Source organism: Qipengyuania sp. YIM B01966, from assembly GCF_016461955.1.
Classification (GTDB): Bacteria; Pseudomonadota; Alphaproteobacteria; order Sphingomonadales; family Sphingomonadaceae; genus QFOP01.
Genome location: NZ_JADMNM010000002.1, coordinates 55,594 through 443,264, shown reverse-complemented (window position 1 = coordinate 443,264; position 387,671 = coordinate 55,594). Strand labels below are relative to the sequence as shown.

The following is a 387,671-nucleotide window of genomic DNA, read 5'->3' as shown; positions in this document are numbered from 1 at the left end:
CGGACGCAATGTCCGCTTTCCACCCAAACTCTGACACGTCGAGCCTCGGCCCCAAGCTCCCAAAAGCCGCCCTACATCACCCGCAGCACTACCAGCACCGCCACCGCCGCGAGGCCGAGCAGCGTCAGCATGGTGATCAGCGTGCCGATCATCCGCCCCTTGGCCATCGCGCCGCCGTCCATGCCGAAGCCATGCGCCACCCGGCCGAGGATGAAGGCGGCGGCGACCCAGGCGAGCCATTGCGTGTCGGGCCGGGCCAGTTCGATGGCCGCGATCAGGATCAGCACCAGCGGCGCGTTCTCGATGAAATTGGCGTGCGCGCGCATCCGCCGGACCAGCAACTCGTTGCCCCCATCGCCGATGCTGACGCCGGCCTGATGCCGCACCTGGCCCGCCCGGATCGACAGCCACAGGTTGACGATCGCGGCGGCCGCCGCTGCGGCGAGTGTAACCGTCAGAACCATGTGCAAGCCCCCAGTGAACCGACGCGCGGGCTACCACGCCGGTTCGCCAGGGCAAGCGCGATCAGAACCTTATCCGCAGTCCGACCGATCCGGTGACGCCATAATCCTCGCCTTCATCGGTCGTCGCCAGCACCGAAGCGGTGATCACTGCGCCAGGTGCAATATGCTGGTCGAGGTCGGCGAACACCCGTCCCCAATTGCGCTCTACCGCCAGCGGCCCGAACACCGTGCCGCCCAATCCGCCCAGGATGGTAACGGCGCCCCCGCTATCCGTCTGGTCGAACCTGTGCGCCCATTCTCCGCCGAGCCGCAAATTGGTGGTCGAGGTGAGCGCAGCGCTTGCCGCTAGGCCGACGCGCCCTTCGCTCGCCTCGTCGGTAACCGGCGAAACAGCCGCCGGAAACGGGCCCCCGACCTCTGCATATCCAGCCATCTTGACCCGCCGCCAGGTATAGCTGGCATAAGGCGCAAACGAGACGCCGCCGATCCGCATGGCGTCGAACCAGTCCACCCGGGCGCGCAGGGCGAGGGCATGGGCATCGGTATGGCCGTCGCTGGTCACAGTGGTCGCCCCGCTCTGATAGGCGCGGCGGGTTGCGACATCGAATTCGCCATAAACCCCCGTAGCCGAGATCACGAGGCCGCTATTGCCGGCGCGGATATCCACCTCGCCGGTGACGTGCCAGCCATCGACGTCGATTGCCCCGCCGAGCGGCAGGTCGGCCTCCATCCGGCTGAGCCCGAAGCCCGCGCCGGCGCGCACTGGCCCCGCATCGCCGCAAATGCCGGCTTCGCCGAGCCAGCCGCGCTGATCGCGGCCGCCATCGCGGGCGAAATCGCCCGTCACCCAGCCGCAGATGCCCGCGCCAGGGGCAAGGCCGTTATCCGCGAGGACGCGATGGTGCGCTCCTTCGAGGATGATCCCCGGTCCCCCGCCAATGATCTGCGGCACAAGAAGCAGGGGCGGGAAGGAGCCGAAATAACCATCGAGCCCGATAACGCCGGTGCCGGGTCCGGGGGTCGGCGTCGGGGTCGGTGTAGGCGGTGGCGTGGGTGTGGGCGTCGGGGTCGGTGTGGGTGTTGGCGTCCCGCTGCTGCCGATGCGGGCGATGAAGCCCTGGACCTTGCCGTTCAGCGTCCCGTTGCCCGAAACCGCATTTCCATCCGCGCTGACACCGGTCGCCTCGGCATAGGTGTTGCTGCCATTGTTGACCCCGTTGGCGGCGAGCCAGGCGGCGATGCTCTGGCTGCCGGCCGGGCCCCAGCGCACCGCGGTCCGGTCGCGCCCTGCGGCTGACCAGCCGACCACGATCGACCCATCGGCATTGACGGCCTCCGCCGTCGTGGAGTCGCCCCCGCTCAGGGGGTCGAGCCCCGTGAGCCCAGCGGCCGATGTCCAGCGAAAGCCCCGCATACCGTTGGGCGAGGTCGAATAGCCGACTACTGTCGTACCATCGCGCGAAACATCGACGGCGCCGGAATAATTGCCGGCTGTGCCGCTGCCCAAAGTGCCGAGCGCGGTCATTCCGCCCGATTCCGTCCAGCGGAAGGCGACCGTGTTACCGGTGAACTGGCCGCCAAAGGTGTGGCCGACAATCACCGAGCCATCGCCCGAGGCGGCACGCGCCTTGGACCCGTAGAACCCCGCGCCTTCGATCGATTGCGCGGCGCCCCCGGCCACCCAGCGGACGGCGCGGTTGGCGGTATCGAGATAGCTCGCGCCGACGACGACCCGCCCGTCGCCCGAAACGCCGAGCGCTTCCGACCGGGTTGATCCGGCAAGGCCGGTCAGCGTGCTCGCGGTGCCGCCGCGCCAGACCACCGCCGTGCCGGCAGTTTCGTTGAAGCCGACCACGGTGGCGCCATCGTCCGAGATGTCGAACGCGACCGCTGCGCCGCCCCCTGAGGGATTGGCCAGTAGCGTGCGGCCATTGGGTCCGATGACATAGCTCGTCGAAGGCGCGCCGCCTGTGCCCGCGACCTGCGCAATCACGCTTGCCCCGTCGCCCGACAGCCGGCCAAATTTCGCCGCGTTGGCGAGCGCTCCGGGCAGTTGTTCGTCGAACCGGACTCCGGCGCTGCTCGGCGGCGGTGGTGGAGGAGGAGGAGGAGGAGGAGGAGGAGGAGGCGGCGGCGGCGGGGGGGTCGCCCCGGTTGCCCCGCCGCGTGCGATATAACCCTGCTTGCGCCCGTTAATATTGCCTTCCCCGATCACGACGGTGCCATCGTTGCTGACGCCCAGCGCGGTGTCGTAGGTGTTGCTACCGTTGCTGACGCCCGATGCGGCCAGCCATTCGGCAATCGTCTGCACCGCGCTGCCCCCACCGCTCCAGCGGGCCGCTGAATTGATGTCGATGGTGTAGGCCCCGACCTTGGTCGGCACCCGAACCTCGCCGGTGATGACGCTCCCGTCGCCGTTAACCGCCGAGGCGACCGAACTGACCTGCCCGGTATAGCGCGCGAGCGAGGTCATCCCGCCGGCCTCGGTCCATTTCATGGCCAGCGTATTGTTGCCGGTCACCGCGTTCTGCGGCTCGATCGAGCCCTGCTGCGACCAGCCGACGATCACCAGGCCGTCGGCCGAGATATCGTTCGCGGTGCTCATTGCGCCGGGATTGCGGTGCTCGGCCACCGTGCCGAGCTGGACGATGCCGCTCGCCTGGGTCCAGCGAGCCGCCCGGATCACCGGCTTGCCGCCTTCCAACACCCCGAGATTGCCGGCAACCACGCTGCCGTCATCGTTGAGAGCGGTAATGAACGAGGGGTTGATCGTGCCGCGGGCGGTCAACAGAACCGGCTCTCCGCCGTCGCGCCAGAGAACCGGATTGATCCCGTCGTTGAAAAAGATCTCGCCGCCCACGACGCGGCCGTTGCCCGACAGGGCGAAGCCCTGCGAAGCGTTGCCCCCGGCGATCGAGAGGATGCTGGCCGTGCCGTTGGTCCAGGTCATCGCCCGGGTTGTGTTAGCCTCCAGCGGCACGGCGATCGTCCCGGCCACCACCGTGCCATCGTTGGAGACGCCCACGGGAATGCCTGTTTCATAGCCGCTCGGCAGCATTAGCCGGGTCGTCCCGGTACGGGTAAAGACATAAGGCGTGCGGGCCAGCAGATTGCTCGACTGCCCTGCCACCGCGCGCGCATGGCCGATCACAGTGGTGCCATCGCCCGAAATATCGACGAACTTGACCAGATTGGCCGGATCGTTGGCATCCGGGCTGCCCGGGACTTCGGTTGACCCGGTAACAGCAGAGGTCTGCGCTTGGGCGTGAAGCGGTCCGGCGACAAGGCCGGCGGCGAGCGCCATCGCGGCCGTGGAATGGCGTAGCATGTGCATCAGTAAGCCTCCGAAAGCGGCCGCCCGCTGCGGCGCTTCGGCCAAATACCCGCAAGCGTGCGCGAGGTGGCGTGACAGCTCCCGTCATTTCCGCGACAAATGCCGTTACCGACGGGCAGCGCCACCACCGCTTGCAACTGCCGCCAATCCCGCTATAGGGCGCGGCTTCCCGCACGAGGATGAGGTCTGCTCGCGCACCGCGCTTGTGCGGTTTGCGGCCTTACCCTAGAGCGGCTCGCAACAGGTCTGAATTTCAAGGAACAGGTGCCGCAATGGCCGTCCCTAAGAGAAAAGTTTCGCCGCACCGCCGTGGCAACCGCCGCGCACACGATTCGCTGAAGGTGGAAGCATTCCACGAATGCAGCAATTGCGGCGAATTGAAGCGTCCGCACAATCTGTGCTCACATTGCGGGCACTATAACGGCCGCGAAGTCATCGCCGTCGGGCTCTGAGCGGCAACCACCGTTCCATTCGGAGAGTAACGCATGAGCCTGCCGCGTATCGCTGTTGACGCGATGGGCGGCGACGAAGGCGTGCGCGTGATGGTCGAAGGTGCCGCGCTCGCGCGTCGGCGCCACGACCGGTTCAAATTCCTGCTGGTGGGTGACGAGGCGCGGATTGCCCGCGCGCTCGACAATCACCCCAATCTGGCCGGCGCCTCCGAAATCCTCCATTGCGACGATGTCGTCGGCGGCGATGAAAAGCCGACCCAGGCGCTGCGCCGCGCGCGCAGCACCAGCATGGGCCTTGCCGTCAACGCGGTGAAGCGCGGCGATGCCGGCGCCGCGGTCAGCGCGGGCAATACCGGCGCGCTGATGGCGATGAGCAAGCTGGCGCTGCGCACCCTGCCGGGGATCGACCGCCCTGCGCTCGCGGCTTTGCTGCCGACGCTGGGCGATAACGATGTCATCATGCTCGACCTCGGCGCCAATACCGAGGCCGATGCCCGCAACCTGGTGCAATTCGCAATCATGGGCGCGGCCTATTCGCGGATCGTCACCGGGGCGGCGGCCCCGCGCGTCCGGCTGCTGAATATCGGCACCGAAGAGATCAAGGGCACCGACCAGTTGCAGGAAGCTGCCGCGCAATTGCGCGCGGCAACCGGGCTGGCGCTGCAATTTGACGGCTTCGTCGAAGCCGACAAGATCAATCGCGGCGAAGTGGACGTGGTCGTCACCGACGGTTTTTCCGGCAATATCGCGCTGAAGGCGATCGAGGGGGCCGCGCGGTTCGTGACCGATCTTCTGCGCCGCGCGTTTACCTCGTCGATCCGTTCGAAAGTGGGCTTCCTCGTCTCGCGCCCGGCGACGGAACTGCTGCGCCACCATCTCGACCCCAACAATCACAATGGCGCAGTCTTCCTCGGTCTCAACGGGGTGGTGGTGAAAAGCCACGGCAGCGCCAATGCGGTGGGCGTGGCCAATGCGGTCGCAGTGGCCGCGCGGCTGCTGGAAGAAGATCTGACCGCGCGCATCGCCGCCGACCTTGCCGAACTGGGCGCCGACCGGCTGCGCGAACGGCACGGCGGGAATGGTCACGGTAACGGGAATGGCCACGCGCCGGCGCTGGTCAATGGACCAATTGCCGCCAGCGACGGCAGTCCGGTTGAATGATTCGTTCGGTCATTCTGGGTTCCGGCTCGGCCCTGCCGCGCCAGGCGGTGAGCAATGCCGAATTGACCGCGCGGGTCGACACCAGCGACGAGTGGATCGTCGAGCGCACCGGCATCCGCAACCGCTACATCGCGGCCGAGGATGAAACCACCGTCTCGCTCGCCACCGATGCCGCACACCGCGCGCTCGAGGCGGCAGGGATTGGCGCTGATACTATCGACCTGATCGTGCTCGCGACCGCCACTCCTGACCAGACCTTTCCCGCCAGCGCCACGCAGGTCCAGCACCGGCTTGGCGTCACCAGGGGCGCCGCGTTCGATGTTGCGGCAGTATGCTCGGGTTTTCTCTACGCCTTGGCGACGGCCGACAGCTTCCTGCGCACGGGCATGGCCACGCGTGCGCTGGTGGTCGGGGCGGAAACCTTCAGCCGCATCCTCGACTGGGAAGATCGCACCACCTGCGTCTTGTTCGGTGACGGCGCAGGCGCGCTGGTGCTGGGGGCGCAGGACGTGGTCGAGGATGGACCGGGTATCCTTGCGACCAGGCTTCACGCGGACGGGGCGCATAACCAGCTGCTTTATGTCGATGGCGGAGTGTCCACCACCGGCACGGTCGGCAAGCTCAGGATGAAGGGGCGCGAGGTTTTCCGCCACGCGGTGGTCAATCTGGCCGAGGTGCTGGGCGAGGTGCTAGACGATGCCGGCGTCGCAGTTGACGAGATCGACTGGGTGGTGCCGCATCAGGCCAATGCCCGCATCCTCGATGCCACCGCGCGCAAGCTGGGGCTGCCGGCGGACAAGGTTATCGTGACCGTGGACCGGCACGCCAACACCTCGGCCGCATCGGTGCCGCTGGCTTATGACACGGCGGTGCGCGACGGGCGGATCAAGCCGGGCGATCTGGTCATGCTGGAGGCAATGGGCGGCGGTTTCACCTGGGGCGCGAGCCTGCTGCGCGCCTGACAGGCTGTGCGTTGCCGCACTGCCGGCGTTGCGGCGCCGCCCCAAGCTTGATAGCGTTGCCCGGACGCCGCCCTGGCGACGGGGCACAGTAGCGAAAGGGGCACGGATGCGATCGGTCGGCACACTCACACGCGCGGATCTGGCAGAAAAGATCAACCGGAAGGTCGGGTTTTCCCGCTCTGAATCGCTCGCCATGGTCGAAGCGATCCTCGATCATATGTGCGGCGCGCTGGCCAAGGGCGACAATGTCAAGATTTCGGGCTTTGGCAGCTTCGTTCTTCGCGACAAGAACGAACGGATCGGCCGCAATCCCAAGACCGGGGTGGAGGTGCCGATCACCCCGCGCCGCGTGCTGACCTTCCGCGCCAGCCAGCTGCTCAAGCAGCGGATCGTCGACGGGGGCTGACGTGGCCGATACGCTGTTCGGCGATGGCAAGGACGACGCAGCGCTGCGCACCATCGGCGAGGTGGCTGAGGCGCTCGGCTTGCGCCAGCACGTCCTGCGCTATTGGGAACAGCAATTTCCGCAATTGCAGCCGCTGAAACGCAGCGGCGGGCGGCGCTATTATCGCCCGGCCGATGTCGCACTGGTGCGCGAGATCGACCGGCTGGTGAATTCGGAAGGCTATACGCTGCGCGGCGCCAAGGCGGCGCTGGCGCGGTGGCAGCCTGATGGGGGCCTCAGCGCAAAGCCGCTCGCGCAAGCGGCTGAGACTGCCGATCCGCATCCCGCTGAACAGCCCGCGGCCCCGGCCATTTCGGCTGAACTGGTCAGCCGATTGCAGGCTGTGCGGCAGCAACTGGCCGAAGCGCTGCGCACCTGACGTCGCGGGCTACTCGGCGGCCAGCTTCTCCGCCTCACCCAGATCGACGCTGACGAGGCGCGAGACGCCTTTTTCGATCATCGTTACCCCGAACAGGCGGTGCATCCGGCTCATCGTCACGGCGTTGTGCGTGACGATCAGATAGCGCGTCGCCGTCTCGCGGGTCATCGCTTCGAGCAGGTCGCAGAAGCGGTCGATATTGGCATCGTCGAGCGGCGCATCGACCTCGTCGAGCACGCAGATCGGCGCGGGGTTGGTCAGGAACAGGGCAAAAATCAGCGCGATCGCGGTCAGCGCCTGCTCGCCGCCTGACAGCAGCGTCAGCGATTGCAGCCGCTTGCCGGGCGGCTGGGCGTAGATTTCGAGCCCCGCGTCGAGCGGATCGTCCGAATCGATCAGCGCCAGATGCGCCTGCCCGCCTTCGAACAGCCGCGTGAACAGGCGGCGAAAATGCGTATCGACCTGCTCGAACGCGGCACGCAGCCGCTCGCGCCCTTCGCGGTTGAGGCTGCCGATCGAACCGCGCAGCCGATGAACCGCTTCGGCCAGTTCAGCCTGTTCCTCGGCGCTCGACCCGTGCTGCGCCTCGATCCGGACGAGCTCGTCGCGGGCGACCAGATTGACCGGGCCGATGCGTTCGCGCGCGGCGACCAGCCGGTCCATCGCCTCGGCTGCGGCGGCGGCATCGCCGGGCGCGTCGGCGTCGAAGCCGAACCGGCCTGGCAGTAGCGGCGGCGGGCATTGGAAACGTTCGCCCGAGAGGCGTGCCATTTCCGCGCGGCGCTCCTCCTCGCTGTCGGCGCGGGCAGCCAGCCCGGCCCGCTGTTCACGCGCGCCGGCGAGCGCTTCGCCCGCCTGGGCGAGCGCCCGGTCGGCCGCCTGCGCCGCACCTAGTGCCGCAGCCAGCACCTGTTCGGCGGCGGCCAGCGCATCGCCCAGCCGGATGCGGGTGGCTTCGCCCTGCTCGATCTCGCTGATGAGGCCGGCGGGTCGGGCGGCGACGACAGCGCGCTCTTCCTCGATCTCGTCCAGCCGGCGGGCCATTTCCGCCAGCCGCCGCGCAGCGTCGCCCGCGCGCGCCTGCCAGCCGGCAATGTCGCTGCGCTGGGCGGCGATCCGCTCGCGCGCGACGGCCAGCGCCTGATCGTGCGCTGCCAGCGCCGCGGCGGCGGCCTGCTGCGCGGTGCGGGCCGCCTCGTTGTGGGCGCGCGCGGCATCCAGCGCGGCGCGCCCGGCGGCAGGGTCGGGCAACGCATCGCGGCGGGCCTCGGCCGCATGTTGATCAGCTTCGGCCTGGGCCAGCCGCTGCGCCAGGTCGCCTGCCGCCTGATCGAGCTCGGCCAGCCGCGCGGCCAGCCGATCGCGCGCCCCTTCGGCCTGATCGGCGGCGCGCAGGGCGTGGCGCTCCTCCTCGGTCGCCGCGGCCAGTGCGCGGTCGGCGGCAATGACGGCCTGCTGGACACCGGAAATATCCGCCACCACCGCGGCGTGGCGGGTGGCGGCGGTGCCGGCGGCGGAAGTCAGCGCCGGAAGTTGCGCGGCGAGCGCGGCGAGGCGGTTATCCGCCTCCAGCCGGGCGGCTTCGGCGCCGCCTTCGCCCCGTGCGATAAACCCGTCCCACCGGCGCAGATGGCCGGCGCGCGTTACCAGCCATTCGCCGGGCGCCAGCGCACGACCGTCATCGACATCACCGGGGCAAAGATGCACCAGCGCCAGCCTTGCGCGCAGCTCAACCGGGCAATCCGGCACATGGCTGAGCAGGCTGTCGGCAACCGGCGCGGGGGTGGGCGCATTGCCGGCCCAGAACCGCCCTTCCGTGCCATCCCGCGGCCGGCCAAGCCCGGCCTTGGCATCGCGGCCCAGCACCGCGGCGACCGCGCGTTCATAGCCGGGCGCGGCGCGCACGCGGTCAAGCGCGGCGGGAAGGCCGCCGCGGCCCGCCTGCCGTGCGCGCGCATCCTTGTCGCGGGCCAGCGCGCCATGTTCGCGTTCGACTGCCGCGAGTTCTGCGCGGGCGGCGGCGAGCGTGCTGGCGGCCTCGTCGCGCTCGGCGGACAAGGCATCCTTGCGCGCCCGCGCTGCATCGGCCGCGCGGCGGGCGGCTTCGGCCGCTTCACCCGCCGCCCCGGCGCGCTGTGTTGCTTCGATCAGCGCAGCCTCGGCCTCCTCCAGCGTGCCCAGGGCGGCGCGCGCCTGCGGCTGGCGGGCCAGTTCGCCTTGAGCGCGCTGGACGCGGCTGGCGGCCTGCGCGACCTCGCCTTCGGCGACGCGCCAGTCGGCCTCGACCCCGGCATTATCGGCGGTCGCCTTGGCCAAGGCCAGCTCGGCAGCGCGGCCGGCGCGCTCGCTATCTTCCAGCCGCGCGGCGAGCGCGGGGCGCTGCGCCTCGTCCTCGGCCAGCCGCGCCGCGCCGGCGGCGAGCTCCGTCTCCAGCCGGGCGAGCGCATCGGCGGCATCGCGCGTCAGCCGGTCCGCCTCGCCGCGATCCTCCTCGAGCCGGGTGCGCTGCCGCTCGAGATCGGCGAGGCGCTGTTCAGCAGCTTCGAGCTTCTCGGTCAGCGCCGCCATCCGGTGCCCGTGCGCGCTGGCATCGTCGCGCCGGTCGGCAAGGTCGTCGCGCGCGGCGGCGAGCGTCTTCGCGGCCGCAGCCTGCTCTTTGGTCGCCGCATCGCTCGCCTGCTGGGCACCCGCGACAGCGGCCTCGGCCGCCCCGGCGGCGGCGCGCGCTTCGTCGGCGGCGCGGGCGGCATCGCGCCAGCGGGCAAAGACCAGCTGCGCCTCGGCCTGGCGGATGTCCTCGCTCAGTGCGGCATAGCGATCGGCCTGCTTCGCCTGCCGGCGAAGGGTGGCGATCTGGCTGTCGAGCCCGGCCATCAGATCTTCCAGCCGGGCGAGGTTCGCCTCGGTCTGGCGCAGCTTACCCTCGGCATCGCGGCGACGGACGTGGAGGCCGGCGATCCCGGCGGCTTCTTCCAGCATGGCGCGGCGTTCGGCGGGCTTGGCGGCGATCACCTGCGCGATCTTGCCCTGGCTGACCAGCGCCGGGCTGTGCGCGCCGGTGGCGGCATCGGCAAAGGTCAGCGCAACGTCTTTCGCCCGCACGTCGCGGCCGTTGACGCGGTAGGCGCTGCCCGCGCCGCGCTCGATCCGGCGGACCACCTCGAGCGGTTCGCCATCATCGCCATCGCCCTGCAGCACGACTTCGGCGAAATCACGCGGAGGGCGCGTTTCGGTGCCGGCGAAGATGACATCCTCCATCCCGCCCGAGCGCATGGATTTGGGCGAGTTTTCGCCCATCACCCAGCGGATCGCCTCGAGCAGGTTGGACTTGCCGCAGCCATTGGGGCCGACGACGCCGGTCAGCCCCGGCTCGATCCGCAATTCGGCAGGCTCGACGAAGCTCTTGAAACCGCTCAGCTTGAGCCGTTTCAATTGCATCCGCCGGTTCCCCCGCCTCGCTCCGGCGGCCCTAGCGGGCGCCCGCTTCCTGCAACATCGGTTCGAGCGTCGCCCAGCCTTGCGTGCCGACATTGCGGCCGTTGATGAAGAAGGTCGGCGTGCCGGTCACGTTCAGCTCTTCCGACTGCGCGGTCGAGCGGTTGGCGATTTCTTCCACCGCCTTGCCATCGGCGAGGCAGGCGCGCGCCTGATCCTTGCTGATGCCGCGCGCGGCGAAGAAATCGAGCAGGCCGGTGGCCTCGGCAACGGCGGCATAACGCTGGTTTTCCGGCAGCTGGCCCATGTTCTCGAGCGCGGCGGCGCCCTGCTGCGCGCGTTCCATCACCGGCTCGAAATTCATCCACACCTGTTCGGACAGCGGCACGATCGCTTCGGGCGTGGAGCATCGGACCATCCGCGCCATCACAAGGTCGATCCCGTTATGCACCTGGTTGCGCAACTCGAAGCTGACGCGGCCCGAATTGATGTATTTGTCGCGCAGATGTTCGAAGCCGGTCTGCGCGAATTGGGCGCAGGCGCCGCAGGTGAGCGAGCCGAATTCCATCAGCTTGATCGGAGCGTTCGGATTGCCGATCAGCGCGCCGCCTTCGGGGGTGACGGTGGCGACATCGGCCCATTGCTGGCCCGCCGGCGCGGCCACCGCGGCGACTGGTTCGCCGGTGGGTGCGCCGGATTCGGAAACGGCGTCCTTTTCTCCGCAAGCGGCCAGCGCGAGGGCGAGCGGCAGGGCAAGGGCAGTGGGGGCGAAACGGGGCAGGCGAAGCATCGTCATCAGGCTCCTGTCAGGTCGAGCGAAAAGGTAGACGCGAAAGGCCCGCGCTTTGAAGCATGGCCACGCGCTTGTGCACAGATACGGATCAGAGCGCCGCGTCGATCACTGGCGCCAGCGCGGTCCAGTCGTGCACCCCGGCGAGCAGCCGGCCATTGACCGCAAAGCTCGGCGTACCGGTCACGCCGGTATTGGCGTCGGCCCGCGTCCCTTCGGACAGCCGCGTCGCCAGCGCATTGTCGGCCAGACAGCGATTGGCCTCGGCACGGGTGTAACCCCGGCTCTCCATGATCGTGTAGAAACCGAAATCGGCCGCCATCGCGCGGCGGCGTGCGGCATAATCGCCGGTGGTCCAGCGTTGCACCTGCGCCGGAGTGCGATTGGCGAGCGTCGGCAGCCAGCTCGCCTGCCGGCTCATGAACGCCTTGTGATTCTGCGGGAATTTGCTGGCCGGCCCGCAATTCGCGAGCATCGCAGCGGTGAGGTCCACCGGATCGCGGACGAAATTACGCACCTCCAGCTGCACCCGGCCGGGTCCGACATAGGCCAGTTCCAGCGCATTATCGCCGCTGCGCGCAAAGGCCGCGCAATGCGGGCAGGTATAGCTGACATATTCGGTCAGCTTCACCTCGGCGCGCGGATTGCCGATCAGATGGCTGCCGCCGGCGGTGCGGGTGACGGTGGTGTTCCAGTTGCTGCTGCGCTGCGGGGCCGGAGTAGTCGCCCCCAGCATCAGCGCTGCAGTTGCCAAGGCGGGCAGGGCCAGCCAGTTAGTGCGGGTCTTCAATTCTTTTGTTCCTGTCTTTCCTCGCGGTCGCCAAGGCTGCGGGCCAATGATTCGAGCACCTGCCGCAATTCCGGGTCGCCGATATCGCGCAGGCTTTCCCCCAGTTCCAGCGGGATCGGCCGCAGCGATGGCGGCGCTGCCGGGCGCGCTTCAGCAGAGGGCGGCTTAACCGCGCCTTGCCGCAGCTTGACCCGCGCCACCGCCTTGTAGCCGAAGAAGCGGTTCACCCGCTCGATAATCTCGGGGATGACGTGCTGGATCAGCGGGGCCTGTGCAGGCAGCACCACCAGTTGCAGGATACCGTCGGCTTTCTCGCCTGGCGGGAACCGGATCGCTTCGGGCGCGCAGACCTGCGCGTGACGCGGGCCGACGATTTCGGGCCAGCGGGTGACAACGCTCGACTGCACAAAACCGAAGCGGCGGAACGCGGTGCGGCCGATCTGCGGCATCAGTTCGGCAATCGGCTTGGCCGCCCCGCCGCGCGGGCGTTCGAACGCCTTGCCATACGCGTTGGCCAGCGCGGCCTTGCGTGCCTTGCGGGGAGGGGGTGGGGCGCCGCGTTCCATTGCGCCGCCGGCCATGCCATAGCGCGCGCGTGCAAGCCAGAGAGCATGACATCGCGCCGCTGCTGCTGGCCTGGTACGACCGGCACGCCCGCACGCTGCCATGGCGCTCCCCTCCGAACGGCAAGGGTGGTGGGCAGCCGCCCGACCCCTACCGCGTGTGGCTGTCGGAAGTGATGCTGCAACAGACCACGGTGGCGGCCGTCATCCCCTATTTCGCGGCCTTTACTGCGCGCTGGCCCGATGTCGCCAGCCTCGCCGCCGCGCCCGAGGCGGAGGTGATGGCCGCCTGGGCGGGGCTGGGATATTATTCCCGCGCGCGAAATCTGGTGCGCTGCGCTGCGGCGGTGGCGGCGCGCGGCGGCTTCCCGCAGAACGAGGCAGAGTTGCGCGCGCTGCCGGGGCTGGGCGACTATACCGCTGCGGCGGTGGCGGCGATTGCCTTTGGCCAGCGGGCGGTGGTGGTTGATGCCAATGTCGAGCGGGTGGTGGCGCGGCTGTTTGCCATTGCGCAGCCGCTGCCGCCTGCGCGCAAGGCGATCCGCGCGGCGGCGGACCGGATCACGCCGGACGCGCGGGCCGGCGATTTCGCGCAGGCGATGATGGATCTGGGCGCGACGATCTGCACCGCGCGGGCGCCCCGCTGTCTGCTCTGCCCGCTGGCGGAATTGTGCGCTGCGCGCAGCGAAGGCGATCCGGCGCGTTATCCGGTGAAGCTGCCCAAGAAGGTCAAGCCCGAACGGCGCGGCACCGCGCTGTGGTTTGAGCGCGACGGGGCGGTGTGGCTCGTCGCCCGCCCACCCGAGGGGCTGCTGGGCGGAATGCGCGCTCTGCCCGATGATGGTTGGGACGCGCGCCGCGACGGTGCGGGGGTGGCGGGGGGCGAGGTGCTCGGCACGGTGCGCCACACCTTCACCCATTTCGCGCTGACGCTGGAAGTGCGGCGGATGGTGGGCAAGCCGGCGCCCATAGTGGAAGGCGCCGGGGAATGGTGGCCTATCGCGCGGCTGGGCGAAGCCGGCTTGCCGACTCTATTCGCCAAGGCGGCGCGGCTGGTGCTCGCCTAGATGATCCCGCCGCCCAGCGACAGGCGGATCACCGCGATCACAAGCACCACGATGCAGAAATTGCGCCCGCCATTGCTCGACGACAGCTGGCCGAGCGCGATGCCGACAATCGCGATCGGCAGCACGAACCAGTTGCCCCAGCCGAGGAACGGGATGGTCGAGGGGATCGCCAGCAACAGGGCGAACAGGCCGGTGAGGATCGAGAGGACGTTCAGCATCGGCTCGATATGTGTGGGGCCAGCGATGTTTGCAAGCGCGCGGTGTTCATTGACGGTTCGGCCCCTTTGTCGCACATCGCCGCGATGACCGAACCCGCTGCCCCCGCCGCCATCCTCCCGCTCGATCGCCGTGCTTTGCTTCGCGGCGGGGCGTGGCTGGGGCTTGGCGCGACACTGGCGGGGGCGGGCGCGGGCCGCGCGCTGGCGCAGGCGGCGGCCTGGCCGCGCGACTGGCGGGCGGTGCGGGCGCTGATCGACAGCTATGTCGGCCCCGGCCGGCTGGCCAACGCTGTGGCGACGCTGGGCCGCGAGCAGCGCGCGCCCGAGTTCATCGCGCGCGGCACGCTGACCATCGGCCAACCGGCGCGCGCCGATGCCGACAGCCTCTATCGCATCTATTCGATGACCAAGCCGATTACCGGCATGGCGGTGATGCAACTGATCGCCGAGGGAAAGCTCGCGCTCGACCAGCCGCTGGCCGAGATCATCCCGGCCTTTGCCGAAATGCGCGTGCAGCGCAGCTATGACGGCTCGCTCGAAGATACCGTGCCGGCGGAGCGGCCGATCACCATCCGCCATCTGCTGACGCACACCGCGGGCCTCGGCTATTCGATCATCCAGCGCGGCCCGATCCGGCAGGCTTACGAGCAGCAGGGGCTGACGCCGGGCCCCGTCAGCCGGCTGCCGATTGCGCAGCTGATGGGCCGTGCGGCCACTGTGCGCGGGCTCGACGTATTTGCGGAACGGCTGGCGGCGCTGCCGCTGGTTGCGCAGCCGGGCACGCGCTGGTCCTATTCGGTCTCGCTCGATCTGCTCGGCCGGGTGATCGAGGTCGTCTCGGGGCAGAGCTTCGCTGAGTTCCTCCACGAACGGCTGTTCGCACCCGCCGGAATGACCAGCACCTTCTTTCAAGTGCCCGCCACTGAGGCGCACCGGTTGACGACCAACTATTTCGTCTTGGGCGGCGCGCTCGTCCCGCTCGACCCGGCGGCGCGCTCGGTATTTCTCGAGGAGCCGGGGCTGCCTGCCGGCGGGGCGGGGCTGGTCTCCTCGCCGCGCGATTACGACCGCTTCCTGCGGATGCTGCTGGGTTACGGACTGATTGATGGCAAGCGGGTGCTGGCCGAAGATGCGGTGCGGATCGGCACCTCGAACTTGCTGCCCGAAGGGGTCGTCACCACCGGCACTTTTGCTGCCGGCGGCGGGTTTGGCGCCGGCGGCCGCGTCGGGCTGGGCGAACAGGCTGGCACCTATGGCTGGGCCGGCGCCGCGGGCACCGTCGGCCTGGTCGATCTGCGCCGCGGCCTACGCGCCAATTTCATGACGCAATACATGCCGGCGGAGGCCTATCCGCTGCACCGCGCCTTCCCGGCGGCGGTCATGGCCGATCTGGCCGGGCGTTGACGGCGATGCGGATTGGGCCGGGGGCGATCGCCTTTGCGGGCGCGCGGATTGATCGCGCGGACCATCTCCGCAGCGACCCTGCCGCGCTCGCCGCCTTGATGGACTGGCGCGCGCGGGTGCTGGTGCTCGAAGCCGGCCTGGTGCCCGGCTGCGATGATGCGGGTTGCCTCTCCTGGGGCACGCTGGCCGATTGCTCGGCGGAGACTGAGTTGGTGTTCCTCGGTATGCTCGACGGCAAGGCGTGTTTTGCTCCGGTTCCCGCGGCCGGCGAGGCGCGGCCGGCCTATGCCATCCCGCGCATCTGGCAGGCGCTGGCGATATTGGGGGCGGAGGATCTGGCGCTGTATGGCGCGGCGCGCAGCCTGGTCGATTGGCATGCAAGGCACCGCTTCTGCGCCCAATGCGGCGCCGCCACACAGATGGCCAAGGGAGGTTGGCAGCGCAGTTGCAGCGCGTGCGGGGCAGAACATTTTCCGCGGGTCGATCCGGTCACGATCATGCTGGTCGAGCATGGCGAAGGGGCGGAACGACGCCTGCTGCTCGGCCGCCAGCCGCAATTTCCCGAGGGGCGCTTTTCCGCGCTGGCGGGCTTCGTCGAACCGGGCGAGACGATCGAGGAAGCCGTCGCGCGAGAAGTGCGCGAAGAGGCGGGGGTAGCGGTCCGCGCGGTGCGCTATGTCGCCAGCCAGCCCTGGCCCTTCCCCTCGCAGTTGATGATCGGCTGCCACGCCATCGCCGACAATGACGCGCTGACCGTCGACCACACCGAACTGGATGAGGCACGGTGGTTCACGGTGGCAGAAGTGGCCGCAGCCTTGGCGGGCGAGCCGGCTGCCCCGTTCATCGCCCCACCTCCGCAGGCCATCGCCCGCCATCTTCTAGAATGGTGGTTGCGCAAGGACGAGGCGGGCTAAATCAACCCCAGCCGCAGCAACCGCGCGGCGAGCCGGCCGGGGATGATGTCGCCCGGGTTCTCGCCGGGCGCCAGATCGCGTGGCGCTTTATCGTCGGCGAGGTAGCGCCACCCCTGATGCGCGCGCCGCGGGGTGGCGACAACAGGGATGAGGGTGGGTGCAAGGTCGATGAACCAGCGGCCATTATCCTGCTGCGTGAAGCCGAGGATCGGGCTGCGGGCGACCAGATTATGCTCGTGAATCCAGAACAGCGATCCGCCCGTGCATTCTTCCCACCGGGTCGGACGATAGCGCGTATTGACGCTGAGGCGCGGGCGTCCGGCGAACCAGCTCTCGATATCGGCATACGACTTCGCGCCGAACGCGATCTTGGTCAGGTTAAGCGGCATCGGCCGGTTAGATAGGGTGCGCGCGCCCCAATCCCAAGCGTTCAGCCGGCGAGACCGCTCGCCACCGCCAGTCCGAGGAACGCGAAGAAGCCCATCGAATCGGTGATCATCGTCACGAATACGCTGCTGGCGACGGCCGGGTCCTGATTCATCCGGTCGAACAGGACCGGTACGAGCACACCGGCAAGGCCGGCAACGATGACATTGATCACCATCGCGGCCGCAATCACGCCGCCCAGCATGGGGGTAAAAATGACCGAAGTGGCCATGCCGATCAGCACGGCGATCGTCGCTCCGTTAAGCACCGCGACGCGCAATTCGCGCCACAGGATGCGCCGTGTATTGCTCCGCGTGAGCTGGTTGGTGGCGATCGCGCGCACCGTTACCGCCATGGTTTGCGTCCCGGCATTGCCGCCGATCGAGGCGACAATCGGCATCAGCACCGCCAGCGCCACCAATTGCTCGATCGCCGCGCCAAAGGCGGCGATGATCAGGCTGGCGATCAGCGCGGTGCCCAGATTGGCGATCAGCCAGCGGACTCGCGCGGTATAGGCGTCGCGGATCGGCTCGTTGATGTCGCCTTCGCCCGCGCCCGACAGCAGCAGCACGTCCTCGCCCGCTTCTTCCGAAATGATGTGGACCACATCATCGACCGTCAGCTGGCCGACCAGGCGCCCGCTGGCATCGACCACCGCGGCCGAGATCAGCGCGTATTTCTGGAACATCAGCGCCAGCTCTTCCTGATCGGTCAGATCGGGGATCAGCGTCTGGTCGCGTTTCATCACGTCGGTCAGTTGCACCTCGCGCGGGGCGCGCAGCACCCACGACAGCTGACAGGTGCCCACCGGGCGGTGATGCGGATCGACCACGAACACTTCCCAGAAATCATCGGGCAGGTCGGTCTCGGCGCGCAAATAGTCGATCAGGTCGCCAACCGTCAGATGCTCGGGCACCGCGACGAATTCGCGGCTCATCAACCGGCCGGCGGTTTCCTCGGGATAAGCGAGCGCCGTCTGGATCGCGGCGCGGTCCTCGGGCTCCAGCTCGGCCAGCACGGCCTGTTGGTCGGCCGGCTGAAGATCCTCGATAAGCTGGACCGCGTCGTCCGTCTCGAGCTGTTCGGCGATATGGGCGACTGCCGCGGCCGGCATCGCTTCCATCATCGATTCGCGAACGAAATCGTTGAGTTCGGCGATCACGTCGCCGGTCATCAGATCGCTAATCGCGGCGGCGAGGGCAGGGCGCTCGGCCGGTTCGAGCAGTTCGATAAGGTCGGCGATGTCCGCCGGGTGCAGCGGTTCGACAAGGTCATAGACCTCGCCCCGCTCGCCCGCGTCGAGGGCGGCGCGCACCTGCCGGACATATTCGGGCTTCAGCCGGTTTTCCTCGTCCAGCCGGGCATCGTCGAGCCGGTCGTCAGGGCGGCCGCCCTCGTCGGGGCGCGCGCCATCGTCACGCGTGCGCAGCATGCCGTCCTCGAAGGAAGGTTCGGTCCCCGCCATGCGCCTTCGTCTAGGGCGGGCAAGCTCAAAAGCAAGCCGCGGGTGACATTGCCGCGCGTGCCCCTATATCGGCGCGCAAGACCCATCAGGAGACGAAAACCCATGACCGACCAGACGCTCACCCTCACGCTTGATACCGGCTCCGGCGAAACCGGCGACGTGGTCATCCGCCTGCGCTCGGATCTGGCCCCTGGCCATGTCGAACGGATCACCGAACTGGCGCGCGACGGCTTTTACGACGGCGTGGTGTTCCATCGCGTGATCCCCGGGTTCATGGCGCAGGGCGGGGACCCCACCGGAACGGGCATGAGCGGGTCGGACAAGCCCGACCTTAAGGCCGAATTCAACGCCGAGCCGCATGTCCGCGGCACGTGCTCGATGGCCCGCACCAGCGTGCCCGACAGCGCGAACAGCCAGTTCTTCATCTGCTACGACGATGCGCGGTTCCTCGACCGGCAATATACCGTCTGGGGTCAGGTCGAGAGCGGGATGGAGCATGTCGACGCGCTGCCCAAGGGCGAGCCGCCGCGCGCGCCGGGCAAGATCGTCAAGGCGACCGTCGCCTGATCCCCTACGCCGGTATCGGGGCAGCGCGTCAGGCGGCCCCGATGCTGGCGAGCTTGGCTTTGAGTGTCGCCTCGTCGAACGGCTTGATGACGTATTCGTCCGCTCCGGCCTCAATACCCTGATGAATATCGCGCGCGCCCGCGTTGGATGTGCAGAACACAACCCGCGTCGCTGCGCCGCCGGGCATGGCACGTAGCGCGCTGACGAATTCGAGCCCGCTCATCACCGGCATGTTCCAGTCGGTAATGACCAGCGCAGGCATCGCCCTAGCACACCGGGTCAGTGCCTCCTCACCATTCTCGGCCTCGAGCACGGTGTAGCCGATCCCTTCGGCCACGCGGCGCGTTAGTTTTCGCAGTACACGCGAGTCGTCCACCACCAGGCATAGAAGCTGGGAAGCGATGGCGGGAGATTGCGGGGTGGGCGCCGGCGCGGCGGCGGGCGCCGCAGGGGCGCGCTCCTCTGGCGGAACCATCCGCCCGTGCCGTTTGATCAGGCCGTGAATGGTTGCACCTCCCGGCCCGAGAAATGGTCGTTCGCCGCCGGTACCGCGACAGTCGGCACGGGTTGCACGCCATCTTCGGGCGTCATCCGCACATGGAGATAGGGCACCCAGATATCGCCATATTCGGCCTTCTGGTACCACAGGTCGAGCACGTCATAGGATGCCCAGCACCCATCAGGGTCACGCAGGCGAATCCCTTCGCCGATCCGCGGCACGGCGGCAAAGCGCAACCGCTCCTGCGACTGATGCGTCTCGTTCTGGATTTCGATCTCGATCACCGGCAACCCCCGCTTGGTTGTCGAAGCTAGGGGGCAATGGTTGACGAAAAGCGAACGATCAGAGGTCGGCAGCCACCAGCCAGTCGTGGAACAGGCGGACCGGGCGCTGCTCCAGCGCGCGGGGGCGGCAGATGAACCAGTAGGAATAAGGGCTTTCGACGGGCGTGTCCGGAAACAACCTAGCCAGCCGCCGATCGCCCGCGCGGTTAAAATGGTCGTCATGCATGATCGCTATGCCGAGGCCCTGCGCGGCTGCTTCGAGCATCAATTGCCCTGAATCGAAATGATCGATGGCCGCCGGCTCGAACCGTTCGAGCCCGATTGCTTCCTGCCAGGCCGCAAAGCTGTCGGGCATTTCGTTGTGTACGAGAAAAGTCTGGCGCGCGAGATCGATTGCGCCGGGCTGCTCGCCCAGTTCCGCCGCCAGCGCGCGCGACGTGATCGCGTGGACCTGATTGTGGTCGAGACGCACGGCATGGAAGGCTGGATCGGGTGCGTGCGCCAGCACGATTGCGGCGTCGAGCGTATCGCCAACGCGGTCGAGCAGATGCGGGCCGGTGTCGATGTCGATATGCAGACGCGGGTGCAGCCGGCGCAGTTCGGGCAACCGCGGGAACAGCCGCTGCCCCCCGAACAGCGGTAGTACCCCCAGATGCAGCCGCAGCAGGCTGAGGTTTTCCGACTGGCTTTCCACCGCTGCTGTCAGCGCATCGAAATGCGGAGCGACCGCATCATAGAATGCCCGGCCCTCATCGGTCAGCGCCATCGTCTGATGCGCGCGGGTGAACAGTTTCTTGCCGACGAAATCCTCCAGCCCCGCGATCCGCCGGGACAGGGCCGAGGGACTGAGCGCCAGTTCCGCCGCTGCGGCCCGCGCCGATCCGAGGCGTACCACGCGCATGAACGCTTCCATCGCGCGCAGCGGCGGCAGGCGGCGCAGGCCCATGCCTATTCCTCGCGGTCTTCGGGCCGTTCTTCTGCGGGCGCGTGCAACCGCAGACGGCGGACATGAGTATCGTCGGCTTCGAGCACTTCGATCCGCCAGCCGCTCTCATGCGCCAGCATGGTGCCGACCGGCGGCACGCCTTCGGCCAGCAGGAAGGTCAGCCCGCCGAGTGTGTCCACCGGCTCCTCGATCTGCGCGAGGCGGGGGTCGATCTCGCGGGCGATGTCGTCCAGTTCAGCCCGAGCATCGCAATCCCACATCTTGGCACCGACCGGCACGATCAACTGTTCGGGCGCATCGTCATGCTCGTCCTCGATCTCGCCGACGATCTCCTCGACGAGATCCTCAATCGTGATGATCCCGTCGGTGCCCGAATATTCATCCACCACGACCGCCAGGTGGACCCGATTGAGCCGCATATCGGCCAGCACGTCGAGCGCGCCGCGGGCCTGCGGAACGAAGATCGGCTGGCGCATCAACGCGGTCCAATCGTCCGGCACCTCGTCCCGCGCGATCAACGGGAACACGTCCTTCAAATGCATCATCCCGACGATCTGGTCGAGCGTGTCGTGATAAACCGGCAGGCGCGAATGGCCGCTTTCGGCGAATATATTGACCAGTTCGGCCCACGGCAGCGTATCGGCGACGGCGATGATCTTGCCGCGCGGGACGGCGACATCGTCGGCATCATGTTCGCTGAAGTGCAGCAGATTGCGCAGCATCTGGCGTTCGAGCGGCGAAAGATCGCCGCTGGTCTCGCCCGAAGCCGAGGCTGGCGCGCCGTCCTCGTGCTCGTCAATGACATCCTCGAGCTGTTCGCGCAGCGAGCGTTCGCCGGCATTGGCGTCGAAGAATTTACGCACCGCGAGCCACAGCCCGCGTCTACTGTCTCCGTCTCCCGATTGGCTGTCATTGTCGGGCATGGCCCTGATCATCGCTCCACCTGTTGATCGCCCTCATATGGGTTGCCAAGGCCCAGCAGCGCAAGCGCCTTTATCTCCAGTGCCTCCATCGCTGCCGCATCTTCGGGCGCAGTTTCATGATCATGGCCGGCCAGATGAAGGAAGCCGTGGACCAGCAGGTGCGCAGCGTGATCGGCCAGCCCAATGCCGCGCTCGGCTGCCTCGCGCGCGCAGGTTTCATGCGCCAATGCGATGTCGCCCAGGAGTTGGGGCGGCCCTTTCTCCGCTAACGCCAGCAGATCCGCACGCTCAAGCATCGGGAATGAGAGCACGTTGGTCGGCTTGTCCTTGCCGCGCCAATCGGCGTTGAGCTGCCGCACCTCGGCGTCGCTGGTGAACAGGACACTGGCGGCCAGCCGGGGATGCGCAAGTTCCGGCGAGACAGCCGCCGCCGCCTCAGCCGCGCGCAACGCCAGCGCGGGCCAGTCAGCACCGCCGGGCCAGCCTTCAAGATCGATATCGAGTTCCATCAACCGGCCCGCGCCTGTCTACGAGCCCGTGCCTTCATACGCCTCGACGATGCGGCCGACGATCGGGTGGCGGACGACGTCGGCGGCTGTGAAGTGGCTGACCGCGATGCCTTCGACACCCTCCAGCTTGGAGACCGCGTCGGCGAGGCCACTCATCGCGTCCCCGCCGGGAATGTCCACCTGCCGCGGATCGCCGCACACCACCATCCGGCTGTTCTGGCCGAAGCGGGTGAGGAACATCTTCATCTGTTCGCGGGTCGTGTTCTGCGCTTCATCGAGGATGATGAAGCTGTCGGCCAGCGTGCGCCCGCGCATGAAGGCGATCGGCGCCACCTCGATCACCCCGCTCGCCAGATGGCGTTCGACCTGTTCGGGCGGCATGCAATCGTACAGCGCGTCGTAAAGCGGACGCAGATAGGGATCGACCTTGTCCTTCATATCGCCGGGGAGGAAGCCGAGCTTCTCTCCTGCTTCGACCGCCGGGCGGCTAAGGATGAGGCGTTGCACGCTCCCGGTGATGAGCTGGCTGACGGCCTGCGCCACCGCCAGATAGGTCTTGCCGGTGCCCGCCGGGCCCAACGCGAAGACGATGTCCGTGCTGGCTAGCTGCCGCATATAGGGGATCTGTCCGGCCGAACGCGGGACGATCGTCTTGCGACGGGTACGGATCATGATCGGCGCGCCGCCATCCTGGCCACGCACGATCCCCTCCAGTGTCGGCTCGTTCGACATGGCGATCAGCGATTCGACCGCGCCTGGGTCGAGATCCTGCCCCAGCGCCAGCCGGTCATACATCCGCGTCAGCACGTCGCGCGCACGGGCAACGGCATCTTCTGGCCCCTCGATCTGCAAATGGTTGCCGCGGGCAGAGATGAACACGCCCAGCCGGTTCTCGACCTGCACCAGATTGGCATCGAACTGGCCAAACAGCGGGACCAGCAGCGACTGATCTTCGAAGCTGACCTCCACCCGGGCGCGACGCGCCTCGCGCATTGGGGCCGGCGGGGGAGAGAAGGGAGGGGTGGGCCCCGGCAGTTTGCGAGCCATGCGGTCCTTTCGTTGCCCGTCGAGGATAGTGGCGGCTGGCGCTGAAACAAGCGTCATGCGCCGGCCTTTGCACAGAAGAGCAGCGCGTCAGGCCAGAGCCGGTTCCAGCAATCTCCCGGCGAGCGAGTTGGGGCCAGCAGCGGTCAGCTCGACTTCGACCAGATCGCCGATAGCCGCCTCGCCCGTAAAGTGCACCGATTGCAGCCACGGCGACTTGCCGAGCCATTGGCCGGGCAGCTTGCCGCGCCGTTCGACCAGGACCGTGCAGGACTTGCCCACGCTCGCCTGATTGAACGCCAGCTGATGCCGGCCAAGCGCGCCCTGCAATCGTTGCAGCCGCTCGTCCATAATTTCGGGTGCGACCTGATCAGGCATCGTCGCCGCCGGCGTGCCGGGGCGCGGCGAATATTTGAAACTGAACGCGGCCGCATATCCCACTGCATCGACCAGCCGCAGCGTATCGGCGAAATCGGCCTCGCTCTCGCCCGGAAAGCCGACAATGAAATCGCCAGATAGCGCCAGATCGGGTCGGGCGTCGCGGAACCGATCCAGCAGTGCGAGGTAACTTTCGGTGCTGTGGCTGCGGTTCATCGCCCTGAGGATACGGTTGCTGCCGCTTTGCACCGGCAGGTGCAGGTAAGGCATCAGTTTGCCGATCTCGCCATGCGCGGCGATCAGTTCATCGTCCATGTCGGCCGGATGGCTGGTCGTGTACCGAATGCGGGCGATGTCGGGCAAATCGGCGATGGCGCGGATTAGCCCGGCAAGCCCGATGGGCCGCCCGCGCGCATCCTCGCCGCGCCAGGCCGAGACGTTCTGACCCAGCAGCGTGATCTCGCGCGCACCGGCATCGGCGAGGCGCTGGGCCTCGTCGAACAGGGCCGCGAACGGCCGGCTGATTTCCGCCCCGCGCGTATAGGGCACCACGCAATAGGTGCAGAACTTGTCGCAGCCTTCCTGCACCGTCAGAAACGCGGCGGGAGCGCTGCGGCGGCGCTGCGGTAAAGCGGCAAACTTGGCGTCGGCCGGCATATCCGTATCGGTGGTGCGGCGCCCGGCGACCGCCTGTTCGATCATTCCCGGCAGCCGGTGATAGGCCTGCGGACCGACCACCATGCTCACGGCCGGTGCGCGGGCCATGATCTCTTCGCCCTCGGCCTGCGCCACGCAGCCAGCGACCGCGATCAGGGGCGTCGTACCCGCCTCGGCCCCGGCCTTGGAGATGCGCCCGATATCGGAATAAACCTTCTCCGCCGCCTTTTCGCGTATGTGGCAGGTGTTAAGCACCACCAGATCAGCCGCTTCGCCCTCGACCGCGGGCGCGATGCCCTGTTCGGCCAGCAATTCAGCCATGCGCTCGCCATCATAGACGTTCATCTGGCAGCCGAAGCTTTTGACCCGAAAGGTCTTGGGGGGCGCAACTGGTCGCATGGCGCGCGCCCCTACCGTAAAATGGCGCTCGCGGGAAGCGCCGGGCTAGGCGGGCAGACGGGCGCGAATAGCGCCTTGCGCGGCCTGCGCCATCGCTTTGCGGCCCGCGAGCGCCGGACCCGTCAAGGGGGGCAGGAAATGGATATCGAGTCGAACCGAACGCGCCCGCGCAAGGATGCGCCTGAAATTGTCGAGCCCCGGCTCGTCGCCAACCCACGACACGTGCGGTGCCTCGTCATAGACCAGCACCACCGGCTGCACGGCAATGCCGGGCGGCGGCGGGTCGATCGCCGAAAGCAGCGCGCTCTTGAAAGGCAGCGTGGTAGTGCCGTCGCTTGTGGTTCCTTCAGGGAAAATAGTCAGCCGGCTTGCGCCAGCCAGCGCTGCGCGGATTTCGGCCACCTGACCTGCCACCGTCGTACGTTCGTGGCGGGCGATGAACACCGTGTCGTTCATCTCGCACAGCCATTTGAGGAACGGGTGCCCCGCCAGCCCGTCATGCGCGATAAAGGCGCTACCGGCTGCCTGCGCCAGCGCGGGAATATCCATCCAGCTGACATGGTTTGCCAGCAACAATGCGTGTGGCGCGGGCCGACCATGCACGCGGATGTCCATCCCGGCGAGCCACCCTATTCCGGTGAGGAACAGGCGCGCGAAAATCCTGCTATCGGCAATCAGCCGGGTCAGCAGATGCAGCGGAGCGCAGATCAGCAGCAAGACCGCCATCGCCGCCACCCTCAGCATAGTACGCGTCCACCCGCGCAGCCCGATGCGGGGCGCGGGCTGGTCGAGTGCCGGGCTAGCCACCATCAGCCGCGGCGGTCCGCCCTGACGCCGTACAGCTCCATCCGGTGGTCCACCAGCCGATAGCCAAGTTTCTCGGCGATCTGTTTCTGCAAGGCTTCCAACTCGGGATCGACGAATTCGATCACCTTGCCCGTTTCCACATCGATCAGATGATCGTGATGCGCCTCGGGCGCCGCTTCGTACCGGGCACGGCCATCGCCGAAATCGTGCCGGTCGAGAATGCCGGCTTCTTCGAACAGGCGTACAGTCCGATAGACCGTAGCGATCGAAATCCGCGGATCGATGGTTGCGGCGCGCTGGTGGAGCAACTCGACATCGGGATGATCATCGGCTTCGGACAGGACCCGGGCGATGACCCGGCGCTGCTCGGTGATGCGGAGGCCGCGTTCGGCGCACAATTGTTCGAGGTCGATACGGTGCGGCAAAGATGGCTCCAGACAAAACGCCCCGTACCCTTATCGGGCCGGGGCGCTGTGCTCAAGCCGCGCGCTGGCGCGGTTTGGAGTACGGGTCAGACCTTGGCCTTGGGCTTGCGACCGCGCGGCTGGCCCGGCTTCCGACCAAGCCCGATTTTCTTTGCCAGATCGCGGCGGGTGGCAGCGTAGTTGGGCGCGACCATCGGGTAATCCGCCGGCAGGTTCCAGCGCGCGCGATAATCTTCCGGGCTCATGTCGTAATTGGTCCGCAAATAGCGCTTGAGCATTTTCAGCTTCTTGCCGTCTTCGAGGCAGACAATATAGTCCGGCTTGACCGAAGAGCGCACCGGGACTGCTGGCGTGCGCGGCTCTTCTTCCGGTTCGGCCGGCTGTCCCAGCCCGGCAAGTGCTGCGTGAACACTGGTGATCAGCGTCGGCATATCGGCGACGTCGACGTTGTTGTTGCTGACATGTGCTGCAACAATGTCTGACGTCAGAGTGATGAGCATTTCGGCAGTCTCGTTCTGAGTGTTATCCATCTTTTCTTATCTCCTGCGCGCCATGGGGGTTGATGGACGCATATTGATCCGCCGCGCCGGTGAAACATTTTTCCGAAACTTGCAAGTATAGTGCAGACGGGGTTCTCGTGAGAGCTCAGCTATTCATCATCTGCGAAATCAGCGGGTCCGATCGAGCAGGCGAAAGTAATCGCATCCAGGCGCGTCCCATCGGCCAGTCGATAATAATCATGACGCCGGCCGATAGGCCAGTAGCCATGACGGCGATACAAGTTCTCCACGGGATTATTAGCCCGCATTTCCAGAAAAATGCGGTCCGCTCCGCGTAGTTCGGCAGCAGCTGCCAATTGGCGCAACAAGGCCGAACCGACCCCCCGGCCGCGCGCTTCGGGAGCGACACCGATAAGAAGCAATTCCTCTTCACCGGGCGCGGCGCGCACCAACGCAAAGCCCGCCGCCGGCGCTTCATCCACCGGCACCGCGCCGGTCCAGTCAGCGAGATAGTAATGCGTGTGAGGCATGAGGAGCGAATCGGCCACCTGCCGGCGGGTCCACGCCTCGCCCCAATACGGATCGAAAGCGGCTGTCATCACTGCCATGATCCGGTCAAGATCGTCCGTCATGGGGCCGGAATATGGGCGCTGGGGAGACGGGCGTCTGGCGCACGGCCATAAAGTGCGGTCGTATCGGACGTCAGCAATGCTGGCGGCAACATGGCGACCAGCCGTGCATCCGGGTGCAGCGCCAACGCCTCGGTGCCCGGTACCAGCGCGGCGAGTTCCGTGGCGCGTGTTCCGGCGAGCAGCACCGCGCGAACAGCAGCGGCCGCGACATCCGGTGCTAGCGATTGCAGATCCGCTGTCGGTAAGCCGTCGGGCGCGAAACCCTGCAGGAAAATCTCCCCATGTCCGCCGTTCATTGCTGCTGTAACCGGCACTGGTCCGCATGCGACCCGGGCGCCTGCAGCGACAAGTGCAAGCGTGGGATAGCCCACAAGCTCAGCTCGCCAAGCCAGAGCCAGCGCGCGCGCGGTCGCCAGGCCGATCCGCACTCCGGTGAAACTGCCCGGCCCGCGCGAAACGGCGATGCGTTGCGCCCGCCCGCGATCGGGCAGCGCAGCGATCATGGGCACAAGGTGTTCGGCGTGACCGCGCCCCAGCATGCGGTGGTCATGGGCGATCAGGGCGTCATCTTCAAACAGCGCGACCGAGCACGCTTCGCTTGCACATTCGATCGCCAGCCACCGCATGGAGTGGGTCGATGCCGCAAGCCGTCGGGCAGGTAAAGGCTGCGGCTTAGACGATGCGATTGAAGCGGGCGAATTCGGGGCGTGGGCTGCGGGGGAAGATGCTCGCCGGATCGCCATAGCCGATCGAGCAGATCCAGTCAGCGCGGCAGCGCGGCTGATCGGCGAAAAAGCGCGCGGTGACGAGATCAAGATCGACCCCCGACATCGGCCCGCAATCGAGCCCCAGGCTGCGTGCGGCGAGCATCAGATAGGCGCCCTGCAACGCCGAGTTGCGCGCGCCTGTCTCGCGCCGCAAAGCCTCATTGCCGTCAAACCACAGCTTGGCGTCGGCATGGGGGAACAGGAACGGCAATTCCTCGTGAAAGTCGAGATCGTAGCCGATGATCACGCAAACCGGTGCGGTGAGGATTTTGGCGCGGTTGGTTTCGATGGCACATTCCGCCAGCTGATTTTTGGCGTCTTGCGAGCGGCACCAGACGAACCGGGCCGGCTGCGAATTGGCCGATGTCGGACCCATTTTCAGCAGGCTGTGGATTTGTTCGATCTGCGCTTCGCTGACCGGGCGGTCGAGCCAGCCATTATAGCTGCGTGCTTCACCGAAGAGTTGCGCGAGCGCCGAATCGCCGAGCGGCCGATCGTGAAACTGCACAGTCACGCCGCGCGCACCTCGGTGATTTCGGGCACGTAATGCTTCAACAGCCCTTCGATCCCGTGCTTGAGGGTAGCACTGGACGACGGGCATCCGGCACAGGCGCCCTGCATCGTCAGGAACACCACCCCGTCGCGGTATCCGCGATAGACTATGTCGCCGCCATCGCCCGCCACGGCGGGCCGCACACGGGTGTCGAGCAATTCGTTGATCTGGGCGACGATATCCGCATCCGCCGGATCGGCATCTACGACGAGCTCGGTTTCCGGGGGGACGGCAAAGCCGCTGGCGTCGCCGCCGGCAAACAAAGGCGCCTCGGCGATGAAATGGTCGAGCAGGATCGACACGATTTGTGGCCGTAACTGGGCCCATTCGGCACCCGGCGCGGCTGTTACGGTGACGAAATCACCCCCGAACATCACATTGACGACCTCCCCGGTATCGAACAGCGCCTGCGCCAGCGGGCTCGCCTCGGCGGCTTCCGGCGTGGCAAAATCGCGGGTGCCGGCGGGCATCACCTGTCGCCCGGGCAGGAACTTGATGCTGGCGGGATTGGGGGTTGCTTCGGTTTCGATGAACATACCCCTGATGTAGGGCGCCGGCCGGAGAGCGGCAAGGGCAACAGCCCGTTCGCGGGCGCCCCGGAAAAAGCCGCCGCCATTCACTCGCGCTTCACCGATACGGCCGCTATAGTCGCCCCATGACCGTGTTTTCCCGCGCCGCCCGGCGCATCGTCCTCGCCCTTCCGCTGGCCTTTATTGCTCCGCCGCTGTCGGCGCAGGACCGGCCGCTGCCGCCGCCGACGGCGCTGCAGACCGGCGAGACGGTGCCGTGGATCTATCGCGGCAGCGACGTGCCGCGCGACCGCGAATGGCTGTTCGGCGAAATGCGCAACGGGGTGCGCTATGCGGTGCGCCGCAATGGGGTGCCGCCGGGGCAGGTGTCGATCCGCATTCGCATCGATGCCGGCTCGATCCACGAACGCGATCCCGAACAGGGCTATGCCCACCTGATCGAGCACTTGGTCTTCCGGCAGAGCAAGCATCTCGGCCCTGGGGAGGCGATCGGACGCTGGCAGGCGCTGGGCGCCACCTTCGGCAGCGATACCAATGCCGAAACCAGCCCGACGCACACCGCCTACAAGCTCGACCTGCCCAATGTGACGCCCGCCAAGCTGGAGGAGAGCTTCCGCCTGCTCGCGGGCATGATGCGCGAACCCGCCTTGTCGCAGGCCAACCTTGCCGCCGATGTGCCAATCGTGCTGGCCGAGATGCGCGAGCGCGGCGGGGCGCAATTGCGCGTGGCCGAAGAAAGCCGGCGGACGCTGTTTGCCGGCCAGCGGCTGGCCGAGCGGCTGCCGATCGGAACCGAAGCCACACTGACCGGCGCGACCGAAGCGAGCATTCGCGAGTTCCATCGCCGCTGGTATCGCCCGGAAAATACCGTGGTGGTCGCCGCCGGCGATGTCGATCCGCAACTGCTCGCCTCGCTGGTCGAGAAATATTTCGGTGACTGGCGCGGGCGCGGGGCAAAGGTCGAGGCGCCGCCCTTCGGCGATCCGGTGGCACCCGCCGGCGCCGATCCGGCCAACCCGGTGGGCGAGACGCGCGTGCTGGTCGAACCCGATCTGCCGCGTTCGCTGACCTATGCGGTGATGCGCCCGTGGCGGCCGGTGAACGATACCATCGTCTATAATGAAGGGCTGCTGCTCGACACTCTGGCCCAGTCGATCATCAACCGGCGGCTGGAAACGCGTGCACGCGCTGGCGGATCGTATCTGTACGCGCAGGTCTCGCAGGACGATGTCAGTCGGTCGGCCGATGCCACCTTTGTCACCTTCGCCCCGCTGACCGAGGATTGGCGCGCCGCGCTGGCCGATGTGCGCGGCGTCATTGCCGATGCCATCGCGCAGCCGCCGACGCAGGCGGAGATCGACCGCGAGGCCGCAGAATTCGACGTCACCTTTGCCAGTTCGGTCGAACAGCGGTCGGTGATGGCGGGATCGAAACTGGCCGACGACATCGTTCAGGCGGTCGATATTCGCGAGGCGGTCGCTGCGCCCGAGACCGTGCTGACGGTGTTTCGCGGGATGCGCCACCGGCTCACCCCGGCCGAGGTGCTGGCGCATACGCGCGCGCTGTTCACTGGCGACGTCATCCGCGGGGTCTATGTCACCCCGGCAACGGGCGAGGCTGATGCAGGCGCGCTGGCCGCCGCGTTGCGGACTGCCGCGACGCCTGACGCGAGCGCCCGGCTTGACGAGCGGCCGGTATCCTTTGCCGACCTGCCGCCGATCGGCCCCGCCGGATCGGTCGCCGATGCGCGGCCGTTGGGCTTGCTGGAGATAGAGCGCGTGCAGCTGTCGAACGGCGTCACCGCGCTGCTGTGGGCGAATGATGCCGAGCCGGGGCGCACGGCGGTCAAGGTTCGCTTCGGCGCCGGCTACCGCGCGTTCGAGCCGCAAGACGCGCCCTATATCGAACTGGGCGAATCCGCGCTGGTCGGCTCGGGCGTGGGCGCGCTGGGCCAGGACGATCTCGACCGGATCGCCACCGGCCGGCGGTTGGGCTTCGATTTCGGGGTTGGCGACGGGGTATTCACCTTCTCGGCGCAGACCCGTTCGGCTGACCTTGCCGACCAACTCTATCTGTTCGCGGCCAAGCTGGGGATGCCGCGCTGGGACGCCAATCCGGTGCTGCGCGCCAAGGCCGCCGCGCGCGTGACCTATGAAAGCTATTCAGCAAGCCCGGCGGGTGTGCTGACCCGCGATCTCGAATATCTGCTGCGCGACCGCGATCCGCGCTTCGGCACGCCCGATGCGGCAGCAATTGCGGGGGCCACGCCCGAAGGGTTCCGTGCGGTGTGGGAGCCGATCCTGCGTCAGGGGCCCGTCGAGGTGTTGATCTTCGGCGAATTCGATCGCGCCCAGGCCATCGCGGCGCTCGAACGGACGTTCGGCGCTTTGCCGCCCCGCACGCCGATCACGCCCGCACAAGCGGCGCGGGTGCCAAGCTTCCCGGCGCCCGCTGCGGCGCCGGTCGTGCTCACCCATCGCGGCGATGCCAATCAGGCGGCAGCCGTTGTCGCCTGGCCGACAGGGGGCGGGGTCGTGGGTTTGCGCGAATCGCGCCAGCTCGAAATCCTCACCCAATTGTTCAACAACCGGCTGCTGGCCGAGATGCGCGAGCGTTCGGGCGCATCCTACGCGCCGCAAGTGTCCTCGAACTGGCCGGAAGATCTGGCGAGCGGCGGGACGGTCACCGCCATCGCCCAGTTGCAGCCGGCCGATGTGCCGGCCTTCTTTGCCGCGGCGGACGAGATCGCCCGCGATCTGACGGTCAATCCGCCGAGTGCAGCGGAGCTGCAACGGGTGACCGAGCCGCTCCGCCAACTCGTCAGCCGCGCATCGACGGGCAATCTGTTCTGGTTGTATCAGCTCGAAGGGGCGAGCACCGATCCGCGCCGCGTGGCCATGCTGCGCACGCTGCTCGACGATTATTCGCGCACCACCCCCGACGCGATGCAGAAACTGGCAGCGAAATACCTTTCGAGCCGGCCCGGGTACCGGATTGCGGTGCTGCCCGAAGGCGAGTCGCTGCCTGCAGGAACGCGCTGAGCGGTGACAATCGCGCCTTCTGTGCGCCCAAGTTTAATGGCCTTGGCCGAGCGGCTGCTTTGCGTTTGAAGGGCAGCGGCCTTAGAACGGGTGCCGAACAGGCAAGAGAAGGACGACGTGGCAAGCAGATGGAGCCCGGATAGCTGGCAGATGCACGAAGCGCGGCATTTGCCGCGTTACGAGGATGCGGCCGCGCTGGCTGAGGCGGAACGCACGTTGTCAAACTATCCGCCGCTGGTGTTCGCGGGCGAGGCGCGCGCGCTGACGGCCGATCTCGCCGAAGTTGCCGCGGGCAAGGCGTTCCTGCTCCAGGGCGGGGATTGCGCGGAAAGTTTCGCCGAATTTCACCCCAACAATATCCGCGATACTTTCCGCGTGCTGCTGCAGATGGCGGTCGTGCTGACTTTCGCCGGCAAGCAGCCGGTGGTGAAGGTGGGGCGGATGGCGGGCCAGTTCGCGAAACCGCGCAGTTCCGCCAGCGAGACGCAGGGCGAGCAGACGCTGCCGAGCTATCTCGGCGATATCGTCAACGGCATCGAGTTCGAGGACGGCGCGCGCCGCAACGATCCGGCACGGATGGTGCGCGCCTATTCGCAGGCCGCCGCCACGCTCAACCTGCTGCGCGCTTTTGCCGGCGGCGGCTATGCCAATTTGCGGCAGGTGCACCAATGGACGCTCGATTTCATGGGCCGCAGCCCGTGGGCCGACAAATTCGCCCAGACCGCCGACCGCATCGGCGAGGCGCTCGATTTCATGGAAGCCTGCGGGATCGACCCGGCGACCGTCCCGCAACTGAAGGGCACCAGTTTCTACACCAGCCACGAGGCCCTGCTGCTGCCCTACGAGCAGGCGATGACGCGGCAGGATTCGCTCACCGGCGACTGGTACGATACCAGCGCGCACATGGTCTGGATTGGCGACCGCACCCGTTTTGCCGGCAGCGCGCACATCGAATTCGCGCGCGGCATCGGTAACCCGCTGGGCATGAAATGCGGGCCGAGCCTCGAACCGGATGAACTGCTGCGCCTGCTCGACACGCTTAATCCCGCGCGCGAACCGGGGCGGATCACGCTGATCGCGCGCTTCGGGCACGACAAGGTGGAGGCCGGCTTGCCGCGGCTGCTGCGCGCGGTCACCCGCGAAGGGCATCCGGTGGTGTGGAGCTGCGACCCGATGCACGGCAATGTCGTCAAATCGGACAGCGGGTACAAGACCCGCCCGTTCGACCGCATCCTGGCCGAAACGCGCAGCTTCTTCGCCGTCCACCGCGCGGAAGGGACGCATCCGGGCGGCATCCATGTTGAAATGACCGGGCAGGACGTGACCGAATGCGTCGGCGGGGCAGTGGCGATCACCGATGCCGCGCTGGCCGACCGCTATCACACCCATTGCGACCCGCGACTGAACGCGGCGCAATCGCTCGAACTGGCGTTCCTGATCGCGGAAATGGTCAATCGGCAGAGTGCGGGCCAGCGGGCAGCCGCCTGAAATATCCTGCCTTTGCGCTTTCCAAGCGCCCGCGTGGCGGCCATACCGGCCGAGCGGGAGGTGAATGCATGGCGTCGAAATTGTCTCCTGCACAGGATGGTCCAGACCTCGCGACCCGCCTTGCTGCAACGCGCGGGTTGAGCGCAGCGCTGGCGGCCCCGCTCAGCGATGCCGATGCGACGATCCAGTCGATGCCCGACGCCTCGCCCGCCAAGTGGCATCTGGCGCACACGACGTGGTTCTGGGAAACCTTCCTGCTGCGCGATCATCTGCCCGGCTATCGCCGGTTTGACGAGCGGTGGCCGTTCCTGTTCAACTCCTATTACGAGGCGGAAGGCGCGCGGATCGCGCGGGCCAGTCGCGGGCTCCTCTCGCGGCCGACGCTGGCGGAAATCCTCGACTGGCGCGCGCATGTCGATGCGGCGATCGCCCCGTTGCTGGACGATCCGTCGCTGGCGGGGCTGATCGAACTGGGCCTCGCGCACGAACAGCAGCATCAGGAATTGCTGCTGACCGATATCAAGCATGCGCTGTTCCAGAACCCGCTTGGCCCGGCGTACTCGTCGGATGCCAAGGCACCATCGGTCGAAAGTCCGGCGGACGACGGCTGGTGGGACCATCCGGGTGGGATCGCGGAGGTCGGCCATGGAGGCCGCGGCTTTGCGTTCGACAATGAAGGCCCGCGCCACCGGGTGCTGGTGCAGCCCTTCGCGCTATCGCAGCGGCTGGTGACCAACCGCGAGTGGGACGCGTTCATCGCCGACGACGGCTATCGCCAGCCGCGCCTGTGGCTCGCCGACGGCTGGGCGTGGGTGCGGGCGGAAGGGGTCGCCGCGCCGCTCTACTGGCGGGACGATGCGCATTTCACGCTGGCCGGGTGGCAAGTGCGCGAAGCCGAAGCACCGGTCAGCCACATTTCGTATTACGAGGCCGATGCCTTTGCCACCTGGGCCGGCGCGCGCCTGCCGACAGAGTTCGAATGGGAGACGATCGCGCAGGGGCATGACCCCGCCGGCGGCAACCAGCTAGATGCGCCAGGACCGGTCGCCCCGCGCGGCGCGCCCGGCCTGTTCGGCGATTGCTGGCAATTCACCCGCTCGGCCTATCTGCCCTATCCCCGCTTCCAGCCGGCGGAAGGGGCGGTGGGCGAGTATAATGGCAAGTTCATGGCCGGGCAGTTCGTGCTGCGCGGCGCGAGCTGTGCCACCCCGCGTGGCCATTCGCGGGCGAGCTACCGCAACTTCTTTTACCCGCATCAGCGCTGGCAGTTCATCGGCCTGCGGCTGGCCAAGGACGCGTGATGGCGCTGGTCGACGGCGCCGATCCGGCTTTTGTGCGCGACGTGCTCGCCGGAATGGCGCTGCCGCAAAAGGCTGTGCCGGCGCGGTGGCTCTATGACGAGGCCGGGTCGCATCTGTTCGAGGACCTCACCCGTCTCCCCGAATATTATCCCACGCGCACGGAAACCGCGATCCTCGCTGCCTGTGCAGCGGATCTGGCAACGCAGGTCGGCCCGGGGCGCGCGGTCGTGGAATTCGGTTCGGGCAGTTCGACCAAGACGCCGCTGGTGCTCGATGCGATTTCCCCGGCGGCCTATGTACCGATCGACATTTCGGGCGATTTTCTGCGCGCGTCGGCCGCCGCGCTGGCGGCTGCCCGGCCTGGTCTGCCGGTCCACCCGGTCAAGGCGGATTTCCTCCAGCCCGTCGCCCTGCCGAGCGCTGTTGAGGGTCTGCCCAAGCTGGGCTTTTTCCCCGGCTCGACCATCGGCAATTTCGGCCCGCGGGCAGCTACCGATCTGCTGCGGAGCATGGCCGCCACGCTAGGCGAAGGCGCGCAATTGCTGATCGGCATGGACCTCATCAAGGATGAGGCCGCGCTCGTCGCGGCGTATGACGATGCGGCTGGCGTCACCGCTCGGTTCAACCGCAACCTGCTCCAGCGGATCAATCGCGAAGCCGGCGGGACCATTCCGGTGGCGCAGTTCCGCCACGAGGCGCGATGGAACGATACGCAGGCACGGATCGAGATGCATCTGGTGGCCGAGTGCGCGCTGTCCTTCACCATTGCCGGTCAGTCCTTCGCGATGGGCGCCGGCGACAGCATCCACACCGAAAACAGCCACAAATTCTCGCTGCGCAGTGCGGCGTTGCTGCTGATGGCTGGTGGCTGGCAGATCCGCACGCGGTGGCTCGATGCAGACGCGCTGTTCGCCATCATGCTCGCTGACCGCGCCTCCGCCAACTTCGCGCCGTAACGGTACGCGGCTGGCCCTTCGCCCTCGCAACACCCATATTATCGGCATGCAACCACGCGAGATCGTTGAGCGGCTGGGCGAGACGGTTGCCGCCGTGCCGCAATCGGGCCTGTTGATGCTGGCCGTCGGCGCGATGATCGTGGGCTGGCTGGGCACGATGCTGGCGCGGCGGCGGATCGTCTTCGGACGGGTTCTGGGCCGCTTGAGTACCGTTGTGCTCGCCGGGGTGCTGCTCACCGTCGTCCTGCAGATTGCCCGGTTCGATTCCCGGCTGGACGTCGCGCTGCCCGAATTTGGCCTGCCAAGACAGCAGGTCAGCGGCGGGGAAACCCGGATTCCGCTGGCCCATGATGGCCACTTCTGGCTGGAAGCCAAGGTTGATGGCATACCCACCCGCTTCCTCGTCGACACCGGCGCCACGCTCACCGCCGTGTCGAGCGAAACCGCCCGCGCGGCTGGCCTGAGCCCCCGACGCAGCGGCATTCCGGTACAGATCCGCACCGCCAACGGCGCGATTGCCGCCGAACTGACGACGATCGAAACGCTGCGGTTCGGCAATATCGAGGCGAGCGGGCTGGATGCGGTCATCGCGCCCAATCTGGGCCGCACCAATGTTCTCGGGATGAACTTCCTCTCGCGCCTGGCGGGTTGGCGAGTGGAGCGCAACATACTCATTCTCACACCCGACAAGGCTATGTCCGAAAACTAATCTTTCGCAATTTCCAATAATTTCGGCTGCACTTCCAAAACTAAGTTTTTAAGCAGGCCCGGAAAGGCGGCGGCGACCGCCAGCAGGAAACTTGGTGGGGGCAGCGTGAACGATAATCGCTTTCCCGTGACGGGGCGATTTCTCCAAGGGCGCCTGCGTCATGCAATTACCACACGCGAGGCGCAGCTTTTCGAAAAGTTATTCGATCCGGCCGAAGAGTTTCCGGATGGGACCGTGCTCATCAAGCGCGGGAATCTCGTCAATCATTCGACGATGCTGGTGGAAGGCTTCGCGGTTCGCGTGATCGAGGATGATGGGGGCGCACAGATCGTCAGCATCCACGTACCCGGCGATTTCATGGACCTGCACGCCTTCCCGCTCAAGCGGCTCGACCATAATATCGTGGCGCTTGGTCCGGCACGGGTGGCCGCTGTCACGCATGACAAGCTGCGGCTGATCATCGATCAGGAGCCCCATTTTGCGCGTGTGCTGTGGTTCTCGACATTGCTCGATGCGGCGATCCACCGCGAATGGATCATGAAACAGGGGCAGCTGCGCGCCGAGGGGCGGGCCGCGCACTTCTTTGCCGAAGTGTGGGAAAGGCTGGCCATGGTCGGCCTTGCCGAGGACGACGGCTTTTTCGCGCCTTTGAAGCAGGTCGACATCGCAAATATCTGTGGCACCACCGCGATCCACATGAACCGTGTCCTGCGCGACCTGCGCGAAGGCGGCGTCGCGGATTTCCGGCGCGGCCGGATGCGGGCGCCAGACAAGAAGCGGCTGCATCGCCATGGCCGGTTCAAGCGCGATTACCTGTATGGCGAAGGCGAGCTGGCGCTGACCGGCGATCTGGACTGAGCCCTAAAGGTGGTCGGGGAGACAGGATTCGAACCTGCGACCCTCTGCTCCCAAAGCAGATGCGCTACCAGGCTGCGCTACTCCCCGACACAGGGCTTCGTACGCTCGACGGTGCTGGTGGGCCCGGCAGGATTCGAACCCGCGACCTAGCCGTTATGAGCGGCCAGCTCTAACCGCTGAGCTACAGGCCCCGCGCACCGCGTGCGTCGCGGCGCGTAGCGGCGGCAGGCGCGCGTGGCAAGCGCGGCTAGCGGGCGGCGCGTGCGGCAGCGACAATTTGCGCGACGCTGGTGGGCCGCACGCCGCGTTGCAGCAGATAGCCGCACACGCCGCGCCACCAATCGTACAGGCGATCGAGACCCGTCTCGTCATGCACGTAGGGCGTATTGCCGGGCACCAGGGATGGGCTGTGGAAAGACAGAACCAGCACGTCGAGCTGCTCGTCAATTGCCATGTCGATCCCGCGCACCGCTTCGCCCAGATTAACCCCTTCGGGCGTGAGCGCAATCCGCTCGAGTAGGCCGGTGCGGGCAAACAGGCCCCGCAGCGGGGCGCCGTCGCCGGTGGCCCGATAGATGCGCGTGCCATGATTGCGCAGCAACCCCCAGAACGTCGTGGTCAGGGGCAGTTCGAACACGCGGCGGGCGTCATCGAGCCAATAGGGCGTGATCGGGTGCGCGGTATAGTCCGGCCCCCCTTCGGCGGCATAGGAGAAGCGTGCCCGAACCGAACTGTCCACTGCGATGCCAGCCTCGGCCAGCAGCTCAGCGGTATGCGGGCCAGCGCCATACCGGCCGGCACGGTAGATCAGGGGAGCGGTGGCAAAGGTTCGCTCGACCCGATCTTTCAACGCCAGCAGCTTGTCGCGCTCGAGCGCGCGCGGCAGGTTGCCGGGAAAGCTGTTGGCCGGGTTGATGTCCTCGCGATGCGGCGGATTGACCCACGGGTGCAGTTGCAACCCGACCTCGGCGCGGCCGGCGGCGACAGCGGGGCCGATGATGTCCTGCGCGGCAGAGGAATTGGCCACTGGCCAGTCGACCAGGTAGACGGGTGCCACGCCGATGCCTTCACAGAATTGCTGGAACTTGGCGAGGCGCGTGACATGGTCGAGCCGGTGCCCGGTGCGGGTCAGCGGCGCGTTCCAGTCAAACTCCTCCTCGGTATCGACCGTCAGCAGGAAGCGCGCGCCGAAACCGTCAGCAAACCGGACGCGTGCGGCCGCAGGTGGCGGGTCGAGGATCGAACGAGCGGCGGCGTGCATCGCGTCTCCCTCTTTGCCCGCAGCCCCCTGCGGAGCGCACAGTCAACTGCGCACGACAGCGGTATGGCGCGGTGCCTGCGCGGTCAAGCTGGGGAGGATCAGCCTCAATTGCCCGCCGGCAAGGGTCAGGTTACCCCCGGCACTGCGTGCTTCGGCGCGGGCCAGGCGCAGGGCAAAGCCCCCGCCGAACAGCCCGGCACTGACGGCGCCGCCGGTTTTTTCAACCGCGGCGAAAGGGTCATTGGCGCGGGCGAGGCTGCCGGGCAGCGCTCCGGCCAGGATCGCGCGGTTGCCCTCCTGCAGGACGGTCAGCGCGATTTCCTCGCCCGGCGCCAGCGCATTCGCCAGAGTGGCGACCAGCCGCCAGGCAAGCGCTTCCAGGTCGGCGGGGGCGATGGGCACCAGGGCGGCTGATGCGGGATCGGCGGCGAAGTGGATTGCCGCGCTGCGGGCGGTCATGGCCGGGCCGACATGGGCCAAAGCGGACTTGATCGTGGCCGCCAGGTCGGCCTCGCCCGCATCGACCTGTGCCGCGCCGAGTTCCAGACGGGTCAGCCGGTCGAGCCCATCGAAGCCGGCCAATATGCGCGCCGCATCGCTGGCGATGGCGGCGGCGTGCGCGCGGTATTCGTGCGGGGTCGGCGCGAAGAGTTGCTGTTGAATGACCTCGGCAAATCCCTGAATGGCATTAACCGGCGTGCGCAATTCGTGGAGCAGTTGGCGAATCCGGTCACTTTCCCGGTCAGCCGCCGGTACGTCGCGCCCAGGGCGCCGGAACCGGCCGATATAGCCGTAATAACGGCCGTCGGGCACGGTGAAGCGCGGCGCGGCGTCGACGATCCAGTCCCCGGCAATCGCCGGCGCGCCTGAGAGCGGGAGGACGAGGGCGCGCAGCGGCTGTCGACGCTGAAAGGCCGGACCCACCATTGCAGCCAGCCGCTTGCCGATCACCATCGGGGCGACGGACGGATCGGCCCAGTCGATACGCCCTTCGCCGTCGGTGCTGAACGAGAAAGCGACGATTGGATCGCCTTCGCCGGCGCGCTCTTCGCCGAGCGGCAAGCGGGGAGAGGCTGCTAACGCGCGCTGCGCTGGCTGAGCGGCTCGATTGCGCTGGAACGCCTCGATCCGGCGGACCAGCGCGCCGATGGAATCACCTTCGGCAAGGGCAGGATCGTTCGCCGGTGCAGGCGGCGCCGCCGCCTTGTGGCGAGTGGGCTTCAGTGCCGGGCGCAGCGGCACAGCTGGGGGCGGGACCGCAAAGGAAGGCTGCGCAGGCCCTGCGTCATCCGGCATGACCTCGTCAGGCATCGGGAGGGCGCGGTCGTGGATGCCCAGCCGCTCGAGCAAGGCCTGGGTCGGGCCGGATATGTCGCGCCGCAACCTCAGGAAGCCACGGGCGCGCACGGGCAGGCGCGGGATCAGTTCGGCCCAGTCGTCATCGGGCAGTTGCGCGGCCGCCAGCGCCGCCGCCGCGACTTCGGGTGCGTCGTCATTGGCGAGATGCGCGATGAGCTGCGCGCTACGCAGGCGCAGACCGGGTTCGCGCAGCATGGCGGCGCGCTCGGCCGCAGGGATATGTTCGCCGAGCGCGCCCAGCCGCAGCCAGCCCGCCGCAAGCAACCTTGTGTCCCCACCGGCGGGCTGTGCGCCCAGCAGGTCGATCAATTGGCGGTATTGCGTCCGCCGCCCCACCGCATTGGCAGCGCGGTGGCGCAGCACGGTGGCAAGGCGGTCATCAAACTGCATGGCGGGCGTGGACACTCCGGAGCATGTCTCGCTCGCACCTCAGGCGTGGGCGGACAATCGCCGGCTACCGGGTTGTCCCCGACTTTGCCATGAACCGCGCCCGGCGCGTTGCAAAGCGGGACAATTGCTGGCAGGAATAATAATGTTGTGCGGTCAGGGGCGCGAGTTGGCGGTTGTTACTGTACTGTAAGCGTCCTTGCGACAGGGGGGAGAGGCAGCGGCAATGGGCAATCTTGACGAGATAGATCGCCGCCTGCTGGCCGAATTGCAGGGCGAAGGTCGCATCACCAATGTCGAGCTTGCCAGCCGCGTCGGACTGACCGCGCCGCCTTGCCTGCGGCGGGTGCGCTCGCTCGAGGAAGACGGCGTCATTCGCGGCTACCACGCCGATCTCGACGCCTCGAAGCTCGGCTTTGCGATCACCGTTTTCGCGATGGTCAGCCTCAAGAGCCAGGCGGAAAGCGCCCTGCGCGAATTCGAGGAGCATATGCGGCAGCTGCCCGAAGTGCGCGAGGTGCATATGCTGAATGGCGAAATCGACTTCATCCTGAAGATCGTCAGCCGCGATTTGCAAAGCTTTCAGGAATTTCTCACCAGCAAGCTGACGCCGGCCCCCAATGTCGATAGCGTCAAGACGTCGCTCACCATTCGCACGGCCAAGCACGAGCCGGGCGTGCCAATCGAACCATGAGCGCGGCCACGCTGCGGGGGCATTGCCTGTGCGGGGCCGTGGCGATCACGCTGACGGGGCCGTCGCCGACCGTCGAAATTTGCCTGTGCACCATGTGCCGGCGCTGGGGCGGCGCTTTTTACGCCGCGCAAAGTGCCGAGGCGACGGAGGTGGCGGGCGAAGAGCACGCCGCCATCTACCGCTCGAGCGAGTGGGCGCAACGCGCATTCTGCCGGGACTGCGGCAGCGCGCTGTGGTTCCGGTTCCTGCCGACCGGCAATCGCAGCTTCTCTGCGGGTCTGTTCGATGGCGCCGCAGGCCATGCGATCGGGCGCGAAATCTTTGCTGACGAAGCGGCCGACTGGTGCCGTCTCGCAGGAGATCACCCACGGCTGAGCGGGGCGGAAATCATGGCTGAGGCCGAAGCAGCGGGGTTTGTTCTGAAATGAGCAGAAGAGCAACAATTCTGGCGGCTAGCTTGCTGACCGCCGCCTGCGTGGCGGCCCCGGTCGATCATGCGGAGGATCCGGCGCCGCTTGTCAATGCGCAGCCGGTGGCGCCGATCGCCGGCTCGGTCGAACGCGGGCGGCGGCTGGCCGAGACGCTGTGCGCCGGGTGCCATGCGATCGATCCGGGCGAGGTGTCGCCCAATCCCCGCGCGCCGACCTTCGCGACGCTCGCCCATGCGCCGGGCATCGGGGTGGCCGACATGACCACGCATATGCGCGACACGCACAACATGCCCGAAGCCATGACATTCGAAATTGCGCCTGAGGATGCCGACGAGTTGGCCGCCTATATCGTCTCGCTCAAGACTGCTGATTAGTCAGCGCGCTGCGCCAGCCAATCCTCGAGCCATTTGATGCTGTAGTCGCCGTTGAGGATGTCCGGCTCGTCGAGTAGCGCGCAGTGCAGCGGGATCGAGGTCTTGACTCCTTCGATCACCATTTCCTCGAGCGCACGGCGCAGGCGCATGATGCACCCTTCGCGGCTGCGGCCATAGACGATCAGCTTGGCGATCATGCTGTCGTAATAAGGCGGCACGCGGTAACCGGTGTAGAGCCCGCTATCGACCCGCACATGCATCCCGCCCGCCGCATGATAGGCGCTGACAAGGCCGGGCGAGGGGGCGAAGGTAAACGGGTCTTCCGCGTTGATGCGGCATTCGATCGCGTGGCCCTTGAACTCGATTTCCTCCTGCGTAACCGACAGCGGCTTGCCATCGGCGATGCGGATCTGTTCGCGCACCAGATCGACTCCGGTGATCGCCTCCGTCACCGGATGTTCGACCTGCAGGCGGGTGTTCATTTCAATGAAATAGAACGCGCCATCTTCCCACAGGAATTCGATCGTGCCCGCGCCGCGATAACCCATCTGCGCCATCGCGCGCGCGCAGATCCCGCCCATCCGCTCGCGCTCCTCGCTCGACAGGATGGGCGAGGGGGCCTCTTCCAGTACCTTCTGGTGGCGCCGCTGGAGCGAACAATCCCGTTCGCCCAGATGGATCGCATTGCCATTGCCGTCGCCAAAGATCTGGAACTCGATATGGCGCGGATTGCCGAGATATTTCTCGATATAGACCGTATCATCGCCAAACGCGTTCTTCGCTTCGCTGCGGGCTTGACCCATCAGGCTTTCAAGCTGATCTTCGGATGGGACGACCTTCATCCCGCGCCCGCCGCCGCCGCTGGCCGCCTTGACCAGCACCGGATAACCGATTTCGGCGGCGACCGCGCGGGCTTCCTCGATGCTGTCGACCGCGCCGGGCGATCCCGGCACCAGCGGCAGGCCCAGTTCGCCGGCGGTATTCTTGGCAGCGACCTTGTCGCCCATGGTCAGGATATGTTCGGGCTTGGGGCCGATCCAGGTAATGTCGTGCGCTTCGACAATTTCGGCGAACTTAGCGTTTTCCGAAAGGAAGCCATAACCGGGGTGGATCGCGTCGCAATGGGCGATCTCGGCGGCCGAGATGATGTTCGCGACATTGAGATAGCTGTCGGCCGCGGGCGGCGGGCCGATGCACACCGCGTGATCGGCCAGCCGGACGTGCATTGCATCGGCATCGGCGGTGGAATGCACCGCGACCGTTTCGATCCCCATTTCGTGCGCAGCGCGGTGGATGCGCAGGGCAATCTCGCCGCGGTTGGCGATCAGGATGCGGGTAATCGCCATAGTGCCGCCTAGCCGATGACGACGAGCGGCTGGTCGAATTCGACCGGCTGCGCGTTTTCGACCAGGATCTGCGTGACGGTGCCCGCGCGGTCGGCGGCGATCGGGTTCATTACCTTCATCGCTTCGACGATCAGCAGCGTGTCGCCCTTGGCGACGCTGTCGCCAACCTTGACGAATTGCGCGGCGCCGGGTTCGGGTGAGAGATAGGCGGTGCCGACCATTGGCGATTTGACCGCACCGGCGATATCGGCCGGGGCGCTCTCAGCAGCGGGGGCGGGGGCAGCAGACACGGGCGCGGGCGCAGCAGCGGCCGGCGATGCCATCATCGGCGCAACAGGGGTCGCCATCACCGCGCCGCGCGCCACGCGGATCTTGCGATCCCCGTCCTCGACCTCGATCTCGGTAAGGCCGGTTTCGCCCAGCATTTCGGCCAGTTCGCGGACCAGCGCCGCGTCGATATTCATCCCTGCGCCCTTGTGGTCGCTCATCGGTGCCTCGTTATGGCTATATCTTTCGGCACAGGCCTATGCGCGGATGGGGCGGGGCTGGCAAGGGGCCGTTGCCGCGCGGCTGCCGCTAGAGCGCGGCGGCCTTGTCGAGCGCGACGAGATAGGATTGCGGCCCCAGCCCGGCCACCTGATCCACCGCGCCCAGCGCGACATAGGAATGGTGGCGGAAGGTTTCGCGCGTGGCCGGGTCGGACAAATGCACCTCGATCACCGGAACGCTGATCGCCCGGATCGCATCGAGTAGCGCGATCGAAGTGTGGGTATAGGCCCCGGCATTGAGCAGCACCGCCTTCGCGCCGGTCGCCTGCGCTTCGTGCAGCCAGTCAACCAGCTGCCCCTCGTGGTTTGACTGGCGCATATCGACCGTTACGCCCAGTTGGTCAGCCCGCTCGGCCAGCATCGCGCCGATGTCGGCGAGCGTGGCTGACCCATAAATCTCCGGCTCGCGCTGGCCGAGCAGGTTGAGGTTGGGGCCGTTAAGGACGAAGATCGTGGGGCGTTGCATGGTCTAATAATGCCCACGACACTGGATAATCTCCAGCGTCTGATCATCTGGGTCACCCACAAGCCGATAAACCAGCCGATCCTTCAGATTGAGACGCCGCGACCAGCATCCGCTGAGTTCGTGGCGCAGCGCCTCGGGCTTACCCGGACCGGTGAAAGGTTGGCGGCGGCATTCCTCGATCAGACGGTTGAGCCGCCGCAGTTCTTTCACATCGGTGTCGCACCAGTGGCGATAATCTTCCCACCCGTTCGACGAGAACACGATCCTCACTTGTCGATGAGCTCGCGCACCGTACCGCCGCCGCGGTTGAGCTCGGCAATGCCGTCCCGTAGCCGCTTCGCATTGGCGGGGGAGCGCAGCAGATATTCGGTTTCGACGATCGAGTTCCACGCGTCGAGCGAAACCATCACCACTGCACCGCCATTGCGCCGGGTGATGATCGCTTCGGAATGATCCTCGACCACCTTGTCCATCACGGCTTTCAAATTCTTGCGCGCGTCGCTGTAGGTCAAAACGTCCATAACGGCCTCCTTCGACAGACGATATGTACCGCTTATTGTACAAAAGCAAGCGTCGCTATTGCTCGACCCCCTTGACTTTGCCCCATTGGCGGGCGGCGGTGTAACCGAGATAGCCGGTACCGAAGAGCGCGTAGAGTTCTTCCGGCAACCCGCGCAGATAGGCGCTGACGCCGTTGCCGATGCTGAGCGCGGCATGAGGCGAGAAGGCCGACAGCACGCCCATCGGCAGCGCGAACAGCATGATCGCGTACATCACGTAAAGAAAACTGGGGCGGGCGCGGCTGGTCCACGGGTCGGGCGCCTGCGCCTCGGCGATGATGGCGGAAAGGCGCGCCTGAATGGCGGCAGGTTCCTGCGTCCCTTCGAGCCGCAGCAATTCGAGCTTGGCCTGCGCGCGGGCCTAGCGGTCGGGGATCACCTTGTCGATGATCGAGGCGATGGGGCCGATGAGCGATTCGATGATGGCCATTGGGATGCTCCTGAAAAGAGCATTCCATATAACCATATCGGTTCGTGTAGGACAGCTATTTATCCGTTATTCTTGGGTTAGTCGGCTGCGGACAGCCACTTTGCGCCATGACCGGCTTCCGCCGGTCGAGCAGCACGCCATTAGCGGAGCCCGCGATAGATCATGTAAATTGCCACCAGTGCGATCAGCACCGCAAACAGGGTGTTGAGCGTGCCTTTGCTCGCTGACAGGCGTTGCGCAGCGGGGGCACCCAGGGCGGCGCCCGCCATGCCGCCGGCGATAAAGCTGCCGGCGAGCGGCCAGTCGATCAGGCCTGACCATGCATAGCTGGCGGCGGTCGTCAGGCCGAAAGCGGCCACCGCGATAAGCGAGGTGCCGATGGCGCGAAAGACCGGCATTTTGGTTGAGGCGAGGAGAGCGGGCACGATAAGGAACCCGCCGCCGATGCCGAAGAAGCCGGACAGAGCCCCGGTGGCAAGGCCGAACCGCTGCACCTTGGGCAAATTGTCGCGCGTGCAGGTGGCACCTTCTACTCCGCCATCGCCGCGTCCGCGATACATCGCGCCCGCCACCACCAGCATCAGTATTGCGAACAACAGAAGAAGCCGCTCCCCGTCAAGCACCTTGCCGAGCGTCGATCCCCCGAGTGCGCCAAGCACCCCTGCGGCGGCGAAGAGCAGCCCGCAGCGCCAATTGACGTTGGCCCGCCGCGCATGATGGCGCACCCCGGCCAGCGCATTGGCCGCGACCGCCAGCGCGCTGGTTCCAATCGCGACATGCGTGCTGGCGACCCCGACCACATAGACCATCAGCGGCACGGCGAGGATCGAGCCGCCCCCGCCGACCAGCCCGAGCGTAAACCCGACCAGTACACCGCTCAGCGCGCCAAGGATGTGGGTCAGGTCCACCAGCCCGGGCTTACAAAAGATTCAGCGGCAGTTTGAGATAGCGAGTGCCGTTTTCTTCGGGCTCGGGCAGATGGCCTGCGCGGATATTGACCTGGAGCGAAGGGAGGATCAGCCTGGGCATCCCCAGTGTCTTGTCGCGCGCTTCCCGCATGGCGACGAAATCCTCTTCCGACACGCCATCATGGACATGGACGTTGGCAGTCCGTTCAGCGCCGATGGTGGTTTCCCACACGAATTCGTCGCGTCCCGGCGCCTTGTAATCGTGGCACAGGAACATCCTGGTTTCCGACGGCAGCGCCAGCAGGCGGCGGATCGAGCGAAAAAGCGTGCGCGCGTCCCCGCCGGGGAAGTCGGCCCGCGCGGTGCCGTAGTCTGGCATGAACAGCGTATCCCCGACGAACGCCGCGTCACCGATGATATAGGCCATGCAGGCCGGGGTATGGCCGGGCACATGCAGCGCGATCACGTCGAGCTCGCCCAGCTTGAATTGCTCGCCATCGCCGATCAGCCGGTCGAACTGCGACCCATCGCGCGCAAGGTTCGCGGATTCGTTAAAGACACCCGCGAACACCCCCTGGACCGTCACGATCTCGCGACCGATGATCAGCTTTCCGCCAAGCGCGTCTTGCAGATAGGGGGCGTCCGACAGGTGGTCGGCGTGAGCGTGGGTTTCGATTTGCCAGTCGACCGTCAACCCCTGCTCGCGGACATACGCGATGATGGCATCGGCCGACCCGTGCGTGGTGCGACCCGAAGGCTGGTCGAAATCGTGCACGCTGTCGATGATCGCGGCGCGGAGGGTGGCGGGGTCGTGCGCCACGTGGGTGGCGGTGTTGGTCGCTTCGTCGAAGAAAGTCCGCACAACGGGCACCCGACCCGAGGCGCGGGCGGCTTCTACCTGGGCGGTTGCGGCTTCAAGGGCGGAATCAGTTGTCATGGCTATTCTCCAATCACGGCGTCGAGCTGCCCGGCGGCGACGAGCAAGCGTCCTTCGGCCTCGGTCAGCGCGGTATCGGCGGCGATCGCTTCACGTTCAGCATCAAGCACTGCCAGGGTTGGTTTGGCCCCCGCCTGCGCCTCCAGCCGTGTGCCGTGCAGGGCCGCGGCCGCGGCCGTTTGGTGCAGGCGCGAGACTTCGACCACGCGGCGTGCGGCGGGCGCGGGCATGAATCCGGTCTTGGGGACGCCGACCGGCACCGGCGTCGGCCCGACCGGCGGGATCGCCACACCCACGCCCGCGAATAGACATTGGGGAAGGCGGGGTTGCGCTGGTGCTTGTCGGCCAGGATGAAGCCGCGCGGATTGGTCAGCCCCTCGATACCGAACACCGCCGGCACGCCGCGGAAGGCGGGCAGGATCATCGAGAACCCGAATGGCAGGTCGTGCGTGGCCTCGACCGCGCCGTCCTCGGCCTGCGCGGCACCGACCACGATTGGCCCGGGATTTTCGCAGAACCGGTCGAACGCCTCGGCGGCGGCGGCGGCGGCATGGTCGGTTCGGCAGACCGACTGGGTAAAGCCATCGGGGCCAAGGCCAGCGATTTCGTCGAAAGCCAGATCGGGTCCGGTGGCGAGGACGAGGTAATCATAAGCGACTGACGAGCCATCGTTCAGTTCGACCCGGTTTTCACCCGGATGCACCCGCTTGGCACCGGCCGAAGTGAAGCCGATTCCGCGCTTGGCCATGATCGTTGGCAGGTGGACGCGGATCGCATCGGGTTCGCGCCATTTGACCGCCACCCACGGGTTGGAGGGGACGAACCAGGAATCGTCCTGATCATTGATGACCGTCACCTCGGCCTTGCCATTGGTGGTAGCGCGTATTTCAAAAGCTGCGATGGTGCCGCCTAACCCGGCAGCGACGATCACGATACGCGCTCCCGACATGCTGGCTCTCCATATAATCGTTGTTGACTTATATAAGAGCAAAACGATATTACGTGCAACCGGCATTTCAAGGGTTACATTTCAAGGGAGTTCGCGATGTTCGGGTTTGGCAAGAAGCAGGCGCATCACGAGATCGGCGCGCAGGAGCTCCATTCGCTCATCGAAGCCGGCAGCGTCCAGGTGGTGGATGTGCGCGAGCCGGGCGAATTCGCCGCCGGCCACATTCCCGGCGCGGTCAATATGCCGCTATCCGATTTCCAGCCCTCGACGCTGCCGCATGATGGGCGCCGGCTGATCCTCAACTGCCTGGGCGGCAAGCGCTCGGCCATGGCGCTCGACAAGTGCGCCGCTGCTGAACGGGTGATCGACACGCATCTGGCGGGCGGCTTCGGGGCCTGGCAGCAAGCCGGTCTGCCAGTCGAACGCTGAGGCGGGAGGGTTCGATGCGCCGCACGCTGACGGTATTCATGCTGGCCGGGGCCGCGATGGCGCTTGCCGGTTGCGGGAATGGCGCGGAGAAACCTGCGGCCCCGGCGGCACGCACCGCCGCCGGCCCTCGGCTGGCAGTGCAGTCGAGCGAGACGACCAGCTGGCACGACTTCATTGCCGAGATCGCCACGGTCGCTCATTCGCAGGTGCTGGCGCGCATTCTCGGCATCCTGACCACGCTTAACGTGCGGGCCCGCGAAATGGTCAGTCGTGGGCAAGTGATCGGGCGGATTGTCGATAGTCAGTTGGGCTATCAATCGGGCGCATACGGCGCGCGGGCTGCCGCCGCGCGGGCGCAGGCGGCTCAGGCTCAGGCCTAGCTGGAACGGGTGCGCTTCCTCCACCAGAACGGCGTCTATTCAAAGGCGCGCCTGGAACAGGCACAGGCCGCAGCCAGTGCGGCGCAGGCGCAGGTTCGCGCGGCGCGGGCGCAGCAATCGACGGTCGGTGCAGTGGCCGGGCAGGGCACGCTGATCGCGCCCGCATCCGGCCGGGTGCTGCGCGCCGCGATCCCGGGCATATCGACATCTGCCGTCACCTGCCCGGCAGTGACCGAAGGATAGACGCGGATGAGCTGGGGGAACTGGTCACCGGCCGGATCGAACCCGGCAGCCCGGCGATGTTCCGCCGCGACGGGCGCGGCGCGGCAATGGTCACCGCCGAGCTTGCCGGCCGTTACGAAGCGCCGATCCACGGCCTCTTCGAGGTCAACCGCGCGATCGGCGCGTTCGACTGGGCCAGGGCGGGCCTCGCCAAGCCCGAGGTGCTGCTGAATGGCCAGTCGCCTTGCTCGGCATTTATGTGCTGGTCGTCGGCCAGTTCCACAGCTTCACCATCCTGCTGGTGATCCTGACACCGATACCTCTGACGCTGGTTGGGATCGTGATCGGGCATATGCTGTTCCAGGCGCCGTTCACTGGCACCAGCATGATCGGCTTCATCGCGCTCGCTGCCATCATCGCGCGCAATTCGATCCTGCTGGTCGATCTCATCCGCCACACCTGCAGCCCCGACAAGAGCCTGCGCCAGACCCTGCTCGACGCCGGGATAATCCGCTTCAAGCCCATCGTGCTGACGGCGGCGGCGGCGATGATCGGGGCGGCAGTGATCCTGACCGATCCGATCTTCCAGGGGCTGGCGATCTCGCTCCTGTTCGCGCTCGCTTCGTCCACCTTGATGACCGTGCTGGTGATCCCGGCGATCTACATTGTCTTGCGCGACGATCGCCACCTGTTGCACGAGGCTGCGCATGAAACCCACTGACTTGTCTGTCATCAAGGAGAACGCCGGTCTTATGGCTGGGCGGATGCGGCTCATGAGCCATCCCGAACGGCTGATGATGCTGTGCCGGATGGATGAAGGCGAGGTTTCTGTAGGCCAGCTGGTCGAACTGTCCGGCCTGTCGCAATCGTCCGTTTCGCAGCACCTTGCCATGCTGCGCGACGAAGGCGTTGTATCAATCCGCGGCGAGGCGCAGACCCGGTTCTATTCGCTTAGCGACCCGGTGGTCAGCGCGATCATCCACGCCTTGTGCGAAATATGCGATGCGCTGCCAGACAGATAACGATAATGTCCACTGGTCGGGACGAGAGGATTCGAACCTCCGACCCCCACACCCCCAGTGTGATGCGCTACCAGGCTGCGCTACGTCCCGAGACCAGTGGAGCGCGGGCCTATAGGTAGGGGGGTGCGGCTTGGCAAGTCGCTTCGCTTGGGTCAGGCCGTCGTTGCCCTGACCTATCTTTACTGCTAGGCGCGCGGCCTTGTTGCCGGGCGAGCGATGGTTGCCGGGCAAACTTGTGCGGACTTTTACTCAGGTCACTCGTCGATGCTCGATATCCTAGCCGCCGCGGCCAGCGCCGAAGCGCCGCCCGCCTGGCTCCAGTTCCTGCCATTTCTGTTCATGGGGCTGATCTTCTGGTTTATGATCCTGCGCCCGCAGATGAAGCGCCAGCGGGACCATCAGACTAAGATCGGCGGCCTCAAGAAGGGGGACCAGGTGGTCACCGCTGGCGGTTTGATCGGCAAGGTTACGCGGGTCGACGATCATTATGTCGATCTCGAACTGGCACCCGGGGTGAAGGTTAAGGCGGTCAAACAGACCATCGGCGATATCGTCCCGCCGGGCGGCGCGGCCGCTAACGACTGACGGCGCGGAAGAGAACACTTCATGCTCGAATTTCCGACCTGGAAGAAGGTCTGGCTGTGGGGCTTCACCGCGCTGCTTTGCGCTGCGGCGCTTCCCTCGCTCCTGTCGATGGGCGGCGTGCGCTGGCCGGCGAACCTGCCCGACCCGATGGTCAGCCTGGGTCTCGACCTCGCGGGTGGCAGCCACATCCTGCTCGAAGCGCAGCCGGCCGAGGTTGCCCGCCAGCGGATCGAAAACGCCGAAGAAACCGTCCGCACCGTGTTGCGCGATGCCGAGCCGCGCATCCGCATCGGCGATGTATCGACGAGCAATAACCGCCTCAGCTTCATGCTGGAAAATCCCGGTGATCTCGACCGGGCGCGCGAATTGCTAATGCCGCTGGTCAACGGCACGGGCACGACCCGCGAATGGACGCTGAGCGTGGAGGATGGCAGCCGCGTCATCCTGACCCCCACCGAAGCGGGAATCAGCCAGGCGGTCACGCAGGCGATGGACAGCGCGACCGAGGTGGTCCGCAAACGCATTGACGCGCTCGGTACGCGCGAGCCGACGATCATTCGCCAGGGCGATACCCGGATCGTGGTGCAGGTACCCGGCCTGCAGGACCCTGATGCGCTCAAGGAATTGCTGGGCCAGACCGCACGGCTCGAATTCAAGCTTGTCGATGAAACCGCGCTGCCGGCCGATGTCCAGCAGGGCATCGCCCCGCCGGGAAGCGAGATCGTGCCCTTTGCTGAAGGGACGCCGCAGCAGGGTAGCGCGCTCGCCGTGCGGCGGCTGGGCGGCATTCGCGGCGACAATCTGGTCAATGCGCAGCAGAGCTTCGACCCGCAGAACAATACGCCGGTGGTCAACATCCAGTTCGACCAGCAAGGCGCCAACCGGTTTGCCACGCTGACCACGGCCAACGTCAACAAGCCGTTCGCGATCATCCTCGACGGCAAAGTGTTGTCGGCGCCGACGATCAACGAGCCGATCCGCGGCGGCAATGCGCAAATCTCGGGCAGCTTCACCGTGGACACTGCTAATCAGCTGGCGATTGCCCTGCGCTCGGGCGCGCTGCCGGTAGATCTCGCGGTGGTAGAGGAGCGTACCGTCGGCCCCGACCTTGGTGCGGATTCGATCCGCAAGGGGATGATCGCGATGATCATCGGCTCGCTCGCGGTGGTGGTGCTGATGATCGTCACCTATGGCCGCTTCGGCATTTACGCTACCGCAGCGCTGGTGATCAACGTGCTGATGATCCTCGGGGTCATGGCGATCATGGGCACCACGCTGACGCTGCCCGGCATTGCCGGTTTCGTGCTGACAATCGGCGCGGCGGTCGATGCCAACGTGCTGATCAACGAACGCATTCGCGAGGAAAGGCGCCGCGGCCGGCGCGTAGTGGCCGCGGTTGAAACCGGCTATACGGAAGCCAGCCGCGCAATCTTCGACGCCAACGTCACCAATTTCATCGCCGGGGTGCTGCTCTTCGTGTTCGGCTCCGGCCCTGTCCGCGGCTTCGCCGTGGTGCTGATGATCGGCTTGTTCACCTCGGTGTTCACCGCCGTTACCCTGACCCGGATGTGGGTCGCCGGCTGGCTGCGCAAGACGCGGCCGAGCGACATCAACATCTGACGGAGAGACGCGCGCCATGCGACTGCTCAAGCTTGTCCCCGACAACACCAACATCGATTTCCTGCGCTGGCGGATCCCGTTCTACGTGGTCAGCGCGTTGCTGATCATCGCCAGCTGGGGGCTGGTGATGACCAAGGGGCTCAATTTCGGGGTCGATTTTGTCGGCGGGCAGGAAGTGCGCGCGACCTTCGTGGGCGAAGCCGAAGCGCCGATTGCCGAGCTGCGCGAAACTGTCGGCGCGGTCGAGGGGGTCGATGATCCGATCATCCAGCGGTTCGGCGCACCCAATGAAGTGTCGATCCGCGTCGGTCTTCCTGACGAAGCCGCCGGCAATCCCGAATACGCCGCACGGTTGACCCAGCGGATCACCCAGGCGCTCAAGCGCGATCACCCGCAGGTGCGGATCGACGGAGTCGATACCGTCTCGGGCAAGGTGTCGGGCGAATTCGGCCGACAATCGCAATGGGCGCTGCTCGCGGCGATGATCGCGATCTCGATCTACATCTGGGTCCGGTTTGAATGGCAGTTCGGCGTGGGCGCATTGATGTCGCTGTTCCACGACGTCTCGCTGACGCTGGGGATGTTCGCGCTGACGGGGATGGAATTCAACCTGACGACCGTGGCGGCGGTGCTGGCGATCATCGGGTATTCGCTGAACGATACGATCGTCATTTACGACCGCATCCGCGAAAACATGCGCAAATATCGCAAGATGCCGATGCCGGAACTGCTCAATCTGTCAGTGAACGAAACGCTCTCGCGCACGATGATCACCTCGCTGTCGATGCTGCTGGCGCTGATCCCGCTGCTGTTGTTCGGGCCGGAAAGCCTGTTCGGCATGGTCGCGGCGATTACGCTGGGGATCTTCGTCGGGATCTACAGCTCGGTCTATATGGCCGCGCCGCTGCTGATCTGGCTGGGTGTGACGTCCGACAGCTTCGTTCACAAGGAAAGCGCGACCGACCGGCAGGAACGCGTCGCACGCGGCGAAGCCTGAACGCTCAGCCGCCGATCAGCCGCTCGTAATAGGCGGCGAGTGCGGCCGCGTTCGCCTGCCAGCTGAACCCCTCGACCGTGGCAGCGACGGCGTCGGGCGGGGGGTTGCGCGCCAGTACCTCGGTAATGCCGGCGGCGATGGCGGCCGGATCGCGCGCCACGATCACGCCAGCCTCGGGTCGATCGACGATTTCGCGCGCGCCGCCCGCATCGCAGATGACCAGCGGCGTGCCGCAGGCCAGCGCCTCGATCCAGGCATTGGCGATGCCCTCGCTGGCGGACGGCAGAACCATCGCATCCGCGGCCGAGAGGATCACGGGCAGCAGATCGTGATCGACCGCGCCCAGGAAATGAACCCGCTCGCGCACCCCCAACCGCGCCGCCAGCGCCTCTAACCGCTTGTGCTCTTCGCCTTCGCCCACGATCAGCAGTTGGGCATCGGGCAGCTGTGTCAGCGCCGCGATCGTCAGATCGTGCCCCTTGCGTGGGATCAGCGCGCCGACCCCAGCCAGCAACGGCGCGCGCTCGGGGACGGCGATCCCTAATTGCTCCCCCAACCGCCGGCGCAGCAGCGGGTGGCCAAGCGGACGGAAGCGGTCACGATCGAGGCCTGTGTGATGAATGGCGATCTTGTCGCGGGCCATGCCGAGCGCGGCCATGTCGTCGGCCAGCGCCTCGCTCACCGCCAGCAGCCCGGCCGCCTGCCGCGCCGCGCGCAATATCGCCTTGGCGGCGTAGGGCTGGGCGCCCCAGTAATGGATGTCTGCGCCGCGTGCCTTGATCGAGAGCGGGATGCTCAGCGCAGTGGCAATCCGCGCCGCCGCCGGCCCGTCGGGATAAAAGAACTGCGCATCGACCAGCGCGAAGGGTGTCGCCGCGTGCAGGCGATGGATCAGCGGCATGATGCTGCTGGCGATCAGCGCGGGGTTGGCGCGGCCACCGAGCTTGGGGATCAGCGGGAAGGTGGGGCGGTGGACCATGACCCCGCGTTCATCGCCGCTGACCGCCGCCTCGGCCCGCGCGCGATAACGGCCGAGCGCCAGGGGCGGCACCCCGATGGGGTTGATGACGGTAACCTGCCAGTCACCGCCAGCCGCCAGCGCCTCCAGCGACCGCGCGACAAAAGTACCAAGCCGGGGCTGGGTGGCGTTTGGGAACAGCGTCGCCAGCGACAGGACGCGTTTTGGCGTTGGCGCATCCGCCTGCGTCACAGCGGGCGGACCAGCATCTCGGCAACGCCCAGCCAGGCAGGGTCTTCGACCACCACCTGCTTGTGCCCGGCGCCGGGCGGCAGCAGTGCGAGCCGCGCTCCCTGGCGGTCGATCAGCCGGCCGAAGGCGAACCGTCCGCCCTTGCGCGGCGCGAGCACATCGCGGTTGATCGCCCGCGCGCTGTCGGCCGGGTCGATCTGCCGCAGCCACAATTGGTCGCCGGGGAGGTAAGGGCCGCTCGCCGCCTCGATCAGCAGCACCACCAGCGCACCGTCCGCCGCCAGCGCCGTCGGCAGCAAGGCGTCGCGCGGGCGGCCGAGCGCCTCGGCCCCCTGCGCCGCCAACCGGGCCACGGCCTGCGGGTGTGCCGCAGCGTCCGAACGGACCAGCATTTCGGGATCAACCCCGAGCGCGGCGGCGATGCGGTCCATCCACTTGATCGACAGGTTACGCATTCCGGTCTCTAGCCGGCCGATCGTCTGCGCGGTTGTCGGCGGATCACAGGCCGCTGCGAGATCGGCCAAAGTCATGCCCTTGTCGCGGCGTATGTCGCGGATGCGGTTGATCATCGCGGAATCCTGCTAACCAGATCGGTTTTCAGCTGTCCTACATCTAATCGTTTTTGGCAAGTGTGTCGGCCAAGGCAGGAGTAATTGCGATGCGGCAGGAACGGGTTGAGCGCGAATTGACCGTGGCGGGGCCAGCGCGGGCCGGGCGGCCCAGACGAGGGCGGCGCAGCGTCGCGGTCAATCTGGCCGAATCCCCGCTGACCTGGCTCCACGCCCGCGGACATCTCGACGACCGGCTGCTCGCCGCGGGCGAGGCGTTGCGGCGCGATTATGAAACCGCTGCGCTCAGCCCTTGCGTGACGATGCGCTGGGACGCGGTCCGCGCGCCGACCACTGGCCCTGCGCTGGCCCCGGCCGAGCGGCAGATCGCGGCGCGCCGGAGGTTTGACGGCGCGATGGAGGTCGCCGGGCGGGGCCTATCCGACATTTTGTGGCGCGTGGTTTGCGCTGGCGAAACGCTGGCAGGCGCCGAGCGCGGGCTCGACTGGCCGACTCGGAGCGGCAAGCTCGTGCTGCGCCTGGCGCTCGACCGGGTGGCCGATTTCTACCGCGTCCCTTGAGGTCGGGTCAGCCCTCGACCAGTTCGGCCAGTTCCAGCCACCGTTCCTCGGCCGCATCCTTCTCGGCGCGGGCATGCGCGAGCCCTTGGCTGATGGTCGCGAAACGCTGCGGATCGGCGGTGTAGAGCGCCGGATCGGCAAGGATTGCCTCGCCCCGCGCGATTGCCGCATCAAGTTCGGCGATGCGCGCGGGCAGCAGATCGTAATCGCGCTGGTCCTTGTACGACAGCTTGGGCTTGCCCACCCCGCTGCGACTCGCCGGCTGCGCCGACAAGTCTCGGTCCCCTCCCGCTGGCGGGAGGGTGGATATAGCACGCTGCTCTCCCCTCCCGCTTGCGGGAGGGGCAGGGGGTGGGCCCTTCCGGCCTTGCCTACGCTGCTTGACCCAGTCTTCGTAGCCGCCGGCCACGACATCCACGCGCCCGCTGCCATCAAGACCGAGCGTCACCGTCACCGTCCGGTCGAGAAAATCACGGTCGTGGCTGACGATCAGCACCGTACCTTCGTAATCGGCGATCACCTCCTGCAGCAGGTCGAGCGTTTCGAGATCGAGATCGTTAGTCGGCTCATCGAGCACGAGCAGGTTCGACTTGCGGGCAAATTCACGCGCCAGAAGCAATCGGCTGCGTTCACCGCCCGAAAGGATGCCGACTTTGGTATCGACGATACCGGGATCGAACAGGAACTCCTTCAGATAGCCCTGCACATGCTTGCGGGTATCGCCAACATCGATCCAGTCGCCGCCTTCGGCCAGTACCTGACGCACGGTGCGGTCGGGCTCCATCAGACTGCGCTGCTGGTCGATCATGACCCCTGACAATGTCTTTGCGCGGGTCACGCTGCCGCTATCGGGTTCAAGTTCTCCGGTCAGCAGCTTGAGCAGCGTGGTCTTGCCCGCGCCATTGGCGCCGACCACCCCGATCCGGTCGCCGCGCTGGACGCGCAGCGAGAAATCGCGGATAATCCTGCGCTCGCCGTACGATTTCGACACATTCTCGGCGACGATGACCGATTTGGATTTGAACTCCTCCTCGCTCGCGAGTTGCAGCTTGGCCGTCCCTTGCGGATTGATCATCGCCGCGCGCGCGCTGCGCATCTGCCACAGCTTTTCTAGCCGGCCCTGATTGCGCTTGCGCCGCGCGGTCACGCCGCGTTCGAGCCAGTGCGCTTCGAGCTTCAGCCGTGCATCGAGCCGTTCGGCGGCACGGGCTTCTTCGGCATAGACCTGTTCTTCCCACGCTTCGTAGCCGCCGAAGCCGACCTCCTTGCGCCGCAGGATGCCGCGATCGAGCCACAATGTCGCGCGGGTCAGCCGGGTAAGGAAGGTGCGGTCGTGGCTGATCACCACGAACGCGCCCTTGTAGCGGGTGAGCCAGTCCTCCAGCCAGTCGATCGCGGCGAGATCGAGATGGTTGGTCGGCTCGTCCATCAGCAGCAGATCGGGGTCTTGCGCCAGCGCCCGCGCGAGCGCGGCCCGGCGACGCTCGCCCCCGCTGGCACCGGGCGCGGCGCGGCTCAGGTCGATGCCCAACTGGCCGGCAATCGCCTCGACCTCATGGCGGGCGGGTGCGTCGGCTCCGGCAAGCGCGAAATCGAGCAGCGTCGCGTGGCCGGTGAAATCGGGGTCTTGCTCGAGCAGCACGATGCGCGTGCCGGGCTTGACCTTGCGCAGCCCCTTATCGGCCTCGAGCCGCCCGTCGATCAGCTTGAACAATGTGGTCTTGCCCGCGCCGTTGCGGCCGATCAGCGCCAGCCGGTCGCGCGGCCCGATATGGAGGTCCAGCGGCTCCTTGTCGGGCGCGCCGAACAGCCATTTGCCGCCTTGCTGCAAACCAATTGTTTCGAGCGACAGGATCGGGGGCTGGGCCATCGGCCGCGCAGCTACAGGGTGGCGGGCAGGGGGGCAAGCGGGGAGCGGCACCGGAACGGCGGGTTCAGCGGTGCGTAATACCGAGAGGCGCAGATTGCGCCCAACGCCACAAGCAAAGGATTTCCCGATGACCCGTTACGCCCTGCCGCTGGTCGCAGTCGCCGGCCTCGCCACGCCGGCCGCCGCAGCAGACATCCAGATCCAGGCGACCGGGCCGGTGGTTGAGTTGTCGATCGTCGAAGAAGTCGAAGCAGAGCCCGATATGGTGCGCGTGAGCGCCGGTGTGACCACCGATGCACCAACCGCAGTCGAGGCGCTCCGGCTGAATTCGCAGGCGATGCAGCGGGTGATTGACCGGTTGAAGGCGCTTCGCATCCCCGAACGTGATATTCAGACCACCGGAATCAATCTCAATCCCCGGTGGGATTACGATCAGGCTAGCCAGAAGCAGATTTTTCGCGGCTATCAGGCGGCGAACCGGGTCAGCATCAAGCTGCGCGGGGTGGAGCGGACCGGCGAAATTCTCGACGCGCTGGTGGCGGCCGGCGCCACCGATCTGTCTGGGCCGGATTTCTCGATCGAGAACGACACGCAGGCAAAAGCCACCGCCCGCCGCAATGCGATGGAACGCGCGCAATCGCAGGCGATGGAGTATGCCCGGCTGGCTGGCTATTCCGGCCTGCGACTGCTGGAGGTCAACGAAACGATCGTCGGGCGGCAGCCCATGCCGATGTACCGCGATGCAATCGCGGTAACCGCGCAGGCGGCGGCCCCGCCGGTGCAGCCGGGCATGGTTTCGACCGGGGTCAACATCATCGTAAAATACGAGATGACCCGCTGAACACCGGCCTTCGCCAGCATTCACGGGGGGTTAAATGCCCCCCGTCCAATGTCGGACCATGATGATTGACCTGCGCACATTAATCGCATCCGCAATGATGGGCGTCGCTTTGTTCGGCGGGCTGGCTGCCGCTCCTGCTGCGGCGCAGGGCCGATCGGACCAGCGCGCCGCGCGGGCTGAGATGCGCGCCGGCAATCAGCTATCGCTGCGCGAGATCGAGCAGCGCGTGCTGCCGGTGATGCGCGGCCATCAATATCTCGGCCCGGCCTACGATGCCGAAGCGATGGCCTACAGGCTCAAATTCATCCGCGACGGACGCGTGACGTTCATCGATGTCGATGCCCGCAGCGGGCGGATCATCGGTCGGTCGGGCTGAGGGGAAACGCCGGGCTGGTTGACGCGTTCATGTCAAAGGGCCACCTCTCGCGGCCACACAGCAATTTGGGGGCATACACGGCCATGCGGATCCTGATCGTCGAGGATGAACCGACACTCGGCAAGCAGCTCAAATCGACGCTCGAACAGAACGGCTATGCCGTCGACCTGTCGGATGACGGGGAAGACGGGCACTATATGGGCAGTTCGGAGGATTATGACGCGGTCATCCTCGATCTCGGGCTGCCCGGCATGGACGGGCTCACGGTGCTGGGTATGTGGCGCAAGGAAGGGCGCAAGTTCCCGGTCCTGGTTCTGACTGCACGCGATAGCTGGTCCGACAAGGTCGCGGGGCTCGACGCCGGGGCTGACGATTACCTCGCCAAGCCGTTCCAGACCGAGGAATTGATCGCCCGCCTGCGCGCACTCATCCGCCGAGCTTCGGGCAATTCGTCGAGCGAGCTGACCGCCGGGCCGGTGCGGCTTGACACGCGCTCGGGCCGCGTGACGCTTGATGGCGAACCGGTCAAGCTGACCGCGCAGGAATACAAGCTGCTCGGCTATCTGATGCACCACAAGGGCAAGGTGGTCAGCCGGACCGAGCTGATCGAACATATCTACGATCAGGATTTCGACCGCGATTCCAATACGATCGAAGTGTTCGTGACCCGCATCCGCAAGAAGCTGGGCGCGGAGGTCATTACCACAATTCGCGGGCTCGGCTACAGCCTCGACGATCCGGATGATGTCCCCCGCGCGAATTGAGGGCTGAGCGATGGCAGATGCGGGGGATCCCGCCCTCGACCCCCGCATCGATCGAAGCGATAGCGATTCCGCGCCCGACGCCCGCGCACGCCCGCGCGGGGGCAGTCTTGCGCGGCGGATCATGCTCATCGCTGCGGGCTGGATCGCGCTGCTTCTACTTGGCGGGGGCTTCGCGCTCGAACGGACGCTGACCGGGCAGGTCGAGGCGAATTACGACGATCAGCTCGAATATATGCTGACCGCGATGATCGCCTCGGCCGAGATCATGCCCGGCGGCGAGGTCAGCTTCTACCGCGCCTTGGGCGATCAGCGCTTCCTCGAACCCGGCAGCGGGATGTACTGGCAGATCAGCGGCAAGGGGCACGAGGATTTCGCCAGCCGCAGCCTGTGGGACCGCACGCTGGCCGTGCGGGCCAATCATAGTGACGACGAAGCGCACCTTTACGACAGCTTCCAGTTTCCCGGCGAGCCGCTGCGCGTCGCGGAGCGGTCGATCTATCTGCCGGGGAGCGATACGCAGTGGTGGTTCACCGTCGCCGCCAGCCGGGCGGAACTGGACGCCCAGATTCAGCGCATTCGCTCCATCCTTTACTGGAGTTTCGCAATCCTTGCGCTGGGCCTGCTGGCGATGGCAATGCTGGTCAGTTACCTCGGCCTGCGCCCGCTGCGGCGGGTGCGGTTGGCGATCCAGGCCATCCGCAACGGATCGACCAACCGCATCACCGACACTTTGCCATCCGAAGTGCAGCCGCTGGTGGACGAGATCAACGCGCTGCTGGCGCATTCGGAAAAGCAGGCCGAAGAGGCGCGGACCCATGCGGGGAACCTCGCCCACGCGCTCAAGACCCCGCTGACGGTGATCAACAACGCGGCGACCGCGCAGGCCAGCGATCTGCCTGAGACGGTGATCCGCGAGGCAACGGTGATGCGCCGCCATGTTGACCATCACCTCGCCCGGGCGCGGGCGGTGGGCCGAAGGGCGGTCGGCCATGCGCAGACGCCGGTATGCGAGAGCGCCGAAGCGGTGCGCCGCGCGGTGGAGCGGCTGTATCCCGAGGTCCGGTTCGATATCGCCGGCAACCGGGGCGCGCAGGTGGCGATCGAACGGCAGGACCTCGACGAAGTCCTCGGCAATTTGATCGAAAACGCCGCGAAATATGGCGGGGGCAGTGTGTTCGTCACTGTCGATGCCGAGCCTGACAGCGCGCAATGCGTGACCTGGATCGAGGATGACGGTGACGGCATTCCGGAGGTTGAACGCACGCGCATTTTTGCGCGTGGCGCGCGGCTCGATACCGACAAGCCCGGCACCGGGCTCGGCCTGGCGATTGTCCGCGATGTCGTCGAGATTTATGGGGGCGGCGTCGCCCTCGGCGTCAGCGATGATCTGGGCGGACTGCTGGTCGAGCTTTCGCTGCCCCGCGCCGGGCAATAAAAAGGGGCCCGCGAAGGGCCCCTTCCTATATCAAGAAAAGGCCACGATCAGGCGCTGATGGCGTTATCGTCGTCGCCTGAAACCGCCACTGCAATGACGATCGCCAGAAGAGCGAACAGCACCCCAATAGTCGTGCCCCGGCTTTCACCGGCCATGGCCATAGGCTCCGAGATCGGCGCGCTCTGCGGCGCTGCCTGAACCGAAACCGGAGCGACAACCAGAGTTGCTGCAGCTGCTGCGCCAAGAACCTTACCGAACATCAAAGCCCCTCCTCATATGGGAAAATCTGTAGCGCTCACTACCGATGGACGGCGGCGGGTTCAACCCACCTCGGACGAAGAACTGCTGGTGTGTGACTTTTTTGCGCTATCGTGGTGCCGGATAACTTCTTCGATGACGAAGCGGAGAAATTTCTCGCCGAATTCGGGATCCAGTTGAGCCTCTTGAGCCAACCGGCGCAGGCGGGCGATCTGGGCGGCCTCGCGCGCGGGGTCGGCGGCGGGCAGGTCGCGCGCAGCCTTGTATTGCCCAACCGCTTGCGTGATCCGGAAGCGTTCTGCCAGCATATGGATCAGCGCCGCGTCGATATTGTCGATCGACCGCCGAAAGGCTGCCAGCGCCGCATCACCATCGGCAACGCCGGAAGGGGGGGTATCGTCCATATCGACCTCGCTAGCACGCGCCCGGAATGGATTCCACGCTTGCCATCGCGCGCAGTGATAGCCATTTCGCCGCAATGAGCGCCAATGTCGTCCCCCTGCCGGCGCGCCGCGCCGAGCGTGCCCCCAGCCTTGAGCCGATGCTGGCACTGACGGCGGACGGGATGAACGCGGTCAATGCGGTGATCCTGGACCGGATGCACAGCCGCATCCCGCTGATCCCCGCGCTTGCCGGGCATCTGATCGCCGGCGGCGGCAAGCGGCTGCGGCCGATGCTAACGCTCGCTGGCGCCGCCTTGTGCGGGTACGAGGGCACGCGCCATCACAAGCTCGCGGCCGCGGTCGAATTCATCCACACCGCCACCTTGCTGCATGACGATGTGGTCGACGGCTCCGAACTACGGCGCGGCAAGGCGGCGGCCAATCTGGTGTTCGGCAATCCGGCAACGGTGCTCGTTGGTGACTTCCTGTTCACCCGCAGCTTCGAACTGATGGTCGAGGATGGCAGCCTCAAGGTGCTGCGCATCCTCTCCAATGCCAGCTCGGTCATTTCCGAAGGCGAGGTCGATCAGCTGACTGCGCAGCGGCAGATCGAAACCAGCGAGGAGCGGTATCTCTCAATTATCGGCGCCAAGACGGCCGCTCTGTTCGCCGCCGCTACGCGGATCGCCGCCGTCGTTGCCGAGAGGCCCGAGGCCGAGGAACGCGCGCTCGACGATTACGGCCGCAATCTCGGCATTGCCTTCCAGCTGGTCGACGATGCGATGGATTACAGCTCGGCCGCAGACGAGATGGGCAAGGGCCAGGGAGATGATTTCCGTGAAGGCAAGATGACCCTGCCGGTGATCCTCGCCTATGCCCGCGGGTCCGACGAGGAGCGCACTTTCTGGCGCGATGCCATTGCCGGGCACCGCAGCGAACCAGCGGACCTTGCCCGCGCGATCGAGCTGGTCAACGGGCACGATACTGTCGCCGCGACGCGTGCGCGGGCCGAACATTTCGCCATGCGCGCGGTCGATGCGATTGCCGGCTTCCCGGCTGGTGCGGCGCGCTCGGCAATGGAAGAGGCCGCCCGTTTCGCCGTCGCGCGGCGGAGCTGACCGGCGGCCGGCATGGCAGCGACCGGCGCGGCTGACCTGCCGATTGCGGCGGTGTTGCCGCAAGCGCTGGCCGCGATCGAGCAGCACTCCAGTGCGGTTCTGATTGCCCCACCGGGCGCCGGCAAAACGACCGGGGTTGCGCCGGCGCTGCTCGGCGCGGCGTGGTGCGGCGGGGAAATCATCGTGCTCAGCCCGCGCCGCGTGGCGGCCCGCGCCACTGCCGAGCGGATGGCGCAGATGCTGGGCGAGCGCGCGGGCGAGACGGTCGGCTACCAGACCCGGCTCGATAGCAAGCGGTCGGCGAAAACGCGGATCGTGGTGATGACCGAGGCGATTTTCGTCAACCGCATCGTCGCCGACCCTGAACTGCCCGGCATTGCCGCAGTGCTGTTCGACGAGGCGCATGAACGCCACCTCGACGCCGACTTCGCGCTGGCGCTGGCGCTGGAGACGCAGGCCGTGCTGCGCCCCGAATTGCGGCTGCTGGTGATGTCGGCCACGCTCGACGGGGCGCGCTTTGCCGCGCTGCTCGGGGGCGGCACGCCGGTAATCGAGAGCGCGGGCAAAGCCTATCCATTGCGCGTGGAATGGCTCGGCAGTTCGCCGGGCGTGCGGGTCGAAGACGCGATGACCGGCGCGATCGCCAAGGCGTGGCGCGCCGAGGCGGGCGACATTCTCGCGTTTCTGCCCGGGCTGGGCGAGATCGAGCGGGTCCGGCAACGGCTGGCGGAGCGGCTACCGGACGCGCTAGTGTTGCCGCTGCACGGGCAGGTCGATCCTGCCGGGCAGCGGCGGGCCTTGTCGCGCGATGGTGATGGACGGCGGCGCATCGTGCTCGCCACCAGCATTGCCGAAACCTCGCTGACGCTCGACGGGGTGTCGGTGGTGGTGGATAGCGGCCTTACCCGGCAGGCGCAGTTCGACCGGGCCGCCGGCACGACGCATTTGGTAACGGTGCGCGCCAGCCAGGCTGCCGCAGCGCAGCGCGCAGGCCGCGCGGCGCGGCAGGGGCCCGGGGTCTGCTACAGGATGTGGGAAGAGGCCGCGCACGCCGGTCGCCCGCCATTCGACCCGCCGGAAATCCTCACCGCCGATCTCGCCCCGCTGCTGCTGTCGTTCGCGCGCTGGGGGAGCAGCGATCCGTCGGCGCTGCGCTGGCTCGATCCGCCGCCCGGAGCCGCGATTGCGGCGGCGCGCAACACGCTGACCACGCTTGGCGCGCTGGACGATAGCGGGCGAATGACGCCTTTTGGCACGCAGTTGGCCGAATTGCCGCTCGAACCGGCGCTGGCGGCGCTGGTGCTGCTGGGCGCGCGGGCTGGGGCGGGCCGACGCGCGGCCGAGCTCGCGCTGCTGCTGCAGGAACGCGGGCTGGGCGGACAGAGCGAGGATCTGGCCCTGCGGCTGGACCGATGGCGCGCGGACAGCGCGCCGCGTGCCGAGGCCAGCCGCCAGCTTGCCCGGCGCTGGGCCGACAAGGCCGCGACGCTGGTTGCAGCCGACGAGCCGGCCCATAGCGGCGCGCCGCTCGCCGTCCTGCTCGCCATGGCGCGCCCCGATTTCCTTGCCCGGCGGCGTGATGCTGCCGGGGAAAACTGGCTTAGCGCGGGTGGGCGCGGCTACCGGCTTGACCCGGCCTCGCCGCTGGCGCGCGCCGAATGGCTGGCGATCGGCGATGCACAGGGCAGCGCAAAGGGCGCGCGGATTACCGCCGCGCTGGCGTTGAGCGAGGCCGAGGTCGAGCAATGGTTGGCGGACCGGATCGAGCAGCGATCCACGGCGCGCTGGGCCGTGTCGCGCGTGGAAAGTCGCCTCGAACGCCGGCTCGGCGCGATCACGCTCGCCAGCGGACCCGACCCCGCGCCCGATCGGGCTGCGGTAAGCGCGCTGCTGCTCGAGCGCGCGAAACAGGACATAGCCCGGCTGATCCCCGCTACGCTGATCGCCCGCGCGCGCTTTGCCGGCCTTGGCGAACTGACGCTCGATGGTTTGGCTGCGCGGGCCGATGAATGGCTCGCCCCGCTGCTGGTGGGCCGCAACGATTTCGCGCTCGCGCCGGGCGCGGTGGCCGAGGCGGCGCTGGGGCTGCTCACATGGAACCAGCGCCAGTTGCTCGACGGCGCGGCCCCGCGCGAGTTTCTCTCGCCCGCTGGAACGCGCCACGCGATCGATTATGCCGGCCCCGATGCGCCAAGCGTGGAGGTGCGGGTGCAGGCGCTGTTCGGCCTCGACACGCATCCGCTGATCGGGCGCACGCCGCTGCTTCTCAAGCTGACCAGCCCGGCGGGCCGCCCGCTACAGGCAACGCGCGATCTGCCCGGATTCTGGCGCGGAAGCTGGCGCGATGTCGCGCGCGAGATGAAGGGCCGCTATCCCAGGCATCGCTGGCCCGACGCGCCGTGGGCCGAGGCGCCGAGCCTCAAGACCAAGAACGCCTTTTCACGCGGCGATTCGTGAATTAGGGCAAGGCGCATGGCAGCGATCATCTACCAGCGCCCGAAAAACGCGATGCAGTCGGGCAAGGCGCGCACCGACGAATGGGTGCTCGAATTCGAGCAGAGCGAGGCGCGCCGGCCCGATCCGCTGATGGGCTGGACGGGCAGCGGCGATACGCAGGCGCAAGTCCAGCTGACCTTCCCCGATTGCGCGGCCGCTGAGGCCTATGCCGAGCGATACGGGATCGATGCGCGCATCCACCAGCCGCCGCCGCACAATCTCAAGCTGCAATCCTATTCCGACAATTTCCGCTGAGCGCACGCCGGCTTGATTTTGCTGGCGTGCACACGCATATGCGCCGCGGGAGCCGGTCGGACGCTTGCGTCCGCCAACCTGGTCAGGTCCGGAAGGAAGCAGCCACAACGGGTTGCGGCGGGTCGGCCGGCTCCTTTACCCGTTTCCCCGCAGCATTCACCGCTCTGGCGGGTGACTTTCAGGCGGGGCGCGCCTACCTGATGGGTGATGGGTGATTCACCGGACAATGCGGGCGAACCGGGCGCTCTGCCATGGGCGACGGACGCGGACAGCCGCGCCCCGGACGAGCCCCGCGCATCGGCGGCGGAACTGGAAGCTGCCGGGCAGAACGCACTGTTCGGCGATCCGCCGGCAACGCCCGCACCGCAGCCCGTAACGGCATCCGAACCGAGCGCCGCAGCCCCCTCTAAGCCCGCCAACCAGCCCTATCGCGTGCTGGCGCGGAAATACCGCCCGCAGACCTTTTCGCAGCTGATCGGGCAGGAACCGATGGTCCGCACGCTCGCCAATGCGATCGAGCGTGACCGGCTGGCCCATGCCTTCCTGATGACCGGGGTGCGCGGGGTCGGCAAGACCAGCACCGCGCGGCTGATCGCCAAGGCGCTCAACTGCATCGGCCCGGATGGCAAGGGCGGCCCGACGATCGACCCGTGCGGCCGGTGCGAGCCGTGCGTGGCGATCGCCGAGGGGCGGCATATCGACGTAATCGAGATGGATGCGGCGAGCCATACCGGCATCGACGACATCCGCGAGATTATCGAGGCGGTGCGCTACGCCGCGGTCAGCGCGCGCTACAAGATCTATATCATCGACGAGGTGCACATGCTGTCGAAGCAGGCCTTCAACGGCCTGCTCAAGACGCTGGAAGAGCCGCCCGCCCACGTCAAATTCCTGTTCGCCACCACCGAGGTTGAGAAACTGCCGGTAACGGTGCTGAGCCGCACGCAGCGCTTCGATTTGCGGCGTATTCCGGCCGAGATGCTGGCCGGCCATTTCGGCTGGGTCTGCACCGAGGAAGGCGTCGCCGCCGAGCCCGAGGCGCTGGCAATGATCGCCGCCGCTGCCGAAGGGTCGGTGCGTGATGGCCTGTCGATCCTCGACCAGGCCATCGCCCAGGCCGATCTCGATGCCGGCGAAGGCGGCGCGCTGGTGACCGCGGCGCGCGTGCGCGATATGCTCGGCTTGGCGGACAAGGGCGCTCAGCGGCGCCTGTTCCAGACTTTGCTGGAAGGCGATGCGGCCGGCTTGCTGGGCGGCATTGACGATCAGTATTCGCTCGGTGTCGAGCCGCTGGCGCTGATGCGGAGCCTGCTCGACATCGTGCACCGGGTTACGCTCGCGCAAGTGGGCGGCGGGCCGCCCGACAGCCATAGCGAGGAAGAGCGCGCTGCCATTGCCGACTGGGCCGCGCGGCTGCCAGCCGGCCAGCTGCACCGGCTGTGGCAATTGCTGCTCAAGGGATACGAGGAAGTCCGCCAGGCACCCGATCCGCTGGTGTCGGCACAGATGGCGCTGCTGCGCGTGCTGCACGCCGCCGACCTGCCCGATCCCGGCACGCTCGCGCGCAAGCTCGAAGAGCTGGCCGCAGGGGGCGGGCTGCCGGCGCCGACGGCCCCGGGCGAGGCCGGTGGCGCCACCGCTCAGCGCGCCGCGCCGGGCTGGGCGGCGCTGGTCGAGCAGGTGGAGCGCAGCGGCGAGTTGCTGCTGGCCAGCCGCCTCAGGATGCAGGTGCGGGTCGTCGCGCTCGAGCACGGGCGACTGGATTATGCCCTCGCGGATGGCTTTACCGAGGATTTCTCGGGCGAAATCCGCGCCGCGCTGAACGCCGCCACCAACGCGCGGTGGGAGGTCGCGCTGGCCGCCGGCCCCGGTGCGCCGACGCTGGTCGAAGCGGACGAGGCCGCAGCCGCTGGCGCAGCGGCTGCGCTGCGCGCGCATCCGCTGGTACAGGCGACGCTGGCCGCCTTTCCCGACGCCGAATTTGTCGAACCCGAGGGCCATGCGCCCCCGCGCCCCGAACGGCGTGAAACATCGTGGAGCAGAAAAGCATGAAGTCGATGGAAGAAATGCTCAAGGCTGCGCAGGAAGCGGCCGAGAAGATCCAGACACAGATGAACGAGACGCAGGCCAAGCTCGATGCGATCGAGGTCGAGGGCGTGGCCGGTGGCGGGCTGGTGAAAATCCGCGCTTCGGCCAAGGGGCGCATCCTGGGCTTGGCGATCGACGAGAGCCTGCTGAAGCCTGAAGAAAAGCAGATGGTCGAGGATCTCGTCACCGCCGCGTTCAACGATGCGCGCGGCAAGGCAGACCGCGTGGCGAACGAGGAAATGCAGAAGGTGCAGGCCGGCATGGGCCTGCCGCCCGGCCTCAACATTCCGGGCCTGAGCTGAGCGGCGCGGCAACATAGCGGTCATAGAACCGCCGCCAAATTGTAACATCGGCATGACCATGCTGGCGCTGAAGCCGGAGGCCTTGCGACTCGTGCCGATCTATCGATTTCGTCTGTCGAAGGATAATTCCCCGCGGCAAGCCGCGCAGCTCGACCTCGATGACGAGTTGATGGCGCGCAGCGTGGCGAAATTTGTTGGGCGCCAGCTTGCCTCGCGCGACCTGCAATGGGGCGCGCTGGTGGTCGATCAGAACATCGTGGTCGAGGATGCCGACGGGCGCTGCGTCCATTCGCAGCCGTTGGAAAGCGCGATCGCGCTGCGCTGAACGGGCCGTCCACCGGCTCGCAGTCCACAGGTGGGCATGATGCGCCCATTGCGGCGCGCCCGCCCGCTACCCATATTCCGCGCTAAGAAAGGCAGACGGCGGCGCATGAAGCGGCAGCCGCTGCCGCGATTGGACGGAAATTTCATGGACCAGACCTACCCCCTGTTGCCGCTGCGCGACATCGTCGTCTTTCCCGGCATGGTCGTGCCGCTGTTTGTCGGCCGCGACAAATCGGTCGCCGCGCTCGAAGCCGCGATGGCGGGCGACAAGGACATCTTCCTGCTCGCCCAGCGCGATCCGGGCACCGACGATCCTGTGGCGGCTGACCTGTTCGAGATGGGCGTGATCGCGCAAGTGCTGCAATTGCTCAAGCTGCCCGACGGCACCGTGCGCGTGCTGGTCGAGGGCAACACGCGGGCGCGGCTTGCCGGGCTGAGCGAGGCGGACGGCTTTGTTTCCGCTGCGGTCGAACGGATCGCGCCTGCCACCACCTCGGGCACCGAGGTTACCGCAATGATGCGGCAGGTGGTCGAACAATTCGGCGATTATGCCAAGCACAACAAGCGCCTCGCCGAAGGCGCGGGCGAGGATCTGGGCGAGATCGACGATGCCGGCACGCTGGCCGACACGATTGCCGCAGCGCTCGGTGCGAAGGTGGCCGACAAGCAGGCGCTGCTGGCCGAAAGCGATCCGCTCAAGCGGCTCGAACTTGTGCTCTCGCTGATGGATAGCGAGCTGTCGGTGCTGCAGGTCGAACGCAAGATCCGCGGCCGGGTGAAGCGGCAGATGGAGAAGACCCAGCGCGAATATTACCTCAACGAACAGTTGAAGGCGATCCAGTCCGAACTGGGCGGCGAGGACGACGATGCCGACGAGATCGCCGAGCTGCAGGCCAAAATCGACACGCTCAAGCTGTCGAAGGAAGCGCGCAGCAAGGCGCAAGGCGAGCTGAAGAAGCTCAAGGCGATGCAGCCGATGAGCGCCGAGGCGACGGTCATCCGCAATTACCTCGACGTGCTGCTGGGCCTGCCGTGGGGCAAGAAGAGCAAGGTCAAGCGCGATATCGCGCGCGCGCAGAACGTGCTCGACGCGGATCATTATGCGCTCGAAAAGGTCAAGGACCGGATCATCGAATATCTCGCCGTGCAGGCGCGGACCAACAAGCTGAAGGGGCCGATCCTGTGCCTCGTCGGCCCGCCGGGCGTCGGCAAAACCAGTCTCGGCAAATCGATCGCCAAGGCGACCGGGCGCGAATTCGTCCGTCAGTCGCTCGGCGGGGTGCGCGACGAGGCGGAAATCCGCGGCCACCGGCGGACCTATATCGGCAGCCTGCCGGGCAAGATCGTCACCAATCTGCGCAAGGCCGGGACCAGCAACCCGCTGTTCCTGCTCGACGAGATCGACAAGCTCGGCCAGGATTTCCGCGGCGATCCGGCCTCGGCGCTGCTCGAGGTGCTGGATCCTGAACAGAACCACAAGTTCCAGGACCATTATCTCGAGATCGACCTCGACCTGTCGGACGTGATGTTCGTTTGCACCGCGAACAGCCTCAATCTGCCGCAGCCACTGCTCGACCGGATGGAGATCATCCGGCTCGAAGGCTATACCGAGGACGAAAAGGTCGAGATCGCCGAGCGGCATCTGGTGCCCAAGGTCGTGCGCGACCACGGGCTGACCGATGGCGAGTTCACGCTGACGCAGGAAGGCCTGCGCGACCTGATCCGCTATTACACCCGCGAGGCGGGCGTTCGTACGCTGGAGCGGGAGATCGCGCGGCTGGCGCGCAAGAGCCTGCGCCGCATCCTGGAAAACAAGGACCAGGCGGTCACTATCACGCCCGACAATCTCGGCGAGTTTGCCGGAGTGCGCAAGTTCAAGCACGGCGTGTCCGAAGCCGAGGCGCAGGTGGGCGCGGTGACGGGCCTCGCCTGGACCGAGGTGGGCGGCGAATTGCTGACCATCGAAAGCGTGACCACGCCGGGCAAGGGGGAGGTCAAGACCACCGGCAAGCTGGGCGAGGTCATGAACGAGAGCGTCGCCGCGGCGTTCAGCTTCGTCAAGGCACGGGCACCGGCCTATGGCATCAAGCCGAGCCTGTTTCAGCGCCGGAACGTCCACATCCACCTGCCCGAGGGCGCGGTGCCCAAGGACGGGCCGAGCGCGGGCATCGGGATGGTCACTTCGATCGTCTCGACGCTGAGCGGCATCCCGGTGCGCCCGGATGTGGCGATGACCGGCGAGGTCACCCTGCGCGGGCGGGTTCTGGCGATCGGCGGCTTGAAGGAAAAGCTGCTGGCGGCCTTGCGTGGCGGGATTACCACCGTGCTGATCCCGGAAGAAAACGTGAAGGACCTGGCCGAAATCCCCGCCAATATTCGAGAGGGGCTGGAGATTGTTCCGGTGTCGCATGTCGACGAGGTGCTCGAGCGCGCGCTGACATCGGTTCCGGCAGCGATCGAATGGACTGAGGCTGACGATCTGGCGAGCCAGCCGCCGCATCCTGCGCTGGCCGGCGGCAGCGCCGCGCCCACCGCGCATTAAGCGTGCTGCAGTGCAGCGACTCGACGAGCGGCTGACGTAGGGTAAAATTGCTTATGTGAGAGTTGTGACGGCCGGGCTCGGCCGCCCGGTCGTCACTCTGCTCCAAAAACGGACAGATCAAGTGCAAACCACGGTTTGGCACGGCAAATTGCTTTGACAGCGGGGGCAAAAGCCGGTCAATTCGCCGCCCGTTGCGGGTCGCTTCGAGCAGCCCCGCTCAGCCAACAGCCACGGGGGATTTTTTCCGAGATGAACAAGAACGACCTGATCAGCGCGGTCGCTGAAAATAGCGGCCTGTCACGCAATGATGCCGCGGGCGCCGTGGAGGGTGTGTTTGACGCTATCACGCAGGCGCTTACCCGGGGTGACGAGGTGCGGCTGGTCGGGTTCGGCACGTTCTCGGTAGCCAAGCGCAAGGCCTCGACCGGGCGCAATCCGCGCACTGGCGAGCCGATGAAGATCAAGGCGTCGAACCAGCCCAAGTTCAAGGCCGGCAAGGGGCTCAAGGATTCGGTCAACTGACCGTTCGCCACGTATAGCGATCTGGCGGGCCGCCCGGAATGGGCGGCCCGTTTCGCGTTCAGGGCCGGCAATCCTCGATTACGCGGGTGATTTCCGGCCAGCTCGGCAGATACAGCGTTTGGAGGCCCGCCACCTCGACTGCAAACCGGCCGCGCGAGAACGCGATGGCATCGAGCAGCGGATCGCGCGCCGGCAGCGCGGCGACCACCATCGGCACGGAGCCGGCCTGCGGCTGGGCGCTCAGGCTGGCATTGCGCGCTTCAGTGTAAATGCGCATCTGCACCGCGCCGGGTGCCTCGGCCGCGCGGCCGAGCGACACGGTGCCGCGACCCAGATCGCAGGCCAGCATCACCCGGACCGCGCCACCAGGGTCGTTGAACAGAGCGGTGCTCTGGCCATTCAGGATCCGATGGTGCCAGTCGCCCGGGGTTTGTGGCGCATCGATCCAGTTCGCCGGTGCGGTAATCGGCGAAGCGGTCGGTGCAGGCGCTGGGCGGGGGGTGGTGACCGGCGCGGTCGCGGGCGCGGGCGCCGATGCCTGTTGCACGCAGCCAGCGGCGAGAAGGGCCAGCAGCGCGGCCAGCGGAAACGCAAGATTTCTGTTCATGCATACCACAATGCACGGTAACGCGCCGCATTCCAATGGCTGCCAAACGTCGCCTCGATCAGTTGCTGGCCGACCGCGGCCTTGCCGAAAGCCGTACCCGGGCACAGGCCCTGATCATGGCCGGCCTCGTCTATGAGGGCGAAACCCGCCTGACCAAGCCGGGCCAGCAGGTGGCAGAAGACGCGGTGCTGGATGTGCGCGGGCGCGACCATCCGTGGGTTTCGCGCGGCGGGGTGAAGCTGGCTCATGCGCTCGACGCGTTCGGGCTCGATCCCGCAGGCGTCACGGCGATGGATGTCGGCAGTTCGACCGGCGGCTTTACCGACGTGCTGCTGACGCGCGGCGCGGCGCACGTCGTCGCGGTCGATTCGGGCACTAACCAGCTCGCCTGGAAATTGCGGCAGGATGCGCGTGTGACGGTGCTGGAACAGACCAGCGCGCGCGTGCTGACGCCGGAGCTGATCGGCCGGCCCTATGGCTGGGTGGTGTGCGATGCCTCGTTCACTGCGCTGGCGAAAGTGCTCGAAGTGCCGCTGGCGCTGGTCACGCAGCCGGCGACGCTGGTGGCGCTGATCAAGCCGCAATTCGAGGTTGGCCGTGACGAGGTCGGCAAAGGCGGGGTAGTGCGCGATCCGGCCTTGCACCGACGCGTGTGCGACGAGACAGCCGCCTGGCTGACCGGCGCGGGTTGGGATGTGCTGGGAATCGAGACCAGCCCGATCACCGGCCCGGAAGGCAATGTCGAATTCCTCATCGCCGCGCGTCGCAACGAGGGACAGGCCTGATGGCGGCATTGATGCGACGCCTGCGTGCGCTTATGCACCCCTCGCAGCTTTGATCGGAGCGCCCATGTCCCGCCTCGCCACCAAACAGCAATTGCGCGGCAGCCTCACCCGCTGGATGCTGGTCGCCGTGCCTGCCATTGCGCTGCTGGGCTTCCTGTCGGGTCAGTTATCGGGTTCGGGGGCCGACAATCCGTGGTTCGCCGCGCTTACCAAGCCGGCGTTGTTTCCGCCGCCGATCGCCTTCCCGATCGTCTGGACCGCGCTTTACATCCTGATGGGCGTGGCGCTGGCGCTGGTGCTGGCTGCGCGCGGGGCGCGCTGGCGGCGCTGGGCGCTCGTCGCTTTTGCCGTGCAGTTCGCGCTCAACCTTGCCTGGTCGCCGATATTCTTTGGCGCGGGCGAGATGCGGATGGCGCTCGGGGTGATCGTGGCCATGGTCGTCGCGACCATTGTCACCATCGTTTTGTTCCGCCGCGTGCGCCCGCTGGCCGCATGGTTGATGGTGCCCTATCTGGCGTGGATCTTGTTCGCCTCGGTGCTCAACTGGCAGTTCATTGCGGCCAATCCGGGAGCAGACGGCAAGCAGGTGGTCGCGGCCCAGCAGCGCGTGACGTTCTGAGCGGTTGACGCGGGCCACCCGGCAGCCCACATCGCACTTCATGCAGTCAGAAAATCCGATCATCGCCGATTTCGTTCGCCTGGCGAACAGCGCCGCCGGCACGCTGGCCGGCATGACCCGCGAGGCCCGTGACAGCGCGCGCGAGCGGATGCGCGAGGCAATGGGCGGGCTCGATTTCGTCAGCCGCGAGGAATTCGACGCGGTCAAGGACATGGCCGCCCGCGCGCGCGAGGAGAACGAGAAGCTCGCCGAGCGTATCGCTGCGCTCGAGGCGCGGGTGAGCACCGCCACACCCTAAACCGCGCTCAGGCGCTGGCGCCGCCATGCAGATTGACAGCCCGGCGGTCGTGCTCGCCACCCGGCAGCACGGCGAAACTGCGCTGATTGCGCGCGTGCTGACGCGCCAATACGGGATGATGGCGGGCTATGTCGCGGGCGGGCGCGGACGGCGGCTGCGCCCGGTGGTCATTCCGGGCAATCTGGTAGCGGCGCATTTTGCCGCCCGCTCGGATACGCAATTGCCGTTCCTGACGCTCGAACTGGTCGAAAGCCGCGGGCCGTGGCTGGGCGAGCCGCTTGCCGCCGCTGCGCTCGGCTGGACCACCGCGCTCACCGCCAGCGCGCTGCCGGAACGCGGCCCCTATCCCCCGATTTACGACGCGCTCGTCGCGGTCCTTGCCGCGATCTGCCACGCCCCTTCCGCGCGCGGCTGGCTCCGCGGCCTGGTGGCCTATGAGGCCTTGTTGCTGCGCGAGTTGGGCTATGGCGGTGCCGAGCCGGCCGCCGGGGTAGACGGGCTTGAGCCGCTGCTGGAATTATTTGCCGCCCAGGGCCCGCGCATTGCCCGTCATCTGCTTGCCGATAACCGGCGCGATGTTATGGCCGCCCGCGCCATGCTGGCAGAGCGATTGGGGCGGATGACACAATGAAACTGGCGATTTTTCCCGGCGACGGGGTCGGGCCCGAAGTCACCGCGCAGGCGCGCCGGGTGCTCGAACGGATTGACCTGCCGGGCTTGACGATTTTCGAAGGCGATGTCGGCGCGGCTGCCTTCCGCCGCCAAGGCCATCCCCTGCCGGCCGAAACGATTGCGATGGCACAGGCCGCCGATGCGGTGCTGTTCGGCGCGGTCGGCGATCCCGAATGCGACCGGCTCGAGCGCAGCCTGCGCCCCGAGCAGGCGATCCTGGGCCTGCGCCAGGAACTGGGCCTGTTCGCCAATCTGCGCCCGGCGAGCGTGTTTGCCGGCCTTGAAGACCTGTCGGCGCTGCGCCCCGAGATTGCCCGCAGCATCGACCTGTTGATCGTGCGCGAACTGGGCGGCGACGTCTATTTCGGCGCGAAGGGCATCGACAAGCGCGCCGATGGCGAGCGCGAGGGCTGGGACCGCATGGCCTATTCCGAACACGAGGTCCGCCGGATCGCCCATGTCGCCTTCCGCGCCGCCTCCGGGCGCAATCGGCGGCTGACGAGCGTGGACAAGGCCAATGTGCTCGAAACCAGCCAGCTATGGCGCGAAGTGATGATCGAGGTCGCCGGCGAATATCCCGATGTCGCGCTCGATCATCTCTATGTCGATAACGCCGCGATGCAGCTGGTGCGCGCGCCGGGCCAGTTCGACGTGATCGTCACCGGCAATCTGTTCGGAGATATCCTGTCAGATCAGGCCAGCGCCTGTGTCGGTTCGATCGGGCTTTTGCCCAGCGCCGCTTTGGGCGAGCGGCAGACCGCGCATGGCACTTTCGGCCTGTACGAGCCGATCCACGGCAGCGCGCCCGACATTGCCGGCACCGGCAAGGCCAATCCGCTGGCGGCGATCCTCTCGGCCGCGATGCTGGTGCGCCATTCGTTCAGCCGGGAGAGCGAGGCCGCGCGGATCGAGCGGGCCGTGGCGGGCACGCTCGCCGCAGGATTGCGCGGCGCCGACCTGGGCGGTCACGACGGGACGCAGGCAGTTGGCGATGCGGTGCTTGCCCGCTTATGACGCTGCGTCTCGCCATCGTCTTGCCCACGCTCGACGAACGCGACAACATCGCCCCGCTGGTAGAGCGTATTGCCGCCGCGCTCGGGTCGAGCGGGTGGGAGGTGCTGTTTGTTGATGACGACAGCCCCGACGGCACCGCCGATGCCGCGCGCGCGCTGGCGCTGACCGATCCGCGTGTGCGGGTGATCCAGCGGATCGGCCGGCGCGGGCTGGCCTCGGCCGCGATCGAGGGGATGCTGGCAACTGCGGCGCCCTATGTCGCGGTGATGGATGCCGACCATCAGCACGATCCCGCGCTGCTGCCGGCGATGCTGGAGCCGGTCGCGTCGGGCGCGGCGGATATCGCGGTCGCCTCGCGCTTTGCCCCCGGCGGCAGCGCGGCAGGGCTGTCGAGCGCCTCGCGCGAGCAGGGATCGCGCATTGCCAATGGGCTCGCCCGGCGGCTGACCGGGGTGGAGCTGGCCGACCCGATGAGCGGGTTCTTCCTGCTGCCCACGGCCACGGCCCGTCAACTAGCGCCGAGCCTATCCGGGATCGGTTTCAAGATCCTGCTCGATCTGCTGGCCACCGCACCCTCGCCGTTACGGGTAATTGAGGTGCCTATGCAATTTGCCCAGCGGCGCAGCGGGGCGAGCAAGCTCGACCGGGCCGTGGCGCTCGATTTCCTCGTTGGCCTTTACGACAAGACACTCGGCCGCATCATCCCGACCCGTTTTGCGCTGTTCGGCACGGTCGGCGCGGCCGGGGTGCTGGTGCACATGGCGGTACTCGCGGCGCTGTATCCGGGTGCGACGAAACTGTTCTGGCAGGCACAAAGTGTCGCCACGATCGGCGCGATGACCTTCAATTTCTGGCTCAACAACTGGCTGACCTATCGCGACCGGCGGCTCAGCGGCTGGCGCGCGCTGCTGCGCGGCTGGCTGGGCTTCTGCCTGACTTGTCTGGTGGGCGCGTTCGCCAATGTCGCTGCGGCAAGTTGGCTGCAGGCGCGGGGCGTCGATTGGCGCCTCGCCGCGCTGGCCGGGATTGCGCTCGGCTCGGTGTGGAACTTCGCATTGTCGAGCCGGTTTGTCTGGGGCCGTTATCGCTAGTCAGCGCCACCCGTCGAGCAGCATCCAGCGTGTGAACGCCTGATCGCCGCCCGCCAGCGGGGCGCCTGAGACGATCGGATAAAACCACGCGAAGCTGGCGATGGCGGCCAGCGGCAGGGCGAGCGCCGCAGCACGTCGGCCGCTCTGCCACAACGCATCGAGCGCCATTGCCAGCGCCGCGACCAGAAAGCACGATGGCAGGAAATAATGATAATAGAACTGGATCGGCTTGGCCGCGACAATCCACATGCCCAGCGACACGGCGAACAGAATCGCCACGGCCAAAGCTGCCCACCGGCGCCGCATCACGCCTTGCCAGGCGCACCAGATCAGCGCCAGCAGGCCCGGCCACATGATGACGGGATTGCCCACCAGGAGGACGCCCCGCTGTGCGCCGTCCACCGGTTCATAGAGATACCAGATCGCCCGCGTATCGAGCAGCCATTGCAGCCAGGTGCTCTGATAGGGATGCGGTTGAGTAACGCTCTTTTGCAGCGCGAGCATTTGGTGATGAAGGCCGATCAGGTCCTGCTGTGGCGGCTGAGCAAGCATGGCATAGGCAGGCACGTAGCATCCTGCATAGACCCCAAGCGGGACCAGACCGAGCCATAGCGCCGCTTCGACCAGCGATATCCCCGGCACCGGCGCGCCCCTGCGGCTGGTGAGCAGCCGACTTCGTCCGGCCAGCGCGCGCGCCGCGAGGAACGCGGCGCCTGGCAACAAGGCCAGCGGCACCGCATTCCATTTCGCCGCCATGCAAAGCCCGATGAACACGCCGCCTGCAGCCAGGCGCCAGCGTCCATGTTCAGGCTCGCGCACTGCCGCTGCCAACTGCCACAGCGCGGTCAGCAGGAACGCCACCATGAATATATCGAGCATCGCAATCCGCGCGTGAACGAAGAGCGGGATCGCGCATACCAGCATCACGCCCCCGACCAGCGTGGCGAACCGGCTGCCAGTGGCAAACCACATGGCGCGGCTAAACGCGAAAAGGGCCAGCGTTCCCGCCAGCGCCGACATGATCCGCCAGCCCAGCGGCGTTTCACCCAGCCCGGCAATGCCGAGCGCGATCAGCTGTTTGCCAAGCGGCGGGTGCTCGGGATTGAGATACTGGCCCGCGGCATCCAAATATTGGCGGGCCGCGGGCAGATAATGAATCTCGTCGAAATAGGGCTTGGTCGGAATGCCAAGGCCCACCAGGCAAAGCGCCAGAAACGCGCCGCAGAGCAGCGCGGTCCAGCCCGCCGGATCGGTGGTGCGACGGGCCGACGTCATGCGCCCGATTAGCCACATCGCGATGGGGCGACAAGCGCGCCGACTGCAAAAAATGCGCAGGTTTAGGGAACCTTGGTGCATCTGAGGAATATATAGCGGGACTTAAGGGCCTTCGTGCCAGCCTTACAAAGGATGTTGAAATGTTGAAGAAGGTCGTACTCGGGATGTCTGCCGCCGCGCTGACGTTGTCGCCGGTTGTCGCACAGGCCGCGCCCGCCTCGGCGCCGATCAGCGGCGAGTCGGACATGGCGAGCGAAGCGCGCTTCGGTCCGGCGCTCGTCATCATTGCGCTGGCGGCGGCTGGTATGCTCGCGCTTATCCTGACGGATGACGACGAGGATTCGATTAGCGCCTAAGCGCATCGGTTGATCGATGAACGAATTGGAGGGCGCCGCATCAGCGGTGCCCTTTTTCGTGGCGCGCCCGGAAAACCGTTTGGTCTTGGCGCGCCGGGTCCGGCCGCCTAAGCCGGCGCCATGAAGAAGACTACCGCGACCGATCGGAACGTAACGCGTCGCTGGCGCACCGCAACGCGCAGTGTGCGCGGCGGCGCCTGGCGCAGCGAGCATGGCGAAACCAGCGAGGCGCTGTTTCTCAGTTCGGGTTACACCTATGACAGCGCTGCAGAAGTAGCCGCGCGATTTGCCGGCGAGGCCGACGGCATGACCTATTCGCGGCTGCAAAACCCGACCGTGGCAATGTTGGAAGAGCGGATCGCCCTGCTCGAAGGGGCCGAGGCATGCCGCGCTCAGGCCAGCGGCATGGCCGCGATGACCGCGGCGTTGCTATGCCAGCTCTCTTCGGGCGATCACCTGGTTGCAGCGCGCGCGGCCTTTGGCTCGTGCCGCTGGTTGGTCGACAGTCTTCTTCCCCGTTTCGGGATCGACACGACCGTGGTCGACGGGACCGACCTTGCCGCGTGGGAGGCGGCGATCCGGCCCAACACGAAAGTCTTCTTTTTCGAAACTCCAGCCAACCCGACGCTCGAGCTGGTCGACCTCGCGGCGGTGTGCGGCCTTGCGCGTCAGCATGGCATCATCTCGGTGGTCGACAACGCCTTTGCAACCTCGGTCCTGCAACGCCCGCTCGAATTCGGGGCGGATGTCGTCGCCTATAGCGCGACCAAGCTGATGGATGGGCAGGGCCGCGTGCTCGCTGGCGCGGTGTGCGGTTCGCAGCAGTTCATCAACGAGGTGTTGCTGCCGTTCCAGCGCAATACCGGGCCGACCCTCTCGCCGTTCAATGCGTGGGTGGTGCTGAAGGGGCTCGAAACGCTGCCGCTTCGCGCGAAGGCGCAGAGCGAGGTCGCGCTTTCGGTGGGGAAGGCGATCGAGCCGCGCATAGCTGCGGCCGGCGGGCGGGTGCTGCACCCGGGCCTCCCCAGTCACCCGCAATTCGCACTGGCGCAGAGACAGATGGATGCTTGCGGTCCGATCTTCTCGGTGATCCTGCCGGGTGGACGGTCGCAGGCCCATGCCTTCCTCGATGCGCTCGAAATCGTCGATATCTCGAACAATATCGGCGATGCGCGCAGCCTGGCCTGTCATCCCGCCAGCACCACGCATGCCGGGCTCAGCGCCGAGGTGCGCGAGGATATGGGCGTGGTTGAGGGAATGGTGCGGATCAATATCGGTCTCGAGGATGTGGCCGATCTGGTCGAGGATTTCGATCGCGCGCTCTCTGCGGCAGGCGTCTAAAACGATGAAGGAACTGTTCCAGCACGCCGCGATGACCGAAGGGGTGACCGTTCGCGTGGCGGTCAATTACCTGGCCGAACAGTCGCGCCCTGACCTTGGCCGCTGGTTCTGGGCCTATCACATTCGCATAGAGAACGGTTCCGACGAACCATTGACGCTGCGCCGCCGCCATTGGCGCATCACTGATGGCAGGGGCGAGGTCAACCGCGTCGAAGGCGATGGCGTTGTCGGTGAACAGCCCACGCTGCGGCCAGGCGCCAGCCACGATTATGTCTCCGGCTGCCCGCTCACCACGCCCACCGGTTCGATGGAAGGCAGCTATACATTCGAACGCGCGGATGGCTCGGCGCTGGCCGTGCGGATCCCGTTTTTTCCGTTGGCCGCGCCTGCTGTCGCCGGCTAGGGATTGCCTGCGATGAAGCGTACCCATCTTCCGCTTAATGCGCTGCGCGTATTCGACGCCGCCGCACGTCATCTCAGCTTCACCCGCGCGGCAGACGAACTGGCGGTAACCCCGGCTGCGGTCGGCCAGCAGATCCGCGCGCTCGAGGACCACCTCGGCACCGTTCTGTTCCGCCGCACCAGCAAGGGTCTCGAGCTGACCAAGGAAGGGGCGGCCGGGCTGGAGCCGCTGCGCGAAGGCTTCCTCAAGTTCGAGGAGAGTGTGCAGGCGATGCAGGCCGGCCAGGCATCGGATCGTTATACGATCGCCTGCCCGCGCGAATTCTACGCGCAGTGGCTGGCTCCGCGGCTGGCAGAGTTCAGCAAGGGCCAATCGCATATCCGCTTCGAACTGGTGGCTGACGAACACGCCGATTTTACCGAAGCCAATCTCGATCTCGCCATCCGTCTGGTCGATGGACCGGGTGACCTGGAAGGGGTCGAACTGGCGCCCGCGCTGCGTGTCGTCGTCGGCGCACCGAATGGCGGGAAGGGCTGGATCGACTGGCCCGGCGCGCCGCTGCCCGAAGGGGCCGAGGTAGCGGTGAAGGTCGGCAATGCCGGGCAGGCGCTGTCTTCAGCCATTGCCGGTATGGGCCGTGCGGCGCTTCCTTTCCTGCTTGCGGAAGACGCGATACGGGACGGTCGGCTTAGCGCGCTGGAAGGCCCCGCACCGGGCCGCCGTGCCTATTGGATGGTCGCGCCGCTGCCGCAATGGCGGCAGAAGAAAGTCCGTGCGCTCGTCGGTCATCTCGTCGCGGCGCGTTAACGGAATCGAAAGCGGCCGGGTTAAACCGATCTTCAGCTTTAGAGCGCATCCCCGCTTCGCAATAACGCGGGGGCGCACGCAATGGGTCGCACATTCTTGCAGCGGTTGGCCGCCGATCGGGGCGGCAATACGCTCGCCATCTTTGCTGCATCGCTGGTGCCGCTGACCCTGCTGGTCGGCAGCGGTCTTGATCTCGGCGTACGCTATATGGCGCAGGCCAAGCTGCAGAATGCCTGCGATGCCGGGGTCTTGGCCGGCCGCCAAATTATGCGCGGCAACGAATGGAGCACAGCTGCCGAGAATGAAGCCGAGCGGTTTTTCGGCTTCAATTTCCCGCAAGGCACGCATGGGGCGACCGGCGTCGATTTCCAGGTCGAGCCCAATCCGGACGATCCGGCAGAAATTCTCGGCCGGGTCGAGGGCGAGGTGCCGACCTCGATCATGCGGCTGGCAGGGTATGACAGCCTGTCGATCGCCGCAGAATGTGATGCCAAGCGCGATCTGGGTCACAATGACGTGATGCTGGTGCTCGACGTGACCGGCTCGATGCGCGATGCGCCCTCGAGCGGGGGCGGTACCAAGATCGGCCGCCTGCGGACCGGCGCTGCGGGGCTCTACCGGGCCTTAGCAGAAGATGCGAACGGCTCGATCACCCGCTTTGGCATCATGCCGTACTCGCAAACGGTCAATGTCGGCCGCTCGCTGCAAAACCGCGATATCCTGATCAACCAGGAGTATGTCGACGAGCAATGTTCGTGGCGCGGGTGCACTTACGGCAGGAAGATTGTGCATATCAGCCGCTCGACTTGGGGTAATGGACGCGGCGGCAATGAAGAAGGCAACCGCCAGGGTTTCCGCACCAGCGGCAACGCCTGCATCGAGGAACGGCCAACGATCGGCAACGATGCCAGTCCGATCCGTATCGAATCCGAAGTCAGCCGGGCCGATATCGATGCGATGCCGCGCAATGGCAGCGACGAAGCGCGGCAATGGGGCCGCTATGACCCTGGCGTGCAGGAAGGCTCGGGCGGGAATGTCTGCCCGTCCGAAGCTACGCGGCTGCGGACCTATTCCTCCGAATCCTCGTTCACCACTGCGATCAATGCGGCGACCGCGCGGGTCAACGGCAACACCTATCACGATATGGGGATGATCTGGGGCGCGCGGTTCATTTCGCGCACCGGAATGTTCACGACGGACAATCCGACCGAACGGTCGAATGTGCCGGTCAACCAGCATATCGTGTTCATGACCGATGGCGAGATGATGCCCAACGATGGCATCTACTCGGCCCACTCGATTGAACGGTTCATGCGCCGCACGCAAGGGAGCGGCACCTCGCGGCAGCGCCACACGGAACGCTTCCTTTCTGCCTGCCAGGCCGCGCGCGCCATGGGCATAACCGTCTGGGTCATCGCGCTCGATGTCGGCAATACTGACGATATAGAAGGCTGCGCGACCAGCGCCGGACATTTCTTCACCAGCGATGGTTCTGACCTTGAAAGCGTGTTCGAGCGGATCGGACAGGGGATCGGCAATCTGAGGCTTACTCAGTGACCACGCGCGCGGTTCTTGGCCGGCTTGCTCGCGATTCACGCGGCGCGACGATTGTCGAATTCGCGCTGGTGCTGGCGCCAATGTGCCTGATCATCATTGGCGGAATGAACGTTGCGCATCAAAGCTATGTCAGGACGCTTCTTCAGGGTGCGCTGAACGAGGCTGCCCGCGACGCCGCGGTGCAGAACCCGCGGTTCGCGACCCCGGGCACGACGCTGGAGGACCGGATCGAGGCGCGCATTGGCCAGATCGTCGGCCCGACCATCCCCGGCGGTGCGATCACGGTGACCCAGCAGAGCTATTTCGATTTCAGCCAGATCGGAAATCCCGAACCCTTGATGCGCGATATCAACGAGAACGGACGGTTCGACCGGGCAGACGGTGATTGCTGGCAGGATACGAACGGCAATGGCGAGTTCGACACCGACGCTGGCGCTGCCGGGCGCGGCAATGCGAACGATGTCGTGTTTTACACCGCCACCGCTGCTGCCCCGCGGCTGTTTCCGGCTCACGCCTTCCTGCCGATCTCGCGCGAAATGCGGCTCGAGGCGCAGACGGCGGTGCGCAACCAGCCATACGGGACGCAGCCGACGCCGCCTGTCCTGTGCGGGGAGGGGTAGGGTGCAGCGCCTCAGGTTACTGGCACGGCGGTTGGGCGCAGATCGCGGCGGGGTCGCGATGATCGAGTTCGCACTAGCCGCGCCGCTGTTTCTGACGATCGTGCTGGCCGGGCTCGAACTCACCAACCTTGCTCTGGCGCATCTTCGCGTGAGCCAAGTGGCGATGACTGTGGCAGACAATGCCGGGCGCGTGACAGTGGGCATCGATGAAGCGCATATCCACGAGGTGTTTGCCGGCGCGCGTGTGGTTGCGAGCAATCTCGATTTTGAGGATAATGGCCGGGTCATCCTGTCCTCGCTCGAAGATAATGGCGAGACCGGCGGTAATCGGGGCCAGATGATCCGCTGGCAACGCTGCTGGGGCGCGCTCGACGCGCGGCCTGCCTATGGTAACGAGGGCGAAGGTCGCGGGAACGGCCGTCTCCGGCAGGGGATGGGCCGGGCAAACAACCGCATCGCGGCATCGCCGGGCACTGCGGTGATGTTCGTCGAGGCCAACTACCGCTACCAGCCGATCCTCAACTTCTGGTTCAATTCCGAACGGACCATCCGATATGAAACCGCCTTTAACGTGCGTTCGCGGCAAAATCAGGTCATCAGCAACACGCAAGACCTCGATGTCATGGAATGCGACTGAGCTTGACCGGCGGCCGATGAGCGCCTAAGGGCGCGCAATCTGCGGCGGGCCGGCTGGTCCCTGCAGTCAGATAGAGCTGAACATTGCCGGTCGGTCCCGGGGCCTCGCGCTGATGCGCCAGGTCTCTTTTCTATTGGAAGCGCAAGCTTCGGGGCAGCTGTCAAAGTAACCTGGCGACGAGGCCGGGTGGAGCGTTTCAGGCTCGCTTTGTCCGGTTATCGGACACGCGTGGCACTTGGTGCCGCGGCGTTGCGACCTGCCTCCTCCCGTACGGTGTCGCCATCACACGGTGAAGAGAGAACTCATGCCGACGATCAACCAGTTGGTCCGCAAGGGCCGTACGCCGCAGAAGGCCAAGAGCAAGGTCCCTGCGATGGAGCAGAACCCGCAGAAGCGCGGCGTTTGCACCCGCGTCTATACGACTACCCCGAAGAAGCCGAACTCGGCGCTCCGCAAGGTCGCCAAGATCCGCCTGACCAATCAGCGCGAAGTCATCTCCTATATCCCCGGCGAAGGGCACAACCTGCAGGAACACAGCGTCGTGCTGATCCGCGGCGGGCGTGTGCGCGACCTTCCAGGTGTGCGCTATCACGTGCTGCGCGGCGTGCTCGACACCCAGGGCGTCAAGGACCGCAAGCAGAGCCGTTCGAAGTACGGCGCCAAGCGGCCCAAGTAAGCTATTCCGCTCAAGGAGATTTGAGATGTCACGTCGTCGTCGTCCCGAGAAGCGGGAAATCCTGCCTGATCCGAAGTTCGGTGATCAGGTGTTGTCGAAGTTCATGAACAACCTCATGCTCGACGGGAAGAAATCGGTTGCCGAACGCATCGTGTACGGTGCGCTCGAAACCGTGGAATCGAAGGCCAAGGCCGATCCGATCCAGATGTTCCATGATGCGCTCAACAATGTGAAGCCGCAGGTGGAAGTGCGCAGTCGCCGCGTGGGCGGTGCGACCTATCAGGTGCCGGTCGAAGTGCGCCCGGAACGCGCCCAGGCGCTTGCAATCCGCTGGCTGATCACGGCCGCGCGCGGTCGCCCCGAGACCACCATGTCGGCGCGCCTGTCGGGTGAATTGCTGGACGCGGCGAACAATCGCGGCAATGCGGTCAAGAAGCGGGAAGACACGCACCGCATGGCCGATGCCAACCGCGCCTTCAGCCATTACCGCTGGTAACACGCCTTACTCCGTCGGGCTCTAGCGGGCCTGGCGGAGCAACCCCACGATCAAGGAATTCATCATGGCACGCAGCCATCCGATCGAACGCTATCGCAACTTCGGGATCATGGCGCATATCGACGCCGGCAAGACCACGACGACCGAGCGGATCCTCTATTATACCGGCAAGTCCTACAAGATTGGCGAGGTCCATGACGGCGCCGCCACGATGGACTGGATGGAACAGGAGCAGGAGCGCGGAATCACGATCACTTCGGCCGCGACCACGACGTTCTGGCGCGCCGAAGATGGCGAAGGCGAAGAACACCGCCTGAACATCATCGACACTCCCGGCCACGTCGACTTCACCATCGAAGTCGAACGCTCGCTGCGCGTGCTTGACGGGGCAGTGGCCGCGTTTGACGGTGTCGCCGGCGTCGAACCGCAGTCCGAAACCGTCTGGCGCCAGGCTGAGAAGTACGGCGTGCCGCGGATGTGCTATATCAACAAGCTCGACCGCACCGGCGCCGATTTCTACTATTGCGTGCAGACCATCATCGATCGCCTGGGCGCGGTTCCGGCGGTGCTTTACCTGCCGATCGGCACCGAAGGCGGGTTCAAGGGCCTGGTCGACCTCGTCAATGATCGTGCGATCATCTGGCAGGATGAAAGCCTGGGCGCCAAGTTCGACTATACCGAGATCCCGGCCGACATGGCCGACAAGGCGGCCGAATATCGCGAACGCCTGATCGAACTCGCCGTCGAGCAGGACGACGAGGTTATGGAAGCCTATCTCGAAGGCAATCTGCCTGACACAGCCACGCTCAAGCGGATGATCCGCAAGGGCACGCTGGCCGGCGCCTTCGTGCCGGTGATGTGCGGCTCGTCGTTCAAGAACAAGGGCGTGCAGCCGCTGCTCGACGCGGTGGTGGATTACCTGCCGAGCCCGGTGGACGTGCCCGCGATCAAGGGTGTCAAGCCCGGCACCGATGAGGAAGACAGCCGCCCGTCAAGCGATGAAGCACCGTTCAGCGCGCTCGCGTTCAAGATCATGAACGATCCGTTCGTGGGCAGCCTGACCTTTACCCGCATCTATTCGGGCAAGCTCGTCAAGGGCTCGTACCTCAACTCCGTCAAGGACAAGAAGGAGAAGATCGGCCGTATGCTGCTGATGCACTCCAACAACCGCGAAGACGTGGAAGAAGCCTTCGCAGGCGACATTGTCGCGCTGGCCGGTCTCAAGGAAACCACCACCGGCGATACGCTGTGCGATGCGGCCAATCCGATTATCCTCGAACGGATGGAATTCCCGGAACCCGTGATCGAACTGTCGGTCGAGCCCAAGACCAAGGCCGACCAGGAAAAGATGGGCGTTGCGCTTCATCGCCTCGCGGCGGAGGATCCGAGCTTCCGCGTCACCACCGACCACGAAAGCGGGCAGACGATCATCAAGGGGATGGGTGAGCTTCACCTCGACATTCTGGTCGATCGCATGAAGCGCGAATTCAAGGTCGAGGCCAATGTCGGCGCACCGCAGGTGGCCTATCGCGAATATCTCGCAAAGCCCGTGGATGTCGATTACACCCACAAGAAGCAGTCGGGCGGCTCGGGCCAGTTCGGCCGCGTCAAGGTCAAGGTCGAGCCGGGTGAGCGCGGCCAGGGTTTCATCTTCCAGGATGAAATTAAGGGCGGCAACATCCCCAAGGAATTCATTCCGGCCATCGAGAAGGGCCTGCGCGAGCAGGCCGAGAGCGGCTACCTCGTCGGGTTCCCGATCATCGACTTTACCGTGACGCTGTATGACGGTGCCTACCACGACGTCGACTCGAGCGCGATCGCGTTCGAAATCGCCGGCCGCGGGGCGATGCGCGAAGTTGCCCAGAAATCGGGCATCAAGCTGCTCGAGCCGATCATGAAGGTGGAAGTCGTCACCCCGGATGATTATCTGGGCGACGTGATCGGCGACCTCAACAGCCGTCGCGGCCAGATCCAGGGCACCGACACGCGCGGTAACGCGCAAGCGGTGGAAGCGATGGTCCCGCTGGCCAACATGTTCGGCTACGTCAACGAACTGCGCTCGTTCACACAAGGGCGCGCGCAGTACACGATGCAGTTTTCGCATTATGACGAAGTGCCGGCGAATGTGGCGCAAGAGGTCAAGGAAAAGCTGGCCTGACCCTTGCGAAAGCCGGGCCAAGGGGCTAGGGGCGGCGCCTGATTCAGCGGGTGCCGCCAACTGCCTGCGATGAATTCAATTTCAGACAGAGGTTATCAAGACAATGGCGAAGGAAAAATTCGAGCGGAACAAGCCGCACGTCAACATCGGCACCATCGGTCACGTCGACCATGGCAAGACCACGCTGACGGCCGCGATCACCAAGGTCATGGCGGAAGAAAATGGCGGCAGCGCCGTTGACTTCGCCAACATCGACAAGGCGCCGGAAGAGCGCGAGCGCGGCATCACCATTTCGACCGCGCACGTCGAATATGAAACCGCCAACCGTCACTATGCCCACGTCGACTGCCCGGGCCACGCCGACTATGTGAAGAACATGATCACCGGCGCAGCGCAGATGGACGGCGCGATTCTGGTGGTGAACGCCGCGGACGGTCCGATGCCGCAGACCCGCGAACACATCCTGCTCGCTCGCCAGGTCGGCGTGCCGGCGCTCGTCGTGTACATGAACAAGGTCGACCAGGTCGATGACGAGGAAATCCTCGAACTCGTCGAACTCGAAGTGCGCGAACTGCTCAGCTCGTACGATTTCCCGGGCGACGATATTCCGATCGTCAAGGGTTCGGCACTGGCCGCTCTTGAAGGCCGCGACGACAATATCGGCAAGAACTCGATCATCGAACTGATGAACGCAGTTGACGAAGCGATCCCGCAGCCGCCGCGTCCGACCGACAAGCCGTTCCTGATGCCGATCGAAGACGTGTTCTCGATTTCGGGCCGCGGTACCGTCGTTACCGGCCGTATCGAAACCGGCATCGTCAATGTCGGCGACGAAGTCGAAATCGTCGGCATTAAGGATACGCAGAAGACCACCGTCACCGGCGTTGAAATGTTCCGCAAGCTGCTCGACCGCGGCGAAGCGGGCGACAATGTCGGCGCGCTGATCCGCGGCATCGGCCGTGAGGATGTGGAGCGCGGCCAGGTGCTGGCCAAGCCCGGTTCGGTCAACCCGCACACCGAATTCAACGCCGAAGTCTACGTGCTGTCGAAGGATGAAGGTGGCCGTCACACGCCGTTCTTCGCCAACTACCGCCCGCAGTTCTACTTCCGCACCACCGACGTGACCGGTGAAGTGATCCTTCCCGAAGGCACCGAAATGGTCATGCCGGGCGACAACGTCACGATCGGCGTCAAGCTGATCGCGCCGATCGCGATGGACGAAGGCCTGCGCTTCGCGATCCGCGAAGGTGGCCGCACCGTCGGCTCGGGGGTTGTCAGCACGATCACGAAGTAATATAGGCCCGCGCAAGCCGGGGATTCGTCTTCGGCGCCGGCTTATGCTTCGGTAGAAATTGGGTCAGCAGCCCCGCTCTCCCTCGGAGACGGGAGGGGGCGGGGCGGCTGATTTTTGTTTGCTCTTTCTCATCGGTATACGGACATGGAAGCCCAGAATATTCGCATTCGCCTCAAGGCGTTCGACCATCGCGTGCTTGATCAGGCGACTGGCGAAATTGCCGAAACGGCCCGCCGCACCGGCGCGCTGATCCGGGGTCCCATTCCGATGCCGACGAGGATCGAGAAGTTCACCGTGAACCGCGGTCCGCACATCGACAAGAAGTCGCGGGAGCAGTTCGAGGTTCGTACCTACAAGCGGTTGCTCGATATCGTGCAGCCCAACGCCCAGACGGTCGATGCGCTGATGAAGCTTGATCTTGCTGCCGGCGTCAATGTCGAGATTAAGCTCGCTTAAGCCTCGGCATCCGGCGAAAGCCGGGCTCGCTGTCCTCCTGGCTGGACGTTAAATAGCTGGAACTGTTTCGAGGCCGCCACAGGCGACCGATGATCCCGGCCTCGGCCCGGATAACGAAATTGGTGGATACCGCCGGGCCTGGCCCGGGCTGCGTCCCCCGTCTCGCTGCTGCCGTTTCCGGTGGCAGCACTCAGCCCGGACGGGGCGGCGCATCGAAAAACGGGCTGCAAGCCTTCCGGGATGGTCCCGGCAGGCCTCTGTGTAGGAGTTTTGACGATGCGCACCGGCGTAATCGCAAGAAAAGTCGGGATGACCCGCCTCTTTCAGGAGGATGGTCGCCATGTACCGGTAACGGTTCTTGCGCTCGACAATTGCCAGGTCGTTTCGCACCGCACGCTTGACCGCGATGGCTATGTGGCGGTGCAGGTCGGTTCGGGCGAAGCCAAGCAGAAGAATGTGGCCAAGCCGCAGCGCGAACATTTCGCCAAGGCCGAAGTGCCGCTGAAGAAGCGAGTGGCCGAATTCCGCCTCGACAGCGAAGACGGGCTGGTGCCGGTCGGCGCGACCATCAGTGCCGAGCATTTCCTGGCCGGCCAGAAGGTCGACATCACGGGGCACACCAAGGGTAAGGGTTTTGCCGGTGCGATGAAGCGCTGGGGCTTCGGCGGTATGCGCGCCACGCACGGTGTGTCGATCAGCCACCGCGCCCACGGTTCGACGGGTAATCGTCAGGATCCGGGCCGCGTGTTCAAGAACAAGAAGATGGCCGGCCATATGGGCGACCGTCAGCGCACGCAGCAGAACCTCGAAATCGTCCGCACCGATGCAGAGCGCGGGCTGCTGTTCGTCAAGGGTTCGGTGCCCGGCCACAATAATTGCTGGCTGCTGGTCCGCGACGCGGTCAAGCTGCCGCAGCCCGACGGCGCGCCGTTCCCTGCCGCGATCTTCGAGAAGAAGAGCACGCTGCCCGAGCACGAGGAAGCGCCCGCTGGCATGGTCGAGGCTGCTGCCGAGCACGAAGTGATCGAGCAGGTTCCGGCCGAACAGCAGGAAGCGTTGCTCGAAGAGCAGAATGCCGGCGTTGCGGCCGATTCGGATAATGCTGCCGAAGGCGGCGATGAAGGCAAGGAGTCCTGATCGTGAAGGTCAAGGTCCACACTATCGACGGCGTACAGGCGTCGGGCGATGTCGAGCTCAATGATGCCGTGTTTGGCGTCGAGCCGCGCGCCGACATCCTGCACCGCGTCGTCACCTGGCAGTTGGAAAACCGCCGCGGTACGGCCCGGCCGACGCGCGAGCGTTCGGACGTTGCCCGCACCGGCAAGAAGTTCGGCCGGCAGAAGGGTGGCGGTACCGCCCGTCACGGCGACCGCGCGGCGCCGATCTTCATCGGCGGCGGCAAGGCGCACGGCGCGCGCAAGCGGGACTTCCACCAGTCGCTGAACAAGAAGATCCGCGCCCTGGGTCTTCGCATGGCGCTGTCGAGCAAGGCCAGGGAAGGCCTGGTGGTGGTCGACAGCCTCGAGCTGAAGGACGCCAAGACCAAGGCGCTTAAGGGCCATTTCGACAAGGCCGGCTGGAGCGGCAAGGTGCTGGTGATTGACGGTGATGCCGTCAATGAGGGCTTCCGCCTCGCTGCTGGCAACCTGCCGGGCGTGAACGTGATGCCCGCGGCAGGTGCCAATGTGTACGACATTCTGAAGCACGACACGCTGGTCCTGACCAAGGACGCGGTCGCCAAGCTGGAGGCGCGCTTCAATGGCTAAGACCAAGCAGATCGATGCGCGTCATTACGACGTCGTGCTCGCCCCGCACATCACCGAGAAGGCGACCCTGCTCTCCGAGCATAATGCGGTCGTTTTTAAGGTCGCCAACGATGCCACCAAGCCGCAGATCAAGGAAGCGGTCGAGGCGCTGTTCGATGTCAAGGTGACGGGCGTCAATACGATGGTCGCCAAGGGCAAGACCAAGCGCTGGAAGGGCAAGGCCTACAAGCGCAGCGATGCGAAGAAGGCTGTCGTCACGCTCGCCGATGGCGACCAGATCGACATCACCAGCGGCATCTGAGGCCAGGATTTAGGATAGAGCAATGGCACTCAAGAACTACAATCCGACGAGCCCGGGCCGGCGTGGCCTGATCCTCGTCGACAAGTCCGGCCTCTACAAAGGCAAGCCGGTCAAGGCGCTGACCGAAGGCAAGCGCAAGACCGGCGGCCGCAATAATAAGGGCCACGTCACCTCGCGCGGCATCGGCGGCGGTCACAAGCAGAAGTACCGCTATGTCGATTTCAAGCGGCGCAAGTGGGATGTGGAAGGCACCGTCGAACGGCTGGAATATGATCCCAACCGCACCGCCTTCATCGCGCTGGTCAAGTACGACGACGGCGAACTGGCCTATATCATCGCGCCGCAGCGGCTTGCCGTGGGCGACAAGGTGGTGGCCGGGGAACGGGTCGATACCAAGCCCGGTAACGCCATGCTGCTTGGCCAGATGCCGGTCGGCACGATCTGCCATAATGTCGAGATGAAGCCGGGCAAGGGCGGCCAGATCGCCCGTTCGGCCGGCACCTATGTCCAGCTTGTCGGTCGTGACCGCGGGATGGTGATCGTGCGCCTCAACAGCGGCGAGCAGCGCTATCTGCGCGCCGATTGCATGGGCACGGTCGGCGCGGTGTCGAACCCTGACAACCAGAACCAGAACCTGGGCAAGGCCGGCCGTCGCCGGTGGATGGGCAGCAAGCCGCTGACCCGCGGCGTTGCCAAGAACCCGGTCGATCACCCGCATGGCGGCGGCGAAGGCCGCACCAGCGGCGGCCGCCATCCGGTGACCCCGTGGGGCAAGCCGACCAAGGGTGCCCGCACCCGCCACAACAAGCAGACGGACAAGATGATCATCCGTTCGCGCCACGCCAAGAAGAAGAGGTAATCCGACATGGCTCGTTCCGTCTGGAAAGGTCCGTTCGTCGAACTCAGCCTTCTGAAGAAGGCGGAGGACGCGCAGGAAGCGGGTGGCCGCGCACCGATCAAGACCTGGTCGCGTCGCAGCACGATCCTGCCGCAATTCGTCGGCCTGACGTTCAACGTCTACAATGGCCGTAAGTTCATCCCTGTCTCGGTCAACGAAGACATGGTCGGTCACAAGCTCGGTGAGTTCGCGCCCACGCGCACTTTCCCGGGTCACGCCGCCGACAAGAAGGGCAAGCGCTGATGAGCAAGCAGAAAGCTCCGCGCCGCGTCGCCGATAACGAGGCGCTGGCGGTTGGCACGACCATTCGCGGTTCAGCCCAGAAGCTGAACCTGGTGGCCGGGTTGATCCGCGGCAAGAAGGCCGAGGATGCGCTCAACATCCTCGCTTTCTCGAAGAAGGCGATGGCCAAGGACGCCAGCAAGGTGCTCGCCTCGGCGATCGCCAATGCGGAAAACAACCACAATCTGGATGTCGACGCGCTGGTCGTGGCCGAGGCTTCGGTCGGCAAGTCGATTACCATGAAGCGGTTCCACACGCGTGGCCGCGGCAAGTCGACCCGCATCCTCAAGCCCTTCAGCCGGCTTCGGATCGTGGTCCGTGAAGTAGAGGAGGCGTAAGCCATGGGTCAGAAGAGCAATCCGATCGGCCTGCGCCTGCAGATCAACCGGACTTGGGACAGCCGCTGGTACGCCGAGGGGCGCGACTATGCGCAGCTGCTCAAGGAAGACATCGCGATCCGCAAGTTCATCATGGATTCGCTGCCCCAGGCGGCGATTTCCAAGGTGGTGATCGAGCGCCCGGCGAAGCTGTGCCGCGTGTCGATCTATGCGGCTCGGCCGGGCGTCATCATTGGTAAGAAGGGCGCCGACATCGAGAAGCTGCGCGGCCAGCTTGCCAAGATGACCGCCAGCGAGGTGAAGCTGAACATCGTTGAAATCCGCAAGCCGGAAATCGACGCGAAGCTTGTCGCACAAGGTGTCGCCGATCAGCTGATCCGCCGTGTCGCGTTCCGCCGGGCGATGAAGCGCGCGGTGCAGTCGGCGCTGCGCCTGGGCGCCGAAGGCATCAAGATTGTCTGCGGTGGCCGGCTCGGCGGGGCGGAAATCGCCCGCGTCGAATGGTACCGCGAAGGCCGGGTGCCGTTGCACACGCTGCGCGCCAATGTCGATTACGCCGAAGCCGAGGCGCTGACCGCCTACGGCATCATCGGGATCAAGGTGTGGATCTTCAAGGGCGAGATCCTCGCTCACGATCCGACCGCGCAGGACCGGCTGATGATGGAAGCGCAAACTTCTGGCGTCCGCCCGGTTTTCGACCGGCGCTAAGGTAGAGTAAGCCAAATGCTGCAACCGAAGAAAACCAAATACCGCAAGGCCTTCAAGGGCAGGATCAAAGGTGACGCCAAGGGTGGCACCGCTCTGAACTTCGGCTCATATGGCCTGAAGGCACTCGAACCGGAACGCGTCACCGCGCGTCAGATCGAAGCCGCTCGCCGCGCGATCACGCGCCACATCAAACGCCAGGGACGCCTGTGGATCCGCGTGTTTCCGGACGTGCCGGTGTCCAAGAAGCCCGCCGAAGTGCGGCAGGGTAAGGGCAAGGGCTCGGTCGAATACTGGGCCGCCCGCGTGAAGCCGGGTCGCATCCTGTTCGAATTGGACGGCGTGGCCGGCCCGCTGGCCGCTGAAGCGTTCGAGCGTGCGGCGATGAAATTGCCGATCAAGACCAAGGTCGTGGCCCGTCTGGGCGACACCTCGCACCTCGGAGGCGAATGATGGCCAAGAATGTCGAAGACCTGCGGGCCAAGAGCGACGATCAGCTGAACGACCAGCTGGTCGAGCTGAAGCGCGAGCAGTTCAACCTGCGCTTCCAGGCGGCGACCAACCAGCTTGAGCGCCCCGCGCGCATCCGCGAGGTGCGCCGCACCATTGCGCGGATCAAGACCCTGCAGACCCAGCGCGCCGCAACGGCCGAAGCCAAGGCGTAAGGAAGAACCCATGCCCAAGCGTATCCTGATCGGGACCGTCACCTCCGACAAGACCGACAAGACCGTCACCGTGCTGGTCGAACGCAAGGTGAAGCACCCGCTCTACGGGAAGATCATCCGTCGTTCGAAGAAATATCACGCGCACGACGAGAACAACGAATATCGCCCCGGCGACACCGTCCGCATCGAGGAGACAAAGCCGATCTCCAAGACCAAGACGTGGGCCGTGCTCGACCGAGTCCAGGCCAGCAAGGGCGTGGCGGTCGAAGCCGATCTCGAAGTCGAGGCGGCGGGCAACTGATGTTAGCGCCCGGCCACGCGGCCGGGCAGGTTTTTGGAACTGCCGGACTGGTTCCGGCAAGCCAGGTAGGAAGGAACAGCATCGATGATTCAGATGCAATCGAACCTCGACGTGGCGGACAATAGCGGCGCCAAGCGCGTCCAGTGCATCAAGGTGCTGGGCGGGTCGAAGCGGCGCACCGCCGGGGTCGGCGATGTTATCGTCGTGTCGGTCAAGGAAGCGCAGCCGCGCGCCAAGGTCAAGAAGGGCGACGTTCACCGCGCGGTGATCGTTCGCACCAAGAAGGATGTGCGTCGTCCCGATGGCAGCGTGATCCGTTTCGATTCGAATGCCGCCGTGCTCGTCAACAAGAACGAGGAGCCGATCGGTACCCGTATCTTCGGCCCGGTGGTGCGCGAACTGCGCGGCCGCGGCTTCATGAAGATCATCTCGCTCGCGCCGGAGGTGCTGTGATGGCTGCCGCCAAGATCAAAAAGGGCGACAAGGTCGTCGTGCTGTCGGGCAAGGACAAGGGCCGTACCGGCACCGTCCAGACCGTGATGCCGAAGGACGGCAAAGTCGTCGTCGAAGGCATCAATGTCGCGGCCCGTCATCGCAAGCCGAGCCAGGCCAACCCGCAGGGCGGGATCGATCGCCGCGAGGCGCCGATGCACATCGCCAAGGTTGCGCTGGCCGATCCCAAGGACGGCAAGCCGACCCGCGTGCGGTTCGAAACCAAGGACGGCAAGAAGGTCCGCGTGGCCGTGAAGTCCGGGGAGACCATCGATGGCTGACAAGTACACCCCGCGTCTCAAGACCGATTACGAAAGCCGCATCGTCAAGGCGATGACGGAAAAGTTCGGCTACAAGAATGCGATGGAAGTGCCCCGGCTGGAAAAGATCACGCTCAATATGGGCGTGGGTGAAGCCAGCCAGGACAAGAAGAAGGTCCAGACCGCGGCCGAGGAAATGGCGCTGATTGCCGGTCAGAAGCCGGTCATCACCAAGGCGAAGAAGTCGATCGCTCAGTTCAAGCTGCGCGAAGGGATGCCGATCGGGGCCAAGGTGACGCTCCGCCGTGAACGGATGTACGAATTCCTCGACCGTCTGGTGACGGTCGCGATGCCGCGCATCCGCGACTTCCGCGGCCTCAATCCGCGTTCCTTCGACGGCCGTGGCAACTACGCCATGGGCCTCAAGGAACAGATCGTGTTCCCCGAGATCTCCTACGACAAGATCGAGAAGATCCGGGGCATGGACATCATCGTAACCACCACGGCGAAGACCGATGACGAAGCGCGTGAGCTGCTCCGCCTGTTCGGTTTCCCGTTCCCCCGCGAAGAGGCCGCTGCCCCGGAACCGACCGGTGAGCAGCAGCAGGCCGCTGCGTGACGCAGATTTGAGGAAGAGAGCTTAAGTCCATGGCGAAACTGAGTTCCATCAACAAGAACGAGCGGCGCAAGAAGCTCGTGAAGAAGTATGCCGGCCAGTATGCCCGGTTGAAGGCGATTGCCGACGATGAATCCCTCGACGAGGGCGAGCGTCTGATCGCGCGCCTCAAGCTGGCGGAAATTCCGCGCAATGCGAACCCGACCCGGGTGCGCAACCGCTGTGCCACCACCGGCCGCCCGCGCGGCTACTACCGCAAGTTCGGTCTCAACCGCATCGAACTGCGTAACCTCGGCAACAAGGGCCTGATCCCGGGCCTGACCAAGTCGAGCTGGTGAGGATCTGACAGATGGCTATGACCGATCCCTTGGGTGACATGCTCACCCGCATCCGCAACGGCCAGCAGGCGAAGAAGGACAGCGTCCTCTCTCCCGCGTCGAAGCTGCGTGCCAATGTCCTCGAAGTGCTCCAGCGCGAAGGCTACATCCGTGGCTACAGCGAAGACACTTCGGGCAAGCACAAGGCGCTGCGGATCGAATTGAAATATTTCGAAGGCGAACCGGCGATCAAGCACGTTGCGCGCGTCTCGAAGCCCGGTCGCCGGATCTATTCGGGCAGCCGCGAACTGCCGGTGGTCCGCAACGGCCTTGGCATCACCATCGTCTCGACGCCGCGTGGCGTGCTTTCGGATGCCGAAGCGCGCACGCAGAATGTTGGCGGCGAAGTGCTGGCGGAGGTGTTCTGATGAGCCGCATCGGCAAGAAGCCGGTGGCGATCCCGGCCGGGGTCACCGCCAATATCGAGAACGGCACGCTCACCGTGAAGGGGCCCAAGGGCACCCTGTCGATGGGCCTGGCCGACGATGTCGAATACAAGCTCGAAGACGGCTCGATTTCGGTCACGCCGGCGAACGACACCCGCCGCTCGCGCGATTTCTGGGGGATGCAGCGCACGCTGGTCTCGAACCTGGTCGAAGGCGTCACCGACGGCTTCACTAAGGTGCTGGAAATCACCGGCGTCGGTTATCGTGCGAGCGCGCAGGGCAAGAAGCTCAAGCTTCAGCTCGGCTACAGCCACGATGTCGATCTCGACGTGCCCGAAGGTCTGGAGGTCAAGACTCCTGACCAGACGACGGTCGAAATCAGCGGCATCGACAAGCAGGCCGTAGGCCAGTTCGCCGCCGAAATCCGCCGCTGGCGCAAGCCCGAACCCTATAAGGGCAAAGGCATCAAGTACCGCGGCGAATACATCTTCCGCAAGGAAGGGAAGAAGAAGTAACATGGCCAAGCTTTCCCTGTTCGATCGCCGCCGCCGCCGGGTGCGGACCGCGCTCAAGAGCCGCGCCGGTGGCAAGCCCCGCCTCTCGGTGCACCGCACTGGCCGCCACATCTATGCGCAGATCATCGACGATGCTGCCGGTCGCACCCTCGCCGCCGCGAGCACGCTGGGGGCCGACAACACCGGCGCCACCGTCGATGCTGCCAGCAAGGTGGGTAAGGACATCGCCGAAGCTGCCAAGAAGGCCGGCGTAACCACCGTCGTGTTCGATCGCGGCGGCTTCCTGTTTCACGGCCGCGTCAAGGCGCTGGCCGACGCCGCCCGCGAAGGCGGGCTGGAGTTCTGATGATGGCTGACGAAAACACCAACGAAACCACTCCGGTGGAAACGACCGAAGCTCCGGCCGTGGCGACTACGCCGAGCGAAGCGGCCGAGAACCAGTCGGCAGCGGCGGGCGATCCCGCGCAGCCGGCAGAAGCGCGCGAAGGCGGTCGTGGCCGTGGCCGCGGCGGCGATCGTGGCGGGCGTGACGGGGGCCGTGGCCGTGGCCGGGGCGACCGCCGTGACAATCGCCGCGAAGAGGAAGATGACGGGATCATTGAAAAGCTGGTCCACATCAACCGCGTCTCGAAGACGGTGAAGGGCGGCAAGCGGTTCGGCTTTGCAGCGCTGGTCGTGGTCGGTGACGGGTCGGGCCGCGTCGGCTTCGGTCATGGCAAGGCGCGCGAAGTGCCCGAAGCCATCACCAAGGCGACCGCCTCGGCGCGCAAGAAGATGATCCGCGTCCCGCTGAAGGAAGGTCGTACGCTGCACCATGACGGCAATGGTCGTTTCGGGGCCGGCAAGGTGACTGTCCGGACCGCGCCTCCGGGGACCGGCATCATTGCCGGCGGTCCGATGCGCGCCGTGTTCGAGAGCTTGGGCGTCGCCGATGTGGTGACCAAGTCGGTCGGCACGTCCAACCCCTACAACATGATCCGCGCCACTTTCGATGCGCTGCAGGACCAGACTTCGCCGAAGTCGGTCGCGCAGCGCCGCGGCAAGAAGGTCGCTGACCTGCTCGGCCGTGGTGGCGCCAGCGAGGCCGAGGCGGAAGCCGACGCAGCGGCTCTGGTGGAGTAAGAGATAATGGCTACCATCAAGATCAAGCAGATCGGTTCGCCGATCCGTCGCCCCGAAGCGCAGCGCAAGATTCTCATCGGTCTCGGTCTCAACAAGATGCACAAGATCGTTGAGCGCCAGGACACCCCCGAAGTGCGCGGCGCGATCGCCAAGATCCCGCATCTGGTCGTGGTGGTCGACTGACCTTTAGCACTATGTGCTAGTGATACGGAGAAACCCCGGCCTCTGCGCCGGGGTTTTTTCATGCGCGCGGCGTGAGCACTCCCGACCACGAGGTATGTTTCCAGCCGCGCGGCAGCGGTAGCCAGCGGTCGCGTCGATACCGCGAATGGAATGCGACCTCGCCCAGTTCAAAGCCGAAGCGCGCGGTCAGCTGGCGCATGGTGCGCGGATCGAACCAGCAGGTATGCTCGGGATTGTTGGCCACCTCGCGCCCCCACATCGCCTTGACGCTGTTGCGCCAGTACCATGGGTTAGGCGTCTGGATGATCAGACAGCCACCCGGCACCAGGGCTTCACGTGCCGATCGGAGCAATCCGCCAGGATTGCCCAAATGTTCAATGATATCGCCGGCCACCACCACGTCGACCCGTTCGGTAACGGAGAAATCCTCGGCATCGCCCTGGAGCACGCGGTACCCTCGCGCGGCGAGTGCGGCCACGCCTTCGGAGTCGAGATCGATGCCGGTCACCTCGGCCGCGCTTTCGGCCAGTGCACGATGGAGCCAATAGCGCGATGTATAGGCTCGCGGGTCGTGCATCACGCAGCCGAGATCGATCACGCGCCGCCCTCGGCATCGGGTGACGACATACGCTATCTTCGGATCGTCCCATGCAACCGGCTCCGCAGTCATTGGCAGCGGCCTTTCGGGCGGCACATTCTTCAGATCGCGTGGGTTCACATGCCGGCCGTGAAGGGCCGGAAGGGGCTTGGCAAGCCCGCTGTCGGCGGCTATGCGCCCCGCTTTCCCACAAGGTGCGAAACCCCCTGCTGCGGCGGGGCCAAGCGAAAGCGAGTGCAGACAATGAAACTCAATGACATCCGCGACAATGATGGTGCGCGCAAGAGCCGCATCCGTGTCGGCCGTGGCATCGGGTCCGGCAAGGGCAAGACCGCCGGCCGCGGCCAGAAGGGTCAGAAGGCGCGTTCGGGCGTTGCGGTCAACGGCTTTGAAGGCGGTCAGATGCCGCTGCACATGCGGCTGCCGAAGCGCGGCTTCAACAACATCTTCGCCAAGGATTATGCCGAGGTGAACCTGGGCATGGTCCAGAAGTTCATCGATTCCGGCAAGCTCGACAAAGGCGCGACGATCGATCACGACGCGCTCAAGGCGGCCGGCCTTGCGCGCGGCGGCAAGGATGGCGTGCGTCTGCTCGGCAAGGGTACGCTGACCGCCAAGGTCGCGTTCAAGGTCGCCGGCGCCAGCAAGGGCGCCATCGAGGCGGTCGAACAGGCCGGTGGCTCGGTCGAGGTGATCGCCAAGGGCGCGCCCGAACACGAAAAGAAGGCCGCCCGCGCCGAAGCCAATAAGGCCGCCCGCGCCAAGGCCAAGGCCGGCGAATAAGCGGATAGATACAAAGCGGGGGTTCGCAACGCGGCCCCCGCACCCTATCTATCGGCCCTGTGCCGGGAGGGACCGGCGCCAAGCTAGGAATTCGAGTGTCTCATGGCATCACGCGCCGACAATCTCGCCAGCAATCTGAGCTTCGCCAACTTCTCCAAGGCGACCGAGCTCAAGAAGCGCATCTGGTTCACCATCGGTGCGCTGGTCATCTTCCGCTTCCTCAGCTTCGTGCCGCTGCCCGGCGTTAACCCGCTGATCCTCGAGACGCTGTACGACCAGACGCGGGGCGGCATTCTCGACCTGTTCAACACGTTCTCGGGCGGCAGCCTTGAACGCATGAGCCTGATCGCGCTGGGCGTGATGCCGTACATTACCGCGTCGATCGTGGTGCAGCTTGCGGCAGCGCTTCATCCGGCGCTCGCGGCGCTGAAGAAGGAAGGCGCGACCGGGCGGCAGAAGCTTAACCAGTACACCCGCTATGGCACCGTGTTCCTCACCGCCATCCAGGGCTGGTTCCTCGCGGTGGGCCTCGAAAGCTACGGCGCGCAGAGCGGTCTGCAGGCGGTGGTCGATCCGGGCCTGTTGTTCCGCATTGTTGCCGTCATCAGCCTGATCGGCGGGACCATGTTCCTCCTCTGGCTGGGTGAGCAGATCACCAGTCGGGGCATCGGCAACGGTGTATCGCTGATCATCATGGCGGGCATCGTCGCCCAGTTCCCCAGCTTCACCGCCAACCTGTTCGAAGGCGGGCGGACCGGCTCGATCAGCCCGGTGATCATTATCGGCTTCCTGGCGATGATCGTGGTGCTGATCCTGTTCATCGCCTTCATGGAGCGGGCGCAGCGGCGGTTGCTGATCCAGTATCCCAAGCGCGCGACGCAGCGCGGGATGATGCAGGCCGATCGCTCGCACCTCCCCCTCAAGCTGAATACCGCGGGCGTCATCCCGCCAATCTTCGCCAGTTCATTGCTGCTGCTGCCGCTGACCATCAGTCAGTTTGCCGGCAACGCGCTCGACCAGAATTCGACCGCCGGCGGGATCATCAACCAGCTCAATTTCTATCTCCAGCACGGGCAGCCGATCTACATGCTGCTCTATGCAATCGGGATCATCTTCTTCAGCTTTTTCTACACCGCGGTGGTGTTCAATCCCGAGGAAACGGCGGAAAACCTCAAGAAGAACGGCGGCTTCATCCCCGGCATTCGCCCGGGCAAGCGCACCGCCGATTATCTCGATTACGTGCTGACCCGTATCACGGTGATCGGGGCGATCTATCTCACCATCGTCTGCGTGGTGCCGGAATATATGATCGCGCAGACCGGCATTCCGCTGTTCCTTGGCGGCACCAGCCTGCTGATCGTGGTCAACGTGACAGTGGATACCATCAGCCAGATCCAGTCCCACCTGCTTGCGCATCAATATGGCGACCTTATCAAGAAGGCTAAGCTGAAGGGGCGGCTGCGCTAGGTCGCCGGCTGGCCGGGCACGGTGCGTAGACGGGAAGGGGCCGCCATGAACATCATCCTCCTCGGACCGCCGGGCGCCGGCAAGGGGACGCAGGCCCAGCGGCTGGTTGATGGGCGCGCCATGCGCCAGCTTTCGACGGGCGATATGCTGCGCGCCGCAGTGAAGGCGGGCACGCCTGTCGGTCTCAAGGCCAAAGCCGTGATGGAGCGCGGCGAACTCGTCTCCGACGAGATCGTCTCTGAACTGATCGATGCGGAGCTGGCCACGATGGGCCCGGCTGTCGGGGCAATCTTCGATGGTTATCCTCGGACCGGTGAGCAGGTTTCGGCGCTTGATGAGATCCTTGCTCGGCACGGGCGGCGCCTCGACCGGGTGATCGAGCTGGAGGTCGACGAGGATGCGCTGGTTGACCGGATCACCGGCCGCTTCACCTGCGCCAATTGCGGCGAGGGGTATCATGACCGCTACAAACTGCCGCGCCAGCCGGGCACCTGCGACAAATGCGGTTCGACTGAGTTCAAGCGCCGGCCTGACGATAACGAGCAGACCGTGCGCACGCGCATGGCCGAATATCGTGCCAAGACGCAGCCGATCCTGCCCGATTATGAACGCCGCGGGATCGTCGCACGGGTAGACGGTATGGCCGACATGGACAGCGTCAGTTCCGCGATCGAGCAGGCTCTTGGGTAGGCCGGCGCTCGCCGGGCTGATCGGGCCGCTCGTCGCCGCCACGCCCGTTTCTGCCGCCGCCGAAGTGCTGACCGCGAGCGAAAACGCCCTTGTCACCAGCCACCGCGCCGAGTTGCCTGCCACTCCGCCGGTCGTGTGGGCAACGTTGGTGGAACCGCGCCTGTGGTGGGCCGATGGCTACACATGGTCGGGCCATTCGGAGAATCTTTCACTCGATCCGCGCGGGCGGGTGCTTCTGCGAAACGCTGCCGGCGACAGCGCGGGCGCCTGCCGGCAGCGTCGAGCATCTGCGCGTGATCCACGTCCATCCGGGCCGCTTGCTGCTGCTGTCCGGTGCGCTGGGGCCGTTGCAGCAGGAGGGCCTCGCGGGGACCCTGTCAATCGCGCTGGAGCCGCGGGCGAACGGCCGCACTGAGATGGTCTGGACCTATACGGTGAGCGGCTATCGTGCCGGCGCGGGTGGATTAGGTGTACTGGCGGAACCCATTGATGCGGTGCTCGCACAGCAGGTGGCAGGGCTGAGCAAAGCCCTCTCCGGCCCCAATCCAAGCGGTGCCGGCGTACCGGTTGACTCTGCAGTGGAATCGCATTAAGCGCGCGCCTCATTCGACAAAACGGTCGGTCCGGAAGGTGCCAGCCTCAGGCGTGCGCCGTCCGGTCCTTTGCCGTTCATGCCGGATGAAGCGTTGAGATAGAAAGCCGCCCCGGTTCATGATGGGCCTGTGCCGCTTTCTGTGGAGCATGGAGAATTAAGTGGCTCGTATTGCCGGGGTGAACCTCCCCACCAACAAGCGCGTGATTATCGCGCTGACCTATATCCACGGGATCGGTCGCACGACCGCCGTCGAAATCGCCAACAAGCTGGGTATCGATCACGCTCGCCGGGTGCAGGATCTGTCGGATGCCGAAGTGCTCCAGATCCGCGAAACGATCGACGCCGACCACACGGTCGAGGGCGATCTGCGGCGCGACACGGCGATGAACATCAAGCGGCTGATGGACTTGCGGTCGTATCGCGGCCTGCGCCATCGTTCGGGCCTGCCCGTTCGCGGCCAGCGCACGCACACCAACGCCCGCACCCGCAAGGGCAAGGCCAAGCCGATCGCCGGCAAGAAGAAGTAAGCTGCGCCGGGCCGCCGTGGCGCGGCCGCCAGCTTACCGATCCCATCAGGACAGGATACGAACATCATGGCACGCGAACCCCAGCGCATTCGGCGCCGCGAGCGCAAAAACATCACCAGCGGCGTGGCGCACGTCAACGCCAGCTTCAACAACACGATGATCACCATCACCGACGCCCAGGGCAACGCCATTTCGTGGTCGTCGGCCGGCATGATGGGCTTCAAGGGCAGCCGCAAGTCGACGCCCTATGCCGCCCAGGTCGCCGCTGACGATGCCGGCAAGAAGGCCGCCGAACATGGCGTGCGCACGCTGGAAGTCGAAGTGAAGGGCCCCGGCTCGGGCCGTGAAAGCGCGCTGCGGGCGCTCCAGGCGGTGGGCTTCACCATCACCTCGATCCGCGATGTGACGCCGATCCCGCACAATGGCGTAAGGCCGTCCAAGCGCCGCCGCGTCTGATCCGTACCTGCCCGGCGGGCCGCTCGGTCCGCCGCCCTTTACGGACCGGACGCGCACCGCCTGCGCCCCGGTCCGCCCGCATTTGAACCTCAGGGGATATCCATGTCCGTCAACACCAAGAACTGGCAGGAACTCAAGAAACCCAACAGCCTTGAAATCAAGGATGGCGGCGACAAGGGCCGCAAGGCCACCTTCGTTGCTGAACCGCTCGAACGCGGCTTTGGCCTGACCATCGGCAACTCGCTGCGCCGCGTGCTCCTTTCCAGCCTGCAGGGCGCGGCGATCACCTCGATCAAGATCGAGAACGTGCTGCACGAATTCTCCTCGCTTGCCGGAGTGCGCGAGGACGTGACCGACATCGTGCTCAACGTGAAGCAGATCGCGCTCAAGATGGAAGGTGAAGGCCCCAAGCGGCTGCAACTTTCCGCCACCGGGCCGGGCGAGGTCAAGGCCGGCGATATTGCCGTCACCGGCGACATCGAAGTGATGAACAAGGACCTGGTCATCTGTCATCTCGACGAAGGCGCGACGCTCAACATGGAGCTGACCGCCGACACCGGGAAGGGCTATGTGCCGGCGACGGGCAACCGTCCGGTCGATGCGCCGATCGGGCTGATCCCGGTCGACTCGCTCTATTCGCCTGTTCGCCAGGTGAGCTACAAGGTTGATAATGCCCGCGTCGGGCAGGAACTCGATTTCGACAAGCTCAACCTGACGGTCGAAACCGATGGTACCGTGACCCCTGAAGATGCTGTGGCCTATGCCGCGCGTATCCTGCAGGACCAGCTCAGCCTGTTCGTCCATTTCGACGATGGTATGCCGCAGGCTGGCTCGCCGATGATCGGCCATGCCGCGCCGATCGAGGAATCGGACGCCAACCAGCTGAACCGGTACCTCCTCAAAAAGGTCGACGAGCTGGAATTGTCGGTCCGTTCGGCGAACTGCCTCAAGAACGACAACATCATCTATATCGGCGACCTTGTTCAGAAAACCGAAGCCGAGATGCTGCGGACGCCGAATTTCGGCCGCAAGTCGCTCAACGAGATCAAGGAAGTGCTGTCGTCGATGGGGCTACGGCTCGGTATGGATATTCCGGGCTGGCCGCCTGAAAACATCGAGGAGATGGCCAAGAAGCTGGAGCAGGAACTGCTCGGCTGATCTGGCTCGATCCTCGCAAACTATCAAAAGGCCGCTCCGCAAGGGGCGGCCTTTCCTTTTGGCCCCGGGGAAACCTATCCGGTGCGAGGCGTTCATGATGCCAGATGTCCAATAATTTCAGGTGATCTATGCGTCTCAAAACCCTTCTCGCCGCCGTGTCGATGGCGGCCATTGCGGTTCCCGCCCAGGCTCAGACGACCACACAGCCATCTACGCGTGACCGGATTACGCAGATCCTCGGCAATCTGCTCGGTGTCGGGAACAGCGCAGATTCCTCGCTCGAGGGCCAATGGCGGGCCGGTCGGACCCCGCTCGCTAACCAGCGGGCCGAATTCGAAAGCCGCGTTGATGCGGATGTGCGGAACGGGCGGATGGCGCAGGCGACGGGTGCACGGTTAAAGAGCGACTATTACCAGCTTGTCGAGCTCGAAGCACGCTACGGGGCTGATCGGTCATATTCGTCCGCCGAGCGCAGCGAACTGACCGCGCGATATAACGAACTGCTGCAGGTTCTCGCCGATGGCCGGTATGGTGACAGCCAGTATGGAAATACCGACCTTTTCAGCCGCTGGGACGTGCGTGACGGACAGGCCGAGTTTAATCGGCGCGTTGATGCGCAGGTCGCGGCGCGGCGCTTGACCCGCACCGTCGGCACCCGGCTTAAGTCTGATTATGCCCGCCTGATCACGCTCGAAGCGGATTATATGCGCGATGGCACGTTGACTGATCGCGAGCGTGACGATCTCGATACCCGTCTCGACGCGCTGGACCAGCGGGTGGGAGATATCGCCTATACGACGCCCGTGATGACCAACCGCGCCCGCCTCGACGCAATAGCGCAGGCGCTGCCGAGCAGCGGGCTGAGCCTCGCCGCGCGTCAGCAATTGCTCGTCGAACATGGCGACATCGTGCGGCTGGAAGCAGCCTACGCGCGGCTGACCCCCACAGCGGAGGAGCGCGCTTATCTCGAAAGCCGGATCTCCGATCTCGAAAACCGGGCGCGCGTGCGCCGCTGATCGGAAAGCTGAATCTCCGGCGTCAGGGTTGACTTTCCCGCGAGGTTCCGCTTGGGCGGCGCTTCGCGGGGAAGGGCCCCGCGTGGTTTGGGCTACCTGGCACGGGCCCTCAACGAACGGAGATACCCATGCGTCATGGAATGAAGCAGCGCAAGCTCGGCCGGAAGACCGGCCATCGGAACGCGATGTTCCGTAATATGGCGGCTGCGCTCATCAAGCACGAACAGATTATCACCACCGCCCCTAAGGCAAAGGAGCTGCGGCCCTACGTTGAGAAGCTCGTCACGCTGGCGAAGCGTGGCGGCCTTTCGAACCGCCGCCTGGCTGCCAGCCGATTGATGGACGACACCCAGCTCAAGAAGCTGTTTGATGTCCTCGCTGAGCGCTACGCTGATCGCGAAGGCGGTTATGTCCGCATCATCAAGGCGGGCATCCGCGAATCCGACGCCGCTCCGCTTGCGGTGATCGAATTCGTTGACCGCGATCTGGCCGCCAAGGGCCAAGATAGCGGCCCGGTGACGACCGCCGACGAAGAGGAATACGCAGACGCCTGATTGGGCGAAACGCGCACCGATGATCGCAAGGGGAGGGCCGCGAGGCTCTCCCCTTTGTTCATTCCTCGTGGGGAATGGCTGAACGGCGGCTGACGGGGCAATTCAGCATCACACAACGCGCACACTGGTACACCATCCACATGCAGCGCATCACGGCGCCGCGCAGTGGAAGGACAGCACCATGAAGACCTTTGGCAAATCGATCATCGGTTCCGCAGCCGTCGGCGCGATGGCGCTGGCCTCTGCGGCGCCGGCTATGGCGCAGGACCGGTACCGCGATTACCGGGATGACAATCGGATCAATGCGGGCGAGATTATCGCCGGTGCCGTAATCCTCGGCGGTATTGCTGCAGCGACCGGCGCGCTGCGCGGCAATCGCGGCTACGACTACCGCTATGACGATCGGTATAATGATCGCTATACAGACCGGTATAACTGGCGCGATGGCTATCAGCGCGGCAGTTCGCGCCAGGCCGTCGAACGGTGCGTGCTGGCAGCCGAACAGGATGCGGCGCGCTACACCTATGGCCGCGCGGATGTGACTGGTATCACCGATGTCGATCAGCGGCGCGATGGCTACCGCGTGCGCGGCGAAATCGCGGTCGGCCGCGATGGGCGATACAACGGTTGGGGTGGTGATTGGCGCGATCGCGATTCCTATCGCAGTCGCGGCGATTCCGGGCGCTTCACCTGCGACGTGCGCTACGGCCGGATCGTCAATCTCGACTATAGCGGGCTGCGCGGGCTCCGCTGAGCGAACCTGCATGAATCTGGGGCGGTTCAGGCTATCGCAAGCCTGAGCCGCCCAATTTCGTATAGATAAGCTTTCGTCCGAGGAGCCGCTGATGCGCCGCGTATATTTTGCTGGCTCGACCGCCTTTGCCGTTGCCGCGTCACTGGTTGCGACGCCGGTTGCCGCCTCACCGCTGAGCGATGCGCCGCAAGCCCCGGCCCAGGCGGCGTGGAGTGATGATGCAGTCGCTGTGAACCAGTGGGGCGGTTGGGGCTGGGGCGGCGGCTATTGGGGTGGCTACCGGCGCAACCGCGTCAATGCCGGCGACGTACTGGCCGGCGTCCTCATCATCGGCGGAATTGCCGCGATCGCCAATGCCGCGACGCGCAATGCCCGCCATGATGAAAGCTACCGCGAGCGCGATTATCGCTACCACGACCGGCGCTATCAGGAGCCGGTCTATCGCTATCGCGATGCGCGGCCTGACAGCCGGTTGGGCGAAAGCCGCGGAATGGACCGGGCGGCCGATATGTGTGTCGATGCAATCCAGCGCAATGTTCGCGTTGCCGAGGTGACCGGCGCTCAGCGCACCGCCCAAGGTTGGCGGATCGACGGCACCATTTTCGACGGACGCGGCTTCACCTGCCGGATCGGCAATGACGGGCGCATTGAGGACGTCGATTACGGCGCGGTGCAGCTAGGCTGGCAGGGCAGCGCAGTCGATAATCAGTGGGACGATGCGCGCTATGCCACTGCGCGGCGGCAGGCGGACGATGCTGCGCTGGGTGGCAGTAGTGCGCCGGTGACCGACGGGCCGCAGCCGGCCTATCCCGGTGGTCCGCTCCCCGGCGAAAGCTGATCGCGCTCGCTCAACCCCGATCGCGGTATGCGGGCAGACCGATATTTCGCATTATGGCAGCCGCCCGCAGCGCGAAGCCGCAGCCGACGGCGATGGTCCACACCAGAGCGGTGGGCAGGCTTGCCAATTCGCCGAGCACGCACAGGCTGGCCGAGAGCGCGGCGGCGGTCACATAGATCTCGGGGCGCAGCAGGATCGACGGCCGGCCGATCAGTACGTCGCGGATGATCCCGCCGACGCAGCCGGTGAACACCCCCATGATGATCGCCGGCACGGGCGTGACGCCATAGGACAGCGCCTTGCTGGTTCCGAACACGGCAAAGCCCGTCATTCCGAGCCCATCCGCCAGATCGACCAGCTTGCCCTCCCACCATCTCGTCGGCGTGAACCAGGCGACCAGCGCGGCCAGCAGGCAGACTGCCGCCACCCACGGGTCGCGGATCCAGAAGACCGGCGCGCCGATCAGCACATCGCGAACCGATCCGCCGCCGACACCCGTGGCGAGCGCGAGGAAGGCCAGCGTAACAAAGGTTTGCCCGGCCCGAGCGGCGACAACAGCGCCGGTCAGCGCGAACAGCGCGACCCCGCCAAGGTCAAGCCAGGCGAGCGCATGCAGCAGCGTATCCGGCGGCTCCAGCACCATCGTCAGCCGCCAAGAATAACATCGATCTCGCGCGCCGCGCCGATGGTGCCCAGATCGCCCCAGCGCGGACCGATCACTTGCAGGCCGCAGGGCAGATGGGCTGTATGCCCGATCGGCAGCACGGTCGCCGGAAGGTTCGGGAAGGTTACCAGCCCCGCCCAGGCAAACACCTCGACAAAGCTGCGCACTTCGCCGTTGATGGTGACCTTGCGGTCGCGAATGTCGGTCGCGTCGTGCTCAAAGGCGAGTATCGGGGCAGGGGGGGCGAGGACGTAATCGAATTGTTCGAACAAGGCCGCCCAGGCCGCTTCATTACGCGCCTGGACATCGAGCAGGTCGAACCAGTCGGTGGCGGTGGCGCGCGTACCGTCGGGCGCGCGGCCGCCGCGGCTCATGCCGATATTGAGCATCCGCATATAGTCGCGGTGCTGCTGGTTGAGGTCGGGCACCAGCTCGCTGCTGCGTGCGATCTGCACGCCGGCCGCCGCCAGCACCTCGAGCGCGGCTTCGATCGGCGCGCGCACCGCGTCATCAATCGGGCTCACCGGATGGTCAAGCAGCGCCAGAACGCGCGCGTCGCGCAACGGGCGCGTCGCTTCGCGCAGCGGCAGCGCGGCCGTCAGGCGCAGTAGCAATTCGAGATCCTCGGCATTGCGCGCGAATGGCCCTGCAATCGACAGCGCACCGTCATGCGCGCCAAGCCCCGCCATCAGCGGATGATCGTGCCCCTCCTTCGAAACGAGACCCCAGCTGGTCTTGACAGTCCAGACGCCGCAGAAATGGGCGGGCACGCGAACCGAGCCGCCAATGTCGGTGCCATATTCGCACGGCACCATGCCCGACGCCACCGCTGCCGCGCTGCCACCGGACGATCCGCCGGGGCTGCGGCCGGTATCGTGCGGATTGCCAGTGCGGCCATAGACCGGGTTGTCGCTTTGCCAGTCCGACAGGTCCGGCGGGATGTTGGTCTTGCCAAGGATGATCGCACCGGCATCCTTTAGCAACCGCACAACCCGCGCATCCTCCGGGGCGATGGTGCCGGCAAATTTCTCGAGCCCCCAGCAACTCGGCAAGCCGGCAACATCGAAGCTCTCCTTGACCGTCATCGGCACGCCGAACAGAGGCTGCCGCTCGCTGGGCGCTTGATCGGTCAGCGCGCGGGCTCGATCGCGGGCCCGCTCGAAATCCCGTACCACGACCGCGTTGATCGGCCCGTCAAGCGCCTCGATCCGGGCAATGGCGGCGTCCACCGCCTCCAGTGGCGACAACTCGCCGGCGGCAATCATACCGGCGAGCGCAATGGCGCCCGGCTCGTTGGTCAGTTTCGTATAGTCCATTGCGCGTTGCCCCCTGTTGCCAGCCCGTCATGCCATCGTGGCAGCCCGGCGCACAAGGGCAAGCGCGCGCACGCGTCAGATGTGGATCGGTTTGCCCTGTACCGCCATCGCCGCCTCTTTCAGCGCCTCTGCGTGGGTCGGATGGGCGTGGCAGGTATAGGCAATATCCTCACTGGTCGCGCCGAATTCCATCGCTTGCGCGGCCTGGGCGATCATCGTCCCGGCGACACTGGCGATGCACCACACGCCAAGCACGCGGTCGGTCTCTGCATCGGCGATGACCTTGACGAAGCCGTCCGGTTCGCGGTTGGTCTTGGCGCGGCTGTTCGCTATCATCGGGAACTTGCCCACCTTCACCGCGCCGCGCTCCTTGGCGGCTTCTTCGGTGAGCCCGACCCCCGCCATCTCGGGCCAGGTATAGACGACGCTCGGGATGACCGCGTGATTGACGATGCCCGTCTGGCCGGCGATGTTTTCGGCCACGGCAATGCCTTCATCCTCGGCCTTGTGCGCCAGCATAGGGCCGGGGATGACGTCGCCAATCGCCCACACGCCATCGACCTTGGTGCGGAAATCATGGTCGGTTTCGATCTGGCCGCGCTGGTTGGTGGCAAGCCCGATCGCGTCGAGCCCGAGCCCCTCTGTATTGGGCCGGCGGCCGATCGAGACCAACACATGGCTAGCCTCGAGCGTTTCCGCCGCGCCGCCGGCCGCCGGCTCCAGCGTCAGCGTGACCTTGCCGCCATCAACCGTAGCGCCGGTGACCTTGGTGCCGAGCCGCAGCTCCATGCCCTGCTTCTTGAAGATCTTGGCCGCTTCCTTGCGGATGTCGCCATCCATGCCGGGGAGGAGCTGGTCGAGGAACTCCACCACCGTGACCTTGGCCCCCAGCCGGCGCCAGACGCTGCCGAGCTCAAGCCCGATGACACCGCCGCCGATCACCACCAGATGTTCGGGCACCTGTTCCAGCGCTAGCGCGCCGGTGGAATCGACGATAATCCCGGCATCATTATCCACCGCGACGCCGGGCAAAGGCGTGACGGATGAACCCGTGGCGATGACGATGTCCTTCGCGGTCACGGTCTTGCCGGCGACCTCGACGGTGTGGGCGTCTTTGAAGGTGGCATAACCTTTCAGCCAATCGACCTTGTTCTTCTTGAACAGGAATTCGATGCCGCCGGTCAGCTCTTTCACCGCGGCCAGTTTCTGTCCCTGCATCGCGGCGAGATCGAGCTGCGGCGCCCCGACGCCGACGCCCCATTTGGCCAGCGTGCCGTCACGCGCTTCCTCGAACAGTTCGCTGCCGTGAAGCAGCGCCTTTGACGGGATACAGCCGACATTGAGACAAGTGCCGCCCAGCGTCTCGCGACCTTCGGCGCAGGCAGTCTTGAGGCCCAGTTGCGCCGCGCGGATCGCCGCGACATAGCCGCCGGGCCCCGCGCCGATGATGAGGACGTCGTAATCGTAGGTCTGGTCAGCCATGGAATATCTCGGACAGCGGAGGGAGTTAAAGGTCAATCAGCAGGCGGGTGGGATCTTCTATCGCTTCCTTGATCGTCTTGAGCGCGGTCACCGCCTCGCGCCCGTCGATCAGCCGGTGATCATAGCTGAGCGCGATATACATCATCGGACGGATGACGATCTGGCCATCGCGCACGACCGGGCGGTCCTCGATCCGGTGCAGGCCGAGAACGGCGCTCTGCGGCGGATTAATGATCGGGGTGGACATCAGCCCGCCGAACACGCCGCCATTTGAGATGGTGAAGGTGCCGCCTTTCATGTCTTCCATAGTCAGCGTGCCTTCCTTGGCGCGCTTGCCGAAATCGGCGATGTCCTTCTCGATCCGGGCAAAGCTCTTGCTGTCGGCATCACGCACCACGGGGACCACAAGACCGTTCGGAGCGCTGACCGCGACCGAGATATCGACATAATCGTGATAGACGATCTCGTCGCCATCGATCTGTGCGTTAACCGCCGGGATGTCCTTCAGCGCCAGACACGAGGCCTTGGCAAAGAACGACATGAAGCCGAGCTTGATGCCGTGTTTCTGAACGAACACGTCCTTGTAGCGTTCGCGCGCCTCGATCACCGCGCTCATATCTACGTCGTTGAAGGTGGTCAGCAACGCAGCAGTTTCCTGCGCGCTCTTCAGCCGCTTGGCGATGGTCTGGCGCATCCGGGTCATCTTGACCCGTTCCTCGCGCCGGCCGTCGCCCGTCGAGGTTGACGGGGCGGGGGCGTCGGCGGGGGCGCTGGCCGCCGGCGCAGGCTCACTAGTGCGCGCCTTGGCGGCGGCGAGCACGTCTTCCTTGGTCAGCCGACCGTCGCGCCCGCTGCCCTGGATCGCAGTCGGATCAACGCCGTGTTCCAGCACCGCGCGACGCACCGCGGGCGACAGGGTTTGCGTATCGCCGCCATGACTGTCGGCTTTGGCAGCGGCCGGCGCAGGTGCGTTGGCGGCTGCTTCAGCCACGTCGGACGCGTCCGCGCCCTTATCTCCGGTCACTTCTGCCTTCGCGCGCGGCGGCGCGGCATTGTCGCGCTCCTCGACCTGGGTGCTTTCGCCCGCCGGAACGTCATCCTCGATAGTCGCGATTACCGCGCCAACTTCGACCGTGGCGCCGACCTCTACCGTGTGCGCCCCGAGTACGCCCGCGACCGGGCTGGGCACCTCGACCGCGACCTTGTCGGTCTCGAGGCTGGCAATCGGCTCGTCGAGTTTCACCACATCGCCGGGCTGCTTGAGCCATTCGCCGATAGTGGCTTCGGTGACCGATTCGCCCAGGGCAGGTACTTTGACTTCGGTGGCCATGATGGGTCTTTCCGCGTTCAGGACTGGCTATCGGCCGCGCTATCGGCACCAAGGCCGAGCGCATCGGCAACCAGCGCCTTTTGTTGTTGTTCGTGCCGCCGGGCATAGCCGGTTGCCGGAGAAGCCGAGGCATCGCGCCCGGCATAGATCGGCCGCATCGGCTTGCCCGCATCTGCCGCCGCCTGCTCGATCAGCCGGTCGACGAAGAACCACGCGCCATTGTTGTGCGGCTCTTCCTGGCACCAGACAATCTCGGCCAGATTGCTCATCCGCGCGATCCGGGTGGCCAGCGGGTCGCCGGGGAAGGGATAGAGCTGTTCGAGCCGGACGATCGAGACATCGTCAAGACCGGCCTTGTCGCGCGCTTCCATCAGGTCATATGCCACCTTGCCCGAACACAGCACAAGCCGGCGCACCTTGTCGTCGGCAATGCCTTTCATATCGCTGACGATCCGGCGGAAATGGCTTTCGCCGACGAAATCGGCCGCCTCGCTCTTGGCTAACGGATGACGCAACAGCGATTTCGGCGTCATGATGATCAGCGGCTTGCGGAACGGGCGCAGCATCTGCCGGCGCAGCACGTGGAAGTAGTTGGCCGGCACTGTGATGTTGCAGACCTGGATATTGTCGTTCGCACACAGCTGCAGGAACCGCTCGAGCCGCGCGGAGGAGTGCTCGGGCCCCTGGCCTTCATAGCCATGCGGCAGCAGCATCACGAGGCCATTGGCACGCAGCCATTTGGCTTCGGCGGCGGCGACATACTGGTCGATAATGATCTGCGCGCCATTGGCGAAATCGCCGAATTGCGCTTCCCACAACACCAGTGTCTTGGGGTCAGCGAGGGCGAAGCCGTATTCGAAGCCTAGCACGCCATATTCTGAGAGCGTGCTGTCATAGACCTCGAACTTGCCGTGCGGCAGCGTCGCGAGCGGGATGTATTTGCGCTCGGTCTGCTGGTCGAGCCAGATGGCGTGGCGCTGACTGAAGGTGCCGCGCCCGGAATCCTGCCCCGAAAGGCGAACCCCATAGCCTTCGCTGACGAGGCTGCCGAACGCCAGCGCCTCGGCCGTAGCCCAATCGAAGCCGACGCCTTCTTCAAACATCGTGCGTTTGGCGTCGAGCACGCGGCGCAGCGTCTTGTGGACGGTCAAATCGTCGGGGATTGCGGTGAGGGTCCGGCCCAGGCTGTCGAACAGCTTTTTCTCAATAGCGGTTTCGACATTGCGCCGCGCGCTTTCGGCGTCGGCGGGCTTGTTGAACCCGCTCCACCGTCCGGCGAACCAGTCGGCCTCGTTGGGTTTATAGCCCTTGGCGGCGGCGAATTCCTCCTCCAGCAGCGCGTTGAACTCGGCGCACAGCCCGTCGGCATAAGCACTGTCGATCACGCCCTCTGCCTCGAGCTTGGCGGCGTAAATCCGGCTCACCTTGGGATGGGCGCGGATCGCGTCATACATAAGCGGCTGGGTGAAGCTCGGCTCATCGCCTTCATTGTGGCCGAAGCGGCGATAGCACCACATATCGATCACGATATCGCGGCGGAATTGCTGGCGGTATTCGATCGCCATTTTGCAGGCGAAGGTGACGGCTTCGGGATCGTCGCCATTAACGTGCAGGATCGGCGCCTGAACGCCCTTCGCCACGTCGGAGGGGTAGGGCGAATTCCGCGCGAATTTCGGGCTGGTCGTGAAGCCGATCTGGTTGTTGATCACGAAATGCAGGCAGCCGCCGGTGTTGTAGCCGCGCACGCCGGACAGGCCGAAGCATTCCCACACCACGCCCTGCCCGGCAAAGGCAGCGTCGCCATGGATCAGCACGGGCAAGACTTCGCGGTGATCGTCGAGATCGTCGCGGAACGCCTGCTGCGCGCGGGTCTTGCCCAGCACTACCGGATCTACCGTCTCGAGGTGGCTGGGGTTTGGAACGAGGCTCATATGCACCTCGATTCCGTCGAACGAACGGTCGGTACTGGTGCCGAGATGATATTTGACGTCGCCCGATCCGCCGACATCCTCCGGATTGGCGCTGCCGCCCGAGAATTCGTGGAAGATCACGCGGTATGGCTTGGCCATGACATTGGCGAGTACATTAAGCCGGCCGCGGTGGGCCATGCCGTAGATGATCTCGCGCACGCCGAGCTGGCCGCCATATTTGATCACCGCCTCCAGTGCGGGGATCATGCTTTCGCCGCCATCAAGCCCGAACCGCTTGGTGCCGACATACTTCTTGCCGAGGAACGCCTCGTATTGTTCGCCCCGGATCACCGCGGCGAGGATGGCGCGCTTGCCCTCGGGCGTAAACTGAATGACCTTTTCCGGCCCCTCGATCCGGTCCTGGATGAAGCGCCGCTCCTCCACGTCGGAAATGTGCATGTATTCAAAGCCGACATGGCCGCAATAATTGGCCTTGAGCACCTCGACCAGCTTGCGCGGCGTAGTCCATTCGAGGCCGAGCGTGCCGCCCAGATACACCTCGCGGTCGAGTGCCTCGCCAGTAAAACCATGATATTCAGGGCTGAGATCGGCCGGAAGATCCTGTTTCGACAGGCCCAGCGGATCGAGATTGGCCGCCAGATGCCCGCGCACGCGGTAAGTGCGGATGAGCAGCATCGCCCTGATCGAAGCACCGGCCGCGTCCTCGACCGCCTTGGCGTCGAGGGGCTTGCCGGCTTTGGCCGAAGCCTCCTTGACCGCCACCGCCAGCGTCGTGGGGTCGAGCGCCTGGGTCAGCTCGTCCGCATCGTTGCCGTCCACTGCTGGCCAGCCGGCACGCTGCCAGCTCGGCCCGGCCTGCGGCTCCGCATCCAACGGAAAATCGTGCACTTCGTTACCCATGTCGCTCACTTTTCTCGCGCCCCTGTTGAAGGGACGCGCAGGGGTCAGGCCAGTTCCTTGAGCAGCGCGTCGAGTGTCTTGCCCAACTCGGCTGGCGAGGGAGAGACGCGCACGCCGGCTTTCTCCATCGCCGCGATCTTGTCTTCCGCGCCGCCCTGGCCGCCGCTGACGATCGCGCCGGCATGGCCCATGCGCCGGCCCGGAGGGGCGGTTCGCCCGGCGATGAAGCCGACCACGGGCTTCGTGCGGCCCTTCTTCGCCTGATGGGCGAGGAATTCGGCCGCTTCTTCTTCGGCGCTGCCGCCGATTTCGCCGATCATGATAATCGACTTGGTCGCATCGTCGCTCAGGAACAGGTCAAGTACGTCAATGAAATTGGTCCCGTTAACGGGGTCGCCGCCGATGCCGACGGCAGTGGTCTGGCCGAGGCCGACCATGGTGGTCTGATGGACCGCCTCATATGTCAGCGTACCGCTGCGGCTGACCACGCCGACGCTTCCCTTGCTGAAGATCGACCCGGGCATGATGCCGATCTTGCATTCATTCGGCGTCAGCACGCCGGGGCAGTTGGGGCCGATCAGCCGGCTCTTTCTGCCGGACAGCGCGCGCTTGACGCGCACCATGTCGAGCACCGGAATGCCTTCGGTGATGCAAACGATGAGCGGCACCTCGGCATCGATTGCCTCGAGGATCGAATCCGCTGCGAATGGCGGCGGGACATAGATGCAGCTCGCTGTCGCGCCGGTGGCGTGCACCGCTTCGGCCACGGTGTCATAGACCGGCAGGCCGATATGCGTGGTGCCGCCTTTGCCCGGCGTCACCCCGCCGACCATCTGCGTGCCGTAGTCGAGCGCCTGCTGCGTGTGGAAGGTGCCGGTTTCGCCGGTCATCCCTTGCGTGATGACCTTGGTGTTCTTGTCGACGAGGATGGACATTCAGTAGCTCCTAGAAGGCAGCGCCAATGAGACGAACCCTGGGGTGTTCGGATTGGTTGTCTGGAAAGAATTGCAGACCGCGGAACCCGGCACCCGATTTTGTCAACCAAGCGCGTGAGTCAGTTTGCTGAAAGCCGCGACCCAATTCGGTCGCAATCGTCCTTTCGAGCCACCGTTGATCTGCTTTCGAGTCTAACGTGGCTTCGACAACGCAGGTGCGCGAGATCCCATCGTCCTCGGCAGGAAAGCTCACACTGATGGGCAACAAGAGATGCGTAAAGCCATCTCCGTCAGGAGATGCAGCCCATTGATCTGGCGCTTCAAATCGATCACGTGATGCTCCGCTCGTTGAGGCGGACAACATGCAATCCATACCTGCCCGATAAGTATAGTAGTTCAGTGCCGGTGGAACGGAGGCGTGCGCCCCCGCGCCTGCGAGAACCAGTAGTGCCAACGGCAGGCGGATGAGTTTAAGCAAGGCTCTCATCCAGCGCCTTGCAGGCCACCAGCAGTTCCTCGACCGCGTCGGTCGAGACCTTGAAGTTGACCTTTTCCTCGTCCGACAGGGCGATTTCGACCACCTCTTCAATGCCGTTGGCGCCGATCACAGCAGGGACGCCGACGTAAAGGCCGTCGAGGCCATACTTGCCATCGACATAAGCAGCGACCGGCAGGATGCGTTTCTGGTCGCCCAAATAGGCCTCTGCCATCGCGATGGCGCTGGTGGCGGGCGCATAATAGGCGCTGCCGGTTTTTAGCAGTCCGACGATCTCGCCGCCGCCGCCGCGGGTGCGCTGGACGATCTCATCAATCCGGCCTGCATCGATGCCCTTGATCTTGGCGAGGTCGTTGACCGGGATGCCGCTGATCGTGGTGTAGCTGGTGACCGGAACCATCGTGTCACCGTGGCCGCCCAGCACGAAGGCATTCACGTCCTTCACCGACACGCCGAATTCCCAGGCGAGGAAGGTGGCGAAGCGCGCGCTATCCAGCACGCCGGCCATGCCGACCACCTTGTTGTGCGGCAGGCCGGAAAATTCGCGCAGCGCCCAGACCATCGCGTCGAGAGGGTTGGTGATGCAGATCACGAAAGCTTCGGGGCAGTTGGCCTTGATGCCCTCGCCGACGGCCTTCATCACCTTCAAATTGATGCCCAGCAGATCATCGCGGCTCATGCCGGGCTTGCGCGGCACGCCGGCGGTGACGATCACTACGTCCGCCCCGGCGATGTCGGCGTAATCGTTGGTGCCGGTAATCTTCGCATCGAACCCTTCGACCGGGCCGCACTGGGCGAGGTCGAGCGCCTTGCCCTGCGGGATACCTTCGGCGATGTCGAACAGGACGATGTCGCCCATTTCCTTCTTCGCGGCGAGATGGGCGAGGGTGCCGCCAATCATTCCGGAACCGATCAGAGCGATTTTCTTGCGTGCCTGCTGAGCCATGAAAGCCGTGCGTCCTTTGCGCGCGGGACCGAAGTGCAAATTACGGCACGCGCGTGCCGTCCCGCAAATGGGCGCGCGCCGTTACGCCCCTGGCGGTAGGCCCGCGAGATCGCCTTTGCAAGCATGACGGGGCGCGGTCGCGAACTTATCTTTGTGAATGATTTGCAATAGCAAGTATGCCCGCAAACGGGGCTGTCATGTGTCAAATGCAGAGCACGCTCAACCGGTTCCCAGATCGCTTGCAAGCCTGCGCGCCTTGGCCGGGTCGAGCGCGGCACAATAGGCCAGATAGCGCATCGCCGCGTTGCGATTACCGGCGGCGAGGGCAGTTTTTGCGGCGGCGGCGAAATGGGAGACGGCGGCGACTCCGTGCGCGCCGAACAAACGGAGAGCATTCTGCTGGACGGCGTCGAACAGTGCATCGGGCGCGTTGTCATTCGCTGCGGCGGGGGCCCGGGTGTCGGATGACAGCACCCGGTGGACCGGCGAACGTCCGCCACAATGGATGGCGGGAGCAAAACGGATGGGCATCAAGCGCGACCTCGAACTGGTGAGCCGCAGCTTTAGCCGGCCGGGCCTAAGACCCGGTTCGAAAGCAGGGTTAACGCCCGCTGCTCAGCGTGGCTGGGCGATCCACCGGCCCGAATTGGCGTATTCAGGCTTGACCGTGCCGCCCGATGGCAGGTTCTCCCCAACGAACTGGGCATCGCCGCCCCGCGCCTGCACGGCCGCGTTATAGGTCGGCACCGGTTGCGCGGTTACCGGCGCGGCGGAGGCAGCCTGTGCCTGCTGCTCGGCGGCGGCGCGGGCCGTCTGGTATTGCTCTTCAAGTGCGCGGGCGAGCGCGGCCGGGTCGCCCGCCAGCGGATCGCCCGCGGCCGGCAAGGCTGCTCGCGGATGCGGCGCGGCAACCGGCTCGCCGCCGCGATAGGCAACGGTGAACGCGCTCCGCGTGCCGGCCCCGCCGCGCCAGCGATAAAACACGTGCGCGCCGATGCGACCGACCGTATCGAGCGTTCCGGCCCAATAGGGATTGATCCAGACCGTGTGGTAATGCGTGGCAAGGCCGATCGGCGCATAGACATCGCCCGCCAGCGCGCGCGCCGCGATCCGCCGGGCGCGGGCCATGCCGGCGACCGACGGGCGACGCAGCAGCGATCCGTCGCAGGTGAAGGTGAATTGGCACCCGGTCTGCCGCTCCGAACCCTGGAACACGACGCCGCATACGCTATTGGGCCACGCCGGGTGCGCAACGCGGTTCAGCACCACCTGCGCGACCGCCTTTTGCCCCTCCTCGCTCTCGCTGGCGGCCTCGTAATAGACCGCCATCGACAGGCATTGCAGCGCGCGCGCCTTGTCGATCCCTGTCCCTGCCTGCGAGAAGGCACGGGCGGCGGGGCCGGCATCGACGATCGCGGCCAGTTGCGGCGCTTCCTCCGCCCCGGCCGGCCGGACAAAGGGCATCAATTCCCCGGCAAGGCCGGGCTGCGGGGCCGGGTCTTCGAGGTAGTAGAGCGCAGAGCCGGGAAAGCTCTGCCCGGCGGTCTCGAACGGCATTGTTCGCGGGGCACCGCCCCCATCGCGCCATGTAGTGAGCATATCCCACCCGCCCGGCGCCGCCATGGCCGGAACGGCAAGTGCCGCTGCCGCCAGCGCCAGCCGCCGCCCGCGATGGCGCGCGGCGATCCGCGCCGCCAGTGGCCGCACACGGCGGACCAGCCGCGCGTGCAGCTCGGCCTCGGCGGTTGGCAGGAATGGCGCGATCGGTGTCAGGGCAATGGTCCTTGCGAAACGACAATGCGCCGTGGGACGCGCAGGGCGCATATCATACTCGGCACCAACAGGCAGCCACGCGCGTCCGCCTGTCCAATAGCGGCACATGGCAAAACGCCCGATTAATCGACATGGTTAGCAAAGTCTGACAGCTTGTGCGCGGCTTTTTGCGCGTCTATGCCGCGCGCATCGTCACGGGTTGTCCTTCGGGACCGAAGAGGGAAGCGGGTGCAACACCCGCGCTGCCCCCGCAACTGTGACCGGGGAGCGGCTCCGCCATATCGCCACTGGGCATCGCCCGGGAAGGCGGCGGGACAGCGACGATCCGGGAGCCAGGAGACCTGCCAGTGACGGTCGTTCCGCGGCCGGGCGGGGTTTACCGGGCGCATACGGATGCGGGCGATCCTGCTCGCTCTCCGTCATGGGCGACATTTCGCACATGATTGGAGAAGCAATGCATAAATATCTGTTTTTGGCTAGTTGTGCCCTGGTGGTTCCCGTCGCCGCAAACGCGCAGGAAGCGGCCGAGGACCAGCCGCTTGTTCTCACCAAACCGCGCGACGAGGCGGTCATCACCGTCGTCGCCACGGGGACAGCGGGCGATGTTACGGCAACCGGCCAGCCCGTCACCGTGATAGGCGATAGCGAGTTGCGCGCCGTGCAAGGCCCTGATCTCACCCGCGCGCTGGAGCGGGTGCCGGGGCTCACCGTCAGTCGCAATGGCGGGCTCGGTGCGTTCACCGGGGTCCGCCTGCGCGGGGCGGAGGCAGAGCAGACGCTGGTCGTGCTCGACGGGGTGCGCGTAGCAGATACCGCCTCCCCCGGCGGCGGGTTCGACTTCGGCACGCTGACAACCGGCAATCTCGCCAAGATCGAGGTGCTGCGCGCGTCCAATTCGACTGTCTGGGGATCGGACGCGATCGGCGGCGTCGTGGTGGCGTCCACGCGCGTCAGCCGCGGGCTGGTGGCCGAGGCGGAGTATGGCAGCCGGAACACCCTGTCGAGCGCGCTGAGCGGCGGCATTGCGGGCACGCGCGGGTTTCTAGGCCTGTCGGGTACTTACCTGCGGACCGACGGCTTTTCCGCCGCGGCCAGCGGCACCGAAGCGGACGGGTTTGAACATTACGCGCTCGGCGGGGATGGCCGGCTCTACATATCGGACGCGCTCGAATTGTTCGCCCGCGCGCGGTGGGCCAAGGGGACGCTCGACATCGATGGCTTCCCCGCACCGACCTATCAGCTCGCCGATACCCGTGAGGTGCAGGAAACGCGGCAGCTTTCGGCCAGCGCCGGGGCGGAATATGATCGCGGTCCGCTGTTTCTCAACGCCAGTTTCAGCCGCGCGGAGACCGAGCGCGAAAACCGCGATCCCGCCGCCGGGCCGACCTTCAGCAGCACCGGCACCTCCGACCGGCTGGCGCTGCGCGGCGAGTGGCGGCCGTTTGGTCCGCTGCTGGTGCATTTCGGCGGCGAGCACGAATGGACGGGTTACGAAACGCTCTACGATAGTGGCGCCAAGGCGCGGATTTTTGGCGCCTATGCCCAGCTCGGCATTGAATTCGGCGCGCTCTCGGCCCGGGCCGGCGGCCGCGTGGATCAGCATGACCGGTTCGGCAGCGGCACCAGCTTCGGCGCCGATCTCAGCTACACCATCGCGCCCGATCTGCGCGTACGGGCCAGTATTGGCGAGGGGTTCAAGGCGCCGACGCTGTTCCAGCTGTTCAGCGATTACGGCAACGAGGCGCTGCAGCCGGAAACGAGCACCAGCATCGACCTCGGCCTGACATTGGGCGACCGGGTGTTCGAACGGCGCGCATTTTATGGTGCGGCCACGGTGTTTCGGCGCGAGAGCGAGAACCAGATCGAATTTGCCAGTTGCTTCGGCTCCACCGCGCCGCTCTGTGCCACGCGCCCGTTCGGCTATTACGACAATATCGGCCGCGTCCGCGCGCAGGGGTTCGAGCTGGAGCTGGGCGCGCGGCCCGTCGCCGGCTTCATCGCGCGCGCCGCTTATGCCTATGTCGATGCCGAAAACCGCACGCCGGGTAGCACGCGGCTGGGCAATGCCCTGGCGCGCCGGCCACGCCATGCGCTGACGCTGAGCGCGGATTGGCAGGTTGTCACCGAGGGAATTGCGCTAGGGGCCGATGTGCGATTGGTCAGCGACAGTTTCGACGATGCGGCCAACCTCACGCGGCTCGATGGTTTTGAGGTGGTCACGCTGCGCGCTGCCATGCCGGTGGGCGAAAGGTTCGAACTGTTCGGGCGGATCGAGAACCTGTTCGACCAGCACTATCAGACAGCTGCGAGCTATTCATCGACCCCGCGCGGGGTCTTTGCCGGGGCGCGGGTCAAGCTGTGATCAGCGGGCGCGCGGGTCGGCTGGCGATCTTGCTGGCGCTGGGCGTGGCGGGCTGCACAAAGCTGGCCGCTGCGCCCGCGCCGGCCACCGGCCACGCGCGCACCGCCATCGTCAGCCTCAACCCGTGCCTTGACGCGGTGCTGGTCGAGATCGCTGCGCCGGGGCAGGTGCTGGCGATTTCGCATTACAGCCGCGATCCGGGTGCCTCGTCGCTCGATGCGGCGCGGGCCGCGCAGTTCCGCACGACCGGAGGCACGGTCGAGGAGATTATCACGCTCGCCCCCGATCTGGTCGTCGCTGGTCAATTCCTGCCCCCGGCAACCCGCAGCGCGCTGGAGCGCCTCGGTATTCGGGTGGAGACGTTTGGCAGCCCGGCCTCGGTCGAAGAAAGCCACGCGCAGAGCCGGCGGATCGCCGCCCTGGCTGGGGCCCAGCAGAACGGTGAAGCGCTGATCGCGCGCATCGATCGCGCCTTGGCCGAAGCCGCACCATTAGGCGCCGGGCCGTCGCCTCGTGCGGTCCTGTGGCAGCCTGGCGGCCTCGCGGCTGCTGACCATACGTTGGTGGCCGAATTGCTCGCGCGCGCCGGGTTTGCCCGTATGGGGACCGGCGGGCAGGGCACGTTTCTCACCCTGGAGGAGGTGCTGGCCAATCCGCCCGACATCCTGCTGGTGGCGGGCACGGACCGCGCGCAGCATCATCCGGCGCTGGCGGCCGTTCCGCAGATGCGGCGGGCAGAGTACGACCCCTCGCTGCTGTGGTGCGGCGGGCCAACGATCATTCGCGCGGCGCAGCGGCTGGCCGCAATCCGCAACGCGGGCCGCATATGAGCGCATTGCGGCTCAACATGATGCTGGCAGCGGCGCTGGGGCTTGCCGTCGCTGGCTCGCTGTTCGCCGGGCGGGTGTGGCTCGACCCGGCCAGCACGCCCAATGCGGCGGTGATCCTCGCCCAGTTGCGCCTGCCGCGCGCGCTGCTGGCGGCGATCATCGGTGCCGGGCTGGGTGCGAGCGGGGCAGCGATGCAGGGCTATCTGCGTAATCCGCTGGCCGATCCGGGTCTGTTCGGCATCGCGCCCGCCGCCGCTCTGGGCGCGGTGCTGTGCCTGTGGCTGGACCTTGCCACGCAGCCATTCGCGCTGCCCGGCTTTGCCCTGATTGGCGCGGGCGGGGCGATGGCGCTGCTGGCGCTGATCGCGGGGCAGACGGCAGGCGGCACGCATGGCCTCGCGCTGTTCACGCTCGCAGGGATGATGATCGCCAGCCTCGCCGGGGCGCTGACCAGCCTCGTGATCAGCCTGGCGCCCAACGCCTTTGCGATGTCGGAAATCGTCACCTGGCTGATGGGCGCTTTGACCGATCGCGGCTGGTCCGATGTCGCGCTGGCCGCGCCGCTGACGCTGGCGGGGCTGGCTTGCCTGCTCGCTGCCGGGCGCGGGCTGGATGCACTGGTGCTGGGGGAGGAAACCGCCCGCTCGCTCGGCATTGCGCCGCGCCCGCTGCTGTTCTGGCTGGTGGCAGGCGTGGGGCTCACTGTCGGCAGCGGCGTGGCTGTGGCGGGCATCATCGGCTTTGTCGGGTTGGTGGTGCCGCATCTGGTCCGCCCGCTGACCGATCGGCGGCCCAGCACCCTGCTGGTGCCCGCAGCGCTCGCCGGGGCGCTGTTGCTGGTGCTGGCCGATGCGTTGGTGCGGGTGCTGCCGCTGGTGACCGAGTTGCGGCTGGGCATCGCGCTGAGCCTGATTGGGGCGCCGTTCTTCCTCCATCTGCTGCTACGGATGCGGCGGGGGTTGGCGTGATGCTGGCGGCGCAAGATCTGACGCTGGGCGCGCGTTTGCGTGACGTCACGGCGTCGTTTGCGCTGGGCACTATCACTGCGATATGCGGGCCGAACGGGTCGGGGAAATCCACGCTGCTAAAGCTGCTGGCCGGGTTGGAGCGTCCCGATACCGGGTTTGTAACGCTTGATGGCGCGAGGCTGGATGCCCTCGATGCGCGCCGGCGCGCGCAGGCGATCGGCTACCTCCCCCAATCGGGCGAGGTGGCCTGGGATGTCGCCGTGCGCGACCTTGTGGGGCTGGGCCGCCTGCCGCACCGCGATCGGGGCGCGGCGGCGATTACAGCCGCGCTCGAGGCGCTCGACTTGGCCGCGCTGGCCGACCGCCCCGTATCGCGCCTCTCAGGCGGCGAGCGGGCGCGTGCATTGCTGGCGCGGGTGTTGGCGGGGGAACCGCGCTGGATCCTTGCCGACGAGCCACTGGCCGCGCTCGATCTCGGCCATCAGCTTGCGCTGCTTTCGCATCTGCGCCGCGCGGCGGAAACTGGAGCGGGCGTGGTGCTGGTGCTGCACGATCTCGCGCTGGCGATGAACCATGCCGACCGCGTGATCGTTATCGACCAAGGCGCGGTCGTCGTTGATGGCCGATGCGAAGACGCGCTCGACCACCGGGTGATCGAGCGCGTCTGGGGCGTCCCCGCGCACTGGCTGGGCGAGCCGGGTGCGCGGGCGCTGGCGCTGGGTTAGTTCCCCGTCCCGGTCAGGCCGCGCGCTTCGAGCATCGGCTGCACCTGCGGCTCGCGGCCGGCAAAATTTCGGAACATCTCGAAATAATCCATCGTCCCGCCCTGGCTCAGCACAGTGGCGCGGTAGTGGTCGCCATTGGCGCGGGTCAGCCCGCCATTGTCGGCAAACCATTTGCGGCTGTCGCGGTCGAGCATCTCGGTCCAGAGGTAGGAATAATACCCCGCACTGTAGCCCGAGGGGTCCGAGAAGATGTGGTTGAAATAGGAACTGCGATAACGCGGCGGCACCAGATCGACCGCCAGGCCCAAATCCTCGAGCGAGCGGCGCTCGAATGCGTCGACCGCTTCGGGCGTGTTGATTGCCGCCGCCTGCTGCGGGCTCAGCGCGTGCCACTTCATGTCGAGCAGGGCGGCCGCGACCACCTCGCCGAAATCGTAGCCCTGGTTGAACTTGGCCGCTTCCTCGATCTTGGTCACCAGAGCGGCCGGGATCGGCGCGCCAGTCTGATAGTGGCGGGCGTAGTTGGCCAGCACCGAGGGTTCGGTCGCCCACACCTCGTTCACCTGGCTCGGATATTCGACGAAATCGCGCGCCGTGGCCGTGCCTGACAGCGAGGCATATTGTTGATTGGCGAAAAGACCGTGCAGCGCGTGGCCGAATTCGTGGAACATCGTGCCAACATTGTCGAAGCTGACCAGCTGCGGCTCGCCATCGGGCGCCTTGGGGATGTTGAGCACGTTGTAGATCACCGGCTTGGTGCCGTAGAGGTGCGACTGGTCGACGAAATTGCTCATCCACGCACCGCCGCGCTTTGACGGGCGCTGATAGGGGTCGAAATAGAACAGCCCCAGCTCGCTGCCATCCCGGTCGAGCACGGTATAGACGGTCACGTCCGGGTGATAGACCGGGAGGTCCGTGCGCTTGCGGAAATCGAGCCCATACAACCGGTTAGCAGCATAAAATACGCCGCGTTCGAGGACGTTGGTGATCTCGAAATAGGGCCGCACGGCATTCTCGTCGAGGTCGTAGCGTTCTTTGCGGACCATTTCGGCATAGCGATACCAGTCCCACGGTTGGACCGTATGGTTGCCACCGGTCGCGCGGATCTTCTGGTTGAGCACCTCGGCTTCGCGCCGCTGCGTCGCGGCAAGGGCCGGGACCATCTGCTGCATGAAACCGAGCGCGGTGGCAGGCTTCTCGGCCATCCGGTCCCACATCGCATAGGTCGCCCAGTCAGGCGCGCCGAACAAGGCCGCCTTCTGGGCGCGCAATTGCGCGATCCGCGCGACCAGCATCCGCGTATCGTTGGGGCCGCCCTGGTCGGCGCGATGGGCCGAGGCGTTGAAGATCCGTTCGCGCAACGCGCGGTTGGCGAGATTGGGCAGGATCGGCTGCTGGGTCGTGTTCTGCAGCGCGATGACATATTTGCCGGCGAGGCCGCGCTCCTCGGCAGCCTTGCGCGCGCTTTCGATCTCGTCCGCCGAAAGGCCCTGCAAGTCGGCCACGTTATCGACCACAATCGCGCCGTCATTGGTCGCCTTGCGTAGTGTCTGGCCGAACTGGGTGGTTAGGGTCGACAGCTCGGTGTTGATTTCCATCACCTGCTGACGCTGCGCCTCGGTCAGCAGCGCGCCGGCGTGGACCATGCCCTCGTAGCGGTCTTCGAGCAGCTTCATCTGTTCGCGGTCAAGGCCCAGCGTGGCGCGCGCGTCGTACACCGCCTTGACCCGCGCAAACAGCGCCGGGTTGAGCGTGATCCAGTCGTCATGGGCCGACAGCTTGGGGCTGTATTCGCTGTTGATCGCTTCGAGCGTGGGGTTGGTGTGGCTGCCCGTCAGCGCGAAGAATACATTGGCTACGCGGCCCAGCATCTGGCCGGTGGTCTCCAGTGCAACGATCGTATTGTCGAAGGTCGGCGCGGCGGGGTTGTCGATGATCGCCTGCACCTCGGCCCGCTCGATCGCCATCGCCTGGTCGAAGGCGGGGCCGTAATCACTCTCCGCAATGCGGGTGAAATCGGGCGCGCGGAACGGCAGCGCCGAAACATCGGCGAAATAGCCGGTCGCCTGCGGCAGCGCGGCCGGTGCGGCGACGGCCGCCGTTTCGGTTTGATCGTACATCGTGGTGCATCCGGCGGTCAGCGCGCCAAGCGCGGCAGCAGCAAGAAGGGGGGCTTTCATGCGTCGGTTCCTCAACAAGACAGGGCAGTCTGGCACGAAATAGCGCGCCGCCACCAATGGCATCATGCCAACCAGCTTTTCGTTGCCGATGCAACCTTTGCCCGGCGCTGAACCGCGCGGCGCGAGGACAAACAAAAAGGGGCGCCGGCAATGCGGCGCCCCCTTCCAAAGCCGTGATGGCCGCCGGATTACTGGGCCGGGGTGGCCGTAGCAGCCGGGGCAGCAGCGCCGGCCGCCGGGGTCGCGCCGGCGATCGGGGCGACGGCCTGGTTGGTGGTCAGGGCGCCATCGTCGACCGCTTCGCCCAGGACTTCGCCTTTGGCTTCGGCGGCAGCGGCCTGCGCTTCCGTCTGCGCAGCGGCACCGGGCATGCCCATGTCTTCCTGTGTTTCGGCCTTGGCTTCGAGGTTGTCAGCGCGCTGGTCGTAGGCTTCTTCGACCTGCTCGCCGGCCGTTTCGCCACAAGCGGCGAGGGCAAAAGCGAGCGGCGCGGCCGCTGCAATCATGATCTTGCGCATAGAATGTTCCTTTATCCACCGAATGGGAGTGGGCCGGTGCCTCAGGCCTTGGCGGTTTGCAAGCACTCTTGCTGCGGCAATACACATGATCTCGTGCGCTTTTCCCCCGCGAGCCCGGCGATTGACCAGCACACCACCGACCGCCATGCGCGTCAGATGACGCTGTTCAGTTTCGATTCCTATCATGTCCTGTTGGCCGGCACCGGCATGGTCATCATCGCCGCGCATTGGCTGCCGCGGTTCATCTCGGGGCGCGAGCCGGCGGCGTCCGCGCTGCTGGTGCTGCTGGGGATGGCGGCGTTCTTCATCCCCGGTATGCCGCAGGCACCGAACCCCCTGACACAGCCCTATCCGTGGGAATTGCTGGCCGAATGGTGTGTGATCATTGGCCTGTTCGCCACCGGATTGCGCATCGACAAGGTCGGCAGTTTCATCCGCTTCCTGCCGACCATCCGCCTGCTTTCGGTGGCGATGCCGCTGACGATCCTCGCGCTCGCCATTGTCGGCTGGCAGTTTGCCGGGATGACGCTGGCCGGCGCGCTGCTGCTGGGCGCGGTGCTGGCGCCGACTGACCCGGTGCTGGCCGGCGATGTCCAGGTCGGCCCGCCGCAGGAGGGTGGAGAGCATCCCGTCCGCTACGCGCTGACGACCGAGGCGGGGCTGAATGACGGGCTGGCGTTCCCCTTTGTCCACCTCGGCATCCTGTTCGCCAGCGCCGGCGTGCTGACCTGGGACATGGCCGGCGAGTGGCTGCTGCGCGATGTGATCTGGCGGATTGCGCTGGGCGGGCTGGCGGGCGTTGCGGCCGGCTGGCTGCTCGGCCGGGTGCTGTTCTACTGGCCGCGCAACAATCCGCTGGCACGTACGCAGACCGGGATCATCGCGCTCGCCGGGGTGCTGGTCGCATATGGCGGGGCGGAACTGGTCGAAGGGTACGGCTTTATTGCCGCCTTTGTCGCCGGGGTGGTCCTGCGCCGGCAGGAACAGGACGACGAGTATCATTTGCGGCTACACGATTTTGCCGAGGCGGTGGAACACGCGCTGACCGCGGTGCTGCTGGTGGCCCTGGGCGCGGCGTTTCCGGCACTATGGCCCTATCTCGACTGGCCGCACGCGCTGATCGGATTGGCGCTGATATTTATCATCCGGCCGGTGATCGGCTGGTGCAGCCTCTATCGCACAGGCCTCGCCTGGCGGCCACGCGCGGTGATCGCGTTCTACGGCGTGCGCGGGATTGGCTCGGTCTATTACCTCGCCTATGCGGGCCACAATGTCGAACTGGTCAACGAGGAGGCGCTGTGGGCGACGGTCGCCTTCACCATCCTGCTCTCGACGCTGGTCCACGGGCTGACCGCGGGCATCGCCGTCGAACGGGTGACCGCGCGCAACCTCGACCCAGCAGACGATCCAGCTTCGCGCGCCTGAACTAACGCAGCGGCGGCGGCGGCGGCGGTGGCACGCCTGGCGGTAGCGGGAGTGGCGGCGGCGGAAGCGGCGGTGGATTGAGCACGCTCGCCTCGCTCTCCAGAGTGACCTCGTCCGACCCGGCAACGAGGGTAATGTGGTGTTCGCCGGTCCGCACCACCGCCGGCCCGGCGGCGAGAATGCGGGCGAGGATCAGCCCCGCATCGTGGCCGGGAAACGCCTCGCCCATGCGGCACGTCCCCGTGGGCGCACGGGTGACGGTGAACTGCGCGGCCTTGTCCCAGCGCCCGCCGACCCCGGCCTCGGCGCATGCTGTCCAGTCGATCGAATCCTCAGTAATGATGATCGCCCCGTCGCGCTCGAACCCACTCCCTCGACTGCCTGCACCTTCGTAGGTCGTGGAGGACTGCGGTACCCAGCGGCCGGTGATTTCGCTGAGCGCAGGAGCATTGGCACGCCGCCACGCGGCAGGGGTGACGAGGACAAGCTCGCCTGCGCTGCTGGCCAGCCGGATGCGATCCGGGGCCATCCGCGTCACCTGCGGATTCGTACCGAAGAAGGCGAAAAAGCGGCCGTCGCGCTGCTCCTGCTCGGGCGGGCAGCCCATAAGCGTCTGCAATCGGCCGCCCTCTTCGCTGTGGTCGCGCAGGATACCGTCAGCGCCCAAAGACGCGGCATTGCCCGAATGATTGCAGCCGACAGCGTAGGCGAGGCCTCCCTTGCGTACCTCGACATAGGACCGCCGCCAGCCTGCTCCGTTCTGCCAGCCGGGAGTAAAATCGCCGAACCGTTCGACCAGCCACAAGCCTTCGATCTCGGCAAGGCTGGTGACGGGCGCGCCGTTGGTCGCCTCCGGTGCTGGCTTCGCATCCTCGACGTCGCCGTTCGCGCATCCGGCCAGCGCCAGTGCGAGGGCGATCAGCCGTATGGTCATTTTCGCCGCGCGAATGTCTGTAGCGCTTCGGCCTCGGCCGCGACGATCAGCAGATCGCCGGGCTCGAGCGCGGTTTCGGGGCGGGCGTAGATGAACGGTTCGCCGGGCCGTTTGACCCCGACTACGGTGATGCCGAAACGGCTCCTGAGAGCTGCCTCCGCCAGCGTGCGGCCGACCGCATCAGCCGGTGCGCTGACCTTGGCGATCGCGAACCCGTCGTGAAAGTCGATGTAATCAAGCACCTGTTCGGCGACCTGATAGGCTACGCGCTCGCCCATCGAGGCTTCGGGATAGACCACGTTATGCACCCCGACGCGCTCGAGCAGGCGGCCATGTTTGGGCCCCAGCGCCTTGGCCCAGACGTCGGCCACGCCCATATCCACGAGGGTAGACGCCGCCAGAATGCTGGCTTCGAGGTTGGTGCCGATGCCGACAACGGCATGGGCCATGGTTTCGACACCCAGGTCGCGTAACACGCGCTCATCCGTGGCGTCGGCCTGCACGCAATGGCTCAGACGGTCGGCAAAGGCCTGCACCAGCGCCTGGTCGGCGTCGATCCCCAGCACTTCGTGCCCCAGCCGGGTCAGCGCATCGGCCACCGCCCCGCCGAACCGGCCAAGCCCAATCACCGCCACGCTGGTGCGCCCGGTGCCGCTATCGCTACCCCACAATGACTCTCTCCTCGGCATAACGGATATTGGTAGGCCGGTTGCGCAATGCGAGCGCGGCGCCCAGCGTGATCGGCCCGACGCGGCCGATGAACATCAGCGCCATGATGACGCCCTGTGCGGCCGGTGGCAATTTGGCGGTAATCCCGGTCGACAGGCCGACAGTGGCAAAGGCGGAGGATGCTTCGAACATCACATCGCGCAAGGGCAGACCCGACAGGCCGAGCACCGCCAGCGTGCCGAGCCCGACCGCCGCTACCGCCAGCACCAGCACCGCCAGCGCCTCGCGCTGGACTGCGCCGGGGAGGTGCCGGCTGCGGATCGTGCTGTCGGGCCGTCCGCGCAATTCGGCGGCGACCACCGCCAGCAGCACCATCACCGTGGTCACCTTGATCCCGCCCGCCGTTCCCACGCTGCCGCCGCCGACGATCATGACGAAGCACGCCATCAATACCCCGGCATCTGACAAAGCGGCAATGTCGATCGCGTTGAAGCCGGCGGTGCGCAGCATCACCGAATGGATCAGCGCATTGAGCGCGGCGTGCGGCGTAGCCATGCCCGCCAGCGCGCCGTCGCGCTCGAACAGAAAGGTCAGCAGCGCCGCGCCCGCCAGCAAGATTAGCGTGCCGAGCACGGTCAAATAGGTGTGGAGCGAAACCCGCTCGCCCCGGTGACGGCGAAGCAGTTCGGCCACCACCGGCATCCCGATCCCGCCCAGCACCACTGCGGCGGACAGCGCCAGCAACACCACCGGATCGTGACTGTAGCGCATCAGGCTGTCGGGGTGGAGGCCGAAGCCCGCATTGTTGAACGCGCTGACCGAATGGAACAGCCCGTGCCACGCCGCCTCGGCCCACGGCGCGCCGTAGGCGAGTCGCCACCAGCCGATCAGCAGAACGGCAATCCCCAGTTCGACCGCCAGCGTGAAGGCAAGCACCGTGCGCACTCGCCGCTCGACCCCGCCGGGCCCGACACCGCGATGCTCAGCCCCGGCCCGCAACCGGCCCGACAGCGACAGCCGGTCGCCCAGGGCCATCAGCAACAGCGTGGTCACGACCAGCGTGCCGAGCCCGCCAATCTGGATGAGGCCGAGGATCACCGCCTCGCCAAAGCCGGACCCGTAGGTGCCGGTATCGACCGTCACCAGCCCGGTGACGCAGGTGGCGCTGACCGCAGTGAACAGCGCCACCAGCCACGGCGCGCCGCCTTCGATCGCTCCAGCCTCACGCGCGGCGGGCACCATAAGCAACGCGGTGCCGGCAAGGATCGCCAGCGCAAAACCGAGCGGTACCAGCCTCACGGGCGACACCCCTTGCGCCAACCCACCAACGCGGCGCGTAATCGTGCGGGCGGGAAGGTCGAGGAAGGGCATCAGGCGGGGTCTTGCCGACTCAGTCCGCCGGCCCAGCTACATCTTCCGCGATGTGGGTGTGTGCGCACGGACAGTGCGCCACGGTGGCGACGCGGCCCCTGCGGATGGCATCGAGACAGGCGGCAATTTGCATGGTTCCTCCCTGATCGGCTCATCCGGCGTTTTCAGCGCTTTGCCAAGTTGCAAAAGTGCCAGCGCGCACCATTTGGCGTGCTTGATCCGGGCCTTGCTCGCAGCGCCCATTGACTTCACCGAACGAAACCGGAACACGCGGCCCCATGGCTCTCACTCACATTTCCGTCCGCGGCGCGCGCGAGCATAATCTCAAGGGGATCGACATCGACCTGCCGCGCGATGCGCTGGTTGTGATCACCGGCCTGTCGGGCAGCGGCAAGTCGAGCCTCGCGTTCGACACGATCTATGCCGAAGGGCAGCGCCGCTATGTCGAGAGCCTGTCGGCCTATGCGCGCCAGTTTCTCGAGATGATGCAAAAGCCCGATGTCGAGCATATTGACGGGCTGTCCCCTGCGATCTCTATCGAGCAGAAGACCACCAGCCGCAACCCGCGCTCGACCGTCGCGACCGTCACCGAGATCTACGATTATATGCGCCTGTTATGGGCGCGGGTGGGGGTGCCCTACAGCCCGGCGACAGGTCTGCCGATTGAGGCGCAGACCGTCAGCACGATGGTCGACCGGGTGATGGCGCTGCCCGAAGGCACGCGGGCGCTGCTGCTCGCGCCGGTGGTGCGTGGGCGCAAGGGCGAATATCGTCGCGAGCTGGCCGAATGGCAGAAGGCCGGTTTCACCCGCGTGCGGATCGACGGCGAGCTTTACCCGATCGAGGAAGCGCCCGCGCTCGACAAGAAGCTGAAGCATGATGTCGAGGTGGTGGTTGACCGGATCGCGGTGAAGGCCGGCCTCGAAACGCGGCTGGCTGACAGTTTCGAGCAGGCGCTGAAGCTGGCCGAGGGACTGGCGTATCTCGATCTGGTCGATGGCGTGGTGCCTGGTCCTTCGACAGGCTCAGGACGAGCGGATGCTGCGACGTTCCGCGACCCCGCTCACCCTGAGCATGTCGAAGGGCGAGCGGGCGGCGATGCCGGCGGCAAGATGAAGGGCGCCGGCGTCCCCGCCAACCGCATCGTGTTCAGCGAGAAATTCGCCTGCCCGGTCAGCGGCTTCACGATCGGCGAAATCGAACCGCGTCTGTTCAGCTTTAACGCGCCGCAGGGGGCCTGTCCGACCTGCGACGGGCTGGGCGAAAAGCTGCTGTTCGATCCGCAGCTGGTCGTCCCCAACGAGGCGCTCAGCCTCAAGCAGGGCGCCGTGGTGCCGTGGGCCAAATCGAACCCGCCATCGCCGTATTATATGCAGGTACTCGCCAGCCTTGCCGCCGAATACGGCTTCGCGCTGACCACCCCGTGGGGCGAGCTCGACGAAGAGGCGCAGCGGGTGATCCTGTTCGGCACCGAGGGGCGCCGCGTGCCGCTGACCTTCAAGGACGGGCGCAAGAGCTATACCGTCAACAAGCCGTTCGAAGGGGTGATCGGCAACCTGAACCGGCGGATGCTGCAGACCGAAAGCGCCTGGATGCGCGAGGAGCTGGGTAAGTTCCAGACCGCGCAGCCGTGCGAGACCTGCGGCGGCAAGCGGCTCAACGACAAGGCGCTGAGCGTGAAGGTCGCCGGCACCGACATCGCGACGCCCACGCAGATGAGCGTCGCGGCGGCGAAGGACTGGTTCCTCGCGCTGGAGGCGCAGCTCGGCCCGCAGCAGCAGCAGATCGCCCGCGCGATCCTGAAAGAAATCAACGAGCGGCTCGGCTTCCTCGACAATGTCGGGCTTGATTACCTCAACCTCGACCGCACCAGCGGCACGCTCAGCGGCGGGGAAAGCCAGCGCATCCGCCTCGCCAGCCAGATCGGCAGCGGCCTGTCGGGCGTGCTCTACGTGCTCGACGAGCCCAGCATCGGCCTCCACCAGCGCGACAACGACCGGCTGCTCGAAACGCTCAAGCGCCTGCGCGATCTCGGGAACACCGTGATCGTGGTCGAGCACGATGAGGATGCCATCCGCACCGCCGACCATGTGGTCGATCTCGGCCCCGGCGCGGGGGTGCATGGCGGCGAGGTGGTGGCGCAGGGCACGCTCAAACAGGTCCTTAAATCGAAGACCAGCCTCACCGCCGCCTACCTCACGGGCCGCCGGCGGATCGAGGTGCCGGCCAAGCGGCGCAAGGGCAATGGCAAGAAGCTGACGGTGCATGGCGCGCGCGCCAACAACCTGCAGAACGTGACCGCCAGCATCCCGCTCGGCACCTTCACCTGCATCACCGGCGTTTCGGGCAGCGGCAAGTCGAGCTTCACCATCGACACGCTCTACGCCGCCGCCGCGCGAACGCTCAATGGCGCGCGGGTGATCGCCGGGGCGCATGACAAGGTGACCGGGCTCGAACATTGCGACAAGGTGATCGAGATCGACCAGTCGCCCATCGGCCGCACTCCGCGATCGAACCCGGCGACCTATACCGGTGCCTTCACCCAGATCCGCGACTGGTTCGCCGGCCTGCCCGAAAGCGCCGCGCGCGGGTACAAGGCAGGGCGGTTCAGCTTCAACGTCAAGGGCGGCCGGTGCGAGGCGTGCCAGGGCGACGGGCTGATCAAGATCGAGATGCACTTCCTCCCCGACGTCTATGTCACCTGCGAGGAATGCGGCGGCAAACGCTACAACCGCGAGACGCTGGAGGTGAAGTTCAAGGGGATGAGCATCGCCGACGTGCTCGACATGACGATCGAGGATGCGGAAGAATTCTTCAAGGCCGTCCCCCCGATCCGCGACAAGATGCACATGCTGAACGAGGTCGGCCTGGGTTACGTCAAGGTCGGCCAGCAAGCGACCACGCTGTCAGGCGGCGAGGCGCAGCGGGTGAAACTCGCCAAGGAGCTGAGCCGCCGCAGCACCGGCCAGACGCTGTATATTCTGGATGAACCCACCACGGGCCTGCATTTCGAGGACGTTCGCAAACTGCTGGAGGTGCTGCACCGGCTGGTCGACCAGGGCAATTCGGTGGTGGTGATTGAACACAATCTCGACGTGATCAAAACCGCCGACTGGGTGCTGGACCTGGGGCCGGGCGGCGGCGTGCGGGGCGGGGAGGTGGTTGCGGAAGGGACGCCGGAGGAGGTGGCAGGGGTGCAGGGGTCTTTTACCGGCGGGTACCTTGCGCCGATGCTAGGCCAATGAGAGAAAGGTCATAATGACCCTCCTTACCGACCTTTCCGTCGCCCGCACTGAAGAAGACGTCAAAGACGCTTATATCAAGGCCCTCGGCTTGAAGAGCGTGTTTAAGGGGTTGGTCGATATACAGACCCCAGAAATTTGGTTTGAAGCGAAAGGGGCACCCACGCCTCCGCTGCTGATGTTTGCCCAGCTGCTGACCTACGTGCGAGCTGCACGCAAACGCGGCGAGGCAGTCCCGGGATTCTTGTGCGTCATCGATCGCGAGAAAGCAGCATTGATGGCGACGGAGCACGCTCTGCCCCTTCTCGATGACAAGACTATCGTGTGGCCCAAGTCCGGTTCAGCCGCCGACATGGCGTTGGCGGCCCGGATTGCTCCGGTCATCGAAACGCATTTCATCCTCTATCGCATCGACGGTTACGAGGCCGAGTTCATCAAGGCGGCCACTGATGCAGTGCGCGAAGGTCGCATTATCCGCACCCCAATCACGCCCAACAACCTGCGGCAGGTATTCGACAAATGGGTGGCGATGGTCGGCGTGGAATTGGGCGTGAAGCGCGAGGCGGATTACGCCGTGCTGTTTTTTGCCGACATCATGCACGATGGCCGCAACGAAGCGATGCGCAACTTGCCCGCGCGCCTGCTGTTCAACGGTGACAAGCCGGTGTTCATCCTCGGGGCCGAGCAATACGAGCTGGCGAGCGAGCGTGGCTATCGCAATTTCTGGAACATCTATCACCGCCCGCCCGAGCAGAAGCACCGGCATTATCTGCTCGAACGGCGCGACAGCCTGCTGCCGATGGACGACCAGAAGTTCAAGGGCGCGTTCTACACCCCGCTGCATATCGTCGACAAAGCCTATGACCAGTTGAACGCCACGCTGGGCGCGGACTGGCAGCAGAAATACATCGTCTGGGATATGTGCGCCGGCGTCGGCAATCTGGAGGCCAAGCATTCCAAGCTGCGCGATGTGTTCATGTCCACGCTGGATCAGGAGGACGTGACGATCATGCGCAGCAACCCGGCCTTCGCCGGGGCGGAGATTTTCCAGTATGATTACCTGAACGACGATGTGACCGATTTTGGCGAGATCGATTACGAGTTATCGGGCAAGATGCCGCAGGCGCTGCGACAGGCGATTGCCGATGCGCGCGAGGGGAAGAAGGGCGCGAAGCCGATCCTGGTGCTGATCAATCCGCCGTATGCAGAGGCGATGAATGTCGATAACACCAAGGACAGCGGCGCAAACGCAACTGTGAAATCGGGTGTTGCAAGCACCCGCATTAGTCACGGCATGGGGCATCTCGGCTATGCCGCACGCGAACTGTTCGTGCAGTTCCTGCACCGGATCATGCTGGAATTGCCCAAGTCCACCTTGGCGATGTTCAGCACACTGAAATATGTGAACGCGCCTAATTTCGCACAGTTTAGGGAGCAGTGGACGGCCCAGTATCTCGATGGCTTTGTAGTTCACAGCAAGGCGTTTGACGGGTTGAAAGGCCATTTCCCGATCGGGTTTTTGATCTGGAATCTTGCGGTGCATCAGCCCACGCAGTCGGTCGGCGCAATCGCGCTCGACAAGGCGGGCGAGGTGGTGGGACAGCATTTGTTCTATCGGGAACCGCCGCGCCCACCTCTGGCTGAATGGATCAACCGGCCTCGTTCCAACAGAACGCCTGGACTGCCGCTCAAGAACGCTCTCTTGCCGACATCCAGCACGATTGATGTGAGAGGTCGATGGTGGGCGGACGGCGCTATCGGCAGCATGATCGTTTTTGGAAATGATCTGCAACACGCCGGAACAACCGGTCTGCTTTCATCAGGGTACGGTAATGCCGGAGCTTTCTTCGTCACCGAAGGAAACCTCTGGCAAGCCGCCATCGTCTTTTCCGTTCGCCGCCTCATCAAGCCGACATGGCTCAACGACCGCGACCAGTTCCTGCAACCTTCGCACCCACTGTCGGACGAATTCAAATCCGATTGCCTCGTGTGGATGCTGTTCAACGGCAGCAACCTCACCGCAGGCGCGGACGGGCTGCGCTGGAATGATCGGGACTGGAGCCTCACGAACCACTTCATCCCCTTCACCGAAGCCGAGGTCGGCGCGAAGGCGCGCTTCGAGAGTGATTTCATGGTGCGCTACATGGCGGGCATGGCATTCTCGCCCGAGGCACAAGCCGTGCTTGATGAAGGCCGCAGGCTGTTTCAGCGTTTCCACGCCACCAGCTTCCCGAACAAGATCCGGCAGGAATACAAGCTGAACCGCGCCGATGCCGGCTGGTATCAGGTGCGCCGCGCGCTCGAAGCCTATGGCGATATCGAATTGACCGATTTCGATCCGTTCAAGGCTGCCTACGCTGCGCTGACCGAAAAGCTGCGCCCGTTGGTTTACGATCTAGGCTTTCTACCGGCGTAAGGCGCTGGCGATCACCCACCCCACAAATCCCCCGTCCGCTCCACCGCCACCTCGCCCCCGTACGGCACGCACAGCGCCTCGGCCTCCGCCTTGCCCCCGAACACCCACGCTGCCTCGTCCTCCGCGCGCAGCAGCACGGGCATCCGGTCGTGGCATTCTGCCGCTGCGCCGCAGCTGTCGGTCATCACCATCGTGAACACCGCGCCCCATTCCTCGCTGCGGCGCCACAGGCCGGCGGCGGCGAACAGGGGGCGGTCGGGTAGGGTCAGCCAGGTGCGGGTCATGCCGGGGCCGCCCTTGCTCTTGGGGGTGCCCTCAGCCTCGGCCCAGGCGGTCAGCGGGATCAGGCAGCGGCGCTCGGCGAAGGACTGGCGCCACATGAAGCTGTCGAGCTTGTCGGTGCGCGCATTGTTGACCGGGCGGGGCTTGAGCATCTGGCCGGTCCGCGCCGAGCGCTGGGTGAGCGGGAAGCCCCAGACCATCTGCCGCACCGCCAGCCCGCCCGCGTGCTCCCCCGCGCCGCGCGCCACCACCAGCCCCGGATATTGCGGATAGACCAGCTCGGGCGTGTTGGCGCCGGCCGCCTCGTTCACCGCGCGGAACCATTCGGCGACCTCGGCCGGGCTGCGGGTCATGCGATAGAGGTTACACATCGCGCGCTTGTGTAGCGGGCGCGGCGGGGTTTGTCTGCCGGGGGGGTGCCATCCCTCGACAAGCTCAGGATGAGCGGGGGAGGTGTGCGGCGGCGGTGTGGGCTTGGTGCCTTCAACAGGCCCAAGATCATCCTTCGAGGACCTCAAGGATGATCCTTCGACAAGCTCAGGATGAGCGGATTGGATGTGTAGTGGCCCCGCTCACCCTGAGCTTGTTGAAGGGCGAGCGCGCGGAGCTCCGTCCCCCGCTCAGAAGCTGTCCTTGGCGGCGCGCAGGGCGGCGAAGGTCTGGACCGGGTCGCCGCTGCCATCGCCCCAGCGGGCCATCAGCGCGGGCGCATCGGCGCGCAGGAAGGGGTTGGTCGCAGCCTCGCGGGCAAGCGTGGTAGGGACGGTCGGCTGCCCGGCGGCGCGGCGGGCGGCGACCTCCTCGGCATAGGCGGCGAGGGCCGCGTTGTCCGGGTCCGCATGGCGCGCGAAGGCGGCGTTGGCGGCGGTATATTCATGCGCGCAATAGAGCGCGGTGCCCTCCGGCAGCGCCCGCAGCCGCTGGAGGCTCGTCCAGAATTGCGCCGGCGTGCCTTCGAACATCCGCCCGCAGCCGAGCGCAAACAGCGCATCGCCGACAAAGGCGATCTGCGCTTGCGGCAGATGATAGGCGATGTGCCCCAGCGTGTGCCCGCCCACGTCGATCACCTCTGCCTCGTGCGCGCCGAGCATCACGCGCTTGCCCGCGGTCACCACGCGGTCGACCGGTCCGAACCGTTCCGCCACCTCGGCGGGCGCGGTGACTTTGCAGTCTGTCGCCGCGCGGATCGCCGCATTGCCGCCCGCATGGTCAGGGTGCCAGTGGGTGTTCCAGATCTGGCTGATCCGCCAGCCCTTCGCCTCGGCCGCGGCGAGGATCGCTGCGGCACCGGGTGTGTCGATGGCGACTGTCTCGCCGCTCGCCGGATCATGCGTGAGCAGGCCGTAATTGTCGGACAGGCAGGGAAACAGGTGAACCTCGATCATGCCGCGCACCCTAACAGCCGGCCCCTGACAGGCAAAGGGCCCGCCTGCCAGCGGCAGACGAGCCCTTTCTGAGGCCCGAAGGCGGCGAAGGATCAGTCCTTCTGCGCCTTAAGCGCTTCGCCGAGAATGTCGCCCAGCGAGGCGCCCGAATCCGACGAACCGTACTGTTCCACCGCTTCCTTCTCTTCGTGAAGCTGGCGCGCCTTGATCGAGAAGTTGGGCTTCTTCGAACGATCGAAGCCGGTGACCATCGCGTCGATGTGCTGGCCGACCTGGAAGCGGTCGGGGCGCTGTTCGTCGCGGTCGCGGCCAAGGTCGCTGCGCTTGATGAAGCCGGTCGCGCCGTCTTCGCCGACCTGCACCTCGAGCCCGCCATCGCGCACTTCGAGCACCGTGACGGTGACGACGTCGTTCTTCTTGAGGCCGCTGGCCGAAGCGGAACCACCGGCGGTGGGCGCGCCCTTTTCGAGCTGCTTCATGCCGAGGCTGATGCGTTCCTTCTCGACATCGACGTCGAGCACAACCGCTTCGACCTGTTCACCCTTGCGGTGCAGCGCCAGCGCGTCTTCGCCCGAAATGCCCCAGGCGATGTCCGACATGTGGACCATCCCGTCGACATCGCCGTCGAGGCCGATGAACAGGCCGAATTCGGTGGCGTTCTTGACTTCGCCGGTGACCTTGGTGCCGACCGGGTGTTTGTCCGCGAATTCTTCCCACGGATTTCCCTGCGCCTGCTTGAGGCCAAGGCTGATGCGGCGCTTGTCGGAATCGACTTCGAGCACCAGCACGTCGACTTCCTGCGAGGTCGAGACGATCTTGCCGGGGTGGACGTTCTTCTTGGTCCAGCTCATTTCGCTGACATGGACCAGGCCTTCGATGCCCGGTTCCAGTTCCACGAAGGCGCCGTATTCGGTGATGTTGGTGACGGTCCCGTGCAGCTTCGCGCCGATCGGATACTTCTGCGACACGCCATCCCACGGATCACTTTCGAGCTGCTTCATGCCGAGGCTGATGCGCTGGGTTTCGGGATTGATGCGGACGATCTGCACCGTCACCGACTGGCCGATATCGATCATCTCGCTGGGGTGGTTGACGCGCTTGTAGCTCATGTCGGTGACATGGAGCAGGCCGTCGATCCCGCCGAGATCGACGAAGGCGCCGTAATCGGTGATGTTCTTGACCACGCCTTCGATCACCTGACCTTCGGCCAGCTTGTCGATCAGCTCGCTGCGCTGTTCGGCGCGGGTTTCTTCGAGCACCGCGCGGCGCGAGACGACGATATTGCCGCGGCGGCGGTCCATCTTGAGGATCTGGAACGGCTGCGGCATGTCCATCAGCGGGGCGACATCGCGCACCGGGCGGATATCGACCTGGCTGCCGGGGAGGAAGGCCACCGCGCCGTCGAGATCAACGGTGAAGCCGCCCTTCACGCGGCCGAAGATGCGGCCATCGACGCGCTTGCCTTCGCCGAACTCGCTTTCCAGCTTGTCCCAGGCGGCTTCGCGGCGGGCGCGGTCGCGGCTGAGCATCGCTTCGCCGTCGGCGTTCTCGACCCGGTCGACAAACACTTCGACTTCCGAGCCGACCGACAGGCCGTGCTCGTCTTCGCCGCGCATGAATTCCTTGAGGTCGATGCGGCCCTCGCTCTTGAGGCCGACATCGATGATCGCCATGCCGTTTTCGATGGCGGTGACGGTGCCCTTGACGACGCGGCCTTCAAAGCCTCCTTCGTCAGCGGCGCCAAGCTGCTCGTCGAGCATCCGCGCGAAATCGTCGCGCGTCGGGTTGGCGGTGGTTGCCATAGGTTTGCAGTCCTGTTTCACGTTTTTTCCGGCCAGGCGGTTGAATCCGCCGGTCTTTCATGGCCGAACGCTCCACCGGACCGGATGCCGCGGCAGAGGCTCTTGGGGCGACCTTGCGGTAGGAGGCAAAAGGCAGGAGGCGGGCGCTGCTGCGCCTGCGAAATATCCGGCCATGCTGGAAATGCAGCGCGCCGCCGACCGGGATGTCACCCGTCGAACGCCCGCGCGCCTAGCTGCATCGAGGGCGAAAGGCAAGCACGCAACGCCGCCGTCACCCGGTTGCAGCGCTCGATGCACACGGTATGGAGCCGGACATGACCGCTATTCCCGCCTGCCAGCTCTACCTGATCTCGCCGCTCGATGTCGGGGGCGACTTTCCTGCCCGGCTCGAACGCGCGCTGGGTGCAGGGCCGGTCGCGGCGTTTCAATACCGGGTCAAGGGTTTGGATCAGCACGAGGCCGCCCGCCTCGCGCAGCCGCTGCAGGAACTGTGCGCCGCACGCGACGTGGCGTTCATCGTCAATGACAGCATCGCCCTCGCCAGGCGGCTCGGGGCCGATGGCGTGCATCTGGGGCAGGGCGACGGCACCGTCGCCGAGGCGCGTGAGGCGCTGGGGCGCGAGGCGCAGATCGGCGTGACCTGCCACGCCAGTCGTCATCTGGCGATGGAAGCGGGGGAGGCGGGGGCGGATTATGTCGCCTTCGGCGCTTTCTACCCCAGCGCGACCAAGGCGACCGAACATCGCGCCGAACTCGATTTGCTGGAGTGGTGGCAAGCCCTGTTCGAGGTTCCCTGCGTGGCGATTGGCGGGATCACGCCGGCCAACGCCCCGCCGCTGGTGGCAGCGGGCGCCGATTTCCTGGCGGTCAGCAATGCAGTCTGGTGCGGTGACGAGGCTGGGGCGGTGCGCGCCCTAGTCGAGGCCATCACGGCAGCCGGCGCGGATAAAACGCCGGCATAAAACATTGTCCTACAGCCGCTGCTTTGGGTTAAGCTGGTGGTTGATGTTTTCAGGAGTGTGCCGATGCGCGTGATTCTCGCCCTTGCCCCGATTGCTCTGCTCGCCGCGTGCGGTTTCAACGGCACCGATCGCTACGCCGAAGAAGGGCAGACCTCCGAGGCACAGGCGGACAGCAACCTGGCCGATGCGATGCATTCGCGCGATGGCGAGACGATCGAGAACGACATTCCCGATTCCGAAGAACGTCCGATGATGCAGGCGCAGGTCGTGCTTGACCGGCGCGGCTTCGGCCCGGGGGTGATCGACGGCAAGATGGGGATGTCGACCAGGAACGCGCTTGAGGGATTTCAGGAGGCCACGGGCCTGACTGTCACCGGTGAACTGGACGAGGCGACCACGCAGGCTCTCGGCGAATGGAAGGACATTCCCGCGACCCGCGTGGTGACCATTCCCGAGGATTGGGGCGACTATAACTACCAGAAGATGCCCGAAGATCCGGCGGACAAGGCGGCACTCGACAAGCTCGGCTATGAAACGCTCGACGAGCGGCTGGCAGAGCGGTTCCATACCACGGTCGAGGTGTTGAAAATGCTTAACCCGAACGGGCGCCCGGCTGGCGCCCCGGCGGCGGAATTGGATGGCGGGGTTACAACCACGCCTACGGCTACCGCCAGCGCCGCCTCCACGCCCACGGCCCGCGCGACGGCAAGCGCCAGTCCGACCGCTTCGCCCACCGCCGGCGCTACTGGCGATGCCAAGGCCGCGGCGCTGGCCGAAGCACCCACCAGCGTGTTCCGCCCGGGGCAGCAGATCCGCGTGCCGAATATCGGCGGCGACGCGATTGCAGAAGGCAGCGTCGAGGATGACAACTGGCAGCGTACGCTCGTCGAGCTTGGCGTGGGCAGCGAGCAACCCGAAGTGGCCAAGGTCATCGTCAGCAAGTCGAAGGGCACGCTGCGGGCCTATGATGCGGACGATAAGCTGATTGCGCTGTTCACCGTCACTTCGGGTTCCAGCAAGTTCCCGCTGCCGCTCGGTAACTGGAACATCGTGGGCAAGGCATTCAATCCGCCATACAGTTACGATCCCGAAGTGCTGGGCAAGAGCGGCACTGACGGCAAGACGCACCAGTTTCCCGCCGGGCCCAATTCACCCGTCGGGGTGGTCTGGATCGACCTCAGCAAGGAACATTACGGCATTCACGGGACGCCAGCCCCTGAAACCATCGGCCGGGCTGAAAGCAGTGGCTGTGTGCGTCTGACCAACTGGGATGCCGCCCGGTTGGCGCAGATGGTCTCGACCAAAACCAAGGTGGAATTCATCGCCTGAGCGCGCGAGGGAACCGTCACGCCATGAGCTTTGCCGACCGCCTGCTGACAATCGTGGTAACTGCGACCCTGACCTCGGCGGCGTGGATCGTGGCGGGCGGCACGGTCATGGATCGCGCGCAAAACCGCTGGGCAGAGCCCGATGGCGCGGCGCAGCAAGCCGCGGCTAGCGCGGTCGCACCGGGCGCGCGCGGGCCGGACGCGCCGCAGGGCCTGATCCCGGCAGTCTCGCGTAGTGGCACCATCGCGTTGGATGGTGACGGGACGAGGATTGTCGCGGCGGCCAATTCGCCCCGCGGGACGCTGACCATCCCGGTGGTCGGAATAACGCCGGCTCAGCTTGTTGATACGTTCACGCAGGCGCGGGCGGGCGGCGCGCGTGTGCATGATGCGATCGATATCATGGCGCCGGAAGGGCGCCCGGTGATCGCTGCCGGACCGGGCACGGTCGAAAAGCTTTTCTTTTCGCAGCAGGGCGGCAAGACGGTCTATGTGCGCTCGCCCGACCGGACGATTATTCATTATTACGCGCATTTGAAAGATTACGCGCAGGGTCTGGCTGAAGGGCAGCAGGTGCGGGCCGGGACGCCTCTGGGCACTGTCGGGTGGAGCGGTAACGCATCGCCCGATGCGCCGCATCTTCATTTCGCGGTGATGCGCACCACGCCCCAGGCCGCCTGGTACACGCGCGCCGTCGCGCTCAACCCCTATCCGCTGCTGGTCCGGCGTTAACGGTCAGAATACGGAGCCGGGCACCCTCGCGCAACGCAGCCGGCCCAGACCGCCCTTTTCCGGTCCGCTGTCCACCATGTCGCGCAGCAGCCGGTTATCGTCGAATATCAGCCGTCTGCCCGCGAGCGGGCCGCTGGTAAAGGTCAACACGTCCCCCAGCAGGAGATAGGTGCCGCGCTCCTCGCGCTGGAGATAGCTGGAACTGCGGATGATCTCGAATCCCCAATCAGGCTGCACTTCGATCGCGCGTCCCGCGGCACTACCGGGCAGGGCGCATTCGTAACGCCCCGCGGGCAGCACGCCTAGCCGGCCCCCAGGTACAGCCCCAGCCGATGCCGCCATCGCAAGCAGGGGGAAAGCGAGGCCGCCGGCAAGGAGCTTGATGCGCATGAGCGGCCCCTAGCACGCCCGGCGCGCCGGCGGCAACGGCCCGCCCCCTGCTTGCCGCCGCCATCCGGCTAAGCTAAGGGCGCGCCATCACCGGGCGCGCCTACGCCTGACCCACCCAGAAATCGAGTGACCGACCCATGAAAATCAGCGGCGTGGACATCCGTCCCGGCAACATTCTCGAATATGAAGGCGGCATCTGGAAAGTCGCGAAGATCCAGCACACCCAGCCGGGCAAGGGCGGCGCCTATATGCAGGTCGAGATGAAAAACCTGCAGGACGGCCGCAAGACCAATGTCCGCTTCCGCAGCGCCGACACGATCGAGCGCGTGCGGCTCGATCAGAAGGAATTCCAGTACCTCTATACCGATGGCGATGCGCTGGTGTTCATGGACAAGGATTCCTACGAACAGATCAACCTGCCCGCCGACCTGCTCGGCGATGCGGCGGCGTTTTTGCAGGACGGGATGGATGTGACGCTCGAACTGTGGGACGAAAAGCCGATCTCGGTCGCGCTGCCCGAGCAGGTCGAGGCGACCATCGTCGAAGCCGATGCGGTGGTGAAGGGGCAGACCGCCAGTTCAAGCTACAAGCCGGCGGTGCTTGACAACGGCGTGCGCGTGATGGTCCCGCCGCATATCGAGAGCGGCACGCGCATCGTCGTCGATGTCTATGAACGCACCTATGTCGGCAAGGCCGGCTGACGCACGATGGCAGCGATTACCGGCCTCATCCGCGTGATGGAACGCGCCGCGCGCAAGGCGGGCACGCGGCTGCGGCGCGATTTCGGCGAGATCGAACATCTCCAGGTCAGCCGCAAGGGGCCGTCGGATTTCGTGTCCAAGGCCGACCAGATCGCCGAGCGCACGCTGTACGACGAATTGGGCGCCGCGCGCCCCGGCTGGGGCTTCCTGCTCGAAGAAGGCGGCGACATTCCGGGCGAGGAAGGGCAGCCGCGCTGGATCATCGATCCGCTCGACGGGACGACCAATTTCCTCCACGGCATCCCGCATTTCGCCATTTCCATCGCGGTGCAGGAACCCAAGCTGGATGGTAGCGGCTGGGGCGAGGTGACGGCAGCGCTGGTCTATCAGCCGATCACCGACGAAAGCTTCTGGGCGGAAAAATCGCGCGGGGCATGGCTCCAGGATGCGCGCCTGCGCGTCTCCTCGCGCAGCCGAATGGGCGATGCGCTGCTGGCGACGGGCATTCCGTTTCAGGGCGCGGGCGATTTTGCCGAATGGACGCGCATTTTCGGCGCCCTCGGGCCGCAGATTGCCGGCATCCGCCGGTTCGGGGCGGCCTCGCTCGATCTCGCCTGGGTTGCGGCGGGCCGTTATGACGGGTTCTGGGAAAGCGGCCTCAAGCCATGGGACACCGCCGCTGGCGGTCTGCTGGTGCGCGAGGCGGGCGGCTTTGTCACCGATTATCGCGGCCGCTCGCTGCCGATCTGCGATGCGCAGGTGCTGGCGGGCAATGACGGGCTGCATTCGAAGTTGCACAAGGCCATTGTCGGCGCTCTGCGCGCCTGAGGTGCGGGTAGCGCGCGGACGCGCGGGTTGAAAGGCGGGCAGCGGCCCGCTAGATGCGCGGGCCTTACCCAGGGCCTCTGTGGTGAAATTGGTAGACGCGCTCGACTCAAAATCGAGTTTCTTCGGAAGTGCCGGTTCGAGTCCGGCCAGAGGCACCATCCCCCACCGCCGCCCCCTTGCGCTCCCGCGTCGCTGTGCCATGCTGCGGGGCAAAGACGCTTTGGGGGAATGCCGATGATCATCCGTACCGCCGCCGCCTTGCTTGCAGCTGCCGCCAGCCTGGGCCTCGCCGCGCCCGCCAGTGCGCAGGGCGACGACCTGCGCACCGCAATTGCCGCCGACATGCCGCGGCTGATGGAGCTGTATCGCGACCTCCACGCCAACCCTGAGCTGAGCTTCGAGGAGGTCGAGACCGCCCGCAAGCTGGCCACAAGGATGCGGGCGCTGGGGTTCGAGGTGACCGAGGGCGTTGGCAAGACCGGTGTCGTCGCGGTGCTGCGCAATGGCGATGGGCCGACGGTGATGGTCCGCGCCGATATGGACGGCTTGCCGGTAGTCGAGCAGACGGGCCTGCCTTATGCCTCCACCCGCACCGCGACGCCCGCTTCGGGCGTGACCACCGGAGTGATGCACGCCTGCGGGCACGATACCCACATGACCGCGTGGATCGCCACCGCCGAACAGCTCGTCCGCCGGCGCGAGGCCTGGCGCGGGACGCTGGTGATGATCGGGCAGCCGGCCGAAGAGATCGGCCTCGGCGCCAAGGCGATGATCGATGATGGGCTTTATGCTCGTTTCCCCAAGCCGGATTATGTCCTCGCCTTTCACGATGCGGCGCAATTTGCCGCCGGGACGATCGGCTATTCACCGGGCTGGGCGCTGGCCAATGTCGACAGCGTGGACATCAAGCTGCGCGGGGTCGGCGGACACGGCGCCTATCCGCACACCACGCGCGATCCGATCGTGCTGGGCAGCGCGATCGTGATGCGCCTGCAGACGCTGGTCAGCCGCGAGGCCAATCCGGCCGAGCCGGCGGTGGTGACGGTCGGCAGCTTCCATGCCGGGGCCAAGCACAACATCATTTCCGACGAGGCGCGGCTGCAACTGACCGTCCGCTCATACTCTGATCAGTCGCGCCAGATGCTGCTCGACGGCATCCGCCGCATCGCCCGGGGCGAGGCAATCGCCGCCGGGATCCCCGATGACCGGATGCCCGAGGTGTCGGTGGAAGACCCTTACACGCCCGCAACCTTCAATGACGAGGCGCTCACCCGCCGGGTCATGGCGGGCCTCACCCCGCGCTTTGGCGCCGAGCGGGTGCGGCAGGTGCCGGCGGTGATGGGCGGCGAGGATTTCAGCCAGTTCCGCCGCATGGCGGGCGAGGGCGAGGTCGAGGCGCTGATCTTCTGGGTCGGCGGCGTTCCGGCCGAACAGATGGCACGGGCCGAACGCGGGGAGATCCAGCTACCTTCGCTCCACAGCCCCTATTGGGCGCCCGAAGCAGACAAAGTCATCGCCACCGCCGCCGAAGCGTTGACCGCCGCGACAATGGACCTGATGCCGGCACGCTGAGCGCGCGTTAGGCGTCGGTTCCGTCCTCCGGCCCGCCGGCGCGCTGCCGCGAGGCGGCGGCGGCATTGGCGGCCTGGCGATTGTGCAATTCGGCCAGCATCGCGCGTTGTTCGGCCTCGGTCAGATCAGCAAAATCGCGCGGCGCGATGCCCAGCTGGCGGAACACATCCTCGCCCAGCGCGACATCGGCGAGGTTCATGCCGGGCATGGCGAATGCCCCGCCATCCGCGCCCCAATCGCTGCCCATGCTCGCCGCAATGTCGAATGTCTGGCCGGATGGCTCGCTTGCGTCGTCCACCCATCCCGGCGCGCTCGGGCGGCGCTCGGTTCTCGTCGGCGGGACCGGTGACGGAGCTGACGCTGCGTTGACCTGCGGTTGTGACTCAGCGGCCTGTGCCTGCTGCCCTTCGCCATCGGCGAACACCGCCAGCACGGTCGTCAGCGCGACTGTCACCACCGCGAAATGGCGATACATCTTCAGATCAAACGCGGGGGAGCTTCGTCTGCCCATCGCCCGGCCTTAGGACGTCGATCGTATCGTCCGACCTGCCAGACATGGTTCATACAAGGTTGACGGCCGCCGACCCATAAGGGGCCGACGGCCGTCATCTCCTCCCCAGGAGATCAGCAATAAGTGCCGAGCCGGTGGTGCAGTGCGTTGATCCGGGCGAGTTCCTCGCGGTCCTCGGTGACCCGCGCATGGCTGGTGAGCGCGGCACGCAGCAGCTTGAAATCGGCGGTCGAGAACAGCGCGCGGGCGCGAGCCGGTTCGCGGCTTTCGGTGGTGGTTTCGTCCGTCATGGTCGCACTCCTTTACCGGTGTCGCGCTCAGGCGGCCGCGAACTGGTTCATCGTGTTGTCCTTGCCGCCGGCCTTCAGAGCCGCCTCGCCGGCAAAGTATTCCTTGTGATCATCGCCGATGTCCGACCCGGCCATGTTCTGATGCTTCACGCAGGCGATCCCCTGGCGGATTTCCTCGCGCTGGACGTTCTTGACATAACCCAGCATCCCCGCATCGCCAAAATATTCGCGGGCGAGATTATCGGTGCTGAGCGCGGCCGTGTGATAGGTCGGCAGCGTGATCAGGTGATGGAAGATGCCGGCTCGCGCCGCCGCATCGCGCTGGAAGGTGCGGATGCGCTCGTCGGCTTCGGCGGCAAGGTCCGTGCCGTCATAATCGACGCTCATCAGCCGAGCGCGGTCATAGGCGGAAAGATCCTTGCCCTCCTGCTCCCAGGCGTCGAACACCTGCTGTCGGAAATTGAGCGTCCAGTTGAAGCTGGGCGAGTTGTTGTAAACCAGCTTAGCATTGGGAATGACCTCGCGAATACGGTCCACCATGCCGGCGATCTGTTCGATATGCGGCTTCTCGGTTTCGATCCAAAGCAGGTCGGCGCCGTGCTGGAGCGAGGTGATGCAGTCGAGCACGCAGCGATCCTCGCCGGTGCCGGCACGGAACTGGTAGAAGTTGCTCGGCAGGCGCTTGGGCGCGAGCAGCTTGCCGTCGCGGCTGATGAACACCTGACCGTTGGTGATGTTGGCCGGATCGACCTCGTCGCAGTCGAGGAAGGCGTTGTACTGGTCGCCCAGATCGCCCGGTTCCTTCGAATAGGCGATCTGCTTGGTCAGCCCTGCGCCGAGGCTGTCGGTCCGCGCGACGATGATCCCGTCGGGCACGCCCAGTTCGAGGAACGCATAGCGGATCGCGCGGATTTTCTGGAGGAAATCCTCGTGCGGCACAGTGACCTTGCCGTCCTGGTGGCCACACTGCTTTTCGTCGGAGACCTGGTTTTCGATCTGCAGCGCGCAGGCGCCGGCTTCGATCATCTTCTTGGCCAGCAGATAGGTCGCTTCGGCGTTGCCGAAACCGGCGTCGATATCGGCGATGATCGGCACGACATGGGTTTCGTGGTTATCGATCGCCTGTTCGAGGCGCTTTGCTTCGAGCGCGTCGCCCTTTGTCCGGGCGGCGTCGAGTTCGCGGAACAGTCCGCCCAGCTCGCGCGCATCGGCCTGCTTGAGGAAGGTGTAGAGTTCGCCGATCAGCGCCGGGACGCTGGTTTTTTCGTGCATCGACTGATCGGGCAGCGGGCCGAATTCGCTGCGCAGCGCGGCCACCATCCAGCCCGACAGATAGAGGTAGCGGCGCTTGGTGGTGCCGAAATGCTTCTTGATGCTGATCAGCTTCTGCTGCGCGATGAAGCCGTGCCAGCAGCCAAGCGACTGCGTGTAATGGGCCGGGTCCGCATCATAGGCAGCCATGTCCTCGCGCATGATGTGCGCGGTGTAGCGGGCAATGTCGAGCCCGGTGGGAAAGCGGTTCTGGACCTGCATCCGCGCCGCCGATTCTGCGTCGATGGCAGCCCAGGCGGTCCCGTTACCGGAAATGGTGCGGTCGAACTGATCGATGGCGGTCTGGTAGGTCATGACAGGCTCCTGAGGGGTTCGCCTCTTGGCATGGCGACAATCTGTGCGGCGCAACACAAAAAGTTACACTAAATGTTGTCAGGACTAACCTATGACCGCATACTCGCAGGTAAGGTTGTAAAGAAAGTGACAATGGCAGAGCAGGCTCTCTATAGCGGTCCGGCGGTGCGTCGCCTGCGCAAGCGGCTGGGGCTGACTCAGGCCGCGATGGCGCAGCGCCTCGGCATTTCGCCGACCTATCTCAACCTCATCGAACGCAATCAGCGCCCGTTATCGGCGCGTGTACTGCTTAGCCTGACCGGCGATTTCGACCTCGATCCGCGCGCGCTCGGCCATGCGTCTGAAATCGGCGGGGTGGACGGTTTAGCGCGCCGTTTCGCCGACCGCCGGTTTGCCCAGTTCGGGATCGACCGCGAGGAAATCGTCGAGCTGTTGTCGGCCGCCCCGCAAGCCGCAGCGGCGTTTGCCGCGCTCTATGACGCGGCGGGCGAGGGTGCGGATGCGGCTGGCGGCCTATCGGGCGGGCCGGCATCGCCGCTGGTCACATCGCGCCGCGAGATCGAGCGCTGGAACAATCACTTCGCCGATCTCGACCATGCGGCCGAGGCGCTGGCCGATGAATTGCGCCTGTCGCGCGGCGAACTGGCGCCTGCGCTGGCCGAGCGGCTGCGCGAACGCCACCAGTTGACCGTGCGGGTTCTGCCGCAGGAGGTGATGCCCGATGCGCTGCGCCGGCTCGATCTCCACGCGCGGCAGGTCCAGCTCTCGGAAATGCTCGGCCCGTCAGCGCGCACCTTTCAGGTCGCGCTGCAGATCGCCCGGCTCGAAGCGCGTGATGAAATCGCCGGCATCGTTGCGGGCTCGAACCTTGCGGACGAGGCGGCGCGGCGGTTTTTCGAACGGCACCTGCTGGCCTATTTCGCGGCCGCACTGCTGATGCCCTACCGCCGCTTCCTCCGCGCGTGCGAGGCAACCGGCTACGATCTCGACATCCTGCGCCACCGCTTCGGGGTGAGTTTCGAGCAACTGGCGCACCGGCTGACCACGCTGCAGCGCGTGGGGGAACGCGGGCTGCCCTTTTTCATGGCGCGGTTTGATCAGGCGGGCCAGATCTCCAAGCGATTTGCGGGCGCGAGCGGCGCCACTTTTCTGGAGGGCGAAGCCAGTTGCCCACTATGGAAGGTTCATCAGGTGTTTGCCCGACCGGACGATACGCTCGTCCAACCCGTGAGGGTCGATGGGGTTACCGCGGGCCCGACTCACTGGCTGACCATTTCGCGTCGAACGCTGGGCGGACCGGCAGGGCAGGCGCAGTTCGCCGTCGTGCTCGGCCTCGAAGCGCGGCTCGCCGAACAATGCGCGTTCGCGCGCGGCGTGACGCTTCGGGCGGACGAAGCCATGATGATCGGGCAGGGTTGCAGCCAATGTCGGGTCGCGGGGTGTGCGCAGCGGGCGTTGCCACCGCGCGGCGCGCAGCTGCAATTCACGTCCGGCGAACAATGGCTGAGCCCGTTCCGTTTCGCCTGATAGTATAGCGGCGCGCATGTAAGATTTACCGACAGTTCACACTCAGGCATTATCGACCTGTTAGCCATATTGGCCAGATGGGACGGTATGATCCGGCTGTTCAAACATTATTTCCCCCATGCGGTGGTGGTACTGGCTGCGCTCGATTTCGTGGTGCTACTCGGCGCGGGCGAGTTGGCCTGGCAGATCCGGGCAAATCAGATCGGCAGCCAGCTGGGCTCGATCGTCGCGCGGTGGACGGCGCTGGGCGTGTTTGCCGCGGTGATGCTGCTGGCGATGATTTCGGTCGGCGTCTATGGCGCGGCGGCGCTCCGATCGATGCGGTATGCCGCTGCTCGGCTCATCGTGGCTGTAAGCCTGGGCATCATCACGCTGGCGGTGATCGAATTTTTCATCCCGGGATCGGCCTTCTGGCGATCGACCCTGCTCTATGCCATCGGGCTGGCGATTATCGCGCTGGTGTTCAACCGGTTGCTGGTCGGCTGGTTGCTGGGGGCGGACGCGTTCCGCCGGCGGATTGTAGTGCTGGGCGATGGCAAGCGCGCACTGCGGCTGAAACATCTGTCGGAAAAACCCGAATCCGGTTTCGCCATCGCCGAATATGTCGCGATGAACGAGGCCAACGCTGTCATCGAGGGCGCGATCCCGCGCGCGGATGTGCGCGATCTGGGCCGGCTGGTTGACGCGCGCGGGGTCAGCGAAGTGGTTCTGGCGCTGGAAGAGCGCCGCAATTCGCTGCCGCTCAAAGACCTGCTGCGGGTCAAGACTGCGGGAGTCGATGTCAATGATTTCGGCACTTTCATGGAACGCGAAACGGGCCGCGTCGACCTCGACACGCTTAATCCGTCGTGGCTGATCTTTTCCGACGGCTTCGCTTCGGGTCGCACGGTTTCCGCTGCCGTCAAGCGGGTGTTCGATGTCGTGGTCAGCCTGATCCTGCTGGCGTTGACGGCCCCGCTGATCGCGCTGTTTGCGCTGCTGGTGAAACTCGACAGCCCGGGCCCGGCCTTGTTCCGCCAGACCCGCATCGGTCTGTACGGCGAACCGTTCGTCCTGCTCAAGCTGCGCTCGATGCGCACTGACGCCGAGCGCGACGGGGCCAAATGGGCGACGGTCAACGATCCGCGCGTGACCCGCGTCGGCCGGTTCATCCGCCAGGTTCGGATAGACGAGTTACCCCAATTGTGGACCGTGCTTTCGGGAAGGATGAGCTTTGTCGGGCCCCGCCCTGAAGTCCCGCATTTTGTCGCCGACCTCGCACAGCAGCTGCCATATTATGCCGAACGTCACATGGTGAAGCCCGGCATTACCGGTTGGGCGCAGATCAACTATCCCTATGGCGCGTCGATCGAGGATGCCCGCCACAAGCTCGAATATGACCTCTATTACGCAAAGAACTACACCCCCTTCCTCGACCTGGTGATCCTGCTGCAGACGTTGCGGGTCATCCTGTGGTCGGAAGGCGCGCGATGACCGGCGCCATCTGGCTGGTCGGGGTCGCGGTGTTTGCCGCGACGCTGGCGTGCTTGCTGCTGGTACGGCTGATGAATGCGCGCACCAAGTCGCTGCGGTTCAGCCCGTCTCGCGCGGTGATGCTGCGGGTGATCGTGTTCACCATGATCGCGGTATATCTCGGCGGAATGCTGTGGACGGCGCGCGAACTGGCTGCGGCCGGCGGCGGTGGCGGGATCGCGGTGCAGGCGCTGTTCGTGCTTGCCGCTGCCATTCTGGCGCTACGCTGGTTTCCCTCGGCGCGGCTCTATGGCTGGGTGCGGGTCACGCTGCTCAAGCACCTGTTCGCCCACCGGTATGACTACCGTGCCGAATGGCTGCGCTTTACCGAAACCATCGGCCGCCCCGACCGGCAGCAAGCCGAGCTTGCCGTTCGCGCGGTGCAGGCGCTGGCCGATATTGCCGGCAGCGAACGCGGCGCGCTGTTCATGCCCGCAGCGGAACACGGTGGGCTGGAGATGGCCGCGCAGTGGCAGTGGACCGGGCTTGCCACGGTCGCCGAACCGCTGGCAGAGCCGCTGGTCGCCGCGCTCGAACCGGGCGGATACATTGTCGACCTCGACGACATACGCGCCGGCCGGTCTGCACCCCTGGCGCCGGAAATGGCGCCCGCCTGGTTGCTCGCCGAAAACGAAGCATGGGTGCTGGTGCCGCTGCTTCATTTCGACCGGCTGGCAGGGATCGTTCTGCTGGCCCGTCCTGCGGCACCGCGGCGCCTCGATTGGGAAGACCTCGACCTGTTTCGCATCGCCGGACGGCAGCTTGCCTCCTATCTGGCCGAGCAGTCCGCCCAGCAGGCGTTGGCCGAAGCAGCCCGGTTTGACGAGTTTCATCGCCGCATCGCCTTTGTCATGCACGACATAAAGAACCTCGCCAGCCAGCTTGCGCTGCTTGCCCGCAATGCCGAACGGCACGCCGAGAACCCCGCTTTCCGCGCCGATATGATGGTCACGCTCCGCAATAGTGCGGACAAGCTCAATGCGCTCCTGGCACGGCTGGGACGCTACGGGCGCCCCGGCGCAGCCGCGCCTGCGGCGCCGCTCGACCTGGCGGCGCTGGCGCGCAAGGTTGCGAGCGGATTTTTACCCCCCCATCGGGTGTTCGTCGCCGGCGAGGAAAGCTGCCCTGTGCTGGGGCACGAGGAAGCGCTCGAACAGGCGCTTACTCATCTGGTGCAGAACGCGCTCGATGCGTCGTCCGAAGGCGTGCCGGTGGTGGTCCAGACCGTCCGCGAGCGCCTTTCCGCCAGGCTCGAGATCGTCGACTCCGGCACCGGCATGACCCCGCAATTCCTGCGCCACTCGCTGTTCAGCCCGTTCATTTCCTCGAAACCGGGCGGTTTCGGCATCGGTGCTTTCGAGGCGCGCGAACTGATCCGCGCCATGGGGGGGCAGTTGGAGGTCGAATCGCGCGAGGGGCTGGGCACGCGCTTCATTCTCACACTGCCGCTTGCCGGAACGCAGGCAATCGCCAGCGCCCCTGAACAGAAAGACGTCGCATGAAACAGCCCGAACAGCGCCGGCTGCTGGTGGTCGAGGATGATGCCGGCCTCTCCGCGCAGCTCAAATGGGCCTATGAGGATTTTGCGGTTACCTGTGCGCCCGATCGGGACAGCGCGATCGCCGCCTTGCGCGCCGAACAGCCCGATGTGGTGACGCTCGACCTGGGTCTGCCGCCGGACCCCGACGGGACCAGCGAAGGCTTTGCCGTACTCGACGCGATCATCGCGCTGAAGCCCGATACCAAGGTGATCGTCGCCTCGGGACATGGCGCGCGCGAAAGCGCGCTGACTGCGATCGAGCGCGGCGCGTATGATTTCTATCGCAAGCCGGTCGATATCGAGGAACTGGGCCTGATCGTGCGCCGCGCATTTGCGGTGCACGACCTGGAAAGCGAAAACCGCCGGCTGGCGCTGAAGGCCACCGCCGGCGCCGCGCCGGGTCTGGGCGGGATCATCACCGCCGCCCCCGAAATGCTCAAGGTCACGCGCACTATCGAACGCGTGGCGAAAGCCGATGTTGCGGTAATACTTCTGGGCGCGAGCGGGACGGGCAAGGAATTGCTGGCCCGGGGCGTGCACGAGGCGAGCAATCGGCGCAGCGGCGCCTTTGTCGCCATCAATTGCGCGGCGATCCCCGAAACGCTGCTCGAAAGCGAGCTGTTCGGGCACGAGAAGGGCGCCTTCACCGGGGCGGTCAAGACGACCGAGGGCAAAATCGAGCAGGCATCGGGCGGCACGCTATTCCTTGACGAGGTGGGCGACATCCCGCTTGCCTTGCAGGTCAAGCTGCTGCGCTTTCTCCAGCAGCGCACGATCGAGCGGATCGGCGGGCGGCAGGAAATCGCGGTCGATACGCGCATCGTCTGCGCGACGCATCAGGATCTCGAAGCGATGATTGCCGCTGGCACGTTCCGCGAGGATCTGTTCTACCGCCTTGCCGAGATTGTCATCCGCATCCCCCCGCTGGCGGAACGGCCGGGCGATGCGGCGCTGCTGGCTAAGGCGTTCCTGCACCGTTTCGCCGGCGAGATGAACCCGCAGGTGAAGGGCTTTGCCTCAGATGCCCTTGCGGCGATCGACGGCTGGAGGTGGCCGGGCAATGTTCGCGAACTCGAAAACCGCGTGAAGCGCGCGGTGATCATGGCTGAAGGCAAGATGGTTCATGCCGAGGATCTCGATCTGGGCGTGGATTCGGACGAACCCGTCGCGCTCAACCTCAAATCCGCGCGAGAGGCGTCGGATCGGCGCCTGATCCGGCATGCACTGGCCCGCAGCGATGGCAACATCTCGAACACGGCGCGCTTGCTCGGGGTCAGTCGGCCCACGCTGTATGATCTTTTAAAGCAGTATGACCTGCACGCCTGAACCTGCCAGGCGCCGACACGGGCTCATTGCCGCGTTGCTGCTGGTGGCAATCGCGGGCTGTGCCGGTCCGGCCGAACGCGAAGCGCCGCTCGGCCGGGCGCAAGAGGCACTGGCCCGGGGCGACGGCGTCGCGGCGGAGGCGGCGTTGCGCGATGCCCTCGATGCCGGCGTGCCCCAGCCCGAACTTGCCGCGTCGCTCGGCCGTGCGGAATTGCTGCAAAACGATCTGCTTGCCGCGCGGCAATGGCTGGGGCCGGAGAAATTCTCTGCCGAGTCACAAGGTGAGGGTTACAGCGCACTAGGCGAACTGGAATATCGCGCCGGCAATCTGCCTGCATCGGGCCGGGCGTTCGACAAAGCGCTGGCTGCAGGCGGGGAAAGCATCGCGCTATGGGTGGCGATTGCGCGGCTGCGGTATCGGGGCGGCGAGCAATTGCAGGCGATCGAGGCGGCCGACCGGGCGCTGGCGCTGGGGCCCGACGATCCCGCTGCGCTTGAATTGCGCGCGCAATTGCTGCGCGATGCGGGGGACATGCCACGCGCGCTGGCGCTGCTCGACCGGGCGCTGGCGCTCGCTCCTGACGATAGTAACCTGCTGGTCGAACGCGCCTCGACGCTTGGCGATCTCGGACAGGCCCGGGCGGCGCTGCGCGATATAAGGCGATTGACAGAACTGGCCCCGAAGGACCAGCGCGCCTTTTATCTTCAGGCGGTGATTGCGGCGCGGGGCGGCGATTTCCGGCTCGCACGGACGCTGTTGTTGCGCAGCGGCGAGATCGAGCGGCGGGTGCCGGCGGCGATCCTGCTATCGGCCATAACCGACCTTGAGAACGGCAATCCAGAAGCAGCGGCATCGCAATTGTCGCGGTTGCGGCGGTTGCAGCCCGATAATGCCCGCGTCACTCTGCTGCTTGCCCGCGCGCTCGCCGCTGGCGGCGCCAATGAGGAACTGGTCTATCGCTTTGCGATCCCGGCCCGTCGGGACAGTGCGGCGCCCTATCTCCAGTTGCTGGTCGGCCGCGCATATGAGCAATTGGGCGACCGAAGGACGGCGGCGCTCTACCTCGACGCGGCGGCGCGCCCGCGCAATTCGCTGGCGCTGGTGCCGATTGCGCCTGATGGCAGCCTCGACGGGGCGCGCTCGCGCGGTGCTGCGACGCCGCGCGATGCGCTCATGCTGGTGCGTGGGCTGGTCGCCAGCGGGCAGGGGGCCGAGGCGGTGCGCGTCGCCGAGGCGAACCTGGCCCGCGCGCCGGGGTCGTTCGACGCGCTCTTGCTGGCGGGCGATGCCGCACTGGTCGGTGGCGGGCCTTCCGCGGCCTTGGCGCATTACCGGCGGGCGGCTGAAATCCGCCTGTCATGGCCGCTGGTCGAACGGCTGCTTGCGGTGACCCGGCGGACGGGCGAGGGCGACGCAGAACGCCTGTTGTCCGCCTATGCCGCGCGTGCGCCGATGGACGGGGTGGCGGCGCGCGAACTGGCGCGGCTGCGGCTGGCGCGCGGCGAGCTTGCCGCGAGCGCGGAGCCGGCGGCGCGCGCCATTCGGCTGCGGCCACGCGATCCCGCCGCCTGGGCGCTGCGCGCCGACCAGGCGCTGGCAGCAGGGCAGGCGAGTGCGGCTGAAACCTATGCAAGGCGCGCCTTCCGCCTGCACCGCGCCGATCCCGCAATCCGCCGCACCCTTGCCAGCGCGCTCGAAGCGGCGGGTGCGGGCAACCCGGCCGCCCCGCTGAACGTCACGCTCGCCCAGGCGACACGCGGCCAGCTCGCGCGGCGCTGACCGCTCTCGACAAGGGGCACGCCGGCGTGCACCCAGCGGCGATGCTCGCCCGCCTTGCCGCCATGTTCGATCCGCTGGTGCGCCTGCTGCTACTGGCGATTGCACTCGCCAGCCTGCTGCCGGCGAGCGGCACCCCGCTGACCATCGTCAAGGCGATCTCGGATGGCGGGATCTTCATGCTGTTTTTCCTGAATGGGCTGCGGCTCGAACGGGCAGAGGTCGGGCGAGGGATGCGCGACTGGCGTTTCCTCGGCCTGTTGGCGCTGTTCTGCTTCGGCGTGATGGCGCTTGCCGGGCTAGGTGTGCACCAGCTAATCGGCCCGGCGCTGCCGCCGCTGGTCGCACTCGGGTTCATCTATCTCGGCACGGTGACGTCCACTGTCCAATCGGCAACCGCCTACAGTTCGCTCGCCGGGGGCAGTGTTGCCAGCTCGGTCGTCGCGGCGGCCACCCTGTCGCTCGCCGGGGTGGTGTTGACCGCGCCGCTGTTTGCGCTGCTCGCCGGCAGCGGGGCGGCGGCGCTCAACTGGTCCAGTTTCGGCAAGGTGGCGATGATCCTGCTGCTGCCCTTCGCGCTGGGGCAGGCGATGCAGCCCTGGCTGCGCCCGTTCATCGGCGATCACCGGCGATTAATCAGCTGGCTGGACCGGTTTGCGATTTCCATGGCGGTCTATGTCGCGTTCTCGGGCGCGGTGGTGCAGGGGCTGTGGCAGCGGCTCGACGGGGCCGGCTGGGCGGTGCTGCTGGCGGGCGTTGCGGCGATGCTGGCGGTCGGCTTCGGCGGCGCATGGCTGGTTGGCGGGCTGGCCAGATTCGACCGTGCGCGGCGCATCTCGTTCCTGTTTGCCGGCGCGCATAAAAGCGCGGCAGTCGGCGCGCCGCTCGCGCTGGTGCTGTTCCCGGCGGGCAAGGCGGGCATGGTTATGGTGCCGCTGCTCGCCTATCATCTGCTGCAGCTGATGCTGTCAGCGCCGCTCGCTAGCCGCCTGGCACCACATGGCGATCATCATCCGCCTCGGGATGACGGCGTTTGTAGCGCACCGACCACCACAGCGACAGACCGATCAGGATCGCCCCGATCAACCCGGTAATCGTCTCGGGAATATGGAACCGGGCCGACAGCAACATGATCGCGCCGAGCACGATGATCGCCCAGAACGCGCCATGTTCGAGATAGCGATATTCGGCCAGCGTCCCTTTCTCGACCAGGTGGATGGTCATCGAACGCACGAACATGGCGCCGATCGAGAGGCCGAGCGCGATGACGATCATGTTGTTCGACAGCGCGAAGGCGCCGATCACCCCGTCGAAGCTGAACGATGCGTCGAGGATGTTGAGGTAGATGAACCCGCCAAGCCCGCTGCGTGCAGCAGCCCCGGCGAGCGCGTGTTTTTCCTCCTGCAGTTCGAGGATGGTGCTGACGCCCTCGACAGCAATGAACGTCACCAGGCCCAGGATGCCCGCGACGAGGAAGGTCAGCGCATCGGCATCCGCCAGCAGTGTCGAAATGCCCCACAGCGCCAGAAGCAGCAGCGCGATCTCGGCAGCGGGCAGCGCGGCGAACCGGCCGAGAAAGCGTTCGAGCTTGCCGATCCAGTGCACATCCTTGTCGGCGTCGAAAAAGAATTTGAGGCCGACCATCGCCAGGAAGGCGCCGCCAAAACCGGCTATTCCGACATGGGCCGAACTCACGATCCGTTCGTATTCGGCCGGATCGTTAAGCGACAGGCGGATCGTTTCCATCGGCCCGAGGCCTGCGGCGATGGCCACGATGGCGAGCGGAAACACCACCCGCATTCCGAACACAGCAAAAGCGATACCCCAGGTCAGGAAGCGGCGCTGCCAGACCTTGTCCATATCCTTCAGGACCGAGGCATTCACCACCGCATTATCGAAGCTGAGCGAGATTTCGAGCACCGAGAGGACCGCGATGATCCACAGCATGCCAAGCGTCGCCCTGAGCGAGCCCGTGCTCGACCAGCCATACCAAGCGCCCAGCGCGAGGCAGAAGAGGGTGAAGATCAGCGAGAAGCCGTAATATTTGCGGAAAGTCGTCATGCCCCGCGCCGCTAAGGGTGCTGGGCTGAAAGAGCAAGGGCGCGGGGGGGTGATTGGTGCGAGGGGCTTCGACAAGCTCAGCCTGAGCGGGTGGGGGGTGCAAATTCATTAAGACCCGCTCGCCCTGAGCTGGTCGAAGGGTGCATGGCGCGAGGGGCTTCGACAAGCACAGCCTGAGCGGCGTTGGCGTGCGAGATTAACAACCCCCACTCACCCTGAGCTGGTTTGTCGAAGGGGGCATGGCACAAGGCACCCCTCACTTCGGCTGATAGGTTTGCTCCGGCCCCGGGAAGCTGCGCGCGCGCACTTCTTCGGCATAGCGCGCAACATCCGCCTCGATGGTAGCGGCCAGGTCGCCGTAGCGTTTGACGAAGCGGGGCACGCGCTCGAACATGCCCAGCATGTCCTCGGTCACCAGCACCTGCCCGTCACAGCGGGCAGAGGCACCGATGCCGATGGTCGGGCACGAAACCTGCTCGGTAATCGCAATCGCGATCGGTTCGACCACCCCTTCGACCACGATTGCAAACGCGCCCGCATCATCGAGTGCCCGCGCATCGCCGGTGATCTTGTCGGCTTCCGCCGTGCTGCGCCCGCGCGCGCCATAACCGCCGAGCACGTTGACCGCTTGCGGGGTCAGGCCGACATGGCCCATCACCGGAATGCCCCGCTGGCTGAGGAAGGCGACCGTGTCGGCCATCGCCGCGCCGCCTTCGAGCTTGATGGCCGCCGCACCGCTTTCCTTCAGCAGCCGCGCGGCGCTGGCGAACGCCTGGTGCGGGGAGGCTTCGTACGACCCGAACGGCATATCGACCACCACCACCGCATGATACGATCCCCGCACTACCGCAGCGGCATGATTGGCCATCATGTCGAGCGTGACCGGCACGGTCGAGGGCAGCCCGTAAATCACCTGACCGAGCGAATCCCCGACCAGCAGCAGATCGCAATGCGCATCGAGCAATTGCGCCTGCCGGGCGGTATAGGCTGTGAGCATGACGATCGGGGTATCGACCGCGCCCCCCTTCTTTCGCGCCCGGATCGCCGGCACGGTCAGCCGCTTCATCGGCGAAGGCGTGGGATTGGCGCGGCTGGTGCTGGTGTCGAGCTGGAAAGTGGTGGACATGGGCAAGCCTCTAATCCCCGCGCGCCCTTGGGGAAAGGGCGCACTTGGCGCTTGCGCTGACGCCCCGCTCCGCTAGCTTCGCGCGCATAGAGGGAGGGGAGCCGCGACGGCCCCCGGAAAATAAGGGAACAGGGCTGATGCTCCTTGACCGCGTCAAGCCGCTCGACGCCATTCTGGCGACGGCGGAAAAGAAATCGCTGCACCGATCCTTGGGTGCCTTCCAGCTGACCATGCTGGGGATCGGCGCCGTTATCGGCACCGGCATTTTCGTGCTGACCGCCGAAGCCGCGCAAAAGGCGGGGCCGGGGATGATGGTCAGCTTCATCATTGCCGGTGTGGTCTGCGCCGTCGCCGCACTCTGTTATGCCGAGATGGCCTCGATGGTGCCGGTTTCGGGTTCGGCCTACACCTACAGCTATGCGGTGATGGGCGAATTGATCGCCTGGATGGTCGGCTGGGCGCTGATCCTCGAATATGCCGTTGCGGCAGGCGCGGTCAGCGTCGGCTGGTCGGGTTATATGATCGGCTATATCGAACACATGTTCGGCACCGACGTGTCCGACGCGCTGACGCTTGGGCCGTTCGACGGGGGGGCGATCAATCTGCCCGCCATGGCGATCGCATTGCTCGTCACGCTACTGCTGGTTCGCGGGACAAAGGAATCCGCCACGGCCAATGCGATCCTCGTGGGCGTGAAGATCGTCGCGCTGACCGCGTTCATCGTGTTGGCGATTCCGGTGATGAACATGGAGAAGTTCGAACCGTTCAGCCCGCTCGGCTTCGGCGGGATCAGCGCTGCGGCGGCTTCGATCTTCTTCGCCTATGTCGGTTTCGACGCGGTCTCGACCGCTGCCGAAGAAACCCGCAACCCCCAGCGCAATATGCCGATCGGGCTGATCGGCAGCCTCGGCATTTGCACCATCTTCTACCTGCTGGTCGCGGCGGGCGTTATCGGCACGGTGGGCGCGCAGCCGGTCGGCCTCAGCGGCGGGGAGGCGCTGGAACCGGGCAGCCGTGCGCTGACCGATGCTTGCGGTGCGATCGGCAACCAGGCGGTGGTCTGCTCGAAGGAAGCGCTGGCGTGGACGCTGCGCGAGATCGGCTGGCCGCAGATCGGCAATCTGGTGGGGCTTGCCGCTATCCTGGCGCTGCCTTCGGTGGTGCTGATGATGATGTTCGGCCAGACCCGCATCTTCTTCACCATGAGCCGCGACGGGTTGCTGCCGGCCGCGTTCAGCAAGATTCATCCGCGTTATCAGACACCCCATTTCGTGACGGTGCTGACGGGGATCGCGGTGGCGCTTTTTGCCGGGTTCTTCCCCGTCGGGCAGCTCGCCAACATCTCGAACTCGGGTACGCTGTTCGCCTTTGCTGCAGTGTCGCTCGCCGTGCTGCTGTTGCGACGGACCGACCCGACGCGCCATCGGCCCTTCCGCACGCCGCTGGTGGCGCTGGTTGCGCCGCTGTCGATTGCCGGCTGTGTCTATCTGTTCTGGAGCCTTGATGAGAAGAGCAAGCTGCTCTTCGCGCTCTGGGCCGTGATCGGGCTGCTGGTGTATTTCTTCTACAGCCGCCAGCGCAGCCACGTCGGTCGCGGCATCATCGACGTGCACGAAGACGATCCGGATATCCCGCCGCAGCCCGTGCCGCCGCTTCCCGGTATTCATACGCCGGGCGGCAAGGACGCATGATAGCGAAAGGGCGGCGGTGCTTTCGCGCTGCCGCCCTCTTTTCTTGGGAATGTCCTACATCCGCCATCGCGTGTTAGCGCTGGCGAATGTCCTGCCTGCGCCCCGTCACCCCGCTTGCCACCGCACCTGACGACCAAAGGCGACACCCCTGGCCCGGAAAGTCACACGGGTTCGCCAAACGTGCAGCCAAATCAAGCGCTTACGCAAATCGTGCGACGCGACGTCTGTCACCTTCGCAAACCGTCAGGCACGAAAAAGGGGCGCGACCTTTCGGCTGCGCCCCTCGATCTGTTGCGCGGAAACGAGGCTCAGGCCTGATCCGCACCATCGGTGGCTTCGAGCATATCGGCCGGGATTTCACCGGGTTCGAGCGACGGGTCGACCGCTTCGGTGAAGCCAGCGCCGCCTTCGGCTGCCTGGTCTTCGGCAAACATCGCCGCCATCACGTCTACGCCCTGGCGCTGCAATTCGGCTTCGTCGTCCGACCGGGCGACATTGGCCTTGATCGTCACCGAAACTTCGGGGTGCAGATCGACGCGGACGTCGTGCATCCCGATATTCTTGATCGGCGTGCCCATGATCACCTGGCGCTTGTCGATCTGGTGGCCCTGTTCGGACAGCGCGGCGACGATGTCGCGCACATTGACCGAGCCGTAGAGCTGGCCGGTGTTCGACGAGGCGCGGATCAGCACCACTTCGGCGCCGGCAACCTTTTCGCCATGCTGTTCGGCTTCGCTGCGGCGCTCGGCATTTTCCTTTTCGAGCCGTTCGCGATTGGCTTCGAACACCTTGCGGTTCGCATCGTTGGCGCGGAGCGCCTTCTTCTGCGGCAGCAGGAAGTTGCGGGCATAGCCGTCCTTGACCGAGACGACATCGCCGATCGTGCCGAGCTTCTCGATCCGTTCGAGCAGAATGATATCCATGTCGGTCGCTCCTTACTTCACGATGTAGGGCAGCAGGCCGATATGGCGCGCGCGCTTGATCGCCTTGGCGAGCTCACGCTGCTTCTTCGCGCTGACGGCGGTGATGCGGCTGGGGACGATCTTGCCCCGTTCGGACATGAAGCCCTGGAGCAGGCGCACATCCTTGTAATCGATCTGCGGCGCGTTCTTGCCCGCGAAAGGGCATGATTTGCGGCGGCGGAAAAACGGGCGGGCCATCAGTCGCGCTCCTCACGGTCAGAGCGACGCTTCCGGTCGCGGTCGTTCTTGCGCATCATCACCGACGGGCCATCGGGCGCTTCTTCGATGCGGATGGTCATGTAGCGGATGACATCTTCGTTGATGCGCGTCTGGCGCTCGAGTTCGGCAACGACCGAGCCCGGGCCTTCGATGTTGAGCATCACGAAGTGGGCCTTGCGATTGCGGTCGATCTTGTAGGCCAGGTTCTTGAGGCCCCAGGTCTCGGTGCGCGTCACCTTGCCGTCATTCGCTTCAATGATTTCGGTGGCCTGTGCGGCCAGCGCGTCAACCTGGGCCTGCGAGAGGTCCTGGCGCGCGAGAAAGACGTGCTCGTACAGAGCCATCTTCGCGGTCCTTCCATGTTCGTGGCCGATCGCTGGCTGATCCGCGGGATTGCGGAGCCCCTCCGGCTTTCTTCATTCCCGCCGTTAACGCCGGGAGGCGCGCCCATAGCGGACCGGGCACAAAATGCAAGCGGCGGCTACCGGTCGGGCAGAGAAGGTGCGGGGCGCCTTGCCAGCCCGGCCATATCAACGCACTAGGACAGCGAACAGGACAGAAGGATAACACACATGCCCGGCGGCCTCATGGCACTGCTTGACGATATTTCCGTGATTGCCCGCGCCGCTGCGGCCTCGGTCGATGATATTGGCGTCGCCGCCGGGCGCGCCAGCACCAAGGCGGCCGGCGTGGTGATCGACGATGCGGCGGTAACCCCGTCCTATGTCACCGGCCTCGACCCTTCGCGCGAATTGCCGATGATTGCCCGGATTACTCGCGGCAGCCTCAAGAACAAACTGCTGATCCTGCTGCCGGCGGCCTTGATCCTCAGCGAATTTCTTCCGTGGGCCATCGTTCCGATACTGATGCTCGGGGGCGCATATCTCGCCTTCGAAGGTGCAGAGAAAATCCTCGAGAAGCTGGGCGGGGAGAAACACGGCCAGACGCTCGAAGATCCGATCGAAGACATCGAACAGTTTGAAAAGGACCGCGTCGCAGGGGCCATTCGCACCGACCTTATCCTATCGGGCGAAATCATGGCCATCACGCTAAACGAGGTGGCGGCAGAGACGTTGGTCACCCGCGGCATCATCCTCGCGCTTGTGGGCATCGGGATTACCATTCTGGTGTATGGTGCCGTGGCGCTGATCGTGAAGATGGATGATGTCGGTCTGCATCTGTCGAAGAAACCGCAGGCTGCGGCGCAGGCTGTCGGGCGCGGACTGCTTGCCGCTATGCCCAAATTGCTGACCTTCCTGTCTGTGGTGGGGACCATCGCCATGCTGTGGGTCGGCGGGGGGATCATCCTCCACGGGCTGGAGGAACTGGGCTGGCATGCGCCGGCGGAATGGGGTCACGGGGTGCAGCATGCGGTCGAGCATGCCACCGGTCCGCTCGGCGGGATATTAGGCTGGGCGACTTACGCGGCGATTTCGGCCGTGGTCGGCTTCGTGATCGGAATGATCATCGTCTACACCGTGTTGCCTTTGGTCGAGAAGATCACCGGGAAGGGGGCGCACTGACCTCAGGGGAGGCGGGCGAGCAGGTCGCGGGCGAACTGGGTCAGCGTGTCGTCGCGGGCGCCCATGATCACCACGCGGTCGCCGGGCTTGGCGTGTGCGGCGATAAAGTCGCCGGCTTCGTCTCGGTCCGCAATGTGGACCGCGGTGCGGCCAGCGCCCGCGATCAGCGCGACGATCCGTTCGCTTCCTTCGCTGCGATCAACCGTGCCGCCGAAATAGACCGGGTCGGTGAAGATCGCGATGTCGTCAGGGCCGAGTTCGCGGGCAAAGGTTTCGGCCAGTTCCGCGCCCATTTGCCGCAGCGGGCCGTAGCCGTGGGGCTGGAACAGCGCGATGACGTGGCCGGGGCTGGTTTTGAGGGTCCGCAGCGTGGCGGCGCATTTCTCGGGGTTGTGCCCGAAATCGTCGATCACGGTCACGCCGGCCGGGCTGGTGCCGATGACGTCGAACCTGCGGGCAAGGCCGGCAAAGCGCGCCAGCGCGGCGACCCCGTCGGCCAGCGGCACGCCGGCGAGGTTGGCGCCGGCCAGCGCGGCCAGCGCGTTCGACAGGTTGTGCCGGCCCGGCATCGGCAGATGCAGAGGGTGTTCAACGCCGCTCCGCCGGTCGCAGATGGTCGCGGTCGAGCTGCCGGCCCCGAACGCCGCGCTTCCCTCGACAACGCCGATCTCAGCACTGGCGGCGAAACCGAAGGTCAGCACCTCCGCCGCCAGGTGTCGCAGGGCCAGCGCCTCGGCATCGTCGGCATTGATCGCCGCGCTGGCAGATGCGGCAAGGAAATCGCCGAACAGCGCGCGCAACTCAGCCATGCTCTTGTGATCGAGGCTGACATTGAGGAGCACGCCCACCGCGGGGCGGTAAAGCGCGATCGAACCGTCGCTTTCGTCTACCTCGCTGACAAACACGCCGCCAGCTCCGATCCGCGCGCTGGCGAGCGGATTGTCGGAGGTAACGAAGTTCTTCATCACCGCCCCGTTCATGATCGTGGGGTCCAGTCCTGCTTCGGACATGATCCAGGCAAGCATCGCGGTGACGGTCGATTTGCCGCTGGTCCCGGCCACCGCGACGCCGGTCGGCGCGCGGTTGAACAGCGCCGAGAGCAACTGCGCCCGCGTCAGCCGCAGGCAGCCGAGCTCGGCGGCCCTCGCGATTTCCGGCACCGAATCTTCAATCGCGGCGGACGCGACGAGGATCTGCTGCGGGTTGCTGATCCCGCTTCCGTCCTGCGGGAACAGCGTGAACCCTTGCGCCTCCAGCGCGGCGAATTTCTCCGGCGTGCGGCCCTGGTCACGGCTGCGGTCGGACCCGGCCACCTCAGCTCCGGCTGCCTTGAGGATCTGCGCCAGCGGCAGCATCCCCGACCCGCCGATGCCGCAGAAGAACCACGGGCGGGCGGCGAGGTCGAGCGGGACATGGGCGTCGGTCATGCGGGGCCGCTAACAACGGTTTGGGGTGCAGGCAATCGCCCTTCACGCGGCACCGGGGCGAGGCTAGGGCGGTGGGCATGAAACGCATCGCCATCTGCGCGCCCGGCGCCCCGCTTGCCCGCGAGGCTGCGGAGCGGGTGCTGCGGATCGCGGAAAACTACCCCGCGCTCGAATTGCATTTCCACGACCAGTGCTTCGCCAGCGAAGGCCATTTCGCCGGTTCCGACGCCGTGCGCCTCGCCGCACTGCTCGAATGCGCCAACGATCCGGCGTTTGATGCCGTCTGGTTCGCCAAGGGCGGCTACGGCTCGGCCCGGATTGCGGAGCCGTTTCTCGGCGCGCTGGAGGCCGCTGGAGGGCGAAAGGAGTATCTCGGCTACTCGGACACCGGGACGCTGCTCGGCGCGCTGTACGGCCGGCAAATCGGCCGCCAGACGCATGCCCCGATGCCGACCGACGTGCTGCGCACGGATGGCGAGGCGGCGGTGGCGCGGGTGCTCGATTGGCTTGCCGGTTTACCGGGTGGGGTCGAGCCCGCGCTCGGCCCGGAGCCGGTCGCCGCGTTCAACCTGATGACGCTGGCGATGCTGGTCGGCACCCCGCTGATGCCTGACCTGTCGGGCCATGTCGTGCTGGTCGAGGAGGTGGCCGAACACCTTTACGCGGTGGACCGGCTGTTTTTCCACATCACCTCCCAGTTGCCGGACATAGCCGGATTGCGGCTGGGCACGGTCAGCGCGGTGCCGGTCAATGACCGCGCGTTCGGCTGCGACGAGGAAGCGATCGCTCGCTATTGGTCCGAGCGCACGGGGATTCCCTATCTCGGCCGCGCGCAGATCGGCCATGACGCGGAGAACCGGATCGTGCCCTTCGGGCTTGCCCGTGCAACGCAGGTTTCATAGGCGGCGCGGCAAGGAGACAGATGCGATGAGAGCATTCGTGTTCCCCGGTCAGGGGAGTCAGAAAGTCGGGATGGGCAGCGAACTCGCGGCCAGCAGCACCGCCGCCCGCGAGGTGTTCGAGGAGGTCGACGAGGCGCTGGGCCAGAACCTGTCGCGGATCATGCGCGAGGGCCCGGAAGACGCGCTGACGCTGACCGAGAATGCACAGCCCGCCATCATGGCCCACTCGATTGCGGTACTGCGCGTGCTCGAGCGTGAAGGCGGGCTGGTGCTGACCGAGCGCGCGGATTTCGTCGCCGGGCACTCGCTGGGCGAATATAGCGCGCTGTGCGCGGCAGGCGCCTTCTCGCTGGCCGACACGGCGCGGCTGCTCAAAATACGCGGGCGGGCGATGCAGGCGGCGGTGCCGGTGGGCGAAGGCGCGATGTGCGCGCTGCTCGGGGCTAACCTTGCCAGCGCGCAAGGCCTTGCCGAGGCGGCGGCCGAGGGGGAAGTCTGCCAGATCGCCAATGACAACGATCCTTCGCAGGTCGTGCTGTCGGGCCATGCCGGCGCGATCGAGCGCGCCATCGGCCTCGCCAAGGAGCACGGCATCAAGCGCGCTATCTCGCTACCGGTATCGGCGCCGTTTCATTGCAGCCTGATGCAGCCGGCCGCCGACCGCATGGCCGAGGCGCTTGGCGCGACCCCACCGGGCGCGCCACGACTGCCGGTGTTCGCCAATGTCACCGCCGCACCGGCCAGCGAGCCAACTCAGATCGCGGACTTGCTGGTTCAGCAAGTCACGGGCCGCGTGCGTTGGCGCGAGAGCGTACTGGCGATGCGCGAGGCGGGGGTGGAACATTTTGTCGAACTGGGCGGCAAGGTGGTCGGTCCGATGATCGGCCGCATCGACCGCGAAGCGCGCGCCGATAGCATTATGACAATGGCCGATATCGAAGCGCTGATGAAGGAGATCGGGTGATGTTCGACCTTCATGCCATGACCGCCCTGGTCACCGGCGCCAGCGGCGGGATCGGTTCGGCAATTGCCCGCGCGCTCGCGGCGCAGGGTGCGCGGGTGGCGCTGTCAGGCTCTAACGGCGCCAAGCTGCGCGCGTTCCGCGAACAACTGATCGACGAGGTGGGCGGCGACCATGTCGAGGTGACCTGTGACCTCTCCCGCCCCGAAAGCGTCGAGGAACTGATTCCAGCGACACTCGACACGTTCGGCCAACTCGACATTCTGGTGAACAATGCCGGCATCACGCGCGACAATCTCGGTTTGCGGATGAAGGATGAGGAATGGGCCGAGGTGATCCAGATCAACCTCGAGGCAACTTTCCGCCTGATGCGCGCGGCCGCCAAGCCGATGATGAAGGCCCGTTTCGGGCGGATCATCTCGGTCACCTCGATCGTCGGCAGCACGGGCAATCCGGGGCAGATGAACTACTCTGCCGCCAAGGCCGGGATCGTCGGTATGTCCAAGAGCCTCGCGCAGGAGATCGCCAGCCGGGGCGTGACGGTCAACTGCATCGCACCCGGTTTTATCCGCACGGCGATGACCGATGCCCTTCCTGACGCCCAGAAAGAGGCGCTGGCCAGCAAGATCCCGATGGGCCGCATGGGCGAGGGCGAGGATATTGGCGCCGCGGCCGCCTATCTCGCCAGTCGCGAGGCCGGGTATGTTACCGGGCAGGTGCTTCACGTTAACGGCGGGATGGCGATGCTGGGCTGAGGCCCGCGCGTTATCCCCAAGGAATGAAACGCCCTTTGCAGCCGTGCTTGCCCCTCCGGTCGGCCCCGCTAAGGATGCTCGCGATGGGTTTGCGCGCCAAGGGCGATTCCGCCTGCACGGCGCGGCAAGGGAACAGGTGAAGGCCGAGGATCGATGAAGGCAACGATTGAACGCGCAACGCTGCTGCGGTGCCTCTCGCACGTGCAATCCGTGGTGGAACGGCGCAATACCATCCCGATCCTCTCCAACGTGCTGATCGAAGCGGTGGATGGCGGGATGCTGCGGGTGATGGCGACCGACCTCGACCTTCAGGTGGTGGAAAACATGGCTGCCGCCTCGGTCGATCAGCCGGGCGCGGTGACGGTATCGGCGCATTTGCTGTTCGATATCGCCCGCAAGCTGCCCGAAGGCAGCCAGGTGAGCCTCGAAACGGCAGAAAACCGCATGGCGGTGAAGGCCGGCCGCAGCCGGTTCTCGCTGCCGACCCTGCCGCGCGACGATTTCCCGGTAATTGTCGAGGGCGACCTGCCCACCAGCTTCGAAATCCCGGCCAAGCTACTGGCGGAACTGATCGACCGCACCCGTTTCGCGATCTCGACCGAAGAGACACGGTATTATCTGAACGGCATCTTCCTGCACGTATCGGATGAAGATCGCCCTGTATTGAAGGCTGCCGCCACCGATGGCCACCGGCTTGCCCGCTTCACCCTGCCGCGGCCCGAGGGTGCCGAGGGGATGCCCGACGTAATTGTGCCGCGCAAGGCGGTGGCCGAATTGCGCAAGCTGCTCGAAGAGTCGCTGGACGGTAATGTGCAAGTCGATCTGTCGGCCAGCAAAATCCGCTTTACACTGGGCGGCGAAGGCGGCGTGGTGCTGACCAGCAAGCTGATTGACGGCACGTTCCCCGATTACAGCCGCGTAATCCCCACCGGCAACGACAAGCTGCTGAAGCTCGACCCGCGCAGCTTCTACGAAGGCGTTGACCGCGTTGCGACGATCGCCACGGAGAAGACCCGCGCGGTCAAGATGGGGCTGGAGCCGGACCGCGTGACGCTATCGGTGACGAGCCCCGACAACGGGACCGCCGCCGAGGAACTGCCCGCGCAATATGCCTCGGACGGGTTCGAGATTGGCTTTAACGCCAATTATCTCAAGGACATCCTCGGCCAGATTGATGGCGATACCGTCGAATTGCATCTAGCCGATGCCGGCGCGCCCACGCTGATCCGCCAGGACGACAAGAGCGCCGCGCTGTATGTCCTGATGCCGATGCGGGTGTAGCCTGGCCCTTATCGCGCGGCCCGGATCATCTCGGCGATATCGACGAACTTCTCGCGCGGGGCACCTGAGCGGGCCGCGGCGGTCTCGGCTTCCTCGATTTTCTTCCAGTGGCGGAAGGTGATGATGTCCAGCTCGCGCTCGGTCGCCAGACGGTCGAAACCGGCGCGCCCGTCGCGCTGTCCGGCCGAGATCACACCCGATGCAAAATCCTCCTCGATCCGGTCGATAATGGCAAAACCGTCCGGCCGATTGGTGCCGATCGTTCCGCTCGGCCCCCGTGCCGCCCACCCAACGGCGTACAGCCCCGGCAGGATACGGCCGCGATCATTGGCGAAGCGCCCAGCGCGGGTATCGAACGGCACTCCAGCAATCGGGTTGGTCTGATAGCCAATGCAACTGACCACAAGATCAGCAGGAACCTGATAGGTCTCGCCAGTGTTCTGTGCGCGACCATTTTCGACAAAGGTGCGCTCCACCTCAACCGCCGAAACGCTGCCTTCGCCTACAAACTTCGAAGGGCTGGCGAACAGGTCGAATTCAATCGTCAGCGGTTTGGCCGGATCGGCTACGCCCTCAGCATATTGTCGCAACAGGGTGACCGATTTACGCAGACCCGGTTCGAGGATCGCATCGTCATCGACAGGGGGAAGATCGTCAGGATCGACTTGCGGCCGCGCGCGCGACAGGTGGCCAAGTTCGCCAAGCTCCTTGGGGGTCATGGCGATCTGGTGCGGGCCGCGCCGGCCGAGAATGGTTATCCGCTCGATCCGCGAACGCGCGAGCGTTTCGAGCGCATGGCCAACGATGTCCGAGCCCGCGAATTCGCGCTCGGTCTTGGCGAGTATCCGGCACACGTCGAGCGCGACATTGCCCATGCCGATCACCACTGCGTGCCGACCCGACAGGTTGGGGTAGAGCTCGGCGTATTGCGGGTGTCCATTGTACCACCCGACGAATGCCGCGCTGCCGAAGATGTTGCCAAGCTGCTCGCCCGGCAGGTCAAGCGGGCGATCGCTTGGTGCGCCCGTGGCAAGGATCACCGCATGATACAGCGCGGCAAGGTCGGTGATCTCGACATCCTCCCCGATGCGCACATTCCCCACGAACCGGACATTCTCGCTCAAAGCGGTCTTCTCGTACCGGCCCGCAACGGCCTTGATCGACTGATGATCGGGCGCCACGCCGGTGCGGATCAGGCCGTACGGGACAGGCAGCGCGTCGAAAATATCGACCCGCACATCCTCACCCCATTTTTTCTGCGCCGCCTCGGCCGTGTAATATCCTGCCGGGCCCGAACCCACGATGGCAATATGGAGCATTCCGGTCTCTCCCATCGTGCACGATGCACCCTGCCACGGCGCGTGACAAGGCGCCCGTCTGGTCCCCGCTGAACGACCCGCTTTAACCGTTCCATAATCGCTTGGCGGCATAGGGCTTTCATGAGGCGGATGCAGGATATCAGCGGCTCGCAGAGCGGTCTGCCGTCGCGCAATCCGGCCGCAGCGGGTGCGGCCGAGCAACCGCGTGAGCAATCCCGTCGCAATGTCGCCACGCGTTACCGCAAGCTCGACCCGATGAGGCGGCCAAGTGCGGTCGGCGTTCCGGCGCACTGGCGCTGGATGATCGCCGTTTACACCGCGGTGCTGCTCGGCAACACGCTGGTGGCCTGGTCTTTTCCTCCGCTGGCCGCAGCGCTGCCGATCGCTCTTGCGATCGTTCTCGTGGGTATAGGTGCACTTGTGCGCAGGCCGACGAATGATGCGCGAAGTCCATCATGGAAGACGGTCTTGCTGATCGCGCTGAACGTCGTCCTGCCGCCGATGTTGATGGGGTATGCGCTGGGCCAATGGGTGTTTGCCGATGTCCTGCCATGGCAATGGGGCGCGGCATCGCTGCTCAGCATGAATGGTGTCGGGATGAGCATGCTCAGGGGACGGCCTCGTCCATTGATCGCCGTCGCGGCCGGCCCCTGGATAGCGGGCGCGATTGCCGAGGGCAGTACGCACTCGATCGCGGCGGTCGCCGCATTGTGCGTAGTGGTCGGGCTGGTCGCAAGGCGACAAGTGCTGCTCCAGCGAGAGGAGGACAGGCACCTGCATGCGCGGGAACGCATCCGGTACCGCGCGGAGGGAATCCTGCGCGAATATGAGGACATGGGTCAGGGGTGGTTCTGGGAAACCGACCGTCGGGGTAATCTTAGCTACCTCTCGCCTTCGGTAGCGGGTGCGCTTGATCAGCCAGTCGAGCAATTGATGGGTCGGGCCTTCCGCGAACTGTTCATGCCCGAAGAAGAAGATCGCGAAGGCGGGCGCACGATCGCTTTCCACCTGACCGCACGTTCGGCCTTTTCCGACATTGCCGTGCGCGCCGCGACGCCGGCGGAAGAACGTTGGTGGTCGGTGAGCGGCCGCCCGGTCTATGATAATTTCGGCAATTTTTGCGGATTTCGCGGCGCCGGGTCAGACCTGACGGAAAAACGCCGTTCGGAGCAGCAGGCGGCCAGGCTTGCGCAGTTCGATTCGCTTACCGGTCTCGCCAACCGGGCGCAAATGGCCGAGACGCTCGAGAAAATCCTGTCCGCGCCGCTTGAACAGCATCGTGCGTGCAGCGTGATGCTGCTTGATCTCGACCGGTTCAAGAACGTCAACGACACGCTGGGGCATCCAGCCGGCGACGCGCTATTGCAGCAAGTCGCACAGAGGCTTGAGCGCGCGGTTGGGGAGCTGGGGCAGGTGGGGCGGCTTGGCGGCGACGAGTTTCAGGTCATTGTCGCGGGCAGATCAGCGCTGGAGCCACTTGAACACCTGGCGCGCGAGATCATCCACTCGTTGTCGGAACCCTATTCGATCGACGGGCAGCGGGTCGTCATCGGCGCCTCGGTCGGCATCGCCAGCGCACCGTCCGATGCGCACATTGCCGGCCAACTAGTTCGTAACGCCGATCTGGCGCTGTATGCGGCAAAGGATGGCGGGCGGGGCCGGCATCACTTCTATTCGAGCAACCTGCACGCGGCTGCGGAGGAACGCAGCCGGCTTGAGCAGGATCTGCGCGACGCCATCGTCAACGGCAATCTGGAGCTGTATTATCAGCCGGTGGTTCATGCGCACAGCGAGGTGATCAGCGGGTTCGAGGCGCTGCTGCGCTGGAATCACCCTCAGCGCGGCGCGTTGTCGCCGGCGAAATTCATCCCGATTGCCGAGGATACTGGGCTCATCAATATCATTGGCGAGTGGGCCATTCGAAAAGCGTGCGATGACCTTGCCCAATGGCCGCGCGAGGTGCGGTGTGCGATCAACGTATCGCCGCTGCAATTCGCTAACCCGCAGCTCCCCTCGATCATCACTAGTGCGCTGGCTCAGTCCGGCGTTGAGGCTTCCCGGCTGGAGCTGGAAATCACCGAAAGCGTATTTCTCAATGATGACAGTGGCACGGACCGCATGTTCGCTTCGCTCAAGCAGATCGGGGTCCGTCTGGCGCTTGATGATTTCGGAACCGGCTATTCCTCGCTGGGCTATCTGAAAACCGCACCGTTCGACAAGATCAAGATCGATCAGAGCTTTGTTCGGGGGGCGACTCAGCCAGGCAGTCGCAACGGCGCAATCATTGCCTCAATCACCAGCCTCGCGGCAGCGCTGGGTATGGATACGACGGCGGAAGGGGTCGAGACGTTTGACGAGCTTGACCTAGTGCGCCGTTTCGGGTGCAGCCATATCCAAGGTTACATCTATTCGCAGCCTTTGAGCCGCACCGAAGCATTGTCGCGCCTCGCCGCCGGCTTGCGCGCTTATGCGCACGGTCCAAAATCCGCCCGCGCAGCACGCCAGACGCTGCTGCGCAAGGTGGTGATCGAACACTCCGGCCATTACTACCATGCGACCCTGCGCAATTTGTCGATTACCGGCGCTCAGATCGAAGGCTTGTGGAATGTTCCTGCGGGCGAGATTTTCAACATCGCCCTGTCTGAAACACAGGTCGTGACCGCAACTGCTCGCTGGAGCTGCGGCGACAAGATGGGCGTCGAATTCGCGACCCCGTTACGCCGGGACGAGAGCAGCGCGATCAGCGTGATCTCGGCGGACCACCGAAACGATCCCCCGCCGCTGTTGAAGTCGGCCTGAATCCGCCGTTCCCCCGCTGACAGAGCGGGGTTGGGCGGGTAAGGGCGGGGGATGAGGTTTATTCGTAATTTTTCGATCATCGCGCATATCGACCATGGCAAGAGCACGCTGGCGGACCGGCTGATCCAGTTCACCGGCGGCCTGACCGACCGCGAGATGAGCGAGCAAGTCCTTGATAACATGGACATTGAGCGCGAGCGCGGGATCACCATCAAGGCCCAGACCGTGCGCCTCAGCTACACCGCGAAGGACGGCCACACCTATCAGCTCAACCTGATGGACACGCCCGGCCATGTCGATTTCGCCTATGAGGTCAGCCGCAGCCTCGCCGCGTGCGAGGGCGCGCTCTTGGTGGTCGATGCCGCGCAAGGGGTCGAGGCGCAGACGCTCGCCAATGTCTATCAATCGATCGAGCACGACCACGAAATCGTCCCCGTCATCAACAAGATCGACCTCCCCGCCGCCGAGCCCGACAAGGTCCGCGCCGAGATCGAGGAGGTCATCGGCCTCGACGCCAGCAACGCCGTCCTCACCAGCGCCAAATCGGGCATCGGCATCGAGGACGTGCTCGAAGCCGTCGTCGCCCGCATCCCGCCCCCCACCGGCACGCGCGACGCACCGCTCAAGGCGAGCCTCGTCGACAGCTGGTACGACCCCTATCTCGGCGTCGTCATCCTGGTGCGGGTGATCGACGGGGTCATCACCAAGGGCCTGCCGGTCCGCTTCATGCAGGGCGGCACCCAGCATCTGATCGACCGCGTCGGCGCCTTCACCCCCAAGCGCATCGAGCTGCCCGAACTCGGCCCCGGCGAGATCGGCTTCATCACCGCGCAGATCAAGGAGGTCGAACAGGCCCGCGTCGGCGACACCATCACCACGGTGAAGGGCGGGGCGGCCGACCCGCTGCCCGGCTACAAGGAGGTGCAGCCGGTGGTGTTCTGCGGCCTGTTCCCGGTCGACGCCGCCGATTTCGAGAAACTACGCGAAAGCATCGCCAAGCTGCGGCTCAACGATGCCAGCTTCAGCTTCGAGATGGAATCCAGCGCCGCATTGGGCTTCGGCTTCCGCTGCGGTTTCCTTGGCCTGCTGCACCTCGAGATCATCCAGGAACGCCTCACCCGCGAATATGATCTCGACCTCATCACCACCGCGCCGAGCGTGGTCTATCGCATCCAGCTGCGCGCCAGCCGCACCGACCCGGCGGGCGAGCTGCTGCTGCACAACCCGGCCGATTACCCCGATCCCAGCCGGATCGAGACGATCGAGGAGCCGTGGATCAAGGCGGTGATCTACACCCCCGACGAATATCTCGGCCCGATCCTCAAGCTGTGCCAGGACCGGCGCGGCATCCAGACCGACCTCACCTATGTCGGCGGGCGCGCGCAGGTGAGCTACGAATTGCCGCTGAACGAGGTGGTGTTCGATTTCTACGACCGGCTGAAATCGATCAGCCGCGGCTATGCCAGCTTCGATTACGAGCAGATCGGCCTGCGCGAGGGCGACCTCGTCAAGATGAGCATCCTGGTCAATAACGAGCCGGTCGATGCGCTGAGCCTGATCGTCCACCGCAGCGTCGCCGAAGCGCGCGGGCGCGGAATGTGCGAGCGGCTGAAGGACCTCATCCCCCGCCACCTGTTCAAGATCCCGATCCAGGCCGCGATCGGCGGCAAGGTGATCGCCCGCGAAACCATCGCCGCGCTGAGGAAGGACGTGACCGCGAAGTGCTATGGCGGGGACATCACGCGCAAGAAGAAGCTGCTGGAAAAGCAGAAGAAGGGCAAGGCCCGGATGCGGGAGTATGGCAATGTGAGCATCCCGCAGGAGGCGTTTATTGCGGCGCTAAGGATGGGGGAGGAATGACGACCGCAGGCGCCTAAGCGAGGATTGCGCAGCAACCGCAGCTTAGAAGCCGGTGGCCAACGGCCAGCGGGAGTATCGGCCGACCTCGGCGCGTAGCCGTGAGGATCGACGTCACGTGACGGACGGAGCGTTTGCGCCAGCAAACGCGGAGCGGCGCGTGGCGGCGATTAGCCACGCCACATCATAGCAAGCTTACCCAACCTTTGTCATTGAAGGTCGGTCTCAACTCTTTGCAATGTCACGCCGCAAAGTGCTTATTATTTGAAATTGACGTGAGTGCTGCTAATTTCCTCAGCCATGAAAGTTAAGTATAATTTCCCGCTCAAACGTCCGATCGATATAGATGATCATTGGCTTTTGCCCATGCTGGGCGGGACCGCGCGCATGGTTGAAAATGACGACGGGCTAGTGGTCGCGATTGAATTCACCAAAGAGGGCTGTCCAGTTGATCTGGCCTTTCAGGTAGTTGAAACTCCGAATGAAATCTCCAAAATGACTATCTCCGGCGCGGACACATTCGTACGCGTTGTCGAAGATCATCTCGACCGGGCTTTTGCGTATCTACAATGTTATTTCAGCACCGAGATTGAGGTTGGCAGTGTTACAATTGAGCACATTGCGGAGAATGCCGAAGAGGCAGAGAAGATTGTTATGTCATCCTTCAGTGTCGGAAAGAAGGAGCAAGATCCGCTACCGCTTTCATTTGACCTCATTACGCGCGCAGTGATGGCTGCTGAAGACGGTGATGCTCCCACATTTGAGGCAAGCCTTGCGCAGCTTGCGCGAGATAGCAATGCTCAAGGGCGCTACATCGACTGTTTTCGTTATTGCTTCCTTCTTATCGAAGCAGTCTTTGGCGAGGGCAAATTCAAGAAAAAGCAGCTTGCAGATGCGCTCAAGGGATCCATCGACTTCGTAGCGATCGTGGCGGGAGAAATCGCAAAATGGCGCACGCCGCCTAACTCGCAAGCTTCTCCGACAAAATCGCTGATGGAAGGAAGTCCGTCAACCGACCACGTAATCGAGCATCTCGTTGAGCGACGCGGGCACTACTTCCACGCGAACTTGAAGAAAGCGTCGTCTTGGAGTGCCAAGCATCAGGGCGAGGCTAATGCCTTGGCGTGGCTGGGGTTGCTCTTGTCTCAAGCGATCGCCGCTCGAGCCGCAGAAAGAATGTTTGACGATGATTTGGCGCAGCGTCATTTCGACGATGCTGGCGAGATGGGAGCACACCTAGTGGTCAGAATCGAATATTTGTTCCGCCTTCCTGAAGATGAGTTTCTTCGAAAGCGATATCTGAATGTCACCGTGCCGGGGACGAAGGCGGCAACCCGTGTAGTGACAGGCTGCGTGAAACAAGCGCTTGAGCACTTTGAGCAGACTTTACCCGTAGGCCGCATCCACAGCATCAACGGTGAAGATGATGCTGGAAATGGCCTATTCTCGGTGAGAATATATACAGAAGGAGACAGGAAGGTCGTTGAAGGTTAGAAGGGTCGCGCGTGTCATTCGCGTGAGTGATAAGGGCGAGGGGCAATCAATCCTACAAGTTGTGGATTCGAGCGTTCCGAGAGAAGAAGTGCAATGACCTTCGGTGTATTCATGCACAGGGATGGGTCGACCTACGACGACATCCCCGAGTCGCATTACCAGTTTCCGAAGAGCTACCTCAGCCGCGCCGAGCGGATGGTCGGCGACTGGATCGTCTATCGCGAGCCGGTGAAGCTGCCGCAGTCGAAGGGCTTCTTTGCCGTCGCCAAGGTCGAGCGGATCGTGCCCGATCCCGATGTGGCCGATCGCTACCGCGCGCTGATCGAGCCGGGGAGCTATCTGCCGTTCTCGCCGACCGTGCCGCACAAGGTCGATGGCCAGCCGGTCGAGCGCGATCTGGCGAATGCGCAAGCGGCGGTGCGTCCGCTGTCCAATTCCGATTTCGCGCGCATCATCGCGCTGGGCTTGCCCGAGGACGACACGCTTCCGCGCGTCGGCGAGATCGAGCCGCTGGACCGCGTGCGCGAGGGGCAGGTGCCGTTCGAGATCGAGCGGCCCATCGTGCAATCGCTCGTCAATCGCCCCTTCCGCGACCGCGCGTTCCGCCGCGCGGTGCTGCACGCCTATGACGGGCGCTGCGCGGTGACGGGGTGGAAGCTCGTCAACGGGGGAGGGCGCTTGGAAGCCGAGGCGGCGCATATTCGCCCGGTTGAGCACGGCGGGCCGGACAGCGTGCGCAACGGGCTGGCGCTGTCGGGCACCGCGCATTGGATGTTCGACCGCGGGCTGATCGGGTTAGCCGACGATTTGAAAATTATCGTTTCGCGACAGGTCAACGATCCGGCCAGCGTGACCGCGATGGTCAACCCGTCAGGCAAGGCGCTTGTGCCGAAGCGAGAGTCTGCTCGTCCGCACCCGGCGTTTCTCGGCTGGCACCGCGCGCATTGCTTCAAGCATTAGGCGTCAGGGGCTTCCCCTACCTCCTCGTCCCACTCCGCATCCACCACCGCCGCGCCAGCCGCCTCGGCGCCCGCCTCCTCCTCCGCCGCCGGACTCCCGCCGAGCAGCTTGTTATGCGGGTACCAGCTTGTGCGCTCGGCGATGTGGCGTGCCTCGTCCTCGGCGGCGCTGGCGAGGTAGGCGGCGTAGAGGTCCTGGGTCTTCTGGCTTTCCAGCGCCTCCTTCTGGGCGCGCAGGCGCAGGCAGAAATCCCTGACGATTCGCTCCGCGCGCTCCTCGGCGTCGGGGGAGCGGCGTTCCTCCTCCCATTCCTTGCGCCATTGCTTCTTCAGCCGGGCCAGCTCCATCTTGCCGATCGCGTCGGGGCGGGCGTTGGGCGTGCCGTATGTGCCGCGCATCCGCGTGCGCAGGAAGAACATCGCCAGCCGGTCGTTATGCACCTGCTCGGTCGCGACCAGTTTGCCGGCGGAAACCAGCTTGCGCTCGGTGCCGTGGAGCGCGCGGGTGAGCGTGGCATCCTCGAGCTGGGCGAGCGCGCAGTCGATCGCGGCGTCCCAGGCGGCGGCGAAGCTGGCGGCCTCGGGGTGGCGGCGCAGCAGATAGGCGCCGTGCGTCGAGCGGCCGACGCTGGCCGCCGCGGCCTTGACGCTGCCCGATTGCGCCAGCGCCTCGATAAAGGCGCGCTGGACGTGCGGCTTCCACCCGTTGGAGCGCGGCGCGGCGCGGGGGACGGGGGTGAAGGCGAGCGGGTCGTGCGCGGCGGGGTCGGTGGTCGCGGGGAGGGGGGTGTGGTCGGTCATGGCGCTCTCGGGCTTGGGGGAAGGGCGCATCGTGTGGACGAGGCGCGGGGCTGTAGGACAGCGAAAAGCGCGGGCACTGCGGCGGGCGTGTCATTTCAGCGTCACACTGGCGGGGTAGCGGCGGCGGCTCACACGATGGGAGATTTGGCCGTGCGTTCTTTGGTCCTTGCTGCAACCTTGCTGGCGCTGAGTGCGTGTGCGACCACTCCGCCGGCGATCACGGGCGACCCGGCGGTTGATGTCGCGGCGAGCGGGGAGACGGTGCCGGTCGGCACCAGCAACGCCGATGCGGCGGACGACCCGGCGATCTGGCGCAATCCGCGCGACCCGGCGGCGAGCCTCATCGTCGGCACGGACAAGAGGGCCGGGCTCTATCTCTACGGCCTCGACGGGGCGGTGCGCGATTTTTCGCCGGACGGGCGGCTCAACAATGTCGATCTGGTGACGCTGGCGGACGGGCGGGTGATCGTCGCCGCGAGCGACCGCAACGATCCGGCGCGCGCGGCGATCCGGCTGTACTGGCTCGACACCGCCTATCAGAAGCTGCGGCCGCTGGGCACCGTGCCGGGCGGGGCGGGCGAGGCCTACGGCATCTGCCTCCACCTCGAGGGCGAGACGCTCCACGCCGCCTCGGTCCTGAAGGAGGGGCTGATCGAGCAATTCCGCCTCGATGTGCCGCAGCGCGGGGTGCCGACATCAACCCCGGTGCTCACACGCCGCGTGCCGACCCAGCCCGAAGGCTGCGTGTTCGATCCGCGCGACGGCACGCTCTATGTCGGCGAGGAGGATGCCGGCATATGGCGCTTCGCCGCCGGCAGCGCCGAGGGCACGCTGGTACTGCCGGTCGACAACCGGATGCTGGTGGCTGACGTGGAGGGGCTGGCGCTGATCGCCGATGGCGAGCGCGGCGGCTATCTCGTCGCGTCGAGCCAGGGCGACAATGCCTATGCCGTGTTCCGCCTGCCCGACCTGGCGCCGGTGGGGCGCTTCCGCATCGCCGGGGGCACTATCGGCGGGGCGGAGGAAACCGACGGCATCGCGCTTGCCGCGGGCGATTTCGGCCCGGCCTATCCCGGCGGGCTGTTCGTCGCGCAGGACGGGCGCAACGCCCCCCAAGCGCAGAATTTCAAGCTGGTGAGCTGGGCCGCCATCCGCGCCGCGATCGGCGGTGAATAGCGGCAAAGCTTCACTTGGCGTTCAGCCGTAGCTTCCCTATAGGGCGGGCCATGCTGACGCCTCTCGCACCCGCCCGCACGGGCACTCTCCGCACCGGCCTGGTCGCCGGAATTGCTGCCTCGACGCTCCTGCTCGGGGCCTGCGCGGGGCGCGGCGGGGGCGATGCGGTGCGCGACACCAATTACGTCGCCCGCGATGTCGAAACGCTCTATGCTGAGGCGCGCAGCCGGCTTGACCGGGGCCAGCCCAAGGTCGCCGCAGAACTTTTCGGCGAGGTCGAGCGCCAGCACCCCTATTCGCCTTGGGCCCGCCGGGCGCAGCTGATGGCCGCGTTCAGCCATTATCTGGCGCGCGATTACAACAAATCGGTCCAGGCCGCGCAGCGGTTCCTGTCGATCCACCCGGGCAACCGCGACGCGCCCTATGCCTATTACCTGATCGCGCTCAGCTATTACGAGCAGATCAGCGATGTGACCCGCGACCAGAAGATCACCGAACAGGCGCGCACCGCGCTGACCGAGGTGGTCCGCCGGTTCCCCAACACGCAATATGCCGCCGATGCGCGGCTGAAGCTCGACCTGGTCAACGATCACCTCGCCGGCAAGGAAATGGAGATCGGCCGCTTCTACCAGCGCTCGGGCCGCTGGATCGCCGCGCAACTGCGCTTCCAGAACGTGGTCGAGAATTACCAGACTACCAGCCATGCGGCCGAGGCGCTCTATCGCCTGACCGAAAGCAGCCTGGCGCTCGGCGTCCCGGCCGAAGCGGTCCGTTATGCCGCGGTGCTGGGCGCCAATTATCCGGGCAGCGAGTGGTATCAGAAAGCCTACGATCTGGTGCAGCGCCATGCGCCCAATGCCAGTGCCACGCCCGCCCCGGCGGCCACCGCCGGCTGAGCGGGCAGAGCAGCGCAACGGGGCTGGGGGCAGCGCGCGCCGCAGCGGCTGACGCGGGCGCGCGGATCGGCTAGGGCAGGCGGGCAATGCTGACCAGGCTCGCCATCCGCGATATCGTGCTGATCGAGGCGCTGGAACTTGACTTCGCGCCCGGCCTTGGCGTGCTGACCGGCGAGACGGGGGCCGGCAAATCGATCCTCCTCGACGCGCTTGGCCTGGTGCTGGGTGACCGGGCCGACAGCGCGCTGGTCCGCGCCGGGTCGGAGCGCGGATCGGCCACCGCCAGCTTCGAATTCGCCGCGCTGCCGGATGCCGTGCGCGAGGCTCTGGCCGAAGCAGAGATCGATATCGAGCCGGGCGAGCCGCTGATCCTGCGCCGTGCCCTGCGCGCCGATGGCGGCTCAAAGGCTTTCGTCAACGACCAGCCGGTCGGCATCGCGCTGCTGCGGCAACTCGCCCCGGCGCTGGTCGAACTGCACGGCCAGCATGACGATCGCGGGCTGGTCAATCCGCGCGGCCACCGCGCGCTGCTCGACCGCTTCGCCGGGGTGGATGCGGCCAGCCTGCGCGCGGCGTGGGAGGCGTGGCAAGCCGCGCGCCGCGCTGCCGATGCCGCCCGCGCAGCCGCTGCCGAGGCCGAAGCCGATCAGGATCTGCTGCTGGCGCATCTGGCGGAACTGGCCGCGCTCGCGCCCGAAGCGGGCGAGGAGCACGAGCTCGCGCTGCGCCGCGCCGATATGCAGAAGGGCGAGCGGCTGGCCGGCGATCTCGAGGTGCTGCGCCATCTGTGGGACGGCTCGGATTCGCCGCTGGCACAAATGCGCGGCGCAGCCCGCCGGCTCGACCGGATCGCCGCCGAACATCCCCTGCTGACAGACGCGCTGGCCGCGCTCGACCGTGCGGTTATCGAAGCGGGCGAGGCGGAGGACAAGCTCGCCGCCGCCGCGCTGGCGCTGGAACACGATCCGGCCGAATTGGACCGGATCGAAACGCGGTTGTTCGATCTGCGCGCGCTGGCCCGCAAGCATGATGTCGCGGCCGATGCGCTGCCCGATACGATGCTTGCCCTGCGCGCGCGGCTCGACGCGATCGAGGGCGGCAGCGCGCAGATCGCTGCGCTGGAGGCGGCCGAGCAGGCCGCGCGGGCGCTTTATGCCGGGCTGGCGGATGAAGCGCACGCGCAGCGCGTGGCGGGGGCTGCGCGGCTCGACGCGGCGGTGGCGGCGGAACTCGGGCCTTTGAAGCTCGATGCGGCCCGCTTCGCCACCCGGGTCGATGCGCTGGGCGAGGACCGCTGGGGCCCCCACGGGTCGAGCGCGGTCGAATTCCTCATCGCCACCAATCCCGGCGCCGATTTCGCCCCGCTAGGCAAGATCGCCAGCGGCGGCGAACTGAGCCGCTTCATCCTCGCGCTCAAGGTCGCGCTGGCCGAACAGGAGGGCGCAGCGGTGATGATCTTCGACGAGATCGACCGGGGTGTGGGCGGCGCGGTGGCGAGCGCCATCGGCGAGCGGCTGGCGCGGCTGGCAGGCACCAATGGCGATGGCGGCGGGCAATTGCTGGCAGTCACGCATAGCCCGCAAGTCGCCGCGCGCGGGACGACACATTATCTGATCGCCAAATCGAGTGAGGGCACGGTGACGCGCACCTCGGTCAGCCTGCTTGACGAAGCCGGCCGCAAGGAGGAGATCGCCCGAATGCTCTCGGGCGCCGAGGTGACACCGGAAGCGAGGGCGCAGGCCGACCGGTTGCTGGAGGGGGTGTGAGGCGCGCGCTGCTCGCTGCTGCGGGGACATTGGCCGGATGCGGCGAGTCTGGCGGAGATCCCGTGCCTACTCTGGTTGAGCCCGCATATCTTAGCCCTGATGCTCTGCCGGTTATGCTACGCGACGCCTCTAACGGCGCGATGGAAGCGCGAATTTCAGGTCAGTTGGCCCGGCGCGGGCCATGTTTGCTGCTCAAGACCGGCGGCCCCGACGCGCTGGTGTTATGGGCCGATAAAGTCACCATCCGGAGTGACAAGACCGGCGGTTGGCGGCTTGTTCATACTGGAAACGGCCAACATCTGCGCGATCAGGACTGGATCGTGGCGGGGGGTGGTCATTATCCGCCGGGCGCCCCGGCGCAGCAATTCGCCGCGACCGCCATACCGTATCCATGCGCAGCCTACCCGGCTGTGCAAATCTATGCGGCAGAGCGCGCATCCCCTCCAGCCGAGACGGAAGGCCAGCCGCCACCGAATGCATCCCCACCAGCCCCTGACGAATTAAGTTTGATCGACGCGGGTTCTGGTCAGGGCACGGTTACGGAAATTCGCGGGGTCAGCAGCCCGCGAGAGGCACTCTTCCGCCATGTTGTGGTGCAGCGGCGGCGCCAGCACGCCGAGCCGCTGTGTCTCGCTGATGTCCCGCCGAAAATGCTGACGCGTCTGCGCAAAGAATTTGCCGCCATCTACCATCACAGTCAATGCAGCTGGCGCGATGGCAGCGCGGTCGTGCTGGCCGAGACAGGTGCGCCCGCCAGCTTTGTCACCGCGTCGATCATTTGCGAGGGCCGTCTTTGCCGGGCCGAAGGTGCCACGATCTCGGGCAATCTGGGCGGCGAAGGCCGGTATTACCTGCTCACGCGCCGGCATCGGACATGGCGCATCCAGAACACGGACCGGAGCTGGATGTCCTGATGCCCTGGATTCCTGACATCGCCTGCTTGCGCCGCGGGTCGCGTCCTGACAATCCTGGAACATGACCCCGCCCGCCGAAGCTGCTGCCGCCAATGAGTTGATGCGGCTCGCCAAGGCGATTGCGCGGCACAACCGCCTCTATCATGCCGAGGATGCGCCGGAGATTTCGGACGCCGAATATGACGCGCTGGTCCGCCGCAATGCCGAGCTTGAGGCGGCGTTTCCGCATCTGATCCGCGCCGACAGCCCGAGCGCGGCGGTGGGGCATCAGGTGGCTGCATCGCCGCTCGCTAAGGTCCGCCATGCGGTGCGGATGATGAGCCTCGACAATGCCTTTACGGCAGATGAGGTGGCAGAGTTTGTCGCGCGGGTGCGGCGGTTCCTCTCGCTGGCGGAGGACGCGCCGCTCGCCTTCACCGCCGAGGACAAGATTGACGGCCTCTCCTGCGCGCTGCGCTATGAAGCCGGCGTGCTGGTGCGCGCGGCGACTCGCGGCGACGGTGAGGTGGGCGAGGATGTCACCGCCAACGTCGCCTATATTCCCGATATTCCGCAGCGGCTGGCTGGTGACGATGTGCCCGCGCTGATCGAGATTCGCGGCGAGGTCTATATGGCGCGCGCGGCCTTTGATGCGCTCAACGCGGCGCAGGAGGCCGCGGGTGGGCGGCTGTTCGCTACCCCGCGCAACGCTGCCGCCGGGTCATTGCGGCAGAAGGATGCGGCGGTCACGGCGGCCCGGCCCTTGCGCTTCTTCGCGCATGGCTGGGGCGAGGCGAGCGCGCTGCCGGGCGCCTCGCAGGCCGAGATGGTGGCGGCGTTCGCGCGCTGGGGCGTGCCGGTCTCTCCGTTGTTCAAGGAGGTCGACACGCTCGAGGCGATGCTGGCGCATTACGCGCTGATAGGAGCGCGGCGGGCTGCGCTCGATTACGAGATCGACGGGGTGGTCTACAAGGTGAACCGGCTCGATTATCAGCAGCGGCTGGGCTTCGTCGCCAAGGCGCCGCGATGGGCGCTGGCGCACAAGTTTCCCGCCGAGCGGGCCGAGACGCTGGTCGAGGGGATCGACATCCAGGTCGGCCGCACGGGCAAGCTGACGCCGGTGGGCCGGCTCGCCCCGGTGCTGGTCGGCGGGGTGGTGGTGCAGAACGTGACGCTGCACAATCGCGACGAGATCGCCCGGCTGGGCGTGCGCGTGGGCGACCGCGTGGTTATCCAGCGCGCCGGCGATGTGATCCCGCAGGTGGTCGAAAACCTCACCCGCGCGGCGCCGGGCACGCCATTTGCCTTCCCCGACCACTGCCCGGTCTGCGGCAGCGAGGCGGTGGCCGAAGAGGGCGAGGTCGATGTGCGCTGCACCGGCGGGCTGATCTGCCCGGCGCAGCGGACCGAACGCTTGAAGCATTTCGTCAGCCGCGCGGCGCTCGATATTGACGGGCTGGGGCAGAAAACCATCGACCAGTTCTTCGCGCTCGGCTGGCTCGAAAGCCCGGCCGACATCTTCCGCCTGCACCACCGCCGCGCCGAGCTGCTGGTGCTGGAAGGGTGGCAGGACAAGTCTTTGGACAAGCTGTTGGCGGCGGTGGAAAGCCGGCGCGCGCCCGATGCCGCACGGCTGCTGTTCGCGCTCGGCATCCGCCATGTCGGCGCGGTGACCGCGCGCGATCTGATGAAGGCTTTTGTGACCCTGCCCGAACTGCGCATGGCGGCCGAGGCGGCGCATGGCGGCGATGCGGACGCCGCCGCGCGCTTTACCGAGATCGACGGCGTCGGCCCCGCGGTGGTCGAGGCGCTGGGCGATTTCTTCCATGAACCGCACAATCGCGCGGTGTGGGACGATCTGCTGGGCGAGCTGACGCCGCCGCCTTACCTGGTCGAAACGCGCGACAGCCCGGTGGCGGGCAAGACCGTGGTCTTTACCGGCAAGCTCGAAACGATGAGCCGCGACGAGGCCAAGGCGCAGGCCGAGCGGCTGGGCGCAAAGGCGGCGGGATCGGTCAGCGCGCGGACCGATCTGGTGGTCGCCGGGCCGGGCGCGGGCAGCAAGCTGAAGCAGGCCGCCGCGCTGGGTATCGATGTAATCGACGAGGCAGGCTGGGCGGCGATCGTCGCCGCCGCCGGCTGACGCTGTGCGCGGGAACATCCGCGCCATTAATGCGTCCCTTCCGTGATGGCGAGGCACAGTGCCGCGCGCGTGATGGAGACCTACCCATGTCAGCCCCTGAAAACCTCGAGGACGTTTATACCGAAGAACTCGCCGATCTGTGGTCGGCCAATGATCAGATGGAAAAGGTCGTGCGCGAAATGGCCGAAGCGGCGGGCGACACGCTGAAGAAGCGCCTCGAAAAGCAGGCGGACGGCATTGCCAAGCACACCGAAACGGTCAAGCAGCTGCTCAAGGATATGGGCGAAGACAGCAAGGACCATTGCAAGGGCATGGAAGGCCTGGTGAAAGAGGCCAAGAAGCACGCGATCGACGAGAAGATCGAGGATCAGGACGTGCGCGACGTGGTGATCATCTCGCAATTCCAGCGGATGAGCCATTACGGCATCTGCGGCTTCGGCACCTGCAAGGCATTTGCCGAGGCGCTCGAGAAGAGCGACCACGTCAAGCAGCTCGATGAAATCACCGCCGATATCTACGGCGCGGACGAGAACATGACCGACCTTGCCGAACGCAGCGTCAACCTGAAGGCCAAGAAAGCCGCGTAAGCTTCAGGCACGAGGGCGCTTCCCCTTGAGCGCCCGGACCCGCCCCGCTCGGCACCGCGCCGTGCGGGGCGGGGCTTTGACCGTCAGTGTCAGCGCATCTCGCGCGGGGGCAGCGCCAGCAGCGCGCACGGTGTATCGTGCAACACCCGCTCGGTCGTGCTGCCGCGCAGCATATCGAGCAGCCCCTTGCGCCCGGCGGTCGGCATCGCGAGGAGGTCGGCATTGGCCGCCTCGGCCAGGATCGCCTCGACCGGGGTGCCGCCGACCAGCCGCACATTCGCCGTCCCGCCCATGCCGTCATGCACCTCGGGCGCGGGGTCGCCGGCGTGGAACAGGTCAACTTGCGGCGATAGATTGCCGAGTAATTGCTCCAGCCGCCGCAAGATACCCGCGGGCGAGGGGTCGTGATCGACCGGCACCGCCACCCGGCCCAATCGCAGAGTGCCATTGCCGGGATCGATGAAGCCGCGCGCGCCGGGGCCGAACAACAGCGTCGGCAGATGGCTGTCATGCATCAGTTCGGCCGAGATCGACCCCGCCAGCCAGCGCCCCACCGCCCCGCGTCCATGGCTCGCCATCACCACCAGATCGGGCCGATGCTCGCCGAGAAACCGCATCATCCCCTCGACCGCATCGACATCGCGGATTTCGACCTTGCCGACGGTGACGCCGGTGGTCTGGGCAATATCCTCGACCGTCGCGCCCGCCGGCAGCACGCCCCAGCCACCGAGCACCTCGCGCACCTTGGGGAAGCGTTCGAAATGATCCGGCTCGGCCGGATCGTGGACATGGATCAGATCGAGCCGCGCCTTGTTCGCCAGCGCCAGCGCCAGCGCGTGATGAAACGCGACCTCGCCCTGCGGCGACAGGTCGGTCGGGTGGACGATGTGCTTGATCATGGAAGGCCCCCTGGCGAAAAATACTCGGCGCCACGCTAGGGCAATTGCGCGCGGTTTTGAAGCCGTGAGCCGATCAAATCCGCCGCCGGCGCAGCCACAGGATCGCCCAGTCGCCGCGCACCATCCGGCGCACCAGCGTGAAACCAACGCGGCGATAGGCCCGGCGCACCTCCGCCTCCTGCGTTTCGAGCAAGCCGGCCAGCAGCACCTGCCCGCCCGGCGCGACTGCGTCGGCGAAATCGGGTGCCAGCGCGATCAGCGGGCCGGCGAGGATGTTGGCGATCAGGAGATCATAGGGCCCGCGCGCGGCGAGCAGCGGGTCAGCCATGCCATCGGCCACCAGCATCAGCGTCGCGCCCGGCCCGCTGCCCAGCGCCAGCGCGTTGAGCGCGGCATTATCCGCCACAACGCCGGCGCAGACCGGGTCGATATCGCTCGCCGTCGCCCGCGCGCGCGGCCACAGCGCCAGCGCGGCAAAGGCCAAGAGCCCCGTCCCGGTGCCGATATCGGCCAGGTTGCGCACCACGATACCGCGCCGGCGCATCGCCTCCAGCATGGTGAGGCAGCCCGCGGTGGTGGCGTGCTGGCCGGTGCCGAACGCCTGCGAGGCGGGAATCGCAAGATCGACCACGCCCGGCTGCCGCAAGGGCGGGTGCTCCGGCGTGCGGATATGGAAGCGTCCGGCGCGGATCGGATCGACCCCTTGCTGGCTCAGCGTCAGCCAGTCCTGCGCGGCGATGCGTTCGGCGGTGATGGCGGGCGGCGGGCTGGCAAACAGCGCCGCCAGCCGCGCCGTGTCGGCAGCTTTGGGCTTTGCCGGCAGGAACAGTTCGAGCGTCCACTCGTCAGGGCGGTCGTCGGCCACCTCCATCCCGGTCAGCACCCAGTCCTCGGGCCAGTCCGCCGCCTCCTCATGCGCCAGCAACGCCGCGTGGGCAGCGGGTTTGGAGATGATCGCGGTGCGTAATTTCCAGCTATCGGGCACGGGCGGCCTCCTCGGCGAGGCGCGCATCGAGCCGGCTGGTGACGCTGGCGGCGTAGGCGGGGCATCCATCTGGGTTCACCAGCGGCGCTTCGCCCAGCAACCGGCGGCGCAGCGCCGAGCCGCCGGGGTGCGGCGTTATCAGAATATCGCACGGGCTGGCGGCCAGCGCGGCGATGCCCGCGCGGAATACCGCCACCAGACCGGGATGGTCGCTGAAGCGATAGTGGTCATCGCTGATCGGGTTCATGCTGTCGGCATAAACGATCCACCGGCACACGCCCGCCTCACAGCTCTGCCAGCGCCAACTCAGCGCGCCGCGCGTATGGCCCGGCGTGGCGATCGGCGTGAACCGCCCCTGCGCGCCGGCGGGATCGATAAGGCGGATCGGGCCGGTGACGGGCGGAAAGGCGTCATGGCCCGACTGCGCCTGCGGATCGTCCTCGGCGGTGATGCCTGTCCGCAGCACGGCGGCGGCGGGCGCGGTCGCGGCAATCGTCGCGCCGGTGGCCGCCTGCACGCGCGCGAGGCCGCCAACATGGTCGAAATGTTCGTGGCTCATCAGGATGGTGGTCACATCGCGCGGGTCGAAGCCGAGCGCGCGTATGTTTGCCAGCACCACTTCGGCGCCCCGGTCGGTGCCGCTGTCGATCAGCGTGTGGCCGCGCGCATCCGTGATGAGCAGCGCCGCGATCCCGCAGGTGCCGACGTAGTAGGTGTCGCCATGCAGCCGGAAGGGCGGGGCGGGCTTGTCCCATTCGTCGAAATCGGTGCAGCTGGCGGCAAAGGCGCGCTGAGCCGGCGCAGGGTCGGGTGGGGGCGCGGCGGGCATGGTCGTGGTGCACCCGGCCACCAGCGCCAGCGCAGCGGCGGCGGTGATACTCCGTCTAGCGAACATAGCTGGCCCCATTGGCATCGAGCGTCGCGCCGGTCAGGCTGGGCGGGGCGTCGAGCGCGCACCAGGCGATGATGCCGGCAATCTCCTCCGGCGTGGCAACGCGGCCCAGCGGGATGTCGGCCAGCAGGCCCGGCCCGCCGCGGCTGGCGAGATAATCGTCCGCCATCGCCGTGTCGGTAAAACCGGGGGTGATCGCAAAGCTGAGGATGTTTTCGGCCGCATAGGCGCGGGCGATGGTCTTGTGCAGCGCCAGCATCGCGCCCTTGCTGGCGGCGTAATGCCAGTGTGCGGGCGAATCGCCGCGATGGCCCGCGCGGCTGGCGACATGGACGATCCGCCCCCCGCTGCCGCGCTGCTGCCAGTGCCGCACAGCGCGGCGCGACAGTTCGGCCGCGCTGTCCAGATTGATCCGCAGCGTCTCGCCCCAGGCGGCGGACCACTCGGCATCGGCCATGTCGAGCGGCGCTGCGCGGAACAGACCGGCATTGTTCACCAGCACGTCAACGCTGCCGCCCGCCTGCTCCAGCGCTGCGTCCCACAGCTGGCCGGGCGCGGCAGGTTCGGTGAAATCGGCCGCCAGCAGCCCGTCGCCGCCGGCGGTGGACTGACCGATGACGGTGCAGCCGCGCGCCGCCAGCGTGGTGCGCGCCGCTGCGCCAATCCCGCGCGAGGCGCCTGTCAGGAGGATGGTGGTCATCCTAGCCACCTAGGCCAGCCACGCGGCGATTGTCGAGCGGGCACGGCTTGCGCCTTGCGGCAGCGCCGCTTAGGGGATGGGCACGTCACGCCCGTGAGGACCCTCAAGATCATGGCCAATCGCCCGCTCTCGCCGCATCTGCAGATCTGGAAATGGGGGCCGCACATGCTGACCTCGATCCTGCACCGGGTGTCGGGCAACGGGATGGCGTTCGTCGGGCTGCCGCTGCTGGTGTGGTGGCTGGCGGCGCTGGCCAGCGGGCCGGCGGCCTATGAGCGGTTCGCCGCTGTCGCCAATTCGCCGCTTGGCTGGGTGGTGCTGGTGGGGCTCAGCTGGGCATTCTTCAATCATCTCGCCTCGGGCCTCAGGCACTTCGTGCTCGACATCGGGGCGGGGTATGAACTGACCACCAACAAGACCTGGTCCGTCGGCGTGCAGCTGCTGGGCATCCTCTTGACCGCTGCCTTCTGGGCGGCGCTTCTTCTTCGCTGAAAGCTGGGTTTACGATGGGTAACGGAACTTCGATCGGGCGCGTGCGCGGTCTGGGCGCGGCGCATCACGGCACGCATCACTGGCTGCTGCAACGCTTCACCGCGATCGGCAATCTGCTGGCGCTTACGTTCCTGCTGGTGTCGTTCGTGCTGCTGCCCGATCGCGGCTATGCGGCAATGCGCGACTGGGTGGCCAATCCGCTGACGGCGACGGCGCTGGCGCTGCTGGTCATCTCGGTGTTCTGGCACGCCCGGCTCGGCGTGCAGGTGATGATGGAAGACTACGTCCACACGCCAGCCAACAAGTTCGCGGCGCTGGCCGCGCTCAATCTCGCGGTGTTCGGCGGTGCGGCGTTTGCGCTGCTGTCGATCGCCCGGATCGTTTTTGCAGGGGGGGCGGCCTGATGGCTTCCTATGCCAATGACAGTGCGGCGGTAAACCAGCCGGCCTACAAGATCATCGACCACACCTATGACGTCGTGGTGGTGGGTGCGGGCGGTTCGGGCCTGCGCGCGACGATGGGCGCCGCCGAAGCGGGCCTGCGGACGGCCAATATCTCCAAGGTTTTTCCCACCCGCAGCCATACCGTGGCGGCGCAGGGCGGGATCGCCGCCAGCCTGGGCAACAATTCGCCCGACCATTGGTCGTGGCATATGTTCGACACGGTGAAGGGCTCGGACTGGCTGGGCGATCAGGACGCGATCGAATATATGGTGCGCGAGGCGCCGCAGGCGGTCTATGAACTGGAACATGCCGGCGTGCCGTTCAGCCGCAATGCCGACGGGACGATCTACCAGCGCCCATTCGGCGGCCATATGCAGAATATGGGCGAAGGCCCGCCGGTGCAGCGGACCGCCGCTGCGGCCGACCGCACCGGGCACGCGATGCTCCACGCGCTCTACCAGCAGAGCCTCAAATACGACGCGGATTTCTTCATCGAATATTTCGCCATCGACCTCATCATGGAGGACGGGGCCAATGGCCGGGAATGTCGGGGCGTTATCGCGCTGTGCATGGAGGATGGCTCGCTCCACCGCTTCCGCGCGCATGGCGTGGTGCTGGCGACGGGCGGCTATGGCCGATGCTATTACACCGCCACCAGCGCGCATACCTGCACCGGTGATGGCGGCGGCATGGTGCTGCGCGCCGGGCTGCCGTTGCAGGACATGGAATTCGTCCAGTTCCACCCGACCGGGATTTACGGCGCCGGCGTGCTGATCACCGAAGGCGCGCGGGGCGAGGGCGGCTATCTGACCAATTCGGAAGGCGAGCGGTTCATGGAACGCTACGCCCCTTCGGCCAAGGATCTCGCCAGCCGCGATGTCGTGAGCCGGTCGATGGCGCTGGAAATGCGCGAAGGGCGCGGGGTCGGGCCGGACGGCGCCTATCTCAACCTCCACCTCGACCATATCGACCCCAAGGTGCTGGCCGAGCGGCTGCCCGGTATCACCGAAAGCGGCAAGATCTTTGCCGGCGTCGACCTGACGCGCCAGCCGCTGCCGGTGACGCCGACGGTGCATTACAATATGGGCGGCATCCCGACCAATTATCACGGCGAAGTCGTCACCATCGGCGCGGACGGCAATCCCGAAACCGTCGTGCCGGGCCTGTTCGCCGTGGGCGAAGCGGCCTGCGTTTCGGTGCACGGGGCCAACCGGCTCGGCTCCAATTCGCTGATCGACCTCGTCGTTTTCGGCCGCGCGACCGGGCACCGGCTGAAGGAACTGATAAAGCCGGGCACCGCCCATGCCGAATTGCCGGCGGGCGGCTCGGACCTCGCGCTCAGCCGCCTCGACCATTTCCGCCATGCCAAGGGCGGTTCGCCCACCGCACGCATCCGCGCCGAGATGCAGAAGACCATGCAGCGCCACTGCGCGGTGTTCCGCGACAGCACCCTGCTGCGCGAAGGGGTCGATCTGCTCGGCCAGGTCTATCGCCGGATGGAGGACATCCACGTCTCCGACCGCTCGCTGATCTGGAACAGCGACCTCGTGGAAACGCTCGAACTCGACAATCTCATCGCGCAGGCCAGCGTCACCATCACCGGGGCGGAAAACCGCAAGGAGAGCCGCGGCGCCCACGCGCACGAGGATTACCCCGAACGCGACGATGCGAACTGGATGAAGCACACCGCGGCGTGGTTCGACGGCTGGGGCGGCAAGGGCGGCGCGGTGCGGCTCGATTACCGCCCGGTGCACGATTACACGCTGACCGATGACATCGAGTACATCAAGCCGAAGAAGCGCGTGTACTGAGCCGGCGGCCAAAGGCCTGGCGTCATGATGCTGTCAAGATCGGCGGGTCTGCTGCCCGTATTGCTCGCCCATCGTCATCGGAGATATTGCATGCGTCTGCCCGCTACCGTCAGCCTGATCACCCTTGCCGCGCTCGCCGCGTGCCAGCAGGCGCCGACTGAGCCAACCGCGCCGGTCGAACCGGCCGCGACCACGGCGGCCACCGCAGCTACTCCGGCGCCCGACGGCGCGCACAATTCGCGCAATTCGGTCGATTGGGCCGGCCGCTACATCGGCACGCTGCCCTGCGCCTCGTGCCCCGGCATCGACACGGTGCTGACGCTGGCCGACAATGGCACCTACACGCTCGAGGAAACCTATCGCGAGCAGGCCGAGGGCACGATGGCCCCGGTGACCGGCAAGTTCACCTGGAGCGCGGATGGCAGCATAATCACGCTCGACGATGCCGCCGATGGCGCGGCCTACAAGGTCGGCGAAGGGCAACTGAGCCGCCTTGGCGAAGGGGGTGCGGAAGTCACCGGCGCGATGGCCAAGGATTACGTCCTGACCAAGCAGGACTGATCGCAGCGAACAGGGCGGCCCTGCACGGGGCCGCCCCGATGCGTTCTAGCGGCGCAGATCCGCGAAGGTATCGCACTGATCCTCATCGGCGGTCTGCAGGCCGCGATTGAGCCATTCCATCCGCTGCTGGCTAGTGCCGTGGGTGAAGTTTTCCGCGCTCACCCGGCCGCCGGTCAGCCGGTCATCACCGATCGCGGCAGCGGCGTTCATGCCTTCTTCCATGTCGCCCGGCTCGATCAGATTGCGGTTCCTGCCTGCCCATACGCCGGCATAGCAATCGGCCTGCAATTCCATCCGCACCTGCAACTGGTTCGCCGCACGCGGGTTCTGCGCCTGCGCCGAGCGGATTTGGTCGGCAAGGCCGGTCATGTTCTGCACATGGTGGCCATATTCATGCGCCATCACATAATAGCGGGCGAAATCGCCACGGGCGCCCAGCTGCCGCTCCATCACCTCATAGAAGCTGGTGTCGATGTAGATTCCATGATCGGCCGGGCAATAGAACGGGCCCGAACTGGCGCTGGCCGACCCGCAGCCCGAGCGCACCCCGCCGCTGTAGAATTGCAGCATGGGCTGCTGGAACGGGATGTTGGCCTGCTGGAACAGCGGCTGCCAGGTGCGGTTGAGCGAATCGAGCGCATTGCACGCCTCGGTTGCATATTCATTGGCCCCGCAAATCTGCTGCACGCTTTGCGCGTCGCCTAACTGCTCGACCTGGCCGCCGCCGCCGGTGCCCTGCTGGACCGCATCGATCGTGCCGAGCGTAGTGCCAGGATCGATCCCGAACACCAGCGCCCCGATCAGCGCGATGACGATCGCACCGCAACCGACCCCGCCGCCGGCACCGCCCGGGAAACCACCGCCACCGCCCGATCCAACACGGATATTCGACGGATCGAACGGATTCAGCCGCATGCACTTTCCCCTTAGACAGACGCGTCGTGCGCGTTATGGCGCGGATCATGGGTGAACGCCAGCGTCGCCTGTGTCGCGTCGCCTGATCCATCCTTGTGACAGGCTAACACTATGGGGGGTCCGATGTTCCTTTCCGGCAAGCGTGCGCTGGTCACCGGTTCCACATCGGGGATCGGTCTCGCCATTGCGCAGGCGCTGCACCGCGAGGGCGCGGCGATCGTGCTCAACGGCTTCGGCGACGAGGCGCTGATCGCCCGACTGACCGGCGAGCTTGGCGCCGATCACGTCAACGCCGACCTCACCACACGCGCCGGGTGCGAGGAGTTGATGGCGGGCGCCGGCCCGGTCGACATTCTGGTCAACAACGCCGGGATGCAGCACGTCGCGCCGGTCGACGAATTTCCGGTCGACAAGTGGGACGCGATCATCGCGCTCAACCTCACCGCCGCATTCCACACCGCGCGCATTTCGGTGCCGCACATGAAAGCGGCCGGATGGGGGCGGATCATCAACACCGCCAGCGCCCATTCGCTCACCGCCTCGCCGTTCAAATCGGCCTATGTCGCGGCCAAGCACGGCATCGCCGGCCTCACCAAGACGCTGGCGCTGGAACTGGCGCAGACCGGCATCACCGCCAATTGCATTAGCCCCGGCTATGTCTGGACGTCGCTGGTCGAAAACCAGATCCCCGATACGATGGCCGCGCGCGGGCTGAGCCGCGAGCAGGTGATCAACGACGTGCTGCTGGCCAAGCAGCCGACCAAACGTTTCGTCCAGCCGGACGAGGTCGGCGCGCTTGCCGCGTTCCTCTGCCGGCCCGAAGCGGGCAATATCACCGGCGCCAATTATTCGATCGACGGTGGCTGGACGGCTGAATAACGCGCTCGCCGCCACAGCGGCGCTGGCTCTGCTGTCCGGATGCGCGGCGGGCGGGGCGGGGCCGCGCAATGCCGCTCCGTCGCGCGAGGCGGCCGAACTGGATGCCGTCGAACAGGCGCTGCGGGCGCGGATCGACGTGCTTGCCAGCGATGCCTTTGGCGGTCGGCGGCCGGGCACCGACGGCGAGCAGCAGACGTTGCGCTATCTGGTCCGGGAATGGCAGGGATTCGGGCTCGAATCGGGCACTAACGATCCGGCCAATCCATGGTTTGCCCCGGTCGATCTGACGCTCAGCGTGCCCGCGTCGAGCCGGGTGACGTTGCTGTCGGGCGGCCGTGCGGTGACGCTGGCGGCGGACGAGGGCCGGGCCTTCACTGTCGGACCGCGTGCGCTGCTGGCGGCGGCGCCGGTCCTCTATGTCGGCCCGGCGCGCGCCGATGCGGTAGGGCCGGCAGCCATCGCCGGGCGGGTGGTGGTGATGGATTGGGGCGGGGAAGACGATCCCACCCGGCGCGACGCCTATTACGCGGCGGGCGCGGCGGCGGTGCTGGGGCTGGTGCGCGATGCCCGTGCGCTGACCACGCTGGCCGATCTGCGCCATCGCGGCACCTATGCGCTGGCGGGGCAGGAAGGCGATCTGGTCGATGGGTTTATCACCCAGGGCGGGCTCGCGCGGGTGATGGGCGATCCGGCGCTGTCCCAGCGGATGCGCGATGCGCGCAGGGCGGGGTTTGCGGGCGTGCGCCTGCCGCTGCAGATAACCATCGAGGCAAATTCAACCCCCGGAACGGTGCGGACGCATAATCTGATTGGCAAGCTGCCCGGGCGCCGGCCGGATGCCGGCGCGGTGTTGGTGATGGCCCATTGGGACCATTTCGGCACCTGTGCGCCGGGCGCGCAAAGTCCGCTCTGCCGCGGTGCGGTGGACAATGCCAGCGGGGTGGCCGCTATGAGCGAGATCGCCCGCCGCCTCGCCGCCGGGCCGCGACCCGATCGCGACGTCTATTTCCTCGCCACCACGGCCGAGGAATGGGGCCTGCTCGGCGCGCATGCCTTTGTCCGCAATCCCGCGCTGCCGCTGGGCACAATCGTAGCCGCGCTCAACCTCGATACCATCGCGGTGGCCCCGCGCGGCAGCGCGGTCGCCATTATTGGCGCCCGCATGACCGGGCTCGACGGGGCGATCGCCGCCGCCGCCGCGCGGCAGGGCCGGGCGCTGGGCGATAATGATTATGCCAGCCGCTACTTGCGCCGGCAGGATGGCTGGGTGCTGCTCGGGCGCGATGTGCCCGCAGTCGTCGTCACCAGTGCCTTTGCCGACGAGACGCGCTTCGCCCGCTTTGTCGAGCAGCGTTATCATCAGGCGAGCGATGTGCCGCAGGGAATCGAACTGGGCGGGGCGGCGCAGGACACGCTGCTCAACCTCGATCTGGTGCGCCTGTTCGCCGATCCGGCGCGCTGGCCGGCCAGCGCCAGCCCCTCTGCCCAGTAAGCCTGTGGCCGCCGCACTAGCGGCTGACACAAACTGTCGTTACATGGGCCGCCACGATTCTCCCTTCCTGCAGGACCTCCCCTTTCCGTGGTATTTGACGACATTCCCCTCGGCCTGACCTTCGACGATGTGCTGCTGCGCCCGGGGGAAAGCGACATCGTGCCCTCGATGGCGGACACCAGCACGCAGCTGACCCGCGCGATTCGGCTCAACATTCCGATCCTGTCGGCGGCGATGGACACGGTGACCGAGGCCGACATGGCGATCGTCATGGCGCAGCTTGGCGGGATTGGCGTGCTGCACCGGAACCTGTCGATCGAGGAACAATGCGCCGCGGTCCGCGCGGTCAAAAGGTTCGAGAGCGGGATGGTGGTCAATCCGATCACCATCTCGCCCTACGCCACGCTGGGCGAGGCGCAGAAGCTGATGGCGGATAACCGCATCTCCGGCATTCCGGTGACGGGTACGAGCGGGCGGCTGTGCGGTATCCTTACCAACCGCGACGTCCGCTTTGCCGACAATCCCAGCCAGCCGGTGCGCGAACTGATGACCAGCGAGAACCTCGCCACCGTACCGCTCGGCACCGGGCAGGAGGATGCGCGCCGGCTGCTCCACCAGCGGCGGATCGAGAAACTGATCGTGGTTGACGAGGATTATCGCTGTATCGGCCTCATAACCGTCAAGGACATGGAAAAGGCCGTGACCTATCCCGATGCCACCAAGGACGAGGCCGGGCGGCTGCGCGTCGCGGCGGCGAGCACGGTGGGCGACCAGGGGCTGGAGCGCACCCGCGCGCTGGTCGATGCCGAGGTCGATGTTGTCATCATCGATACTGCGCACGGTCATAACAAGGACGTGGCCCGCGCCGTGGAGGCGGCCAAGAAGCTGTCCAATTCGGTTCAGGTAATCGCCGGCAATGTCGCCACCGCCGAGGCGACCCGCGCGCTGATCGGCGCCGGGGCCGATGCGGTCAAGGTGGGGATCGGGCCGGGCTCGATCTGCACCACCCGCGTCGTTGCCGGGGTTGGCGTGCCGCAGCTCACCGCGATCATGGAAGCCGCCGAAGAGGCTGACAAGGCAGGCGTGCCGATTATCGGCGACGGCGGCCTGCGCACCAGCGGCGATGCGGCCAAGGCGCTCGCCGGCGGGGCATCGGCGCTGATGATCGGCTCGCTGCTCGCCGGGACCGAGGAAGCGCCGGGCGAGACGTTCCTCTATCAGGGGCGCGCCTACAAAAGCTATCGCGGGATGGGCAGCGTCGGCGCGATGGCGCGCGGCAGCGCCGACCGCTATTTCCAGCAGGACGTGTCCGCGCTCAAACTGGTGCCTGAAGGGATCGAGGGGCAGGTGCCGTACAAGGGCCCGGCGCGCGATGTGGTCCACCAGCTGGTTGGCGGGATCAAGGCGGCGATGGGCTATACCGGAGCGGCGAACCTCTCAGAACTCCGCCGCCGCGCGCGCTTCGTGCGGATTACCAATGCGGGCCTCTCGGAAAGCCACGTCCACGATGTCGCGATCACCCGCGAAGCGCCGAATTACCCCACAAGATGACACCCGCCGCGCGCGTTCAGGCGGCGATCGAACTGCTCGATGCGATTATCGCCGCCGCGCGCGGTCAGGGCGCCCCGGCCGACCGGCTGATCGGCGAATATTTCCGCGCCCGCCGCTATGCCGGCAGCAAGGACCGGCGGGCGGTGCGCGAACTGGTTTACGCCGGGATCCGGGCCTGCGGGCCAGTGCCGCCAAGCGGGCGCGCGGCGATGCTGCGGCTCGCCGGTGATGACCCCGCGCTGGCGGGTTTGTTCGACGGTTCGCCGCATGGCCCCGCACAGATTGGCGAAGGTGAGCGCGCGGCCGAAGGCGGGCTGGCCCCGGGCTGGCTGACCAAGCGTCTGGCCGCCTCCAGCATTACCGGTGCGCAAGCCGCCGCGCTGCTTGAGCGCGCGCCGCTCGATGTCAGGGTCAACACGCTCAAGGCCGACCGCGCCACGCTGGCGCTGCCCGAGCCGGGCGAGCCCCTGCTGGCTCCGCACGGCTTGCGCTTCGCCCCCGGCACCGCAGTCGAGCAATGGGACGCCTATCGCGGCGGGCTGGTCGAGGTGCAGGATCATGGCAGCCAGTGGGCCTGCCTGGCCGTGGGCGCGCAGCCGGGCGAGGTGGTGGTCGATCTGTGCGCCGGCGCGGGCGGCAAGACGCTGGCGCTGGCGGCGGCAATGGACAATCGCGGCGCGCTGATCGCCGCCGATACCGACCGCGCGCGGCTTCAGCGGCTGGCTCCACGGGCTGAGCGCGCGGGGGCCGGGATGATCGAGAGCCGGCTGCTCGATCCCGGCCGCGAGATGGAGCGGCTGGGCGATCTTGCGGGCCGCGCCGATGCGGTGCTGGTCGATGCGCCGTGCAGCGGCACCGGCACCTGGCGGCGCAATCCCGAAGCGCGCTGGCGGCTGACGCCCGATCTGCTCGCCCGCTACATGGCGGCGCAGGATCACGTGCTGGCGCTGGGTGCGCGGCTGGTGCGCCCCGGTGGGCGGCTGATATTCGTCACCTGCTCGCTGCTGGATGACGAAGGCGACACCCGTGTCGCCGCTTTCCTTGCCGCGCATCCCGGCTGGCGGGCGGATCCGCTCGGCCTGCCGCTGGGCGCCCCGCGCGGCGCCGGCTGGCGGCTCAATCCGCACGACGATGCGACTGACGGATTTTTCGTCGCGCGCCTCGTTTCGCCGTGATAATCGCGCGTTCATGGCTGCACACCGATTACCTGACCCTGCCGCCATCAAGGAGTTCGTGATGCGCTTTGCCTCGGTTGCCGCTGCCCTGTCGCTGTTCGTGGCGGTTACCGCCAGCGTTGGCAACAGCGCGCCGGCTGCGCCCGATCCGCGCGCGGTGACGTTGCAGCAGCAGGGCCGTACCGCGCTGGCCGCGGGCAATGTGCAAGGCGCAATCGACGCCTTCGAAGCCGCGCTGGCGGTCGATCCCGGCTACACCGCGCTGCTGCTCGATCTCGCCGAAGCGGCCCGGCGCGAGAACCTGCAAGGCCGCGCCATCGCCTTCTACCGCGAAGCGCTGCGCCGCGAGCCGGACAATCTCGCCGCGATTTCGGGCGAAGGCGCGGCGATGGTCGAGAAGGGCGCGGTCGAAAAGGCGCGCCGCAATCTGGCCCGCCTGCAAAGTCTGTGCGGCGCGCGCTGCCCGGAAACCGCGGCGCTCGACGCGGCGCTCGCCCGCGGGCCGCAGCCGCGCATGGTCGCGGCCGAAAGCGTGCTGCCGCAAACCCAGGTGACGCAGAACTGACGCCTCAGACCAGCTCGCGAAACTCTTCCAGAACAGCGCGATAGACGCGTTTCTTGAACGGCACGATCATTTCGGGCAGCTGTTCGGGATCGATCCATTGCCAGGCGTCGAATTCGGCCGGCTGATGCGCGTCGAGGCGGATATCATCGTCTTCGCCAGTGAACCGCGCGAGGAACCAGGTCTGCCGCTGCCCCCGATAGCGGCCCCCCCACAGCTTGCCCTGCAGCTCGTCGGGCAGATCGTAGGCGATATCCTCGCTCATGCGCTTCAGCAGCACGACCTTGTCGGGCGCAAGGCCCGTTTCCTCGCCCAGCTCGCGCAGGACAGCCCCTTCCAGCTCTTCGCCTTCGTCCACCCCGCCCTGCGGCATCTGCCACCAATCGCCCTCGCGATTGTCGACCCGCCGGCCGACAAACACCTTGCCGGCGGAATTGACCAGCATGATGCCCACGCACGGGCGGTAACCCAGTTCGCTCACAAGTTTCACATCCTTCGTTCAGACGCGCGGATGATGCCGGTCGAGCATCGCATCGATCGCGCCGAGAAAATGCGCCAGGTCCTTCTGCCCGCCAGGGATCGCCTTACGCAATGTCATGAAACCGTGAATCGTGCCGGGAAATTCGAGATAAGCCACATCCGTCCCGTTCTGGATCAGGTGGGCGGCGTAATTCCGCCCCGAATCGCGCAAGGGATCGAGCCCGGCGGTGCACAACACGGTGGGCGGGGTATTGCTGCAATCGCCGACCATCGGCGTATGGCGCGGGTCGCCGGGATCGCCGGCATATTGCGCCGAGAACCACGCCATCGCCGCGCCGGTCAGCAGGAACCCCTCGGCAAAATCGGCGAACGAGCGGTGCTGCGAAATATCGTCAGCCACCGGATAGATCGGCGCCTGCACCAGCACCGGCACCGCTGCCGGGTCGGCAATCAGCTGGTTGGTGGTGACAATGGTGAGGTTGCCGCCCGCGCTATCGCCGGTGATGACCAGCCCGGTCACCTGGCGGCCCAGCTCGGCCGGCGAACCTGCGATCCAGCGCGCGGCGGCCTCGCAATCGTCGGGCGCGGCGGGGAAGGGGTGTTCGGGCGCCAGCCGGTAATCGACTGACACCACCGGCAGGTCGAGCTGGTGGGCAATCTCGGTGCAGAGATTGTGATAGACCTCGAGGTCGCCGATCACGAACCCGCCGCCGTGGATGAACACCACCACCGGGCCAGCTTCGCGCGTTTCGCGCGCATCATACAGCCGCAGCGGAATCTCCCCCGCCGGGCCGGGGCAGGTCAGATCGCGGATGACCGGCAAATCCTGCGCATCCGCTTCGGCCATGGCATTCAGCGTCCGCATCGAGGCGCGCCCTTCTTCCACCGGCAATTCCTCGACCCCTGGCCGGCCGATCTGTTCGAGCATCTGGAGGAAGCTGCGGACATCGTCGCGGACATAGTGTTCGGTGTTGGCCATCGACTGATCCTCTCGTTAAGGTTGCTGTTTGCCACTTGCTAGCAAGAGGGCGGGGGTTTTTGCACTCGACAATTTCGCTGCGCCAGAGAAAAACTTGATTGCCGCCGCGCCTGCGCGGGCATACCGCCACCCGGCACGGTGCAAACAAGGACTTTTCATGGCGAGCCTGACCGCCCCCGATCCCGGATCGAAACCCGCCTCGGTGGCGACCACCTCCGCCCCCGAAGCGGTGGTGGTCCGCTTTGCCGGCGATAGCGGCGACGGCATGCAGCTGACCGGCGGGCAGTTCACCCTGTCCACCGCGCTGGCCGGCAACGACCTCGCCACCTTCCCCGACTTTCCGGCGGAAATCCGCGCGCCGCAGGGGACGCTGTTCGGCGTGTCGGCGTTCCAGATCAATTTCGGTTCGACCGAGATCGACACCGCCGGCGATGCGCCCGATGTGTTGGTGGCGATGAACCCGGCCGCGCTCAAGGTGAACCTCGCCGCACTCAAACCTGGCGGGCTGGTGATTGCCGACAGCGGCGAGTTCACCCGGCGGAACCTCGACAAGGCGAAATACGATCACAATCCGCTCGAAGACGATACGCTCGGCAAGTTCGACCTGCTTGCCTTCGATATCTCGGCGCTGACGATGGAAGCGGTGAAGCCCTTCGGCCTTGGCAACAAGGAGGCGCTGCGCTGCAAGAACATGTGGACGCTGGGCCTCGCGCTGTGGATGTTCGACCGGCCGCGCGCGCCCCTGCACGATTGGCTGCGGCAGAAATTCGCCAAGAACCCGGTGCTGGCCGATGCCAATATCGCCGCGCTGGATGCCGGCCATGCCTATGGCGAGACGGCCGAGCTGTCCGGCCCGCTGCGGCAGGTCCATGTCGATCCGGTGCCCTCGGCGTCGGGCCTTTATCGCACCATCACCGGGGCCGAGGCGATCAGCCTCGGGCTGGTGGCGGGCGCGCAGCTGGCGCATCTGCCGATGTTCTTCGGCGGCTATCCGATCACGCCCGCAAGTTCGATCCTGCATCATCTCGTGCGGCTGAAGCAGTTCGGCGTCACCACTTTCCAGGCCGAGGACGAGATTGCCGCGATCTGCGCCGCGATCGGCGCGTCCTATGCCGGGCAGCTGGGCGTGACCTCGTCGTCGGGGCCGGGCATCGCGCTGAAGACCGAGGCGATGGGTCTTGCGATCATGACCGAGCTGCCGCTGGTGATCGTCAATTCGCAGCGTGGCGGGCCGAGCACCGGCCTGCCGACCAAGACCGAGCAGAGCGATCTCTATCAGGCTGTCTATGGCCGCAATGGCGATGCGCCGATGCCGGTGATCGCCGCGCGCAGCCCCGGCGATGCGTTCGACTGCGCGATCGAGGCGTGCCGGATCGCGGTGGAATACATGACCCCGGTGATGCTGCTGACCGATGGCTATATCGCCAACGCCGCCGAACCGTGGAAGGTGCCCGATCCGGCCAGCTATGCTGAGTTTCCGGCGCGCTTCTTTGCTGAAAAGAACGCCGGCGACGTGCTCCACCCCTATGCCCGCGATGGCAAGGGCGCGCGGCCGTGGATCAAGCCCGGCACGCCCGGCCTGATGCACCGCATCGGCGGGATCGAGAAAGCGGCCGACACCGGGCATATCGATTATTCACCCGCCAACCATCAGGCGATGACCGACGCGCGCAAGGGCAAGGTCGAAGGCATCATGGTGCCCGATCAGCAGGTGTGTCTGGGCGAGGAAAGCGGCAAGCTGGCGGTCGTGGGCTGGGGCAGCACCTATGGCCCGATCCACCAGGCGGTGCGCCGCGCGCGGGCCAAGGGGCTGTCGGTCAGCCACATCCATTTGCGCCACATCTGGCCGCTGCCGGGCAATCTCGGCGATCTGCTGCGCGGGTTTGACAAGGTGCTGGTGCCTGAAATGAACACCGGCCAGTTCAAGACCGTGCTGCGCGACCAGTATCTGGTCGATGCGATTGCGCTGACCAAGACCAGCGGCCAGCCCTTCGCCATCGCCGAGCTGCAGGCGGCGATCTACAGCTTCTTCGACGGCGTGCCCGGCCACGAAGAAGGCGAGGTGGACGTGAACGCCACCCAGCTCCCTAGCCCGAAGGCGGCGAACCAATGAACGACATGACCCCGATCACCACCACGCTCAAGGATTGGGAAACCGATCAGGAGGTCCGCTGGTGTCCCGGCTGCGGCGATTACGCGATCCTCAAGGCGGTGCAGCGCACGCTGCCCGAACTGGGCGCGGACCCGGCGAAGACCGTGTTCATCAGTGGCATCGGCTGTTCCAGCCGGTTCCCCTATTACGTCGAAAGTTATGGCTTCCACACCATCCACGGCCGCGCGCCTGCGGTGGCAACGGGGGTCAAACTGGCCAACCCCGAACTCGACATCTGGCTGGTGACGGGCGACGGCGATGGCCTCAGCATCGGCGGCAACCATCTGATGCACGTGCTGCGGCGCAATGTGAACATGCAGATCATGCTGTTCAATAACGAGATTTACGGCCTTACCAAGGGGCAATATTCGCCCACCAGCCGCGAAGGAACGCGCAGCCCCTCGACCCCGCTGGGCAGCTTCGACCACCCCGCGCGGCCGGCTGCTTTCGCGCTCGGTGCGGGCGCGCGCTTCGTCGGGCGCGGGTTCGACGTGTCGAAGAACCTGCCCGCCGTGCTCAAGGCGGCGCACGCGCATCAGGGCGCGGCGTTTGTCGAGATTTTCCAGAACTGCGTGGTCTATAATAAGGACGTGTTCGACGATTTCGCCCGGCCCAAGGGCGCGGAAGATCACCAGCTATGGCTCGAACATGGCGCGCCGATGCTGTTTGCCGGCGGCACGCAGGGCCTCGCGCTCGACCGCGAGCGGCTGGAGCTGAGGGTGGTCGACGTGGCCGATGGGGATTGGCAGGCGGCGGGCGTGCTGGTGCACGATGCGACCAACCGGACGATCGCGCATATGCTGGTCGAAATGCCGTTTGGCCCGTTCCCGATGGCGCTGGGCGTGCTGTATGACGATCCGGCGCCGACTTTCGAAGCGGCGGTGATCGAGGAGCGCGCGCGGGCGAGCGCAGGCAAGGAGCCTAACCTCGCCGCCTTGTTGGCGCAGGGGCAGACCTGGACGGTCGGGGCCACCGCGGCCGATCCAGTCGACAGCCGGCCAGAAGGGCAAGGTGCGCCCAATGCGAGCGACCCGATACGATAACGGGCCCCGCGCTTGGATAATCTCACCCACAGCCTGACCGGCGCGATGCTGGGGCAGACCGGGCTGAAGCGCAAGACCGGGCTGGCGATGCCCGCGCTGATCATCGGCGCGAACCTGCCCGATGTCGATGCGGCGTGCTTTCTGTGGCTCGACGGGGTGGAGCGCCTCGCTTTCCGCCGCGGGATCACGCACGGCCCGATTGCCTGGTTGGTGCTGCCGTTGCTGCTGGCGGCGGCTTTATGGGCGTTCGACCGCTGGCAGGCCCGGCGCGGCAGGCAGCCGGAGGGGCGGTTGCCGGTCCGCTTCGGCTGGCTGTTCACGCTCGCCCTGATCGCATGCCTGACGCACCCGGCGCTCGACTGGCTCAACGTCTACGGCATTCGCCTGCTCGAACCGTTCAGCAGCCGTTGGTTCTATGGCGACGTGCTGTTCATCGTCGATGTCTGGCTGTTGGCAATCCTTGGCACCGGCACGTGGCTGTCGCTGCGGCGTGAGAAGCGTCAGGGGGAGTGGATGCGTCCTGCGCGGTTGGCGATTGCAGTGGCAATTGGCTATATCGGGCTGAACGGGCTGATTTCTCGAAACGCTATCGATGCCCCTGTAGGCCTCGCTCGTATCAGCAGCCCTTTACCTGTTCTGTCACTCGCTCGTGAACAGCTTGCAGGCACCACTAATGACTGGTTTTATTGGGATGAGTCGGTAGCCGATTGGATACCGCTCGTTGACCGCGATCAACATTGCCAGTGGCCAGACCTGGCGAGATTACGTCTTTTGGATCGGGATCTCGATGCCTTCCTCTTCTGGTCGCGCGCGCCCTTTGCCGACCGCGCGCCCGATGGTTCGGTGATTTTGCGCGATGCGCGCTATTACAGCCCGTTGGCGCGCGACCGGTTCAGCGTCGCGCTGCCCGGCGTAGGGTGCGAGCCGCTCTCATCGCCCGCGCGCACGGCTGGGTAGAACAGCGCCGCCACCAGAAACGCCCAGCCGCTGCCGCCGAGCCAGCCGGCCACCACGTCGCTGGGATAATGCACGCCGAGCATCACCCTGCTCCAGGCGATCGCCGCGGCCACCACCATCCCGCCCACAATCAGCGTGACGCGGACCGAATGCCGCCGGCTCAGCGCGGCGAAGGCCAGCGCCATGCCGACCCACACCACCGCGCCGTTGAAGGCGTGACCCGAGGGGAAGCTCGGCCCACCGGCCTCCATCAGATGCGGCACGATCTGCGGCCGCTCGCGCAGCACGAGATGCTTGGCAGCGGTGTTGGCGATCCACCCGCCGGCAACGGTACCTGCAAACAGCAGCGCTTCGCGCCGCAGCGACAGGAACAGCAGCGCCACCACCGCTCCCAGCGCGATCAAATTACGCAGGAACACGCCGCCTAGCGCAGTCACGTCGCGGACGCTTTCGGCCACGATCGGCGGGCCGATCAAGGCAAGATCCGGCCCGCCGCGCGCCGCGAGCAGGCCCCATGCGTCGAATCCGCCCGTCATTCCGCGCGCCACCAGCAGCGCCATTACCGCAAACCCTGCCCAGCAAGCTCCCGCCGCCAGCAGCGCCCGCCGCCGGTCGATGGCATAGCCGCGCGCTGGGAGGGTCAGGGTTTCGGCCGGCGCTTCGGCCGGGGTCGAAACAATTTCGCTCATGCGAGAGGCAACCCGCGCCGCGCTTGCCCGTTCCGCACCGCCGCGTCATAGGCGCGGGCATGAATGCGGGCACGGCGAAAAGGGGCGAGATGCTGGTCGCTGGCGGGGCGCGCTTCGCCCGCAGCGCGGGCTGGCTGGCGCGGCTGATCGCGCCCGGGTTCGAGCGGATCATCGCGCGCATCGATGCCGGGTTGGATTACGGCAGGATCACCGGCACGCTGCACGACGGCACGGTGCGCGTGGTTGGCGGGCGCGGGCCCGGCCCGGATGCGGTGATCACCATCCACGATTGGCGCGCCTTCCTGCGGCTGGTCACCAACGGTTCGATCGGCTGGTATCAGGCATGGGAAGCGGGCGAATGGTCGAGCCCCGATCCCGTGCCAATCTTCGACCTGTTCATGCGCAATGCCAGCGGACTCGGCAATCTGGGGCGTGCCAAGGGTTGGTTCAGGCTCGCCGCGCGCGCCGGGCATTGGCTCAATCGCAACACCCACGAGGGCGCGCAGCGCAACATCCACGCGCATTACGACCTCGGCAACGATTTCTATTCCGCGTGGCTCGATCCGACGATGACCTATTCGAGCGCGCTGTCCGGCGGCGCGGCGCGGTCGCTCGAACAGGCGCAGCAGGCCAAGATCGCCGCGATTGCCGAACGGCTGGCACTCTCGCAGGGTGCCGAGGTGCTCGAAATCGGCTGCGGCTGGGGCGCGTTATCGCGCGCGCTGGCGACTGATCACGGGGCGCAGGTGACTGCAATCAGCCTGTCCGATGCGCAGCTCGGCTGGTGCCGTGATCACGCCGGCAGCGCGCCGGTCCGCTTTCTCAAGCAGGATTACCGCGATACTTCGGGGCAGTTTGACGCGATCTGCAGCGTGGAAATGGTCGAGGCGCTGGGGCGCGAATATTGGCCGACCTTCATGGATTGCATCGCCCGCAATCTGAAACCGGGCGGGCGCGCGGCGATCCAGTATATCTCGATCCGCGACGATCTGTTCGATGCCTACACCGCCAGCGCCGATTTCATTCAGGCCTATATCTTTCCCGGCGGGATGCTGATCCGCACCAGCGAGTTCAAGCGGCTGGCGGCCGAGCGCGGCCTGTCATGGCACGATCAGGCAGATTTCGGCCAGGATTATGCCGAAACGCTGCGGCTGTGGCGCGAGCGGTTCGACGCTGCGGTTGAAGAGGACCGCCTGCCCGACGGGTTCGACCAGCATTTCGTCGACCTGTGGCGCTATTATCTGCAATATTGCGAAGGCGGCTTTCGGGGTGGCGGGATCGACGTCCACCAGGTTACGCTGGTCAAGGGAGAATAAGGATGCGCCTGTTGAAATCGCTGATCCTGGCTGCCGCTCCGCCGCTGGCGCTGGGCGGCTGCACCACGCTGGTCGCGCCGCCGCAGCAGGACGTCACCTTCACCATGCCCGAACGGGCGACGGCGGCGGGCGATTCCAACATCCTGTTCTGGGACGATGCCCGCCGCTCGGCCGGGTTCCGCAGCATGGAGGCGATGTTTGCCGGGCACGAAGTCGCCCCGCCGGCCCGCCCGCGCGCCTTGCCGCGCGGTGCGCCGCTGCCGCCGCTGATCGCGCGCGAGGTGGACCGCTACCTCGCCGAGAATCACGCGGCTGGGATCATCGTGCTGCAGGATGGCAAGGTGCGGCACGAAGCCTATGGGCTGGGTTTCGGGCCGGAAGCCCGCTGGACCAGCTTCTCGGTCGCCAAGAGCTTCACTTCGACCTTGTTGGGCGCTGCGGTGCGCGATGGGCTGGTGGCTATGGATGCGCCCGTTACCCGTTATCTCCCCGCGCTGGCGGGCACGGCGTACGACGGGGTGACGGTGGAACAGCTCGCCACGATGACCTCGGGCGTCAATTGGAACGAGGACTATACCGACCCCAACAGCGACGTGGCCCGGATGCTGACCGTGGCGCCGGTCGCCGGCGAATCGCAATCGGTGACCTATGCCCGCACGCTGACGCGCGAGGCGGCGGCGGGCGAGAAATGGGTCTACAAGACTCTCGAGACCAACCTGCTGGGCGATCTGGTCGAGGCGGCAACGGGCAAGACGCTGGCGGCTTATGCCAAGGACAAGATCGTCGATCCGGCGGGCTTTGCCGGGCCGCTGTTCTGGATGACCGACCTCACCGGGCGCAGCGATATCGGCGGGTGCTGCCTGTCGCTGCGGCTGTCCGATTATGCGCGCTTCGGCCAGTTCGTGCTTGAGGGGGGGCAGGGCGTGGTGCCTGCTGGCTGGTTCGCGCGCGCCGGCGCCAATCAGGTGGCGTTTCCTGCGCCGGGCTTCGGCTATGGTTATCAGTGGTGGACCTATCCTGCGGGCGCGTTCCGCGCGCAGGGCATTTTCGGCCAGTCGATCACGCTGGTGCCCGAGCGCGGGCTGGTGGTGGCGGTGGTGTCGAACTGGCCGCGCGCCAGCGACCGTGCGTTGGCCGCGCGGCGGCTGGCGCTGGTCGCGCCGCTGTCGGCGGTGCCGCGTTAACCCCGCCCTTCGGCGCGGTGGCGGGCCAGCAGATTGTCGTGCACGATCGGGCTGATGAGGTCATGGAACGCGCAGCCGACGGTGCAATCGTCCCACCAGACGACCTCCGCCATCAGCGAGCCGAGGCCCGGCAGGGTGAGCCAGCAGAGTTGGCCCGGATGCATCCGGTTGATCGCGGTGGCCGAAAAGCCCGAGATCGACAGATCGTTGACCACGGTCTGGAATGCCTTGCCGCCCGACGGGCGCAACTGGCCGGGTATGTCGATCCTGGTCCGCGGCGCGGAGCGATCTTCCTGCGCGGCAATGCGGTAGCGGTCGGTTACGTCGACCATGATGTTCTCCTCGGGCTGACCTTGGAGGAGAGTGTCGGCCCTGCCGCTTGACGCGATGTTGAGGAAGGCGGTTACGCCGAATTAACCACACGGCTGCGGTGAACGCCGTCGATCGGCGTGCCGATGAGGCCGACAATATGCGCGGCAACCGTTTCGGGCGGTTTGACGCTGGCGGGATCTTCGCCGGGATAGGCCTTGGCCCGCATCGCGGTGCGCGTTGCGCCGGGATCGACGATCGCCACCCGCACCGGGCTCAGCTTCTCGACCTCCTGCGCGTAGGAATCGAGCAGGCTCTCGAACGCCGCCTTGGTCGAGCCATAGGCGGCCCAGAACGGGCGCGGCTGGCTGCCGACGCTGCTGGTGAGGCCGATCACCCGCGCGGCCCCGGCCCGGCGCAGCAGCGGATCGAACGCGGCGAGCAGCGCCTGCGTCGCCACGACATTGGTCAGCAGGGCCTGGTTGAACTGCTTGGGCTCGATCTGGGTGATCGGTGTCAGCGTCGGCAGATAGGCCGCATTGATGACCAGCACGTCGAGCGCGTCCCACCTGCCGGCGATGGCATGGGCGAGGCGGGCAATGCTGTCGGCCTCGGTCAGATCAAGCGGGGCAATGGTCGCCGCACCGCCAGCCTGATGGATTGCCTCCTCAACCGTTTCCAGCGCGCCGACATCGCGTCCGGTCAGCACCACGTGCGCGCCGGCAGCGGCGAGCGCCTGCGCGGTGGCCGCGCCGATCCCTCGGCTGGCCCCGGTTACCAGCGCAAGCTTGCCGTGAAGTTCCGCCATCTATGCCACCTTGCCGACAGGGAAGGACAATTGCGCCGCGCCATCGGTCGCGGCCGAAAGGTCGGTCAGCGCGGTCGGATAATCGCCGGTGAAACAGGCATCGCAGAATTGCGGCGCTGCATTGTCACGCGCCGCCGCCCCGACCGCGCGGTAGAGGCCATCGATCGACACGAAAGCGAGGCTGTCCGCCTTGATGAACTCGCGCATCGGCTCGACATCCATCCGCGCCGCCAGCAGCTTCGAGCGTTCGGGCGTATCGACCCCGTAATAGCAGCTATGCGCAGTCGGTGGGCTGGCGACCCGGAAATGCACCTCGGTCGCGCCTGCTTCGCGCATCATCTCCACAATCTGCAGGCTGGTCGTGCCGCGCACGATCGAATCGTCGATCAGCACGATGCGCTTGCCGGCCACGAGCCCGCGATTGGCATTATGCTTGCGCTTGACGCCCGAATGGCGCGCACTGTCGGACGGCTGGATGAACGTCCGCCCGACATAGTGCGAGCGGATGATGCCGAGTTCGAACGGCACGCCGGATTGCTGCGCATAGCCGATCGCCGCGGGCACCCCGCTATCGGGCACGGGGACCACCAGATCGGCCTCGACCGGGGCTTCGATGGCGAGCTGTTCGCCAATCGCCTTGCGCGCGGCATAGACCGAGCGGCCGTCATAGATCGAATCCGGCCGGCTGAAATAGACGTGCTCGAAGATGCACGGCCGGGGTCGGCGGGGGAGGAACGGGCGCAGCGATTCGACCTTGCCGTCAAACCCGACGTGGATCATTTCGCCCGGCTCGACATGGCGTTCGAATTCGGCGCCGGTGACGTCGAAGGCGACGGTTTCGCTGGCGAACACCACCGCATCGCCCAGCCGGCCCATCGACAGCGGCCGGATGCCCAGCGGGTCGCGGCAGGCGATCATCCCTTCGGGCGTCATCACGATCAGCGAATAGGCCCCCTCGACCAGCCGCAGCGCATCAACCAGCCGGTCGATCATGGTGGGATAGCGGCTGGTGGCGACGAGATGGATGATGACTTCGGTATCGGATGTGGACTGGAAGATCGCCCCGCGACCGACCAGTTCGGCGCGCAGCGTCATCGCGTTCGAGATGTTGCCGTTATGCGCCACCGCGAACCCGCCGCTGGCAAGGTCAGCATAAAGCGGCTGGACATTGCGCAGGCCCGCGCCGCCGGTCGTCGAATAGCGGACATGGCCCGCCGCCATGAAGCCGGGCAGTTCGGCCAGCGCCTCGGCCGCGGAAAAGGTTTCCACCACATGCCCATTACCGCGCCTGGCGAAGAATTCGGCCCCGTCATAGCTGACGATGCCGGCCGCTTCCTGCCCGCGATGCTGCAGCGCGTGGAGGCCCAGCGCGGTCAGCGGCGCGGCGGCGGGCGCGTTGATCGCGCCGAAAATGCCGCATTCCTCGCGCAGCTTGTCGCCATCCTGGTCGCAAAAAGGGTGGGTGATGTTCATGAGGCTCGCAGGCTGGCGTGTGGGCGCTTCAATGGCGATGTTGCGCCGCTATTACAAGGCCGGTGCAGCGTGGTTGCGCGGCGGTGCAAGCGCCCCTAAACGCTGGGCCCGGCCATCTGGCCGCACCTGCTATCCAGCACAGCGAAACGGCCCCGCCTTGATCCTCTCTCCCTTCGAATGGACGATTGCCAAGCGGTACATGATGCCCGGCCGGGGCGAGGCGTTCATTGCGCTGGTCGCTGGGATCAGCGTCGGCGTGGTGATGTTGAGCGTCGCCATGCTGGTCATCGTGATGAGCGTGATGAACGGCTTTCGCGCCGAGCTGCTCGACAAGATCGTCGGGCTGAACGGCCATGCGATCGTTCAGGGTTATGGCGGGCGGATCGATAACTGGCAGGGCGTTCTCGATGACATCCGCAAGGCGCCCGGCGTGGTCAAGGCGACCCCACTGATCGAACAGCCGCTGCTGGTGACCTTTGACGGCCGGGTCGAGGCGGTGGTGGTGCGCGGCAATACGCCCGAGACGATCACCGAACTCGGCAAGAGCACGGTGATGGGCGATATCAGCCGGCTGCAACCCGATGCCGCGCGCGTCGCCATCGGTGCGCGGCTGGCGGAAAAGATCGGCGCGCGGGTGGGCGACACGATCACCATCATCAATCCTGCCGGACGTTCTACGCCCTTCGGCACGGTGCCTCGGCAGGTCGGTTACGAGGTCGCGGCGATCTTCGAGGTCGGGGTGTTCCAGTTTGACGATACCTTTGTCGTCATGCCGATCCCCGATGCGCAGACCTTGCTGCTGATCGGTGACCAGATTGGCACCATCGAAGTCACCACCACCGATGCCGACGGGGTGGAAAAGATCACCGAACCCATCGCCCAGCGCCTCTCGGGCCGCGCGGTGGTGCAGAGCTGGAAGCAGATCAACTCCTCGATCTTCGAGGCGCTGGAGGTTGAGCGGGTGGCGATGTTCTTCGCCCTGTCGATCATCGTCCTGGTGGCAGCGTTCAATATCCTCTCGAGCCTGGTCATGCTGGTCCGCGCCAAGACGCGCGACATCGCGATCATGCGGACAATGGGCGCGACGCGGCGCAGCCTGCTGAAGATTTTCGTCACCACAGGGTTCGTGATTGGCGCGCTGGGGACGCTCGCCGGCCTGGCGCTCGGCTTTCTAGTGCTGGCCTTCCGCCAGCCCATCGTGCGGGCGATCGAACTGGCGACGGGGCAAAGCCTGTGGGATCCCTCGATCCGCTTCCTGACCGAGCTGCCCGCGCGGGTCGATCCGGCCGAGATTGTCGGCATTTCGGCGCTGGCGCTGGGGCTCAGCTTCCTCGCCACGCTATATCCCGCCTACAAGGCGGCGAGCACCGATCCGGTGCAGGTGCTGCGTTATGAATAGGCCGGTGGTGGAACTGCGCGGGCTGACGCGCTCGTTCGAACAGGGCGGGGTGCGGATCGACGTGTTGCGCGGGGTCGATCTGACCATCGCGCCGGGAGAAATCGTCGCGCTGCTTGGGCCGTCCGGCTCGGGCAAATCGACCATGCTGCAGGCGGTCGGGCTGCTCGAAGGCGGCTTTGGCGGGCACATCATCATCTCGGGCACCGATGCCAGCGAGGTGCCCTCGGACGAGCGCACGCGCTTGCGGCGTGAGCATCTGGGGTTCGTCTATCAGTTCCACCATCTGCTGCCCGATTTCACGGCGGAGGAAAATGTCGTCCTGCCGCAACTGGTCGCCGGCACCGCACGCGGCGCGGCGGGGGTGCGCGCACGCGAATTGCTCGTTTCGCTCGGGCTCGAACACCGGATGACGCACCGGCCCAGCCAGCTTTCAGGGGGCGAGCAGCAGCGCGTGGCGGTGGCCCGCGCGCTGGCCAATCGCCCACAACTGGTGCTGGCCGACGAGCCGACCGGCAATCTCGACGAGAAAACCTCGGACAAGGTGCTCGCCCAGTTTCTCGAACTGGTGCGGGGCGAAGGCAGCGCGGCGCTGGTCGCGACGCATAATGAACGCCTTGCCGCAAAGATGGACCGCGTGGTCCGGTTGCATGAAGGATTGCTCGAATGACCGCTCTGACCGATTTCACCGTACGGGCCGGCAATGGCGATCCCGTTGATCTGTCCGCGCACGAAGGGCAGGTCGTGCTGGTGGTCAACACCGCCAGCAAATGCGGCTTTACCCCGCAATATGACGGGCTGGAGGCGTTGCAGAAGCGCTTTGCCGGTCGCGGCTTCACCGTGCTGGCATTCCCCTGCAACCAGTTTGGCGGGCAGGAACCGGGCAGCGCTGAGGAGATCGCCGAATTCTGTCAGGTCAATTTTTCGACCACCTTCCCGCTGTTCGGCAAGGTCGATGTCAATGGCGCGAACGCCGATCCGCTGTTCGATTGGCTCAAGACGGAAGCGCCCGGTGTGCTGGGCAGCAAGGCGATCAAATGGAACTTCACCAAATTCCTCGTCGGCCGCGATGGGCAGGTGGTGAAACGCTATGGCCCGGCCGACAAGCCCGAAGCCATCGCCCCCGATATCGAGGCGCTCCTCTGACCCTGGCTCGTGCGCGGGGAAAATACCCGCCAGCCAGCTTGGCGAATCCGCGCCGCCGACCCATAAGCGGCTGATGCCTTTCGCTCCGTTTGTCCCGCTTCGGGTGATGTCGTCCTATTCGATGCTCGAAGGGGCGATCGATCCGAAGGCGATTGCCAAGCTGGCCAAGGAACGCGGCTTTCCGGCGATCGCCATTTGCGATCGCAATGGCCTCTATGGCGCGGTGATGTTCGCCAAGGCGTGCTTCGATGCCGGGGTGCAGCCGATTATCGGCACGCTGCTAGGCATTGCCGAGGGCGAGGGCGGGCGGCTCGACTACCTGCCGCTTTATGCACAGGACGAGGCGGGGTACGAAAACCTCTGCCACCTGGTCAGCCGCGCGCATCTGGGCCGGCCGGTCGAACTCGACGCCCATGTCCAGTGGTCGGACCTTGAAGGGCACACCGATGGCCTGATTGCCCTGTCAGGGGCGTCGGAAGGCGCGTTGACCCGGCTGGCAGCCGAAGGGCGCCACGAGGCCGCAGAAGCGTTCTGCGAGCGGCTGGAGGGCCTGTTCCCCGGCCGGTTTTATATCGAGCTGGCGCGCCGCAACCACGCGCTGGAGGACGCGGCCGAAGCGGCGCTGATCGACCTCGCTTATGCACGCAATCTGCCGCTGGTGGCGACCAATCCGGCCAATTTCGGCGATCCGCATATTCACGCCGCGCATGACGCGATGATCTGCATCCGCGAGCAGACCCATATCGATGCCGCCGAACGCCCGCGCTCCGATCCCGAAAGCTTCGTCAAATCCGCCCCGATGATGGAGGAGGTCTTCGCCGACCTTCCCGAAGCGACGGAGAACACGCTGGTCGTGGCGCAGCGCTGCGCGTTCGCGCCGCCCAATCGCAAGCCGATCCTGCCCAGCCTCGCGGGTGATCTGGCCGGCGAGGCGCGCCTGCTGGCCGAGGATTCGCGCGCCGGCCTGCTCGCCCGGCTGATGCCCTATTATCCGGCCGAAACGCATGGGGAACTGGCCGCGCTGCTCCAGGGCTCGGGCGAGGGCGACTGGCCGGTGCTGACCGCCGCCGGCATCCGCGACGAGGTGGTGGAATATAAGCAACGGCTCGACTTCGAGATCGACGTCATCACGGGGATGGGCTTTCCCGGCTATTTCCTGATCGTTGCCGATTTCATCAAATGGGCCAAGGAGCAGGATATCCCCGTGGGCCCGGGTCGTGGCTCGGGCGCGGGCAGCCTGGTCGCCTGGGCGCTGACAATCACCGATCTTGATCCGATCCGGCTGGGGCTGCTGTTCGAACGCTTCCTCAACCCCGAACGCGTGTCGATGCCCGACTTCGACATCGATTTCTGCGAAACGCGGCGGGGCGAGGTGATCCGCTATGTCCAGGCCAAATACGGCCACGATCACGTCGCCCAGATCATCACTTTCGGCAAGCTCAAGGCCCGCGCGGTGCTACGCGATACCGGGCGCATCCTGCAGATGAGCTATGGCCAGGTGGACCGGCTGTGCAAGATGGTGCCCAACCATCCGACCGACCCGTGGACGCTGCCGCGCACGCTGAACGGGGCCGCCGATTTCCGCCGCGAATACGACAATGACGACGATGTGAAGCGGCTGGTCGATCTCGCCATGCAGCTCGAGGGGTTCCCGCGCAACGCCTCGACCCATGCGGCCGGCGTGGTGATCGGCGACCGGCCGCTGGCGCAACTCGTCCCGCTCTACCGCGATCCGCGCTCGGACATGCCGGTGACGCAGTTCGACATGAAGCATGTCGAAAGCTCGGGGCTGGTCAAGTTCGACTTTCTCGGTCTGAAGACGCTGTCGGTGCTGAAGAAGGCGGTGGATCTGCTGGCCGGGCGCGGCATCACCATCGATCTGGCGGGGCTGGCGCTGGATGATGCGCGGGTGTTCGACCTCCTCAAGCGGGGGGACACGGTGGGCGTGTTCCAACTCGAATCCGAAGGGATGCGGCGAACGCTGGCGGCGGTGAAGCCGACCAATTTCGGCGACATCATCGCTCTCGTTTCGCTCTATCGCCCCGGCCCGATGGACAACATCCCGCTGTTCGGCAAGCGCAAGAACGGCGAGGCCGAAATCGCCTATCCGCACCCCAAGCTCGAAGGCATCCTCGCGGAAACCTACGGCATCTTCGTCTATCAGGAACAGGTGATGCAGGCGGCGCAGATCCTCGCCGGCTATTCGCTGGGCGATGCCGATCTGCTGCGCCGCGCGATGGGCAAGAAGGTCCAGGCGGAAATGGACGCGCAGCGCCAGCGCTTCGTCGATGGTTGCCGCGAGGTGTCGCAGATCGATGCCCGGCAGGCCAACGAGCTGTTCGATTTGATCGACAAATTCGCCGGTTATGGCTTCAACAAGAGCCACGCCGCCGCCTACGCGCTCCTCGCCTATCAGACCGCGTGGCTCAAGACGCATTATCCGCACGAATTCTACGCCGCCTCGATGTGTTTCGATATGCACCAATCGGAAAAGCTGGCGGTGTTCGTCGACGATGCGCGGCGCAGCGGGATCGAGATTGCCCCGCCCGATATCAACCGCAGCGGCGCGGAGTTCTCGGTCGAGCGGACCGACGATGGCTATGCCGTGCGCTATGCGTTGGCGGGCCTGCGCAATGTCGGTGAGAAGGCGATGGACGCGATCTGCGCCGAGCGTGAGGCGCGGGGCTGGTTCGAAACGCTGCAATCCCTGTTCGAGCGCCTGCCACCCGGTTCGATGAACCGCCGCCAGCTTGAGGCGCTGGCTGCCGCAGGCGCGATGGATTCGATCGAGCCGAACCGCGCGCGCGTATTCGCGTCGGCCGAATTGCTGATGGCGGTGGCGGACGCCGCCGAGCGCGAGCGGACCAGCGGCCAGCACGGCCTGTTCGGCGGCGAGGACAACGAAGCCCCAGCGCTCCGCCTCGCCGAGGCGGAGGAGTGGAGCCGCGCCGAACGCATGGCGAAGGAACGCGAGACGTTCGGCTTCTATTTTTCGGCTCACCCCGTCGAAAGCTTCCGCGCGATCGCCTCGGCCAATGGCGCGCGCTCGTTCGCCTCGCTGATGGAAGCCGGCGCCCCGGCGGGCGGCCGAGCCACAGCGGTGATGGCCGCCTTGGTCGAAGACGTGAAGAAGGGCCGCACCCGCAAGGGCGGCGAATTCGTCCGCGCGGATTTCTCCGACAGCTCCGGGCAATTCAGCGCGGCCTGTTTCGAAGAGGCGCTGGTGGACCAGTTCCAGCGGTGGGCCGCCGATGGCACCTGCGTGCTACTCAATGTCGAGCTCGACAGCCCGAGCCCTGATGAGCCGCCGAGGATCACCGTGCGCGGCGCCCGTCCGCTAGCCGACGTGCGCAGCGGATCGCGCATGGTGATGACGGTCGATCTGCACGATGCCGCCGCTTTGGACGAGCTGAGGGAGGCGCTGCTGCCCGGCCCCGAGGGCTATGGCGAGGTGGTCGTCCGGCTGATGGTGCCGGGAGACGAGCATCCGCTGATGCGGCTGGGCCGGTCCTTCGCGCTCGATGGCGAGCTCGCGGAACGCTTGGCAAGCGTGTCGGGGCTTGCCAATGTACAGCTGACCGCGCGGCGCGGGCCGGGGCATCTGCGCCTCGTTGCCTGAGCCGCACAGCACGACCGGATAAATAACACCGGCGAACGAGGAGAGACCATGCTTGGCGCCATGCAGGACTGGGACTTACGGGTAACCCATCTGATCGACCACGCCGCGCGCGAGAACGGCATGCGCGAGATCGTCACGCGTTGGGCCGATGGCAGTGAAACGCGCACCGACTGGGCCGGTATCCGCCGCGATGCGCTGAAGATGGTGCAGGCGCTGCGCCGCCTGGGCGTGGACAAGGGCGACCGCGTTGCTACGCTGGCGATGAACCATTCACGGCATCTGGTCAGCTGGTACGGTGCGGTGGGCGTGGGCGGCATCCTTCACACGATCAACCCGCGCCTGTTCGAAGAACAGCTCGAATATATCGCCAATCATGCCGAAGACCGCGTGCTGCTGTATGATGCAGCCTTTGCCCCGCTGGTCGAAAAGATGAAGCCGCGCTGGACCACGATCGAGCATTACATCTGCTACGACAATGGCGAATTCGAGGCGTGGATCGGGGCTGAGGACGGCCATACCGAATGGGCGCAGGGTGACGAGCGTGACCCGTGTATGCTGTGCTACACCAGCGGGACGACGGGCAATCCCAAGGGCGTGCTGTACGAACACCGTTCGACGATGCTGCATGCGCTGGTCTCGCTGCAGCCGGCGATCTTCAACGCCGATCCGCGCGCGGTGATGCTGCCGGTGGTGCCGATGTTCCACGCCGCCAGCTGGGGCCTGCCGTGGGGCGGCGCGGCGGCGGGGATCAAATTCGTCTATTCCGCGGTCAACGACCCGGCGGTGCTGTGCGAACTGATGAACCGTGAAAAGGTCACTCATTCGGCAGGCGTGCCGACCGTGTGGCTCAGCATGTTCCAGCACATGGACCAGACGGGCGAGACGCTGCCGCATTTGAAGACCGCGATCATCGGCGGATCGGCCGCTCCGCGTTTCATGATCGAGCGGCTGGCCAAATCAGGCGTCGATGTCGCCCATGCCTGGGGGATGACGGAAACCAGCCCGATCGGCACCACCGGCGCCAAGACGCCCGATTGGGACGAGCTCGATTTCGACCGGCAGATTTCGATCAAGCAGTTGCAGGGCCGCCCGCCCTTCGGCGTCGAATTGCGCTGCGTCGACCTCGACGATCCGACCAAGGTCGTCCCGCGCGACGGCGAGACCGCGGGCGCATTGCAAGTCCGGGGGCCGTGGGTGATCAAGCGTTATTTCAAGGCGGAGGAGGACGCGACCACGCCCGATGGCTGGTTCGATACCGGCGATGTCGGCATCATCCATCCCGACGGAACGCTGCAGCTGACCGACCGGACCAAGGACGTGATCAAGTCGGGCGGCGAATGGATCAGCTCGGTCGAGCTGGAAAACGCCGCGGTGGGTCATCCCGATGTGGCCGAGGCGGCGGCCATCGGTATGCCGCATCCCAAATGGGACGAGCGGCCCGTCCTGTTCGTGGTCCGCAAGGAAGGGAGCGCGCTGAGCAGCGGCGATCTGCGCGACTATCTGGCCGACAAGGTCGCCAAGTGGTGGTTGCCTGACGCGGTCGAATTCGTGGACGACATCCCCCACACCGCCACCGGCAAGATCAGCAAGAAGGATCTGCGCGAGCGGTTCTCGGACTACGTGCTGGAGACGTGACCCGGCTGATCGCACTCAACAAGCCGTTCGGCGTCCTCTCGCAATTTTCCGGCGGCAAGGGCGACGGCGCACGCGATACGCTGGCGCACCTCCTGTCGGTGCCCGGTGTCTATCCGGCCGGCCGGCTCGACAAGGATAGCGAAGGGCTGCTGCTGCTGACCGATGATGGCCGGCTGCAGGCGCGGATTGCCGAGCCGCGGCACAAGCTGCCCAAGACCTATTGGGCGCAGGTCGAAGGGGTGCCCGACGCAGCCGCGCTTGAGATGCTGCGGCGCGGTGTAATGTTGAAGGATGGCGTGACCCGGCCGGCACGGGTCGAGACGCTCGATCCGCCCACAGTTTGGCCGCGCGATCCGCCGATCCGCGTGCGCCAGTCGGTCCCCGATAGCTGGATCGCGCTAACCCTGACCGAAGGGCGCAACCGGCAGGTGCGGCGGATGACGGCGGCGGTCGGGCATCCAACCTTGCGGCTGATCCGCTGGCAGATCGGGCCGTGGACGCTGGACGGGCTCGCGCCGGGCGCATGGCGCGAGGTCAGCGCATGATCGTCCGACCCGCTCAGTCCGGCGACATCGCCGCGATTGCCGCGATCTACGCCCATCATGTCCTCCGTTCGACCGCCACCTTCGATGTGGACCCGCCGGACGAAGCCCACTGGCACGAGCGGCTTGCGCTGCTCACCGCCAAGGATTGGCCGTTTCTCGTCGCCGAGCGCGGTGCCGCTTGTGTCGGCTATGCCTATGCCGCGCAATTCCGGGACCGCCCGGCTTACGTCTATGCTTGCGAAAACAGCATCTATGTCCGGCCCGGCGAGGAGGGGCGCGGGGTCGGCACGCAATTGCTGCGCGCTTTGGTGACGGCTGCCAAAGCTGCAGGCTTCAGGCAGATGATCGCAGTGATCGGCGGCGCCGAACCGGCGAGCGCCGCGCTCCACGCCAAACTGGGTTTTGTCGAGGTGGGCCGCATTCGCCATGTCGGCTACAAATTCGGTCGGCTGCTCGACACGCTCTACATGCAACGCAGCCTCGATCAGAGCAGCCGCAGCTGACCGGTCAGGTCGGGGGCGACGAACTGCGCGCAATCGAGCACCATCCGCTCGCCGCGATCGATCCCCGCGCGCCGGCAGGCGAGGCGGAAGCGCGCGTTGAACAGATCGGCCCACACGCCTTGCGGCTTCATCCGCGTGAAGAAACCAGGGTCGTTGTCACGCCCGCCACGAATTGAACGGACAATATTCATCACCTTGTTGCCGCGCTCGGGGAAGTGCACCGCCAGCCATTCGCGGAATAAGGGAGCGACCTCGTGCGGCAGACGCAGCGGGATCCATCCGGCCGAGCGCACACCGCGCTGGCCGGCCTCGGCGACGATGGCTTCCATGAACTCGTCGGTGATCGCCGGGATGACCGGGGACACCGAACAATGCACCGGGATGCCGGCCGCCGCCAGCGCGCCCAGCGCAGCCAGCCGCTTGGCCGGCGATGCGGCGCGCGGTTCCAGCTTGCCGGACAGCTTGGGATCGAGGCTGGTGACCGATATGGACACCGCGACCAGCTTCAGCCGTGCGAGGTCGGTCAGCAGGTCGAGATCGTCGAGCACCCGGTCGGATTTGGTGGTGATGGTCAGCGGGTGACTCGCTTCGAGACAGACCTCTAGCACCGCCCGCGTGATCCGGTAGCGCGCTTCGATCGGCTGATAGGGATCGGTATTCGTCCCCATGGCCAGCGGCCTGGGGCGATAGCCGGCCTTGGCAAAGGTCTTGCGAAGTAGCGCTGCCGCATCCGGCTTGGCAAACAGCCGCGTTTCGAAATCCAGCCCCGGCGACAGATCGTGAAAAGCGTGCGTCGGCCGCGCGAAGCAATAGATGCAGCCATGTTCGCAGCCGCGATAGGCGTTGACCGATCGGTCAAACGGCACATCGGGCGAATGGTTGAAGGTGAGGATCGTCTTGGGATGCTCTTCGGTCACCGTCGTGCGAACAGGGGGCGTGGGAGTTCCGTCCAGGAACGCAACATGGTCGCGCCAGTCGCCGTCCAACTTGCGGGAAGCGAGGCCGAACCGGCCGGGTACGAGGTTACCCTGCGCCCCGCGTCCCTTGATCCGTTCGTGCCGGCTTGGTTCCATAGCTGGAACATAGCCGGAACAAAGAACGCTTTCCAGCCCCCTCAGCGGGCGCTCACCCGCACACCATTACCGCCGCTCTGATCAGGGAAAGTAGGCCACAAACCCTGCGCCAGCGCGGCGCGGCTGGGCGAGGCGGCGCCGGCCTGTCGCTCGTACATCCAGTAATTGCGGAGCACGATCGCGACGTAACCCCGCGTTTCCCAATAAGGGATGCTCTCCATGTAGAGCAGCGGATCGCCCTGGTCGCGGACTTCGCTGTTCCAGCGGCTCACCGGAGTAAGGCCCGCATTATACGCTGCCATGATCTTGGGCAGCAGCCCGCCGGTCGCGCGATTGTCGCGCAGCATCCGCAAGTGCCGCTGGCCGAAGCTGAGATTGATTTCCGGACGATTGAGCTCAGCGGGCGAGCCAGCGACGCCGAGGCTCGCCGCATGGTCGCGCGCGGCCGCAGGCATGATCTGCATCAGCCCGCGCGCGCCGGTGCCGCTGACCGCCGCCGCGCGGAAGTTCGATTCCTGCAAGGTGTGCGCGTACGCCAGCGCGGGATCGACCGTCCAGCCATCGACCGGCGCCCACCGCGCCACAGGATAATGCAGCGCCGGTTCCGCATCCGCGCCCCGCGGCCTGTTCTGAGCCATCCACATTTGCGTGCCCGGCATCCCTAACTCGCGGGCGAGGCGGGAAAGATGGCGGAAGTCGCGCGGGTCACCGATCCGCGCCTGGTGGCGCAGGACATCGTCGGCGCGGGCATCCTGGCCGATCTCGACCAGCGCGACGGCGGTGCGGACATTGCTTGCATCGCGAAGATGCTGCCAATCGGCCAGGGTGAAATCGGCCTCGGCGTGCTCGCGGGGTAATTGCTGCCCCAGCGCCTCGCGCGCGATCATGCCGTAGAGCGTTTCGTCCTGCCGCGCCGCGCCGCGCAGCAATTCGGCGGCCTTTTCAGGGGCCCGGCAGCGGATCTGCGCCCGGCTGGCCCAGTAATAGGCGGCAGCGCCCAGTTCGGGGTTCTCGGCCGCGCGGGCGGCCCGCTCGAAGCCCTCGGCGGCCTGCGCGCAATCGCCCAGCCGCCATGCGGCAAGACCGGCCACCCAGTCGCCTTCGGCAACCCATGCCCCGCTGCCACTGCGCGCAGTCTGCGCCATGGCGAGCGCCGCGGGGTCGTTGTTCTCGATGTAATAGCTCCACGCCACGCGCTGGCGCCATTCGGCCCGCGCGGCAGGGCTGAGCCCGGCATCGACCCCGTCGAGCAGCAGGCGCGCACCATCGGGATCGTCATTCTTGATCCGGTCGAGAATCGCCGTCGAGACGGTCGCCGGCATGGTCCCGTCTGCCACGGCGCGCGGCATTGTCCGCTTGGTGATGCTGCCCTGCCGCACGAAGCTCTGTTCGGCCGGCAGCGCCGGGCTGACGCTCAGCCCGCGCCGCTGGCCCAGCGTGACCAGCGCATTCGCCTGCGGCAATTCCCTGCCCCCGGCGAGCCAAGCTTCGATCGCGGGCGCCTCAACCCGCGGGCTGCCGCTGGCAAGATAATATTCTGCTCGCGCAACCTGGTGCAGCGGCCCATCGCCCCGCTGCGCCAACATCGCCCCCACCCGCGACCAGTCGCTGCGGTCGATGGCGCGGAACAGTTCGGAATAATAATCCCGGTCCGCAGCCGAAAGCAGCGTCGGCACCTGGCTGCTAGTGGCGCGGGCGCGGAAATATTCGGCGCTGCTATTGGCGGTCGCAGGCGCGGGTAGGGCAACCGCCATCACCAGCGCGCCGGCGAGCATCCCGGCGCTGCGCCCTATGCTGAACCATCCCCTGCCGTCCATTCGAGCCAATCCTGCCATAATCGCCGCCGATCCGCCGGCCGCCGCACCAGCCGTTCCAGCGCGGGCGCGGCCAAGACCGGAACCGTGCCGGATTCATGGTTGAAAATACGTAAATTTGGACCGGCTTGCGCCGGTTCGTGCCATAGAAGCGGCCAGAGGTTACTGCCAAAGGCGATCAGCCGCCGCGGCTGCACCAGCGCGACATGGTGGGCGGTCAGCGCCGCCAGCCCGCTTTGCCCAAGCTCCATCCAATCCGCCCCGACCAGCGGCGCGGGCAAGGCCGACGCCGTATAGACCCGGTTGGCGGGGATCCCCATCGCCTTCAGCATGGCGGCGACTAGCCGACCCTCTGGCGAGGGTTCGGGGAGCAACTCGCCCGCCGCGACGGGCTCTGCCATCAGCACCATCAGTTCCGCCTGTGCTGGCCCGGTTGGGACGGCACGCAGGTTGCCAATGGACGGCGAGAGGCTTGGCTCCGCCTGCCACCAACCGGCGAATGCGGCGAGATCGTCCGGCCAGCTTTCGCGCGGACCGCCAATCGCCGGGGCGGCCGGTGGGGCGGCGGGAGCGCGATTTGCCAGTGCGGAGGGTGGGGGCGCCTCGCGCGGCTCCCAGCCGGTGGGCGCTGTCGTCTCGCCGGACGTATCGCTGGCAGGTTTCCGGTCAAGCCAGCTACGCGCTTCGTCAGCGAAGGCGTAATCGACCCCGGCCTCGCGCCACCAATCGAACGCGCCGCGCAACTGGTCGCCCAGCGGGGTAGGATGGCTCTCGGCGCTCACAGGCCGCAGGTCTTGACCTCAAACGCAGCAGCAATCAAGGCAAGGGGCACGCCAACAAAGGAACCGACAGGATGAGCGAACGCGAATCAATGCCCTGCGACGTGGTGATCGTCGGCGGCGGCATTGCCGGGCTGGGGGCGGCGATCCGCCTCAAGCAGATCAATGCGGAGCTCGAAATCGTCCTGCTGGAAAAGGGCTCGGAGATCGGCGCGCATATCCTGTCGGGCGCGGTGTTCGATCCGCGCGCGATGGATGAACTGCTGCCCGATTGGCGCGAGACCGATTGCCCGATGGGGCAGACGCCGGTCACCGACAACTGGCACTGGGCACTCACCGCCAGGGGCAAGTGGGACATGCCGCACCTGATGATGCCCCCGCTGATGAGCAACAAGGGCAATTACACCGGTTCGCTCGCCAGCCTGTGCCGCTGGCTCGCCGAGCGCGCGGAAGAACTCGGTGTGATGGTTTTCCCCGGCTTCCCCGCTGCCGAATTGCTGTTCAACGATAATGGCGTGGTCACCGGCGTTGTCACGCAGGACATGGGCGTTGCCGCCGATGGCAGCCATAAGGGCGACTACCAGCCGGGCATGGAAATCCATGCCAAATACACGCTGCTGGCCGAAGGGGCGCGCGGCAGCCTGACCAAGATCGCCAAGGCTAAGTTCGATCTCGAACGCGATTGCCAGCCGCAGGTCTATGGCCTGGGAATCAAGGAAATCTGGGACATCGCGCCGGACAAGCACGTGCCGGGCCGGGTGGTCCACACGCAGGGCTGGCCGCTATCGGAAAGCGACAGCTGGGGCGGCGGGTTCATCTATCATCAGGCGGGCGGGCAGGTCGCGCTCGGCTTCGTCACCGCGCTCGATTACAAGAACCCCTACGTCTATCCGTTCCAGGAATTCCAGCGCTGGAAACACCACCCGGCGATTGCTGAAATCCTCGAAGGCGGGAAGCGCGTGGCTTATGGCGCGCGCGCGATCAATGAAGGCGGCTGGCAGTCGGTGCCCCAGCTCGCTTTCCCCGGCGGCGCGCTGATCGGCTGCGCGGCGGGCTTCGTCAATGTGCCCCGGATCAAGGGCACGCATACCGCGCTCAAAAGCGGGATGCTGGCGGCCGAGAGCATCGCTGCGGCGATTGCTGCCGGCGCGCAGCATACGCAACTCGACGATTACGACACAGCCGTCCGATCGAGCTGGATCGCCACCGAGTTGAAGCTGGTGCAGAATGCCGAACCGGCGGTGGCCAAGTTTGGAGGCGTGCTCGGCACGGTGATCGCCGGCGCCGATATGTGGATGAGGACGCTCGGCATCGGGCTGCCGATCAGTATGGGCCACGAGGCGGATTACGAAAACCTCCATCGTGCCGATTTCTACAAGCCCATCGCCTATCCCAAGCCCGATGGCGTGCTCAGCTTCGACCGGCTGACCTCGGTCGCCTATTCGTATACCAACCATGCCGAGGACCAGCCGTGCCACCTCAAGGTGCACGATATGGATTTGCAGCGCGAGAGCGAGCTTAGGGTCTACGCTGGCCCGTCCACCCGCTATTGCCCGGCCGGGGTCTATGAATGGGTCGGGGTGGAAGAAGGCGCACCGCGCTTCGTGATCAATTCGCAGAACTGCGTCCACTGCAAGACCTGCGACATTAAGGATCCCAACCAGAACATCACCTGGACGACGCCGGAGGGCGGCGGTGGGCCGAATTACCCGAATATGTAAGGTTGCGCGCGCCAAGCTGAACCTCGCGCTGCACATCACCGGCAAGCGGGCGGACGGCTATCACGAGCTCGATTCGATCTTCGTTCATTGCGTCGATGGTGACGAGCTGTGGGTGGAACCGGCCGATACGCTGAGTCTCACCCTGACCGGACCCTTCGCCGCCGGCCTGTCGGCGGGCGAAGATAATCTGGTGCTGCGGGCGGCCCGCGCGGTCGACGAGGCTTTCCGCCGCGACGAGCCGAAACCCGCTGTAGAAATGCGGTTCGAAATTGGCGCCAGCAATGCCAGCCCGATGCGCGTGACCGAACGGGACATCGTCCGGCATCATTACGGCGCCTCGCGCGGCGCCGCCATAACGCTCGTGAAGAACCTGCCCGTCGCATCCGGGATCGGAGGCGGGTCGGCCGATGCCGCCGCGACCATTGACCTCCTGACCGAGCTTTGGGAATTGCCTGATGATGCGGCTATCCTCACCCCGCTCGCAGCCGAGCTTGGTGCCGATGTCGCCCCGTGCATGCATCCGTGGCCGAAGCGGATTACCGGGCGGGGCGAGGATTTCGCCATGCTGTATGATCGCGCTTATCGCGATTGGCCGGTGCTGCTGGTCAATCCGCTTGTTGCCTTGTCGACTGCGGACGTTTTTGCCCGGTGGAACGGAGTGGTCGGTTCGTCCTTGCCCTCGGGACTGTTCGGCGACGTGCTGGAGTTTGGCCGGAACGATCTGGAACCTGCGGCACGTATGCTCGCCCCGGTGATCGGCGATGTGCTCCAAGCATTAGCCGCGCAGCCTGGCGCAATCGGTCCGCGTATGTCGGGTTCGGGGGCAACATGCTTCGCGCTGTTCGGCTCGGCAGCCGAGCGTGACCGGGCGGCGCACGCGATCGCCGCCGCGCGGCCCGGCTGGTGGCACCTCGCCACCCGGCTGTCATGAGCGGCGAAAGCTGGCGCATCCTCGGCACGCCGCGAGCGGGCGGGGTGCTCATCGTGTCGGACCACGCCTCCAACCGCGTGCCCGACGATATCAATTTGGGCATCGATGATGCGCTGCTTGATCAGCACGTCGCCGTCGATATCGGCGTGCTGGCGGTCGCCGAGATATTGACGGAGCAGTTTGGCTACGCAGCTATTGTCGGCCATATCAGCCGGTTGGTGGTAGATCTCAACCGCGACCCGCACGCCCCGGCGGCCATTCCGGTGGCGAGCGACGGCCATGCCGTTCCGGGCAATTTCATCGACCATGCCGGCCATCTTGCGCGGATCGAGCAGTTCCATACCCCCTATCATCGGGCGCTGGCCGAACTGCTCGATAGGGTGTCGCCGGCGCTGATCGTCTCGCTCCATTCCTTCACCCCGTCGCTCGCGAGCCATCCGGACGAGGCGCGGCCGTGGCAGGTCGGCGTGCTGTATAATCGCGACGAGCGCGCGGCGCGGAGCGCCATTCCCTGGCTTGCCGGACAGGGGCTCGTGGTCGGCGACCAGCAGCCTTATTCGGGGCGCTTGCTGAACTATACGATGGACCGCCACGCCGAGGCGCGCGGCATCTCCTATCTCGGGCTGGAATTGCGGCAGGATCTGGTGGCCTGCAGCGCCTCGCACCGATGGTGGGCCGGGATAATAGATCGGCTATGCCGACACCTAGCCGCCGACGCTTGACCCCGGCTGCCGCCTCCGCAAGGTGACGGGGATGCCGACAGGGAGCCCAGCATGACCGCCTCGCCGCCGCGTTTCGACAAAAGCAGACTGCCGAGCCGCCATGTCTCGGTCGGGCCGGAACGGGCGCCGCATCGTTCCTATTACTACGCAATGGGGATGAGCGAGGATGAGATCGCCCGCCCGTTCGTCGCCATTGCCAGCGCGGGCAATGACAGCGCGCCGTGCAACACCACGCTCGATGCCCAGGCCGATATCTGCCGGCAGGGGGTGGAACAGGGCGGGGGCACGCCGCGCCGGTTCAACACCATCACCGTTACCGACGGCATCGCCATGGGCCATCAGGGTATGAAGGCCAGCCTAGTCAGCCGCGAGGTGATCGCCGATTCCATCGAATTGTCGGTCCGCGGCCATTGCTACGACGCGCTGGTCGGGTTCGCCGGCTGCGACAAGAGCCTCCCTGGCATGATGATGGCGATGCTGCGGCTCAATGTCCCGTCGATCTTTGTCTATGGCGGTTCGATCCTTCCTGGCCGGTTTGAGGACCATGATGTCACCGTTGTGGACGTGTTCGAGGCGGTTGGTCAGCACGCGGCGGGTAACTGCCCGCTGGCCAGGTTGACCGCGCTCGAGAAAGTCGCCTGCCCCGGACACGGCGCCTGCGGCGGCCAGTTCACCGCCAACACCATGGCCTGCGTGGGTGAGGCAATCGGCTTGTCCTTGCCGAACAGCAACATGGCGCCGGCCCCGTATAAATCGCGCGAGGAAATCGCGATTGCGGCGGGGCGGCAGGTTATGGACTTGCTGGCGCGCAATCTGCGTCCGCGTGACATCTGCACCCGCGCCGCATTTGAAAACGCCGCCCGCGTGGTCGCGGCGACGGGGGGCAGCACAAACGCCGCGCTCCATCTGCCAGCGATGGCTAACGAATGCGGCATCGAATTCGATCTTTTTGACGTTGCGGAGATATTCAAATCAACGCCCTATGTGGCTGACTTGAAACCGGGCGGGCAATATGTCGCCAAGGATATGCATGATGCCGGCGGAGTGTACATGGTGATGAAGACGCTGCTTGATGGTGGACTTCTCGACCCATCGCCAATGACTGTGACGGGCCGCACTCTTGGCGAGAATATTGAAGAGGTCACTTGGAACCCTGACCAAAAGGTGATTCACGCCTTTAGCGCGCCCTTGAGCGCAACCGGCGGGGTGGTGGGCCTCAAGGGATCGCTCGCGCCGGACGGCGCGATCGTCAAGGTCGCCGGAATGGACCGGCTGCAATTCAGCGGACCGGCGCGGGTGTTCGAGTGCGAGGAAGATGCCTTTGCCGCCGTCGAGGCGCGTACGATCGAGGATGGCAGCGTCATCGTGATCCGCAATGAAGGGCCGAAGGGCGGCCCCGGAATGCGCGAGATGCTGGCGACCACCGCCGCGCTCTACGGGCAGGGCATGGGCGAGAAGGTCGCGTTGATCACCGATGGGCGCTTCTCCGGCGCGACGCGGGGCTTCTGCATCGGCCATGTCGGGCCCGAAGCGGCCGAAGGCGGCCCGATTGCCCTGGTCGAGGATGGGGATATCATCAGCATCGATGCCGAGGCGGGGACGATTGACTTGGCGGTATCCGCCGATGTCCTGGCAGCTCGGCACGAGCGCTGGGAGCGGCGCCCGACGGAATATGGTTCGGGCGCGCTGTGGCGTTATGCCCAGAATGTCGGCCCGGCCAGCAAGGGCGCTATCACCCATCCCGGCGCCGTCGCGGAAACCCGCTGCTATGCGGATATCTAGCCTCGCCAGCGGGGCGGCACTGGTAAGCCTCGCCGGCTGTTCGGACCCGCCCATGCAGGCGCCGGCAGAGCCCGGTTCCCAGGCAATCGCTTGTCAGGTTGGCGGATCTGATACGCCGCAGCAATGTTTCGTCGAACGCCGTGTAATTTCTGACGGCAAGATATTGATTATCCGCCATCCCGATGGCGGCTTCCGACGCTTTCGAGAAGCCGCCGACGGTTCGGGGTTGGCGGCGCTCGACGGGGCCGACGCGGTGCGGCAGACCTTTGGCGGCGGAACGCTCGAGATAACGATTGCGGGCGACAGCTACAGCCTGCCTGCTGGCGCGCGCGAGTGATGCCGATGGGCGCCGACCAGATCCTCACGGTCGCGCAAATGCAGGCGGCCGAGCAGGGCCTGATCGATGCAGGCATCCCGGTCGAAGAATTGATGCAGCGCGCCGGCGCCGGGGCGGCGCAATGGATTTGGCGCATAGCCGGGCGCGGCGCGGTTACCATCCTGTGCGGGCCGGGCAATAATGGCGGTGACGGCTATGTCATCGCCGAGGAATTGCGCCGCCGGGGCGCGCGGGTGACGGTGATCGCGGCCGCTGCCCCTGCCACAAAGGCCGCACAGGTGGCCCGCGCGGCGTGGCAGGGCAGGGTGACCCCGCCCGACGCGGCCGGGGGCGGCGACGTGTTTGTCGATTGCCTGTTCGGCAGCGGTCTTACCCGCCCGGTCGATAATCGCTGGGCGGCGCTCATCGCGCAACTCGCTGCGACCCATCGGCACAGCGTGGCGGTTGACGTGCCAAGCAATATTGCCAGCGATGACGGGCAGCCCTTGGGTCCGGTGCCGCGCTACGACCTGACGGTGGCGCTCGGCGCGTGGAAATATGCCCATTTCACCATGCCGGCTGCTGCGCTCATGGGACGGTTGGCACTGGTCGAGATCGGTATCGGATCACGCGCAGATGCCGCGCTTGTGCTGGACAAGCCCCAGCTCGCCGCTCCGGCAGCGGACGCGCACAAATACACCCGCGGTCTGCTGGGGATCGTCACAGGCACGATGCCCGGCGCGGCCCGCCTCGCGGCCGAGGCGGCGATGCGGGCAGGCGCCGGATATGTCCGGCTGCTTGGCCCCCACAGCCGCGATCTGGCGCTGCCTGCCGAGCTGGTCGCTGATGAAAGGCCGCTGGCCGAGGCGCTATCGGATGGCCGCTATCGCGCGCTGCTGGTCGGGCCGGGGCTGGGGCGCGATATCGGAGCCCATGCGGCATTGGGCGAGGCACTGGCGTCCGGCACCCCTTGCGTGCTCGATGCTGACGCCCTTGCGCTGCTAGATCCAGAGGCCCGGCAGCGGGCGGGATCACTGATCCTGACGCCGCATGAGGGCGAGTTGCGCAAGCTCGAGCAGGCCTTCGGGTTGGAGCATGACGCGCGGGCCCCGATGCACCGCCGCGCGGCTACGTTGGCGAGTGTTGCCAGCGCCGTGGTGGTGGCGAAGGGGCCGAATGCGGCGATCGCCGCGCCCGGGGGTGGGATGCATCTTGCGCCCCGCGCCAGCCCGTGGCTGTCGGTCGCCGGCAGCGGCGATGTGCTGGCGGGGATCATCGCCAGCCGGCTCGCCACAGCTGCCGACCCAGATCAGGCCGCCGCGCAAGGTGTATGGCTGCATGGCGAGGCGGCGCGCCTTGCCGGGCCCGCCTTCACCGCTGGCGGGCTTGCCGGGCAGGTTGCGCGGGCCTACGCCGCCTGCCTGTGAGCGTTGCCGACGATCCCGTAATCCGCGTCGCCGCGCGCGGCGATGGCGTGACCCGCAGCGGGCGCCACATGGCGGGCGGCGTGACGGGTGACGTCGTGACGCCAGAAGGCGCGCTCGTACCCGGCCCGCACCGCGCCGCGCCGCCATGCCGGCATTTTCCGGAATGCGGCGCGTGCCAACTCCAGCACGCCGACGATGTCGCCATTGCGGGCTTCATCACCGAACGAATCAAGCACGCCGCCGAGGCGCAGGGGGTGTCGCCGGGGCAAATCGCCGCGCCGCACCTGTCGCCCCCGCGCACCCGCCGGCGGGCCACGCTGCACGCGGCGATGGGCGGGAGTGCCACGCTCGGCTTTCGCGAGGCCGCGTCCAATCGTATCGTCGATATGCGCGAGTGCCATGTCCTGCACCCGGCGCTGTTCGCGCTGGTTGCGCCGCTGCGCCGGCTCGTTGCGCAGACACAAAAACGCTGGGCGGGTGATATCACGCTGACGCTGACCGATCAGGGCGTCGATTGCGGATTGAGCAATTGGCAGTTGGGCGATCTTGCGGCGATCGAGGGACTGACCGCCTTTGCCGAGCAGAACGCGCTGGCGCGGATCACGGTCGATCAGGGCTATGGGCCGGAAGCCCAGTGGGAGCCGCGCCCGCTGACAGTCACGCTGGGCCAGGTCGCTGTGCCGTTTCCACCTGGCAGTTTTCTTCAGGCGACGGCGGATGGCGAAGCCACGCTGACAGATGCCGCGCGCACATGGCTCGCAGGCGCCGGGGCAGTTGCCGACCTGTTCGCCGGGCTGGGCACCTTCGCCTGCGCGGTGGCGGGGCCGCGCAAAGTGCTGGCGGTGGAGGCCGCGCGGGAAGCGCACCTGGCGCTCAAGGCGGGCGCTGCGGCTGCCGGCGTACCGGTTTTCGCGATGCACCGCGACCTGTTCCGCAACCCTTTATTGCCTGACGAGTTGGACCGTTTCGAAGCGATCGTGCTCGATCCGCCCCGCGCCGGCGCGCGCGAGCAGATACAGCACCTCGCTGCGTCCCGCGTGCCGCGCATCGTCTATGTCAGCTGCAACCCCGCCACCTGGGCACGCGACGCGGCGGTGCTGGTCGCGGCTGGTTATCGGCTGGAGGAGGTCCGCCCCGTCGGCCAGTTCCGCTGGTCGACCCATGTCGAGCTCGCCAGTCTGTTCACCCGCTAGCGGCCAAGAGGTCGAGCAATCGTGCCGTCAGCCAGTCGCGCGCAGCGGGCTCGACAAAGGCGTGGCTGGCGCCGGGGCACGGTTCGATCCGCCTATCGCCGGCGGGCCAGTGTTCGCGAAAGGCGGCCGCCGTCCGGTCGCGCCCGGCCAACAGGAACCGCACGGGCCGGTCATACGCGGCGAGGGCGTGGCGCATTTCCTCGGCGAGGGGGGGTGTGCCGGGCGAGGCGGCCCGCCGAAGCCCCGAAACCAGCTTGCCGACGTCAACACCCCCACTCAGCAACCGCTGCCATTGGCGGGGGTCGCGCAGCCGCGCGGCATAACGCTGGCGGATTGCGGCGGGCGTATGATCCGGCGCCGTTTCGCTGGCAAAGGTCCACGGATTGGCGAGGACAAGCGCGGCAAAAGCGTCTTTCGGGCCGAACGCCAGCGCGGTGGCGGCATCGCAATTGCCGAACCCGACAATTCGCTCGACCTGCGGGATATGCTGGCGCAGCGCGGCGACCGCCGCCGGAATATCCTCAATGCCGTCGCGATATCCACGATTGACCCCGCCGCTATCCCCGACGCCCGCGCGATCGTAGCGCAGGACAGGGTAGCCTGCTTGAGCAATTCGAGCGGCGAGCTGCGCCTGGCCGGCAAAGGCGCCCGCGCGAATCTCGTTGCCGCCGGTGACGATCAATAGCGCCGTTGGTAATGCCCCTTCGTCCAGCGTGGCGGCCAGCAGATTGCCCCGCGACGGGAAGAAGAACTGCCGCCGGGTCACTCCGCCCACTCGCGCGCGATCAGCAATGCAAGGGCAGACGCCTGTTCTTCATCCTCGCCCGGCTCGGCGCGCAGCCACAGCCCGGCGCCGCCCAGTTCGTGTTGATGGATAGTGCGGACGTTATCGGGCGGGACCCATTCATGCGTGGCGAGTGCGGCGAACATCAGCGGGCCAAGCTCATATCCGGCGAGCACGATCCCGGACCGATGCGCCTCGTCAGTGAGCGCCTCCATCGCTTCACCAAGGCCCGCCTCGCGGCTCGCCACAAGCCGCGCGCGCAGCAATTGCCGCAAAGCCGTGGCGCCTGAAATCGGCGCGTAGGTCCAGCCCCGATGGGCGCCCAGCAGCGCCGCGCCTGCCCGGATCGCCACCACCCTTTCGGTCGAGAACTGCGCGGCGGTTGACGCCACGGCGTCAGTCCATGTCGCAAGCGTCTGCCTTGTCAGCGGCTCAAGACTGTCATGGGTGCCGGGAAGATCGGGCAAGATGCTGTCGATGCCGTGCCGATCAAGTTCGCGCATAAGCTGAACGCAAAACCGCCGCATCCGGTTCGCCTCGTCGAACAGCGCGGGGATTATCAGCAGCCGCCGATCGCGTCCGCCATCGCAGACCAGCGCCATCTGTCTCGGGGCCTCCGGTCCGACCCATGTGCGATAGGCGAGTTCGGTCAGGCTCCGATCACCTTCGCTTCGGCGAATGCGAGAAAAGCGCCATAGGTTTCAAGCATCTCGCCGTCGACATCATCATCGTCAATGATGATACCGAGCCGGTCCTCAGTCTCGGTCAGCAAGCCGGCGACTGCCATAGAATCGAGCTCCGGCAAATGCCCGAATAACCCGCTATCGGTGTCGAAGTCGGCAACCTGTGTGTCGGCCAGACCGAGCACGTCGCGCAGCACACCGCGCAGGATCGCATCGATCTCCGCGCGGCTCGGGCCAAGCGCGGCGGTCATCTTGTCCGGCGAAAGGGGCGCCTGGTCCATGCATAGTTCCCTGATTGGCTGGGCGGCGGGTGCCTAGCTGCGCGGGCCGCGCCGTGCAAGGTTGCGCGCGAACCTGCGTGCCCGAGCGGGCCACGCCGCCGCTTGCCGGGCATCGAGGCAATCGAGCCGATAGCGCGGGCGGCTGCGCTCCATCCAGATGCGCTTGTAGGCATCATCGCCGGTGCCGAAATCGACCTCGGCCACACGGTCTTGGTCCATGACATGGCGCATCAGAGCAGCCGTGAGCACGGTTCCGGGTGAATATCGATCCGCGCCGCGCCGATGGGCAAGCTTGTGGATATAGGCCACGCCGTCTTCCACCGTCCAGAGCTGCGCGGCCACAAGGTCATCGCCATGGCGGGCAAAGCCGAGCCGCAACCGACCCCCCGCCGCTTCGTCACGGGCGAAGTCGCGGAGCAAAGCGATGTCGCCTTCGACCGGTTTCCAGCTCTCGGCGTAGATCACGCTATAGTCGGCCCAACGGTCATCGGTAAAATGTTCAACGATTTCCGTCGTCAGCGCGCCAGATTTGCGACGCAGTGTCGAGCGCAACTGTCCAGCCAGGCCACCCAGATAGGCGTCGAAGCTGCGCCTCTCGACCCGCAGATAATGGTTCGTATCGCAGATTTGCTGTTCGCAGCGCCATCCGGCGTCGGCGAACGCCGCGCGAATGCTCGTGGCGACCGGCTCGCTCAACTGATCCAGAACCACTTGGTGCGACCGACGCCGCAAGTCCGCCGCCAGGGCGGTCAGCAATTCGGGGTCGGCAGCGCCAAGCGGCGCCCAGGTGAAGGCATACCAGTTACGCATCGCGTGCAGCACCTCGCCGCGCTGGGCGAGCGGCAGGATCGCCACCGCCTCGCGATGCCCGGCACACGCATAAAGCGGCCCAGCCTCCCGCGTTTCGAGCCGCGCAAACCATTCGGCCCGCGCGAATGGCCCCGAACCGGCGGCCGGCCCGATCAACCCTTGCAACTCGGCAACGCTGTCGTGATAGCTGACCGCGATCAAATCCCTCGTCCCGGAACCCCGATGCCCGTTGTCGCTGATCCCGTCCCGCGCCCGCTCGACCATTTGGCCGAATGCGGCCACCCGGACAATGCGGCGCTGGTGCTGCGCGGGCAGACGCTAAGCTATGCGGCTTTAAGAGACCGTGTAGGCCAGCTTGCCGCCTGGCTGCAACGGATTGTGCCCGAACCGGGTGCGCGGGTGGCGAGTTGGTGCGCAAAGGGCGAGCTCACTTGCCTGTTGCCCTTGGCGGCGGCGCGGGCCGGCTTTATCCACGTGCCGATCAACCCGGTTCTGAAACGCCTGCAGGTCGCGCATATCCTGGCCGATAGCGGCGCGCGGCTGTTGATTGGCACGCAGGCTCGGTTGGCGAGCCTCGAGGCAGGAGATATCACCGCCGATTGCGCCGCAATTGCGGAGCAGCACGCGCTGGCGGACAGCCAAGGCGAGACGGCCTCGCTGCCACCCTCTGCGGCCAATCCTGACGACCTGGCGGCGATCCTTTATACCAGCGGCTCAACCGGGCGGCCCAAGGGGGTGATGCTAAGTCACGCCAATCTGTGGCTCGGCGCGGTCAGCGTGGCGCATTATCTGGGGCTGGCCGAAGATGACGTCATTCTGGGGGTGTTGCCCCTGTCGTTCGACTATGGGCAGAACCAGCTGCTGTCGGCATGGCGTGCGGGCGCCAGCGTGGTGCCGCTCGACTATCTGCTGGCGAGGGACGTGCCGCGCGCCTGCGCCCGGCATGGCGTCACGACACTGGCCGCGGTGTCGCCGCTCTGGCGTCAGCTGTGCGAAACCGAATGGCCCGACGACGCGACCCGATCCATCCGCCGGCTGACCAATAGCGGCGGCGCGCTGACGCCCGATCTGGTCAAGCGGCTGAGGGCGAGGTTCCCGCAAGCGCAGCTCTTCGCGATGTACGGCCTGACCGAGGCGTTTCGCTCGACCTATCTCGATCCCGCGCTGATCGACAGAAATCCGACATCGATCGGGAAGCCGATCCCCTTTGCGGAGATCATGCTGGCCGATGCCGATGGCGAGGCTTTTGCCGGGCCGGGCGAAGGCGAATTGGTCCATTGCGGGCCGCTGGTCGCGCAAGGCTATTGGCGGGATGCCGAACGCACCGCCGAACGGTTCCGACCCGCGCCCGCCGGATCGAGCTATGGGGGGTTGGCGGTCTGGTCGGGCGACCGCGTGCGCCGGGCGGAGGATGGGCTGTTGTATTTTGCGGGGCGGAATGACGAGATGATCAAGAGTTCCGGCAACCGCATCTCGCCGCAGGAGATCGAGGAGGTCGCGCTGGGCACCGGGCTGGTTGTCCAGGCCGCAGCGATCGGCGTGCCCGACAAGCAATTGGGCGAATCCGTGCACCTGGTATGCGAAGGACAGCCTGGAGCGCGCGATCCGTTGCGTGAAAAACTGTCCGCTCTGCTGCCTAACTATATGCAACCAAAGCACTATCATTTCCGTGAACAGCTGCCGCTTAACAGTAACGGCAAGATCGACCGGGCATCGCTGAAGCTGGAGTTGACGGCATGAAACCGTCTGGCCCGATACCGCCCGGCTTTGAAGAGAAGGATGGCTGGCTGGCGTTCGGCGGGCAATCGGTACAACGCTGGGTGGAGGAGGGCGGTACCCCCGTGTTCCTCTATTCTAGCGCCATGATCACGCGCCGAGTGGCCGAATTGCGCGCTGCGCTGCCTCCAGAGATCGCGATCAGCTATGCCGTGAAGGCGAACCCACATCCCGATATCATCGGTTTGTTCAATGGGTTGGTCGACGGGTTCGATATTGCCTCTGGCGGAGAATTGGCCTTGCTCGGCAATCTGGGGGTCGATCCGGCGCGGGTCAGCTTTGCCGGTCCGGGCAAGCGCGATCAGGAACTTGCCGCGGCGATCAGCGCAGGCGTTACGCTCAATCTTGAATCCGCCGCCGAGGCGGAGCGGGCTTTGGCGATCGCCGCGCAAATCGGCATCAAGGCGCGACTGGCGGTGCGTGTGAACCCCGATTTCGAGTTGCGGGGTTCGGGGATGAAGATGGGCGGCGGCGCCAAACCCTTCGGGGTCGATGCCGCACTTGTCCCCGCGCTTATCCGCCGTATTCTGGATGCAGGGGCCGAATGGCGCGGATTGCACATCTTTGCCGGCAGCCAATCGCTCGACACAGCGGCGATCATCGAGGCACAGAACAACACGCTGAACTTGGCCGATCGGATTGCGCATGAGGCCGGCGCGCCGCTGCCGCACTGCAATCTCGGCGGGGGGTTCGGAATCCCCTATTTCGCTGGCGATACCCCGATCGACCTTGCCGCGATTGGTGGCGCGTTGGCAGCGAATTTAGCGGGGCTGGGGGCACTGCTGGCCGAGACCCGATTTACTCTTGAACTCGGCCGCCATCTGGTTGGCGAGGCTGGAGTTTATCTGGCGCGGATCGTAGATCGGAAGACCAGCCATGGGCAGACCTTTCTGGTGACCGATGGCGGACTGCATCACCAATTGGCCGCCAGCGGCAATTTCGGAACGGTGGTGCGGCGGAACTATCCGGTCGCCATCGCGAACCGTTACGCTCAGCCTGCGGAAGAAACCGTAACGGTGGTTGGCTGTCTGTGCACGCCGCTTGACCGGCTGGCTGACCAAGTGGCGCTCCCTCGTGCCGAGCCGGGCGATGTTGTGGCAATATTCTGCGCGGGGGCTTACGGGGCCAGCGCCAGTCCGGCGCAATTTCTCGGTCAGGGCCCTGCGCGCGAAGTGGTCATCTGACCACGAGGACTGTCCCATTCCGGGAACAAGGTGTAGGTTGCCCGCAACCCTAACCGGATGTTCACCTTTTTTCGCGTATCGGCGCTGTGTGCGGCTAGGGCCGGGATTACCTACCGACCAGACCGACAGCGCCCGATCAGGATTGTACCATGTTCAACATCGAATTTTTGCGGATCGTCGCTCCTCTCGCCACCTTGGCAGCCGTGTCAGCCTGCGCCAATGCGCCAGCTGGAAATCAGCTGCCCTCGGCCGCCTTCGTCGCGGCGCAGGAGGGCCCGGGGCAGGATTACATAATCGGCCCGCTGGACGAGCTCAGCATCCATGTCTGGCGCAATCCAGAGTTGAGCGCGGACAAAATACAGGTCCGTCCTGACGGTAGAATTTCGATCCCGCTGGTGACCGATCTCGCCGCAGTCGGCAAGACGCCGGCGATGCTGCAGGAAGACATCCGCCAGCGGCTGTCGCAATATATCGAAGAGCCGATCGTTTCGGTGATGGTGACCCAATTTGCGGGCACATTCAGCCAGCAGATCCGCGTTGTCGGGGCGACCGAGCGACCGGCATCCTTGCCGTATCGTGCCAACATGACGGTACTTGACGCGATGATTGCGGTCGGCGGTCTTTCCGAATTCGCGGCGGGCAACCGGGCCAAGCTGATCCGGTTCGACAAGCAGACAGGTCACCAGCAGGAATATGCATTGCGGTTGGCCGATTTGCTTCGCGAAGGGGATTCGCGGGCGAATGTCATGCTCCAGCCGGGTGATGTGATCATCATTCCTGAAAGCATGTTCTGAGCGCGGACAGCACCCGGTGAACGAGGTCTTTGAAGAACTGCGCGCAGCGCTGCACTCGATCTGGCATCGGCGCTGGATCGTGCTTGGCGTTACCTGGGCGGTCTGCCTTGCCGGGTGGCTTGCTGTCGCGCTGATTCCGAATGCCTATGAATCGAAAGCACGGATATTTGTCCAGCTCGACGACGTGCTGTCCGAACAGATCGGCATTGCGGGCGGGTCCGCCAAAGCGATCGAGCGGGTGCGCCAGACGCTGACCAGCGCGGTCAATCTGGAAAAGGTCGTACGCTCGACCCGGCTGGGCGACGAGGTCACCACACCGCGCGAGATGGAGGCTGCGGTCGGCGCCCTGACTCAGGCGGTCAAGGTCCGTAGCGATCAGGAAAACCTGTTCGAGCTGTCGGCGGCGATCGGCAAACGCAGCCTGTCGGATGCCGAAAACGCGGCGCTGGCACAGGAAGTCGTGCAGAAGATGATCGACATCTTCCGGGAAGAAAACATCGCCGGCAATCGCGGCGAGGTTGCCGATACGCTGGTGTTTCTCGATCAGCAGCTGGAGCAACGCGCGCGGGAGCTGGAAGCGGCGGAACAGGCGCGCACCGCGTTCGAGGCGCAGCACCCTGAACTGATCGGGGGCGCGGCGGCGATCTCGAGCAAGATGCAGGCCGCACGCGCTGAATTGCGCGGAGTCGATGCCGACCTCGCTGCTGCGTCAAGCGCGCTGGCGGCGATCAACGGCCAACTTGCCGGCACCCCGCGGACCGTCACCATGCCCGGCCAGCAGGTGCAGGGCGGGGCTCATGCCGCGCTGTCGCAGGCGCAGGCGCAACTGGCGGCGATGCAGGCGCGCGGGCTGACCGAAAGCCACCCTGATGTCATCGCCGCGCGCCGGCAGGTCCAGCTGATGCAGCGCGCGGCGGCGCAGGAGGGCAATGGCGGCGGTGCGATCAGTTCGCCCAACCCGGCCTATTCCTCGCTGCTGTCGATCAAGGCGGAACGGCAGGCCAATCTACAGGCATTGCAGGCACGCAAGGCGGCGCTGCAGGCCGATGTTTCGGCGATCTATGCTGATCAAGCATCCGAGCCAGCGCTCGCCGCGGAAGCCAATCGCATCAGCCGCGATTACGAAGTGCTGAAAACCAAATATGACGAGCTCTTGCAGGACCGCGAGGAGATGAAGCTGCGCGGGCAGGTCGAAAGCGAACGTTCATCGTTCAAGTTCGAAGTGATCGACCCGCCTTCGACGCCGCGCGTGCCGGCCTCGCCCAACCGGCCGCTATTGTTGATCGGGGTGTTGCTGGCCGGCCTGGCCGCAGGTGCAGGCCTGGCGTTCGCGCTGGGCCATTTGCGCTCGACATATGCGACCGCGGCGCGCCTCGAGGCGGCGATGGGTCTGCCGGTCATCGCCACCATCTCGCACACCTTTACAGACGGGAAGCGTGCCTTGCGCGCGCGCCGGCAAAAAATGTTCTATGCGGCATCGGGCGGGCTCGCCGCGCTGTTGGTGCTGTTGCTGGCAGCCGAATTCCTGCAACGCGGCATGGTGGCCTGAGGGATCGAGCGATGACGGATCAAAGCAAGATACCGCTGCCCGATAGCGGCGATGGCGCAAAAGGCGGCTCGTTGCTGGAACGTGCCAGCGGCTTCTTCGGGCTCGACCCTTTCCGGCCGGCCAAGCGCGACGGTCTGCTTCCGCCGCAGCCTCGCAAGCGCGCCCTCAGGCAACCGGAACGGCCCGCTGCTGCGCCGGTCCTGCCCGAGCCCCCTGCGCCGGCCCCGGTTGCTGCTCCTGCGGTCACAGCGCCAATTGCGGCGCCACCGCCTGTAGAGCCGCCGGTGCCGCTGGTGACGTTTCGCGCCCGGCCGCATCCGATCGACCGCGCACATCTGCGCGAAAACGGCATCATCGTGCCGGAAAGCTCTACCACTGCGCTGGTCGAGGAGTTCCGCATCGCCAAGCGTCAGTTGCTTTCCTCGGCCAAGGCGGCGGGTACTGCCAAGGCACGGCGCGTGCTGATCTGTTCTCCGCTGCCGGGCGAAGGAAAGACCTTTTGCGCAACGAACCTGGCGGTCGCGATGGCCGCCGAGCGGGACAGCGAGGTGCTGCTGGTCGATGCAGACTTTGCCAAACCCTCGTTACTGTCCACGTTGGGGTTGCCCGCCCGGCCGGGATTCATGGACGCGTTGGCTGACCCGGCCGTGGCGATCGAGGACCTCGTCCTGGGTACGGACATTCCCGGTCTGTGGGTGTTGCCCGCCGGCAATCAGACCAATGCCGACAGCGAATATCTCGCCAGCGCGCGCACTGGCGAATTGCTCGACCGGCTGACGCTCGGCGCCCCGAACCGGATGGTCGTGTTCGACACGCCGCCTGCGCTTGCGGCGTCGCCTGCGGCTGAACTCGCCAAGCATGTCGGCCAGGCCGTGCTCGTCGTACGGGCCGATTATACGGGTCGCAACGCTCTGGACGATTCCTATCAGTTGCTCTCTGCTTGTCCTGACATCAAGCTGTTGTTCAATGGAGCGACATTCAGTCCGAGCGGGCGCCGGTTCGGCACCTATTACGGGTATGAGGGCTGACGCGATGGGCCGAGCGTTCTTTCTCGGACTGGCCGCCTGTGCGCTTGCGCTGCCTGGCGCAGCGTCCGCGCAGGAACAGGGCGCGTCTGGTCAGGAGCGCCAAGCCCGTCAGCGCAACCTGCAGGTTCAGCCGTATATCGAGGCAGCGCAGATCTTCGTCGCTGAGCTTGCACCGGGTGACGACGTCGTGACGTATACCCAGCTCGCTGCCGGGGTCGATGCAACACTGACCGGACGGCGCAGCGGTGCTTCGGTTTCCGTCCGGTACGAACGCGCGATCGGATGGAGCAATGCGTCAGGCAGTGACACGCTCAGCGGGATTGCCCGCGCGTATGCGACGGTGGTGCCGCGCGCGCTGACGATTGAGGCAGGGGCGCTCGCTTCGCGCACCGAGGCGGGCGGGATCGGCTCGGGCGTAGCTAGCCGGTATCTGAACAATCAGGTCGGGAGCCAGCTGTATGCGGCATATGCCGGCCCGAACCTCCATGCCGAGGCGGGTGACGTGCAGCTGAACGGCCATTACCGGTTTGGGTACACGAGGGTCGAAACGCCTGCGATAGCTGCCAGTGGCACTGCGCCGGGCACGGTCGATGTCTTTGACGACAGCACTGTGCAAAGCGCCGCCATTCACGCTGCTACCCGTCCCGACCAACCGCTCCCGGTCGGCGTCGGCCTTGGCGCTGGGATTATGCAAGAGGATATCTCGAACCTCGATCAGCGGGTCCGCGATGCCCATGTGCGCGCCGATGTGACGCTGCCCGTCAGGCGCGGCCTGGCCGTGGCCGCCGGCGTCGGCTACGAACATGTCGAGGTTTCGGCGCGCGACGCTGTACGTGATGCGTCCGGGCTGCCGGTGCGCGATGCTGCCGGTCGCTATCTCACCGATCAGGCATTGCCGCGCCGCATCGCCTATGAAGTCGACGGGCTGATCTGGGATGTTGGCGTGATTTGGCGGCCGAGCCGTCGCACCGCCGCCGAAGCCCATATCGGACGGCGTTATGGATCCACCACCTATTACGGAAATTTCGCCTGGTCGCCTTCCAGCCGGAGCAGCGTCAACCTTGCCGTTTATGACGGCGTGTCGGGCGTGGGCGGGCAGATGACCCGAGCTTTGGCGGCGCTGCCGGTTGACTTCGCCGCGGCGCGCGATCCGCTGACGGGCGACATTACCGGCTGCGTCAGCGGCGAGGAGGGCGCCGATTGTCTAACTGGCGCGGTCGGCTCGGTCCGCTCGGCGGTGTTCCGGGGGCGTGGAATCACGGCGTCGTATGCGCGCCAGTTCGGGCGTATGAACGCAGGGCTGGCCGCGGGATACGACCGGCGCAGCTTTATCGCGGCGTCTGGCACCGTCTTGGCACCGGCCAACGGCGTGACTGACGAAAGCTGGTATCTTGCCGCGTTCCTCGACACGCCGATGGGGCGTGACGCGGGCCTGTCATTCAATGCCTATTCGCGCTGGCTCGATACGACGCTGGGCGCGGACGCGACGGCCATCGGCGCAGCGGCCGCGTATCGCCGGACCTTGATGCAGCGGCTGTCGGCGCGCGGGGCGCTGGCGGTCGACCATTATGACAGCGAGTTGGAACTGGCTGACACGACAGCGGTTTCGGCGCTGGTCGGCTTGCGCTACGATTTTTGAGGGTAATGCGATGTTCGACGATTTTTACGGCCTGACGGGACGCCCGTTCCAGCTGACGCCCGACCCCGATTTCTATTTCGAGAGCGCAACGCACCGCAAGGCGTTGTCCTATCTCGGCTATGGCCTTGCCCAGGGCGAAGGGTTCATCGTCATCACCGGGGAAATCGGATCGGGCAAATCGACGCTCGCCGCACACCTGATGCAGCGCATCGACCGCGAGCGGCTGACGGTGGGCCAGATCGTCACGAGCGCGCTCGACGGGGAGGAGCTGATCCACCTCGTCGCCCAGAGCTTCGGTCTTTTGGTTGAAGGGCACGACAAGGCTGCCGCGCTCGGCGCGATCGAGCAATTCCTGCACGAAGAGGCGCGCGCCGGCCGCCGCTGCCTGCTGGTGGTGGACGAATCGCAGAACCTGACCGTCGCCGCGCTCGAAGAATTGCGGATGCTGTCGAACTTCCAGCTCGGCGCGCATCCGCTGCTGCAATTGCTGCTGCTGGGCCAGCCGGAGTTCCGCCAGGTGCTGGCCGAACACGAATCGCTCGAACAGCTCCGCCAGCGCGTCATCGCGGCCCATCATCTCGAACCGATGGAACAGGCCGAGCTTGAGCCCTATATCCGCCACCGGCTCGAGAAGGTGGGCTGGGACGGCAATCCGGCCTTCGACCAGCGGGTGTTCACCGAACTGTTCGAAGCGACCAAGGGCATCCCGCGCCAGATCAACCAGGTCATGACGCGTCTGCTGCTGCTGGGCGCGGTCGAACAACGCAGCCGGATCGACAGTGCGATGCTGAGCGCGGTGCTCAAGGAAATGCGGAGCGACAGCGCCTTTCCCTCGGCTGCGCCGCGCCCGATGCCGCGGGTCGAGCCGACGCTGGGCGATTCGGTCAAACAGATCGCGCACGGGCAGGCGGGTCAGGGGCAGGGCGGCGGCGCCAATGCCAGCGACATGCTGCGCCTGCTCGCCGAGCGCGACGCGCAGATCGGTGAACTGCAGCAGGCGGTGATTGAACTGGCGGACAAGCACAGCGCAGGTGTTCGGTTGCCGGCCGATCATCTGGAGCGGCTGGCCGAGATCGAGGCGCGACTGGCCGAGCAGGAAACCTTGCTGCGCCGCACGCTGACCATGCTGATCGAATGGATCGAGCGGAACGACAATCCGCGCGCTGCCGCCTGAGGCAGGTGCGATGCCAGTGCCCATCCTGAACGGCCCCGCGCCGGGCAGCATCGTCAACGGCTTGTCGGTCGATGTGGAGGATTGGTTTCAGGTCGGTGCCTTCGAAACGGTGATCCCCCGCAGCGATTGGGACGGGCTGGCCTTGCGCGTCGAGGACAATGTCGCGCGGATCCTGGATCTGTTCGCCGCTGCCGAGGTCAAGGCGACGTTCTTCACGCTTGGCTGGGTTGCTCAGCGGCAACCGGCAACAATCCGCCGGATTGTCGATGCGGGGCACGAACTGGCAAGCCACGGCTGGGACCATGCGCGGGTCTTCACGCTCGACCGGGCACGCTTTGCCGACGATATCGCCCGCGCGCGCGGCGTGCTCGAGGATGCAGGCGGCACCGCAATTATCGGCTACCGCGCGCCCAGCTTCTCGATCGATACGCGCACGCCGTGGGCGTATGATGTGCTGGCGGAACATGGCTATACCTATTCCTCCAGCGTCGCGCCGGTGGTCCATGATCATTATGGCTGGCGCAATGCGCCGCGCTTCGCCTTCTGTCCCCTGGCCGCGAGCCCGCTGGTCGAGTTGCCGGTGACCACTGCGATGCTGGGAGGCAGGCGGTTGGCAGCGGGCGGAGGCGGATTTTTCCGCGTGCTGCCCTATGCCTTTACGCGCTGGGCGATCCGTCAGGTCAACGGCGAAGAACGGCGTCCGGCCATGTTCTACTTTCACCCGTGGGAAATCGACCCCGACCAGCCGCGCGTGCCCAATGCGCCGCTGCGCTCGCGCCTGCGCCACTACACCAACCTGACGCGCATGGCGGACAAGCTCGCTGACCTGCTGCGGGAATTTTCGTGGGATCGGATGGACGTGATCGCCCGCGCCGAGGCACCGCTGGCGACCAGGCTTGCTGCATGAACGCTACCAACGCGCTGGCAGCTATGGTGCGCCGGGCGGAGCTGGATTATCCGGCCGAGGCCGCGCGAATTGAAACGTTCGTCGCGGCGCTGAGCGGCAGCGTGTTCCATCGGCCCTTGTGGCTGCGCGCCGTCGAACAGGGCACCCAGCAAAGCGCCTGCGGTCTAATCGCGGAGCGGGATGGCGTAATCGTCGGCTGGCTGCCGCTCACCGAGGTACATTCCCCGTTATTCGGGCGCGCGCTGGTTTCGAGCGGCTTTGCGGTGGGCGGAGGTGTCCTGACGGCTGAATCGACCGTGGCCGAACAATTGTGCGAGGCGGCGAAGAGCCTCGCGCTCAGCCTGTCCTGTCCGGGCATCGAACTGCGCGGGCCTGCGACAGGGCCCGGTTGGGAGGAGCGCCGCGACAGCCATTGCGGCTTTGTGGGACCCATCGCCGCCGATGACGAAGCCCAATTGCTCGCGATCCCGCGCAAGCACCGGGCCGAGGTCCGCAAGGGGCTGGCAGGGGGCCTCGAGGTGACGACCGGGCGCGACGAGGCCGAGCGCAGTGCGCACTATGCTGTCTATGCCGAAAGTGTCCGCAATCTCGGCACGCCGGTCTTTCCGCGCAGCCTGTTTGACGCCGTGCTCGACCTGTTCGGCCCCGATGCCGACATCCTCACCGTGCGCGCCGGCGGGGTTCCCGTGGCCAGCGTCCTCTCGCTCTATCACCAGGGTGCGGTGCTGCCCTATTGGGGCGGCGGCGTGCGCGCGGCGCGCCAGTTGCGTGCCAACGAATTGATGTATTTCGCGCTGATGGGTCATGCCCGGACCAAAGGCTGCACTTTGTTCGATTTCGGCCGTTCGAAAACCGGCAGCGGGCCGTACCATTATAAGCGCAATTGGGGTTTTGAACCGCAGCCGCTCGAATATGCCCACTGGACCGCGCCGGGTGCCAAACGGCGCGATGCGGACCCGACCAGTCCCGCCTTCGCCCGCAAGATTGCCATCTGGCAGCGCCTGCCCCTGCCCATCGCCAACAAGATCGGCCCTTGGATCGCGCGGGGGCTGGCATGAGTGGCGAAATCCTGTTCCTCGCCCACCGGGTGCCATTCCCGCCGGATCGGGGGGACAAGATCCGTTCGCATTACCTGCTTCGCCATCTTGCGACGCTGGCGCCGGTTCATGTCGGGTGCTTTGCCGATGACGCGCGCGATTTGGGCCAGCTGGATGGGCTCGACGCAGTGGCGGCCAGCCGCATGGTCGTGCTGCGCGATAAGGCGCTGCCGGTCGCCGGCCTCGAGGCGCTCGCACGCGGGCTGCCGGTCAGCCTGACCGCCTTTCGCAGTAACCGGCTGGCCCAATGGGTCGCGCGCACATTGGCAGAACGGCCGATCGGGGCGGTTGTCGTGTTTTCCGGGCAAATGGGGCAGTTCGTGCCCGCCGATTACCGGGGCCGACTGGTCGTCGATTTGTGCGACGTCGATTCGGCGAAGTTCGAGGCCTATGCGGCAGATGCCCCCCGCTGGCGGCGCTGGATTGAGGGGCGCGAAGGGCGGTTGCTGGCGCAGGAGGAAGCGCGGCTGGCGCGGCGCGCAGATGCCACCTCGCTGATCAGCGAGCCGGAGGCCGCCTTGCTGCGAGGCCGGCTGGCAGACCCCGGTGAAGCGCGCATTGCCGTGATCGGCAATGGGATCGACACGCAGGCGTTCGATCCCGCTCGCGTCGTGCCGCATCGCGACCTGGCTGGTGCCGCCGCGCCCCAACTCGTCTTTACCGGGCAGATGGATTACCCGCCCAACATCGCCGCGGTCCAGCGCACCGTCGCCGCGATCCTGCCCCTTATCCGCCAGCGCCATTCGGGCGCGACGTTTCATATCGTTGGACGCGCGCCCAGCGCCGCGGTGCGCCAGCTCGCAGGCGACGGGGTGGTTGTGTGGGGCGAGGTACTCGATGTGCGCCCGTTCCTCGCCGGGGCCGACCTCGTGCTCGCCCCGCTGATGCTGGCGCGCGGAGTGCAGAACAAGGTGCTCGAAGCGATGGCCATGGCCCGCCCGGTCGTGCTGACTAGCGGAGCGGCGACCGGCATTTCCGCACAAGAGGGCACGGATTTCGCCGTTGCCGATAGCGATGCGGCGTTGGCCGAGGCGGCAAACGCTTTGTTGTCGGACGCGGCCAAGGCCGGCGCGATGGGCCGCAGTGCGCGCGCCTTTGTCATAACCAGGCATGGCTGGGATGCGATGCTGGCGCCCATGGCCGGGCTGCTCGGCATGGAAAGCGCAGACGATGCGCGTTGAGGTCGCACTGGCTCATCATCGGGTGGCCCCGTGGCGTGGGGCGCTGATTTCGCTGGGGGCGGTGGCCGCCGCGTTGTTGCTGCTTGCCGCTGGCGACTGGGCGGCGATGGCCGATCAGTGGTGGAACTCCTCGACCTATAACCATATCCTGTTCATTCCGCTGATCATCGCCTGGCTGGTACAACTCCGCCGGGAGGAGCTATCGCGGCTTGAACCGCGCAGCTGGTGGCCGGGACTGCTGTTCCTCGCCGGGGCGCTGCTCCTGTGGGTGCTCGGCCGGTTCGCCGGGGTCAATCTGGTGAGCCAGTTTGCCGCCGTGGCGATGCTCGTCGCCGTGGTGCCGCTGATGCTCGGCCCGCGCGTCACCGCCGGGCTGGCGTTTCCGCTGGCCTATGCCTTGTTCCTTGTCCCGTTTGGCGACGAATTGGTGCCTGCGTTGCAGACCATCACCGCAAAGATCGTCATCGCCTTGACGCATCTCAGCGGGGTCGATGCGGTGATCGAAGGCGTGTTCATCGATACACCTGCTGGTCTGTTCGAAGTGGCCGAAGCGTGCTCGGGCGTAAAGTTCCTCGTCGCGATGATCGCGCTCGGCGTGCTGGTGGCCCATGTGTGTTTCGTCAGCTGGCGGCGCCGCGCGCTGTTCATGGCGGCGGCGATCCTGCTGCCAATCATCGCCAATGCGGTGCGCGCCTGGGGCACGATCTACATCGCCCAGTTCGCCGGGGTCGAATTCGCCGCCGGCTTCGACCACATTTTCTACGGCTGGATTTTCTTCGCCCTGGTCGTCGCGCTGTTGCTGGCAGTGGCGTGGCGCTGGTTCGACCGCGATCCGGACGAGGTGCCGATCAGTGCAGAGCGGCTGACGGATAATCGTATGCTGGACCGCCTGGCGACCGCGCGAATGGGCATTGTGCCTGCCGGGCTGTCAGCCGCAGCCTTGGCTCTGGCCGCCGGCGGGTGGCTGGCGGCGGGTAGTAACCTCGCGGCGCCGCTCCCGCAGCAATTGCGCGCGCCGGTGGTGGCGGGGTGGATGCTGATTGACCAACCGCAGCTCCTCGACTGGCACCCGCGCGCTGCGGGGGCCGATCGGCGGCTGGCCGTGCGCTACCGCCATGAGGACGGCGCCATCGTCGATCTGTTTGTCGCTGCTTATGCGGCGCAAGGCGAAGGGCGCGAGGCCGGCGCAATGGGCGAGGGCGCGCTGGTGCCGGATACCGAATGGCGCTGGCTTGAGCGGGGCGCCCAGACGCCCGCATATTCGGCGGACTGGCTGTTCGCGCTCGGTTCGATCAGGCGGCTGGCACAAACGAGTTATGTGCACGGCGATTTGGTCACCGGCAGCGCCGCGAGGCTCCGGCTCGCCACGCTGACCGACCGCGTGACCCTTCGCGCCGAGCCGACACTGATGGTGATCCTCAGCGCCGAACAGGGGCCGGGGCTGACGCAGGAGCCTGAAGCCGCGCTGGCCGCCTTCCGCCGCGATGCGGGGGCCGAGGCCTTGTCGGCCGAGCGCCTGCTTGGCGAAAGGCTGGCTCGCTGATGTGCGGCATCGCCGGCATTTTTCACACGCAGACCGCTAAACCGGTCGATCCCGCTCGGGTCGAGCGCATGATCGCAACGCTTGCCCATCGCGGACCGGACGGGGCCGGCGTGTGGACCGCGCGAGGCGTCGGGCTGGGACATCGCCGACTGTCGATTATCGATCTGGCCGGCTCGCCGCAGCCGATGCATTCGGCCGATGGCCGCGCGGTGATCGTGTTCAATGGCGAAATCTATAATTACCGCGAACTGCGCAGTGAATTGGCGCGTGCCGGGGCGCGGTTTTTGACCCATGGCGATACCGAAACGATCCTCGCGGCATGGCAGAAGTGGGGGCCGGCGTGCCTCGACCGGCTGCACGGCATGTTCGCCTTCGCGCTCTATGATCTGGACCGGCGCGAGCTGTTCCTCGCCCGTGACCGGCTGGGGGTGAAACCGCTCTTCACCGCGCAGCTCAGCGATGGCAGCATCGCCTTCGCCTCCGAGCTGAAAGGCTTGCTCGCCCATCCGCTGCTGCGGCGCGAGGTCGATCCGCTGGCGGTCGAGGATTTCCTGACCTGGGGCTACGTGCCTGACCAGCGCGGCTTTCTGCGCGGGGTCGGCAAACTGCCGGCCGGGCATTATCAGCTGCTGCGCCACGATGCCCCGCCGCCGCCGCCGGTCCAGTGGTGGGACGTCTCGTTTGCCGAGCGCGCGCGGGGCAGCACGGCCGATCTGTCGGCAACTCTGCTCCACCATCTGCGCAATGCCGTCAGCTCGCGCATGGTGGCCGATGTGCCGCTGGGCGCGTTCCTGTCGGGCGGGGTCGATTCATCCAGCGTGGTCGCGCTGATGGCTGAACGCAGCGCCGACCCCGTTCGCACCTGCTCGATCGGGTTCGACGAGGTGGCGCTGGACGAGACCTCCTATGCCCGGCAGGTCGCGGGGCTGTTCGACACGACCCACGCGCAGCAGCAGGTCGGGAGTGACGATTTCAGCCAGCTTGACCGGCTCGCCGGCATCTATGACGAGCCGTTTGCCGACGCCTCTGCCTTGCCGACCTTGCGCGTATGCGAACTGGCCCGGCAACACGTGACGGTGGCGCTATCGGGCGATGGCGCTGACGAGGCGCTGGCCGGGTATCGGCGGCAGATATTCCACGCCCGCGAGGAGCAGGCCCGCGCGCTGCTGCCGGCGGGCTTGCGGCGCAACGTCCTGGGCCGGCTGGGCGCCCTCTGGCCGCAGGCCGACTGGGCGCCGCGTCCCTTGCGCGCGCGCGCCACGCTGCTTTCGCTCGCGGGGGAGGGGGATGAAGGCTACGCTGCCGCGCTGGCGATCACCACCGGCACGCAGCGCCGCGCGCTTTACAATCCGGCGTTTGCGGCAAGTCTTGCCGGCTATCGCGGCGAACAGGCGCTGATCGACACCATGCGCCAGGCCCCCGCACGCGATGGGCTCGACCGGGCGCAATATGCGGATCTAAAATTCTGGCTGCCGGGCGATATCCTGACCAAGACCGATCGGGCGAGCATGGCAGTGGGGCTGGAGGTGCGCGAACCGCTGCTCGATCATCGGCTGATCGAATTTGCCGCCACCCTCCCGCTGCGCCAGCGCATCCGCGGTACTCAGGGCAAGTGGCTGCTCAAACACACGATGGAGCGCTATCTGCCGCGCGACATCCTTTGCCGGCCGAAGCAGGGTTTCGTCACCCCGATCAGCCACTGGCTGCGCGGTCCGTTGGCGGGTGAGGCGCGGGCGATTGCCTCAGCCGGCGGGATTGCCCGCACCGGCTGGTTCGCGCCGGCGCACCTCTCGCTGCTGGCTGACGAACATATTGCCGGGCGCCGCGATCATGGCCGCGTCTTGTGGCAATTGCTGATGCTCGAGCGGTCGCTGCGGCATCTGGGAGTGACCGGCTAACCCTGCGCCCCGTGGCCCAGCGCCATGTAGTCGGCGCTCTGCATTTCATTGAGACGGCTGACCGTGCGTTCGAATTCGAACGCGCCATCGCCCTGCTGGTACAGCGCGTCAGGTTCGGCGGCCGCGGTGGCGAACAGCTTGACCCGGTTTTCGTACAACGCGTCGATCAGCTTGGTGAAGCGTAGCGCCATGTCACGATTTTCGGGGCCCATGCGCGGAATGCCGACGATGATCACCGTGTGATAAGCTTGTGAGATGGCGAGATAATCCGCCGCCCCTCTGTTCTCGCCGCAGAGCCGCTTGAAGCTGAACACCGCCACGCCCTTGAGGCTCTTGGGCACGTGCAATGTGCGTCCCCCGCCTAGATCGAGATCGGCGCTGGGGACGTGCGCGGCATCTTCGGGTTCGTAATCGGTCAGGCGGAAGAACGCCTCGCGCACGCTGGCGGTTGCCGGATCGCCAAGTGGGGTATGCCAATTGTCGATCCCGGCAAGGCGCTCCATCCGGTAATCGACCGGGCCGTTGAGCGCGATGACATCCATCTCCCGCTCGACCAGATCGATGAACGGCAGGAACAGCGCGCGGTTGAGCCCGTCCTTGTAGAGATCGCGCGGCGCGCGATTGCTCGTGGTGACGATGGTGACGCCTTCGTCCACGATGAGCGCTGTGAACAACCGCCCCATGATCGCCGCGTCGGCGGTGTTGGTCACGACCATCTCGTCAAAAGCGAGCACGCGGAGGCCGCTCCCGATCCTTGTCGCCACCGGCGCGATCGGATCGCCGCTCTCGCGCCGACGTTCCTCGCGGATCAGCGCATCGACTTCGAGCATGAATGCGTGGAAATGGACCCGCCGCTTTTCGGTGATGGGCAGCGTTTCGACGAACAGGTCCATCAGCATCGACTTGCCGCGTCCGACGCCGCCCCACAGATAAAGGCCGCGCGGCCGCGGTGTTGGGCCACGCTTGAACAGCCGGCCCAGCAGCCCGCCGCCCCTGTCGCTTGTGTCGGCGAGTTCGCCCTGCAGCCGGTCAAGCGCCTCGGCGGCGTGTTCCTGCGCGCTGTCGGGTCGCAATTCGCCTGCCGCGACCAGCGCGCGGTAACGCTCCAGCATCCCGCTCATCCAGCCTTGCGCACCAGCCCGCTGAAGGCGGCAACCAGATGCGCGCCCTGAACCACCTCGCCGCGCAGGAACAGCATGCGGCGCGTCTCGCGGATCACCTCGACCACCGCATCGAGCGGCTCGTCGACCTTGCCGGCGCCAATGAACTGCGTGCTCAGCTCCAGCGTCACCGCAGGGCCGGCATTGCCGCTGGTCAGCGTGTGCATGGCGGCAAACAGCGAGATGTCGATCAGCGACAGCGTGGTCGCCCCGTGGATCATTTCCTGCAGATTGGTGTGCCGCCGTTCGGGGAACATCCTCAGGCGACATCTTGCGCCTTCGGTGCGGACGATCATCTCGCCCATCACCACGGCGTTGAACCGCGTCTTGTCCCTCAGATTCCAGCTATACCAGCCGGGCTGATCGGGCAGTTCGTGATAATCGAAAAAGTCCGGGTTCGCGTCGTTCACAGGTGGCGCGTGACCTGCATCTTCTTGATTTCGGCAATGGCGCGCGCGGGGCTAAGGCCCTTGGGGCAGACATTGGCGCAGTTCATGATCGTATGGCACCGATAGAGCCGGAACGGGTCTTCAAGCTGGTCGAGCCGTTCACCCGTCATCTCGTCACGGCTGTCAGCCAGCCAGCGATAGGCCTGCAGCAGAATCGCCGGGCCGAGGAACTTGTCCGAATTCCACCAATAGCTGGGGCAAGCGGTGGAGCAGCAAGCGCACAGGATGCATTCGTATAGCCCGTCGAGCTGTTCGCGCTGTTCGGGCGTCTGCAACCGTTCCTTCCCGCTTGGCGTAGGGCTGACCGTCTGCAACCACGGCCGGATCGAGGCATATTGCGCATAGAAATGGCTGAAATCTGGGACCAAATCCTTGATCACGTCCATGTGCGGCAGCGGGGTGATGCGGATTTCGCCCTTCAGGTCTTCGATGGCCGTAGTGCAGGCCAGAGCGTTCTTTCCGTTCAGGTTCATTGAGCATGAACCGCAAATCCCCTCGCGGCAGGATTTGCGAAACGTCAAAGTGGGATCAATCTCGTTCTTGATCTTGTTCAGCGCATCGAGGACCATCGGGCCGCACTGGTCGAGATCAATCTCGAACGTGTCGTAGCGTGGATTTTGCCCGCTGTCGGGATCATACCGGTAGATCTTGAACTGCTTCACCCGCGCCGCACCGCTGGCGGTGTGCCGCTGGCCTTTGCCGGTAATGCGCGAATTGGCCGGGAGAGTGAAGGTCGCCATCAAGATGCCCTGTCTGTTTGTGCCGCCTATCTAGCCGCTTGCGGGACGAGGGCAAGCCGCGCCCGCGCAAAAATCGCTGCGGCTATGGCGTCGGCCGCCCGCGCACTGGCCGGGCGGGTGCCGAGATCGATTGTATAGGCAAAGATGTCCTGCTGCACCGCGCGGTGGGCGGCGCCGATGCTGGCGAAATCGGGCAAGATCGCCGCCAGCGCCGCTGCATCGTGAACCACCGGTCCGGCCTTCCAGAACAGGTGCCAGTCGTCATCCTCGCTGCGCGCCTCCGCGCCGCGGCAATCGAGGAAGAAACAGGGGCGCGGAAGGGCGAGAAATTCGTACACCTGGCTCGACACGTCACCGATATAGGCGTCGGCACTCAGCATATAGCTCATGTCGAACAGGCGCGGGCCGTCGGTATCGATCAGGATGTTGGGCGCGGTGAAGGCCTCAGGCGGTATCTCAGGCCGGCGCCGGGCCCGGCGGTATTCTGGCGAGGCGTGCAATTCCTTGCGGAACAGCATCACGTGGGGCGCAAAGATCAGGTTGAACTGCTGCCCTGCCGGGCTGGCGAACCAGCGCAGCAGATCCGGCCCGGCATCGTACCAGCTCGACAGATGCGGATCGAAGTGCGGATTATAAACGAAGGTCGGGCGGCCATTGCCGAAGAAGTCCGGCCGGGCGGCCAGGTCGACCTGCTCGAACTTGGGATAGCCGACGATAATCAGTTTTTCGGGCGCAACCCCGTGCGCGGCGAGTTGATCGACCACCTTCTGCCCGGCGACAAAGCTGTAATCGAACCGCTGGTAATCGGGGTGGTAGGCCACGCTCCTGTCGCCGGCGCCGTGTGGCAGCTTGGCAAACAACGGCGTCTGTGCGGGCGGCAGCCAGCGCTTGACGATGAGACAGGTACGTTCGGTCGAAATCACCATGTCCGCTTCGGCGAACAGCCTGCGATTGGTCCGCAAACGCAGCAGGCGCGAGGCAGGGAGCAGCCGGTCGAGCGGCCGGGCAAGGGCACGCGCCCAGCCGGGCAGGGCAAGCTCCTCCCACCGGATCAATGCGCAGGTCGCGGGGTCGATCAGCTCCTCCAGCCGCGCGCGGATATCGCTCGTCGAATAGGCGATTACGGTCTCGATGTCCGTATGCTCGCGCGCCATAGCCGCTGCGACCGGCGCCAGATGCGCCACCTGATGCGCAGCATCGTGGTTGAACAGGAACAGCGCGCGGGCCATGACGGGCGCGGATAAGCGAGGCATTGTCACTTGGCAAAGCTCTTCGCGCTGCGCCATAGACGGCGCCGTGACAGACCGATGGTGCCGCTGATGGAGACGGATGCCGCGCTCCGCCCCCGGCGGAGCGGCCTCGCCAACATTCTCAAGAACCTCGGCTGGCTATTGGGCGGCAAGGGGTTCGGCGCGCTGTGCAGCCTGATCTATCTGGCGGTGCTGTCGCGCTCGCTCGGGCTCAAGGAGTTCGGCCACTTCTCGCTGATCTTCGGCACCGGCCAGGCGCTGGTGGCGGTCGCCAGTTTCCAGACCTGGCAAACGCTGGTGAAATTCGGCGCCGCGCCGGTGCACGTGCAAGACTGGGCCCGGTTCGGTCGGCTGGCCTGGCTCTGCGGGGCGATCGATGTCAGCGGCGCTATCGTCGGCTGCGTGATCGCCTTTGTCGTGTATTACGGCTTCGGCGAGGCGCTCAACCTGAACCCTGCCTATGTCGACATGGCGTTTGCGTTCAACTGCGCGCTGCTGTGGTCGCGCATGACCACGCCCAACGGGATCGTGCGCGTGCTCGACCGGTTCGATCTTGGCTCCTATGTCGAAGCGATCGTTCCGGCTGGCCGCTTGATCGCATCCTTCGTCATCGTCCTCGCCGGCGCGACGGTGGGCCGGTTCCTGTTCGCCTGGGCGCTGTTCGATTTGTTGGCAGCCGCGGCCTATTGGGTGGTCGCAAGCCGGCTGGTGCCGCAAGCGTTGCGGCGCGAGAATTTCGGCCACTGGCGGCAGACCTTGCGCGAGAATGCCGGGCTGTCGGCGTTCTTCGGCGTGACCTATTGCAGCTCGACCCTCGATGCGATCTACAAGCAGGGGCCGCTGCTCGCGGTGGGCGCGCTGATGGGCACAAGCGCGGCCGGGCTGTACCGGCTGGCGGATCAGCTGGCGCAGAGCATCGGCAAGCTCTCGACCCTGATCGCCCGGGCCGTATTCCCCGAATTCGCCATGGCGCATATCGAGGCCGACCCGCACGCCTTCCGCCGGCTCGTGCGGCAGGTGACGGCGATGGCCGGGATTGGCGGGATCACCGTCGCGCTTGTCGCGCTACTGTTTGGCGAGACCATTCTGGCGGTGATTGGCGGGCCTGAATTCGTTGCCGGCGCGGCGGTGCTGGTGCCTTTGGCCATCGGCGCGTCGTTCGAACTGGCGGCGGTGACCTATGAACCGATGCTCTATTCCACAGGCCACGCGACCTATCCGCTAATCGTGCGTACGGTGGCGCTGGCGGCGCTGGGCGTGGGCATCCTCGCCCTGGCCGGCTTCGGACCTGTCGGGGTCGGCTGGGCGGTGGCGGGCGGGCTGGCGCTGGCCTATCTTCTGATGAGCGCGACGGTGTGGTCGGTGCTGCGCCATGCACGCCGTGCGAGCGCGGCTGCATGAGCTTCAACGCGCTGGTGCTGGCTGGCACGCGGCCAGGGGGCGACCCGCTGGCGAGGGCCGAGGAGCTGTCGCACAAGGGGCTGATCTCGGTGGCCGGCCAGCCGATCATCGTTCGCGTGCTGGCCGCTTTGCGAGAGGCCGGCGCCGCAAGAATCGGTGTTGTGGCTGACGATCCTGCCATCATCCAATTGGCCGGGCAGTTCGGCGCCGAGATCGTCGCGCCCGCGCCGGGCCCCAGCGCCAGCGCCGCAGCGGGCTTTGCCCAGATCGGCGAGCCGCTGGTGGTGACAACCTCGGACCACGCGCTGCTGCGGGCTGAATGGGTGCGCCAGCTGGTCCGCGATGCACCGCCTGCTTGCGATGTCGCGGTGATGCTCGCCCGGCGCGATGCCGTGGAGCGCGCGCTGCCGGGTTCGGAGCGCACCTATCTGCGCTTCGCCGACGGCGAATGGTCGGGCTGCAACCTGTTTCTGCTGGGCAGCCCCGCCGCCAATTCGGCGCTGGCGACGTGGCAACGGATCGAGGCGGACCGCAAGCGCCCGTGGAAGATTGTCTCCCGCCTCGGCCCTATGACCTTGCTCGATTATCTGTTCGGGCGGCTCACGCTGGCGGAGGGGATTGCGCGGCTGGGCCGGCGGATCGGGATCGACGCCGCTCTGGTGGCGGCGGAGGACGGGCTGGCCGCGGTCGATGTGGACAAGCTGGCCGATTTGGTTGCCGTGCGCGCCGTGCTCTCTCGCGCTGGGAACGACGCGTGAGCGGTCGCCCGGGATTTTATGAACGGCGCGTCCTACCCCGCCTGATCGGCTGCGCGTGCAGCCAGCCGGTACTGACGCGTTTGCGCGCCGAGGTGGTGCCGCAAGCGCGCGGCGCGATGTTCGAACTGGGCTGCGGCGGCGGGCTCAATCAACCGTTCTACCGGCCCGAGCAGATCAGCCGGTTTGTCGGGATCGATCCCAATCTGGCGCTGCTCGATGCCGCGCGCGCGGCCGCGGCGCGGCGCTTTGCCGACAGCGCCTTTCACCAGGCAGGCGGCGAGGCGATACCGGCAGCAGACGCTGCGTTTGACAGCATCGTGTGCACCTTCACGCTGTGTTCGGTGACGGACCATCCACGGACGATTGCCGAAATGCGGCGGGTGCTGAAACCTGACGGTGTGCTGCTGTTCGTCGAGCACGGCCGCGCGCCCGATTCGGGCGTGCAGCGCTGGCAGCGGATAGTCGAGCCCGTGTGGAAGCGCCTCGCCGGCAATTGCCACCTGACGCGGCCGATCGCTGTGGCGCTTGCCGATCAGGGTTTTACCGTCGAGCCGATGGGCCGCGAATATATCGCTCGTACACCGCGCCCGCTCGGCTGGATGGAGTGGGGCCGGGCGGTGCGCACAGCCTGATCGCGAAGCCGGTGGCGGGGGCGCGCCAACGGGCCGCCCCCGCCGATCCGTTCATCAATCGCCGAATGTGCGCTGCCACCAACCGCGCTTCGCCGGACGCGGCGTGTCGTCCTCGGCGCTCGCCGGGACCGGTGCTTCCTGATCCGCCAGCATCGCCGGTGAGCTTTCGGTAACGTCGATCTCGACCGTTTCGGTCGCGATCAGCTCGGCCGGTTCGGCTTTGGCGGGTGCTTTCCGCCGAGGCGCGCGGCGCTGTTTGGGCTCGGCCGCCACCTCGGCTTCGGCGGGCTCGGCGGTCGCCTCCGCAGGCACGTCGGCCTTCTTGCGAGCGCGCGGCGCCCGCTTGGGCTTATCGGCGGTTTCGGCCACCTGCCCATCCTCAGCCATGTCCGCAGCGGGCTGAGCCTTCCGGGCGCGTGAACGGCGCTTGGGCTTGTCTTCGGTGGCGGGGGCAACGTCCGCTTCATCTTCGCCCGGCGGCGGGGGCGCGACGGGCATATCCGCATCGACCTGCGCGCCGATCTCTTGAAGCGCATTTGCCTCTGCCACCGTCGGCGTCAGTTCTGCATCATTTTCCGGACCTTCCAGGGTGCCGTTGTCGCCGCCCTCGTAGCCGCCGTTTTCGCCATTTTCGCCGTTACCCCGGCCGCGCCGGCGACGGCCGCCGCGCCGGCGACGCTTCTTCGGGCGTTCCTCACCGTCACCATCGGCCGCATGCGGTTCGGCTGTCTCATCCTCATCGGCCTCGTCCAGCGAGCGCTCTTCACCAGTGCTCTCGTCAAGCTCCTCACGCCGACGATTGCGATTGCGACCCCCGCGCGAGCGGCGGCGCTTGCGACTGGCATCGCCGTCACCGCGCTCGCCATCATCCTCCTCGCGGTCGTCGGAATCCTCCTCGACATAATCGTCGTCGTCATCGTCGACGATCGGGTCGAACCGCGGGGCCTCAGCGGGCGGCGGGCCGGAGCTGGCGATGCGCATCTTGGCGCCTTCGTCCTCGCCCTCGGGAAGCACCTCCACCTTGACGTTGTAGCGGTGCTCGATCTCCTGCAGATCGGCGCGCTTTTCGTTCAGCAGATAGATCGCCGCTTCGGTGCTGGCCGACAACGTGATGACCGAGCCCTTGCCGCGCGCTGCCTCGTCCTCGATCAGGCGCAGCGCCGACAGGCCCGCGCTCGATGCCGTGCGGACCAGACCGGTGCCGTCGCAATGCGGGCAATCGCGCGTGGTCGCCTCGAGCACCCCCGTCCGCAATCGCTGGCGGCTCATTTCCATCAGCCCGAAGCTGGAAATACGGCCGATCTGGATGCGCGCACGGTCGTTCTTGAGCGCATCCTTCATGCACTTCTCGACCTTGCGAATGTTGGAGCTGTACTCCATGTCGATGAAGTCGATCACCACCAGCCCGGCCATGTCACGCAAGCGCAGCTGGCGGGCGATTTCCTTCGCCGCCTCCAGGTTGGTGTTGCAGGCGGTCGCCTCGATCCCGTGCTCTTTGGTCGAGCGACCCGAATTGATGTCGATCGACACCAGCGCCTCGGTCGGGTTAATGACCAGATAGCCGCCCGATTTGAGCTGCACCACCGGATCGTACATCGCGCGCAGCTGATCTTCGGCGCCATAGCGCTGGAACAGCGGCACCGGGTCGGAATAGGCCTTCACCCGCCGCGCATGACTGGGCATCAGCAGCTTCATGAACTGCTTGGCCGATTTGTAGCCCTCCTCGCCCTCGACGACGACTTCCTCGATCTCGCGATTGTAGATATCGCGGATGGCGCGCTTAATGAGGTCGCTGTCCGAATGGATCAGCGCCGGCGCGGCCGAGGCCAGCGTGCGCTCGCGGATTTCGTCCCACACGCGGGCGAGATAGTCGAAATCGCGCTTGATCTCGGTACGGGTCCGTTCGAGCCCGGCGGTGCGGACGATCAGGCCCATCGTGCGCGGCAGCGACAGGTCAGAAACGATCTGCTTCAACCGCTTGCGATCGCCGGCCGAGCTTATCTTGCGGCTGATGCCGCCGCCGCTGGTCGAATTGGGCATCAGCACGCAGTAGCGGCCCGCGAGGCTGAGATAGGTGGTCAGCGCGGCGCCCTTGTTGCCGCGCTCTTCCTTGACGACCTGGACCAGCAGCACCTGCCGCCGCTGGATGACGTCCTGGATCTTGTAGCGGCGGCGCAGTTCCTGCCGGCGGGCGCGCGCATCGTCGACTTCCTTGGTCCGCTCGCGCTGGCCGCGGCCCTGCCGGCGGCGGCCACGACGCTGGCGGCCATTATCGCCATCCTGCTCGCCGGCATCGTTTCCGTCGCCCTCGTGCGGGTGATCCTCGAACGCGGCGTGATCGCCGTCGTCTTCGACGCGGCCATCCTCGATCGTCGCGACATCGCCCTGTTCGGAAGTATCAACCTCCTGCACGCCGTCTTCGGCGATTTCCTCGACCAGCGCCTCGGCGCTTTCGGGATTCTCGGCGTCATATTCGTCGCCGGGCATTTCTCCGCGATCTTCTTCCTCGGCGCGCAGACGGGCTTCTTCCTCGGCCGCTTCGGCTTCGGCCTGAATCAGCGCGTCGCGGTCAGCCTTGGGGATCTGATAGTAATCGGGGTGGATTTCGCTAAAGGCGAGAAAGCCGTGCCGGTTGCCGCCGAAATCGACGAACGCGGCCTGCAGGCTCGGTTCGACGCGGGTTACCTTGGCGAGGTATATATTACCTTTGATCTGCTTGTGTTCAGCAGATTCGAAATCGAATTCTTCAATCCGGTTTCCCTTGATCACCGCCACCCGGGTTTCTTCCGGGTGGCGCGCATCGATCAGCATACGCGTTGCCATTATGAATTCTCCATGCGCGGGCACGCCGGGCAGAGCCGGCGGCGGTTTCGCGCAGATATGCAGAAATGCCGCTGATCATCCGGCGCGCACGGCGCGGCGGACAGGCGGCGAGGGTGGCCCGTTCGGAGCGGCAGCGCCGACCCGACGGAATGAGTGTGTCTGCAGCGCGCCAGGCGATCCCCGAAGACGGGATCGTCGCATCCGCCATTGCGACCGAGCGCAACGGCTCTGGCGGCAAGTGCGGAAGAAACCTGGTCATCACTGCATCAACCTGTTTTCATGGACAGCCCGGAGCGGGGTCCACCACTGCCGTTCGTTTGATGCGGCAGGGCAGGGCTGCGCTAGCAAAGCGCACGCCCCCCGGCAACCTTATTGCGCCGGACCCGGCGATGGCCGTAACGAACCCGGCGATGACGCTTACGACCAAGCTCTGGCTGATCTTCGCCGCCCCGCTGGCGGTGCTGGCCGTGGCGACAGGGCTGGCGATTGCCAGCACGCCGCGGCTGGCGGGTCTGGCCTATGTCCAGCGGGTGGACCTGGGCCGCCCGGCGCAGGCGCTGGACCTACCGCAAGTGGCGGGACCCAGGGACCGGACGCGCCCGCTGCTGGTGATTGATCCCGGTCATGGCGGGCACGATCCCGGTGCCAGCGGGGGTGGAGCGGTGGAAAAGGCGCTGGTGCTGGGCCTCGCCAAGGCGCTGCGCGACCGTTTGGCGGCCGACGGCGGCATCCGCGTGGCACTGACCCGCGAGGGCGATCGCTATCTGGCGCTCGACGAGCGGTTCGAGATTGCCCGCCGGCTCGGTGCCGACCTGTTCCTGTCGATCCATGCCGATTCCGCGGGCGAGCAGGACGGGGTCAGCGGGTCGAGCATTTACACCCTGTCTGAGCGCGCCTCGAGCGAGGCAGCCGCCCGCTATGCCGCGCGCGAGAACCGGGCCGACCGGATCAACGGCGCCGACCTCTCGGCCCAAAGCGCGCCGGTCGAGGCGATCCTGGTCGATCTGTCACAGCGCCGCGCCATCGCCGATGCCGAGGCGTTCGCAGCGCTGGTTGTGCGCGAGGGCGAAGGGCGGCTGCCGTTCCACCCGCAGCCGCGCCGCTCCGCCTCACTCGCCGTGCTGCGCGCGCCCGATATCCCCAGCGTGCTCTATGAAGCGGGCTTTATCACCAACACCGGCGATGCCGCGCGGCTGACCTCGCCCGAAGGGCGCGCCACTTTCGCCGATGCGATTAGCCGTGCGGTGCGGGTGTATTTCGCCCGCGCCGGATCGGACGCGGGATCGGGGCAGGGCGACTAGCGGGGCATGGCTAAACCCGCTGGCGCGAGGGCGCGGGCGCGTGCTAGTGCGCGCCCGACATGGTCGACGACACAATCCCCGACACCTCCCGATTTCGAATTCGCCGCGAAGTCGGCGGCGTCTCCGGCTGGTTCCGCACGAATTGGCGCAACCATCGCCGCTTCCGCTGGCTGGTCTGGACGCTGGCCGGGCTGCTCGCGCTGTTTGTGCTGTTCTGGATATTGCTGACCCGCAACCTGCCCGATGCGGGCAAGCTGGTCGATTACCAGACGCCGCTGCCGACGATGGTGCGCGGCGTCGATGGCGAGATTGTCCACTCCTATGCCCGCGAACGGCGCGTGGCGCTGCAATATGTCGATTTCCCCAGGCCGCTGATCAATTCGTTTCTGGCGGCCGAGGACAAGACCTTCTTCAGCCATGGCGGGGTGGATTTCACCGGCACACTGGGCGCGGTGATCGATTACGCCAACCCCATGCGTACGGGGCGGGCTGTGGGCGGGTCGACCATCACGCAGCAGGTGGCGAAAAACGTCCTCCTGGGCGACGAATATTCCGTCACCCGCAAACTCAAGGAAATGATCCTGGCCCGCCGGATCGAGGGTGTGCTGGAAAAAGAGCAGATCCTCGAGCTCTATCTGAATGAAATTCCGCTCGGCCGGCGATCCTTTGGCGTGCAGGCGGCGGCGCGCGCCTACTTCGACAAGGACGTCGACGAGCTGGCGCTGCACGAGATGGCATTTCTGGCCATCCTGCCCAAGGCGCCGGAACGCTATGGTCGCAAGGAAAACGAGGCGCAGGCGATCGAGCGGCGCAATTTCGTGCTCGATCAGATGGCCCGCAACGAGTTCGTTACACCGGCGGTGGCCGCCGCCGCCAAAGCAAAGCCGCTGGGGCTGGTCACCCAGCGCGAGGCGATCCCGCCGGTCGATGCCGGATACTATCTGGAAGAAGTGCGCCGCCAGTTGATCGCCCGGTTTGGTGAAAATGCCGAAAATGGCGACAACAGCGTCTATGCTGGCGGGCTGTGGGTCCGCACCTCGCTCGACAAGGAACTGCAAGAGGCCGCACGTGACGCATTGCGGGCGGGCATCCTGCGCTATCAGGGCAATCGCGGGTGGAAGAGCCCCATCGCCACACTCAATCCCGGGGACGGCAATCTCACCGGCCAACTCGCCTCCTCGAATCTGGGCATCAGCTACAAGGATTGGCGGGTGGGAGTCGTTACGGCGCGCAGCGGCGGCGGGGCGACGATCGGGTTTGCCGATGGCAGCACGCGGCCGCTCAGCGGTGCGCCGACGGCGGTCAAGGTGGGCGACGTCGTCGCCGCAGCGCCTGCGGGCAATGGCTTCGCAGTGCGGACCGTCCCTGAAGTATCGGGCGGGTTCGTCGCGCAGGACCCGCAGACCGGGCGGGTGCTCGCCATGCAGGGCGGGTTCGATTCGCGGCTCGGCAGCTTCAACCGGGCGACGCAGGCGCTTCGCCAGCCGGGATCAACCATCAAGCCGTTCGTCTATGCGACCGGGCTCGATTTCGGGATGACCCCCGCCACGCAGGTGCCCGACCAGACCTATTGCTATTATCAGGGCGCCAATCTCGGTGAGAAATGCTTCCGCAATTTCGGCGGAGGCGGGGGCGGCGTGCATACGATGCGCTGGGGGCTCGAACAGAGCCGCAACCTGATGACCGTGCATATCGCGATGGATGCCGGGATGCCCAATGTCGTGCGCACGATCGAGCGCGTCGGCATCGGCAAGTATGAGCCCTATCCCGCGTTTGCGCTGGGCGCGGGCGACACGACCGTGCTCAAGATGGTCAACGCCTATTCGGCGCTGGCCAATATGGGGCGCCAATTCGCGCCGTCGCTGGTCGATTACGTGCAGGACCGCAATGGCAAGGTGATCTGGCGGGCCGACCGGCGCGAATGCGAAGGCTGCAATATGGCGCAGTGGGACGGCAAGCCGATGCCGCGCCTGGCGCCGGGCGGGCGGCTGGTGATGGACCCGCGCACCGCCTATCAGACTGTCCATATGCTCGAAGGGGTAATTACCCGCGGTACTGCCACCCGGCTGCGTGGGCTTGAACTGCCCCTGTTCGGCAAGACAGGCACGTCCTCGGGGCCGACCAATGCGTGGTTTGTCGGCGGTTCGCCCGATATTGTCGCCGGCACCTATCTCGGCTTTGACCAGCCCCGATCGATGGGCGGGTATGTCCAGGGCGGTAACACGGCCGCACCGATCTTCCAGCAATTCGTGACCAAGACCAAGGAGCGGTGGACCGACGAACCTTTCGTCGCGCCTGCGGGTGTACGGATGGTCCGGATCGACCGCAACAGCGGCAAGCGCGTGTTCGGCGGGACGCCGTCTGACGATGCCAAGGCAGCGATCATCTGGGAAGCGTTCAAGCCCGATACCGAGCCCGATCGCAGCACCCGCCAGGACGAGGTTGCCGCCAAGCGCAACGAGATCCTCGAACTGATCCGCCGCGCCCGGCGCGGAATCGCCGAGCAGCAGGCCCGCGCACCGCGCGCGCCCGCCCCGTCGGAACGGCGCGCAAGCAACAGGCCGAACGATGCCACCACGCAGGACGAAATCGTCGTCGATGAAGAAGGAGGCGAAGGATGATCCGCAGCACATTGCTCGCGCTCGCCGGGATGCTGGCGCTCGCCGCGCCGCAGGCGGCCCGCGCCGAACTGCCTGTCGGCAGCGGCGCGCCCAATTTCTCGACCCAGGGTGCGCTCGCCGGGCGGGACTTCGCGTTCAACCTTCGCACGGCGCTGGCCCGCGGACCGGTGGTGCTCTATTTCTACCCGCGCGCCTTTACCCAGGGCTGCACACTGGAAGCGAATGCCTTTGCCGAAGCGATGCCGCGGTTCCGCGCGGCAGGCGCCACCGTGGTCGGCCTCTCGGCCGATAATCTGGAGACGCTGCGGCGCTTCTCGCGCGAAGAATGCCGCGACGCCTTCCCGGTCGCCATTGCCAGCCCGGCGACGATCCGCGCTTACGACGTGCCGCTGCGGGTTGCCGGGGTGAACACCGGAGTCAGCAACCGCACCTCCTATGTGATTGCGCGCGACGGGCGCATCCGCATGGTCCATTCCGACATGAGCTGGCGCGACCATGTTCGCCTGACGCTGGCCGCCGTCGAAGAGCTGCGTCCCCCGGCGCGGTAAAGGCATCCGCTGCTTCCCTATTGCCGTGCCCGGCGCTAAGCGGGCTGCCCATCTGGTTGGAGACCCCCCATGCGTGCCGAAGGGCAGGCCCATATCGATCGCATCAATGCCGCCCTCGCGCTCGTCCGCCAGTCGCTCGATTGGGACCAGGCCAAGCGCCGCCTTGACGAGCTGAGTGCCCGGATCGAAGACCCGACCCTGTGGGACGACCCCAAGAACGCGCAGGCTACCATGCGCGAACAGAAGCGGCTGGCGGGCGCGATCGGCACGGTCAACGCGATCAGCGCGGAAATGGCCGACGCGGTCGAATATGTCGAAATGGGCGAGGCCGAGGGGGACGAGGATTCGATTGCCGAAGGTCTGGCGACGCTCGCCGCGCTGGCCGACCGGGCCGATGCCGACAAGGTCCAGGCGCTGCTCGCGGGCGAAGCCGATGCCAATGACAGCTATATCGAAATCCACGCCGGCGCGGGCGGCACCGAGAGCCAGGACTGGGCCGAAATGCTGCTCCGCATGTATTCGCGCTGGGCGGAAAAGCGCGGCTACAAGGTCGATGTGATCGAATATCAGGCGGGCGAACAGGCGGGCATCAAATCGGCCACCATCCTGGTCAAGGGCGAGAACGCCTATGGCTATGCCAAGACCGAGAGCGGGGTCCACCGGCTGGTTCGCATCAGCCCCTATGACAGCAGCGCGCGCCGCCACACCAGCTTCAGCTCGGTCTGGGTGTTCCCGGTCATCGACGACACGTTCGAGATCGACATCAACCCGGCGGACCTTAAAATCGACACCTACCGCGCAAGCGGCGCCGGCGGCCAGCACGTCAACACCACCGACAGCGCGGTGCGGATTACGCACATTCCCAGCGGCATCGTGGTCGCCAGTCAGATCGACCGTTCGCAGCACAAGAACCGCGATACCGCGATGGGGATGCTGAAAGCGCGCCTCTACGAAGAGGAAATGCGCAAGCGCGAGGAAGCCGCCAGCGCCGAACACGCCGCCAAGAGCGATATCGGCTGGGGCCATCAGATCCGGTCTTACGTGTTGCAGCCCTACCAGATGGTCAAGGACCTGCGCACCGGTGTCACTTCGCCTACCCCCGACGATGTGCTGGACGGGGCGCTCGATCCATTCATCTCGGCCGCGCTTGCGCAGCGGGTGACCGGCGAAAAGGTCGAGGTCGAGGATACCGAATGAACGGCCGAATGGCCCTGCTGGCGGCTTGCCTGCTGCTGGGCACGGGCTGCGACCGGCAAGCGGCTGGCCTGCTCGGCACTGATGATGACCCGGCCTTCCCCGAACCCGACCGCCCGGTATCGGATCTGGGCGCCAACGCCTTTTCCACCGAAGACGTGCGCGACAGCCTGGGCGAAGCGCAAAAGGTGATGGACCTCGCCCGGATCGAACCGGGCATGACCGTCGCCGATATTGGCGCGGGCGAGGGGTATTACACCATTCGGCTGGCCGAACGGGTCGGCGAGGATGGCCGGGTGCTGGCACAGGATATCGACCGCGAGGCGCTCGAACGGCTGGGCCAGCGGGTCGAGCGCGAGCGGCTCGACAATGTCTCGATCAAGCTCGGCCTGCCCGACGATCCGCGCCTGCCCGAAAACAGCTTCGACCGCATCTTCCTGGTGCATATGTATCACGAGGTGCAAGAGCCATACGCGTTTCTGTGGCGCTTGTGGCCTGCCTTGCGCGAGGGCGGGCAAGTGGTCGTGGTCGATGTCGACCGCCCGGCCGACCAGCACGGGATAGACCCGCTGCTGCTCGGCTGCGAGTTCCGTGCGGCCGGGTTCGAGCTCGTCGCCTATCGCGCCGCGCCGGAGCTTGCCGGCTATTACGCGCAGTTCAAGGCGACAGCGCGCCGCCCGGAACCCCGCGAAATCCGCCCTTGCCGCGGCGACCAGCTTGCCGCAGAGCGGGTTGCTGCCCCGCGCGGTGTTTGAGGATGCTGAAAAAACCATGAGTTTCAAAGGACTTCAGCCGGTCAGCTATGGCGGCCGCGAGGTGTGGCCGCTGGTCGAAGGCGGCAAGGGTGTATCGGCCACCAACCACCAAAGCTCGGGAGCCTGGGCGGCAGCGGGCGGGATCGGCACGGTCAGCGCGGTCAATGCGGATTCCTATGACGAGGATGGCCAGCCGATCCCGCAGATCTATCCTCAGGCGACCCGCAAGGAACGGTTCGAACAGCTGGTCCGCTATGCCATCGACGGCGCGACCGAACAGGTGAAGCGCGCGTACGACATTGCCGGCGGGCGCGGGGCGATCAACATCAACGTGCTGTGGGAAATGGGCGGGGCGCAGCAAGTGCTCGAAGGGGTGCTGGAAAATTGCCCGGGCCTCGTCACCGGCGTGACCTGTGGGGCGGGGATGCCCTACAAGCTGGCCGAAATCGCGGCGCGGCATAATGTGCATTATCTGCCGATCGTCAGCAGCGCGCGCGCGTTCCGGGCACTGTGGAAGCGCAGCTATTCGAAGGTGCCGCACCTGCTGGCGGCGGTCGTCTATGAGGATCCGTGGCTGGCGGGCGGGCACAACGGCCTGTCGAACGCTGAAGACCCCAACCGCCCGGAAGACCCCTATCCCCGCGTCAAGGCGCTGCGCGAAACGATGCGCGCCGAAGGAGTGAGCGAGGATACCGCCATCGTCATGGCCGGCGGCGTGTGGTTCCTGCGCGAATGGAACGACTGGATCGACAATCCGGAACTTGGCAAGATCATGTTCCAGTTCGGCACCCGCCCGCTGCTGACGGTGGAAAGCCCGATCCCGCAAGTGTGGAAGGATATGCTGCGCACGGTCGAGCCGGGCGATGTTCTGCTCCATCCGTTCAGCCCCACGGGGTTCTATTCCAGCGCGGTCAAGACGCCGTTCCTTTACGACCTGATGCACCGTTCCGAACGGCAGATCCCGATCTTCAAGCGCGACCAGGAACCGGGCACCGTGCCGCTGTCCGATCACGGCAAGGCCAAATATTTCTGGGTTCATCCGGGCGACCAGCGCAAGGCGCTGGCCTGGGTACACGAGGGGTTCAGCGAACCGCTCAAGACGCCGGACCATACGGTAGTGTTCGTCACCCCCGACAGCGCCGAGCAGATCAGGGCTGACCAGCAGGGCTGCATGGGCTGCCTCAGCCATTGCCAGTTTTCGAGCTGGAAGGATCATGACGATCACACGACCGGGCGCCTCGCCGATCCGCGCAGTTTCTGCATCCAGAAAACGCTGCAGGACATCGCCCATGGCGGCGACCCGGACGATAACCTCGCCTTTGCCGGCCACGCAGCCTACCGGTTCAAGCAGGACCCGTTCTATTCCAACAACTTCACCCCGACAGTGAAGGAACTGGTGGACCGTATCCTGACCGGCGACTGACCGGGCGGCAGCGCAGCGGAAGTTTTCCTACTCTGCGACGTGATGCTATTTCGCCGGCATGTTCCGCTCGCGCGCTCCCTTCGACCGCCCACGAACCGCGCTGCGCGGAAGGCGACACATCGGCGGGCGCATTCTGGCGTTACCCGCTGGGCAGATTGACAAAATCGGCGTTGGCGAAGTTTCGCAAAACCGGGGGTTCATTGTCACCCACGGCGCGTCAAAACCCGGTCAGCACCTGATCGGGCGGGCGGTGCCCATCGGCCCACATGCGGATATTGGCGATCACCTTGTGGCCCGATTCCTCGCGCCCCTCGCGCGTCGCGCTGCCGATATGGGGCAGGGTCATGACGTTGGGATGGGCGATCAGGCGCTGATCGACTGCCGGCTCGTCGGGATAGACATCGAGCCCGGCGCCGACCAGGTGCCCGCTCTCGAGCGCGGCGATCAGCGCCTCTTGGTCGATCAGGTCGCCGCGGGCGGTGTTGATGATCGCGCTGCCGGGCTGCATCAGCGCGATGCGGCGCGCGTCGATCATCTGGTGGCTGTCGGGATTTGCCGGCGAATGCAGCGTCAGGATGTCGGCCTCGCGCATCAGATCGTCGAGCGTCGCGACATAGCGCGCGCCGAACATCCGCTCGACCGCTTCGGGCAGGGGCTTGCGGTTGTGATAGGCGATCTCGAGGCCGAAGGCGCGCGCGCGATGGGCTACGGCCTGGCCGATCCGCCCCATGCCGACAATGCCCAGCGTCTTGCCGGCCAGCTTGCGGCCCAGCATGGCGGACGGCGCCCACCCGCTCCACTGGCCGCTGCGCACCAGCTTGATGCCTTCGCGCACCCGACGCGGCACGCCGATAATCATCTCCATCGCCAGATCGGCGGTGTCGTCAGTGAACACGCCCGGCGTGTTGGTGACGATGATCTTTCGCTCGCGCGCGGCGTCCAAATCGATGTGATCGGTGCCCGCGCCGAAACTTGCGATCAGGCCAAGTTGCTCGCCTGCGCCGGCGATCAGTTCGGCATCGATCCGGTCGGTGACAGTCGGCACCAGCACGTCAGCCTCGCGCATCGCTGCGGCGAGTTGCTCGCGGGTGAACGGCGAGTCCGCCACGTTGAGCCGCACATCGAACAACTCGGCCAGCCGGGCCTCCACCGCGGGGAGCAGATGCCGCGTGACGATGACCAGCGGGGGGTGGCTGCGGCGCGGGGTGACGGTGTCTGTCGGGGCGGTATGCGGCATGGCGCAAGCGCTAGGCCGGTGGAGGGGAGGGGGTCAAGCGCGGGAACGGGTTGTCGCCTTGCGGGTAACGGGCCTATGGCCGCCCCGATGCGTACCGCTCTCGCCTGTCTCCTGCTTGGCGCCAGCACCGGCCTTGCCGCGCCAGCTGCGGCGCAGGACCGGCCCGTGCCCTATTGGGCGAGCCTGCGCGCGAGCGAGGTCAATATGCGCGTCGGGCCGAGCGCCGATTACCGGATCGCCTGGGTTTATCGCCGGCAGGGCCTGCCGGTGAAAGTCATCCGCGTCGTCGAAGGCTGGCGTTTGGTCGAGGACCAGGATGGCGTGCGCGGCTGGATGGTGCAGCGGATGCTCCACCCCGATCGGACGGCGGTGGTGATCGGCCGGGGCAATGCCGATATGCGTGCCGATGCCGGCGGAACCGGGCCGCTGCGCTGGCGCCTGGCGCCCGGCGTGGTCGGGCGGCTCGGCGACTGCGCGCAAGGCTGGTGCGCCTTCGCGGTCGGCGGCCGCAACGGCTATGTCCGCGCCGACCGCCTGTGGGGTGCGGGCGAGCCCTGAGCGGGCTAGACCAGTTCCACCGCGATTGCCGTCGCCTCGCCCCCGCCGATGCACAGGCTGGCAACGCCGCGGCGCTTGCCCTGCTGCCTCAGCGCATTCAGCAGGGTGACGATGATCCGCGTGCCCGATGCGCCGATCGGGTGGCCGAGCGCGGTCGCCCCGCCATTGACGTTGATCCGCTCGTGCGGAATGCCGAGGTCGCGCATGGCAAACATCGCCACGCAGGCGAAAGCTTCGTTGACCTCCCACAGATCGACCTCGTCAACACGCCACCCGGCCTTGGCGAGGACCTTCTCGATGGCCGGGATCGGCGCGGTGGTGAACTTCGCCGGTTCCTGTGCATGGGCCGCCATCGCCACGATCCGCGCGACCGGCGTGTGGCCCTTCGCGGCAGCGACGCTCTCCCGTGTCAGCACGACCGCCGCCGCGCCATCCGAAATCGAACTGGAGGTTGCCGCAGTAATCGTGCCTTCCTTGGCAAACGCGGGGCGCAGGGTCGGGATCTTGTCGGGCTTGCCCTTGCCTGGCTGCTCGTCAGTATCGACCGTCACCTCGCCGGCGCGGGTGGCAAAGCTGACCGGCGTGACTTCGTCGGCAAAGGCGCCGCTGGCAATCGCCGCATTGGCCCGGCGCAGCGATTCGATTGAGTAAGCGTCCATCTCCTCGCGCGTCATCTGATATTCGTCAGCCGTATCCTGCGCGAAGGTGCCCATCGCGCGGCCCGCCTCGTAAGCGTCTTCCAACCCGTCGAGGAACATGTGGTCGTAGGCCGTGTCGTGCCCGATCCGCGCGCCGGAGCGGTGCTTCTTGAGGAGGTAGGGCGCGCCCGACATGCTCTCCATCCCTCCGGCGACCGCGAGCTCGATCGTGCCGCTGGCCAGCGCTTCGGCGCCCATGATGACGGTCTGCATCCCGCTGCCGCACACCTTGTTGACCGTAGTCGCCTGCACCGATTGCGGCAGACCGGCTTTCAGCGCTGCCTGCCGCGCCGGGGCCTGGCCAAGTCCGGCCGGCAACACGCAGCCCATATACAGACGATCGACATCCGCGCCGGCAACGCCCGCGCGGTCCACCGCAGCCTTGACCGCCGCAGCGCCGAGATCGGTCGCCGGCACCTCCGCTAGCGCGCCCTGCATCCCGCCCATCGGGGTGCGGGCATAGGAAAGAATGACGATCGGGTCGGCGGCGCTGAACTGGGCCATGGCTTGCACTTGCCTTTCATTGGGATACGGTAGGTTGCAAAGCGCATCCTAGTGCTGCGCTGCAACAAACTCAAACGGAGACAGCGGATGGCGGGCGATCGCAAGCAGGAAATGGAGCAGGTGCTCGAACGCCAGCGGGCGGCTTTCATCGCTGCACGGCCCGAGGGGTTGGGCGTGCGCCGCCGCCGGATCGAGCGGGCGATGGCCCTGTTGGTCGACAATGCCGATGCGCTGAACCGTGCGATGAGCGCCGATTTCGGCAATCGCAGCCCGTCGCAATCGATGCTGACCGACATTGTCGGCACGATCAATTTCGGGAAATATTGCCTCAAACATCTCGAGCGCTGGGCGCGGCCCGACAAGCGTCATGTCCAGTTTCCGCTCGGCCTCCTGGGCGCGCGGGCCGAGGTACGGTACGAGCCCAAAGGCGTGATTGGGATCCTCAGCCCGTGGAATTTCCCGGTCAACCTGACCTTCGGGCCGCTGATGCAGGTGTTCGCTGCCGGCAACCGCGCAATGGTCAAGCCGAGCGAATTTACCGAACGCACCAGCGAACTGATGGCGGAGTTGGTCGAAAAGACCTACGCGCCAGAGGAACTGGTGGTCGTCACCGGCGGCCCCGATGTCGCCCAGGCGTTCTCCACCCTGCCGTTCGATCACCTGGTGTTCACGGGTTCGACCGCCACCGGGCGCAAGGTGATGGAGGCTGCCGCACAGAACCTCGTCCCCGTCACCCTCGAACTCGGCGGGAAGTCACCCGTATTCCTCGGCCGCAGCGCCGATTACGGCCGCGCAGGCGAACGGATCGCGGCGGGCAAGATGCTCAATGCCGGGCAGATTTGCCTTGCGCCTGATTATCTCTACGTCCCTGAAGACCGCGAGGAGGAGGCGATCACCGCGATCGCCTCGGCTGCCGGCATGATGTATCCGACGCTGCTCGACAATGACGACTATGCCTCGGTCGTCACCGACCGTCATTTCGACCGGCTGCAATCGATGGTGGCCGATGCGCGCGACAAGGGCGCCGAGGTGATCGAGATCAATCCAGGGAAGGAAGATTTCGCCAACACCAATGCGCGCAAGATGCCGCTGACCGTGTTGCGTAACGTGACCGATGATATGCAGGCGATGCAGGAGGAAATCTTCGGCCCGGTGCTGCCGGTCAAGACGTATGGCCGGATCGACCAGGCGATCGATTTCGTCAACGGCCGCGACCGGCCGCTGGGCCTCTATTACTTCGGCGAGGACGAGGCGGAGCGCGAGAAGGTGCTCACGCGGACGATTTCAGGCGGCGTGACGGTTAACGACGTGGTGTTCCATGTCTCGATGGACGATCTTCCGTTTGGCGGGGTCGGTCCATCGGGCATCGGTTCCTATCACGGGCCCGAAGGGTTCCGCGAGTTCAGCCACGCGCGCAGCATCTACCGCCAGCCCCGCGCGGATATTGCCAAGCTCGCGGGATTCAAACCGCCCTATGGCGAAGGCACGGCCAAGGCGCTCGCGCGCCAGCTGAAGGGCTGACCGGGCAAAAACGCCCGAAAGCAGGCGGTGCGCCCCTTGCACCCTCGCGACCGGGGGCCTAGAGGCGGGCCACCTAACGCCCGGGACGGAATCATTCGTGGTCGATCTCAGTCAATATCTGCCGATCCTGATATTTCTCGGCATTGCGCTCGCGCTGTCGACCGCCTTCGTGTTCCTGCCGATGGGGGTCAGCCAGCTGACCGGCACGCATAATCCGACGACCGAAAAGCTCAGCGAATATGAATGCGGCTTTCCCGCCTTCGAAGATCCGCGCAGCCGTTTCGATGTTCGGTTTTACCTGGTGGCCATTCTGTTCATCGTCTTCGATCTCGAAGCAGCGTTCCTGTTCCCCTGGGCCGTTAGCCTCGACCTGACCGGATGGCCTGGCTGGATAACGATGATGGTGTTCCTGTTCGAGCTGGTCGTCGGCTTTGTCTATGCGTGGAAGAAGGGAGCGCTGGAATGGGAGTGAACGACCTTTTCTCGCTCGATCATGCGCTGGCGAACCCCGCGGCGACAACCGCGTCCGGCCCCGGCCATAACCCTGCGCTCCATGCGCCGGACCAGAATTATTACAACGCGCTCTCGAGCGAGCTCGATAATAAGGGGTTCCTCGTCACCAGCACCGAGGAACTGTTCCAGTGGGCCCGGACCGGCAGCTTGTGGTGGATGACCTTTGGCCTTGCCTGCTGTGCGGTCGAGATGATCCACGTCAACATGCCGCGCTATGACATGGAACGCTTCGGCGTCGCCCCGCGCGCCAGCCCGCGCCAGTCCGACGTGATGATCGTCGCCGGCACGCTGTGCAACAAGATGGCGCCCGCGCTGCGCAAGGTCTACGACCAGATGTCAGATCCCAAATACGTCATCTCGATGGGCAGCTGCGCCAATGGCGGCGGCTACTATCATTACAGCTATTCGGTGGTGCGCGGGTGCGACCGGATCGTGCCGGTGGATATCTACGTGCCCGGTTGCCCGCCAACGGCTGAGGCGCTGCTGTATGGCGTGATGCAGTTGCAGCGCAAAATTCGCCGCGTGGGCACGCTGGAGCGCTGAGATCATGGCAGAGGTCGTTCTCCATCCGGCGCCGCGTTTCGGCTCTCACGAGGGCTTGGCAGGCGTTTTTGAACGCGCGCTCGGGGCGCGCCTGCTTGGCACGACCGAAGCGCATGGCGAGTTCATCCTGAATGTCGCGCGTGACAGCTTGGTTGAAGCGTTGCACCTGCTGCGCGACGAGCATGAATACCAGCAATTGATGGACATTGCCGGCGCCGATTATCCGTCCCGCGCCGAGCGGTTCGATGTCGTCTATATTCTGCTCTCGGTCACGCGAAACCACCGGATCATGGTACGCGTGACCGCGGCGGCCGATACGCCGGTGCCAACGGCTACGGTGCTCTGGCCGAATGCCGGGTGGCTCGAACGGGAAGTGTTCGACCTCTATGGCGTCGTGTTTGCCGGCAATGCCGACCTGCGCCGTATCCTCACCGATTACGGCTTCGAGGGGCACCCGTTCCGCAAGGATTTCCCGCTGACCGGCTATACCGAGGTGCGCTATTCGAACGAGGACAAGCGGGTTGTCTATCAGCCGGTTCAACTCGCTCAGGATTTCCGGCAGTTCGATTTTCTGAGCCCGTGGGAAGGCGCTGACTACGTGCTGCCAGGCGACGAGAAAGCGGCCGAAACGCCGCCGGCGCCGACGGTGGACAAACCCAAGACCACCGAAACGCCGGCGCAGACTGGTGCGGGCGCGAAGGCCGATGACAAGGCTGATGACAAGGTGAGCGACGGCGCGCCTGCGAAGGATGAGGCGGGCGTGAAAGCGCCGGATGCGCCCGAACCCACCGAAAACCGGCCGGATCGGGCCGCACGCGAGGGCGGCGCTCGGGATACCGGCCCAGCGACCAAGCCGGAGAACGAGGCATGAGTGGCCTGGTGCAAGAGCGTTCGCCCACCACCGGCGATGAGGTCATCGAAAACTACACGATCAACTTCGGGCCGCAGCACCCGGCCGCGCATGGCGTGCTGCGCATGGTGATGGAGCTCGACGGCGAGATTATCGAGCGGGTCGATCCGCATGTCGGCCTGCTGCATCGCGGCACCGAAAAGCTGATCGAACACAAGACCTATCTGCAGGCGCTGCCCTATTTCGACCGGCTCGATTATTGCAGCCCGCTGGCGCAGGAACACAGCTACGTCCTCGCGATCGAGAAGCTGCTCAATGTCGAGGTGCCGCTGCGCGGGCAATATCTGCGCGTGCTGTTCGCAGAACTGACCCGCATCTGCAATCATATGCTCAATATCGGCAGCCACGTGATGGACGTCGGCGCGATGACGCCGAACCTGTGGGTGTTCGAGCTGCGCGAAGATTGCCTCAACTTCTTCGAACGTGCATCGGGCGCACGGATGCACTCAGCGTGGTTTCGGCCGGGCGGGGTGCACCAGGATGTGCCGCTCAAGCTGCTCGCCGATATTGGCGAATGGTGCGAGACGCGGCTGCCCAGGCTGTTCGGCGATGCGATGAGCCTGGTGGTCGACAACCGCATCTTCAAGCAGCGCAATGTCGACATCGCCGTGGTGAGCAAGGCCGATGCGCTGGCCTGGGGCTTTTCCGGCCCGATGATCCGCGCGGCCGGCATCCCGTGGGATTTGCGCAAGTCGCAGCCCTACGACGTTTATGACCGGATGGATTTCGAAATCCCGGTCGGCACCAATTCCGACTGCTACGACCGGTTCATGGTCCGCGTGAAGGAAGTGTACGAAAGCGCGAAGATCATTCGCCAGTGCATCGCCGAAATGCCCGAAGGCCCGGTGGCCAGCACCGATCGCAAGGTTGTACCGCCCAAGCGCGCCGAGATGAAGAGCTCGATGGAAGCGCTGATCCATCATTTCAAGCTCTACACCGAAGGGTTCCATGTCCCGGCGGGCGAGGTCTATGTCGCGACCGAAAGCCCCAAGGGCGAATTCGGCGTCTATCTGGTCAGCGACGGCAGCAACAAACCCTATCGCTGCAAAATCCGCCCGACCGCGTTCAGCCACCTCCAGGCGATGGACTTCATGGCCAAGGGCCACATGCTGCCCGATGTCACCGCCATCATTGGCGCGATCGACGTTGTGTTCGGGGAATGCGACCGCTGATGGCTGACCGCATGATTGCGCCCGATACGCCCGAGCTGCGCGCGCGCTGGAGTTCGTTTGCCTGGGCCGAGGAAAACGCCGCCAAGGCGAAGGAAATTATCGCGCGCTATCCCGAAGGGCGGCAGCGATCGGCGGTGATGCCGCTGCTCGATCTCGCCCAGAGGCAGGTCGGCGCCGAAACCGGCACGCAAGGCTGGTTGCCGTTGCCGGTGATGGAATTTATCGCCCGCGAGCTTGATATGCCGATCCTGCGGGTGGTCGAGGTGGCGACCTTCTACACCATGTACAATCTCGTGCCGGTCGGCCGCTTCCATGTGCAGGTGTGCGGCACCACGCCGTGCATGTTGCGCGGTTCGGACGACATCATGGCGGCGTGCAAGGCGCGCGGTATGGCCAAGGGGCACACGACGCCGGACGGGCTGTGGACGTTGACCGAGGTCGAATGCATGGGCAATTGCGCCAGCGCACCGATGGTCCAGATCAACGACGCGAATTACGAAGATCTGACCGCCGAAAGGCTCGACGCCGTGCTTGATGCGCTGGCCGCTGGCGAACAGCCCAAGGAAGGCACGCAGGAGCCCGGCCGGCACACGGTCGAGCCGGTTGGCGGGCCGACCACCTTGCGCGAGATGGTCGATGCCAATCACGATTATCGGGGGGAATGGTAAGCCATGCTCGCTGACAAGGATCGCATCTTCACCAATCTCTATGGCTATCAGGACTGGCGCCTGCCGGCCGCACAGGCGCGCGGGGACTGGGACGATACCAAGGCGCTGATGGCCCGCGGGCAGGATGCGATCATCGAGGAGATCAAGGCCAGCGGTCTGCGCGGGCGGGGCGGGGCAGGTTTTCCGACCGGCATGAAATGGTCGTTCATGCCCAAGGAATCCAAAGACGGGCGCCCCAGCTTCCTCGTGATCAATGGCGACGAATCCGAGCCGGGCAGCTGCAAGGACCGCGAGATTATCCGCCACGATCCGCACAAGCTGATCGAGGGCGCACTGATCGCCGGTTATGCGATGCGCGCGCGGGCGGCCTATATCTACGTTCGCGGCGAATTTATCCGCGAAGCGGAGACGCTGTTCGCCGCAGTGCAGGAAGCCTATGACGCGGGCCTGATCGGCAAGAATGCCAGCGGTTCCGGTTACGATTTCGACGTTTTCGTGCACCGGGGCGCTGGCGCCTATATTTGCGGTGAAGAAACCGCGATGCTCGAAAGCCTCGAAGGCAAGAAGGGGCAGCCGCGCCTCAAGCCGCCATTCCCGGCCGGCGCCGGGCTGTACGGCTGCCCGACCACCGTCAACAACGTGGAATCGATCGCGGTCGCGCCGACCATCCTGCGGCGCGGTGCGGCATGGTTTTCGAGCTTTGGGCGCGAGAACAACAAGGGCACCAAGCTGTTCCAGATCAGCGGCCATGTGAACCGGCCGTGCGTCGTCGAGGAATCGATGAGCATCCCCTTTGGCGAACTGATCGAGACGCATTGCGGCGGCATTCGCGGCGGGCGCGAAAACCTGCTGGCGGTGATCCCGGGCGGTTCTTCGGTGCCGCTCGTGCCGGCCGAGCAGATCTGGGACGCGCCGATGGATTTCGACGGGTTGAAGGCGCTGGGCAGTGGCCTCGGCACGGCGGGCGTCATCGTGATGGACAAATCGACCGATATCGTCCGCGCAATCAGCCGCCTCAGCTATTTCTACAAGCACGAAAGCTGCGGCCAGTGCACCCCGTGCCGTGAGGGCACCGGGTGGATGTGGCGGATGATGGAGCGGCTGCGGGTCGGCGATGCCGAGCTGCACGAGATCGATATGCTCCAGCAGGTCACCAAACAGGTTGAAGGCCACACGATCTGCGCGCTGGGCGATGCGGCGGCGTGGCCAATCCAGGGGCTGATCAAGCATTTTCGCCCTGAACTGGAGCGCCGCATCGCCGAGCGCGGGGCGAGCTTTGCGGAGGCGGCGGAGTGAAGGGCGCGCTGTTCCTCGTGATCTCGGCCTTGCTGGCGAGCAGCGTATCGGCGCAGCCGCGCCAGCAGGAACGCGATCCGGTCAAGCAGCGCGGTGCACTGGTGGCCTGGGCGCAGTGCATCGCCACCGAACGCCCGGAGGCGGCCCGCAGCGTGCTGACCATGGATTTTCGTACCGACACTTATCGGCGCGAACTGCGGGAATTGTCGGAAACCCGGGCGAGCGCGAATTGCTTCCGCGCGATGGACGGGGAGTATCGCGCCATGCGAACGGGCGGTCTTCCGTTTGCCGGCGCTCTGGCCGAAACGCTGATCGAACGCGATAATCAGCCCATTCTGCCGCGCCTGGCGCAGGCGGCGCTGCGGCCGATGCCCGAACCGCGCAGCGCGAGCGATCGGATCGCCATGTGCATGGCGTTGGGTGCATCGCAGCAGGTCGCGGAGCTGTTCCACACGGCGCCGGCGACCGCCGAGGAAGATGCAGCGGTTGCCGCGCTGCGACCTGCCGCCGCGATTTGTTCGCAGAACGGGCCGGCGCTTGAGGCTAATGCGCTCGGCCTGCGCTCGATGCTGGCAACGGCAAGCTACCGGCTGGTTACAGAAGAAGGACGCGGACAATGAACCGGTCATGTGGCGTCAGCGGCATGTTTGCAGCAGCCATCGCGCTCGCCATCCCGAGCGTCGGCAACGCGCAGACCGAGAGCCAGACTGGCACCCGGTTTGATCGGGAAAAGTATGATCATGATCGCGGGGTGCGTGACACAATCCAGTATTTCGGACGCTGCGTGGCAACATACAAGGCGGACGAAATCGAGGCATACTTGAAAGTACCGATCGCTGAAAACTGGCGGCCCGTCGTCACGTTTCCCAGCGGGCGGTCACATTGCGTGGTCCGCAACATGTCGGCCGGATTTCCGGAACTGCGCGGCACGATAGCCGAAGCCTGGTATCGGCAGAAATATGGTGACGGATTGCCTGTTACCCTCGCAGCCGTACCCCCCGCGTCGCAGGAGAGTGTGATCGAAGCGCTGACATCGGTGCCGCAAGACGATCGGGCGCAAATCCTGCTGGATGAATTCGCCGCCTGTGTCGCAGCCACGGCGCCCTCTGCGGTGGACAATTTCGTGCGCACCGAAGCGGACAGCTCGGAGGAAACTGCTGCGATGGGTGCGTTGAGCGCTCACCTTGGTCCCTGCGCCTTTGCCGGTCAGCGTCTGCGGCTGGATCGCATTTCTTTGCGTGCCGGCCTTGCCTATGCATTGGCGCGCCGCGCAGCCCAAATACCGGACGCTGAATAATGCCAAAACTCACCGTTGACGGCCAGGAGATCGAGGTTCCCGACGGCGCCACCGTGCTGCAGGCGTGCGAGCTGGCGGGCAAGGAAATCCCGCGCTTCTGCTACCACGAGCGGCTGAGCATTGCCGGCAATTGCCGGATGTGCCTGGTCGAGGTGAAACCCGGGCCGCCCAAACCGCAGGCGAGCTGTGCGCTACCTGCAGCCGAAGGGCAGGAGATCCGCACTGACAGCGAAATGGTCAAGAAGGCGCGCGAAGGGGTGATGGAGTTTCTCCTGATCAATCACCCGCTCGATTGCCCGATCTGCGACCAAGGTGGCGAATGCGACCTGCAGGATCAGGCGATGGCCTATGGCCGCGGCGGCTCGCGCTATGACGAGAACAAGCGCGCGGTCACCGAAAAGTACATGGGCCCGCTGATCAAGACGGTGATGACCCGCTGCATTCACTGCACCCGCTGCGTGCGCTTTTCCGAAGAGATCGCCGGGGTGGACGAGATCGGCGCGCTCTATCGCGGCGAGAATATGCAGATCACCACCTATCTGGAGCAGGCGGCAAGGCACGAACTGTCGGCCAATGTGATCGATTTGTGCCCCGTCGGCGCGCTGACCAGCCGCCCCTATGCGTTCGAAGCGCGGCCGTGGGAGCTGAAGAAGACGCTCAGCATCGATGTCAGCGACGCTGTCGGGGCCAATATCCGCCTCGACAGTCGCGGCCGCGAAGTGCTGCGCGCCTTGCCGCGCATCAACGATGCGGTCAACGAGGAGTGGCTGTCCGACAAGGGTCGCTATATGGTCGATGGCCTGACCCGGCGCCGGCTCGATGCCGTGTGGGTGCGGCGCGAGGGGCGTCTCGCCAGGGCGAGTTGGGACGAGGCGTTCGGGCTGATCGCCGCCGCCGAGCCCGGCGCCAGTATCGGCGCCATTGCCGGTGATCTGGTCGATTGCGAGACGATGTTCGCCGCCAAGGCTTTGCTGCGCGCGCTGGGCTCGTCGCTGCTCGAAGGGCGGCAGACGGGGATGCGCTATGCGGCGGACAATCTGGCCGCGCTCGCCTTCAACTCGACTTTTGCCGGGATCGAGCAGGCCGACGCGATCCTGATCGTCGGCAGCCATGTACGCTGGGAAGCGCCGCTGGTGAATGTCCGGCTGCGCAAGGCTGCCCGGCGCGGGGCGCGGATCTTCATTATCGGCCCGGAATGGGAAACGACCTATCCGGCGACCTTCCTTGGCCAGGATGCCGGGGTGCTGGGCAATCTGCCGGCCGAAGTGGGCGACGCCTTTGCCGGCGCCGCGCGGCCCGCGATCATCCTCGGCGGGGCGGGGCTCGCCCGCGGCGCGCTGGGCCAGGCGCTGACGCTAGCGGGGCAGTGGAACCTCTCCCGCACGCTCGAGGATGGATCGGCGTGGAACGGGTTCAACGTGCTCCACATGGCGGCCAGCCGGATGGGCGGATTGATGCTCGGTTATGCGCAGGCCGGCGGGATCGCAGATATCGTGCAGGAGGCGCCCAAGGTGGTGCTGGCGCTGGGCGCCGACGAGGTGGACTGGGCGCAGTTCGGGGGCTCGCTGAAGGTCTATATCGGCCATCACGGCGACAAGGGCGCCCACGCGGCCGACATCGTTCTGCCGGCCGCAGCCTATAGCGAGAAGGACGGGACCTACGTCAACACCGAAGGGCGGGTGCAATATGCCGAGCGCGCGGTGTTCGCACCGGGCGACGCGCGCGAGGATTGGACCATCCTGCGCGCGCTGGCCGATGCGCTGGGCGTCAGCGTCGGGTTCGACAGCTTCGCACAGTTGCGCGCCGCAATGGTTGCCGAGGTGCCGGCGCTTGGCACAGAAGGACTGGCCGATTACGGCGCGTTGCCTGCCAGCGCCGCTGGTGCCACTGCCGAGGGCGCGATCAGCTATCCGATCAACGATTTTTATCTCACCAATCCCATCGCCCGCGCCAGCGCGGTGATGCAGCGCTGCTCGGCCGAATTGCTGCATGGTGAAGATCTGGCGGAGGCGGCGGAGTGACGCGTACCTTCATGGATTGGGGTCTGTCCTATGAATGGGCCTGGGGGCTGGCGACCATCGCCGGCATCCTGCTGATCGCGCTGCCGCTGATGCTGGCGGTGGCGATGATCATTTATGTCGATCGCAAGGTGTGGGCGGCAATGGCGCTGCGGCGCGGACCCAATGTGGTGGGGCCGTTTGGCCTGCTGCAAAGCTTTGCCGACGGGCTGAAGGTGTTCCTGCAGGAAACCATCATCCCCAGCGCGGCGAACAAGGGGCTGTTCCTGATCGCGCCGATCATCACCTTCACCGTCGCGCTGGCGGCGTGGGCGGTGGTGCCGTTCAATTCGGGCGCGGTGTTGGCCGATATCAATATCGGGCTGCTCTACATCCTCGCGATTTCGTCACTCGGCGTGTATGGCGTGGTGATTTCGGGCTGGGCGTCAAACTCCAAATACCCGTTCTTTTCCGCCATGCGCGCGGCCGCGCAGATGATCTCGTACGAGGTTTCGATCGGGTTCATTCTGGTCTGCGTGGTGCTCTATGCCGGCACGTTTAACATGAACGGTATCATCGAGGCGCAGCGCGGCCACGGGCTCGGCATCGTCAACGCCTATGCGTTTAATCTGCTGCTGTTCCCGATCTGGGTGATGTTCCTCATCTCGAGCCTGGCGGAAACCGCGCGCGCGCCGTTTGACCTGACCGAGGCGGAAAGTGAGCTGGTGGCCGGCTACCAGACCGAATATTCCTCGATGAGCTTCGCGCTGTTCTGGCTCGGCGAGTATGCCAACGTGCTGCTGATGTGCGCGCTCAACGCGATCCTGTTCTTCGGCGGCTGGCTGCCTCCGCTGGACTGGGCGCCGCTCTATTTGGTGCCGGGCTGGATCTGGCTGTTCGCCAAGATCTTCGCGTTCTTCTTCATCTTCAGCTGGGTGAAGGCGACTGTTCCGCGCTATCGCTATGACCAGCTGATGCGGTTAGGGTGGAAAGTGTTCCTGCCGCTGAGCCTGCTGTTCGTCGTGCTCGTATCGGGGTGGCTGATGGTGACCCGCTATGAGCGTTCACCTCACACGGCGCTTTGCCCGTCGCTTGATAATGCGGAACTGGCTGCTCGAGGTGCCGCCCCGCAAGGCAGTCCGTGCGTTCGCGAGAATCTGACATGACGGTCGCCCATCTGATCAAATCGTTCACCCTGTGGGAGTTCGTGAAGGCGCACGCGCTCACGCTGCGTTATTTCTTCAAGCCCAAGGCAACGATCAACTACCCGTTCGAGAAGAACCCGCTGTCCCCGCGCTTCCGCGGCGAGCATGCTTTGCGCCGTTATCCTAATGGCGAGGAACGCTGCATCGCTTGCAAGCTGTGCGAGGCGATCTGTCCGGCCCAGGCGATCACGATCGAGGCTGAACCGCGCGAGGATGGCAGCCGCCGCACCACGCGCTATGACATCGACATGACCAAGTGCATCTATTGCGGCTTCTGTCAGGAAGCGTGCCCGGTGGACGCCATCGTCGAGGGGCCGAACTTCGAATACGCCACAGAAACGCGCGAGGAATTGCTCTACGACAAGGCCAAGCTGCTGGCGAATGGGGACAAGTGGGAGCGGGCCATCGCCGCGAACCTTGAAGCCGACGCGCCCTACCGCTAACGCGCGCCGCAGACGACCCGGGGCCCATGATCCAAACCTTCGCCTTTTACCTGTTCGCGGTGCTGCTGATTGCCAGCGCCGTGCTGGTGATCACCAGCCGCAACCCCGTCCATGCGGTGCTGTGGTTGATAGTTGCTTTCTTCAACGGTGCCGGGCTGATGGTGCTGGTGGGCGCGGAGTTCATCGCCGCGCTGCTGGTGATCGTCTATGTCGGCGCGGTCGCGGTGCTGTTTCTGTTCGTGGTGATGATGCTCGACATCGATTTTGCCGAACTGCGCGCCGGCTTCATCCGCCATTTCCCGCTCGGGGTGTTGATCGCGCTCGTGCTGCTCGCGGAAATCGTGCTGGGCGTCGGCGCATACCGCGCCGGTGCGCTGGAACTGGGCGCTGCGGGTGTTGCTGCCGAACCGATCGCCGGGCGCAGCAATATCGATAATATCGGTGCGTTGCTCTATACCCGCTACCTGTTCCTGTTCGAAAGCGCCGGGCTGATCCTGCTGGTGGCAATGATCGGTGCCATCGTGTTGACGCATCGCGAGCGGCCGGGCAGCCACAAAACGCATCAGAATATCGACCGGCAGGTCCGCCGCCGGCCGCAAGACGCAACCGTCATGACCAGGCCCGATGTCGGGCAGGGAGTCGAGCTGTGATCGGCATCGAACATTACATCGTCGTCAGTTCGATCCTGTTCGTGCTGGGCGTGCTGGGCATCTTCGCCAATCGCAAGAACGTGATCGTCATCCTGATGTCGATCGAATTGATCCTGCTCGCGGTGAACATCAATCTGGTCGCGTTCAGCGCCTTCCTGGGCGATCTGGTGGGGCAGGTGTTCGCGATGTTCGTGCTGACCGTCGCCGCGGGCGAGGCGGCTATCGGCCTTGCCATCCTCGTCATCTATTTCCGTCGCCGCGGCAGCATCGCGGTCGACGATGTCAACCGGATGAAGGGCTGATCGCCGCGATGAACGCGAACATCCTGCTGATTGTCTTCCTGCCGCTGCTTGCCGCCATCATAGCGGGGCTGGGCAACCGTGCGCTGGGTAATGTCGCCGCCAAGGTGGTGACCACCGGCGCGCTGTTCGTTTCTTGCGCGCTGAGCTGGCCCATCTTCCTTCAGGCGCTGGGCGGCGGGATGGAACCGACGGTCGTGCCCGTGCTGCACTGGGTGACCTCGGGCGATATGCGCTTCGACTGGGCATTGCGGGTCGATACGCTGACCGCGGTGATGCTGGTGGTGATCACCAGTGTATCGGCGCTCGTGCACCTTTATAGTTGGGGCTATATGGACGAAGACCCGGACCAGCCGCGGTTCTTCGCCTATCTGAGCCTGTTCACCTTTGCCATGCTGATGCTGGTGACGGCCGACAACCTCGTCCAGATGTTCTTCGGCTGGGAGGGTGTGGGCCTGGCCTCCTATTTGCTGATCGGGTTCTGGTTCAGGAAGCCTTCGGCGAATGCTGCGGCGATCAAGGCTTTCGTGGTCAACCGCGTGGGCGACCTCGGCTTCATGCTTGGCATTTTCGGCACGTTCCTCGTTTTCGGGACGGTCTCGATCCCCGAGATCCTCGCCGCGGCGCCGGGGATGGCGGGCAGCACGATCGGCTTCCTCGGTTACCGGGTCGACACGATGGATGTATTGTGCATCCTCCTGTTCATCGGCGCGATGGGCAAATCGGCGCAGCTTGGCCTGCACACCTGGTTGCCCGACGCGATGGAGGGGCCGACGCCGGTCTCCGCGCTGATCCACGCGGCGACGATGGTCACGGCCGGGGTGTTCATGGTGTGCCGCCTGTCGCCAATGTTCGAGACCGCGCCCGTTGCGCTCGCCTTCGTGACCTTCATCGGGGCGGCGACCTGCCTGTTTGCCGCCACCATCGGCACCACCCAGTGGGACATCAAGCGGGTCATCGCCTATTCGACCTGCTCGCAGCTGGGTTACATGTTCTTCGCCGCCGGGGTGGGTGCCTATGGCGCGGCGATGTTCCATTTGTTCACGCACGCCTTTTTCAAGGCGCTGCTATTCCTTGGCGCGGGCAGCGTGATCCATGCGATGCATCACGAACAGGATATGCGATTCTACGGCGCGCTCAGGAAACATATCCCGCTGACCTTTGCGGCGATGCTGATGGGGACGCTGGCGATCACCGGGGTCGGGATTTACTGGCTCCATGCCGGGTTTGCCGGCTTCCATTCGAAAGACGCCATTCTCGAAGCGGCCTTCGGGCGCGGCAATGAAATGGGGCAATTCGCCTTCTGGATGGGTGCCTTCGCCGCGCTGCTGACCAGTTTCTACAGCTGGCGGCTGATGTTCCTGACCTTCTGGGGCAAACCGCGCTGGGCCGGCAGCGAGCATATCCAGCACGCCGCCCATGCTGATCACACCGCCCATGCCGGCCATGCCGATGGCGACAACCCGCCCGCGCAGGAAAATGCCGGCAGCGATGTGCATCACAGCGCGCCGCACCCCGCCGCGCATGAGGGCACGGCGGGCTATCATCCGCATGAAAGCCCGCTATCGATGCTGATCCCGCTGGGCGTGCTGTCGCTCGGGGCGATCTTCGCAGGCTGGTTGTTCAGCCACGCCTTCCTCGACAGCGCCGCGTTCTGGAACGGCTCGATCTTTTACAATGAAGGCCTGATCCACGCGATGCACGGCGTGCCGCTATGGGTGAAGCTGACTGCCACCGTGGTCATGCTGCTGGGCCTGTTCGGCGCTTGGCTGGCCTATATCCGTAACCCCTCGCTGCCCGGCCAGTTCGTCGACCAGTTCCGGCTGGTTCACCGCTTCGTCTTCAACAAATGGTATTTTGACGAGCTGTACGATTTCCTGTTTGTGCGTCCGGCTTGCTGGTTGGGCCGCATGTTCTGGAAGCTCGGCGATGAAGGCATCATCGACCGCTTCGGGCCGAACGGCGTAGCGGCACTGGTCGCTCAAGGGTCCGGCGCTGCGCGGCGGTTCCAGTCAGGCTATCTCTATTCTTACGCGCTGGTCATGCTTCTCGGCCTGCTTGCCGCTCTCACCTGGGTGATGATGTGATGGAAGGCCTGCCGCTCCTCTCGCTGATGCTGCTGGTCCCGCTTGTTGGAGCTGCGGCCTGCTTCTTCGCTGGCGCGCAGACGGCACGCTTGGTCGCGCTTGGGACGACCTTGGTGACATTTGCGCTCGGCCTGCTCCTGTGGGCCAATTTCGATATTGGCGGCCCGCAGTGGCAATTTACCGAGCGTGCCGGGCTGGCTGACGCCTTCAACTGGGCGCTCGGGATCGACGGAATCGCGTTGCTGCTGATCCTGCTGACCGTATTCCTCATGCCGATCTGCATTTTGGCGAGTTGGGACGGTATTCAACACCGCGTCGGCGAATATATGGCGGCATTCCTGATCATGGAAACGCTGATGATTGGCGTGTTCGCCGCGCAGGATCTGTTCCTGTTCTACATCTTCTTCGAGGCCGGGCTGATACCGATGTATCTGATCATCGGCGTGTGGGGCGGCCAGAACCGGATTTACGCAAGCTACAAATTCTTTCTCTACACGCTGCTTGGCTCGGTCGTGATGCTGGTGGCGATGCTGTGGATGGTCAATCAGGCCGGTACGAGCGACATTCCCTCTTTGATGCAGCATGATTTCCCGGCGGGCGCCCAGACCTGGCTGTGGCTTGCTTTCTTTGCCAGCTTCGCGGTGAAAATGCCGATGTGGCCCGTTCACACTTGGCTCCCTGATGCGCACGTGCAAGCGCCGACGGCGGGCTCGGTGATCCTCGCGGGCGTGCTGCTGAAAATGGGCGGTTACGGCTTTATCCGCTTCAGCCTGCCGATGTTTCCCGAAGCGTCGGCCCAGTTTGCTTGGCTGATTTACGCGCTGTCGATGATCGCAGTAGTCGTAACAAGCCTGATCGCGCTGGTGCAGCACGATATGAAGAAGCTCATCGCCTATTCGTCGGTGGCGCATATGGCGATTGTCACGATCGGCCTGTTCGCGTTCAACGTGCAAGGCCTTGAAGGCGCAATGGTGGTGATGCTCAGCCACGGCCTCGTCTCTGGCGCGCTGTTCCTGTGCGTCGGGGTGATCTACGACCGGCTGCATACCCGCGAGATCGACCGCTATGGTGGCCTCGCGATCAATATGCCCAAATACGCGCTGTTCTTCATGCTGTTCACGATGGCCAGCATCGGATTGCCGGGGACCAGCGGCTTTGTCGGCGAGTTTCTGTCCCTCGCCGGGATCTACAAGATATCGACCTGGGTCGCTCTGATCTGCGGGACGGGAATTATCCTCGGGGCAGCCTACATGCTGTGGCTCTATCGCCGGGTGGTATTCGGCACGCAGCGCAATGCCGATGCCGCGGCTATGCCCGATCTCAACGCTCGAGAATGGGCGATGCTCGCGCCGATCGCGGCGGCGGTGCTGTGGATGGGCGTGTATCCCGAGAGCTTCCTTGCACCGATGCGGCCCGATATTGCCGCACTCGATGCCCGCTTGGCCCGGGCCGCCCCCGCTGGCGATAGCCAGCTCAAGACCGGCAACGCGCGGACGCGGCCTGCCAACGCGATGACGGGTCATGACGCTGCGCCCGGCCAGCATGGCGACATTCCGGGCGAGGGGGCGCACTGATGAACCTGACGGCCTCTCTTTCACTGATCGCGCCCGAGCTCGTTCTGAGCGCAAGCTCGCTGATCCTGTTGCTGATGGCAGCGTGGATGGGCGACCGGCATACGCAAACTATTTCCTGGCTCGCTGCGCTCGCATTGGCGGCGGCGACCATCCTTGCAGTACCGGCGTTGAGTGGTGGGGCCTCGGGCCTGTCCAGCGAAGCATTTGGCGGTCAGTTCCGCGCCGACGCTTATGCCGCCTTCGCCAAGATCCTGATCTACATTGCCGCAATTGCGTCTATCCTCGTAGCTCCTGCGTTCTTTGAACGCCTTCGAGCGATGCGTGCGGAGTATCCGGTGCTCATCGTGCTGGCGACAATCGGCATGAGCATCATGGTCTCGGCCAACGACCTGATGACGCTTTATATCGGGCTCGAACTGAATAGCTTGGCCTCATATGTTCTCGCTGCATTCTTGCGCAATGAGACCCGCTCGGCAGAGGCAGGGCTGAAATATTTCGTCCTCGGCGCGTTGGCGAGCGGGATTCTGCTGTTCGGCATGAGCCTGCTATACGGCTTCACCGGCACGACCAATTTCGCCGGCATCGAGTCTGCGCTGGGCGGCGGCGCGCAGACGGGCGCCCTGTTTGGCCTGATCTTTGTACTGGCCGGCCTCGCCTTCAAGATTTCGGCAGTGCCGTTCCATATGTGGACGCCTGACGTCTATGAAGGCGCCCCGACACCCGTGACGCTGTTTTTTGCCAGCGCCCCCAAGGTTGCTGCCGTGACGCTAACGGCGCGCGTGGCGCTCGAAGCGTTTGGCGGCCAGGTAGAGGCATGGCGTCAGATCGTCGTTTTTGCCGCGCTCGCCTCGATCGTGGTCGGCGCGCTGGGGGCGATCGGGCAAACCAACCTCAAGCGGCTGCTCGCTTATTCGTCGATCAACAATGTCGGCTTCCTGCTGATTGGTTTGGCCGCCGCATCGCTCGCCGGCGTGGCGGCGATGCTGGCCTATCTGGTGGTCTATGTCGCAATGACGCTGGGCAGTTTTGTCGCTCTGCTGCTGCTGCAAGACCGCACTGGCGAACCGCTCGAAACGCTGGGCGACATTGCGGGCCTGTCCAGTCGCAGCCCCGGCGTCGCCTGGTCGCTGCTGGTGCTGATGTTCAGCCTGGCCGGCATTCCGCCCTTGATGGGGTTCTGGGCCAAATTCGTAGTGTTCCGCGCCGCCGTTGAAGCCGATCTGCTGCTGCTGGCGGTCATTGGCATCGCAGCGAGCGTGATCGGCGCATTCTACTATATCAAGGTCGTCAAGGTGATGTTCTTCGATGAACCTGCGGACCGCGAGGTAGCCGCGGCAGGGGGAGTGAACTGGGCAATCCTTATTGCCGCCGTGCTGTTTATCTCGCCGCTCGGCTACCTCTTGACCGGATGGCTGGGCACCCTCGCCAACACTGCCGCTTCCGCGCTTTTTATCGCCGCGTGATCACAACGGTCCCCGAGACCGGCTCGACCAACGCCGACCTGATCGCCGATATTCGCGCCGGCGTGAAATACAGCGACGGTTTCTGGCTTCGTGCTGAACGCCAGACAGGGGGGCGGGGGCGACAGGGGCGGGTCTGGCGCAGCCCCATCGGGAATCTCTACTGCTCAACGGTCGTTAACCTGCAGAACCAAGACCATCCGGCTGCCACCCTGTCTCTCGTGGCCGGACTTGCGGTACATGACCTTTTGCGCACACATCTGATCGATGGACATACGCGCCGCCCGAACGAGCAGCGATGGCTAAAGTGGCCGAATGACATCCTCATCAATGGGGCGAAACTCGCAGGCATTCTTTGCGAGCGCGTCGGCGAGACAGTTGTTGTGGGGATAGGCGTCAACGTCGCCGAGGCGCCAGAGGTGCCGGATCGGCCGACCACTTGCATCCATATCGAAAATGGGCGCAACGCCGACACCGCGCAACGCGTACTCGAATCCCTCATCGACCCTTTCCGCCAGCGCCTTTCGCGATGGCGCAACGAACCGCTATCAGCGACGATTGTGGAGTGGGAAGAGCGTGCGCACGCAATCGGAAGCCCGATGATCGTTTCTGACGACAATGAGCGCATCCGTGGTGCGTTCGATGGCCTCGGCAGTGATGGGTCGCTTCGCATTCGTTTGGAAGACGGCGAATTGCGCTCTATCCACGCTGGCGATATCTCTCTTATCTAGGAAGCCCCGCATGCTGCTCGCCGCCGATGTCGGCAACACCAACGTGGTCTTCGCGCTGTTCGACGGGCGCGAGATCAGGGCGCGCTGGCGCATCGCCACCGATCCGCGCCGCACCGGCGACGAATACGCGGTGTCGCTGCTCCAACTGCTCGAGATCGAAGGCGTCAAGCGCGACGAGATTACCCAGCTCATCGTCGGATCGGTCGTGCCGCGCGCGGTGCACAACCTGACAGTGTTGGCCGAGAAGTATTTCGGCATCACCCCGCTGATCGCGGGCGAGGGCGCGGCCGACTGGGGCATCTCGGTCGACGTCGACCAGCCCCGCTCGCTCGGTGCAGACCGCGCGCTCAATACGATTGCCGCGCACGCCAAATACCAGGGCGACCTTATCGTGGTCGATTTCGGCACTGCGACTACGTTCGACGCGGTCGATTTCAACGGCGCCTATAAGGGCGGCATTATCGCGCCCGGCATCAACCTTTCGCTCGACGCGCTGGTCGGAAACACCGCCAAGCTTCCCCGCATCGCGATCGAGGCCCCGCGCACCACCAGCGTGATCGGCACCAATACAGAGGATCAGATGCTGATCGGGGTGTTCTGGGGCTACGTCGCGATGATGGAAGGCCTTATCGCCCGCATGCGCGCCGAGATCGGGCGGCCCGCCAAGGTGATCGCTACTGGCGGCCTCGCGATCCTGTTCGACCAGCATACCGACATTTTCGACGCGGTCGATGCCGACCTGACGCTCGACGGTCTCGCACTCCTCGCGGAACGGGCGGGGGCAGCATGAAGAACGATTTCACCCCCGAAAACGAACTGCTCTTTCTCGCGCTCGGAGGCAGCGGCGAGATCGGCATGAACGTGAACGTCTACGGCTGCCAGGGGCGGTGGCTGATGGTCGATCTCGGCATGACCTTCAGCGGCAACGAATACCCCGGGGTCGACCTCGTATTCGCCGACCTGCAATTCATCGAGGAACGGGCTGAGGATCTCCTCGGCATCGTACTCACCCATGCGCATGAGGATCACATCGGCGCGGTCCCCTATTTCGCCCGTGATCTTGGCGTGCCTCTCTACGCGACACCGTTCACTGCCGATCTGGTCCATCGCAAGCTTGAGGAAGCCGGGCTGGTGGGCGAGGTCGAGCTGATCGTTGTCGAAGGTTACGACAGCTTCGCCCTCGGTCCGTTCGACATCGCCTATCTGCCGCTGGCGCACTCCATCGCCGAAGGGCACGCCTTGCTGATCGACACGCCGTTCGGACGGGTTTTTCACAGCGGGGACTGGAAGCTCGATGAGGAACCGATCATCGGCGATCCCGCGAACGAGGCCGAATTGCGGGCGATCGGCGACGAAGGTGTGCTGGCACTGGTGTGCGATTCGACCAACGTGTTCAATCCAGAGGCCAGTGGCTCCGAAGGCGGGGTACGCGACGCGCTGATGGCCGAGGTGGCGCGCCATGCGGGCAAGCGGGTGGTCGTCTCGACCTTTGCATCCAATGTTGCCCGACTGCACACACTCGCCGAGGTAGCGATCGCTACCGGCAGGCAGCTGTGCATGGCCGGGCGCTCGCTCGACCGCATCCTCGAGGTCGGGCAGGCGAACGGCTATCTCTCGCATTTCCCTGAAACGGTCGATTTCCAGACCGCGATGACGCTGCCGCGCGGCGAAGTCATGATCCTGGCCACCGGCGGCCAGGGCGAACCGCGCGCTGCGCTGGCACGGATGGCGGAGGGGAACCATCCGATCGAGCTGGCTGCGGGCGATGTCGTGCTGTTTTCGAGCCGCACGATACCCGGAAACGAACTTTCCGTGGGTGCGGTCCAGAACCGGCTGGCGGCGCGCGGCGTGGTGATGGTGACCGATCGGCAGGTCGATATCCACGTGTCGGGTCACCCAGGACGGCCTGAATTGCAGGCGCTCTATGCCTGGCTGCGCCCAGAGGTACTGGTGCCCGTACATGGCGAAATCCGCCATATGCACGAACAGGCGCGGCTCGGGCTGGCGAGCGGTGTACCGCAGGCGGTCGTCCAGAAGAACGGCGACATCGTCCGCCTCGCGCCGGGCAAGGCGGGGAAGATTGCCGAGGTTGCAGCCGGGCGGCTCGTGCTCGATGGCGACATCATCGTCCCGGCCGATGGCGAAGCGATCACGATGCGTCGGCGCATTGCACGCGACGGTCTGGTGGTCGTCACGCTCGCGCGATCAGGTGCGGTCGGCGTGCATGGTGTCGGTCTGCCGCTGGACGAAGATTACGAGGCGTTTGTCGCCGAGGCGCAAGCCGATGCGCTAAGGGCCATTCGCGATCTCAAGGGGCCCGCCGGGCGTGAACAGGGCGCCATTACCGAAGCCGCGCGCCTCGCCGTTCGCCGCGCGGCGACGCGCTGGAGTGGCAAGCGCCCGCAGATCCGCGTGCTGGCAGTCGGTTAGGCACGCCATGCACTGGACCTCCATAATCGCGATCTACGTCCTGTTCTGGGTCGGTACGGCGTTTGTCATGTTGCCTTTCGGGGTTCGCACGCATGACGAGATGGGGGTGCCTAAAGTTCCGGGGCAGGCGGACAGCGCGCCGGCGAATTTCCGGCCGGGACGGATCATCATTCGCGCGAGCATCGGCGCGGCGTTGCTTACCGCGCTCTACGTCGCCAATTATGTTAACGGCTGGATCGAGGCCGACGACCTCAATGTCTTCGGTACGCCGCCATCGGCCGCGGCCTATCCCGACTAATCGCGCAACCGCTCGATCGCCTGCGCCAGCACGACATAAAGCTTGCCCATATCGGAGCTCAGCAGCGTCACCCCGAGCGCGTGGCCATCGCGGGTTGAGAGCATGGCGCGCAGCATCGCCTCAAAATCATGGATATAGCGCCGCACATGATCGCGGAAGGCCGCGTCGGCCTCGTAAAGCTGTGCGATCTCGCGTGCTTCGCCATTGTCGATCAGCCGGACCGCACGGCGGGTAAAGATGCCGCGATCACCGCGCAGATAGGCTGACCACGCCGTGTCGGAAACGTCCACAGCGAGGGCATTGGCAATGTCGATCGCGTTGGAATTGAGACTGTCCGTAATAAGCGCCATCCGCCGCGCGAAATCGTGGTTGATCTGCTCCTCGGCGCGCTCCTGAGCCCTTGCAATGCGGTTTTCCAGATTGCCCGCCAATTCGTTCACCCGGGCCAGTTGATCGCGCAGCTGGATCGTTGCATCGCGCGCAACACCCGTTGCCTGAGTTGCACCCTGCTCAAGTTCCGCCAGCGCGCCCGCAGTCCGTTCGCGGATCGCCCGTTCGATCGCTTCGGCGGTGGCGTCTCCGATCTGTGCAGCGAGCGATTGCACACGCGCGGCATCATGGCTTTCCAGCGACGCCAGCGCATCGCGGGTTGCGGCGGTCAGACCAGCCAGCGCGCCCGACAATGTCTGCTGGGCACGCATCGCCAGCTCGTCGTTGTCACGGCCAGCCTCGACCAGGCTCTGGTGCATGGCGTCGATCTGGGTCCGATGAGCCTCGGCCGTCATCAATGTGTGCTGTTGCAGGGTTTCGAGGTCGGCTGCCATTCCGGCTGCTTCCCCGCGCGCTGTCGCGAGTTGATCTTTCAGACGTTCGCTCTCTCTGGCGGCGTTGGTGAGATTCGCGGCAAAAACTTCTCCAGCGCGCTCGACCGTCGCAAAGCGGGTCTGTACCGTGTCGAGCGCTCGCGGCAGGTCTTCCCGGGTCTGCCGGTGCGCTGCATCGAGCAGCTCGAGCAGGCGGACACTGGCTTCCGTCAGGTCGCGCACGGCAGCGTCCGTTCCGGTCAAGGCGACCGTGCTCTCATTCAGATAGGCCGTCAGAATCTGGGCGGCGGATGCGAGGCCAGCCTCCGTCCGACGACCATGGTCTGATAGCCCCTCCATAACCGAAGAGAGGTCTTGCAAGCGAGCGGCGATGGCTTCGCCGTGCTCTGTCAGCATACGCGTCTGGGCGATCTGATCTTCGCGGCGCTCTGCAATGATGGCGTCGAGTTCGGCCATGCTGGTGGATAGACCGTCAATAACGACCTGGCTCTGCCTCTCGGCCGCCGAGCGCCGTTCGTCCATTTGGACAAAGAACAGGCGATCACGTTCGGCAAGATTCGCATCGACCGCTTCGGCTTCGTTCCTAAGCGCTGCGAGGCGCGCGCTGGCCGAGGCCGATGCAGCTTCGTCGCGCTGCGAGACTTCGTCGATCGCCGCGAGTAGATCTTCGCGCAGCCGAACCAGCTGGGCGTCCCACCCGCTCGCCGCGCGGTCCTGCGCTTCGCTCAACGCGGCTTCTATACCAGTGACACTGTCCCGCAAGCGCTCGGCACGTTGGTGCATCGCAGCCAGCACCTCGACCTCGCGAGACCCAAGCTCGGCGCGATGCGCTTCGCTTTGTTCCCGCAAGGCGACAAGCCGTTGCTCGCTGATTTTGGCGATGTCCTCGCTGTGCCGTTCCATCGATTCGAGCGCTTCGTTGATGCGCTCACGCACCGTCGCCACCTGCCGCTCGCTCGCGCCGCCGAACTCGTTGAGCCGAGCAAAGCCCGACACCAGCTCGTCGATCTGGCTCTGTGCCGTCGTACCCGCATGAGCGATCAGATTGGCCACATCGCGCGATGAATTGGCGACGACGGGCAGGTCGTCGCGCAATCTTTCCATATTTTCGAGCGCGCGCGTGCTGACAGTTGCAATAGCGTCGACTTGCGCGCCATTGTCGGCAATCAATCCCTGCAACCGGTCGGCGTGCGATGAAAGACGGTCGCCGGCCACCCGGCCGAGCGATTCCAGCTCGCGCGACTGAGCAGCGAGGAATTCCCGGGCCAGCGACAACTCGCGGTTGACCACGGACAGTCGCTCCTCGAGCTCTGCTGACTGGTGCGCCAGATTGGTGCTGACCAACCCGAAGCGGTACGCCTCGCGCGCGGAGTTGCGCTGAGAAAGGAGCCAGATCACACCCAGCAATATCAGCGGAAGCGCCCAGTCCGCGAGCCACCCGGTCCATTGCGCAAGGGGTGCCCCGGCCCGCATCTTCGCCAGATGCCCCCAGACAAAGATTATTGTCCAGGCACTTGCCAACGTCATCGCCAGGACCAGCGGCGCGCGACTTGGCCTGCGCGCTTCGGGCTGCTCTGTCATCCGGGCGCTAGCGGCATCATCTGGATCCTGGCCTGCGTCGTCCGCATGTATTTCGCCCCCCTGGGCATCATCGTATACATCGACATGCGCATCGTGATGCGCGCCTTCCTGGCCGACAGCCCGGACGTTCCATCCCCCGCTCATTTCCGCAGACTATCACGTTTGCGCTCGCGCGAAACCTGTTCTTAACCAAGATGATGCCAAACCGCCCGCCATGGCTTTCGAAAACGCCAGCTTTGACGCGACTTTGGCTGCGGTGGCAGGGCACGATGCGAAGCTGAATGCCGAACTCCGCGAAAGTTTTGCCGAAAGCCTGGCGTCGCATCTCGACCTGCTGTCCCGCGCGCGGTGTGATGCCAATTGGCGGGTTGCAGCGGGCCGCTTACGCGGCTTGGCAGCGGGCTTTCACGCCTATGAACTGCAGGCAATGGCCGAGGAAGCCCTGGCGGGCGCACCGGGCGAGCCTGGCATTGTCCGCCGTATCCGCACCTATCTGACGGAATTTCGCGCGCGGCGCTGACCTCAGGGATGCTTGTCGGGCCCGGCACCCCGACCTAATCTGAAGCCACACAATGTGGGAGTAGCGCGTGCGCCTCGGGGTCATCGCAATTGGCAGCGGCGCATGGTCGGAGGACGGACCCTCGCGGCCGGCGCCCTTGGTGTTCGGTCGCAGCGTCGGGCAGCATCAGCTTGCCATGCTGGCCGCACTCGGCGCTGACCGTATTGTCTGCCTGACACCTGAGTTGTCAGCAGATGCCCTTGCTTTGCAACGCAGCGCCGAGCGAGCGGGGCTCGGCTTTCATGCCGTCAGCGAGCGGCGCGGCCTCGCGGGGCTGGTCACGTCGGGCTGCGATGTCGTGTTGCTCTCGGAAGGGCTGCTTGCTGATTCGCAGCAGATACGCGAACTGCTGGACGATCGGGCCGGGTTGGTCGTGCTTCCCGCAGATGTCGGCGTGGACCATGGTTTCGAGCGGATCGACGCCGCCCGCGCCTTTGCCGGTGTATTACGCGTACGCGGCCACATGGTGGCTCGGCTCGATGGTCTGCCGCCCGATATCGACGTGCCCTCCGCTTTGCTGCGGATCGCTTTACAGGGCGGCACGCGGGTGATCGAAGCCCCGGCTTCAATCCTTGCGGAGGGCAGCTGGCGTTTAGTTCGTCATGAGCGCGAAGCGCGCGCATATGAGAACGCGCTGCTCCGCCGACACGCCGCTCTCGCGCTCTGGTCCACACCATCGCAGGCACTGGGCGAGCGGATGGCTGACCGGGTGCATGACCGCCTTTCACCGCGGCTGATCGCAGGGGCGGCGGCGGCGCTGGGAGCAGCCGCGGCGGTCTTGGCCTGGCTGGGGTACGGGGCGGCCGCATTGGCGGCCGCAGCTCTGTTTCCGATGATGTTATCCGCCGCGCTGCGCACCCATGTGATCGCTTCCCTCAGTCCGCAAGGGGCTGGCGAAGCGGACAGGCGCTGGCCGCCGTGGGTGGGGGCGTTTCTGCTAGCGATTGCCATCTTGCTGCTGGACTACGGAACGCTGTGGTTTCCTGCCGTGATGTTGGGCGGTCTGATTATGGCCATGCATGGGGTGACACCGCGACGGTCCCGCCGCGCGATATTCGCCGATAGCGGCCTGTGGGCAGCGATATGCGCGATCCTGGCGGCCGCTGACATGCTCAGCATCGGTGCGACCATCGCTGCTGTCGTCCTGCTTATCATGGTGCTTGGCACGGTGTACGGCGCGGATAACGGCGCTTTAACCATGCGCGAGTAAGGCTGGCGGGATGACGATGGCAGCGCTTGAACCCACTACGGACCAGGATGTCGCGGCCGTCCTCGGCACCGAGCTCGCCCAAGGCGATTTCGTGCTCGCGACGATTGCGCCGGTGCTGGGCCATCTGCTGGCCAATCACGACAATTCGCTGTTCAGCGATGAAGTGGTCGCCCGCGTGCAGGGCATGGTCCAAAATGTCGCCAACCAGATACTGGTGGTGCATGGCAGTAACGTTGGGGCGGCCGACCCGCGGCAGTTCGCCGTTGAGCGCGAAACGCGGCTTGCAGGAGAGATCGCGGCCGACCAGGCGCTGCTGCTCCATTGTCATGCGCTGGCTATTGAGTCGCAATTGACACAGCGGCTGCACGAAAGTGGTGCGCTTGATCCCGTGCTGTCGCCGCTGCTGCAATCGCTTGTCGCTTCGGACGATGCTCAGGTTGCCGAAAGCGCCATGGGTCTGCTCGCGGCGCAAGCGCGGTTCATCGAAACCCAGCGGCGGATGGAATTGCCGTTGCGCGAATTGACGGGGGAGCTGTTCCACAAGGCACTTGTCGCGTTCGTTGAAACCTTCGGCCCCGAAGACGGCGCGGCGGTCGAACGCAGCGTCGATGCCTTGCGCGCGGGGTTCGACGAAGGTGCCAGCCGTATCGGGTTGCTGGCGCGGATCGTGACCGGCATGGGCGCCGGTGCCCGCGCTGCCCTCGCGATCCATCATGCCGGTACGGCGCTGTTCCTTACCGCGCTGGCACTCGCCACCGGGCAAGATCGGCCGTTAGCGGTGCTGGCGACAAACGATCGGCAGCTTGCCCGCCTGGCGTTGATGCTTCGTGCGGCCGGCCTCCAACCGCAGGAGGTGGAGGAGCAATTTCTCTATCTCCACCCGGACATCGCGTTGCCCGATGGGTTTGAAACGCTGCGCGCCGATCAGGCCGGGGCGATGCTGGCCGCCTCGTGCGGCTTTGCCGGCAGCTAACGGTGAACGCGCCGACGACCAGCCTGATCGCCCGAGGAACGACCGATGGACACGATCGGCTGCTGTCCGCCGATGGCCCGCTGGCCGATCTCCAATGGCGCTGCGGGGGCGGACTGCCGGGAACGGTAGCGGTCCCGGAATTGCTCGACCTCGTGGCCAAGGCGCGCCGTTACGGGTTGAAGCTTGCTCGCCATGTGCAAGCCTTTGATGGCGAGCATGTCATTCGCGCGTGGGTCGAGGTGAGACCGGACCCTGACACAGGCGGCTGCACCGTGATGGTGACGAGCTGGCATGCTACTGACCTGCCGGCGCCATCCGATGGCGAGGCCGCAGCGCGCAGCATCGCGATTGACCGGCAGCAGGCCGAGCTCGCAGCGCGGCTGGATCAGCGGCAGAACCTGCTCGCGGTGCTCCATGCCGAACCCGCGCTGGCGTCTCTCGGCCAGGCAATGCGCGCCGGGCCGGGCCGCCCGTGGACCGATTTTGTTGCCCTGCCCGGGCTCGAGCAGCGCCAGCCGATGCACTGGCGGCTCCTTGACGGGGCGTCAGTGGCGATCGAAGGATCGCCGCGTAGCTGGCGGGCCCGTGTTATTCCGCTGGGCGAACCGGTGGCCGGCAGCAGCGGGTTTGAGTTGTTGCTCGTTTCCGACCAGCCACCCACCGCTGCCGAAGGCCGGGTGGAACTGCCCGCTGCAGAAACTTCGCTCGGGCGCGATCTGGCGCCAGCCCTGCGCCAACCAATAGCGCGCATCGTCGCCAATGCCGAAACGATCCGGACCAAACTCGCTGGCCCGCTGGACGATCAATACAGCGCGTATGCCGCAGACATCTCGTCGGCCGCGCAACATTTGCTGGCGCTGCTCGACGATCTGGCGGACCTCGAAATAGTCGAGAGCGACGGCTTCATCACGCAGCCCGACCAGATTGACCTTGCCGATGTCGCGCGCCGCGCAACGGGCATCCTCGGAATGCGTGCGCAGGAAAAAGGCATCGACCTGATCCTGCCCCCGGCTGGCAGCAGCCTGCGCGCAACAGGAGAATTCCGCCGCGTTCTGCAGGTTCTACTCAACCTCCTCGGCAATGCGATTTCCTATTCCGCCCCGCGGACGCAGGTGACGCTGACGCTGAGCGAGACGCCGACGAGGGTGTGCATCACCGTCAGCGATCAGGGGCCGGGTATTCCCGCCGACCAGCATGCGCTGGTGTTCGACAAGTTCGAGCGCCTCGGCCGCAGCGGTGACGGCGGTTCGGGCCTCGGCCTCTACATCTCGCACCGTCTCGCACAGGCGATGGGGGGCGAACTTACGCTCGAAAGCGCGCCGGGCGAGGGGGCACGGTTCACGCTTGCGCTGCCCAAGGCCAACTGACCGCGCGGTTCCGGTTACCGCTCGCTCATCGGCACATAGTCCCGCTCGGCCGGTCCGACATAAAGCTGGCGCGGACGGCCGATCTTCTGGCCGGGATCGGAAATCATCTCGTTCCACTGTGCGACCCAGCCGACCGTGCGCGCCAACGCGAACAGCGCCGTGAACATTGTCGTCGGGAAACCGATGGCCGACAAGATCACGCCCGAATAGAAATCGACATTGGGGAACAGCTTCTTTTCGATGAAATAGTCGTCCTTGAGCGCGAGTTCCTCAAGCCGCAGGGCAGTCTCGAACACCGGATCGCTGACTTTCAGCGCGTCGAACACCTCGCGCACCGTGTCCTGCATGACCGTCGCCCGGGGATCGTAATTCTTGTACACCCGGTGGCCGAAGCCCATCAGGCGGAACGGATCGTCCTTGTCTTTCGCGCGCTCGATGTAATGGGGAATGCGGTCTGGCGTGCCGATCTCGCGCAACATATTGAGCGCTGCCTCGTTCGCGCCGCCATGCGCCGGACCCCAAAGGCACGCAATCCCGGCCGCAATGCAGGCGAACGGGTTGGCGCCCGACGATCCGGCAAGGCGCACCGTGCTGGTCGAGGCGTTCTGCTCATGATCGGCATGGAGGATGAAAATGCGGTCCATCGCCTTTTCGACCGCCGGAACCACCTCGTATTCTTCGGCTGGCACGCCAAAGGTCATGCGCAGGAAATTCCCGGTATAGGACAGAGAATTGTCGGGATAGACGAAGGGCTGACCGACCGAATATTTATAGGCCGCCGCGGCGATCGTCGGCATTTTGGCGATCAGGCGGTGGCTGGCGATCTTGCGCTGTTCGGGATCGGAAATGTCGGTGCTGTCGTGGTAGAACGCGCTCAGCGCGCCAACCACGCCGCACATGATCGCCATCGGATGGGCGTCGCGGCGGAAGCCCCGATAGAAGGTCATCAGCTGCTCGTGCAGCATGGTGTGCCGCGTGATGGTATTCTCGAACGTGCCGAGCTCGTTCTTCGATGGCAGCTCGCCATTAAGCAGCAGGTAGGCAACCTCCATGAAGCTCGAATGTTCGGCCAGTTGTCCGATCGGGTAACCGCGATGGAGCAGCACCCCTTCCTCGCCGTCGATAAAGGTCAGCCCGCTTTCGCAGCTGGCCGTAGAGGTGAACCCCGGATCGTAAGTAAATCGGCCGGTCTGCCCGTAGAGCTTACGAATATCCACCACATCTGGGCCGCAAGTGCCTGAGATGACGGGGAAGTCATACTGCGCGCCGCCCACGTCCAGCTTGGCCTGATCCGTCAACTCACTTCTCCTTCACCTTCAAAATAGCGGGCGCCGAGGGCGGGCCTGCGGCAACCTGTTTCAGGCCGCTTGCGCGCCTATGCGGGCCAAGCTTTCCTCCTTGCCAAGGAGGATCAGAACATCGAATATGCCCGGCGAACTGGTGGTGCCCGTCAGCGCCGCGCGCAGCGGCTGCGCAAGCTTGCCAAGGCCGAGGCCGAGCTCCTCCGCCATCTCTTTCAAACTGGCTTCGAGCGCGTCGATTGTCCAGTCGTTTTGGGCAGCGAAGCGTGTATGAATTGCCGCAAGGCGCGCTCTGGCGTCCTGGTCGAGCAGCGCCGCTGCCTTCTCGTCGAGCGGGAAGGGCAATTGCCGGAACAGGAAGGCGGCCCCCTCGGCCAATTCGTTCAGATCGCGCGCGCGCGGCTTGAGCACCGGCATTGCCTGTTCGAGCAATGCGAGATCGGCGCTATCGCCCAGACGCTCCGCGACCAGCGCGCTCAGTCGCTGATCATCGGCTTCGCGGATGTAATGGCCGTTCAGATGCTGGAGCTTCTTGAGATCGAAGCGCGAAGGGCTCTTGCCGACCCCTGCCAGATCAAACAGCGCGATCGCCTCGTCACGGGTCAGTTCTTCACGGTCGCCGTGCCCCCAGCCGAGCCGCAGAAGGTAATTGAACAGCGCCTCGGGCAGCACGCCCAGTTCGTCGCGATAGGCCTCAACCCCGACCGCGCCGTGGCGCTTGGAGAGCTTTGCACCGTCGGTACCGTGGATCAGCGGTATGTGCGCATAAACGGGATCGGGCCAGCTGCCCTCGATCGCATCCATCGCGCGGATAATCGGTAGCTGGCGAAAAGCGTTGTTGAGATGATCGTCGCCGCGGATGATGTGGGTTACGCCCATATCGTGATCATCGACCACCACCGCCAGCATGTAGGTCGGGGTGCCATCGGCACGCAGCAGGATGTAATCGTCGATCTCGGCATTCTGGACGGTGACGCGGCCCTGCACCTGGTCCTCGATCACCGTCTCGCCGTCCGCCGGCGTCCTCAGGCGGACCGTGAACGGGGCGTCGGCGGGCGCTTCGGCCGGGTCGCGGTCCCGCCAGCGTCCGTCATAGCGCAGCGGCTGCTTGGCCGCGCGCTGCGCCTCGCGCATCGCCTCCAGCTCCTCGGGGGTGGCGTAGCAGCGATAGGCATGACCGGCGTCGAGCAATTGCCGGGCCACCTCGGCATGGCGCTCGGCGCGCGCGCTCTGGAAAACCGGCGGCGCATCGTAATCAAGGCCGAGCCAGTCCAGACCTGACAGGATCGCATCGATCGCGTCCTGGGTGGAACGCTTGTGGTCGGTATCCTCGATGCGGAGCAGCGCCTTGCCGCCATGATGACGCGCATAAAGCCAGTTGAACAGGGCCGTCCGCGCTCCGCCCAGATGCAGAAAGCCGGTCGGCGACGGCGCAAAACGGGTGACCACCGCGGCGCTGCTGCTTGCCATGAAAACCGCTTTCCTTTCCAAAGGCTGGATGGGCTCGCTTATCCCACACGCCGAAATGCCTGCAATTCCGTTCGAGGGCGGCCAGCCGGCAGACGATGCTGCACTGCAGCGTACTAGGCGCAAGCGCAGCGACTTGTCCAGCCTTGCCACCGCCGCCGATGGCTGGCTCGGCGCTGCCGGGTTCGACCGGGGGCCGTGGCTCACCGTCGCCTTTGCCGGCGGGATAGCGGCGTGGTTCATTTTGGCCAGCCCGTGGCAGTGGCTGGGGCTGATGAGTGCGCTCGCGCTGGCCGCCATTGCGGCGCTGGCCCTGTGGCGCGAGCGCGATGAACGCGCGCATCTGCGGCTGGCGGTCGCCGGCATGGCGCTGGCCGCGTTGCTGGGAACGGCGGCGATTTGGACGCGCTCAGACATGGTAGGCGCACGAGCACTCGAGCGCCCGGCGGTTACTGTTATTGATGGGCGTATTCTGAAGCGCGAAGAGCAACCAGCGCAGGGCCGCGTCCGGTTGACGCTGGCCTATCGCGACGCGGCGGCCGGGACCGCGCGCAAGGTGCGGGTCAATCTGCCCGCAGAGCGTGATGCCCCCGGCATCAGCGAGGGAGCCGTGGTGCGCCTGCGCGCACGATTGATGCCGCCGGCGCCGCCGATGTTGCCGGGTAGCTACGATTTTGCCCGCGCGGCATGGTTTCAGGGTCTCGCCGCAACCGGGTCGGTGCTTGGCCCGGTGGAGATAATCGCGCCTGCCACTGGCGACGCGGGGTGGGTCGCCCGGCAACAACGCCGCCTCGCCAATCATGTGATGGCGCAGCTTCCGGGGTCGTCCGGCGCCATCGCCGCAGCCTTTGCCAGCGGGCATCGCGGCGGCATTGCCGAAAGCGACGAAAGCGCAATGCGCGATTCTGGGCTGACGCACCTGCTGTCGATCAGCGGGCTCCATGTCAGCGCCGTGATCGCGGCGACCTATGCGCTGGCGATCCGGATACTCGCGCTGTGGCCGTGGCTGGTCCTGCGGGTCAGGCTGCCCGTGGCGGCGGCAATGGCCGGCGCGATGGCGGGCGTAGGCTACACGCTCCTCACCGGGGCGGAGGTTCCCACGGTGCGAAGCTGCATCGGCGCGCTGCTTGTTCTGTTTGCTATGGTGCTGGGGCGCGAGCCGCTTTCCCTGCGGATGGTCGCGGTAGGCGGGGCAGCGGTGCTGATGCTGTGGCCGGAATCGCTGGTCGGGGCGAGCTTCCAGATGAGCTTCGCCGCAGTTCTGGCGATCGTCACACTGCATCAAAGCGCGCCGGTCCGCCGATTTCTTGCCCCGCGGGAGGAGCGCTGGCCAGCACGGCAGGGACGGCGGTTTGTCATGCTGCTGATCACCGGGATCGTTATCGAACTTGCGCTGATGCCGATCGTGCTGTTCCATTTTCATCGCGCGGGGTTGTACGGCGCGTTCGCCAATGTGCTCGCGATCCCGCTGGTAACATTCATCGCCATGCCGCTGATCGCACTCGCGCTGATGCTCGATGTTGCCGGTCTCGGCGCGCCCGCATGGTGGGCGGCAGGCCAATCGCTCGATGCACTGCTGTGGCTGGCACGCTGGACGGCCGGGCAGGCCGGCGCGGTCAAGCTGATGCCCGATATGGGGCGCGGGATTTTCGCGCTGTTTGTGGCCGGTGGGTTGTGGCTCGCGCTGTGGCGCGGGCGGATCCGCCTGCTCGGCCTGGTACCGGTGCTGGGCGCAACACTGCTGCTTGCGACCAAACCCGCGCCCGACATACTGATTTCGGGTGACGGACGCCATGTCGGCATTGCCGGGGAAGGGGGGCGGTTGCTGGTCCTACGCGAAGGGCGCAGCGATTATGCGCGCGAAAACCTCCAGGAACTGGCCGGGATGAGCGGCGAGGTGGTTCCGCTTGCGAACTGGTCCAAGGCACAGTGCAGCCGCGATTTCTGCAGCCTGCCGCTGGTCCGCGACGGCCGCGAATGGTGGTTGCTGATCGGTCGGAGCAGGGAGCGGGTGGAGGAGCGCGCGCTAGCCACCGCCTGCGAGCGCGCAGATATCGTCATTGCCAACCGCTGGCTGCCGCGATCATGCGCGCCGCGCTGGCTGAAGGCAGACCGGGCGTTTCTGGGCCAGAGCGGCGGATTGGCGATTACGCTATCGAGCGGGCGAGTGGACAAGGTTGCCGATACACAAGGCGATCATGGGTGGTGGCGTGCGGGAGAGCGGACCCCTTATCCGGTGCGGCCGCGACCGTATGGGACAACGACAGGACCGCCGGCCGAGGTGCCCACGCCGGCGGTCAGGACTACTCTGCCAGCCTCAGCCCGCTGAAACGAAACATGCGGATCAGTGGTAGCGGCGCAGCAAGCCGGCGAGCCTGCCCTGAACCTCGACCTGATCCGGCCGATAAACTTGCGGCTCGTAAGCGGCATTGGCCGGATCGAGCCGGACCATTGCCCCGTCGCGGTGCAGATATTTGAGCGTCGCTTCCTCGTTGTTCACCAGCGCCACGACGATCTCCCCATCACGCGCGGAGTTGGTGCGCTTCACCAGCGCAAAATCGCCATCGAAGATCCCCGCCTCGACCATCGAATCGCCCGAAACTTCGAGCGCGTAATGTTCGCCCGGGCCGAGCAACGCGGCCGGAACGGGCAGCGTATTATGCCCTTCCAGCGCCTCGATCGGGACACCGGCGGCAATCCGGCCGTGCAGCGGAATCTCGATCACGTCATTCGCCGGCTGCGGCCGGGATGCCGGTGCGGACAGCGCCTTGCCCGTCACATCATTTGCGGTCCGTGTGCCGCCACCGACCACGTCCTCGGGCTGGCGGACGATTTCGAGCGCCCGCGCGCGATTGGGCAGGCGGCGGATAAAGCCGCGCTCTTCCAGCGCGGAGATCAGCCGGTGCACACCCGACTTGCTCTTCAGATCGAGCGCTTCCTTCATTTCCTCGAAACTGGGCGAGATGCCGGTATCTTCCAGCCGCTGCTGGATGAAACGGATGAGTTCATGCTGCTTCGCCGTAAGCATCGCCTGCTCCTGCCCCAGAAATGCGTCCGCGCCAGCGAACGAACACAGAACAATTAGGCAACACAATCCTACAAGTCAAGCATTTCCGCCATTATGCACCGGAACATTGCCGAGCAGCGAGCGCGTCGCGGCTGAGAGGTCCGCCTGGCGCATCAGGCTCTCGCCAACAAGGAACCGGCGGACGCCATGCCGGGCCAGACGCTGGCAATCCGCGTGCGATACGATGCCGCTTTCACTGACCAGCATGACGTCTGCCGGAACGAGTCTCGCCAGCTCCTCGGTCACGCCAATGTCGGTGGCAAACGTCCTGAGGTCGCGATTATTGACCCCAATCAGCCGGCTGTGGAGCCGCAATGCGCGCTCCAGTTCGGTCGCATCATGGACTTCGACCAACACGTCCATGCCGCGCTCGAGCGCAGCGGATTCCAGTTCGGCCATCTGCCCGTCATCCAGAGCGGCGACGATGAGCAGCACCGCGTCAGCCCCAAGCGCGCGGCTTTCGGCGATCTGCCACGGATCAACCATGAAATCCTTGCGCAGAACCGGCAGGCTGGCTGCTTCACGCGCGTGCACGAGGAATTCTTCGTGCCCTTGGAAATAGGGCGCGTCGGTCAGCACCGAGAGGCACGCCGCTCCTCCCGCAGCGTAGTCGCGGGCATGCGTGGCGGGATCGAAATCCTGTCGGATCAAACCCTTTGATGGCGATGCTCGCTTGATTTCGGCGATCAGCCCGAACCCGGCTTCGGCTTTTTCCGACAGTGCGGCAGCGAAACCGCGGGGCGCGCTCGCGGCGCGGGCGAGCACATCGAGTTCCTGCAATGTGCGAATGGCATACCGCTCCGCCACCTCGCGGCGCTTGGTCGCGCAGATCTGCTCCAGCCGGTTCATCGGGCAAACGCAATCCAGCGCTCAAGCAGCCGCTCGGCCGCCCCGCTGTCGATCGTTTCGGCCGCTATCGCAGCGCCTTCCAGCCAGTCATCAGTGCGGCCGGCGATAATCAGTGCACAGGTCGAATTGAGCAACACAGCATCGCGATAGGGGCCCGGCGCGCCCTGCAGAAGCGCGCGCAGCGCCCTGGCGTTGTGCACCGCGTCACCGCCCCTGATCGCTTCCACCGGCGCGTGCGCCAACCCGGCCAGCGTCGCGTCGATCCGCTTCATCTCGAAATCGTGTCCCTGAACCTCGGCCAGTTCATTGCCACCCGCGAGGCTCAGTTCATCGAGCCCCTCATCGCCCGAGACGATATGCGTAAGGTCGGTCCCCAGCATGGCCAGCGCCTCGGCGTAGATCGGGACATAGGCTGGCCGGGCGATACCGATCAGTTGGCGCGATACGCGGGCGGGATTGGACAAGGGCCCCATCAGGTTGAAGATCGTGCGCCGACCCAGCCGCTGGCGGATAGGTTGAATGCGCGCCATCGCCGGGTGGTGATTACGGGCAAAGAGGAAGCAGATACCCAGTTCGGCCAGGCTGGCTTCGGCGGTGCGGCCGGCCGCCTCCATATCGAGCCCCAGCGCCTCCAGCGTGTCGGCCGCCCCGGCCTTGCTGCTGGCCGCGCGGTTGCCGTGCTTGGCCACCGGCACGCCGCTGGCCGCGACAACCAGACTGACGGCGGTGGAGACATTGAGCGTGTGGTGCCCGTCGCCCCCGGTGCCGCACACATCCACCGCGCCTTCGGGTGCGGAAATCGGCAGCAGCCGCGATCGTAGGGCACTGGCGGCACCGGCGATTTCGGCGGCCGTCTCGCCCCGGTCGGACAGGGCGCAGAGAAAGCGGGCAATCTCCTCCTCGCTCGTCACGCCATCAAGCAGCCAGCCGAACACCTCCTCGGCCTCGGTGCGGGTGAGATGCGGTTCGGCATCGGGGAGCGTCTTCATGGCAGCGGCCCCGGTTCGATGCCGCACAGGCGGAGGAAATTGGCCAGCAGTGCATGGCCATGTTCTGTCGCGATGCTTTCAGGGTGGAACTGGACGCCGTGGATCGGCAGTTCCGCGTGGCGGAACCCCATCACGCTGGTGCCATCTAGGCCCGGTGTTTCGGAGGTGGCGTTGACCAGCAGGGCCGCCGGCACGTCCTCAACCACCAGCGAATGATAGCGCGTGGCGACGAACGGCGAGGGGAGGCCAGCGAACACACCGCTGCCGTCATTGTCGACCGGGCTGGTCTTGCCGTGCATCAGCCCGCCCCGCATCACGTTTCCACCGAAATGCTGGCCGATCGCCTGATGGCCCAGGCACACGCCCAGCAGCGGACGAGCGGCATCGGCGCAGGCGGCCACGACCTCGAGGCTGATGCCGGCCTGGGTGGGGGTGCAGGGCCCCGGCGAGATGAGCACGCCGGCGACCCCCGCGATCGCGGCGGCAGCGGTCACCGCATCGTTGCGTACCACATCGACCTCCGCACCCAGCTCCAACAGGTAGTGCACCAGGTTGAAGGTAAAACTGTCATAATTGTCGATCACGCGGATCATGGCGCCCGCCCTTCGGCCATGTCCTCGACAATCACCATCGGGCCGATCAGCGTGCCATCGTCCATCCGCCCCGATGCCGGGTTCCACAGAGCGGAGACGCTGCCGTCGAGATAGAGCGCGTTGGCGGTCTTGAGCTCGTCGCGGAAATAACGCGCCAGCCGGCCGAAGCTGATCGGCCCATCGGCAATGACGAAATGCGCCCGGCCCTGGGCATCGACGCCAACCGCGTTGCGCGTGGTGCGCGAAGGGCCGTCGGCGGTGATCTCCGGATGTACCTTGCCGTCGATCAGCAGCATCGGCCCGCTCTGGGTGCCGAATTCGGGCCGGTCGCCGATATCGGCGTAAAAGCGCTCGGCGGTCATCACCCGCCAGCGCGTGCCGGTACCGAAGAACACCCCGTTAGGCTTGAGATGGAAATTGCCTTCGCCGTCCTTGCGATTGAGCTGTTTCAATCGCTCGCCCCCCTCGACATAATAGCCGATAGGCTTCCCTTCGCCGTCGAACATCCCTGCATTCATCGCAAAGGCCACCGGCGCCGCATCGGCGCCGCGCGCCTCGGCCAGCTTGGCAAAGGAACGATAGGGTGCGCCGCCGCCCGACGGGCCGAGATCCACGCGGATGCGGTGCCGGGCAGGATCGGCGACACAATGGACGAGGGGGATTTGTTCGAACACGACCTGTTCGCAAGCCCCCGCTGCGGCCCGTGCCGGGGCGGCGCTCGGCTCAGCGCGGCGCGTAGTCGTGCCGTCCTCGCCAAACTCGATCACCGTCACCGGCTTGCCCTCCTGTCCGCGATCGCAAGCAGTCAGAGCAAGCAGCGCGATGACGACGACAGGCAGAGTGCAGCGCATCACTGGCCGTATCCCGGCTCTGCGGCAATCCGCAAGGCTTCGCGCGCGGCGGCGAACAGGGCTCCGGCTTTGGCCTCGCATTCGCGCTGCTCGGAAGCCGGATCGCTGTCGGCGACGATGCCGGCGCCGGCCTGGACGTGCATCATACCATCCTTGAGCACCGCCGTCCTGAGGACGATGCAGGAATCGAGCGAGCCGTCCGGGGCGAAATAGCCCACGCCGCCGGCATAGGGGCCGCGCGTTTCGGGTTCCAGCTCGGCTATGATTTCGCAGGCGCGCAGCTTGGGCGCGCCGCTCACCGTGCCGGCAGGAAAACCGGCGAACAGTGCATCCAACGCATCACGGTCGTGAACAAGCACGCCCTCAACGTTGCTGACGATGTGCATGACGTGACTGTAACGCTCCACGGTGAAGCTCTGGGTGACCGAAACCGAGCCCGGCGCTGCGACCCGCCCGACATCGTTGCGGCCCAGGTCGAGCAGCATCAGATGCTCGGCGCGTTCCTTGGGGTCGGCCAGCAGGCTCGCCTCGGCGGCTGCGTCGGCGGCAGCATCGGCGCCGCGCGGCCTTGTCCCGGCAATCGGGCGGACCGTGATGCGAGTCCGGCCATCGGCATCGGCGCGCACGCGGACGAGAATTTCCGGGCTGGAGCCGACCACTGCGAAACCGGGCAGGTCGAGGAGATAGAGGAACGGGGAGGGGTTCACCCGCCGCAGCGCCCGGTAGAGATCGGCCGCCGGCAGCGTGAAGGGGGCGGTGAACCGCTGGGCCAGAACCACCTGAAAGATGTCCCCGGCGGCGATGTAATCCTGCGCGCGGGCGACCATTGCGGCGTAGCGACCGGGTTCCAACACCGGTTCGGCAAGCGGCGAGGAATGCTCGGCAACGGCGCTGTGCGGGCGGGCGGGCTGTGCGGCACCCATCAGTTGGGCCAGCGTGTCCTCGATTGCCTCACCAGCGGCGGCAATTGCGGCTGCCGGATCGGCCTGATGGTCTGCCCAGAGCGGGGCGATCACGTAAAGTTCATCGCCGAGGTTGTCGAACACCAGCAGCAAGGTTGGCCGGGCCAGCAAGATGTCGGGGAGCCCCAGCGGGCCATCGGGCGCGCGGGGGAGTTCCTCGACCAGACCAATGGTCTCGTAACCCAGATAGCCGACCAGACAGGCCAGCGCCGGCGGCAGGCCAGCCGGCACGTCGATCCGGCACTGGGCAACGAGCTGGCGCAGCGCGGCGAGCGTCGGCGCGCCGGCATCGCGGGCAACGCCGTGGCGGATCAGTTCGGCCCGCGAGCCGTGCGCGCGGAACAGCAGATCGGGGGCAAGACCGAGCAGGCTGTAGCGCCCGCGCACCTCGCCGCCTTCGACCGATTCGAGCAGGAAATCACCGCGCCCGGGCTGGCTAAGCAGAAGCGCTGCGCCAACCGGCGTGACGGTGTCGGCGACCACACGCTGCCAGACCAGCGCGTTGCGCCCGGCCGCCAGTTCGGCACGCGCTCTGTCCGCGCCCTGCGGCTCCGCCTCGCGCAAGCCGCCCTCAGTTTTCGCCGGTGAGCTGTTTGCGAACTGCCGCGACGGCGGCCTCGTTCCGCCGGACGCCGACCTCGCGCCGGGCCGCCGCGCGCAACTGTTCGGCATATTCGCGGCCCATCAGCTCGCCAATCGCCTCGCGCGCGCTGGCGAGGAAGGGATCGTTCTCGGCAATCCGGCCAGCGGCAATCGTGTCCAGTTCGACGAGGAACCAGCCGGCCCTTCCCGGCGCCTCCAGCCGCTTGGTCGTACCTGCCGCCATCGAGAAGAACAGCGCCATTGGAGCCGGCACCTGCTGGTTTCGCGCCGCCAGTTCCTCGCGCGACATCGACAGGGCTTCTGGCGCGGGCAGGCGTGCGGTTTCCGCCGCCATGGCCGCCGCCAGCGTCGCCCCGCCGGCCACCCGTTGGACGATCCGGTCAGCCGCAGCCCGTGCCGCCTTGGACCCTTCCGCAAGGCGCCATGCCTGCGTCACATCGTCGCGGATCTCGGCAAGCGGTGCGGCAGCCGAGGCGCTAATCGTCGGCACATCGAACAGGATGAAGGTCTCGCCCCGGGTCAGCTCGGCAATCTGCGGCTCGCCTTCTTCCATCTGGAAGGCGGTCTGCAATACCGGCGCCAGTTCGGCGGGGAGGGTGCCGGCGGCCCCATACAGCGCGCCATTGGCAGTCGCGGGCGGAGTAGTCCTCAGGTCGAGCTTCATCTCGCGTGCGACATCGGCCAGCCCCTCGCCATTGTCGAAGCGGTCTTGAATCTCGACCGATGTTTCTGCAATCGCGCGGCGCCGCTTGTCATCGCGCAAGCTGCTGGCAAGCTCGCCGCGCACCTGCGCCAGCGTGCGCGCGGGGCGCGCATCCACGCCATCGACGCGGATAACATACCAGCCGAGTGCCCCGCGCTGAGGCGTCGCAATGGTGCCGCGCCCGGCAGTGAAGGCCGCGTCGGCCACCGCCTTGTTAGCCTGCGCGGTGAGCTGTTCGCGGGTCAACGGCCCGATGGTCGTGACCGACAGACCAGCTTCGCCCGCGGCCTGAGCCAGCGCACTGCCGCCGCGCTGGGCGATCGCCTGTGCGGCCTGCTGGGTGGGGACGATCAGCTGGCTGAACCGGCGCTGCTCGGTCGCCGCGAACTCGCTGCGGCGGGAATTATAGGCGGCGGCGATTTCTGCCTCGGTCGGTTCGATCTGTCCGGCGAGCGCCTTGGCGTCAAAGGTCGCATAGCGGATGACCCGGCGCTCCGGTCGGATGAAGCGGTCGCGATTGTCGGCGTAGAACGCCTGCAATTGGGACGCGCTTGGCGCAGCTTGCGGGGCAAAGGCGGCGCTGGGAACGAACCCGATCGCGCCCTGCCGGCGTTCCTTCTGAAGGGCGGCATAGCGCATCGCCAGCTTCGCCGGGCTGACCGCGCCGAATGCCGCGGGCACCAAGACCTGCTGAGCCAGCATCCCCGACGAGATATCCTCGCGCAGCTGAGCGTCTGTCACGCCCTGCTGCGCCAGCGCCTGGCGGTACACGCTGTCGCTGAATTGCCCGTCGGGACCGCGGAAGGCAGGGATTCGCAGGATTTCGCTGTTCACCAGATTGTCGCCCGCGCGCAGCCCGATGCTCTGGGCGAAAGAGCGCAGCGCGGCGCGGTCGATCAACTGGTTGAGCACCTGCGTCAGGCCGCCTTGCGCGACCAGCGCCGCCATCGACAGCGTCGGGTTCTGCTGGCGCATATTGTCCAGCGTGGAATTGGCCGCGCTGGCAAGGTCGGCGGTGCTGATCCGTTCGTCCCCCACGACTGCCGCATGGCTGGTGCCCGAAAGGCCGCCGAACGTGCCGCTGGACGATACGTCCATGCTGGCGAAGGCGACCGCGATGAGCGCCAGGAACGCCATCGCCAGCGCAATGCCGAGCTTCGAACTGAACAGTTTGCGGATCGAGGAAATCATGGTTCGGGTTAGGTCCGGTAAGCGAGGTCAGGGGAATGCGCGGTGCGCTTTATCGGCCTTGCGGCTTCCCGGCAACAGGTGGTCGCAAAGCCGGGACAAGGGTTTTGACGTGCTCTCCGCGCTGGGCTAGCGGGGCCGCTCCGCCGGCGGCAATGCCGGCCACGCAATCACGAGACAGAGCGGGAATTTCACGATGGCCGAACGGCCCTATATTGTTGGCAACTGGAAGATGCATGGCCTGCGGGCGATGCTGCCCGAAGCGCGCGCGATCGATCGCGGTGCCCAGCGCACGATGAAGGTCGAAGTCGCCATTGCGCCGCCCGCCACGCTGATCCACGCCGTCTATCGCGAGGTCGAGCAGATCGGTGTCGGCGCGCAGGATTGCCATGGTGCTGCCGAAGGGGCGCATACGGGCGACATCTCGGCTGCAATGCTCGCCGACGCGGGCGCGAAGTTCGTCATTCTCGGCCATAGCGAACGGCGGCAGAATCATGCCGAAAGCGATGCGGTGGTGCAGGCCAAGGTGCAGGCGGCGCTTGATGCCGGGCTCAAGATCATCCTGTGTTGCGGCGAAAGCGAAGCGGTGCGCGATAGCGGGAAGGCGGTAGAATTCGTCGTCGCGCAACTGCGCGCGTCGCTCCCGGCAGGGCTTGAGCAGGCGGGCGAGCGGCTGACCATCGCCTATGAACCGATCTGGGCTATCGGCACCGGGCGCACGCCGACGGTGGATGATATCGGCGAAATGCACCGTGCGATCCGCGCGTTGACGGTCGAGCTGTTCGGCTCGGACGAGGCTGAGCGGATCCGCATTCTGTATGGCGGTTCGGTCAAGGCGGAAAATGCCCGCGAGCTGCTCGGCGCTGACGAGGTGGGCGGGGCGCTGGTTGGCGGGGCCAGCCTGACCGCCGAAAGCTTCCTCGGCATTGTCCTTGCGGCGAGCGAGCTGCAGGACGCCTGAGCAGCCCGCTACCCTTGCCCTCTGCGCGCCGCGCCTCTAAATGGCGCGCCGGTTGCCCTGTCGTGACGAAGATCGGACCGTAATGTCGCTTTTCCTGTTTCTGTCGGTATTGCAGGCGATAATCGCCGCCGCGCTGGTCGGCGTTATCCTGATGCAGCGCTCCGAAGGGGGCGGGCTGGGTATTGGCGGCAGCCCGAGCGGGATGATGAGCGCGCGCGGTGCGGCCGATTTCCTCACGCGGACCACGCGCATCCTGGCGATCCTGTTCGTGCTGATGTCGATCGCGCTGGCGGTGATCGCCGCGTCGCAGGGGTCCGATGCGGCGATCGAATCGACCCTCCAGCGCGGCGCTCCTGCAGCCGCCGCACCGGCGCAGCCGGCTCCTGCCGATCCGGTGGGCGGGGCGGTGGGCGATGCGTCTGCACCGGCCGGGAAGCCGGCTGCCGCGCCGGCGGCGCCCGCGGCGACTCCTGCGCCGGCACAATAATCGCCCCCCCGCTACGGCGGTACGCAAATTGTGGACATAAACACGGGCGGGCGCCCGATCGCGCTTGCCCTTGCTCCCCAACAGGCCTTAAGGCGCACCTCCCATGGCGCGGTATATTTTCATCACCGGCGGCGTGGTCTCCTCGCTTGGCAAGGGTCTCATGGCGGCATCGCTCGCTGCGCTGCTGCAGGCACGCGGCTATAAGGTCCGCATCCGCAAGTTCGACCCCTATCTGAATGTCGACCCGGGCACGATGAGCCCGTATCAGCATGGCGAGGTCTATGTCACCGATGACGGGGCCGAAACCGACCTCGACCTTGGGCATTACGAGCGCTTCACGGGCGTATCCGCCCGGCAGAGCGACAATGTCACGTCGGGGCGGATCTATCAGCAGATCATCGCGCGCGAGCGGCGCGGCGATTATCTCGGCGCGACGGTGCAGGTCATCCCGCATGTCACCGACGCGATCAAGCAATTCGCGCTGGCCGATGCCGATGACCTCGACTTCGTGCTATGCGAGATCGGCGGCACGGTGGGCGACATCGAATCGCTGCCGTTCATGGAGGCGATCCGCCAGCTGCGGAACGAGCTGGGGCCGCAGCAGACCGTGTCCGTGCACGTCACGCTGGTGCCCTATATCGCCGCTGCCGGCGAGCTGAAAACCAAGCCGACGCAGCATTCGGTGCGCGAGCTGGCGGCGTTGGGTATCCAGCCCGATGTGCTGCTGTGCCGAGCCGAACATCCGATCCCCGAAAGCGACCGGCGCAAGATCGCGCAGTTTTGCAATGTTCGCGCCGAGGCGGTGATCCCGGCGCTCGATGCGCCCTCGATCTATTCGGTGCCGCTGCAATATCATGCCGAAGGGCTCGACCGCGAGGTGCTGCGCGCCTTCGGCATCGACGACGCCCCGGCGCCCGATCTGTCGCGCTGGCATGATGTGACCGACCGCTATTTCAACCCCGAGGGCGAGGTTACGGTCGGCGTGGTCGGCAAATATGTCGGGCTGCAGGACGCCTATAAATCGCTCAACGAGGCGCTGGTGCATGGCGGGCTGGCCAACCGGGTCAAGGTCAACATCCGCTGGCTCGATGCCGAACTGTTCGAGCGCGAGGGGGATGAGCTCGCCGCGCAACTCGAACCGATGCACGCCATCCTCGTGCCGGGCGGGTTCGGCGAGCGCGGCTCGGAAGGGAAGATCGCCAGCGTCCGCTTCGCGCGCGAGCACGGCGTTCCGTTCCTGGGCATCTGCTTGGGAATGCAGATGGCCTGCATCGAAAGCGCCCGCTCGGCCGGCCACGCCGCGGCCTCCTCGACCGAATTCGGCGCGACCGAGGAACCGGTCGTGGGCATCATCACCGAATGGATGAGCGAAGAGGGGCTGCAACAGCGCGAAGAGGGCGGGGATCTGGGGGGAACGATGCGGCTCGGCGCCTATGATGCGGTGCTGTCGCCCAACAGCCATGTCGCCCGAATTTATGGCGGGGCGTCGACGATCTCTGAACGCCACCGCCATCGCTACGAAGTCAACGCTGCCTATCGCGACGCGCTGGAGCGTGACGGGCTGATCTTTTCGGGCATGTCACCCGACGGGCTGCTGCCGGAAATCGTCGAGCGGCCGGACCACCCGTGGTTCGTCGGGGTTCAGTTCCATCCGGAACTCAAGAGCAAGCCGTTCGACCCGCATCCGCTTTTCGCCGGGTTTATTGCGGCAGGTCTGCGCCAATCCCGCCTCGTCTGACGGACGTTGTCCCCGCCCGGCCGGATAATGATTACAAATGCCGTTAGTTTTGTCGGAACCTGCGGTTCCGCTTATGCAGTTGTTTATCTTTTATCAATTTTGCGGCAACCGGACAGCAGCAGCGGCGCCTGACCCGATGGATTCTGGTCGGCGTGGTGCGGCAAGCTTGTCGCGGGTGTGACCGTCTTCTGCGACCCGGACGGTCAAATGCGCGCGGGGCGGCGTTCGTCGTCGCGGGGGCGAGCTTAGGCTCGCCCCCACATATTTTCCGGCAATGCTGATGATCAGTCCGTCACGTTATCCGCGCTATCGATGGTCACAGGTGCGCTGCCAATCGCGATTTTCTGCGGTTTCATCGCCTCAGGAATTTCGCGCACCAGATCGATCTGTAGCAGGCCATCGGCCAAGGCGGCATTCTCGACCCGGACATAATCCGCCAGTTCAAAGCGCCGTTCGAAATTACGACTGGCGATGCCGACATGGAGCATCTCGCCCTCGGCCTGCGTTTCCTCGCGCTTCTTGCCTTCCACGACCAGCAGGTTCTGCTGCGCGGTAATCTCGATATCGGCCGGCTTGAACCCGGCCACGGCCAAGGTGATGCGGTAGTGATCTTCGCCCCGACGCTGGATGTTGAAGGGCGGATAATTGTCGCCGCCATTGGCGCGGCTCTGGCTTTCGAGCAGGTCGAACAGACGGTCAAAACCCACGGTCGAGCGGCGGTAGGGGGTAAAATCGAAACGGGACATTGAAACAAATCCTCCATTGAGCAATTTGATTTGGACGAAGGGCCCGGCTTGCGGCACCCTTCGGACCTGACTTGGTCACGCATCGCCCGATTTCAACTCCCAGGAGAAACTGATGCCCGCGCCGAAGATCGACATCTATACCAAGTTCGGCTGCGGCTATTGCGCGCGCGCCAAGCGGCTGCTCGACCAGAAAGGCGCCGCCTATAATGATTACGACATCACGCTGGGCGGCGAGAAGCGCGACGAGATGATGCGACGCGCGCCGACTGCGCGGACAGTGCCGCAGATCTTCATCGGCGAAACCCATGTCGGCGGGTCGGACGAGCTGGCCGATTTGGAACGGCGCGGCAAGCTCGATAGCCTGCTCGCCGGCTGACAGCCGCCGCATGGTCCGCATTGCGCTGTTGCAGGCGACGACCGGGATCGATCCGGCGCGTAATGCCGACCTTCTCGCGCACGCGGCCGAGCGTGCGGGTGAGGGCGGGGCGGCCATGCTGTTCACGCCGGAAATGTCAGGTCTGCTCGACCGTGACCGGGCGCGGGCCGCTCCGCATATCGTCAGCGAGGGTGGCAACGCGGCGCTGAGCGCGATGCAACAGGCGGCGCGCGAACACGGCCTTTGGATTGCGCTCGGTTCACTCGCCATTCGAAACGAGGACGGCAGCCTCGCCAACCGGTCTTTCGTGATCGACAGCCGGGGCGAGATCGTCGCCCGTTACGACAAGATCCATATGTTCGACGTCGCGCTGGGTGGCGGCGATGATTGGCAGGAATCTGCGGCCTACCGCGCGGGGAGCGACATCGTCACCGTGGCGGGCACCCCCGTCGGCCGGCTCGGGCTGACCATCTGCTACGATCTGCGCTTTCCGGCTCTGTTCGAGGCGCTTGGGCGCGAAAGCTGCGATGCGATTGCCATTCCCGCTGCGTTCACCGTGCCGACGGGGCGGGCCCACTGGCACATCCTGCAGCGGGCCCGCGCGATCGAGGCAAGCGCCTTCGTGATCGCCGCAGCGCAGGCAGGTCGGCATGAAGATGGACGCGAGACTTTCGGTCACAGCCTGGTGGTCGATCCGTGGGGCGAGGTGCTGCTCGATATGGGCAGCGCGGGCGGGCAGGTGGGTTTTTGCGACATTGATCTCGCGCGGATTGCGGAAGTCCGCACCCGTCTGCCCAGCCTTGCCAACCGGCGACCTATCCGCCCATAGCGCCGCCATGATCGTTTTCGACCTTGCCTGCACCGATAGCCACCGGTTCGAGGGCTGGTTTGCCTCGAGTGCGGAGTTCGAACGCCAGCAGGGGCGCGGACTGATAGTGTGCCCCTATTGCGGCGATACCCAAGTCGTTAAGGCCCCAATGGCCCCCGCCGTACCAGCCAAGACCAATGCGCGGGGTGCGGATAGAGCCGTCCCAGTCGCCGGCAACGCCCCACCGCCCGCCATGCAGCAGGCGCTGGCCGCGCTGGCCAAGGCGCAGGCCGAGATGCTCAAGGACAGCAAGTGGGTCGGGCGCAAATTTGCCGAGACATCGCGCCAGATGCATTATGGCGACGCCGAGCACCGGCCAATCCACGGGCAGGCGACGCTCGCCGAGGCGAAGGCGCTGGTCGAAGAAGGCGTTACGGTGGCGCCGCTCCCGCTGCCAGTTGCGCCGCCTGAGGAACTGAACTGATTGCCAGCACGCGACCTCTAGCCTAATCGGCGACCCAGGCGCGCCCGTAGCTCAGCAGGATAGAGCACCAGATTCCTAATCTGGGGGCCACAGGTTCGAATCCTGTCGGGCGCACCATTCCGGTACAGCTTTGGGCACCATTTGTGGGGGGAGTTCCTGTCACTGCTCGTGCGACGGCAGCTTTGGAACCCACGATCCGAATCCGTTCGTGGTCAACCTCAACCCGATCAACGAGAAGGCGAACGTACTCTCGCCGAAGGGGGTCATCCACGTGGGCGAACTTTTCTCGCAGCAGATTGCTGAACCTCTCAATGATGTGGGGAGTAATCCGGCGCTGCGGGTCAGCCAGTTGTCTTTCAAGAATGTCGGCGTCGGCCGTGAAGGCTTTTCTCTGCGCCGCGAGGGCTGGTGTGGGGTGCGTTCTGCTCGCGCGTCTGCTGCACTCAAGGGCCGCGCTCGAGAGGTCGAACCCAAGCCAGCGAACTCGGCCGTTGTTGGGCCGGGAGGAGACGGTCAGCTTTCGGTTGCAAATCGGCAAAAGCCGCCGTCCAGGGGCTGTTTCTTGATGTCGCACGTCACATATCTGCCCGGTGACACTCCGATCACACGATGTCAGAATTGAATAATGATAAACTTGGACCCGGTCATCAAGCATATCGACGCGCTGCTGGATGAGGACACCGACCAGAGCGTGACCTATGCTGCCTTGGAGGCTCGGTTGGCGCTCGAACGGGTATGCTACGATCGATTCCGCCAGCGGCATGATTACATTTCCCACGAGCAGCTTCGGCGCTGGCAGCCTGGTGCCGTGGTCAACATGCTCATCAAAGAGGTGAACGAGCATCTCGGCAAGACCCTCACCCTCAGTATCAGCAAGTCGCCAATCGCCCCCGGTGTTAAGCTGGAAGATGACGAGTATATGGAAGTCGGGACGGAAATCGGTTTCAACCCGCAGAACATTGCAAAGCTGTGGAACGCGCTGGCCAAGCTGGCGCTTTACGCCCACCTATCCGAACACCGCAACGATGCAATACCAGCATACGGTGATCGGCCGCGCATCCGTGCGAAGGTGGAGGAGGTGCAGGCGGAACTTCGGAGGCTCGCCAAGGGGACTATGACATTCTCCGGCCTCGGAGAGGAAGTGAAGTTCGAATGCTCGTGCGGCGAATTGAACAAACGGCGCGCGACGGGCAGCACGTCCACTGTCTGAACCCAGAATGCAAGCAGACGTGGAAGGCTACGCGGGACGACGACGGCTTCGGCTTCGAGCAGGTGACGGTCCCCGTGAACTGCGAGGCGTGCAGCGCCGCCAACCTCATGCCCTGGCGCTTCTTTCTTGATATGAAGCACGACGAGGTTGGTTCATTCTCATGCCATTCCTGCCGCCAAAAAAATTACGTGCAGTGGCGGTTGATGCAAGTCCACCGAGAGAGCAGTGTCGGCTGTCAAACTGATGCATGATGGCGTCAGTTGGAAAGCTTGACGATCCTTTTGTTTAGCCGTGCAATCCTTGTATCCCAATCACCTTTCCATCCTTGTTCTCTTGCTTCCTCGGATAGGGCACCTGCGGCAACATAATCGCCGCGCTTCTCAAGGATGATAGCAAGCTGCTTGTAGCCATGGTGCGACGGCAACGTGTCTGGCGGATACCTGTCAAACGTCGCCTCACCCCTCTGGACGAGGTCGATCTTTCGCTGCGCCTCTTCCCCGCTATCTTCGAACCAGTCGATCTCGATAAAAGGTTTTCTTGCGGGTGCGAGGAAAGCCTCAGCAGCCAAATGTGATAGCTGAATCTGATCTCGGCAGGCTGTCTCAGCTCGTTCAAGAGCGAAGCTATCTGCGTCTCGCCATCTGTAGTAGACCATAGCCTTCGCCTGATATGTGAAGTGTTTCGTCAGAACATTCTCTGAGACGGCAAGCAGCTCCTCCGCTTTGTCAATTATTCGGAACCCAATGGTGCGGTCTGCCTCATGTTTGAACCAAGTCGCCAACGTTGAAAGTAGGGCACTGGGGTTGCTAACGTCGCCGCTGCTTGACCCTTCGATCAGCATACTTTCCCCATCGATCGCGCCCATAGGCTGAAACGTCGCTAGGATATGCGCGCGCTCGTCATCGTCAAATTCGGTCAACCACCAATCAGTTAGGCCCGACGCACCGATGAAGCCGTGAATTTGCTTCTTCTTCTTCTTTTGGAATGGCCACATCGCTGGAATCACCCTTTTCACGCAGCGGCATTGCTATCGCGTTTAAATCCAATCACCCAGCCCCGGCCCGATCATGTGAGGTCGCTTGCCGCATTTCGAATAACTCAGGCGACGCGTATGTGTCAGCTTTTGGGGCAACAAGCCAATAAGGCAAGAGACTGGAATTGGGGCGCAAAGCGGACGCTAAGCCAACGCTGCGACGAAAATTTCCCATTGATCTAAGTGCCCATCGTTGTCACGCCGGGCGCACCACTGGCATCCGCGGGCCGAAGCGAGGAAGCGCACCATTATCGAGACTGTCGCGCCGTATTTCGGCCCATTCGCCATTCTCGTCGGCGCCCTGTTGACAGCAGCCAACAAGGGCGCGCGGATTACCGGTTACGGCTTTATCGCTCTGACGATCGGCGCAGCTATCTTTACGATCCTCGGCATTGCGAAGGGCGACTGGTTCGCCATTTCAGTCAATGCCGCGCTGACGGTCGTGAACGGAGTGGGGATCAGGCGCTGGTTGGGGCAGGTTGCCGTGGCCGAAGAAGCCGCCGCCGAAGCCAATGCGGCCAGCGCCGAAAGCACCGACGTGGAGACCATCGCACCCGTGAGTGGGCTGATCGGTAGGACCGTGCGAACCGCCGATGGCGAAAAATACGGCGAGGTCGTTGACCTCATGCTCGGCACGCAGCGGCGCAAGGTCAGCTATGTTGTGATTCACCCCGCTGGCGAGGCAGCAAGCGCGTTTGTCGGGCTGGCCCCGGACCAACTGCGCTTTGAAGCTGAGGAGGCGGTTATGCTGTGCCCGCACGATCGCTGCCAAAAGCTCGACGCCGATTCGTGGCCCGTGGAGTTGGAGGGCTGACCGGAGGAGCAGGCGTACCTGTCAGGCGTCGTCCGGCGTCTCCGCTGCGTGTTCGGCTCTGGCGATCGCATGGAGCCAATCGGCGTGCCGGGGCGCCTTCTTCGTGGCAGACCATTCGTCCAGCATCATCGGCGCGACGCGCTTCAGCTCGGCATATTGCTCGTCAGTTCCGATATCGGCCGCCAGTTCGACGCGGTGGCCGTTAGGATCGAAGAAATAAATCGACTTGAAAATGCCGTGATGCGTCGGACCCAGCACGTCGATACCGCAGCTTTCGACATGCGCCTTGGCAGCCATCAGCGCGGCCTCGTCAGGCACCTTGAATGCCAGATGCTGGACCCAGGCCGGCGTGTTCTCGTCGCGGCCCATGGGGGTTTGGTTGGGCAGTTCGAAAAAGGCCAGCACGTTGCCGTTCCCGGCGTCGAGGAAGACGTGCATATAGGGGTCATACGCGCCGGTGGAGGGGACGTGATCCTCGGCAAAGGCGGTGGTGTAATCCATCCCGAGCACGCGGCCGTACCACTCGACAGTCTCCTTTGCGTCCTTGCAGCGATAGGCGACGTGGTGAATGCCCGAGAGGGAGACAGGGCCGGTCATTGGGCGTCCTCCGTCGCCTTCGCGCCGGCACCGGCAAGCGCGCCGCGCTTCAACTGATCGGCTTCGATGGACTTGAACAGGGCGGTGAAATTGCCTTCCCCGAACCCCTCATCCTTCTTGCGCTGGATGAATTCGAAGAACACCGGGCCGATCACCGTCTGGCCGAAAATCTGCAGCAGCAGGCGCGGATCGCCGTCAGCGGTCGAGCCATCAAGCAGGATACCGCGTTGCTGCAATTCGGCCACCGGCTCACCATGGCCGGGCAGGCGGTCATCGATCATCTCGTAATAGGTGTCGGGCGGGCTTGAAGCGAACGGCACGCCCAGCGCCTTGAGCTGATCCCAGCTGGTGTAGAGATCGTCGCTGGCGAGTGCGATGTGCTGGATGCCTTCGCCGTTATATTCGCGCAGATATTCCTCGATCTGCCCGCCGCCGCTGGCGCCCTCCTCGTTCAGTGGAATGCGGATCTTGCCGTCCGGCGCGGTCATCGCCTTGGAGGTGAGGCCGGTATATTCGCCCTTGATGTCGAAATAGCGGATTTCACGGAAGTTGAAGATGCGCTCGTAAAATGCGGCCCAATGGGCCATGCGCCCGCAATAGACATTGTGCGTCAGGTGATCGATCACCTTCATTCCGGCGCCGACGGGGTGCCGATCCACCCCCGGCTCGTACTCGAAATCGATGTCGTAGATTGACAGGTCGCCCTTGGCCGACCCTTCATAGCGGTCGATCAGATAGATCAGTGAATGGCCGATCCCGCGGATCGCCGGGATGCGCAGTTCCATCGGCCCGGTGCGGCTTTCAGCCGGCTCTGCCCCGCGCTCGAGCGCCTTGGCATAGGCATCGGCGGCATCGCGCACGCGAAAGCCCATGCCGCAGGCCGACGGGCCGTGTTCGGCCGCGAAAAATGCTGCCGGGCTTTTGGGCTCGTAATTGGCGATCAGGTTGATCCCGCCCTGACGCCACAATTGCACCTCTTTTGACCGGTGGCGCGCCACCAGCGAGAAGCCCATCTGGGTGAACACGGGTTCCAGCACGCCTTTTTCGGGCGCCGAAAACTCGACGAACTCAAACCCGTCGAGGCCAAGGGGATTATCAAACAGATCAGCCATCACGCGCTCCGAACCGGTTTCATCGGCAACCACTATCCTAGCTCTTACCACCGATCAACCGGAACGGCGCTGAGGCGATTTCGCCGTGCGCATCAAAACGCTTGAACCATCGGGGTTTATGTGATTCTTGGGCGGGTGACAAAAGAAGGCCATCGCATAGCGCTCCCCCGCGAGAAGCTGACCCAAGGTGTCGCGCTGGCGATCCTTCTGCTACTGGGCGGTCTGGCGATTGCGGGGCCGAGCGGTTTTCTCGCCTGGGGCGAGAACCTTCGCCTGCGCGATGAACGCCAGGCGCGGATCGTGCAGCTGGAGCAGGAGCGCGACAAGCTGCGCAACCGTGTCGCACTGCTCGACCCCGACAATGCCGATCCCGATCTGGTTGGCGAGTTGCTGCGGACCAATCACAATGTCGTCCACCCTGACGAGATCGTGATTTCCCTCGAAAGCAAATAACCGTTATCCGACCTCGACCCGCGTCGGATTGCGCGGCGGCGCGCAATTGCGCATAGGCATGGCCATGCCGTAGCGGCGTGGGGCCGCGATCTGACAAAGGATATCGGTCTTGGCCAAGACAGCCCGCCAATCTGCCACAGCGACCACTACGCCGCCCACGCCGGGTGCCGGCGATAACGCAGAAGCGTTTGCCCTGCGCTCGTTGCAGGACCGCCTCGTGGCAAATCCGCGCTATGCCGCGAGCGACGACGAGCTTATGCATTTTTACGAGCAGATGCTGCTCATCCGCCGCTTCGAGGAAAAGGCCGGGCAGCTTTACGGGCTGGGCCTGATTGGCGGCTTCTGCCACCTCTATATCGGGCAGGAAGCAGTCGCCATCGGGCTGCAGAGCGCGCTCAATCCCGATCTAGACAGCGTGATCACCGGTTATCGCGACCACGGACACATGCTCGCTTACGGGATCGACCCCAATATCATCATGGCCGAACTTACCGGGCGCGAGGCGGGCATCTCGCGGGGCAAGGGCGGCTCGATGCATATGTTCAGCACAGAGCATAAGTTCTACGGTGGCCACGGCATTGTCGGCGCGCAGGTCGCACTGGGCGGCGGGCTCGCGCTGGCGCATCAATATCGCGGCGATGGCGGCCTGTGCCTGGCTTATTTCGGCGATGGTGCAGCCAATCAGGGGCAGGTCTACGAAACCTTCAACATGGCCAGCCTGTGGAAGCTGCCGATCGTGTTCGTGGTTGAGAACAACCAGTATGCGATGGGCACTGCGGTCAGCCGCAGTTCGGCCGAAACCGATTTCTATCGTCGCGGAACGGCGTTCCGGATACCCGGCATGGATGTGAACGGAATGGACGTGCTGGAAGTCAGGCAGGCGGCCGAGATCGCCTTCGACTATGTTCGCGCCGGCAACGGCCCGGTGCTGATGGAATGCCAGACCTATCGCTATCGCGGGCATTCGATGTCGGACCCGGCTAAATACCGTACCCGCGAAGAGGTACAGGAGCAGCGCGAGCATAACGATCCGATCGAACGCGCGCGCGCCCAACTGATCGAGCGCGGACAGAACGAAGATGCGTTGAAGGCCATCGACAAGGATATCCGATCCCGCGTCGCGCAAGCGGCGGATTTTGCCGAAACCTCGCCCGAGCCGGAGCCATCCGAACTCCATAGCGACGTGCTGGTGGAGGAGTATTGAGATGGCGATCGAACTGAAGATGCCCGCACTCTCCCCCACGATGGAAGAGGGTACGCTGGCTCGCTGGCTGGTGAAGGAAGGCGACAGTGTTTCGTCAGGCGATGTCATTGCCGAGATCGAAACCGACAAGGCGACCATGGAATTCGAAGCGGTCGATGAAGGCGTGGTGGGTAAGCTGCTTGTCGCTGAAGGCACCGAAAACGTGAAGGTCGGCACCGTCATCGCGACGCTCGACACAGACGGAGAAGGGGCGGGACAGGCACCGGCCGCTGCCAAGGTGGAAGAGGCGCCTGGCAACCCGGCGGCGGACCTCCCAGCTGCACCCAAAGCGGCTGCCGAAGCGCCCGCTGAAATTGCCGAGGAGGGTGCGGAGAAGCGCGCGCCGGTGGCACAAGCCGATCCCCAGGTGCCCGCCGGGACCAACATGCTGACAATCTCGGTCCGGGAGGCATTGCGCGACGCGATGGCCGAGGAAATGCGCCGCGACGAACGCGTGTTCGTGATGGGCGAAGAGGTCGCGCAATATCAGGGCGCCTACAAGGTGACGCAGGGCTTGCTCGACGAATTCGGGCCCAAGCGCGTCATCGACACGCCGATCACCGAATATGGATTTGCCGGCATCGGCGCGGGCGCCGCCATGGGCGGCCTGCGCCCGATTGTCGAATTCATGACCTTCAACTTCGCGATGCAGGCGATCGACCACATCGTGAATTCGGCTGCCAAGACCAATTATATGTCGGGCGGCCAGATGCGGTGCCCGATCGTGTTCCGCGGCCCCAATGGCGCAGCGAGCCGGGTCGGAGCGCAGCACAGCCAGAATTTCGGACCGTGGTATGCCAGCGTGCCGGGACTGGTCGTTATCGCCCCCTATGACGCGTCGGACGCCAAGGGGCTGCTGAAGGCCGCGATCCGCAGCGAAGACCCGGTTGTGTTCCTGGAGAACGAGCTGGTTTATGGCCGCACTTTCGAACTGCCCGAACTGGACGATCACGTCCTGCCGATCGGCAAGGCACGGATCGTGCGCGAGGGCCGGGATGTAACCATCGTCAGCTACTCGATCGGGGTCGGCTTTGCTCTTGAGGCAGCCGAAACTCTGGCGGGCGAGGGGATCGAGGCCGAGGTGCTGGATCTGCGAACCTTGCGCCCGCTCGACCGCGAAGCCGTGCTCGCCAGCCTTGCCAAGACCAACCGGCTGGTGGTGGCAGAAGAAGGCTGGCCGACCTGCTCGATCGCGTCGGAGATTATGGCCATCTGTATGGAAGAGGGCTTCGACCACCTCGACGCGCCGGTAATGCGCGTGACTGATGCGGACGTACCGCTGCCCTACGCCGCCAATCTTGAGAAGCTGGCGCTGATCAATGCGGAGCAGATTGCGGCCGCCGCGCGGAAAGTGTGCTACCGTTAGGCAACCACGATGTCGAAGCTGTCATGCTTGTCGCAGGTCTCGGGCGTATCGGGCTGATTTTCGTCGCGCTGATAGATTTGGGTTAGATCGCGGTCGGCGCGCACGTTGAAAGCAGCGTGCGCGCGAATCGTCCGGTCGCTGACGAACATATCGGAAAATAGCGGTCGGTAGTCATAGGCAATCTCGACGAACATCACCGCATCACGATGGTCGAAAGCCGACACCGGCGCGTCCGCCGGGCCCATGCTGTAGATCGCCGGGCTGCCAAGACCGTCACCTTCGTTGCCGTAGGTCGAGGCGTGGACCTTGCGCCCCTTGCACCGCTGCCAGTGAATATAATTGCGGCCGTCCTCGGTGCCCGGGACTGTCTCGAGGCTGGAGATGATTACCCGCCCCCGGCCGAACAGGTCGAGCCCAGCACCCGTCTGATGCGCCGCGCCAAGCAGCAGATCGCTGATGTCACTTTCGTAAATCTGCTGGTTCTCAAGCCGGGAGATGTCTCCGATCCTCGATGCATTGTCGGCGATGTGCGTGGCTGCCTGGTTGATGCGCATGGTGGTGACGACGAGATTGATCGTCTCGATTCCATACAGGCTGACCGCCAGGAGGAACGGCAGGGTCAGGGCGAACTCGACCATCGCCACGCCGGCAGTGGCGGCCCCCAGACGGATCAACCGCATGACCGCGTCTCCAGCGTCCGCTCTATCGAAGAGTAGGGTTGATTGCGCAGGACCGTCGCCGCGTTGATCGTGACCGTGCCGGATTGCCCGGCGAGCTGCGCCATCGGGAATATCCGCGGGTAGCTCATGCTGACCTCGTATAGCACGGCCAGCCGAGCGCCGCCGATGCCCGCCGCGCCGCGGTCGGTGTCGTAGGCTCCATTGCCGTTAGCATCTTCATACGGCTCGCCGTCATTGCAGGCGCCATCCTCGTTGAGATCGGTGAAATCCTCGGACTGCCCGACGGAGGAATAATCAGCATAGGCGCGGCGGCTGAAGGTGAGCGCGGCGTTAGGTACGATGTGGTGGACCATATCGGTCACTCGCGCATCCAGCACAGCCGTCGAGGCGCCTTCGATGGTCGAATCCCGCGCGGCTTTCTGGAGCGAACCCTGGAGCAGGGTGTTCGCATACATGTTGAACCCGATATCCCAGATGCCCATCAGCGTCAGCAGGAAGACCGGCGCGATCAGGGCGAACTCGATCGCAGTCACACCGCTATGCTCGCGACGCAGGTTAAGGAGGCTGCGCAGCGTGTTCACCGCGATAACCTCAATTCGCCCATCGATTGCGCGATGGTGGAGAAGGCCTGGTTGAGGGATTCAGCGCTGTCCGCTTCGAAATAATGGCCGGCCCCGGCGCATTGGGTCATGGCGGCGTTGAGTTCGGTCCCGAAGGCGATCACCCAGACGGTCGTATTCATCTTCTTCACTTCGTTGCAGGCAACGCCGAAGCGCGCTTCTACCGTCTGGGCCAACGTCATCGGGCCTCCCGGTTGCCAGCGACGCCGGTCGAGCGGTTCGAGGCCGTAGCTGCCATAGGCCATGTCATAGGGTTCGGTCTGCCCATCTGTCAGGAAGATCAGATGGCGCGACGTCGGGTTGCCGGCGAGGTCTGCGTTCTCGGCCGCGAACAGTCCTCTGGGCGACAGCAGCCGTCCACCCCAGATCATGCCGATGTCATGATAGGTCGCACCGGCCGGACTGAGAGTCGCCAGGTAGCTGTCGAGAGCGCCCTGGTCCATTTGTGCAAGCTTGCGGGCAGGGGCAGGGCATCCTGACATCCACCAATAACCCACTTGGGCATATGTGCTGCTCGATACGGTAGGGGCGACTTTCCAGCTGCCATAGCCCCACTGATCGAACGCCCGTGCATAGACGTGTCGCGGATACATCGGTCGCCACTGCGTATTGGGGTTATCTGCAGTGGGGACAGTGTGAATGTCGAGATCGAGATTGGCGGCAAGATCGACTGACGAATAATCGGTAATCCGCGTAGTCTTGCGTTCTTCTATGCAGTTCGTGCCCTCGGTCCGCCAATTCGCCACATCATATTCGATCGGGGCATACCGCCATGCGAAATGTGGCTCGGCCACCCGGTCGAAATCCTCGACGAAGTCGGTTTCTATCTGTTTCTCAACAGTACACACACCATTGTTGAGGCTGTGCCGAAAACTGTCGCCCGTCCGGGTTCGCCGGTATGTCTGCACGATCTGTGTGCCGGATGTTGGACCGGCAAACGGATACTGAGCGGTGCCCAGCAAACGGTCGCGTGAGTTTACCGTATTGCGGGGAAGGGGCTGTTCGCAGCGATAGGTGCCAGAAGATGTTGCGCTCGCGCTATCGAGCGATTCCTCCGGGGACGTTCCGGGCGGGTAATAGGTTGCTGCATAACTCGACTGCGGCGTCCAGCTCGAACGGGTGCCTGATACATAGCGCCAGTTTCTCTCGTACGTGCGTGTACTGGGCATCTGCTCACGCGACTGATACGTCCAGCGCGTCGTCACCCATTCATCTTTCAATAAATGGGCGACGCTGACATTGCTGGCATAGGGGACGAAGCCGTAGCGAACGCGCGATGTGGGCGATTTGGAGCTTTCGAGCTGCCGATGGAAATCCCGGATCACTGCCTTCATCACGTCGATCCGCGGTGCGCTGTCCCCCGCATTGGTGTGCCGCATCGACCCAGTGACATCGAGCACCATCATGATGTCGAGATTGCTGAAGTTGAGCCTGGCTGTGCACGCGACCGACAGATCGACGCTATCTTGACCGAAAATCGACATGATTGTTGTCGGCACATCGACCTGAGCGCTGCCGTTGACCGAGAACTGGTCGTCCAGCGCAATCCGAAAGGCGCGGTTCTCGCTGCCGAATGCTCCGTCCTGATAGTTGACGCCGAAAAATCGCTGGGCCGCGCGTTCGACCTCGGCAGGAATCCCACCATCCAGCACGGCTTGGGACCCCAAGCGCTTACGCGCTGCCAGAACCCCGGCGTCGCAAGCCTGCTGCAGCCGGGTTTCGGCAAGATAGGCGCGGCCTACATCGATGCTGCCGCCGATGAGCGCAAGCAGGGGCAGCAAGCCACCGGCCACGATCATCATCGTGTTGGCCGCGCTTTCGCGCAGGAGCCGCTCGAGGCACCTTCTCACGGTCACGACTATGCTTGATTTGCCCCGCCGCATGGCAGTTGGCCTAGCAAACCCGCGTAATTCGATGCTCAACGATAATGGTTAATTTGTTCAGCTAGGGACCAAATCACGCGCCGGTCGGCGTCGCTGTAAGAAAGATCGGCCGGGAGTAGGTCGATATGCTGTCGTCGATGCCAATGAAACCCAAGAAGCTGGGCCGGACGTAGGTCATCGTCAGCTTCTTTTCGATCGCGCCGGTGATCCGTGTGGGCTGATCCGTGATCGTGACGTCCAGACGCTCGTCAAGCAGCATGTATGGTGACGAAACGGCAATAGCAAAAGCGCGCTCTTCCATCTGGAGATTCGTCAGGGTCAACGACTTCTGGTAATCGATCGCGATGCTTCGCGCAGCGTCGGATGCGACCGATTTGAGCGCACTGCTGTTCTGGACATGCACGCCGACCTGCAGAATACCGATCAGCATGGCCAGCACCAGCGGCGCAGCCAGCGCGAATTCAATCAATGCTCCGCCCTGGCGGTCATCGCGGACCCGACAAGATAGATTGCGCGCCATCAGTTCACCTGCACCGAGCGGTCGATCGCGAAATTCACCGGGCCGCCGACACCGAAATGCGTCCAGGTCGGAGTGTAAGTATCGCGCAACTCGATCTTGACCAGTTCTGACACCAGTACATCCTCGGGACAGGCGGTGGCGGCAGCAACCAGTGTTTCCGAGACCCCGCAGCGGTAGCTTTTGCTGAGCCTCACTTTATGGTCGAGGGTTGCGGCCGGGATGCCGAGCGAGGCGCCGATGATTGCCTTCATCTTTGGCAGGCTTTCCTCGCCACCATCGGCGAAGGTCAGCGCGATCAACTCGCTTTCGGCCGCAGCGCTCTCGAGTTCCTGATAGCGCGTCAACATCGTGCCGACCTCGAAAGCACCTAGACCCAGCGTGAGCAGGAGCGGCGCAACCAATGCCGTTTCGATCATCGCTGTACCGCGACAGTTGCACATCAAGCGGGCGCCAAGGTGAACCAGCGCGCGCATCAGGCGACCAACCGTACTCCGCCGCGGACGTAGCCGCCGCTCAGCGAATCGTCCGTCGGGCAAAATGTGCTGAGGTGGGCATTACCGCCGATCTCCACCCGGTTTGCCGACAAGAGCAGACAGGAGCCGGACACGCGCGCTCCGCCGTTGATGCGCATGGTGTTCCTGGGCGTGTAGATCAGCCCTTCGATCGTGCCCTGCGTATTGCCGTTGATGATATGCTTGTGCCCGCCGCTCAGCGTATTGCTCTTGTCCTCGAACACCAGGATACCCTGATACCGTTCCGCATATGGCGCGTTGACCGTGCCGACCATTTGCGACGCGGTAATCGGGGTGAGCGATATCGGGCCAGCATTGCCCGTTCCGCCCAGCTTCATCTGCGCACCATTCTTCAGGACGAACATGATGCCCGTTCCGGTCACGCTATAATTCGTGCTGAGGTCGAGCACGCCGCCATCGATGACGTAAATACCGGGCGCCATGGTGACGTTGCACTGCGCTACGAAGCTTGAATAAACGCCGGGGGCCGGTGCCGCGACCTTCACCTTGCCCTTGCTGCAATCGAGCGACTTGCGGCGCGGATCCTGCGGCTGTGGGGTGGGCAGATCGGCGAACTCGTCTTCCAGACCGCGTACGCCTTCATGCACGGCGAGTCCGTCGGGCGCCTGGATCGATCCGCATGCGGCGATCGAGTCTGCCTCGATGGTGGCATTGTCACCAATGATGATCGCATGGCCGTTATCGCCGTCGGCGTCAGAATTGTCGCACGACAAAGCGGCAATCCCGCAACGCGCGTTAACGGTTGCGCCGTTGTGAATGTCGACCCCGACGCCATCGGTGGCGAGCGCTTTGACGCACGCCGCAAACGAATCGCCGCGCCGCCATGTGGCCTGGGCCGATACCGAGACAACGAGAGGCGAACGGGTCAGGAACGAGCTGAATGGCAGTGAGCGCGACGCCGTGGCGGTCACCGCAACGGCATTGTTCTCGCCCCCGGCATAATCGACGAGATTGATTGTCGGGTCAGAGACGAACTCGGTCGTGTTGTCGAGATTATGCGCGAATTCCTGCGCCGCGCGGTCAGCATAGAGCTCGTCCTTCTCGCCGGCGAGAGCAAATGCGCCGGCTATCGCCGCCTGGTCGGCCGCATGCTGCATTTCGCGCTTCCACATGTAGTATTGCGAAAAATCCGTGGCCAGCCCGGCCCCGCCGATCAGGGCAGGCATGCCGAACGCGACTAGCATCGTTGTGTTGCCACTGACGTTTCGGCGAAATTTGCGCAGAAAGCGGGTGCTGATCGCGGACATCATGCTCGTCACGTTCCTTCTGCAACCTGCGCGCCCTACACCGTGCAAGTATCCGGAAAACGAAAGCAAAAGGTTAACATTCTGCAAGCCGGCCGTTTGCCTTGACAGCTTACATGGGTCGTAACAGGGCGCCGATGTGTCGGTTGCGCCGCCTCTCACGCCTGAGCAACAGCTCGCCTTGGCCTTTGCCCCGGCGCACCAGCGTGGGGCAATCGCCAGCCTGTTCGAGCTTGATCGCACGCTGGGCGAGATCGTTCGCCGCGAGGCCGAAACGGGTTTGAAGCAATTGAAGCTTGCCTGGTGGCGCGAGGTGTTGGGCGCAGGTTCGGTACCCCCGGAGGCGCCACCAGTGCTCCGCAGGCTGGCAGAGGCAGGGTATCCTACCGCCACATTACGGGATCTTGCCGAGGGATGGGAATTGCTTCTTCAGGAGCAACTGACGGCGGCGGATATAAGGCTGTTTGCGCAGCACCGCGCAAAGGGCTGGACGTGGGCCGCCGGGCTCAGCGGTACGGGCGAACCTTTGGCGGCGGCGGCTGCCGGTACGCGGTGGGCGCTGGCCGATTTCGCTATTCACGTTTCTGACCCGCGCGAAAGCCAGGCGGCGATTGACCTTTTGGTTCAGCAGGCCGGCAGCAAGCTTCCGCGCGCCTTACGGTGGATGTCCATTCTCGAAGGACTGACATTGCGGCGGCTGTCAGCGATACAGGGCAAGGCGCCACGTTTGGGTGAAGCATTACGGCTGACGATACTGGGCCAACCCTATCGCTGGCAGGAGAATTAGGTGACGGGTACGCGCAATTTCATACTCGGCGGTTTTCTCTCGCTGCTCCTCCTCAGCGTCGGGCTGTTCTGGTGGCAGGGAAGGGCGCAGGTCGAGGAGGCGGCACCCCCGCCCGCCGCAGCGCTCCCTACGCCGGGACCCGAGGAGCTGCCGATTGCCGATCCCGGCACATTACGCGGCCCGTCGCCGCCCGAGGCGACCGAACTGACCCGTGAGCAGCGCCGATTCTTTCGCTATGATCGCAATCGCGACCTCAGGGTCACGCGCAGCGAGATGCTCTCGACGCGGAGCGCAGCCTTCCGCAAGCTCGACAAGGACGGGAATAACCTGCTGACATTCGAGGAGTGGGCGGTGGCTACGGTCGACAAGTTCGACAAGGCCGACCGGAACCGCGATCGCGAACTGAGCCAGGCCGAATTTGCCTCCACCGCGCCCAAGCCGGCCGCGCGTCCGGCCTGCCGCTGTTAAGCGGCGATCGCGGCCTGCCAGGCGCCGAGATCAGCTTTCGCGCGTGCAGTGTACGCTTCCTTGCGCGCCTTCTTGCGTATGTCCGGCAGGGGCGGGAACAGCCCGAAATTGATGTTCATCGGCTGGTAGCTGTCCGCCTCGGCGTCGCCGGTGATATGCGCCAGCAAGGCACCGAGCGCCGTCGTCCGCGGGGGTGCCTGCCATGATCGCCCCGTCAGTTCGCACGCGGTCATTATTCCTGCCAGCAACCCCACCGCGCCGCTTTCGACGTACCCTTCGCACCCCGTGATCTGGCCGGCAAAGCGGATATGCGGCGCCGCCCGCAGCCGTAACTGCCGGTCAAGCAGCGTCGGCGAATTGAGAAAGGTGTTGCGATGCAAGCCGCCCAGCCGTGCGAATTCGGCCTTTTCCAGCCCCGGGATCGTCCGAAACAGTTCGACCTGCGCTGAATATTTGAGCTTGGTCTGGAACCCGACCATGTTCCACAGCGTGCCGAGCTTGTTGTCCTGCCGCAATTGCACCACCGCGTGGGGCCAGCGGCCTTGGGGAAATTCGGGTGTCGCGGTCCGCGGGTCGTCCAGTCCGACCGGCTTCATCGGGCCGAACCGCAGGGTGTCGAACCCGCGCGCGGCCATCACCTCGATCGGCATACACCCTTCGAAGTAGGGAGTGCTAGCTTCCCATTCGCGGAATTCGGTTTTTTCGCCGTCGAGCAGACCCTGATGGAAGGCCGCGTATTGTTCGCGGGTCATCGGGCAGTTGATGTAATCCTTGCCGTCGCCCTTGTTCCAGCGGCTCTGGAACCAGCACACATCCATGTCGATGCTGTCGCGGTGCACGATCGGGGCGATGGCGTCGAAGAAGGCGAGCCGATCCTCGCCGGTTGCGGCGACAATGCTTTGCGCCAGCTCCTCGGCGGTGAGCGGCCCGGTCGCAACGATGGTGAGCCCGGCATGGGGCAGGCGATCCACCCGCTCGCGCACGACCGAAACCGTGGGCAACGCGTTCAGTTCACGGGCGACTTCGGCCGAGAATACGTCGCGATCGACCGCCATGGCGGAGCCCGCCGCCACACGCGCCACTTCGCCCGCGCGCATGATCAGCGAATCGAGTTGGCGCATTTCATGGTGCAGCAGGCCGACCGCGTTGCGCTCGTCATCGTCCGAGCGGAAGCTGTTGGAGCAGACCAGTTCGGCCAGACCATCGCCCTGATGGGCAGGCGTGGTGGTCCCGCTGCCGCGCATTTCGGAGAGGCGCACGCGGACACCGCGCCGGCCAAGCTGCCAGGCCGCTTCACTGCCGGCGAGCCCGCCGCCGATAATATGCACATCATGCGTCATAGCCCGCGCCTAGCGCTTGCGAGCCGGGCTGTTCAAGGCCAAGCGTGGGCGAGGGAATGGCGGGGGTAAGGGCAGTGCACACGTTCGACAGGCACGGTAGCTGGCTGTTTGCGAGCGTGCTTGGCGCCGCGCTTTATTACGTCGTCGCCCGCCAACCGTGGCCCGATGGGGTATTGATCGCGCTCAAGGGCAGCGGCGTTGCCCTGCTCGCACTATGGGCCTGGCAGGCGGGGCCCGCTGGGCGCGAGCGCAAGATGCTCGCCGCCATCCTCGTGCTTGGGGCCGTGGCCGACATGGTGCTGGAACTGTCGCTGGAAGCAGGCGCGGCGATTTTTCTGGCAGGGCACCTCGTCGCGATCTGGCTCTATCGATCCCAGCGCCGGCCCGACCCTGCCGCTAGCCAGAAAGCCGCCGCCACCGCGCTGCTGCTGATCCCGCCGCTATTGGGCTGGTGGCTGACGCGCGATCCGCTGGTGGCGCTCTATGCCACCGGCCTTGGCGCGATGGCGGGGGCGGCGTGGCTCAGCCGCTACAGCCGTTACCGGGTCGGCATCGGCGCCGTCCTGTTCGTCGTGTCAGACCTGTTGATCTTCGCGCGCGCAGCCGGGCAGGCCACGGCGCTGGCCGACTGGCTGGTCTGGCCGCTTTATTATGGCGGGCAATTTCTTATCGCGACGGGCGTGATCGCCGCCGCCCGTCAGGCGTCGGCGGGCGGCGGATCGTCGCGGTCGGGCTGATCGTCGACCGCCACCTCGGTCGCGGTGCGGCCGACCATCTCCTCCGCGATCGCCTCTTCCGCAGCGTTCTCGGGCGCTTCTTCTTCGTCGAGCCGGACCGCGCTGACAACCTGTTCGCCGTCGGCCACCTTGAACAGCCGCACGCCCGCTGAGCCGCGCCCGATGACCCGCAGGCTCGCGAGGGGCAGACGGATCAGCTTGGCCTGATCGGTCACCAGCATCAGCTGGTCGGCCTGCGTCGCCGGGAAGCTGGCCACGACTGGCCCGTTGCGTTCGATATTGTCGATATTGGTGATGCCCTGACCGCCACGGCTCGTGCGCCGATATCCATAGGCCGAGGACAGCTTGCCGAAGCCATTGGCGCAGACGGTGAGGATGAACTGCTCGCGCTCGCGCAATTCGGCAAAGCGCGCCTGGTCGCGCATTTCGCCATCCTTCTCCGGCTTCCATGGGGCAAAGCGCAGATACTCCTCGCGCTCTTCCTGATCGCGCATCCCGCCGCGTTGCAGGATCGAGAGCGAGATCACCTCGTCATCACCCTTGAGCAGCATTCCGCGCACGCCTGTGGAGGTGCGGCTCTGGAATTCGCGCACATCGTCGGCCGGGAAGCGGATCGCCTTGCCGCATTTGGAGGCGAGCAGGATGTCGTCACCCGGCTGCGTCAGCGCAACGCCAATCAGCCGGTCGGCGCTATCGTCGTCAAACCGCATAGCGAATTTGCCGTTGCTAGGAATGTTCGCAAAGGCATCCATGCTGTTGCGGCGAACATTGCCCCGCGCGGTGGCGAACACGACATTGAGCGCGCCCCAGCTTGCCTCGTCCTCCGGCAGCGGGAGGACGGTGGCGATGGTTTCGCCATCATCGAGCGCGGGCAGCAGGTTGACGATCGGGCGTCCGCGCGTGGCCGGCCCGCCTTCGGGCAGCTTCCACACCTTGAGCCGATAGACCTTGCCGGCAGTGGAGAAGAACAGCACCGGGTTGTGCGTGCTGGTGACGAACATCTCCATCACCGCGTCTTCTTCCTTGGTCGCCATGCCGGCGCGGCCCTTGCCGCCGCGGTTCTGCGCGCGGAAGGTGGAGAGCGGGGTCCGCTTGATATACCCGTCGAGAGTGACGGTGACGACCATCTCGTCGCGTTCGATCAGGTCTTCGTCATCCAGCCCATCCCACGCCGGCGCGATTTCGCTGACGCGCGGGGTGGCGTAGGTGTCGCGGATTTCGACCAGCTCGTCGCGCATCACGCCATAGAGGCGCACCCGGTCGGCCAGGATCGCGAGATAGCCCTCGATCGCGGCGGCAAGCGTGTTGAGCTCGTCGCCGATCTCGTCGCGGCCGAGCGCAGTCAGCCGGTGGAGGCGCAGATCGAGAATGGCCTTCACCTGCCGTTCCGACAGACGATAGGTGCCGCCCTCCTGCTCGGCATCCGGCTCGATCGCCTCGACCAGCCGGATATAGGGCGCGATGTCGCCGATCGCCCATTCGCGCGCAAGCAGCTTGGCGCGCGCGTCGGCCGGATTCGAGGCGCCGCGGATCAGCGCCACCACCTCGTCGAGGTTGGAGACGGCGACCACCAGGCCAAGCAAGATATGCGCGCGGTCGCGGGCTTTGTTCAGTTCGAACTTGGTGCGCCGGGTGATCACCTCCTCGCGGAAAGTGATGAACGCCTGTATGATATCGCGCAGGCTGAACACTTCAGGCCGCCCGCCGCGAATCGCGAGCATGTTGGCGGAGAAACTCGCCTGCGCGGGCGTGTGCCGCCAGATCTGGTTCAATACCACCTCAGGCGTGGCATCGCGCTTGAGATCGACGACCACGCGCACGCCTTCGCGGTTCGACTCGTCGCGAATATCCGCGACGCCCTCGATCCGCTTGTCCTTGGCGGCTTCGGCCATTTTTTCGACCAGGCCCGACTTGCCGACCTGATAGGGGATCGAGGTGAACACGATCGATCGGCGGTCGCCGCGGCCTTCCTCGATCTGGTGGCGCGCCCGCATGAGGATCGAACCGCGCCCCGACAGATAGGCCGCCTTGGCCCCCGCGCTGCCGAGAATCAGCGGCGCGGTGGGGAAATCCGGCCCGGGAATGATCGCAAAAAGTTCCTCGCTGGTAATTGCCGGATTGTCGATAAAGGCGAGGCAGCCATCGATGACCTCGCCCAGATTATGCGGCGGCACATTGGTCGCCATGCCGACCGCGATCCCGCCCGCGCCATTTACCAGCAGGTTGGGAAACCGTGCCGGCAGCACGGTGGGTTCCTGCCGGCTGCCGTCATAATTGTCGACGAAATCGACCGTATCCTTGTCGAGATCGTCGAGCAGGGTATTGGCCACCCGCGCCAGCCGCGCCTCGGTATAACGCATCGACGCCGGCGGATCGGGGTCCATGCTGCCGAAATTGCCCTGACCATCGACCAGCGGCACCCGCAGCGACCAGTCCTGCGTCATCCGCGCCAGCGCGTCATAAATCGCACTGTCGCCGTGCGGGTGATAATTGCCCATCACGTCGCCGACGATCTTGGCGCTCTTGCGATAAGGGCGCCCGGCGACAAAGCCGCCTTCCTGGCTGGCGAAGAGAATGCGGCGATGGACCGGCTTCAGCCCGTCGCGCACATCGGGCAGCGCGCGGGCGACGATCACGCTCATCGCGTAATCGAGATAGCTCGACTTCATCTCATCGACGATGTCGATGCGGGTGAACTGGCCCAGCGGGTTGGGCGGGGGAAGGGTATCGGTCGCGTCGGTCAAGTCAGGTCTATTCGCATGGATCGCCGCAGAAGTGCGGGCACCACATCGGCCTAGGCCATTCGCACCGCAGCCGCTATAGAAACCGCCCCGGCAAGCGGCCGCCAACCGGCCTTTTCCACATCTCGGTAGGTGTATTGGCTGCCAGGCGCTTTTCCGAGGGTTAAGCGTGGCTGGGAGCGCCATTCAAAAGGCGTTCAGCCGCCAATTCGCAAAGCGATTGCAATGTCGCCAGCGCCGACGCACAGAACCGGTGGCAGCAACTATTCGCAAGGTTTCCGAACCACTCTCGGGAGAATATCGATGAAGTCCCTGTTGATTCTTGGCCGAGGCCGCAAGGCTGCGGCAATCGCGCTCGCGGCCGGCACCGCCATCGGTGTTACCGCGCTTGCTCCGGCAGCGCACGCGCAACGTCAGCCCCGCGAACAGCGCCAGAACCGCGCCGCAGGCGAATTGTCGCGCGAATTTCTTGCCGCAGTGCAGCCGATCGATCAGGCCTCACGCCAGGAAGGCGCCGATGCCGCGGCCTTGGCCACGCAGGTCAAGGGTGTGCTTGCCGTCGCCAAGAGCGCGGATGAATTGAACACGCTGGGCGGGTTGGCCTACAATATCGGCACGCGCGCCAACGATACCGGTCTTCAGCGCCAGGGTCTCGACATGATGCTGCGCAGCGGCAAGGTCGCCTCTGAAAACCTCGGCCGGTACAATCTTGCTGCCGGGCAACTTGCCTATCAGGCGCAGGATTGGGCGGCCGCGCGCACCTATCTTGAGGCGGCCCATGCCAATGGCCGCATCGAGGCACAGCCGCTGATTGCGGAAAGCTATTTCGCGCAGAACAACCCGACGGAAGGCGCGCGTTATCTGCGCCAGGCGATTCAGGCGCGGATCGATGCCGGGCAGACCGTCGATGAAAGCTGGATCAAGCGCGGCCTGGCGCAGAGCTACAACGCTAACCTTACCAACGAAGCGGCGGATTACAGCCTGCTCCTCGTGCGGTATTACCCGTCGACCGACAGCTGGGGCGATGCCATCGCAATCCTGCGCAACACCGCCCAGCTTGACGATCACGCGACGCTCGACCTGATGCGGCTGGCGGCGCGCGCAAATGCGATGCGCAACGAGCGCGATTACGTCGACTACATCGAAGCGGCCGATGCCCGGCGGCTTCCGGCCGAAGTCGCGCGTGTGCTTGCTGCGGGCGTGTCGGCCGGCAAGATCCACGCGAATTCGACCTTCTTCAACGAAGCGCGAACGATCGCGAATGGCCGGCTCGCTGCTGACCGCAGCGATCTCGCGGGGTCAGAACGCATCGCACGCGGCGCCAATGCCACCGCCGCCGAAGTGACTGGTGCGGCCGACAGCTTTCTCGCCAACGAGCAGCCCGCAAAGGCAGAGGAACTCTACCGCATAGCCTTGACCAAGCCTGGTGCCGATACTGCCCGTGTGCTCACGCGGCTGGGCATTGCGCAGGAATATCAGGGCAAGCACGCCGAGGCGCAGGCGACTTTTGCCCGCGTTGAAGGCGCGCGACAGGCGATTGCCCGCCTGTGGAGCCTCTATGCGGAGAAGGCCGCGGCGCCGGCCACGCCGGCCGCGCAATAAGACCCCGGACGGGAACTTGGAAGGGCGCGGCCTGTGCGGGTCGCGCCCTTTCTGTTATCGTACGCGCTTGACGAAAGGCTGCCGGTTGTCGCCCCGCCGCTCGACCTTGAACTGGTCGAGCGCGGCGAACAGGTCCGACAGGCGCTTGAATCCGTAATTGCGCACATCGAAGCTTGACCGGTTGCCGGCAATATTGCCGACCTCGCTCATCAGCGCGAAGCCGTTATCGTCGCGCCGCGCCGCCTTCCACGCCTGTCCGAGCAGGTCGATCAATTCCTCGTCGATCTGTGCGACGGCGGCGGCGGGATGCGGATCGGGCTTGTCGGGTGCAGCGGGGGTATCGGTTTCGGCCGCGGCCAGCGCATCGACATCGATGAACCGGGTGCAGGCATTGCGGAAGCTGGGCGGAGTCGTCGCCTTGCCGAAGCCATAGACCAGCAGCCCATCCTGCCGCAGGCGGGTCGCCAGCGGCGTGAAATCGCTGTCCGACGACATAATTCCGAAGCCATCGACCTTGCCCTGATAGAGCAGATCGATCGCGTCGATGGTCATTGCCATGTCGGTGGCGTTCTTGCCCTTCGTTACGTCGAATTGCTGATGCGGCCGGATGCCGAGCCGGTTGGTGATCGACGCCCAGCGGCTGAGCGCAGTCTTGGCGAAGTTGCCGTAGGCGCGGCGGATGTTCACCTGCCCCAGTTCGGCCATCACGGTCAGCACCGGGTCGATGTGGTCCGGGTTCACGTTGTCGGCGTCAATCAACAGCGCGATGTTGGCAAGCTCGGTATCGGTCATGGCATTCCCTGATGGCGCTTTCGTCAGGCCGGAAGAAATTCGCCCGCCTGCTCGTCCAGCAGATGAAGGATACCGTCCGAAATGGCAAAAAATGCGCCGTAGAGCCGCAATGTGCCCGCCTGCTCACGCGCGGCAATGTTCGGGAAGGTTCTGAGATTGTTGAGGCTTACTCGCACCCCGGCAAGTTCCATCGCTCGTTGCGCGTCGGGGCCATCAGTCCCATACCGTGCAACGACCGCGTCGCGCGCGTCGTCGAGCAGGTCGATCCAGTCGGCTATAAAACCGCCTTTGCCAGGATCGGTCCCGCGCATCGACTGCGTAAGCGCGGCCTGGCAGCCGCCGCACATGCCGTGTCCGAGCACTACGATCTGCCTGACCAGCAGGAATTCAACTGCGAATTCGAGCGCAGCCGACACGCCGTGATGTCCCGGAGTCGTCTCAAAGGGCGGCACCATCGCCGCAACATTGCGCACCACGAAAATCTCGCCCGGATCGACATCGAAAATCTGCGAAGGATCCACCCGGCTGTCGGAGCAGCCGATGATCATGGTTTGGGGGGTCTGGCCATCGCGTAGCTGGGCCCAGCGCTCGAGGCGCTGGCTCCATCCGGTATCCCGAAAGCGGCGATAGCCTTCTATCAGGCTGGCGAGATCGGTCGGTTCGCTGGGCATGGCAGGCTCTTGCCCTGCGGCATTGCCACTGACAAGACCCGCGCCTAGATGAGCGCGCATGAACGACCTTTCCCGTCTCCCGCAACCGCGCGAACAGCGCCAACGCAAGCCCGACTGGATCAGGGTCAAGGCTCCGGTCAGCAAGGGTTACCACGAAACGCGCCAGATGATGCGCGAATTGTCGCTCAATACGGTATGCGAGGAAGCCGCGTGCCCCAATATCGGCGAGTGCTGGACCAGGAAACACGCCACCGTGATGATTCTGGGCGATGTCTGTACGCGGGCTTGCGCCTTCTGCAACGTCAAGACCGGGATGCCGCGCGCGGTCGATCCGCTCGAGCCTGAACACACCGCCCTGGCTGCGGCGCGGATGGGGCTGGAACATATCGTCATCACCAGTGTAGATCGCGACGATCTGCCCGATGGCGGGGCGGGACAGTTCGTCAAGGTGATCGAGGCGCTCCGCCGCGAAACGCCGAACACCACGATCGAAATTCTGACCCCTGACTTTCGCGGAAAGATGCGTGCCGCGGTCGAGGCGATCTGCGCCGCCGGGCCGGACGTGTACAATCACAATCTGGAAACCGTGCCCCGCCTCTACCCGACCATCCGGCCGGGCGCGCGCTATTATGCCTCGCTGCGGCTGCTGGAGGAGGTCAAGGCGCACAATCCGCTGATCTTCACCAAGTCGGGCATCATGCTCGGCCTTGGCGAGCAGCGGCTTGAGGTGCATCAGGTGATGGACGATATGCGCTGCGCTGGCGTCGATTTCATCACTATGGGGCAATATCTCCAGCCGACCCCGCGCCATGCGAAGGTTGAAGATTTCGTCACGCCCGCAGCCTTCGACGCATATGGCGCGATCGCCCGTGCGAAGGGGTTCCTGCAGGTGGCGGCCAGCCCGCTGACCCGCTCAAGCTATCACGCTGGCGAGGATTTTGCCGAGATGAGGGCGGCGCGGGCGGCCAAGCTGGCGAAAACCGCCTGATGCCGGGCATCAGAGAGACGCGCACCCTGCCATATTCGTGCGAGCAGATGTTCGATCTGGTCGCCGATGTGGCGCGCTATCCCGAATTCCTGCCGTGGGTGGTCGCCACGCGCGTACGCGCGGACAGCGATACGGAAATGATGGCCGACATGCTCGTCGGCTTCAAGGCGATCCGCGAGAAGTTCACCTCGCGCGTGACCAAGGAACGGCCCCGGCGGATCGACGTGCATTATGTCGACGGGCCGCTGCGCGATCTCGACAATAGTTGGGTATTCCACCCTGAAGGGGAGGGGTGCCGGATCGATTTCTGCGTCGAATTTACGTTCAAGAGCCGCGTTTTCGAAGCATTGGCCGGCCAGTACTTCGACCGCGCGTTCCGGCGGATGATGGCGGCGTTCGAGGAACGTGCCGACGCGCTTTACGGCAGCAGCAGTTCGAGCGCCCAAAGCGCGGCCTGATGGCGGATTTCGCTGCGCCCTGCGGGGACGAAATTACGCAGTTCGCCGTAACGGTCATGCGCTTCGTCGCCCCCGCGGATCGCGCGGGCGCAGACAACCGTCCCCACCGGCTTGAGATCGGTCCCGCCGTCAGGGCCGGCCACCCCGCTGATTGCGACGGCGACATCGGCGCCGCTATTGACCAGCGCACCCTGTGCCATCGCCCAGGCGCACGCGATCGATACAGCGCCGAAGGTCTCGATGATCTCGCTCGATACTGCCAAATCGCGCATCTTGGCCGCGTTGCTGTACGTGACATAGCCGCGGTCGAATACCGCCGACGAGCCCGCCACTTCGGTTAGCGCAGCGGCAACCAGCCCGCCGGTGCAGCTTTCGGCGAGCGCAATGCGGCGCCCTGACGCCTGATTTTCTTCGATGACCCGGCGGGCGAGGGCCACCACATCGTCGGACAAGAGGGTGTCTGAGCTCATGATTCGTTCGCCATTAAGGTGACGATGGCCTGCGCAGCAATGCCTTCGCCGCGGCCGGTAAATCCGAGCTGCTCGGTTGTCGTGGCCTTGACCGAGATCTGTGCGATGTCAACGCCGAGCAGACCGGCGATTGCCGCGCGCATGGCATCGCGGTGGGGGCCGATCCTGGGGGCTTCGCAGATGATCGTCAGATCGAGATTGCCGAGCCGGTAACCGGCTGCCGCGATGCGTTCGGCCGCGTGGCGCACAAACGCGCTGCTCGGCGCGCCTTTCCATTGCGGATCGGATGGCGGGAAATGGCTGCCGATATCGCCGTCGCCGATGGCACCCAGCAGTGCGTCGACCACCGCGTGCAGCGCCACATCGGCGTCGCTATGGCCGGACAAGCCCTTGTCATGCGCGATACGGATGCCGCCCAGCCACAATTCCTCACCCTCGACCAGACGGTGGACGTCATAGCCGGTGCCGCAGCGCACCGGCAGGGGCGGGGAGGTAAAGTCCTCGGGCAGCGTCAGCTTCTTCAAGGTTTCGCTTCCTTCGATCAAAACGACTTCGCCGCCCCACGCGCCCAGCACTTCGGCATCGTCACCCGCGTCGGGGGGCCCTGTCCATGCGCGGTGCGCCGCGAGGATTTCAGTGTAACGGAACGCCTGCGGGGTCTGCACCCGGCGCAATGCCTCCCGATCGGCTTTTCCGGCCCGTACAGCGCCTTGGGCCACCACCAGGCTGTCGACCACCGGCAAAGTAGGAATTGCCCCACAAGACCCCTCCAGAGCCTCCAGCAGGCGGGTGATGATTTCGTGCGGGATCAGCGGCCGGGCAGCATCGTGGATAAGCACCCGCTCCGGCGGATCAGCTGCCAGCGCCTCGAGCCCGGCGCGGACCGATAGCTGCCGCGTGTCCCCGCCGGTCACAAGCGTGACATCGGCCACGCCTTCTAGAGCGGCGGCAGCAAGTGTGTCGCCGCCCGCAGGGATGATAACTACCAGCGGCATGGCGCCGGCCGTCCGCAGCGCCTCGACCGAGTGGCGCAGAACAGGCTTCCGGCGCCATAACGCGAATTGCTTGGGGATCGGCTGGCCCGCGCGCAGCCCGCGCCCTGCCGCTACCACGATCGCCGCGAAGGGGGGAGGAAAGGGCGACGTGGCCATGCCTCGCCCGCTAACCGCTTGCTGCTCATGCTGCAATGCACTATGCGGCTGCCCAAATATTAGGCATTCATTGTGACCCCGACGCCGCCCCCTCTCATGCCGATCCGTATCGGCCCAGTCGCCATCGCCTGTCCGGTGATTTTGGCGCCGATGACTGGCGTCACCGATATGCCGTTCCGCACGCTGGTGCGGCGCTACGGCTCGGGGCTCAACGTGACCGAGATGATCGCCAGCCCGGCGATGATCCGGGAAACCCGGCAGAGCCTGCAGAAGGCGGCGTGGGACCCGGTCGAGGAACCGGTCTCGCTGCAATTGGCCGGTTGCTCGCCCGACGAAATGGCCGAGGCGGCCAAGCTCAACGAAGATCGCGGGGCAGCGATCATCGACATCAATATGGGCTGCCCGGTCAAGAAAGTGGTCAATGGCGATGCCGGCAGCGCCCTTATGCGCGATCTGCCGCTGGCCGCGCGGCTGATCGACGCGACGGTTAAGGCAGTCTCAGTTCCGGTCACGGTGAAGATGCGGATGGGCTGGGACCACCATTCGCTCAACGCGCCCGAACTGGCGCATATTGCCGAAGATCTCGGCGCGCAGCTCATCACCGTCCACGGCCGCACCCGCTGCCAGATGTACAAGGGTTCGGCCGACTGGCGGTTCATCCGCGCGGTCAAGGACAGGGTGAATATCCCGGTCATTGCCAATGGCGACATTTGCGGGATCGCCGATGCCGCTGCCGCGCTCGAGCAGTCGGGCGCGGACGGGGTGATGATCGGGCGGGGCGCCTATGGCAAGCCCTGGCTGCTGGGCCAGGTGATGCACTGGTGGCGCACCGGGGAAGAGCGCCCTGCGCCTTCGGTCGATGAGCAATATGCACTGATCGGTGAACATTACCGCGCGATGCTTGACCATTATGGCGCGGTCACTGGCGTCAAGCTCGCGCGCAAGCATCTGGGGTGGTACACCAAGGGGCTGCCCGGCTCGGCCGAGTTCCGCAACCACGTCAATTTCATCGACGATCCGGCGCAGGTGCTGGGCGAGGTCGAACGCTTTTACGCACCGTTCCTGCAACGCCGCGCCGCATGACCTCTGCGCCCGACGCCAAAGCACGGCTGGCCGGCCTCGGGATTGCGGTGGTGCTGCTCGATCATCAAGGGACGATTGCCGGGCTGAACCCGGCGGCCGAGGAGTTGCTCGGTCGCTCGGAGGCGCGCTTGCTCGGAACGCCGCTGGCCGCTCACGCGGTGATTTCCGACGACACACTGATCGAGCACCTGAGGCGCGCAAACGGGCCGCTGAGCGCCCGAGGCGTGGGCGTGATCGTCGCCGGAGTGACGCGGCTGTGCGACGTCACCGTGGCGGATCTTGACGACGGGTGGCGCGTGCTGACGCTGATGCCGGTCTCCGACATGGCGCCGCCGGTCTCGGACACGCCTTCCACCATGCCGTCGATCCTTGCACATGAGGTCAAGAACCCGCTCGCCGCCATCCGGGGCGCGGCGCAGTTGTTGGCGCGGGCGGTGCCCGGCGAACAGTCGGAACTCACCAGCCTGATCACCCGCGAAGTCGACCGGATTGCCGAACTCCTCGACCGGATGCAGCGGCTCGGCACGCGGCAACGGGCCGACATCGCGCCGTTCAACCTCCATGCCGCGATCCGCAATGCGCTGGCTGCCATCCGGGTTGGGGATGTGGCGCAGGGGGTGCAGTTTCGCGAGCGGTTCGATCCCTCACTGCCCGATGTGGCGGGCAATCGCGCCGCGCTGGAGCAGGTGCTGATCAACCTCATCGCCAATGCCTGCGAGGCGGCCGCGCACGAGCCGGCACCGGAGGTCGTGATACGCACCGGAATCAGCGCCGGCGCGGCATTCAGCCATTCGCTGCCCGACGGGATGCGCCGCCTGCCCGTCGAGGTGACGATTGCCGATAACGGGCCCGGCTTTCCCGATGATCTGGCCGAGCGGATTTTTGAGCCGTTCGTCACCGGCAAACCACAAGGGCAGGGTCTCGGCCTGCCGCTCGCGCGCAAGCTGGTGCAAGATATGGGCGGGCATCTCACCTGCCAGCGCGATACCGCCCGCGGTCTTACCCTGTTCCGCATTCTTTTGCCGATGGAGACCTGATGAGCGCCGTTTTGCTGGTCGAAGACGATGTGTCGCTGGCGACGGTGATTACCGCTGCGCTGGCTCAGGAAGGCTTCTCCGTGACTGCCGTGCCGGGAATCGCGCAGCGCGACGCGGCGCTGAACGAGGGCATCTTCGTGGTAATGCTGACCGATGTGAAGCTGGCCGATGGCGACGGCATCGCCAGCCTTGGCCCGGTCGCCGCCGCGCATCCGCGCCTGCCGATCATCATCCTGTCGGCCGAAAATACTCTCGATACCGCGGTTCGCGCGGCGGGGGCCGAAGCGTTCGAGTATTTCCCCAAGCCGTTCGACCTCGATGCGCTGGTGAGCGCGGTACGCGAGGCTGCGGCCCGCCGGGCAGAAGGGGCGGGCCTCGGCCCGGCACCCGCACCCGCATTGCCACTGGTTGGGCGCAGTGCTCCGATGCAGGACGTCTACCGCCTGATCGCCCGCGCGGTGCAGAATGATTTGAGCGTGCTGGTTCTGGGCGAATCCGGCACCGGCAAGGAACTGGTCGCCGAAGCAATCCACCAACTCGGCACGCGGCGGGCCGGCCCATTCGTTGCGGTCAATGCCGCGGCGATCCCGCGCGACCTCATCGAAAGCGAATTGTTCGGTCACGAAAAAGGCGCCTTCACCGGCGCCGTGGCGCAGCTGGCGGGCAAGTTCGAACAGGCAGATGGCGGCACCTTCTTCCTTGACGAGATCGGCGATATGCCCGCCGAGGCGCAGACGCGGCTATTGCGCGCGCTGCAATCGGGACGGATTCGGCGGATTGGCGGGCGCGAGGAAATCCGCGTCGATACGCGGATCATCGCGGCGACCAATCGCGACCTTGCGCCCTTGCTGGCCAATGGCGCCTTTCGCGAAGACCTCTATTACCGCCTCAACGTGCTGCCCATCGCCCTGCCGCCGCTGCGCGAAAGGCTGGACGACATTCCCGAACTGGCAGGGCACTTTCTGGCGCAGGCAGCGGCGGAAGGACTGCCGTCATGCGAACTCACCGCCGAAGCGCTCGAGGCACTGGTCGTACATCAGTGGCCCGGGAATGTCCGCGAATTGCGTAACGTGATCTTCCGTCTCGCAGCGCTGTCGCGCGACGCGCTGATCGATGCCGCCGAGGTTCGTTCTGCCTTGGGCGCCACACGTCCGCAGACGCCCCCCGCAGCCGATCTGATGGCTTGGGTGGAGCAGTGGTTGGCGATTGAAAAGCCGACGCCGGGCCGCTGGTATCAGCGGGCGAGCGCCGCGTGGGAACGCCCATTGATCGCGATTGCCCTGCAACAATGTAACGGTAATCAACTGCGCGCTGCCGCTTTGCTCGGCATCAACCGCAACACCTTGCGCAAACGGATCGCCGACCTGGCCATTGAAGTGCATGGTGGATGATCGAACGGAAACGTTTCTGACGATGTAATTCACTTGCATTTCTGCAACACTAGCGTTGTGGATGAGCAACGATGAACGCCGGCACACTCCAGCCCTCGGTTCGTGCGCCATATTGGCGGCGCAGATTTGCCGTGATGTCTCGCCGGGCGAACCTGTTCGCATGGCTGGAAGGTGTTGCCGTCGTGGCGACGGTGGGGATGGTGGTCACCACCTATCTGGCATTCACGAGCGCGCCGCCGAATGGCCAATTGCTACCGTCGATGCAGGTTGCAGGCCTGCTTATCGGGACCTTGATCCCCGCGATGGCGCTGATTGTGCTTATCGGTCGGCGTCTGGCGATGCGCAGGGCAGGGGGCAGCACCGCGCGCCTCCACGTCAGGCTGGTGTTTTTCTTCTCCCTGGTCGCAGCGGTTCCGACCCTGCTCGTGGCGGCGTTTGCAGCGCTGCTGTTCCAATCCGGGGTGGATTTCTGGTTCTCTGACAATTCGCGCGGTTTGATGGCCAATGCCAACCAGCTTGCGCAGGGGTATTACAACCAGAACCAGCTCGAGGTGGGTAACGAGACGGTCATTATGGCCGGTGACCTGCGTTATTATTTCGAGCGCGGGAGTCTCACTGACAGCGGTTTTGCCGATTTCTACCGGTACCAGGCGCAAGGGCGGGAAATGAACGAATCCGCCATCCTCCAGGCTCAGCCGGATGGTACCTACCGCACGGCCGCGATCCTGAACCTATCATCGGGTGATCGCCCTATCCAGCTGCTGCCGGCGACGTTCGGCAAGCTTCAGCAAGGCGAACCAGTGGTCGTTCTGGCCGACAATGCGCGGATCGAGGCCTTGGCCCCGATCGATCGCGAGGCCGGGATCTATCTCTACAATGCGCGCAATTCCGAAAGCCTGTCTTTCAGCCAGTGGGAAAGCGCGAAGTCGATCACTCGAGCGTATGAGGTGCTGACCAGCCGCGCACGCGCTCTTCAGTTGCGCTTCAACCTTGCGCTGTTCGTGGTGAGCCTTGCGCTGGTGGGCCTGGCAGTATGGTTCGCCTTGCGTTTTGCCGACATGCAGGTGCAGCCGCTAACCGATCTCGTGGTTGCCGCGCGAAAAGTGGGTGCAGGCAATTTCGCGCTCCGTGTCGAAGGGCGAACAGGCTCGGACGAGATCGGCATGCTGAACCGCGCGTTCAACCGCATGACCGCACAGCTTGAGAAACAGACCGATGCGCTGGTTGGCGCCAATCACCTGCTGGGAGAGCGTCGGGCCTTCATCGAAGCTGTGCTGCAATCGATTACCGCTGGCATATTGTCGGTCGACAGCGCTGGTCGGATTGTACTGATGAACGCGTCCGCACAGGCGCTGCTGCTTGACCGGGAAGACGTCGAACCGGGCGACCTGACGCTCGCCGAACTGGCCCCGCAAATGGAGGCGATAGTCCAGGCCGGGCTGGACGGTGGCATTGTCAGCTACAATCGCGGGGGGGAATTGCTGACGCTAGCGGTGCGGATCGCGCACGCCGCCGAAGGGCAGGTGATCACGTTCGAGGATATAACGCGCCAGTTGCTCGACCAGCGACAGGCCGCGTGGTCCGACGTCGCGCGGCGAATCGCTCACGAAATCAAGAATCCGCTCACTCCGATCCAGCTCGCGACCGAGCGGCTGAAGCGGCGTTATCGGCGGCAGATCGAAACCGATGGCGATCTGTTCGACGAGCTGACGGACACCATTGTCCGGCAGGTGGGTGCGTTGCGGACGATGGTCGATGAATTTTCGTCCTTCGCCCGCCTGCCCAAGCCGGTGTTCCGGCAAGAAGACGTGGTCGACCTCGTCCGTCAGGCGCTCTTCCTGCAAGAGGTTGCGCACCCGGAAATCCGCTACGCATTTTCTGCGCAGAACGCGCCCGAACTGGTTGCCTGTGATCGCCACCAGATAGGACAGGCAATGACCAATCTGCTCAAGAATGCAGCCGAGGCGGTCGATGCTCGGCTGCGCACGGCAGGGCCCGAATATCGCGGGCAAATTAGCGTCGATCTGGTGGGCGAATCCGCTGATTATTACCGCGTTACGATCACAGATAATGGCATCGGCCTGCCACATGACGCCGAACGTATCGTCGAACCATATGTCACGACGCGTGAGAAGGGGACAGGTCTCGGCCTAGCCATCGTCAACAAGATTGTTGAGGAACACGGCGGTGAAATGCTGTTCGGCAATGCGGATACAGGCGGCGCGGTCGTCACGCTCCGCATCGCCACACAGCCGGTCGAAGCGGGCGACGAGGTGGCAGCATGATGCAGGACAGGATAGTCTGATGGCGCTCGAAATTCTCATCGTCGACGATGAACGCGATATTCGCGAACTCGTGTCAGGCGTGCTCAGCGACGAGGGCTACGCCTGCCGCACCGCTGGCGACAGCACCAGCGCGCTGGCTGCGGTGGACGAACGCCGGCCCAGCCTCGTGCTGCTCGACGTTTGGCTGCACGGCAGCCCTATGGACGGGCTCGAGGTGCTCGACGAGATCAAGAAGCGCGAGCCCGATTTGCCGGTGATCATCTTTTCCGGCCACGGCAACATCGATACGGCGGTATCGGCCGTCAGCCGCGGGGCAATGGACTTCATCGAGAAGCCATTCGAGGCCGAACGCCTGCTGCTGCTGGTCGGGCGCGCGACCGAGACCGAACGGCTGCGACGGGAGAATGTCCAACTGCGCCAACGCGCCAGCGATACGGAGGAATTTACCGGCAACTCGCCAATCATCAATCAGGTGCGCGCAACGCTGAAGCGGGTGGCCAATACCGGCAGCCGGGTACTGATCACTGGACCAGCCGGGGCGGGAAAGGAAGTCGCTGCGCGACTGCTACACAGCTGGAGCCCGCGGGCGAACCACGCTTTTGTAATCGTCAATTCGGCAAGGATTACGCCGGAACGGTTCGAACAGGAACTGTTCGGCGAGGAGGCCGATGGCCAGCTTGTGCGGCCCGGCCTGCTCGAAATGGCCGATGGAGGCACGCTTTACCTCGATGAGGTCGCGGATATGCCGCTCTCCACGCAGGCGCGGATCCTGCGCGTGCTCACCGAACAGAGCTTCGTGCGGGCAGGCGGCAACCGGCAGATTGGCGTGGATGTCAGGGTTGTCTCGTCCACCTCGCGGGACCTGCAACGCGAAATGGAAGACAAGCGATTTCGGGAGGATCTGTTTTACAGGCTGAATGTCGTGCCGGTCATGGTTCCATCGCTCGCCGAACGGCGCGAAGACATACCGGCTTTGGCCCAACTGTTCTTCACGCGCTATGCGGCTGACCAGGGGCTGCCGGCGCCCGCCATCAGCCCCGAAGCGATGGGTGCCTTGCAGGCGTATGATTGGCCCGGGAATGTCCGGCAGCTGCGGAACGTCGTCGAACGCACGATCATCCTGACGCCCCGCGAACAATTAGCCGTGATCGAGGCGGATATGCTGCCGCCCGAGGTCGGGGGCGGCGTTCGGGCGGACAGCGGACAGACCATGACCACGATGATGGGGGTGCCGCTGCGCGAAGCGCGCGAAAGCTTCGAGCGGGAATATTTGTCGATCCAGATCAGACGGTTCTCGGGCAATATTTCAAAAACGGCGAGCTTTATCGGGATGGAGCGCTCCGCACTCCATCGCAAGCTCAAGCTGCTTGGCATGGGCGATCGTAAGACCGACGACGAGTAAACGGAACGGCTCGGCTTGCGGCGCATTTGGACTATGCGCGAGGCTTTCGGTCGGAGGTTGTTCCGGTCGCCGCCAATGAACAGGGAAGACGAATTCTCATGACGACTGGAAAGACGCTCTCTGCGCGGCCGCGACAAACCAAGGTGGCATCGCAGGTGGCCCCGGGTGGCGGCAAGGCCGGCGGCAACAATCTGCAGGATATGTTTCTCAACCTGCTACGCAGGCACAAAACGCCGGTAACGATGTTTCTGGTCAAGGGCGTCAAACTGCAGGGAATCGTCACGTGGTTCGATAATTTCTCGATTCTTCTGCGCCGAGACGGGCAATCCCAGCTCGTATACAAGCACGCCATTTCGACAATCATGCCCGGGCAGCCCGTTGATGTAGAGCAGTTCACCAGCCAGGACAGCGGCAGCCGGCAAAGGTTGTTACAGGACGTTTTCTTGTCGCGTGTGCGAAACGCGCACGCGCAGGTCACCATGTTTCTCGTCAACGGTGTCATGCTGCAGGGTCGGATCGCTGCTTACGATCTGTTTTGCATGCTGCTCGAGCGTGAGGGATATGTGCAGCTGGCTTACAAGCACGCCGTATCTACGATCCAGCCGATCGAACCGATCGACCTCAGCGACGATATCGAAGGCGACGGAGCCTGAGCTTCGACGACAACCTGCTGGGAGAAGTCGCGCGTGGTGCACGGGCGGTCGTCCTGTGCCCTGACATCAGGGGTTACCGACACCAACTTCCGCCTGCTGAGCGGCTCGAGGAAATCAAAGGTCTGGCGCTCGCTATCGGCATCGAGCTAGCCGATGCGATGGTGATCCCGGTCAGGCAGGTGCGCGCGGGCACCTTGTTCGGGGCGGGGCAGGTGGAGAATATCGCGACCGCCTGCGAGCTAGCGGGCGCAGAGCTAGTCATCGTTGATGGGGCACTGACGCCAATCCAGCAGCGTAATCTGGAAACTGCGTGGAAGCGCAAGGTGATCGACCGGACCGGGCTGATCCTCGAGATTTTCGGCGAGCGCGCAGCCACGGCCGAGGGCCGCTTGCAGGTCGAACTGGCGCATCTCGACTACCAGCAGAGCCGACTGGTACGCAGCTGGACCCACCTCGAACGGCAGCGGGGCGGCTTCGGCTTTCTGGGCGGGCCGGGGGAGACCCAGATTGAGGCGGACCGCCGGATGATCCGGGGCCGGATGGGGCGCCTGCGCCGAGATATCGAGCAGGTCCGCAAGACCCGCGGCCTTCATCGCGACCGGCGGACCCGCGCACCATGGCCCGTTATCGCTCTGGTCGGTTACACCAACGCCGGCAAATCGACGCTGTTCAACCGCCTGACCGGGGCTGACGTCTTGGCGGAAGACCTGCTGTTCGCCACGCTCGACCCGACCATGCGGGCCATTCGCCTGCCCGGGGTGGACAAGGCGATCCTGTCTGACACGGTTGGTTTCATTTCCGACCTGCCGACCCAGTTGGTCGCCGCTTTCAGAGCGACGCTGGAAGAGGTGACGGCGGCCGACATTATCGTCCATGTCCGCGACATCGCGAATCCTGCCTCCGCCGCGCAGAAGGCCGAGGTGCTGGCCATCCTGACCGATCTCGGCGTGTTCGAGGGGGAGGGGGGCGAAAGCCGCATTCCCGTCGTCGAGGCGTGGAACAAGCTTGACCTGCTCGAGAGTATGCCGCGCGAGGAGTTGCTGGAGGTGGCAGATAACGATCCGAACGTCGTCGCCCTATCAGCATTGAGCGGGGAAGGGTGCGATGTCCTGACGGAGCGCCTTGGCGCCTTGCTCACGGAAGGCGCGCAGACCGTTCCGTTCGACCTGTCGCCGGCCGATGGGCGGAGGATTGCCTGGCTGCATGCCCACGCGGAGATCATCGCCGAAGACGATATGCCGAGCGACGACGGGGAGCCGTTACGCCGTATCGTCGCCCGCATTTCCCCGGCCGATCTCTCCCGCTTCAGACGGCTTTGAAGCCCGGTCGGACTGCTTGACAGCATTCCACAGCCGATCCTGCTCGGCAGCCGACAATCCGTCGAGTGAGCCGCCCGCCAGTTGCTCCATCGCGCGAAACCGGCGTTCGAACTTGTCGTTGGCGCGTCGCAAGGCGGTTTCGGGGGCAATCCCGTAGGCGCGCACCACATTGACCGCCGCGAATAGCAGATCGCCTGCCTCCTCCTCGCGGTCCTTCGGCGGTGCGGCGCGCAGTTCGTCCATTTCTTCGGCAAGTTTCGCCGCCGGCCCATCAACGTCGGGCCAGTCAAACCCGGTGCGCGCAGCACGCTTTTGGAGTTTTTCGGCGCGCATCAATGCCGGCAGGCTGCGGGCGACGCCGTCGAGCGCGCCTCTCTGGCCGGATCGCGCACGCTCGGCCGCCTTGAGCGTTTCCCAGCGATGCTCGTCCATTAAACCATCCACGTCGCCGAAAATGTGCGGATGGCGGGCTTCCATTTTATCGGCGATGGCTGCGGCGACATCGTTGAAATCGAAATGTCCGGCTTCCTGGGCCATGCGCGCGTGGAAAACGACCTGTAGCAACAAATCGCCTAGCTCACCGCGGAGGTCGGCAAAGTCCGCGCGGTCGATCGCATCAGCGACCTCGTAAGCTTCCTCGATCGTGTATGGCGCGATTGTCGCGAAGTTCTGCGCCAGGTCCCACGCGCAGCCGTTAACCGGATCCCGTAGGCGCGCCATGATTGCCAGCAGTCGATCGATAGGCTGCGTCATCAGCGAGAGCAGTCCGAGCGGGGGGCTTTGCGCGACCAGCCAAAGCCGATCTTATAAATACGATAATATATATTATGTAAAATATACGCGGGTGTCATGAGGGCTGCAGCCATCCGAATAGCATGAACAGACCCAGGATGATCGCCCCCCAGATCAGCGCATACCGCAGTGCTTGACCACGCGAGACCTGCCGTATGCTTAGCGAACTGCCGACCAAGATGAGCCACCCAACGACCGAAACCAGCGCCACGATTTGATATTCGTTCACAGCGCGACCTCCAACCCGTCATAACCAACGATCACATTGTGCGGGACCTCGGCCTGCAATGTGGCGTAATCCATACTCTTGTCGAGATGGGTCAAGACAGTCTGCCGCGCGCCGCTGCGTTCGGCGAATTCCAGGGCCATTGCCAGATGGGCGTGAGTCGGATGCGGTTCGCGGCGCAGGCAGTCGCAGACCAAAAGGTCGACATCCTCTGCCAGCGCAACCATCCCGTCAGTTATCGCACTGAAATCCGTGGCATAGGCCAGGGATTTACCATCAGCATCAAACCTGTAGGCGGTACTTTGCGCTGGTCCGTGCGGCATTTGACAGTGGCTGATACCGAATCCGGCAAACATGCGGAGCCGGTCGAGCGTTTCAAGCGCCGCAATTGTCGGGTAACCATGCTGACCGGCAAACACGTAGCCGAACCGCTGGCGCAGACGGCGCACTGTTTCATCGGCGGCGAATGCGGGGATCGGCCCCGCGCGGCCATAGCGCAGCGGGCGCAGATCATCGATGCCGTGACAATGATCGGCGTGGTCGTGCGTCCAGAAGACCGCATCAAGCCGGTCGATGTTATTGTCGAGCAATTGGTGCCGTAGATCGGTTGATGTATCGACCAGCAAGCGTGCGCCATCAGCGCTTTCGACCACGATCGAGACGCGCGTGCGCCGGTTGCGTGGCTCGGCCGGGTCGCACGCGCCCCAGTCATTGCCGATTCGGGGAACGCCGGTGGAGGTGCCGGCGCCGAGCATGATCAGTTTCATGCTGATGCCCGGGCGAACAGCGCAAAGAAATTGGCGGTCGTCTGCTCGGCCAGGGTCGCAACCGGAACATCGCGCAAGGCCGCGATGTAGCTGGCAGTGTCCGCCACAAAAGCTGGCTCGCAGGTTTGGCCGCGATGTGGCACGGGCGCCAGAAATGGCGCATCGGTTTCGACCAGCAGGCGGCCGGCCGGAATTTCTCGAGCGATATCCTGGAGATCGCGCGCGTTTTTGAACGTGACGATACCGGATAGCGAGATCGTCAGGCCCAGTTCCAGCACCCGCGCCGCAAATCCGGCCGAAGCGGTGAAGCAATGGATCAACGCGGGAAACGAACCGCGCGCGATTTCGTCCGCCAATATTTCCAGCGTATCACTCTCCGCGTCACGCGTGTGGACGATCAGCGGCAGCCCCGTCTCCCGGGCCACGGCGATATGCGTCCGAAACAGATCCCGCTGCACCGCGCGGTCCGACCGGTCGTAATAATAGTCGAGCCCGGTTTCGCCGATGCCGATCACGCGAGGGTGCCCTGCCGCTGTAAGCAGCTCGGCCATGCCAAGCGCCTCGTGCTCGTCGGCCTCGTGCGGGTGAATGCCGACGCTGGCCCAGACGTCCGGCTCGCGTTCGGCCGCGGCAATCACCGCGTTCCATTCGCTGCGGCGGGTGGAGATGTTGAGGAAGCCCCCTACCCCCCGTCCCCGTGCGCGGTCGAGCACGCCTGCCTGCTGTTCCACAAGTCCCGCATATTGCAGGTGACAGTGGCTATCGATCAGCATCACACATCCTGATCTGCCACCACTTCAAGGCGCGGGAACAACGGCACGGGCGCAGGAACGATGTGATTGGCCGCGACCAGTTCGTCATACCAGCGATGATCGCCGAGCGCAGCATAGTCGCGGTGTTCCGGGCCGATGGCCAGCAGGTCGAGCAGCGCGGCCGCCTTTTCGGGGATGACCGGCGCGATCGCCACGGCGAGGTCGCGCAGCGCCTGATACAGCGTCACCAACACCGTTTCCATCCGCGCAGGATCGGTTTTGCGCAAGGTCCAGGGCGCCTGTTCGTCGATATACTGATTGCAGGCATGGACCGCGCTGAGCCACGCCTCGATACCCGTCGAAAAGGCCAGTTGCTCGAATGCGGACGGCAGCGTGTCGCGGCAGGCGGCGCGCACAGCGTTGAGCAGATCGTGATCCGCATCTATTTGCGACGGCGCGACCAATTTGCCGTCCATGTTCCTGACGATCATGGATAATGTCCGCTGCGCCAGATTGCCAAAGGCGTTGGCCAGTTCGGCATTCACGCGGGTCACGATTGCTTCGGGCGAATAACTGCCATCCTGTCCGAAGATCACCTCGCGCATCAGGAAATATCGCAGCGCGTCCACGCCATATTGCTCGGCCAGCAGCATCGGATCGGTCACATTGCCGAGCGACTTCGATTCCTTCTGACCGCGATTGAGCAGGAAGCCGTGGCCGAAAATCTTTTTCGGTAGCGCGATACCGGCGCTCATCAGGAAGGCTGGCCAATACACAGCGTGGAAGCGGACGATATCCTTGCCGATCAGGTGCAGGTTCGCTGGCCAGAAGGTTTGCCAGAGCGCACCATCGTCGGGATAGCCGAGCCCGGTGAGGTAATTGGTCAGGGCATCGACCCAGACATACATCACGTGCCCTTCACTCCCGGGCACTTTGACCCCCCAGTCGAAACTGGTGCGGCTGACCGACAGATCGCGCAATCCGCCCGAGACGAAGGCAATCATCTCGTTTCGGCGGCTGTCGGGCTCGAGGAAGCCGGGATTATCGCGGAACAGCGCGAGCAGCGGTTCCTGGTACTTTGACAGGCGGAAAAACCAGCTTTCTTCGACCGTCCATTCAACCGGCGTGCCCTGCGGCGAGACGCGCTCCCCGCCCTCGCCCATTGTCAGTTCGCTTTCGTCGTAGAACGCCTCGTCGCGGACCGAGTACCAGCCTTCATAGCGATCGAGATAGAGGTCGCCATTGGCCTCCATCGCCTGCCAGAGGGCCTGGCTCGCGGCGTGATGATCTTCGTCGACCGTGCGGATAAACCGATCGTAACTGACATTCAATCCGTCGCACATGGCCTTGAAATGGGATGACATTTCATCGGCAAGCGCGCGAGTGGTGACGCCCATTTCTGCCGCCTTGCGGGCCATCTTGAGCCCGTGCTCGTCGGTTCCGGTCTGAAACCGGACCTCGCGCCCCATGGCGCGCTGAAACCGCGCGATCACATCCGCGGCGATGGCCTCGTAGGCATGGCCGATGTGCGGGCGCCCATTTGGATACGAAATCGCGGTGGTGAGATAGAAGGGATCAGCCATCGGCAGGGTCCCTAAGAGCCGCCGCCTTGGCGAGCAAGCCGCCGATCTCCATCGTCAGCACAGTGGGATCGAAATTGTACCCAGCAACCTGTCCGCTAAGGCGCACCAGCGCGGTATGCGCCTCGATGATCGCGCTCTGCCGCGGCTTGTCCGCGGCGCGGATGTCGTCCGCCAGGATCGACCGAGCAAGGTCGAGCAGAGCCGGCAAGGTTTCGCGATCGGGACGCGCGCCGATCGCCGCGAGCAGTTCGCCGCGTAATGCGAGTTCTGCGTCCCCCTCTTTCGCGATCCGGCGCAGCAGCAGCGCTGCCGGCCCCAGCTTCCGGTGCACGAAATCGAGCGCCATACCCGGTGACCCGCGAGCCGCCGAGACCGCCGCCGCCCTGGCCGCCGCATCCACCCCGCCCGCATCGCGTTGGAGGATTGCCGCAACCTGCTCATCTTCCAACGCTGGAAAGCGCAGTAGGCGGCAGCGCGAGCGGATCGTGGGCAGCAAGCGCGCTGGTCGGTGCGCGACGAGCAGGAAATGCGTCCCCTCGGGTGGCTCCTCGAGGCTCTTGAGCAAGGCGTTGGCGGCGCCGCGCTCGAGATCGTCAGCCGGGTCGATCACGACGGCGCGCTTAGGGCCCAGTGTCGGCCGGGTCGTCAGCCGATGCTGCATTGCGCGGACCTGATCGATCGTGATGTTGCGCTTGCTCTCGAACGCCTTGCCCTCGTCGCGCTTGGCCTGCTCCTTGTCATCTTTTGGCAGGTGTGTGAGCAGCACAATGTCGGGATGTTGTCCGTCGGGTTGCCGGACCCCGTCAATGGCGACAAGCTCGCGTGCGACAGCCATTGCGAACGCGGCCTTGCCCAGCCCGCGCTTCCCCGCCAGCAGCCACGCGTGGTGCATGCGCGGCCCGGCCAGCGCCTCGCGCCAGGTCGCGTGCGCCTCCTGATGGCCGTCATAGAGGTCAGGCTGCGCCATCGCACTCGCTCAACAGGGGCGCGAGATGCCTCAAGACAGTCTTGTGCACGTCTTCGGCTGAACCGACACCATCGATGCGTTGATACTTTTGCGGATCGCTGGCGGCGATCGCGACAAATGCCTCGGCCACCGCACGGTGGAACTCGGCGCCGCGACCTCCGATCGCATCGCTTACATCGCCGTCGCGTGCAGCAAGCCGAGCCGATAGCGTCTCCTCGGGTGCTTGTAGAACGAACACCAGATCAGGTCGGAGGCTGCCGCTGCCAAATTCGTGCAGCGCCATGATGCTGTGGTCGTCGAGCCCTCCTGCAACGCCCTGGTAGGCGCGGCTCGAATCCAGATAGCGGTCGCTAATTACCCATCGGCCCGATGCCAGCGCAGGCGCGATCAACCTTTCGACATGATCGGATCGTGCGGCAGCGAACAGTAGAGCTTCCGCGCGCGCGGCCCATCCTGTGCCGGGCGGCTCGAGCAGCAAAGCACGGATGGCCTCCGCGCCCGGCGTACCGCCCGGTTCGCGCGTGAGCACAGCATCGCGTCCCTGCGCGGTGAGCCAATCAGCCAGCATCCGAGCCTGGGTCGATTTGCCGCACCCCTCGCCGCCTTCGAAAGCGATGAATTTCCCGCGCATCAGCGAAACATCCCGGCAAGCCCGTTAAGCACCCGCCAGGCCGGATTGGCCCTCGCTACAGCGCGGTCAGGGTAAAGCGGCAGCAAATAAGGCGGCATTCCGTCAATCGACACTTCGAGATCGGCCACCTCATCGCGAGTCGTGAAAGGTGCCTGGATCGGGCCATCGTAAACGACCCGCAATCTGACGTTCGCTTGGGAGGACTGCGGCACCGACAGGTTGAGCGGACCACCCAGCCGCAGCCCCACATCGGCCGCATTGCCGTCCTGTACGCGTGCGGACCCCACGATATGCCCGGTCGGGAATATCCGTCGTCCGCCGAAGGAGGCAAATCCCCATTCCATGAATGAGACCGCCGCCTGGTCGCGCGCCCGTGCCGAATCAACTCCGGCAACGACCATCATCAGCCGGCGGCCGCCTCGCTGCGCGGTTCCCAGAAAGCCATAGCCCGCATCATTGGTGAAACCTGTTTTTATGCCGTCGGCTCCTGCCACGCGGCCGGTTATTGGATCGTGATTGGATTGGGTAATGCCGTTATAAGTGAACTCTCGTTTCCCATAGAAATGCCGGAATTTTGACGGGTGGCGAGTGATCATCGCGGTGCCGAGCGTCGCCAGATCGCGCGCCGTGACGTAGGTTTGCCCGCCATCGGTCCAACCATTCGGCGTTCCGAAATGCGAATCGTGCATGCCGAGCTTGACCGCTGCACCATTCATCAGCGCAACCCAGCTTGCGACTGAGCGCCCGGCCCCTTCGGCCAATGCAGCGGAGCCGTCATTGGCGGATACCGTCGTGATGCCGTGCAGCAAATCGTCAACGGTCACCCTGTCTCCGGTGTCGAGGAACATGGTCGAGCCGATCCTTCGCCAGTCCTGCGCGGTTCGCTCGCTAACTTGTAATACGGTTTCGGGGTGAAGACGCTCTTGCTCGATGAGCTCGAAGGCGACAAATGTCGTCATGACCTTGGTAATCGAGGCGGGCATGAACCGCCGGTCCGCCTCACGCTGGAACAGGACTTGCCCCGAGCCTATGTCGACTAGCAACGCGATTGGTACCGCTTGAGCTTGCGGCGGCTGCGGCACTGACCGGTCCTGCTCGAGGGCGCGCGGCGATTGCGCCGGGGTGACCGCGAACAACAAGCCCACCATTACGGTGATCATCTGCCGTTTCACGCGGTCTCCTGACGCGGAATAGCCGGGGGCTCAGCAATTGCTCGGAGGCGTGCGGATGCCGCCGTGTACACGAGATGCATGTGCGTTGAGGTCAACCCGCGATCTCGTCCGCAAGCAAGCCCACGCTCATCGCGTAATAGTTGGAACAGTTGTATTCGAGAATTGCTCGGTAATTCGCTGTGAGCAGCCACGCCGGCGTGCCGGGGCCATCGGGTTGGAACAGCGATGCCATGACATCGTCGCCAATGCTTCGCTGTGGTTGCACGCCCAGATCACGCCATTCGCGCACAGTCCGCCACTGGCTGTGGCGGACATGCACACGCGGGCATGCGGGCGAGATCATGCGGTGGCTCAGACCCGGCGGCACAGCGCCGGCCGACAGGCTGACGCGGACCCCCCAGGGCTGGCCGGCGCGCCAGCCGGCATCGCGAAAATAATTGGCAATCGAGGCTAAAGTATCCGGGCCGTTGGTGAAAATGTTGGCCCGACCATCGCCATCACCGTCTGTGGCCAGACGAAGATAAACGCTGGGCAAAAATTGCGGGTTGCCAAACGCGCCGGCCCAGCTGCCCACCAACTGTTCCCGCGCATATCCTCGGTCCGCAACTTTCAGCAAATCGACGAATTCGCGCGCGAACAATTCCCGCCGTCGGCCTTCCCAAGCGAGAGTAGCCAGGGAACGGGCAAGGTCGAAATTGCCCCTGTACGCGCCGTAATTGGTCTCATGTCCCCAGATAGCGAACAAGATCTGGCGCGGAACCCCGTATTGACGCTCGATCTGCGCAGCCGCGCCCGCGAGCGATGACATCATTCGCTTGCCGCCAGCGATGCGCGCAGCATCCACATGAGTCGCCAGATAAGGTGCCAGCCGGGGAAAGGTGCCCGGCGCGCCGCCCGACCCAGGCTGGGTTTGATCAAGTTCGATTACCCGCTGGTTTGGGGTAAGGCCAGTTGTCATCCGACGGATGGTCGCGTCGCTGACACCTTCAGCGCGCGCCTGTTCGGCAAGCGAGCGGAGGTAGCTTTGAAAGTCCTGCGCCGTAGCGGGAGTCGCTGCCAGAAAACTAGCAGACGCGAAGGTGACCAGCGCGCGTACAACCATTGTCATGCGGTTCTTGCTAGCAAAGCGAGCACAAAGAGCCACCCTTTATGCGCTGGCGCGTTCTCTGCAAGCGTGACAACGCTGATCGCTGGCGCTACCCGCTCGCTTGAGGACAGGTGGCCGAGTGGTTTAAGGCAGCGGTCTTGAAAACCGCCGTGGGCGCAAGCTTACCGTGGGTTCGAATCCCACCCTGTCCGCCATCGCGTTGCGCTAAAAAAGGGCTCCAAAAGGAGCCCTTTTTCAATCACTTGGAGTCACGGCCGCCACGGCCGAACCACCAATCCCAGATGTTGAACATGATAAGCCTCCTGTTGGTGCAGGAGTACCATGCGTTAACCATAAAAGTTTGTAAAGCTTAAACCATGTTAGACACTGATTTCATGGCAAATCCATGCTCGACCATCAGACGTTCGATCTTGCTTGGCAGATATACGCCATAACCCTGCACGACCGGACACGACATTAATGCCAATTGCGCCAGCGTCTCGTCGCTCTCCACGCCTTCAGCGACGACCACGATGCCCGCTAGCGCGCCAAGCCTGATCATGCTGTCGACGATCGCTCGCCCCTTCAACGTGTGCATTTGAGCGACGAAGCTGCGGTCGATTTTGATCTCGTCAAATGGCAGGCTGGCGAGAACTTCGATGTTCGCTGCGCCCACCCCGAAATCATCAAGCGAGAGTTTAACACCCAGTCCCTTTAGCGAGACGAGTACACCATGCGCGCGGTCAAGGTCGGCAATCCGGGCCGTCTCTGTCACTTCCAGACAAAGCAGTTCGGGCGGAAAGCGCATCCGTTGAATAGCGTCCGCTACCATTATCACGACCCGCTCGTCGCGCAGGAGGGTCGCTGAGATGTTCACCGATACGGGGATCATCAATCCGCGGGCTGCCAGCAATGTTGCATCGCGCATGGCCCTGTCGAGCGTGAACCTGGTGAGATGCGTGATGCGCCCGGCAACTTCGCATTGTTCGATAAAATGCGATGGTGGAATTTCACCGCGTTCCGGATCATACCAGCGGACGAGACCTTCGATGCCGACAATCGCAGTCCGATCGATAGTCATCTTCGGCTGATAGACGAGGTTAATCTCGTCATTCGCGAGAGCTGCGTCGATCCGCGACTGCAACGAAAGATCCCACAGATCATCTCGATCTGCGCCGTCCTGGTCAAACTCGATAGGAGCGGACGAAGTGGAGGTGCGCTCGACCGTTGCAACAGCGGCGGCGATGCGCGCGGAAGCAGACCGATCGGGTGCATGGCTGACCCCGAATGTTATCGCGACATCCAGTTCGGTTTGGCCCACAATGATCGGGCTTGCGCACACCGCCCGCAGGCCTTCGAGATGCGCACTTATCTGTTCGATCTCCGATTCCTGCGCCTCCCACGCAAGGTAGCGCCCGTCGCTCGAATAAATGGTGGGACCGGTATCGGACACTCGTAGGCGATCTACGAGCCGGTTTGTGAACTCGGCGAAATCCTCGGCGCTCAGCGCCTTCATCAAATGCGAAGCACCATGAACCCTTGCCGCCACCAGAGGATTGGCGGCACCGGCTTCCTGGAGAGTGCGCTCGAATGCGCGGAACGTGGGCAGGCCGGTTGCCTGATCTACCAAAGCGTAGCGGCGCTGCCAATGTATTCGTAATCTGGCTGCAGCATAAAGCGTCAAAGTCGCAAGAATTGGAGACGGGTAGGTTCGTACATGAATGAAGTAGGTTGCAACGATCGAAGCCACCATGATCGTTACGACGGTAGCGTAGGCTGTTCGACGTGCTGAATTACCGAATTTCTTTCCAATCAGAATCGACGCGACCAGGAGTACGCAACAGATGACAAATCCACCTAAAGCTGGGAATTCATCCTCATAGCCTGCGAGGAGAGTTTCGGCTGCAACAATCTGAATAATCGAATGCGGCACGTCCGCTGTGCGCGGAGTTGAGGTAAGCAAAACTCCTGCCATCGGTTGCAATGCAATAACTACATCTCTACCCGCAACGTCACTGCGATTAACCGTAGCGTTGTCGATCTTCAGTATTGAAATAACAGGAATTGAAGAAATCCTGAAACTGTAGTCGACGATGAACGCCGAATCCTCGATGGCCGATCTCTCAGCCAGCGCGGCAGGCAAGGACGGCAGCATCTTTTCGCCATCGCGCAGGGCAAACGGCATGTCCCAATCTATTCCGAGATACCGGGCTTCGTATTCGGTGGCGACTTGCGGCACGCCTTGGGCTACCACAGCCGCGGATTGCCTGAAGGTGCGCTGCCGATCGTAATTCATGTAGCTGCGTTTGGCGAGAAACACGCGCTCGCCCAGCTTGTGCAGCGTTGCATTCAAATGACGGTCTGCTGCGGGGTCGGCCGAAGGCTGGAATATGGCATCGATGAAAATGCGCCTTGCCCCGGCTGCATCCAGACGTTCGAGCTCGCGGGCGAGCTGCGTCCGAAGCTCCGGCCGGTTCGGATCAGTGAAATCCACGTCCGAAGCGGCAAGGACGATCTGCCCCGAGGCATCTTCAGAAACCAGCCTGGTCTGCGCCATCCAGCTTTGCTGGTCTATCGGGTCGAACAGCGACATCAGGAGGCCCAACGCCGCCAGACCGATCGCCCAAAGCGCGTGGCGGAGGCGTTCGTCCAGATGTTTCAGCGGTGCAAAAACACGGCTCATGCCGGGCGGTTCTTCCCATCTGCCACTGCATCTCTCGCAGCGCTCAGGATGGGCACTAGGCGGAGATGGTAAAGATATGCTTGAGGCAAGTATGCGAAGGCGCGGAAATCCGCCAATCAAACCTTAACAGGTTGCAATCCGGCACTATTTTCAAGCGCTATATATGCAGCGCCCTGCCGTAAGCGGCCAGCACGCTTTCGTGCATGCTTTCGCTTATGGTCGGATGCGGGAACACCGTTCCCATCAGTTCGGCTTCGGTGGTTTCGAGCACCTTGCCGATGGTGAAGCCCTGGATCATTTCGGTCACCTCGGCCCCGATCATATGCGCGCCGAGTAGCTCGCCCGTGCCCGCGTCGAACACGGTTTTGACGAACCCCTCGGCCTCACCCAGCGCGATGGCCTTGCCATTGCCGATGAACGGGAATGTGCCGACCCGCACCTCCCTGCCCGCTTCCCTGGCCTTGGCCTCGGTCAGCCCGACACTGGCGATCTGCGGGTGGCAATAAGTGCAGCCGGGGATCGCGCTGCGGTCAAGCGGGTGCGGCTGCACCTCTGTCGTGCCTAGTTCCTGCGCGATCGCTTCTGCGGCGGTGACGCCTTCATGGCTCGCCTTGTGCGCCAGCCACGGGCCGGGCGTGCAATCGCCGATCGCCCACAGCCCCTTCGACTTTGTGCGCCCGTAAGAGTCGATCTGGATGAACCCGCGCTCGAGATCGACGAGCTTCTCGATGCCGATTTCTTCGGTGTTCGGCACGATGCCGATGGCGACGATGCAATGGCTGAACCGCTCCTCGCTCGCCTTGCCGTCTGGCCCCTTGATCGTCGCCGTGACCCCGCTGTCGTCAGCCACCAATGCCTCGACCCCAGTGCTGGTGCGGAATGTCATGCCCTGCTTGGTGAGGCTCTTTTCGAGGAAGGCGGAGATTTCGGCATCCTCGGCCGGAACGATCCGGTCGAGCATCTCGACGACCGTAACCTCGGCGCCCAGATCATTGTAGAAACTGGCGAATTCGATCCCGATCGCGCCGCTGCCGACGACCAGCAGTTTGCCCGGCATTTCCGATGGAGTCATCGCGTGCCGATAGGTCCAGATGCGCTTGCCATCGGCGGGAGCAAACGGCAGGTCGCGCGCGCGCGCGCCGGTGGCGACGATGACGTGACTGGCGGATAGCTTCTCCGCGCCTTTCTCGCCCGTCACCGTCAGGCTGGTCGGGCTGGTCAGCACGCCATCGCCCAGATGCACGGCGATCTTGTTCTTCTTCATCAGATGCGTGACGCCCTGATTGAGCTGCTTGGCGACGCCGCGGCTGCGCTTGACCACGGCGGCGAGGTCCGCCTCGATCTCGCCCGCCAGGGTCAGCCCATAATCCTTCGCATGGCGCGCCAGAAGCAGCACTTCGGCCGAACGCAGCAGCGCCTTGGTCGGGATGCAGCCCCAGTTGAGGCAGATGCCGCCGAGTAGCTCGCGTTCGACAATCGCGGTCTTGAGGCCAAGCTGCGCGCAGCGGATCGCCGCGACATAGCCGCCGGGCCCGGAGCCCAGCACGATCACATCGTAAGAGGTTTCAGCCATGATCTGCCTGTGCGTGAGTGGAACGAGAAGGTGTGCGGGTTACACTGACCGGGGGGATTTGCGAAACTTTGCCGCGCGCCCTCCACCCTCGGTCGCTGGCGTGTTTCGTCGCCTCAATGTGTCACCTTCGGCCGCGTCGGCTGTCAACGTGCCGAGCGGGGTGGGATAGCGAGCCATCGAGACCATGGCGCGCATTATGCGCGTGCAGGGCTGATGTAGGACAGCCTTCATGCGCCCACCGCGCGGGGTCGATCCATTTCATCGAGGAGGACGAATTTGAACGTCCCGCGCGCGACCGTGGCTTCAGCCTCGCCACTACGCTCGCGCGCGATGGCTTCGGTGGCGATGGTCAGCGAGGTGGTGCCGGTCGTTTGCACTTCGCAATAGACGCTCAGTTCATCCCCCACCGCCATCGCGCCGGGAAATGCAAAGTCGCTCGCAGCCACCACCACCGCCTTGCCCCGCCCGACCCGACTGGCCAGCGAACCTGCGCCCAGCGCCATCTGGCTCATCAGCCACCCGCCGAACACCCCGCCATAGGGGTTGAGGTCGGTCGGCATCGCGGTGACGCGGATTTGGGGGGAGCGGGTCATATTTCCCCTCTCCCCAACCCCTCTCCCACGAGGGGAGAAGGGCTTGAGCCGTCAAGCAACGCGTGGATCGCTAGGGCCACGACATTGGTATCTGCAAGAATGTCGTTATTCCAGAAACGCGCAACGCGGAAGCCTTGCGCCTCAAGCCAAGCGGTCCTCCGTTCATCAACCGGATTATCAACGTGCTGCGAACCGTCAGCTTCGATAATCAGCTTCTCGGCGAAACAAACGAAATCCACGATATCATCGCCAATCGGCTGCTGGCGCTTGAATTTTACGCCGCCCATCCGTCCTGCGCGCAGGACCGACCACAGCCGCGCTTCCGCCTCGGTAGGCGTACGGCGCATCTTCATGGCAAGCGGCAACAAAATGTGCCTGCGAGCGCTGGCCACTTGGTTCCTCTCCGCTTGTCGGAGAGGATACGAAGACTTGCGGGCGTGCCCGCTAGTCGAAGTTGGAGAGGTCAAACCACCAGCCCCATCGGGTTCTCCACCAGCTGGCGGAAGGCGTCCATCAATTGGGCGCCGTCCACCCCGTCGATGGCGCGGTGGTCGAAGCTGCCGGTGGCGCTCATTACGGTGGCGATGCCGAGAGCGCCGTCGATCACCCACGGCCGCTGCTCGCCCGCGCCGACGGCTAGGATCATGCCCTGCGGCGGGTTGATCACGGCGTCGAACTGCTTTGTGCCGAACATTCCCAAATTCGACAGGCTGGCGGTGCCGCCCTGATAGTCCTGCGGTTGCAGCTTGCCGTCCTTGGCCTTGGCGGCGAGCGCCTTCATCTCGGTGCTGATTTCGGCGAGCCCCTTGCGCCCCGCATCGCGAATGATCGGGGTGATAAGGCCCGAAGGCGCGGCCACGGCGACCGAAATATCCTGCCGCGAATAGCGGAACAGTTCTTCGCCCTGGAAGCTGACATTGCATTGCGGCACGCGTTGCAGCGCGCGCGCCAGCGCCTTGATAAGCAGGTCGTTGACCGACAGCTTGACGCCATCGGGCTCGAGGCTGGCATTGAGCTCGCCGCGCAGCTTGAGCAGCGCATCAAGCCGGACATCGACGGTGAGGTAAATGTGCGGAATGGTCTGCTTCGCTTCGGTCAGGCGGCGGGCGATGACTTTGCGGACATTGTTGAGCTTCTGCGCCTCGTAGTGGGCGTCGAGATCGCTTGCGGGCGCCTTGGCTGCGGATGCTTCGACAGGCTCAGGTTCAGCGGTTGTGGGGCTCGGTGCGCTGGTCTTCGACGCACCTTCCACGTCGGCCTTGACGATACGGCCATTCGGACCGCTGCCCATCACCGTCGCAAGGTCGATCCCGGCCTCAGCCGCGATCCGCTTTGCCAGCGGCGAGGCGATGATGCGGTCTCCCTGTTCTGTTGGTCGGGACTGCCCACCCCCGCCCCCTCCCGCTAGCGGGAGGGGAGAGGGACGTTCGGTGCTATTATTACGAGGGGCTGGTGTCGTCGCCTTTTGCTCCCCTCCCGCAGGCGGGAGGGGCAGGGGGTGGGCGGCAGCGGATGGTTCCACCTCGCTCGCCCCCTCCCCCTCGCCTGCAAGCGTGGCGATCACCGTGCCAACCTTCACGCCCTCGGTCCCTTCCGGCACCGCGATTTCCGCGATCACGCCTTCGTCGACCGCTTCGAACTCCATCGTCGCCTTGTCGGTCTCGATCTCGGCCATCACGTCGCCCGCACGCACCTCGTCGCCCACCTTGACCAGCCAGCGCGCGAGCGTCCCTTCCTCCATCGTGGGCGAGAGTGCGGGCATCTTGATGGTGATCGGCATGAGGGCGCGCGCATCCTTGGCGAAAGGGAGATTCCCTAGCGTCTGTGGCGCGTTTGACCGTGCCTCGCAACCCGTTTGCCCGCGCGGCGCTTGCGCGCCGGCACGAAAGGCATGATATTCGCGACACGGCAATGTGGGGGCGGGAATGCGGGCCTATCTGGTGATCATGGACGAAACCGACGAGGCGCGCACGGCATTGCGCTTTGCTGCCGACCGGGCGGCGATCACCGGCGGGGCCGTCCACATCATCGCGCTGGTCGAACCGCAGAGCTTTTCCGCCTTCGGCGCGGTGCAGGCGACCATCGAGCAGGAAGCGCGCGACCGGGCCGAAGCAGTCGCCACCAGCGCAGCCGGTGCGCTGATCGCGGCAGGCGGGCGGGCGCCGTCGATCACGGTGTGCGCCGGCGAAGGGCACGTGGTGGTACGCGAATATCTCGAGGCGCACCCTGAAATCGCTGCGCTGGTGCTGGGTGCGGCGAAAGAAGGACCGCCGGGGCCACTGGTCAGCCACTTCTCCAATTATGCCGGCGCAATGCCGTGCCCGATCTATATCGTCCCGGGGGCATGGCAGCCGGCGACAATCACCGCGACCGACTAGCCCTTGCGGGGCCCCTTCCCGCCCTTGGGCTTGCCCTGGTGGCGGATATTGGCGGGGCGACCGCGACGACCCTGCCGGCGCACCTCGCCCGGCCCGTGCCCGGCGTCGCGCTTGCCCTGCCCGCCGGGCCTGCGCCCCGGCGCGGCGCGCGTGCCGCGCGGCTCGATCCGGCCGGCCGGTGCGCCGGGTAGCTCGAACTTGAGCGCCCCGGTGAGCGGATTGGCCTCGCCCAGCCGGAGGTCGAGCGTGTCGCCAATGGCATAGCGCGTCCCGCTATCCTCCCCCACCAGCGCGCGGGCCGCTTCGTCATGACGGAAATACTCGTCACCCAGCGTCGATACCGGCACCAGCCCGTCCCCGCCCAGCCCGACGATGGTGGCGAAGAAGCCGAAACCCTGCACGCCGGTAATCCGCGCCGGAAACGTCTCGCCAACGCGCTCGGCCAGCCACGCCGCAACATAGCGGTCGATTGTGTCGCGCTCTGCCTCCATCGCGCGGCGCTCCGTCTGGCTGATGGCATCGCTGATCGCGGAGAGATCCTGCCGGTCCCGGTCGGACAGGCCGGTCTTGCCGCCCGGTTGCTCCAGCTTGAAGGCATCGACCAGCGCGCGGTGGACCAAGAGGTCGGCATAGCGGCGGATCGGGGAGGTGAAATGCGCGTAGCTGCCCAGCGCCAGCCCGAAATGGCCGGCATTGGCCGGGCCATAATAGGCCTGCGTCTGGCTGCGGAGCACCGCCTCCATCACTTGCGCCTTTTCGGTTTCGTCAGTGACGTCCTTCAGCATCCGGTTGAACAGCCCGGGCGTGACGACCTGTCCCAACGCCAGCTTGCGGCCGAAGGTCTCGAGATATTCGCGCAGCGAGACGAGCTTCTCGCGGCTCGGTGGTTCATGCACGCGATAGACGACCGGCGCGGTCTTGCTTTCCAGCGCCCTCGCCGCTGCGACATTGGCAGCGATCATGAAATCCTCCACCACCCGGTGCGCGTCGAGCCGCTCGCGCACGGCGATTTCGGTGATCCTGCCCTCGTCGTCGAGCTGGACGCGCCGTTCGGGCAGCTCGAGCTCCAAGGGATCGCGCGCCGCCCGCGCGGCCGCCAGCAGCTTCCATGCGCCCCACAAGTCCAGGAGATGCTGAGGCGCATGGCCGGCTTCGATCCGTGCCTGCGCATCCTCATAGGCGATGACCTCGGCGATGCGCACCAGCGCGCGGGTGAAGCGCCAGCCGGTCACCTTGCCGTCCGCCGCAATCGTCAGATGGCAGACCATCGCCGCCCGGTCCTCGCCCTCGCGTAGCGAGCACACATCGGCGCTCAGCACCTCGGGCAGCATCGGCACGACGCGATCGGGGAAATAGACCGAATTGCCGCGCTTGCGCGCCTCGCGATCGAGCGCGCCGCCGGGGCGGACGTAATAGGAAACATCGGCAATCGCGACGATCGCCCGATAGCCGCCGGCACCGTCGGGTTCGGCCCAGATCGCATCGTCATGATCGCGCGCATCGGCGGGATCGATGGCCACGATGGGAACGGCGCGCAGATCCTCGCGCGCCTCGGCGTCGAGCGGCAGATCGACCGCGCGCGCAGCCTCGGCCAATGCCTCGGGCGGGAAGACGTGCGGGATCCCGTGTTTGGCGATGGCGATCAGGCTGAAGCTCTTGGGCGCCAGCGGGTCGCCGATCACCTCGACGACATTGACGCCCGAATTGGCGCTGCGCCCCGCCTGTTCGGCCAGCACCAGCTGACCCGCCTCGGCCCCGCCAAGATCGCGGATCGGCGCAGACGAGCGCACCCTTTTATCGGTCGGCGCGAGCCAGGCTTTGCCCGCACGGTCGATCTCGACCACGCCCAATAGCCCGTCGGTGCGCGGCGGCAGCTTTTTCATCGGGTGGCCGGCCCAGGTTCCGTCGGCACTCTCTTCGGTGCGGGCGAGCACGCGGTCGCCGCGGCGCAGCGCCGGCATCGCGCGCGGGCCCTTGCGCTTCTCGAACAGCCGGATGCGCGGCGGCGCGCCGGCTTCCTCGGGGATCCAGTTGTCAGGTACGGCAACCGGCTCGCCATCTTCGATTTCGACCACCCGCAGCACCGTCACCTTCGGCACGCCGCCCATCCGGTGATAGGCGGTCTTCTTGCCGTCGATCAGGCCTTCTTCGGCCATGTCGCGCAGCAGCTTCTTTAGCGCGATCTTATCATTGCCCTTGATGCCGAACGCCTTAGCGAGCTCGCGCTTGCCAGCGGGGCCGTTGGCGGTCTGGATAAATTCGAGGACCTGCTCTTTCGACGGCAACCCCTCATCTTGCTTGTTCTTGTTTTTCATGGCCCCTCATATGGGCCTCGCTCAGCGATTGTCACCCTGCGCTGGCGTGAGCGGGACGAAAGCGCCGCCCGGCACCGCGCTGGCGACAGGGCTGCAGGCGCCATCGGCTGCGCAGGCGCTCACACCGAAAAACCAGTCATCCCCGCGCAGGTTGGCGGTATGCGTAAAGGTCCGATCAGCATCAGGCGTGCGGGGCAGCGCGCCAGAGGGGGTTTCGGTTGCAAGCAATGCGATCGGGTCGCCCCAGTCCGGCGCATCGGTCCGGCGAGCATACACCTGGTAGAGCGCAGCACCGGGTACGGCCGGCCAGCGGATCAACGTATCGGTCCGCACGGCAGCCTCGGCCACGGGTGCGGGCGGCATCGGCGCACGGGCAAGCGCGGCCAATGCGGCGATGTTGAGCTGCGTCACCCGCGCGGGATAGGCGAAATCCATCTCCTCCACCGTATCGCCAAACCGCACGCCATTGTCGGTGCGGACGTCCTGATGCTGGTGCTCATAATCCTCGACCGCGACCGAAAAGCGGATCGCCGGATAGCCGCGATCGAGGAACGGGATCTGATCCCCGCCCCGCCCCATCCGGTCAGCCCGCCATATCTGCCGTACCGAGATAGCGCCTGCGTCATTCCCTGCCAGCCCGGCGATCCAGCGCGAGAGGTTGCGGCCTGGACTGTCATTCTCACCCCCCTTTGCGGCGCTGATCGGCGCGAATCGACGGGCTAAGGTCGGCCCGCGGACCTTCGGAAAAAACGCGGACATGGTCGGCATCGCACACGCCATCCGAACCGCACGATCCGCCGACAATATCGTTCTTCAGCACCGCCTTGACCTGCCAGCCCTGCTGCGCCGCGTAATCTGCCAGCAGCGCGCCGCCATGCAGCCCCTGTTCCTCGCCCGAGAGCAGCGCATAGATGATGGTGATGGGATATCGCTGCCCCGACAGCACGCGTGCTGCTTCGAGCACCAGAGCGCTGCCCGACGCATCGTCATTAGCGCCGGGCGCGTCGCTGACCGCGTCCATCACGTCGCTCGCCCGGCTGTCGATATGCGCCTGGACGATCACCACCTCGTCCGGCCGCTCTGTCCCGCGCTGAATGGCGACGACATTGCGGAGCCGGGTGGGCGTCAGGATGCGCGGGCCCGAAACCATCTGTTCAGGCAGCACTACCGTCAGGCAGCCGCCGCATTGCTGGCTGATGGCGGTAAATTGCGCTGCGCCCCAATCGACCGCCGCGCCGATCCCGCGTGCCGGGTCGGTCTGCGAAGACAAGGTATGCCGGGTGCCGAATGCCACCATCCGTTCGACATCGGCACGCAGGCGCTCAGTCGATACCGAGGTGTTATTCTGTGCCAGTGCGGGCAGCGGAGCGGCCAGCAGTGCCAACGAAAGAGGAATGAGGCGCTTCATCGACGCAGGTGTCGCGCGACTAGCCGGCCAAGGCAAACAAATGCTACCGATACTCGCTCAATAGGCGCGAGCGATGTAAATCCGCTCCACCGCCGGTGCGCCGGTGAACAGGCAGCTGCCATCGGCCGCCGGCCCATCACGAGGGACGTTGCGAATGGTCAGCTTCAGTGCCTTGAGCTGTTCGACTACCCTGTCGAGCGCGGCACCCGTGGGGCGTGCCCATTGCACCTCGACCCAGCCGGGAAATGGGCCGCCGTCGGCAAAATGCGTTTCGAGCGCATCGAGCGTGGTCAACCCTCGCTTGATGTTGCCATCGCGCCGCGCGCGCGCCTCGTCATACAGGCTGCGCTGAATATCGGCGAGCAGCGTGCCGATACTGCCCGCCGCGTCGGCCACCGGCGGTGCCGAGAAGTCGGGCTTTGCGGCCGCGTTCCACAGCCGGTCGCGGCGCAGCAGGCTGACGACGCCGTTGTCCATGTCGCGCCCGCCAACCTCGATAACCACCGGCGCACCCTTGCGGACCCAGTCCCAGCGCTTGGCGGCCACCTTGCCGGGCTTGGTGTCGAGCAGCGCGCGGACCGGTTCACCCAGCGCCATCTGTGCGGCGAGCTGGTCTTTCAAATCCCGGCAATAGTCGATCAGTGCGGCGTCTTCTGGCTGATCGCGCAGCATCGGCAAGATCACCACCTGCCACGGTGCGATCGCCGGTGGGACGCGCAGCCCGTCATCGTCGCCATGCGTCATGATGACCCCTCCGATCAGCCGCGTCGAGGTGCCCCAGCTGGTCGTGTGGCAATATTGCTGGCCGCCCTCGCGATCCTGATAACGGATGCCCGAGGCCTGTGCGAAATTGGTGCCGAGATAGTGGCTGGTGCCGGCCTGCAGTGCCTTCCCATCCTGCATCATCGCTTCGATCGACCAGGTTTCCACCGCGCCCGGGAACCGTTCGTTCTCGGGCTTTTCCCCGGCGATCACAGGCATCGCCAGATCGTCTTCGGCGCAGGCGCGATACATTTCGAGCGCGCGGTGGGTTTCGGCCAGCGCGTCCTCGCGCGTCTCGTGCGCGGTGTGCCCTTCCTGCCAGAGGAATTCGCTGGTCCTGAGGAACATCCGCGTCCGCATTTCCCAGCGCACGACATTGGCCCATTGATTGGTCAGCAGCGGCAGGTCGCGCCAGCTCTGCACCCAGCGGGCCATCGCATCGCCGATGATGGTTTCCGATGTCGGTCGCACCACCAGCGGTTCTTCCAGCTTCGCCTCTGGATCGGGCACCAGCCCACCCTTGCCGTCGGTAATCAGCCGGTGATGCGTAACCACCGCCATTTCCTTGGCAAAGCCGTCCACGTGCTCTGCCTCGCGGGCGAAATTGGCCAGCGGGATGAACAGCGGGAAATAGCAGTTTTCGACCCCCGCCGCCTTGATCCGGCGGTCCATCAGATGCTGGATGCGTTCCCAGATGCCGAAGCCCCACGGCTTGATCACCATACAGCCGCGCACGCCCGATTCCTCGGCCAGATCGGCGGCGGAGATGACCTCCTGATACCATTGCGCAAAGTCGTCGGCGCGCTTGACGGTCAGCGCATGGCGGATCTGGGACACTGGAAGAGCCTTACGTTCTGAAAATTGCTGGTACGCGAAGCGGGATGGCTATTCGCCGAGTTCGTCGAGCTTCTTCTGCATCGCCGCCATCTGCTCGCGCAAAGCGGCAAGCTCGCTCTGCCCGTCGCCCTTATCCGCCGGGCGCGCGGGCTTGGGCATGAAGGCCTCGGTCGCGGCGCGCATCATCGCCATGTTGTTTTGGGCCAGCTTGGCGAGCGGGTTGCCGGCGAGGAACGCCTCGTGCAGCTTGGCCTGATTGTCGCGGAAATGCGCCATACTGGCTTCCAGGTAATGCGGCATCATCGCCTGCATCGAATTGCCGTACATCGCGATGAGCTGGCGCAGGAAGCTGACTGGCAGCATCTGCTCGCCGCCGCTTGCCTCTTCTTCCATGATGATTTGCGTGAGGATGGAATGGGTGATGTCGTCGCCCGTCTTGGCATCGACAACCTGAAACTCCATCCCATCGCGCGTCATCCGGGCGAGGTCGTCGAGCGTGATGTAGCTCGACGAGGCGGTGTTGTAGAGCCGGCGGTTGGCATATTTCTTGATGATTACCGGGCCGTCGCCGGATTTGCTTCTGGCCAAGATGTCGGTCCCGTGAGGCGAAGGTCAGGCGCTCGCCTTAGCACTTGCAGCATCGCGCGCGCAACCTGACTGCTCGGCGTGAAACCGCCGGCCGAGAATTGTCAGCAATTCGTATTGTGACAGCCCGGTCGCGGCGCTGGCTTCGGGCAAGGTGTAGGGCACGTCGATCCAGTCACCCTCGCGCAAGTCGGGCGCGGCGCTGGCGTCGAGCACGACCATGTCCATCGACACGCGCCCGAGGATCGGCAGGGCGCTGCCGTGATAGGCCAGCGAGGCACCGGCCCAGCAGCGCAGGAAGCCATCGGCATAACCGAGCGAGACAATGGCCGTCGGCGTGTCCTGCGTCGCCCGAAAGGTGGCGTTATAGCCCACGCTTTGCCCGGCTTTGAGCTGCCGGGTCAGGATCACGGCCGCCTGCGGGAAGGCGACCTGCCGGATCGCTCCCGCCAGTTCATGGCGCGGCACGCCGCCATAGAGCGCGAGCCCCGGTCGGGTGAGGTCGGCAGCATAGCGCGGCCCGAGGGCAATCCCGGCGCTATTGGCGAGGCTGGCGCGGCGCGCCGCAAGCTGTTGCCGGAGGGCGGCAAAGTCGCGCAACTGCGCCTCGTTCATCGCCCTATCCTCGTCCGCGCAGGCGAGGTGGGACAGCAGCGTATCGACCTCGAGCCGGGCAATCAGCGGGTCGGCGAGTTCCGCTGCGGCGAGGCCGAGCCGGTTGATCCCGGTATCGACCATCACATCGCATGGTCCGCCTCCGGCTTCCAGCCAGCGCGCTGCCTCGGTCAGCGAGTTGATGACCGGCCTTGCGCCAACAGCGCGGGCATATTCGGCTTCCGCCCGGTTGATCGGGCCGTGCAACACCGCGATGCTGGCCGCCGGGACATGGGCGGCGACCGCGGCGACCTCGCTCCAATGCGCGACGAAGAAATCCGCCGCGCCCGCATCGCGCAGCGCCGGCACGCAGGCATCGACACCAAGGCCATAGCAGTTGGCCTTGACCGCTGCCCCGGCCCGGCCAGGGCGAGACAGTGTATCGAGCGCGCGCCAGTTGGCCGCGAGTGCGTCACGGTCGATATTCAGGCGCAGGGTGGCTGGTGGCGGGGCGGGCAGCATGGCTCAGGGCATGGCGGGCGAAACCGGCGGCGCCTCGCGGTCCACCGCGGTGAAATCGCGCGGCGGACCGCCGGGCAGACCCCACCAGGCCACGAGCAGCCCGAATGCTACAATCGCCCAAGTGTACCACAACCCGGCATAGGCATTGCCGGTAATCGCCACGATGTAGCCGGCGATCAGCGGCAGGAACCCCCCGAGATAGCCGGCGCCGATATGATAAGGGATCGACATCGAGGAATAGCGGATTTGCGGCGGAAACATCTCTGCCAGCAGCGCCGCCACCGGACCGTAGGTAAGTGCGGAAAGGATGCCGAGCGCCACCAGCAGCGCGACGATCCCTGCCAGACGGGAGGCAGACGGCCGTTGCATGGAAAAATCATAGCCCCTCGCTTCGAGCGCGGCCTGGAGCGCCGGCTTGCGGGCTGCATCGTCCGCTGCGTCGACCGGCGCGAGCAGGCCGCCCACCGAGAGACGGGCAACGCCGGAGTGGTCGGCAATATCGTAACTGACGCCCAGCGCCGTCAGGTCAGCGAGCAGCTTGCCGCACGGCGTGGACTGTTTGCTGGCGAAGGGATCGTAGGTGCACCCCGCGCCTGCCACGACCACCGGGGCCGCGCGCGCGCTGGCGGCCAGAGCCGGATTGGCCAGGGCGCCAATGCCCCAGAATAACGGAAACAGCAGCACCAGCGTGGCCAGCGCGCCCAGTATGATCGGCAGCTTGCGCCCCACCCGGTCCGACCACTTGCCCACCAGCACATAGAACCCCATCGACAGCGTCGCGGCGACCAGCATCACGATTTCGACCAGCGTTTCGTCCATCCGCATCGGCCCGCGCAGGAAACTCATTCCGGAAAAGAACGCGGTATACCAGATCGTCGTCAGCACACCGGTGATGCCGAACAGCGCCACGAAAATCCGCTTCTTGTTGCCGGGATAGGTGAAGCTTTCGACGAACGGGTTCTTCGCCATTTCGCCGGCGTCCTTCATCGCCTTGAACACCGGGCTTTCGCTCAGTTTGAGGCGCATCCACAGGCTGATCCCGAGAAGGATCAGGCTGAGCAGAAACGGCACCCGCCAGCCCCAGGCGGCAAAGGCGTCCTCGGGGATCAGCGCGCGGCACAGGATCACCACCAGGATCGACAGCACGAAACCGCCGACCACGCTGGCCTGAATGAAACCGGTATAAAAGCCGCGCTTTTCCGGTGGGGCGTGTTCGGCGACATAGACCGCCGCGCCGCCATATTCGCCGCCCAGCGCCAGCCCCTGCAGGATCCGCAGGACAATCACGATCGCCGGCGCCGCCAGCCCGATTGTCGCTGCCGACGGGATAAGCCCCACCCCCGCGGTGGCGATGCCCATCAGCGTTACAGTCACCAGAAAGGTATATTTGCGCCCCAACCGGTCGCCCAGAAAGCCGAACAGGATGGCGCCAAGCGGCCGGAACCCGAACCCGACGGCGAAACCGGCCCACACCAGCAGCAATTGCAGGGTTTCGTTATCTGCGGGGAAGAACGCCTTGCCGATCAGCGCGGCGAGCGTGCCGTAGATGAAGAAATCGTACCACTCGAACACCGTGCCGGCGCTGCTCGCGGCAATGACCAACCTGATTTCCTTGTCGCTCGGCTCGCCTAGGCCGAGCGCCGGGTCGTGCGCCATCCCTGACCTCCCCAATGGCAGGCAGCGGCTCTAGCCGCGTGGTTCAGGGTTGGAAAGCGCGGCCTGGACCGCTCTCCACGGCAAGAGGATCGCTCCATGCCGCGCCGAGTATGACCGCGTTTCTGCCAACGCGCCGATGCCAGGCCAGGCGGGCTGCTGATCGCTCCCGTTCAGCCATGCGGTAATGTCGCCAAGCGCAGCCTCCACTGCTGCCGCATTGCATCCGGAAAGCCCGGCAAGGCAGATCGCGGCGGCAGCCTGCCCGACCGCGCAGGCGGTTACCCGCGCACCTGCCGCAATAATTTGGCCCCCGGCACCGGTGTCGAGGCCGATGGCCATGACCGACCCGCAAACGGGAGAGCGCACTTCTGCACGCAAAGGAAAATCATCAGTCAACGGATAATTGGCGAGTTCGACCGCGAGGCCCAACAGGGCCGGAGTGTAGAGCTTGGTTGTCGCTATCATCGCGTCGGATGGCCTATTCGGCGCCGAGGCGCTCCTGCGCCGCGGAGACTTCCGCGCGCCGATCAGCGATCAGGTCAACCAGTTCGGTTGCCCCGGCATTGATCGCCGGATAGGTGCGGGCCGTTGTCATCCAAGCCGGGCGGCCCGCAATGCCCCAAACCGTATCGTAGCCAAGCACCAGCAGGGAAAAGGCCGCAACGCACACGATCGCCCCTTTGACCGCTCCGAAGCCGAAACCGAGCACGCGGTCGACCGGGCCAAGAATCGATTTCCGGGTCGTATTGCCGGCCCACCCGGCAATGAGCTTCATCGCCGCGTAAGGCACCAGCAACAGCAGCGAGAAGGCGAGCACAGCGGACGTCGTCCCGTTGCCGACATATTGCAGGATGAAATTGTACAGCGGCGTATGCAGCGTACTGATTGCCATCAGCGCCAGGATCCAGGACGCCAGCGACAGCACCTCCTGCACGAAGCCCCGGCTGAAGCCGCCAATCGCGGCCACGCCGACTATCAACAATACGATCAGATCGAAGGCCGTCATGGGCCGCAGGGTCTATGCGCGGACCATCACCCGGTCAACGAGATTGGCCAGTTGCCGCAAGCCGGTGAACGCCAGCGCAGTGTCGTTGACACTACCGGCCGGGCCATATCCGGTGGCAAAGCCGAGCTTTGCGGCCTCGCGCAGGCGCAAACCGGCATGGGCCACCGGGCGAATTTCACCTGCCAGCGACACCTCGCCCAGCCACACGGAACGGTCAGGCAACGGGCGGTCGGCCATCGCCGAAACCAGTGCCGCAGCCACCGCCAGATCGGCCGCGGGATCCACCAGCCGGTAACCGCCCGACACGTTGAGATAAACCTCCGCGGCCGAGAAGTTCAGCCCGCAGCGCGATTCCAGCACCGCCAGCAGCATCGCCAGCCGGCCCGAATCCCAGCCCACCACCGCGCGCCGCGGCGTGGCCCCCGATTGCAGGCGCACGATCAGTGCCTGAATTTCGACCAGCACCGGCCTTGTGCCCTCCAGCGCCGGGAAGACGGCGCTCCCCGCAAGTGGCTCGTCACGACCAGACAGAAACAGCAGCGACGGATTGGCGACCTCTTCCAGCCCGCCGGTAGCCATCGCGAACACGCCGATCTCGTCCACCGCGCCGAACCGGTTCTTGAGCGCGCGCAGGATGCGGTATTGGTGGCTGCGCTCCCCCTCGAAGCTCATTACCACATCGACCATGTGTTCCAGTACGCGCGGGCCGGCGATGCTGCCGTCTTTAGTAACGTGGCCTACCAGCACCAGCGCTGTGCCATGCTGCTGCTTGGCGTAGCGGATCAGTTCGAACGCACAGCCGCGCACCTGGCTGACCGTGCCCGGCGCACCTTCGATGGTGTCGGAATGCATCGTCTGGATCGAATCGATCACCAGCAGCGCGGGAGGCGGCATCGCCGCGAGCGTGGTCAGAATGTCGCGAACCGAGGTTGCGGCTGCCAGCTTGATCGGGGCATCGGCCAGGCCCAACCGGCGCGCGCGCATCCGCACCTGCGCGGTTGCCTCTTCGCCGCTGACATAGACCGTGCCTTCGCCCCTTCGCGCGATCACCGCCGCGGCCTGGAGCAGCAGCGTGGATTTTCCAATCCCCGGCTCGCCGCCCATCAGCACCGCCGAACCCGGCACCAGTCCGCCGCCTAATGCGCGGTCAAACTCGGCAAGACCGGTGCTGCGCCGGGCAAGCTCCTCCGCCGGCGCGTCGAGCGCGACGAATTCGACCGCGCGGCCGCCGGTAGAAAGATCGTGTTTCAGCGAAAAAACGGTGGCCGGCGCGTCTTCGACCAGCGTGTTCCACTCGCCACATTCGGGACATTGCCCCTGCCACCGCGAGGCTACGCCGCCGCATTCCTGACAGATAAAACGTCGCTTCGGCTTGGCCATATCCGGCGGGTAGCGGGAACATTTAACGAACGCAATTGCCAAGCGTGGGGCAAAGCTGCTCTATAAACAGCGATGCGGCAGAAGGAATTGCGCCTTGCCCTGGTATGCTACGGCGGCGTCAGCCTCGCTGTCTATATGCACGGGGTCACTAAGGAGATCTGGCATCTCGCGCAGGCTAGCCGCGCGTACCACTCCGGTGAGGGCGCGCCCCATGCCGTCGGCTACGTAAGGCTGCTGCGCGATCTGGAGCAGCGGCATCGGCTGCGGCTGCGCATACTGCCCGACATTCTCACTGGAGCAAGCGCAGGCGGGATCAATGCGGTGTTCTTGGCGCAGGCCATTCATTCGGGGCAGTCGCTCGACCCGTTAACCGATCTGTGGCTTTCCCATGCCGACACTGACAGCCTCGTCGCGCGCGAAGCGGTGCCTGCCTGGCGGTTCGCCAAGAGTTGGGCGCAGCCACTGGTCTGGTGGCTGCTGCGGCGACCCGGCAATGTCGTTAGTGAAAGCGTATCGCCCGAGACCCGTGCCGAAGTGCGTGGCAAGGTTTCGCGGCTTATCCGGGGCCGCTGGTTCCAACCGCCCTTCTCCGGCCTGCGTTTTGCCCGTCTGCTGCGGGACGCGCTGGGCGCGATGCGCGCCGGACCGCAGGGCCAACCCTTGTTGCCGCCAGGCCACCCGCTCGACCTGTTTGTGACCGCGACCGACTTTCATGGCTATCTGGCGCTGCTCCCCCTGAACAGCCCACCGCTGGCCGAAGAAAGCGAACATCGGATGCCGGTCGGCTTTCGCTCCCCCGTGCCCGCGGCAGGCGGAGAGGATCTGGCTGACCCGGCCGAGCTGGTCTTCGCCGCGCGCTCCACCGCCAGCTTCCCCGGCGCCTTCCCGCCATTGCAGCTCGCGGAGATCGATGCACTGCTGGCTGAGACCGGCACCGACTGGCCCACCCGCACAGCGTTCCTGGCCCGCGTCATGCCGGCCCATGTCCGTCAGGGGCGCACCGAGCAGGTGTCGTTGATCGATGGGTCGGTGCTGGTGAACGCCCCCTTTGCCGAAGCGACGCGCGCATTGGAGGGGCGTCCGGCGCAGCGCGAGGTTGATCGCCGGTTCATCTATATCGACCCCCGGCCCAACCGGCACGCCGCGCGCCAGCGCAATGGGGACGGTGCGGTTTCGTTCTTTGGTGCGATCTTCGGGTCGTTGTCCACCATCCCGCGCGAACAGCCGATCCGCGACAATCTCGATCAACTTGCCGCCCAATCCCGCGAGGCTGATCGACTGCGTCAGGTTATCGGTGCGCTGCGCCCCGAGGTCGAGGCCAGCGTGGAACGGCTGTTTGGCCGCACCCTGTTTCTCGACCGGCCGACCGCTCGCCGCCTCGCCGGGTGGCGCGAGAAAGCCCAGCAGGCCGCCGCTGAGCAGGCGGGTTATGCCTTCGTCCCTTATGCTCAGGCGAAGATGGCGGGAATAGTCGATCGGCTGGCAAGGATCATTGCCGATCACGCCCCGGCCGCCGACGCGCCACCGCTGACCACCATCGCGCTACGCCTCCGCGAAGAGCTGGCGCAGCGTGGGCTCGCGCGTCTGTCCACGCCCGCCGGCGGGGCGACACCGGGGGCGATCGCCTTCTTTCGCGCGCACGATATCGGCTTTCGCATCCGCCGCCTTCGCCTGATCGCCCGGCGGCTGTCGCGCGATTGGGAACTCGACGAGAGCATTTCGGCCGCCGACCTCGAGCGCGCGCGCGAGGCTATTTACGAAATACTCGCGCTGTATTTTCCGCTCGAACGGGGCCGCGATCTTGGCCCTGGCGTGACCGCTGCTGCAGGTAACGTGCTGATAGCGCCGGGTACCGCGATCGATACACTGGCGGCCAGCCGGCTGCTGCCGGAAACCGATCTCGCGGCCGAAGCAATGCTCGAGGCGGCCCTCGCCGCCATGCCCCGCCCGCTGCGGCGCCGGGTGCTGCTGACCTATCTCGGTTTCCCGTTCTACGACGTTGCCACCCTGCCCCTGCTGCGAGAGGACGGATATAATGAATTCGATCCGATCAAAGTGGACCGGATCAGCCCCGAAGATGCGCTGTCGATCCGGGGCGGTACCGAAGAGACGCTGCGCGGCATCGAATTCTATAATTTCGGCGCGTTTTTCAGCCGGTCTTACCGCGAGAACGACTATCTGTGGGGCCGGCTCCACGGCGCCGAGCGGGTGGTCGATCTGGTCTATTCGACGCTCGATCAACCCGCGCCCGAAGCCGAAATCCGTGCCGCGAAAAAGGCGCTGTTTCTCGCAATTCTCGACGAGGAGGAGCAGCGCCTGACCGCTGACCCGCGTCTTGTCCCTGGCCTGCGGGCGGAAATCGCGGCCAAGCTCGCCTAGCCGCCCAGCGCGTCCTTAAGCCGGTCGAAGAAGCCGCGGCTCTCCGGGCATTCCTCGCCTGTTTCGGTCTCCTGAAATTCGCGCAGCAGTTCCTTCTGGCGGGCCGTGAGTCTGGTTGGCGTTTCGACCGCCACCTCGACCACCATGTCGCCGCGACCACGCCCCTGGAGCACCGGCATCCCGGCGCCGCGAATACGCAATTGCTTGCCCGACTGAATGCCGGGAGAAATAGTCAGCGCGTGCGCCGTCCCGCCGAGATCCGGAATATCGACCGTGCCGCCCAGGGCAGCGGTGGTGAAGCTGATCGGCAGATGCGCAATCAGCGTCGTGCCCTCGCGCTCGAACAGCTTGTGGCGGCTGACATGCAGGAAGATGTAAAGATCTCCGGGCGGAGCGCCGTAGAGCCCGGCTTCGCCCTTGTCAGCGAGGCGGATGCGGGTGCCGGTATCTACGCCGGGCGGAATATCGACCTCCAGCCGGCGGGGACGATCCACCCGCCCCTCGCCCCGGCATTCGCCGCACGGGCTCTCGATCACCTCGCCGCGTCCGTTGCACGAGGGGCACGCGCGTTCGACCACGAAGAAGCCCTGCTTGGCGCGCACCTTGCCATGGCCGCCGCACAGATTGCAGGTCCGCGTTCCGGTACCCGGCTTGGTGCCGCTGCCGTCGCAGGTTGTGCAGTTCTGGCTGACCTCGATCTCGATCTCGCGCTTTACGCCGTGAAACGCCTCGTCGAGGGTGATTTCCATGTCGTAGCGCAAATCGGCGCCCCGGCGGACCTGCTGCCGCCCGCCGCCGCCGCCAAAGGCGCTGCCGAAGATGGTCTCGAAAATATCGCCGATATCGCCGAAATCCTGCGGCCCGGCACCGCCCATGCCATTGAAAGCGGCGTGGCCAAACCGGTCGTAGGCTGCGCGCTTCTGTGGATCTTTCAGGCAATCGTACGCCGCGCTGACGGCCTTGAACCGCGCTTCGCTGTCGGCGCAGCCGGGGTTGCGGTCAGGGTGACATTCCATCGCGATGCGGCGATAGGCAGATTTGATCGTATCGCCGTCAGCATCGCGCGCGACGCCGAGCAACTCGTAATAGTCGATTTCCGTGGCGGGCATGGAGCAGTTCCAGACTGAATATCAAACCGCCACCGACACGCCGGGCGTCGGTGGCGGCTGACACGTTCAGTGGTGATCAGGCCTTGTTTTCGTCGTCGACTTCCGAGAACTCGGCATCGACCACGCCATCATCCGCCGCCGGGCTATCACCCGCGGCCGCGGCATCCGCACCGGCCGCACTGGCCTGTTCCTTCTCGTAGATCTGCGTGCCCATCTTCATGGCCACCTGCGACAATTCCTGCGCGTTGCTGTTGATCGCGGCCGCATCGTCGCCTTCGAGCGCGGTCTTGACGCCGGCAATCGCCTGCTCGACCTCGGTCTTGAGCGAGGCGTCGATCTTGTCTCCATGCTCTTCAAGCTGCTTCTCGGTCGCGTGGACAAGGCTGTCGGCCTGGTTGCGCGCTTCGGCGCTTTCACGGCGCTTCTTGTCCTCTTCCGCGAATTTCTCCGCATCCTGGACCATCTGCTCGATATCGGCGTCCGACAGCCCGCCCGAGGCCTGGATGCGGATCTGCTGCTCCTTGCCCGTGCCCTTGTCCTTGGCACTGACATTGACGATGCCGTTCGCGTCGATGTCGAAAGTGACCTCGATCTGCGGCACCCCGCGCGGCGCCGGCGGAATGCCGACCAGGTCGAACTGGCCCAGCAGCTTGTTGTCCGCCGCCATTTCGCGTTCGCCCTGAAACACGCGGATGGTCACCGCCTGCTGATTATCGTCAGCGGTGGAGTAGGTCTGCGTTTTCTTCGTCGGGATCGTGGTGTTGCGATCGATCATGCGGGTGAACACACCGCCCAGCGTCTCGATCCCCAGAGACAGCGGGGTGACGTCGAGCAGCAGCACATCCTTGACGTCGCCCTGCAGCACGCCGCCCTGAATTGCAGCGCCCATCGCCACGACTTCATCGGGGTTGACGCCCGTGTGCGGTTCCTTACCGAAGAAGTCCTTCACCACCTCGCGCACACGCGGCATCCGCGTCTGCCCGCCGACCAGCACGACTTCGTCGATGTCCGAAGCCTTGATGCCGGCGTCGGCCAGCGCCTTCTTCATCGGCTCCTTGGTGCGCTCGATCAGCGGCGCGACCAGCTTTTCGAGGTCCGACCGGGTCAGCGTTTCAACCAGGTGCAGCGGGGTCGTGCTGCCGCCTTCCATGCGCGCAGTGATGAAGGGCAGGTTGATTTCGGTGGTCTGCGCGCTCGAAAGTTCGATCTTCGCCTTCTCGGCAGCTTCCTTCAATCGCTGCAGCGCGAGCTTGTCGGTACGAAGGTCCATGTTTTCCTTCGTCTTGAACTTGTCGGCCAGATATTCGACGATCGCCGCATCGAAATCCTCGCCGCCAAGGAAGGTATCGCCGTTGGTCGATTTGACCTCGAACACGCCGTCGCCAATTTCGAGAATCGAGACGTCGAACGTGCCGCCGCCAAGGTCATAGACCGCGATCGTCTTGCCGTCGTTCTTTTCGAGGCCATAGGCGAGCGCGGCCGCGGTCGGCTCGTTGATGATTCGCAGCACTTCGAGCCCGGCGATCTGCCCGGCGTCCTTGGTTGCCTGACGCTGGGCGTCGTTGAAGTACGCAGGCACGGTAATGACCGCCTGCGTTACGGGCTCGCCGAGATAGCTTTCGGCGGTTTCCTTCATCTTCTGGAGAATGAAGGCGCTGATCTGGCTGGGCGAGTATTCCTCGCCGCCGGCCTTGACCCAGGCATCGCCATTCTTGCCCTTGACGATGGTATAGGGAACCAGCTCGGTGTCCTTCTTGGTCACCGGATCGTCGAACCGGCGGCCGATGAGGCGCTTCACCGCGAACACGGTATTGTCCGGATTGGTGACCGCCTGGCGCTTGGCCGGCTGCCCGATCAGACGCTCGCCATCTTTCGTGAACGCAACAATCGACGGCGTCGTGCGCGCGCCTTCGGCGTTTTCGATCACCTTGGGCTTTCCGCCGTCCATCACGGCGACGCAGCTGTTAGTGGTGCCAAGGTCGATACCGATAACTTTGCCCATGGATTCCCCATTCATCTTGCAGTTTACTGGACACCGCGCGCTGGCTTCCCGAACGGCAAAGCCGGTCCGCGGCTCGATCTGTTCCGGCGATATAGGTGGGGTTTTCCTTGGCACAAGGGAACCGGCGGACTAGTTTCGCGCAATCGACAGGAAGGTTTTTCACGTGCCGAACACCCCCATTTTCGCCTCGTTCGCGCTGCTGCTGGGGGCCGTCGCGCTGGGATCCTGCAGCGAGGCGCCAGCCGAACAGGCGGCATCGCGCGAGGTCACCGGGGCCAAGGTCACCAATGCGCGCATGGTCCTCTCGCCCGTGTCGGGTAACCCGGCGGCGGTTTATTTCGATCTCGAATATGCAGGCGACCGTCCGATCACCCTGCGCGGTGCAAGCGTAAAAGGTGCCGAAAGCGCCATGATGCACACTTATGGCGAATGGGAAGGCCGCCAGCAGATGATGGAAATGACCCCGCTGGTCATCAATGCCGGCGACAAGGTCACGTTCGCGCCGGGCGGGCAGCACATCATGGCGATGAAGCCGGCGGCCGAACTGAAACCCGGCGGATCGACCGAAGTGACGCTGACCGTGGTTGGCGGCAAGACGTTCAGCTTCCCCGCTGAAATCCGCGGAGCCAATGACGAGCGGTAATCTAGTGCAGTTCGAGGCGACAGCGGGTGACCCTTCCTGTCCGATCGGCGGCGAGCGTCGGCTGACCGAAGGCGAAGAGGCTCTTGCCCGCTCGGTATTCGGCCGCGCAATCAATTACGCCAAGGTCACCATCCGGCGGCGCAAATTCTTCCCGTTCCAGCCCCGCGCGGTAGCCATGGCGCCGCGCGGCCACTTGCACTTTCATCCGCTGGGCGAGGATTATTGCGAAGACTTCTCGCAGGTGTCGCTCACCCGGCAGGGGCTGTTCATCCACGAAATGACCCATGTGTGGCAGACGCAGGACCGCGGCGATTGGTATCTGCTGCTCCATCGGCACCCGTTCTGCCGGTATGATTACAGCCTCAAGCCCGGCCGCCCATTGAGCGATTACGGAATCGAACAACAGGCCGAGATCGTCAAACACGCCTTCTGGCTACGCCGCGGGATGCGGGTGGCGGGCATCAGCGATCCCGGCGCTTACGATCTGCTGGTCGATTTTCCCGGCGCCCGATGACCACGGTGCCGGCGTCGGCAATCAATCCGGCTTGCGCGCAACGCCGACCATGGCCGGGCGCAGCAGGCGGTCCTTGATCATATAGCCGCTCTGCATTTCCTGGACGATCGTGCCGGGTTCCTGATCGGCCACCGGAATCTCCATCATCGCCTGATGCTGATTGGGGTCGAGCGGCAGACCGATCGAGGCGATGCGGGTGATTCCATGCTGGGTGAAAATGCGGTCCAGTTCACGCTGGGTTGCTTCGATCCCGGCGATGATCACATTGACCCGCTCGTCCTCGCGCAAATCGGCAGGAATGGCCTCCAACGCCCGGGCCATATTATCCGACACCGACAGGATGTCGCGGGCAAAGCCGGTGGCCGCATAATTGCGCGCATCGGAAATGTCCTTCTCCATCCGCCGCCGGAGGTTCTGCGTTTCGGCCTGGGCGTAAAGCACATCCTGCTTAGCGCGCTCGAGGTCAGCGCGTAGCAGCGCCAGAGGGTCTTCTTCGCTTTCCGGCGCGGAGTCAGGCTCGCCATCACGCAGATGTTCGGGCACGCCTTCCAGTTCCTTTTCGGCCGCTTGGTCGAGCGGCTGCTCCTTGTCGTTCTGATTCATGGTAATCTGGTCTATCCGATAAGTTTGCCCAGCGAGCGGGCCGTGAAATCCACCATGGGAACAAGCCGGGCGTAATTCAACCGCGTTGGCCCGATCACACCCAGAACTCCGACCACGCGCCCCGCGCGGTCGCGGTATGGCGATGCGATGACCGACGACCCGGAAAGCGAGAACAGCCGGTTTTCACTGCCGATAAAGATGCGCGTGGCCTGCGCGTCGCGCGCGGTATCGAGCAATTGCGCGACGGACTGCTTGCTCTCGAGGTCGTCAAGCAGCGAGCGCACCCGGTCGAGATCCGACAGCGCGGCTTCGTCGAGCAGCCGCGCCTGTCCGCGTACGATCAGCACCGGGCGGCGGGCGGCGTCCTCGCTCCACACCGCAAGGCCGCTCGCCACGAGGTCGCGGCTCGCCTCATCGAGCGCGGAGCGGCCGCTGCTTATTTCGTCGGTAAGCCGCTGCGCGGCCTCCGCCAGCGTCAGGCCAGCGAGCCGGGCGCCGATATAATTGCCCGCCTGCTCGAGCGCCGCGGCCTCGGTGCCGGGGGGCAGGTCGAGCACGCGGTTTTCGATCGCACCATCATCCCCCACCAGCACCGCCAGCGCCTGACGTCGCCCCAGGGGCACAAGGCTCAGCTGGGCGATCCGCGTGTCCTGGCGCGGCACGAGCACCATGCCCGCCGCGCCGGACAGGTCCGACAGGAGGGCGCTGGCTTCTTCGAGCGCGTGTTCTATCGGGCCCGGCTGCGCGAGCCGCTGCTGGATCGCCGCCTGTTCATGCGCGGTCGGCTCGGCCACCTGCATCATCCCGTCGACGAACAGGCGCAGGCCACTCTCGGTCGGGAGGCGTCCAGCGCTGGTGTGCGGGGCCGCGAGTAACCCCAGTGTCTCGAGATCGGCCAGCACCGAGCGGATCGAGGCGGGTGAGAGGTTGACGCGCCCTTCGCCCGCAAGCGTTTTCGAACCCACCGGCTGGCCGCTGGCGAGATACCCTTCGACCACCAGACGAAAAATCTCGCGGGCGCGGCTGGACAATTCGGTAACCGGGGGCGTGCTCATCGATACCGTTCTAGCCGATGGCCTTGCAGGCTCAAGGGGCGTGCGCCTAACGCCCGCCAAACCGACTCGCGAAAGGATTTTTCATGCGACCTTCCGGCCGCGCGCCTGACGAAATGCGCGCCTTGCACTTCGAAACCGGCTTTACCCGCCACGCCGAAGGTTCATGCCTGGTCAGCTTCGGCGATACGCGCGTGTTGTGCACCGCCAGCGTTGAGGACCGCACGCCGCCTTGGCTCCGCGGAAAGGGCGAAGGCTGGGTGACGGCCGAATATTCGATGCTCCCCCGCGCCACCCATACGCGCGGTCAGCGCGAAGCGGCGAAAGGCAAGCAAAGTGGGCGAACACAGGAAATCCAGCGTCTTATCGGCCGTTCCTTGCGCGCCGTAGTCGATCTTACGAAACTCGGCGAGCGACAGATTACCCTCGATTGCGACGTATTGCAGGCCGATGGCGGCACGCGCACTGCCGCGATCAGCGGGGCGTGGGTCGCATTGCGAATTGCTGTCGATCGGCTGATCGCAGCGGGGGAATTGACCGCCGATCCGATCACCGGCCAGGTGGCTGCGGTGTCCTGCGGAATTTACCAGGGCACCCCCGTCCTTGACCTCGATTACGCCGAGGACTCCTCGGCTGATGCGGACGCGAATTTCGTGCTCATCGAAGGGGGCCGGATCGCCGAGGTGCAGGCCACTGCGGAGGGGGCCACCTATGACGAGGAAGCGCTGTTGCGCTTACTCCGGTTGGCGCAGATCGGGTGCGGGGCGATTTTCGCGGGTCAGGCACAGGCAGTGGGGCGGTGACCCGCCGGATCGGTTCGGGCTCGCTGGTAATTGCGACGCATAATGCCGGGAAACTCAAGGAGATTTCCGCCCTCCTTGGTCCTTACGGTGTTAAATGCATCAGCGCGGGGGCGCTGGGCCTGCCCGAGCCGGCAGAAACCGGCCGCACCTTTATCGACAATGCGCTGATCAAGGCGCGGGCAGCGACGGAAGCTTCCGGGCTGGCAGCGCTGGCCGATGATAGCGGATTGAGCGTTGCGGCGCTTGACGGACGGCCGGGCGTGTACTCCGCCGACTGGGCTGAACGGCAATGGTTCGAGGGCGGGCCAGGACGGGACTGGTTCATGGCGATGGGCAAAGTCGAGGGGATGCTTCAGGCGCAGGGTGCGGACGCAGAGCGTGCCGCTTGGTTTTCGTGTGTGCTCGCCATCTCCTGGCCCGATGGGGAAAGCGCGGTCTATGAGGGCCGCGTTGACGGTTCGCTCGTCTGGCCACCGCGCGGGGAGCTTGGTTTCGGTTACGATCCGGTGTTTGTGCCCGCTGGCGCGCAGCAGACCTTTGCCGAGATCGACCCTTCCGAAAAGCACCGTATCAGCCACCGTGCAGCGGCGTTTGACAAGCTGGTGGCTGATCAGTTCGGGTGACGTCAGGGCACCCGGGCACCGATGATATTGCCCGCCGGCGAATACAGGCAGACCAGCACGTCGTTGCCGCGCGCGCGCGCGATCGCGCAGCCGACCTCGCGCGTGCCTGGCCAGATGAGCTGGGTATAGTGCCCGACGCTGGACCAGTCGCCGCCACGCGCAACGTGCGGGAAACGACCGGGGCGGAATCGAGCCCGTTCGGACAGGAAATCGCCCATCATCTCATGTAGCGAATAGGCGCCCGCGGTGCCCATCCAGAGATTTTCGCCCAATTCGCTTTCGGCGGAATGTTCGAGATAACCCGCCCGGGCAAGCCGCGCGGCGCGGCGATGGGCTTCCTCAGCGAGGCCATCATTCCAGTGCAGGGGCGCCAACGCATGGCGCGCGCGTTCGGAATTATGTGCTGAAAGAACGAGTTGCGCGGCAGCTTGATCAGCGCGCGCAGGCGCAGCCGTGAAGCTTGCAAGAAGGGCGCAGAACATTGCGGCGCGTTTTGCGTTCATAGCCGAATGACTTGACTTCGAGCGGTTAACCGATGCTGAAAGCCATCATGGCCCGCGCACTCTATATCCACTGGCCGTTCTGTCTTCGCAGGTGCCCTTATTGCGACTTCAATTCGCATGTCCGCCAAGAGGTGGACATAGAGCACTGGAAAAACACGTTTTTTCGTGAACTGACGTTCGAGCAGCCACATGGCGAACCGCTTCGGTCGATCTTTTTCGGGGGCGGCACCCCATCGCTGATGCCGCCGGCTCTGGTTGGCGCGCTGCTTGAAGAAGCCGAGCGTCTATATGGCTTTACGTCCGATATCGAAATCACGCTCGAGGCCAATCCCTCTTCGGTCGAGGCGGGCAAATTCGCCGCTCTGGCAGCGGTCGGTATCAACCGGGTGTCGCTCGGCATTCAGGCGCTCAACGATGCGGATTTGCGATTTCTGGGGCGTTTGCACAGCGCCAAGGATGCTCAAACCGCGCTCATGATTGCTCAAAAGTGCTTCAACCGGGTCAGCATCGACCTCATTTATGCCCGACCGGGACAGGCACAGGCCGATTGGGAGCGCGAACTGGGCCGGGCACTGCAATTCGGCACCGATCACCTGTCACTCTACCAACTGACCATCGAGCCGGGGACGCGCTTTGCCACCGATGTGCGGCGCGGAGCCTTCACGCCACTGGCGGACGACCCCGCGGCAGATCTGTTCGCGCTGACGCGGTCAATGACCGCCGCCGCCGGGCGGCCCGCCTACGAGATAAGCAATCACGCCGCCCCCGGCCAGGAAAGCCGGCATAATCTCGCCTATTGGCGATATGAGGATTATCTCGGCATCGGGCCGGGCGCGCATGGGCGGCGCGGGGGCGTGGCGACACGGCGGCACAAGAAGCCCGAGAACTGGCTGGCTGCGGTTGCCGAGCATGGCCACGGCGTTGCTGAACAGTACGTGTTGGGCCCCAGTGCGCTGGCGAGCGAGGCGCTGCTGATGGGCCTGCGCCTGAACGAGGGGATCGACCTTGCCGCCCTCGCCCACCGCTTCGAACTGCGTACCGGCGAGATGATCGATCAGCGAAGGCTCGCGCTGCATCAGTCGCTCGGGCTGGTGTGGCAGGAGGGCAGCCGCATCGGCATCACCGAGGCAGGGATGCCGCTGCTCGATGCGCTGCTGGGCGAGCTTGTTTCCGACACGCTGGTGGCGGCATGAGCCGGCAGGCGGCGATGC

Annotated in this window: 379 protein-coding genes, 6 tRNA genes, 1 other RNA gene, 2 pseudogenes and 1 riboswitch (1 of these 389 running past the window's edge); of the genes and pseudogenes, 235 read left to right on the top strand and 153 right to left on the bottom strand. The window is 65.5% G+C overall.

From position 1 onward, the window contains the following. Positions 1-71: 71 nt before the first annotated feature. Entirely contained in the window at positions 72-464 is a 393-nt protein-coding gene (locus ILT46_RS04910) for an MAPEG family protein (protein WP_199503500.1), read from the bottom strand. 61 nt (positions 465-525) lie between these two features. After that, complete coding sequence (locus ILT46_RS04905; protein ID WP_233396988.1) at positions 526-3,792, bottom strand: autotransporter domain-containing protein; 3,267 nt, start codon at positions 3,790-3,792, stop codon at positions 526-528. 278 nt (positions 3,793-4,070) lie between these two features. On the opposite strand from ILT46_RS04905, the gene rpmF reads away from it, so the two are divergent. From rpmF to ILT46_RS04880, 5 genes are all read left to right on the top strand, one after another. Continuing rightward, positions 4,071-4,250, top strand: coding sequence for a 50S ribosomal protein L32 (gene rpmF / locus ILT46_RS04900; RefSeq protein WP_199503498.1), 180 nt, complete (start codon positions 4,071-4,073; stop codon positions 4,248-4,250). Between the two features lie 33 nt (positions 4,251-4,283). After that, on the top strand, positions 4,284-5,411 hold the full coding sequence (plsX, locus tag ILT46_RS04895) for a phosphate acyltransferase PlsX (protein ID WP_199503497.1): 1,128 nt from the start codon (positions 4,284-4,286) through the stop codon (positions 5,409-5,411). Beyond that, positions 5,408-6,373 carry a beta-ketoacyl-ACP synthase III gene (locus ILT46_RS04890; RefSeq protein ID WP_199503496.1) on the top strand — a complete coding sequence of 322 codons (966 nt, stop codon included), beginning with the start codon at positions 5,408-5,410 and terminating at the stop codon, positions 6,371-6,373. Before plsX ends, ILT46_RS04890 begins: the two co-directional genes overlap by 4 nt. Positions 6,374-6,479: 106 nt before the next feature. Next, on the top strand, positions 6,480-6,779 hold the full coding sequence (locus ILT46_RS04885; protein ID WP_199503495.1) for an integration host factor subunit alpha: 300 nt from the start codon (positions 6,480-6,482) through the stop codon (positions 6,777-6,779). A 1-nt stretch (position 6,780) separates the two neighbouring features. Beyond that, positions 6,781-7,197, top strand: a complete 417-nt coding sequence (locus ILT46_RS04880) for a MerR family transcriptional regulator (RefSeq protein WP_199503494.1) — start codon at positions 6,781-6,783, stop codon at positions 7,195-7,197. Between the two features lie 9 nt (positions 7,198-7,206). Here the strand turns inward: ILT46_RS04880 and ILT46_RS04875 are convergent, their stop codons facing one another. The 4 genes from ILT46_RS04875 to ILT46_RS04860 form a co-directional block, all read right to left on the bottom strand. Continuing rightward, a complete protein-coding gene (locus tag ILT46_RS04875) occupies positions 7,207-10,635 on the bottom strand; it encodes a chromosome segregation SMC family protein (RefSeq protein ID WP_199503493.1) in 3,429 nt (1,142 codons plus the stop codon). A 31-nt stretch (positions 10,636-10,666) separates the two neighbouring features. Then, positions 10,667-11,428 carry a DsbA family protein gene (locus tag ILT46_RS04870; RefSeq protein ID WP_199503492.1) on the bottom strand — a complete coding sequence of 254 codons (762 nt, stop codon included), beginning with the start codon at positions 11,426-11,428 and terminating at the stop codon, positions 10,667-10,669. Positions 11,429-11,513: 85 nt separating this feature from the next. Further along, the gene (locus ILT46_RS04865; protein ID WP_233396987.1) at positions 11,514-12,212 is read right to left on the bottom strand and encodes a DsbA family protein; all 699 of its coding nucleotides are present in this window, start codon (positions 12,210-12,212) and stop codon (positions 11,514-11,516) included. Further along, the gene (locus ILT46_RS04860; RefSeq protein ID WP_233396986.1) at positions 12,209-12,793 is read right to left on the bottom strand and encodes a DUF721 domain-containing protein; all 585 of its coding nucleotides are present in this window, start codon (positions 12,791-12,793) and stop codon (positions 12,209-12,211) included. Before ILT46_RS04860 ends, ILT46_RS04865 begins: the two co-directional genes overlap by 4 nt. A 14-nt stretch (positions 12,794-12,807) precedes the next feature. Between ILT46_RS04860 and mutY the strand changes: the two genes are divergently transcribed. Next, positions 12,808-13,842 carry an A/G-specific adenine glycosylase gene (gene mutY / locus ILT46_RS04855; RefSeq protein ID WP_199503491.1) on the top strand — a complete coding sequence of 345 codons (1,035 nt, stop codon included), beginning with the start codon at positions 12,808-12,810 and terminating at the stop codon, positions 13,840-13,842. Here the strand turns inward: mutY and ILT46_RS04850 are convergent. Beyond that, positions 13,839-14,060 carry a hypothetical protein gene (locus tag ILT46_RS04850; protein ID WP_199503490.1) on the bottom strand — a complete coding sequence of 74 codons (222 nt, stop codon included), beginning with the start codon at positions 14,058-14,060 and terminating at the stop codon, positions 13,839-13,841. The genes mutY and ILT46_RS04850 overlap by 4 nt on opposite strands. 84 nt (positions 14,061-14,144) lie before the next feature. Here ILT46_RS04850 and ILT46_RS04845 point away from each other — a divergent pair, with 84 nt between their 5' ends. Next, positions 14,145-15,464 carry a serine hydrolase domain-containing protein gene (locus ILT46_RS04845; RefSeq protein ID WP_199503489.1) on the top strand — a complete coding sequence of 440 codons (1,320 nt, stop codon included), beginning with the start codon at positions 14,145-14,147 and terminating at the stop codon, positions 15,462-15,464. Between the two features lie 5 nt (positions 15,465-15,469). Continuing rightward, entirely contained in the window at positions 15,470-16,378 is a 909-nt protein-coding gene (nudC, locus tag ILT46_RS04840) for an NAD(+) diphosphatase (RefSeq protein ID WP_199503488.1), read from the top strand. Here the strand turns inward: nudC and ILT46_RS04835 are convergent. Together ILT46_RS04835 and mgtE are read right to left on the bottom strand one after the other, a co-directional pair. Further along, complete coding sequence (locus tag ILT46_RS04835) at positions 16,375-16,767, bottom strand: DUF1489 family protein (RefSeq protein WP_199503487.1); 393 nt, start codon at positions 16,765-16,767, stop codon at positions 16,375-16,377. The two genes, nudC and ILT46_RS04835, sit on opposite strands and share 4 nt — an antisense overlap. 41 nt (positions 16,768-16,808) lie before the next feature. Further along, a complete protein-coding gene (gene mgtE / locus ILT46_RS04830; RefSeq protein WP_199503539.1) occupies positions 16,809-18,236 on the bottom strand; it encodes a magnesium transporter in 1,428 nt (475 codons plus the stop codon). Positions 18,237-18,371: 135 nt separating this feature from the next. Between mgtE and ILT46_RS04825 the strand changes: the two genes are divergently transcribed. After that, complete coding sequence (locus ILT46_RS04825; RefSeq protein WP_199503486.1) at positions 18,372-18,836, top strand: peptidylprolyl isomerase; 465 nt, start codon at positions 18,372-18,374, stop codon at positions 18,834-18,836. Between the two features lie 28 nt (positions 18,837-18,864). Here ILT46_RS04825 and ILT46_RS04820 read toward each other — a convergent pair whose 3' ends face one another. The 14 genes from ILT46_RS04820 to ILT46_RS04755 all read right to left on the bottom strand — a co-directional run bounded on the left by ILT46_RS04820 (position 18,865) and on the right by ILT46_RS04755 (position 28,695). Next, entirely contained in the window at positions 18,865-19,212 is a 348-nt protein-coding gene (locus tag ILT46_RS04820; RefSeq protein ID WP_370592334.1) for a response regulator, read from the bottom strand. 116 nt (positions 19,213-19,328) lie between these two features. Continuing rightward, on the bottom strand, positions 19,329-19,619 hold the full coding sequence (locus tag ILT46_RS12095) for a hypothetical protein (protein ID WP_370592333.1): 291 nt from the start codon (positions 19,617-19,619) through the stop codon (positions 19,329-19,331). Positions 19,620-19,677: 58 nt separating this feature from the next. After that, positions 19,678-20,565 (bottom strand): LysR substrate-binding domain-containing protein, encoded by an 888-nt coding sequence (locus ILT46_RS04810; RefSeq protein WP_199503484.1) that lies wholly within the window; start codon positions 20,563-20,565, stop codon positions 19,678-19,680. A gap of 2 nt (positions 20,566-20,567) precedes the next feature. Continuing rightward, positions 20,568-21,488, bottom strand: a complete 921-nt coding sequence (locus tag ILT46_RS04805) for a hemolysin family protein (protein ID WP_199503538.1) — start codon at positions 21,486-21,488, stop codon at positions 20,568-20,570. An 8-nt stretch (positions 21,489-21,496) separates the two neighbouring features. Beyond that, the gene (ybeY, locus tag ILT46_RS04800; protein ID WP_199503483.1) at positions 21,497-21,997 is read right to left on the bottom strand and encodes an rRNA maturation RNase YbeY; all 501 of its coding nucleotides are present in this window, start codon (positions 21,995-21,997) and stop codon (positions 21,497-21,499) included. Between the two features lie 18 nt (positions 21,998-22,015). Continuing rightward, positions 22,016-22,990, bottom strand: a complete 975-nt coding sequence (locus ILT46_RS04795) for a PhoH family protein (RefSeq protein WP_233396985.1) — start codon at positions 22,988-22,990, stop codon at positions 22,016-22,018. A 141-nt stretch (positions 22,991-23,131) separates the two neighbouring features. Then, the gene (miaB, locus tag ILT46_RS04790) at positions 23,132-24,475 is read right to left on the bottom strand and encodes a tRNA (N6-isopentenyl adenosine(37)-C2)-methylthiotransferase MiaB (RefSeq protein WP_199503481.1); all 1,344 of its coding nucleotides are present in this window, start codon (positions 24,473-24,475) and stop codon (positions 23,132-23,134) included. Between the two features lie 45 nt (positions 24,476-24,520). Further along, complete coding sequence (locus ILT46_RS04785; protein WP_233396984.1) at positions 24,521-25,201, bottom strand: lysophospholipid acyltransferase family protein; 681 nt, start codon at positions 25,199-25,201, stop codon at positions 24,521-24,523. Positions 25,202-25,284: 83 nt separating this feature from the next. Next, the gene (locus ILT46_RS04780) at positions 25,285-25,707 is read right to left on the bottom strand and encodes a Fur family transcriptional regulator (protein WP_199503480.1); all 423 of its coding nucleotides are present in this window, start codon (positions 25,705-25,707) and stop codon (positions 25,285-25,287) included. A gap of 86 nt (positions 25,708-25,793) precedes the next feature. After that, positions 25,794-26,237 carry a MucR family transcriptional regulator gene (locus ILT46_RS04775; RefSeq protein WP_199503479.1) on the bottom strand — a complete coding sequence of 148 codons (444 nt, stop codon included), beginning with the start codon at positions 26,235-26,237 and terminating at the stop codon, positions 25,794-25,796. Positions 26,238-26,356: 119 nt separating this feature from the next. Next, positions 26,357-26,839 carry a GNAT family N-acetyltransferase gene (locus ILT46_RS04770; RefSeq protein ID WP_199503478.1) on the bottom strand — a complete coding sequence of 161 codons (483 nt, stop codon included), beginning with the start codon at positions 26,837-26,839 and terminating at the stop codon, positions 26,357-26,359. Beyond that, positions 26,836-27,465: a tRNA (adenosine(37)-N6)-threonylcarbamoyltransferase complex dimerization subunit type 1 TsaB gene (gene tsaB, locus ILT46_RS04765; protein WP_199503477.1), complete on the bottom strand. Its 630-nt coding sequence runs from the start codon at positions 27,463-27,465 to the stop codon at positions 26,836-26,838. The genes ILT46_RS04770 and tsaB overlap by 4 nt, the downstream gene beginning before the upstream one ends. A 46-nt stretch (positions 27,466-27,511) precedes the next feature. Further along, positions 27,512-28,120: a malonic semialdehyde reductase gene (locus tag ILT46_RS04760; protein WP_370592332.1), complete on the bottom strand. Its 609-nt coding sequence runs from the start codon at positions 28,118-28,120 to the stop codon at positions 27,512-27,514. Further along, entirely contained in the window at positions 28,117-28,695 is a 579-nt protein-coding gene (locus ILT46_RS04755) for a NifU family protein (RefSeq protein ID WP_199503475.1), read from the bottom strand. Before ILT46_RS04755 ends, ILT46_RS04760 begins: the two co-directional genes overlap by 4 nt. Positions 28,696-28,814: 119 nt before the next feature. Here ILT46_RS04755 and ILT46_RS04750 point away from each other — a divergent pair, with 119 nt between their 5' ends. The 6 genes from ILT46_RS04750 to ILT46_RS04725 all read left to right on the top strand — a co-directional run bounded on the left by ILT46_RS04750 (position 28,815) and on the right by ILT46_RS04725 (position 37,042). After that, positions 28,815-31,730 (top strand): M16 family metallopeptidase, encoded by a 2,916-nt coding sequence (locus ILT46_RS04750; protein ID WP_199503474.1) that lies wholly within the window; start codon positions 28,815-28,817, stop codon positions 31,728-31,730. 117 nt (positions 31,731-31,847) lie between these two features. Next, positions 31,848-33,218 carry a class II 3-deoxy-7-phosphoheptulonate synthase gene (locus ILT46_RS04745; protein ID WP_199503473.1) on the top strand — a complete coding sequence of 457 codons (1,371 nt, stop codon included), beginning with the start codon at positions 31,848-31,850 and terminating at the stop codon, positions 33,216-33,218. Between the two features lie 68 nt (positions 33,219-33,286). Further along, on the top strand, positions 33,287-34,519 hold the full coding sequence (gene egtB / locus ILT46_RS04740; protein WP_199503472.1) for an ergothioneine biosynthesis protein EgtB: 1,233 nt from the start codon (positions 33,287-33,289) through the stop codon (positions 34,517-34,519). After that, the gene (egtD, locus tag ILT46_RS04735; protein ID WP_199503471.1) at positions 34,519-35,475 is read left to right on the top strand and encodes an L-histidine N(alpha)-methyltransferase; all 957 of its coding nucleotides are present in this window, start codon (positions 34,519-34,521) and stop codon (positions 35,473-35,475) included. The genes egtB and egtD overlap by 1 nt, the downstream gene beginning before the upstream one ends. A gap of 46 nt (positions 35,476-35,521) precedes the next feature. After that, positions 35,522-36,184, top strand: a complete 663-nt coding sequence (locus ILT46_RS04730) for a retropepsin-like aspartic protease family protein (protein ID WP_199503470.1) — start codon at positions 35,522-35,524, stop codon at positions 36,182-36,184. Between the two features lie 105 nt (positions 36,185-36,289). Next, positions 36,290-37,042, top strand: a complete 753-nt coding sequence (locus ILT46_RS04725) for a Crp/Fnr family transcriptional regulator (RefSeq protein WP_199503469.1) — start codon at positions 36,290-36,292, stop codon at positions 37,040-37,042. Between the two features lie 10 nt (positions 37,043-37,052). On the opposite strand, the gene ILT46_RS04720 is transcribed toward ILT46_RS04725, so the two are convergent. From ILT46_RS04720 to ILT46_RS04705, 4 genes are all read right to left on the bottom strand, one after another. Beyond that, positions 37,053-37,129, bottom strand: a tRNA-Pro gene (locus ILT46_RS04720). A gap of 28 nt (positions 37,130-37,157) precedes the next feature. Then, positions 37,158-37,233: transfer RNA gene (locus tag ILT46_RS04715), tRNA-Ile, on the bottom strand. Between the two features lie 56 nt (positions 37,234-37,289). Next, positions 37,290-38,303, bottom strand: a complete 1,014-nt coding sequence (locus ILT46_RS04710; protein WP_199503468.1) for a polysaccharide deacetylase family protein — start codon at positions 38,301-38,303, stop codon at positions 37,290-37,292. A gap of 42 nt (positions 38,304-38,345) precedes the next feature. Beyond that, on the bottom strand, positions 38,346-40,067 hold the full coding sequence (locus tag ILT46_RS04705) for a sensor histidine kinase (RefSeq protein ID WP_370592330.1): 1,722 nt from the start codon (positions 40,065-40,067) through the stop codon (positions 38,346-38,348). Between the two features lie 208 nt (positions 40,068-40,275). On the opposite strand from ILT46_RS04705, the gene ILT46_RS04700 reads away from it, so the two are divergent. From ILT46_RS04700 to ILT46_RS04690, 3 genes are read left to right on the top strand one after another with little or no spacing between them, the layout of a single operon-like run. Further along, the gene (locus ILT46_RS04700) at positions 40,276-40,743 is read left to right on the top strand and encodes an Lrp/AsnC family transcriptional regulator (RefSeq protein WP_199503467.1); all 468 of its coding nucleotides are present in this window, start codon (positions 40,276-40,278) and stop codon (positions 40,741-40,743) included. Next, positions 40,740-41,171 carry a GFA family protein gene (locus ILT46_RS04695; protein WP_233396983.1) on the top strand — a complete coding sequence of 144 codons (432 nt, stop codon included), beginning with the start codon at positions 40,740-40,742 and terminating at the stop codon, positions 41,169-41,171. Before ILT46_RS04700 ends, ILT46_RS04695 begins: the two co-directional genes overlap by 4 nt. Then, positions 41,168-41,548, top strand: coding sequence for a c-type cytochrome (locus ILT46_RS04690; protein WP_199503466.1), 381 nt, complete (start codon positions 41,168-41,170; stop codon positions 41,546-41,548). The genes ILT46_RS04695 and ILT46_RS04690 overlap by 4 nt, the downstream gene beginning before the upstream one ends. On the opposite strand, the gene accC is transcribed toward ILT46_RS04690, so the two are convergent. From accC to ILT46_RS04645, 9 genes and pseudogenes are all read right to left on the bottom strand, one after another. Continuing rightward, the gene (gene accC / locus ILT46_RS04685) at positions 41,545-42,894 is read right to left on the bottom strand and encodes an acetyl-CoA carboxylase biotin carboxylase subunit (protein WP_199503465.1); all 1,350 of its coding nucleotides are present in this window, start codon (positions 42,892-42,894) and stop codon (positions 41,545-41,547) included. The genes ILT46_RS04690 and accC overlap by 4 nt on opposite strands. An 8-nt stretch (positions 42,895-42,902) precedes the next feature. Beyond that, positions 42,903-43,382, bottom strand: coding sequence for an acetyl-CoA carboxylase biotin carboxyl carrier protein (gene accB / locus ILT46_RS04680; protein ID WP_233396982.1), 480 nt, complete (start codon positions 43,380-43,382; stop codon positions 42,903-42,905). Between the two features lie 88 nt (positions 43,383-43,470). Continuing rightward, positions 43,471-43,908 (bottom strand): type II 3-dehydroquinate dehydratase, encoded by a 438-nt coding sequence (gene aroQ / locus ILT46_RS04675; RefSeq protein ID WP_199503464.1) that lies wholly within the window; start codon positions 43,906-43,908, stop codon positions 43,471-43,473. Between the two features lie 3 nt (positions 43,909-43,911). Then, complete coding sequence (locus ILT46_RS04670; protein WP_199503463.1) at positions 43,912-44,178, bottom strand: Txe/YoeB family addiction module toxin; 267 nt, start codon at positions 44,176-44,178, stop codon at positions 43,912-43,914. Further along, positions 44,175-44,429 carry a type II toxin-antitoxin system Phd/YefM family antitoxin gene (locus ILT46_RS04665; protein WP_199503462.1) on the bottom strand — a complete coding sequence of 85 codons (255 nt, stop codon included), beginning with the start codon at positions 44,427-44,429 and terminating at the stop codon, positions 44,175-44,177. Before ILT46_RS04665 ends, ILT46_RS04670 begins: the two co-directional genes overlap by 4 nt. A gap of 55 nt (positions 44,430-44,484) precedes the next feature. Continuing rightward, a pseudogene (locus ILT46_RS04660) lies at positions 44,485-44,898 on the bottom strand (holin family protein). A 140-nt stretch (positions 44,899-45,038) separates the two neighbouring features. After that, the gene (locus ILT46_RS04655) at positions 45,039-45,809 is read right to left on the bottom strand and encodes a sulfite exporter TauE/SafE family protein (protein WP_199503533.1); all 771 of its coding nucleotides are present in this window, start codon (positions 45,807-45,809) and stop codon (positions 45,039-45,041) included. 7 nt (positions 45,810-45,816) lie between these two features. After that, the gene (locus ILT46_RS04650) at positions 45,817-46,743 is read right to left on the bottom strand and encodes an MBL fold metallo-hydrolase (RefSeq protein WP_199503461.1); all 927 of its coding nucleotides are present in this window, start codon (positions 46,741-46,743) and stop codon (positions 45,817-45,819) included. A gap of 64 nt (positions 46,744-46,807) precedes the next feature. Next, complete coding sequence (locus ILT46_RS04645) at positions 46,808-47,692, bottom strand: FAD-dependent oxidoreductase (protein ID WP_370592329.1); 885 nt, start codon at positions 47,690-47,692, stop codon at positions 46,808-46,810. 96 nt (positions 47,693-47,788) lie between these two features. Between ILT46_RS04645 and ILT46_RS04640 the strand changes: the two genes are divergently transcribed. From ILT46_RS04640 to ILT46_RS04620, 5 genes and pseudogenes are all read left to right on the top strand, one after another. Further along, complete coding sequence (locus ILT46_RS04640) at positions 47,789-48,121, top strand: rhodanese-like domain-containing protein (RefSeq protein WP_199503460.1); 333 nt, start codon at positions 47,789-47,791, stop codon at positions 48,119-48,121. Positions 48,122-48,135: 14 nt separating this feature from the next. Further along, positions 48,136-48,501, top strand: coding sequence for a hypothetical protein (locus ILT46_RS04635; RefSeq protein ID WP_199503459.1), 366 nt, complete (start codon positions 48,136-48,138; stop codon positions 48,499-48,501). A 9-nt stretch (positions 48,502-48,510) separates the two neighbouring features. Next, on the top strand, positions 48,511-48,744 hold the full coding sequence (locus ILT46_RS04630) for a hypothetical protein (protein ID WP_199503458.1): 234 nt from the start codon (positions 48,511-48,513) through the stop codon (positions 48,742-48,744). Between the two features lie 8 nt (positions 48,745-48,752). Continuing rightward, positions 48,753-49,444 (top strand): annotated as a pseudogene (locus ILT46_RS04625) (efflux RND transporter permease subunit); the annotation flags it as partial. Next, on the top strand, positions 49,431-49,745 hold the full coding sequence (locus ILT46_RS04620) for an ArsR/SmtB family transcription factor (RefSeq protein WP_199503457.1): 315 nt from the start codon (positions 49,431-49,433) through the stop codon (positions 49,743-49,745). The pseudogene ILT46_RS04625 and the gene ILT46_RS04620, both read left to right, overlap by 14 nt. A gap of 13 nt (positions 49,746-49,758) precedes the next feature. On the opposite strand, the gene ILT46_RS04615 is transcribed toward ILT46_RS04620, so the two are convergent. Further along, positions 49,759-49,835, bottom strand: a tRNA-Pro gene (locus ILT46_RS04615). Positions 49,836-50,009: 174 nt separating this feature from the next. On the opposite strand from ILT46_RS04615, the gene yajC reads away from it, so the two are divergent. From yajC to secF, 3 genes are read left to right on the top strand one after another with little or no spacing between them, the layout of a single operon-like run. Continuing rightward, entirely contained in the window at positions 50,010-50,330 is a 321-nt protein-coding gene (gene yajC, locus ILT46_RS04610) for a preprotein translocase subunit YajC (RefSeq protein ID WP_199503456.1), read from the top strand. 21 nt (positions 50,331-50,351) lie between these two features. Then, entirely contained in the window at positions 50,352-51,950 is a 1,599-nt protein-coding gene (gene secD / locus ILT46_RS04605) for a protein translocase subunit SecD (protein ID WP_199503455.1), read from the top strand. A 16-nt stretch (positions 51,951-51,966) separates the two neighbouring features. Next, positions 51,967-52,947: a protein translocase subunit SecF gene (gene secF / locus ILT46_RS04600; protein WP_199503454.1), complete on the top strand. Its 981-nt coding sequence runs from the start codon at positions 51,967-51,969 to the stop codon at positions 52,945-52,947. A gap of 4 nt (positions 52,948-52,951) precedes the next feature. Here secF and ILT46_RS04595 read toward each other — a convergent pair whose 3' ends face one another. Beyond that, a complete protein-coding gene (locus tag ILT46_RS04595) occupies positions 52,952-54,157 on the bottom strand; it encodes a glycosyltransferase (RefSeq protein WP_199503453.1) in 1,206 nt (401 codons plus the stop codon). Continuing rightward, positions 54,154-54,726, bottom strand: coding sequence for a helix-turn-helix domain-containing protein (locus ILT46_RS04590; protein WP_199503452.1), 573 nt, complete (start codon positions 54,724-54,726; stop codon positions 54,154-54,156). The genes ILT46_RS04595 and ILT46_RS04590 overlap by 4 nt, the downstream gene beginning before the upstream one ends. Before the next feature lie 89 nt (positions 54,727-54,815). On the opposite strand from ILT46_RS04590, the gene ILT46_RS04585 reads away from it, so the two are divergent. After that, complete coding sequence (locus ILT46_RS04585) at positions 54,816-55,286, top strand: DUF6456 domain-containing protein (RefSeq protein WP_199503451.1); 471 nt, start codon at positions 54,816-54,818, stop codon at positions 55,284-55,286. Between the two features lie 7 nt (positions 55,287-55,293). On the opposite strand, the gene ILT46_RS04580 is transcribed toward ILT46_RS04585, so the two are convergent. Further along, a complete protein-coding gene (locus ILT46_RS04580) occupies positions 55,294-57,156 on the bottom strand; it encodes an ABC-F family ATP-binding cassette domain-containing protein (RefSeq protein ID WP_199503450.1) in 1,863 nt (620 codons plus the stop codon). A gap of 127 nt (positions 57,157-57,283) precedes the next feature. On the opposite strand from ILT46_RS04580, the gene ILT46_RS04575 reads away from it, so the two are divergent. The 4 genes from ILT46_RS04575 (at position 57,284) to ILT46_RS04560 (ending at position 60,572) form a co-directional block, all read left to right on the top strand. After that, complete coding sequence (locus ILT46_RS04575) at positions 57,284-57,997, top strand: SIMPL domain-containing protein (protein ID WP_199503449.1); 714 nt, start codon at positions 57,284-57,286, stop codon at positions 57,995-57,997. Between the two features lie 61 nt (positions 57,998-58,058). Continuing rightward, complete coding sequence (locus ILT46_RS04570; RefSeq protein WP_199503532.1) at positions 58,059-58,373, top strand: PepSY domain-containing protein; 315 nt, start codon at positions 58,059-58,061, stop codon at positions 58,371-58,373. A gap of 83 nt (positions 58,374-58,456) precedes the next feature. After that, positions 58,457-59,137, top strand: a complete 681-nt coding sequence (locus tag ILT46_RS04565; RefSeq protein ID WP_199503448.1) for a response regulator transcription factor — start codon at positions 58,457-58,459, stop codon at positions 59,135-59,137. A gap of 10 nt (positions 59,138-59,147) precedes the next feature. Further along, positions 59,148-60,572 carry a sensor histidine kinase gene (locus tag ILT46_RS04560; RefSeq protein WP_199503447.1) on the top strand — a complete coding sequence of 475 codons (1,425 nt, stop codon included), beginning with the start codon at positions 59,148-59,150 and terminating at the stop codon, positions 60,570-60,572. Positions 60,573-60,619: 47 nt separating this feature from the next. Here ILT46_RS04560 and ILT46_RS04555 read toward each other — a convergent pair whose 3' ends face one another. After that, positions 60,620-60,832, bottom strand: a complete 213-nt coding sequence (locus tag ILT46_RS04555; RefSeq protein WP_199503446.1) for a hypothetical protein — start codon at positions 60,830-60,832, stop codon at positions 60,620-60,622. Positions 60,833-60,892: 60 nt separating this feature from the next. Next, positions 60,893-61,234 (bottom strand): chorismate mutase, encoded by a 342-nt coding sequence (locus ILT46_RS04550; RefSeq protein WP_199503445.1) that lies wholly within the window; start codon positions 61,232-61,234, stop codon positions 60,893-60,895. 74 nt (positions 61,235-61,308) lie between these two features. Between ILT46_RS04550 and ILT46_RS04545 the strand changes: the two genes are divergently transcribed. The 9 genes from ILT46_RS04545 (at position 61,309) to ILT46_RS04505 (ending at position 70,860) form a co-directional block, all read left to right on the top strand. Continuing rightward, positions 61,309-62,331 (top strand): polyprenyl synthetase family protein, encoded by a 1,023-nt coding sequence (locus tag ILT46_RS04545; RefSeq protein WP_199503531.1) that lies wholly within the window; start codon positions 61,309-61,311, stop codon positions 62,329-62,331. A 12-nt stretch (positions 62,332-62,343) separates the two neighbouring features. After that, positions 62,344-64,788: an ATP-dependent helicase HrpB gene (gene hrpB, locus ILT46_RS04540; protein WP_199503444.1), complete on the top strand. Its 2,445-nt coding sequence runs from the start codon at positions 62,344-62,346 to the stop codon at positions 64,786-64,788. Positions 64,789-64,803: 15 nt separating this feature from the next. After that, complete coding sequence (locus ILT46_RS04535; RefSeq protein ID WP_199503443.1) at positions 64,804-65,082, top strand: NADH dehydrogenase ubiquinone Fe-S protein 4; 279 nt, start codon at positions 64,804-64,806, stop codon at positions 65,080-65,082. A 45-nt stretch (positions 65,083-65,127) separates the two neighbouring features. Next, positions 65,128-65,222: signal recognition particle sRNA small type (ffs, locus tag ILT46_RS04530), an RNA gene on the top strand. A gap of 67 nt (positions 65,223-65,289) precedes the next feature. After that, positions 65,290-67,134, top strand: coding sequence for a DNA polymerase III subunit gamma/tau (locus ILT46_RS04525; protein ID WP_199503442.1), 1,845 nt, complete (start codon positions 65,290-65,292; stop codon positions 67,132-67,134). Beyond that, a complete protein-coding gene (locus tag ILT46_RS04520; protein ID WP_199503441.1) occupies positions 67,131-67,472 on the top strand; it encodes a YbaB/EbfC family nucleoid-associated protein in 342 nt (113 codons plus the stop codon). Before ILT46_RS04525 ends, ILT46_RS04520 begins: the two co-directional genes overlap by 4 nt. 52 nt (positions 67,473-67,524) lie before the next feature. Beyond that, a complete protein-coding gene (locus ILT46_RS04515; protein WP_199503440.1) occupies positions 67,525-67,797 on the top strand; it encodes a hypothetical protein in 273 nt (90 codons plus the stop codon). A 144-nt stretch (positions 67,798-67,941) separates the two neighbouring features. Next, positions 67,942-70,338 carry an endopeptidase La gene (lon, locus tag ILT46_RS04510; RefSeq protein ID WP_199503439.1) on the top strand — a complete coding sequence of 799 codons (2,397 nt, stop codon included), beginning with the start codon at positions 67,942-67,944 and terminating at the stop codon, positions 70,336-70,338. A gap of 249 nt (positions 70,339-70,587) precedes the next feature. Further along, the gene (locus ILT46_RS04505) at positions 70,588-70,860 is read left to right on the top strand and encodes an HU family DNA-binding protein (protein ID WP_199503438.1); all 273 of its coding nucleotides are present in this window, start codon (positions 70,588-70,590) and stop codon (positions 70,858-70,860) included. A 58-nt stretch (positions 70,861-70,918) separates the two neighbouring features. Here the strand turns inward: ILT46_RS04505 and ILT46_RS04500 are convergent, their stop codons facing one another. Continuing rightward, positions 70,919-71,467, bottom strand: a complete 549-nt coding sequence (locus tag ILT46_RS04500; protein ID WP_199503437.1) for a hypothetical protein — start codon at positions 71,465-71,467, stop codon at positions 70,919-70,921. Positions 71,468-71,502: 35 nt separating this feature from the next. Here ILT46_RS04500 and ILT46_RS04495 point away from each other — a divergent pair, with 35 nt between their 5' ends. The 6 genes from ILT46_RS04495 to ILT46_RS04470 all read left to right on the top strand — a co-directional run bounded on the left by ILT46_RS04495 (position 71,503) and on the right by ILT46_RS04470 (position 75,946). Beyond that, a complete protein-coding gene (locus tag ILT46_RS04495; RefSeq protein WP_199503436.1) occupies positions 71,503-72,252 on the top strand; it encodes a TlyA family RNA methyltransferase in 750 nt (249 codons plus the stop codon). 64 nt (positions 72,253-72,316) lie between these two features. Beyond that, a complete protein-coding gene (locus tag ILT46_RS04490; protein ID WP_199503435.1) occupies positions 72,317-72,871 on the top strand; it encodes a TspO/MBR family protein in 555 nt (184 codons plus the stop codon). Between the two features lie 40 nt (positions 72,872-72,911). Beyond that, complete coding sequence (locus tag ILT46_RS04485) at positions 72,912-73,169, top strand: accessory factor UbiK family protein (protein WP_199503434.1); 258 nt, start codon at positions 72,912-72,914, stop codon at positions 73,167-73,169. Between the two features lie 25 nt (positions 73,170-73,194). Beyond that, positions 73,195-73,800, top strand: a complete 606-nt coding sequence (recO, locus tag ILT46_RS04480) for a DNA repair protein RecO (RefSeq protein WP_199503433.1) — start codon at positions 73,195-73,197, stop codon at positions 73,798-73,800. Beyond that, positions 73,797-74,855, top strand: coding sequence for a 3-isopropylmalate dehydrogenase (gene leuB, locus ILT46_RS04475; RefSeq protein ID WP_199503432.1), 1,059 nt, complete (start codon positions 73,797-73,799; stop codon positions 74,853-74,855). Before recO ends, leuB begins: the two co-directional genes overlap by 4 nt. Next, on the top strand, positions 74,852-75,946 hold the full coding sequence (locus tag ILT46_RS04470) for a glycosyltransferase family 2 protein (protein WP_199503431.1): 1,095 nt from the start codon (positions 74,852-74,854) through the stop codon (positions 75,944-75,946). The genes leuB and ILT46_RS04470 overlap by 4 nt, the downstream gene beginning before the upstream one ends. On the opposite strand, the gene ILT46_RS04465 is transcribed toward ILT46_RS04470, so the two are convergent. After that, positions 75,947-77,221 (bottom strand): phospholipid carrier-dependent glycosyltransferase, encoded by a 1,275-nt coding sequence (locus ILT46_RS04465; protein ID WP_199503430.1) that lies wholly within the window; start codon positions 77,219-77,221, stop codon positions 75,947-75,949. Positions 77,222-77,361: 140 nt separating this feature from the next. Here ILT46_RS04465 and ILT46_RS04460 point away from each other — a divergent pair, with 140 nt between their 5' ends. The 31 genes from ILT46_RS04460 to rpmD all read left to right on the top strand — a co-directional run bounded on the left by ILT46_RS04460 (position 77,362) and on the right by rpmD (position 97,229). Beyond that, positions 77,362-77,577 (top strand): hypothetical protein, encoded by a 216-nt coding sequence (locus ILT46_RS04460; RefSeq protein WP_199503429.1) that lies wholly within the window; start codon positions 77,362-77,364, stop codon positions 77,575-77,577. Positions 77,578-77,697: 120 nt separating this feature from the next. Further along, positions 77,698-78,918 (top strand): trans-sulfuration enzyme family protein, encoded by a 1,221-nt coding sequence (locus tag ILT46_RS04455; RefSeq protein ID WP_199503428.1) that lies wholly within the window; start codon positions 77,698-77,700, stop codon positions 78,916-78,918. Positions 78,919-78,922: 4 nt separating this feature from the next. Next, positions 78,923-79,321 (top strand): Co2+/Mg2+ efflux protein ApaG, encoded by a 399-nt coding sequence (apaG, locus tag ILT46_RS04450; protein ID WP_199503427.1) that lies wholly within the window; start codon positions 78,923-78,925, stop codon positions 79,319-79,321. A gap of 12 nt (positions 79,322-79,333) precedes the next feature. Continuing rightward, entirely contained in the window at positions 79,334-80,128 is a 795-nt protein-coding gene (locus tag ILT46_RS04445; protein ID WP_199503426.1) for a LysR family transcriptional regulator, read from the top strand. 81 nt (positions 80,129-80,209) lie between these two features. After that, positions 80,210-81,685, top strand: a complete 1,476-nt coding sequence (locus ILT46_RS04440) for a Tad domain-containing protein (RefSeq protein WP_199503425.1) — start codon at positions 80,210-80,212, stop codon at positions 81,683-81,685. Beyond that, positions 81,682-82,305: a TadE/TadG family type IV pilus assembly protein gene (locus ILT46_RS04435; RefSeq protein ID WP_199503424.1), complete on the top strand. Its 624-nt coding sequence runs from the start codon at positions 81,682-81,684 to the stop codon at positions 82,303-82,305. The genes ILT46_RS04440 and ILT46_RS04435 overlap by 4 nt, the downstream gene beginning before the upstream one ends. 1 nt (position 82,306) lies before the next feature. Beyond that, positions 82,307-82,942, top strand: a complete 636-nt coding sequence (locus ILT46_RS04430) for a TadE/TadG family type IV pilus assembly protein (protein WP_370592328.1) — start codon at positions 82,307-82,309, stop codon at positions 82,940-82,942. 304 nt (positions 82,943-83,246) lie between these two features. After that, positions 83,247-83,618 carry a 30S ribosomal protein S12 gene (gene rpsL / locus ILT46_RS04425; RefSeq protein ID WP_165197470.1) on the top strand — a complete coding sequence of 124 codons (372 nt, stop codon included), beginning with the start codon at positions 83,247-83,249 and terminating at the stop codon, positions 83,616-83,618. Between the two features lie 25 nt (positions 83,619-83,643). Beyond that, entirely contained in the window at positions 83,644-84,114 is a 471-nt protein-coding gene (gene rpsG, locus ILT46_RS04420) for a 30S ribosomal protein S7 (RefSeq protein WP_199503423.1), read from the top strand. A 64-nt stretch (positions 84,115-84,178) separates the two neighbouring features. Then, on the top strand, positions 84,179-86,272 hold the full coding sequence (gene fusA / locus ILT46_RS04415; protein WP_199503422.1) for an elongation factor G: 2,094 nt from the start codon (positions 84,179-84,181) through the stop codon (positions 86,270-86,272). A gap of 103 nt (positions 86,273-86,375) precedes the next feature. Next, positions 86,376-87,566, top strand: coding sequence for an elongation factor Tu (tuf, locus tag ILT46_RS04410; RefSeq protein ID WP_199503421.1), 1,191 nt, complete (start codon positions 86,376-86,378; stop codon positions 87,564-87,566). A 144-nt stretch (positions 87,567-87,710) separates the two neighbouring features. Beyond that, entirely contained in the window at positions 87,711-88,022 is a 312-nt protein-coding gene (gene rpsJ / locus ILT46_RS04405) for a 30S ribosomal protein S10 (protein ID WP_061924928.1), read from the top strand. Positions 88,023-88,298: 276 nt separating this feature from the next. Continuing rightward, positions 88,299-89,159 carry a 50S ribosomal protein L3 gene (gene rplC, locus ILT46_RS04400; RefSeq protein ID WP_199503420.1) on the top strand — a complete coding sequence of 287 codons (861 nt, stop codon included), beginning with the start codon at positions 88,299-88,301 and terminating at the stop codon, positions 89,157-89,159. Positions 89,160-89,161: 2 nt separating this feature from the next. Then, positions 89,162-89,788 carry a 50S ribosomal protein L4 gene (gene rplD / locus ILT46_RS04395; RefSeq protein WP_199503419.1) on the top strand — a complete coding sequence of 209 codons (627 nt, stop codon included), beginning with the start codon at positions 89,162-89,164 and terminating at the stop codon, positions 89,786-89,788. Next, on the top strand, positions 89,781-90,089 hold the full coding sequence (locus tag ILT46_RS04390; protein WP_199503418.1) for a 50S ribosomal protein L23: 309 nt from the start codon (positions 89,781-89,783) through the stop codon (positions 90,087-90,089). The genes rplD and ILT46_RS04390 overlap by 8 nt, the downstream gene beginning before the upstream one ends. A gap of 22 nt (positions 90,090-90,111) precedes the next feature. After that, positions 90,112-90,948, top strand: coding sequence for a 50S ribosomal protein L2 (gene rplB / locus ILT46_RS04385; RefSeq protein WP_199503417.1), 837 nt, complete (start codon positions 90,112-90,114; stop codon positions 90,946-90,948). A gap of 6 nt (positions 90,949-90,954) precedes the next feature. Continuing rightward, complete coding sequence (rpsS, locus tag ILT46_RS04380; RefSeq protein ID WP_199503416.1) at positions 90,955-91,230, top strand: 30S ribosomal protein S19; 276 nt, start codon at positions 90,955-90,957, stop codon at positions 91,228-91,230. Further along, a complete protein-coding gene (gene rplV, locus ILT46_RS04375) occupies positions 91,230-91,607 on the top strand; it encodes a 50S ribosomal protein L22 (RefSeq protein WP_199503415.1) in 378 nt (125 codons plus the stop codon). The genes rpsS and rplV overlap by 1 nt, the downstream gene beginning before the upstream one ends. Positions 91,608-91,610: 3 nt before the next feature. Beyond that, the gene (rpsC, locus tag ILT46_RS04370) at positions 91,611-92,315 is read left to right on the top strand and encodes a 30S ribosomal protein S3 (RefSeq protein ID WP_199503414.1); all 705 of its coding nucleotides are present in this window, start codon (positions 91,611-91,613) and stop codon (positions 92,313-92,315) included. A gap of 15 nt (positions 92,316-92,330) precedes the next feature. After that, entirely contained in the window at positions 92,331-92,765 is a 435-nt protein-coding gene (rplP, locus tag ILT46_RS04365; protein WP_199503413.1) for a 50S ribosomal protein L16, read from the top strand. Next, positions 92,765-92,977: a 50S ribosomal protein L29 gene (rpmC, locus tag ILT46_RS04360; protein ID WP_199503412.1), complete on the top strand. Its 213-nt coding sequence runs from the start codon at positions 92,765-92,767 to the stop codon at positions 92,975-92,977. Before rplP ends, rpmC begins: the two co-directional genes overlap by 1 nt. A 10-nt stretch (positions 92,978-92,987) precedes the next feature. Then, a complete protein-coding gene (gene rpsQ / locus ILT46_RS04355; protein ID WP_199503411.1) occupies positions 92,988-93,278 on the top strand; it encodes a 30S ribosomal protein S17 in 291 nt (96 codons plus the stop codon). An 84-nt stretch (positions 93,279-93,362) separates the two neighbouring features. Further along, a complete protein-coding gene (gene rplN / locus ILT46_RS04350) occupies positions 93,363-93,731 on the top strand; it encodes a 50S ribosomal protein L14 (RefSeq protein WP_068862142.1) in 369 nt (122 codons plus the stop codon). Beyond that, entirely contained in the window at positions 93,731-94,051 is a 321-nt protein-coding gene (rplX, locus tag ILT46_RS04345) for a 50S ribosomal protein L24 (protein WP_199503410.1), read from the top strand. The genes rplN and rplX overlap by 1 nt, the downstream gene beginning before the upstream one ends. Beyond that, positions 94,044-94,649 carry a 50S ribosomal protein L5 gene (gene rplE, locus ILT46_RS04340; RefSeq protein WP_199503409.1) on the top strand — a complete coding sequence of 202 codons (606 nt, stop codon included), beginning with the start codon at positions 94,044-94,046 and terminating at the stop codon, positions 94,647-94,649. Before rplX ends, rplE begins: the two co-directional genes overlap by 8 nt. Before the next feature lie 29 nt (positions 94,650-94,678). Further along, a complete protein-coding gene (rpsN, locus tag ILT46_RS04335; protein WP_199503408.1) occupies positions 94,679-94,984 on the top strand; it encodes a 30S ribosomal protein S14 in 306 nt (101 codons plus the stop codon). An 11-nt stretch (positions 94,985-94,995) separates the two neighbouring features. Then, entirely contained in the window at positions 94,996-95,391 is a 396-nt protein-coding gene (gene rpsH / locus ILT46_RS04330; protein WP_199503407.1) for a 30S ribosomal protein S8, read from the top strand. Further along, on the top strand, positions 95,391-95,924 hold the full coding sequence (gene rplF, locus ILT46_RS04325; protein ID WP_199503406.1) for a 50S ribosomal protein L6: 534 nt from the start codon (positions 95,391-95,393) through the stop codon (positions 95,922-95,924). The genes rpsH and rplF overlap by 1 nt, the downstream gene beginning before the upstream one ends. Position 95,925: 1 nt before the next feature. After that, on the top strand, positions 95,926-96,270 hold the full coding sequence (gene rplR / locus ILT46_RS04320; RefSeq protein WP_199503405.1) for a 50S ribosomal protein L18: 345 nt from the start codon (positions 95,926-95,928) through the stop codon (positions 96,268-96,270). Positions 96,271-96,272: 2 nt separating this feature from the next. Further along, a complete protein-coding gene (gene rpsE / locus ILT46_RS04315; protein WP_370592327.1) occupies positions 96,273-97,046 on the top strand; it encodes a 30S ribosomal protein S5 in 774 nt (257 codons plus the stop codon). 6 nt (positions 97,047-97,052) lie between these two features. Then, complete coding sequence (rpmD, locus tag ILT46_RS04310) at positions 97,053-97,229, top strand: 50S ribosomal protein L30 (protein ID WP_199503404.1); 177 nt, start codon at positions 97,053-97,055, stop codon at positions 97,227-97,229. 58 nt (positions 97,230-97,287) lie between these two features. On the opposite strand, the gene ILT46_RS04305 is transcribed toward rpmD, so the two are convergent. Then, complete coding sequence (locus tag ILT46_RS04305) at positions 97,288-97,899, bottom strand: class I SAM-dependent methyltransferase (protein ID WP_199503403.1); 612 nt, start codon at positions 97,897-97,899, stop codon at positions 97,288-97,290. A 171-nt stretch (positions 97,900-98,070) separates the two neighbouring features. Here ILT46_RS04305 and rplO point away from each other — a divergent pair, with 171 nt between their 5' ends. From rplO to ILT46_RS04250, 11 genes are all read left to right on the top strand, one after another. Further along, positions 98,071-98,610 (top strand): 50S ribosomal protein L15, encoded by a 540-nt coding sequence (gene rplO, locus ILT46_RS04300; RefSeq protein WP_199503402.1) that lies wholly within the window; start codon positions 98,071-98,073, stop codon positions 98,608-98,610. Between the two features lie 102 nt (positions 98,611-98,712). Then, complete coding sequence (gene secY / locus ILT46_RS04295; RefSeq protein ID WP_199503401.1) at positions 98,713-100,077, top strand: preprotein translocase subunit SecY; 1,365 nt, start codon at positions 98,713-98,715, stop codon at positions 100,075-100,077. 45 nt (positions 100,078-100,122) lie between these two features. After that, complete coding sequence (locus ILT46_RS04290) at positions 100,123-100,767, top strand: adenylate kinase (RefSeq protein WP_199503400.1); 645 nt, start codon at positions 100,123-100,125, stop codon at positions 100,765-100,767. Between the two features lie 293 nt (positions 100,768-101,060). Further along, positions 101,061-101,360, top strand: a complete 300-nt coding sequence (locus ILT46_RS04285) for a hypothetical protein (RefSeq protein ID WP_199503399.1) — start codon at positions 101,061-101,063, stop codon at positions 101,358-101,360. Positions 101,361-101,520: 160 nt separating this feature from the next. Next, the gene (gene rpsM / locus ILT46_RS04280; protein WP_199503398.1) at positions 101,521-101,889 is read left to right on the top strand and encodes a 30S ribosomal protein S13; all 369 of its coding nucleotides are present in this window, start codon (positions 101,521-101,523) and stop codon (positions 101,887-101,889) included. A 66-nt stretch (positions 101,890-101,955) separates the two neighbouring features. Beyond that, positions 101,956-102,345, top strand: a complete 390-nt coding sequence (rpsK, locus tag ILT46_RS04275; RefSeq protein ID WP_021689122.1) for a 30S ribosomal protein S11 — start codon at positions 101,956-101,958, stop codon at positions 102,343-102,345. 102 nt (positions 102,346-102,447) lie between these two features. Further along, entirely contained in the window at positions 102,448-103,503 is a 1,056-nt protein-coding gene (locus ILT46_RS04270; protein ID WP_199503397.1) for a DNA-directed RNA polymerase subunit alpha, read from the top strand. 128 nt (positions 103,504-103,631) lie between these two features. After that, entirely contained in the window at positions 103,632-104,519 is an 888-nt protein-coding gene (locus ILT46_RS04265) for a hypothetical protein (protein WP_199503396.1), read from the top strand. Positions 104,520-104,647: 128 nt separating this feature from the next. Further along, the gene (rplQ, locus tag ILT46_RS04260) at positions 104,648-105,073 is read left to right on the top strand and encodes a 50S ribosomal protein L17 (protein WP_233396980.1); all 426 of its coding nucleotides are present in this window, start codon (positions 104,648-104,650) and stop codon (positions 105,071-105,073) included. A gap of 181 nt (positions 105,074-105,254) precedes the next feature. Continuing rightward, positions 105,255-105,827 carry a hypothetical protein gene (locus tag ILT46_RS04255; protein WP_199503394.1) on the top strand — a complete coding sequence of 191 codons (573 nt, stop codon included), beginning with the start codon at positions 105,255-105,257 and terminating at the stop codon, positions 105,825-105,827. A 91-nt stretch (positions 105,828-105,918) separates the two neighbouring features. Next, entirely contained in the window at positions 105,919-106,665 is a 747-nt protein-coding gene (locus ILT46_RS04250) for a hypothetical protein (protein ID WP_199503393.1), read from the top strand. Positions 106,666-106,675: 10 nt separating this feature from the next. On the opposite strand, the gene ILT46_RS04245 is transcribed toward ILT46_RS04250, so the two are convergent. From ILT46_RS04245 to ILT46_RS04205, 9 genes are all read right to left on the bottom strand, one after another. Beyond that, complete coding sequence (locus ILT46_RS04245) at positions 106,676-107,308, bottom strand: trimeric intracellular cation channel family protein (RefSeq protein WP_199503392.1); 633 nt, start codon at positions 107,306-107,308, stop codon at positions 106,676-106,678. A gap of 2 nt (positions 107,309-107,310) precedes the next feature. Continuing rightward, a complete protein-coding gene (locus tag ILT46_RS04240; RefSeq protein WP_199503391.1) occupies positions 107,311-108,645 on the bottom strand; it encodes an amidase family protein in 1,335 nt (444 codons plus the stop codon). Between the two features lie 75 nt (positions 108,646-108,720). After that, complete coding sequence (lpdA, locus tag ILT46_RS04235; RefSeq protein WP_199503390.1) at positions 108,721-110,127, bottom strand: dihydrolipoyl dehydrogenase; 1,407 nt, start codon at positions 110,125-110,127, stop codon at positions 108,721-108,723. A 25-nt stretch (positions 110,128-110,152) separates the two neighbouring features. Next, positions 110,153-111,457 carry a 2-oxoglutarate dehydrogenase complex dihydrolipoyllysine-residue succinyltransferase gene (odhB, locus tag ILT46_RS04230; RefSeq protein ID WP_199503389.1) on the bottom strand — a complete coding sequence of 435 codons (1,305 nt, stop codon included), beginning with the start codon at positions 111,455-111,457 and terminating at the stop codon, positions 110,153-110,155. A gap of 17 nt (positions 111,458-111,474) precedes the next feature. Further along, a complete protein-coding gene (locus ILT46_RS04225; RefSeq protein ID WP_199503528.1) occupies positions 111,475-114,288 on the bottom strand; it encodes a 2-oxoglutarate dehydrogenase E1 component in 2,814 nt (937 codons plus the stop codon). A gap of 44 nt (positions 114,289-114,332) precedes the next feature. Continuing rightward, entirely contained in the window at positions 114,333-115,223 is an 891-nt protein-coding gene (gene sucD / locus ILT46_RS04220; protein ID WP_199503388.1) for a succinate--CoA ligase subunit alpha, read from the bottom strand. Between the two features lie 470 nt (positions 115,224-115,693). Further along, positions 115,694-116,665, bottom strand: a complete 972-nt coding sequence (gene mdh, locus ILT46_RS04215) for a malate dehydrogenase (protein ID WP_199503387.1) — start codon at positions 116,663-116,665, stop codon at positions 115,694-115,696. Positions 116,666-116,884: 219 nt separating this feature from the next. Then, positions 116,885-117,196 (bottom strand): hypothetical protein, encoded by a 312-nt coding sequence (locus tag ILT46_RS04210; RefSeq protein ID WP_199503386.1) that lies wholly within the window; start codon positions 117,194-117,196, stop codon positions 116,885-116,887. A gap of 84 nt (positions 117,197-117,280) precedes the next feature. Then, a complete protein-coding gene (locus ILT46_RS04205) occupies positions 117,281-118,489 on the bottom strand; it encodes a cell wall hydrolase (protein WP_233396979.1) in 1,209 nt (402 codons plus the stop codon). A 128-nt stretch (positions 118,490-118,617) separates the two neighbouring features. Then, positions 118,618-118,801: riboswitch (cobalamin riboswitch) on the top strand. 109 nt (positions 118,802-118,910) lie between these two features. Between ILT46_RS04205 and ILT46_RS04200 the strand changes: the two genes are divergently transcribed. Genes ILT46_RS04200 through ILT46_RS04185 form a run of 4 tightly spaced genes read left to right on the top strand, consistent with a single transcriptional unit; the run spans position 118,911 to position 123,323 of the window. After that, on the top strand, positions 118,911-120,800 hold the full coding sequence (locus ILT46_RS04200) for a TonB-dependent receptor plug domain-containing protein (protein ID WP_233396978.1): 1,890 nt from the start codon (positions 118,911-118,913) through the stop codon (positions 120,798-120,800). After that, positions 120,797-121,630: an ABC transporter substrate-binding protein gene (locus ILT46_RS04195; RefSeq protein WP_370592326.1), complete on the top strand. Its 834-nt coding sequence runs from the start codon at positions 120,797-120,799 to the stop codon at positions 121,628-121,630. Before ILT46_RS04200 ends, ILT46_RS04195 begins: the two co-directional genes overlap by 4 nt. After that, a complete protein-coding gene (locus tag ILT46_RS04190) occupies positions 121,627-122,598 on the top strand; it encodes a FecCD family ABC transporter permease (RefSeq protein WP_199503384.1) in 972 nt (323 codons plus the stop codon). The genes ILT46_RS04195 and ILT46_RS04190 overlap by 4 nt, the downstream gene beginning before the upstream one ends. Next, positions 122,598-123,323 carry an ABC transporter ATP-binding protein gene (locus tag ILT46_RS04185; RefSeq protein WP_199503383.1) on the top strand — a complete coding sequence of 242 codons (726 nt, stop codon included), beginning with the start codon at positions 122,598-122,600 and terminating at the stop codon, positions 123,321-123,323. Before ILT46_RS04190 ends, ILT46_RS04185 begins: the two co-directional genes overlap by 1 nt. Here the strand turns inward: ILT46_RS04185 and ILT46_RS04180 are convergent. Then, the gene (locus tag ILT46_RS04180) at positions 123,320-125,443 is read right to left on the bottom strand and encodes a M3 family metallopeptidase (protein ID WP_370592338.1); all 2,124 of its coding nucleotides are present in this window, start codon (positions 125,441-125,443) and stop codon (positions 123,320-123,322) included. The genes ILT46_RS04185 and ILT46_RS04180 overlap by 4 nt on opposite strands. 248 nt (positions 125,444-125,691) lie before the next feature. Next, positions 125,692-126,021, bottom strand: a complete 330-nt coding sequence (locus tag ILT46_RS04175) for a hypothetical protein (protein ID WP_199503381.1) — start codon at positions 126,019-126,021, stop codon at positions 125,692-125,694. 93 nt (positions 126,022-126,114) lie between these two features. On the opposite strand from ILT46_RS04175, the gene ILT46_RS04170 reads away from it, so the two are divergent. Continuing rightward, positions 126,115-127,446 (top strand): cation:proton antiporter, encoded by a 1,332-nt coding sequence (locus tag ILT46_RS04170; RefSeq protein WP_370592325.1) that lies wholly within the window; start codon positions 126,115-126,117, stop codon positions 127,444-127,446. Between the two features lies 1 nt (position 127,447). Here ILT46_RS04170 and ILT46_RS04165 read toward each other — a convergent pair whose 3' ends face one another. From ILT46_RS04165 to ILT46_RS04155, 3 genes are read right to left on the bottom strand one after another with little or no spacing between them, the layout of a single operon-like run. Continuing rightward, positions 127,448-128,380 carry a hypothetical protein gene (locus ILT46_RS04165; protein WP_199503380.1) on the bottom strand — a complete coding sequence of 311 codons (933 nt, stop codon included), beginning with the start codon at positions 128,378-128,380 and terminating at the stop codon, positions 127,448-127,450. Then, positions 128,377-129,051, bottom strand: a complete 675-nt coding sequence (locus tag ILT46_RS04160; RefSeq protein ID WP_233396977.1) for a potassium channel family protein — start codon at positions 129,049-129,051, stop codon at positions 128,377-128,379. The genes ILT46_RS04165 and ILT46_RS04160 overlap by 4 nt, the downstream gene beginning before the upstream one ends. After that, positions 129,041-130,348, bottom strand: a complete 1,308-nt coding sequence (locus tag ILT46_RS04155) for a TrkH family potassium uptake protein (RefSeq protein ID WP_199503378.1) — start codon at positions 130,346-130,348, stop codon at positions 129,041-129,043. Before ILT46_RS04155 ends, ILT46_RS04160 begins: the two co-directional genes overlap by 11 nt. A 350-nt stretch (positions 130,349-130,698) precedes the next feature. Here ILT46_RS04155 and uvrA point away from each other — a divergent pair, with 350 nt between their 5' ends. Together uvrA and ILT46_RS04145 are read left to right on the top strand one after the other, a co-directional pair. Then, positions 130,699-133,665 carry an excinuclease ABC subunit UvrA gene (gene uvrA, locus ILT46_RS04150; protein WP_199503377.1) on the top strand — a complete coding sequence of 989 codons (2,967 nt, stop codon included), beginning with the start codon at positions 130,699-130,701 and terminating at the stop codon, positions 133,663-133,665. A gap of 13 nt (positions 133,666-133,678) precedes the next feature. Beyond that, the gene (locus ILT46_RS04145; RefSeq protein ID WP_199503376.1) at positions 133,679-136,078 is read left to right on the top strand and encodes a hypothetical protein; all 2,400 of its coding nucleotides are present in this window, start codon (positions 133,679-133,681) and stop codon (positions 136,076-136,078) included. Positions 136,079-136,089: 11 nt separating this feature from the next. Here the strand turns inward: ILT46_RS04145 and ILT46_RS04140 are convergent, their stop codons facing one another. The 3 genes from ILT46_RS04140 to rpsA all read right to left on the bottom strand — a co-directional run bounded on the left by ILT46_RS04140 (position 136,090) and on the right by rpsA (position 139,547). After that, positions 136,090-136,731, bottom strand: coding sequence for an SOS response-associated peptidase (locus ILT46_RS04140; RefSeq protein WP_199503375.1), 642 nt, complete (start codon positions 136,729-136,731; stop codon positions 136,090-136,092). Positions 136,732-136,980: 249 nt separating this feature from the next. After that, complete coding sequence (gene gloB / locus ILT46_RS04135; RefSeq protein WP_199503374.1) at positions 136,981-137,745, bottom strand: hydroxyacylglutathione hydrolase; 765 nt, start codon at positions 137,743-137,745, stop codon at positions 136,981-136,983. Positions 137,746-137,837: 92 nt separating this feature from the next. Next, positions 137,838-139,547 carry a 30S ribosomal protein S1 gene (gene rpsA / locus ILT46_RS04130; RefSeq protein WP_199503373.1) on the bottom strand — a complete coding sequence of 570 codons (1,710 nt, stop codon included), beginning with the start codon at positions 139,545-139,547 and terminating at the stop codon, positions 137,838-137,840. 314 nt (positions 139,548-139,861) lie between these two features. Here rpsA and thiE point away from each other — a divergent pair, with 314 nt between their 5' ends. The 3 genes from thiE to ILT46_RS04115 all read left to right on the top strand — a co-directional run bounded on the left by thiE (position 139,862) and on the right by ILT46_RS04115 (position 142,569). Beyond that, on the top strand, positions 139,862-140,509 hold the full coding sequence (gene thiE, locus ILT46_RS04125; RefSeq protein ID WP_233396976.1) for a thiamine phosphate synthase: 648 nt from the start codon (positions 139,862-139,864) through the stop codon (positions 140,507-140,509). 63 nt (positions 140,510-140,572) lie between these two features. Next, entirely contained in the window at positions 140,573-141,838 is a 1,266-nt protein-coding gene (locus ILT46_RS04120; protein WP_233396975.1) for a L,D-transpeptidase family protein, read from the top strand. Between the two features lie 23 nt (positions 141,839-141,861). Next, entirely contained in the window at positions 141,862-142,569 is a 708-nt protein-coding gene (locus ILT46_RS04115) for a M23 family metallopeptidase (RefSeq protein ID WP_199503371.1), read from the top strand. A 3-nt stretch (positions 142,570-142,572) separates the two neighbouring features. Here the strand turns inward: ILT46_RS04115 and ILT46_RS04110 are convergent, their stop codons facing one another. Next, positions 142,573-142,959, bottom strand: a complete 387-nt coding sequence (locus ILT46_RS04110; protein ID WP_199503370.1) for a hypothetical protein — start codon at positions 142,957-142,959, stop codon at positions 142,573-142,575. 137 nt (positions 142,960-143,096) lie between these two features. Between ILT46_RS04110 and efp the strand changes: the two genes are divergently transcribed. From efp to ILT46_RS04090, 4 genes are all read left to right on the top strand, one after another. Beyond that, positions 143,097-143,660 carry an elongation factor P gene (efp, locus tag ILT46_RS04105; protein WP_199503369.1) on the top strand — a complete coding sequence of 188 codons (564 nt, stop codon included), beginning with the start codon at positions 143,097-143,099 and terminating at the stop codon, positions 143,658-143,660. 6 nt (positions 143,661-143,666) lie between these two features. Then, complete coding sequence (locus ILT46_RS04100) at positions 143,667-144,488, top strand: inositol monophosphatase family protein (protein ID WP_199503368.1); 822 nt, start codon at positions 143,667-143,669, stop codon at positions 144,486-144,488. Between the two features lie 73 nt (positions 144,489-144,561). Continuing rightward, positions 144,562-144,646 (top strand) — tRNA-Leu (locus ILT46_RS04095). Positions 144,647-144,716: 70 nt separating this feature from the next. Continuing rightward, a complete protein-coding gene (locus ILT46_RS04090; RefSeq protein ID WP_199503367.1) occupies positions 144,717-146,060 on the top strand; it encodes an amidohydrolase in 1,344 nt (447 codons plus the stop codon). 7 nt (positions 146,061-146,067) lie between these two features. Here ILT46_RS04090 and ILT46_RS04085 read toward each other — a convergent pair whose 3' ends face one another. From ILT46_RS04085 to ILT46_RS04075, 3 genes are all read right to left on the bottom strand, one after another. Beyond that, entirely contained in the window at positions 146,068-146,571 is a 504-nt protein-coding gene (locus ILT46_RS04085) for a hypothetical protein (protein ID WP_199503366.1), read from the bottom strand. 113 nt (positions 146,572-146,684) lie between these two features. Further along, positions 146,685-146,861 (bottom strand): hypothetical protein, encoded by a 177-nt coding sequence (locus tag ILT46_RS04080; protein ID WP_199503365.1) that lies wholly within the window; start codon positions 146,859-146,861, stop codon positions 146,685-146,687. Positions 146,862-146,888: 27 nt separating this feature from the next. Continuing rightward, a complete protein-coding gene (locus ILT46_RS04075) occupies positions 146,889-148,487 on the bottom strand; it encodes an isocitrate lyase (protein ID WP_199503364.1) in 1,599 nt (532 codons plus the stop codon). Between the two features lie 132 nt (positions 148,488-148,619). On the opposite strand from ILT46_RS04075, the gene ILT46_RS04070 reads away from it, so the two are divergent. The 6 genes from ILT46_RS04070 (at position 148,620) to ILT46_RS04045 (ending at position 157,263) form a co-directional block, all read left to right on the top strand. Next, complete coding sequence (locus ILT46_RS04070) at positions 148,620-150,014, top strand: short-chain fatty acyl-CoA regulator family protein (RefSeq protein ID WP_199503363.1); 1,395 nt, start codon at positions 148,620-148,622, stop codon at positions 150,012-150,014. An 87-nt stretch (positions 150,015-150,101) separates the two neighbouring features. Continuing rightward, a complete protein-coding gene (locus ILT46_RS04065) occupies positions 150,102-151,487 on the top strand; it encodes a TIGR03013 family XrtA/PEP-CTERM system glycosyltransferase (RefSeq protein WP_199503362.1) in 1,386 nt (461 codons plus the stop codon). After that, the gene (gene prsK, locus ILT46_RS04060) at positions 151,484-153,028 is read left to right on the top strand and encodes an XrtA/PEP-CTERM system histidine kinase PrsK (protein WP_199503361.1); all 1,545 of its coding nucleotides are present in this window, start codon (positions 151,484-151,486) and stop codon (positions 153,026-153,028) included. The genes ILT46_RS04065 and prsK overlap by 4 nt, the downstream gene beginning before the upstream one ends. Then, positions 153,025-154,392 (top strand): PEP-CTERM-box response regulator transcription factor, encoded by a 1,368-nt coding sequence (gene prsR / locus ILT46_RS04055; RefSeq protein ID WP_199503360.1) that lies wholly within the window; start codon positions 153,025-153,027, stop codon positions 154,390-154,392. Before prsK ends, prsR begins: the two co-directional genes overlap by 4 nt. Next, the gene (locus ILT46_RS04050; protein WP_199503359.1) at positions 154,376-156,172 is read left to right on the top strand and encodes a tetratricopeptide repeat protein; all 1,797 of its coding nucleotides are present in this window, start codon (positions 154,376-154,378) and stop codon (positions 156,170-156,172) included. Before prsR ends, ILT46_RS04050 begins: the two co-directional genes overlap by 17 nt. 26 nt (positions 156,173-156,198) lie before the next feature. Then, complete coding sequence (locus ILT46_RS04045) at positions 156,199-157,263, top strand: bile acid:sodium symporter family protein (RefSeq protein WP_370592323.1); 1,065 nt, start codon at positions 156,199-156,201, stop codon at positions 157,261-157,263. Here ILT46_RS04045 and ILT46_RS04040 read toward each other — a convergent pair. Beyond that, positions 157,151-158,230 (bottom strand): DUF475 domain-containing protein, encoded by a 1,080-nt coding sequence (locus ILT46_RS04040; RefSeq protein WP_199503358.1) that lies wholly within the window; start codon positions 158,228-158,230, stop codon positions 157,151-157,153. The genes ILT46_RS04045 and ILT46_RS04040 overlap by 113 nt on opposite strands. A 256-nt stretch (positions 158,231-158,486) precedes the next feature. After that, entirely contained in the window at positions 158,487-159,356 is an 870-nt protein-coding gene (gene panB / locus ILT46_RS04035) for a 3-methyl-2-oxobutanoate hydroxymethyltransferase (RefSeq protein WP_199503357.1), read from the bottom strand. Positions 159,357-159,493: 137 nt separating this feature from the next. On the opposite strand from panB, the gene ILT46_RS04030 reads away from it, so the two are divergent. Then, positions 159,494-161,047 (top strand): amino acid permease, encoded by a 1,554-nt coding sequence (locus tag ILT46_RS04030; protein ID WP_199503356.1) that lies wholly within the window; start codon positions 159,494-159,496, stop codon positions 161,045-161,047. 308 nt (positions 161,048-161,355) lie between these two features. On the opposite strand, the gene rplI is transcribed toward ILT46_RS04030, so the two are convergent. From rplI to rpsF, 3 genes are read right to left on the bottom strand one after another with little or no spacing between them, the layout of a single operon-like run. After that, positions 161,356-161,970: a 50S ribosomal protein L9 gene (rplI, locus tag ILT46_RS04025; protein WP_199503355.1), complete on the bottom strand. Its 615-nt coding sequence runs from the start codon at positions 161,968-161,970 to the stop codon at positions 161,356-161,358. A 12-nt stretch (positions 161,971-161,982) separates the two neighbouring features. Next, positions 161,983-162,207 carry a 30S ribosomal protein S18 gene (gene rpsR / locus ILT46_RS04020; RefSeq protein ID WP_176272172.1) on the bottom strand — a complete coding sequence of 75 codons (225 nt, stop codon included), beginning with the start codon at positions 162,205-162,207 and terminating at the stop codon, positions 161,983-161,985. Then, positions 162,207-162,572 (bottom strand): 30S ribosomal protein S6, encoded by a 366-nt coding sequence (gene rpsF, locus ILT46_RS04015; protein ID WP_199503354.1) that lies wholly within the window; start codon positions 162,570-162,572, stop codon positions 162,207-162,209. The genes rpsR and rpsF overlap by 1 nt, the downstream gene beginning before the upstream one ends. A gap of 228 nt (positions 162,573-162,800) precedes the next feature. Between rpsF and ILT46_RS04010 the strand changes: the two genes are divergently transcribed. After that, positions 162,801-163,751 carry a DUF808 domain-containing protein gene (locus ILT46_RS04010; RefSeq protein ID WP_199503353.1) on the top strand — a complete coding sequence of 317 codons (951 nt, stop codon included), beginning with the start codon at positions 162,801-162,803 and terminating at the stop codon, positions 163,749-163,751. A 2-nt stretch (positions 163,752-163,753) separates the two neighbouring features. Here the strand turns inward: ILT46_RS04010 and ILT46_RS04005 are convergent, their stop codons facing one another. Beyond that, positions 163,754-165,178, bottom strand: a complete 1,425-nt coding sequence (locus ILT46_RS04005; RefSeq protein ID WP_199503352.1) for a glutamate ligase domain-containing protein — start codon at positions 165,176-165,178, stop codon at positions 163,754-163,756. A gap of 77 nt (positions 165,179-165,255) precedes the next feature. Here ILT46_RS04005 and ILT46_RS04000 point away from each other — a divergent pair, with 77 nt between their 5' ends. The 4 genes from ILT46_RS04000 to dnaN all read left to right on the top strand — a co-directional run bounded on the left by ILT46_RS04000 (position 165,256) and on the right by dnaN (position 169,077). Then, entirely contained in the window at positions 165,256-166,080 is an 825-nt protein-coding gene (locus tag ILT46_RS04000) for an LD-carboxypeptidase (protein ID WP_199503351.1), read from the top strand. A 25-nt stretch (positions 166,081-166,105) separates the two neighbouring features. After that, complete coding sequence (gene fabD / locus ILT46_RS03995; RefSeq protein ID WP_199503350.1) at positions 166,106-167,044, top strand: ACP S-malonyltransferase; 939 nt, start codon at positions 166,106-166,108, stop codon at positions 167,042-167,044. Beyond that, entirely contained in the window at positions 167,044-167,796 is a 753-nt protein-coding gene (fabG, locus tag ILT46_RS03990; protein ID WP_199503349.1) for a 3-oxoacyl-[acyl-carrier-protein] reductase, read from the top strand. Before fabD ends, fabG begins: the two co-directional genes overlap by 1 nt. A 153-nt stretch (positions 167,797-167,949) precedes the next feature. Continuing rightward, positions 167,950-169,077, top strand: coding sequence for a DNA polymerase III subunit beta (dnaN, locus tag ILT46_RS03985; protein ID WP_199503348.1), 1,128 nt, complete (start codon positions 167,950-167,952; stop codon positions 169,075-169,077). 8 nt (positions 169,078-169,085) lie between these two features. Here dnaN and ILT46_RS03980 read toward each other — a convergent pair whose 3' ends face one another. Then, a complete protein-coding gene (locus ILT46_RS03980; RefSeq protein WP_199503347.1) occupies positions 169,086-170,396 on the bottom strand; it encodes an FAD-dependent oxidoreductase in 1,311 nt (436 codons plus the stop codon). Positions 170,397-170,516: 120 nt separating this feature from the next. On the opposite strand from ILT46_RS03980, the gene ILT46_RS03975 reads away from it, so the two are divergent. From ILT46_RS03975 to ILT46_RS03960, 4 genes are all read left to right on the top strand, one after another. Next, positions 170,517-173,195: a putative bifunctional diguanylate cyclase/phosphodiesterase gene (locus tag ILT46_RS03975; protein WP_233396974.1), complete on the top strand. Its 2,679-nt coding sequence runs from the start codon at positions 170,517-170,519 to the stop codon at positions 173,193-173,195. A 51-nt stretch (positions 173,196-173,246) separates the two neighbouring features. Continuing rightward, the gene (gene lepA / locus ILT46_RS03970; RefSeq protein WP_199503346.1) at positions 173,247-175,055 is read left to right on the top strand and encodes a translation elongation factor 4; all 1,809 of its coding nucleotides are present in this window, start codon (positions 173,247-173,249) and stop codon (positions 175,053-175,055) included. A gap of 297 nt (positions 175,056-175,352) precedes the next feature. Further along, positions 175,353-176,546: a hypothetical protein gene (locus tag ILT46_RS03965; protein WP_199503345.1), complete on the top strand. Its 1,194-nt coding sequence runs from the start codon at positions 175,353-175,355 to the stop codon at positions 176,544-176,546. A gap of 93 nt (positions 176,547-176,639) precedes the next feature. Then, a complete protein-coding gene (locus tag ILT46_RS03960) occupies positions 176,640-177,506 on the top strand; it encodes an HNH endonuclease (RefSeq protein WP_199503344.1) in 867 nt (288 codons plus the stop codon). Here ILT46_RS03960 and ILT46_RS03955 read toward each other — a convergent pair. Next, the gene (locus ILT46_RS03955) at positions 177,503-178,306 is read right to left on the bottom strand and encodes a hypothetical protein (RefSeq protein WP_199503343.1); all 804 of its coding nucleotides are present in this window, start codon (positions 178,304-178,306) and stop codon (positions 177,503-177,505) included. The two genes, ILT46_RS03960 and ILT46_RS03955, sit on opposite strands and share 4 nt — an antisense overlap. A 150-nt stretch (positions 178,307-178,456) precedes the next feature. On the opposite strand from ILT46_RS03955, the gene ILT46_RS03950 reads away from it, so the two are divergent. The 6 genes from ILT46_RS03950 (at position 178,457) to ILT46_RS03925 (ending at position 185,767) form a co-directional block, all read left to right on the top strand. After that, complete coding sequence (locus ILT46_RS03950; RefSeq protein WP_370592322.1) at positions 178,457-179,482, top strand: phytase; 1,026 nt, start codon at positions 178,457-178,459, stop codon at positions 179,480-179,482. A 50-nt stretch (positions 179,483-179,532) separates the two neighbouring features. Continuing rightward, entirely contained in the window at positions 179,533-180,378 is an 846-nt protein-coding gene (locus ILT46_RS03945) for an outer membrane protein assembly factor BamD (RefSeq protein ID WP_199503341.1), read from the top strand. Between the two features lie 86 nt (positions 180,379-180,464). Then, on the top strand, positions 180,465-182,144 hold the full coding sequence (locus ILT46_RS03940) for a DNA repair protein RecN (protein WP_199503340.1): 1,680 nt from the start codon (positions 180,465-180,467) through the stop codon (positions 182,142-182,144). 113 nt (positions 182,145-182,257) lie between these two features. Then, positions 182,258-183,058: a hypothetical protein gene (locus tag ILT46_RS03935; RefSeq protein ID WP_199503339.1), complete on the top strand. Its 801-nt coding sequence runs from the start codon at positions 182,258-182,260 to the stop codon at positions 183,056-183,058. Between the two features lie 61 nt (positions 183,059-183,119). Further along, positions 183,120-185,180, top strand: a complete 2,061-nt coding sequence (ligA, locus tag ILT46_RS03930; protein WP_199503338.1) for an NAD-dependent DNA ligase LigA — start codon at positions 183,120-183,122, stop codon at positions 185,178-185,180. An 86-nt stretch (positions 185,181-185,266) separates the two neighbouring features. Beyond that, on the top strand, positions 185,267-185,767 hold the full coding sequence (locus ILT46_RS03925) for a YciE/YciF ferroxidase family protein (RefSeq protein ID WP_199503337.1): 501 nt from the start codon (positions 185,267-185,269) through the stop codon (positions 185,765-185,767). Positions 185,768-185,856: 89 nt separating this feature from the next. On the opposite strand, the gene ILT46_RS03920 is transcribed toward ILT46_RS03925, so the two are convergent. The 4 genes from ILT46_RS03920 to ILT46_RS03905 all read right to left on the bottom strand — a co-directional run bounded on the left by ILT46_RS03920 (position 185,857) and on the right by ILT46_RS03905 (position 189,243). Further along, on the bottom strand, positions 185,857-186,666 hold the full coding sequence (locus tag ILT46_RS03920; RefSeq protein WP_199503336.1) for a universal stress protein: 810 nt from the start codon (positions 186,664-186,666) through the stop codon (positions 185,857-185,859). A 73-nt stretch (positions 186,667-186,739) separates the two neighbouring features. Then, positions 186,740-187,651: a 50S ribosomal protein L11 methyltransferase gene (locus ILT46_RS03915; RefSeq protein WP_370592321.1), complete on the bottom strand. Its 912-nt coding sequence runs from the start codon at positions 187,649-187,651 to the stop codon at positions 186,740-186,742. Beyond that, on the bottom strand, positions 187,641-188,546 hold the full coding sequence (gene bla / locus ILT46_RS03910; RefSeq protein ID WP_199503334.1) for a subclass B3 metallo-beta-lactamase: 906 nt from the start codon (positions 188,544-188,546) through the stop codon (positions 187,641-187,643). The genes ILT46_RS03915 and bla overlap by 11 nt, the downstream gene beginning before the upstream one ends. Next, positions 188,536-189,243 carry an SDR family NAD(P)-dependent oxidoreductase gene (locus tag ILT46_RS03905; protein WP_199503333.1) on the bottom strand — a complete coding sequence of 236 codons (708 nt, stop codon included), beginning with the start codon at positions 189,241-189,243 and terminating at the stop codon, positions 188,536-188,538. Before ILT46_RS03905 ends, bla begins: the two co-directional genes overlap by 11 nt. 111 nt (positions 189,244-189,354) lie before the next feature. Here ILT46_RS03905 and sdhC point away from each other — a divergent pair, with 111 nt between their 5' ends. The 4 genes from sdhC to ILT46_RS03885 all read left to right on the top strand — a co-directional run bounded on the left by sdhC (position 189,355) and on the right by ILT46_RS03885 (position 192,550). Then, positions 189,355-189,735 carry a succinate dehydrogenase, cytochrome b556 subunit gene (gene sdhC, locus ILT46_RS03900; RefSeq protein WP_199503332.1) on the top strand — a complete coding sequence of 127 codons (381 nt, stop codon included), beginning with the start codon at positions 189,355-189,357 and terminating at the stop codon, positions 189,733-189,735. A gap of 14 nt (positions 189,736-189,749) precedes the next feature. After that, positions 189,750-190,139 (top strand): succinate dehydrogenase, hydrophobic membrane anchor protein, encoded by a 390-nt coding sequence (gene sdhD, locus ILT46_RS03895; protein ID WP_199503331.1) that lies wholly within the window; start codon positions 189,750-189,752, stop codon positions 190,137-190,139. Further along, entirely contained in the window at positions 190,139-191,989 is a 1,851-nt protein-coding gene (gene sdhA / locus ILT46_RS03890; protein ID WP_199503330.1) for a succinate dehydrogenase flavoprotein subunit, read from the top strand. The genes sdhD and sdhA overlap by 1 nt, the downstream gene beginning before the upstream one ends. Positions 191,990-192,079: 90 nt before the next feature. Beyond that, a complete protein-coding gene (locus ILT46_RS03885; protein WP_199503329.1) occupies positions 192,080-192,550 on the top strand; it encodes a copper resistance protein NlpE in 471 nt (156 codons plus the stop codon). 45 nt (positions 192,551-192,595) lie between these two features. Here the strand turns inward: ILT46_RS03885 and ypfJ are convergent, their stop codons facing one another. Further along, positions 192,596-193,465, bottom strand: a complete 870-nt coding sequence (ypfJ, locus tag ILT46_RS03880; RefSeq protein ID WP_199503328.1) for a KPN_02809 family neutral zinc metallopeptidase — start codon at positions 193,463-193,465, stop codon at positions 192,596-192,598. Positions 193,466-193,588: 123 nt separating this feature from the next. Between ypfJ and ILT46_RS03875 the strand changes: the two genes are divergently transcribed. The 5 genes from ILT46_RS03875 to ILT46_RS03855 all read left to right on the top strand — a co-directional run bounded on the left by ILT46_RS03875 (position 193,589) and on the right by ILT46_RS03855 (position 199,127). Continuing rightward, entirely contained in the window at positions 193,589-194,344 is a 756-nt protein-coding gene (locus ILT46_RS03875) for a 3-hydroxybutyrate dehydrogenase (protein WP_199503521.1), read from the top strand. Continuing rightward, positions 194,325-195,836: a M28 family metallopeptidase gene (locus ILT46_RS12360; protein ID WP_199503327.1), complete on the top strand. Its 1,512-nt coding sequence runs from the start codon at positions 194,325-194,327 to the stop codon at positions 195,834-195,836. Before ILT46_RS03875 ends, ILT46_RS12360 begins: the two co-directional genes overlap by 20 nt. Positions 195,837-195,923: 87 nt before the next feature. Further along, positions 195,924-197,387, top strand: a complete 1,464-nt coding sequence (guaB, locus tag ILT46_RS03865; RefSeq protein ID WP_199503326.1) for an IMP dehydrogenase — start codon at positions 195,924-195,926, stop codon at positions 197,385-197,387. Continuing rightward, positions 197,384-198,562: an RsmB/NOP family class I SAM-dependent RNA methyltransferase gene (locus tag ILT46_RS03860; protein ID WP_199503325.1), complete on the top strand. Its 1,179-nt coding sequence runs from the start codon at positions 197,384-197,386 to the stop codon at positions 198,560-198,562. Before guaB ends, ILT46_RS03860 begins: the two co-directional genes overlap by 4 nt. Positions 198,563-198,575: 13 nt before the next feature. Next, positions 198,576-199,127 carry a tetratricopeptide repeat protein gene (locus ILT46_RS03855; RefSeq protein ID WP_233396973.1) on the top strand — a complete coding sequence of 184 codons (552 nt, stop codon included), beginning with the start codon at positions 198,576-198,578 and terminating at the stop codon, positions 199,125-199,127. A gap of 4 nt (positions 199,128-199,131) precedes the next feature. Here ILT46_RS03855 and ILT46_RS03850 read toward each other — a convergent pair whose 3' ends face one another. Further along, a complete protein-coding gene (locus ILT46_RS03850) occupies positions 199,132-199,569 on the bottom strand; it encodes an RNA pyrophosphohydrolase (RefSeq protein ID WP_233397010.1) in 438 nt (145 codons plus the stop codon). Between the two features lie 54 nt (positions 199,570-199,623). Next, the gene (locus ILT46_RS03845) at positions 199,624-200,583 is read right to left on the bottom strand and encodes an alpha/beta hydrolase (protein WP_199503323.1); all 960 of its coding nucleotides are present in this window, start codon (positions 200,581-200,583) and stop codon (positions 199,624-199,626) included. Between the two features lie 157 nt (positions 200,584-200,740). Here ILT46_RS03845 and ILT46_RS03840 point away from each other — a divergent pair, with 157 nt between their 5' ends. The 3 genes from ILT46_RS03840 to ILT46_RS03830 are packed head-to-tail and all read left to right on the top strand — an operon-like array spanning position 200,741 to position 204,735. Further along, positions 200,741-202,696, top strand: a complete 1,956-nt coding sequence (locus tag ILT46_RS03840) for a 2-oxoacid:acceptor oxidoreductase subunit alpha (RefSeq protein ID WP_199503322.1) — start codon at positions 200,741-200,743, stop codon at positions 202,694-202,696. Further along, positions 202,693-203,778 carry a 2-oxoacid:ferredoxin oxidoreductase subunit beta gene (locus tag ILT46_RS03835; protein ID WP_199503321.1) on the top strand — a complete coding sequence of 362 codons (1,086 nt, stop codon included), beginning with the start codon at positions 202,693-202,695 and terminating at the stop codon, positions 203,776-203,778. The genes ILT46_RS03840 and ILT46_RS03835 overlap by 4 nt, the downstream gene beginning before the upstream one ends. Before the next feature lie 45 nt (positions 203,779-203,823). Further along, the gene (locus ILT46_RS03830; protein WP_370592336.1) at positions 203,824-204,735 is read left to right on the top strand and encodes a metal-dependent hydrolase; all 912 of its coding nucleotides are present in this window, start codon (positions 203,824-203,826) and stop codon (positions 204,733-204,735) included. On the opposite strand, the gene ILT46_RS03825 is transcribed toward ILT46_RS03830, so the two are convergent. Further along, positions 204,645-205,424 carry a phosphatase PAP2 family protein gene (locus ILT46_RS03825; protein WP_199503319.1) on the bottom strand — a complete coding sequence of 260 codons (780 nt, stop codon included), beginning with the start codon at positions 205,422-205,424 and terminating at the stop codon, positions 204,645-204,647. The two genes, ILT46_RS03830 and ILT46_RS03825, sit on opposite strands and share 91 nt — an antisense overlap. A gap of 59 nt (positions 205,425-205,483) precedes the next feature. Between ILT46_RS03825 and ILT46_RS03820 the strand changes: the two genes are divergently transcribed. Both ILT46_RS03820 and ILT46_RS03815 read left to right on the top strand, forming a co-directional pair. Beyond that, positions 205,484-206,740 (top strand): SAM-dependent methyltransferase, encoded by a 1,257-nt coding sequence (locus ILT46_RS03820; RefSeq protein ID WP_199503318.1) that lies wholly within the window; start codon positions 205,484-205,486, stop codon positions 206,738-206,740. A gap of 2 nt (positions 206,741-206,742) precedes the next feature. Beyond that, a complete protein-coding gene (locus ILT46_RS03815) occupies positions 206,743-207,924 on the top strand; it encodes a serine hydrolase domain-containing protein (RefSeq protein ID WP_199503317.1) in 1,182 nt (393 codons plus the stop codon). Here the strand turns inward: ILT46_RS03815 and ILT46_RS03810 are convergent. The 3 genes from ILT46_RS03810 to purF form a co-directional block, all read right to left on the bottom strand. Then, positions 207,921-208,256, bottom strand: coding sequence for a PilZ domain-containing protein (locus ILT46_RS03810; protein ID WP_199503316.1), 336 nt, complete (start codon positions 208,254-208,256; stop codon positions 207,921-207,923). The two genes, ILT46_RS03815 and ILT46_RS03810, sit on opposite strands and share 4 nt — an antisense overlap. Before the next feature lie 71 nt (positions 208,257-208,327). Next, positions 208,328-209,041 carry an SDR family NAD(P)-dependent oxidoreductase gene (locus ILT46_RS03805; protein ID WP_199503315.1) on the bottom strand — a complete coding sequence of 238 codons (714 nt, stop codon included), beginning with the start codon at positions 209,039-209,041 and terminating at the stop codon, positions 208,328-208,330. After that, on the bottom strand, positions 209,042-210,514 hold the full coding sequence (gene purF / locus ILT46_RS03800) for an amidophosphoribosyltransferase (RefSeq protein ID WP_199503314.1): 1,473 nt from the start codon (positions 210,512-210,514) through the stop codon (positions 209,042-209,044). It abuts the gene before it with no gap. A gap of 157 nt (positions 210,515-210,671) precedes the next feature. Here purF and ILT46_RS03795 point away from each other — a divergent pair, with 157 nt between their 5' ends. The 7 genes from ILT46_RS03795 to ILT46_RS03765 all read left to right on the top strand — a co-directional run bounded on the left by ILT46_RS03795 (position 210,672) and on the right by ILT46_RS03765 (position 219,358). Next, positions 210,672-211,913: a lipoprotein-releasing ABC transporter permease subunit gene (locus tag ILT46_RS03795; RefSeq protein ID WP_199503313.1), complete on the top strand. Its 1,242-nt coding sequence runs from the start codon at positions 210,672-210,674 to the stop codon at positions 211,911-211,913. Beyond that, entirely contained in the window at positions 211,906-212,580 is a 675-nt protein-coding gene (locus ILT46_RS03790; protein WP_199503312.1) for an ABC transporter ATP-binding protein, read from the top strand. Before ILT46_RS03795 ends, ILT46_RS03790 begins: the two co-directional genes overlap by 8 nt. Beyond that, a complete protein-coding gene (locus tag ILT46_RS03785; RefSeq protein ID WP_199503311.1) occupies positions 212,577-213,056 on the top strand; it encodes a glutathione peroxidase in 480 nt (159 codons plus the stop codon). Before ILT46_RS03790 ends, ILT46_RS03785 begins: the two co-directional genes overlap by 4 nt. Positions 213,057-213,129: 73 nt before the next feature. Next, complete coding sequence (dnaE, locus tag ILT46_RS03780) at positions 213,130-216,675, top strand: DNA polymerase III subunit alpha (RefSeq protein ID WP_199503310.1); 3,546 nt, start codon at positions 213,130-213,132, stop codon at positions 216,673-216,675. Positions 216,676-216,723: 48 nt separating this feature from the next. Then, positions 216,724-218,310: a long-chain fatty acid--CoA ligase gene (locus ILT46_RS03775; protein ID WP_199503309.1), complete on the top strand. Its 1,587-nt coding sequence runs from the start codon at positions 216,724-216,726 to the stop codon at positions 218,308-218,310. Beyond that, on the top strand, positions 218,307-218,855 hold the full coding sequence (locus ILT46_RS03770; protein ID WP_199503308.1) for a pseudouridine synthase: 549 nt from the start codon (positions 218,307-218,309) through the stop codon (positions 218,853-218,855). Before ILT46_RS03775 ends, ILT46_RS03770 begins: the two co-directional genes overlap by 4 nt. Further along, a complete protein-coding gene (locus ILT46_RS03765; protein WP_233396971.1) occupies positions 218,852-219,358 on the top strand; it encodes a GNAT family N-acetyltransferase in 507 nt (168 codons plus the stop codon). The genes ILT46_RS03770 and ILT46_RS03765 overlap by 4 nt, the downstream gene beginning before the upstream one ends. On the opposite strand, the gene ILT46_RS03760 is transcribed toward ILT46_RS03765, so the two are convergent. From ILT46_RS03760 to ILT46_RS03750, 3 genes are read right to left on the bottom strand one after another with little or no spacing between them, the layout of a single operon-like run. Beyond that, positions 219,340-220,431, bottom strand: a complete 1,092-nt coding sequence (locus ILT46_RS03760; RefSeq protein WP_199503306.1) for a PA0069 family radical SAM protein — start codon at positions 220,429-220,431, stop codon at positions 219,340-219,342. The genes ILT46_RS03765 and ILT46_RS03760 overlap by 19 nt on opposite strands. 41 nt (positions 220,432-220,472) lie before the next feature. Then, on the bottom strand, positions 220,473-222,248 hold the full coding sequence (locus ILT46_RS03755) for a lytic transglycosylase domain-containing protein (RefSeq protein ID WP_199503305.1): 1,776 nt from the start codon (positions 222,246-222,248) through the stop codon (positions 220,473-220,475). Then, positions 222,221-223,027: a hypothetical protein gene (locus ILT46_RS03750; RefSeq protein WP_199503304.1), complete on the bottom strand. Its 807-nt coding sequence runs from the start codon at positions 223,025-223,027 to the stop codon at positions 222,221-222,223. Before ILT46_RS03750 ends, ILT46_RS03755 begins: the two co-directional genes overlap by 28 nt. 71 nt (positions 223,028-223,098) lie before the next feature. On the opposite strand from ILT46_RS03750, the gene ILT46_RS03745 reads away from it, so the two are divergent. Genes ILT46_RS03745 through ILT46_RS03715 form a run of 7 tightly spaced genes read left to right on the top strand, consistent with a single transcriptional unit; the run spans position 223,099 to position 231,116 of the window. Beyond that, the gene (locus ILT46_RS03745; protein WP_199503303.1) at positions 223,099-224,745 is read left to right on the top strand and encodes an electron transfer flavoprotein-ubiquinone oxidoreductase; all 1,647 of its coding nucleotides are present in this window, start codon (positions 223,099-223,101) and stop codon (positions 224,743-224,745) included. Continuing rightward, positions 224,720-225,676 (top strand): 4-(cytidine 5'-diphospho)-2-C-methyl-D-erythritol kinase, encoded by a 957-nt coding sequence (locus ILT46_RS03740; protein WP_199503302.1) that lies wholly within the window; start codon positions 224,720-224,722, stop codon positions 225,674-225,676. The genes ILT46_RS03745 and ILT46_RS03740 overlap by 26 nt, the downstream gene beginning before the upstream one ends. Beyond that, a complete protein-coding gene (locus tag ILT46_RS03735) occupies positions 225,673-226,398 on the top strand; it encodes an N-formylglutamate amidohydrolase (protein ID WP_199503301.1) in 726 nt (241 codons plus the stop codon). Before ILT46_RS03740 ends, ILT46_RS03735 begins: the two co-directional genes overlap by 4 nt. A 51-nt stretch (positions 226,399-226,449) precedes the next feature. Then, a complete protein-coding gene (gene ilvD, locus ILT46_RS03730) occupies positions 226,450-228,180 on the top strand; it encodes a dihydroxy-acid dehydratase (protein ID WP_199503300.1) in 1,731 nt (576 codons plus the stop codon). Then, on the top strand, positions 228,167-228,517 hold the full coding sequence (locus tag ILT46_RS03725) for a hypothetical protein (protein WP_199503299.1): 351 nt from the start codon (positions 228,167-228,169) through the stop codon (positions 228,515-228,517). The genes ilvD and ILT46_RS03725 overlap by 14 nt, the downstream gene beginning before the upstream one ends. Then, on the top strand, positions 228,517-229,923 hold the full coding sequence (locus ILT46_RS03720; RefSeq protein ID WP_199503298.1) for an NAD(P)H-hydrate dehydratase: 1,407 nt from the start codon (positions 228,517-228,519) through the stop codon (positions 229,921-229,923). Before ILT46_RS03725 ends, ILT46_RS03720 begins: the two co-directional genes overlap by 1 nt. Further along, positions 229,920-231,116, top strand: coding sequence for a class I SAM-dependent RNA methyltransferase (locus tag ILT46_RS03715; RefSeq protein ID WP_370592320.1), 1,197 nt, complete (start codon positions 229,920-229,922; stop codon positions 231,114-231,116). Before ILT46_RS03720 ends, ILT46_RS03715 begins: the two co-directional genes overlap by 4 nt. Here the strand turns inward: ILT46_RS03715 and ILT46_RS03710 are convergent. Genes ILT46_RS03710 through ILT46_RS03695 form a run of 4 tightly spaced genes read right to left on the bottom strand, consistent with a single transcriptional unit; the run spans position 231,106 to position 233,875 of the window. Then, a complete protein-coding gene (locus ILT46_RS03710; protein WP_370592319.1) occupies positions 231,106-231,891 on the bottom strand; it encodes a hydrolase 1, exosortase A system-associated in 786 nt (261 codons plus the stop codon). The two genes, ILT46_RS03715 and ILT46_RS03710, sit on opposite strands and share 11 nt — an antisense overlap. Then, a complete protein-coding gene (locus tag ILT46_RS03705) occupies positions 231,879-232,502 on the bottom strand; it encodes a hypothetical protein (RefSeq protein WP_199503296.1) in 624 nt (207 codons plus the stop codon). The genes ILT46_RS03710 and ILT46_RS03705 overlap by 13 nt, the downstream gene beginning before the upstream one ends. 47 nt (positions 232,503-232,549) lie before the next feature. Further along, positions 232,550-232,864: a phosphopantetheine-binding protein gene (locus ILT46_RS03700; RefSeq protein WP_233396970.1), complete on the bottom strand. Its 315-nt coding sequence runs from the start codon at positions 232,862-232,864 to the stop codon at positions 232,550-232,552. Positions 232,865-232,897: 33 nt separating this feature from the next. Next, the gene (locus tag ILT46_RS03695; protein WP_233396969.1) at positions 232,898-233,875 is read right to left on the bottom strand and encodes a GNAT family N-acetyltransferase; all 978 of its coding nucleotides are present in this window, start codon (positions 233,873-233,875) and stop codon (positions 232,898-232,900) included. Positions 233,876-233,896: 21 nt separating this feature from the next. Between ILT46_RS03695 and ILT46_RS03690 the strand changes: the two genes are divergently transcribed. The 12 genes from ILT46_RS03690 (at position 233,897) to ILT46_RS03635 (ending at position 249,444) form a co-directional block, all read left to right on the top strand. Then, positions 233,897-235,414: an acyl-CoA ligase (AMP-forming), exosortase A system-associated gene (locus ILT46_RS03690; protein WP_199503295.1), complete on the top strand. Its 1,518-nt coding sequence runs from the start codon at positions 233,897-233,899 to the stop codon at positions 235,412-235,414. Next, positions 235,411-236,634 (top strand): pyridoxal-dependent decarboxylase, exosortase A system-associated, encoded by a 1,224-nt coding sequence (locus ILT46_RS03685; protein ID WP_199503294.1) that lies wholly within the window; start codon positions 235,411-235,413, stop codon positions 236,632-236,634. Before ILT46_RS03690 ends, ILT46_RS03685 begins: the two co-directional genes overlap by 4 nt. A 149-nt stretch (positions 236,635-236,783) precedes the next feature. Next, positions 236,784-237,428, top strand: a complete 645-nt coding sequence (locus tag ILT46_RS03680; protein WP_199503293.1) for an XrtA/PEP-CTERM system exopolysaccharide export protein — start codon at positions 236,784-236,786, stop codon at positions 237,426-237,428. A gap of 16 nt (positions 237,429-237,444) precedes the next feature. Continuing rightward, positions 237,445-238,977 (top strand): XrtA system polysaccharide chain length determinant, encoded by a 1,533-nt coding sequence (locus ILT46_RS03675; RefSeq protein ID WP_199503292.1) that lies wholly within the window; start codon positions 237,445-237,447, stop codon positions 238,975-238,977. Positions 238,978-238,988: 11 nt separating this feature from the next. Beyond that, a complete protein-coding gene (locus tag ILT46_RS03670) occupies positions 238,989-240,005 on the top strand; it encodes a capsular biosynthesis protein (RefSeq protein WP_199503291.1) in 1,017 nt (338 codons plus the stop codon). Between the two features lie 4 nt (positions 240,006-240,009). Then, the gene (locus tag ILT46_RS03665; RefSeq protein WP_199503290.1) at positions 240,010-241,644 is read left to right on the top strand and encodes a preprotein translocase subunit YajC; all 1,635 of its coding nucleotides are present in this window, start codon (positions 240,010-240,012) and stop codon (positions 241,642-241,644) included. A 10-nt stretch (positions 241,645-241,654) separates the two neighbouring features. Next, the gene (locus tag ILT46_RS03660) at positions 241,655-242,818 is read left to right on the top strand and encodes an XrtA/PEP-CTERM system-associated ATPase (RefSeq protein ID WP_199503289.1); all 1,164 of its coding nucleotides are present in this window, start codon (positions 241,655-241,657) and stop codon (positions 242,816-242,818) included. Between the two features lie 10 nt (positions 242,819-242,828). Beyond that, positions 242,829-243,725 (top strand): XrtA system polysaccharide deacetylase, encoded by an 897-nt coding sequence (locus tag ILT46_RS03655; protein ID WP_199503288.1) that lies wholly within the window; start codon positions 242,829-242,831, stop codon positions 243,723-243,725. Next, the gene (locus ILT46_RS03650) at positions 243,722-244,783 is read left to right on the top strand and encodes a FemAB family XrtA/PEP-CTERM system-associated protein (protein ID WP_199503287.1); all 1,062 of its coding nucleotides are present in this window, start codon (positions 243,722-243,724) and stop codon (positions 244,781-244,783) included. Before ILT46_RS03655 ends, ILT46_RS03650 begins: the two co-directional genes overlap by 4 nt. Next, complete coding sequence (locus ILT46_RS03645; RefSeq protein ID WP_199503286.1) at positions 244,780-246,003, top strand: TIGR03087 family PEP-CTERM/XrtA system glycosyltransferase; 1,224 nt, start codon at positions 244,780-244,782, stop codon at positions 246,001-246,003. Before ILT46_RS03650 ends, ILT46_RS03645 begins: the two co-directional genes overlap by 4 nt. Beyond that, positions 245,993-247,546: an exosortase A gene (xrtA, locus tag ILT46_RS03640; RefSeq protein ID WP_199503285.1), complete on the top strand. Its 1,554-nt coding sequence runs from the start codon at positions 245,993-245,995 to the stop codon at positions 247,544-247,546. Before ILT46_RS03645 ends, xrtA begins: the two co-directional genes overlap by 11 nt. Next, positions 247,546-249,444: an XrtA/PEP-CTERM system amidotransferase gene (locus ILT46_RS03635; RefSeq protein WP_199503284.1), complete on the top strand. Its 1,899-nt coding sequence runs from the start codon at positions 247,546-247,548 to the stop codon at positions 249,442-249,444. The genes xrtA and ILT46_RS03635 overlap by 1 nt, the downstream gene beginning before the upstream one ends. On the opposite strand, the gene zapE is transcribed toward ILT46_RS03635, so the two are convergent. Genes zapE through ILT46_RS03615 form a run of 4 tightly spaced genes read right to left on the bottom strand, consistent with a single transcriptional unit; the run spans position 249,441 to position 253,022 of the window. After that, on the bottom strand, positions 249,441-250,565 hold the full coding sequence (gene zapE, locus ILT46_RS03630; protein ID WP_199503283.1) for a cell division protein ZapE: 1,125 nt from the start codon (positions 250,563-250,565) through the stop codon (positions 249,441-249,443). The genes ILT46_RS03635 and zapE overlap by 4 nt on opposite strands. Next, the gene (locus ILT46_RS03625) at positions 250,562-251,014 is read right to left on the bottom strand and encodes a PaaI family thioesterase (protein ID WP_370592318.1); all 453 of its coding nucleotides are present in this window, start codon (positions 251,012-251,014) and stop codon (positions 250,562-250,564) included. Before ILT46_RS03625 ends, zapE begins: the two co-directional genes overlap by 4 nt. Further along, complete coding sequence (locus ILT46_RS03620) at positions 251,011-251,793, bottom strand: succinate dehydrogenase iron-sulfur subunit (protein ID WP_199503282.1); 783 nt, start codon at positions 251,791-251,793, stop codon at positions 251,011-251,013. The genes ILT46_RS03625 and ILT46_RS03620 overlap by 4 nt, the downstream gene beginning before the upstream one ends. Before the next feature lie 26 nt (positions 251,794-251,819). Further along, positions 251,820-253,022 (bottom strand): hypothetical protein, encoded by a 1,203-nt coding sequence (locus ILT46_RS03615; protein ID WP_199503281.1) that lies wholly within the window; start codon positions 253,020-253,022, stop codon positions 251,820-251,822. Positions 253,023-253,052: 30 nt separating this feature from the next. Between ILT46_RS03615 and ILT46_RS03610 the strand changes: the two genes are divergently transcribed. From ILT46_RS03610 to ILT46_RS03600, 3 genes are read left to right on the top strand one after another with little or no spacing between them, the layout of a single operon-like run. Further along, positions 253,053-254,444 carry a lipopolysaccharide biosynthesis protein gene (locus tag ILT46_RS03610; protein WP_233396968.1) on the top strand — a complete coding sequence of 464 codons (1,392 nt, stop codon included), beginning with the start codon at positions 253,053-253,055 and terminating at the stop codon, positions 254,442-254,444. Continuing rightward, positions 254,441-255,202 carry a nucleotidyltransferase family protein gene (locus ILT46_RS03605; RefSeq protein WP_199503280.1) on the top strand — a complete coding sequence of 254 codons (762 nt, stop codon included), beginning with the start codon at positions 254,441-254,443 and terminating at the stop codon, positions 255,200-255,202. The genes ILT46_RS03610 and ILT46_RS03605 overlap by 4 nt, the downstream gene beginning before the upstream one ends. Further along, entirely contained in the window at positions 255,199-255,834 is a 636-nt protein-coding gene (locus ILT46_RS03600; protein ID WP_199503279.1) for a class I SAM-dependent methyltransferase, read from the top strand. The genes ILT46_RS03605 and ILT46_RS03600 overlap by 4 nt, the downstream gene beginning before the upstream one ends. A 54-nt stretch (positions 255,835-255,888) precedes the next feature. Here ILT46_RS03600 and ILT46_RS03595 read toward each other — a convergent pair whose 3' ends face one another. Then, positions 255,889-258,657 (bottom strand): Rne/Rng family ribonuclease, encoded by a 2,769-nt coding sequence (locus ILT46_RS03595; RefSeq protein WP_199503278.1) that lies wholly within the window; start codon positions 258,655-258,657, stop codon positions 255,889-255,891. 410 nt (positions 258,658-259,067) lie between these two features. On the opposite strand from ILT46_RS03595, the gene ILT46_RS03590 reads away from it, so the two are divergent. From ILT46_RS03590 to ILT46_RS03565, 6 genes are all read left to right on the top strand, one after another. After that, the gene (locus ILT46_RS03590) at positions 259,068-259,958 is read left to right on the top strand and encodes an N-acetylmuramoyl-L-alanine amidase family protein (RefSeq protein ID WP_199503277.1); all 891 of its coding nucleotides are present in this window, start codon (positions 259,068-259,070) and stop codon (positions 259,956-259,958) included. 59 nt (positions 259,959-260,017) lie between these two features. After that, on the top strand, positions 260,018-262,579 hold the full coding sequence (locus ILT46_RS03585; protein WP_199503276.1) for a penicillin-binding protein 1A: 2,562 nt from the start codon (positions 260,018-260,020) through the stop codon (positions 262,577-262,579). Then, positions 262,576-263,127 carry a peroxiredoxin gene (locus ILT46_RS03580; protein WP_199503275.1) on the top strand — a complete coding sequence of 184 codons (552 nt, stop codon included), beginning with the start codon at positions 262,576-262,578 and terminating at the stop codon, positions 263,125-263,127. Before ILT46_RS03585 ends, ILT46_RS03580 begins: the two co-directional genes overlap by 4 nt. Positions 263,128-263,196: 69 nt before the next feature. Then, positions 263,197-264,324, top strand: coding sequence for a peptide chain release factor 2 (gene prfB / locus ILT46_RS03575; RefSeq protein WP_199503274.1), 1,128 nt, complete (start codon positions 263,197-263,199; stop codon positions 264,322-264,324). Then, a complete protein-coding gene (locus ILT46_RS03570) occupies positions 264,321-265,076 on the top strand; it encodes a class I SAM-dependent methyltransferase (RefSeq protein ID WP_199503273.1) in 756 nt (251 codons plus the stop codon). Before prfB ends, ILT46_RS03570 begins: the two co-directional genes overlap by 4 nt. A 16-nt stretch (positions 265,077-265,092) precedes the next feature. After that, a complete protein-coding gene (locus ILT46_RS03565) occupies positions 265,093-266,499 on the top strand; it encodes an NAD(P)H-dependent flavin oxidoreductase (protein WP_199503272.1) in 1,407 nt (468 codons plus the stop codon). Positions 266,500-266,716: 217 nt separating this feature from the next. On the opposite strand, the gene ILT46_RS03560 is transcribed toward ILT46_RS03565, so the two are convergent. Then, entirely contained in the window at positions 266,717-267,736 is a 1,020-nt protein-coding gene (locus tag ILT46_RS03560; protein ID WP_199503271.1) for a 2-hydroxyacid dehydrogenase, read from the bottom strand. An 87-nt stretch (positions 267,737-267,823) separates the two neighbouring features. Here ILT46_RS03560 and ILT46_RS03555 point away from each other — a divergent pair, with 87 nt between their 5' ends. Continuing rightward, positions 267,824-268,294, top strand: coding sequence for an SH3 domain-containing protein (locus ILT46_RS03555; RefSeq protein WP_199503270.1), 471 nt, complete (start codon positions 267,824-267,826; stop codon positions 268,292-268,294). A gap of 5 nt (positions 268,295-268,299) precedes the next feature. On the opposite strand, the gene ILT46_RS03550 is transcribed toward ILT46_RS03555, so the two are convergent. Then, complete coding sequence (locus tag ILT46_RS03550; RefSeq protein WP_199503269.1) at positions 268,300-269,496, bottom strand: thiolase family protein; 1,197 nt, start codon at positions 269,494-269,496, stop codon at positions 268,300-268,302. An 87-nt stretch (positions 269,497-269,583) separates the two neighbouring features. Here ILT46_RS03550 and ILT46_RS03545 point away from each other — a divergent pair, with 87 nt between their 5' ends. The 21 genes from ILT46_RS03545 (at position 269,584) to ILT46_RS03445 (ending at position 290,590) form a co-directional block, all read left to right on the top strand. Further along, positions 269,584-271,017 carry a coniferyl aldehyde dehydrogenase gene (locus tag ILT46_RS03545; protein ID WP_199503268.1) on the top strand — a complete coding sequence of 478 codons (1,434 nt, stop codon included), beginning with the start codon at positions 269,584-269,586 and terminating at the stop codon, positions 271,015-271,017. Between the two features lie 97 nt (positions 271,018-271,114). Beyond that, on the top strand, positions 271,115-271,489 hold the full coding sequence (locus tag ILT46_RS03540; protein WP_199503267.1) for an NADH-quinone oxidoreductase subunit A: 375 nt from the start codon (positions 271,115-271,117) through the stop codon (positions 271,487-271,489). Between the two features lie 26 nt (positions 271,490-271,515). Then, positions 271,516-272,073, top strand: coding sequence for a NuoB/complex I 20 kDa subunit family protein (locus tag ILT46_RS03535; protein ID WP_199503514.1), 558 nt, complete (start codon positions 271,516-271,518; stop codon positions 272,071-272,073). A 4-nt stretch (positions 272,074-272,077) separates the two neighbouring features. After that, positions 272,078-272,944, top strand: coding sequence for an NADH-quinone oxidoreductase subunit C (locus ILT46_RS03530; RefSeq protein ID WP_199503266.1), 867 nt, complete (start codon positions 272,078-272,080; stop codon positions 272,942-272,944). Further along, positions 272,941-274,155: an NADH-quinone oxidoreductase subunit D gene (locus ILT46_RS03525; RefSeq protein ID WP_199503265.1), complete on the top strand. Its 1,215-nt coding sequence runs from the start codon at positions 272,941-272,943 to the stop codon at positions 274,153-274,155. Before ILT46_RS03530 ends, ILT46_RS03525 begins: the two co-directional genes overlap by 4 nt. After that, positions 274,155-274,823 (top strand): complex I 24 kDa subunit family protein, encoded by a 669-nt coding sequence (locus ILT46_RS03520; RefSeq protein ID WP_199503264.1) that lies wholly within the window; start codon positions 274,155-274,157, stop codon positions 274,821-274,823. Before ILT46_RS03525 ends, ILT46_RS03520 begins: the two co-directional genes overlap by 1 nt. 3 nt (positions 274,824-274,826) lie before the next feature. Next, positions 274,827-276,119 carry an NADH-quinone oxidoreductase subunit NuoF gene (gene nuoF / locus ILT46_RS03515; RefSeq protein ID WP_199503263.1) on the top strand — a complete coding sequence of 431 codons (1,293 nt, stop codon included), beginning with the start codon at positions 274,827-274,829 and terminating at the stop codon, positions 276,117-276,119. Continuing rightward, a complete protein-coding gene (locus ILT46_RS03510; RefSeq protein WP_199503262.1) occupies positions 276,116-276,739 on the top strand; it encodes a hypothetical protein in 624 nt (207 codons plus the stop codon). The genes nuoF and ILT46_RS03510 overlap by 4 nt, the downstream gene beginning before the upstream one ends. Continuing rightward, positions 276,736-277,416 (top strand): hypothetical protein, encoded by a 681-nt coding sequence (locus tag ILT46_RS03505; RefSeq protein WP_199503261.1) that lies wholly within the window; start codon positions 276,736-276,738, stop codon positions 277,414-277,416. Before ILT46_RS03510 ends, ILT46_RS03505 begins: the two co-directional genes overlap by 4 nt. Next, a complete protein-coding gene (nuoG, locus tag ILT46_RS03500) occupies positions 277,416-279,437 on the top strand; it encodes an NADH-quinone oxidoreductase subunit NuoG (RefSeq protein ID WP_199503260.1) in 2,022 nt (673 codons plus the stop codon). The genes ILT46_RS03505 and nuoG overlap by 1 nt, the downstream gene beginning before the upstream one ends. Positions 279,438-279,448: 11 nt before the next feature. After that, positions 279,449-280,579, top strand: a complete 1,131-nt coding sequence (gene nuoH / locus ILT46_RS03495; protein WP_199503513.1) for an NADH-quinone oxidoreductase subunit NuoH — start codon at positions 279,449-279,451, stop codon at positions 280,577-280,579. Continuing rightward, positions 280,576-281,061, top strand: coding sequence for an NADH-quinone oxidoreductase subunit NuoI (gene nuoI, locus ILT46_RS03490; protein ID WP_199503259.1), 486 nt, complete (start codon positions 280,576-280,578; stop codon positions 281,059-281,061). The genes nuoH and nuoI overlap by 4 nt, the downstream gene beginning before the upstream one ends. Before the next feature lie 26 nt (positions 281,062-281,087). After that, on the top strand, positions 281,088-281,711 hold the full coding sequence (locus ILT46_RS03485) for an NADH-quinone oxidoreductase subunit J (protein WP_199503258.1): 624 nt from the start codon (positions 281,088-281,090) through the stop codon (positions 281,709-281,711). Beyond that, positions 281,708-282,013: an NADH-quinone oxidoreductase subunit NuoK gene (gene nuoK / locus ILT46_RS03480; protein ID WP_199503257.1), complete on the top strand. Its 306-nt coding sequence runs from the start codon at positions 281,708-281,710 to the stop codon at positions 282,011-282,013. Before ILT46_RS03485 ends, nuoK begins: the two co-directional genes overlap by 4 nt. A gap of 8 nt (positions 282,014-282,021) precedes the next feature. Further along, entirely contained in the window at positions 282,022-284,097 is a 2,076-nt protein-coding gene (gene nuoL, locus ILT46_RS03475) for an NADH-quinone oxidoreductase subunit L (RefSeq protein ID WP_199503256.1), read from the top strand. Beyond that, positions 284,097-285,671 carry an NADH-quinone oxidoreductase subunit M gene (locus ILT46_RS03470; RefSeq protein ID WP_199503255.1) on the top strand — a complete coding sequence of 525 codons (1,575 nt, stop codon included), beginning with the start codon at positions 284,097-284,099 and terminating at the stop codon, positions 285,669-285,671. The genes nuoL and ILT46_RS03470 overlap by 1 nt, the downstream gene beginning before the upstream one ends. Beyond that, a complete protein-coding gene (gene nuoN / locus ILT46_RS03465; protein ID WP_199503254.1) occupies positions 285,671-287,134 on the top strand; it encodes an NADH-quinone oxidoreductase subunit NuoN in 1,464 nt (487 codons plus the stop codon). The genes ILT46_RS03470 and nuoN overlap by 1 nt, the downstream gene beginning before the upstream one ends. Further along, complete coding sequence (locus ILT46_RS03460) at positions 287,131-287,862, top strand: biotin--[acetyl-CoA-carboxylase] ligase (protein WP_370592316.1); 732 nt, start codon at positions 287,131-287,133, stop codon at positions 287,860-287,862. The genes nuoN and ILT46_RS03460 overlap by 4 nt, the downstream gene beginning before the upstream one ends. A gap of 10 nt (positions 287,863-287,872) precedes the next feature. Continuing rightward, positions 287,873-288,652, top strand: coding sequence for a type III pantothenate kinase (locus tag ILT46_RS03455; RefSeq protein WP_199503252.1), 780 nt, complete (start codon positions 287,873-287,875; stop codon positions 288,650-288,652). Beyond that, positions 288,649-290,292 carry a ribonuclease J gene (locus ILT46_RS03450; RefSeq protein ID WP_199503251.1) on the top strand — a complete coding sequence of 548 codons (1,644 nt, stop codon included), beginning with the start codon at positions 288,649-288,651 and terminating at the stop codon, positions 290,290-290,292. The genes ILT46_RS03455 and ILT46_RS03450 overlap by 4 nt, the downstream gene beginning before the upstream one ends. Positions 290,293-290,299: 7 nt before the next feature. After that, complete coding sequence (locus ILT46_RS03445) at positions 290,300-290,590, top strand: DUF1467 family protein (protein WP_199503250.1); 291 nt, start codon at positions 290,300-290,302, stop codon at positions 290,588-290,590. Here the strand turns inward: ILT46_RS03445 and ILT46_RS03440 are convergent. Next, entirely contained in the window at positions 290,587-292,995 is a 2,409-nt protein-coding gene (locus ILT46_RS03440; RefSeq protein WP_199503249.1) for an ATPase, read from the bottom strand. The two genes, ILT46_RS03445 and ILT46_RS03440, sit on opposite strands and share 4 nt — an antisense overlap. A 214-nt stretch (positions 292,996-293,209) precedes the next feature. On the opposite strand from ILT46_RS03440, the gene ILT46_RS03435 reads away from it, so the two are divergent. The 4 genes from ILT46_RS03435 to ILT46_RS03420 all read left to right on the top strand — a co-directional run bounded on the left by ILT46_RS03435 (position 293,210) and on the right by ILT46_RS03420 (position 297,104). After that, complete coding sequence (locus tag ILT46_RS03435; protein WP_199503248.1) at positions 293,210-293,515, top strand: Hpt domain-containing protein; 306 nt, start codon at positions 293,210-293,212, stop codon at positions 293,513-293,515. 67 nt (positions 293,516-293,582) lie between these two features. After that, positions 293,583-294,764 carry a hypothetical protein gene (locus ILT46_RS03430; RefSeq protein WP_199503247.1) on the top strand — a complete coding sequence of 394 codons (1,182 nt, stop codon included), beginning with the start codon at positions 293,583-293,585 and terminating at the stop codon, positions 294,762-294,764. Between the two features lie 10 nt (positions 294,765-294,774). Continuing rightward, positions 294,775-295,737, top strand: coding sequence for a hypothetical protein (locus ILT46_RS03425; protein WP_199503246.1), 963 nt, complete (start codon positions 294,775-294,777; stop codon positions 295,735-295,737). 2 nt (positions 295,738-295,739) lie between these two features. After that, entirely contained in the window at positions 295,740-297,104 is a 1,365-nt protein-coding gene (locus ILT46_RS03420; RefSeq protein ID WP_199503245.1) for a sensor histidine kinase, read from the top strand. Between the two features lie 14 nt (positions 297,105-297,118). Here ILT46_RS03420 and ILT46_RS03415 read toward each other — a convergent pair whose 3' ends face one another. Together ILT46_RS03415 and gltX are read right to left on the bottom strand one after the other, a co-directional pair. Further along, positions 297,119-298,402 (bottom strand): citrate synthase, encoded by a 1,284-nt coding sequence (locus ILT46_RS03415; RefSeq protein WP_199503244.1) that lies wholly within the window; start codon positions 298,400-298,402, stop codon positions 297,119-297,121. Positions 298,403-298,462: 60 nt separating this feature from the next. Continuing rightward, positions 298,463-299,875, bottom strand: coding sequence for a glutamate--tRNA ligase (gene gltX / locus ILT46_RS03410; RefSeq protein ID WP_199503243.1), 1,413 nt, complete (start codon positions 299,873-299,875; stop codon positions 298,463-298,465). Between the two features lie 55 nt (positions 299,876-299,930). On the opposite strand from gltX, the gene ILT46_RS03405 reads away from it, so the two are divergent. After that, on the top strand, positions 299,931-302,201 hold the full coding sequence (locus ILT46_RS03405) for a ComEC/Rec2 family competence protein (protein ID WP_199503242.1): 2,271 nt from the start codon (positions 299,931-299,933) through the stop codon (positions 302,199-302,201). 15 nt (positions 302,202-302,216) lie between these two features. Here the strand turns inward: ILT46_RS03405 and lexA are convergent, their stop codons facing one another. The 7 genes from lexA to ILT46_RS03370 form a co-directional block, all read right to left on the bottom strand. Beyond that, a complete protein-coding gene (lexA, locus tag ILT46_RS03400; protein ID WP_199503241.1) occupies positions 302,217-302,900 on the bottom strand; it encodes a transcriptional repressor LexA in 684 nt (227 codons plus the stop codon). 75 nt (positions 302,901-302,975) lie between these two features. Then, complete coding sequence (trpC, locus tag ILT46_RS03395; protein ID WP_199503240.1) at positions 302,976-303,788, bottom strand: indole-3-glycerol phosphate synthase TrpC; 813 nt, start codon at positions 303,786-303,788, stop codon at positions 302,976-302,978. Further along, complete coding sequence (trpD, locus tag ILT46_RS03390) at positions 303,785-304,777, bottom strand: anthranilate phosphoribosyltransferase (RefSeq protein WP_199503239.1); 993 nt, start codon at positions 304,775-304,777, stop codon at positions 303,785-303,787. Before trpD ends, trpC begins: the two co-directional genes overlap by 4 nt. After that, complete coding sequence (locus ILT46_RS03385; protein WP_199503238.1) at positions 304,774-305,370, bottom strand: anthranilate synthase component II; 597 nt, start codon at positions 305,368-305,370, stop codon at positions 304,774-304,776. Before ILT46_RS03385 ends, trpD begins: the two co-directional genes overlap by 4 nt. Continuing rightward, complete coding sequence (locus ILT46_RS03380; protein WP_199503237.1) at positions 305,367-306,221, bottom strand: phosphodiester glycosidase family protein; 855 nt, start codon at positions 306,219-306,221, stop codon at positions 305,367-305,369. Before ILT46_RS03380 ends, ILT46_RS03385 begins: the two co-directional genes overlap by 4 nt. Continuing rightward, positions 306,221-307,747 carry an anthranilate synthase component I family protein gene (locus ILT46_RS03375; protein ID WP_233396967.1) on the bottom strand — a complete coding sequence of 509 codons (1,527 nt, stop codon included), beginning with the start codon at positions 307,745-307,747 and terminating at the stop codon, positions 306,221-306,223. The genes ILT46_RS03380 and ILT46_RS03375 overlap by 1 nt, the downstream gene beginning before the upstream one ends. Before the next feature lie 7 nt (positions 307,748-307,754). After that, positions 307,755-309,680: a peptidylprolyl isomerase gene (locus tag ILT46_RS03370; RefSeq protein ID WP_199503235.1), complete on the bottom strand. Its 1,926-nt coding sequence runs from the start codon at positions 309,678-309,680 to the stop codon at positions 307,755-307,757. Between the two features lie 193 nt (positions 309,681-309,873). Here ILT46_RS03370 and tpiA point away from each other — a divergent pair, with 193 nt between their 5' ends. The 3 genes from tpiA to ILT46_RS03355 all read left to right on the top strand — a co-directional run bounded on the left by tpiA (position 309,874) and on the right by ILT46_RS03355 (position 312,863). Continuing rightward, entirely contained in the window at positions 309,874-310,638 is a 765-nt protein-coding gene (gene tpiA, locus ILT46_RS03365) for a triose-phosphate isomerase (RefSeq protein WP_199503234.1), read from the top strand. A gap of 82 nt (positions 310,639-310,720) precedes the next feature. After that, positions 310,721-311,125, top strand: coding sequence for a preprotein translocase subunit SecG (gene secG / locus ILT46_RS03360; RefSeq protein WP_199503233.1), 405 nt, complete (start codon positions 310,721-310,723; stop codon positions 311,123-311,125). 103 nt (positions 311,126-311,228) lie between these two features. Next, positions 311,229-312,863, top strand: a complete 1,635-nt coding sequence (locus tag ILT46_RS03355; protein ID WP_199503232.1) for a CTP synthase — start codon at positions 311,229-311,231, stop codon at positions 312,861-312,863. A gap of 284 nt (positions 312,864-313,147) precedes the next feature. On the opposite strand, the gene ILT46_RS03350 is transcribed toward ILT46_RS03355, so the two are convergent. Then, on the bottom strand, positions 313,148-313,609 hold the full coding sequence (locus ILT46_RS03350) for an Hsp20 family protein (protein WP_199503231.1): 462 nt from the start codon (positions 313,607-313,609) through the stop codon (positions 313,148-313,150). A 112-nt stretch (positions 313,610-313,721) separates the two neighbouring features. Between ILT46_RS03350 and grxC the strand changes: the two genes are divergently transcribed. From grxC to ILT46_RS03320, 6 genes are all read left to right on the top strand, one after another. Next, positions 313,722-313,985, top strand: a complete 264-nt coding sequence (gene grxC / locus ILT46_RS03345) for a glutaredoxin 3 (protein WP_199503230.1) — start codon at positions 313,722-313,724, stop codon at positions 313,983-313,985. Between the two features lie 10 nt (positions 313,986-313,995). Then, on the top strand, positions 313,996-314,814 hold the full coding sequence (locus tag ILT46_RS03340) for a carbon-nitrogen hydrolase family protein (protein WP_199503229.1): 819 nt from the start codon (positions 313,996-313,998) through the stop codon (positions 314,812-314,814). Positions 314,815-314,821: 7 nt separating this feature from the next. Beyond that, complete coding sequence (locus ILT46_RS03335; RefSeq protein WP_199503228.1) at positions 314,822-315,277, top strand: DUF1178 family protein; 456 nt, start codon at positions 314,822-314,824, stop codon at positions 315,275-315,277. Between the two features lie 40 nt (positions 315,278-315,317). Continuing rightward, positions 315,318-315,394 (top strand) — tRNA-Arg (locus ILT46_RS03330). Between the two features lie 91 nt (positions 315,395-315,485). Then, entirely contained in the window at positions 315,486-315,899 is a 414-nt protein-coding gene (locus ILT46_RS03325; RefSeq protein WP_199503227.1) for a hypothetical protein, read from the top strand. A 12-nt stretch (positions 315,900-315,911) separates the two neighbouring features. Beyond that, positions 315,912-316,487, top strand: a complete 576-nt coding sequence (locus tag ILT46_RS03320) for a hypothetical protein (RefSeq protein ID WP_199503226.1) — start codon at positions 315,912-315,914, stop codon at positions 316,485-316,487. Between the two features lie 256 nt (positions 316,488-316,743). Here ILT46_RS03320 and ILT46_RS03315 read toward each other — a convergent pair whose 3' ends face one another. After that, entirely contained in the window at positions 316,744-317,502 is a 759-nt protein-coding gene (locus ILT46_RS03315) for a hypothetical protein (RefSeq protein ID WP_199503225.1), read from the bottom strand. 211 nt (positions 317,503-317,713) lie between these two features. On the opposite strand from ILT46_RS03315, the gene ILT46_RS03310 reads away from it, so the two are divergent. After that, a complete protein-coding gene (locus ILT46_RS03310; protein WP_199503224.1) occupies positions 317,714-318,334 on the top strand; it encodes a PRC-barrel domain-containing protein in 621 nt (206 codons plus the stop codon). A gap of 21 nt (positions 318,335-318,355) precedes the next feature. Here ILT46_RS03310 and ILT46_RS03305 read toward each other — a convergent pair whose 3' ends face one another. Both ILT46_RS03305 and hppD read right to left on the bottom strand, forming a co-directional pair. Next, positions 318,356-318,931: a VOC family protein gene (locus tag ILT46_RS03305; RefSeq protein WP_199503223.1), complete on the bottom strand. Its 576-nt coding sequence runs from the start codon at positions 318,929-318,931 to the stop codon at positions 318,356-318,358. Beyond that, the gene (gene hppD / locus ILT46_RS03300) at positions 318,928-320,043 is read right to left on the bottom strand and encodes a 4-hydroxyphenylpyruvate dioxygenase (RefSeq protein WP_199503222.1); all 1,116 of its coding nucleotides are present in this window, start codon (positions 320,041-320,043) and stop codon (positions 318,928-318,930) included. The genes ILT46_RS03305 and hppD overlap by 4 nt, the downstream gene beginning before the upstream one ends. A gap of 135 nt (positions 320,044-320,178) precedes the next feature. On the opposite strand from hppD, the gene ILT46_RS03295 reads away from it, so the two are divergent. The 3 genes from ILT46_RS03295 (at position 320,179) to ILT46_RS03285 (ending at position 323,105) form a co-directional block, all read left to right on the top strand. After that, positions 320,179-320,496 (top strand): FtsB family cell division protein, encoded by a 318-nt coding sequence (locus tag ILT46_RS03295; RefSeq protein WP_370592314.1) that lies wholly within the window; start codon positions 320,179-320,181, stop codon positions 320,494-320,496. Positions 320,497-320,689: 193 nt separating this feature from the next. Beyond that, positions 320,690-321,700, top strand: a complete 1,011-nt coding sequence (gene pdhA, locus ILT46_RS03290; RefSeq protein WP_233396999.1) for a pyruvate dehydrogenase (acetyl-transferring) E1 component subunit alpha — start codon at positions 320,690-320,692, stop codon at positions 321,698-321,700. A 1-nt stretch (position 321,701) separates the two neighbouring features. Continuing rightward, entirely contained in the window at positions 321,702-323,105 is a 1,404-nt protein-coding gene (locus ILT46_RS03285; protein WP_199503220.1) for a pyruvate dehydrogenase complex E1 component subunit beta, read from the top strand. On the opposite strand, the gene ILT46_RS03280 is transcribed toward ILT46_RS03285, so the two are convergent. From ILT46_RS03280 to ILT46_RS03255, 6 genes are all read right to left on the bottom strand, one after another. Then, positions 323,102-323,785 carry a TadE/TadG family type IV pilus assembly protein gene (locus ILT46_RS03280; protein WP_199503219.1) on the bottom strand — a complete coding sequence of 228 codons (684 nt, stop codon included), beginning with the start codon at positions 323,783-323,785 and terminating at the stop codon, positions 323,102-323,104. The two genes, ILT46_RS03285 and ILT46_RS03280, sit on opposite strands and share 4 nt — an antisense overlap. Beyond that, on the bottom strand, positions 323,776-324,366 hold the full coding sequence (locus tag ILT46_RS03275; RefSeq protein WP_199503218.1) for a TadE/TadG family type IV pilus assembly protein: 591 nt from the start codon (positions 324,364-324,366) through the stop codon (positions 323,776-323,778). The genes ILT46_RS03280 and ILT46_RS03275 overlap by 10 nt, the downstream gene beginning before the upstream one ends. After that, positions 324,363-326,207 (bottom strand): VWA domain-containing protein, encoded by a 1,845-nt coding sequence (locus ILT46_RS03270; RefSeq protein ID WP_199503217.1) that lies wholly within the window; start codon positions 326,205-326,207, stop codon positions 324,363-324,365. The genes ILT46_RS03275 and ILT46_RS03270 overlap by 4 nt, the downstream gene beginning before the upstream one ends. Before the next feature lie 154 nt (positions 326,208-326,361). Beyond that, positions 326,362-326,808, bottom strand: coding sequence for a TadE family protein (locus tag ILT46_RS03265; RefSeq protein WP_199503216.1), 447 nt, complete (start codon positions 326,806-326,808; stop codon positions 326,362-326,364). Next, on the bottom strand, positions 326,808-327,281 hold the full coding sequence (locus tag ILT46_RS03260; protein ID WP_199503215.1) for a TadE/TadG family type IV pilus assembly protein: 474 nt from the start codon (positions 327,279-327,281) through the stop codon (positions 326,808-326,810). The genes ILT46_RS03265 and ILT46_RS03260 overlap by 1 nt, the downstream gene beginning before the upstream one ends. Continuing rightward, positions 327,281-328,675 carry a TadE/TadG family type IV pilus assembly protein gene (locus ILT46_RS03255; RefSeq protein ID WP_199503214.1) on the bottom strand — a complete coding sequence of 465 codons (1,395 nt, stop codon included), beginning with the start codon at positions 328,673-328,675 and terminating at the stop codon, positions 327,281-327,283. The genes ILT46_RS03260 and ILT46_RS03255 overlap by 1 nt, the downstream gene beginning before the upstream one ends. Positions 328,676-328,724: 49 nt before the next feature. On the opposite strand from ILT46_RS03255, the gene ILT46_RS03250 reads away from it, so the two are divergent. Both ILT46_RS03250 and ILT46_RS03245 read left to right on the top strand, forming a co-directional pair. Further along, the gene (locus ILT46_RS03250; RefSeq protein WP_199503213.1) at positions 328,725-329,372 is read left to right on the top strand and encodes a squalene/phytoene synthase family protein; all 648 of its coding nucleotides are present in this window, start codon (positions 328,725-328,727) and stop codon (positions 329,370-329,372) included. Further along, entirely contained in the window at positions 329,373-329,840 is a 468-nt protein-coding gene (locus tag ILT46_RS03245) for a hypothetical protein (RefSeq protein WP_370592313.1), read from the top strand. Here ILT46_RS03245 and trmFO read toward each other — a convergent pair. Continuing rightward, entirely contained in the window at positions 329,837-331,180 is a 1,344-nt protein-coding gene (trmFO, locus tag ILT46_RS03240) for a methylenetetrahydrofolate--tRNA-(uracil(54)-C(5))-methyltransferase (FADH(2)-oxidizing) TrmFO (protein WP_199503212.1), read from the bottom strand. The two genes, ILT46_RS03245 and trmFO, sit on opposite strands and share 4 nt — an antisense overlap. Before the next feature lie 56 nt (positions 331,181-331,236). Here trmFO and ILT46_RS03235 point away from each other — a divergent pair, with 56 nt between their 5' ends. Next, entirely contained in the window at positions 331,237-331,917 is a 681-nt protein-coding gene (locus ILT46_RS03235; protein ID WP_199503211.1) for a lysoplasmalogenase, read from the top strand. Here ILT46_RS03235 and gyrA read toward each other — a convergent pair. Continuing rightward, positions 331,878-334,661: a DNA gyrase subunit A gene (gene gyrA, locus ILT46_RS03230; protein ID WP_199503210.1), complete on the bottom strand. Its 2,784-nt coding sequence runs from the start codon at positions 334,659-334,661 to the stop codon at positions 331,878-331,880. The two genes, ILT46_RS03235 and gyrA, sit on opposite strands and share 40 nt — an antisense overlap. Before the next feature lie 300 nt (positions 334,662-334,961). Between gyrA and ILT46_RS03225 the strand changes: the two genes are divergently transcribed. Beyond that, the gene (locus ILT46_RS03225; RefSeq protein ID WP_199503209.1) at positions 334,962-336,260 is read left to right on the top strand and encodes a hypothetical protein; all 1,299 of its coding nucleotides are present in this window, start codon (positions 334,962-334,964) and stop codon (positions 336,258-336,260) included. A gap of 54 nt (positions 336,261-336,314) precedes the next feature. Here ILT46_RS03225 and ILT46_RS03220 read toward each other — a convergent pair whose 3' ends face one another. After that, positions 336,315-337,052 carry an NYN domain-containing protein gene (locus tag ILT46_RS03220; protein ID WP_199503208.1) on the bottom strand — a complete coding sequence of 246 codons (738 nt, stop codon included), beginning with the start codon at positions 337,050-337,052 and terminating at the stop codon, positions 336,315-336,317. A 23-nt stretch (positions 337,053-337,075) separates the two neighbouring features. Then, a complete protein-coding gene (locus ILT46_RS03215; RefSeq protein ID WP_199503207.1) occupies positions 337,076-337,723 on the bottom strand; it encodes a carbonic anhydrase in 648 nt (215 codons plus the stop codon). 58 nt (positions 337,724-337,781) lie between these two features. On the opposite strand from ILT46_RS03215, the gene lipA reads away from it, so the two are divergent. After that, positions 337,782-338,711: a lipoyl synthase gene (gene lipA, locus ILT46_RS03210; protein ID WP_199503206.1), complete on the top strand. Its 930-nt coding sequence runs from the start codon at positions 337,782-337,784 to the stop codon at positions 338,709-338,711. After that, a complete protein-coding gene (locus ILT46_RS03205) occupies positions 338,711-339,169 on the top strand; it encodes a type II toxin-antitoxin system RatA family toxin (RefSeq protein WP_199503205.1) in 459 nt (152 codons plus the stop codon). Before lipA ends, ILT46_RS03205 begins: the two co-directional genes overlap by 1 nt. Here ILT46_RS03205 and ILT46_RS03200 read toward each other — a convergent pair. Together ILT46_RS03200 and ILT46_RS03195 are read right to left on the bottom strand one after the other, a co-directional pair. After that, the gene (locus ILT46_RS03200; protein WP_199503204.1) at positions 339,130-339,639 is read right to left on the bottom strand and encodes a CinA family protein; all 510 of its coding nucleotides are present in this window, start codon (positions 339,637-339,639) and stop codon (positions 339,130-339,132) included. The two genes, ILT46_RS03205 and ILT46_RS03200, sit on opposite strands and share 40 nt — an antisense overlap. Beyond that, positions 339,636-340,790 carry a bifunctional 2-C-methyl-D-erythritol 4-phosphate cytidylyltransferase/2-C-methyl-D-erythritol 2,4-cyclodiphosphate synthase gene (locus tag ILT46_RS03195; protein WP_199503203.1) on the bottom strand — a complete coding sequence of 385 codons (1,155 nt, stop codon included), beginning with the start codon at positions 340,788-340,790 and terminating at the stop codon, positions 339,636-339,638. The genes ILT46_RS03200 and ILT46_RS03195 overlap by 4 nt, the downstream gene beginning before the upstream one ends. A gap of 96 nt (positions 340,791-340,886) precedes the next feature. On the opposite strand from ILT46_RS03195, the gene dusB reads away from it, so the two are divergent. From dusB to hflX, 7 genes are all read left to right on the top strand, one after another. Beyond that, positions 340,887-341,873 carry a tRNA dihydrouridine synthase DusB gene (gene dusB, locus ILT46_RS03190; RefSeq protein WP_199503510.1) on the top strand — a complete coding sequence of 329 codons (987 nt, stop codon included), beginning with the start codon at positions 340,887-340,889 and terminating at the stop codon, positions 341,871-341,873. Next, a complete protein-coding gene (locus ILT46_RS03185) occupies positions 341,870-342,910 on the top strand; it encodes a two-component system sensor histidine kinase NtrB (RefSeq protein WP_199503202.1) in 1,041 nt (346 codons plus the stop codon). Before dusB ends, ILT46_RS03185 begins: the two co-directional genes overlap by 4 nt. Next, positions 342,910-344,301, top strand: coding sequence for a sigma-54-dependent transcriptional regulator (locus ILT46_RS03180; RefSeq protein ID WP_199503201.1), 1,392 nt, complete (start codon positions 342,910-342,912; stop codon positions 344,299-344,301). The genes ILT46_RS03185 and ILT46_RS03180 overlap by 1 nt, the downstream gene beginning before the upstream one ends. A 134-nt stretch (positions 344,302-344,435) precedes the next feature. Continuing rightward, on the top strand, positions 344,436-346,586 hold the full coding sequence (locus ILT46_RS03175) for a sensor histidine kinase (RefSeq protein ID WP_233396966.1): 2,151 nt from the start codon (positions 344,436-344,438) through the stop codon (positions 346,584-346,586). A gap of 19 nt (positions 346,587-346,605) precedes the next feature. After that, on the top strand, positions 346,606-347,988 hold the full coding sequence (gene ntrX, locus ILT46_RS03170) for a nitrogen assimilation response regulator NtrX (RefSeq protein ID WP_199503199.1): 1,383 nt from the start codon (positions 346,606-346,608) through the stop codon (positions 347,986-347,988). 98 nt (positions 347,989-348,086) lie between these two features. Further along, positions 348,087-348,641: an RNA chaperone Hfq gene (gene hfq, locus ILT46_RS03165; protein WP_199503198.1), complete on the top strand. Its 555-nt coding sequence runs from the start codon at positions 348,087-348,089 to the stop codon at positions 348,639-348,641. A gap of 17 nt (positions 348,642-348,658) precedes the next feature. After that, the gene (hflX, locus tag ILT46_RS03160; protein WP_199503509.1) at positions 348,659-349,960 is read left to right on the top strand and encodes a GTPase HflX; all 1,302 of its coding nucleotides are present in this window, start codon (positions 348,659-348,661) and stop codon (positions 349,958-349,960) included. Here the strand turns inward: hflX and mazG are convergent. The 8 genes from mazG to ILT46_RS03120 form a co-directional block, all read right to left on the bottom strand. Then, positions 349,901-350,713 (bottom strand): nucleoside triphosphate pyrophosphohydrolase, encoded by an 813-nt coding sequence (gene mazG, locus ILT46_RS03155; RefSeq protein ID WP_199503197.1) that lies wholly within the window; start codon positions 350,711-350,713, stop codon positions 349,901-349,903. The genes hflX and mazG overlap by 60 nt on opposite strands. Before the next feature lie 264 nt (positions 350,714-350,977). Next, positions 350,978-351,745 (bottom strand): MBL fold metallo-hydrolase, encoded by a 768-nt coding sequence (locus ILT46_RS03150; protein ID WP_199503196.1) that lies wholly within the window; start codon positions 351,743-351,745, stop codon positions 350,978-350,980. Next, on the bottom strand, positions 351,742-352,518 hold the full coding sequence (locus ILT46_RS03145) for a TatD family hydrolase (RefSeq protein ID WP_199503195.1): 777 nt from the start codon (positions 352,516-352,518) through the stop codon (positions 351,742-351,744). Before ILT46_RS03145 ends, ILT46_RS03150 begins: the two co-directional genes overlap by 4 nt. After that, on the bottom strand, positions 352,518-354,080 hold the full coding sequence (gene metG, locus ILT46_RS03140; protein WP_199503194.1) for a methionine--tRNA ligase: 1,563 nt from the start codon (positions 354,078-354,080) through the stop codon (positions 352,518-352,520). Before metG ends, ILT46_RS03145 begins: the two co-directional genes overlap by 1 nt. Then, positions 354,073-355,047, bottom strand: a complete 975-nt coding sequence (locus tag ILT46_RS03135; RefSeq protein WP_199503193.1) for a DNA polymerase III subunit delta' — start codon at positions 355,045-355,047, stop codon at positions 354,073-354,075. The genes metG and ILT46_RS03135 overlap by 8 nt, the downstream gene beginning before the upstream one ends. Beyond that, positions 355,034-355,681, bottom strand: a complete 648-nt coding sequence (gene tmk, locus ILT46_RS03130) for a dTMP kinase (protein ID WP_199503507.1) — start codon at positions 355,679-355,681, stop codon at positions 355,034-355,036. The genes ILT46_RS03135 and tmk overlap by 14 nt, the downstream gene beginning before the upstream one ends. Further along, positions 355,678-356,850, bottom strand: coding sequence for a D-alanyl-D-alanine carboxypeptidase family protein (locus tag ILT46_RS03125; RefSeq protein ID WP_370592312.1), 1,173 nt, complete (start codon positions 356,848-356,850; stop codon positions 355,678-355,680). Before ILT46_RS03125 ends, tmk begins: the two co-directional genes overlap by 4 nt. A gap of 91 nt (positions 356,851-356,941) precedes the next feature. Further along, complete coding sequence (locus ILT46_RS03120) at positions 356,942-357,952, bottom strand: lytic murein transglycosylase (protein ID WP_199503192.1); 1,011 nt, start codon at positions 357,950-357,952, stop codon at positions 356,942-356,944. A 110-nt stretch (positions 357,953-358,062) separates the two neighbouring features. Here ILT46_RS03120 and ILT46_RS03115 point away from each other — a divergent pair. Continuing rightward, positions 358,063-358,152 (top strand) — tRNA-Ser (locus tag ILT46_RS03115). Between the two features lie 155 nt (positions 358,153-358,307). Here ILT46_RS03115 and ILT46_RS03110 read toward each other — a convergent pair. The 5 genes from ILT46_RS03110 to ILT46_RS03090 all read right to left on the bottom strand — a co-directional run bounded on the left by ILT46_RS03110 (position 358,308) and on the right by ILT46_RS03090 (position 364,566). Then, entirely contained in the window at positions 358,308-360,620 is a 2,313-nt protein-coding gene (locus tag ILT46_RS03110) for a GGDEF domain-containing phosphodiesterase (protein WP_199503191.1), read from the bottom strand. Positions 360,621-360,777: 157 nt separating this feature from the next. Beyond that, complete coding sequence (gene lpdA, locus ILT46_RS03105; protein WP_199503190.1) at positions 360,778-362,193, bottom strand: dihydrolipoyl dehydrogenase; 1,416 nt, start codon at positions 362,191-362,193, stop codon at positions 360,778-360,780. Positions 362,194-362,420: 227 nt separating this feature from the next. Next, positions 362,421-362,786: an acyl-CoA thioesterase gene (locus ILT46_RS03100; RefSeq protein WP_199503189.1), complete on the bottom strand. Its 366-nt coding sequence runs from the start codon at positions 362,784-362,786 to the stop codon at positions 362,421-362,423. Next, on the bottom strand, positions 362,783-363,178 hold the full coding sequence (locus ILT46_RS03095) for an endonuclease domain-containing protein (protein ID WP_370592311.1): 396 nt from the start codon (positions 363,176-363,178) through the stop codon (positions 362,783-362,785). Before ILT46_RS03095 ends, ILT46_RS03100 begins: the two co-directional genes overlap by 4 nt. A gap of 71 nt (positions 363,179-363,249) precedes the next feature. Next, positions 363,250-364,566 (bottom strand): pyruvate dehydrogenase complex dihydrolipoamide acetyltransferase, encoded by a 1,317-nt coding sequence (locus ILT46_RS03090; protein ID WP_199503188.1) that lies wholly within the window; start codon positions 364,564-364,566, stop codon positions 363,250-363,252. A gap of 145 nt (positions 364,567-364,711) precedes the next feature. Here ILT46_RS03090 and ILT46_RS03085 point away from each other — a divergent pair, with 145 nt between their 5' ends. Beyond that, positions 364,712-365,164 (top strand): universal stress protein, encoded by a 453-nt coding sequence (locus tag ILT46_RS03085; RefSeq protein ID WP_199503187.1) that lies wholly within the window; start codon positions 364,712-364,714, stop codon positions 365,162-365,164. Here ILT46_RS03085 and rnr read toward each other — a convergent pair. From rnr to radA, 10 genes are all read right to left on the bottom strand, one after another. After that, positions 365,161-367,479 carry a ribonuclease R gene (gene rnr, locus ILT46_RS03080; protein WP_199503186.1) on the bottom strand — a complete coding sequence of 773 codons (2,319 nt, stop codon included), beginning with the start codon at positions 367,477-367,479 and terminating at the stop codon, positions 365,161-365,163. The two genes, ILT46_RS03085 and rnr, sit on opposite strands and share 4 nt — an antisense overlap. A 21-nt stretch (positions 367,480-367,500) precedes the next feature. Next, the gene (locus ILT46_RS12355; RefSeq protein ID WP_370592310.1) at positions 367,501-368,058 is read right to left on the bottom strand and encodes a hypothetical protein; all 558 of its coding nucleotides are present in this window, start codon (positions 368,056-368,058) and stop codon (positions 367,501-367,503) included. 100 nt (positions 368,059-368,158) lie between these two features. Continuing rightward, on the bottom strand, positions 368,159-368,887 hold the full coding sequence (locus ILT46_RS12350) for a M28 family peptidase (protein ID WP_370592309.1): 729 nt from the start codon (positions 368,885-368,887) through the stop codon (positions 368,159-368,161). Between the two features lie 57 nt (positions 368,888-368,944). Then, positions 368,945-370,486: an aminoacyl--tRNA ligase-related protein gene (locus ILT46_RS03070; protein WP_199503185.1), complete on the bottom strand. Its 1,542-nt coding sequence runs from the start codon at positions 370,484-370,486 to the stop codon at positions 368,945-368,947. 48 nt (positions 370,487-370,534) lie between these two features. After that, entirely contained in the window at positions 370,535-371,074 is a 540-nt protein-coding gene (gene phaR / locus ILT46_RS03065) for a polyhydroxyalkanoate synthesis repressor PhaR (RefSeq protein ID WP_199503184.1), read from the bottom strand. 24 nt (positions 371,075-371,098) lie between these two features. Beyond that, a complete protein-coding gene (locus tag ILT46_RS03060) occupies positions 371,099-372,187 on the bottom strand; it encodes an alanine racemase (protein WP_199503183.1) in 1,089 nt (362 codons plus the stop codon). A gap of 3 nt (positions 372,188-372,190) precedes the next feature. After that, a complete protein-coding gene (locus tag ILT46_RS03055; protein WP_199503182.1) occupies positions 372,191-373,843 on the bottom strand; it encodes an MFS transporter in 1,653 nt (550 codons plus the stop codon). A gap of 30 nt (positions 373,844-373,873) precedes the next feature. Then, a complete protein-coding gene (locus ILT46_RS03050) occupies positions 373,874-374,308 on the bottom strand; it encodes an iron-sulfur cluster assembly scaffold protein (protein WP_233396965.1) in 435 nt (144 codons plus the stop codon). Positions 374,309-374,321: 13 nt separating this feature from the next. Further along, positions 374,322-374,849 carry a CvpA family protein gene (locus ILT46_RS03045; protein WP_199503181.1) on the bottom strand — a complete coding sequence of 176 codons (528 nt, stop codon included), beginning with the start codon at positions 374,847-374,849 and terminating at the stop codon, positions 374,322-374,324. Between the two features lie 12 nt (positions 374,850-374,861). Next, positions 374,862-376,229, bottom strand: coding sequence for a DNA repair protein RadA (gene radA, locus ILT46_RS03040; RefSeq protein ID WP_199503180.1), 1,368 nt, complete (start codon positions 376,227-376,229; stop codon positions 374,862-374,864). A 72-nt stretch (positions 376,230-376,301) separates the two neighbouring features. On the opposite strand from radA, the gene ILT46_RS03035 reads away from it, so the two are divergent. Continuing rightward, positions 376,302-378,608 (top strand): patatin-like protein, encoded by a 2,307-nt coding sequence (locus ILT46_RS03035; protein ID WP_199503179.1) that lies wholly within the window; start codon positions 376,302-376,304, stop codon positions 378,606-378,608. Here the strand turns inward: ILT46_RS03035 and dnaJ are convergent. Then, positions 378,605-379,717 carry a molecular chaperone DnaJ gene (dnaJ, locus tag ILT46_RS03030; protein WP_199503178.1) on the bottom strand — a complete coding sequence of 371 codons (1,113 nt, stop codon included), beginning with the start codon at positions 379,715-379,717 and terminating at the stop codon, positions 378,605-378,607. The two genes, ILT46_RS03035 and dnaJ, sit on opposite strands and share 4 nt — an antisense overlap. Before the next feature lie 76 nt (positions 379,718-379,793). Further along, entirely contained in the window at positions 379,794-381,719 is a 1,926-nt protein-coding gene (gene dnaK / locus ILT46_RS03025) for a molecular chaperone DnaK (protein ID WP_199503177.1), read from the bottom strand. 163 nt (positions 381,720-381,882) lie between these two features. On the opposite strand from dnaK, the gene ILT46_RS03020 reads away from it, so the two are divergent. After that, a complete protein-coding gene (locus ILT46_RS03020; RefSeq protein WP_370592307.1) occupies positions 381,883-382,362 on the top strand; it encodes a copper chaperone PCu(A)C in 480 nt (159 codons plus the stop codon). Beyond that, positions 382,349-382,876: a vgr related protein gene (locus ILT46_RS03015; RefSeq protein ID WP_233396964.1), complete on the top strand. Its 528-nt coding sequence runs from the start codon at positions 382,349-382,351 to the stop codon at positions 382,874-382,876. Before ILT46_RS03020 ends, ILT46_RS03015 begins: the two co-directional genes overlap by 14 nt. 21 nt (positions 382,877-382,897) lie before the next feature. Here ILT46_RS03015 and ILT46_RS03010 read toward each other — a convergent pair whose 3' ends face one another. Beyond that, complete coding sequence (locus tag ILT46_RS03010; protein WP_199503176.1) at positions 382,898-383,479, bottom strand: nucleotide exchange factor GrpE; 582 nt, start codon at positions 383,477-383,479, stop codon at positions 382,898-382,900. A gap of 11 nt (positions 383,480-383,490) precedes the next feature. After that, positions 383,491-384,534, bottom strand: a complete 1,044-nt coding sequence (hrcA, locus tag ILT46_RS03005; protein WP_199503175.1) for a heat-inducible transcriptional repressor HrcA — start codon at positions 384,532-384,534, stop codon at positions 383,491-383,493. An 83-nt stretch (positions 384,535-384,617) separates the two neighbouring features. Here hrcA and rph point away from each other — a divergent pair, with 83 nt between their 5' ends. Then, positions 384,618-385,334: a ribonuclease PH gene (rph, locus tag ILT46_RS03000; protein WP_199503174.1), complete on the top strand. Its 717-nt coding sequence runs from the start codon at positions 384,618-384,620 to the stop codon at positions 385,332-385,334. Beyond that, positions 385,331-385,957: an RdgB/HAM1 family non-canonical purine NTP pyrophosphatase gene (gene rdgB, locus ILT46_RS02995; protein WP_199503173.1), complete on the top strand. Its 627-nt coding sequence runs from the start codon at positions 385,331-385,333 to the stop codon at positions 385,955-385,957. Before rph ends, rdgB begins: the two co-directional genes overlap by 4 nt. Before the next feature lie 2 nt (positions 385,958-385,959). Here rdgB and ILT46_RS02990 read toward each other — a convergent pair whose 3' ends face one another. Beyond that, positions 385,960-386,460: a CAP domain-containing protein gene (locus ILT46_RS02990; protein WP_199503172.1), complete on the bottom strand. Its 501-nt coding sequence runs from the start codon at positions 386,458-386,460 to the stop codon at positions 385,960-385,962. A gap of 47 nt (positions 386,461-386,507) precedes the next feature. Here ILT46_RS02990 and hemW point away from each other — a divergent pair, with 47 nt between their 5' ends. Both hemW and ILT46_RS02980 read left to right on the top strand, forming a co-directional pair. Next, positions 386,508-387,653, top strand: a complete 1,146-nt coding sequence (gene hemW, locus ILT46_RS02985) for a radical SAM family heme chaperone HemW (RefSeq protein WP_199503502.1) — start codon at positions 386,508-386,510, stop codon at positions 387,651-387,653. Further along, a protein-coding gene (locus tag ILT46_RS02980) for a tyrosine recombinase XerC (RefSeq protein WP_199503171.1) crosses the window boundary here: on the top strand, positions 387,650-387,671 show its 5' portion. It continues 878 nt past the right edge of the window; only the first 22 of its 900 coding nucleotides appear in the window; the start codon lies at positions 387,650-387,652; the stop codon falls past the right edge of the window. The genes hemW and ILT46_RS02980 overlap by 4 nt, the downstream gene beginning before the upstream one ends.

What these genes read in the sequence shown, in the direction of transcription:
- ILT46_RS04795 (WP_233396985.1), bottom strand. Translation starts at nt 22,990, where the DNA reads ATGCGCGAGGCGCGTCGCGCCCGGGTGGAGGTCAGCTTCGAAGATCAG.
- ILT46_RS04775 (WP_199503479.1), bottom strand. Translation starts at nt 26,237, where the DNA reads ATGGATAACACTCAGAACGAGACTGCCGAAATGCTCATCACTCTGACG.
- thiE (WP_233396976.1), top strand. Translation starts at nt 139,862, where the DNA reads ATGACCGCTATTCCCGCCTGCCAGCTCTACCTGATCTCGCCGCTCGAT.
- rplE (WP_199503409.1), top strand. Translation starts at nt 94,044, where the DNA reads ATGGCTGACAAGTACACCCCGCGTCTCAAGACCGATTACGAAAGCCGC.
- ILT46_RS04100 (WP_199503368.1), top strand. Translation starts at nt 143,667, where the DNA reads ATGGCAGCGATTACCGGCCTCATCCGCGTGATGGAACGCGCCGCGCGC.
- nuoG (WP_199503260.1), top strand. Translation starts at nt 277,416, where the DNA reads ATGCCAAAACTCACCGTTGACGGCCAGGAGATCGAGGTTCCCGACGGC.
- ILT46_RS03685 (WP_199503294.1), top strand. Translation starts at nt 235,411, where the DNA reads ATGAAACCGTCTGGCCCGATACCGCCCGGCTTTGAAGAGAAGGATGGC.
- zapE (WP_199503283.1), bottom strand. Translation starts at nt 250,565, where the DNA reads ATGAGCGGGATGCTGGAGCGTTACCGCGCGCTGGTCGCGGCAGGCGAA.
- ILT46_RS03845 (WP_199503323.1), bottom strand. Translation starts at nt 200,583, where the DNA reads ATGGCCAACACCGAACACTATGTCCGCGACGATGTCCGCAGCTTCCTC.
- prsK (WP_199503361.1), top strand. Translation starts at nt 151,484, where the DNA reads ATGACCGGCGCCATCTGGCTGGTCGGGGTCGCGGTGTTTGCCGCGACG.
- ILT46_RS03655 (WP_199503288.1), top strand. Translation starts at nt 242,829, where the DNA reads ATGCCAGTGCCCATCCTGAACGGCCCCGCGCCGGGCAGCATCGTCAAC.
- ILT46_RS04910 (WP_199503500.1), bottom strand. Translation starts at nt 464, where the DNA reads ATGGTTCTGACGGTTACACTCGCCGCAGCGGCGGCCGCCGCGATCGTC.
- ILT46_RS04145 (WP_199503376.1), top strand. Translation starts at nt 133,679, where the DNA reads ATGACCCTCCTTACCGACCTTTCCGTCGCCCGCACTGAAGAAGACGTC.
- ILT46_RS03195 (WP_199503203.1), bottom strand. Translation starts at nt 340,790, where the DNA reads ATGGCCACGTCGCCCTTTCCTCCCCCCTTCGCGGCGATCGTGGTAGCG.
- ILT46_RS03580 (WP_199503275.1), top strand. Translation starts at nt 262,576, where the DNA reads ATGATCCGCAGCACATTGCTCGCGCTCGCCGGGATGCTGGCGCTCGCC.
- leuB (WP_199503432.1), top strand. Translation starts at nt 73,797, where the DNA reads ATGAAACTGGCGATTTTTCCCGGCGACGGGGTCGGGCCCGAAGTCACC.
- ILT46_RS03520 (WP_199503264.1), top strand. Translation starts at nt 274,155, where the DNA reads ATGGCTGACCGCATGATTGCGCCCGATACGCCCGAGCTGCGCGCGCGC.
- ILT46_RS03725 (WP_199503299.1), top strand. Translation starts at nt 228,167, where the DNA reads ATGCGGATATCTAGCCTCGCCAGCGGGGCGGCACTGGTAAGCCTCGCC.
- ILT46_RS03120 (WP_199503192.1), bottom strand. Translation starts at nt 357,952, where the DNA reads ATGGTTGTACGCGCGCTGGTCACCTTCGCGTCTGCTAGTTTTCTGGCA.
- ILT46_RS03830 (WP_370592336.1), top strand. Translation starts at nt 203,824, where the DNA reads ATGCTGGGGCAGACCGGGCTGAAGCGCAAGACCGGGCTGGCGATGCCC.
- ILT46_RS03735 (WP_199503301.1), top strand. Translation starts at nt 225,673, where the DNA reads ATGAGCGGCGAAAGCTGGCGCATCCTCGGCACGCCGCGAGCGGGCGGG.
- egtB (WP_199503472.1), top strand. Translation starts at nt 33,287, where the DNA reads ATGGCGTCGAAATTGTCTCCTGCACAGGATGGTCCAGACCTCGCGACC.
- ILT46_RS03975 (WP_233396974.1), top strand. Translation starts at nt 170,517, where the DNA reads ATGAGGCGGATGCAGGATATCAGCGGCTCGCAGAGCGGTCTGCCGTCG.
- lexA (WP_199503241.1), bottom strand. Translation starts at nt 302,900, where the DNA reads ATGCTTACGGCGAAGCAGCATGAACTCATCCGTTTCATCCAGCAGCGG.
- apaG (WP_199503427.1), top strand. Translation starts at nt 78,923, where the DNA reads ATGAAGGAACTGTTCCAGCACGCCGCGATGACCGAAGGGGTGACCGTT.
- ILT46_RS04140 (WP_199503375.1), bottom strand. Translation starts at nt 136,731, where the DNA reads ATGTGTAACCTCTATCGCATGACCCGCAGCCCGGCCGAGGTCGCCGAA.
- accB (WP_233396982.1), bottom strand. Translation starts at nt 43,382, where the DNA reads ATGAGCGACCACAAGGGCGCAGGGATGAATATCGACGCGGCGCTGGTC.
- rpsN (WP_199503408.1), top strand. Translation starts at nt 94,679, where the DNA reads ATGGCGAAACTGAGTTCCATCAACAAGAACGAGCGGCGCAAGAAGCTC.
- ILT46_RS03350 (WP_199503231.1), bottom strand. Translation starts at nt 313,609, where the DNA reads ATGTCCCGTTTCGATTTTACCCCCTACCGCCGCTCGACCGTGGGTTTT.
- ILT46_RS04005 (WP_199503352.1), bottom strand. Translation starts at nt 165,178, where the DNA reads ATGACCGACGCCCATGTCCCGCTCGACCTCGCCGCCCGCCCGTGGTTC.
- sdhA (WP_199503330.1), top strand. Translation starts at nt 190,139, where the DNA reads ATGGCTTCCTATGCCAATGACAGTGCGGCGGTAAACCAGCCGGCCTAC.
- nudC (WP_199503488.1), top strand. Translation starts at nt 15,470, where the DNA reads ATGCGGATTGGGCCGGGGGCGATCGCCTTTGCGGGCGCGCGGATTGAT.
- ILT46_RS04050 (WP_199503359.1), top strand. Translation starts at nt 154,376, where the DNA reads ATGACCTGCACGCCTGAACCTGCCAGGCGCCGACACGGGCTCATTGCC.
- rplF (WP_199503406.1), top strand. Translation starts at nt 95,391, where the DNA reads ATGAGCCGCATCGGCAAGAAGCCGGTGGCGATCCCGGCCGGGGTCACC.
- ILT46_RS04080 (WP_199503365.1), bottom strand. Translation starts at nt 146,861, where the DNA reads ATGACGGACGAAACCACCACCGAAAGCCGCGAACCGGCTCGCGCCCGC.
- ILT46_RS04555 (WP_199503446.1), bottom strand. Translation starts at nt 60,832, where the DNA reads ATGTTCGGTAAGGTTCTTGGCGCAGCAGCTGCAGCAACTCTGGTTGTC.
- tsaB (WP_199503477.1), bottom strand. Translation starts at nt 27,465, where the DNA reads ATGCGGTGGCTGGCGATCGAATGTGCAAGCGAAGCGTGCTCGGTCGCG.
- ILT46_RS03285 (WP_199503220.1), top strand. Translation starts at nt 321,702, where the DNA reads ATGGCGATCGAACTGAAGATGCCCGCACTCTCCCCCACGATGGAAGAG.
- ILT46_RS04710 (WP_199503468.1), bottom strand. Translation starts at nt 38,303, where the DNA reads ATGCACGCCGCCGCTCGTTCGATCCTCGACCCGCCACCTGCGGCCGCA.
- sdhD (WP_199503331.1), top strand. Translation starts at nt 189,750, where the DNA reads ATGGGTAACGGAACTTCGATCGGGCGCGTGCGCGGTCTGGGCGCGGCG.
- ILT46_RS04755 (WP_199503475.1), bottom strand. Translation starts at nt 28,695, where the DNA reads ATGTTCATCGAAACCGAAGCAACCCCCAATCCCGCCAGCATCAAGTTC.
- ILT46_RS03090 (WP_199503188.1), bottom strand. Translation starts at nt 364,566, where the DNA reads ATGCCGATCACCATCAAGATGCCCGCACTCTCGCCCACGATGGAGGAA.
- ILT46_RS04180 (WP_370592338.1), bottom strand. Translation starts at nt 125,443, where the DNA reads ATGTACGATCAAACCGAAACGGCGGCCGTCGCCGCACCGGCCGCGCTG.
- ILT46_RS03440 (WP_199503249.1), bottom strand. Translation starts at nt 292,995, where the DNA reads ATGACAGAGCAGCCCGAAGCGCGCAGGCCAAGTCGCGCGCCGCTGGTC.
- ILT46_RS03650 (WP_199503287.1), top strand. Translation starts at nt 243,722, where the DNA reads ATGAACGCTACCAACGCGCTGGCAGCTATGGTGCGCCGGGCGGAGCTG.
- aroQ (WP_199503464.1), bottom strand. Translation starts at nt 43,908, where the DNA reads ATGCAACGCCCCACGATCTTCGTCCTTAACGGCCCCAACCTCAACCTG.
- ILT46_RS03555 (WP_199503270.1), top strand. Translation starts at nt 267,824, where the DNA reads ATGCGTACCGCTCTCGCCTGTCTCCTGCTTGGCGCCAGCACCGGCCTT.
- ILT46_RS03825 (WP_199503319.1), bottom strand. Translation starts at nt 205,424, where the DNA reads ATGAGCGAAATTGTTTCGACCCCGGCCGAAGCGCCGGCCGAAACCCTG.
- ILT46_RS03700 (WP_233396970.1), bottom strand. Translation starts at nt 232,864, where the DNA reads ATGGACCAGGCGCCCCTTTCGCCGGACAAGATGACCGCCGCGCTTGGC.
- ILT46_RS03100 (WP_199503189.1), bottom strand. Translation starts at nt 362,786, where the DNA reads ATGACCCGCTCCCCCCAAATCCGCGTCACCGCGATGCCGACCGACCTC.
- ILT46_RS03380 (WP_199503237.1), bottom strand. Translation starts at nt 306,221, where the DNA reads ATGCGCTGCACTCTGCCTGTCGTCGTCATCGCGCTGCTTGCTCTGACT.
- ILT46_RS04730 (WP_199503470.1), top strand. Translation starts at nt 35,522, where the DNA reads ATGCAACCACGCGAGATCGTTGAGCGGCTGGGCGAGACGGTTGCCGCC.
- gloB (WP_199503374.1), bottom strand. Translation starts at nt 137,745, where the DNA reads ATGATCGAGGTTCACCTGTTTCCCTGCCTGTCCGACAATTACGGCCTG.
- ILT46_RS03670 (WP_199503291.1), top strand. Translation starts at nt 238,989, where the DNA reads ATGACGGATCAAAGCAAGATACCGCTGCCCGATAGCGGCGATGGCGCA.
- ILT46_RS04635 (WP_199503459.1), top strand. Translation starts at nt 48,136, where the DNA reads ATGCGCCGCACGCTGACGGTATTCATGCTGGCCGGGGCCGCGATGGCG.
- ILT46_RS03010 (WP_199503176.1), bottom strand. Translation starts at nt 383,479, where the DNA reads ATGAATCAGAACGACAAGGAGCAGCCGCTCGACCAAGCGGCCGAAAAG.
- ILT46_RS04495 (WP_199503436.1), top strand. Translation starts at nt 71,503, where the DNA reads ATGGCTGCCAAACGTCGCCTCGATCAGTTGCTGGCCGACCGCGGCCTT.
- ILT46_RS04890 (WP_199503496.1), top strand. Translation starts at nt 5,408, where the DNA reads ATGATTCGTTCGGTCATTCTGGGTTCCGGCTCGGCCCTGCCGCGCCAG.
- recO (WP_199503433.1), top strand. Translation starts at nt 73,195, where the DNA reads ATGCAGATTGACAGCCCGGCGGTCGTGCTCGCCACCCGGCAGCACGGC.
- xrtA (WP_199503285.1), top strand. Translation starts at nt 245,993, where the DNA reads ATGCGCGTTGAGGTCGCACTGGCTCATCATCGGGTGGCCCCGTGGCGT.
- lepA (WP_199503346.1), top strand. Translation starts at nt 173,247, where the DNA reads ATGAGGTTTATTCGTAATTTTTCGATCATCGCGCATATCGACCATGGC.
- ILT46_RS03615 (WP_199503281.1), bottom strand. Translation starts at nt 253,022, where the DNA reads ATGGCCCGCGCGCTGTTCCTGTTCAACCACGATGCTGCGCATCAGGTG.
- ILT46_RS04620 (WP_199503457.1), top strand. Translation starts at nt 49,431, where the DNA reads ATGAAACCCACTGACTTGTCTGTCATCAAGGAGAACGCCGGTCTTATG.
- ILT46_RS03585 (WP_199503276.1), top strand. Translation starts at nt 260,018, where the DNA reads ATGGTCGACGACACAATCCCCGACACCTCCCGATTTCGAATTCGCCGC.
- mgtE (WP_199503539.1), bottom strand. Translation starts at nt 18,236, where the DNA reads ATGCTGCGCACGCGTGACGATGGCGCGCGCCCCGACGAGGGCGGCCGC.
- ILT46_RS03920 (WP_199503336.1), bottom strand. Translation starts at nt 186,666, where the DNA reads ATGATCAAGCACATCGTCCACCCGACCGACCTGTCGCCGCAGGGCGAG.
- ILT46_RS03745 (WP_199503303.1), top strand. Translation starts at nt 223,099, where the DNA reads ATGAGCGAACGCGAATCAATGCCCTGCGACGTGGTGATCGTCGGCGGC.
- ILT46_RS03775 (WP_199503309.1), top strand. Translation starts at nt 216,724, where the DNA reads ATGCTTGGCGCCATGCAGGACTGGGACTTACGGGTAACCCATCTGATC.
- ILT46_RS04460 (WP_199503429.1), top strand. Translation starts at nt 77,362, where the DNA reads ATGTTGAAGAAGGTCGTACTCGGGATGTCTGCCGCCGCGCTGACGTTG.
- ILT46_RS04255 (WP_199503394.1), top strand. Translation starts at nt 105,255, where the DNA reads ATGAAGACCTTTGGCAAATCGATCATCGGTTCCGCAGCCGTCGGCGCG.
- rpsH (WP_199503407.1), top strand. Translation starts at nt 94,996, where the DNA reads ATGGCTATGACCGATCCCTTGGGTGACATGCTCACCCGCATCCGCAAC.
- rplV (WP_199503415.1), top strand. Translation starts at nt 91,230, where the DNA reads ATGAGCAAGCAGAAAGCTCCGCGCCGCGTCGCCGATAACGAGGCGCTG.
- ILT46_RS03665 (WP_199503290.1), top strand. Translation starts at nt 240,010, where the DNA reads ATGGGCCGAGCGTTCTTTCTCGGACTGGCCGCCTGTGCGCTTGCGCTG.
- ILT46_RS03855 (WP_233396973.1), top strand. Translation starts at nt 198,576, where the DNA reads ATGGCTGCACACCGATTACCTGACCCTGCCGCCATCAAGGAGTTCGTG.
- ILT46_RS04205 (WP_233396979.1), bottom strand. Translation starts at nt 118,489, where the DNA reads ATGCGCCCTGCGCGTCCCACGGCGCATTGTCGTTTCGCAAGGACCATT.
- ILT46_RS03050 (WP_233396965.1), bottom strand. Translation starts at nt 374,308, where the DNA reads ATGATAGCGACAACCAAGCTCTACACTCCGGCCCTGTTGGGCCTCGCG.
- ILT46_RS03835 (WP_199503321.1), top strand. Translation starts at nt 202,693, where the DNA reads ATGAACGACATGACCCCGATCACCACCACGCTCAAGGATTGGGAAACC.
- ILT46_RS03550 (WP_199503269.1), bottom strand. Translation starts at nt 269,496, where the DNA reads ATGGCCCAGTTCAGCGCCGCCGACCCGATCGTCATTCTTTCCTATGCC.
- gltX (WP_199503243.1), bottom strand. Translation starts at nt 299,875, where the DNA reads ATGGCAAGCAGCAGCGCCGCGGTGGTCACCCGTTTTGCGCCGTCGCCG.
- ILT46_RS03945 (WP_199503341.1), top strand. Translation starts at nt 179,533, where the DNA reads ATGCTGACGCCTCTCGCACCCGCCCGCACGGGCACTCTCCGCACCGGC.
- ILT46_RS03015 (WP_233396964.1), top strand. Translation starts at nt 382,349, where the DNA reads ATGACGAGCGGTAATCTAGTGCAGTTCGAGGCGACAGCGGGTGACCCT.
- ypfJ (WP_199503328.1), bottom strand. Translation starts at nt 193,465, where the DNA reads ATGCGGCTGAATCCGTTCGATCCGTCGAATATCCGTGTTGGATCGGGC.
- ILT46_RS03270 (WP_199503217.1), bottom strand. Translation starts at nt 326,207, where the DNA reads ATGATGATCGTGGCCGGTGGCTTGCTGCCCCTGCTTGCGCTCATCGGC.
- ILT46_RS04575 (WP_199503449.1), top strand. Translation starts at nt 57,284, where the DNA reads ATGACCCGTTACGCCCTGCCGCTGGTCGCAGTCGCCGGCCTCGCCACG.
- ILT46_RS04845 (WP_199503489.1), top strand. Translation starts at nt 14,145, where the DNA reads ATGACCGAACCCGCTGCCCCCGCCGCCATCCTCCCGCTCGATCGCCGT.
- ILT46_RS04490 (WP_199503435.1), top strand. Translation starts at nt 72,317, where the DNA reads ATGTCCCGCCTCGCCACCAAACAGCAATTGCGCGGCAGCCTCACCCGC.
- ILT46_RS03110 (WP_199503191.1), bottom strand. Translation starts at nt 360,620, where the DNA reads ATGAGCCGTGTTTTTGCACCGCTGAAACATCTGGACGAACGCCTCCGC.
- ILT46_RS03905 (WP_199503333.1), bottom strand. Translation starts at nt 189,243, where the DNA reads ATGACCACCATCCTCCTGACAGGCGCCTCGCGCGGGATTGGCGCAGCG.
- bla (WP_199503334.1), bottom strand. Translation starts at nt 188,546, where the DNA reads ATGTTCGCTAGACGGAGTATCACCGCCGCCGCTGCGCTGGCGCTGGTG.
- ILT46_RS03875 (WP_199503521.1), top strand. Translation starts at nt 193,589, where the DNA reads ATGTTCCTTTCCGGCAAGCGTGCGCTGGTCACCGGTTCCACATCGGGG.
- prfB (WP_199503274.1), top strand. Translation starts at nt 263,197, where the DNA reads ATGCGTGCCGAAGGGCAGGCCCATATCGATCGCATCAATGCCGCCCTC.
- ILT46_RS04650 (WP_199503461.1), bottom strand. Translation starts at nt 46,743, where the DNA reads ATGACAACTGATTCCGCCCTTGAAGCCGCAACCGCCCAGGTAGAAGCC.
- ILT46_RS04515 (WP_199503440.1), top strand. Translation starts at nt 67,525, where the DNA reads ATGACCATGCTGGCGCTGAAGCCGGAGGCCTTGCGACTCGTGCCGATC.
- ILT46_RS03280 (WP_199503219.1), bottom strand. Translation starts at nt 323,785, where the DNA reads ATGCGGTTGATCCGTCTGGGGGCCGCCACTGCCGGCGTGGCGATGGTC.
- ILT46_RS03405 (WP_199503242.1), top strand. Translation starts at nt 299,931, where the DNA reads ATGCCTGCAATTCCGTTCGAGGGCGGCCAGCCGGCAGACGATGCTGCA.
- ILT46_RS04075 (WP_199503364.1), bottom strand. Translation starts at nt 148,487, where the DNA reads ATGACCTACCAGACCGCCATCGATCAGTTCGACCGCACCATTTCCGGT.
- nuoF (WP_199503263.1), top strand. Translation starts at nt 274,827, where the DNA reads ATGCTCGCTGACAAGGATCGCATCTTCACCAATCTCTATGGCTATCAG.
- ILT46_RS03235 (WP_199503211.1), top strand. Translation starts at nt 331,237, where the DNA reads ATGGCGGGGGTAAGGGCAGTGCACACGTTCGACAGGCACGGTAGCTGG.
- ILT46_RS03260 (WP_199503215.1), bottom strand. Translation starts at nt 327,281, where the DNA reads ATGCGCGCGCTGGTTCACCTTGGCGCCCGCTTGATGTGCAACTGTCGC.
- ILT46_RS03815 (WP_199503317.1), top strand. Translation starts at nt 206,743, where the DNA reads ATGCGCCTGTTGAAATCGCTGATCCTGGCTGCCGCTCCGCCGCTGGCG.
- ILT46_RS03840 (WP_199503322.1), top strand. Translation starts at nt 200,741, where the DNA reads ATGGCGAGCCTGACCGCCCCCGATCCCGGATCGAAACCCGCCTCGGTG.
- ILT46_RS04870 (WP_199503492.1), bottom strand. Translation starts at nt 11,428, where the DNA reads ATGACGATGCTTCGCCTGCCCCGTTTCGCCCCCACTGCCCTTGCCCTG.
- fabG (WP_199503349.1), top strand. Translation starts at nt 167,044, where the DNA reads ATGTTCGACCTTCATGCCATGACCGCCCTGGTCACCGGCGCCAGCGGC.
- miaB (WP_199503481.1), bottom strand. Translation starts at nt 24,475, where the DNA reads ATGCGACCAGTTGCGCCCCCCAAGACCTTTCGGGTCAAAAGCTTCGGC.
- rplI (WP_199503355.1), bottom strand. Translation starts at nt 161,970, where the DNA reads ATGGATATCATTCTGCTCGAACGGATCGAGAAGCTCGGCACGATCGGC.
- grxC (WP_199503230.1), top strand. Translation starts at nt 313,722, where the DNA reads ATGCCCGCGCCGAAGATCGACATCTATACCAAGTTCGGCTGCGGCTAT.
- secD (WP_199503455.1), top strand. Translation starts at nt 50,352, where the DNA reads ATGCTCGAATTTCCGACCTGGAAGAAGGTCTGGCTGTGGGGCTTCACC.
- rplN (WP_068862142.1), top strand. Translation starts at nt 93,363, where the DNA reads ATGATTCAGATGCAATCGAACCTCGACGTGGCGGACAATAGCGGCGCC.
- ILT46_RS04585 (WP_199503451.1), top strand. Translation starts at nt 54,816, where the DNA reads ATGCGGCAGGAACGGGTTGAGCGCGAATTGACCGTGGCGGGGCCAGCG.
- ILT46_RS03705 (WP_199503296.1), bottom strand. Translation starts at nt 232,502, where the DNA reads ATGGCGCTGGTCTGCGATGGCGGACGCGATCGGCGGCTGCTGATAATC.
- ILT46_RS04695 (WP_233396983.1), top strand. Translation starts at nt 40,740, where the DNA reads ATGAGCGCGGCCACGCTGCGGGGGCATTGCCTGTGCGGGGCCGTGGCG.
- ILT46_RS04040 (WP_199503358.1), bottom strand. Translation starts at nt 158,230, where the DNA reads ATGACGACTTTCCGCAAATATTACGGCTTCTCGCTGATCTTCACCCTC.
- ILT46_RS03785 (WP_199503311.1), top strand. Translation starts at nt 212,577, where the DNA reads ATGACCGCTCTGACCGATTTCACCGTACGGGCCGGCAATGGCGATCCC.
- ILT46_RS03790 (WP_199503312.1), top strand. Translation starts at nt 211,906, where the DNA reads ATGAATAGGCCGGTGGTGGAACTGCGCGGGCTGACGCGCTCGTTCGAA.
- ILT46_RS03455 (WP_199503252.1), top strand. Translation starts at nt 287,873, where the DNA reads ATGCTGCTCGCCGCCGATGTCGGCAACACCAACGTGGTCTTCGCGCTG.
- ILT46_RS04690 (WP_199503466.1), top strand. Translation starts at nt 41,168, where the DNA reads ATGAGCAGAAGAGCAACAATTCTGGCGGCTAGCTTGCTGACCGCCGCC.
- ILT46_RS03335 (WP_199503228.1), top strand. Translation starts at nt 314,822, where the DNA reads ATGATCGTTTTCGACCTTGCCTGCACCGATAGCCACCGGTTCGAGGGC.
- ILT46_RS03530 (WP_199503266.1), top strand. Translation starts at nt 272,078, where the DNA reads ATGGCAGAGGTCGTTCTCCATCCGGCGCCGCGTTTCGGCTCTCACGAG.
- trpD (WP_199503239.1), bottom strand. Translation starts at nt 304,777, where the DNA reads ATGAAGACGCTCCCCGATGCCGAACCGCATCTCACCCGCACCGAGGCC.
- ILT46_RS04770 (WP_199503478.1), bottom strand. Translation starts at nt 26,839, where the DNA reads ATGACGGACGATCTTGACCGGATCATGGCAGTGATGACAGCCGCTTTC.
- rpmD (WP_199503404.1), top strand. Translation starts at nt 97,053, where the DNA reads ATGGCTACCATCAAGATCAAGCAGATCGGTTCGCCGATCCGTCGCCCC.
- ILT46_RS04085 (WP_199503366.1), bottom strand. Translation starts at nt 146,571, where the DNA reads ATGGGCAGACGAAGCTCCCCCGCGTTTGATCTGAAGATGTATCGCCAT.
- ILT46_RS04640 (WP_199503460.1), top strand. Translation starts at nt 47,789, where the DNA reads ATGTTCGGGTTTGGCAAGAAGCAGGCGCATCACGAGATCGGCGCGCAG.
- ILT46_RS04290 (WP_199503400.1), top strand. Translation starts at nt 100,123, where the DNA reads ATGAACATCATCCTCCTCGGACCGCCGGGCGCCGGCAAGGGGACGCAG.
- ILT46_RS03525 (WP_199503265.1), top strand. Translation starts at nt 272,941, where the DNA reads ATGAGTGGCCTGGTGCAAGAGCGTTCGCCCACCACCGGCGATGAGGTC.
- lipA (WP_199503206.1), top strand. Translation starts at nt 337,782, where the DNA reads ATGAACGACCTTTCCCGTCTCCCGCAACCGCGCGAACAGCGCCAACGC.
- dusB (WP_199503510.1), top strand. Translation starts at nt 340,887, where the DNA reads ATGCCGATCCGTATCGGCCCAGTCGCCATCGCCTGTCCGGTGATTTTG.
- nuoI (WP_199503259.1), top strand. Translation starts at nt 280,576, where the DNA reads ATGACGGTCGCCCATCTGATCAAATCGTTCACCCTGTGGGAGTTCGTG.
- ILT46_RS04535 (WP_199503443.1), top strand. Translation starts at nt 64,804, where the DNA reads ATGGCAGCGATCATCTACCAGCGCCCGAAAAACGCGATGCAGTCGGGC.
- ILT46_RS03340 (WP_199503229.1), top strand. Translation starts at nt 313,996, where the DNA reads ATGGTCCGCATTGCGCTGTTGCAGGCGACGACCGGGATCGATCCGGCG.
- ILT46_RS03955 (WP_199503343.1), bottom strand. Translation starts at nt 178,306, where the DNA reads ATGACCGACCACACCCCCCTCCCCGCGACCACCGACCCCGCCGCGCAC.
- ILT46_RS04225 (WP_199503528.1), bottom strand. Translation starts at nt 114,288, where the DNA reads ATGGGTAACGAAGTGCACGATTTTCCGTTGGATGCGGAGCCGCAGGCC.
- ILT46_RS04860 (WP_233396986.1), bottom strand. Translation starts at nt 12,793, where the DNA reads ATGGCCGGCGGCGCAATGGAACGCGGCGCCCCACCCCCTCCCCGCAAG.
- ILT46_RS04110 (WP_199503370.1), bottom strand. Translation starts at nt 142,959, where the DNA reads ATGCGCATCAAGCTCCTTGCCGGCGGCCTCGCTTTCCCCCTGCTTGCG.
- ILT46_RS04875 (WP_199503493.1), bottom strand. Translation starts at nt 10,635, where the DNA reads ATGCAATTGAAACGGCTCAAGCTGAGCGGTTTCAAGAGCTTCGTCGAG.
- ILT46_RS04825 (WP_199503486.1), top strand. Translation starts at nt 18,372, where the DNA reads ATGACCGACCAGACGCTCACCCTCACGCTTGATACCGGCTCCGGCGAA.
- ILT46_RS04835 (WP_199503487.1), bottom strand. Translation starts at nt 16,767, where the DNA reads ATGCCGCTTAACCTGACCAAGATCGCGTTCGGCGCGAAGTCGTATGCC.
- rplR (WP_199503405.1), top strand. Translation starts at nt 95,926, where the DNA reads ATGGCCAAGCTTTCCCTGTTCGATCGCCGCCGCCGCCGGGTGCGGACC.
- trpC (WP_199503240.1), bottom strand. Translation starts at nt 303,788, where the DNA reads ATGAACCGGCTGGAGCAGATCTGCGCGACCAAGCGCCGCGAGGTGGCG.
- ILT46_RS03200 (WP_199503204.1), bottom strand. Translation starts at nt 339,639, where the DNA reads ATGAGCTCAGACACCCTCTTGTCCGACGATGTGGTGGCCCTCGCCCGC.
- ILT46_RS04505 (WP_199503438.1), top strand. Translation starts at nt 70,588, where the DNA reads ATGAACAAGAACGACCTGATCAGCGCGGTCGCTGAAAATAGCGGCCTG.
- ILT46_RS04570 (WP_199503532.1), top strand. Translation starts at nt 58,059, where the DNA reads ATGATTGACCTGCGCACATTAATCGCATCCGCAATGATGGGCGTCGCT.
- ILT46_RS04560 (WP_199503447.1), top strand. Translation starts at nt 59,148, where the DNA reads ATGGCAGATGCGGGGGATCCCGCCCTCGACCCCCGCATCGATCGAAGC.
- rplQ (WP_233396980.1), top strand. Translation starts at nt 104,648, where the DNA reads ATGCGTCATGGAATGAAGCAGCGCAAGCTCGGCCGGAAGACCGGCCAT.
- rnr (WP_199503186.1), bottom strand. Translation starts at nt 367,479, where the DNA reads ATGAAAAACAAGAACAAGCAAGATGAGGGGTTGCCGTCGAAAGAGCAG.
- rpsA (WP_199503373.1), bottom strand. Translation starts at nt 139,547, where the DNA reads ATGGCAACCACCGCCAACCCGACGCGCGACGATTTCGCGCGGATGCTC.
- ILT46_RS03980 (WP_199503347.1), bottom strand. Translation starts at nt 170,396, where the DNA reads ATGCTCCATATTGCCATCGTGGGTTCGGGCCCGGCAGGATATTACACG.
- ILT46_RS03225 (WP_199503209.1), top strand. Translation starts at nt 334,962, where the DNA reads ATGAAGTCCCTGTTGATTCTTGGCCGAGGCCGCAAGGCTGCGGCAATC.
- rpsF (WP_199503354.1), bottom strand. Translation starts at nt 162,572, where the DNA reads ATGGCTCTGTACGAGCACGTCTTTCTCGCGCGCCAGGACCTCTCGCAG.
- rpsK (WP_021689122.1), top strand. Translation starts at nt 101,956, where the DNA reads ATGGCACGCGAACCCCAGCGCATTCGGCGCCGCGAGCGCAAAAACATC.
- ILT46_RS03595 (WP_199503278.1), bottom strand. Translation starts at nt 258,657, where the DNA reads ATGGCAACGCGTATGCTGATCGATGCGCGCCACCCGGAAGAAACCCGG.
- dnaJ (WP_199503178.1), bottom strand. Translation starts at nt 379,717, where the DNA reads ATGCCCGCCACGGAAATCGACTATTACGAGTTGCTCGGCGTCGCGCGC.
- ILT46_RS04265 (WP_199503396.1), top strand. Translation starts at nt 103,632, where the DNA reads ATGCGTCTCAAAACCCTTCTCGCCGCCGTGTCGATGGCGGCCATTGCG.
- ILT46_RS04165 (WP_199503380.1), bottom strand. Translation starts at nt 128,380, where the DNA reads ATGACCATACGGCTGATCGCCCTCGCACTGGCGCTGGCCGGATGCGCG.
- rplC (WP_199503420.1), top strand. Translation starts at nt 88,299, where the DNA reads ATGCGCACCGGCGTAATCGCAAGAAAAGTCGGGATGACCCGCCTCTTT.
- ILT46_RS04465 (WP_199503430.1), bottom strand. Translation starts at nt 77,221, where the DNA reads ATGACGTCGGCCCGTCGCACCACCGATCCGGCGGGCTGGACCGCGCTG.
- ILT46_RS04120 (WP_233396975.1), top strand. Translation starts at nt 140,573, where the DNA reads ATGCGCGTGATTCTCGCCCTTGCCCCGATTGCTCTGCTCGCCGCGTGC.
- ILT46_RS03620 (WP_199503282.1), bottom strand. Translation starts at nt 251,793, where the DNA reads ATGGCGACCTTCACTCTCCCGGCCAATTCGCGCATTACCGGCAAAGGC.
- ILT46_RS03590 (WP_199503277.1), top strand. Translation starts at nt 259,068, where the DNA reads ATGACGCTTACGACCAAGCTCTGGCTGATCTTCGCCGCCCCGCTGGCG.
- ILT46_RS04785 (WP_233396984.1), bottom strand. Translation starts at nt 25,201, where the DNA reads ATGGCGGTCTTGCTGCTGATCTGCGCTCCGCTGCATCTGCTGACCCGG.
- rplO (WP_199503402.1), top strand. Translation starts at nt 98,071, where the DNA reads ATGAAACTCAATGACATCCGCGACAATGATGGTGCGCGCAAGAGCCGC.
- ILT46_RS03940 (WP_199503340.1), top strand. Translation starts at nt 180,465, where the DNA reads ATGCTGACCAGGCTCGCCATCCGCGATATCGTGCTGATCGAGGCGCTG.
- fabD (WP_199503350.1), top strand. Translation starts at nt 166,106, where the DNA reads ATGAGAGCATTCGTGTTCCCCGGTCAGGGGAGTCAGAAAGTCGGGATG.
- ILT46_RS04175 (WP_199503381.1), bottom strand. Translation starts at nt 126,021, where the DNA reads ATGCGCAAGATCATGATTGCAGCGGCCGCGCCGCTCGCTTTTGCCCTC.
- ILT46_RS04000 (WP_199503351.1), top strand. Translation starts at nt 165,256, where the DNA reads ATGAAACGCATCGCCATCTGCGCGCCCGGCGCCCCGCTTGCCCGCGAG.
- ntrX (WP_199503199.1), top strand. Translation starts at nt 346,606, where the DNA reads ATGGCGCTCGAAATTCTCATCGTCGACGATGAACGCGATATTCGCGAA.
- ILT46_RS03560 (WP_199503271.1), bottom strand. Translation starts at nt 267,736, where the DNA reads ATGCCGCATACCGCCCCGACAGACACCGTCACCCCGCGCCGCAGCCAC.
- ILT46_RS03305 (WP_199503223.1), bottom strand. Translation starts at nt 318,931, where the DNA reads ATGACCGGCCCTGTCTCCCTCTCGGGCATTCACCACGTCGCCTATCGC.
- ILT46_RS04390 (WP_199503418.1), top strand. Translation starts at nt 89,781, where the DNA reads ATGGCTAAGACCAAGCAGATCGATGCGCGTCATTACGACGTCGTGCTC.
- ILT46_RS03505 (WP_199503261.1), top strand. Translation starts at nt 276,736, where the DNA reads ATGAACCGGTCATGTGGCGTCAGCGGCATGTTTGCAGCAGCCATCGCG.
- lpdA (WP_199503390.1), bottom strand. Translation starts at nt 110,127, where the DNA reads ATGGCTGACCAGACCTACGATTACGACGTCCTCATCATCGGCGCGGGG.
- ILT46_RS03810 (WP_199503316.1), bottom strand. Translation starts at nt 208,256, where the DNA reads ATGGTCGACGTAACCGACCGCTACCGCATTGCCGCGCAGGAAGATCGC.
- dnaK (WP_199503177.1), bottom strand. Translation starts at nt 381,719, where the DNA reads ATGGGCAAAGTTATCGGTATCGACCTTGGCACCACTAACAGCTGCGTC.
- ILT46_RS04520 (WP_199503441.1), top strand. Translation starts at nt 67,131, where the DNA reads ATGAAGTCGATGGAAGAAATGCTCAAGGCTGCGCAGGAAGCGGCCGAG.
- ILT46_RS03760 (WP_199503306.1), bottom strand. Translation starts at nt 220,431, where the DNA reads ATGGAACCAAGCCGGCACGAACGGATCAAGGGACGCGGGGCGCAGGGT.
- ILT46_RS03205 (WP_199503205.1), top strand. Translation starts at nt 338,711, where the DNA reads ATGCCGGGCATCAGAGAGACGCGCACCCTGCCATATTCGTGCGAGCAG.
- egtD (WP_199503471.1), top strand. Translation starts at nt 34,519, where the DNA reads ATGGCGCTGGTCGACGGCGCCGATCCGGCTTTTGTGCGCGACGTGCTC.
- dnaN (WP_199503348.1), top strand. Translation starts at nt 167,950, where the DNA reads ATGAAGGCAACGATTGAACGCGCAACGCTGCTGCGGTGCCTCTCGCAC.
- ILT46_RS03355 (WP_199503232.1), top strand. Translation starts at nt 311,229, where the DNA reads ATGGCGCGGTATATTTTCATCACCGGCGGCGTGGTCTCCTCGCTTGGC.
- ILT46_RS03060 (WP_199503183.1), bottom strand. Translation starts at nt 372,187, where the DNA reads ATGCTGCCCGCCCCGCCACCAGCCACCCTGCGCCTGAATATCGACCGT.
- ILT46_RS03450 (WP_199503251.1), top strand. Translation starts at nt 288,649, where the DNA reads ATGAAGAACGATTTCACCCCCGAAAACGAACTGCTCTTTCTCGCGCTC.
- lon (WP_199503439.1), top strand. Translation starts at nt 67,942, where the DNA reads ATGGACCAGACCTACCCCCTGTTGCCGCTGCGCGACATCGTCGTCTTT.
- rpmC (WP_199503412.1), top strand. Translation starts at nt 92,765, where the DNA reads ATGGCCAAGAATGTCGAAGACCTGCGGGCCAAGAGCGACGATCAGCTG.
- tuf (WP_199503421.1), top strand. Translation starts at nt 86,376, where the DNA reads ATGGCGAAGGAAAAATTCGAGCGGAACAAGCCGCACGTCAACATCGGC.
- rpsL (WP_165197470.1), top strand. Translation starts at nt 83,247, where the DNA reads ATGCCGACGATCAACCAGTTGGTCCGCAAGGGCCGTACGCCGCAGAAG.
- ILT46_RS04645 (WP_370592329.1), bottom strand. Translation starts at nt 47,692, where the DNA reads ATGTCGGGAGCGCGTATCGTGATCGTCGCTGCCGGGTTAGGCGGCACC.
- ILT46_RS03805 (WP_199503315.1), bottom strand. Translation starts at nt 209,041, where the DNA reads ATGGCGGAACTTCACGGCAAGCTTGCGCTGGTAACCGGGGCCAGCCGA.
- ILT46_RS04070 (WP_199503363.1), top strand. Translation starts at nt 148,620, where the DNA reads ATGGCAGAGCAGGCTCTCTATAGCGGTCCGGCGGTGCGTCGCCTGCGC.
- fusA (WP_199503422.1), top strand. Translation starts at nt 84,179, where the DNA reads ATGGCACGCAGCCATCCGATCGAACGCTATCGCAACTTCGGGATCATG.
- ILT46_RS12350 (WP_370592309.1), bottom strand. Translation starts at nt 368,887, where the DNA reads ATGAAGCGCCTCATTCCTCTTTCGTTGGCACTGCTGGCCGCTCCGCTG.
- nuoN (WP_199503254.1), top strand. Translation starts at nt 285,671, where the DNA reads ATGAACCTGACGGCCTCTCTTTCACTGATCGCGCCCGAGCTCGTTCTG.
- plsX (WP_199503497.1), top strand. Translation starts at nt 4,284, where the DNA reads ATGAGCCTGCCGCGTATCGCTGTTGACGCGATGGGCGGCGACGAAGGC.
- ILT46_RS04905 (WP_233396988.1), bottom strand. Translation starts at nt 3,792, where the DNA reads ATGCTACGCCATTCCACGGCCGCGATGGCGCTCGCCGCCGGCCTTGTC.
- ILT46_RS04210 (WP_199503386.1), bottom strand. Translation starts at nt 117,196, where the DNA reads ATGCCCATCCGTTTTGCTCCCGCCATCCATTGTGGCGGACGTTCGCCG.
- ILT46_RS04485 (WP_199503434.1), top strand. Translation starts at nt 72,912, where the DNA reads ATGCAGTCAGAAAATCCGATCATCGCCGATTTCGTTCGCCTGGCGAAC.
- purF (WP_199503314.1), bottom strand. Translation starts at nt 210,514, where the DNA reads ATGAACATCACCCACCCTTTTTGCGACCAGGATGGCGACAAGCTGCGC.
- ILT46_RS04030 (WP_199503356.1), top strand. Translation starts at nt 159,494, where the DNA reads ATGCTCCTTGACCGCGTCAAGCCGCTCGACGCCATTCTGGCGACGGCG.
- mazG (WP_199503197.1), bottom strand. Translation starts at nt 350,713, where the DNA reads ATGACGCAGCCTATCGATCGACTGCTGGCAATCATGGCGCGCCTACGG.
- ILT46_RS03565 (WP_199503272.1), top strand. Translation starts at nt 265,093, where the DNA reads ATGAGTTTCAAAGGACTTCAGCCGGTCAGCTATGGCGGCCGCGAGGTG.
- ILT46_RS03935 (WP_199503339.1), top strand. Translation starts at nt 182,258, where the DNA reads ATGCTACGCGACGCCTCTAACGGCGCGATGGAAGCGCGAATTTCAGGT.
- ILT46_RS03860 (WP_199503325.1), top strand. Translation starts at nt 197,384, where the DNA reads ATGACACCCGCCGCGCGCGTTCAGGCGGCGATCGAACTGCTCGATGCG.
- ILT46_RS04250 (WP_199503393.1), top strand. Translation starts at nt 105,919, where the DNA reads ATGCGCCGCGTATATTTTGCTGGCTCGACCGCCTTTGCCGTTGCCGCG.
- rplP (WP_199503413.1), top strand. Translation starts at nt 92,331, where the DNA reads ATGCTGCAACCGAAGAAAACCAAATACCGCAAGGCCTTCAAGGGCAGG.
- ILT46_RS03135 (WP_199503193.1), bottom strand. Translation starts at nt 355,047, where the DNA reads ATGGCGCAGCCTGACCTCTATGACGGCCATCAGGAGGCGCACGCGACC.
- ILT46_RS03180 (WP_199503201.1), top strand. Translation starts at nt 342,910, where the DNA reads ATGAGCGCCGTTTTGCTGGTCGAAGACGATGTGTCGCTGGCGACGGTG.
- ILT46_RS03435 (WP_199503248.1), top strand. Translation starts at nt 293,210, where the DNA reads ATGGCTTTCGAAAACGCCAGCTTTGACGCGACTTTGGCTGCGGTGGCA.
- hfq (WP_199503198.1), top strand. Translation starts at nt 348,087, where the DNA reads ATGACGACTGGAAAGACGCTCTCTGCGCGGCCGCGACAAACCAAGGTG.
- ILT46_RS03755 (WP_199503305.1), bottom strand. Translation starts at nt 222,248, where the DNA reads ATGGACGGCAGGGGATGGTTCAGCATAGGGCGCAGCGCCGGGATGCTC.
- ILT46_RS04245 (WP_199503392.1), bottom strand. Translation starts at nt 107,308, where the DNA reads ATGGTGCTGGAGCCGCCGGATACGCTGCTGCATGCGCTCGCCTGGCTT.
- ILT46_RS03965 (WP_199503345.1), top strand. Translation starts at nt 175,353, where the DNA reads ATGAAAGTTAAGTATAATTTCCCGCTCAAACGTCCGATCGATATAGAT.
- ILT46_RS03425 (WP_199503246.1), top strand. Translation starts at nt 294,775, where the DNA reads ATGACGATGGCAGCGCTTGAACCCACTACGGACCAGGATGTCGCGGCC.
- ILT46_RS03215 (WP_199503207.1), bottom strand. Translation starts at nt 337,723, where the DNA reads ATGCCCAGCGAACCGACCGATCTCGCCAGCCTGATAGAAGGCTATCGC.
- rplX (WP_199503410.1), top strand. Translation starts at nt 93,731, where the DNA reads ATGGCTGCCGCCAAGATCAAAAAGGGCGACAAGGTCGTCGTGCTGTCG.
- ILT46_RS04445 (WP_199503426.1), top strand. Translation starts at nt 79,334, where the DNA reads ATGAAGCGTACCCATCTTCCGCTTAATGCGCTGCGCGTATTCGACGCC.
- accC (WP_199503465.1), bottom strand. Translation starts at nt 42,894, where the DNA reads ATGGCGATTACCCGCATCCTGATCGCCAACCGCGGCGAGATTGCCCTG.
- ILT46_RS03470 (WP_199503255.1), top strand. Translation starts at nt 284,097, where the DNA reads ATGGAAGGCCTGCCGCTCCTCTCGCTGATGCTGCTGGTCCCGCTTGTT.
- ILT46_RS03720 (WP_199503298.1), top strand. Translation starts at nt 228,517, where the DNA reads ATGCCGATGGGCGCCGACCAGATCCTCACGGTCGCGCAAATGCAGGCG.
- ILT46_RS04665 (WP_199503462.1), bottom strand. Translation starts at nt 44,429, where the DNA reads ATGGACGTTTTGACCTACAGCGACGCGCGCAAGAATTTGAAAGCCGTG.
- ILT46_RS03960 (WP_199503344.1), top strand. Translation starts at nt 176,640, where the DNA reads ATGACCTTCGGTGTATTCATGCACAGGGATGGGTCGACCTACGACGAC.
- rpsC (WP_199503414.1), top strand. Translation starts at nt 91,611, where the DNA reads ATGGGTCAGAAGAGCAATCCGATCGGCCTGCGCCTGCAGATCAACCGG.
- ILT46_RS03035 (WP_199503179.1), top strand. Translation starts at nt 376,302, where the DNA reads ATGCGGCAGAAGGAATTGCGCCTTGCCCTGGTATGCTACGGCGGCGTC.
- ILT46_RS03185 (WP_199503202.1), top strand. Translation starts at nt 341,870, where the DNA reads ATGACCTCTGCGCCCGACGCCAAAGCACGGCTGGCCGGCCTCGGGATT.
- dnaE (WP_199503310.1), top strand. Translation starts at nt 213,130, where the DNA reads ATGCCTTTCGCTCCGTTTGTCCCGCTTCGGGTGATGTCGTCCTATTCG.
- nuoL (WP_199503256.1), top strand. Translation starts at nt 282,022, where the DNA reads ATGAACGCGAACATCCTGCTGATTGTCTTCCTGCCGCTGCTTGCCGCC.
- ILT46_RS03150 (WP_199503196.1), bottom strand. Translation starts at nt 351,745, where the DNA reads ATGAAACTGATCATGCTCGGCGCCGGCACCTCCACCGGCGTTCCCCGA.
- efp (WP_199503369.1), top strand. Translation starts at nt 143,097, where the DNA reads ATGAAAATCAGCGGCGTGGACATCCGTCCCGGCAACATTCTCGAATAT.
- ILT46_RS04115 (WP_199503371.1), top strand. Translation starts at nt 141,862, where the DNA reads ATGAGCTTTGCCGACCGCCTGCTGACAATCGTGGTAACTGCGACCCTG.
- ILT46_RS03925 (WP_199503337.1), top strand. Translation starts at nt 185,267, where the DNA reads ATGTCAGCCCCTGAAAACCTCGAGGACGTTTATACCGAAGAACTCGCC.
- ILT46_RS04185 (WP_199503383.1), top strand. Translation starts at nt 122,598, where the DNA reads ATGCTGGCGGCGCAAGATCTGACGCTGGGCGCGCGTTTGCGTGACGTC.
- ILT46_RS03885 (WP_199503329.1), top strand. Translation starts at nt 192,080, where the DNA reads ATGCGTCTGCCCGCTACCGTCAGCCTGATCACCCTTGCCGCGCTCGCC.
- ILT46_RS03045 (WP_199503181.1), bottom strand. Translation starts at nt 374,849, where the DNA reads ATGACGGCCTTCGATCTGATCGTATTGTTGATAGTCGGCGTGGCCGCG.
- ILT46_RS04550 (WP_199503445.1), bottom strand. Translation starts at nt 61,234, where the DNA reads ATGGACGATACCCCCCCTTCCGGCGTTGCCGATGGTGATGCGGCGCTG.
- ILT46_RS03690 (WP_199503295.1), top strand. Translation starts at nt 233,897, where the DNA reads ATGCCCGTTGTCGCTGATCCCGTCCCGCGCCCGCTCGACCATTTGGCC.
- ybeY (WP_199503483.1), bottom strand. Translation starts at nt 21,997, where the DNA reads ATGGAACTCGATATCGATCTTGAAGGCTGGCCCGGCGGTGCTGACTGG.
- ILT46_RS03635 (WP_199503284.1), top strand. Translation starts at nt 247,546, where the DNA reads ATGTGCGGCATCGCCGGCATTTTTCACACGCAGACCGCTAAACCGGTC.
- yajC (WP_199503456.1), top strand. Translation starts at nt 50,010, where the DNA reads ATGCTCGATATCCTAGCCGCCGCGGCCAGCGCCGAAGCGCCGCCCGCC.
- ILT46_RS03765 (WP_233396971.1), top strand. Translation starts at nt 218,852, where the DNA reads ATGATCGTCCGACCCGCTCAGTCCGGCGACATCGCCGCGATTGCCGCG.
- ILT46_RS03820 (WP_199503318.1), top strand. Translation starts at nt 205,484, where the DNA reads ATGAATGCGGGCACGGCGAAAAGGGGCGAGATGCTGGTCGCTGGCGGG.
- prsR (WP_199503360.1), top strand. Translation starts at nt 153,025, where the DNA reads ATGAAACAGCCCGAACAGCGCCGGCTGCTGGTGGTCGAGGATGATGCC.
- ILT46_RS04850 (WP_199503490.1), bottom strand. Translation starts at nt 14,060, where the DNA reads ATGCTGAACGTCCTCTCGATCCTCACCGGCCTGTTCGCCCTGTTGCTG.
- ILT46_RS04190 (WP_199503384.1), top strand. Translation starts at nt 121,627, where the DNA reads ATGAGCGCATTGCGGCTCAACATGATGCTGGCAGCGGCGCTGGGGCTT.
- ILT46_RS03485 (WP_199503258.1), top strand. Translation starts at nt 281,088, where the DNA reads ATGATCCAAACCTTCGCCTTTTACCTGTTCGCGGTGCTGCTGATTGCC.
- ILT46_RS03385 (WP_199503238.1), bottom strand. Translation starts at nt 305,370, where the DNA reads ATGATCCGCGTGATCGACAATTATGACAGTTTTACCTTCAACCTGGTG.
- tpiA (WP_199503234.1), top strand. Translation starts at nt 309,874, where the DNA reads ATGGCCGAACGGCCCTATATTGTTGGCAACTGGAAGATGCATGGCCTG.
- ILT46_RS04700 (WP_199503467.1), top strand. Translation starts at nt 40,276, where the DNA reads ATGGGCAATCTTGACGAGATAGATCGCCGCCTGCTGGCCGAATTGCAG.
- nuoH (WP_199503513.1), top strand. Translation starts at nt 279,449, where the DNA reads ATGGATTGGGGTCTGTCCTATGAATGGGCCTGGGGGCTGGCGACCATC.
- ILT46_RS04590 (WP_199503452.1), bottom strand. Translation starts at nt 54,726, where the DNA reads ATGATCAACCGCATCCGCGACATACGCCGCGACAAGGGCATGACTTTG.
- rph (WP_199503174.1), top strand. Translation starts at nt 384,618, where the DNA reads ATGCGACCTTCCGGCCGCGCGCCTGACGAAATGCGCGCCTTGCACTTC.
- ILT46_RS04580 (WP_199503450.1), bottom strand. Translation starts at nt 57,156, where the DNA reads ATGGCCCAGCCCCCGATCCTGTCGCTCGAAACAATTGGTTTGCAGCAA.
- ILT46_RS04750 (WP_199503474.1), top strand. Translation starts at nt 28,815, where the DNA reads ATGACCGTGTTTTCCCGCGCCGCCCGGCGCATCGTCCTCGCCCTTCCG.
- hrpB (WP_199503444.1), top strand. Translation starts at nt 62,344, where the DNA reads ATGGCAGCGACCGGCGCGGCTGACCTGCCGATTGCGGCGGTGTTGCCG.
- ILT46_RS03445 (WP_199503250.1), top strand. Translation starts at nt 290,300, where the DNA reads ATGCACTGGACCTCCATAATCGCGATCTACGTCCTGTTCTGGGTCGGT.
- ILT46_RS04065 (WP_199503362.1), top strand. Translation starts at nt 150,102, where the DNA reads ATGATCCGGCTGTTCAAACATTATTTCCCCCATGCGGTGGTGGTACTG.
- ILT46_RS03220 (WP_199503208.1), bottom strand. Translation starts at nt 337,052, where the DNA reads ATGACCGATACCGAGCTTGCCAACATCGCGCTGTTGATTGACGCCGAC.
- ILT46_RS04885 (WP_199503495.1), top strand. Translation starts at nt 6,480, where the DNA reads ATGCGATCGGTCGGCACACTCACACGCGCGGATCTGGCAGAAAAGATC.
- ILT46_RS04470 (WP_199503431.1), top strand. Translation starts at nt 74,852, where the DNA reads ATGACGCTGCGTCTCGCCATCGTCTTGCCCACGCTCGACGAACGCGAC.
- mdh (WP_199503387.1), bottom strand. Translation starts at nt 116,665, where the DNA reads ATGGCTCAGCAGGCACGCAAGAAAATCGCTCTGATCGGTTCCGGAATG.
- ILT46_RS03055 (WP_199503182.1), bottom strand. Translation starts at nt 373,843, where the DNA reads ATGGCGCACGACCCGGCGCTCGGCCTAGGCGAGCCGAGCGACAAGGAA.
- rplB (WP_199503417.1), top strand. Translation starts at nt 90,112, where the DNA reads ATGGCACTCAAGAACTACAATCCGACGAGCCCGGGCCGGCGTGGCCTG.
- ILT46_RS03850 (WP_233397010.1), bottom strand. Translation starts at nt 199,569, where the DNA reads ATGCTGGTCAATTCCGCCGGCAAGGTGTTTGTCGGCCGGCGGGTCGAC.
- ILT46_RS03545 (WP_199503268.1), top strand. Translation starts at nt 269,584, where the DNA reads ATGGCGGGCGATCGCAAGCAGGAAATGGAGCAGGTGCTCGAACGCCAG.
- ILT46_RS02990 (WP_199503172.1), bottom strand. Translation starts at nt 386,460, where the DNA reads ATGAACGCAAAACGCGCCGCAATGTTCTGCGCCCTTCTTGCAAGCTTC.
- secY (WP_199503401.1), top strand. Translation starts at nt 98,713, where the DNA reads ATGGCATCACGCGCCGACAATCTCGCCAGCAATCTGAGCTTCGCCAAC.
- rpsJ (WP_061924928.1), top strand. Translation starts at nt 87,711, where the DNA reads ATGGAAGCCCAGAATATTCGCATTCGCCTCAAGGCGTTCGACCATCGC.
- ILT46_RS03660 (WP_199503289.1), top strand. Translation starts at nt 241,655, where the DNA reads ATGTTCGACGATTTTTACGGCCTGACGGGACGCCCGTTCCAGCTGACG.
- secF (WP_199503454.1), top strand. Translation starts at nt 51,967, where the DNA reads ATGCGACTGCTCAAGCTTGTCCCCGACAACACCAACATCGATTTCCTG.
- panB (WP_199503357.1), bottom strand. Translation starts at nt 159,356, where the DNA reads ATGTCCACCACTTTCCAGCTCGACACCAGCACCAGCCGCGCCAATCCC.
- ILT46_RS04565 (WP_199503448.1), top strand. Translation starts at nt 58,457, where the DNA reads ATGCGGATCCTGATCGTCGAGGATGAACCGACACTCGGCAAGCAGCTC.
- ILT46_RS03370 (WP_199503235.1), bottom strand. Translation starts at nt 309,680, where the DNA reads ATGATTTCCTCGATCCGCAAACTGTTCAGTTCGAAGCTCGGCATTGCG.
- ILT46_RS04240 (WP_199503391.1), bottom strand. Translation starts at nt 108,645, where the DNA reads ATGGACTATACGAAACTGACCAACGAGCCGGGCGCCATTGCGCTCGCC.
- rpsS (WP_199503416.1), top strand. Translation starts at nt 90,955, where the DNA reads ATGGCTCGTTCCGTCTGGAAAGGTCCGTTCGTCGAACTCAGCCTTCTG.
- ligA (WP_199503338.1), top strand. Translation starts at nt 183,120, where the DNA reads ATGACCCCGCCCGCCGAAGCTGCTGCCGCCAATGAGTTGATGCGGCTC.
- ILT46_RS03645 (WP_199503286.1), top strand. Translation starts at nt 244,780, where the DNA reads ATGAGTGGCGAAATCCTGTTCCTCGCCCACCGGGTGCCATTCCCGCCG.
- ILT46_RS04305 (WP_199503403.1), bottom strand. Translation starts at nt 97,899, where the DNA reads ATGACTGCGGAGCCGGTTGCATGGGACGATCCGAAGATAGCGTATGTC.
- rpsE (WP_370592327.1), top strand. Translation starts at nt 96,273, where the DNA reads ATGGCTGACGAAAACACCAACGAAACCACTCCGGTGGAAACGACCGAA.
- hrcA (WP_199503175.1), bottom strand. Translation starts at nt 384,534, where the DNA reads ATGAGCACGCCCCCGGTTACCGAATTGTCCAGCCGCGCCCGCGAGATT.
- ILT46_RS04440 (WP_199503425.1), top strand. Translation starts at nt 80,210, where the DNA reads ATGGGTCGCACATTCTTGCAGCGGTTGGCCGCCGATCGGGGCGGCAAT.
- ILT46_RS04525 (WP_199503442.1), top strand. Translation starts at nt 65,290, where the DNA reads ATGGGTGATTCACCGGACAATGCGGGCGAACCGGGCGCTCTGCCATGG.
- ILT46_RS03145 (WP_199503195.1), bottom strand. Translation starts at nt 352,518, where the DNA reads ATGCTGATCGATAGCCACTGTCACCTGCAATATGCGGGACTTGTGGAA.
- hemW (WP_199503502.1), top strand. Translation starts at nt 386,508, where the DNA reads ATGGCCCGCGCACTCTATATCCACTGGCCGTTCTGTCTTCGCAGGTGC.
- rpsR (WP_176272172.1), bottom strand. Translation starts at nt 162,207, where the DNA reads ATGGCCCGCCCGTTTTTCCGCCGCCGCAAATCATGCCCTTTCGCGGGC.
- ILT46_RS04090 (WP_199503367.1), top strand. Translation starts at nt 144,717, where the DNA reads ATGCCGATGATCATCCGTACCGCCGCCGCCTTGCTTGCAGCTGCCGCC.
- rpsQ (WP_199503411.1), top strand. Translation starts at nt 92,988, where the DNA reads ATGCCCAAGCGTATCCTGATCGGGACCGTCACCTCCGACAAGACCGAC.
- sdhC (WP_199503332.1), top strand. Translation starts at nt 189,355, where the DNA reads ATGGCCAATCGCCCGCTCTCGCCGCATCTGCAGATCTGGAAATGGGGG.
- ILT46_RS04500 (WP_199503437.1), bottom strand. Translation starts at nt 71,467, where the DNA reads ATGAACAGAAATCTTGCGTTTCCGCTGGCCGCGCTGCTGGCCCTTCTC.
- ILT46_RS12355 (WP_370592310.1), bottom strand. Translation starts at nt 368,058, where the DNA reads ATGGGGCGGGGCGGGGATCAGATCCCGTTCCTCGATCGCGGCTATCCG.
- ILT46_RS03680 (WP_199503293.1), top strand. Translation starts at nt 236,784, where the DNA reads ATGTTCAACATCGAATTTTTGCGGATCGTCGCTCCTCTCGCCACCTTG.
- ILT46_RS04810 (WP_199503484.1), bottom strand. Translation starts at nt 20,565, where the DNA reads ATGGGCCTGCGCCGCCTGCCGCCGCTGCGCGCGATGGAAGCGTTCATG.
- uvrA (WP_199503377.1), top strand. Translation starts at nt 130,699, where the DNA reads ATGGCTCTCACTCACATTTCCGTCCGCGGCGCGCGCGAGCATAATCTC.
- ILT46_RS03085 (WP_199503187.1), top strand. Translation starts at nt 364,712, where the DNA reads ATGCGGGCCTATCTGGTGATCATGGACGAAACCGACGAGGCGCGCACG.
- ILT46_RS04010 (WP_199503353.1), top strand. Translation starts at nt 162,801, where the DNA reads ATGCCCGGCGGCCTCATGGCACTGCTTGACGATATTTCCGTGATTGCC.
- ILT46_RS04270 (WP_199503397.1), top strand. Translation starts at nt 102,448, where the DNA reads ATGTCCGTCAACACCAAGAACTGGCAGGAACTCAAGAAACCCAACAGC.
- radA (WP_199503180.1), bottom strand. Translation starts at nt 376,229, where the DNA reads ATGGCCAAGCCGAAGCGACGTTTTATCTGTCAGGAATGCGGCGGCGTA.
- secG (WP_199503233.1), top strand. Translation starts at nt 310,721, where the DNA reads ATGTCGCTTTTCCTGTTTCTGTCGGTATTGCAGGCGATAATCGCCGCC.
- ILT46_RS04455 (WP_199503428.1), top strand. Translation starts at nt 77,698, where the DNA reads ATGAAGAAGACTACCGCGACCGATCGGAACGTAACGCGTCGCTGGCGC.
- ILT46_RS04545 (WP_199503531.1), top strand. Translation starts at nt 61,309, where the DNA reads ATGAGCGCCAATGTCGTCCCCCTGCCGGCGCGCCGCGCCGAGCGTGCC.
- ILT46_RS03265 (WP_199503216.1), bottom strand. Translation starts at nt 326,808, where the DNA reads ATGGCGCGCAATCTATCTTGTCGGGTCCGCGATGACCGCCAGGGCGGA.
- rpsG (WP_199503423.1), top strand. Translation starts at nt 83,644, where the DNA reads ATGTCACGTCGTCGTCGTCCCGAGAAGCGGGAAATCCTGCCTGATCCG.
- ILT46_RS03175 (WP_233396966.1), top strand. Translation starts at nt 344,436, where the DNA reads ATGTCTCGCCGGGCGAACCTGTTCGCATGGCTGGAAGGTGTTGCCGTC.
- ILT46_RS03605 (WP_199503280.1), top strand. Translation starts at nt 254,441, where the DNA reads ATGAGCTTCAACGCGCTGGTGCTGGCTGGCACGCGGCCAGGGGGCGAC.
- sucD (WP_199503388.1), bottom strand. Translation starts at nt 115,223, where the DNA reads ATGTCCATCCTCGTCGACAAGAACACCAAGGTCATCACGCAAGGGATG.
- metG (WP_199503194.1), bottom strand. Translation starts at nt 354,080, where the DNA reads ATGGCTGATCCCTTCTATCTCACCACCGCGATTTCGTATCCAAATGGG.
- lpdA (WP_199503190.1), bottom strand. Translation starts at nt 362,193, where the DNA reads ATGGCTGAAACCTCTTACGATGTGATCGTGCTGGGCTCCGGGCCCGGC.
- trmFO (WP_199503212.1), bottom strand. Translation starts at nt 331,180, where the DNA reads ATGACGCATGATGTGCATATTATCGGCGGCGGGCTCGCCGGCAGTGAA.
- odhB (WP_199503389.1), bottom strand. Translation starts at nt 111,457, where the DNA reads ATGGCCACCGAAGTCAAAGTACCTGCCCTGGGCGAATCGGTCACCGAA.
- rpmF (WP_199503498.1), top strand. Translation starts at nt 4,071, where the DNA reads ATGGCCGTCCCTAAGAGAAAAGTTTCGCCGCACCGCCGTGGCAACCGC.
- hppD (WP_199503222.1), bottom strand. Translation starts at nt 320,043, where the DNA reads ATGGCTGATCTGTTTGATAATCCCCTTGGCCTCGACGGGTTTGAGTTC.
- ilvD (WP_199503300.1), top strand. Translation starts at nt 226,450, where the DNA reads ATGACCGCCTCGCCGCCGCGTTTCGACAAAAGCAGACTGCCGAGCCGC.
- ILT46_RS04805 (WP_199503538.1), bottom strand. Translation starts at nt 21,488, where the DNA reads ATGCCCGACAATGACAGCCAATCGGGAGACGGAGACAGTAGACGCGGG.
- ILT46_RS03570 (WP_199503273.1), top strand. Translation starts at nt 264,321, where the DNA reads ATGAACGGCCGAATGGCCCTGCTGGCGGCTTGCCTGCTGCTGGGCACG.